The sequence below is a fragment of the Pacificoceanicola onchidii genome (assembly GCF_004804335.1).
GTDB lineage: Bacteria > Pseudomonadota > Alphaproteobacteria > Rhodobacterales > Rhodobacteraceae > Pacificoceanicola > Pacificoceanicola onchidii.
Genome location: NZ_SRXY01000004.1, coordinates 1 through 459,441, shown reverse-complemented (window position 1 = coordinate 459,441; position 459,441 = coordinate 1). Strand labels below are relative to the sequence as shown.

Genomic DNA, 459,441 nt, shown 5'->3' with positions numbered 1-459,441 from the left:
GGGGTTGTTCAATTCCCAGAACACCCGGCCCTTGCCTTCGACCGGAACGCAGGTGACGTCCATGCCATTTTCAAGGAAGCGCAGTTGCTCCAGTCCTTCGGCCTTTTCTACCGGGCCTTCGGGCCATTCCATATAGGCGCGCAGGGCATCGGGGCGGTAAGCGTAGACGCCCACGTGGTGCCAGACCTCTGGGGGCGAATCCAGGTTGCCGACATAGGGTAGGACTTCTTTGGAGAAATAAATTGCCTTGCCGTCCCGCCGCATCACGGCGGTGGTGCCGCCCACGCGGCCCGCGTGGCGGTCCGTAACGAAGTTCGACAGGGTTTCATGGTCACATTTCAGAACCGGAGTCGCCATATGCACGCCCGCATCGGACATGGCCGCGATCAGGTCCTCGACGAACCACGCCGGGGTCAATGGCGCGTCGCCCTGAAGATTCACTATCACGTCAGGTTCAAAGCCCAGCCCCGCGACGCCTTCGGCGCAGCGTTCCGTTCCGTTTTGAGCCTCCGAAGAGGTCATGATGACATCCGCGCCAAAGCTTTTTGCGGCCTCGGCAATGCGGTCATCATCGGTCAGAACATAGACCGCATCCGCGCCCTTCACGGACTTGGCGGCTTCCCATGACCGTTGAATCAGGGATTTGGATTCGCCGGTTGCCCCGGTCAGTTCCACCAATGGTTTGCCAGGATAGCGCGTGGAGGCGTAGCGGGCGGGGATGAAGATGACCGCGCTCATGCCACACCTGCCCGCAAAGCATCGTGGATGTGCAGAAGACCCACCAGCCGGTGATCTTCCTCAACCACCAGCAAAACCGTCCGTTTCGACATGTTCATGACTCCCAGAGCCTCCGTCAGCAGGGTATCGGGGCGGGTGACCATCGGGGTACGCGTGGCGACCTCGCCCGCAGTCCGATCCATCAAGCCGTCCATGTTGCGGCGCAAATCGCCGTCCGTGATGATCCCGGCGAGGTGTTCGCCGTTGACCAGAGCGGCCACACCAAAGCCTTTCTGGCTCATCTCCAGAAGAACTTCGCTCATTGGCGTTGCGGCCTCAACCGTTGGCAATTCCGCCCCGACATGCATGACCGCGCGCACATGCAGGAGCTGCGCGCCAAGCGTGCCGCCGGGGTGGAATGCCGCGAAGTTTTCCTTGCCGAAATTCCGATTGCGCATCATCGCCACCGCAAGGGCATCGCCCAGAGCCATGGCCATGGTCGTAGACGTGGTCGGGGCCATGCCGATGGCGCAGGCCTCAGGCGCATTGGGCAAGACCAGCACATGCTGCGCGGCGCTTCCCAACGTGCTGCCGACCTTCTTGGTCATGGCGATCAGCGGAATGTTGAAGCGGGCGCAATGGGCAATCATGTCAGCGAGTTCCCGCGTCTCGCCCGAGTTGGAAATCAGGATCACCGCGTCATTGCGGGTGATCATCCCCAAATCGCCATGGCTCGCCTCGCCGGGGTGGACCGCCTGAGCCGGTGTCCCGGTTGACGCGAAGGTCGCGGCAATCTTCCCGGCAACATGACCGGATTTGCCCATGCCAGAGACGATCACCCGCCCCTGAACACCCAGCAAAAGCGCAACCACGGCATCGAAGCTTTCGGGCAACTCGCTGCCCAATCGGGTCAGGGCCGAGGCTTCGGTTGTCAGCACCTCGCGAGCAATTTCGGATGGGGTTACGGTCATAACGGCACTCTCAAGCCTGAGGATGATCGCCTGTTACCGCGCATTCGGGGCCTTGTCCAATACCGCCTCGGGTCTGCATGCCGTTAGGTCACGTAAGGCCAAGGTGTGGTTTTTGTGACTCATCTGCAACGAAAAGCCCCGTGATCTGGGTCACAGCCGCCTGAGATTCCTTAACAATATTCCAAAAATGGCACTCTTGGCCTAAGCTGCTGAAAAAAGACAAAACAAAAAACGAGCAGGCATACAGGCATGAGAACGGGCTATCGAGGCACGTTCGTCATCTCTTGGTCTCAGACGGATATAGACGGTCTCAAGGCCGCATCTCCGTCTTCTCTGACGGTCGGGGCCACATGGTCCTGGCAGGGGAGTGCTGTACGGGTCGATGGTCCTTCTTCGATCCTGCAGCTTGATCAGGCAGACGGCGAAGCGCATTTGCGCAAGCGCGCGGCACGCATGGTGCGGCGTCTTGTGGGTGCGGCGATCACGCAAAATGACGATCTGGGCAGCGTCGAGGTGGACCATCCGCTGGCTGAAAGCAGCTTTGTCGTGACGGATGGCGCGCAAAGCTACACGGTGACGGTGATTGACGTGAACACGGGTGCGCCGCCGTTGTTGATGTTCCTCGATGAAATGCCACCCGCAGAGCGGGACCTTTGGGTTGTGCATCATTCGATGGAACTGATGCGGGATCCGTCTGCCGGTGAGCAGGCGGGAGGCGTGATCTGCTTTACGCCTGGAACATGGATCGACACGCCGAACGGGCGCAAACGCATTGAAGAGCTGCGCGAAGGGGACCTGGTTCAGACCAAGGATAGCGGCCCCCAGCCAATCGAGTGGATCGGAAGCCGCTTCATGACCGGTGCGCGCCTTTTTGCCATGCCAAAGCTGCGCCCGATCCGCATTCGTGCCGGGGCTTTCGGAATAGATCATCCCGAAGAGGCCTTCCTTGTCTCACCGGAGCATCGGATGGTGGTCAAAGGCGCGGTGGCGCGGGCGCTCTTCAACACGCCAGAGGTGCTGGTTTCTGCGCGGGATCTGGTTAACGGAAGCAGCGTTTTGGTCGATACGGCGGTTCGGGAGGTGACTTATGTGCATCTGCTGTTGCCACGCCACGAGATCGTTTTTGCCAATGGGGTTGAGACAGAAAGCTTCCACCCGGCGAACACGTCCTTGACCACACTGTCCACGGCAGACAGGGCGCGGCTGTTGCAGCTGGAGCCCCGGCTGCGCGAGAACCCGCACCTCTATGGCAGCTATGCAAGGCGCAACCTGTCGAAATCCGAGGCGGCGATCCTGCTGCATGACGCAGCCTGACCGCGTTATGCGGTCAGTGGATCAGCGATCCTCCATTCACGTCCACTTCGGACCCGGTCACATAGGCCGACAGATCTGATGCAAGGAACAGGCAGCAACCTGCCACATCCGAGGCTTCTCCGGCGCGGCCCATGGGGATGCCGTCCAGAATACCCTTCATCATGTTATCGGTGAGCATGCCACCGGTGATGTCGGTGGCGATAAAACCGGGGCAGACCGCGTTGGCGCGGATGCCATCAGGGGCCAGTTCCCGCGCCATGGCTTTGGTCAATCCAAGGATACCGGCCTTTGCCGCCGAATAATGCGGCCCGCCAAAGATCCCGCCACCGCGCTGGGCGCTGACCGAGCTTATATTGACGATGGCACCGCTTTTGCGTGCGTGCATATGCGGGATTACTGCCTGACTCATATAGAGCGTGCCCCGCAGGTTCACGTCGAGCACGGCGTCATAGTTCTCCGGCTCGATCCCCATCAGCTTCAGAGGCTGGGTGATGCCGGCGTTGTTAACAAGGATATCAACGTGACCGCATTGGGCGATCACCGTGTCGGCTGCGTTTTGACAAGCCGCCTTGTCGGTCACGTCGCAGGCAAGACCTATATGTCCTTTCCCCGGTAGGTCCGTCGCAGCCTCTGTGGCATGCTTGCCATCAAGATCAAGGATCGCCACACGTGCGCCGTGTTCGGCAAAGAGCCTGGCTGTCGCCTTACCAAGGCCGCGCGGGCTTGCGCCGCCTGTGATGATTGCAGTTTTGTTGCCCAAGAGCATGGCGCTACTCCTCTTCCGCTGTCTTCGCGGCGTAGCCGGTGAGCGCCTCGTAGGCTCGGATGACACAAGAGTCGTCGAGCTTGCCGAAGCCCATGGCGCTGGCTGCGAGCATCATCTGATGCGCGGCGGCGCTCAGGGGCAGCGGCGTTGCGCAATCGCGGCCGGTTTGCAGGACAAGGCCCAGATCCTTGACAAAGATGTCCACACTGGACGCCGGATCTGTTTCCCCTGACAACATCCGGGGCACCCGATCTTCGTACATCCAACTGCGCCCGGCGCTGGTGCTGACAATCCCGAACAGCTTCTCAGGATCACAACCCGCCCGCGCGCCAAGGGCCATGACCTCTGCGGCGGCCACCAGATGCACCCCGGCAGCAAGCTGATGCACGACCTTGTAGGTCGCGCCGAGTCCCGGCTTGTCCCCAAGCCGATGAACGGTGCCTGCAATCGCGTCCAGAACCGGTTGCGCTCGGGTGTACGCAGCCTCTGGCCCGGATGTCATGAGTGTCAGACTGCCCGCCTCCGCTCCGACCTGCCCGCCGGAAACCGGCGCGTCGAGCATGATCAACCCGGCGGCTTCAAGGTCAGCGGCCAAGGCGCGTGCGTCTTCCGGGGCGACAGTGCTGCACAGCATGACAGTCGCTCCCGGTTTGAGAACTTCGGCCACGCCATTTGTCAGAACAACGGCCCGCGCCTGTTCGGCGTTGACCACCATGAGGATCAGCAAGTCACAGCCCCGCGCAGCATCCACCGCGCTGTCGAAACTGCGCCCACCGGCTTCGGTGAGCCGTTCTCTGGCCGTTTCGGAAAGGTCATACCCGCGGAGCGGAATGCCGGCCTTGAGGATGTTGCGGGCCATCCCCATGCCCATGGCGCCAAGGCCGATCAGACAGGTTTCATGCATCGAGCCACGCCTTCACCCGTTTGGTAATCTGCGGAACGCTGAGGCCGTATTGATCGTGCAGGGTTGGCAAGGCTCCCGCGTCGAGAAACTCGTCTGGCAAGGCGATCTGCCGAAACCGGGCCGCTACACCTGCGCGCATCAGGCTTGCGCCCACCGCTTCACCCAACCCGCCCATGATGCTGTGATTTTCCGCTGTCACGATAAGCCTGCCGGTTTTGGCGGCCTCGGCTTGGATCTTGGCTTCGTCCAGTGGCTTGATGGTCGGCACATGCAGGACGGCACAATCGATCCCATCGGTCTTGAGCGCCTTGGCCGCGTCGAGCGTGCGCATGGTCATGAAGCCAGAGGAGACAAACAGCACATCCGCGCCGTCATGGATCAACTTGGCCTTGCCCAGCTCAAACTTGTATCCATACGCGCCCAGAACGTCCGGAACCTTGCCGCGCAACAGGCGCATGTAGGTGGGGCCTGGGCTTTCGGAGAGGGCGTGCGTGGCCTGCATCGTCTCAACCGCGTCGCAGGGATCGACGATGGTCAGGTTTGGCAGTCCACGGAAAATCGCGAGATCTTCGGTGGCCTGATGGCTGGGGCCATACCCCGTCGTCAGGCCGGGCAGGGCGCAGGCGATTTTCACCGGCAGGTTTTCTTCGGCGATGGCCATGCAAATGAAGTCATAGGCGCGGCGCGAGGCGAAGACGGCATAGGTTGTGGCCCAAGGTGTGAAGCCTTCCCGCGCCAGCCCGGCGGCGGCGGAGAACAGCAACTGCTCGGCCATGCCCATCTGGTAAAACCTGTCGGGAAAGCGCTCTGCGAAGACATGCAGATCCGTGTATTTGGACAGATCAGCGGATAGACCGACGACATCATCCCGTTTCGCCGCTACTTCGCACAGCGCCTCGCCAAAAGGCGCAGTGATCGTCTCGCGGCCTTCGGCGTCGAGCGAGGCGATCATGGCGCTTGTTGCGTGGCTGTTGGCTGGTGCCTGCCGAGGCTGGAACTTGGACACGCGGCGGGAGTTTGGGCCGAAGGAGACATCGTTCATGGCGCTATTCCTGAGCCAGTCGGTGGATTTGGATATTTGAACAGAGAAGAATCACAGGCGCGCATCATGGTGGACTCACTTGATCGAGATAGGCGGTGGCCTTGGCCCATTCGTCTGGTTCCACGCGGATGAAGTGGGTCTTTTCGCGCGTTTCGAGGAAAGGGATGCCCTTGCACATCCGGGTGTTGCAGATGATGACGCGTGGCTGAGGGCCATCGTGGGCGCGGGCGGTGTCGAAGGCTTCGCGCAGGGCGTCGATGTTATTTCCGTCCACTTCCTGGGCGTGCCAGCCGAAGGCGCGCCATTTTGGCGCTTCGGGTGTTGTGGCGAGGGCATCTCGGCTGGGGCCATCGGCCTGCTGGTTGTTGAAGTCGACAATACAGATGAGATTGTCGAGCCTGTGCTGGGCGGCGGACATGACGGCTTCCCACGTGGAGCCCTCGCCGAGCTCTCCGTCAGACATGAGGTTGTAGACGAAAGCGGGGTTGGCCTTGCGTTTGAGCCCCAGTGCCGCGCCCACGGCGATGCCGAGGCCATGGCCCAAGGATCCGCCGGTGATTTCCATGCCTGGCGTGTAGGAGGCCATGCCGGACATGGGCAAGCGGCTTTCATCCATGCCGTAGGTTTCGATCTCCTCCTCCGGCAGGATCCCGGCCTCGATCATCGTGGCGTAAAGGGCAATCGCATAATGCCCGATGGACAGGTAGAAGCGATCGCGGCCTTCCCAGTTCGGATCGCCCGGGCGGTAGGATGTGGCATGAAAATAGGAGACGGCCAGCACATCCGCCACACCGAGGGCCTGTCCGATGTAGCCTTGCCCTTGCACGGCACCCATGCGCACAGCGTGGCGGCGGATGGACCATGCGCGCCGGGCGAGGCTCACGTTTGATGCAGCAAAGGGACTGATGTCCGGCATAGCGCGCCTCCCAAGAGTAGATACCCTGTTCTAACCCGGTTTGGCGGTCCAACAATTGAGATTTGCTAAGATACTTGTTTACCCAAACTTAAGAATATAGCCGTCTGAGCAAGAGCGGTGTGAGGTACATCGGCAGCTGGTAGCAGCCGATGAAGGGCAGGATCTGGGTTGTCGCTTCCGGTGGCAGGGAGACCAGAAACAGCGCGATGTTGCGGTTGCCCGCGATGAACGAGAGCGCGAGACCTTCGTCTCTGGGAGCGCGTTTTGTCAGGACCTGGCCGACACACTGCGCCCCGAAATTGGTTGCAAAAGCGATGGCCAGCCAGAACGCGAGTGCGCTCAGGGAGGTGCGCGCAACCTCGGCCACAGCTGGCATCAGGGCGATGACAACACCGACCAAGGCAAGGGCGGATGCACCTTGCAATCGGTCGAGCGCGACCGGGCCGGGGTTAGGAAAGAGCAACCGACGGGTCAGCATCGCGGCCAGTGCGGTCAGGACAATGGTCAAAAGCAGGCGCAGAGCGGCTAGAACCACCTCCCAAACCCCGCTCAACACTGGTGACAAGACAAAGACGGGGATGATCGTTAGAGGCAGGAGGAGCGTGCCGGCGACCATGAGGCGCAGGGCAGGCTCTGGTGATGCGCCCATGATCACGACGACGTTTGGGCTTCCCACGATGGCAGGCGCGGCGCTGACAAGGATCAGGGCGAGGGCGACCGGGCTGGTCAGTGTTCCCGTAATCCATGCGATCAGCGTAACCAGAAGCGGCAGAGCCAATTGCAGGATGAGCACCTGAGGCATGACGTCCGGCAAAGCCCGAAGCGCTTCCAGCATGCCTGCCACGGATAGACGCAGAAACGACACGTAAAGAAGCCCCACCACCAGCCAAGACAACCAAGGATGCAGCGTGTCGGCCAACCCGGGCAATCCAAGGCCAAGTGCCAGCCCGAAGGTCAGCACCCATTGCCCGTGCCGCGCCAGCGCGCGAAGCGGGTCGATCAAGATGGCCTTTGCCTGAGGTTCTCCGGCAACCATGTGGCGATGTCCGGGAAGGCGATCAGAACAAAGACCATGACCACCATGATCAGGAACATCGGGATGGCGGCGCGGGCGATGAAGCCCATTTGATGCTCTGTCATGCCCTGCAGGACAAACAGGTTGAAGCCGATGGGCGGGGTGATCTGCGCCATCTCGACGACCACCACGATGAAAATGCCGAACCAGATCAGGTCAATCCCGGCTTCGCGGATCATTGGCTCAACCACGGCCATGGTCAGAACGACGCTGGAGATGCCATCGAGGAAGCACCCGAGAATGATGTAGAATACCAGCAGCGCCATGAGTAGCTCGAAACGGGACAACTCCCAGCTGGCAATCATGTCTGCGAGCCCACGCGGCAGCCCAGTGAAACCCATGGAGAGCGACAGGAACGCGGCCCCCGCAAGGATCAGGGCGATCATCGCGGAGGTGCGCACCGCGCCCATGAGGCTTTCGGTGAACGTGGACCAGGTGAGCGAGCCTTGTGCGGCGGCGAGGAGCATTGCGCCGATCACGCCGAAGGCGGCGGCCTCTGTGGCAGTGGCAAAGCCGAGGTACATGGAGCCGATAACCACCACGATCAGCAACAGAACCGGGATCAGGAAACGGGAGTTTCTGACCTTTTCCATGAAGGTCATGGCCGGATCAGGCGTCGGATTCCATTTCTTCGAGATGAAGGAATAGAACGCCACATAGGCCATGAACATCAGCGCAAGAACGAGGCCGGGCAGGATGCCAGCAAAGAACAGCTTGGTGATGCTCTCATTGATCGTCACACCATAGACGATGAGGGTCAGAGACGGCGGGATCATGAGGCCAAGCGTCGCAGCCCCGGCCAAAGTACCGATCACCATGGGTTCGGGATAGTTGCGTTTGCGCAGTTCGGGGATGGACATCTTGCCCACGGTCGTCAGCGTCGCGGCGCTGGAGCCGGAGACCGCAGCAAAGACGGTACAGCCAACGATATTGGTATGTACGAGGCCACCCGGCAGGCGCGCCATCCAGGGACTGAGACCACGGAACATGTCTTCGGACAATCGCGTTCGGAACAGGATTTCGCCCATCCAGATGAAGAGGGGCAAGGCCGTCAGCGTCCACGACGAGGTGGAGCGCCAGACAACCGTGATCATGGCATCACCCGCCGGGCGAACCGTGAACATCTCCATGCCGACCCAGGCCACACCCATGAGCGCAAGACCGACCCAGACGCCGCTGCCGAGCAGGGCGAAGAGGACAAAAAGAAAAATGATGATCGGAGCAAGTTGTTCCATGGGTCTTTACTCCGCGTGGCTTTGATCAGTGAGGTCGTCCTGAACGTTGGTGGTTCCGGTGACCAGAAGGCGAACAAGATTGTCCCAGAAGGCAATCGCGAGAAGAATGGATCCGATCACCATGACCAGCTGCGGGATCCAGAGGGGCGTGGCGTCCTGCCCCTGGCTCACGTCTTTGAACTTGTGACTTTGCAACATGTATTTCCATGCATACCGCGCGACGAAGGTCGTGACGGCGGCACCGACGGCGTAGCAGAAAGTCTCGCCCCAGCGCCGATACCGGCCCATGGCGTTGAGCGCGATGCTGACCCGGATATGCGCGCCGTGATTGAGCGCGTAGGCAAAGGCAAAGAAACTCGCACCCGCCATGCAATACCCGGCATAATCGGCAGCGCCGGGAAAGGTCAGCCCGGTCCAGCGCGCCACCATCTGTGCGACGATGATTGCCAGGATCAGTACGGTGAACACGGCGGCAACGACGCCCCCGGCGAGGTAAAGCGTATCAAGCACGCGGCGGATCGCGGTCATGGTTTGGCCCTGTTTGGAAAAGGGGGGAGACCCACCCGGGAACGGGTGGGCCAGAAGAGAAGAAAACCTCAGGAAAAGGCTTTCTCCGCGTTATTGCATTTTGTAGGCGTCAACGATGGCCGCGCCTTCGTCACCGGCGCTGTCGAGCCACTCCTTGGTCATGGTGTCGCCAATGACCATGAGTTCGCCGACAAGGCTATCGCCCGCGCGACCCACTTCCATGCCGCCCGCCTTCAGGCCATCAAGCGTGAACTGGGTGTAGTCTTTCGATGCCTGCAAACCACGGGTTTTCGCCTCTGCCGCGCAATCGGTCATGGCCGTTCTTGTGGCATCATCGAGACCGTCCCACGCGTCTTTGTTGGCGAAGATGATGTTACGGGGCAGCCAGGCGTCCACTTCGTAGAAATGCGTCAGATGCTCCCAAACCTTGCGGTCATAGCCCGTTGCACCGGAGGAGATGAAGCTCTCCGCTACGCCGGTGGCCAGCGCTTGGCTGAGTTCGGCGGCCTCCACCTGTACAGGCAACATGCCGGTCAGTTCCGCCATGCGCGCGGTTGCGGTGGAATAGGACCGGAACTTGATGCCTTCCATGTCCGCCACGCTCTCGACCGGCTTCTTGAAGTAGAGACCCTGAGGCGGCCACGGCACGGAATAGAGGTAGACGAGGTTTTGCTCGGCCAGCACTTCGGCGATCTTCGGACCGGCGACTTCCCAGAGTTTTTCATGCGCGTCGAAGGAGGAGGCCAGGAACGGGATCGAGTCGATGCCGAACAGCGGGTTCTCGTTCTGGTGCGCCGAGATCAGACGTTCGCCAATCGGCGCCTGCCCGGTCTGGATCGCACGCTTGATGTCGTTTCCGGCAAACAGTGAACCGGAGGGGTGGGTGACGATTTCCGTGCTGCCGCCCGTTGCTTCGGTGACGCAGGTCGCGAACTCTGCCGCGTTTTCGGAGTGGAAGTTGGTGGCCGAATAGGCCAGCGGCATGTCCCACTTGTCTGCCATCGCCGCCGTTGCGGAAACCGCTGTCAACGCGGTAGCTGCCATCAATCCTGTCAGTGTCTTCATGTCTTCATTCCCTTGCTGGTTCTTTGGTGAGATGTCCGGGTTGGCCCGGTACGGATTTTGCCTGTTTCGAAAAGCGTGACGGAGAATAGGGCGTCACGTCAATATTCGGGCGGTGCCCGCCAATCATCTGGGCAAGCAACCGCCCGGTCTTTGGCCCGCCTGTCAGTCCGACATGGTGGTGCCCGAACCCGAGCCAAGCGCCGCGTATGCCCGGCACTTCGCCGATGACCGGAATCGAATCCGAAGGCGCTGGGCGGTGGCCCATCCATTCCACTTCCCGCGCCCATGTCAGCCCGGGCATGGCAGCGCGGATGTTGTCACGCAGAAGCCGGAAGGGGGCTTTGGAAGGCGCGGCTTCAAGGCCGCCAAACTCGACAATCCCGGCAAGTCGGATGCGCCCTTCCATAGGCGTTGCAACAAATTTGCCGCTGGCCACCATCACCGGGGCCTTGGGCATAATATTCGGCTCCCAAAGCTCCAGATGATAGCCCCGTTCGGTCTCGAGCGGCACGTCGAGCCCGAGCTTATCGGCCAACCCTTTGGACCATGCTCCCAAGGCAAGAACTGCTGCATCGCAGGCAATTGTCTCTCCTCCGGCCCGCACACCGGTGACCTGCCCGCCTTCTTGTACAAGCCCTGTGACCTCGGCCTTCACGATCTTGCCGCCCTGCGATTCGACGTGCCGTGCAAGGGTTTTGACGTAGGCCCCGGGATCCGTGATTGTGCCGTGGTTACCGAACCTGGCGGCAAATCCGATGCTGTCAGAGAAGTTCGGATCGTAGGTGCGCCAGTCTTCGCCTTCGAGTTCGTCCCAGTCGAACCCCATCTCTCGCCGGATGCCCCAGCCGAAGGCGTCGGCCTCATAGGCTGCGCGGTCCGGGTAAAGATACAGGTAATCTGAAGGGACGAGGTAGCGCTCTGCTCCGGTTTCGGCGCTCAGAGCCTGATGATCGGCAAGGCTGTCGCCGATCACCCCGGTAAGCGCCGAAGCGATCCGCCGAACGTCCTTGGTGTTGCCATGGGCGAGATATTTCATCAGCCAGGGCGCAAGCTTTGGAAGGTAGCCCCATTTCAGGAACAGGGGTTGCCGCGGGTCGAGCAGCATTTTCGGCGCCTTGCGCAACAACCCCGGTACGGTCACGGGCACCACGGAGCAACTCGCCAGCACACCGCCATTGCCATGGCTCGCGCCCTCGCCCGGATCAAGCCGGTCGATCAGGATCACGTCGTGACCATCCCGCTGCAGCCAAATCGCGGTCGCAACACCGTTAATTCCGGCGCCGACGATGGCGATGGTCTTTTTCATGCCGTGTATTCCCCCGTTCGTTATCCAGAGCCTGCCGTGATGGTTGCATCATTTCCAATACAAATAATTGCAAGACTCATCATCAAAACTTATGATGTGTGAAATGTCCCTGCGATTCCGGCAACTTCAGGCGTTTCATGCCATCATCGAGACCGGCACGGTCACCGCCGCTGCCGCGCAACTTGGCATTTCGCAGCCCGGTCTTTCGAACCTGTTGGCCCAGCTGGAGCGCGAGGTGCGGTTTCGCCTGTTCGAGCGGCAGCGCGGACGGTTGGTGCCCACACCAGAAGCAGAGGTTCTCTATCGAGAGGTTGAAACCGTGGTTCGGGGGTTGGATCACGTGGCACAGGCCGTCACGGATTTGCAGAACAAGCAGGCTGGTCAGCTACAGATTGCTTCTCAGCACTCCATCAGTTTCGGATACATGCCGCGCCTGATCGCTCGTTTTGCCGCGGACAGGCCGGACATGGCGATCACCTTTCAATCGCAATACTCTTCCAAAATCCAAGAATGGGTCGCCTCTGGCCTGTTCGAGATCGGCGTCTGTGAGCGTCCTTTGCTGCATGATGCATTCAACGTGCACGCCTTTCACATCGAGACAAGAATCGCTCTGCCGCTGGATCATCCTTTGACGGTGTATGATGTTCTGACCCCTGAAATACTCGACAACACGCCGTTTATCGTGATGGGGCCGGATCACATGACCCACCGGCGCCTGCGCGCGGCTTTTGCAGAGGCCGGGGCGACGCTGAATGCGCGGGTGCACTCTCATCTTTTCCGCAATCTTCTGGGATTCGTACGCGAGGGCATGGGGGTGGCTCTGCTTGATCCCTTTGCGCTTGAGGAGGAGGGCGATGGGCGGTTCACCTCGCGCCCCTTCGCGCCGCGCATTCTGATGGATATGGTGGTGATCACCTCAAAAGCCCGGCCCTTGTCTACCGTGGGCCGGGCTTTTCTGGACCTGCTTCTCGACGATCTCGGCAAGATCGCGGTGAAAGATTCGGTGCGACAGGCTAACCCATCCAACGCATGACCGGCGCTTCGCTCTCTTCCAGCGCTTGGCACACGACGTCGATCAGGGTCGGCCCGTCATGGGCCAGAGCCGCTGCCACTGTTCCGTCCAGATCGGCCGGATCGTTCACGGTCCATGACTTCACACCAAACCCTTCGGCGACCCTTGCGTTATCAGTCCGGTTGAAATCGACGTTGTAATACCGCCCGCCCTTGTCGTCCTTCTGGCTGGCTTTGATCCAACCAAAGCTCGCATTGCTCAGGACAATGAAGGTCACCGGAACGTTGTATCGCACGGCGGTTTCCAATTCGCCGCAGGTGAAGCCAAAACTGCCATCTCCCATCATGGCGACGACTTTGGCATCTGGTTTGCCGAACCACGCACCGATGGACGCGCCAAGCGCATAGCCGAGCGCGCCATGCGCGCGGTTGGTGATATAGGTCCTGCCGGCCGTGGGGCGGTGGCCAAACGCGTTGTAATACGGGCAGGAGGTGCCCGGATCGCTCACGACGATAGCGTTGTCCGGCAAGAGCCGGTTGAGCGTGTCGATAAGGCGCTCGGGCCGGATCGGAGCCTCAACGCTTTGGGCCAGGTTGTGAAAACGGGCGAACTTTCGGGACTTGATGTCCTGAACACGTGCCGCGCCGCCGAAGGTCGGCAGGTCTTGCCGCGCATCCAAGTCCCGGATCAACGCCTCAAGCGCCAACCGCAGATCGCCTACTACCCCAACTTCGGTTGGGTAATTCGCCCCGATGGTCATCGGATCGCTGTCGATGTGCAGAACCCGTGTGCCCGGTTTTGGCGCGGTCCACCGCGACGTGGTGGTTGAGCCAGCGCGGCAGCCGAGGAACAGCACGAGATCCGCGCTTTCCATCATCTCCCATGTTTCCGGTGTGCCGCCATTGGAGCCGACAACGCCGAGGCTTTGCGGGTGATCGTCGGAAAGTGAGCCTTTCCCGGAAATGGAAGTGGCCACGGCGATGTCGAGCCGATCCGCAAGCTGCCCCAAGCTTTCGCAGGCCCCGGCGATGATCACACCGCCGCCGCAAACAATGAGCGGTGCCTTTGCAGACAGCAGTGCCTCTGCCAGCGCGGTCATCCGCTCAGGTTCCGGTGCAGCGGGATGCGCCGGGTAGGTGGAAAAAACCGGATCGCCCCGCACATCCGTTGGGTCGACCGCGTCGTATTGAATGTCATAGGGCAGGCCAAGATGCGCAGCCCCTGCGCGTCCTGACGTCATGGCGCGAAAGGCAGCGCGCACCATGCGTGGGATGTGTGCGGCCTGTTTGATGACGGTGTTATACTTGGTCAAGGGCCGCATGAGCGCGTCCTGATCCACCTCGGTCAGCGGAAATTTTCCGTAGGTGCCAACGGAGATATCCGTGGTAATCGCGAGCACGGCGTAAGAGCTTTCGTTGGCTTCGATCAGCCCCGGTAGAATATAGGTCGCGCCGCCACCGGACGGCCCCTCACAAACACCAACCCGTCCTGTCACGCGCGAGAACCCATCCGCCATGTAGGCGGCGCTGCGTTCATCGCGGGTCAGGACATGGGTTATCCCGTGATCCAACCCCCGCATGGCATCGTAAAACGGCAACGTCGTGTCACCGCAGAGCCCAAAGATATGCGTGGCACCCTGCGCCTCCAACATGCGCACCATCGCCTCCGCGCCGTTCATCCGGTTCGTTTCAGACATGCCCGCCCCCTTTGCAGCGCCCCGGTTCGCTGTCACAGTGGCGGTGACTATGGACAAAAAGCAAGACAAGAGAGGCCGATGAGCGACGCATGGATCGCCGAGGGCGGCAAATCGATCTACGGCGCGTCTGTGGGCATTTTGATGCTCGACGCGGAATTTCCCCGGATTCCCGGGGACATGGGCAATGCTCTGACATGGGATTTCCCGGTTCTTTATCGCATCGTCCGCGACGCTTCGCCGGATCGGGTTGTGCGCGGCGGGGCCAAGGGGCTCTTGCCTGCATTTATTGACGCGGCGCGGGATCTGGTGCGGGATGGTGTGGATGGCATCACAACCAATTGCGGGTTTCTGTCCTTGTTTCAGGACGAGCTTGCCCGGGCTGTGCCGGTGCCTGTAGTGACATCTTCCTTGATGCAGGTCGACATGGTGAACCGCACTTTGCCATATGGAAAACGCGCCGGAGTTCTGACGATTTCAAAGTCGACACTGACCAAAGCGCACTTGCAGGCCGCAGGCGTGCCGGAGGGTACGCCCGTCGGTACAACCGAAGGCGGGGCGGAGTTCACGCGCGCAATATTGGGTAATGAACCGAGGTTGAACGTCGATTTTGCGCGAAAGGACAACGTTCACGCGGCGCAATGCCTGCTCGAAGAAAACTCGGACCTTGGCGCTTTTGTCCTCGAGTGCACGAACATGTGCCCCTATGCGCCCGACATAACGGCGGCGACAGGCTTGCCCTGCTACAGCATGGTCAGCCTTGTGTCGTGGTTTCAGTCAGGTTTGAGTCCGCGCAGATACGCCAGATAAAAGAGCCCCGGCGGGCCGAAGCCACGCCGGGAGTACAGGGACTGGATCGTGGCGGATCAGGCCACGTGTTCGAGTTTGACCTCTGGTGTCACGCCAAGTGCAAAGCAGACGTCGCGGGTCAGTTCGGGCCGGTTGAGCGTGTAGAAGTGCAGCTTATCGACGCCGCCTTCGATCAGTTCGGAGCAAAGCTCCGTGCAGATTGCCGTTGCCAGGAGGTCCTCGCGGCCGTCGCGTTCGGCCTTGGCAAACGCCTCATCCACCCAGGCCGGGATCACCGTACCCGTTGCCTCGGCAAAGCGCCGCGCGCCTTTCCAATTCTCGATCGGCAGGATGCCCGGAACGATGGGCGCATCGATTCCAGCCTTTTCGCAAGCGTCGCGGAAGCGGAAGAACGTTTCCGCCTCAAAGAAGAATTGCGTCAGCGCCTCGGACGCCCCGGCGTCGATCTTGCGCTTGAGCCAATCTACATCAGCCTGCGCGTTGGGTGCCTCGGGGTGCTGATCCGGGTAGGCGCCAACGCGAATCGTGAAATCATCGGTCTGGGCAAGCGCTTCGATAAGCTCAACAGAGTCACCGAACCCGTCGGGATGCGCTTCAAATCCGTTGGAGCCTTTCGGTGGATCGCCGCGCAGGGCAACGATATCCGTCACGCCCGCGGCGGCGAAATCGCGGGCGATTCCCAAGGTTTCTTCGCGGGTTGCGTTTACACAGGTCAAATGCGCAGCCGTGCGCAGGCCAGAATGCTTGTGAATGGCGGAAACCGCATCGCGGGTCAAATCGCGCGTTGTGCCGCCTGCGCCGTAAGTGACTGAAACAAAACGTGGATCAAGCGGGGACAACACCTGAACCGTATCCCAAAGGCGGAAGGTCGCCTCGATGTTGCGGGGCGGAAAGAACTCGAAAGAAACCTCGGGGCGGATCATGTGGCGTACCTCTGTGACGTTGCATCCTTGTCGCATAGGTCGATTTGTGAAACAAATTCATAAATCTCATCAAGTTTATGAGCCGAGCATGCATATAGAGTTTCGCCACCTGCGCACGATCAAAGCCATTCATGAATGTGGCGGCCTAGCCCGCGCGGCAGATCAGTTGAACATCACGCAGTCCGCGCTGTCGCACCAAATCAAGGGTTTGGAGGAGCAGGCCGGTGTCGAGCTCTTCGTCCGCCGTTCCAAGCCGATGCGTCTTTCGGCGGCGGGCATGCGCCTTCTGCGATTGGCCAATCAGGTCTTGCCGCAGATTGAAGCGCTTCAGGATGAGTTTGCCGGTTTACGCGATGGTAAATCGGGGCGACTTCACATCGCAATCGAATGCCACGCCTGTTTCGAATGGCTCTTTCCCGTGCTGGAAGGCTTTCGCAAAAGCTGGCCGGATGTGGACGTGGACATTCGGCCGGGGCTCGCTTTCGATGCCATGCCCGCGCTGATCAAGGAAGACGTGGACGTTGTGATCTCCTCCGACCCCGAAGATCTGCCCGGCGTCACTTTCACGCCGCTGTTTGATTACAACCCGGTCTTTGTCGCCTCCGCCGCGCATCCTCTGGCGCAGAAAGACTTTATCGAAGCAGAGGATTTTCGTGGGCAGACATTGATCACCTACCCGGTGGAGCGATCCCGTCTCGACATTTTCAGCCAGCTTCTCACGCCAGCCAAGGTCGAGCCTGCCTCGATCCGGCAGGTTGAACTGACAGCGGTCATCCTGCTGCTTGTGGCTTCCAATCGCGGCATTTCGGTACTGCCGGACTGGGTTGTGCGGGAAGTGAAGTACAGCTCCGACTACGTCACGCGTCCTCTGACGAAAGGCGGCGTGACGCGGCGCCTCTACGCGGCCACGCGGACCGAAGATCTCGACAAGGGGTACATGCAGGACCTGATCCGTCTCGCGGGACAGGAAGCCAAGAAGCTGCAATCCGTCTGACAGGCTGCACCAGACGCAAAAAAACCCGGGCGCGAACGCCCGGGCAGTGTTTCCTTAGGCTGATAGGAAGGAGAAATCAGCCCTTGGAGAATTCGGGGTAGGCTTCCATGCCCAGTTCCGCCATGTCGAGACCGGTCATTTCGTCCTCTTCGGAGACCCGGATGCCCAGGACTGCTTTGAGGATGAGCCACAGGATCAGGGAGGCAACGAAGGTGAAGGCACCGTAAGCTGCGATGCCGACGATCTGAGTGCTCAGGCTTGCATCACCGTTGTAGAAGACAACTGCGATGGTGCCCCAGATACCGGCGAACAGGTGAACCGGAACCGCGCCAACAACGTCGTCGATCTTGAACTTGTCGAGCATCGGAATGGTCAGGACAACGATCACACCACCAACGGCACCGATCCAGAGTGCGCCGAACAGGGTCGGAGCGAGCGGCTCAGCGGTGATGGACACGAGACCAGCCAGTGCGCCGTTCAGAACCATGGTCAGGTCAGGCTTCTTGTACATGACCTGGGTCAGGATCAGGGCGGTTACAGCACCGGCAGCAGCGGCCATGTTGGTGTTGGCGAAGATGCGCGACACGTCAGAGACGTCACCCACGGTGCCCATTGCGAGCTGCGAGCCACCGTTGAAGCCGAACCAGCCGAGCCACAGGATGAACGTACCCAGAGTGGCGAGGGCGAGGTTCGAACCCGGGATCGGGATAACGCGACCGTCTTTGCTGTACTTGCCGATACGCGGGCCAAGAACGATGGCACCGGCCAGAGCGGCCCAGCCACCCACGGAGTGCACAACAGTCGAACCGGCGAAGTCGGAGAAGCCCATTTCGGACAACCAGCCGCCGCCCCACTGCCAGGAACCGGAGATCGGGTACATGATGCCGGTCAGCACGACAACAAAGGCGAGGAAGGGCCAGAGTTTGATACGCTCAGCAAGCGCACCGGATACGATGGATGCGGTCGCCGCAACAAACACCAGCTGGAAGAAGAAGTCCGAACCGATGGATGCGTAGTCGAGCGCGGCGTCAGCAGCTGCGATACCAACCGGGTCAAGCGTGGTTGCGCCGCCCAGAGCGAAGTAGCCGTTGAAGTCGCCCGGATACATCGTGTTGAAGCCGACCAGCCAGTACATGATGGCAGCGATCGAGTAGAGCGCGATGTTCTTGGTCATCTGCATGGTCACGTTCTTGGAACGAACCAGACCACCTTCGAGCATCGCAAAGCCCGCGGCCATGAAGAAAACCAGGAAGCCTGCCATGCAGAACAGCAGGGTTGTCATGATGTAGGGGCCGATTTCGTCAAAGCCCGGGGCGGCCGCTTCGGCCTCCTGCGCAAAGCCCAGCGTCGGCATGGCCAGCAGCAATGCAGCCGGCGCCAGCGTCTTGAGAAGTTTCATTGGTGTATTCCTCATAAGATAGTGTGCGCGTCAGAGCGCGTCTGCGTCGGTTTCGCCGGTGCGGACCCGAACGGCCTGCTGCACGTCGAGAACGAAGATCTTGCCGTCACCGATCTTGCCGGTCTGGGCGGTGGACTTGATGGTCTCGACGACCTGGTCCGCCATGGCCGCGCCAACGACGATTTCGAGCTTGATTTTCGGTACGAAGTTCACGGCGTACTCTGCGCCGCGATAGATTTCGGTATGGCCGGACTGAGAGCCGAAGCCCTTGATTTCCGTCACCATCATGCCGCGTACGCCGATCCCGGTGAGCGCTTCGCGCACCTCTTCGAGCTTGAACGGCTTGATCGTTGCTATGATCAGTTTCACCTTGGTCCCTTTCGCGTTTGCAGGGCGTTCCTGCTATTGGCACATGCAGAAAGGCGTCAGGGGTCCCTTGATGGAAGATTTCGCGCACGTTTTCGGGGCAAGCTCCGGCAAAAATGATTAAAAAATGTGCGTAGTGAATTGTTTGCACAAAAAATAATCAAAATGAGAAGCGAAATCTTGCTTAATTCTGGTCAACATTGCTGCACAAGCAGCGTAGGTTTGTCACAAGAGGATCTAAAGACCCGGGCAGTACAATGAGTGATTCACGACGGAAGCCGAAAAGGCTTGTGGCCGACAAGCGGTACCCGAAGAAACCGGCGACCCCGGCCAAGAGCAAAGCCAAAAAGCCCGCCAGGAAAAAGCGGCGCGCGCCAGCCACGAAGCGCCGCAATCCGGTCGCGGCCTTTGTGTTCGGTCTCATTGGCGGGTTGTTTCGCCTGATTTGGCGTACAGTCCTGTTTGCCGGGATCGTCACGGCGCTGATCGTCGGCGCCATTGTCTTTTCCATGCAATCGGGGATGCCACCGGCGTCTGAAATGGTGGATGGCCGCGCGCGCGGCTCCGTGACGTTGTTGGACAATCGTGGCGCCATTTTTGCTTTGCGCGGGGATCAGTTTGGTGGTGTCGTGACGGCGGCCAGTGTCTCGCCACATCTGAAAAACGCCATAGTCGCTACAGAAGACAAGCGGTTCTACAGCCACCTCGGTGTCAGCCCGCGCGGCATTGCAAGCGCGGTGCGCATCAATCTGAACGAAGGGCGGGGGCCGCTTTCGGGCCATGGTGGTTCGACCATCACTCAGCAAACCGCCAAGCTGCTCTGTATTGGTGTGCCTTTCGATCCTGCGGAATGGGAATCCGAGGCAGAATATATCAAGGACTGCCGCCGTTCCTCCCTGGCGCGCAAGGCCAAGGAAGCGCTCTATGCGCTGGCGATGGAAGTTAAATACACCAAGGACGAAATCCTCTCCATCTACATGAACCGTGCCTACATGGGCGGCGGGGCCTACGGTGCCGAAGCCGCCGCACAGCGTTACTTTGCCAAACCAGCCGCGGCCCTGAACCCTGCAGAATCCGCGATGATCGCCGGTCTATTGTCCGCGCCGTCCTCGCTTGCGCCCACGGCTAACCTCAAACGCAGCCAGGATCGCGCCGCGACCGTTTTGCGGTTGATGAACGAACAGGGTTATCTGAGCGACAAGGACACGGCGTTTTATCAGGCAAACCCCGCTGTTCTGTCAAAAGAGGCGCGCAGTCTAGGCGGCGGATATTTTGCCGATTGGGTGATGCAGTCCGGTCCGGAGTTCTTCACCAAGGACACAACAGAAGACGTGCTGATCCAGACAACTCTTGATCAGCGCATTCAACGCGCGGCTGCCGATGCGGTGAACAAGGTGTTCAGCGAAAAGGTGCGGGAAGGCTCTAAGGCGCAGGTCGCCGTTGTTGTAATGGATGCCGAGGGCGCGGTGCGTGCGATGATCGGCGGGCGCGATACGGATGCGACGGGCCTGTTCAACCGTGCCTCGCAGGCCGTGCGGCAAACTGGATCTGCCTTCAAACCATTTGTCTATGCCACGGCGTTGGAGCTTGGGTATTCGCCGCTCGATACGGTGATGGATGAGCCTTACTGTCTGAACATTCCCGGCTCAGGCCAATGGTGCCCGGAGAACTACACGCGCAAGCACTATGGCCGTGTCACCCTGAAAGAATCGCTGGCGCGTTCGCTGAACGTCCCGGCGGTCAAGGTGTCGGAAAGCGTGGGCCGTGATCTGGTGATGCGGGTGGCGCGGGATTTCGGCATCGTTCGCGATCTGCATGACACGCCTGCCATGGCGCTCGGCACTTCGGAGGCGACGCTGATCGAGATGACCGGCGCCTATGCGGGAATTCTGAACGGCGGATCCTCTGTGACCCCATACGGGTTGAAAGAACTCCGTTTGAAGGGCGATGACGAGCCTTTGATGGGCAGCGGCGGTGGAATCGGCGAACGGGTCATTCAGCCTGAAGCGTCGTATCAGCTGATCTGGATGATGGAGAAAGTCATCACCGAAGGGTCCGGCGGCCGTGCGCGTCTTCCGGATCGCGAAGCGGCAGGCAAGACCGGCACCAGTCAGGAAGCGCGCGACGCATGGTTTATCGGCTTCACGGCGGATTATGTGACTGGCGTTTGGATGGGTTACGACGACAACACACCCCTGACCGGCGTGACAGGCGGCGGGCTTCCGTCAGAGATTTGGCGCGAGGTCATGGTGCGGGTCACGGAAGGAACGCCTGTGACACCGCTGCCCATGCAGGCTCCTGCGATCCCAGAACCGATCCCCGAGCCAGACCCGGTGCCGCAACCTCAATCGCGCGGCGGTGCGCGGGTTGGCGATACGTTGCTTGATCAGGTGCTGCGCGACATCTTCGGCGGTGGGAACCGGTAGCGCTTAGAAAGCGCTCTCCGGGATTCCGGTGCTGGGCGCGTCTTCGAAAACGAGGGTTTCGATTCCGCTGAGCCGAATGGTGCCGTCTGGCCCCTTCGCAAGAAGATGCAGGCCGTCGCGGCTGAAACTGTAGTCCTCCCGTGCGCCGGGCAGGACGCCTCTGTCCTTTCCTTCGCCGCCGCCAAGGACATCTGCACCTCCAGAGGCAACAAGCGTATCGTTGCCCGGCCCGCCAATCAGCACATCGCTGAAACTGGTGCCTTGCAGACGTTGGTTGCCAACACCGGCAATCCGGGTGATCCCGTTTTCGAATGCACGCTCATCGCGCGGCTCCCACCCATTTGGTCCCGACGCGTTGTAGGCCATGAGCATGTCCCAACGCGGGTTGGTGTCATCCAGATGCCTGAGCGCACCCCAGCTGCCCCATTTGGTTGCCGGTGCCACATCAACAAAGGCATTAAACAAGGTCCCGCCTGCCTCTGCCCACCCGGCCAACAGTTGTTCGTAGAGCTTGGCCATTTCGGGCGTGTAGTTGTAGGTCTGGAAAAACTCGGCGAGTCGCTCGTCATTAACCTGTTCGCCGTGTGCAGCGACGTGGGTTCCGCCCTCATACATGATCAGGTCCAGACCCGCGCGGCTGGCCGCGCCCGCGTGATAGGGGAAGATCTCTTCGGTCAGCTCCCTGAGAGAGCCTTCCGCCAAGGCCAGAGTCACGGGCGCAATTGCCCCTTCGAAGCGCGCGGCTTTGACGAACTCCCGCAACGCCACCCGTTTGAGGCCGCGCTCTTCGCCAGCTTTCCTGGCAAGAGCTTCTGCAGCGTCGAGCCAGTCCGTCATCTGCCGCGCCATCTCTTCGCCGCCCAGCTCATAGCCGAAATAGCCGGTGACGGCATAGGCATCGAAGCTGTCTTGTGGGGCGCGGCCAAGCTTGAGCAGGGCCAATGGGGCCACCAGAACGTTTTCTTCCAATCCCGGCCAGCCGGTATGCGTGGCCGCGACACGGACCAGACGCGCACTGGCGTCCGAGCCGAAAACATCCGTCCAGACATCCATCACCTGCGCGGCGCGGTACCCATAATACTGCATCCATCCGGTTTCGGACTCGCCCCAGAGCGCTTGTGCTTCGGCAGCGGCCCAATGGGCCTGCGGGAATATGAAATTCCAGACCTCATTGGAGAACTCGACATAGGCCTTCAATCCAGGGTCCAGATCGGCCTTCACCTGTTCGGCGAACTGGCGGACATATTCGTCATCGGCCAGATGCGGCATGTTGAACCACGGGTCCGCCCCGATCCTATTGGCGAGCCGGATCATGACCTCCACAGGCACGCCCCAGACACTCCATGTCATGTCGCCCATCTTCGGGCGGTCGTCCCATCCGGTGATCGGCGATCCATTGGTCAGCATCCAGTCCATGAAACGCACCGATCGCAGGTCCTCGATCCGGCTTATCCAATCAGGATTGAACAAGACCCCGGCTTCATAGAGCGGCAGGTTCTCGCGCTTCACGATCACAATGTCGCGGATCGGGTCTTCCTTGTCGATGGAACTGAGAGACACGCCGACCAGACCTTCACCCGGTTCGTAGTAAAAGCCGATCTCACCTTCCTGATAACGCACCCGGCGCGCGCGCCCGGTCAGGATGATGTTGCCCTTGCCCTTGTAAAACAGGACATATTCACCGCGCAGATGTTTGGCATCGCTGGGCTGATCGGTCAGAAGGACCGCCTCCAGCGCATCTGCGCCTTCCGGGATGGACGTGGGATAACCGCTCGCCCCGATAACGCCGGAGGCGCGCAGCGCTTCGGAAGAAAATGCGCCCCATTCGCCCCCTGAATGGCCGACCCAATCGCGGGCGGTTTTCATCAGGTTGATGAAAGGATGCTGGGTTGACCAATCCGCAATGCCGTTCAGACCCATGCCAAGCGCCGGAATACCATCAGGCCGAATGCCGCTCGGAGGGAGCGCGAGCGTTTGCCGTTCGGGCAGGTCAAGGCTGGCCGCGCTGGTCTCTGGCTCGGGTTCAGGTTCTGGCTCCGGCTCGGGTGCGGGTCTTGGTTGTTCCACGCGGGCAGGCTGGGTGTCTTGAGCCTGGATGTTCAAAGGACGCCCTTCAACCGCCGCCCAGACCAGCTCCGCAATTTGAGGATAATTTGTAATGATCTCAGGATGCAGCGTAATGGGCGGCGTCCAGTCCGCCGGGGGTGCCGCGTCATACAGAACGGCGTAAGTGACCATGGCTGCAAGCATATATTGCGTCCGCGTGCCGTGCGGCTCCGCATCGACATAAAGCGCTTGCGGCGGCATTCGGCTGAGCGGACCACCCTTGGTGGACAGGTCAGCAAGAACCGAGGCAACCGGAACAAGGCGCACATCCGCATTTGGCCTAGCCTCGACAATCTGCTTCATCAGGTCGAGATACCATCTATGCAAATTACCGCGGTTGATCTCATTGTACCGTTCAAACGCCCGGTCTGATGGTGGAAACTCCCCGGTGACACCGGCCATTTCCGCCCAACCTTCATAGATCAGGATCCGGCTTCCGGGGCTTTCCTGCTCCGTCCAGTCAATGATCTGCAAAATGGCACCAATCGGGCTTTCCCCTTTCGGGTTGTCACCATCATAAGGCATGTCAGGCGGCTGATACTGAATGAAGTTCGCCGGAGTGATCATGACCGCATCAAAGCGCCCGGAGGAAAACGCGCGTCCCGGTGACCATGCGCCGGACACCCCGGGAAAGGACCAGTTGGCCGTTGGTGGCAGGCTGCTGGCAAAATTACGCAGAAAACCCCATTGACCATCGACCGCGAAGCGCTTGCCTTCGGCCTTGGCCATTTCATTCAGCCAATGCGGCACGTTGGTCTGCTTGGAGCGCTCACTCAGGTAGTGCACCAGCGAGTTGCCGAACACGTAGAGCCGAACGTCGGTATCCTGCTCTTGCGCCGCACTCTGAAAAGGAAGCCACGCCAGAAGCGCGGCGGCCAGCAACCTGAATAGCATGTCTCTGCCCTGTTTTTCTATCTGCCGCGGAGTATGGCGCAGCGGGCCCGCGCTTCAAAGCCCTCGCCCGTGCAACGGCGGAAAAATGCGGGTTTTCATTTAAGATTCGGTGCGTATAGTGCCACCCATGACAAACGCCACACATATCGCAGACAGCGCGCGCCTTCCGGCGCCCTTTGCGCGTGGCCTAGACCTGCTCCTAATTCGCCTCTGAGCGCGGCCATACCCGGCGCGCGTGCTCAGAGGAGACATGTGACGCGCCGACCGTTCCGCAGTCTTAGCAGAATTAGGAAATCCCCATGAAACCCGTTAATCTGGCCGAAAAGCTGGCGATGTTCTCAAGCCATTGGGATCCGCACGTTGTGGCGAACTACAACGAAAACGATGTGATGGTGGTGAAATTCCAAGGCGAGTTTCCCTTCCACAAACACGACGACACTGATGATTTCTTTCTCGTTCTCGAAGGCGAGATGATCATGGATTACGAGGGCCGCACGCCACAGACGGTGCGCGCCGGAGAGCTTGTGATTGTCCCGGCCGGCGTCGTACATCGGCCCCGCGCCGAGCGAGAAGTCAGGGTTCTGCTGATTGAGCCCAAGGGTGAACCGAATACCGGAGACAGCGGCCAGCCAGCCGCCTCCAAACCGCATATCTGATCCAGGACCAAGACCATGACGAAACAAGACCACGTCCTCATCTTTGACACCACGCTCCGCGATGGCGAGCAAAGCCCCGGCGCAACCATGACTCATGACGAGAAGCTGGAGATTGCCGAGCTTCTCGATGAAATGGGTGTCGACATTATCGAAGCCGGGTTCCCGATCGCTTCCGAAGGTGATTTCCGCGCCGTGAAGGAGATTGCGGAGCGTTCCAAGAACTCCGTGATCTGCGGCCTTGCCCGGGCGCAATTGCCGGACATTGACCGCTGCTTTGAAGCGGTCAAGCATTCGGAGCGTCCGCGCATTCACACCTTCATCGGCACCTCACCGTTGCACCGCGCCATTCCGAACCTGACCATGGACGAAATGGCCGACCGCATCCATGAGACGGTGACCCACGCCCGCAACCTGACAGACAACGTGCAATGGTCGCCGATGGATGCGACGCGGACAGAGTGGGATTACCTTTGCCGTGTGATCGAGATCGCGATCAAGGCAGGCGCTTCGACGATCAACATTCCTGATACGGTCGGCTACACCGCTCCGCGCGAAAGCGCTGATTTGATCCGTCGCCTGATCGAAACCGTGCCTGGCGCAGATGAAATTGTCTTTGCCACGCATTGTCACAACGATCTTGGCATGGCGACGGCAAATTCGCTGGCCGCTGTAGAAGCCGGCGCGCGGCAGATTGAATGCACGATCAACGGCCTTGGCGAGCGCGCGGGCAACACCGCGCTCGAAGAGGTTGTCATGGCGATGAAGGTCCGCAATGACATCATGCCCTTCTCAACCGGCATCGACACGAAGAAGATCATGCACATCTCGCGCCGCGTCTCGACCGTCTCGGGCTTCCAAGTGCAGCCGAACAAGGCCATTGTCGGCAAGAACGCCTTCGCCCACGAAAGCGGCATTCACCAGGACGGTATGCTGAAAAACGCCGAAACCTTCGAGATCATGCGTCCCGAAGACGTGGGCCTCTCCGGCACATCGCTGCCCTTGGGCAAACACTCGGGCCGAGCGGCGCTCCGGGCAAAACTCAAGGATCTCGGTGTTGAGGTGGGTGATAACCAGCTCAAGGACATCTTCGTCCGGTTCAAGGATCTCGCCGACCGCAAGAAAGAAGTTTTTGACGACGATGTCCTCGCACTCGTCTCCGCCACGACCGAAGGCGCCGAAGCGATCCAACTGGTGAACCTCGCCGTAACCTGTGGCACCGGTGGCCCCGCCAAGGCGGAGATCGAGCTTGAGATCGACGGCGAAGACCTGACAGCAGTGAGCGAAGGCGACGGCCCCGTTGACGCGTCGTTCAAAGCCGTGCGCGAGCTGCACCCGAACACGGCCCGCCTGCAGCTCTATCAGGTGAACGCGGTCACCGCAGGTACGGACGCGCAGGCGACGGTTTCGGTCCGACTGGAAGAAGATGGCGTGATCGCCACGGGCCAATCGGCTGACACGGATACGGTTGTGGCCTCGGTGCGCGCCTACATTCAGGCCCTCAACCGCCTGATCATCCGCCGCTCCAAAGTCGGCCCCGGCGCCGACAAGCGCGAGATCAGCTACAAAGAGATGTAAACAACAAAAGGCCTGGTCGAAACGCCGGGCCTTTTCGCAGACTATGGGCTTCTTTGGGCCGCCAAATACCTCGGGGGTCCGCAGCTTGCTGCGGCGGGGCAGCGCCCCAATCGTAGGCCGGGGCTTCGCCCCGGCGCCCTTCAAAGCATCGCAGGCACAACCTGATCAGGCGGGCGGTGGCCGTCGGCGAAGGTTTTGACGTTGATGATGACCTTTTCGCCCATCTCGATCCGCCCTTCCTGTGTCGCCGATCCCATATGCGGCAGCATCACCACGTTGGGCATGCCGGACAGGTCCGGGTTGCCCTTGATCCCGTGCTCATAAACGTCGAGGCCAGCCCCGGCCAGTTCGCCGGACTTGAGCATCCGGGTCAGGGCGTTCTCATCCAAAACCTCACCACGTGACGTGTTGACGATGATCGCCGACGGTTTCAGCAGCCTCAAACGGCGCGCATTGAGCAGATGATAGGTGCTGGGCGTGTGGGGGCAGTTGACGCTGATGATGTCCATGCGGGCAACCATCTGATCGAGGCTTTCCCAATAGGTCGCCCCAAGGTTCTCTTCGATCTCGCCGCGCAGCCTGCGCCGGTTGTGATAGTGGATTTGCATGCCAAAGGCCGCGGCCCGCCGGGCCAGCGCTTGACCAATCCGGCCCATGCCAAGAATACCAAGCCGTTTCCCGCCAAGCCGCGTGCCGAGCAGAGCCGTGGGGGCATAGCCTCCCCACGTGCCTGATTGCATCGTCTCCATGCCTTCCTGAATGCGGCGGGTGACCCCCAGCATCAGGGCCATGACCATATCAGCGGTGTCTTCCGTCACCACGCCCGGTGTGTTGGACACAAGAATGCCGCGCTGGCGCGCCGTGGCCACGTCGATGTGGTCAAAACCGGCACCGTAGTTGGCGATCAGCTTGAGGCTTTCGCCCGCCTGCCCGATCATCCCTGCGTCGATTGTATCGGACACGGTGGGGATCAGAACGTCCACATTCTGGATGGCCTCGATCAGTTCGGCGCGGGTCATCGGTGTGTCATCTTCGCGCAATCGTACGTCAAAGAGTTCGGTCAGGCGCGTCTCGACCACTTCCGGAAGGCGTCGCGTCACGACAACACTCAGACGTTTTGATGACATGCTGGCACTCCTGTTGCTTCCCTGCTTTTCGACCCTATGGCACAGTGCGTCAAAGGCATTTGGGGCGCAAGAACCCCTTTCCAATAATAATCGGGCGGATCGAGCGAATGTTCAGGATTCTTGCAAGCGTTGTCTTGTTTTCGTTGGGCTTTTCCAGCTCTGTTGCGGCGTCGGAAACGCGGGGGCCGGTGACCAACCTGCCTTTGCCCCGTTTTGTTTCTATGAAAGCGTCAGAAGGCAACGTGCGGCGGGGGCCATCGCTGACCCATCGCATCGACTGGGTGTACAAACGGCGCGGCATGCCGCTTGAGGTCACCGCGGAACACGGCCATTGGCGCCGCGTTCGGGACCGGGACGGGGCAGGTGGCTGGGTGCACTACTCCTTGTTGTCCGGGGTTCGGACGGTGCTGATCGAGAAAGACATGCTGCAACTGCATGCGCGGGACGACGTGGAAAGCCCGGTGACGGCCATGCTGGAACTGGGTGTTGTGGCCGAGCTTGGGGATTGCTCTCCGCAGGCCTGCAAACTGACGGCAGGGGGATTCAGCGGCTGGGCACCAAAAGATGCGCTTTGGGGTGTGAAGCCGGACGAAATCCGCGAATAGGCGGGACTACCGCAGAATTTCTTCCACAAGTGTTTCCGCACCGAGCGAGGCCCGGAAGTTCTCTTCCACATGGGCCCGGCCTGTTGCCGAGAGCCGCATCAGGGCGTCCGGGTCTGTCGCCAGCGCTCTGATCGTCCGCGCCAGCGCACCGGGATTTTTTGGCGGCGTAAGGTAACCGTTTGTACCGTCCCGGATCAGTTCCGGCACACCGCCCGCATCGGTTCCGATGACCGGCACACCCATGGACATGGCTTCCATGTAGGCCACGCCCAGCGGCTCATGCCAGGATGCGAGCACAAAAAGATGCGCCGCCTTGAGTTTCTCGCGCACAGCGCCGGCGTCAATGGCGCCGAGCAGTTTGACATGATCCTGCAGGCGCAGCTTTTTCAGGTGCGCCTCAAGCTCAAGCCTGTACCCGCTGCCGCCTGCGTCGTCTTCGCCTGCGATCTCAAGCCGGACATCCACGCCCTGGTCCAGCAATTGCCGCACGGCGCTCATCAGATCCTGATGGCCTTTGACGACGTTCAGCCGCCCGCAGGAAAACAGTTGCACGGGGCGGCCTTTTTCGGGCGGCGCATAAGGCGTGTCCCGGCTCAGCATGCGCGTGTCGACACCCATCGGGCGGATCACCATGCGTTCGGGAAGCGAGCCGTCCAGGGCCTCTTCTACTTCATGAAGCAGTTTGTGGGTGATGATCGTCGCAAATTTCGCGCCGGACCATTTGAAACGCTGCCCGGAGCCATAGTCTGAAAGCGGGCCGTGCAATGTCATGGAATAATCCGGCCCACCGAGCCGTTTGACGAAAGCGGCTATTAGCGCCGCACGCCCGCAGGAATGCGCGTGGATGTGATCGAGCTTGTGCTTTTTCGCATAGCTCAGAAGATGTTGCGCCGCTCCAAGCGAGACCATGGCGTCCTTGGCGAAGGCCGGCCCTTCCCTTGCGATCCAGCGTCCGAGCCCCTGCGGCAAAAGCCGCGCGAGGCCCACGACAGAGGCGATCGGATCGATATTGCCGAGATAACTTGTGCGCAGGATTGCGTCGTCAGACCAGTCATGGGCAATCAGACCAGATGGTGGTTTGCGTGTGGAAAGTACATGCACTTCGTGCCCCATCGCTTCGAGCGCGAGAATCTCGCGCCAGAAGAAGATGTGGGTTTGCCCCGGAAATTGAGGCACCAAATACCCGATACGCAGTGTTCGCGACACGATGACCTTTTGAATTAATGGCAGAGCAGCAGAACCGGCCTCTCCCGAAAAGTCGGTTGCCTCGGACTATTCCAGCCCGGACCATGCTTTGGCCATACTTAACGTTCAGGGAGGGGCGCGAGAGGACTTGTATTTTGCAAAGGTGTGGCCCCAAAGGTACGGCCATGGGGATTGACGGTGTGACAAACGAACCGGGTCTGTCGGTAATCATCCCGGCCAGCAACGAGGCAGCGCTGATCGGCGGCTGCCTTTCGGCGCTTCTTGCGTCGGATTGGCAGCGGCCCGAGCTGGTCGACGTGATCGTCGTGGCCAATGGGTGTTCCGATGATACCGCCAATCGCGCCGAAGCTTTCATAGATCAGTTCGCCCGGAAAGGCTGGCGCCTGTCCGTGCTGGATCTGGAGGAGGGCGGAAAGCTCGGCGCACTCAATGCCGGGGATGCTGAGGCAGAGGGGCGCGCGCGGGTCTATCTGGATGCGGATGTGACGGTCAGCCCGCCACTTTTGGCGCAGATTGCAAAGGCGCTTGCCGTGCCGGAGCCGCGCTATGCAAGCGGGCAGGTCAACATCACGGCGCACAACCCGATCAGCCGCGCCTATGCGAAGATCTGGGCGAAGGTGCCGTTCATGGAAGACTGCGTTCCGGGGTGTGGTTTGTTTGCTGTGAATGCAGCAGGGCGTGCGCGGTGGGGCACGTTCCCGGACATCATCAGCGACGATACCTTTGTGCGCCTCAGCTTTTCCCCGGAAGAGCGGATCGGTGTGCCCGCTTCCTATGATTGGCCGATTGCCGAAGGCTTTTCCCGTCTGGTCAAGGTGCGCAGGCGGCAGGACGTTGGGGTCGATGAGATCGAACGCCTCTACCCCGATCTGCTGAAGAATGACGACAAACCTGCGTTTCCTTTGTCGCGCAAGTTGGGCCTCGCCTTGCGTCACCCCTTTGGCTTTGCTGTCTACAGCGGCATAGCTCTTGTTGTAAAACTTACGAAGGGCGAACAAAGCGACTGGAGCCGGGGCAGATGAGCGCGCTTTTTGGCAAACTCAAAGGCGAAGGCCTTTCCGCGCGCATCATGCGGTCCTCGCTGCTGACGGTTGGCGGTTTTGGGTTCAGCCAGGTGATCCGTCTGGCGTCCAACCTGATCCTGACACGGCTCCTGTTCCCCGAAGCCTTTGGACTCATGGCGCTGGTTATGGTTTTCCTCATGGGGCTTGGCCAGTTCTCCGACGTCGGAGTGACCCCGGCAATCCTGCAGAGCAAACGCGGCGATGACCGGGATTTCCTGAACACGGCCTGGACGATCCAGGTCATCCGGGGTTTTGGCCTTTGGCTTGTCGCCTGCGCGGCGGCCTTCCCCATGGCGTGGATTTATGACGAGCCGCAGTTGACGCAGCTCTTGCCCGTGGCGGCGCTCACCCTGCTGATCGCCGGGTTCAAGCCGACTCGGATGGACACCGCCAACCGCCATTTGTTGCTCGGGCGTGTGACCGTGATCGACATGGGCGTACAGCTTATTGGCGTTGTTGTCGCTGTGATCCTGGCATGGCTGACCGGCTCTGTCTGGGCGCTGGTGATCTCCGGGGTGATTGGCGGGATTGCGGAGGTGCTGATCAACGGCGCTTTCCTACCCGGAGAACGCAATCGTTTCCGCTGGGAAAAGCCCGCCGCTCAGGAGCTGATCAACTTCGGAAAATGGGTCTTTCTCGCCACCATCGCAGGGTTCCTGTTCAGTCAGGCTGACAAGATCCTGATCGGCAAATACCTCAGCCTCGACACCTTTGGTGTTTATAATATCGGCTTTTTCCTTGCGGCCTTTCCCATGCTGCTTGGCGGGATGGTGACACGCAAAATCCTGATCCCGATTTACCGCGAGACCCCGCCCTCGGAGAGCCCGCAGAACTTCGCCAAACTGCGCAAGATGCGTTTTGCGGTAACGGCAATGCTCATGCTGATGGTTGCGGTGTTTGCCAGCCTCGGGGTTTGGCTCGTTGGTCTGATGTATGACCCGCGCTACGCGCTCGCCGGGCCCGTTGTGGTGCTGCTTGCTTGCGCGCAGATGCCAATGCTGATCGTGATGACCTACGATCAGGCGGCACTTGCAGCGGGGGATTCCAAACGCTTTTTTGTACTGGCTGCTGTGCGGGCGGCCTTGATGATCGGCTGCCTGCTTGCCGGGCTGGAAATGTCGGGGCTGCTTGGCGCGATCATCGGGCAGGGTGCGGCCTTCACACTCGCCTATCCGGTTGTCGTCTGGCTGGCGCGGCGTATGGGTGCATGGGACCCCTTGCATGACGTTGTGTTCGCGGCGTTTGGCCTTTGCCTCGCCGCCGGGGCGCTTTGGCTGAACTGGGAGGCCATCGGGGCGCTGGCGGGGGCAGTACTATAGCGACCTTTCCCACGGGGAAACACCTCTAAGCTCTCCCGTTTCCAAAATGGAAACAAAAACGATAAAGTCCGGCGGTGTTTCGATATGCGAACCAGTTTCTGCGCAAACCGCCAAATTTGGGCATCAACTGGATCGGATTCCTAAAAAACGCCGCATTTTCAGCGCATCAGTATGGTTTGGGTGTGTCGTGATTGTGTGGCGGGGTATGGGCTTATGCAGGATGGATTTGAGCAGCACTACGGCGAGAATGACATCGCCATTGTCGGGATGGCCGCGCATCTTCCCGGTGCGGACGATATTGCGGCTTACTGGCGCAATCTGCGCGACGGTGTGTCGTCCATTCGCCGCCTGTCCGATGAAGAGCTGAAGGCGGCGGGCGAAGACCCCGGCCTGATCCGTCACAAGGACTACGTGCCTTTCGCGGCGCCCCTCGACGATTTCGAACAGTTCGATGCGGAATTCTTCGGCTTCTCGCCCAAGGAAGCCATGATCATGGATCCGCAACACCGCCAGTTCCTCGAATGCGCCTGGGAGGCGTTGGAAACGGCGGGCCATGTACCGGAAAACTTCCCCGGTCAGGTCGGCGTTTTCGCAGGCTGCGGCATGGGCAGCTATTTCTATTTCAACGTCTGTTCCAACCCGGATCTGGTTGAAAACACGGGCATGTTCCTGTTGCGCCATACCGGCAATGACAAGGACTTCATGACCACACGGCTGAGCCATGTGCTCGATTTGCACGGCCCGTCGATCAACCTGCAAACCGCCTGTTCAACCTCGCTTGTGGCAACGCATTACGCGGTGCAAGCGTTGCTTAACGGCGAGTGCGACATGGCGCTGGCGGGCGGCGTGACCATCGAGCTGCCGCAGGGCCGGGGCTATCTCTACAAGGAAAACGAAATCCTGTCGCCGGACGGAGCCTGCCATGCCTTCGATCATCGCGCCGAAGGCACGGTGTTCGGCTCCGGTGCGGGCGTGGTTGTCTTGCGCCGTATGGCGGATGCTCTGGCCGATGGGGATCACATCTGGGCGGTGATCAAGGGCACGGCGGTCAACAACGATGGAGCCCAGAAAGCGGGCTACCTTGCGCCTTCGGTGGATGGCCAAGCGGCGGCTGTGGCCGAGGCGCAGGCAATTGCCGGCGTGTCGTCGGATACCGTCGACTATGTCGAATGCCATGGAACCGGGACCTATCTTGGTGATCCCATCGAGGTTGCCGCGCTGACGCAGGCGTTCGAAGAAAGCGGTTCCGGGGTTGGTCATTGCCGCATCGGGTCGGTCAAAACGAACATTGGCCATCTGGACACGGCGGCCGGGGTGGCGAGCCTGGTCAAAACCAGCCTCGCGTTGCACCACAAACAAATGCCACCGAGCCTTGGCTACGAGGCACCGAACCCGGCGATTGATTTCGAGCACTCGCCGTTCCGGGTGAATGATCGGCTCGCCGACTGGCAACGCGGGGATCATCCACGCCGCGCGGGGGTGAACTCGCTCGGGGTTGGTGGAACCAACGCGCATGTGGTGCTGGAAGAAGCGCCGGATCCGGTTGCGTCCGAAGCGAGCGATTTTCCGTTTCAGATCCTGACGCTTTCGGGTCGGAACAAGGCGGCTTTGGGCGATAATGCCGCGCGTTTGGCAGGGCATCTGCGTACCCACCCCGAGCAAAGCCTCGCGGATGTGGCGTTTACGCTCAAAGAGGGCCGCCGCGCGTTTGAACGGCGCATGGTGGTTGTTGCCGAAAGCCACAAGGAAGCCGCCACGCTGATCGAAGAGGGTAATCCGCGCCGCGTCTTTCAACACAAGGCTCTGGATCGTCCGGACGTGGCCTTCCTCTTTCCCGGCGGCGGCGCACAATACGCAGGGATGGCGCGGGATCTCTATGAGACCGAGCCAGTCTTTGCCGAATGGATGGACCGCGGGCTCGAACATCTTTCCACGTTGACCGACGCGGATATGCGCGCGCTTTGGCTGCCCGAAGGCGATACCAAACCCGCCGACGAGGCCCTGCAGAAGCCCAGCCTGCAACTGCCGCTGATCATGATCTGCGAATATGCGCTGGCGCAGATGTGGATGGCATGGGGCGTGACGCCTTCGATCCTTTCGGGGCACTCCATGGGCGAAAACACCGCCGCCTGTCTGGCGGGGGTGATGTCTTTTGAAGATTGCATTGGTCTTGTGCACCTGCGCGGGACGCTTTTTGATACGGTGCCTGCCGGGGGCATGCTCTCGGTTTCGCTTTCGGCGGAGGCGCTGCAGCCCTACCTGACCGGCGATCTTGACCTTGGTGCAGAGAACGCGCCGGAGCTTTCCGTGGCCTCTGGCCCGCAGGCGGCTCTGGATGACCTCGAAGCGCGCCTCAGAGCAGATGATGTTGACTGCCAGCGCATCGGCATCGACATTGCGGCGCACAGCCGGATGCTTGAGCCGATCCTTGCGGATTTCCGTACCTATCTCGCTTCCATCCAGCTGAACCCGCCGCAGATCCCGCTCACCTCGAACCGCACGGGCGAGATGATGACGGATGAGCAGGCCACCAGCCCGGACTACTGGACAGAGCACCTGCGCGGAACGGTCTTCTTTGCTCGCTGTGTCGGCACGCTTGCCCGGGAAAATCGCGTGATCCTTGAGGTTGGGCCGGGCAAGGCGCTTTCTTCGCTCGCGCGCCAGCATCCTGAAGTCTCCGGCAATCAGGTTCTCAGCAGCCTGCGCCACCCCGATGACCGGATCGCGGATGACAAGCATCTTTTCGAGGTTCTGGGGCGGCTCTGGGCGCTGGGCGTCCAAATCGATTGGGAGCAAGTCTGGGGCGGTGCGCGCCGCAAGCGCGTGGTTCTGCCGACCTATGCCTTCCAACGCGCGCCCTATTTCATCCAGCCGGGCAAAGCCGCCACTGAGACCGCGCCGCAGTTCCTGATGCGCAATGACGACCTTGGCGAATGGGGGTGGAAACCCGTCTGGCGGCCACGCGCCGCGCAGGTCGAGGTGGACCTTGCAGAGCTCAGAGACTCGGAGCCGCAGATCTGGCTGATCTTTGCAGATGATGCCGGACTGGCGAACGGGGCCGTGTCGCAACTCCGAAATGCGGGGCATACCGTTGTCACGGTTGGCGTGGGCGACACTTTCCAGCGGCTTTCAGAGGATCGCTATATCCTGTCCCCGGAACGGGGCCGCGAAGGCTATGATCTTCTCCTGCAGGATCTTGCCCAAAACGGCATTATCCCCACCCGCGTCGCTCATTACTGGATGGTCACAGCGGACGAAAGCCATCGTCCCGGATCGTCCTTCTTCCACCGCGTTCAGGAACAGGGGTTCTACTCGCTCATGTTCCTGGCCCAGGCCCTGGCCGAGGAAGGCACGGCCAAGCCGCATATCACGGTCATCACGAACGGCGCGGCAAAGCTGCGGGATGAAGCGTTGCCCTACCCCGGAAAAGCCACCATCGCAGGTCCGGCACGGGTGATTCCGCGCGAATTGCCGGGGGTTTCGGTCTCGACACTGGACATTCAGTTGCCACACCTCGGCACGCCGTCTTTCTGGGCGCGTGGCAAGGCTGAGGCCGCGTATGACGCAGATTTGACCGCCTTGAGCAACCGTGTTCTTGAGGAACTGCTGAGCGAGCCGTCCGGCGCGATCGCAGCCCTGCGCGGGGATCGCCGGTTTGAAAGCGCGATGCGCCCTGTGCCTTTGCAAGAAACGGTGCCTGACGCTGCGGGTGGGGTGATCCTGATCACTGGTGGTTTCGGCGGGATCGGATTGACGCTCGCCAGGGATTTCGCGGCCAAGGGCGCAAAGCTGGTCCTACTCTCGCGCAGCACTTTACCGGAGCGCGGACAATGGGCCGACTATCTCAATCGCCATGCTCCCAGTGACGCCACCGCCCGCCGCATCCGCGCCGTTGAGGCCCTCGAGCAAGCCGGGGCGGAGGTTTTGGTCGCTGCCGCTGATGTCTGCAATGCAACGCAACTGCGCCGTGTCAAAGCCGAAGCCGAAGCCCGCTTTGGTCCCATAACCGGCGTTGTGCATGGTGCAGGCGTCATCAAGGATGCGCCGCTTTTGACAAAATCGCCTGCCACGGTCGAAGATGTCTTTACCCCGAAAATCCATGGCACCGAAGTGCTTGGGCAGGTGTTCCCTGATGGCTCCGTGGATTGGATGGCGCTGTTCAGCTCTTCCTCCACCGTCACCGCCCCGGCGGGTCAGGTGGATTATGTTGCGGCAAATGAGTTTCTCAATGCCTTTGCCCGGTCGCGCGCTGGCGGCAAGACACGTGTGGTCGCGATCAACTGGGGCATATGGAATGAGGTTGGCATGGCCGCCGAGGCCATCGCGGCCCGGAACGGGGATCTGCCGAAGGCGCCTGTCACCCCGGTCGCGCTACCGCTTCTGGATGAGGCGAGTTTTGACGCCCAAGGCAACCGCGTGTTCACCGTGCGCTACAGCGCGGATGACTGGTTCATTGACGAGCACCGGACGAAGCTGGGCGATGCTCTACTGCCGGGGACGGGCTACCTGACACTGGCAGCGCATGCGCTCAGTGCGCATCACGAAGGTGGCGCGTTCGAGTTGCGGGACCTGAACTTTCTGCGCCCGCTGAGGATCGCCGATGGTGCATCGCGGGATGTGAAAGTACGGCTCAAACGGACGGATCGCGGGTATGGCTTTGACGTGCTTGCGGATGCGGCGCTCAACGGGCGGCAGGGTTTTGCCCTGACTGCCGAGGGGGCGATTTCGCTTTTGCCTATGGCACGTCCTGACCCCGTTGACCTGAACGCAATTCGCGCGCGTTGTGGTGCGCCAGTTGAGGCGGTTCCGGGGTCCAAACTGCCCGCGGCACAGGAACTCATGCTGGCCTTTGGTCCGCGCTGGAAAGTGCTGGACAGCCGCGCCTATGGCTCGGATGAAGGCATCGCATGCCTGTCACTCCCGGTCGAAGCGCAGGACGATGAGTGCCTGCTGCATCCGGCTTTGATGGATATCGCGACAGGCTGGGCTATGGAACTCATCGACGGTTGGCAGCCGACGCATCTTTGGGCGCCGGTCCGCTATGGCCGCGTGCGGATACATGCGCCGCTTCCCGACAAGATCGTCAGCTGGGTGCGCAATGCCGCTGACAACTCCGCAAGCGGCGAGACGGCGAGTTTCGATGTCACGCTTTGCGATGAAGGCGGCAACGTGCTTGTTGAGATCACGGGTTTCACCATCCGCAAACTGGCCTCTTTGGACGTGCTTAAGAGCGCCCCTCCGATCAGCGTGTCGGAGTTGGAAGTGGATGAAACCGACAGCGCGCAGCCGCTCTCACCCGCCGAAGAACGCCTTGCGCACAACCTTTCGCAAGGCATCCTGCCGGACGAAGGCGCCCGCGCCTTCCATGCTGCCATGGCGCTCGAGGTGCCGCAGGTTGTTGTGTCCTCGATGGATCTGGACGCGCTCATCCGACAGACAGCTGCCAGCACGGCAGACAGCGGCGAGACCCAGAAGTTCGAGCGGCCACAGTTGGACGGCGACTATGTTGCGCCGGAAGGTGAGATCGAAACCACGCTTGCCGGGTTTTGGGAAGACCTTCTGGGTGTGCAGAATGTGGGCGCAGAAGACAGCTTCTTTGACCTTGGCGGCCACAGCCTGATCGCCGTGCGCCTTTTTGCGATGGTCAAGAAGGCCTTCCGCGTGGATTTCCCGATTTCCGTCCTCTTTGAGGCCCCGACCATCCGGAAATGCGCTGCATTGATTGCGGAGCAGACGGGCCATGTCGAAATGAGCGATGCCACGCCGCAAGAGGCAAAGCCGGAGCGGCGTTTCAAGCATCTTGTCGCCATGCACGATGGTGACGGCGGTGCGCGTCAACCGTTCTTCCTGATCGCGGGTATGTTCGGCAATGTCCTGAACCTGCGCCATCTGGCGCACCTTCTTGGCTCGGATCGGCCATTCTATGGCCTGCAGGCCAAGGGATTGCTGGGCGGAGAAGAGCCGCACAAGACAATCGCAGAGGCTGCGCGCGACTACATTGAAGAAATGCGTCAGGTGCAGCCGGAAGGTCCGTATATGCTTGGCGGCTTCTCGGGTGGCGGGATCACGGCTTATGAGATCGCCCATCAGCTTGAGGCCATGGGTGAAGAGGTATCGCTTGTGGTCATGCTCGACACGCCGCTGCCGCAGCGCCGTCCGTTGGAGTTTGCGGATCGGTTGCTGATCCAATGGCACAAGGCGCGTGAGAAAGGCCCGCTTTACCCCCTCATCTGGGCCAAGAACCGCATCGCCTGGGAGTTTGAAAAGCGGCGTCATGTCGAAGAGACGGGCGCGGAGCATGCCTTCCACAATGCCGAGATCGAAGCGGCCTTCTACGGCGCAATCGCGCAGTATCAGGTCAAGCCATGGGGCGGCCGTGTGGTGCTGTACCGGCCACCTTTGCAAGGCAAATGGACAGTGACGGGCGGCAAGCTGGTCAACTCGGAGCGCACCTATGTTCTGTCTGATAACGACTGGGGTGAGACCTTGCCCCAGATCGAGGTGTTCGAAGTGCCGGGTGATCACGACAGCATGGTGCTGGAGCCGAACGTTCGGGTGCTTTCCGGTCTCATGCGCGAAGTTATCGAAGAGGCCGAAGCGCGTGCCTCGGGCCATGGGGAGGTTGTCACCTTCCCGACGCAGGCGGCGGAGTAGATCATGCCCAGACTGCTGACAGTGCTGCTGAACTATCGCACGCCGGACATGACGATCCGCGCGGCAGAGGCGGCGATGCGGGCTTTGGATGGGCTCGATGCGGAGCTGGTGATTGTCGACAACGCGTCCGGCGACGGGTCTTTTGAGACGCTGAAGGCTAGGGCACAAGGCTGGCCTGGCGTGCGAGTGATCCAATCCGGTCGGAACGGCGGTTTTGGTGCTGGCAACAACGTTGGCATTCGCGCGGGCCTGAGTGACGGCTCGAAGCCGGATTTTGTCTACCTGTTGAACTCGGATGCCTTCCCCGCGCCGGACGCGATCCGGTGCCTCGTCAATCATCTCGAAACGAACCCCAAAGCCGGATTTGCAGGCAGCTTTATCCACGGCGAGGACGGCGATCCGCATATCACCGCCTTCCGCTTTCCTTCGGTCTGGTCCGAGCTGGAGGGTTCAGCCCGCTTTGGCCCGATTTCGCGCGTTCTGAAGAATCGCATTGTGCCTTTGCCTTTGCCAGAGACGACGCGGCGGGTGGATTGGCTCGCGGGTGCTTCGATGATGATGCGGCAAGAGGTGCTCGATGAGATTGGCCTCTTTGACGAGACTTTTTTCCTGTACTTTGAGGAAACAGACCTTTGTCTGCGTGCCGCCCGCGCCGGGTATGAGACCCATTACGTTGTGGACAGCAAAGTGGCGCATATCGGGTCTGTCTCCACGGGCATGAAGACATGGGATCGCATTCCCGGTTACTGGCTTGACAGCCGCTGGCACTATTTTTCGAAAAACCATGGGCGCGGCGCGGCGGTTCTGGCGACGCTTTTGCACATGCTGGGCGGGTCCCTGTGGCGGGTCAGGATGCTGCTGCAACGCAAGCCCCCCGCCGATCCGCCGCATTTTCTGCGGGATCTGATTTTACATGACCTCGGCGCATTGATCCGGCCTTTGCCGGACCGAGCGGGCAACGCGCCCGGCACAGAGGCAAGAGTGGAGTGACAAACATGACCGGGTTTTCTGCCGTTTTGATGGGCAATGAATCGCTGCTGGTGGGCTGCGCCGAAGCGCTGCTGGCGCGGGGCAACAGCGTGCGCGCTGTCATCACGGAGGCAGAAGACGTGACGGTCTGGGCCAAAGGCCATGGGATTGTTGTGCTGACAGAGCCGCGCGATCTGGCCGGAACGCTGGTAGGCCAGCCTTTTGATTGGCTTTTGTCGATTGCCAACCTTCGGATCATTCCGGGCAGCGTTCTGGAACTGCCCGCCAAGGGCGCGATCAACTTCCACGACGGACCTTTGCCGCGCCACGCTGGTCTGAACGCACCGGTCTGGGCGCTGCTCGAAGGGGAAATACAGCACGGCATTTCCTGGCACATGATCGAAGGCGGCGTGGACGAAGGGGACGTTCTTGTGTCCCGCGAGTTCCCGATCACCGAGACGGACACCGCGCTGACGCTCAACACCAAGGCTTACGAGGCAGCCATGGAGAGCTTCCCGGCGCTGCTCGATCAGCTTGAAAACAGTGCATTGAAGCGGACCAGACAGGATCTGTCGCAGCGCGGTTACCATGGGCTGACGGACCGCCCGGCGGCGATGGGTCTGCTGGATTGGTCGAAATCAGCCGAAGACCTCGCGCGTTTGGTGCGGGCGATGGATCATGGCGGGTATTGGAACCCGCTCTACACGGCAAAGTTCCGCTCCGAAGGAGCACTTTGGCTGGCGCCGCATGCGCGTGTTGCCGACGGCAGCGGCGCGCCGGGGACGGTTCTGGAAGTGACGGCGGATCATCTGACAGTCGCCTGCGGGACTGGTGCGTTGCAGATCGAAGGTGTGACCCGCATTTGCGGGATGCCAGTAAATGCGCATGACGTCGCAAAGCCTGAGACGGTGCTGCCGGGCGTATCTGCCCAGGAAAAGGTGCGGCTCGATGCCGCCTCGGCTCAAATCGCCGCGCGCGATGGCGTCTGGCGCGTAGCTCTACGGGAACTGAAACCCGTGCAGGTGCCCGGGGCCGAGGAGGGACACGGCACGATCGAGACGCGGGGGCTGAGCCTGCCCGCTGGTGATGAGGGCTTGGCGCTTGTTGCGACATGGGCCGCTCGTTTGGGTGGGGCCGGTACTTACGATCTTGCCTTTGCAGACAAAGACATCGCGGCGCTTGCCGAAACGGGTCTTGTGTCTCCTTGGGCTCCTTTGCGCGTGACCGAAGGGCAGGCCGGCCGCTTTGAAGCCGCTTCGAAAGGCTCCAGTTTTGCTCTGGACCTGCCCGCGCGTGCGCCCGAGTTGAGCTGGCCTGAAGTGCCGCAGATCGGCGTTTCAAACGGGGCCGGTCATGTGCCGGGAACGGTGATCACCGTTGATCTCGGCGCGCATCCCAAGCTGACTTATGACGCAGGGAAACTCTCCGCCGAAATGATGGAATTGCTGACCGCGCGTCTGGAACTGATGCTCCACGCCCCGGATCAGACCTTGCCCGCCGCGGAGCGCGCGCTTGTTCTGAACCAATGGAACGAAACCGAGGCCGCATATGATCGTGACCTGACCATGCACCGTGCCTTCGAGGCGCAGGTGGCCAAGACGCCGGACGCGGTGGCGCTTGTCTTTGAGGGTCTGAGCCTGACCTACGCACAACTCAACGCCCGCGCCAACCGCGCGGCGCATGTTCTGCAGCAGATGGGTGTACAGCCGGGGCAGGTGGTTGGCTTGTGCTGCAAACGCTCGGTTGACTTGATGACCGGCGCATTGGCGATCCTGAAAGCGGGTGGGGCTTACCTTCCGATGGATCCGAGTTACCCGGCAGATCGACTGCAACACTTCGTTGAGGACAGTCGCGCACAGGTGATCGTCACGCAGGCAGCGCTTGAGCCGTCTTTGCCGAAACACAAAGCGCAGCTTCTGGTTCTGGATGCGGAGCCGCGTCTTGAGACGGCACCCATCGAGAACCTGCCGGATACCTCCGGCCCCGAAGACCTCGCCTATCTTATTTACACCAGCGGCAGTACCGGCAAGCCCAAAGGCGTGATGATCGAGCATCGCAATGTGATCAACTTCTATCGCGGTATGGACGACGTGGTGCAGGATCACGGCGGCACGTGGCTCGCGGTTACTTCGCTGTCCTTCGACATCTCGGTGCTTGAGCTGTTTTACACCACGGCGCGCGGCTTCAAGGTTGTTCTGACCGGGGACGAGGATCGCGGTCTGATCTCCAAAGGCCCGCTTGGTGCGTCCGGTGCGGGAATGCAGTTCTCCCTCTATTACTGGGGCAACGACGATGGCGTCGGCCGCGACAAATACAAGCTTCTGCTTGATGGCGCGAAGTTTGCCGATGAGAACGATTTCGTCGCGGTCTGGACGCCGGAACGGCACTTCCATGCCTTTGGCGGCCCATATCCGAACCCTTCGGTGACAGGCGCGGCAGTGGCGGCCATTACCAGCAATATCGGCGTACGGTCCGGCTCTGTCGTGGCTCCGCTGCACCATCCGGCGCGCATCGCCGAAGAATGGTCCGTCATCGACAACCTGACCAACGGGCGCGCCGGTCTTGCGATTGCAAGCGGTTGGCAGCCCGATGATTTTGTCCTGCGCCCGGAAAACACACCGCCGAACAACAAACCGGCCATGGTCGAAAACATTGATCAGATCCGCAAACTCTGGCGCGGCGAGGCCGTTGGTTTCCCGCGCAAGGATGGCAGCTTGCACGAAGTGATCACACAGCCGCGTCCGGTGTCCAAGGAACTGCCGATCTGGGTCACAACGGCCGGGAACCCGGAAACCTGGAAAGAGGCCGGACGGCTGGGCTGCAACGTGCTGACGCACCTGCTTGGCCAGTCGGTCGACGAAGTTGGCGGCAAGATCAAGCTCTACCACGCCGCGTTGCGCGAGGCCGGGCATGATCCCAAGGACTTCACCGTCACGCTGATGCTGCACACTTATCTCGCGGAAACCCGCGATCAGGCGCGGGAAATCGCGCGGCAACCGATGAAGGACTACCTCAATTCCGCGGCGGGGTTGATCAAACAGTACGCCTGGGCCTTCCCGGCGTTCAAACGGCCCGAAGGGGTGAACAACGCCTTTGATCTTCAGCTCGACGGGCTGGAGCCGGAAGAACTGGACGCGATCCTCGATTTCGCCTTCGAGCGGTATTTCAATGAAAGCGGCCTGTTTGGCACGGTTGAAGACGCCATGGCGCGCGCCGAAGAGGTCAAGCGGATCGGCGTCGACGAAATTGCCTGTTTGATCGATTATGGCATTGATCGTCAGGTGGTTCTGGATGGTTTGAAGCCTTTGGCAGAGGTGGTTCAAGCCACGAAAGGCGCGCCGGAACCGGAAGCTGATGACTTTTCCATTGCCGCCCAGCTTCTGCGCCATGGCGTGACCCATCTGCAATGCACCCCTTCGATGGCGCGCATGTTCGCGATGAACGATGAGGCGCGGCAGGCGTTGCGGTCCGTCAAACACCTGTATTTCGGCGGAGAGCCGTTGCCGGGCGCCTTGGTGCAGGAGTTTGCGGAGATCACGGACGCCCCGATCACCAACATGTACGGCCCGACAGAGACGACAATCTGGTCTTCTACGCAAAAGGGAGAGCCCAGCGCTTCCGTGGTGAATGTCGGTTATCCGCTGGCCAATCAGAAACTCTACGTTCTGGACGAGAAACGACAGCCCGTCGGCATTGGCGAAGAGGGCGAGCTTTGGATTGGCGGTGACGGTGTGACGCGCGGTTATTGGGACCGGCCCGAACTGACCGCTGAGCGTTTCGTCCCCAATCCGTTCCATCCGGGGCGCATGTACCGAACCGGTGATCTGGTTCGTCGCCGCGCCGATGGCGCGATTGATTTCGTCGGGCGTGTGGATCATCAGGTCAAGCTGCGCGGCTACCGGATCGAGCTTGGAGAGATCGAAGCGGTCCTGGAAGGGATCGACGGGATCACGCAAGCTGTTGTCGCCGCCCGAGAAGATACGCCGGGCGATTTGCGTCTTGTCGGCTACTACACCGGAGAGGTGCGGGACGAGGCGCTGTTGAAAACGAAAATGAGTGCAGATCTGCCCAGCTTCATGGTGCCCGGCCGGTTCGTGCAGTTGGATGCCTTCCCGCTGACACCCAACAAGAAGGTTGATCGCAATGCGCTTCCCGCTCCAACCGCGCCAAAGGCGAAAACGGTTGTGGAAGCGCCCAAGACGATCTTGGCCGAACCTGTAACCCAACCGACGCCGAAGGCTGATACCGCAGAGATCGAACAGGCCATAGCTCAAATCTGGACGCGCTTCCTTGGCGTGGCCGGGATCAGCGGACGCGACAACTTCTTTGATCTCGGCGGTCATTCACTTCTGGCGGTCCAGACACACCGGGCGATCCGCGAAGAGCTCGGCGCCACACGGCTCTCGATCACTGATATCTTCCGCTTCCCTATCCTGGCGGATCTGGCTGAGCGCGTTTCGGCGATGACAGACGGCGCACTGAATTTGAACAAACCGAAACCGGTTGTGAAACCTGTCGCGGCTCCGCCCGTACCGCCCGCTCCAGTTGCGCCCGTGGCAAAATCGGTTGCGCCGACGGGCAACGCCAGAGCCGATGCTCGGATGGACGCAATGGCAAGACGGCGTGAAATGCGGGCGCGACGCAGCGCCTGACTGTCTCCAACTATGACCAGAAAGCCCGGGTGATCCTGTCACCCGGGTTTTTTGTTGCGAATCCCCCTTCGCAATTTGGGCAGAATGCGGCCAAATCTGCCCAAATGAGGCGGCTTTGGGGCCGCCCCGAAACGTCTGGAAAGCAGTGCGGAAAGCGCCGCCCAAGGCAAATGTGGCGGAACTGGGGCAGATACCCGGAGAAACCCCTTAATTTATTGAAAATATGACGAAAATGTGTTCTGAAATTCCGATGTGGATACGCACTGTTTCCTGATCTGATCAGGAAAACCATGGCGCAAATAAGGCAACTTCGATAGATTATGACTTGAAGATGGCGGCAAGCGGGCCACCGCGAGACGTCAACTTCGTCGCATTGGGGGCAACTTTGCGGGAGTAACAAATGAACCAGTTTCAGACCTTTGACGAAGTCGTCTCTGCCCTCAAGCGCCGCTTTTGGCTGATCGTCCTGATCACTGCCATCGGCTGCGCCCTCTCGCTCAGCTATGCCATCAGTCAGATCAAGACCTTCGAAGCAACCGCCGTGGTTCAGATCGAAGATGCACGCGTTCCGGATCAACTTGCCGGTGCCACGGCAGCCGCAGAAAATGCTGCCCGCCGTGTTCGCCTGATCGAGCAGCGTCTGATGGCGCGCGACAATCTCATCCGCATCATGGACAAACATGACCTGTTTGCGGACGATCCGGCGATTTCGATCAATGAGCGCATCTTCCAGATGCGGCAGGCCGCGTCGATCGAGCAGATCGTGGATGCTTCGCAAATCTACGCTGCCGGCGGCAACACTCCGTCCGGTCTGCTGATCACCGTGCGCCTTGATGACCCGCAAAAGGCTGCCGATCTGGCAAACGAATTGATGTATTCCGTCATTGATCAGTCCCGTGATCGCTCGGTGAGCCGTGCCCGTGACACGCTTGATTTCTTTGTCGCCGAAGAAGATCGCGTGAGCGCAGAGATCGCCGTCATGGAAGAGCAGATCGCCGTGTTCAAATCGGCCAACTCCGACCAGCTTCCCGCCGGCGTGTCCGATCTGCGGGATCAACTGGCCAGCCTTCGGGACGCCTCGCTCGACCTTGACCAGCAGATCCTGACCATCGAGACGACCTCGGATCGTCAGCGGGATGAGGTCAAGCAGGCCAACATTCAGCTGCTTCAGGAGCAAAAGCTGCTTGTGACCGAGCGCATTGCTCAAATTCAGGCGCAAATCTCCGGTGCGCCGGAAGTCGAGCGTGCCCTGAGCGGAATGGAGCGTGAGCTGAACCGACTGCAGGATCAGTACAGCGTCATCACCCGCCGCAAGGCCGAGGCTGAGATGGGTGAAGCGCTGGAGAACCGCCAGCAGACCGACCGCTTCGAAGTTCTGGAAACCGCGCTTGTTCCGGAGCACTCCGTGTCCCGCAGCCGTAAGAAAACCGCCATCATGGGTGCGGTGGCCAGCCTGATCGTCGGTATCGCCGTTGCCTTTGCCACCGAACTGATGAACCCGGCGATCCGCAATGCCGCCCAGATGGAGCGCATGCTCGGTATGCAACCGGTTGTTGCCATCCCGACAGTATCGACACGCCATGATCGCACCCGTCGCGGGCTTGGTATTCTGGGCTGGATTTTTGGTTTGATCGCAACAGTCTTCGCGGCAACCCGCCTGTTTGGAAACGGAATTTCCATTTCCGATCTGATGGGTCGACTGCTGCCCCGGGCCGCAGGGAGCTGAGAACGCGCAGCTACAGCGCATGTGAAAAGCTGGGGCTGTCCGCGAAAAAAAGCGGCAGCGGTGGACCAGACCTTTCACAACAAAAGCCCCCGCTGCCGGTTTGGCGCGGGGGCTTTTTCGATCTCAAGTGGCGATATCAGTATTGATACTTGTTGATCTCGGTGTTCTCCGCCTTGTTCAGCACCATGCCAAGCAAAGGGGTTTCGTCGCCCAGTCTGCGCTCGACTTCCTTGATCTCTTTTTCCGTGGTGATACCGCCGCCAATGACCAGCAAAACCCCGTCAAACAAGGGCCGAAAGGCAATCACGTCGTCATAGTACAGTGCAGGCGGCAGATCGAAGAGGATCACGTCCGGTTCCAGTTCTGCCTCGATGCGATCAAGGGTTTCCTCCGTGCGCGGATCCTGGAGCAATTCTGACGCGTATGGTTCAATCATCTCATTGAAACCAAACGCGATATTGCGGCCAGCGTTGATGCTGTTCTGCCCAAGGCGGAGCAGGTGATCCTGTGGCGCAATCTTGCCTCGAAGCATGTCACCCACCGAACCGGCGCCCTTGCGACCCATGACCTTTTGCAGGGTCGGACGGCGCATGTCGCAATCGAGCAGGATTGTCCGGCAGTTTTCTTGCCGGGACAGGCTGATAGCGAGGTTCGCTGCCGTGAAGGTCTTGCCGCAGTCCTTTGTCGGCGAGGTGATCGCGACGCGTTTCCATCCGTTTTCGGACAAAGCCTGTAGCAGGCGCGTCCGCAAGACGTCAAACGCCGTGTAGGCGGGATCGTCACGGGCGGCGGTGATGATGCGGTTGGCAGCAAGGTGAGATTCGCTAACGTCGAAATGACCCAAATGCTCCCAAACGGGACCATTTTCGGCCTCGGGCTCCGCAGCCTCAACCGGAAGAACAATGGGAGACGTCAACGGCAGGGGCGCACTCGTTGCGGCAGCGTCTTGTCTTTCAGCGGCTTCCGTAGCGACCCTTTGCTCCTCGGCTTTGCGGCGGGCTTCGTCCTCCGCCCTGCGGCGTGCCTCTTCGGCGGCCCTGATTTCCGCTATTCTGCGGGCGTCTTTAGCGGCCAGGCGCTGCTCTTCGGCTTTCCGCTTCGCCTCGGCTTCCGCCCTTTGACGCGCTTCTTCCGCCACGCGCCGCTCTTCTGCTTCTCGCGCCGCTTTCTCTTCAGCCAAACGACGGGCTTCTTCGTCTGCTCTTTGCTTAGCTTCAGCCTCCGCTTTGCGGCGCGCCTCTTCAGCGGCCCTGGCCTCTGCTTCTCTGCGGGCGTCTTCAGCCGCACGGCGTTGCTCTTCGGCTTTCCGCTTTGCCTCAGCCTCCGCCCTCTGACGCGCTTCTTCGGCTTCGCGTGCAGCCCTGGCCTCGGCTGCAAGGCGCGCTTCTTCCGCCTCGCGCGCAGCCTTCTCTTCCGCAATGCGCTGTGCTTCTGCGGCGGCTAGCGCTTCAGATTTTCTGCGTGCTTCCTCTGCGGCCTGTTCCTCGGCACGCCTGCGTTCCTCTTCGGCGGCGCGGCGGCGCGCCTCGGCTTTGCGTGCGGCTTCCTTCTCGGCGCGACGCTCTGCGTCCAGCTTGGCCTGTCTTTGAGCGGCACGGCGCGCTTCATAGGCTTCCTTCTGCCTGATCCGCTCCGCTTCAAGCGCAGCACGTTCTTGCGCTTCGCGTTCCGCGCGTTCGGCAGCAGCAAGCGCTTCAGCTTCTAGGCGCTCGGCTTCTTCCCGCGCCAAACGCGCGGCTTCCCGCGCGCGCTCTGCTGCGCTTGGATCATTTCGAGGAGTTGTGTGTTGGAGTTCAACCCGGTCTTCCGGCGCGTTGGCGCGGCGGAATTTGCGGCGAAACTTGGGGCGATCGACCATATTCATCGCGCTCCAACCTCCAAAGCCGAGCAAACGGACCCCACCGCGCAGGCGCGGCGCGTCTCTAGACAGATCAAAATGGGTCTGGCCATCATCTTTGCTCAACTCCGGTACATGCCAGCCGATTTCGGCGCATGTCTTGCCTCAGACCGTTTACAACAGGTGAATCTGTCCAGAATAAGACCGATTTGCGAGGATTGTTTCCAAAATGCAGGGCGGTCAGAAGCCGAACAGGTTGGCCTGTGTGATGGCCTTCTCAATGAATGTGGTGCGGTCGGCCTCCGGTTTCCAGCCCAGCAGGCGCTTTGGCTTTTCGTTTACAAAAGGTGAGAAGTGCGCGCGGCTTTTCCAGTCCGCAAGGCTTGGCCGGATCACGCCGGGACGGCGCAGGGCGTATTTCTTGAGCCCGTATTTCAGCGCATCAGAGGCGTAGAACGCATAGAGGTTGCCGGATGAGACGCGAATGCGCGCGCCCAGTGCCTCATGAATGGCGTCGAAGTAGTCCCGCCCGGACAGCATCGGCTCGCCGATCAGGTTGAAGCTCTGCCCTTCTACCGGTTCGTCGATCATGCGGACAAGGCCATCGGCAATGTCATCGTTCAGGACAAACGGCAGGATGTTGCGGCCGTGCCCCCAGATGCGCACCGCGCCAGCCCCGTGCCAGCGTCCGATACCCCAATGCTGGAGCGGTCCACCTGCACCGACGACGATGCCGGGCCGGGCAATCACCAGCGGCAGGCCGCGCTCGCGGTGTAGCTTCATCAGCTGTTTTTCGCACTCCGCCTTGGATCTTGCGTAGAGATTTCGGTCCGTCATGTCTTCGGCGAAACCGGTTTCTTCTGTGATCTTCGCGTTCGGATCGGACATGTCATAGCTGGCAATGGTGCCGGTGTAGACCAGCCGTTTGACCCCGGCCTGCTCACAAGCCATCCCGACACGCGTGGCGACGCCGACATCATTTGTCAGACAATCCGCCCAGGACGTCTCCAAGGCCTTCGCAAGGTTGAAAACCACGTCGATGCCCTTCATCGCCTCGGTCAGTCCGTCGAGATCGTGCAGGGAGACGCTTACGGTTTCGACGTTGTCCGGCAAATCAGGGAAAGGCCCGGTGCGACCCCGCGATAGCACACGGACGTCACGACCGTCGGCCACGAGGCGCCGGGTGAGCGCGCGCCCGATAAAGCCGGTTCCTCCGATGACCATTGCGGTTGGTTTGGGGTTGCGAGACTTGACGGCGGGTGCGGCCACTTTGAGGTCTGCATCGGGCAAGCGTGCGATGGCGTCGTCGATTGCTTGCATGACCTGGACCGCTTGGGCGCCGGAGTAGGGCGCTGCATCACCCGAATAGAGTGCCGCGTTCATGCCGCGAAAGCTGCGGCCATAGGGGTTTTGCGTGTTCAGAGATTTGAGTTGCACAGCGGCGTTCTTCACACCTTGCCAGAGATGTTGCCGGGACAGGTCCAACTGCCGACGCAGCGGGTTGACCACCAGATCAGAGGCATTTTCCCGCTCAACAACCAGCACGTCTTGCGCGAAGTCGAGCCGCGCACGGGCGGAGGATCCACGCAAGGTGACGCTTCGGTCATCGGTTGTTTCAACCATCGAAAGGGTGAAGGTGACTTCGACACCCCCGGCACGGGCGAGAATGCGAAAGCCTTGCGGGCGCATGTCGTCGCCTGGCAGAGCGATGGGTCGCTCGGCTTGGGCGTGAATGATCTCCATCGGGCCGAAAAGATCCTGCGCGAAGGCAATTAGGTGCGGCCCAAGCTCAAGCAGCAGGTTCTTGGGCTCGCGCAGCAGCCACAGATTGAAAGGGCCAGAGCGCAGCGGTGCGAGCGGCAAGGCCCAAGTGATCTCGCAGCCGGACACGCGCCCGTATTCGCCCGCCTCCATCGCCTTCTTCATGGTCCGGTAGGACGGCAGGCCAAGGAAATTGTGACCGGCTGAAAAGCGTTTGCCGGTTTCCTGTGCAACGGCTTCGATCTCGTGCGTTTCCTCGGCGCTTTCTGCCACGGGCTTCTCGACAAGCACATCAAGACCGCCGCGCAGGCACTGAATGGCAAGCGACTTGTGCAGATGCGGCGGGGTCAAGATGTGCACTGCGTCGCAGATCCCGGCGGCAATCAGGTCATCGACAGACAGGAAGGGTGTCGCGCCGTACCCTTCGGCAAAGCCCTTGGCGGCGATTTCATTCGGATCACAGACCGCAGTGATGCGCACGCCCGGTGTCGCGGCAAGCGCATCTGCATGCCAGGTGGCAATGTAACCGGCCCCGATCAGGCCAACGCGGGTTTCAGCGGACATGGGTAACGCCTCTTACTTGTATTCAATGATGCGCATCGCGCGACCGGTCAGGCGGCGCCAATGAAACCGCATCAAACCGATAAGATTGGGGAATTTCGATAGGGTGAGCAGGATCGCATGACGAAAGGCCTCGCCACCGGGCAGACCTTCGCGCATCAGCCCTTGGGCGGTGCGGATGTAGTTCCATTCATAGAGCCCGAAGAGCAGCAGCGGCAGCCACCATGCAACGGCCAGACTGAGGATCATCGCGAGCGGAATTGCAGCGCCATAGATCAGCACGCGCTGACGCTCCCGGCGAAAGTACTCCGGATGCAGATGCCCGACCTGCGCGAATCCGTGCCCGGTGCGCTCGGCCCGTCGCCACCATTGCCCAAAACGCAGCATCGCGGCGTCGTGACGCGTCATGTCCTGTGGAATGCGTTCCAGCAGCCACCCGGCCTTGCGCAGCCGTGTACAAAACTCGTCGTCTTCGGCGGCGATCACCTCGGGGTTCATGCCGCCGACAGCTTTCCATGCCTGCGCCCGGACCATCATGTCACCGCCACAGGCATCGATAAGCCCAGCGGGACGGTGCCATTCCCAATCGCAAAGCTGGTTGTAGATGCTGGCATCACGGTGGATTTCGCTGCGCCAGCCGGTCACGAGGCCCAACTTTGGATTGCTCTCCAGATGCGTGCGTGCGGTGGCAAGAAAACCGGGCACCAGCGTGCAATCGCCGTCGATGAACATGACGATCTGCGGATCATCCAATGCGTCGAACCCAGCGTTGCGCCCGCGCGCGGCAGTGAAAGGCAGGCTCATGTCGAGTTTCACGACCTTTGCCCCGCGGGCTTCGGCTTCGGCCACGCTGTTGTCGGTTGAACCGGAGTCCACGTAAACGACCTGACGGGCTTGCCCGACCACGGAATCGAGGCAAGCGGTCAGTCGGGCGCCTTCGTTGCGTCCGATGAGAACTACATCAACAGGGGTCATGGTCGCTTCCCCGTCGGCGGTGTGCCGTCCGAATAGCCGCAAAACAGACGCGACAAACGCGCGGCTTCGGCGGTAACTTCGAATTCTGCGGCCACCTTGGCCTGACCATTTTTTCCGAACGAACGCCGAAGTTCAGGATCGGCGAGAAGCGTTTGCAAGGCCTCTTTCAGCGCATCGGCGTCTCCGGGCGGAACCAGCTTTCCGTTTTCGCCGTCTTCGACAAGCTCGGGCACGCCCGCAATCCGTGTCGTCACAACCGGCACGCCGGATGCCAAGGCTTCCATCAGAACGACGGGCACCCCCTCGGCAAAGCTTGGCAGGACAAAGACATCTGTCCCGGCGAGCGCTTCGGCGACCTCCGCCTGGCTTTTGTAACCAACAAAATTGACAGGCAAACCTTTCGCTTTGTCTTCCAGATCAGCCCGATCCGGCCCGTCGCCGATCACCGTAAGATGCCAATCCCTATCCATCCCGCGCAGGGCGTCGAGCAGAACTGGAACCCCCTTCACCGCAGCCAACCGCCCGACAAAAAGCAATTCCTTGTCGGCATGTGGGGCGGTGGCATACCGCGCCGTCTCCACGCCGCAGTGGATGATGTGGAACCGAGTCCAATGGGTTTGGTCGGCGAAACACATGAGTTGCGATCGGCAAAAGTCGCTTATGCAGGCAACAAAAGCGGCGCGCGCGGCTTTTTCGTCAATCCGCCAGTGGTTCGGCTCAAAGAAGATATCCGGACCGTGGATCGTGAAGCTGTAGGGAATGCCGGACAGCTCTGATGCCAGCATCGCCACGGTGCAGGACGCCTTGGCGATGTGATTGTGCAGATGCGTGACGCCATGCTGCGCCAACGCGTCGGCCAGAACGCCGGCTTCCAGAAAGTAGATCAGATTGTAGGCGCGCCCTTTGAGCCCTTTGGGCGCGGTCTGCCATGCGAGCCTCAAGGCGCGCAGGTAGCGCGATGGGTTTCGCATCCAGCGCAGGTGCGCACGCAGCAGGCGTGTAGGGGATTTGCAGGTGTCCAGAACCTTGAACGTGCGCGCGTGTTCTTCGCGCTGTTCAGGGCCAACCAGATGCTCGGCTCCCGTTGTGCGGATCGAACAGGTGACAACCTCGTGGCCGATATCGCGCAAAGCGGCGACTTCGCGTTGAATGAAGGTGTCGGAGGCGCGGGGGTATTCTCCGGTCAGATAGGCGAGCTTGGGGAGGGTCATGGACGATCCTCCAAACTTTGGGCCAGCAGAGTTTCGAAATCCGCCTGAGACGGCCCGGCGAGGATGCTGCGGCCCTTCTCGTTGGAATAGCTGAGCGGCATCAGCCGGGCCCGGGCAATCGGTTCGCGAAACAGGCCGGGCAGGCGGCTTGCGACAGGCTTCAAAAGGCGAATGAGCTTGAGCCAGACTGCGAAGGAAATCGGCAAAACCAAACGGGGCCAGCCCGCCCACTTCCGATGGGCCGAGACAAAGCGCGCGCGGCTCGGCCTGTCATCGTCCAAAGCGTTCACAGCGACGATACCCGGCGGCACAGTGCGTGCTGCCTTGATCAGGAGTTCGGCGAGATGGTCGACATGGACCACCGGCAATTCGCCGTCGTCGCCACCGATCTGGACGAAAATTTTGGAAGCCCAGAAGCCAAGCAAGGCGTGCCATGTCCGTCCGGATCCCCAGACTGCGCCGGGCCGAATGAGCCATGCGCTTTGCCGCGCATCTCGGACGAGCGCTTCCTGCGCGAGTTTGGCCTTTGTGTAAGGATCGCGTGCTGTCTCGGTGGTCTCCAATGGGCTGGCTTCATCCAGCAGATCACCGGGTTTCAGGGCCATCGTGTCATAAACCGCGATTGAAGACACGAGCACCAACCGCGCTTGTTCGCCTTGCATGGCGTCCAAAAGCGTTTTCGTGCCGCCGACGCTTAGCGTTTCATGCGCTTTTGGATCGTCGCCCATATGTGCAGCCGCGTGGATGACCGCGTCCACACCCGGCAATTGCTCTTTCAAACTGTTTTGCGCGCCCGGATCGGACAGGTCCAATCGCAGCGGCTCGATTCCGGCGTCGGACTCCCAGTTGGCATGGGGCAGGCTGCGATACTGTGCAATGACGTCGATGCCTTGCGCGCGGGCGGCCCGCACAACCGCGCCGCCAACAAACCCGCTCGCCCCGGTTATCAGGATACGCGTCACTTCGCCCATGGCATCGGCTCCATGGGATTGCATCGGGTTGTCATTGTCAGCGCGCCGCTATGCTCCCCGGCATTCTGGATGGCCAATGTGACCTCAGTCATGTGCAGCGCAAAATCTCCGCCAAGGCGGCTTGGGCGGCCCTCCCGGATCGCTTCCAGTACTTCGGCGGGGCCGAGCATGAAATTCATGGCCGCCGCGCCCCATCGTTTGACCTTTGGATGAGTGGGACCTTGGAGCCGCACCCGGCGGGGCCAGGGCGATTCCATCAGACGCCTGCGGATTGTCATGCGTCGTGCAAAGCGAACCTTGGCGGCATTGTCCCAGGCGGCATCACAGCTCAGCACACCTTTGTCACCGGTGATTCGGATTGCATGGTTGTGCGGCGCGACGATGCTGCATGTCAGGCGGGTAACTGGCCCGTTCTCAAAAAAAAGTGTAGCGACCGAGAGGTCCGGGGCAAAAGGACCGTCACCTGCCTTTTCCGGCAACACTTCGGCGCTGGCGGCGACAACGGTGTGCACGGACCCAAACCAGCCAATCAACCACCCGAGGTAGTATCCCGCGTGCTCAAGCGTACACCCGACCCGAAACTCATCTTCGTATGGCCAGGGCGCGCCGCTTTCGGATGTCCACTTCTCAAAAGCGGCCTGCGGGATGAACCCATCGTCCAGTTCCGCGTAGATCGCGCGGGGCGTTCCCGCGGTGCCATGTCTTAAGGCGTGCCCAAGCGTTTGCGCGGCTTCGCCAAGTGCCGAACAGGGGGCCGATGCCAGCTCGAGCCCTTTCTCAAAAGCCAATGCATGAAGGGTTTTTGCGTCTTGGGTACACATGGCGAGCGGTTTTTCCGAATAGACCGGATGACCCGCATTCAAACAAGCAAGGGTTGTTTCGAAATGGGCATGTGGGTTGGTTAGATTGAGCACCAAGGCCCCGTGTGCGCTGTCCAATAGCGCTTCGAAGCTTGTCTTTTCGGGAACACCCCAGAACTGGCAGAATTGGGCCCGACGCTCTGCATCGATATCAAAAACGCCTGCAACAGATATACCGGTCATCGCGGACAATGAACGCATATAGAGGTCAGCCACAAAGCCGCATCCCAGAAGCAAAACCCGCGTCATGGTTGTGGTACCCAATAGGGCACGTGCGGCCGATGAAGGCCGAATTTCTCAATGTTTTCGGGCATAGCTGCTCTACCCACCGTTAACTGTTTCCTTGCTTAACTGGCAAACATGGCCAGAATTCGACAGACACGGGTGTATTGAACAATCCCTGCGAAAGCCGCCCTTTCGCCACGATTTTGGCACCAAAGCTTGTTTTTTTCCCACTCAATGCTGGTGCAGGTGCAAGTTATATACCCGGTGAAGAGGGGTTTGATGCTTTTTACGATCAAAAGTCAGACGATCAACGTCAACGTGCCGACCTGGGATGATCTGGAATCCCGGGTTGAAGCGCGTTTGCGCGAGCGTTCGGGCTTTTCTCTTGCAACCATCAATCTCGATCACCTTGTGAAACTCAACAGGTCTTCGGTTTTTCGCGATGCTTACCAACGCCAGGATTTTGTTGTCGCTGACGGCAATCCGATTGTCTGGATGTCGAAACTGGCCAAACAACCGGTTGAACTGATCCCCGGATCCGACGCGATTTTGCCCTTGGCAAAGGTCGCAGCGCGGAACGCCGTTCCTGTGGCTTTTGTCGGCTCCACAGCCGAATCGCTGGCTTCTGCCAAAGCGTTTCTCGAAACCGAAGTGCCGGGGCTTGAGGTTGCGCTCTGCATTTCGCCGCCGATGGGATTCGATCCGCTAAGCGAAGCCGCTGATGAAGTGCTTCGACAAGTTGAAGCGTCGGGGGCTGGTCTGTGTTTTGTCGCTCTCGGTGCGCCCAAGCAGGAAGTGTTGTCCGCGCGAGGCCGGACAGTTGCGCCCACCGTTGGCTTCGCGTCCATCGGCGCGGGCCTCGATTTCTTTGCCGGATCGCAGAAACGCGCACCGGATTGGGCACGACGCTATGCCCTTGAATGGATGTGGCGGATGCTCGGCAATCCGCGCCGTTTGGGAGTGCGTTACCTGAAGTGCCTGTTGATCCTGCCGGGCCAAGTGGTTCAGGCGCTGGCGCTTCGGGCTCGCAACCAACTCTGAGCGATCACAGTCTGCGGGGTTTTTGGCGCCGGAGCAGGAGCAGATCCTTGATCCGACCCTTCAGACCGCGCGGCGGCAAAACCTCGCAGTCCATTTCAAACGTGACGCCGTTGACGCTCTGATCACACATAAGCGCCAGCGAAACACCCCATTTTGCCGATACCGATGGATCAAGCCCATCTGGGATCCCCATGCCGGTCTGCAACATGCCGGGCATCCAGTCGGAAATGACAATGCCGGGAAAACGATCAGAGAGATCGGCGATCAGACTGCGGGTCAGGATACGCGCGGCGCCTTTTGAGACGGAATAGGCCCCGGCCGTTGGCAGAGGATTGAGGTCGGCGAAGGTGGCAACGTTCAAAATCCGCCCGCGCCCGCGCTCCGCCATGTCCGTCAAAGCGGCGTGCGAGCAATTAACCACACCGCCGAGGTTGATTTTGACCGTGTCCATGAAGCGTTCAGCACTGGCGGCGAGAAAATCTTCGCGCGGGTAGACAGCGGCGTTGTTGATCAGCAGGGCGATTGGCCCGTGGTTCTTTCGCATTTCGGCGAAGCAGCCTGCAACGGCACGTGCGTCTGACACATCAAGCGGTTCTGAGTGGAACCGGCCTTTCTCGCAGAGCCTTTTGGTTTCCTCCAAGGTTTCCGTGCGCCGTCCGGTCCCAATCACGGTGAACCCGCGCTGCGTCAGTTCCACTGCAAGTGCCCGGCCAAGGCCCGTTCCGGCACCGGTGACAATCGCGATACCGTCGGACGGGGTCAGCACATTCATGAAAGTGGCTCCTTCTGCATCAAATCGGCAACCCTCAGTGCATTGGCGGCGATGGTCAAAGACGGGTTCACACCCATGGACGTCGGCATAAAAGACGAATCCGTAACCCAGAGATTGACCACATCATGGGTGCGGCAGTCCGGGCGCAGAACGGAGGCGGCCGGGTCCGTGCCGAAGCGGAGGGTGCCGCAGGGGTGCCCGTAGTTCAACTCGGGCGTTACGCCCAGGAACAGCCTGCGATGGCCTCGAAACGCTTTGCGTATGGCGCTCCGAAAGGCACGGCGGCGGTGCAAAAGCTCCGGCGAGAATTCATATGTGACCGATAACCGTTCCGGATGCACGGGATCGAAAAGAACACGGTTGTGCGTGTAAGGCAGGTCTTCCATCAGCCCAACAAACAGCTGAGCCTGTCCGAAAAGGCGGGCGGCGATGGCGGCGGGCAGGCGCGTAAGATGGTGTAAGCCGGGCCACCGGTTCAGGCGGCTGCGGGCAAGCATCTGATTGAGGTAGAACACGATTTCGCCATAGGAGGCGCGAATGCCCATGGATTGGATCGTGCCGAACCGGTCATCGCCATGATAGAGATCGCGCAGCGAGATAGCTTTGGTCGCGCCATCTTCCGGGTCGCCATCGCGCGGCCACAGGGCGAAAATCTCGTTGAGGTGGAACATCAGGTTGCGGCCCACCTGATCAGAACAATTGGCGATCCCGTTCGGTGCGGCTTCGCAGGCCGAGGCCAGCAGCAGATGGGCCGACCCAAGCGCCCCTCCTGCAAGGATGAAACGCTTGGCGCGGAAGTGCTGCACCTGGCCGTCGATCCGGGTATGCACCTCCGAGATCTGGTTGCCCGAAGCAATCAGGCGCGTAACCTGGGCGCTGTGGATCAGCGCCGCGTTGCCACTGCGCAAAGCGGGTTCAACACCGGCAGACCGCCCGTCCATCTTGCACGATTTCGGGCATTTCGTCCCGAGGCATTTCTGGCAGCCCGGCACCCGTTCCAGAGCCGTGTGGGCGTGGTAAGGGTGCAACCCGGCTGAGCTCAGACTGCGCATCAGCGAGGCTTCCGTCCGGTTCGGCTCTGGCGCTGGGCGCAAGGGCATTGGCTGTTCGCTCGAAAGCGGATCGGCCTCTCCGTACACCCGGAACCACTCAGCCGCGCGATTGAAGTAGGGCGCCATGGCATCAAAAGACACCGGCCAGCCGCCCGTGGGATGTGGGCGCTCTTCGGTGGGCTCTAGATCATGCCGTTCCGGCCGCTCCAAAGTGGCCGCGTAGAAAACTGATGACCCGCCAACACCCGCGCCCAATGGCGCGTAGAAGGCGGACTCCGCGCCGTTCAGACGCAGGTGCAACGGTTCCGGCCAAAGTCCGCGCGCAAGGCGCGCCTCGGGCAGAAAGGCTTCGCTTAGCCCGTTTGCCTCAGAGCGAAATCCTGCAGGTCCGCGTTCCAGAAAGAGCACCTTTTGTCCGGCCTCGGCCAAGGCCCGGCCCACCGTGCCGCCGCCGATTCCGGTGCCGATAACGATGGCATCCCAAAGCGTATCACCGGCGATATGAGTCATTCTGAAACTTGGACGGAGCGCGCGGTTTGCTGGGTGATCGCTGCAAAAACGGGCGCAAAAACATCCCTGACCCGCAAGGCTGCTGCATTGGTCAGATGGTTGTTGTCAAAGTATTGCCCGATCCCGTCATGAACCGCGGAACACTGATCTGCGTCACAGAAATAGGGCCATGTATCGAGAAAGGTGATCTGCCCATTGTCCTGCAAAAGCTGCCAGGGCGCATCAGCCAAAGCCGCCCGTAGCGCAAGTGCCGAGCGCTGGATCGTCGGTTCCGTCTTGGCCGCAGCGGCAAAAGGCCAGGGCGCATGCGCCGTCTCGCGAGCGGCTTCGCGACTGTCGTACAGAGGGATTTCGGGAGGCTGTCGTAGAACGAAGAGGTTTGGCACCCAAAGGGCGATCTTGGCGACGGTTTCGCGCGCGGCATTTGCCAGAAGCCGGGCCTGAACCGCGCCGACGGTTTCGGGGTTTTCGGTTGGATGCAAGGAAATGCGGTGTTCCTTGTCCAGACCAACGCCCTGACCGCTGGAATAATAGCTCCAGCGTCCGATCAGCAGGACGGCCTCCAGAGTGTTCAGCCGCATGAAGCTTTGCTCGATCTGTTTGTTCGCTTGGGTACAGGCCAGATCCTGCGCGGCTGTGGCGGCGCTTTCGACCTTGCGAACACCGAAGAGAGGGGGGCAACCGGCACGCCACAGGATGACGCCGGGCACGCCAGCCTCATGCGCGGCAAGATCGAGGCCTTCCTTGAAGGCCCGGACATGGCTGTCGCCCCAAACCAAAACGCGTGCCGGGCCGTCCGGACCAATTGGGCAGACTTCAAGGCCATCAAGCGGCAGTTGCGTTGCCACATAACAGCGGCTCCAATCCTGCAGGAAGTCTCCGGAGGCGTTGATATGGGTACGCGCCTCTGCGCCGAACCGGCTTGGCACACCATCCTGCGTATAAAGCCATCCACCGATGCCAAGTGTGATGGCGGACGCCAGGGCCGTTCCGGTCATGACAAGCCCGCCTGAAAGACGCTGCGCGTGGCGCACCGGGTTTTCGACAAAGCGCCACGAAATCCATGCCAGACCGACGGACAGCGTCATCCAGAACACGGTTTCGACGATGTTGGCATAGCCGTCCCGGAAATAGGTCGACAGGGTGAAAACGGGCCAATGCCATAGGTAGAGCGAATAGGAAATCGCACCGAAAAACAGTGCGGCGGGACTGCAAAGGATTTGGTTAACCGGATTGCGGTTGAACCCGTTGGCGATGATCAGGACCGTCCCCAGAACCGGCGGAATGGCGAGCAGACCGGGAAAATGGGGGCCTGCCGGGATGAACACCATCGAGCCAAGGATGAGCGCCGCGCCAAGCCAGGACAAGATCGCCCACCCGCGCCAGCGGCGGCCGGTCTCATAGCCCCAGATCGCGAGCAGAACACCGCTCAGAAGTTCCCATGCACGAAACGGAAACAGGTAGAACGTCGCCGTCTGATAGCCTGGGGTCAAAAGGATACACCCGGCAAGCGATGCGGCCCAGATCGTGATCAGGACGCCCAGAAGCCCCCATCGCCATCGCGCGAAGAGCAGGATGAGCAATGGCAGGACGATGTAGAACTGCTCTTCGACGGCAAGCGACCACGTATGCAGAAGCGGCTTGTCCTCCGAGGCGACGTCGAAATATCCCGCGCTGCGGAAGAAGAGCACGTTCGAAAGATAGACTGTCGCTGCGACCAGCGTCTTGCCGTATTCGCGAAACTCGAAGGGCAGCATGAGCGCCCAGCCGACAAGCGTCGTGACAATGGCCATCACGAAGAAGGCGGGTGCGAGCCGGCGGAAGCGGCGCGTGTAGAAATTCTTCAGCCAGACCCGCCCTGTCTGATCATACTCACGCCACAAAATGCCGCCGATCAGGAAGCCGGAGATCACAAAGAAAACGTCAACGCCGACAAACCCACCGGGAATGGGCAGGCCGAAATGGTACAGAACGACGCCAAGCACCGCGACGGCGCGTAGCCCGTCGATATCGCCGCGATAGGGCATTGCCGGACCAAGCGGTGCGCTCATGCGGCAACCCTTTGGCAGGGGGCTTGGGACATGTCGGCTCCTTCCGGGTTCTCCGGTCGTTGTCTTGGCGCGATGGTCAGGCTTTGCCAGACCGGTGGGCAGCGGTAAACACGTCATGCCCTGTTTTCTTGGCGTGACGTGTAGGTGTTGCTATCGGATTAACTATAGATCAAATCTTGGCAGTATTTGGGCGTAGAGCGCCTCGGGAGTGCGAATTGTGAGCGAAAAGCAGATCTCCGCCGAGGTGCCGGACTGGAGCCGGGAAGACATCCGCCGCTTCTGGGATCCGGGTCAGAAACTGATCCGTGCTTTGCGGCGGTATCAGGCAGCTAGGGCGCAGGGCGGCGTTCTGGCGATGATCGCAGGCAAATACTGGGCGCTGAACCATCTCTTCTGGTCCACGATGTGTCAGACAGAGCTGCATCTCAACACAGAGGTTGGCGGCGGGTTGAGGCTCACGCACCCGACCGGGATCATCATTCACCCTGACGCCAGGATCGGTGTGAACTGCATGATCTTCCATCAGGTTACTCTTGCTGGTCCGGTGGTTCTGGGTGGGCACGTGGACGTGGGTGCCGGGGCCAAACTGATCGGGCCTTTGACGGTGGGTGATCATGCGGTGATCGGGGCCAACGCGGTTGTTACCAAGGATGTGCCAGCCGGGGCGACGGTGGCGGGCATTCCGGCCAAGATCATCGGCTAGATTCAGAAGAATGCGGGTTTTGGCGCGGGCGTGCCGCTCAGAACCCAATCGTAGACCTGCGCGACCTGTTCCGCCTTACGCGCCCAGAGGAAATGCGATTCGACGCGCGCCCGCGCGGCTTGGGCCATGGCCGGCAGGGCGGAAGGATCCTCCGCGAGGGTGTGCAGGGCTTGGGCGAAGTGCCTTGTTATCTTCTCTCTTGATCCACAAGGCACTTTGATCCCCAGCCCCTCGCGAACCAACTCCCCCGGCCCGGCATAGTCGACAATCAGCGGCACGACACCGAGCGCCATGGCCTCGAGGACCACACCGCCGCCAAACTCGCGGATCGACGGGAACGTCAGCAGGTGGCATTGTGCGAGGATGGTTTGCACGTCCTCATGGGCCTGCCAGCCGTGGAAGGTGATGCCGGGCAGGCCTTTTGCCTGTTCTTCCAAGGCGGCACGCATTGGGCCATCCCCGATGATGTCGAGCTTCAAACGACCCTCGCGCAGCAGGGGTGCCGCCGCCTCGATCAGCATGTCCGGCCCTTTATAAGGGACAAGGCGGCCGACAAACGCGCCGCGCAATGTGCCTTCCGGCGCGGCGAGGCGATTAAACCGCGCCGGATCAATGCCGTTTTCGGGAATGTAGAGTGTCTTGCCCTGATGCTGCGCCGGGATTTCGGACGCAGTATGCGCCGAGCCCGCAAGAATAGCGGAGGCATGCCGAAGGGTTGCGCCGCGCCCCGGAAGGAGTTTGTAGGCAGAGCGGACATAGCTCAGCCATTCCTTCTCTGCGCGACGTTCGGCTTCGAACCCTTTCGGCCAAGGCACACCGCCGTTCAACGGCCCAAGCACAAACGGCACGCCGGACTTGGCGCATTTTGCGGCAACGGAGGAGGAGATTGTCGGGGACAAGGGTGTGATGCGGTGGACAATGTCGTACGCGCCAGCCGTGATGGCTTCGCCGAAATGTTTCCAGACGAGGCGTTCGAAATGCGGATAGCTGAGCGCGCTGATCGCCTGAACCATCGTCCAGCCTTTGCCTTCGCCCATGCGCAGCTTTTCTGCCAGTTTCCAGGCGGGGCGGGCGAGGGCCTCGGAATCGATCGCGGTGAAGTCTTTCCCTTCGATCAGACCGGCACGCAAAAAGGCATCGCGGTTGCGGATCTGCGTGACGATATGCACATCCGCGACGTCCCTCAGCGCTGACGCGAGGGACCAGCCGACCAAGGGCACGCTGACCCACTCCGGGTTCGCGGCCTCGGCGATGGCAAGCACACGAGGACGAGCCATCACATCACCGATTGCCATTGCAGTTTCGCCGTGTGTGACTGCAGTTTCAGGCGCTGCGCCCGCAGTTGCTCCGCGTATCCCGTCAATGCCCCGGCAATAAGCCAGGTCAGCGGGGTCAAGGTGGCGTTCGGCAACATATCGGCAAGGTTGATGGCCAGGATCAGGGAAAGCGGGGCGATAAACGGTGAGATACTGTCTTCCCGTGCGGCGATGGACTCGCGCCAGAGCAGGATCAAGGGCCAGAGGATCAGGCCAAACTCCGCCAGGAACCCGACCCAGCCATAAACGCCAATCACGATAATCCAGCGCCCATCCGTCACGGTCAGGATATTGCCGGACACCGGATCAAGGATATGGTTCCGCCCCCAACTGCCCCAACCGAAAACCGGCTTGATGTAAGCACGGTCGAGCAGGGTTTGTTCGTTGTCGAAACGGAACTCCAGAGAGTTTGCCCGCTCCGGCTCGAAACTGGCGATGGCGCTCAGCAGGCGCTCTTCCGGGATGAGGTTCATGCCCTTCATGATCGGATAGCTGACCGCTAGAAGACCGATCAGGATGGCGATCCTGATCTGCATGAGGCGGCTGAACAGCAGCACCGCAGGAACCAGCATCAGGCAGAACAACAATGCACCAAAGGACTTGGCCAGCACGATGATCAAGGAAAGATACAGTGCCGCGCCCAGCAGCTTCATTCGGCTCAGGCGATCATCCATGCGCCACAGAGCCCAGGCGGAGACGACCGATGTCATGATGAAAAAGGCCACCCAAAGCCCGTGGTAAAGGAAGACCACAGGGCGGTAGCCGCCGGAGCGGATGCTTTGGCCAAACAGGTGCTGGTAATAGCCGTAAACCCAGAGATTCAGCTGCGGCGACAGGCGCATTTCGATCAGCATGAACAGAGAGTAGACAAGACCGCCGAACATCAGCGCGACCATCAGATCGCGCTGCGCACCGCCGTTGGCGAGGTGCTGGCGGGCAAGCAGGAAAGGCAGGATCAGAAGCGCCTGTTGCACGATCAGCGCCGCGGCGTCTTTCAGAGCCAAACCGGGCAGGCCAACCTGGCCGAAAAACACCGGGTCCTCATTGGTGACGACGGTGAGGATGGGCGACAGGACAAAGGTTATGATCAACGCCCGCCCAACCCAGGACACGGGCAACAGTGTACCTTGCGGACCGTAGCGCCACAGCACGATGACAAAGGCGGCGAGCGCCGGGACGTTGTGCTTGTTCAGGGGGGGCATCAATGGCAGGTCGAAGGCGGCGGGGGGTTCCGGCAGGAACAGGTAGCCGAGCATGAGCGACCAGATCAGCGCCCGCTCACGCGGCAACCGCATGAACAGCAGAACTGTCACGATAGGCCATATGGCCAGCGCGGCAAAGGCGATCGGGTTGGGCATCTGGGCCTTCGTTTGATGGGCGGCGGAGCGCCGGACGGGGATACCGTAGAGAAGCGCTTGGGCAATGTCGCGTCCACATTTGGCCAAAAGCGTGGAAATGGAAACAATGCGGTCACAGTTGCGTGCTTTGGTCAGAGGCCAAGGCCCGCTTGCCGCAGTTTTGCCTCAATTGACCCCCAGTTAATCGTCGAAACGACTCGCGGGGGCGCGTATGGCGAAAGGCAGGCTGCGGATTGCATATCTTTGCGATATGTCTCCGCTGGATCGAAATCTCTATTCCGGGGGCAACGCGCGCATCCATGACGCGCTCTGCCGTCATGCCGGAGATGTGACGATCCTGCCGCAAAGCTGGTACGGCGCCGAACCTGTCAGACGGTTGATCGCCGCCTTGCCCGAAGCGCTGAATCTCAGGCTCCGCTGGCGCGTGCAGTTGCTTCTGTCGCGCATGGTGGCGCGGGGTGTAGAGCGCGTCTTGCGGGAGGGCGAATTCGACGTTTTGTTTGGCGCGTACTCTTTCCAGTCCATGGCTGGGGTTCGCGTGCCGGATGGAATGGTCTCCGCCTACACATCCGATGCCACCCAAACCGTTTATCGCACGTCCGAGATCGGGCAAGCGCATGACAGGCTTTTCCGGTTTGGTCATCTTCTTGATGGATGGGTCGAGCGGCGGGAACGGGAGATGTTGCAGCAGATGGACCTTCTGCTCTGGCCGTCGGACTGGCTGCAAAAGGCGGCTGAGGCGCGCTACGACCTAAGCCCTGAGACCGCCCATCTTGTACCCTGGGGCGCCAATCTGGACGCGTGGCCTGATCCGGTTTCGAGATCCATTGACCTTGATGCGCCAGTCAGGCTTCTGCTCATTGGTCGGAACTGGTTTGCCAAAGGCGGCCCAATTGCGTTTGATTGCATGAAGGCATTGCGCGAGCAGGGGTTTGATGCGCGCCTGACCGTGATCGGCTGCGTGCCGCCGGAGTTCCATGTCAACGAATGGGTGACGGTGCATCCGCAACTGAACAAGGCGGTGCCCGCTGATCTTGCGGACTTCAACGCCGAACTGGCCAAGGCGCATTTCCTCGTCCAGCCGTCTTTCGAGAGCTATGGCTTTGCTTACTGTGAAGCCTCTGCCTTTGGACTGCCTTCGCTGTGTTTGCGGGTTGGGGGCGTTCCTGTGCGGGACGGGATCAACGGGCATGCTTTGCCGCTGGGGTCCGGCGCGGATGACTTCGCAGCGCTTGTGCGTGGGTACATCGAAAATCCGGGCAGCTACGCGGCCCTTTCCAGCGCTGCCCGGGCGGAGTTCGAAGCGCATCTGAACTGGGATGCCTGGGGGCGGCGTGTGGCGGGCCTGTTGCACGAGGCGGTTGACCGCAAACGGGTCTCACCCGATCAGGCGTGATTGCAGCCAGAGCAGCGACGGGTAAGCGCTGAGCCAGATCCAGAAAAACCTGTTCAGTCCGAAGAAACAGGCGTTGGAAAAATGGAATGCGGCGGTGCACGTCAAGGCAACGAGCAAAGCGACCGGATGGAGTAAGGCCAGCGGGAAGGCCAATTCCAGTACCATGACAGCCCAACCCGCCGCGCACAGCCTGCGGGGACGATCCGCCCATCGTCTCAAGCCTTCGCTGACGGGGTAGGCGGAGAAGCGGAAGACATCCCGGAGCGCCTCACCGCTGCGCCACGCCGGATTTATGATCTTGATCCAGCCAGAGACGAAATAACTGAGCAGGAGTTGCGCGCCGAGGTAGGCGAAAGCCAGTTCGGCGTATTGCCCCGGCGCGATCCGGGCTGCGGTGAGGCTAGAGAGGATGAGCAAAGTCATCTTGTCACTGCCGCCGTTATAGGGGCCTTGGAAGCGATAGAGCAGCAGCATACTGGTCCCCAGAAGCAGGGCGAGGCTGGCTGGTGATCCGATCCCGACAAGCAACCACAGGCAAAGCCCCGCGCGGACGAGGAAAATCCCCCTGTTGTGGCGTTCCGTTGCGTAGTGCTCGATGCTTTGTTGCAAAACCGCCAGCGTAAGAGCGATTTCCGTCAGCCTCAGGGCCGTTTCAAAGGGCATTGTCGGGCACCGTGATGGTCGGGCTTTCGTACTCGATAAACATGCCGATCCGGTGCTCTTCCCGGGTCAGAAAGATCAGACGAAACGCAAATATGCTGCCGGGTGGGGCCTCGCTCAGCCGTATCAGGCGGTCTTCCAACTCCTGGCGCGCGTGACCGGCCTGATCGGGATCCGAGGCGAGACGTTCCGACAGGCTGACCAGAAAAAGCTGCTCGTTCCAGCGCGGGTTCCAAAGCATGCGCCGCAACATCCGCCCGACGCCGACATGATGCGGCCGATGCCGGCATTCGATCCAGTCACTGTCATTTATCCGGTACTCAACCCGCGGGCTTGGACCCACGGTCTTGAAAAAGCGCCACGACGGGAACAGCACGGGTAGATACAAGGAAAGGAGGCGCAGAATGACGGAAACCATGGCGTCTTCTGTGCCAGAGCTTGATTAACGGGCGATTGCCAGTTGCAAGAAAATGCGGCACCCATACTGAATTGTATAGTGATTTCAGGGTGTTGAGTTGCCAAGCATCAGCGGGATTTGTAGCGGCTAAAAGCCCGTTGACCATCTGGTGTGTTTGGTTTGGCTGTTTTGGACTCAGGGCGCGCGCCAAACTGGCCCTATCAGCTCCCCCCCGCAGCTCTTAGATTAAGCGGCAAATGGCCCAGGTGGGGCCGAAATAGACTCAGGGATTTCCGCCATGAAAATGACGACCGAAGAAGCCTTTGTGAAGGTGCTGCAACGCCACGGGATCGAACATGCCTTTGGCATTATCGGCTCCGCTATGATGCCGATCTCTGACCTGTTCCCGAAGGCCGGGATCATGTTCTGGGACTGCGCGCATGAAGGCAGCGCGGGCATGATGTCGGACGGCTACACCCGCGCCACCGGCAAGATGTCGATGATGATCGCGCAGAACGGTCCCGGCATTACGAACTTCGTGACGGCGGTGAAAACGGCCTATTGGAACCACACCCCGCTGCTGCTGGTCACACCGCAGGCGGCGAACAAGACCATCGGGCAGGGCGGCTTCCAGGAAGTCGAGCAGATGAAACTGTTCGAAGACATGGTTGCGTATCAGGAAGAAGTGCGTGACCCGACCCGCGTGGCCGAAGTTCTGACCCGGGTCATTTCCAAGGCCAAGCTGGCCTCTGGCCCGGCGCAGCTAAACATCCCGCGCGATATGTGGACTCAAGTGATCGACATCGAGATTCCCGAGCCGATCGAGTTTGAACGCTCCTCGGGTGGTGAAAACTCGGTGGCGGCAGCGGCCAAGCTGCTCTCCGAAGCAAAGAACCCCGTGATCCTGAACGGCGCGGGTGCGGTTCTGTCCCAAGGCGGTATCGCTGCGTCCCAAGCGCTGGCTGAGCGTCTCGATGCACCGGTTTGCGTCGGCTATCAGCACAATGACGCCTTCCCGGGCTCGCACCCGCTTTTCGCAGGCCCGCTCGGCTACAACGGCTCCAAGGCCGGTATGGAACTGATCAAGGAAGCTGATGTTGTACTGGCATTGGGCACCCGACTGAACCCGTTCTCCACTTTGCCGGGGTATGGCATGGAGTACTGGCCAGCAGATGCAAAAATCATTCAGGTCGACCTGAACCCGGACCGTATTGGCCTGACCAAGAAGGTCTCGGTCGGCATCGTGGGTGACGCCGCCAAGGTTGCCAACGGTATCCTGTCGCAGCTTTCGGATGATGCCGGTGATGCGGGCCGTGCAGACCGCAAGGCGCGGATTGCTGAAACCAAATCTCGCTGGGCGCAGCAACTGACTGAAATGACGCATGAGGACGACGATCCGGGCACCAGCTGGAATGAGCGCGCCCGTGCGGACAAGCCGGACTGGATGAGCCCCCGCATGGCATGGCGTGCAATCAGCTCTGCCCTCCCGAAAGAGGCGATCATCTCGTCCGACATCGGCAACAACTGTGCCATTGGCAACGCATACCCGTCCTTTGAGGAAGGCCGCAAATACCTTGCTCCGGGTCTCTTTGGTCCCTGTGGGTATGGTTTGCCATCTATTGTCGGTGCCAAGATCGGCTGCCCGGATGTGCCCGTGGTTGGCTTTGCCGGTGACGGTGCGTTTGGCATCGCGGTGAACGAGCTGACGGCGATTGGCCGCGGTGAATGGCCGGCGGTGACGCAGGTTGTCTTCCGCAACTATCAGTGGGGCGCGGAAAAGCGGAACTCGACGCTTTGGTTTGACGACAACTTCGTGGGCACGGAACTGGATCAGCAGGTCTCCTACGCGGGCATCGCCAAAGCCTGTGGCCTCAAGGGTGTGGTTGCGCGGACGATGGACGAGCTGCGTGATGCGCTGACACAGGCCGTCGAAGACCAGAAAAACGGCACCACCACGCTGATCGAAGCCATGATCAACCAGGAACTGGGCGAGCCGTTCCGTCGCGACGCCATGAAGAAACCGGTCTCGGTTGCCGGTATCGACGCGGCCGACATGGTTCCGCAAGAGGTCTGATCGTGGGGGGCGGCGCAAAGAGAGACAAGCTGATCCTGGTTTTGAACGCCGGGTCATCCTCTATCAAGTTCGCCCTTTTCGACACCAAGGATGAAGCCATGCCCGAGGTGCTCTCGGGCATGGCGGAAGCAATCGGCGGCGCATCGCGCCTGCGCGTCGACGGTGAGGCCAAAGACCTGCCGATGATAGACCACCGCGCCGCGCTGACCGCAATTCTTGCTGCGCTGGACACGCGCGGGATCACGCCCAAGACGCTCCGCGCAGCCGCGCACAGGGTGGTGCACGGCGGGCGGAAACTGACCGCGCCGGTTCGTTTGACGCCCGAGGCACGCGCCGAAATCGCCGCCTGCTCGCCGCTCGCGCCGCTCCATAATCCGCACAATCTTTCGGCCATCGAAACGCTGGCGGAGCTGGCCCCTGACCTGGCGCAGTTTGCCAGTTTCGACACCTCTTTCCATGCCACCAACCCAGATGTCGCCACTCGCTATGCCATCCCCAAGATGATGGAAACAAAAGGCATTCGCCGGTACGGGTTTCACGGACTGAGTTATGCGTCTTTGGTGCGCCGTTTGCCGGAGGTGTCGGGTGAAAAGCTGCCGTCCCGCCTTCTGGCATTTCACTTGGGCAATGGCGCGTCACTCTGTGCAATTCGAAATGGCCAATCCGTCGCCACAACCATGGGGTATTCGCCGCTTGATGGACTGACCATGGGCACACGTTCCGGCGGAATCGATGCCAACGCCGTGCTGCGTTTGGTGGAAGAAAACGGATTGGACCGAACCAAGGCCATCCTGAACCATGAATCCGGCCTGTTGGGCCTGTCGGGCGGCAAATCCGACATGCGCAACCTGATGCTGGATCCAAGCGCGGACAGCGCCTTTGCCGTGGAACACTTCGTCTATTGGACATTGCGCCATGCAGGCAGCCTGATCGCCGCGATGGAAGGCGTGGATGCCATCGCCTTTACCGGCGGGATTGGCGAGAATGCCGTCGGCGTGCGGGCCGGTATCCTGCGCGGTTTGGAATGGCTCGGTGTACGCATGAACCCGGACATGAACCATCGCAACGGCCCCCGCCTGCACGCGGAGAAATCCGAGGTCGCGTTGTGGGTCATTCCGGCAGAGGAAGAGCGGATGATCGCCCGCGATGCCTGTGCCCTGATGGAGCCTGTGGCCGCGTGACCGCTTATGCCCCCATTGCTGCCGAAACTAGGGTTGAGGCGATGATGTCATCGGCGCTTGCGCCACGGCTGAGGTCACAGACAGGGCGACGGAACCCTTGCAGGATCGGGCCGATGGCCTGCGCGCCCGCAAGTTCCTGCGCCAGCTTGTACGCGATATTGCCTGCATCCAGATCCGGGAAGATCAACACGTTGGCGTCCCCGGCATCGGAAAGCCCCTTACGGGCCGCGATGGACGCATTGAGCGCAGCGTCCGCCTGGACCGGTCCGGCAAATCCGCAGATCTCGGCCGCTTCCCGTACGATTTCGACACTGTCCCCCGTGCCGCTGGAACCGGTGGAAAAGGACAAGAGCGCAGGGCGCGCCTCTCCAAGCAGCGCGTTTGCAGATCGCGCCGTTGTTTGTGCAATCGCGGCAAGCTGCGCTGCGTCGGGGGCAACGTTGACCGCGCAATCGCCCCAGAGCATTTCGCGCCCGTCCGGGAAAACCATGAGAAAGAAGCTGGACGCGGTGGAGACGCCGTCTTCCAACCCGATCACGATCGAGGCCGCTTCGATCACCCGGCGGGTCGGCGCTTCGGCCCCGGCCACCATGAGATCCGCTTCGCCTGCGGCGACCATGGCTGCGGCTCGGAACAGAGGTTTTTGCAGCATGCGGCGGGCGATTGCCTCTTTCATTCCGCGTGCTTCAACCAGTGCATCGACGTGCGCCTGTGTCGGATCCGCAAGATCTACCGGTTCGATCAATCCTTTGCCGGTCATGAATTCCACGGCTTCGGCCACACGGGGCTCTTCGCGCTCCGGGAACACGACGCGGGCTTTGCGCTCGCGCGCGCCTTCGAAAATTTTTTCCAAAATCGCCATGTATGCCCCTGTATGCAATGCCCCGATCCTCAAGATAGGAGCCACCAATGTCTGAGAACGTCAAGATCAACCGCGGCCTTAAAGGCATTTACTTTGAACGCTCTGGCGTAAGCCATATCGATGGATCCGCAGGGGAGCTGCTGTATCGTGGCTACACGATCCATGACCTCGCAGAGCATGCGACGTTCGAGGAGGTCTGCTACCTGCTCATCCACGGCGAGCTGCCGAATACCGAACAACTGGCTGCATTTGATGCGGAGATGAAGGCGGCGCGCACGCTACCTCCGGCAATTTTTGACATCATTCGCAGCACCAAGGACGGACACCCGATGGACGTGCTGCGCACATGCGTTTCCGCCTTGGCGGCGCTGGAGGCAGGCAGCGCGGAAAAGGGCGAGGATGGCTTTCTGCGCAACGGCATTCGCCTGACTTCGCAGGTTCCGATGATCATCGCGGCACATGAAGCAATCCGAAATGGGCGCGAACCGGTCGCCGCTGATCCCGAACTGAGCCACGCGGCGAACTGGCTCTGGATGCTGAAAGGCGAGAAGCCGAGCGCCGATGCCGCCCGGCTTGCCGACGTCGATTTCATCCTGCACGCCGAACACGGCGCGAACGCATCCAGCTTTGCCGCCCGCGTCACGGTTGGGACTGAGGCCAATCTGCACGGCGCCATGGTGACGGCGCTCAGCACGCTGGCAGGTCCGGCGCACGGCGGCGCAGCCGAAGACGTGATGAAGATGGTGACGGAGATTGGCACCCCGGAGAACGCGGCGGCCTATGTCAAAGCCAAGCGCAAGAACCGCGAGGCGGTGACCGGGTTTGGCCACCGTGTTTACCGCGCCGAGGACCCGCGTGCGCGGCACATGCGCGATGGCGTGAAGAAGCTGGGCGAGGAGATGGGCGCGCCGGAATGGTACGAAATCCTACAAGCTGTCGTGGACGCGATGAAGCCCTACGCGCGGCATGGTCTTAACGTAAACGTCGACTTCTATTCCGGTGTTATCTATCAGCTGCATGGCATCCCGATGGATCTCTACGTGCCGATTTTTGCGATTGGACGCATGCCCGGATGGCTTGTGCAATGCCTTGAACAACAACGCCAAAACATCCTTATTCGTCCGCTGACGCTCTACAACGGGCCGGACGAGCGTGCGTTTGTAGCCCTAGAAGATCGTTAGAAACATCAATGACCAAAGTGAAGAGCTTGTGGCCGGGCGTCATCGTCGCGGTGCTCGTAGCCGTTTCTGCAAAATTCCTTTCGGAACACTATGCAACCCCCGCGATGCTGTTGGCGCTTTTGTTGGGAATCGCAGTCAGTTTTCTGTCCGAAGATCAAAAAACCGCGCCAGGAATCGCCTTTGCCGCGAGGACGGTTTTGCGCCTTGGCGTGGCTCTTTTAGGCGCGCGGATCAGCCTTGATCTTCTCATGGGGTTGGGCGGCCCCTTGATCACGCTTGTTGTGGCCGGGGTGGTTTTGACCATCGGGTTTGGCCTGTTGGTCGGCCGGTTTTTTGGCAGCCGTTGGCGGTTCTCGCTCCTGACGGCGGGATCCGTGGCCATCTGTGGCGCGTCCGCGGCCATGGCCATTGGCGCCATCCTGCCAAAAGACGAACGCTCCGAAGAGCGGCTCATCTTTACGGTTGTCGGGGTCACGGTGCTGTCGACGGTGGCGATGATCCTGTACCCGATCCTTGTCGGGGCGCTGAACCTTGATACCGCGCAGGCCGGCGTGTTCCTCGGGGGCACAATCCACGATGTGGCACAGGTTGTAGGCGCTGGTTTCTCCGTCTCTCAGGAAACGGGCGAAACGGCGACTTTGGTCAAGCTGATCCGCGTGGCCATGTTGGCTCCGGTGGTTCTTGTGGCCTCGCTGGTGATCCGCTCCATGTCGGTTGGCACGCCCGGTGAAGGGCGGCCGCCTCTGCTGCCGGGCTTTGTGATAGGGTTTCTCGTGCTGGCCGCGCTCAACTCGGCCCATGTGATCCCCGAAGCGCTTGCCGACTGGCTCGGCCAGGCGTCTCGCTGGCTGCTGCTCATTGCCATCGCCGCGGTGGGAATGAAGACCAACCTCAAACAGGTGCTTTCCGTTGGCCCGGCAGCCATCGCCCTGATTGTGGTCGATACGCTGTTCATCGCGGTGTTTATTCTGGGCGGTATTCTCCTGATGCCGTAACGGCAACGGGAGGTCGGGATTACTGACTGCCCACCCCTTGGGTCAGTCAGCGCCGCCGTTTCAGACCAAGACAAGCCAACCCTGCAAGCAAAAGCCCGCCGCTTGCAGGCAAGGGAACCGGCGCGGGGGAGGTCAGGGTGATGTTGTCGAGCCCGATGATTTCCCCACCGCTTACGGCCTCGGTCTGGAAGCGGATTTCGCTGACATTTCCGAGAATGCCCGCCCAGGTTCCTTCCGAAACCCCAAAGGTGCTCGCGTTGAAGCCAATGGTTGCGGTTTGCCAGGATCCGCTGGGCAGGCCGGGAACCATGTCGACCAACGCGCTTTCTCCGCCGCCGGACACGCGCAACGTGCCGAATGTAGAAGAGTGCGCATTCTCCAGACCAAACGTCTGCACGTAGTTCAGAGAAAAGGTTCCGCCGTTGAAGGCGGACAGGTCCCCGATCCAGCCGTCTCCGAAGATCGCGTGATGCCAGTTGGTGTCCGCTTCGCTGTACTCGATATAGGCGTCTCCGGTGCCGCCGGGCCCGCCGTTCGGGATGAGCGCTACCGTTGCTCCTCCGGGTGTGCCACCCGGCTGAGCGGCACCCGGTGTCGTCAAATGGCTCCAACCATTCAGGCCGCCGGAAAAGTCTTCAAGAAGAGTGGAGGCCTGTGCGGCTCCGGAAACGCAGACAAAGGCGGCAGCGAGTTTGGCGAGAAAAGACATGAGACAGACTCCACAAAATTGCTTTGTCTGAACGCTAGCCGCCCAAGTTGGATTCTCCTATAGCGGGATCATCACGATTAATGGACGCCCCGTTCAAACCTGAGTTTCGCTGCTTAATCCTGCATCGGTGGCCAAGGGCGCGCCGCTTCGGCATCAATCCATCCTTTGATCCATTCCGGCAGTTCAGGCGCAGGATCTGTCACCTTCATGGCCGCAATGATGCGATCCGTTGTCACGATACCGTTGCGATCCGTGACAGCAGAACGATAGACCGCATGGCTGGTGCATTCGTCGCCTTTCCACATGGATTGCTCGATATAGACAAACCGCTGGTCCCACCCGACCACCCGGCTCATCGTGCGCACCTTGTCGAGCAACCGAACCCGGCGGCGATAGCGAACAACAGAGCCTGCGATGGTCAACCCCCAGCGTTCCTGTTTCAGAACGTCGATCAACCCCATCCGTTCGGCCATAGGGATGCGCCCAAGGTCATAGATCGTCAGTGTGCGCCCGTTGTTGAGCTCCATCCACATATCCAGATCCCACGGCATGCAGCGATGATAGCTGATGTGCGTGTCCAGCAAGCCCATCTTTGGCGCACGGCGGGCGAGGTACATGTCTTTGAAAAGGCGAATAAAGGGATACATGGAAGCTCCTGAGTCGTTGCGATTGTGGTGACGCTGTGACTTGCCCGCGTCAACCACGACCTCGCGTCCTGTCTTGCCCTTTTTGGGGGGAGTGCTTAGGTCTTGCGCGGTAGTCACCAAATGCAAGAGGCGCATGATGCAATCGCTGTTCCAAATCCTGATGCTCATTCTGGACATCGTCTGGTTCTTCATCATCGCGCATGTGATCATGAGCTGGTTGATCAATTTCCAGGTGCTGAACCTGCGCCAGCCCATCGTTGCCCAGATCTGGGATGGTCTGAACCGCATTCTTGAGCCGGTCTACTCCCGCATTCGCAGCATTCTGCCCGCCATGGGTGGTCTTGATCTGGCACCTTTGGTGGCTTTGGTCGGTGTCTATGCGATCCGGATCATCCTCGCGAACAACGCCGGGTTCTTCTACGGCTACTGACCGGTGCAAAGTCGCGCTGTTGGGGCTTGATTCACCGAATCTTAGTGTGTGATTGTTGGGATCAGAGCAGATCTAGTATAATCCGGCAGGTTCCATGCCCCGCGACACCGCGCCCGCCGAGGCGCTTCTGAAGGACATTTTCGGCTTTGATGGCTTTCGCCCGGGGCAGGGCGAGATCGTCGATGCTGTGGCCGCTGGGCAAAACGTGCTGGCCATCATGCCCACGGGCGGCGGCAAATCCCTATGCTTCCAGCTGCCGGCCTTGATGCGAGGCGGTGTGACCGTTGTGATCTCGCCGCTGATCGCCCTGATGCGTGATCAGGTGCGGGGCCTGCGTGAAGCGGGTGTCGTGGCGGGGGCCTTGACGTCCGGCAACACGCCGGAAGAAACCGATGAGGTTTGGGACAGGCTTCAGGACGGCACTCTGAAGTTGCTCTACCTCGCGCCAGAGCGGCTCGCCAACACCGGAACGCAGCGGATGCTCTCGCAGGCCGGCGTGTCCATGATCGCCGTAGACGAGGCGCATTGCGTCAGCCAATGGGGCCATGACTTTCGCCCGGATTACCTGCGCATTGGCGAGTTGCGGCGGGCGCTCGACGTGCCGCTCGCGGCGTTTACGGCGACAGCCGATGCCGAAACGCAGGAGGAAATCGTCACCCGCCTGTTCGATGGTCACGCCCCCTCGACGTTCCTGCGCGGCTTTGATCGCCCCAACATTCACCTCGCTTTTCAGCCCAAAGATGGCCCGCGTCAGCAGATCCTGCGCTTCGCCGCCGCGCGCAAAGGGCAATCCGGCATCGTCTATTGCGGCACGCGAGCCAAGACGCAGACGCTGGCCCAAGCGCTGAACGAGGCAGGGCACACGGCGTGTTTTTACCACGGCGGTATGGAAGCGCCGGATCGCCGTGCCGTGGAAGAACGCTTTGCTACCGAAGACGGCTTGATCGTGGTGGCGACGGTGGCTTTTGGCATGGGCGTGGATAAGCCGGACATTCGTTGGGTCGCCCATGCGGATTTGCCAAAAAGCATCGAAGCCTACTACCAGGAAATCGGGCGCGCCGGACGGGACGGGGCGCCTGCCGAGACTCTGACTCTCTTTGGCCCGGACGACATTCGCTTGCGACGCGCACAGATCGACGAGGGCAATGCGCCGCCGGAACGTCGTGTCGCGGATCATGGGCGTTTGAATGCGCTTCTGGGGTTGGCGGAAGCGCAGGGCTGCCGCCGTCAGGCGCTCCTGAAGTACTTTGGTGAAGCGGCCGAGCCTTGCGGCAACTGTGATCTGTGTGACAGCCCGCCAGAGCTGTTCGACGGGACGGAAGCCGTGCGAAAGGCGCTTTCGGCCGCGCTCAGGACCGGTGAAAGCTTCGGCGCGGGCCATCTGATCGACATTCTGATGGGGAAGATCACGGACAAAATCTCGCAGAGGGGGCATGACAGCCTGCCGACTTTCGGCGTCGGCAAAGATCTGTCGAAGGGCCAATGGCAGGCCGTCTTCCGCCAGATGATGGGCCATGACCTGATGCGCCCGGACGCGGAACGGCACGGGGCGCTGGTCATGACAGACGCGGCTCTGCCACTTCTGCGTGGTCAGGAGACCATTCAATTACGCAAGGATGCCGTGGTGCGTGGCGCGGAGCGGCGACCTGCGGTCAAGATGCTTGTCAGCGAAGAAGACGCGCCGCTCATGTCGGCGCTCAAGGCCAAAAGGCGCGCCCTGGCCGAGGCCGCGCGTGCGCCGGCCTATGTCATTTTCCCGGACCGAACCCTGATCGAAATGGCCACGCAGCGCCCGCGAACATTGGACGACATGGCCCGCATCAACGGTGTCGGCGCAAAGAAACTGGAGCGTTACGGCGCCGCCTTTTTGGAAGTGATCAATGGTGAGGCCGAGGTCATGCACCCAACGCGTCGCAAGCTGGCCGGGCGCGACGCCGGATCGCTCTATGATGCCTTGATGGAGCGGCAAGCGGCGCTGGTGCGCGGCGAAGACGGGACGCAAAAGCCTTTGTCGTGCTCTGCCGGCCTCCTTGCGAAAGTTGCCGAGCAGAAACCGGATTGTACGCATGCGATGGAACGTATTCTGGGGGACAAGAAGGCGGAACGGTTCGGTGCCGCGTTCCTCGATGTGATCGCCGAGGCCAACGCCTGAGCGCTGTGCTGGACGCAGGGCCGAGGCCCGCCTATATCGAAATGGTCAAGAGACGAAAGGGAGCGCCATGCTGGTTGTCATTTCCCCGGCCAAGCGGCTGGACTGGACGGAACGCAAAGCCGAGATGACAACGCCTGATTTCCTGAGTGATGCCGGGCGGCTCGCCAAGACAGCGCGCAACCTGACTCTCAAGGATCTCAAGGCGTTGATGGGGTTGTCGGACGATCTGGCAAAGCTCAACCGCGACCGGTTCAAGGCCTACACCGAAGAGCCTGGTCCCGAAGATCTTCGCCCGGCGGCACTGGCCTTCGCGGGCGACACCTATCAGGGGCTGGAGGCGTCTACGCTGGATCCCGAGGAAATGGACTGGGCGCAGGATCACCTGCGGATCCTGTCGGGCCTTTATGGATTGCTCCGTCCTTTGGATGCCATTCAGGCCTACCGCCTCGAAATGGGCTCCCGTCTCAAGACGCGTCGCGGCGGTAATCTTTACGACTACTGGCGGACAGATCTGGCCAAAGCGTTGAACACGCAGGGCGCCACGCTTGGGACAGATGTTTTGGTCAACTGTGCCAGCCAGGAGTATTTCGGCGCGGTGCCGCCCAAGGCGCTGAAACTTCGGGTGATCACGCCGCAGTTCATGGAGGACAAGAACGGCACGCCGAAAATCGTAAGTTTCTTTGCCAAGCGGGCGCGTGGTGCCATGGCACGCTATATTGTCCAGAACCGACTGACCAATCCTGCCAGCCTTTTGGATTTCGACAGCGGCGGCTATGCCTACCGTGCGGATCTTTCTGAGCCGGACAAGCCTGTGTTTTTCCGCACGGCGGAGGCTGCCCTAGCCGCAGCGTGATTTCTATGACGCCAGCGCCTGGCTGACCACGTTGCGGAAAATCCGGATTTTCTCGCCCAGTTCGGCTTTGCGCAGCGGTTTGGTCAGGTAGTCATCAAGGCCCGCTTCAAGAATGGTTTCCTTGTCTCCTGCCATTGCGTGAGCGGTTACAGCGACAATCGGCACGCGCAGCCCGCCATCTTCGATCGCCCGGATTTCGCGTGTCGCCTGTTTGCCGTCCATGAGTGGCATGGAAATGTCCATGAAAATCAAATCCGGGCGTTGTTTTTGGTATTCCTCAACAGCCTCAAGCCCATTGTTGGCGAACCGCAAGGATACGTTGAACGCAGACGCCATCTTGCGGAATACAAGCTGGTTTGTCTTGTTGTCTTCTGCGACCAGAACGTCGATGGGTGGACCGCTGTCTTCTGTTTCCTGCTGGCCACCCGCCTTTCTCGGGCTCACCTGCTCGATCTTGGGTTTCTTTCGTTCTGCCGGGCCGACGGTTTCCAAAGCTGTCAAAAGTTGGCGTCGTGTTGTCGGTTTTTGCAGGACCGCATGAATGCCGTTCTGGTTCTCCGCTGAAATCTGGACCGCGTAATTCGCCAGCAGAACAACGGGAATCGTTTGTCCTTCTGTCTGGATTTGAGTGGCCAGTTCATGGCCCATCATGTCCGGCAAGTCCTCTTCGCAAATCAGCAGGTCAGGCGGATTCGTGAGCTTGTCGATGGCATCGGACCCGGTTGTGCAGAACTCGGCCTGAAGCCCCAGAATTTCCAGCTGACGAGACAGGATGGAACGATGCGCGCTATGGTCGTCCACCACAAGCACGCGTTTCAGATGGCCGGGCAAAGCCGTCCGCTCGAACCCGCCGGGTTCATCGGTGTCCAGCATGATCCGCATGCCGAAGCAACTGCCCTTGCCCAATTCGGATTCGACCCAGACATCACCATCCATCATCTGGATCAGTCGTTTGGTGATCGCAAGGCCAAGACCTGTCCCTTCGAACTTCCGGTTTTGCTCGTCTTCGACCTGATTGAACTCGCCGAATACGTGGTCGATCTTGTCTTCCGGAATGCCGATCCCCGTGTCTTCGATAGTTATGTGAATGGCTGATGGCCCGTTGTCCGCGATCATGCCGACCACTCGGATCAGAACATGCCCTTCCACCGTGAATTTCACCGCATTCCCAAGGATATTCGTCAGAATCTGACGTATCCGCCCCGGATCGCCGACAAACCGCGTGGGCAGGAACATGTCGAAATCCACAAGCAGTTGCAGATCCTTGTCCCGGGCAGTGGGCTGCAGGAGCATGACAACTTCGTGGATCGCGCGTTCCAGATCGAAAGGTTCCGGGTGCAGTTCGAGCTTGTCCGCTTCGATCTTGGAGTAGTCCAGAATGTCATTGATGATGACCAGCAGGGCCTCTCCCGAAGAACGGATGGTATCGAGATAGAGCCGCTGGTCTTCGCTCAGATCCGTTTCGGACATGAGATCCGCCATGCCGACCACGCCATTCATCGGCGTGCGGATTTCGTGGCTCATGTTGGCAAGGAAAGCGGATTTCGCGCGGTTGGCGGCTTCGGCGCGTGTTGTGGCTTCCTTCAGCCTTTGCTGATCCTTCTTGATCTGGGTGATGTCGACACGCAGCCCGACACGACCGCCGCCGCGTGTTTCTCTCTCATAGACACGGAGCCAGCGCCCATCGTTGAGCTGTTGTTCAAGCTCCCTGTTGGCGAACCGGTGGGCGTTGAGCCGCTCGTCGAGCCACTCTTCCTCCCGGCCTACGGCCGCGGCGTATTGCCCGCGTTCCAGCCCATAGCGCAGGATGTCCTCAAATGCGGTGCCGGGAACAATAGCCGGGGCGCTGGCGCTGTAGATGGAGCGGTACGGCTCATTGCACATGACAAGCCTGTCTTCGTCATCATACAGAACGAACCCGTCAGGCAATTCCTCGATGGCGGACCACATCCGCATCAGCTCGGTCAGATCAACACAAAGCGAGACAACCCCGCCGTCCGGCGTGCGCCGATCCTGGATTTTGATGAAGCGGCCATTCCATAGGCGGATAGTTTCCGGAGGTATGGGGCTGGTTGCCCAGCGTTCATACATGCGCGCTTGCCACTCTTCACTGCTTTCGCCTTGAAGATCGACCAACCCTTCCTCCGCCATGAGCTGCAACACCTCGGCGTAAGTGGAGCCAACATCAATGCATTCGAGACCTTCGAATATGGCCATGTAGGCCGGATTTGCGATTTCCAATCGGTTCTTTGCATTGAACATGGCGAACCCGTCCCGGACGGTTTTCAGGGCCTTCCAAAGCTGGTCTTCGACAAGTTCGATTTTCTGGGTCGCTTCGCCGAGCTGGGTAATGACCCGCCTGTTTTCGTCCCGGACTTCCGCGACTTCCGCACGTGTTTCGTTGATCTCATGGCTGAGTTGTAGGGCATGGGCGCCGAGCTTCTTGTTGGCTGCACGCAGTTCGGCCTGCTTGAGTTCAAGCAGGCGTTCCGCCGCAAGGCGGGCGCGTCGTTCTTCGGCCAGGCGCGTGGCCATGTTCATTTTATGCCCTCCAAAACCCAGGACACTTTTCGCCAAGAGGGGTGAACATCCGCTTAAAGCTCTGCAGCCGGATCGGGCCTCTGGCGCGAACAAACGGCCCTTTTCGGTCATTTTGGCGGTTTTGGGTATGGTTTTCCGGAGGGTCCGAATCCTTGCAAGCCGGGGGCGTGGGGGTGCACCATGGGGCATTCCTTAGAGGAGCGTTCCCATGCGCCGTTTTCTGACCGCCGCGTTGCTCGGCCTGTTTTGCACTTCCAATGTTTCTGCACAGGAAGCGGTGCCGGACCGGCGATTGGTTGTGACCCGCGATGTCGATTTCTACGGGGCCGATCTGCAGGCCCTGTTCGATACGACACAGGAAGCGTGCCAGCGGCAGTGTCTGAACAATCCGTCCTGCAAGGCGTTCACTTTCAACCGGCGGTCGAATGCCTGCTTCCCAAAGTCCGAAATCACGGACCGGCAGCCCTATGAAGGGGCGATCTCGGCGCAGGTTATTGACATCACGCAGGACGCCTTGAGCCTTGCGGAGGCTCGGCAGGTGGAACTGGGGTTCCTGCGCGAGGGGGATATCACAACCGCGAGCGGTGAAGCGTCGGCCCTTGGCGTGCGTCATGGCGGCGGTGAATGGACGGTTGAACAGCTTCTTGATGCGGCGCAAAGCAGCCGCGTACAAGGCAATCTGCGCGATGCTATCCATTGGACGGGCGCCGCACTGGCGCAGTCAGACTCGGTTCAGCACTGGTTGCAATACGGGGCATGGAGCGCCGAGGTTGCCGAAACGCTCAAGGGCAGCGATCGGCGCAAGTATCGGAGCCGGGCTTTCCTCGCTTCGGTGAATGCCTACCTGCGCAGCCCTGAACCGAACACGCAGGTATTGTCCCTTATGGCGATGGCCCTGGCGATGGAAAAGCAAGGCCGGGGCAAGGACATGATCCCGCCGCTGCGGCTGGCCGAGACCTTGGCAGGATCCGATGAGGTGACAAAGGTTCTGGACGGCGCGATCGCAAAATACGGGTTTCGCGTGGCGGAACATGATGTGGACGCGGACACTGCCGCGCCGCGGATCTGTGCGGAGTTCTCCGAGCCTTTGATCCGTGCAGGGCAGGACTACACGCCGTTTGTCCGCCTTCCGGACCCGCGTCTGGCGGTGGAAGCGGACGATCAGCGGATTTGCATCAGTGGCGTGCAGCATGGTGGCCGCTATACCGTGACTTTCCGCTCCGGCCTGCCTGCCGCTTCGGGCGAGAAGCTGGTCAAGGATGTGGAAATCACCGCCTATGTGCGGGACCGCTCTCCCTCTGTCAGCTTCCCCGGGCGGGCCTACGTTCTGCCCAAAAGCACCGATGCGGGGCTGCCCGTGGAGACGGTAAACCTGTCCGAACTGGACCTTACGTTGCGCCGGGTTTCGGATCGCAATCTGCTGCGCGCCATTCAGGACAGCTATTTCGGACGACCGCTGTCCTTCTACCAAGAACGCAACTTCAGCACAGACGTGGCGGAGGAAATCTGGTCTGGGGTTGGTGAGGTGGAAAACCGCCTGAATGCGGATGTCCTGACCCGCCTGCCCATGGGCGATGTGGTGGGCGATTTGCCTGCCGGCGTGTATGCCCTGACCGCGTCTGTGCCAGGCACTGATCCCTATGACGGGGAGCGGGCGACGCAATGGTTTATCCTCTCCGACATCGGTTTGACGACGATGCAGGGCAACGATGGGTTGACCGTTTTTGCCCGCGGTCTCGGCTCTGCAGAGCCCCTGGCCGGGATCGATGTCACTTTGCTGTCGTCCTCCAACCGGGTGCTGGAAACCGTGCAAACTGACGCAAATGGCGTTGCCAGTTTTGGTCCGGGCCTCCTGCGTGGAACCGGCGGGGCCGAGCCTGCGCTGGTGACTGCAAAACAGGGCGAGCAGGACATTGCGTTCCTGTCGCTCACCGATCCCGCTTTTGATCTGTCCGATCGCGGCGTCGAGGGGCGCGCGCCAGCCGGGCCGATTGACACCTTCCTTGCTACGGATCGCGGGGCGTACCGCGCTGGCGAGACGGTCCATGTCACGGCCCTGACGCGCGACGCATCGGCAAAAGCGGTTTCTGACCTTCCTGTGACGATGATCCTCACACGGCCAGACGGTGTCGAATATTCGCGCCATGTCTCCGATGGTGGACAAGCTGGCGGGCATGTGTTCGCCCTTCCTGTTGCGGGTTCGGCTCCGCGCGGGACATGGCGCTTGGAGGCTTTTGCCGACACCGACGCGCCTGCGCTGGCTTCGAAAACCGTATTGGTCGAAGATTTCGTACCGGAGCGTATCGACTATGATCTCAGGCTGCCCGACGGCATCATCAACCCCCTTGATGCGCCGGACCTGTCGATTACTGCGCGATACCTGTTTGGCGCGCCGGGCGCGGAACTCCCGGTTGAAGGCGAGGTTATCCTGCGGGCACGAAACACGCTGGACGCCTTTCCGAAATACAGGTTCGGGCGTCACGAAGCGGGCGTCTCGGTCAGAACGGCCAGCCTGCCCGGCGATCTTGTCACCGATGCGGATGGCGCCGCCAGCCTGAGATTGCCGATCCCGGACATGAACCCGGAGGGACGGCCGATGACGGCTCTGGCGCGTTTGCGTATTACCGAAGGATCGGGACGCCCCGTGGAGCGCGAGATTGCGCGCCCCGTCGCGCCACCGACCGCGATGATCGGCATACGCCCTGCTTTTGATGATACTCTGCCGGAAGGTGCCGAAGCGCGTTTCGACGTAATCGCCCTCGGCCCGGACTTGTCGCCAGAGGCGATGCAGGTCACTTGGCAGGTAAATCGGGTTCGGACGCGGTATCAATGGTATCAGCTGTACGGCAACTGGAACTGGGAGCCGATCACCACCCGCGAGAGCATTGCCCGAGGCACCGGCACGCTGGGTGATGCGCCCTTGAATATCGCCGCCGACGTGGAGTGGGGGCAGTATGAGATCGTTGTTGAGCGCACCGATGGCGCGTATGTCTCTGCGTCGATGACCTTCGATGCCGGATGGTACGCCCCGGCCAATGCAGCGGATACGCCGGATATGCTTGAGGTCTCTCTCGACAAACCGGCCTACCAACCCGGAGAGATGGCCACCCTGCGGATGGTGCCGCGCTATGCGGGCAAGGCGCTTGTGACCGTGCTCGCGGACAGGGTTATTTCGATGCAGGCCATCGAGGTTTCCGAAGGCGAGAACACGCTGTCCCTGCCGGTCACGGATGACTGGGGAGCCGGGGTCTATGTCACGGCGCAAGTGATCCGGCCCATGGATGTGTCTGCCGGGTACAACCCCGCACGGGCACTTGGTCTTGCGCATGCCGCTGTCGATCCCGGCGCGCGGCAACTCTCCGTTGCGCTCGACGCGCCGGGGGAGGCCCTGCCAAGGCAGACCCTTTCCGCCGCCGTTCAATTGGAGGGTGTCGGCGAAGGCCAGACAGCCTATGTCACGGTGGCCGCTGTTGACCTTGGCATTCTCAATCTGACCGCTTTCAAAAGCCCCGATCCCGCCGGGTATTACTTCGGCCAGCGGCGTCTTGGTATCGAGTTGCGCGACATTTATGGCCGCCTGATCGACGGGGCCAATGGGGCCAATGGGGCCATGGGACAAGTGCGGTCCGGGGGCGATGCCTCTGCGGGAATGCGCCTGCAAAGCCCACCGCCGACCGAAGCGACCGTGGCTTTCTTCCAAGGGCCGGTACAGGTGAACGCAGAAGGGCGCGCCGAAGTCAGCTTTGACATGCCGGATTTCAACGGCACGGTGCGTCTGATGGCTGTCGCCTGGAGTGAAACCGCCGTGGGGCAGGCCGAGCAGGACGTTCTGGTGCGCGATCCGGTTGTGATTTCTGCCTCGGTGCCGCGTTTTCTTGCGCCGGGAGACAGCTCGCGCCTGCTTTTGGAACTGACACATACAAAAGGCGAGACCGGGGTGATGCCTCTGTCCGTGACGTCCGCCGGCTTGAACCTTGCGTCGGAAGCAATCCCGAGCGAAGTGATCTTGTCCGATGGGCAGAAAACCGCCTTGACGATCCCGATCACGGCTGTCGATCCTGGTGATTTCACCATAGCCATTGCTTTGACCACACCGGATGGCCAGCGCCTGACAAAGGACCTTACGCTTGGGGTGCGGACCAACGATCCGGCGGTTGGCAGCACACGCCGCCTGTCCCTGGCGTCCGGGCAAAGCTTCACCCTGGATGGTGAGGTTTTTGCCAACTTGCGCCCGGATGGTGCCTCTGCGCTTGTCTCGGCAGGTCCGCTCGCGCGGTTTGATGCGCCGGGGCTTCTGGCGCGGCTTGACCGGTATCCCTACGGCTGCACCGAGCAGGTCACCTCGCAGGCTCTGCCGCTCCTCTACATGTCGTCCGTCGCCGAGCCGCTTGGCATCGGTGATCCCGCCCGTATCGCCTTGCGCATCGACCAATCGGTGACGAGAATCCTGACCCGTCAGGCGGCGAACGGGGCATTTGGATTGTGGCGGGCGGAGTCCGGAGACTTCTGGCTTGATGCCTATGTCACGGATTTCCTGAGCCGGGCCAAGGCGCAGGGACATGACGTTCCGGATCTTGCCTTCCGCAACGCGCTCGACAATCTGAAAAACCGTATCGCCTATGCGCCGGATTTTGACACGGGCGGGGAAGATATCGCCTATGCGCTCATGGTGCTGGCTCGCGAAGGGTCGGCGGCCATGGGAGATCTGCGCTACTATGCGGATGAAAAAGCGGACGCTTTGGCGACACCCATGGCACAGGCGCAGCTTGGCGCGGCACTGGCGGCTTACGGCGATCAGCAACGCGCGGATCGGCTCTTTACCAAGGCGGCCGCGCGTATAGCGAAGCCCGTGGGCAGCGAGCGCGTCTATCGTGCGGACTTTGGCTCCCGGTTCCGTGACACGGCAGGAGTGCTGTCCCTCGTGGTGGAAGCCCGGTCCGATGCCGTGGACACAAGCGATTTGAGCGCCCGCCTTGCCTCTGTCACGCGCCCGCTTTCGACACAGGAGCAAAGCTGGGCGCTTCTGGCGGCGCATGCCATGGTGCAGGACCCGACGGTCTCCGGGCTTGAGATCAACGACGCCCCCCACGCGGGCCCGCTTGTGCAAAAGATCGATGCAGCCTCCTTGCAGCCGATGACCATCCGGAACACCGCCACAACACCGACGGACGTGACACTGACAACCCTTGGCGTGCCGGTTGGGCAGGTCGAAGCAACAGGCTATGGATACGCCCTAACCCGTGAGTATTTCACCATGGACGGGCAGTCGCTCGGGGATACCATCGAAACCGGAGACCGCATGGTTGCTGTGTTGACGGTCCGCCCGTCCGAGGCAACGCGCGCCCGGCTGATGGTAGACGATCCTCTGCCCGCCGGGTTCGAGATCGACAATCCGAACTTGCTTCGCTCCGGCGATCTGCGTGGTCTGGATTGGCTTGAACCTGCAGAAGCAGACCATGCGGAGTTCCGCTCTGACCGATTCCTTGCTGCTGTGACCCATTCCGGCACCAAGCCTTTCCGTCTTGCCTACATCCTGCGTGCGGTCTCCCCCGGTGAGTTCCACCATCCCGCTGCGCTGGTCGAAGACATGTACCGCCCGGACTACCGCGCCACCACGGCGTCGGGGCGCGTGACGATCCAGCCGTAACGCCATGAAACGGCTGCTCGCCCTTGTCTTTTGCCTTTGGTCTGTCGCGTTTGTTCGCGACGGGCTGGATCAGGTGATTGATGATACCGAGCTGCCGGTTCTGGTACATGGCACAGCGCCCGAAGTGCGGGATCGGAACGGCGATCTGCTGCGCGCATATACCATCGAAGATGGTCTCTGGCGGATGGCTGTGAGCGCCGATCAGGTTGATCCGTTGTTTTATGACATGCTGATTGCCTACGAGGACAAGCGGTTCCGGCAACACATCGGGGTCGATCCCAAAGCCACCTTGCGGGCCGCATGGCAGGCGATCCGGCATGGCGAGATTGTCTCAGGTGCGTCGACCCTGACCATGCAGGTGGCGCGCCTGCTGGAAGACGGCACCACAGGCCAATGGGCGGGCAAACTGCGGCAGATGCGATTGGCTCTGGCTCTGGAAAGGCGTCTGTCCAAGGATCAGATTCTCGATCTTTACCTTTCGCTTGCGCCTTATGGGGGCAATGTCGAAGGGCTGCGCGCCGCGTCTCTGGTTTGGCTTGGCAAGGAACCGCGCCGCCTGACTCCGGCGGAGGCTGCGCTTCTGGTCGCGCTCCCGCAGGCTCCGGAAAGCCGCCGTCCGGACCGTCATCCGAAGGCCGCTCGGATCGCGCGGGATCGGGTTTTGATGCGGATGGCGAAGGCCGGGGTGATCTCGGTGGAGGCGGCGCGGGCCGGTCAGACGGATCCTGCTCCGCTGGGCCGTCACCCAATGCCGCAGATCGCGCCACATATGGCTGATCGGGCTGTCGGATCGACCGGGGGGCGGCATGATCTCACGCTGGACCGGGCGTTGCAGTTGGCATTGGAGGATCTGACGCGAACCTATATGCGGGGCCGCGACAGGCGGCTCTCCATGGCTGTCGTTCTGGCTGACATCGAAGGCGGCGACATTCTCGCGTCCATCGGCTCGCCGCGCTACACGGCCACGGAAGGGCAGGGCTTTGTGGACATGACACAGGCGCTGCGCTCGCCCGGGTCGACACTGAAGCCACTTGTATATGGGCTCGCCTTTGACCGGGGGCTCGTGCATCCCGAAACCCTGATCCTCGACACGCCGGTCCAGTTTGGCACCTACGCGCCGCAGAACTTTGATGGCGTGTTTCGCGGCGAAGTGGCTGTCAGGCAGGCGCTTCAACTGTCCTTGAACATTCCGGTGGTCAGGCTGACTGAAGCTCTCGGTCCGGCGCAGCTCATGTCTGCCCTGCGGCAAGCCGGGGTGAACCCCGGCCTGCAAGGCGGTGCTCCGGGATTGGCTTTGTCGCTCGGCGGTGTTGGGGTGAACTTGGAAGACATGGTGCAGCTCTATGGCGCGATGGCGCGCGGTGGTCAGGCGAAACCGCTGCGATGGCGGAAAGACCGCGATGCAGAACCGCTGGGGCGCATCATGAACCGGGCGTCTGCCTGGCAGGTCGGGCATGTGCTTGCCGGTCTGATGCCGCCGCCGCAGTCCGGCCCTCGTGGCCGTGTGGCTTACAAGACGGGCACGTCATACGGGCACCGCGACGCCTGGGCTTTGGGCTGGAACGGGCGCTATGTGGCAGGTGTCTGGATTGGAAGGCCGGACGGGACGCCAGTGCCGGGTGCCTTTGGCGGCGATCTCGCGGCGCCAATGCTGTTCGAAGTGCTCGGCCGCGCCAGCCTGCGCCCGGCGCCTCTGCCAGCGCCGCCGCCGGAGACGTTGATGGTATCCCGGGCTGCCCTGCCTGCACCGCTGCAACGGTTTGGTGAGAGCCAATCTCAGCCGAGCCTGCAAGTGACCTTCCCGCCCGACGGGGCGCGGTTGGCGGCTCAGGGAGACATCCCGATCAAACTGCGGGGTGGAACCCCGCCCTACACGCTCTTGGCGAATGGGGCTGTTGTGAGCACAGAGTTGCGCGGCAACGCGTTCTCGGCATCTGGCCTTGGCGCGGGTTTCACGACCTTGTCGATTATTGATGCAAAAGGCCAATCGGGCCGTGTGTCTGTGGAACTTCGGTAAGGCGCTCTATTCCAGAGAGATGGCAACGCGGTCTTCATTCCAGCCATCGTCAGAGCATTTCGCCCGTACAAAGACGGTGCTCACACCTGTTGGGATTTGAATGCCACCAAGGCTGCGCGTAAACGGTTGTTCGGTCACATGCGGGTGCGCCAAAACGCGTGTTCCTAGGTCCGTGCCATCTTCCAACTCGACGCGCCAGCCGTCTGCATAGTGATCCCAGCCTGTGTCCGGATGGGCGAGCGTGACTGAAAACCGATAATCGGTGCCCTGGCGCTGAGCATCCACGGCGATGATGTCCGGCGGGTCGGCGAAAGCCATACCAGCGAAGAGGAACAGACCAGACGTGATCGATAGAAAAGACCGCATGGGGCGGAGACTAACAGGCTTGATACAAGCGGGGCGTCACGTCTGCGTGTGGTTGGGTTTCGCCAGCAGCACGCGTCTGGACTGAGACGCAAATTCTCGGCGCAGGATGACCCCGGCTGTAAACAAGGTCGCACAGATCAGCGCCCAGGGGCCGGCGAGCCAGGCGGTGGCGGCGATGCCAAAATACACGGATCGCAAACCGCGATTGAATCCGCGGGCCGCGAGGATGTTGATCTCGCCGGCTTTCGCGGCGAGCGGGAGCGCTTCAGGATCATCCGGATCGTTCGGGACCGAAGCCATCAGAACGGCGCAATAGCCAAAAAGCCGATGCGACCAGATGAACTTGAGGAAGGCGTTCACGGCCAGTGCGAGAAACGCGAAGACCTTGATTTCCCAAACAAACAAGGGATCCGTCTGTTGTGTCAGGTCTTCGGCCAGCCCGCTTAGCCGTTCTGTATTCCCCAAAAGTGCAAGGCCGCCGCCGATGGCGATCATGGAGCCGGAGGCGAGGAACGCGGCCCCCTGTCGGAGCTGCCCAGCGATCTGGCTGTCGAATATGCGCGGTTGTCGGGTGACGAGCTGCACCATCCAATCGCGGCGGAAGGCGGCCATCAGGTTGGACGTAGACGGGTACTTTTTTGGCGAATGTTCGATCAGGTGCGTGGAGCCGAGCCAAAGCAGCAAAAGCAGACCGACGGCAATAAGATCGGCCAACTGAAACAGTGAAAGGCGATCGACAAGATCCATGTCAGAACGGCTTCACGACAACGACCCAGAGCACTGCAATTGTGCCGACAACGCTGATCTCGTTGAAAACCCGCAGGTACAAGTCCGACTCGGTGAAAACACCTTTCTGCGCGCGTTTCACGAGGCGCCCCGTCCATAGGTAATGCACAGCGAGAAGCGCCACGAGCAACAGTTTGAGGTGCACCCAGGCCGGCCAGCCGAGCCAGTGCGCGTACCACAGGCCCGTGAGGATCCCGATGATGCCAAGACCGAAGGAGAATCGGTAGAGCCGATAGGTGAGATCCCCGAGCGGTCCGTCTTCGCCGGTCTTCTGGTAATCCCGCTTCCAGTAGATGATCGCGCGTGGCACGGCAAAGATGGATGTCATCCAGCCCATGACGCAGAGAATGTGAATGATTTTAACCCAGTCCATGCCCGCAAATGACCCTGATCGCTGCACAAATTCAAGGGAGGACAGGCTTGTCGGAATTGGGGATTGGCAAATCCGGTATTTTGGTTATATTAATTTACCAATTGCCCCGTTTTAGGGAAATTCAGGAGCCCGCCATGCAGATGCCAGCCCCAGACGCCACGATCATTGCCCGCAAGCCGCGCATTGTTGCCCGGCTTAGGCAGGTCCTGCCGCCTGACGCCGTGATCGACGATCCGGCCGAGACGCGCGCTTACGAATGCGATGCACTGACGGCCTATCGCTGCCCACCCCTAGCCGCTGTGCTGCCCGGCAACACGCAGGAGGTCGCTGACGTGCTTCGGGTGTGCCATGAGGAGGGCGTTCCCGTGGTGCCGCGCGGTTCGGGGACGTCTCTGGCCGGTGGGGCGCTGCCAACAGCGGACAGTGTAATCCTTGGCGTAGCGCGGATGAACGCGGTTCTGGAGACTGACTACGACAACCGCTTTATTCGAGTGCAGACCGGGCGCACCAACTTGTCTGTAACAGGCGCGGTGGAAGAGAACGACTTTTTCTACGCGCCGGACCCGTCTTCCCAGCTTGCCTGTGCGATTGCCGGAAACATCGCGATGAATTCGGGTGGGGCGCACTGTCTGAAATACGGGGTGACCACGAACAACCTGATGGGTGTGACCATGGTTCTGTTGGATGGCACGGTGGTTGAACTTGGCGGAGCGCATCTGGATGCGGGCGGCCTTGATCTTCTGGGTGTTGTCTGCGGAAGCGAAGGGCAGCTCGGTGTGGTGACTGAAGCGACCCTGCGCATTCTGCGCAAACCCGAAGGCGCGCGCCCGGTGCTGATCGGCTATGACTCCAATGAAGTCGCCGGGGCCTGCGTTTCTGACATCATCAAAGCGGGTGTGCTGCCCGTGGCGATCGAGTTCATGGACGCGCCCTGTATCCGTGCCACGGAAGATTTTGCTCAGGCCGGGTACCCGGACTGCGAGGCGTTGTTGATCGTCGAGGTCGAGGGCAGCGAAGCCGAGATTGCGGAGCAGCTCACCAAAATCAAGGATATCGCGCGGCGCCATAATCCTGTCGAACTGCGCGAGGCGACGTCGGATGACGAAGCGGCGCGGATCTGGCTGGGCCGCAAAGCCGCCTTTGGCGCGATGGGCAGCATCAACGATTACATGTGTCTCGATGGCACGATCCCGGTCAGCGAACTGCCCTATGTTCTGAAACGCATCGGAGAGATGTCACAGGAATTCGGGCTTGCGGTTGCCAATGTTTTCCATGCCGGAGACGGCAATATGCACCCCCTGATCCTGTTCAATGCAAACGAGCCGGGCCAGCTTGAAACCTGCGAAGCCTTCGGTGCGGAGATTCTCAAACTGTGTGTCGAGGTCGGCGGGTGTCTGACCGGCGAGCATGGTGTGGGCATCGAAAAGCGGGACTTGATGACGGATCAATATGATCCGGCAGATCTGGAGATCCAGATGGCGGTCAAGGACGTCTTCGATCCCGGTTGGCTCCTCAACCCGGCGAAAGTGTTTCCACTCGAAGTCTCTCAGTCCCGCCGCGCGCGGCAGATCGCGGCCGAGTAGAGCGCCTGTTTGGCTGACCCACGAAGATTTGGACCAAGAAAAAGCACATGAAACCTGAGACTGAAGCGGCTTTGGCCGAGATGATTTCTGCCGCAGACGGCCCTCTTTTCATCCGGGGCGGTGGCTCGCGCGATGTCGCGGTTGCTGGCGCTGTTCTGGAGACAGGCGGTCTTCGCGGAATAACGCTCTACGATCCGGGATCGCTGACGCTTGTCGTCAAGGCAGGTACGCCGCTGGACGAGATCGAAGCCGCGTTGGAGGCCGAAGGGCAAAGGCTTGCGTTCGAGCCGATGGATCATCGCGGACTGCTGGGCACATCCGGTGCGCCCTCCATCGGCGGCGTTGTGGCCGGAAACATCAGCGGCCCGCGCCGGATCCAGGCGGGCGCTTGCCGTGACTTCCTGCTTGGAGTGCGCTTTGTCGATGGCATGGGGCAGATCATCAAGAACGGCGGACGCGTGATGAAAAACGTAACCGGCTATGATCTGGTCAAACTGATGGCCGGAAGCTGGGGCACCTTGGGCGTGCTGACAGAGGTCAGCCTGAAGGTTCTGCCCAAGCCAGAGGCGGCGGCGTGCTTGCTTATACATGGGCTGCAAGACGCTGAGGCCGTTGCCGCAATGTCCAAAGCTCTGGGATCGCCTTTTGACGTGACAGGCGCGGCGCACACACCCTCCGGCGTGGATGGCCATCCTGTGACCATGATCCGGATCGAAGGATTCGAAGGTTCAGTATCCTATCGCGCGAAAAAGCTCCGGGAGATGTTCGCGGATCGTGATGTGCGCGTTGAGACAGAGCCCGCTCGCGTGTCGGCGGGATGGCGCTGGGTGCGGGATGTCGAGCCGATGCATGGCAGCACCGGGGATGTCTGGCGTGTCTCGATGAAGCCGTCTGACACGCCGGATTTGGTGCAGGCACTGCGTAGCGAAGGGTTTGTCAAATCCGTGCTGTACGATTGGGGAGGCGGTTTGGTGTGGATCGAAACCGAACCCGGCAAAGACATTCGAACAACGGGACTCAAAGGCCATGCAACGCTTGTCCGCGCGTCGGATGCCGCCCGCGCGCGCATTGCCCGCTTCCAGCCGGAGCTCGCGCCCGTCGCCGCATTGTCCGATGGTATTCGGTGCAAGTTTGACCCCCGGGGCATTCTCAATCCGGGAGTCATGACGCAATGAACGGCATGCTGTTCCTAACCTTTGTCCTGATCTTTGTCGTTGGCCCGATGCTGTGCGCGGTTCTGCTGCGTCTGCCGACACGGCTTTCCGTTCTGATTGGGCTGGGTCTTGGTGCAGTGGTTTCGGTGACGCTGGCGCTTATGCTGCAAAGCATGGGGCCGATGCGAATGCTCCCATCCCTGATCTTGCTGTGGCTTGCCTGGGTGCTTGCCGTGGCCATGACCGGGCATGCCTTTCTGCGCCGTATCAAGGCTCCGCGCGCACGGCGCTGGATCACCCTGATCGCGCTTTTGACCACAACCTTGCCATGGTTCGGACTGGCCACTGCGCGCGTCATGCTTTGACGCGCCTCATGCCGCCGATCCGACGACTTCACTCTCGCCGCCACCCATCCTTTCAGCTCTAGCCAGAGATCCGATATGCAGACGACCTTCACAGAAGCACAACTTGAGGATGCGGGCACCGCCCGGGCCAACAAAATTCTGCGCACCTGTGTGCACTGCGGGTTTTGTACTGCGACCTGTCCCACCTATCAGGTTCTTGGCGATGAACTCGACAGCCCACGTGGGCGGATCTACCTGATCAAGGATATGCTCGAGAACGAACGGGTGCCTGACGAGAGAACCGTCAAGCACATTGACCGCTGCCTCTCCTGCCTCGCTTGTATGACAACCTGTCCGTCGGGTGTGCACTACATGCACCTGATCGACCATGCGCGCGCTTATGTCGAAAAGCACTATGACAGGCCATGGTCGGACCGGGCCCTGCGCTGGGTGCTGGCTCGGATCATTCCGTATCCGACACGGTTCCGGGTGGCCCTGCTTGGGGCAAAGATTGGCAGGCCGTTTGCCCGCTTCATGCCGGATCCGCGGTTGCGGGCGATGCTGGAGATGGCACCGAAGCACATCCCGCCCGTCAGCCGCAATGATGATCCACAAAGCTTTGCCCCGAAGACTAAAAAGCGCATGCGTGTTGCCCTGATGACCGGCTGCGCACAAAAGGCGCTGAACACCGATATCAATGATGCCACCATTCGGCTGCTGACGCGCATGGGGGTGGAAGTTGTCGTGGCCAAGGGTGCTGGTTGCTGTGGTGCGCTCACGCATCACATGGGCAAGGAAGACCAGAGCCATGCCTCTGCCGCCGCCAATATCGCGGCCTGGAAAGCGGAGATCGATGGCGCAGGTCTGGACGCGATCGTGATCAACACCTCCGGCTGCGGCACAACTGTAAAAGACTATGGTCATATGTTCGCGGGCACGGCGCACGAAGCCGATGCTGCTCAGGTTGCCGGTCTGGCCAAGGATGTTTCCGAAGTTCTGGCCATGTTGGAGATCCCCGAAAGCGCGCCCAAGGGCATTCGTGTGGCTTACCACGCGGCCTGTTCGCTCCAGCACGGACAGAAGATCAAATCGCACCCCAAGGCGCTGTTGAAACGGGCCGGGTTCGAAGTGGTCGAGCCTGCGGACAGTCATCTGTGCTGCGGATCTGCCGGCACATATAACCTGCTACAGCCGGAGATTTCCGGCCAATTGAAAGAGCGGAAAGTGCGCACACTGGAGGCCAAACAGCCCGACATTATTGCAGCAGGAAACATTGGTTGCATGATGCAGATAGGCTCGGGGACAGCTGTGCCGATTGTTCACACGGTCGAACTGCTGGACTGGGCAACGGGCGGTCCAAAACCGCGCGCTCTGAACGAGACAAATTAGACACGCCTGCCGCTTTCCGGATCGAATGCCCTAATTTTGCCCAACGCGCTGGTTAACCAAAACCAAGATCAAAGCAATGGGCCGACTTCGTGCGCGTATTTATTATTGTTCTTTCCTGCCTTTGGGCTGTTTCCGCGCAGGCTCAGGGGTTCTTTTCTCTGGGCAGCGACTCTCTGGGCAGCGACGAGGACTCGCGCAAATGGGAGGCGGTCGGGCGTCTTGATGTGCCGGGCGATGCCTTTTGCACCGGGGCCCTGATTTCCCCGGACCTTGTGATCACTGCGGCACACTGCCTGTTTGATCCGAACACCGGCGCACGGGTTCCCATTGATGACATCAAGTTCCTTGCCGGTTGGCGGGTGGGTCGCGCGGCGGCCTATCGCCGGGTGCGGCAGGCGGTGCATTTGCCGGACTATGACTTCAACGGCCCGGCAGACACGGACAGGGTGCGAAAGGACCTCGCACTGATCCAACTGCAGCATCCGATCAAGAACACGACAATCACACCATTCGCCATCGGCGCGCGTCCGGCCAAAGGCGCGGATGTTGGCGTTGTATCCTACGGTCACGATCGCTCCGAGGCGCCGACGCTGGAAGATGTTTGCCGGGTGTTGTCGCGGCAAGGCGGGATCTTCGTCTTGTCCTGCGAGGTGGAGTTTGGTGCGTCGGGTTCGCCCGTCTTCAGTTTCGCACCGGACGGCACCCCAAGCATCGTGTCTGTTGTGTCCGCCAAGGCGCGGGATGAAAACACCGGGGCGGCAATATCTCTGGCGGTTTCCCTCGATGCGCCGCTCGGGGTTCTGCGTACCTTGATTTCCGAAGGTGTGGGGCTGCCTCGGGGTTTGACACACCAGACTGCGGGCACTCGTAACGAAAACACCGGCGCAAAGTTCATCAGGCCATGATCCGCGCCGCTCTGATCGCATGTGCCAGCCTCCTGGCCAGCCCGCTCGCCGCCCAACAGACGGTCTACGATGTCATGAACAATCGCGGTGCCATGCTCGGATGGGAGGCGGTCGGCCGGATCGATAGCCCCGGCGGGTTTTGCACAGGCACGCTGATTGCCCGGGATCTCGTTCTGACGGCGGCGCACTGCGTGTTTGACAAGGCCGGACGCCCGATTGCCGCAAACACCCTTCGGTTCCGGGCCGGGTATCACCACGGTCAAAGTATCGCGGAACGCCGCGTCGCCCGTTGGGTTGCGGCAGAGGGCTATTCTGACCCCGGCGCTGTGCATCTTGATGCGACGCGGATCGCCAATGATGTGGCCTTGCTGCGCCTTGAGGCCGACATTCATTCTGCCGAGGCGGACCCGTTTCGGGTCGCTGAGGCACCCGCCAGGGGCACAGCCGTCAGCGTTGTGTCTTATGGTCAAGGGCGCGCGCATGTTCTGTCTCGCGAAGCGAAATGCGCTGTGACCGATCGCTATGCCCAGGGCATCCTTGGGCTGGATTGTGATGTGACCTTCGGGTCCTCCGGCGCGCCTGTCTTCGTGCACGAAAACGGACGGCTGCGGATTTTGTCTATCATTTCGGCCATTGGCAAGGACGACAGCGGCAGCGAAACCGCGCTGGGCATGACGTTGCCGTATCATGTCAGCGCTTTGAAACAGCGTCTCAGGTCAGATGCAGCCCGGCCCAAGGTCAGTGCCGGTGCACGTCGTCTCAGCGTCGGACACGGCGCGCGTAACAATTCGGGAGCGAAGTTCGTACGCCCATGAAGCACATGTTCCAACACCTTATCGCAGCGTGTCTGCTGGTCTCATTACCCGCTGTTTCCGCAGCGCAATCCCCGGTTCCAGCCGAGTTGCAGCAAACGCCGCAGGCCGGTGAGCTCCTGATTGGCACCCAAACCTGCCCCGGCATGCTTTTGATGCCGCAATTCGCCACCGTGACAGAATCCTGCCTGAGGGACAGCGCACCGGAGACTGCGCGTTTCACCGATCTGGTGTTCTTTACGCTGGATGGCAGTGACCTTCCGCTTTACCGCCTGCCGGTTCTTGGCTGGATGCTGCATGGCGATCAAGCGCCGCGCGGCGGTGGCGTGCGGGATGCGGTCGGCATTGGCGGCGGACTGGTCATGCTGCAACTGGATGTGGAAAGCTGGCAGTTGTCCGATCCGGACGCTTTGCCTTTGGCGCAAGACGCCCGAACGCCAACGCGTGAGGTTGGCGTCACCCGAGGGTTGGTCAGCGACCCTGTGGTCAAAAGCGATTGCGAGTTGCTACGCGATCTCAGCGGGCAGGAAGATTATGCCGCAGCCCTGCTGTGTGACATGACGGAAAGGGACAAACCCGCAGAAGCCGCCGCGCCGGTGAACAACCGGCCCAAGGTCAACCGGGGGATTGGCGGAACTGCCGGTAATGCGCGAGATCCAATGGCGTTTGATCTCGATTCGATGCGCCTTGGCGTTCGTCCGGCTCAACCTCGCAATCCGGGCGCCCGTTTCGTCTCGCCCGGCGGGTCTTGAAACCGCAAAAACGCATGCCTACCTGAGAGTGACCGGGGCGCCGCAGAGCGGGTTCCGGAACCAGAACAGACGCCTGTCTCCAAAGAGAAGGCGCCGCAGAAATTGGTATCGCTCAAACGGAGGATTCCCATGCGACACTTTGATTTTGCACCGCTTTATCGTGCAACTGTTGGCTTTGATCAGATCGCGGACATGATGGACCGCGTCCTTGCTAACGACGTCAGCCAGCAAACCTACCCGCCTTACAACATCGAAAAGACTGCCGATGACGCCTACCGCATTTCGATCGCGGTGGCCGGCTTCTCCGGTCAGGATCTGTCGGTCGAAGTGAAAGAGCAGGCGCTGGTCGTCTCTGCCCGGAAGGCGGAAGACAATAACGAGCGGAGCTACCTGCATCGCGGCATTGCCACGCGCGCCTTTGAACGCCGTTTCCATCTTGCCGATCATGTGCGCGTCGTCGGCGCGACCCATGAAGACGGCATGCTGCACATCGAGCTTTCCCGCGAAATCCCGGAGGCGCTGAAACCGCGCCAGATCGAAATCGCAGGGCCGTCCCGCGCCATCGAAAAAGACGTGGTCGACGCTGAAAAGGTCAACTGACCGACCTCAAGGGTGAATAAACGCGGCCCCGGGGAAACCCGGGGCCTTTTGTATTTTAGGCGCTGAGCGCGGTTGCGGTTTGCGCGTTCATTTCAAGGACAACAGTCCCCGTGCTGTGCCTGCTTTCCACCTGACGGTAAGCATCGAAGATGCGCTCAAACGGGTAAATGTGGTCGACAACTGGGCGTAGCCTGCCTTCAGCAATCCAGCCTGTCAGCCGCGTCAGATCTTCCGCCGTATCGGAACTGACCGCCAGCGCAACGCGCGGCCCACCGGTCAGCTTGGCCCGGATCATGTCCCACAGTTCGCGCCCGGCCATGTTGAGCGGTACAAACACGCCACCGGGTTTCAGGGTATGGCGCATTTGACCCCAATGGGTCACGCCTACGGTGTCGAACACCACGTCATAAGCGCCACGCGCGGCATCCACGCTTTCTTGGGTGTAGTCAATCACCCTGTCCGCGCCGAGCGCGGTCAGCATGTCGGCGCGCCCCGGTCCCGCCACGGCGGTCACGACCGCACCCATCGCCTTTGCGATTTGCACGGCAAACGAGCCCACGGCGCCGGACGCGCCGACGATCAGGACATGCTGCCCGCGCTGCAGCTTGGCCACGTCGCGCAGGAACACCAGTGCCGAGTTTCCGCCAAAGGGCAAAGAGGCGGCTTCTGTATCCGACAGTGCGTCCGGTGTGGCGACCACAGCCGCATCTTCCTTCACGGCGACATACTCCGCGTGACCGCCGTGTCCGACAAAGCCAAACACTCGCCCGCCGGTCTTGAAACGTGTTACGGCATGTCCTGTTGCGATCACGGTTCCGGCCATGGCCACGCCAAGAACCGGCTGTTTTGGTGTGCGAAACCCGAACATCAAATGGCCGGGCAGTTTCGTGATGCCGGGAAAGGCGGCGGCCCGGATGCGCCAATCGGCAGTAGTCACAGCGGCGGCGCCAACGCGTACAAGGATTTCATCCGGGGCGGGCGAAGGGGTGGGGCGCTCGGCAAGGGTCACAACATCTGCGGGACCGAAGCGATCGTAGACTGCGGCTTTCATCTCTTGTCCTTTCAACAATGCGTTTATCTCTTGAGCGCACAGGTAAGATATACGGGTTCGGATGATAATTGACGAAAACTGGATGCATGATATGCGTTAGTGTATGGATTGGAAATCGGTCACCTTTGATTGGAACAGGGCCCGCGCCTTTCTCGTCACCGCGGAAGAGGGCTCGCTCTCGGCAGCGGCGCGTGCCCTTGGTATGACGCAACCGACGCTGGGGCGGCAAGTGACGGCGCTCGAAGAAGAGCTGGGTGTTCTGCTGTTTGACCGTGTTGGACGCGGGCTAGTTCTGACCCACGCCGGGGCGCAGCTTATGGAGCATGTCCGGGCCATGGGAGACGCTGCCGCTTCGCTGTCTCTGGTCGCCTCCGGGCAAGCTCAGGCCGTAGAAGGCACCGTTGCGGTCACAGCGTCAGAAATCTACTCCATGTGGCTTCTGCCGACCGCGCTGAAAACCCTGTCGGAACGCGCGCCTGGAATCCACGTGGAGGTGGTTGCCTCCAACGCTGTCCGGGATCTCAAAAGGCGCGAAGCGGATATTGCAATCCGCAATGCCAGGCCCGATCAACCTGATCTGATCGGCAAACTGGTGGCGCATGATCGCGGCGGTTTCTTTGCGACAGCCGATTGCCTGAGGATCCTTCCTCCGATCGAGACTCCGGAGGATCTGGCAAAAGCGCGGCTTGTCGGAATGGAAGAGAACGCGCGCTATATCGCGGCGCTCAATGAACGCGGCATACCTGTAACCGAACAGAACTTTTCCGTTACGCCAACAACGCATCCGGTCCATTGGGAAATGACGCGGGCCGGGCTTGGCATTGGTGTGGGGCCGCTTGGCTTTGCAGCAAGACATCCGGGATTGGTGCGGGTTTTGCCGGACGTGGAGTTTGAGTACCCGGTCTGGCTCGTGGCGCATCGTGAACTACGGACAAGCCCAAGGGTCAGGCTCGTCTGGGATACCCTAGCCGAAACTGTGCCAGAGCTGCTAAAAGCTTGAAAAAAGAAAGCCCCGCAGCCGGTCGGTGCGGGGCTTTCGATGCTTTTGGGGAAGGCCGGATTACAGCTTGCCGATGCTCCAGAAGAGCGTTTCGCCAGAGCTGTCATCGACGCCATCATTGTCTGTCGAAACCCAGGCTGTACCGTCTTCGAAGATCGCAAGACCTTCGACCTTATCGACCACATAACCGCCCTGCGCTGCCAAGTCGGGCAGGACGTCGTAGGCTTCTTCCTTGGATACAACCGGCAGATCGCCGCCAAGTGGAGCCGGGACCATGTCGGACGCCGGGATGCGGTAGATTTTCTTGGTCACCGCGTCTGCACCAATCTGGTTGTCGCGTTCGATGACGTAGACATGATCGCCATGCGCCACGATCTCGGACAGGCCAACCCAGCCTTTCTCAGGAGAAGCCTTGGGATAGAGAACTGCGCCCCATTCCTTGGTCTTCAGGTTGTAGGCAACAAGCTTCACGTGATCTTTCGGATCGTCTTTCCACTCGCGCTGAACTGCCATCCAAAGCGTGTCGCCGACCTTTGTGATGCCTTCGAAGCCAAAGCGCTTTTCGACCGCGGCCAGTTCGGCAGGGATGGTGATCTCACCTTTGTTGGTCTTGATCAGCCCGTCCGGCTGCACGTGGTAAATGGCGTGCGGGATCGCGCGTTCGGTGCGGCCTTCGCTGGCCACGTAGAACCCGCCCTTGCCGTCCAGCGTGATGCCTTCGAGATCGAGCTTTTGCGCAGCGGACCCGTCCGCGCGGTGCACACGGATCACGTCAACGATCTTGGCCGGGGTCTGCGTGGTGTCGATCTTGAAGATCGACGGCTGGTAGCCATAGAAACTGTCGTTCACGGCCCAGACGATGCCTTTGTCATCCGCCACCATGCCGGACAGAGCGCCCCAACCGATCAGGTCCTTGGCCCCTTCTGAGGTCAGTTGCGGATAGGCTGGTGCAGCGTTCTGATACTCGTAGATCATGACGTGCGCACGCACGCCGCCATCTTCGATCAGGTCAACTTCGTTGGCAGAGATCAGAAGGTTGCGCTCGGGGATCGCCACATAGCCTTCCGGCCCGATGCCGGACGGCAGCAACTGCTTCAGCACCGGAGCGCTTGGGTTCGTCGCGTCATAAACACCGACAGCGGAGCCGCGCTCGGAGCCGACAAAGACCATCGGCGTTTCGCCAAAGGTTGCGGTTTCGATGGACTCGGGTTCAACGCCTTTGGAGTCCGAGCGTTTGTCCGGGTAGTGGCCGATCTGGATCAAAGCATGTTCGAAGGATTCGCCGCTTTCAAAGACGACGGTGCCGTCTTTCGAAAAGATGGTCCAGCCGCGCGAACCGCCGTCCATGTCACCTTCGTTTGCCGTGGCAAAATGGGTGTCGTCGAGCCATTTGACGGCGTCGGGTTCGCGCTTGCGCCCCAACTGGCTCTTGTCGAAATCGAGCGAACCGCGTTCGTCCAGCGTATCGATGTTCTTCAGGTCCACCGCACCTGCGGAGAAATGCGCGAGCACCTCGCCGTCTTTCGAGACAACCGCCAGATGGTTGTTCTCCTGCATGGTCACGACGGTCTCGCCAAGGCTGTTGATGTCAACAAACTCCGGCTCCGGGTCTTCCGGCGAGACCTCCGCAAGATCGGTCAGAGCAACCTGTTGCAGGCTATCGCACTGAACCGCGCCGTCTGTCACAGGCAGAAGCGTCAGGAAGCCCGCGGGCATCTGACCGGTGCGGCCGTCCCCCTCGTCCTCGTCACGTTCGTTCTCGATAGCCACGGCGATCTGGCTGCCATCCTTTGCCACGGCCACGCTGTCCGGCTGACCGCCAAGATCACAGCGCGCGATCTCGTCGCCGCTCTTGATATTGATCGCGGCGAGGTAACCCGAGGGATTGTCATAGTCCGGGGAGGTGTTCACACCGACAAAGGCGGTCTCACCCAGAATGCCGACAGAGGTCGGCTCGCCGTCCAGAGCGATGTTGCCCAGCGGCTTCGGCTGGTATGCATCGGTGATGTCGATCCGGCCAAGCGCGCCGAGCGGGCCATCGGTGTAGACCAAAGTCATGCCATCGGCAGTGGCTGCGATGATTTCCGCGGACGTTTCGCGCGAGATGTCTTCGCCTTCCGCCATGTTCAGCGGCGTGGCAAAGCTTGCGATGCGGTTGAAGTTCATCTCGGCCAGCGCAGGTCCGGCGAGCAGCGCAAGGGCGCTTGTCATTGTGAGTGTGCGGATCACGTGGGAATCCCCCTGATGGTGCAATACCCGTGCGAAGTGACCCGGGGATGTAACAGTCATGCGACTGTTTTGTGAACCTTACACGGCAACCCCGGCTTTGGGCCGGGATTGCCGATTTTGGCTCACTTGGACAGGCTCTGCGCTAGCCGCATCAGGGTGACAGCCTCCTGGCGGTAGCCGAAAGGATCGTCGCCGCGCGCGGCTGTTGCCGCGTTGATGGCGTCGTCGAAGGTGTAGTCGCCAATCAAATCGGATCCCTGCAACAACTGCCCGAAGCCAGCAATCGCCGCCGCGAAATCGGCGTCGGGAAGAGGCGCGGTATCCGCCATGATCGGCGTTTGGACCAATTGGCTGACGCTCTCACCCGGAGCTTTGTAGCGCAGTTTCAGGAAACCAAGCTCGTCGCTCTCTGGCGAGAGCGCCGCGCGGTCATAGCGCAGCGGATCGGTCAGCCGGGCTTCGCTCCCGACAGGGGTGATCTCATAAAGAGCCGTGACCTGATGGCCCGCGCCGATTTCTCCCGCGTCCACTTTGTCATTGTTAAAATCCTCGCGGCGCAGCGCGCGGGTCTCATAGCCGATCAGACGGTATTCTGCGACCAAAGCCGGGTTCCATTCCACCTGGATCTTCACATCATCCGCGATGGGCACCAAAGCGCCGGTCAGCTGATCAACCAGCACTTTCTGTGCCTCGGCCAGCGTGTCGATGTAGGCTGCCATGCCATTCCCGGTTTGCGCCAGCGCCTGCATCGTCGCGTCATCGAGATTGCCGCGACCAAACCCGAGAATACTTAAGTAAGTGCCCGTTTCCCGTTTGTCGGCGATATAGTTCTTGAGCGCATCAGGATCGCTGATCCCGACGTTGAAATCACCGTCAGTGGCGAGGATCACACGAGAGACTTTGCCGTCCTCAGCCATCGCTTCAGCTGTGGCATAGGCCAGTTGCAGGCCTGCCTGCCCGGCCGTGCTGCCGCCGGCATCCAGTCGTTCCAGTGCGTCAAGAATAGTCTGCCGCTCGCTTGCCGGGGTTGGCTCCAGCACGCGGCCGGCGCTGCCCGCGTAGGTCACGATGGAGACCGAGTCTTCTGCATTGAGTTGCCCCAAGAGCAGGCGGAAGGATTGCTTGAGCAAAGGCAGCTTGTTCGGATCAGACATGCTCCCGGAGGTGTCGATCAGGAACACGAGGTTCAGGGGCGGGCGTGCTTCCGGCATGGCCCCTTGCAGGCCAATGTGCACCAATTGCGTGCCTTCGCGCCACGGGCTGTCCATCACGCCAAGCGAGGCGCGGAACGGCTCTGCGCCCTGCGGCGACGGGTAGTCATAAGGGAAATAGTTGATCATCTCTTCGATCCGTACGGCACCCTCGGGCGGGAGCCGTCCAAAGGACAAAGAGTTGCGGATGATCGACCAACTGGCGGTGTCCACGTCGATGGAGAAGGTGGAAACGGGCTCTTCTGTTGTGACCTTGATCGGATTGGACTCGGCCTCCGGATACGCCTCGGTGTCCTCCGGGGCAAGCAAGAGCCCGTCTTGCAGGATTTGCGGGGCGGGGGCCGCTTTGGCCAACCCGCCCGCGAAAGGCGCAGCTTCTCGCGTCATCATGCGTGGCGCCGGTGCTCCGGCGGCTTCTTCCATCACAATGACCGGCTCAAACTCAAGCGCGTGGGTGTCGGCCAAATCCTGTGCGTCTTCTGTACGCGAGGGTGACAAGACCAGCGGTTCCGTGACGGGCTCCTGCGGGAGCACCGCCGCTTCTGGCTTTGCCGCAATGTCATTTCCGGCCTTGCTGAACGGCACCTCCTGCAACACGGGGATAACGGCAACAAGCGCGACAGCGGCAAGTGCAGTGGAGGCGGTCAGGACGCCGCGGGAAGAAAGCGTTTTGGTCAACATGGCAATTACTCCTCTGAAACCCCGGTTTTCGGGGTCTTCAGGGGTAGGACGCGCCTCGGTCGTCTTTCCTTGGAGGCTGTCGAAATTTTTCATCGCCAGCGCGAGGTTTTCCGCGCGCCGGGCCGCATCCGGCTCGGGTGTTGCATCGTCCAGCGCACGTTTCAGATCGTCGAACTCGCTCATTGTTCCGCCTCCAGCATGCGCTTCAGCTTCCTTTTGGCCTCGGACATACGCCAACTCACCGTGCCTTCCGAAATGCCCTGCACCTCCGCCACCTCCGCGTGACTGAGTCCTTCCAGAATAAGCACAACAGTTTCGCGCAGCTCGGGCGGCGTAAGCGCATCCATCGCAAATCGCAGCCAATCAAGGCGTTCCGCCGTTTCCGCCTGCGCGGCCCTGCGCGACACTTCCCAATCGCCCCAGCCTTCGGCTTTGTGCCGATATGTGTTTTGCCGTCGCATCCGATCGCGTGCGGCGTTGACCGTGATGCGGTAAAGCCAGGTGGTGACCTTCGCATCCCCCCGAAAACCAGCCAGTTTCGCGGGCAAGGCGGCACAGATATCCTGTGTTAGATCCTCGGCATCGGCGCGGCTACCGGTCAGGCGAAAGGCCAGCCGAAAGATGCGGTCATGCAGGCGCGCGATCAGAAGCCCGAAGGCATTCCGATCTCCACCGGCCGCGGCCAGCGCAAGGCTTTCATCCGACGTGTTCATGTCCATCACACTGCATGAGACGCAGGCCGATTGGAATTCCTTGGGTAGGATCGCGTTTTTTTCAGTTGCGCCCTTCGCGCAGCCAGGCTCCGACGATCAACGCAGAGGCAACCAGCAGCACCAGCCATCCCGGCAGCAGTGGAGACTGCCGGACGTCCAGCGTTTCATAGGCGTCTCTTGGTGTGATCCCGATCCAGCCGCGCCCGGCGGCGGGGCGGCCTGCGCGCACGGTGCGGATTGATGGCAAGCCGTCTTCGAGCCGGGCCGTTCCGCCACGCATGGCGCTAATCATCGGCTCCAAAGCTTCGGCGCTGGCGATGGTCTGTTCGAACTCACGCGGCGCGGCGGGGCCTAGGCCGATCACCGCGCTTTGCTCGCCTTCCTCCAGCCGGTAAAGGCCAATGTCCGGCCCTTCATAGAGCGTCTCAAAGCGGCCGGGGCTGATCTCTTCGAGTGGCACCTCTTCGGTTTCGCCATCGGGCCGTGTGATCGTCACCGTTCCAACCGTATCGGTCAACGAGCGGCGGATGATCCGCATGGTCTGGCCGCTGGCTTCGGCCCAGAGCGCCTCTTCTTCCAGTTCCGGCTCTTTCATCATCCAATGGGCGAGGCGGCGCAGCAGTTCGAGCTGCGGGCCGCCCCCTTCGAAACCTCGCGACCAGAGCCATGCGTGATCAGAAGCGAGCAGCGCGACGCGCCCTTCGCCAACACGGTCCAGAACAAGCAATGGCCGGTCTTCGATCCCGGACATGACAATGTCACCGCGATCGGGTGATAGTTCGATCTGCCGCATCCAACGGCCCCATGTATCTGCTCCAAGCAGACCTGCGGTGACCGGGTGTTTCTCGCCCAGTTCCGTGACCGCCGGGCGAAATCCTTCTTCGACAACGCGGGCGGTCGGTTCGGCTGGAAGCACCTCGCTGAGCGGCGAGCGATAGATGGAATCCGCGCTGGCGAAGTCCGGCCCTGCCGCCACAAGCACCGCGCCGCCGTCCTGCACATAGCTGCGCACGTTGTCGAGATAGATAGAGGGGAGGATGCCGCGCCGTTTGTAGCGGTCGAAGATGATCAGGTCGAAATCGTCGATCTTCTCAAGGAACAGCTCGCGCGTCGGGAAGGCAATCAGGGACAGTTCATTGACCGGCACTCCGTCCTGTTTTTCTGGCGGGCGCAGGATGGTGAAGTGGACGAGATCAACCGAAGAATCTGATTTGAGCAGATTCCGCCATGTGCGTCCGCCCGCATGTGGCTCGCCGCTCACGAGAAGAACACGCAGACGGTCACGCACGCCGTTGATCTGCACAAGCGCGCGGTTGTTGCGGTCGGTCAGCTCGCCTTCTGCTTCTGGCACGATGAACTCGATCACGTTCAAGCCGCCATGGGGCAGGGTGATCGGAAGGCTGAGGTCTTCACCAATGGGGACGTTGAAGTTCTGCGGCGCTTCGCCATCGACGGAAATCTGAAGCTCGGTGGATGTCGCCCCGGGGCTCGCGCCGTCATCTTCGATGCGCAGGGTCAGCTCTACCTCCTCACCCAGAATGGCAAAGGCCGGGGCGTTGCGCACGATCAGGCGGCGGTCCCAGTCGGTTTCCTGTCCGGTGAGCAAAAGGTGCATGGGCGCGGGTAGGTCCGGCGCGCGTTCGAGATCATGCAAACGGCCATCCGAGAGCAACAGGACACCGGCGATGCGCCCGCGCGGCTCTTCGGCCATGGCGGCACTGAGCGCGGTCATCAGTTGCGTGCCTGCGTCGCCTTCGCCATCGCCAACGGGAATGCGCCGAACTTCGGTGTTGGCGCGGGCCAGAAGCTGCGCCTCAATGGCGTCTGCGGCGTCCTTTGTGACACCCGCCCGCTCGGCCAGCTTCTGCGAGGCGCTTTGGTCTTCGAGCAGCAAAACGATATCAGCCAACGGCGCGCGATCCTCGACTTGCCAGGACGGTTGCGCCAAAGCGGCCACGAGCACAACGCCCGCCAGCAGTCGCAAAGCCCAACCCGTCAAGCCACGCCAAAGCGCGAGCAGCGCGCCGCCAAGCGCCAGCGCGCCGAGCAAGGCCACCAGCCACCACGGTAGCAGCGGGTCGAATATGATCTGTCCGGTCATTGCCCAAGCCTGTCCAGCAAAGCAGGCACATGCACCTGATCGCTTTTGTAATTCCCGGTCAGCACATGCATCACCAGATTGACGCCGAACCGTGCCGCAATCTCCCGCTGGCGCTCGGCACTGTAACCGCGACCCAACTGCACAAGCGGCTGACCGCGTTCATCCACGGCCCACGCCGATGCCCAGTCATTGCCGCCGATGACGATCGGGGTAACATTGTCATTGAGATTCCGGAAAGGCATGCCGTCGATCAGTTCTGCATCTGGCGGCGAGGCCTCGACCCAGACATCACGGCCGAAATAGCGACCGGGGAAATCCTGCAGGAGATAGAACGTCCGGGTCAGCACGTGGTCTTCCGGGACCGGCTCTAACGGTGGGATATCAAGCGGGCGGGCCAGATCCTGAAGTTTGCGACCGTTCGGCGTGTTTGCCCCGAAACCGGCAATATCAGCATCCCGCGTGTCGAACACGATCATGCCACCGGAGCGGAGATAGTCGTTCAGTTTGGCATAGGCTGCGTCGGATGGTGTGGGCTGGTCCGGCGTGATCGGCCAGTAGAGCAGCGGGAAAAACGCCAGTTCGTCGACTTCCAGATCTACCCCCATGGGGCCCGAAGGCTCTACCGAGGTTCTGAAGAAAAGCGTGTCGGAGAGCCCGCGCAGGCCAGCCTCAGCCAGTTCATCCAACCGCGCATCCCCGGTCAGGACATGGGCCAGAACCACTTCTGCGCTGGCCGCGATTGCCAAGCGGTCATCTGCATCGGTTCCCTGAGCGAAGCCTGCTTCGGGCAGGCTGAACAAGGCGAGCAGGACAACCGCAGGGCCAGCCGCACGCGGCCCGCGCAGCCTTCCGGACAAGGCCAGAGACGCGATGACATCTGCCAGAAGAAGCGCAATCGCGAGCCCCAGAAGCCATCCCGCCAACGGCGTTTCCTGCGGTGCGCGCAGGCCTTCGACGGTTATGCGATCAGGCCAGACTGCGGGGGCGAGGCTGGCGTCGATTGATGTGACGTTGCGCGCGAGGCTGCGTTCTTCGCCCTGATAAATGCCGGGGCGCAGGTCCGGGCCCAACGGATCCGATACAAGCCGCTCACCCGGCAAGCCGGGCAGCGTTCCGGCATCCTGAGCCGCGCCAAAGGCATCCAGAACGCGCAGCGGTTGCCAGATGGTGCCTTCCAACTCGGCGGCCTCCGGCGCTTCGGCCAGCGAGGAAACAGCAAGGCGTTCCAGCATCTGAACAAACAAGCCGGACAAGGGAAGCGTCGACCATTCGGCATTGGCGGTCACGTGGAACAGCACAATCTGGCCCTGCCCAACGCGCTTGCGCGTGACCAAAGGTGTGCCATCAGTCAATTGCGCCACGACACGGTCGGCCAAGGTCGGGTCCGGCTGGGCCATGACCTGGCTGCTGACCGAGACATCTTCGGGCACGCGCAGACCTGCAAACGGGCTGTCTTCGTCGAAAGGCGCGAGCGCCTTTGGTTCGCCCCAACTCATGGCACCCCCCACGGTGCGTCCCCCGGCGCGCAGGCGCACGGGCATCAGGGGGTCTTCATCCACGCGGCTGACATCGCTCGCCGCAAGGCGCGGCCCGGCAAAGCGCAAGAGCATGCCACCCTTTTCGAGCCACTCCAGAAGGCCTTCGGTTTCGGCCTCTGACAAGGTCGCGACATCGGCGAGGACAATCACATCCGGGTTTGCGGGAAGAATGTCCGTCAGCGCGCCGTCGAGCAGATCGGCGGTCGGGATCAGCGCCTTTTCGAGGTAATGGAGCGGCGAGAGCAGTTCCAGCCCTTCGCGGTCCTCACGTCCCGCGATCAGCGCAACCTCACGTCTTTGCAGACTGTCATCCGGCAAGGTCACGGCGCCAGCATTGCGATTCCCTTGAATCTCAAAACGGGTTATGCGGGCGCGCAACTCGGCAGGGGCGGCAATCGCGGTTTCGGCGCGGGTTTCGCCCGAGCCAAACACGATGGGAGAGCGCAGAAGGATTGCATCGTTGCCCGCCGGATCCTTGCCTTCTCCGACAAGCGTGACTTCCACCTCTGGGCCCGCGCGCAAGCGATGAGCGACGATCTGCAACGCGCCTTCCTCAAATCGCGCGGGTTCAAGCGCGAGCAAGTTCCGCGGGCTTTCAAACACCGTGACCCGGCCACGGTCTTCGAGTGCTTCCAAAAGCGTTGAACGCGACTCGCGCTGGAGTCCGTCAGACATCCACCAGGTGTCAAACGCTTCACTCGGGAGCAGGGCCAAGGCTTCGGTGATGCGTTCCATTTCCGGCGTCCAGGGTTCCGGCGCCAAGCCCGTCAACCCGGCGCGGAGTGCGTCTGCCGCGATGAAGCGGACCTCTTCGGGGGCGGTTAGCTGAAGCACGGCGGCGCGGCGCCCGTCTCTGGACGCCCGTCCAAGCAAGCCATCCAGCGTTTCCATGCGCGCACGCCAATCGGCGGCGGACGCCCAACTGGCATCCATGACCACCAAAAGCGGGCCAGTGCCCTTGGCTTCTTCGGTGTCCTCTGGATTCAGAACCGGCCCAGCCAGTCCGATAATCACTGCGGCAACCGCGAGCATACGAAGCAGCAGCAGCCACCACGGGGTCCTGTCGCTCACCTGTTCGTCGTCTTTGAGCCCAAGCAGTAGAACGACGCCGGGAAACAGCCTGCGGATCGGGGCGGGCGGGACAGCGCGCAGAATAATCCATAGGATCGGCAAAGCCAGTAGCCCAAGTAAAAGCCACGGAGACGCGAACCCAAGAACACCAAAAACCGTCATCCGTGGCTCCCATCCATGGCGCGCCAAAGCCAGAGCAGCGCGGATTGCGCGCTTGTGTTCGTGTGATGCACGTTGAATTGCCATCCCGTCAGACGGCACAGATCATTCAGGCGCGCCTTGCGCTCTGTCAGGCGCGCAACATAGCGCTCGCGCAAATCGCCCGCCTTGAGCGTTTCATGGGCGAGCGAACCACCGACGCTTTCGAATATCGTGCGTCCCTCAAACGGAAAGCTCTCTTCCATTGGGTCCAGCACCATCAACAAAAGCCCGCGCACGCCACGATCTGCTGCCTTGGTCAAGGCATTCTCAACAGCCGTGATGTCGCCGAGGAAATCAGAGACAAACAAAGCACGGGAATGCGGAATGATGCCACGCGCTTCGGGCTCTGCGTAATCCGCTTCATCGTCGCTGCTGAACATTTCGGCAAGCCGCAAGACCTGCACGTTGCCGCTGCGCGGTGGCAGGCTCCAACCGGTCAAGCCGACACGCTCGCCCGCCCGCAAAAGCAGGATGCAAGCTGCCAGCGTGATCAGGCGCGCCCGATCGGCTTTGCTTGGCGTGTTCTTATCCCCGGAAAAGCGCATGGACGCGCCATTGTCGACCCAGACCTGAACGCTTTGCGCAATTTGCCACTCGCGTTCGCGTACGAATTGATCGTCGCCTTTCGCCGAGCGGCGCCAGTCGATCTGGCGATAACTGTCGCCGGCCCGAAGCGGACGATATTGCCAGAAGTCGTCGCCCATCCCGGCGCGCCGTCTGCCGTGTTCGCCCAAAAGGACGGTTCCCGCAAGCTGCTCGGCCCGGGCCAGCAGCGCCGGAAAGGCGCTTGCTTCCTCCTGAGCCTGACGCCTGAGGGTAAGGATATCAGCGCTCACGCGGCATCCTCTTTGCGCGCCATGCCGCTGGCGACCTCGTCAATCAGATTGCCAAGGTCTTCGCCACGTGCGCGGGCGGAGAAGGACAGGGCCATGCGGTGCACCAGCACCGGCTTGGCCATGTCGAGCACGTCTTCGGGGCTGGGCACGAGGCGCCCTTGCAGCAGCGCTCTTGCCCGAACGGTCATCATCAGAGCCTGCGCAGCGCGCGGTCCCGGACCCCATGCAACGATCTCTTTCACACGCTCCGGCGCGGCGGGATCGTCGGGGCGGAACGCACGGACCAGATCAAGCACCATTTCAACGACGGCATCACCCACCGGCATGCGCCGCAGCAGGCGTTGCGCGGCGATCAGGGCAGGACCATCGAACACCTGATGCGATTCCGCCTCTTCGATGCCGGTGGTTGCGAGCAAAATGTCCTTTTCCGTCTCGCGATCCGGATAAGGCACGTCAATCTGAACAAGGAAGCGGTCAAGTTGCGCTTCGGGAAGCGGGTAGGTGCCTTCCTGCTCGATCGGGTTCTGGGTGGCCAGAACGTGGAAAGGGGCCTCCAACGCGCGGGTTTGCCCGGCCACCGTGACAACTTTTTCCTGCATGGCCTGAAGCAGGGCCGATTGAGTCCGGGGAGAGGCGCGGTTGATCTCATCTGCCATCAAGAGCTGGCAAAAGATCGGACCTTCGATGAATTTGAAAGCGCGGCTGCCGTCCGCGCCGGTTTCCAGAACCTCGGAGCCAAGAATATCGGCGGGCATGAGATCCGGCGTAAACTGGATCCGGTTGCCATCAAGGCCCATCACCGTGCTGAGTGTCTCCACCAACCGGGTTTTCCCAAGCCCCGGCAGCCCGATCAGCAAGGCATGGCCGCCGCAGAGCAGAGCGGACAGCGTCAGGTCAACAACGCGCTCCTGACCGATGAACCGGGCAGTAATGGATTGCTTGGCTTCGGCCAGCTTCGCCTCAAGCGCTTCGATTTCAGCGACCAGATCTTCGGCCTCGGCCATGGCAATTCTCCTGCACGGACTATAACGTTTCATATGAGTGTATCGCTTGACACGGAAATGGCAAAAGTTATGAGCGGACAAAATGTCGTGACCCCGAATGCCGAAGGCCTCGCCGCCTCGGCGCGTGCTGCCGCAAAAGGCAAGGGGCTGCCCCCTGTACACAAATGGAATCCGCCGTTTTGTGGTGATCTGGACATGCGAATCGCGCGGGACGGGACATGGTTTTATCTGGGCACGCCCATCGGGCGGTTCGAGTTGGTCAAATTGTTCTCATCGATCCTGCGCAAGGACGGAGACGCCTATTTTCTGGTCACACCGGTCGAGAAGGTCGGGATCACGGTGGATGACGCACCCTTTGTGGCCGTGGATTTCACACCCGAAGGCACGGGCGAGCAGCAAGTTTTGACGTTTGAAACCCATGTTGGTGACTTTGCCGTGGCCGGACCGGACAATCCGATCCGGGTCGAGCGTGATCCGCAAACCGGCGAGCCGTCTCCTTATGTTCTGATCCGCGCCAATCTCGAAGCGTTGATCGACCGCAAAAGTTTTTACCGGCTGGTTGATCTCGGATGTCATGTGGACGGCTGGTTTGGCCTCTGGTCCGGGGGGCAGTTTTTCCCGGTTATCCCGTCGAGCGAGCTTCCCGACTGAGAGCCGCCTTCAGTCGCCCAGTTTTGCGTGCACTTCGTTCAAGTCGATCTCTCCGATAGGCATCTTGTTCGACGGGTTGTCGAAGTCGTATTTGAACAGCGCAAAATCCCGGTGATAGATTTCCTTCATCAGATGCATCGACAGATCGTCGAAGTAGTCTTCGACCGGATGCGCCCGTTTCGGTCCGTGCCCTTCGCTTTCGTTGAAACGCGGGATTGCGGACAGATCGATGGCATGCGGCGTGTTGATCTGATCCAGCACGCTTTGCATTCCGTCGTTGAATTGCTCTGTCCAGAAGATCTTGTTGTAGCGGCCGCCATTGACGATGAAGGTACTCACATGCCCTGACATGGCGCTCCAGTGAATGTCAGGCTCCATCGGGCGGCGCCAGCGGATGGTGTCGCGGACGAATAGAAGGAAGCGGCGGAAGCTTTTGATCTGGTCAAATTCGTCCTGCCCGTCCGGCCCGCCAACCTCGATCCCGTATTTCTGGATCAGCAGCGGGACGAGATTGCCGCGGTAGCGTTTGCCGTTGCGCTGGATGCCGCAAATCTTGTCGAAAAAGCTCGACAGGACGCGGGTGTAAGGATTGCGGACGCAGGTAAACGTGTAGGACGTTCGGGTTTTGACATTGGCCTTAATCGCAGGCTGCGACGCCTCAATCGCCCATTTGTGCATGCCATCGGTCGCGTCGTGAATGTCACCGTCGAAGAACTGGCCGTGATCGGAATAATACATGATCTGGCCGATGGTCGAACAGGCGCACTTCGGCACAACCCGGTAAACAACGCTCTGACTTTCTGTCATCCAGGTGCCTGGAAATCCCATGCACTCTACCTCCCAAAAGGCCCTTTCGGGCTAACCCTGCAACCAAACTTCTCAAGAAAAAGCAAAGAAAACAGGTTTCTTCAACGTCCTTTCACCCTTATCACATAACCAATCTGGCAAAAGTAGGGCAGACTGTTTCCAAGATGGCAAAAATTGCCTTCATACTTCTGTGTCACAAAGAGCCTGACGCCATCATCAAACAGGCGCAGAGCCTGACCGCTGTGGGGGACTATATGTCCATCCACTTCGACGCGCGTGCGCCGAAAGAAGACTTCCTGAAGATCAAACGCGCGCTCAAGGACAATCCCAACGTCACCTTTGCCAAGCGGATCAAATGCGGCTGGGGTGAGTGGAGCCTTGTGCAGGCCTCTCTCAATGCAGTTGAAGCGGCTGTTGACCGGTTTCCGCGCGCCACGCATTTCTACATGCTCTCTGGGGATTGCATGGCGATCAAGTCGGCGGAATATGCGCATGAGTTCCTCGACCGGCGCGATTGCGACTACATTGAATCCTTTGATTATTTTCAGTCGGATTGGATCAAGACCGGCTGGCGAGAGGAACGGCTGATCTATCGGCACTGGTTCAACGAACGCAGTCAGAAACAGCGATTCTACGCGATGTTCGAGGTGCAAAAGCGCCTTGGTCTCACGCGCAAGATCCCGGACGATCTTGAAATCATGATCGGCAGCCAGTGGTGGTGCCTGCGCCGCCGGACGGTCGAATGGATCCTCGACTTTGCCAAGCGCCGCCGCGATGTCATGCGGTTCTTCAGAACCACCTGGATTCCGGATGAGACATTCTTTCAGACCGTTGTTCGTCATCTGGTTCCAGGCCATGAGATCGATAGCCGGACGCTGACGTTTCTGATGTTTTCGGACTACGGGATGCCGGTGACGCTTTATAACGATCACTATGATCTTCTGCTCTCGCAGGACTTCCTTTTTGCCCGAAAAATCAGCCCGGAGGCCACCGAGCTGCGCCGCCGGTTGGGGGTTCTTTATGCCTCCGAAGGCGTGCGGTTCCAGATTTCGAACGAGGGCCGTTCGCTCTACAAGTTCCTGACCGAGAAAGGCCGCATCGGTCGCCGGTTTGCCCCACGTTTTTGGGAAAAGGAAAGCTCGCTCGGGCGGGAGCGGGAACTGCTGATCGTGGTCTGCAAGAAATGGCACGTGGCCAAACGCTTGCTAGAGCGGGTTCGACAGATGACGAATATCCCCTGCATCGAGTATCTGTTCAACGAACAGGAATGCCCGTTGCCGGATTTGGGCGGCATTCAGACCAGCATGGAAAAACGCCACCGCCACAGGCGGGCGTTGATGCGGATGTTGTATGATTACTACGAGACGGATCGGTTGATCGTCTGCATGGACCCGGCCAATCTCGATCTGCTCGAAGACTTCGGCCACGACCGCGCTCTGACCCGGATGCTGGAAATCGAATGCCTGTTTACGGATGACTACCTGATCGGCCATGCCAAGCGTGTTGGACTGGCCGGTGAGCGCACGCCAAGAGAGACATTGCAGCGGCTTTTGCCGACAGTGCGCAACGACATGCTGCATGAAAGCGATCGCATTCGGGACGCCAACTTTGACAATTTCCTGCGCATCCGGGAGGCGGACGCGCCGGAGGCCAACGCCCGCGCCTTGCAGGAATTCCTGACCGTGACCCCGGAAAAGGCGCTGGACATCGCTTCGACTGACTATCTTTATGCAGACTAAAGACGGTCAAGGAACCCGAGGATCAAGATGAGCTACACCTACGACGATCAGAACATTTTCGCCAAGATTCTGCGCGGCGAGATCCCCAACACAACCGTGTTGGAAACCGAACATGCGCTGGCGTTTCGCGATCTGTATCCGCAGGCCCCGACCCATGTTCTGGTGATCCCGAAGGGACCGTATGTCTGTTTTGATCACTTCGCGCAGGAAGCGACTGACGTCGAAATCATCGACTACGTTCGCGCGGTGGGTGAGGTTTGCAAGATAGAAGGTGTGGCCGAGGACGGCTGGCGTTTGATCGCCAATGCGGGCGAACACGCTGTGCAGGAAGTGCCGCATCTGCATGTGCATGTGTTGGCGGGCCGCCCGCTTGGACGCATGTTGGCCAAGGCTTGAGTACGTCAGGCGCCGCGCGTCAGATCAAGAAACACGTCTTCGAGATTGGCCTGTTCGGTCCGAACGTCCCGAATGCGGATGCCTGCGGTGTGCACGGCACCAAGCACGCTTTCCGGCGAGGTTTCCTTGGCATTGTAGCTTAGCGCCAGTGATCCGTCTTCGCGCACGTCTACGCTGACTCCTGCCGCCTCGGGCAATTGGGCCGGTTTCTCGTCCGGCAGGATGATCATTGTCTTGGCGTCCAGTTGCCCCAAAAGGTTCGCGGTTGAATCCCGGGCGATCAGCGTGCCGTGGTTGATGATGGCGATCTCGTCGCACATCTCTTCGGCCTCTTCGAGGTAATGGGTGGTGAGGATGATCGTGACACCCTGCTCTCGGTTCAGCTTTCGCACGTTGGCCCAGAGCATCTGGCGCAGCTCGATGTCCACACCGGCCGTCGGCTCATCCAGCACCAGAACCTGTGGGCTGTGCACCAGCGCTTTGGCCAGAAGCAAGCGCCGCCGCATCCCTCCGGACAGCGTTCGGGCATAGGCTTCGGCCTTGTCCGAGAGGCCCACCATTTCGAGGATCTCGTCGCTGCGCCGCTGTGCTTTGGGCACACCATAAAGCCCGGCCTGCACTTCCAGCGCCCCGCGCGGTGTAAAGAACGGATCGAGGTTCAATTCCTGCGGCATCACACCAATGGATGCCCGACTCTGCCGCGGGTTCCGATCCTGATCCCAGCCCCAGATGCCCACCGATCCGGACGTTTTTGTGACCAGCCCGGCGAGGATATTGATCATGGTCGATTTGCCCGCGCCGTTTGGCCCGAGCAGCCCAAACACGGCGCCTCTCGGCACATCAAGATCGACGCCTTTCAAAGCTTCCTTGCCACCCTGATAGGTTTTCCTCAGGCCTTTGATTTGAATGGCTGGCTGCGTCATGGCGGCATCTTGCTCCGTGGGGCGACTTGTCGCATAACGGACCTAGTGCAAAGCCATCCTGAGGGAAAGCTCTATGACCATCGAAGCGCCGGAAACCAAGATCGTCAACAGCTATCGCGTCGCCTGCGATGGAGGCGAAGGTGGGCTTGGCCATCCGCGTGTTTGGCTCCAGATCCCTGAGGCGGTGGGCTACGTGGAATGCCCGTATTGCGATGCGAAATACGTCCATGCGGATTTCGCTGAAGAAGCCTGATCGTCAGCTGACCGGGATTGGCGTCGGGCCGCAAGGCAACTCGGCATTTGGTCGGCCTTCCGGTGTCAGGTATTTCAAGACGTTTTCGCCGGTCCAGACGATAATAGCCCGTCCGAGGCTGTCGGTGCCGCGCCCTATGACGGTGCCTGTCACTCCATCCTGGGTGTAATAGAGCACGTCCACGCCCAGCCCGTCTTCACAGCGCATCTGTGACGTGCCGGACCCGAGAAATCCGCCGGAGCGCCAGTGCCCCGCGCAGGGGATTCCTTCGCTTGTGGCGCCGGTAACAATCCCCTGATCCCATCCACGCGCAGCCCCGTCGAAATAGAGGCCATCAGACCCAATACAGGCCAGGACACGGACGCAGTTGTTCTGATCACCGGGGATGTTCTGGCAGATCGGCGCAGCAGGCTTCTCCGTGCCGATACCGGGCAACTTGAACCCTTCGGCAAAGCAGGGCAGCCCGAGGCAAAGGAGAACTGGCAACAGGGTTCGGAACATGTCAAACAGACCTCTGAACAGGATGTCCGGAGGTGTATCATGGGTGTGAATTTCGGCAAGGGGTGCCACCTGCACCTGATCGATGGATCGGCCTATATCTTCCGGGCGTTTCATGCGCTTCCGCCGCTGACCCGCAAATCTGACGGGCTGCCCATCGGGGCGGTGAGCGGGTTTTGCAACATGCTCCAGCGCTATATCGAAGAGAACACCGGCCCCGATGCGCCAACGCATGTGGCGGTGATTTTCGACAAGGGCTCGCACACCTTCCGCAATGATCTATACGATCAGTACAAGGCCAACCGCGAGGCGATGCCGGAAGACCTGCGGCCGCAGATTCCGCTGACCCGCGAAGCCACCGAAGCTTTCAACATCGCCTGCAAGGAGATCGATGGCTTCGAGGCTGACGACATCATGGCGACGCTGGCCCGGCAGGCGCGCGAGGCCGGCGGGCGGGTGACGATCCTGTCCTCGGACAAGGACTTGATGCAGCTTGTGGGCGGCGGGGTCGAAATGCTCGATCCGATGAAAAACAAGCGCATTGATCGCGAGGGCGTTGAAGAGAAATTCGGCGTTGGGCCGGAGCGTGTGGTCGATGTGCAGGCCCTGGCGGGGGACTCCGTGGACAACGTGCCGGGCGCGCCGGGCATCGGGATCAAGACGGCGGCCTTGTTGATCAACGAATATGGCACGCTCGAAGAGCTTTTGGATCGCGCCGAGGAGATCAAACAGCCCAAACGCCGGCAGACCCTGATCGAAAAGCGCGAACAGATCGAGCTTTCGAAGAAGCTCGTACAGCTTGATGAGGGCATGGACCTGCCCTTCACACTGGATGATCTGGAAGTGCGGGAGCCAGTACCGGATGATCTGATGGGCTTCCTGACCAAGATGGAGTTCCGCACGCTGACAAAGCGGATTTCCGACAAGCTCGGCGTCGAAGCCCCTGTCATTCCCGATACCACACCCGAAGGGGCCAACCCGCCAGAGGAAGCACCGGACTGGCCCGCGATTGACCCTGAGAAGTACGAGAGTGTGTCAGATATGGCGGCGCTGGAGCGCTGGATCGCGCTGGCGCGGGAACGCGGCTATGTGGCCGTTGATACAGAGACAACCGGCCTGAATGACATGGCCTGTGATCTGGTTGGCATCTCGCTTTCGGTGGTGCCGGGTGAGGCGTGCTACATCCCGCTTACGCACCGCGCGAATGCCGCCGATGATCTCTTCGGGGGTGATGAGCTGGCCGAAGGGCAGCTTGGGCTGAACGCGGCTTTGGACGCTTTGAAACCTCTGTTGGAAGATCCGGCCGTTCTGAAAATCGGTCAGAACATGAAATACGACGCCAAGATCTTTTCGCGCTATGGCGTCGAGATCGCCCCGATCGATGATACCATGCTGATGAGCTACGCCATGAATGCAGGGCTGCATGGCCATGGCATGGATACGCTTGCGGAGCGCTACCTGTCGCATACGCCGATCCCGATCAAGGAATTGCTCGGCACCGGCAAAAAGCAGATCACCTTTGATCGCGTGCCTATCGCCGATGCGGTGAAATACGCGGCGGAGGATGCGGACATCACTCTGCGCCTTTGGCTGACCTTCAAACCGCAGCTTCATATGGCGAAGGTGACGCGGGTTTACGAAGGGCTTGAACGACCTCTGGTGCCGGTTCTCAAGCAGATGGAAATGGCGGGTGTGAAGGTGGACCGTGAGGTGCTTTCCCGCATGTCCAACGCCTTTGCCCAGAAGATGGCCGGGCTCGAGGCCGAAATTCATGAGCTTGCAGGGGAAAGCTTCAACGTGGGCAGCCCCAAGCAGCTTGGCGAGATCCTCTTTGACAAGATGAGCCTGCCCGGTGGCAAGAAGGGCAAGACGGGAGCCTATGCAACCGGCGCGGATATTCTCGAAGACCTGGCCACCGAGCACGACCTGCCCGCGCGGGTGCTCGATTGGCGGCAGCTGTCCAAGCTGAAGTCGACCTACACCGATGCGCTGCAAGAGCACATCAACGCCGAGACAGGCCGGGTGCATACCTCTTACAGCATTGCGGGGGCAAACACGGGACGTCTGGCGTCGAACGATCCGAACCTGCAGAACATTCCGGTCAGAAGCGAGGAAGGGCGGCGCATCCGCGAGGCTTTTGTCGCCGAAGAAGGCAAGGTTCTGGTCAGCCTCGACTACTCCCAGATCGAGCTGCGCATTCTGGCGCATATGGCGGATATTGACGCGCTCAAGGCGGCGTTCCGGGATGGGCAGGACATTCACGCCATGACCGCGTCCGAGATGTTCAACGTGCCAATGGAAGAGATGACGCCCGACATCCGGCGTCAGGCCAAGGCGATCAACTTTGGCGTGATCTACGGCATCTCTGGCTTTGGGCTTGCCCGCAATTTGCGCATTCCGCGTGCCGAGGCGCAGGGCTTTATCGACCGCTATTTCGAACGGTTCCCGGGTATCAAGCGGTACATGGACGAAACCGTCGCCTTCGCAACAGAGAACAAGCGGGTCGAAACGCTGTTTGGCCGGGTGATCCACACGCCGGAAATCGGCGCGAAAGGGCCTCGCGCCGGGTTTGCCAAGCGCGCCGCGATCAACGCCCCGATCCAGGGCACCGCCGCTGACATCATCCGGCGCGCAATGGTGCGTATGCCTGCGGCGATCGAAAAACTGCCCGCCAAGATGCTGTTGCAGGTCCACGACGAACTGATTTTCGAGGTCGAAGAAGACGCGACCGATGATCTGATCGGCGTCGCGCGCGAGATCATGCAAGGCGCGGCAGAGCCCGTGGTCAAGCTGGACGTGCCGCTGATTGTGGATGCTGGTCAGGGGGCAAACTGGGCCGAGGCGCACTAGACCTCAAACGGGTGCCTGAACGAGCCCCCGGCCACAATCGAACACACTGACGTTTGGATCAAGTCCGGCTTTATCTGCCGATCCGATCATAGCGGTTGCCAAGCTTTCGGCATTCACCGGTTTGTTTTCTGCGCGCAGGGCTTCGGCCCAAAGCGCGGCGACGCCCATGGCATGCGCCATGGCCATGGAGCTGCCATTCAGACTGCGCAGTTCGCCGCCGGGGCTTGCTGAGACAATGCCAACGCCCGGCGCGGCAAAAACCGGGCCAGCGTTGCTGAAAGGCGTAGGAACAAGGCCCGCATCGCCGGGGCCAACGGCCCCGACCGACAACACGCCCCGCGCCGCTGCGGGGGACGCCGGGCCGGTGATGAAATCAGGCGAGATGGTGCGCAGGCTGTCGTTTCCAACCGCGCCGAGGATCAGCGGGCGGGTTTTGCAGTCCATCATGCTGAGGATGGTTTCAAACACCCGCAGATTGCCCCTGTAAGCATGAACCGCTGCATGCTGCGCCAGGGTTTGGGGAAACCCTTCTGCGATCAGTTGTTCTTCATGCGCGCGCATGTCGAAGGCGAGAGAGAACCCGATCACGTCCGCTTGCTCGCTGCAGGCCCAGAGCAAACCTTTGAAGAATTCGTCCGACCGGCCAGCACCGGTGTCGGTCAAGGTTTTGGCAGCAATCAGCGCGGATGCGCCGCGCGCCACGCCGATCCGAACCCCCTCTACGTCCCGGCCAACCACGGTGCCAGCGGTATGTGTGCCATGACCGTTTTCGTCTGCAATCCCCGTGCCAACAAAATCGCGCAGCGTCAGTTTTACGCCTTTGAAGCAGGGATGACGGGCGTCTATTCCTGTGTCGAGCAAAGCGACCTTGGCCAAACTTCCGGAGAAACCCGACTGAGCGCTTCCAACAGCAACCGTTCCCCAACCCGGTTCAAGATCGCCGGTGCGCACGTCGTCCATCGGTTCCGGCGCAAGCAGGCGGGTGGGCATGACCGGTGTCACACGCAGGATGCTGGGGTCTTTCTCAACCTCGGAAATGTCTTTGGGTGTGAGGGTCCAGATCAACAGTTCCGGATCACCCGGCTCTTCGCGGCGAGCCGGCTCGATTGCGCGTTTGATCGGAATTTTCGACCGACGCCAATTGGCACTACGGTCGCGTAGAACAATGAACGCCGACATAAAAATGCTCCGAAGAATAGCCTTTCGGTCAAGCTACTCCCGGATAACACGAATGCCCAAGGGGGCATTCGTGAATAGATCGTAAATGTGGTTCTAGATCAGGCCTTTCTGCCGGAAGAGCGCCTGCATGTTGGCTTCCGGGCGCGGGCCGATGTGGCTGATAACCTCTGCGGCAGCGGTGCATCCCATGCGCCCTGCCGTTTCCATGTTCACGCCCGACGCAAGCCCAAACAGGAAGCCGGCGGCAAATTGATCCCCTGCGCCGGTGGCATCAACCGGGATAACCTTCTCAACAGGGATGTTCGTCTGAACGCCATCGCGGATGATGGTGACGCCGTCGCCGGATCGGGTGCAGACCACCAGAGGGCAGATCGCGGAGACGGCCTTGAGATCCGCATCGAGATCGTCGTTTTGATACAGCGAGCGGATCTCGGCCTCGTTGCCGATGACAAAATCCATCTCGTTTTCGATCAGCGTCAGGAAATCGTCGCGGTGGCGCTCGACGCAGAACGGATCGGAAATGGCTATGCCCGCCTTGCCGCCTGCCGCGCGGCAGGTCCGCGCCGCCCTGAGAAACGCCTCTTTGCCTTTGGGTTTGTCAAAGAGATAGCCTTCGAGAAAGACAATCTCCGCCTCCCCGGTCACCTCTTCGCTTACGTCATCGGGGCCAAGCTCAGATGAAATCCCGAGATAGGTGTTCATCGAGCGCTCGCCATCGGGCGAGACAAAGATCATGCTGCGGGACGTGGGCAACTCGCCGCCCGGCACCGGGGCATTTACAAAATCAATGCCTTCCTTGGTCATGGCGTCCGCATAAAAACGGCCAAGCGCATCGTCATGCACGCGCCCGATAAAGGCAGTGGACAGGCCCAAGGTGCCAATCCCTGCGATCGTGTTGGCCACTGAGCCGCCCGGCGTTTGAACCCTGTCTTCCATCGCGGCATAGAGCGTCTGGCCGCGTTCCTGTTCGACCAGTTGCATGATGCCCTTTTCGATCCCCATCAGGTCAAGGAACGTGTCCTCGGCGCGGCTGATGACGTCGACAACGGCGTTGCCGATGCCAATGACCTTATACTTCTTGCTCATTCGGTTTTTTCCTCGAACTGGCAGAGGTCCTTGATCAGACATGCCTTGCATTTCGGTTTTCTGGCGACGCAGATATACCGTCCATGCAGGATCAGCCAGTGGTGTGCATGCTGCTGGAAATCGACGGGGATGTGGTCCTCGATTGCGCGCTCAACCGCGACCACGTCCTTGCCAGGGCAGATGCCGCTGCGGTTCCCGACGCGGAAAATATGCGTGTCGACGGCCTGGGCCGGGTAGTGCCACCACATGTTCAGCACCACGTTCGCCGTCTTCCGCCCAACACCGGGAAGCGATTCCAGCGCGGCACGGGAACAGGGGACTTCGGAACCGTATTGCTCGACGAGAATCCGGGACAGCTTGATGACGTTCTTGGCCTTGTTGCGAAACAGACCGATGGTCTTGATGTGTTCAATCACGCCTTCTTCGCCAAGGGCGAGCATTTTTTCTGGCGTATCCGCGATCTGAAACAGCTTCTCCGTCGCCCGATTGACCCCGGCATCCGTTGCCTGCGCGGACAGGGCAACCGCCACGAGGAGAGTGTAGACATTGACGTGATTCAACTCGCCCTTGGGCTCGGGTTCGGATTCCCGAAACCGGGTGAAAATCTCGCGGATGGTATGATAATCGAGCTGTTTGGCCATGAAAGGGGTATGACGCGCAATCGAAAGAGGGGCAAGCCTGACCTGGATTCGGTAAATTTTTCAATAGATTCAGGTAGGTGAAATTTTCTGACACAAAATGGAGCAAGGCCCAAAGGCAATTGTCCAAGGTTTTATGTTAAGCTGGGTGCATTCAAAAATTTGTTAAAGGGGGACTCTTGCATGAGAGGTATTGCAGCAACCATTGCCACTGTTTGCGCGCTGACGATCGGGTCTGCGGCGCAAGCCGCGACGTTGGCGGGCTACCCGGCACCGGGTGGAACCAGTTTCTCGGGTTCTGACAACCCGTTCAGCAGCTCTGGACCAAACACCGGAACCGCCACTTGGACATACTCCGGCTTTGACCCATCAGAATGGGATCAGCTGTGGTGGGGGTTCGAAGATCTCGAACTCGCGATGGACGGCGCAATCGATGAACTGGGCGAAGCGATGAGCCTCGCGTCCATGTCGGGCGCGACAATCGTTTACGAGGGCATGACATCCATTGACGCTGGCGATGTATTTACCCGCGCGGTGGCGACCATTGTCAGCGGCGGCTCCAATTGGATTGATCCGACGACGGTCGGGATTCTCAGCCCGAACATCTTCGCCGTCAGTGAGGTGGATGGCACAGTCCCGTTTGTCGTGACGTTCGCCGTAACGGCCAGTGGAACCTATGATGCGGGTGGTGCGGGTTATGTGCCGTGGTTCAACTATTTCGATCCCAATACCGGACCGAGCGAAGACGGAAACTCGCGGACCAGCTTCTATCGCAACTTCTACTACACCACCGCCGAAGTGCCGCTTCCGGCCGGGCTGCCATTGCTTCTCGCAGGATTGGCCGGGCTTGTTGTTGTGCGGCGGCGGAAACGCGGCTGACAAAGCGCAAGAAGCGGGTCGCAGGGGCGGCATATTCCGGTAGATTGGCTTTCAAAGGAGAGAGCCATGCCCAAAGATGACGCCCCGTCTTACCACTATCAGGTGATGCGTCGCGCGATTGACGCAGTGGATTCGCTTGGCCCACAGGCGTCGCTTGATGATCTTGCGGCGGAGATCGGCATGAGCCCGGCGCATTTTCAGCGCTTGTTCAGCAAATGGGCCGGTGTGTCGCCGAAACGGTATCAGCAATACCTGACGCTCAGCCACGCGAAGCGCCTGCTTCAGCAGAAGTTCACCACGCTGGATGCAGCCCATGAAGCCGGGCTCTCCGGAGGCGGCCGCTTGCACGATCTGTTTCTGCGCTGGGAGGCCATGAGTCCCGGGGATTACGCCCGCGGTGGTGAAGGCCTCGAGATATTCTGGGGATGGTTTGAAAGCCCCTTTGGACCGGCATTGGTCATGGGCACAGAGAAGGGGATTTGTGGCATCGGCTTTGCCGGGGAGTGCACGGCGGAAGAGGCGATGGAAGACCTTGTCGGCCGCTGGCCCAAGGCGCGCTACACCGAAGATGTCATGCGTCTGCGTCCGTGGGTGCTGCGTGCCTTCGGGGTCAAACAGGACGGGCCTTTGCCGCTATTCCTCATCGGCGCGCCGTTTCAGATCAAGGTTTGGGAAGCGCTTTTGCGCGTGCCGTCTGGCCACGTGACGACCTATTCGGAAATTGCGCAATCCATCGAACACCCCAAGGCGGTTCGGGCCGTTGGCACAGCCGTGGGGCGCAACCCCATAAGTTACCTGATCCCCTGCCACCGTGCGTTGCGCAAGTCTGGCGGTTTGGGGGGCTATCACTGGGGCATTCCCGTCAAGCGCGCGATCCTCGCCTGGGAGGCGGCTCGCGACGAAGTTTGACCCCAATGCGCGGAGCTTTGCCGATTTCCCCGTGACAAAAGTGCGTCCCGGCCCGATGTTATTGTATATCAAGCAGCATGACCCCCAATAATGCGGGGCAAATAACATATGAGGCTCCTCCATGATCCGGGCAAACACCCCGATTCTTCTTGCCGTTGTGGTATCGTTTGGCCTGAGCGCCTGCACCACCGGCCCGCTTTTCGATGAGAACGATCCTAACCGTCAGGCCAAGCAAGGTGCGCTGATCGGCGCGGGCCTTGGCGCCATCACCGGCCGTCTTGCAGGTGGCAGTGACAAAGGTGAGCGCAACCGCGCCACCGTCGCTGGCGCGCTTGTCGGGGCCGCCGCCGGGGCCGCCATTGGCAACCAGCTCGACAAGCAGGAAGCCGAACTGCGTCAGCAGTTGGGTAACAATGTCGATATCCGTAACACCGGCGACCGCCTGATCGTGACCATGCCGCAGGACATCCTCTTTGCGACGGACAGCGCTGATCTGCGTCCGACACTGGTCGCCGATCTGCGCGACGTTGGCGCGAGCCTTCTGGCCTATCCGAACACCACGGTGCAGGTCATCGGCCACACCGACAGCGACGGCGACGCCGCCTATAACCAGAACCTGTCTCAGCGCCGGGCGCAGTCCGTTGCCAACGTGCTGATCTCGGAAGGTGTCTCCGGTGGCCGGATCGCTGTGATTGGCCGAGGCGAAGACCAGCCGGTCGCTTCCAACCTGACCCCGGAAGGCAAGGCACAGAACCGCCGGGTCGAGATCGTGATCCTGCCAAACGCCTGATCCGCCTGACAGTGTGACAAATGAAAAGACGCTGCGGCTTGCCGTGGCGTCTTTGCGTTGTAGGGTTTGCAAAACGGCAAAAGGAACAGTGCATGAAAAAGATGAGCCTTGTGGGCATTAGCGGCTCTCTGCGGCGTGCATCGACCAACAGCTTTCTGGTGCGCGAAGCGGCGCGGCGGTTCGGCACGGATGCGTTTGTCTTTGCCGACATCCGCTTTCCGCTTTTTGATGCCGATCTCAAGGAGGCCGAAGGTATCCCGGCCGTGGTGCAAACGCTGCGGGACCAGATCGCCCGCGCGGATGCCGTCGTGGTTTCGACCCCGGAATATAACAAGGGGATCAGCGGTGTTCTGAAAAACGCGCTCGATTGGATCAGCGTGACCGATGAAAATCCGTGGCTCAATAAACCTGTGGCACTTGTTTCAGCAGCGGCTGGCCGCGCCGGTGGTGAGCGCGCGCAAAGCATGGCGCGTCTGGCCCTCACCCCATTTCGTCCCCGGCTATTGACCGGACCCGAGGTCATGATCGCGAACACCGCAGATCAATGGGACGAAAAGGGTCTCTTGATCAACGCCCGCTCAGCCAAACAGCTGGACGCGCTCATGGACGAGTTGCGCCTGGAAGTGCTGCGGATGCAGGCTGGCTGACCTCAGATCGGATTGGATATCTCGATCAGGTTGTTGTCCGGATCCCGGATGTAGATCGATAGGAGCGCCGTCGTTGCCCCTGTGCGCGGAACCGGGCCTTCTTCGATGACAACCTCGTTCGCATTCAGTTGGGCGACCCAGTCTTCAATCGGGGTGTCGGACAGGAAGCACAGGTCGGCTGATCCGGGTGTCGGGAAGGCGCTCTTGGGATCAAACTCATTACCGGCCTCATGCAGATTGATTTTCTGCTGACCGTATTTGAGCGCGGTTCTAGTGCTGCCGTCGGCAACGGTGAACCGCTCGGCCCGCATCCCCAGGATCGTTTCATAAAAGGTGCAAGTGCGCGTGATGCTGGCCACCGTGAGCACGAGATGGTCGAGAGACTGGACGGCGCAAGGCTGCACTGGAATAACCCTTTGCAAAAGGAGTGACCCATGCAGGATGCGCCCGTTTCCGAACACCGTCAAATCGATCCTCTGGACCCGGCCCGTGCGCGGGCTTTGCAGGCGGCACTCGGGTTGGATCCGAACATCAATGTCGGCAGCACGCTCCCGCCGTTTTTCCACCAGATTTACTTTTGGGATCCGCAGCCGTCCGAAGCGTTGGGGCGGGATGGCCATCCTGCGGTAGGGCAAGGTCTGTTCCCAAGTCTTGGTTTGCCACGCCGCATGTGGGCAGGAGGCGCTTTGACGTTTCATGCGCCACTGCGCGCCGGGGTGGCGGCGGAAAAGGTGAGTTCCGTCGAAAGCGTGGTGAAGAAAGAAGGGCGTACGGGGCCGTTGGGGTTTGTTACCCTGCGGCATGAAATTCGGCAGGCAGGCGGGCTGTGCGTGACCGAAATGCAGGATTTGGTCTATCGCGAAGACCCGGATCCGAACGCCCCAAAGCCCGCAGCACCTGAAGCGCGGCGCGATGAGGAGGAGCGGGTTGATAGTGCTTTCGACACGACCCTGCTCTTTCGCTACTCGGCGCTCACGTTCAACGGCCATCGCATCCACTATGACCTGGCGTATTCAAAAGAGGTGGAGGGATACGCCGGGTTGGTTGTTCACGGCCCCCTGCTGGCGCAGAAACTCATGCTCTTGGCCACGCGTTCTGCACCGATCCACAGGTTTCGGTTCCGCGCCACAGCTCCATTGATGCACTTTGAAGAAGCCAGCTTCTGCCGCAACGGAGGAGATATGTGGGTGCGAGGTTCGGATGGTCGTCAGTGCATGACGGCTACCGTGGAATAGGTCTGGGCAAATGAAAAACCCTGCCGTTTGGCAGGGTTTTCATTCTACGGTGAGAGAAACGTAGAGAGAGATCAGCAACCGGTTCCTTTCAGGACGACTTTGACGGTGCGCAGCATCACGGCAATGTCGGTCTTGAGGGAAATCTTGCGAAGGTATTTGGTGTCGAACTTGGCACGTTCGGCGAAGCTCGATTCATTGCGCACGGAAATCTGCCAGAAGCCGGTGATGCCGGGGCGCAGAGCGTAGTAGGCGCTGCCCGGATACAGTTCTTGCTGCTCGACCATCATCGGGCGCGGGCCAACGAGGGACATGTCGCCAAGCAGAACGTTGACGAGTTGCGGCAACTCATCAAGCGACGTCTTGCGAATGAACCGGCCAATACGGGTGATGCGCGGATCGTTCTTGAGCTTCTGATCACGCGCCCATTCTGCGCGGGCAACCGGGTTCGCATCAAGATGCGCCTGCAGAAGAGCATGGGCGTTCGGGACCATCGAGCGCAGCTTCCACATGTAGAAGATGCGACCGTTCCGGCCAACGCGCTTCTGGAAGTAAAGCGGGGATGCACCGTCAAGCGCAACAAGCGCTGCCACGGGCAAAAGGACGAGAAGCACAGGCAGGGCCGCGAGGAGGACCAGTGTCGTGTCGAAGACACGCTTGAAGAAGTCGCGGTACAAGGGAGACCGGGGCTTGGACAGCAACGCTTCATCAATCAGCGCTTCAATTTTTGCCGTCGGCATCGGCTGGCGAAGATGCAAAGTCAAATCGACCTCCCAAAAGTCACTCTTCTATGGGAAGGGGCAAATCTGATCGCTGGAATTCAAAGGATGGACGTTGCCTTGCGGCACCTCAATCCACTCTTGGTTTTCCGTTTACGTTGCCGAGCCTTTGCCCGGAACAGTGTCAGCAGACTTACCGTCACTCCCAAATTGGAGCACCAACCCCCAGTGCCTTAATTTACAAAGCCGAGCAAAATTTCGTCATATTTGATCGACATTGAGGTTATGCCTTTTGTGGCCACATTCCGTCAACTGCTAGATTTTTATACATCCTATGATTGAATGGCGCCCGAGGGCCATTGCCTGATTGACTGTGTTTCTTGCGCGGAGACCCTCTAAGTCGCCCTGAACGTTCAAGGATTTTCCGAGGCTTTCGGTACTCCAGATCGCCCCTGAAACTGAGGAAAGCTCGCTCCTAGTTTGATTTGAGTGAGCAACAATGGCGAACGAGGTGCCTAAAAAAGTGGCAAAATTCAGGGACAGTTTTGGGCATTCGCTCAGATCGTTTCTATTCCTGCCGCTTGGTTTTTGCGTTGCAGACCTGGGGCGCGCAAATTTGGAAACAATCGAAATCCAACGTTTTGTTTGTTGGAAGAGCATTTCGCCCCGGCCTTCACCAAAGAAGGTCAGTGGCGAAAGCCATTTCGTGGGTTCGCGCGAGTTTCAAGGCAACACTCTCAAGGAGAGTAAAAGCGCTCACGAAATGTTACAGACTGCGGTCATGCGTGAGCAGGTCGGCCCGAATCGAGTCCAAGCCTCGCCGCATTTCCGCCCGAATCCCGTGAACTTGAGCCGCAATCCCCGAACTCGTGTCGAGAATGTGGCGTGTTTGACGTGGGTGCAGGAGTTGCATGGTTGGCTTGCGGGGCGTATGTCCAGCAGATCAAAGCTGACGAGTTGAAGGGCAATTATGGCGAACCATGTGTATCAGCGCGATTTGCCGGACGGGCTCGACCTTGGCAAGATGGTGGCGATCGATTGCGAAACCATGGGTCTCAATCCTCACCGCGACCGTCTCTGCGTCGTTCAGCTTTCTGGCGGGGATGGCAATGCGCATCTTGTCCAGATTGCCAAAGGACAGACCGAGGCGCCAAACCTTGCGCGCATCCTGACCGATGCCTCCGTTTTGAAGCTGTTTCACTACGGACGTTTTGACATCGCCGCAATGTATCATGCCTTTGGCGCGCTGGCGGCGCCTGTGTATTGCACGAAGATCGCGAGCCGATTGGTCAGGACCTATACAGATCGGCACGGGCTCAAATCCCTGACGCAGGAACTTCTGAGCGTCGATATCTCAAAGCAGCAGCAATCCAGCGATTGGGGCGCGCAAAAACTGACCAAGGCCCAGAAGGACTATGCCGCGTCCGACGTCCTGTACCTGCACCGTTTGAGGCTCGCTCTGAACGAGATGCTTGAGCGGGAAGGTCGTATGGAGCTTGCCCAAAGCTGCTATGACTTCCTGCCCACACGCGCGCGGCTGGATCTTGAGGGATGGCCGGATACGGACATCTTTGCCCATGCCTGACAAAAGGGTGTGTGCGTGATGGCTCGGGCCGATGGTCTTTATTCTCGGGTTATTTCCTGGCTCAAGATTTTGCTCCCCTTGATCGCGCTAGTGCTGCTGTCGACACTCTTTTTGTTGTCGCGCAGCGCAGAGCAGGTTCTGGACGTACCCTTTACCGGTGGCGTAGCCGGGGATGGCGTCAACCGGGAGCAAGTCAGCGCGCCGTATTATGCGGGCACCACGGAAAACGGCGATACGCTGACCATCACAGCGAGCACTGCCAGCCCGGAAGGGAATGGCGTCATTCGCGCCCAGAACCTCGCGGCGCGGGTTCGGATGCCAAATGGCAATGAGATTGCACTTAAGGCAGAAACAGCGACCGTTCGCGAAAGCGATCAATGGGCGGAGCTCGAGGGCGGTGTCCGGATCGAAAGTTCGACTGGATACACTCTGGTGACCGAAACGCTCGGTGCGGCCGTGGACCGGATCGAAGCGGAAAGCGGTGGGCCTGTATCCGGAAGCGGGCCGCTTGGAACGCTGGAAGCTGGCAAAATGCGCATCGAACCGCTGCCGGACAGCGGCGATGTGCAACTGCTATTCACGGATGGCGTAAAACTGGTATACAGCCCGCAAGATTGAGAAAGTGCTGCCACATGTTCCAACGTCTTTTTGCCGTCCTGCTTCTCGCAGGTCTTCCAGTTCTTGCAGAAGCTCAGCAGGGCACAAGTGTCCGATTTGGATCGCTTCAACAGGACACAAATGCGCCTGTTGAGGTTACAGCGGACTCGCTTTCCATCAATCAGAACGATGGCACCGCGCTCTACACCGGCAACGTTTTGATTGTTCAGGGTGACATGCGCCTCGCGGCGCCTCGGGTTCTGGTGGTGTATTCCGAAAGCCAGGGGCGGATCGACCGCCTTGAAGCGACGGGCGGTGTCACGCTGGTCAGCGGCGAAGAGGCCGCAGAAGCGGATCGGGCGGACTACGACATCGAAGGTGGCAACGTCACCATGTCCGGCAATGTCCTGTTGACCCAAGGGCCAAATGCGCTGACGTCGGAGCGTATGGTGGTCAATCTGGATTCAGGATCAGCGCGCATGACGGGCCGCGTCCGCACCGTATTGCAGCAGGGCGGCGCTAACGAATGAGCCGCCCCGAACTGACAGTTACGGAAGGCTCAAGCGGCCTGCGCGTGGATCATTTGCGCAAAAGCTACCGCAAGAAGGTGGTGATCCGCGATGTGACGTTGAAACTCGATCGTGGCGAAGTGGTTGCTCTGCTTGGCCCGAACGGTTCCGGCAAGACAACATCGTTTTATGCCATTGCCGGTCTGGTCAACCCAGACGCGGGGCAGGTGATGATCGACGGACGCGATGCGACTTTCCTGCCCATGTACCGCCGCGCGCGGCTTGGTATCGGGTACCTGCCACAGGAAATGTCGATCTTCCGAGGGCTGAGCGTTGAGGACAACATCGGCTCGGTTCTGGATATTGCCGAGAAGGACCGCCACCGGCGGCGGGAAAGGCTCGAAGAACTGCTGGGCGAGTTTTCAATCGAGCATCTGCGCCGCGCGCCGGCGCTGGCCCTGTCCGGCGGGGAGCGCCGCAGGGTCGAGATCGCCCGCTGCCTGGCGGCAAACCCGAAGTATCTCCTGCTTGATGAGCCGTTCGCCGGGGTCGATCCGATCAGCGTCGGTGACATCCGCCATCTGGTGGCGGATCTGAAGAAACGTGGGATTGGCGTTCTGATAACAGACCACAATGTCCGCGAGACGCTTGAGATCGTCGATCGCGCATATATCCTGCACGACGGCAAGGTTCTGATGTCCGGCACGCCGGAAGAGGTGGTTCAGAACGAAAACGTCAGGCGGGTTTACCTAGGTGACAGCTTTCGTATGGGGTGAGTTCCGCTCCGCGTGAATTCTAGGTGTTTTCCGCCCGGCGCGGTCCGGTTTCGATTGACGCCGCCGTCTTTCTCTACTCAAATGATCCTATGACACGCCGTTCCGCTCAATGGCAAAACGAGGGAGCCTTCGATTTTGAGGGTTGTTTCGCTCAAGCCGCAGCGGCCGGCTGTCTTCCCTGATCAGTATGCAGAGTTCCGGGCGCCCGCGCCCTGTGTTCCTGTGTGCCGGTGACAACAAAAAAAAGGACTGATCATGCGCTATCAGATTACGGGAAAGCACATCGACATTGGCGAAGCCCTGCAAACGCACGTGAAAAACGAGCTGGGGTCAGCCTTGGAAAAGTATTCGCAAAGACCCACCGACGCGAATGTCATCTTCTCCAAGAGTGCACATGAATATGTGTGCGAAGCCGTGGTGCACCTTTCCACTGGTCTGAACGCGTCGGCCAAAGCCCATGCGACCGAGATTTACGCAGCCTTCGATGATTGCGTGGAAAAGATGGACAAACAGCTGCGCCGCTACAAACGCCGCCTGAAGGACCACCACAAGGACCGCACGGAACCCGTTGAACTTCTCGGAGCATCCTCTTATATCCTCGCATCCGACTCTGCAGGCGACGCCGAAGAGCCGGAAACGCTTCAGCCGATCATCGTGGCTGAGATGGAGACAAAGATTCCATCGCTTTCGGTTGGCGAAGCTGTGATGCAAATGGAATTGGCCGGGGCTCCCGTCTTGGTCTTCCGAAACGAGAAAAAGGATGGCTTGAACGTCGTTTACCGGCGCGAAGATGGCAACATTGGATGGATTGATCCGTAAGTTGTGATCGCGCTCGTTAATCAAACGCAAACGATGGTCGGGTACGCAGGCTAGAGCATGAAATTTGTAGATCTTCTCAAACCTGATGCTGTGAAAGTCGTCAGTGCGGCCTCCAGCAAGAAGCGGTTGATGCATGATGTTGCGGATCTCGCGGCATCGGCTCACGGTTTGTCCGCTGGTGTGACCGTCGAGGCTTTGATGGAGCGCGAATCTCTTGGACCGACAGGCGTGGGGCATGGCGTTGCTTTGCCCCATGCGCGCATCGCCGGCCTGGAAAGCGTGACGGGCGTTTTCATCCTCTTGGAATCACCAATTGATTTCGAAGCGGTGGATCGCCAGCCGGTTGATCTTGTCTTTGCGCTTTTTGCGCCCGAGGACGCCGGCGTTGAACATCTTAAAGCCCTGGCGCTTGTGTCACGCACTTTGCGTGACACGGAACTGTGCTCCAAGCTGCGTTCCAATCCAGACGCAGCGACGCTCTATACGATCGTAACCGAGTTTGAGGCAATGAAAGCCGCGTGACACACTGTTGCCTGATTGCAACGTTTTGAATGGGGCCGTTCTGCGGCCCCTTTGTTCGAATCACGGTCCGATCTATCAGCCCCGCCTACCATGCACCCGCGACAGAGGAGGGCACCACATGACACAGATTCATCTGATATCGCTTTCCTCGGATCGTTTGCGGGGCTGAGCCGCGCGTCGGCATCTTTCTACCCAACCTGACGATCCTGTTTGCAGCCCCTGACCGGGCTGCCGTCTTTGTATGAAAGACAGGTTCATGGGCAATTCCCATCAGGGCGGCGTCGCGCATGCGGCGACCGTCAGCAAGTTCTATTCTCAAACGGCGTGGATCGAAGGTCGCGCCGAAGACCAACTCACCCATGTCTCCAACTGGCCGGGCATGAAGCACATCGCTGCGTTTCCCGACCTGCACCCCGGCCGCCACGGCCCGGTTGGTGCGGCGTTTCTTGCAGATCGCCTTTACCCGCAGTTGATCGGCCCTGACATCGGCTGCGGCATGGCTTTGTTTGCGCTGGATCTGTCGCCGCGTCGCTTGAAACTGGACAAGGCCGCGCGCCGGTTGCGTGTTTTGCAGGAGCCGCTTCCCGAGGATCTGGTGCAGGACGCATTGGTGGCCAATGGGCTCGCTCGGCCCGATGGGCTTGGCACAATCGGTGGCGGAAATCACTTCTGCGAAGTGCTGGAAGTCACGGCGTCCGAGGCGGGCAGTCCCATTGCAAAGGGCGCGCTTTGCCTGTTGGTCCACACGGGCTCGCGTGGTCATGGCGCGCGTGTCTATAACGCCGTTGATGAGCCTTGGAAGGAAGGGTTTGATCCGGGCAGTGCGGCCGCATTGGATTACCGCGAGCTTCACGATGCGGCCCAGCATTGGGCCAATGTGAACCGGCTGTTGATCGCTGAACGCGCGGCAGAGGCATTGAGTTCTGACGCGGCGCTGATCTGCGATGCACCGCACAATCATCTGGAGGAGGTGGACGGGCTTTGGCTTCACCGCAAAGGCGCAGCGGCGCCAGATCATGGGCTTGCGCCTTTGGCTGGTTCGCGCGAAGCGCCGAGTTTTCTGTTGAAGGTCAGGGAAACCGCGACACCCGATGCGCTGTGGTCCGTTTCTCACGGAGCCGGGCGCAAGTATGATCGCGCGTCGATGCACGGCCGTATCAAGCTAAACCGCAGCGGGCTTGCAGCCATGGAGCGCACGGCGCAGGGCGGGCGGGTGATCTGCGAAAATCGGGATTTGATGATCGAGGAGGCAGGCGCGGCGTACAAGGACGTGACATCGGTGGCAGCCGACCTCGAAGACGCAGGCCTCGCGGCGCGCATTGCCACGCTCAAGCCCCGCATCACCTTCAAATGCACGCGCAAGGAGGGGCAGTCATGAGCGTGACACTCCTAATCAGTAGCGGCAATGGACCGGGCGAGTGCCGCCAGGCTGTTGCGCATGTCCTGGGACGCATTCAGGCTGACACGAAAGCCGAGACCTTGGATCTGGTTTGCAGGGACGCTCGGCACGGGCCGGTTTCTGCAATTGTTTGCCTGACCGGAAGCGATGCGGACCGTGTGGCGCGGGCATGGGAAGGCGTCATTTTATGGCGGTGCGTCAGTTCTTTACGTCCAAGACACAAGCGAAAGAACTGGTTTGTTCAGGTGCACCGCCTGCCAAAGGTGGCGCAGACGGAGGTCATCGACATCAGGGAGGTTGAGATGCAGGCAATCCGGGCTGGCGGGCCGGGTGGACAGCATCAGAACAAAACCTCGAGCGCCATTCGCGCCCAGTGGCGTGGATACAGCGTTGTGGTTCGCGACCAGCGTTCGCAGCACCAAAACCGTCGCCTCGCGTTGGAACGGTTGCAAGCCTTGCTGGCCGCAGATCAGGCAGAGAGGCAGGCTTCAGCACAGGGGACGGCGCATTGGCTGCATCATCAATTGGAACGCGGCAACCCGAAGCGCATTTTCGAGGGGCCCAAGTTCAGAGAGGTGACGCGCTAGGCCCAGTCCTCGAAGCCGAACATGACGTAATCACGCATGTAGGCTTCACGGGCGAGCGCCTCGATCTGGTCGTCGTAAATCTCGGCGAGTGAGTACGGCGCGGCATTTGGCACCGGCACGGGATCGGAAGGCGAAGGGTGCCCGACCTGCATTGCGAGGGCGGGCAGGTAGCCTTCCATCTCGTCTTCGCGCACGATCATGTCGGGCAAGGTGAACTCCGCCATGCCCTGAATGCACTGTGCTTGCGTGGCCCAATGGCCGTCGATCCGGACAGCGGTCTGGCCGGAGAGGTTGGCTTTGACCCAGGCGAGCCAAGCAGTGAAAGCGACACGGTGCGCGGCGGCATTATAATCGCTGTCAGGCTCGCCTTCCGGGATCGGCATATTGTGCGCGCGCCGCAGGGTTTTGCGGATGCCAGCAAAGCTGCCTTTTCGAGTGGTAAGGATCTTTGTGCAAAACGCCTCGTGCGCGCGGGCGAGCGGATGGCGCACAACCGTGAAACTGCGATGGCCGGGGCGCTCGCGTTTCCAGTTGCGCAAGCTGCCTTGGGTGAATTTCCTCTCGAGCTTGTCCTCGCCCACGCCATCGAGCGCACATAGCCATTGCGTGACGGCGGCCTCGGGCCCGGACCGAACCGGCATGTAAATCAGCGGAGTCTTGGCCCCGGCCACATAAGATGGAACAACAGGCCCGCGCCGTGGTTCGAAATTCGGTGTACGGGAGAGGTTGAAGCGATCCATACGCGCAAGCGTCTCAGCCATTTGATCGAAGTTTTCGACCTTCTCGGAAGCGGGCTGCGGGTTCTGCCTCTTGAGCGCGGTGTTCAGGCTCTCCAGCCGGTCCGTCACCCCCAGCCATTGGGCCAGACCGTTCATCACATCGACGTCCTGTAGATCGTCATAATCTACGTAAAACGCCGTCTGGGCCGTGGTTTGCAAAGCTTTCATCAAAGTAATCTGAAAGCTTTGAAGCTCCGCAAGATGCTCTTCAAAATCGGCTGGATCAAAAACCGCCTTCCCGTCCTTGCGCCTTTTGACGTTGGTCAGCTTCCACTGCCCGGTCGCCTGCGCAATCTTCTTGGATATGTAGCTGTCGGCGGGATTGCGGGTCAGGATGATCTTTGCAATTCGGGTGTCCGTCAGCAGAGTTTCCAGAACGCGCGGGTCATGGTCGTGAAAATAGCGAAACCCGCCCAACCCGTCCGGGGTTTCATTCCGGATGGCGTCCAGCAAATGCAGCGGTGTGTGATCGCGCTCCTCCTGTGTCACACCAAGGATGTCGTCGGACTTCGGGTAGCCGATGAAGTGGGGATTGAACGCCTCGCCATGGCAGGTCAGCCCGTCAAAGGCGTTCAGGTTCGCCTCGAGAAAATTGGAACCGGTCCGCATTTCGGCAAAGACAACGAAGCAGTCGAAACGGTCGGACATCAGCGCTCTATTTCTTCACGAGGTAGGGTTTGCGGGTCTCTTCTTGCCCATGATGAATGGCCGGGTCCACCGGGAAATCGCCCATCAGATAGGGGTGCATCCCCTGGTTCTTCAGGTTTTGCAGGAACTGGCCAAAGCCCGCCAAGTCTTCCAATCGCGGTGCTTCGGCCAAACGACGTTGCGGTTTTTGACCGATTTCGTCGATCAAAACCTGCAAAGGTTCCATCGGGGCTTCGATGAACTCCGCCATGGACCAGACCCGCACGCGCGCTTTGACGTCCGGACTGCGCAACTCGTCGAGCATCTTGCTCTCGATCTTCTGAAGCCGGGCAGCTTCGGTGCGCAGCTCCGCGAAGTTGGCGTTGGACTTGAAAAGCGGCACAGCCCATGCGCCAGAGATGACGCTGATCTGTGCGTTTGGATCGCGGGCCATGTGCCAGTTGATCTTGGGGTTGTCGCGCGGGCCATACTGAAAGCACTGATGCTCCCCGCGCGTGTTCCAAAGCATGTTCGTCAGGAAGGCCTTGGGGTTTGTGTCCCGCAGTTTGGCGTTGTCGGAGAGCGCGCCGTTGATCACGGTCTGCCCGTTAGCAAACTCGGCGCGTTCCGGCGCAAACAGATGGCCGTGGACTTGCGCCCCGGTTGCGCGGCTGAGCCAAGGGGCGAAATCCTGAAACAGCTCGGCAAACCCTTGGAACACGGAGTATTTCCCGGAGGTCATACCGTTTTCCCAGCCGAGATGCGGATAGCGGCTTTGCATGAACAAGCCGGGGCGACCACGGGTTCGGCGCTCAACAGCCTTGGCAAAGATGCGGTCGATCTTGCCCGGATTTGGTTCTTGCCGGGACAGAGCCCCTTCGGGGTCCGTGAGAAAAGTCGCGTAGAGGCGGTCCGCATGGGGCCAGATTTTGCGCGCGACAAAGCAATCAGAGCGCCGCAGAAGCTGCAAATGATCGTCGTAGAAGATGTGAGGTTTTCCCTGAAAGTCGAATTTCGACAGCGTCAGGGAGCGGCTTTCGATCTGGGTCGAATAGAGCCGCGCCAGTGTTTGGAAGTAGCTTTCATCCGGTATCCAAACCCGCCGGAAGTAGGCATCATAGGTGGGCCGCGCGGGATCTTGAAGGATAGCCGACAGCGTCTGACGCGTCAGACACCACCATTGCGAGCCCATATGTGGCACTATGCTTTCCGGGATCTGCCGTTTAAACCCGACGGCCCGCTGCAGATCGACGAACTTGTCGAACAGGTACCGGTTTTTGCGCCAGGAAAACGGGAACCGGAGGGTAAAGCGCTCCTCATCCAGACCGCCGACGGTCCAGGGCACGTCTGCGGTTGTCGCGCTTTCGATGAAATCGGTGCGGGGCCGTTCTGCGAGGTATTGGCACAGTTCATGCACAGGCCTCAGCGGCAGGCAGGAGCCGGAAGACAGATAAACATGCCGCACATGATCGAAGGACTTGAGCATCAGCTCGGCGGCATCCTGACTTGCGGCCACAAGCCCCCACGTGCCCCATTCACAGCGATGCCGCGTTGAGAAACGCACATCCGGCAAGTCCGCGAGGGAGCGGACCAGCCTGTCGTATTGCTGCTTCGGAACCATCCTGTCGACATGCAGCACCACCGGGCAGCCGCCTCGGGACCAATGCCGCGCAACTTGGGACGCTCGGTCAAGCGCCGTGTGGACGAGCATGACAATCCCGACGCTCATGCCCAGTTCCCTTTTGACATGAGGCCGAGTATCTCAAGCTGTCGCCAGTTGATGTATTTCTCGGACCACTTGCACCACAGTTCCGGGTTGTCCTTGATCCCGTCCGCGTAAGCCAGATACTCGCGCGACGCGCCGTAGTGCTGGCTCCGGGTCAACTCTTCCTCCGCCTTTGCGGTGAACGTGTCGAGAAACTTCGTGTGAAGGAGGATCCCGCTCGCTTTCTCGCCACCCCATTCGTCGTAAACAAGGTTCAACCCGCGCGGCAAAAGGTTGTGCGTGGACGAGACATAGGCATAGCGGCGATCCCATTTGACCAAGGGGATCTTGTTCAACGCCGGGGCAAGCTCCGGTTTGTCGGCAAAGAAAACACGGGCGCGGGGTCCGCCCTGAATCCACAGATTGCCGAATTTCGGGTTCTTGGTGATCGAGTAATTTCCGGCGTCAAACCATGATGCGATCTCAAGCGGGTTTTGCCCGGGCATGTAAGGGTGCTGATCGATCCGCCCTTTGGGGTACATGTCCAGCAGCATCGCCGAGAAAGACTTGATCGATGAAGCATCCAGCCAATCGGTCAGGGCGCGCATGGAACGCGTGTCGCAGAACGGGAACAAAAAGAACTCGTCCGGATCAACGGTGAGGCACCAATGCCCGTGCCCGTATTTCATCAACAGCCAGTTCATCCAATCCACGCCAAAGCGGGATCTTTTGTAACTGCCGCGCGTGGACCAGACAGAGACATCCTCTTGTTGCGACAGGTAGTTGAGCGAGCCATCATCACTGTCATTGTCGACGAAAAAGAAATGGTTCACGCCCATTTCGCGGTAGTATTTCAGAAAGTAGGGAAGCCGGATGCCTTCGTTTCTCTGCGTGCAAAAAACAAAAATATCAGAAGGCTTTATACGATCTGTGCGGTTGGTCACGGGGTTCAGTTCGCGACGCTTTCGGAAGGCGCGAATGCGCCACCGCTTTCGCTGCAATCTCAGTCTATATGACCGCCAAGCGCCCAACTCATGCCCCTTGAATCGTCAGCTATGTGACGTTTGCTCGCTCTCGGCTATCAGATCATCGTTAACACGGTCTTGAAGTGCGCCTCCCAACCGGGGGGTGACCATTGCGCATTTGCGCTTGTGTTGCTGCCGTGTTCCTCTGGATCTTTTGCCGCCATCGCCTTGATTTCTTGCAGCCAAAGATAGCGATCTGAACAACTTGCGTAAACGGGAATATCTCCCAGCACTTCCCGATAGACAGGGAGCGTGTTGCAAAGCACCGGCACTCCGAGCGCGGTAGCCTCGATCGGTGGAAGACCATAGCCTTCCGCATGGCTGGGGAAGAGCAGGCCGTTCGAGTCCGCCAGCAGGGCGAAAAGCTCTGGATCCGTGAGATTTGGAAGTTCATGCACACGCGCAGGTTTTTGATCGAGACGGTCGAACACATCCGCATTGCGCCAGCCGCGTTGGCCGCAGAGGATCAGGTGCGCATCTGGCACGTCTTTCCAAAGATCCAGGAGTAACCCATGGTTCTTGCGCGGCTCTATCGTGCCGATGCAAAGGAAATAGGGATGCCCCTGCCACGGCCCGGCAGGAGCGGTGTCGAGCTCGGGCAAAGGCACGCCCAAGTGCGCAGTGACGTAGTCCGCTCGCGCCTGCGGAATGTGTTCTTGCACGTCTGCCTTGGTTTGCTCTGAATTGCAGATAAGAACATCTGCGCAGTCCGAAACCCGCGCCAGGAAATGACCGAACTGTTCTGCCGTCTCCGGGCGTTGGTACTGCGGGAAATCCAAGGGGATGGTGTCATGCACCATCACGGCGATCTGAGCATCCGGTACGCGCCGGATTGCAGCAACAACGCGATCTGTCAGATTGGAATGCCCGACGTTCAGATAATGAGCACCGTCCGGGAGCGCCTGTTTCAGCATTTTGCCAAGCCGAAAGGGCAGGCAGCGGGTTACGCAGATGCGGCGCAGAAAGGTCTCGGCCGCAGCGCGGTTTGGGTCAAGCCCTGGCTTCAGCTTGGACAGGCTGTCCGCCTCGCCAAAGTCACCGCTGTCCAGAGCGGCAGCAAACTGGGCACAACCGGTTTGATCCAGAAGCAGGTAGCCAAAAGCGCTGCGAACCAATCCGTAAAGAGGGACGGTCTCGATCAGAAGGTAATCGAGATAGGCTTTTTCGACCCGATCCACACCCGTCATGGGCCGTCCCGCACGCCGGGTCAGCCGCGTCAGATCCAGAAGCCGTGCGGCGGGTGGGTTATTTCTCGTAGTGCCCATTCAGGTGCCACTGCCATGCATCGCGGATCATAGTCTGCATGGTGGAGCGGTGCGGTGTCCAGCCGAGTTCGGTTTCTGCGCGAGTGGACCCTGAGACAAGCTTGGTCGCATCACCGGCGCGCCGCGGTCCTTCGGTAAAGGGCACTTCACGATTGGTCACGTTGCGCGATGCATCGACCACTTCACGGACCGAAAAGCCTTTGCCCGTGCCGAGGTTGAAAACCCGGCTGCCTTTGCCATCCTGCAACCACTTCAACCCGCTGACATGCGCATCGACCAGATCACAGACATGGACATAATCCCGGATGCAGGTGCCGTCTGGCGTGTCATAGTCCGTGCCGTGGATGGTCAGGGCCGGGCGCTTGCCGTCGATGGCCTCGAGCATGACGGGGATCAGATGAGTTTCGGGGCGGTGATGCTCGCCCACTTCACCGTCCGGATCGCCGCCCGCCACGTTGAAATAGCGGAAAATGACACTGCGCAGTCCATGCGCGGCTTCGAAGTCGCGCAGAATGTCCTCAACCGCACGCTTCGATGCGCCGTAGGCATTAAGCGGCAATTGAACGGTGTTTTCATCCAAAACCACGTTGTCGTGTTCGCCATAGGTGGCGCAGGTGGAGGAAAAGACGAAATCCATGACACCGGCGGCGACGGTGGCTTCGATCAGGGTCAGCGAGCCTTCGACGTTGTTGCGCCAGTAGAGACCGGGCTTGGCCATGGCTTCGCCCACTTGGCTGAGCGCCGCGAAATGCATGACGGCAACAGGCTGATAGGTGGCGAACACCTCGTCGAGCCGGGCGCGGTTTGTCAGGTCGCCCCGTTCAAACGGTCCGAACTTGACGGCGTCCTCCCAGCCCGTGGCAAGGTTGTCATAGGTCACCGGTGTGAAACCGGCCTGCTTCAAGGCCTTGCATGCGTGGCTACCAATGTAGCCCGCGCCGCCCGTTACAAGAACATGAGTCACGTGGTTTATTCCGCGGCCTTCTTGGCTGCCATGATTTCCTGAAGATAGTTTTCCAGATCTCCGCGCAGGTCGTCGCGTGCAAGGCCGAAGGCCACGGTGGCCTGCAGGAAGCCCGCTTTCGAGCCGCAGTCAAAGCGCTGTCCGCGGAAACGGTAGCCATAGACGCCGTCGCCTTCCGGCTTGAGCTCTTCTGCGATGGCATCGGTTAGCTGGATCTCGCCGCCCGCGCCTGTCTTGAGCCTGTTGAGATGGCGGAAAATGTTCGGGGACAGGATGTAACGACCAATCACAGCAAGGTTCGACGGTGCCTCACCAACAGGCGGCTTTTCCACCATGTCGCCGACAGAAACCATGGAGCCCATGTCTTCCTTGACGTCCAGAATACCGTAGGACGAGGTTTTCTCGGCCGGGACTTCCATCGCGGCGACCATGCTGCCGCCGGTTTCCTCGTAGGCTTCAACCATCTGCTGCAGGCAGGGCTTTTCGGCGGCGATGACATCGTCAGGCAGCATCACGGCAAAAGGTTCGTTGTGGACAAGACGGCGCGCGCACCAGACCGCATGACCAAGGCCAAGCGCCTTGTGCTGGCGGATATAGGCGATTTCGCCAGAGTCCATGTTGGTGTTCTTGAGGGTTTCCAGAAGCTGATCCTTGCCCTTCTTGCGCAGTTCCTGCTCAAGCTGAGGGGCGTGATCGAAGTAGTCTTCAAGGGCGCCTTTGCCGCGGGAGGTGACAAAAATGAATTCCTTGATCCCAGCGGCGCGCGCCTCGTCGATTGCGTATTGGACAAGCGGGCGATCCACGAGCGTCATGATTTCCTTGGGAACGGACTTCGTGGCCGGAAGAAAACGTGTCCCCATGCCTGCTACCGGGAAAATCGCTTTCGTCACCTTTTTACGCATTAAAACAGCTCCTGAATCTAAAAGGTTGGATGGCTTATGACATAGATGCTGCATAAGCACTATAGCTGCGATGTGGCTATCCTATGGCAAAGCGCTGGTATTAGCGACTCTTCGCGCAAAACTTGGTCAATTCTGAAGCATTTTGTTTCTTCATTGCCCACGCACGGGTTTGGAGCGCGCGACTTCCGCAGCTTTCCGTCTGGAGAACCGCCAGAAGCGAAACAGGGGCGCATCGCGGTTGCTGCGTCCGAAAAGCCCGCCCCGTTGCTCCCAGACGCCGGCGTTTGAAAAATGCACCCGGTGAAAGCGCGTGGTCGGTGAGAACAGGTAAAGGCTGACGATTGCGCCGGATTGCACTTGTTCCCGAGCCGCTCTGCGCAACTTGCCTGCGTTCCAAATGCGTCCACTCAAAACGACACGAGGCGCATCGGGGCGGCCCGAGAACTGATGAAACGGCACGGTCGCGGTATCTTCAAGTGGCGGCAGCTCTGCGATGGGGCGGTCCTTGGCCGCCTTGGCGCCCCGTTTCAATCCTCGGATCAGGCGCGCAACGTCATCTGCCCCGAGCGGGCCGCGCTGCATCAGACGCACGAGGCGCTGTCGTTGCGCCTTCACGAACCCAGACCAAGCGCTTTTCCATGTTTTCTCCGGAGCGTGTTTGCGCAGAAACACCATCTTGGAGGCCCCGATTTCCGTCAAGTCGCGGGGCGTGCGGTCGTTGGCGCGTCTTGCGCTCTCCGCGAACCCGTGATGGACCTGCGCCAACGGGACAAGCGCTGTTTTGAACCCGCGTTGCGCAAGGCGAACGTTCAGATCTGTTTCATCAAGGTAAAACCGGAAACCGGGATCAAACCCGCCAATCCGGGCCAGAACGTCACGCCGAACGGCCATATTCGTGCCTTCGGTCTTGATCGCCGTGCCGGGTTCAGGTGTCAGAACAACAGGAGCGTCGCTGTCCAGATCGTGATCGTGGCATTCGCCGGTCTCATCAATGGTTCGGGCTTTCCACTGAAAGGAAATTCCATTTCGGCCAATGACATACCCCCCTGCGGCGGCTACGTCGTCTTGGTCAAAGGGTGCAATGAGATGTTGAAGCCAGAGCGGCTCTGGCACGGCGTCGTCGTCGATGAAAGCGACGATCTCGCCCGCAGCCTGTGCTATCCCGGCATTGCGCGCAGTCGAGATATTGGCCTCGTCAAAGGGGACGAATTTGATCTGGTCGGCCTGCGGGGTTTCGGAGGCGGCCTTGATGCCGTCCGGACAGGCCACCACCACGACTTCAAACAGGGGATAGTCGAGCTGGGACAATCCCAGGAGACAGCGGGTCAGCGCCTGTGGCCGCTTGCGGCTGACCACGATGACGCTGACGGACCGCGCCTCCACCTCAGGCTTCTTTCAGGTCCACGCCGGGCGCATAGGCGATGAAGAACGGGTTTGCAAAACCGGCCTTACCGTAGGCTAGTGGCGAGTGATCGTCGAAACGCACAACCTGACCGCCCGCGCCGTTCAGAACAGCGTGGCCAGCGGCCGTGTCCCATTCCATCGTGCGGCCAACGCGCGGATAGATGTCGGCTTCGCCGGTCGCGACGAGGCAGAACTTGAGCGACGATCCGGCGCTCTTCATGTCCTTGACCGCATATTTGTTGATGTAGTCGTCCGTTGCCTGATCCCGGTGGGATTTCGATGCAACAACCATCAAGGCGCCGTTGTCCGGATCGGAAACCTGGATTGCCTTTGTCTCACCGATGGTGTCCGGGCTGAATGGGCCGACCTCTTCCAGCGACTTGCCGGTGGCATTGGTAAAGAACATCCGATCGCGCGCGGGGGCATAGACAACGCCGCGTGTCGGAATGCCGTCTTCGACCAGCGCGATGTTCACGGTGAAATCGCCGCGGCGGTTGATGAACTCCTTGGTTCCGTCCAGCGGATCGACGATCAGGAAGGTCATCGCCTCAAGATCGTGGCTGTCGGCCTGTTCCTCGGTCACGAGCGCCACGTCGGGGAAGGCCGCGCGCAGGCCAGCAGAGATCAGCGCATCCGCCGCTTCGTCGGCTTCGGTGACCGGGCTGGCGTCGGATTTTACTTTCACTTCGAAGTCGTCGGAGTTGTAGATTTCCATGATCTTGTCACCGGCTTCGAGTGCAAGACGGCGCATAACTTCGACCAATTGAGTATAATTCAAGGGAGCTCTCCTTCCGCCACCTTCGTGCGGATTCATTGATTTGAAAACTTACCCGTCTTATGCTGCCAGTTGAACAGAACGGCAAGAAGTCGTCACCCCCGCCTCGCATCGGAGCAGTGAGCGCATGTTTCAGGCAACAAAACCCAGGTCCCGGCTGGGATCCGCGATCTATATCGCGGAGCTGATCTACCACAACTCCGTTCGCGCGGTGCGCAAGACGCATGGCAACGCCATCCTCGCGATCCTGATGAACATGCTTCAGACGATCATCTTCGTTCTGGCCTTCTTCTTCATGTTCAACATTCTTGGCCTGAAGGGCGCGGCAGTGCGTGGGGACTTCATGATTTACATCATGACGGGCGTGTTCCTCTACATGACGCATACCAAGACCATGGGTGCTGTTTCCGGGTCAGAAGGGCCCGCCAGCCCGATGATGCAGCACGCACCGATGAACACGGCCATCGCGATTGCGGCGGCGATGCTGAGCACGCTATACATCCAGATTCTATCGCTTGTGGCGATCCTGTTTGTCTATGATGTCGCCTTTAACCCCTTTGTCATGCAGGAAATTCACGATCCAATCGGCTGTATCGCAATGATCTTGCTGTCGTGGTTTTCCGGTGCCGCCATTGGGATGGTTGTGCTGGCGATCAAACCCTGGGCGCCCACGCCGGTCAGCATCATTTCAACGGTGTATCAGCGCGCGAACATGATTGCCTCCGGCAAGATGTTCGTCGCCAACTCCATGCCGGGTTACATGCTGGTGATGTTTGACTGGAACCCGTTGTTTCACACGATTGATCAGTCGCGGGGCTATGCTTTCGTGAACTACAATCCCCGCAACACGGATTGGGAATACGCCTTCTACCTGTCCATTGTCCTGATCATGATTGGATTGATGGGTGAGTTCTTTACTCGCAAACACGCCTCGGCCAGCTGGAACGCGCGGCGGTAAGGGTTTCAGGACTTTGGGCAGGTTCGGCCGCGCGATAGGGTGAGCAAAACCTATTCCGAAAGGGAGCGCCCCAATGTCCCGCCTATATGCATTTGTTCTGTCGTTGATGTTGCCTTGCGCAGTTTGGGCGCAGGATTGGCCCGCGTTTCACGCGGTCGTGGATGTCGCACAGGATGACGTTCTGAATGTTCGAAGCGCGCCCAGCGGCAGCTCTGAAATCATTGGAGAGCTTGGGCCAAACCAGACTGGTATCGAGGTCATTCGTCGGGACGAGAGTGGAAAATGGGGGTTGGTCAACAGCGGTGAGCGGGCCGGATGGGCCTTTATGCGCTACCTGGAGCCAATGCCCGGCGGAGCGTTTCCCGATCATGACAGACTATCTTGCGGTGGTACCGAACCGTTTTGGGGGCTTGATCTGGCGTCAGGCTATTCGGCGGAGTTTTCCAGCCCGGAAGGCACATGGTCGGTTCAGCCTACAGAGCTTTTGAAGGCCTGGGGGCGGAGGACGCCTTTTGCGTTCACAGGACAAAGCCCCGAGCGTTTGGTCTCGGCTGTCATCACACCCGAATCTTGCAATGACGGCATGTCAGACCGCGAGTTCGGACTGTCGATTACCATGATCACCGAGACGCCGGGGGATGTAACGGTCCTGAGCGGGTGCTGTGCGCTTGGGGTTGGCCAATAAGGTCAGGTCACGACGCGCAGCGTCAGATTGATCCTGCCACCCGCCTTCAGCAACGTGGATGATCCGAAGCGGATGCGGTCCACCCCGTGATGCGCAAGCCGCGCCTCGCCGCCCATCACGACAACATCCCCTGACTGAAGCCAGTGCGAGGCCGTTTTTCCGCCACGCTCCACGTTGCCCATGCGGAACTGCCCTTCGTCGCCGAGGGAGATGGACAGGACCGGGTATGTAAAATCCGCCTCGTCCTTGTCCTGATGCAGGCCCATGCGTGCACCTTCCCCGTACCAGTTGATCAGGCAGCACTCAGGTGACTTTGGACAATCCGCGAGGTCTGACCAGATCCGGGCGATGCTTTCAGGGATCACGGGCCAATCCGTTCCGTTTGGGTGCTGCGGCTCGTAACGATACCCGCGCCGGTCCGTGACCCAGCCGAACCTTCCGGCGGCGCTCATGCGGACAGACATCGGCTTGCCGCGCGGGGTCACGGGTTGAAACAACGGCGCATCTTCCAACACGCGGCGCAGGTCGCCAACGATTCTCTCCTGTGCGGCGCGATCCAGATATCCCGGAAACAGACGGAACCCCTTTATGTTCAGCGCTTCGACCATAAACCATGCCCAATGTTAGTCATAAGTTGCGATTTTCCCGACAATTGCGGCCCTAGCGGTGCTTGCAGGGCCGTAAAGCCCTCCTTATATACCCTGCGAAGCTGCTTTCGGGGATGGCCCGAAGGCCTTTAATATCGGGGCGGGATGCCGTAACGGGTCCATCGTCTCGTGATATCGCCTTGACTACAGAAAGGGATCGAACATGGCCAAAGTGATCGGTATCGACCTCGGCACAACCAACTCCTGCGTTGCTATCATGGATGGCAGCAGCGCCCGCGTCATCGAAAACTCCGAAGGCGCTCGTACAACCCCCTCGATTGTCGCCTTCGCCGAAGATGAGCGGCTCGTGGGTCAGCCGGCAAAACGCCAGGCTGTGACCAACCCGGAAAACACCGTGTTTGGTGTGAAGCGTCTGATCGGTCGTCGCAATGACGATCCGAACCTCGCCAAAGATCGCAAGAACATGCCGTTCGAAGTTGTCGACGGCGGCAACGGCGACGCATGGGTGCAGGCTCGTGGTGAGAAATACTCCCCGTCGCAGCTCTCCGCGTTTATCCTGGGCAAAATGAAAGAAACCGCCGAGAGCTATCTCGGCGAAGAGGTGACGCAAGCCGTCATCACCGTGCCTGCATATTTCAACGACGCTCAGCGTCAGGCCACCAAGGACGCCGGCAAGATTGCCGGTCTCGAAGTGCTGCGCATCATCAACGAGCCGACAGCCGCGGCGCTGGCTTACGGCCTCGACAAGCAGGAAACCCGCACCATCGCGGTTTATGACCTCGGCGGCGGTACGTTCGACGTGACCATCCTTGAGATCGACGACGGCCTGTTCGAAGTGAAGTCCACCAACGGGGATACCTTCCTTGGTGGTGAAGACTTCGACATGCGGATCGTGAACTATCTCGCGGACGAATTCAAAAAGACCAACGGCGTTGACCTGACGAAAGACAAGATGGCGCTGCAGCGTCTGAAGGAAGCGGCGGAAAAGGCGAAGATTGAGCTGTCCTCGTCCTCTCAGACCGAGATCAACCAGCCGTTCATCTCCATGGGCGCAGACGGCCAGCCGCTGCACCTCGTGATGAAACTGACCCGCGCGAAGCTGGAAAGCCTCGTTGGCGATCTGATCAAAGCGTCCATCAAGCCGTGCCAAGCCGCTCTGAAAGACGCGGGCCTGTCCACCTCCGACATCGACGAGGTTGTTCTTGTTGGCGGTATGACCCGGATGCCGAAGGTCATCGAAGAGGTGACGAAGTTCTTCGGCAAGGAGCCGCACAAGGGTGTGAACCCGGACGAAGTGGTTGCCATGGGCGCCGCCATTCAGGCCGGTGTTCTGCAAGGTGACGTGAAAGACGTGGTCCTGCTCGACGTGACCCCGCTCTCGCTCGGCATTGAAACGCTGGGCGGTGTGTTCACCCGCCTGATCGACCGCAACACCACGATCCCGACGAAGAAGTCTCAGGTCTTCTCGACCGCTGAAGACAATCAGTCCGCCGTGACGATCCGCGTCTTCCAGGGTGAGCGCGAGATGGCTGCTGACAACAAGATGCTCGGCCAGTTCAACCTCGAAGAGATCCCGCCCGCGCCGCGCGGCATGCCGCAGATCGAAGTGACCTTCGACATTGACGCCAACGGCATTGTGTCCGTCGGCGCGAAGGACAAGGCGACCGGCAAGGAACAGCAGATCACGATCCAGGCATCCGGTGGCTTGTCGGATGACGACATCGAGAAGATGGTTCGCGAAGCGGAAGAAAACGCCGAGGCCGACAAAGAGCGCAAGGAGCTCGTTGAAGCCCGCAACCAGGCTGAAAGCCTCGTGCACTCCACCGAGAAATCGGTTGAAGAGCATGGTGACAAGGTCGATCCGTCCACGGTTGAAGCCATCGAACTGGCTGTTGCCGCGCTCAAGGACGAACTGGAGAAAGACGACACCACGGCTGACAAGCTGAAGTCCGGCATCCAGAATGTCACCGAAGTGGCAATGCGTCTGGGCGAGGCGATCTACAAGGCGCAGGCCGAATCCGCTGAGGCAGATGAACCTGCCGCTGCTGATGAAGCCGCTGGTCCGGCGGACGATGACATCGTCGATGCGGACTTCGAGGACCTCGACGACAACAAGCGGGCCTAAGGCTATCGCCTTCGAAGCAGATTTCGGGGCCGGTCCGGACGCCGGGCCGGCCCCGCACTGTTTCGGCATAAGGAGGGCAGATCATGTCCAAGCGTGACTATTACGATGTGCTCGGGGTCTCCAAGGGCGCGTCGGCTGACGAGATCAAGAAGGCTTACCGCAAGAAGGCCAAGGAACTGCACCCGGACCGCAACGCGGATAACCCCGAGGCCGAAGGGCAGTTCAAGGAAGCCAACGAAGCTTACGAAGTGCTCAAGGACGCCGAAAAGAAGGCGGCTTATGATCGCTTTGGCCATGCGGCATTCGAAGGCGGCATGGGCGGCGGTGGCGGCCGACCCGGCGGAATGGGCGGTAACGGCGACTTCGCCAGCGCTTTCTCCGACGTGTTCGACGACTTGTTCGGCGATTTTATGGGCGGTGGTCGTGGTGGAGGCGGACGTCAAAGGGCTGCACGCGGCGCGGACCTGCGCTATAACCTGCGTGTAACGCTCGAAGAGGCGTACAACGGGCTTCAAAAGACGATCAATGTCCCAACGTCTGTGCAATGCGGAGAATGCAACGGTTCAGGCTCCGAAGGTGGCGCAGAGCCGACCACCTGCCCGACATGTTCCGGCATGGGCAAGGTGCGTGCGACGCAGGGCTTCTTTACGGTTGAGCGCACCTGCCCAACCTGTAACGGCCTTGGCCAGATCATCAAGAACCCTTGTAAGTCTTGCGGTGGCAATGGCCGCGTTCACAAGGACCGTGCGCTGTCCGTGAACATCCCGGCGGGTGTCGAAACCGGTACGCGTATTCGTCTTGCCGGTGAAGGTGAGGCGGGAATGCGCGGTGGCCCTCCGGGTGATCTGTACATCTTCATCGAAGTGGAACAGCACAAGATCTTTGAGCGCGAAAGCACCGAGCTGCACTGCCGTGTGCCTGTCTCGATGATTGCCGCGGCTCTGGGTGGCGACATCGAGGTGCCGACGATTGATGGCGGTCGCAGCCGGGTCAAAATCCCCAGCGGCAGCCAGTCTGGTCGTCAGATGCGTCTGCGCGGTAAAGGGATGCCCGCCCTTCGTGGCGGAAGTCACGGCGACATGTTCATCGAACTTGCCGTGGAGACGCCCGTGAACCTGACGTCTCGCCAGAAAGAACTTCTGCGCGAGTTCGAAGAGTTGAGCGAAGACAACAACCCAGAAGCCAGTAGCTTCTTCAGCTCGGTGAAGAACTTCTGGGATTCGATGAAGGGTTAATCGACCTGAAAAGAACTATCAAAGGCGGTGCCATGTGCGCCGCCTTTTTTGTCTCTACTCAAGCCAGACTTCAACGCGCCGGTTCACCTGTCGTCCCCAGGAACTGTCGTCACAGGCCATGGGCATCGCTTCGCCAAAGGCATTATTGCTGATGTCGACTTGGTCCAAGTCGGCGGTTTCTGCAGCTTCCAGAACCGCACGTTGCACGGTTTTGGCACGTTTTTGAGCGATCCTCAGGTTGCCCTCCGCGGGCCCTTGCCCATCAGAGAAGCCCACAAACATCATACGGCGGCCATCATAGGTGCCGCTTTCCAATGCGCGCGCGAGCAGTTGTACGTTGGATCGGGACTGCGCATCGAGACGCGATGAACCCGCTTCAAATCGAAACGACAAGGTGAGCCGCTTCATCCCGGACAGGGTGCCCGCCATGCGCTGGAGTTGGGTCAGGCCCTCCTCACCGTTGGCGACAACGACAGCGTTTCGGAGCCGGTCTCCCTGTAGATCAATTGGGACTTCTTCTGGTGCCTGGTCAACAAACCCGGCGCGCCGGATGACAATTTGCGCGGCATTGGATTGGCTGAAGGCGAGGAACTCACGGCCAAGGGCAGGCAGACGGCGGGCGGGGAGGTAGAGGAACATCGGCGCGGTGAGCGGAAAATCCTCGGTTTTGATCGTGCGCCGCGCGGCACTGAGAGAGAAACCACAGGGGCCGGTCAGGACAAGAGGCTTTGTGTTGCCAATTTCGGAGTAACTCGCAATGCCAAGACCAAAGGGATCATCCGCCACAGCTTCAGCCAAGCGCGCGTTGGTGTCGTGGCGCTGAGTTTCGCCCCTAGGCGTGCCGTTTTCCTTGAGGAGCCGGTCTTCGACGCCTTGGGCCAAACCTGACTTCGCGTCGCGCATATGTAAGGTGACCGGAGCGTCAGGCCCCCCAAGGGCTTGCCAGTTTCTGACATCGCCACGCAGAAGCTTGGAAAGGTCGCTCGGCGAAATTGCGTCCACAGGGTTGTTCGCCGCGACAACCGGCACCATGGCATCGAGCGCAAGAACGCGGCTCCGGCCCGGTTTTTTCATATCGCCAAGGCCTGCAGCCCGTGCCTGCTCCAATTCAAGCGGGCGAATTTCGCGCATCGCCATGACCATATCGGCCTCGTCCGCGAGCAGATCAGCAAATCCCGTATCGGTGTTGGTGAGATGGAAAAAGAAGCGACCGGTGGTTTTCCCGGTGTCGGTGTCCGTCAGTTGATAGATGAAGCTGTCCGGCCCGGTCGTCTCCCGTTTGGCGCTCAATCCGCTCCGTAAGGCAAAGGCTTCGATCAGGGCGGGCATCAGAACCGTGCCGATGGTGGACGAACCCGAAATCGTCAATTCGGCAACAAAGTCTGTCAGAGATGGACAACCGACCCCCTCACACAGCACCCCTGAGCTGTCGACGGTCAGCTCGCCATATTGCGTTTTCAGGCGATAGAACTCGCCATCGAAACCGAGAAGCGTGCCGGTTAGCTCTACTCCGCCGTCCCGGGATCGCAGGGTGATATCCTGCGCAAGGGCCGCGGTAACTCCCGTCAGAAAAAAGAAAAGTGCGGCGAAGATCGCCGCACAGACATGTCGCATGGGAAACCCGTGTTGCCGTGGCTTAGCGTGCCGCGACTTTCAGGTCTTGGACGATGTTTTTCAACACCAGAAAGTCACCGACGCTGTCGCAAGCAGGGATTTCGAGCGTCAAGTCACCCACGCGCAACGCCTCGCCGCCACGAACGTCCAGAGTTTGCGCTTCGACTTGTGCGTCGCAGTTCACCTCGGTGACTTCCGCTTCGACAGACAAGAGGATGTCGCCGGACTTCTTGGCTGTGCCGGAGGGGAAGGTGTAGACCTCTGCCATCAAGGCATCCGGCGCGTTGGTCTCGCCAAGGCGCACCAGAAACCCGCCTTCGCCATTGGCGGCGGCTGCAAGATCACCCGAGGATTCGGCCCAGACGTGGCCCGTGGTGAAATAGTCAGCGGCAAACTCCCGAGCGTGCAGTTGCAGGCCGGTGTCGCCTTTCCATTGAACCGCCACGCGATCATAGAAGGCCAGAGACGTGACTTCGGCGGAGGCGGTGGCCCCTTCACCGTTGGAAAAGGCCGCGATGAACAGGGCGTTTTCGGTCAAGGCCGGTACTGCAATGTTCAAACTGCCGTCTTCGGCCATGACATCGGTGAACATCATTCCATGGTGATGGATCGTCACGCGTTCATTGGCGTTGCACGGCGCATCAACGGCGAGCGATACCATGGCCCCGGCAGATGTGGTGGCTTCCATTGAAATGGCGCATTCTGGCGGCGGAATAGGGGTTGTGGAGCGCCCGCCCGGCACGGTCACTGTCTTTGCCATGGAAATGTCGGAGGCTTGCGGATCTGCTGCTGCGGCAACACGGACCGGCTCGCTGCCCAGCGGGCCGTCGAACTCCGGTTGCGCGCCAGTCAGGGGTGCGCGGGGCGCGCCCAGCCCGGAGGTTGTCAGCGTGATATCGGTGACCTCGATCGCGCCCGCGTCACTGGTCTGTTGCCCACCGGGAAGGGCAAAGCCGTATTGCATGATGTAGCCAATGGCCATCGCACAACCGAGTGTCGCGCCGCCGAGGATGTAGCTCTTGAGACGTGCCATACTGGCCTCCCATAGGGTAACTGATGGGAGACACTGTGCTTAAGAAAAGCGGCGCGGTTTTGTCGCTCGGGCGGAGTCATTGCGGCATTCGCGCCCGAATTGGGGCGCGGATCTGCCCGTTGCCGCCGGGCAGATCAGATCAACGCGCTTAAGCCAGCTTGCCGTGGCAATGCTTGAACTTCTTTCCGGAGCCACAGGGACACAGATCATTGCGTCCCGGATTGCCCCAGGTAGACGGATCGTTTTCGTCAAAGCCCTCGCGCGGTTGCAGCGAGGCTTCGTCCACCGCCGTGGGCAGAACAGCTTCGCGTTCCGGCTGGGCATCCTGTGCCGCGCGCTGCATGGCAGCCTGCTGCTGGGCGAGCTGCTGCATCATCGCCTGCTGCTCTTCCTGCGTCATCGGACGGACCTGGCTGAGCTGCTGCGTGACTTGCTCACGCAAGCTGCCCAGAAGGCTCTCGAACAACTGGAACGCTTCGTTCTTGTACTCGTTCAGCGGATCGCGCTGAGCGTATCCACGGAAGCCAACAACGGAGCGCAGGTGCTCCAGCGTCAACAGGTGCTCGCGCCATTTGGAATCGATGGTCTGCAATAGAACCTGCTTCTCGATCTGGCGCATGGTGTCGGGTCCAAAGGCCTCGGTTTTCTCCGCCATGAGCGCGTCAGACGCCTCTTCAAGACGTTCACGCAGAACGTCCTGATCGACACCGTCTTCGTCGGCCCATTCGATCACGGGCTGATCAATGCCCAGCTTTTCGATGCAGGCCGCGTAAAGACCTTCCGCGTCCCACTGTTCGGCGTAGGCCTTGGGCGGGGCGTAGATGTCGACCAGTTCATTGATCACTTCGTGGCGCATATCCTGAATGATCTCGGACAGGTCCTGCGCTTCCATGATTTCGCGGCGCTGGGAGAAGATCACCTTGCGCTGATCGTTCATCACGTCGTCGAATTTCAGAAGCTGCTTGCGGATGTCGAAGTTGCGCCCCTCGACCTTCGCTTGCGCGCGCTCCAGCGACTTGTTCACCCAAGGGTGCACAATCGCTTCTCCTTCTTTCATGCCAAGCGTGGAGAGCACTTTTTCCAAACGTTCGGAGCCGAAGATACGCATCAGGTCATCTTCGAGCGAGAGATAGAAAGACGAGCGGCCCGGGTCACCCTGACGGCCAGAGCGGCCGCGCAGCTGGTTGTCGATGCGGCGGCTTTCGTGACGTTCGGTAGCCAGAACGTAGAGGCCACCGGCGTCCTTGACCGCCTGTTCGTCTTTGGTGTGTTCCTCTTCGATCCGGGTCCGGATCGCCTCGGGGTCGGCGTCCGGGTCAGCCGCAATGGCTTCCATGATCTTGAACTCGACATTGCCGCCGAGTTTGATGTCCGTCCCGCGCCCGGCCATGTTCGTTGCGATGGTCACCGCGCCGAGCTTGCCCGCGTCGGCCACGATCTGCGCTTCCTGCTCGTGCTGACGCGCGTTGAGCACGTTGTGCGGCAGTTTCGCGGCTGTCAGCATCTGGCTGAGCATTTCGGACTTCTCGATGGAGGTGGTCCCCACAAGCACCGGCTGGCCCTTCTCATGGGATTCGCCGATCTGTTTGACGATGGCCTCATACTTTTCACGTGCGGTGCGATAGACCGCATCGTCGTCGTCGATCCGGGCAATCGGGCGGTTCGTCGGAACCTCGACCACGCCGAGGCCGTAGATTTCCATGAACTCCTCGGCTTCGGTTGCCGCGGTACCGGTCATGCCGCCGAGCTTGTCGTAAAGGCGGAAGTAGTTCTGGAAAGTCACGGAGGCGAGTGTCACGTTCTCAGGCTGAATCTGGCAACCTTCCTTGGCCTCGATGGCCTGGTGCAGACCTTCCGACAGGCGGCGGCCGGCCATCATGCGGCCGGTGAATTCGTCGATCAGGACAACTTCGCCGTCGCGGACAATGTAGTCCTTGTCCTTGGTAAACAGCTTGTGCGCGCGCAGACCCTGGTTGACGTGGTGCACAACCGTGGTGCTTTCCGGATCGTAAAGCGTCTGGCCTTCAGGGAGCAGACCGCGGGCGAGCAATTGTTCTTCGAGGTACTCGTTGCCTTCATCGGTGAAGGTCACGTTCCGGGTTTTTTCGTCGATGGTATAGTGCTCATCCGACAGTTCCGGGATCAGCTTGTCTACACCGACGTAGAGATCAGAGCGGTCATCGGCGGGGCCGGAAATGATCAGCGGCGTCCGCGCTTCGTCAACCAGGATCGAGTCCACCTCGTCGACCACGGCGAAGTAGTGGTCCTTCTGGTTGATCTGACTCAGCTCCGACTTCATGTTGTCGCGCAGGTAATCAAAACCAAGCTCATTGTTCGTGGCATAGGTCACGTCACAGGTGTACGCGGCCTTCTTCTCGTCTTCGGGCTGGCGCGGATAGACCACGCCGGTAGACATGCCCAACGCGCCATAAACCTTGCTCATCCATTCAGCGTCACGCTTGGCAAGGTAGTCGTTGACCGTCACGATGTGCACGCCGCGCCCGGTCAAGGCATTAAGATACGCCGGGAAGGTGGCGACGAGGGTTTTGCCCTCACCGGTCTTCATCTCGGAGATGTTGCCCTGATGGAGGAAGATGCCCCCCATGAGCTGCGTGTCGAAGGCGCGCAAGCCAAGCGCGCGTTTCGCGGCTTCGCGGCAATTTGCGAAAGCTTCCGGCAGGAGCTTGTCCAGATCCTCGCCTTCAGCGACGCGTTTTTTGAATTCTTCGGTTTTGGCAATCAGGCCCGCATCGTCGAGTTTTTCGAACTCGGCCTCCAGCGCGTTGACCTTCTCGACCAGTGGGCGTGTTGCCTTGATCTTGCGATCATTCGGGGTGCCGAACACCTTGCGCGCGATTCTTCCAAGCATGCCTGTCGTACCTGTTGCCATCTTCGTGTGCGGCATCTGCTTGCCCGCCTCGCACACAGCCCATATGAAACAGGGGAACGACCGGCCACGCAGAGCCTTTTGGGCATGTAAGGGGCGGGCCGAAGAGTGTCAACGCCGCCCGTGTCGCGGCCCTGTCTGAAAGGACAAAACAGGATGTTTAAGTCACGCAAAACGCTCATCGCGGCCGCTTTGATGGTCGCTTCGGCGCTGCCCGCATGGGCCGAAGACACGAATGCTTCGACCGTGGTTGCCACGGTGGGAGACACGCAGATCACGGTTGGTCACATGATCGCGGTCCGGTCCACTCTGCCCGAACAATACCAGCAGCTCCCGGCGGACGTGCTCTGGAAAGGTATTCTGGATCAATTGGTTCAGCAGGAGGCTATGGCCCAGGACGATCTCGCGACAGAGACTCTGCGGGTGCGTGTTTCGCTCGAAAACGAGCGTCGTTCGCTGCTGGCTTCCGAAGCGATTGCAAATGTCGCAGAGCGCGCCGTAACCGAAGACGCCATCAAAGCGGCCTATCAGGCTCAATACCTGAACGGTGAAAAGGGGCAGGAATACAATGCGTCTCACATTCTCGTGGAAACAGAGGAAGAAGCCGCAGCGATCCTGACTGAAGTCAAAAGCGGTGCGGATTTTGCGGAAACGGCCAAGGCCAAGTCCACAGGTCCATCGGGGCCGAATGGTGGAGAGCTTGGCTGGTTCGCGGCAGGCATGATGGTCGAACCGTTCCAGAAAGCGGTTGAGAGCCTCAACCCCGGCGACATCACCGGTCCCGTTCAGACACAGTTTGGTTGGCACGTCATCAAGCTCAACGACACCCGGACACAGGAAGCTCCGGAACTCGAAGCCGTCCGCGAGCAGATCATGGGCACGTTGCAGCAAGAGGCGGTTTCGGAATACATCGACTCGCGTGTGAGCAGCTCGGATGTCTCCGTCAAAGACAATTCCTCGATTGATCCGTCCATCATCACCAACTTCGACCTTTTGGAGGACTAAGTGGCCAATTCCGCGCCTGTCTCGCCGCTCGCCCCGGAGCGTTTCCCGACCTTGCCCGTCATCCCCGGTGTCCGCTTTGCCGCGGTTGAAGCGGGTGTGAAGTACGAGGGGCGCAAGGATGTCATGCTTGCGCTGCTCGATCCTGGAAGCGTGTTGGCCGGGGTGTTTACCCGGTCTGCGACCCGGTCGTCGAACGTGCTCGATTGTCAGGCCAAGATCGGCAAGGACAGTGATGCAGGCGCGGCCATTATCGTCAACTCCGGTAACTCCAACGCGTTCACCGGGCGGGCCGGAGACGGCTCCGTCGCGGCGATTTGTGAAGCGGTGGCCAAGGTTACCGGGCTTCCGGCAGAGCGTGTGTTTACCAGCTCGACCGGGGTGATTGGCGAACGCCTGCCGCATGATCGCATCATTTCAAAGCTGGACGATCTGAGTGCCGCCCTTGATGACACGGCGCTGGATCAGGCTGCACAGGCAATCATGACCACGGACACCTTCCCCAAAGGGGCGACGGTATCGGTGGATATCGAGGGTCGGCGCGTGCATATCGCCGGGATCGCCAAGGGGTCCGGCATGATCGCGCCGGATATGGCGACGATGCTTGTCTATATCTTTACCGATGCGGTGATTTCGCGCGAAGCTTTGCAGGCGATGGTGAGCCGTCTTAACGCCCTCACTTTCAACTGCATCACCGTGGACAGCGATACGTCGACTTCAGATACCCTCTTGATGGGGGCGACGGGAACGTCCGGCGTGGACGTTACGGAAGAGCCGGCGTTCGAAGCGGCCTTGCACGAGGTCATGCGCAATCTCTCGCACCAGGTGGTGCGCGACGGCGAAGGCGCAACGAAGTTCATTACCGTTCAGGTTGCGGGAGCGGCGTCGGATGCCGATGCCCGGACTCATGCGCTGGCCATCGCCAACTCCCCGCTGGTCAAAACCGCAATCGCGGGAGAGGACCCGAATTGGGGACGCATCGTGATGGCCGTTGGCAAATCCGGTGCAGCTGCGGATCGGGATCTCTTGTCCATTCGGTTCGGGGATGTGCTGGTCGCCGAAAACGGTTGGGTTGCCGAGACCTATCGTGAAGAAGACGGCGCCGCACTGATGAAGCAGCCAGAGATCGATATTTCGGTGGATATCGGTATAGGGCAAGGCTCGGCGACCGTCTGGACTTGCGACCTGACACACGGATACATCACGATCAATGCGGATTATCGTTCTTGATCAGATGTTTGTTTAGAGGGCTGTCATGAAAACTGTTCTGGTTTCAGCGGTTGCGCTGATCGACGCCGATGGGCGCGTTTTGTTGGCGCAGCGCCCTGAGGGCAAATCCATGGCCGGTCTCTGGGAGTTTCCCGGCGGCAAGGTGGAGGCAGGCGAAACGCCGGAAGCCGCGCTGATCAGGGAACTCCAGGAAGAGCTTGGGATTGATACGTGGTCCAGTTGCCTCGCGCCGCTGACCTTTGCATCGCATACCTACGAGACGTTTCACCTTTTGATGCCGCTGTTTGCCTGTCGCAAGTGGGACGGTATTCCGCAAGCACGCGAAGGACAGGTTTTGAAGTGGGTCGCGCCAGGCAATCTGCGGGATTACCCCATGCCGCCGGCCGATATTCCCTTGATACCGATTCTCAGAGACTGGCTCTGAATCGCCTCCCGTATCGGTTGATCGAGCCATTTTGTTGCCGAGACGGGCAAAAGCACAAAATTTCCGCCAGTTTTGTGGGCTTTTGTGACGGTTTGTTAACTGACATTTATAGATTCAATGACAGAATCCTCTTATCTTGGACGTACTCGTTGACATGGGGGAGAAATGTCATGTTACGCACTGTGATTTTGGGGAGTTGCGTGTCAGTTCAGGGTCTTTTGGAGAAGACTCTGCCTGATGGCCGTATCTCCGTACGAGTTGGCGACAGAATTTACACCGGTTTGCCTGTTGGCAAAGCTGCCTGAGCGCGCCGTTTCCACGACACTCACAACGACATGCTCAAACAAAAAAGGCGCTCGTTTCGGAGCGCCTTTTCTTTTGTGTGTGCAGGGAGTTAGTCCAGCGAGCGTTCGATCTCTTCGCGTTCGAAAATCTCGATGACGTCGTTCGGACGAATATCGTCGTAGTTTTCGAAGGCCATACCGCATTCCTGGCCGGAAATAACCTCGGCAACCTCGTCCTTGAAACGCTTGAGCGTCTTGAGCGTACCTTCGTGGATAACCACGTTGTCGCGCAGAAGGCGCACACCAGCGGAGCGGCGTGCAACGCCTTCGGTAACCAGACAGCCCGCCACGCGGCCAACGCCGGTAACCTTGAAGGTTTCCTTGATGGTTGCGTAACCGATGAAGTTCTCGCGGATCTCGTTCGACAAAAGGCCGGAAGCCGCTGCTTTCACGTCGTCCACAAGGTCATAGATAACGCTATAGTAGCGGATTTCGACACCCTTCTGGTTCGCTGTGTTGCGCGCGGAGGCGTTAGCACGGACGTTGAAACCGATCACCGGGCAACCGGATGCTTCGGCAAGGCCGACGTCGGTTTCGGTGATCGCACCCACACCGGAGTGCAGCACGCGCACGCGTACCTCCTCGTTGCCGACCTTTTCCAGTGCCTGAACGATGGCTTCGGCAGAACCCTGCACGTCGGCCTTGACCAGAACCGGCAGCTCGCTGACGTTCTCGTCTTCCTTGGCCTTTTGCATGAGCTGCTCAAGGGTCGTCGCGGCACCGGCGGCGGCGCGCTTCTCCTTGGCCACGTTAGCGCGGTACTCAGCAATCTCGCGGGCTTGCGCTTCGGTCTCGGTCACGTTCAGAACGTCACCAGCCTCGGGCGTCCCGTTGAGACCAAGCACCTCGACCGGAACCGACGGACCCGCTTCCTTGACGCGCTCGCCCTTGTCGTTGATGAGTGCGCGGACTTTACCGTACTGCTCGCCCACAACAAAGATATCGCCCTGACGCAGCGTGCCGTTCTGTACGAGAACGGTGGCAACGGGGCCGCGACCCACGTCAAGCTGCGCTTCGATGACAGCACCTTGCGCGGCGCGGTCCGGGTTCGCCTTGAGTTCGAGAATTTCCGCCTGAAGCGCGATGGCTTCGAGCAGTTCGTCGAGACCCTGGCCGGTATGAGCTGAGACCTCGACGTCCTGAACTTCACCGGACATCTCTTCCACGATTACTTCGTGCTGGAGAAGATCCGTGCGCACCTTGGTCGGGTTCGCGGTGGGTTTGTCGACTTTGTTGATCGCAACGATCATCGGCACTTCGGCCGCTTTGGCGTGATTGATCGCCTCAATCGTCTGCGGCATGACCGCGTCGTCCGCGGCAACCACCAGAACCACGATGTCCGTTACCTGAGCGCCGCGCGAGCGCATGGAGGTAAAGGCCGCGTGGCCGGGGGTGTCGAGGAACGACAGGGTGGTGCCGCCGTCAGTGACGACCTGATACGCGCCGATGTGCTGCGTAATACCGCCAGCCTCGCCGGCGGTGACCTTCGCGTCGCGAATCGCGTCGAGCAGGGAAGTTTTGCCGTGGTCGACGTGGCCCATGATGGTGATCACGGGCGGACGGCCTTGCAGGTCTTCTTCCTTGTCTTCGACTTCCTTGATGACGTCTTCGACGTCCGCGTCGGAAACACGGGTCACAGAGTGACCGAACTCTTCGATGATGAGCTCCGCGGTGTCCTGATCGATGGTCTGGTTCTGCGTCGCCATGATGCCGTTTGTCATCAGCGCCTTGACCACATCGGCCACGCGCTCTGCCATGCGGTTGGCAAGCTCCGCCACGGTGATCGCCTCGGGCAGTTGAACGTCGCGTACGACCTTTTCGCGCTGCTGAGTGCCGCCCATCGCCTTCTGACGCGCACGCTCCTGCTTGCGCTTCATCGCGGCCATGGACTTCTGGCGACCGCCTTCGCCGCCAAGCGCCTGATTCAGGGTCAGCTTGCCGGAGCGGCGCCCATCGCCGCCACCCTTCTTGCCACGGCCGCGGTCGTCGCGGTCCTGGCCCGGGGATGTCCGGCGCGGGGCCTCTTTCTCCTTGGGTGCCCGCGCGGTGCGCGGTGCTTCGGCGGGAGCAGGCGCGGCTGCAGCGGCCTTGGCGGCTTCCGCCGCTTCGCGAGCTTTGCGCTCTTCTTCCTCGGCCTTGCGCTTCAGCGCTTCCTCGGCTTCGCGCTGCTCACGTTCTTTCTGTTCTTTTTCGGCGCGAAGACGCTCACGCTGTTCGGCGCGCTTTTTCTCTTCTGCTGCACGTTGCGCAGCTTCCTCAACCTCGCGGGCCTTGGCTGCTTGCAACGCTTTCAAGCGGCGTTCCATTTCCGCGTCGGAAATACCTGCGGGGCGTTTCGCGCCGGATCCGCCAAGGGCTCCGCCGCCCACGCCTTTCGCTCCGCCTGCGCCCGGCTTGGGCACGACGACTCGCTTGCGCTTGGTTTCCACCACGACGTTCTTGGTCCGCCCGTGGCTGAAGCTCTGCTTCACGTTCCCCGAGCGGGCGCCACCGCGCAAACCCAATGTTTTCTTACCGTCGTTATCGCTCATGAAGCTTCTTTATCCTTTCCGCTGGCCCCTGCCAGCGCGATCCGCATCGGACGTTCCGATACGTACACCCTTCAATCGTTGGGCTTCCTCTACAACACGACGCGCCAGACCGCCAGCGCCAAGCGCGGCGTGTATCACAGTTTGTCGCCCGAAAGCCATCCCAAGCTCATCTGCGGTAAGCCAGCCGATATAGGTTCCGCCATAGGGCGTACTCAATTTCGACTTGCCGCGGCTGGAGCCGTCTTCTGCCTGAATCAGGACGGTGGCCTCATCTTTGTAGAGCCAGTCCTTTACTTTTTCGTAACCAGATACCGCGTCCCCCGATTTTCGGGCAAGGCTGATCAGATCAATCACACGCCGGGTCAACATCTGTTCGATGCTTTTGACAAGCCCGTCAGGCACGGTCACCGACTGTTTCGCCGCGCGGGAGAAAAGGCCCTTTTGGGCCGCTTTCTCGAGAGCCGCTGTCTGAGACGCAACATATAGGCCGCGTCCCGGCAGTTTACCAGCAAGATCCGGTACAATCTGCCCATCGGGACCAACGACAAAGCGGATCAGGCCGGATTTCGGCTGTGCCTCGCCCGTGGCGATGCATTTGCGCTCCGGCCCGTCCTCACGGGCTTTGTTCTGGCCACCACGGCTCATGATCAGATCAGGCCTCGTTCTCTTCGGTTTCGCCGTCTTCGGCCTCTTCCTCGGTCTCGGCTTCCAGCTCAGTCGGATCAACCCAGCCCAGCAGGACGCGTGCGGTCATGACCATGTTCTGCGCCTCTTCGAGAGACACATCGTAGGGCTCCAACAGGCCGTCGTCCTTCACGCGCTGACCATCGACAGAGGTCCAGCCACCGGCCAGTTCCCAGTCTGCGCAGGTTGCGAAGTCTTCCAGCGTCTTCACACCATCCTTGGCAAGAGCTTCGACCATCTGAGGGGTCAGGCCTTCGAACTCGATCAGGCTGTCTTCGGCACCCAGTTCACGGGCCGATTCCAGCGCCTTGCGAGCCTGCTCTTCGAGGAACTCGCGGGCACGGGTTTGCAGCTCATTGGCGGTGCCTTCGTCCACACCGTCGATGACCAGCAGTTCGTCCACTTCGACGTATGCCACCTCTTCGAGGTTGGTGAAGCCTTCGGAGACCAGAAGCTGAGCAAAGAACTCATCGAGGTCCAGCGTGTCCATGAACAGGCGGGTGCGCTCTTCGAATTCTTTCTGACGACGGGCCGATTCCTCTTCCTCGGTCATGATGTCGATGTCGAGGCCAGTCAGCTGGCTAGCGAGACGCACGTTCTGACCGCGGCGGCCAATGGCCAGCGAAAGCTGCTCGTCCGGCACCACGACTTCGATGCGCTCTGCATCTTCGTCCAGAACCACCTTCGACACTTCTGCGGGCTGAAGCGCGTTCACGAGGAAGGTCGGCATGTCCTCGTTCCACGGGATGATGTCGATTTTTTCGCCCTGAAGCTCGTTCACAACCGCCTGCACACGGGAGCCGCGCATACCAACGCATGCACCAACCGGATCAATGCCGCCGTCAAAGGAGATAACGCCGATCTTGGCGCGGGAACCCGGGTCGCGGGCCACGGCCTTGATCTCGATGATGCCGTCGTAGATTTCCGGCACTTCCATCTTGAAAAGCTCAGCCATGAATTCCGGCGCGGTGCGGCTGAGGAAGATCTGCGGGCCACGAGTCTCGCGGCGCACGTCCTTGATGAAGCAGCGGATGCGGTCGCCGGGGCGATAGCTCTCGCGGCCGATCTTCTCGTTGCGGCGCAGGATGCCTTCGCCACGGCCCACGTCCACGATGACGTTGCCGTATTCCTCGCGCTTGACCACACCGTTGATGATGGTGCCGGCGCGATCCTTGAACTCTTCGAACTGACGGTCACGCTCTGCTTCACGGACCTTCTGCAGGATCACCTGCTTTGCGCTCTGTGCTGCGATCCGGCCAAGCTCCACCGGCGGGACTTCCTCAACAAAGGTGTCACCGACCTGCGGGTCAGCCATGTACTGTTTGGCCTGCTCGACGGTGAACTCCGCCTGATAGTTCTCAAGCTCTTCCTCTTCGACCACGGTACGCACGCGGGTGAAGGTGGCCTTGCCGGTGCGGCGGTCGATCGACACGCGGATGTCCATCTCGGCCCCGTAGCGGGACTTCGCAGCGCGGGCGAGAGATTCTTCCATCGCTTCGACAACCAGACCCGGGTCGATCATCTTCTCGCGGGCCACGGCCTCGGCGGTTTGCAGCAGCTCAAGCTGGTTGGCAGAGGTGATTGCCATCTGAATTACTCCTCCTGGGCCCCGTCGGCCTCGATCTCATCGAATTTGGATTCATCAACAGGCGCAGCCTTGCGGGCGCGCAGCATTTCCTTGATCAGCTCATCGGTCATCACGAGCTTGGCTTCGGCAAGCCAATCGTACTTCAGGCCCACGGTGCCTTCGTCCATGTTAAGCAGCACCTCGCCGTCTTCGACACCGGCCAGAACGCCGCGAAAGCGTTTGCGCCCGTCGATCAGATCGGCGGTCTCAATCTTGGCCTCATAGCCTTCGTAGGTCTCGAAATCCTTGAGGCGGGTCAAAGGCCGGTCAATACCCGGGCTGGAAACCTCAAGGTTGTAAGCATCGGTAATCGGATCTTCGACGTCGAGCGTGGCGCTGACGGCGGTGGAGATGTTGGCGCATTCGTCCACTTCTATGCCACCTTCAGGGCGCTCTGCCATGATCTGCAGCGTGGGCGTGTTGCCCCCCATCAGGCGAATACGGACAAGGTCAAAACCCATGTCCTCAATCACCGGGGTCAGAATCTCGGCCAGACGCTTGTCTATCGCGGTCTTGGCAATCAGGTCGGTCATATGTCTGTCGTCCCATTCGGGCGGTTGGATACGGTACGGTTGTCCGAAAACAAAAAAACGGGCCAGCGGCCCGTGTGATCGTCTCCGGTGGGCGGCGGGTTTGGACCCCAGCGCCTCGCTGTTGAGCGGGATATAGGCGGACTGCCGGTCAAAGGCAAGAGGATTCCCATGGCCGCAATTGGCCCGCCTCAAATTAACCATGATTCGCAGCGGAGGCGGAGCGCATTGGTTCTGATCGCAGAACAGTTTTTCGCGATTCTTTCGGTTGTTCCCTCTGTCAATCCAATCCTGCCGCCAAATCGACAGATTTCGGCCCAAATTCAGTTTTTTCGCCACATTCCCGCCGCGAATGATATTGCTCGAAGCCGGGTTTGGGGGCAAAAAGAAACGGAGCGAAATAATGGTGTTTCTTCTTGCCATGGTATCTCTTGCTGTTCTGGACCGGGTGGTCCTTGCAAGGGTTTGCGACAAAGCCGATCTGCCCGGCTGACGTCCTTTGACCGCAAGTTGATCCATTTTTTTCGTTCGAACGACACAGGAGCTGCCCCTATGCGTACCGAATGCCACACGGTCCCGACGCAATCCCTTGCTATTCTGCCTCTGGCGGATGAAGCCGTTTTGAAAGTTGTGCCACAATCCGGCCAGTTCAGCGGCAAGGCGCAGATCAAACGCGTCGGCGATGCGCTGGTCTTTGCCTATCCTGACGGCACTACGGTGCGACTGGCCGTTTAATCCAGCGGCTCCGCGCCCTCGGCGTCCAGCATCATCGGATCCACCTCGGCGCGCGATGCGCCGATGCGGAACTCATCATAATAGACCACAAGCGTTGGTTTTGGTCTGGTCCCGTGACGTTCTGACCAGCGCTTGGTGTAACTCGAAAAAATACCGCGCCTATGACCGGGTTGATCGCTTTCGAGAAGGCTGCTTGGGGATAGGATCGGCCCTGAGTAATCACATTTCAACGTTCCATTGACCCAAACCCGCAGGTATCCATCCGGTTGCTGCGAGAAGTTTGTCTGCATCACAAGATCGACCCAACGGCGCTGCATGGCCTCCATGTCAAACAAACGGCAAACGTAGCCGTTGTTCTCGGCTTTGCCCCAACCGAACGTGCGGCGCAGGTCTTCCAGTTGTAGAACAACATCGCCCTTTTCGCGTTCAGGACCGGCGCAGATGGCCGGGCGACAGGTCGTCCAGTCACCTTCATCTTGCCCAAGCTGGATGATCCGGACCGCAGGGCTGGCATCACCGCCCATGGTCCATTGCCCGAAGACCAGCCTGAGAGAGTCATCGCGGCGGAACGAGGGCACCGTGGAGTTGTAGAAACTCCAGCCGAACCAGGTTTCCTCTCCAACTTTGCCAATCTCGCGCGTGTTGCTCAGTTGAAGTTCGGCCCTGTAGCGCGGATTGCCGCAATCACTGCCTCCGCAATCGCCCTCGCGCAGTTCAAAGCGCTCTGCCTTGACGCCGCGCCGGATCGGGGCGCCATCGGCAGCGTTAGCGTGCCGGAAATTGTGGGGTGCCGGGCTGAAAAGGCGCTCGTACCCCTTTGGTGGATCATGGGGATTCCGGGTTTGTCCGGTCAGCTCCGCGAGACGTGGCAAGGCGTTCATGGATGGAACGCAGGCCGAAACAAGGGCGGCAAATCCCATGATGCAGAGGCGGCTTGCGCGCATTGTCTTGCCTCCGAAGGCCTTATCCAAGATCGTGTGGGCGAAGTATAGGCGGCTACGAAATGTGGTGCAATCGGCGAATGATAGGGGGTGCGGAGTTGGGCGTGACAATACCTCTGAATTAGTTAACTGATTGTTAATAATGAGTTTTGCGCCAGTTAGGTCAGGCGTTGTGCGCTTTGAAAAAAATGTAAAAAACCCAATAACTGTAGCCACTTGAACACAGCACCCAAAAAGTTAACGGCTTTTCTGCGGCGCGCTTGCGAGGTAACAATTCTGCCTCATACTGGCCCCAATCAAAAAGCATTGCGTAAGACAGTGCTAACAAATTGAGGCAAATATCATGGCAAGGATCAGTGTCTTCGGCATTGGTTACGTCGGTGTTGTGTCGGCTGCGTGTCTCGCGCAGGACGGCCACGATGTGATCGCAGTTGATGTCGACCAGGGGAAAATCGATGCAATCAATGCGGGGATGTCCCCGATCGTGGAAGAGGGGATCGATGATCTCGTCCGCGAGATGGTTGCAAGCGGCAAACTTCGCGCAACGATTGATTTCGCCAAGGCGATCGAAGAGACGGACCTTTCGTTTGTCTGTGTCGGCACGCCTTCGGCTCCGGATGGCTCTGTTGGCCTGTCCTATGTGACTTCGGTTTGCGAGACGATTGGCAAAGCGCTGGCGAACAAGGATGCCTATCATTCGGTGGTCATCCGCTCGACCATCGTACCGGGTTCCACTGAAACGGCCTGCATCCCGGTCCTCGAAGAAACTTCCGGCAAGACCGCCGGCAAGGATTTCGGCGTAGGCTACTACCCCGAATTCCTGCGCGAGAGCACCGCGATTGCGGACAGCTACGATCCGGGTCTCGTTGTCTTTGGCTTCATGGATGAGCCGACCGGCAACATCCTCGCGGAGTTGAACAAGGACATGCCTTGCCCGGTGAACAAGGTGGATATCCGCACCGCTGAGATGGTGAAATACACCTCCAACACGTGGCGCGCGGTCAAGGTGACTTTTGCCAACGAGATTGGCAATATCGCCAAGTCCTGCGGCATTGACGGTCAGACGGTCATGGAGATCCTCTGCTCTGACAAGAAAGCGGCCATGTCGCCCTATTTCATGCGCCCGGGCTTTGCCTTTGGCGGCTCTTGCCTGCCAAAAGACGTGCGCGCGCTGCGGCATCTGGCCAGCCAGAACGATACACCGTCGCATCTGCTGAACGCGGTTCTGGAAGCCAACGAGGCCCAGATCGCCCGCGCTGAGGCCATGGTCGAAAAGAGCGGCGCAAAGCGCGTCGGCTTTGTCGGCATCAGCTTCAAGCCGGGCACCGATGATCTTCGGGAAAGTCCGCTGGTCAGCCTCGCCGCCCGTCTCATCGACAAGGGCATCGAGGTCGACATCTACGACCCCTTCGTCAAGGAAGCCTACGACAGTGGCACGCCGGGCGCGGGTCGTGGCAATGAAAGCGTGCCGAACCTCGAAGGGCGTTTGGTCGGCGATCTGGATCAGTTGATCAACGATGCCGGCGCCGTTCTGGTGGGCAACTACTACAACGAGACCGTTGAAAAGCTGAAGGCAGCGTCGAAGGCGCGGCCCGTGGTCGATCTCACCCGCCTGCACCGCGACATGGTGACGTCGGACCAGTACGAAGGCATCTGCTGGTAACGCCGGTGACGATGGCCCTCACACATATCGCCTACTTCTCGGTCATCTACCTTTTGGTGTCCGTGATCCCCCAGGGTTTCCTGGGGGAACTTCATGGTGCGACCAACGCGGTCTTCATCGTGGGGTTCTTGGGGATGTGGCGCTATAGCTGGGCGCTGACCAACTTTGCGCGGGCCATCTACTTTCGCCGGATTCAATACCCGATCTGGAAGCGCCGTCACAACGCGCGCTTCTGGAACAGCGGTGTGAAATCGCACTGCTACTTCATGGTCACCACCTACATGGTGGATATTGACGTGACGATCATGGTCTACCGCCGCCTGTTCGAAGCCGCTTCCAAAGCGCGTGACGGGGCGACGATTGTGGTGTCTGCCGTGGACGGCAAAGACGTGCGCCTGATCCGGCAGCTCTACGAGTCGTCAAAGTTCGACATGACCAATGTCGAGCTGATCATCGACCGCATCAAGTCCTCCGGCAAACGCGACGCCATGGAAAAGGCGCTGCGCATTCTTGCGGACAAAGCGCCGACAAAAGACGACATCATGATCTTTGTCGATGGCGATACTGTGGTGCCAAAGGACATCTGGGCGCAGGCCGCGCCGTTCTTCTCTGACCCGCGCATGGGTGCGTTGACCACGGATGAAGCGGCGATCATCGACAAAGAGAACCTGTTCAAGGACTGGTTCACCCTGCGCTTTAATCAGCGGCAGGTGATGATGTGCTCCATGGGGCTCGGCAATCGCGTGCTGACCCTGACGGGCCGCATGTCCGTTTTCCGCGCCTGCCTCGCGACGAACCCCGGGTTCATCAAGGGTGTCGGTCAGGATTATCTCGATCACTGGCGGCTGGGTCGGGTGAACTTCCTCACCGGTGATGACAAATCAACGTGGTACTGGCTGCTGCGCAATGGCTATCAGATGGCGTACCTGCCAGACGTGCAAAGCCAATCTGCCGAAGGCCAGCCGCGCGATACCTTCTACGACAGCGCCAAGACGCTCATGGTCCGTTGGTTCGGCAACATGATGCGCACCAATGGTCGCGCGCTGCGCGAGTCGCCGCGCAAGATTGGCTTTTTCACGTGGTGGTCGATCCTCGATCAGCGCGTTTCGATGTGGACCACGCTTGTTGGCCCGATTTCCGTTCTGGTCGCCGCCATCACGGTGACGCCGATGGTCATCCCGCTTTACATCGCGTGGGTTCTGGCCACGCGCTACCTGTTTTGCGTGGTCATCGCACTGTTCAATGGGGAGTGGTTCCCCGTCACACATCCGCCGATTCTGTTCTTTGGTCAGATCGCCGGCGCAATCATCAAGACTTTTGTTCTCTTCCGTTTGGACAAGCAGAAATGGACGCGGCAAGGCAGCGGAGGCGGCGGTGCGAAACTGTCTGTCTACGACCGGGTGAAAGCCTGGGAATCCTTTGCGCATCACGCTTTGGCCCTGTCGTGGCTGACCGTGGCGATCATGTTTCTGAATACGGTGGAATAGGGACAGTGAGGGGCTCACATGGCTAACGATATATTCCGCACCGATACAAGCGACCCGGAGAAACTCGGGGAACCTGTTGAAAGCGCCCAGCTGTCCATTCCGCAAGATTTTGTGCAGCCCGGTGTCAGCGTGCAATACGCCTATGGTGCAGCAACCGCGGAAGCGGAGCAACCTTCCGAGCCCGTTTCGAAGGCCGCGTCGTTGCCCGTCGACTTCGGTTATGACGACGAGCATCCGCTGCTTGACGTGCCGTTTTCGCTGTCGATCAACGGGCAGCGTTACAGCGGTGAGACAATCTCGCTCATGCAGATGCATGCGACCTGCGACCAGGGTTCGCGCCTTGGCAAAGGCACGCATCACGTGGCGATTCTGCATTTTGCCTTTGAGACGTTCTCGGTCACGCTGCATCCCGAAGTGACGGTGCTGTCCGAAGCCGAAGACGGCGCGTCGGTCTTTCAATTTGCCAATCCGACCGGTCATCACCTGCCGCAGCTGCGCTACATTCTGAACAGTTACATCGCCGGTGATTTTGTCAGCATCGACGGGATGGTCAGCTACACCGGTCCGACCGAACCGAAAAAGCCAAAGGCCGAAGCGGGCAAGAAATCGATCGTGGACCGTGTGCGTTCGATTGGCGTGGCTGCAATCTCAGGATTGCTGATTCTCACGGCGGCTTTTGTGCTGTTCACGCGCTACACCACAGCGCATGAAATGCACCCGGTTTTTGTCGAGCGGTCGGGGCAGATGATGCGGGCAACGGCGCCCGGTCAGATCAGCTATCTCAACCCCGAAGCCGCCAAGGGAGAGGTGGTCTTTTCTATTAACGCGAACACGGGCGACGTGCTCAACTTCATGATGCCATGTGATTGCGAAGCCATTGTTTCTAAAAACATTTCCGAGGGCGCAACTGTCCTTCAAACAGACTTAATTCTGACAATTTTCGTTAATACTTCTGAAATCAGAGTGCAGACTCTGATGAGCATAGAAGGGCTGAACAGGGCGATGAACGGGGACGTGGTTACCATGGATCTGAACGATGGACGCAGTGTCCGCGTTGATGTCATCGCCAGCGAAGCGACCACCGCAGCAAGCATGCGCGGCGATCTCTTCGTACCGGTCGAGCTTGTTCCGGAAGAGGGGGCTCTCACAAGCGAGGATATCGGCAAATCCGCCCGCGTGCGGCTGTCGAAAAACCTCATCGGGCTATGAGCATGAGAAGCGAGACCACCCAATGACCACTATCTATCCCCTGATCATCTGCGGCGGCAAAGGCACCCGGCTCTGGCCGCTGTCCCGGACGCAGAGTCCAAAACAGTTTCAGAAGATCAGTGGACCGGAGTCCTCGACGTTCTTTCAGGTCGCGGTTCAGCGCCATTCCGGACCGGTCTACAATGACCCGGTGATCGTGACCGGCGTGACCCATCGCGGCACGGTGGTGAAACAGCTGCGCGAGATTCAGGCCAACGCCCAGATCATTTGTGAACCGATGGGGCGTAACACGGGTCCAGCCGTTCTGGCCGCTGCACATGCCATTGCCCGCAAAGATCCGAACGCTCTCTTCGTGGTGGTTCCCGCAGATCACATCATTGAAGGGCCGCTGACCGAAACCGTCGAGTCCTGCATTTCCGCCGCGCAGGCCGGGCATATCATTACCTTTGGTATTCCACCGCGCTATGCCGAGACCGGGTTCGGCTACATCACTGATGCCGGCCCGATGGAAGGCTTTGACGCCATTCGCCGAGTGGGCGGTTTTGTCGAAAAACCGCCGCAGGACGAGGCGCAGGCGCTGATCGATTCGAAAGCGGCTTACTGGGCCTCGGGCCTGTCGATGTTCTCGGCGCAGACGATCATCGACGAATATCAGAAGTTTGACCCGCGCACGGCAGCCTATGTGGCCGATTCCGTCGAGTTTGGATCGCAGACCCCCGAGGCGCTGTACCTGAACGAGGCCGATTTCGCGGAAGCGGCATCGAAGCCAACCGAGGGCGTTGTCTTCGAGAAAACGGACCGTATCGCGCTCGCGCCGCTTGACGTGTCCTGGGATGATGTCGGCAGCTGGCTCGCGATGTACAACATCTCGGCCCAGGACCAGAACGGCAACGTCCTGCAAGGCGACGTGATCGCTTTGGACGCCATGAACACCATGGTGCGTGCGGATAGCAGACTTGTGTCCGTGGTTGGTCTGACCGATGTGATCGTGATTGATACGCCGGACGCGTTGCTCGTGGCCAAGATGGATGAGACGCAGAACGTCAAGAAGATCGTTGAAGAACTGAAGTCCCAAAGCCGGACAGAGACCGAAGTGCACGCCGAAGCGAAACCGGCCATGGTGCCCTTCGAGAAGCAAAAGGAAGTGGCGCGACTGGTGGAATCCGACAACTTCCACCTCGGTACTGCCGAGATCGAAGTGGGCCGGACGGTCATTCTCGACAAAGGCCCGCGCAACCGTCAGGTCATCGTGGTGCAGGGCTCTGTTCACGCAACCGGCCCGGGCTGGAGCAAGACGGCAACCGAAGGTGGCCGAATCTATGCGGATGAGAACGGCCCGATCCGGATCGTCAACAGCGGCGAAGAGAAGGCCGAGCTTCTGTTTGTGACCCTTGAAAAGCTGGACGTTGGCGATCTTCCTTTGCCGATGGCGAGCAATGCCTAGCGGTTTGGCGCGGATATGGCGTGTGGCTTTCGGAGCCGTGGCCTTTCTCTGCGCCGTGATTGCGGTGGCAGCCCCAGCGCGGGCTGCGCCTGATTTTGAGCTTCTGGCCCTGAACCAGAAGCTGAAGAATCTCTCCGATCTGCTGGAAAACGACCCGACCGCACGGCGCTTGTCGCTGTCGCAATTGCTCTTGCGGTCGCAGTTGAACGGCCTGACGCCGGAACTGCCGGGGCCCGGTTCCCAGCATGCAATTGAAGCGCCATTTCAGCCTGCAGCGGGAGAACTGGCGCGCGCCAGTGTGGCGACGTTTCGAACCGCGCTTGCCCTGCTGGCCCAAGTTTACAGCGGCAAAGACAATCTCGATGTGGTTCTGGCGCATCCCGAAGGAAAAGCAGACGCGCTGTCGTTCCGGGGCGGCGTTGTTACGCTCGATCACATTCGCCAGATGCTCCGCGCCACCGGACTGCAATCAACCATGCGCGAGGGACAGGATATTCTGCGCGTGCCGATTGTCTTGTGGGAAGACACGGTGTTGAAGCTCGGGCCGCACGATCGTTTGCGGCTGAGCCGATTCGATGGGGCTTTCATCATCAGCTTCGGGCGGGTCGAGATTGACCGTGCCCGGATCTCGTCCCACGGCGAAGCCAACCCGACCAGTAAAGACTTTTTCCCCTTCCTGACCGTTGGCGGCGGTGGCTCGCTGCATGCCACAGGCGCCAGTTTCGAGGGCCTGGGTTTCGGGGGCACTCCGAAGTTCTCGGGCGTGTCTGTCGTGGCGCACGCGCTCATGCCGTCAACCGGCCAGACCGTGATCACCGACAGTCATTTCGAAGCGGTGCATACGCTTTCCGTGGCGGGTGTGTCTGATGCCGTGGTACGGGCGAACCGGTTCTATAACATGCGTCACAATGCGCTGATGTTGTCCTCTGCGGTAAACGCACAACTGTCCGGCAACCTCTTTTTCGGGGATGGTCCAACCAACGCGGTGCGCATTCTCGCGGGTTCTGACAAGGTGGCGCTGCACGGAAACGTCCTGTTGCAGGGGGATCGTGCCGGGATCGTGGTTCAAGGCTCCAGCGATCAAGTTGAGGTGGCGGGCAATGTCATCTGGCGTCGCAGCGGTGGTGCGATCAAATACGTGCGCACGCGGTGCGGCGTCATCCGTGACAACGTCATTCTGTACAGCCGCCAGAAGGGTGTCGACGTACGCACCAGCGACGGCGTTTTGATTCAGGCGAACACCATCAGCGACAGCGGCAGCGCAGGGATCTGGATTTCGGCGCAACCGAAAGGCGCGCAAACGCTGGTCAGCGGAAATAAACTGCAAGGCAATCAGGCGGGTTTGGCAACGGCGACGGGTGGGGAGATCCTGCTCTCTGGCAACGATTTCTCCAATCAACTTCCAAGGCTCGTTGATGGCGACATCACCCCGCGCAATCAGGTCTTTGCCCGTGACTTGCGCGGCCGGACACCGATGGTCGTGACTGCGGCCGAAGCCATCCCGAGCGAAGACCTGGCTATGCCGACCTGCGCGGAAGGACGGTGGCAATGATCCGGGCTGTCCTCTGTTTTGCGCTGTGTTTCGCAGGGTCGACGACAATAGCGCAGACCATACCTCTGCCGTTCTCGGACAGCGTGGAGGCCCGCCAGGTCAGCGTGGTCGTCACGCCGGATCGGCGCAGCATGAAGGGGCTTCCAACCCATCTTGTGCGCGCCCGCCGCGCCATGCACGCGAAACAGGATGTGTCGGATGCGGACCTGCGCGCTTTGGCGGAAAAGGGCGATGGCCTCGCCGCGCAGCGATACGTGCGCCGTCTCGTTGCGCAGGGCAAAGCGCGCTCCGAAGCATCGGATGTCGCCTATTTCAGCGCCGTGGCGGTTGGAGCCGGGCGCGTGTGGACTTTGCCCGACATGATCGAGGCGATGCATCACCTCAGTGCGGAAACGGAGCCACGCAAGCGTATTTCGACCTACATCAAAGTGCTCTATGCGCATGCTTGGGCAGGCAATACGCTGGCTTTGGACGCGGTGGTGGCGTTCAACGGGGACGATAAGCTGTTTGGGGCTCTGAGTGAGCGCACCCGCGACAAGATCCTCGCCCAAGGCAAGCAGAACGCGGATGGCAAGGTCGAGCTACGGATGGCCGTCGAGATGCTGGAGCAGGGTTCGCTTAGTGAGCAAGAGCGCGCCCGAACGCGGGACTTGCTGGCCAAGGCGGCAGCGTCCGGGCATCTGGGGATCATGACAACGGCAGAGAATTTGATGGCTCAAATGGACCGGGAGGCCGCTGCGGATGGCTGACGGTCAGACTTGAAGGGAAAGCGGGGGCTATCCCATGATACTGAACACAACATGGACCGGATTGCGCAAGACGGCGCTGGGTATTGCTGTTGGGAGTGCGGCGTTGGGTTTGGCCGGACCCGCGAAAGCTTCGGGTTTCGGCTGTCAGGGGTTGCTTGAATCCGACGCGCTTCCCAGCATCGAAGGTGACGGTGGCATGTTCTATCGCGTCGAACCGGACCTGATGATGGCGCAAGGTTTAACCGATGGAAACATCGCTCAGATTGCAGCTCTGTCCGAGGCATTGGCATCACGCGGCACCACGCTGATCTATCTGCCCATGCCGACCAAGGCGTTGGGCCAACCCTGGCAGTTGCCGCCGCTTGCGCGTGATCTCGGCTTTGATATCGATGTTGCGACGACGGTGTACGACGAAAGCCTCAAGCGGCTCGAAGGTGCAGGCGTCGCGGTCGTGAACGCCCGTGCCGCGCTGGCGCGGTCAGGGCATGACACGCCTTCCTACCTTGGACCCGACGTCAGACCGTCTCCCTTGGGTACTCAGGCCATTGTCGAGGCCGTAACAGCAGTCATCCCGGCCAAGGCAGGTGTGACGCCGAGGGCATCTTTGGTAGCGGAAGGCGAAGACATTGGCATCGCGTCCGCGATGCGTCTTGATCTTCAGGAGCACTGTGCATCGCCTCTGCCCCCGTTGAAGGTGCCTTCCGTGCTGGGCGATCAGCCAGCCGATTTGATGGAGGGTGGGCCGACAGACATTGCCGTGCTGTCCACGCGTCTCACCGGTGATCCCGCGTTGGGCTTTGCGGCGCGGCTTCAGGCTGGAACGGGACAATCCGTTGCAAGCTTTGCTGTCCCGGACGGCGGGGCATTTGCGGCCATTGCCAGCTATCTGACTTCGGATGCCTTTCAAGCATCCCCTCCAAAGGTGCTTGTCTGGGAACATCCGATCTGGCGCAACCTTGCAGAGCATGGCGACGGGCCGATGCGCGAACTGGTGTCTGCCGCCGGGGCGGACTGTTCGGTGCCAGTGCCTTTGATGGTATCCGGTGACGGACAAACCCTGCGCGCCGATCTCACCGTGATTGAAAAGGCGCCCGATGCCTTGCTGTTCCAACCCGATGGAACGGGCAATGCTTCGGTTACATTTGCCTTTGAGAACGATGAAGCGCTGACGCGGAGCCGTTGGCTGGAGCGTCATGAAGGTGCCAAGCTGACCGGGCGTTTCTTCGCGCCGATGAGCGGCCTTTGGGAAGCCGGGGCGGTTGCGGTCAACATCCAGCCAACGGGCTCTGTCGGCCCGAAGGTTGCGCTTTTCGCCTGTTATGATGCGGAGGGCGAATGATGCTACGCTTTTGTCTGATCGCTCTCATGACGGCGGTGTCAGTTCTGCCCGCCGCCGCAGATCCCTTACCGATCGAGTTTCTCCCTCCGAGCATCGCGCCGCGCAACGTCTGCAACGCACCGCCGCCGGGCAATGGAGACATCAACACGGAGCAAGGTCTTGGCGAGATTGAACTGACCGATGAGTTGCGGGTCGAGTTCATCAAACGTGACATTCGCCGCCTTCAACGCGAAGACGCTGGCCGTTGGTTCGATTTCATTGATGCCTTGATTGCATGGCAGGGGCGTCTTGATCCGGAGTTTTCCGAAATCGATCAGCGCGTTGCCCGCATCACGTTGCACCTGCGGGCGCGGCGCATGGCGGACCTTGAGGCGCGCGCATTGATCCCGCAGCTGCGGGCGCGCATCGGGGATCTGACCAACAATCAAAAACTGATCCTTGCCCGGTACTACACCGACGGCGTCGGCGTGCCGGTGGATACCGAATTTGCCAAGGACATGATCCGGGAGGCCGCATTTGGCGGGAACGCACGGGCCTTGGCACAGATTGCGCGCTTGCTGGCGCAGGGTGAGACGCTCGACGGTTGGGATGCGCCGCTTGATCTGACGATCACCATGGCCTTTGGCGGGTTGCTCGGGGAATTGAACCCGGGCGTATGCGCCCGTGCCGAGCGCATCGCGCAGGAATACATCAAAGGTGATCTTGTCATCGCCAACCCCGAAATCGCCAAGGCCTGGCGCAAGTTTGCGGCAGATATGGGTGGCGCACAGGCGGCGTGGCGTGTTGTGGAATACCATCTCAACGCGGACGGCGATCAAAAGGATCTCGACGAGATGCGCCATTATCTCGCAAGGGCGCGCGAGTTGGGGGTTGCACCGGATGATCGCCAAACCAGCCTTCTGCTGGCAAGCGGGGCGATCACGGACAAAGATCTGCAGGACATTCTTGGTTTCAATTACGATCAGGACAGACGCCGTGTGCATCGCAGTCTGATCCCGTATCTGGAGCTTGGTCTGAAAATCAACGGGCTGGTGATCAACGAGGACAGCCTGCGCCTGCAATACCTGCGCGAACAAGCGCTGATCCCAAATGCACCGGGGTTTGTCTTTACCAACCTTGCGAAGGAACTGATCGAGCGGCAAGGGCGCTGGAAGGCGGAACCCGAGGTTCTGGACCTGCTCGAAGAAGCCGTGCGGCGGGGCGATGAACACGGTATGCAGATGCTTGCCCAGATGCTCGTGCGCTATCGCGATGACCCGAAGCAGTTCAATCGGTCTGAGAACCTGCTTCTGGAAACCGTGGAACGCTTCGGGATGATGTCATCCATCGACCGTCTCGATACACTCTACCGCTGCCAGGCCAACGATGCGCCAATGTTGCCAGAGGCGACGCATTGGAGCGAAACCTATGCGGCAACCATGGACGAGCCGGTCACGTTGAGCGCGGGAGATGCGCTGACACTGAGCCCGTTCCGCTCGCCGGAACGGCTGGCGCGGCTCCAGACACATGCTTTGCAGGGACGCACGCAGGCGCGGGCCGAGATGGGGCAGCGGATGCAGTCTGATCCTTTGACGGCCGACCGGGCGTTGCGCCTCTGGGCCAAGCGGATCAGTGCCTCGGACAAGGCGCTGGAAACCTTCGGCCGGATGGAGTTGGACCTCGCACAGTCTCCAGCGGAGTGGGAGTTGGCTATCGAGTTTTTCAGGCGGGTTTACCTCAACAATGGTGTGACGACGGCGCTGGACCTTTCGGTTGCCCTGACTGACGACATGGCGCGTGAGGCGCAGAACGCCAAGGACATGCTGCACATGCTGACCATGGCGGGGGTGCGTGGCGAAGGCGCTTCGATCCGGTTGAAAGCCCGCCTCTTGGCCAAAAGCACCAGCGCGGCGGACTACATGGAAAGCGCGCGGCTGGTGTATGATGAGTTCAAGCAGGTGATCGAGGAACGCGGCGACTTTCTTGCCCTGATGTTCGCGATCCCCTTCCTGCCGGAAGACAAGGTTGATGACTATATAGACCGGGCGGTTTCTCTGATGAACTGCGGGAACAAGGACGCGGATGAAGTCAGCGATGCCTACGCGATCCGCGGAGATGCCGAGATGGCGCAGCATTGGCGCAACATCATCCTGCACTTCGATGGCGGACACATTCTGTCGAAGCTGCGCCTGACAGATGAACAGATGGAGATGTTCAACCAAGGTGCCGCTCCGAATGCGGAGGAGGTCATGACCCGCAGTCTGAACGATGGCGATCCGGTTGCTCAGATGCGGCTCTATCATTTGACCGCGAACCCGGATTTGCCGAGCTTCGATCCGAAACGGGCCGCAGGATTGCTTGGCGCGATGCTGAAACGGGCGCGGGGCCAGGACTTGATCACACGGTTGCACATGTTCCGGATTGCCCACGCATCCGTGCGGCAAGCGGTCTCGGACGAGCTTGATATGACCGCCGTGTTCCTCGGCGCGGCGGAAGCAGGCGATGCCAGGGCTCGGCTGGAATATGCATTGGCGCTCAAAGCGCGGGCGGAGACGGGCGAAGACCTTGCGCAGGTGGCCAAATGGATGCGCGCGGCGGCAGAAGGTGGTCAGTCCGACGCCATGGTGGAACTGGGTTTTGCGCTGGGCTTCGGTCTTGGCGTGCCGCGTGATCCGCGCGAAGCGCTTGAGTGGTTGTCCCGTGCCGAAAGCGCGCGCAATCCACGAGCGGCAGAGTTGGCGCGCTTGATTTCCGCGTCCAACCGATAGGTCGATGCCATGTTCAGATGCGCCCTCGCTTTCCTGCTGGCAGTTATGACAGCGTCCACGGGCGCTGCTTCGGAAAACTGCCCGGCCGCGCCGGACCCGGTTCTCAGCCTTTCCTTTGAGAGCCGCTATGCCGGCAGCGGCGAGGCGCGGGATACGGTGAACGCGGAGATCGAGGCAGAGACAGAAGCCGCGTTGGAACCGCTCGATGCGTTTATCCGCGATCTGGCGTCCGGCCTTGACCGAATGATGGAAGCAGATCGGGACAAGCGGCGGGCCAAGGCAAACTGCCTGATTGGTCAGATGTCCGAATGGGCCCGCGCAGATGCGCTTGCGGATCAGGGGTCCGAAACCACGCGGTTGACCATTGGTTCCCGCCTTTCCGGTTTGGCCATCATCGCGGGCAAAGCGATGTTATACACTTCTGATTATGCCGGACTGGACGAGGTGCGGGTATGGCTCACCCGCCGGATGGACGAGCAGATGGTGTTTTGGGAAACCGCACCATCGGGCGCTGCCTCTGGGAATCTGCGCGCCTGGGCGGGTCTCGCCGCTGCTGCGACCGCGGCTCTCAATGATGATGTTGTGATGCGCAGCTGGGCGGTCTGGTCCACCAGCTATGTTCTGTGTTCGGTCAACCCCGATGGCAGCTTGCCTCAGGAAATGACCCGAGGGCGATTTGCGCTGCACTATCAGCTTCATGCCATGGCGCCACTGGCGACGGCTGTGCTGATTCTCGAACGTCAGGGGGTCACGTTGCGGGCGCGCTGCGGCAATGCGCTGGACCGCGCGGCGACGTTTACCCTGTCCGAACTGGAGACCGGAGAAAAAACCGCCGAGATCACCGGTCAGGTGCAGACCCTTTTCGACGGAACGCACAATCTCGACGATTTCAAACTGGCATGGCTGGAGCCGTTTCTTCTGTTGAGCGGCAACGATCAGGCAAGAGCGCTTGCCGAAAAGCGGCGACCTCTGAGCTACTCCAAACTGGGTGGCAACCAGACCCTCCTCTGGAAACCCTGAGCGCACTTCCTTTCGGCGCCGCAGAAAAAAACGTCTGGATTTTCGGTATCCCATTGCATACAACCGCGACGAAATGCGCGGGGCGCGCGGCGCCGTAGTGCTGGAAAACCTGCCATACATGGCTTATGGCAAGGCAAACCGATGAAAGGATTGGTACAGATGTCTGATCAGAACACCCCCGATATTATCTACACCAAAGTTGACGAAGCGCCGGAGCTGGCCTCCGCCTCTTTCCTGCCGATCATCCAGTCCTTTGCAAGCGCCGCAGGTGTTTCCGTTGGCACCAAGGACATCAGCCTTGCAGGCCGCATCATCGCGACCTTCCCCGAGGCGCTTACCGAAGAGCAGCGCATCTCCGATGATCTTGCGGCTCTGGGCGAGCTGGTGAAGCAGCCGGGCGCAAACGTCATCAAGCTGCCGAACATCTCGGCGTCCGAGCCGCAGCTTGTGGCCGCAGTCAAGGAACTGCAGAGTCAGGGCTACGCCCTGCCGGATTACCCCTTTGAGCCGTCCTCCGATGAGGAAAAGGCCGTGCGCGCCAAGTATGACACCATCAAGGGTTCCGCAGTGAACCCGGTGCTGCGCGAAGGCAACTCCGACCGTCGCGCCGCTGCCGCAGTGAAGTCCTTTGCTCAAAACAACCCGCACCGCATGGGCGAGTGGGTTGCAGACAGCAAGACCCGCGTGTCCTCCATGGGCGGCAACGATTTCTTCTCCAACGAAGTCTCCGCCACCCTGCCGAACGCCGCGACAGCCAAGATCGTTCTGGAAACTGCCTCTGGCGAAACTGTCCTGAAAGAGGGTGTTTCCTACCCCGCAGGCACCGTTGTTGACGCAACCTTCATGTCTGGCAAGGCGCTTGATGCTTTCCTCGCGGACGAGATCGAAAAGACCAAAGCCGAAGGCACGCTCTTCTCGCTGCACATGAAGGCAACCATGATGAAGGTCTCCGACCCGATCATCTTTGGTCACGCAGTCAAAGCCTGGCTCGCGCCGGTCTTCGAGCAGTTTGGTGACAAGATGGCGAGCCTCGGTGTGAACCCGAATGCGGGTCTTGGCGCGCTGCTGGATCGCGTGAAAGATGAACCGGAAATCCTCGCCGCGATTGACGCGGTGAACGCCGAACGCCCGCCGATGTACATGGTGAACTCCGACAAGGGCATCACCAACCTGCACGTCCCGTCCGACGTGATCATCGACGCTTCCATGCCCGCATTGATCCGCGCAGGCGGCAAAGGTTGGGGCCCGGATGGCAACGAAGCCGACACCAACTGCGTGATCCCGGACAACTCCTATGCGCCGGTCTATGATGCAACAGTTGAGTTCTTCAAAGCCAACGGTAAGCTGAACCCGGCCACCGCCGGCACCGTTCAGAACCTCGGCCTGATGGCGCAGAAGGCGGAAGAGTACGGCTCGCACCCGACCACGTTTGAGATCGCAGAGGCCGGTACGGTTAAAATGATCCTCGACGATGGCTCGGTGCTGCATGAGCATTCGGTTGAAGCAGGCGACATCTGGCGCTCCGCCTCCGCGCGCAAAGCACCGATCGAAGACTGGGTGCAACTGGCCATCGACCGTCAGGCAGCCACCGGCTACCGCGCAATCTTCTGGCTCGACGCCAACCGTGCGCACGATGCACAGCTGATCGAATACGTGAAGCCGATCCTTGAAGCCAAGGGTGTGGCGGACAAGTTCGAAATCATGGCCCCGCGTGAAGCGACCATTGCTTCGCTCGAAACCATCACAAAGGGTGAGAACACCATCGCCATCACCGGCAACGTGCTGCGCGACTACCTGACGGACCTCTTCCCGATCCTCGAACTGGCAACCTCTGCCAAGATGCTCTCCATCGTGAAGCTGATGAACGGTGGCGGTCTGTTTGAAACAGGCGCAGGCGGTTCCGCTCCGAAGCACGTGCAGCAGCTGCAGGAAGAAAACCACCTGCGTTGGGACAGCCTTGGCGAGTTCTGCGCGCTGGGCGAAAGCTTCAAGTTCCTCGCGGATCAGAAGGGCAACGACAAAGCCCGCGTTCTGGGCAACGCCGTCGACGCGGCGACCCAGGGCATCCTCGACAACGACCGCTCTCCGTCCCGCAAGGTGGGTGAGCCGGACAACCGTGACAGCCACTACTGGTTCGCCCGTTACTGGGCCGAAGCACTGGCCGCACAGTCGGACGATGCGGACCTCGCTGCGCACTTCGCACCCATCGCCTCGGCGCTGGCCGAAGGTGAAGCGGCGATCGTTGGCGAACTGGCAGCGGCACAGGGCAGCGCAGCAGACCTGGGTGGCTACTACCACGGTGACGAAGCCAAAACCGCAGCAGTCATGCGCCCGAGCGCGACCCTGAACGGCATCATCGGCTAAACCCGACCAAAGAACGCTTAGAAAGCCCCGCAGTCCATTTGGTCTGCGGGGCTTTTTGCTCTTGAGGTCCCGGATCAGGTCCGGGACGCGGCGGCGCTGGTGCTTGCTGTGGTGAGGTTGTAGGCATGGGGGAGGACTTTTGAGGACGCCGATACATATGACCCAAGACCGCCGTAGCCCTTTCCGCGATGCCCATCTCGACATGGACACAGCGGAGCACGTACCCGTTACCCCGCAAACGCAATCGCCCAGCTATCGTTTGGCCTTTGCCGACGAGGATTTTCTCTGCCGTGAAGAGTTGCGGCCGGTGCGTCTACAGCTTGAACTACTCAAGTTCGACATGCTGCTGGACCAGCATCAGATCGACTCGACCATCGTGCTTTTTGGCGGTGCACGCATTCCGTCTCCGGCGCAAAAGGACGGTGCCCGCACCAAGACCTTGGCCGATCTTTCGCACTTTTACGAAGAAGCGCGCAGCTTTGCACAGATCATGACGCGCAAGTCAAAAGAAACCGGCAATCGGGATTACGTGATCTGCACCGGCGGTGGCCCCGGTGTCATGGAAGCCGGCAACCGGGGCGCCGAGGATGAGGGCGGCGTTTCGATCGGTCTGAATATCGTTCTGCCGCATGAGCAAGCGCCGAACCCCCATGTGACCCCGGAGCTGTCCTTCAACTTCCACTACTTCGCCATTCGCAAGATGCACTTCCTGATGCGCGCTCGGGCGATTTGTGTCTTCCCGGGTGGTTTTGGCACGCTCGATGAACTGTTCGAAGCGCTCACGCTTATTCAAACCGGCCGGATGAAACCTGTACCGTTCCTGCTGTTTGGACGCAAATTCTGGGAAAGCATCATCAATTGGGACGCACTGTCTGATGCCGGGACCATCAGCGAAAAGGATCTGGAATTGTTCAAGTTCGTGGAAACCGCAGAAGAGGCGGCGCAGATCATTGATGCCTGGGACCCGCTCCCGGCGCGCAAGGATATTCCCGGACGCTGAAAACGCAGCGGGGTGGCTCAGGTGCTCTGAGCCGCCTCCGGCATATCGCTCTGTTCCACCCAGCGAGAGATGATGCCACGGGCCAGGGCTTCATCCCGAGTCTCGACGGCCTGACGCAGGTCTTTCACCGCCGTCGCAACTTCGATCTCCGAAAGGTAGCCTTCCTGCGCGCGCAAGATTTTGGCGTGGGGCGTGGTCAGCATGTCCGGCGAAATCAAAAGCTCTTCGTGCAGTTTCTCGCCTGGACGCAACCCGGTGATTTCGATTTCAATGTCACCGTGAGGGTTGTCCGCGTCCTTGACCGAGAACCCGGCCCCTTCGATCATTTGCCGGGCGAGTTTCTTGATCGGAACCGGATCGCCCATATCGAGCACAAAGACGTCACCGCCACGGGCGAAGGAGCCCGCGAGAAGGACCAGCCGAGCGGCCTCGGAAATCGTCATGAAGTAGCGGGTGACCGCGCCGTGGGTCAGCGTGACCGGACCGCCGCGCGCGATCTGTTCTTCGAACAGAGGAATGACGGAGCCGCTGGACCCGAGCACATTGCCAAAGCGCACCATCGAAAACCGGGTGCCGGTGCTGCGGGTTGCCAGGTCCTGGATCAGCAGCTCGGCAAGGCGCTTGGACGCACCCATGACGTTGGTCGGGCGCACGGCCTTGTCTGAGGAGACGAGAATGAAGCGATCAACGCCGCAGTCTCGTGCCGCGTCTGCCAGGGCCTTGGTGCCAAGCACGTTGTTGTTCAGACCGGCCAGTGGATTGATCTCCACCAGCGGCAGATGCTTGTAGGCGGCGGCGTGCAGAACCACGTCAATGTCGTGGTCCACCAGAACGTCGCGCATCTTTGCGTCATCGAGGACCGAGGCCAGAACCGGCACAATCGTCATGTTGGAACTGATGTCGCGCAGTTCTTTGTCGATGTTGTAAAGCGCCAGTTCGGAGTGTTCGACCAGAACAATGCAAGACGGTTTGCAGGCGATGAGCTGGCGGCAGAGTTCGGACCCGATGGATCCGCCAGCGCCAGACACCAGAATGCGCCGGTCCGTGTAGGCATGGCTCACGCCAGGCAGTTCGTTCTCTAGGCGATTGCGACCCAGTAGATCATCGAGCGACACCGGGGAGACCCGCGCTTCCAGTTCACCTTTGCCAACCAGTTCGGCAAAGGAGGGAAGCGCATGAACTTCACAGCCGATGGAGCGCACACGATGGGCGATCCGGGCAAGCTGCGGCGCGCGCATGGATGGCATGGCCAAAACGATCCGGTCGATGTCTTTTTCGACGATCAGTTCTTTGATCCGTGCGGGCGCAAAAACCCGAAGCCCAGAGATCATGGAGCTTTGCAATGTCGGATTGTCGTCAATGAAAGCGACAGCCTGGATCGCGTCGTCCTGTCGAAGCGCGGCAACCAGTTGCTGCCCAGTCTGGCCTGCGCCGTAGATCAACACCCGCATACGCGTCTTGCCACGGCGGTAGATTTCGAGCGTCACTTGAAGAAGCGCCACACGCCACGTTGCCGCCAGCACCAGCAGGAGCAGGGAGAAGATAAGGAAAACACCCACGGGCAGCGTACCGCCCATCGCGGCATCCATCACGATCCCCGAAGCGCCGAGAAGGGCGGCATGAGCACCCGTGCGAATGATGCCCCGGGTTTCGTAGGCGGCGAGCTTGATGGTTGGCAGGGCGAGCCACCAGGAAATCGCAGATCCCACAAGGACGAGGCCCAGTATCAGCGGAAGAATTGCTGTGATCGTGGCGATATCGGCGGTTACGGACGCTTCGAGAACGATCGCGATGCCAAATGCGATCGGGATGATCATTGCGTCGATCAGCATGAACACAATCTGTTTCTGCTGACGAGAAAGGGCCGTGACCAATTGATAAAACATTCGTCGTGTAGTCCCCTCTGGCGGTCGCTCTTGAGGCGCCTTGCCAAGTTCTTATCGTTTCACAGCCGCGCAAACTGCCTGCTGCGCACACCCGTTTGAGGCGTGGTGACTGCTTTCAATCCTATCTAGGGGATTGCACATTTATGAAGCAAGTCTGTTATTTCTGCATCTGCACATTCAAGCGGATTTCCACCGCATTTCGTGCATTCCTGCATCGGAAATGGGCTAAAACTCCCTGTTCCGTGTCAAATTCGTGACAATCCCTATGAGTTTGACCCGGCAATCCGGCCGTCGTGGGGGCTTGAATAAACTGCCCCTTTCAACTGGACGTTCCAACCTGTAAGAGCGCGCCAGTCATGTGGGCAGCTGTGCCACACATGCGTATAGGAACCTGATGGAGGGCCAAATGGGCTATAGGGTCGTCGTCGCGGGCGCCACGGGCAACGTGGGCCGCGAAATGCTGAATATCCTCGCCGAGCGCGAGTTCCCTGTTGATGAGATCGCGGTGCTGGCATCGCGCAAATCTCTCGGCACAGAGGTGACATTCGGCGACAAGACACTCAAGACCCAGGACCTCGCTACGTTCGACTTTACCGGGTGGGACATGGCACTCTTTGCAGTCGGGTCCGGCCCGACCAAGGAGTTCGCCCCCAAAGCCGCGAGCCAGGGCTGTGTGGTGATCGATAACTCGTCGCTCTACCGCTATGATCCGGACGTTCCGCTGATCGTGCCGGAAGTGAACGCAGACGCCGTGATGGGCTACACCAAGAAGAACATCATCGCGAACCCGAACTGCTCGACCGCGCAGATGGTGGTGGCGCTCAAGCCGCTGCACGACCGTGCGAAGATCAAGCGTGTGATCGTGTCGACCTACCAGTCCGTTTCCGGTTCCGGCAAAGGCGGTATGGATGAGCTTTGGGAGCAGACCAAGGCCGTCTATAACCCGATCAAGGATGTGCCGCCGAAGCAGTACACAAAGGAAATCGCCTTCAATGTGATCCCGCACATCGACGTCTTCATGGAAGATGGCTCGACCAAGGAAGAGTGGAAGATGGTTGCCGAGACCAAAAAGATCGTCGATCCGTCGATCAAGGTCACTGCTACTTGCGTCCGTGTTCCCGTGTTCGTGGGGCACTCCGAGGCCATCAACATCGAGACCGAAGACTTCCTCGATGAAGATGAAGCGCGTGATATCCTGCGGGAAGCGCCGGGCATCGTGGTGATCGACAAGCGCGAAGACGGTGGTTACGTCACGCCTAAGGAATGCGTTGGCGACTTTGCCACCTTCATCAGCCGGATCCGCCAGGACTCGACGATCGACAATGGTCTGAACTTCTGGTGCGTCTCCGACAACCTGCGCAAAGGGGCGGCTCTGAACGCCGTGCAGATCGCCGAGGTTCTCGGACAGCGCGCGCTCAAGAAGGGCTGAAAACAACGTCCATGAGACGTGAGCGGGGACGGTGCAGGGAACTGCGCCGTCCTTTCTCTTTCCGGGTTCATCGCTTCGAAGGACCTGTGCAAATCCCTCTTCGCGACGTTGATTGGTCATTCTGCGGCCACAATCAGCTGTGATTGTCGGCAGAATGGAAACGCCGCCAGCCCGGACAAGAGGATGAGAAATGCGGCGTCTGGCAGATCAGGAGCAGTCCAATGACAGACAATCTTTGTGATATCGCACGTGCACGGCGGCTGCGGGCCTTATCCCGCATAAAAGACGTGCCGCGCCGCAAGCGGCCATTTCGTATCCCGATATTTCGACGGGACGCAGCAATGTCCTTGGGTTTGGCGCAACGCGGCGTCTTCGCGTAACTAAACCGATTTCGGAAAGCCCAGTGCGGTTGCGGACGGCAGCGGTGTTCCAAAGCGACGTTTGAGTGCGTCGTACGGAATCCCAAGGTCTCTGCAGCCGCAAATGCGTTGACTATCCGCGCGCCGGCACAATGTCAGGCGGTGGTCCAGTTCGCGCAGAACATATCCTTTCAACAGCAGCCGACCTTGCAGTTCAGGCCACCCTTGAGCCTGTCTGAAATCTGTGTCGAGATCTGCCCGGGCGATCGAGATGTCGTCTCCCTCCGTTGAAGAAAGCGCTCCGGACATGGAGCCGCGAACGAAGACTGCGCCCGATATGTCTTGGGGCGTGTCCAGACCAAGGGTGGAACAATCGAATAACTGCATTTGATCAGGATGGTCACATACTGGTTAAGACCTCGTTTCCACAGCGCACGCAATCGTTAGCGATTGGCCGCATTTTTGCCGTTTTCTGCTGTAATGCTCAAAAACACAGGCAAGGAGATGAGCAATGCGCCATCAAACCAATACCCAGGCAGGATGGGAAACAGCCTCTGACCAATTGGGCCTTCCGGCTCCCAAGGATTGCGAGACGCTTTCCCTTCTTCGCAGTTTTCTAAACCCTGTCTTTGAACAAGCCGAGACATGGCAAGCCCTTCGCCAGGTTCTGGCGTCCAAAGGCTATGGCATCGCGTTCAGCGAAGGGCATCTTGTCCTTCTGGACGGCTCTGGCAGGGCTGTTTGCACCGGAAGCACGCTGGGTGTACCATTGCGCAGCCTTTCGGAAAGACTTGGTCGCCCGTCCGTGCGCGCCTCTGTCGATGGTCACACAGGCGTTCTGCACTGACTGCCAATCCCGTTGAGAACCGCGTCCGCGACGGCACCGTATCGCGGGCGGATGCTGTCTGGTTTTCCAGGGCTGCCCCGACAGATCACCTCGTTGTTGATTGCGCCGGCATTTCGTTTTTGAATTGGTGCAAGGGTCTGGCAATCAAATACAATTTTAGAATGACAAGGTGTGAATTCGCAGCGAATTCAACCGACATTCCTCTTTGAGAATAACCTTTTGAGAAGGTCAAAGGTGCATCTTGCTCAGGCCGTGGGGGCCAACCAAATGGGGTGAGATGTGAAAGACGTGACCTATCTGGCGCCGGCAGAAACGCCGCGCGTCGAGCGGGGCCAAATTGAGACACTGCGAAACGATCTTGGGCTTCATGCGGCCGAAGACGTGGTTTGCCGCGCTATGGAAGAGCTGGCTCAGCGCCTGTGTCAGCTTCAGGAACAATCCATGAATGGACCGCGTGACGAGCTGCACAAGGGCTTGCGGTCGCTCAGCGCAATTGCTGATCAAATCGGGCTGGAAAGCCTGTCAAAAATCGCGCGCGACGTCATGATCTGCATCGAGTTCGGCGACGGGGTTGCCGAAGCCGCTACGATTGCGAGGCTGGTGCGAAACGGGGAAAGCTCTCTGGCGCTATTGTGGGACTTGCAGGAGTTCTCGGTCTAAGGCGTGCTTCCCCCCTTGCGGTCGCGGCGCGCCCCGATAGGCTGGGCGTGACTTCGCAAGGATACGCCCAATGCCCCTGACATTCGCTGCCCCAGATTCATCCAGCCTGCCGCTCTATGTAATTGAGGCAGACGCTCTTGAGACATGGCTTTCCGAACAGGATGAAGCAACGCGGACCTGGGTGCAGGCCAACGGGTTCTCCGGGGGTATCGGCTCTGTTCTTTTGCTCCCGGGAGAAGCTGGCGCGCCGCGCGCCGCGCTCGCCGGTTTCGGAACGGCCCAGAAAAGAGCCAGACACCGGTTCATTCTTGCCAATGCCGCTTCGAAACTGGGTTCAGGCATTTTTCATCTCGCCAATTCTATTCCAGACGGGCGTTTGGAGACAGAAGCGCTCGGCTGGCTGCTCGCGGGCTATGGCTACTCGCGGTATCGTGGCAACACGCCCACATGCGCGCAACTCAAAGCCCCTGAAGGGATCGACGCAGTCCGGTTGGAAACCCTTGCGGCGGCAGAAGCCCTGACCCGCGATCTGGTGAACACACCGGCCGCTGACATGGGGCCGGAAGCTTTGGAAGCGGCGGCCAGAACGCTCGCGGACCAGTTTGAGGCGTCCATTACGGTCACCAAAGGGGACGCGCTGCTTTCAGAGAACTTCCCCATGATTCATGCCGTTGGGCGGGCTGCGGAACAGGCACCACGGTTGATCGACATGCGATGGGGGGAGGCGGGTCCGAAACTCACCCTTGTCGGCAAGGGGGTGTGTTTTGACACTGGCGGGCTGAACCTCAAACCCGGCGCGTCCATGGGACTGATGAAGAAGGACATGGGCGGGGCAGCGAACACGCTGGGTCTCGCCCATATGATCATGGCGCTTGGGCTGAAGCTGCAATTGCGGGTGCTGATCCCCGCTGTCGAAAATTCCGTGTCTGGCAACAGTTTCCGCCCGCAGGACATCCTGACCGCGCGCAATGGTTTGACGGTCGAGATTAACAACACGGATGCGGAAGGGCGGCTTGTCCTTGCAGATGCATTGGCCTTTGGTGGGGAAGAAGAGCCGGACCTGATGTTGTCCATGGCCACGCTGACGGGTGCGGCGCGGGTGGCTGTAGGGCCAGACCTTGCGCCATTCTTTACGGATGACGACGCGTTTGCGTCGTCCCTGTCGTCGGTGGCGCATGCGGCAGCGGACCCTGTTTGGCGACTGCCCTTTCACGAGCCTTATGAAAGCATGATTGAACCGGGGATTGCCGATCTCGACAACGCGCCGAAGGGCGGCTTTGGCGGTGCAATCACCGCGGCGCTTTTCCTGCGGCGCTTCGCCGGGGGTGCAGGCCGCTACGCGCATTTTGACATCTATTCCTGGCAGCCGAGTGCCGCACCGGGCCGGACGAAAGGCGGGTTGATGCAAGGTCCAAGAGCCATCCTCGCGGCTTTACCAGACGTTTTGGTCCTCTGATGGACCGCAGAACGACGCCTTTCAACGGCCGCGTGGCGCATGTTTCCCTGAAAGGGGAAATCGACGCGGAGCGGTTTGTGGAAGGGGAGCGGGCGGTTGTCGCCCGGGGCACGGTAGATCTGTTTCCTGCGGCGGATCGTGAGGTGTCGATGGACCGGCAATTGTTGCTTGGCGAGGTCGTCAAGGTACTGGACCGATTGAACGGTCGTGCCTTCGTTCAGGCTGACAAAGACGGCTATTGTGGTTGGGTCAATGCGTGGCAAGTGTCTGTTGAACCTGTGCCAGACGCAACACACACAGTGTCGGTTCGCCTGACACGCGCTTATGAGAAGCCGGACTTTAAGAAAACTCTCCGGGTTCAAGCATTGCCGCTCGGATCACGTGTGCATGTGTTTGAGACAAGTGACCGCTGGTCTCGTGTGGCCATTCCAATACCGCTCGACAACGTCGATGCGGCGGAGGGACATTTTGAGCGCTTTGTCCCCTCATCGCACCTGCGCCTCTTGACCGATCCAGAAACCGATCCCGTGTTTGTTGCCGAACGATTGGTTGGCGCGCCCTACCTTTGGGGCGGAAACTCCAGTTTCGGCATTGATTGCTCGGGGTTGGTGCAAGCCGGCTGCGCGGCCTGCGGCATACCATGTCCCGGCGACAGTGACATGCAGGAACGAGAGCTGGGTGAGACTTTGCCCCACGGAACTCCTCCAGAACGCGGCGATCTGATGTTCTGGAAAGGTCATGTTGCCTGGGTTTCTGATCCCGAGACGCTGCTGCACGCAAATGTGTATCACATGGCGGTGGCCTACGAGCCGATGGCCGAGGCTATTGACCGTATTCGCGCGCAGGGCGACGGTGAGGTCACACGTCACGCCCGGCTGCCACGTTAGGAGACCGCCATGCCATCCGATCCGTTCTTCCACCCGGTCTCGGGATTTGACCTGCCGCGTTTTGCAGGGGTGCCGACCTTCATGCGCCTGCCGTATGTCCCGCCGGAACACGGGCGATTTGCGGATGTGGACATCGGTCTTGTGGGTGTGCCTTGGGATTCCGGCACCACCAATCGCCCCGGCCCACGCCACGGCCCCCGCCAGCTCCGCGATGCGTCCACGATGATCCGTGCGCAACATGGCGACACCGGCGTGCGTCCGTTTGAAACGGTGAATTGCGCGGACCTCGGCGATGTGGGTCCGAACCCTGCTGATATTCAGGATAGCATGAACCGGATCACGGCGTTTTATGACACGCTGGTGGGGCAGGGGATTCGTCCGCTCACCGCAGGCGGCGATCATCTGACGTCTTTGCCCGTTCTGCGGGCGCTGGCCAAGGACGGCCCGCTTGGCATGATCCATTTCGACAGCCATACGGATCTGTTCCATTCGTATTTTGGCGGAACGATGTACACGCACGGCACGCCTTTCCGGCGCGCAGTCGAAGAGGAATTGCTTGATCCGAAACGGGTGATTCAGATTGGTATTCGCGGGACGATGTATGACAGTGAAGACCGGGATTTTGCCGAGAGCGTTGGTATTCGCATCGTGCCGATCGAAGAGTTCTTTGCGCGCGGCGTGTCTGACGTGATGGCGGAAGCGCGGGAGGTGGTTGGCGATCTGCCGACCTATGTGAGCTACGACATCGACTTTGTTGATCCTACCTTTGCGCCGGGCACTGGGACGCCAGAGGTCGGCGGGCCGAACAGTTTTCAGGCACTTCAGGTGTGCCGTGAGCTCTACGGTGTGACCATTGCCGGGGCGGACATGGTCGAGGTTTCGCCGCCGTTTGATGCGAGCGGTGGAACCGCCTTCCTTGGCGTGTCCATCATGTTCGAATTGCTCTGTGCGATGGTCGCGGACTGAAGCTCAGTCAAATAGGCCTTCGGGCGGATCGGCCACGATTCGACCAGCGGTCAAATCAACGGTCGGAACCGCCGCCTGCGTGAATGGCAGCAGAACGGTACTGCTCTGACCGGGCACAATCAGTTCGAGCAGATCGTCCGCGCCGTGGTTCTGAACCGCCTTGACCTGACCAAGAGGCGCGCCGCCCGTATCAAAGACAGACAGGCCAATAAGATCGGCGTGGTAGAATTCATCGTCGGGCAACTGCGGCAGCCGATCACGGGGAGCAAACAGCCGCACGCCTTTCAGGGCGTCCGCCTCTTCCTTGTTGCGCACACCGCTCATCCGCGCGGCAAAGCCGTTTTTGATCTCACGTGTGATCTGGATTTCGAAGGCGCCGCTCCCGTCTTCACGGGTCAACGGTACGTAGTCGGCAATAGCCAAAGGATCGGCGGTAAAGCTTTTCAACCGAACTTCGCCGTGAACCCCGAAAGCCCCGGAAATCGCGCCGACACAGATCAGATCGGTCATGTGTGATCCTTCATTTTTCCCAGCTTGGGATTATGGCGCCCCACAGATACTTCCAGGGAGCCAAGTTCCGCCAGAGGCCTTGCAACGCTCGGCTTGCGTGTTCCGCTCAAAGAGCATGCCAGCCACGAAGGCAACCGACAACAAGACAAGTAAACGGATCAGGCGCATTCTTTCCTCGGGTTGGAAAGAGGTCCCGGCAGGCAGGTGGGCCGCCTGCCGGGGTGGACATCGGAAACAGGATTACTCTTCCGACGCCGCATCTGTTGCGGCTTCTGCCGCTTCAGCAGCCTTGGCTGCTTTCTCTTCTGCGCGTTCCTGGGCTTTCTTGCCCGGGACGGCTTTCTTCGGGTTGTTACGCTCCGCTTTTTCTTTCACGCCAGCCGCTTCGAGGAAGCGAGACACGCGATCGGTGGTCTGAGCGCCCTGGCCGAGCCAGTACTGGATGCGCTCGATGTCCATTTTCACGCGCTCTTCGCTGTCTTTCGGCAGGAGCGGGTTGTAGGTGCCGAGCTTTTCGATGAAGCGGCCATCACGCGGCATACGGCTGTCAGCCGCAACGATGCGATAGAAGGGGCGCTTCTTGGAGCCGCCACGGGCGAGACGGATTTTGATAGCCATTGAGTTTCTCCTTTGAATGGCGTGTCAGGCGGGCAAACGGGCCGCCTAGGATTGCTTTTGTTTGTGGTGATGGATGACTTCCTGAATGATGAAGTTCAGGAATTTCTTGGCGAATTCCGGGTCGAGATCGGCCTGGAGTGCAAGGTCGTGGAGCCGCGCGATCTGCTTTTCTTCACGTGCGGGATCGGATGGGGGTAGGTCGTGTTCGGCTTTGAGCACGCCTACGGCCTGCGTATGGGCAAAACGCTCGGCCAGCGTAAAGACAAGGATCGCGTCCAGCCGGTCAATGCTGTCGCGGTGGCCTTTGAGCAGATCTGCTGCGCGGGTGACAACGTCTTCAGTCAATTGCAAAGCCTTTCGGTTTGAACAGCGGGTCCTGGTAGTGGGCGATTTCCATGGCAATGCCGTGGCCAGCCTGCCCCTGAAGCTGCTCCAGCGTCGGGTGGCGATATACGGCATCGTTGCCATCGACTGTCGCCGCGTCGTGATCCTTGGTGCAGCCAAGGCGTTCGGCCAGCCGGATGGAATCAAGGTTCTTCGGGTCGATGTAGCTGACAGCGGTTTCCCAACCGAGATCATGATAGAAATACCGGCGTACCCGGTCCGTCGCCTCCAAAGCATAGCCATGTCCGGCCTTGTCTGGCCAGATGATCCAGGCAATCTCGCGCTCCGGCCATTTTGCCGGGAACCATCCGCCGGCCATGCCGACGGTCTCATCAGTGTCCTTCAGGTGGATCATCCACATGCCGAACCCGCGGATTTCCCAGTGCCCGATCTCCGAGGCGTAGAGCATCCACGTCTCATAGGCGTTCAGCGGGCCACCCATGAAACGGGAGCGGTAGCTGGCAAAGGTCGCCTTGAAGGCGGCATAGTCTTCCGGCACCGGGCCGCGCAGGCTCAGGCGTTCGGTTTCCAGCACGGGGATGTCGCGGTGTCCCATCAGAGGCTCCCTGCTTTGGCTTTGTGGCGATAGACATGGGTGTCCGCGTCAACCAGCGCCTCGGCGACAGGATCGCGGGTCGCGCCCACACGGTTCATGAGTTTGAGGCAGCGGTCATTGTCGGGCGCGACGTAGGAGACGACGCTGTCCCACTTCAGCGTGTCAAACGCGAAGCCCATGGCTGCATCCAGCGCCTCTTCGGCATAGCCGTGGCCTTCTGCCTCTTCGGTCAGGAAAATGCCCAGTTCCGCCTCCGGGTCTTCCCATTCGTAACCCAGCAGGACAAACCCCGCCGAAGGGGAAGTCAGGGCGTCAATGGTCCAAAGGCCATGGCCGTGCAAAAGCCAGAGCGCCGTGTAGTTGGTGAATTCCTGCCACGCCTCTTCGCGCGTGAAAGGCCCGCCCATTTCAATCGAGCGGTCGCTTTCGTAGATTTTCGCGAAGGCTTTGAAGTCATAGACACGCGGGCCGCGCAGTTGCAGCCGGCGGGTGTCGATCACCGGGACCTTGCCGCACAGACGCGCGGCGGCGCGTGCGCCGGGACCGGGGCGATGCTGTTCGCAGGGGGCTTGGGCGACGGCTGTCATGCGGCCTCCTGCGGTTGGCGATAGATCAACGCGTGTGATCCGGGTTTCGGTTGCTCCGCATTTGGATCAAGCACGGCGCCGAGCCGCTCGGCCAAAGCGATGGAGCGGCTGTTTTCCGGATTGATGTAGTGCACGATATCGCGCCAGCCGAGGCGCGTGCGGGCGTCCGAGATGGCGGCTTTGGCGGCCTCAAAAGCATAGCCTTTGCCTTCCGCTCCATCGAACATGACCCAGCCGATTTCCGTCTCTGGCCAGCCATCGGGAAAGAACGGGCCGACCATCCCAAGGATGTCGGCAGCGCCGGTTTCCGTAACGGCCCAAAGACCATAGCCGCGCATTTCCCAATGGCCGAGCATCATGGCGGTCATCGCCTCCGCATCGCGCTTTTGAATAGGGCGAAGGGTCAGGCGGTCCGTGGTGATCGTGGCGTTGCTCGACATCACAGCGCCTCCGGTCCGGGGTGCCGCCAAAGCTCGTCTTCGCCCATGGCCTCGTTATAGTACGTGCGCTCGTAGACCGCCCCCATCCGCGTAGCGAGTGCTTTTGATCGGGTGTTTGACGGTACGATGTTTGAGGTCAGCGTGGTGAAACCGAGGTCCTCGTAAGCCCATTGCCGTGCGCGGCAGGCGGCCTCGTAGGCGATTCCCTTGCCTTCGCAGCCATCAAAAACCACGTAGCCAACCTCAGGCTCCGGCCATGTTTCCGGGTTCCAGATACCGCTGATGCCTGCGGGTTTGCCGCTCGCCTTGTCTTCGACGACGAAATAACCGTAGCCGTGCCAATGCCAGTGACCAACGTTCAGGGTGAACCAACGCCACGCATCGCCGCGCTGCGGGATATAGCCAAAGCCCTGGCTGCGGGCTTCATCGCCGAGGAAGGCAATAACCGCGTCCGCGTCTTCGCGGCGCGGGCCGCGCAGGATCAGACGCTCCGTTTCAAGGCGCGGGGCGTTTGTAAGGGGAGCCTTGATCATGCGTAAGCCCCCGGGTTTCCGTCCGCGTCCGGGATGTGCCGATAAACGATGGTGTCGTCCGGGGTCTCTCCCGTCGGCAGGGGGGCGTCTGCGTCATGCGTTGCGCCAAGACGCGCAGCAAGTGCAATGGAGCGGCTGTTTTCGGGATCGATATAGGAGACAAGCGTCTCAAAGCCGTTCGCCCAGGCCCAATGCAAAACCGCCGTCGCGGCCTCCGCAGCATAGCCCTTGCCCTCAGCCTGTTCCAGAAGGGTCCAGCCGATCTCCGCCTCCGGGAAATGCGGCGGGCGCAGGATACCGATCTGACCAAGGAATGTTCCGTCCTTCGCTTCGATCCCCCATGCGCCATGGCCCATCAGGTCCCACATAGCCACCTCGGACGCAAGCCAGCGCCATGCCGCCTTGCGCGGGATCGGTCCCCCCATATGGCGCGCGCGGTCGGTCTCGAACAGATCACAGAGCTGTTCGAGGTCCCCCATGACATGGGGGCGCAGCACGAGGCGCGGGGTATGAAGGGCAGGGGCGGGCATTTACTTCTTCTTGCCGAACCCCGACAGGCCCGGAGGCAGGCCCATGCCGCTACCCAGACCGGGCAGCTTGCCACCCATGCCCATTTGCTTGGCCGCCGCTTCGAGCGCTTTGGGGTCCATCTGTGACGGGTCCATTCCGGCCATATCCCCAGGCATGCCGCCTTTGCCGAACATGCCTTTCATGGCCTGTTTCAGCATGCCGCCTTTGCCCATCTTTCCCATTTTCTTCATCATGTCCGACATCTGGCGCTGCATTTTCAGCAGCTTGTTGAGGTCGGAGACCTCCATGCCAGCACCGGCGGCGATGCGCTTCTTGCGGGACGCCTGAAGAAGCTGCGGGTTGGCGCGTTCTTTCTTGGTCATGGACTGGATCAGGGCGATCTGCTGCTTGAGGACTTTGTCGTCCATGCCTGCTTCGGTCGCCTGCTTGGCCATTTTGCCCATGCCGGGCATCATCTGCATCATGCCCTCCATGCCGCCCATCTTGATCATCTGCTCAAGCTGCATCTTCAGGTCGTTCATGTTGAACTGACCTTTCTGGAAGCGCTTCATCATGCGCTCGGCCTGTTCGACCTCCAGCGTCTGCTGCGCTTTCTCGACGAGAGAGACAATGTCACCCATGCCAAGGATGCGGCCCGCGATGCGGTCCGGCTCGAAGGTTTCGAGCGCGTCCATCTTCTCGCCAAGGCCGACGAACTTGATCGGCTTGCCGGTGACCGCGCGCATGGACAGCGCCGCACCACCGCGGCCGTCACCATCCATCCGGGTGAGAACAACACCTGAGATGCCGATACGCTCATCGAAGTTTTCCGCCGTATGCACAGCGTCCTGACCGGTCAACCCATCGACCACGAGCAGCGTTTCACGCGGGTTGGCAACGTCACGCACCGCTTCGACCTGAGCCATCAGCTCTTCGTCGATGGAGAGGCGGCCAGCCGTGTCGAGCATATAAACGTCATAGCCGCCCAGACCGGCCTGCGTTTTGGCGCGCTTTGCGATGGCCACGGGCTCCTCGCCCTTGACGATTGGCAGAGTGTCGACGCCGATTTGCGTTCCGAGGATGGCAAGCTGTTCCATGGCCGCCGGCCGATTCACGTCGAGCGAGGCCATGAGGACTTTCTTGCCGTCCCGCTCTTTCAGGCGCTTTGCAAGCTTCGCCGTGGTCGTGGTCTTACCGCCGCCCTGCAGGCCAACCATCAGAACCGGCGCCGGGGGCGAATCAACCTTAAGTGTCCCGGGTTCGCCTTCACCGGCCAAAACCGCGATCAATTCGTCATGAACGATCTTCACGACCTGCTGGCCGGGGGTCACGGATTTGGTGACGGCTTGGCCGGTTGCCTTTTTCTCGACCGCTTTGATGAAATTTCGGGCAACCGGGAGCGAGACGTCCGCCTCAAGCAGGGCAACGCGGACTTCGCGCAGCGCCATTTTGACGTCATCAGCCGACAGAGCACCTTGTTTGGTCAGGCGATCAAACACGCCGCCGAGGCGATCGGAAAGATTCTCAAACATGAGGGCGTCCCCTCCTTTTCTAATCCAGATGCGCCTTCAGATAAGGCTGCGGGCGTCGCTTCACAAACCCATGTGGCAATCGGACTTTGCTGAATTGCCATCGCGCCAGAACGCTTGGACAAAACAACAAGCGCCCCCGTGGGCGCAACGCGCTGACGGAGGGCGATCCCGGGATTGACCCATGGGACCGGAAGCACAGAGGACTCCCGGAGATTGCTCGCGGATTAATCTTGCGGCGTAAAAGAGTCAAGTTTCATGTGGTAGGAGTAGATTCTTCGCCCATTTTTTGCCAATTTCAGGCAGTGCGGCGCGGCAAGTGATGCACGATGAGTACAATCCCGCCGATCAAAACGCATTTTCCCGTAATCAGAGTTTTACTTTTGTCTTTTTCTGTGTGAGTTGCTAACTTGGCGACCAAACGTCTCTATTGGAGTTTACAATGAACAAGTTCATCCTGGCGACCGCAGCTGTCGCTCTTTCCGCATCCACTGCTTTCGCTGGCATGTACGGCGACACCGCAGAAGAAGAAGACGATCCGTTTGTACCTGTTGCAGCAGCAAGCTCCTCCTCCGGTAGCCTTGCAACCGCAGCAGCCGTGCTCGGCGGTATCGTTGTTGTTGGCGCACTTGCAGGCAATGGCGGCGGCTCCGGCTCCTCCAGCACCTCGGGCTCCAACTAAGCCCTATTCGGCTTAACACGCCTGATTGCCGGCGATTTTGCCGGATCAAGAATAGTGCCGACGCTCCATCCCGGAGCGTCGGCATTTTTTATTCGGACGGGCCGTGGCCGACAGTGTCCTCAGCGAGACCTTGCCTTTTGGGTCAGAAGACGACGGTAATGAAGGCGACGGTAACACCGACACGGTTTCAATTCTCGAGGCGGCCAGAATGAACAATTGGGACGAAGTGCGCACAGCCTATCATGTGGCGCAGCAGGGCACGGTCAGCGGCGCGGCCGAGGTGCTTGGCGTGCATCATGCCACCGTGATTCGGCATATCGACTCGCTAGAGCAGCGATTGGGCGTCAAACTCTTCCAGCGTCATGCCCGAGGATACACGGCAACGGAGGCCGGGCAGGACCTTTTGCGTGTTGCCAAGACCACCGACGAGCAGTTCCATCAACTCGAAGGCCGGATCAAGGGGCGTGGGAGTGATGTTTCCGGCGAACTGGTGGTGACTTCGCTTGTCACCTTCGCACCGTTGCTTGTTGGGGCTCTTACAACGTTCCGCGAAGCGTACCCTGATGTGGTGGTTCGGTATCTTACCGACGATCGCGTGTTCCGGTTGGAGTACGGCGAAGCACATGTTGCCCTCAGAGCGGGGAAGCAACCGCAGGAACCGGACAATGTGGTGCAGCCCTTCACCAGCGAAGACATCGCCCTTTACGCCAGCAAGTCTTATATCGCGCGGCATGGTATGCCGGAGGGTGAGAAAGACCTGCCGGAGCATCTCTTCGTGTGTCATGACGATATCGAAAACAAGGCGCCGTTTCATCGGTGGCTCTGGAGCACGATTCCGCATGATCGCGTTGTCTTTCGGACAAAGGACAGCCGGGTCACCGAGCGCGCTGTTCAGGAAGGGGCGGGAATCGGGTTCCTTGGAGTGCGCGAAGCGAGCCAAAACCCGGATCTCGTTCAGATTCTACCGCCTCGCGAAAACTGGTCGGCCCCGCTTTGGCTGGTCACCCACGTTGATTTGCATCGCACGGCCAAGGTCCAGGCATTTCTGACACATCTCAAGGACTATGCGGGAGAAGGCCCCGACTCATGAACGAGGCCACGCGCGGGCATCTGGCGATGCTGTGCTTTTCGGCCTTGGTTGCGGGCAGCTTTTCCCTGGGAGGTATGGCCGCGCCTCACGTCGATCCGGCAGCGCTTACAGCGGTACGCTTTGCAATTGCCGGTTTGGTGCTTTGGGCCGTGGCCTGGGCGGCAGGCGGTGTCGAAAGGTCCGTTTTCGCGGCGCCATGGCGGTACGGTCTACTGGCAGGTCTTTTCGCACTCTACTTTGTCACGATGTTCGAAGGTCTGAAGACGGCGCACCCGGTCAGCATGTCGGCCGTCTTTACGCTGAATCCGGCGCTGACCGCGGTCTTTGGCTTTCTCATTGTGCGGCAAGTCACATCGGGATGGATGGCGCTCGCCATTGCGCTCGGCGGGTGTGGGGCGCTTTGGGTCATTTTCGATGGCAGCCCGGCGGCCTTGCGCGTGTTCGAGGTTGGACGTGGAGAGACGATCTACTTCTGGGGCTGCATCGGACACGCTCTTTATTCACCTTTGCTGCGCAAGTTGAGCCGGGGCGAGCCGGCGCTGGCCTTCACGGCCATGGTGCTCAGCGCCGGCACTCTGCTTCTTGCCGTCTGGGCCTGGCCTCAGTTGGTCAGCACAGATTGGACGGCTTTGCCCGGTATTGTCTGGATCACGCTGATCTATATCGCGCTGCCCGCCACGGCGGTGACCTTCCTGATCCTGCGGTATGCCACGCTGCGCCTGCCTTCGGCCAAAGTGATGGCATATACCTACCTGACCCCAAGCTGGGTCATCCTTTGGGAGCTTGTTTTGGGGAGAGGCGTGCCGCAAGTCATCGTTTTGCCCGGGGTGGCACTGACGGCTCTGGCGCTCTTGATGCTGCTCCGGGAGTAGCGGGGCCGAGCCCCGCCCTACGGATCGTCGGTGTGGCTCGGCAGTTCCTGCTGCAGGAATCGCTCGAAGGCATCGAGGTTAACCGGTTCAAACTGGCCAAAGCCCTGCATCCAGACGGATGCGTCCTTGAGCGCGTCCGGCTCCAGCTTGCACCACTTCACCCGCCCGCGTTTTTCCTGGCTGATCAACCCGGCGTTGGTCAGCACCCCCAGGTGTTTGGAAATCGCCGCGAGTGACATCTCGAAAGGCTCCGCCACATCCGTGACGGCCATGTCATCCTCGAGCAGCATCGACAGGATGCGGCGGCGGGTGCCATCGGCGAGGGCAGCAAAGACGGTATCGAGACGAGCGCTCATAAGGGTCCTTAAGGCCGGTCAGGGGCGGGACGTCAAGTCGGCCCGGAAAAACTCAACCAAATCGTTGAATAACGGATTTTGCCAATAGAGGCCAAAACCGGGGCTGCGGCAGTTTGACGGTGTTGGCGCAAACGTACGAAAAGTCATTTAATATCATTGTATTGGGGCTGTCTTGCCTCCCCTTAACAGCATGTTGACTCACGCGCATCCAGCGCTTAGCAAACCCTCAACTCTCTGAATGGGGTGCCCGGCGTGAGCGAAGCCGATCGACAAGACAAGCTGAAGGCGTTGGAAGAGCGCATCGAAGCGGTCAAACGGTCCGAAGCCGACACAAAGGCACATCAGGAAGAGCACTACAGCCAAGCCAATCTGGCGTGGCGGATGGTGACGGAAATGGTGTCCGGTCTCGGGATCGGATTTGGCATCGGATACGGGCTCGACGTGCTTTTCGGCACAACGCCGTTCCTCATGGTGCTGTTCACATTGCTGGGCATTGCGGCGGGCATCAAGGTGATGCTCCGAAGCGCGCAAGAGATCCAGCGACAACAGATTGCCCGACAGGGCGCAGACGTAGAGCAGGCCTCGGACGAGGCCGGTAAAGGGGACAAAGATGGCATCTGAAGCGGCAGAAAAAGGCACAGGCCTGGTTTTCCATCCCATGGATCAGTTCATCACCAAGCCGCTCTTTGGCGATGGTGCTGTGGGCATGTTCACCATCACCAACCTGACCCTGTGGCTGTTCCTCGCTGTTCTCGGCATCATCGGCCTGATGGTTATCGGCACCTCGCGCCGCGCGATTGTCCCGAGCCGCGCGCAGTCGGTGGCCGAACTGGCCTATGGCTTCGTCTACAAGATGGTCGAAGACGTGACCGGCAAAGACGGTGTGAAGTACTTCCCCTATATCTTCACCCTGTTCATCTTCATCCTCTTCTCGAACTTCCTCGCGCTTCTGCCGATGTCCTACTCGCCCACCTCGATGATCGCGGTGACGGCTGTCATGGGCTTTGGCGTGTTCATCGCGGTAACGGTTCTCGGCTTCGTCAAGAACGGTGCCGGTTTCCTTGGCCTCTTCTGGGTGTCGAGCGCGCCGCTTGCGCTTCGCCCGATCCTGGCCCTGATCGAAATCATCTCTTACTTCGTACGCCCCGTGAGCCACAGCATTCGTCTCGCAGGCAACATCATGGCGGGTCACGCGGTTCTCAAGGTGTTCGCAGGCTTTGCCGCCATCACCCTTGTCTCGCCGCTGTCGATCCTCGGCGTGACTGCAATCTACGCGCTCGAAGTGCTCGTTGGCTTCATCCAGGCTTACGTGTTCACCATTTTGACCTGCGTCTACCTCAAAGACGCACTTCACCCGAGCCACTAATCCCAAATGGACCGGTGGGGATGTTCCCCGCCGCCCGCACCAACTCAACTTCCAATCGTAAGGAGATAGGACTATGGAAGGCGATCTCGCACACATCGGCGCAGGCCTGGCAGCAATCGGTTCCGGCGCAGCCGCAATCGGGGTGGGTAACGTTGCAGGCAACTTCCTTGCCGGCGCTCTGCGCAACCCGTCCGCAGCTGCTTCGCAGACTGCAACCCTCTTCATCGGCATCGCATTCGCGGAAGCACTGGGCATCTTTGCCTTCCTCGTTTCGCTGCTGCTGATGTTCGCCGTCTAATCCACGGAACACCGATCCTTACGCACGGGCGGGGCGCATGACGCGCCGCCCGTTGTAGAGACAACGTTCCGACGGAGGACAACATGGCGACCGAAACCCACGGAGCAGAGCACGCGGCTCAGGCGGTCAGCGCCTGTGTGGACTCCTATGGCTCCGCCATCGGGATGCCGCAGCTTTGCGGCGAATGGATCCCCAACCAGATCTTCTGGCTGGTCATCACGCTTGTCGTGATCTTCTTTGTTCTTTCGCGCATCGCCCTGCCGAGGATTGCCTCGGTTCTGGCGGAACGTCAGGGAACTATCACAAATGACATCGCTGCCGCCGAACAGCTGAAGCGCAAGGCCGAAGACGCCGAAGCCGCTTACGAAAAGGCGCTGGCCGATGCGAAAGCCGAAGCACAGGCCATCGCGCAGAAAACCCGCGATGACATCAAGGGCGAGCTTGACGCTGCTCTGGCAAAGGCTGACGAAGAAATTTCTGCCAAGGCAGCCGAGTCTGCGAAGGCCATCGACGAAATCCGCGCATCTGCTGTGGACGCCGTTGAAGAAGTGGCCAAGGACACTGCCGCTGCCATCGTCACCGCACTGGGTGGCAAGGCAGACGACGCAGCCATCGCGGCGGCCGTCACGGCCCGAGTGAAAGGGTAATTCTCATGCGCAAGCTGATCATCCCAACCGCACTCGCCGGGTCTCTGGCATCCCCTGCGCTGGCCGCATCCGGCCCGTTCTTCTCGCTGGGCAACACTGATTTTGTTGTGCTGCTTGGTTTCCTGCTCTTCCTTGCTGTGGTCGTGTACTTCAAAGTGCCGGGCATGTTGGGCAAGATGCTCGACAAGCGCTCCGACGACATCAAGTCAGAGCTCGACGAGGCGCGCGCGCTGCGTGAAGAGGCTCAGGCCCTTCTGGCAAGCTACGAGCGCAAGTCGCAGGAAGTCTCTGAACAGGCGGAGCGCATCATCGCCCACGCCAAGGAAGAAGCGCAGATCGCGGCCGAGCAAGCCAAGGCCGATATCGCAGACTCGATCAAGCGTCGCCTTGCCGGTGCCGAATCGCAGATCGCCTCCGCCGAGGCGAGCGCTATCAAGGAAGTGCGTGATCGCGCTGCTTCCGTGGCTGTCTCTGCAGCGCGCGAAGTTGTGGCCAAGCAGATGTCCAAAGCGGACGCTGGCAAACTGATCGACGACTCGATTGCACAGGTTGGCGCCAAGCTGCACTAAGCGTTGAACAACGCTCTATCAAAGAAGGCCCGTCGCGAAACCGACGGGCCTTTTTTGCATGTCAAAGGCTATTGAAAGTGTGCAATTGAGCATCGCACTTTTCTTGACGCGCCCCACAAGATACTGTTTGAGCGGAACTCCACCGGGGAACATGTGGGGCTATAGGGGGCGCAGTCGTGGCACATATCATTGTTGTCGGAAACGAGAAGGGCGGAGCCGGTAAATCGACGGTTTCCATGCACGTCGCGACCGCCCTGGCCCGTTTGGGCCATCGTGTTGGCGTGATGGACCTGGATCTTCGTCAAAAGACTCTTGGCCGCTACACGGAGAATCGCGCGAAGCATTTGGGTCAGCTCGGGATAGAGCTGGCCAGCCCGATGTATGCTGAACTTCCGGAAGTGGATTCGGCCAGCCTTGCTCCCGGTGAAAACGCGCATGATCACCGTCTCAGTCGCGCTGTCGCGGACTTGGAACCGAACTGCGATTTTATCCTGATCGATTGCCCGGGCTCGCACACACGTCTGAGTCAGGTTGCACATTCGCTCGCCGACACGCTGATCACGCCGCTCAACGACAGCTTTGTCGACTTTGATTTGCTTGCCCGGATCGATAATGACAGCGAGAAGATCCTCGGTCCGTCGGTCTATTCAGAGATGGTTTGGGGCGCGCGGCAATTGCGGGCGCAAGCGGGATTGAAGCCCATTGATTGGGTCGTTGTCCGCAATCGTCTTGGTGCGCAGCAGATGGTCAACAAGATGAAGATGGAGCGCGCGCTGTCCAAGCTGTCCAAGCGCATCGGGTTCCGCGTAGCGCCGGGTTTTTCGGAACGCGTGGTGTTTCGGGAGCTTTTCCCGAGAGGTCTGACACTTCTGGATCTCAAGGATGTCGGGGTCAAACAACTCAATATCTCGAACGTTGCCGCACGGCAGGAGCTTCGGGATCTGATCAAGGCGCTGAAGCTTCCGGACGTCGAAGTCCGGTTCTGACATGCAAAAGGCCGGGTCATAAAACCCGGCCTTTTTTGTTATCTGATCGGGGGCTTACTCTGCGGGCACTGCAGCCGGGGTGGACCGGGTGAAGTGCTGTTTGTTGAGACGGAGCACCAGAGCAATTGCGACAAGCTGGAAGGCGATGGCGATGGCTGTAATGGCCCAGTAAGCCGTACCGAACTTGGTGATCACCTCAGCCGCAACGAGGCCTTTGTTGATGAAGAAGTGCATCAGGACACTGAAGGCGACGAAGGGGCAGACAAGAGCATAGGAGCCGGGGGACGTCTTGGAGCCAATTACGAAATCCTTGAAATACCCTTGCGCTTTGAGAACCACCATGCCGAGGCCGAGGAAGGCGATCTGGATGGAGAGCATACGCGCCAGAAAGACCATCGTTTCGCCAGCGTTGCCATGAGCGTCAAAGGTGGTGTGCAACCCGTGGTCCTGACGCATCATGAGGATCGACAGCACCGTGACGATCGGCACTACGATCATGAGGGTCGGGCCTGCTTCGCGTGCGGTGCCGTAGTGCAGCATGGAGTTCACTGCGGTAACGGCGGCAAAGACCGTATAGAGTACAGCAATCACGGCCAACACGGTCGAGATAACGAGCGCCGTGGCGACAGTTGTCGGGTTGGTGCTCATGGCGGCGGGAGCGGCAAAGCCAACGGCAATCATCGATACGGCAAAGGCCGGGGTCAGCTGCGCAAAGGAGTTATGTGCGGTGACATCAAAGATGCCGCCTTTGGACAGCACGCGGCCAAGGAAAGACCCGATCTGGCGGAAAGCCAGAACCGCGATCAGGCCAAAGGCAACCATCGCCATCGGGAAGAGGTATTCCACAATGGTCCAGAGCTTGGGCACAAAGACGAGCCCAACGATGAACATCGCGTTTACCGACATGGCAAGCGCGAGGGGCATGGCAAGGACGGTCGATTCAGCGTTCGAGTTGCGTAGGGACTCATAAGCCGGTGTCTTCTTGAACGCGCTAAACGCGGTCAGGTTCCAGATCAGTGTCTTGATGTTGAGGAAGGCGAAAAAGGCGATGCCAATGACCGCAACGGCAATGGCACTCTGCATCGGAACGCCACCCGTGGCCCAGGCCGCCGCGATGTCTTCGAAGATCGGAACGGGCCGGCCGGGATGGGGCACCCAGAACATCAGGAACATGAAAAAGGTGACGGCAAGGCCACCGGTGCCGAGTGAAGCGAGGAAATAGATCGGCGAGTAATTGTCCGCCGGGCGGGTTTGAGTCTCAGCCATGACGGCCTCCTGAATTAACATTCTAACTTTGGAATGTAATATACATTCGAAAACAGGAATGTAAATAGAAAAGACTCCGTCCCGCCGCTCACGGCTTAATCCTTTGGTAACCAACTTCCCGGAAGCTGAAACCATGCGATATTTTTTGTGCATGGTCATTATGAGCGTTTCCGCCTGTGGCATGGGCGGACCGGGCTTCCGGGGCGTGGACCCTATCAAGACAGAGTTTGAAGGTTCGAAGTTTACGCTTCGGATTCGCGGGAACATCGTCGAGGCAACGCGAACAAACCCGGAGATGCTCCCTCGGTTTGAGGCTGTGGCTCGAAAGGCCGGGATCGCGGCGCAAATCCAAACAGGGTGCAAGGCGGCCTGGGTGGAAGGTGATCCTGCGATGATGCTGATCGGCATGTCTTGTGCAGGTGAAAAGCCTCCCAAGAAACCAAAACGCAGTCGTACGCTCTACTGTGATATCCTGTCCCTGCAAGCCAGAGATGGGGTGGTTGCAGGCTCTTTGGAGTGCGGGAAGTATTGAAACAATACGGGCGCGGTGCACCAATATATTGTGGATAACGTGCCGATAGGCGCGATATAGGCTCGCAAGGCGTTGACTCGCGCCCCTCTCTCCTTCCAAAATTCGGACCTCAGGTGGAATCGGGGCTCGTACGCGTGCGTTTCAACAAACTCAGACTGACCGGCTTCAAAAGTTTCGTCGATCCGACGGACCTGATGATCGCCGACGGTCTGACTGGCGTGGTCGGGCCAAACGGCTGTGGCAAATCGAATCTGCTTGAAGCTTTGCGCTGGGTCATGGGCGAAACGCGCGCCAAAGCCATGCGCGGCGGTGGCATGGAAGATGTGATCTTCGCCGGTGCCGCCTCTCGACCGGCGCGGAATTTCGCCGAGGTTTGCCTGACCATCGACAACTCCGAACGCCTTGCGCCTTCGGGCTTCAATGACAGCGATCAGCTTGAAATCACCCGGCGGATCACGCGCGATGTCGGGAGCGCCTACAAGGTCAACGCCAAAGACACCCGCGCCCGGGACGTGCAGATGCTTTTTGCCGATGCATCCACCGGGGCGCATTCCCCGGCGTTGGTGCGTCAGGGGCAGATCAGCGAACTGATCAATGCAAAGCCGAAGAATCGCCGCAAGGTCCTGGAAGATGCCGCCGGGATCGGCGGGCTCTATCAGCGCCGCCATGAGGCGGAACTGAAGCTCAAGAACACCGAAGCGAACCTGTTGCGCGTCGATGATGTGATCGAGCAACTGGCCGGGCAATTGGGGCAACTTGCGCGCCAGGCTCGTCAGGCTGCGCGGTACCGGGCAATTGGCGAAGACCTGCGACAGGCGGAAGGCATGTTGCTCTATCGCCGTTGGCGCGAGGCGGACGAAGCACGGCTACTCACCGAGGAAGACCTGCGCACAAGGATGACCAAAGCAGCCAGGACGGAGGCTTTGGCGCGCGACGGGGCAACGGTCCGACAAGCGCGCGAAGATGTGCTGCCGCCTCTGCGTGAGGAAGAGGCCATTGCCGGAGCAGTCCTGCAGCGCCTTCTGGTTCAGCGCGATGCCCTCGCGGATCAGGAGACGCAGGCGCGCGAGCGGATCGCGACCCTTTCGAACCGGATCGAGCAACTGACCCGTGACATGGACCGCGAAGCGGGCCTGAACCGGGACGCAGGCGACACGATCGAGCGCCTTGAGTGGGAAGCCAAGGAGTTGGCCAAGGCCGCCGATGGCTATGACGAGCGGCTGGAGGACGCCGCCGAAGGGGCGCGTGAAGCCGGGACGGTTTTGCAAGAACGCGAAGCGGACCTCAGCCAGCGTACCGAAGATGTGGCGCGCTTGGCGGCCCGGCATCAATCAGCGCAACGGTACCTGTCGGACTGCCGCAAAACGTTGGAGCGGAGCGAGACGGAGGCGAAGCGCGCGCAAGACGCCGTGGCCCAAGCCAATGCGACGTTGGAACAGAGCGCAGAGGCGGCGGAAGAAGCGCGCGAGCGTCAGGAATATGCGCACGAGATGGCGGAGCGCGCAGAAACGGTGCTCGCCGAAGCCGAGGTGAACCGGGCCGAAACTCAGTCGCGTGAAGCCGAAGCGCGGGCGGAGCGTTCCGAGGCCGAAGGCGAAACCAATGCCTTGCGGGCTGAAGTGACGGCTCTGGCACGCCTACTGGATCGGGATACGGCAGAGGGCGGCCAGATCCTAGACCGCCTTCAGGTTCAGCAAGGCTTTGAAAAGGCGCTTGGCGCGGCCTTGGCCGATGATCTGCGCGCCCCGGAAGTCGAAGAGGACGGACCCACCGGCTGGGCTGTCTTGCCAGCATACGACTCCGATCAACCTTTGCCCGCCGGGGTCACGTCTTTGGCGCAGCATGTCTCTGTTCCGGACGTCCTCAGCCGCCGTATGGCGCAGATTGGCTTGGTTTCAACGGATGAGGGCAATCGTCTGCAACCACTGCTCCAACCCGGCCAGCGATTGGTCAGCCTAGAGGGAGACCTTTGGCGATGGGACGGGTTCCGGGCATGGGCTGAAGATCAGCCTTCGGCCGCGGCGCTGCGTCTGGAGCAGTTGAACCGACTTGAAGCGCTGAAACAGGAAATGGCGGCAGCGACCGCGCGCCTTGACGGAACACAAGCGGCTCATGAGGCCTTGTCAGCACGGTTGGCCGATTTGACCCGCGCGGACCGCGAGGCGCGCGAGGCCCGGCGCGAGGCCGATCAGGCATTGACGCAGGCAACGCGCATGATGAACCGTGCGGAAGCCGATCGGGACATGGCCGAGAGTAAGCTGGAAAGCGCCTCGCTTGCGGTTCGCCGCTTCCAGGAGGAAAACGCGACAGCGCGCGCGCAGACGATCGAAGCGGAGCGCGCTGTTGCGGACTTGGACGATCTTGATGAAGCGCGCGGTCAGGTCGAAGACGTAAAGATGACGGTCGAAGCCGCGCGCATGACCATGATGGCGCGGCGCTCGGCACATGACGAGTTGCGCCGCGAGGGTGAGGCCCGCAAGGGGCGCTCGCAACAGGTGACCAAGGAGCTGTCCGGCTGGCGGCACCGTCTGGAGACAGCGGAAAAGCGCGCGCGGGAACTGGCGGAGCGCAAACAGCAGACCGAGGGCGACCTGGCCTTGGCCATGGATGTCCCGGCGGAGCTTTCCGAGACGCGCGAGGATTTGTCCTACCAGATCGACACGGCGGAGGCGCGTAAGTCAGAGGCGAGTGATGCTCTGAGCGCGGCTGAAACCGCACTGCGCGAAGCTTTGGCCAATGAACGAGAGGCGGAGCGTCTTGCAGGCGAAGCGCGCGAAGCGCGGGCGGCGGCGCAGGCCCGAATGGAAGCGGCGCAGGAAACTGTCGCTGCCGCCGCCGAGCGTATTGCCGAAGATCAGCAGACAACGCCGCAGGACTTGCTCGAGCAGTTGCAGGCCAATCCTGACGAGATGCCGGCGGCCGACACTCTGGAATCGGACGTGGCGCGGTTGAAGCGGCAGCGCGATGCGCTTGGGGCCGTCAATCTGCGGGCTGAGGAGGACGCCAAGGAGGTTCAGACCGAGCACGATGAGCTGGTTGCAGAGAAATCCGACCTTGAAGAAGCCATCAAGACGCTGCGCAACGGGATCTCCAGCCTGAATCGTGAAGGTCGTGAGCGTCTTTTGACGGCCTTTGAGCAGGTGAACAGCAACTTCGCCATGCTGTTTACACATCTGTTCGGCGGTGGTGAGGCCAATCTCGTGATGGTCGAAAGCGACGACCCACTCGAGGCCGGGCTGGAAATCATGTGCCAGCCGCCGGGCAAGAAGCTGTCGTCACTGTCACTGTTGTCGGGCGGCGAGCAGACGTTGACCGCGCTGGCGCTGATCTTTGCGGTCTTCCTCGCCAATCCGGCGCCGATCTGTGTGCTCGACGAAGTGGATGCGCCTTTGGATGACGCAAACGTTACGCGTTTCTGCGACATGCTCGACGAGATGTGCCGCCGGACGGACACGCGGTTCTTGTGCATCACGCACCATGCGGTCACCATGGCGCGTATGGACCGCCTGTTTGGCGTGACCATGCAGGAGCAGGGTGTCTCGCAATTGGTGTCTGTGGATCTCAAGGTCGCCGAAACGCTGGTGGCCTGAGGCCGGGGGCGGCGCTGGTTGGCCAAGGGCCAACCTCGCCCCGCCCACCGTCCCGTCTTGCGGCCGTCGCGTTTCTTGTCAGAGGTAAAGAGCAGAGGGTGCGGTGAAATTATTCGGACTGGTTGCCGTGGTCATGGTCGCGTTTGCGGCCAACTCGGTTTTGACCCGCGCAGGCGTGTCCGGCGGGACCGACATTGTCAGCTTCGGTGCCCTGCGCCTGTGGTCCGGTGCGTTGATGCTTGGGCTGCTCTGCCTGTGGACCCGGCGGCGCGTCGCGATCATGAGCAAGGCCCGTGTTTTCGCCGTTCCGGGCTTGCTGTTTTATATCATCGGCTTCACAGAGGCTTATGTCGGCATGGACTCCGGTCTTGGCGCCTTGCTGCTGTTCGGCACGGTGCAAGTAACCATGTTTGCCGGAGCTGCGGTTCTGCGCGAAACCATGCCCGCGCTGCGGCTTGTCGGCGGGCTGTTGGCCCTGGCGGGGCTGGTGTATCTGGTTTGGCCTTGGGCGGATATCGCCGACAACCTGCGCAATGTCGCCATGATGGTCCTCGCGGGGATCGGCTGGGGACTGTATTCCCTCGCAGGCCGTGGGAGCCGCGATGCGCTGGCGGATACGGCGGTGAACTTCGTCCTCGCGGGGTTGCTGTTTCCGGGGTTTGTCTGGCTGGTGTCTGGTGGTGCGCCCCTCGGCGGGTTGCAGGCCGATCCGATGGGGGTCGTTCTGGCGCTGGTTTCCGGCGCCGTGACCTCCGGTTTGGGATATGCGCTTTGGTACAGCGTCTTGCCGAAGTTGCCCGCAGCTCTGGCAGCGGTTGCCCAGCTGACGGTGCCGCCGATTGCGATGGCGGGAGGCATGCTTTTCCTCGAGGAGGCCCTGACCGGCAAGTTCCTGTTGGCTTCGGTTGTGATCCTGGGCGGGATTGCTCTTTCGGTCCTTGGTCCTGCCTATTTGACCAAAGCCTCCAAAGGATCATAGCGCACCTCCTCGGACCAAGGGATCGTTCGCAGGCTGTCCGGCTTCAAATGCAGTTGCGCCACCTCGGCCTGAGTGAACCACCGCCGCTTGTGCACGATGCCTTCCGGATCCTGCCAGTCGTCGGTCACGGCCCCGGAAGTGATCGTGCAGCGGAAGAAAACCTCGACCTGATGAAACGAGCTGCGCGGATCGTGAAACTCGTTGATGAGGCACGGCGTTCCGACCGTTACGGTCAGGCCGGTTTCCTCGAACACCTCGCGCGCGAGGTTCTCCGGCAGGCTGCTGCCCCGCTCAACACCGCCTCCGGGCGCGCACCAAAGGTCACTCTGGTTGCCGGGCCATGCATTGACCAGAAGCAGCTTGCTCTCCAACAGGATGACGGCGCGGCAGGCGAGGCGGGGGCTGGGCATGGTGGCGTCCTTTCCCCTCTTTCTTAGGCGGGGCGCACAGGCTATGCCAGCGCCATGCGTGTTCTGGCTTTCCTTGCTCTGGTCTTTTTGGCTCCGATGGCGTCGGCTTCGGGTTGTGTAGTGCTGCTGCACGGGCTGGCCCGGACCGAGTATTCGCTGATTGTGATGGAGCGCGTTCTTGCGGCGCGCGGGTTTCACACGATCCTGCCAAGCTACCCCTCTACCGAAGGGCGCGTTCAGCTGTTGGCGGATGAGACGCTGCCCCAGGCGGTGAGCGCGTGCGGGGATCGGGACGTACATTTTGTCACGCACTCCATGGGTGGCATCTTGCTACGGGCGTGGCTCCCGGACAACCGGCCTGACCGGCTCGGGCGCGTTGTCATGCTTGCGCCACCCAATCAGGGCAGCGAACTGGTGGATGAACTGGGCGGTCTGGACCTGTTCCAATGGATCAATGGCCCGGCGGGGATGCAGTTGGGCACAGGTGCTGCGGATCTTCCAAGGCTGCTTCCGCCTGTGGATTTCGAACTTGGGGTCATTGCCGGATCGCAATCGCTGAATCCCGTGTTCTCTGCGCTCATCCCGGGACTGGATGATGGCAAGGTTTCCGTGGAATCGACAAAGGTGACGGGAATGGCAGCGCATATCACGATGCCAGTGACCCACACCTATATGATGCAATCGCCCGGTGTCATGGCGCAGGTCGCTCTGTTTCTCGAAGAAGGGCGGTTCGACCCGGAGCTCGACTGGACGGACCTGCTGGATGCGGAACAATTGCAATGCCTCGTCGGAGATTGCGATGACACTTGAGTTGCGACTGGAAGGGGCCCGGGTTCTGTGGCCCTGCGGATTTGAAGACGGCCCGTTATCGGTGGCCGAGGGGCGTGTTCAGATAGACGGCGGCCGGTCTGTCGACCTAACCGGTTTCGATATACTGCCGGGGATCGTGGACGCGCATGGTGACGGGTTCGAGCGCCACATGGCTCCACGCCGGGGCGCATTGCGCGAACGGGATGCAGGCATGTTGGCCGTGGCGGCTGAACTGGCGTCTTGCGGCATCACCACGGCATTTCTGGCGCAGTTCTGGAGTTGGGAAGGCGGGCTTCGAGGGCCCGAATTTGCGCGGGAAGTCTTTGAAAGTGTGGCTCTCGTCTCTCCCACGCTGCCGGTGGATTTGCGGTTGCAATTGAGGCTGGAGACCCACCTGATTGAGAGTTTCCCGGAAGTTGAGGCGACGCTGGAGCAATTCGGCATTGGCTATGTCGTCTTTAACGACCATCTGCCGCACGATCGTCTGGCGCAAGGCCGCAAACCTCCGCGGCTCACCGGGCAGGCGCTGAAGTCCCGGCGGAATCCGGAGGCTTACTTTCAGTTCCTTCTCGATCTTCATGCCAAGGGTCCGGATGTGCCGGGGGCTCTCGATGATCTCTGTGCGCGCCTTGCACAGCGCGGCGTGCTGATGGGCAGTCACGATGACCAAACCGCCGAAGGGCGGGCCGCGTGGCGTGCGCGCGGCGTGAGAGTTTCCGAGTTTCCCGAGACACTGGAAGCGGCACAGGCGGCCAAGGACGCGGGTGAAGCGGTTGTGCTTGGAGCACCCAACGTGGTGCGGGGGGCCTCCCATGCCGGGAACATTTCGGCCCAGTCCGTCATCGCCGAAGGTCTGTGTGATGCGCTGGCCTCGGACTACCACTACCCGTCACCGGCCCGCGCTGCGTGGCGTTGCGTCGAGCTTGGCCTGCTTGACGAGGCAGCGGCCTGGGAATTGGTGTCTTCCGGCCCGGCGCGGATCCTGGGTTTGCAGGACAGGGGAAGCCTGGAACCCGGCAAACGGGCCGACCTCGTGATCATGGACCGCGAAAGCCGCCGTATTGCGGCAACGATCGCGGGTGGTCAGGTGGCCTTTATGTCCGGCGCGGTGGCAGAGCGGTTTTTCTAGGCGCTCACGATCCGGTTGACGTGCCCCATCTTGCGGCCGGGTTTGGTCTCGGTTTTGCCGTAAAGGTGCAAGGCGCAGCTGCCGTCCTTGGCCAGATCGGGCACGCGGTCCATATCGTCGCCGATCAGGTTCTCCATCACGACATCGCTGTGCCGCGATCCGTCACCCAGAGGCCAACCTGCCACCGCGCGGATGTGTTGTTCAAACTGACAGATCGCGCAGCCGTTTTGTGTCCAGTGGCCTGAGTTGTGTACGCGCGGGGCGATTTCGTTGACGATAAGCTGACCGGGGGTGACAAACAGTTCGACCCCCATGACGCCAACATAATCCAGCGCATTGAGAATGCGCCCAGCCAGCAAAACGGCGTCCGTCTGCAAGCGCGCGGGCAGTTTGGCGGGAACCGTTGTGGTGCTCAGAATGCCGTCCTTGTGGACATTTTCGCCGGGATCGTAGGCCGAAACCTGTCCGTCCTGACTGCGCGCGGCAATCACAGAGACTTCCAAAGAGAAATCGACAAACCCTTCGAGAATGGCTGGCGCGCCGGCCATGTCCGCCAAAGCTTGCTCCGCATCATTGGCAGACTTGAGGCGGGATTGCCCTTTGCCATCATAGCCAAAGCGGCGTGTTTTCAGGATCGACGGGGTGCCGATGGTCTCAATCGCCTCCGCCAGTGAAGCCGCATCGGTGATGTCTGCGAAAGGGGCCGTTGCAAGACCGAGGTCCGCAAGGAAGGTCTTTTCGGTCAGACGATCCTGACTGACCCGCAGCGCCTCACGGTTCGGATGGATCGGGTTAATCGCTTCGAGAATGTCGAGCGCCGAGGTCGGGATGTTCTCGAACTCATAGGTGATGACATCAACGCTTGCAGCAAAGGCCTTGAGCGCCGCTGCGTCCTCATACGGCGCCGTTGTCACCGCATGCGCGACGTCTCCGGCAGGCGGGTTTGCGCCCGGCTCAAAGATATGCGTCTTGAACCCGAGGCGGCTCGCCGCAACCGAGAGCATCCGCCCAAGCTGGCCTCCGCCAAGGATACCGATGGTTGATCCGGTGGGCAGAGGCGTGGTCATGGCAAAGCTCCTGTAAGCGGGAATCGCGGGATTGGCCCCTTCTGGAACGGAATGCCGCTTGGCTCAAGGGGCCTTGTCAGACAGCGCTGCGATCGGGCTCGTCCGCGATGGAGGCAGAAAGGTCCGCGCGCCACTGATCCAACCGTGCCGCCAGCGCTTCATCCTGCAAGGCAAGAATGCCCGCGGCCATCAGCCCGCCGTTCTTGGCCCCCGCCGCGCCAATCGCCATGGTCGCCACCGGAAAGCCGCGCGGCATCTGGAGAATGGAATAAAGGCTGTCTACACCAGAGAGCGCCTTGGTCTGCACCGGAATGCCGATCACCGGCACGCGGGTCTTGGAGGCCATCATGCCGGGCAAGTGCGCGGCACCTCCTGCGCCCGCGATGATCACTTGCAAACCACGCTCCACGGCGGTCTTGCCATAGGTCCAAAGCCGGTCGGGTGTGCGGTGGGCGGAGACAATCTTTGTCTCATAAGGAACGCCAAGCTCATCGAGCACATCCGCCGCTTCCTTCATGGTCGGCCAATCCGACTGGCTGCCCATGATAATTCCGACCTTGATCTCTGCCATGCATCCCTCCAGCATTGAGAAGCGCGGACTATATGAGGGGCCGCCGCCGGGAACAAGCGTGGGTATCGGTATGAAACGTCTGGTGCAGCAGTTTTGCATAGGTGTGGTTTTTGCGGGGTTTTCTGGCGTGGCGCAGGCGCAGGAATGCCCGGGGGAAGAGGCCCCGGTCTACCCGATGGAGCAAGTTCTCATGGCGGATGGTCATGTGGTTGGTTCGGCTTTGTTTCCGATCACTTATGGGCAGCCGCTTTCTCCCTTTAATTCGGGGGCATGGGCGCAACTGCAAGCGATACCAACACAATCCGAACGAGACGTGCTTTTGCTGGGCTATGTCAGTTCGGTGATGATCGAGGGTGTTGGCCTCGAAACCTGGGTGACGCTTTGGCCTGACGTCCTTTGGGAAGCAGTCCTGGACGCCTTGGAGCGCAATGGATTGGCATCACAAAAGGCCATCCTTGAAAGGATCGCCGCTGGAATGCCGGGTTGGGAGGATGGACCGGAATCGCGGACGATGCAGCTTCTGGCGCTTTTCCAATCAGACACCGAAGAAACTAGGCTTTTGAGTGATTGGGTTTTGGCGCAGTTGACTGCGTTTCAGGCTGCAGAGCCATCTATCGCACAGGCCGTGCAGATGATTTTGGCAGCGGATGCGGACTTTGCGGCCCGCTTTGACGAAAGACGCCGCTTGGTGCCGGAAACGGAGAAACTCTCTTGGCTCGAGTATTCCATCATGGCCTGCCTTAATGAACAGCCTTGGCAGGCCGGCACGCCCTTTCCATTTGATGCCTTGGTGGAGACGCGCCGGGATGTGCTGATGTTGACGATGATCAACACCTACCTCAACCTCGGAATGCTGGGCTTTTACTACAAGCCCGTGGACCCTTCTTTTTCAACGGTGCTGCCTTTTGCGGCAGAGGCGCTGGAGCGGGCCGGGCTTGCGGAAGATGCAGCTATCCTGCGCGATGCATTGGCCGAACCCGATCCGTCCGCAGGTGTCTTGAAGCTTCAAGCACTGAATGGCGCACGTATTCAGCGGCGCACTGTTGACCTTGCGAAGGAAGCCAACCTCTGGCCTCAATAAATCTCAGGCAATGATATCCGGCGTCAGGCGATCTTCGATGATCGCGATCTTGTCCTTGAGGCGCAGTTTTTTCTTCTTCAGCCGTTGCAGGGTGATCTGATCGGCGGTTCCTGTGTCCTGAAGCGCGCGGATGGATTCGTCGAGATCGCGGTGCTCGCGCTTGAACACCTCAAGCTCCACGCGGAGCACATCGTCCGTCTTCATGGAGATATCGGAAGGTGCGTTCATGTCAGACCTCGGGTACAGCGATCACAGGCTTGTAATATAACGGTTCTTAACGAATCCGCAAAGCCCTTGCGTAAAGCGGGCAGTCTTCCCATATTTCCATTAGACGGGTCGCCGAAACGGGGCCTGAACTTTGACTGTCGCTTAACTCAAGGACGGGTCGATGACCAAAATGACACTGGGATCTTATCCCCATATGCTCGGTTTCGAGCAATTGGAGCGCCTGCTGGAACGCACGGCCAAAAGCTCCGAGGGCTACCCGCCTTTCAACATCGAACAAACCGCGCAGGATTCGTATCGTATCACGCTGGCCGTTGCCGGTTTTGCGGAATCGGACTTGTCGATCACTGTGGAGGACCGGCAGTTGGTTATTCGCGGGCGCCAACGCGACGACGGCTCAGAGCGCGTATTCCTGCATCGCGGCATCGCATCCAGACAGTTCCAGCGCAGCTTTGTGCTCGCCGACGGTGTCGAAGTGGGCGAGGCGGTGATGGAAAACGGTCTTTTGCACGTGGATCTCACGATCCAGCGCCCGGAGACCGTGGTTCAGACAATTCAGATCAAGAAGGGGTAAGCCTATGTTTACGAAACAGGATCTCTCTCAGTTCAACTCTGATCGCGTGGTTTATGTCCGTCCCGTGAAAACGGACGAATTGCCCCATGATGTGCAGGTCGAGCTTGCCGGGCTTGATGAGGTTTATGCGGTTCACAACGCGGAAGGCGAGCGGCTTGCCGTGGTGAAGGACCGCGATCTGGCCTTTGTGATTGCACGCCAGAACGATCTGGCCCCGGTCGCGGTGCACTGACCGACGAAAGCGATTATCGCAAGAGTTTGTGAAGGCGGGGGTGATCCCCGCCTTTTTCATGCGGTTTTCACGGGCGGGGCTTAAAACGCTCGGATTATCTTGAAAATTTTGAAAGACCATTTGAGCGCTGCAAACGCCGCGCACGCATTCTTTTCTGCCCTTGGACTGGGCGCTCTGCTATCACCGAGCTAAGTACCCATTGTGCACATCGGCATACCGGTTTCGCGAACACCGATCATGCTGCGGAAAAGGGAGAAAGCCTGTGACGAACCCATCAAACGATACCGAACGTCTGGAGCGCGACGGCCTTCAGGTTGCCGCGGAGCTTGCGGCTTTCATCGAACAGGATGTGCTTCCCGGAACCCAAGTGAGCGCAGAGGCATTTTGGGCGGGCCTGTCTGCCCTGGCGCATGATCTTGGTCCGAAAAACCGCGCTTTGCTTGAGAAACGCGAAGCGATCCAAGGCCAAATCGATGCCTGGCATGTTGAGAACCGCGGGGCCGCGCACGACCGTGATGCCTATAAGGCATTCCTCGAAGAGATCGGCTATATCGTTCCGGAAAAGGGCGATTTCTCTGTAGAGACATCAAATATTGATCCGGAAATCGCGGACGTGCCGGGCCCGCAGCTGGTTGTGCCTGTGACCAACGCCCGTTTTGTGCTGAACGCTGCAAATGCGCGCTGGGGCAGCTTTTACGACGGTCTGTATGGCACCGATGCGATGGGGCCGGTGCCTTCGGGTGGTTTTGACGATGGGCGCGGGGCGCGGGTTGTTGCGCGGGCGGCTGTGTTCCTTGATGAGACGTTCCCGCTTTCCGGCACAAGCCATGTGAAGGCTACGGCTTACTTGGTCGAAGACGGGACGCTGAAGGTGGACGGCTCGACTCTGAAGACACCGGAGACTTTTGTCGGCTACACCGGCGCGGCGGACGCGCCGACATCCGTTTTGCTCCGCAACAATGGCCTGCACGTGGAACTGGTCTTCGACCGCTCGCATCCCATCGGCAAAACCACACCGTCCGGCCTTGCCGATGTTCGGCTTGAATCGGCCATGTCGGCGATTGTCGATTGCGAGGATTCGGTCGCCTGCGTCGATGCAGAGGAGAAGACGCAAGCCTATCGCAACTGGCTTGGCCTGATGAAGGGCGATCTGGAAGAGACCTTCGAGAAGGGCGGCAAGCCCATGACCCGGCGGCTGAACGAGGATCGCAGCTTCACGGCACCTGACGGCGCGGACATGAGCCTAAAGGGGCGTGCGCTCTTGCTGGTCCGCAACGTGGGACACCTGATGACCAACCCTGCGATCCTGACCCGCGATGGCGCGGAGATCTTCGAAGGGTTGATGGACGCGATGATCACGGTGCTCATCGCCAAACATGATCTGCTGAAGGCTGACGGAATGCGCAACTCCGTGGCCGGGTCGGTTTATGTGGTGAAACCAAAAATGCACGGGCCGGAAGAAGTGGCTTTTGCCGATACGATCTTCTCTCATGTTGAAGCGGCGCTGGGCCTGCCGCAATACACTGTGAAGCTTGGCATCATGGACGAGGAGAGACGCACCTCCGTGAACCTCAAGGAATGCATCCGCGCCGCTAAGCATCGGGTGTGTTTCATCAATACGGGTTTCCTTGACCGTACGGGCGACGAAATTCACACTTCAATGGAAGCGGGGCCGTTCAGCCGCAAGGATTTCATCAAGCGCAAGGGGTGGATCACCGCCTACGAGAACCAGAATGTCGACATTGGCCTTGAATGCGGCCTACTGGGCAAGGCGCAGATTGGTAAAGGCATGTGGGCACAGCCGGACAGCATGGCGGCGATGCTGGAACAGAAGATCGAACATCCCCGCGCCGGTGCAACCTGTGCCTGGGTGCCGTCCCCCACGGCGGCAACTTTGCACGCCACGCATTATCACAAGGTGGACGTCAAAGCCGTGCAGGCAAAACTGGCTGCAGGCGGGCGGCGGGCTTACGTGGATGCGCTGCTCGACATTCCCTTGGCGGCATACCGCAAGTGGACCAAGGCGCAGATCCGCCGAGAGGTTGAGAACAACGCGCAGGGTATCCTTGGTTATGTGGTGCGGTGGATTGATCAGGGTGTCGGCTGCTCCAAAGTGCCGGACATCAACGATGTTGGCCTGATGGAAGACCGCGCGACCTGCCGGATCAGTGCCCAACACATCGCCAACTGGCTGCACCATGACGTGGTGAACCGGCAGGAGGTCAGCGAGATCATGCAGCAGATGGCAGAGGTCGTGGACAGGCAGAACGCCGGTGATCCGGCTTACCAGCCCATGGCACCTGCCTTCGATGGGATCGCGTACAAGGCGGCTTGTGATCTCGTGTTCGAAGGGCGTGTGCAGCCGTCCGGCTACACGGAGCCGGTTTTGCACCGGCGGAGGCTGGAGTTGAAGGCGCAGTAAGGCGTGCCGGATTTGCCACCCTGCGTTCAACTTGGCGTGCTAAACTCTCGATTGTCTTGACCAGACGCACGTGAGCGCAGAGAAAAGCGTTGAAGACGACTGAACCGCTTGGTTTAGTAAGCGAGTCGCCGCGGACAACGCCCGCGGCGCAGCCAAAGAATGCAATCTTGGGTGTGGAGTGGCACGGATGCCGGGCAAGACAGAGCAAATGACTTTTCGTCGGACCGTAAGGGGTTTCGTGGCCGCGGCCATGGTCACCGCCATGACAAGTGGTGCAGCGATGGCGGAGAACCTCGCCTCTGCTCTGACATCCGCCTACAATCACAGCGGGCTCCTCGATCAGAACCGGGCGGTGCTGCGCGCGGCGGACGAAGATGTGGCCATTGCGATGGCATCTTTGCGCCCGACCTTGAGCTGGGCGGCAGAGGTCAAACGGACCTTCGGCTATTCCAAGACCCTGCAAGCGCAGGGCCGTGTAAACTCGACCGAAACAACCTTGGCCCTGATCGGGAGCTATACGCTGTACGATTTTGGCCGCAACAAGCTGGCACTGGAAGGGGCGAAAGAAACCGTACTGGCCACCCGCGAGGCGCTCATCTCGGTTGAACAGCAGATCTTGCTCGGTGCGGTTTCGGCCTATCTCAATGTGCGCCGCAATCAGGCCATCGTGAACCTGCGCCACAACAACGTGCGCGTTATTACCACGGAACTGCGCGCTGCACGGGATCGTTTCGAGGTGGGCGAGGTTACCCGCACGGACGTTGCCTTGGCCGAGGCGAGCCTCGCGTCCGCGCGCAGCGCTCTTGCCGGGGCGCAGGGCGATCTTGAAATCGCGAAGGCCACCTACACGTCCGTGATCGGCCACCCGCCGCGAAAACTTTCCGCGCCAGGTTCCCTTCCACGTCTGCCAGGGCAGAAGGAAGGGCAGGCGACAGCACTGCGCATCCATCCGGATCTTCGCCAGGTACAGCACCAGATCCTCGCGCTTGAGTATGCGATCAAAGAGGCAGAAGCCGACATGAAGCCGACGATCAGCCTGTCCGGTCGGCTCGGCGCCACGGATTCGCTGAACAACGGCACGTATTCGCGCACCGGAACCATCACCTTGGGCGCTGAAGGGCCGATCTATCAGGGCGGACGGCTGAGCGCGGTTGTGCGCAAGGTCAAGGCGCAGCGCGATCAGGCCAAGGGCAATCTGCATGCCACCCGCCATGGGATTACGCAGGACGTCTCCACCGCCTACGCAACACTGGCTGTTGCAGCGGCGAGTATTGAAGCAAGCGAGCGGCAAGTGCGTGCAGCGCAAATCGCCTTCAACGGCGTGCGCGAAGAAGCGTCCCTTGGCGCGCGGACAACGGTTGATGTGCTCGATGCAGAGCAGGATCTGCTGGACGCCCGCGCCACGCTGATTTCCGCCACCATTGACCGTCATATCGCGGCCTATCAGGTGCTCGCGACGCTTGGTCTTTTGACCGCAAAGAACCTGCATCTTGATGTGGTTCATTACGATCCGGTTGAATACTACAACCTCGTCAAAACCGCCCCCACGGCGAAAAGCCGTCAGGGTCGGCAGTTGGATCGGGTTCTGGAGCGTCTGAGCCGCTAAGCGCGTTACTCAAGCGGAACGGTCATATCCCGGATAATGTCCCGCGTGCCGGGCTTGATGCCGCGCCACCAGGCAAAGGATTCCGCCGCCTGTTCAACCAGCATGCCTACGCCGTCCGCCAAATGCGGTACTGCGGCCGCCTTTGCCGCTTGCAAGAAAGGCGTCAGCCCTTTGCCATAGGTCAGATCGTAGGAAAGCGCGCAGCCGTCAAACACACCGTCCGGCAAGGCAGGGCAGGCCCCTGTCAGGCTGGATGAGGTGCCATTGAGAATGATGTCGAACCCATCGCTCTTGTCGGGATCACAGAGCGAAACCGTGCCGAAATCCGCCATCATGGTGATCAGCGTTTCGGCCTTTTCAGGGCTGCGGTTGAGCAGCGCCAGCGTGGCGGGCTCGGCTTTGAGGAACGGCAACAGCGCGCCGCGCACCGCGCCGCCTGCGCCCAGAAAGAGAACGCGTTTGCCTTTGAGCGGTACGCCAAGGTTAACTTCAATATCGCGCACGAGACCCACGCCGTCGGTATTATGCGCGTTGATCCCGTTTTCGGTGAAGCGCAGCGTGTTTGCAGATCCGGCGAGCCGGGCATCGTCGGTCATTTCTGTCGCCAGTCCAAAGGCATCAAGCTTGAACGGGGCCGTCACGTTGCAGCCCTTGCCGCCCGCGTCCCGAAACGCCTGCAACGCCGCCGCGAAGCCGTCCACCGGGGCGAGGATCTTCTCATACGTCAGGTCCTGCCCGCATTCTTGGGCAAACCGGGCGTGGATCATCGGCGATTTCGACTGGGCGACGGGGTTGCCGAAAACGGCGTAGCGATCTGTCATGAACGGGCCTCCTTGCCGGGGTTGTTTGCGCGTTCCGGCGAGGCGCGTCAATGCGCTGTCATTCTGCCCCGGTGGCAAGGTCCGACAGGATGGGGCAATCGGGGCGGTCATCGCCGTGACAGGCATGAACCAGATGGCTCAGAGTATCGCGCATGGACTGAAGCTGGCGAAGCTTTGCGTCGATCTGCTCAAGGTGCTCTTCGGCGAGTTTCTTTACATCGGCGCTGGCCCGGCTTTCGTCCTCATAAAGCGCAAGAAGCGTCCGGCAGTCCTCGATTGAAAACCCCAGCGCGCGGGCGCGGGCGAGGAAAGTGAGCTTGTGCAGATCGCTGTCCGAGAAGGTTCGGTATCCGCTCTCCGTCCGAGCCGGGCGAATGAGACCGATGTCTTCGTAGTACCGGATTGTTTTGGCGGGCAGGCCGGATTTGGCGGCGACATCTCCGATATTCATGCGGTTGCTTCCCTTGTTTCCGGTCTCATCCGGGCTGGGTCCTTCGATCTCATGTAGCGCAGCCGCAGCGCGTTGGAGACGACAAAAACCGAACTCAGTGACATGGCCCCGGCGGCCAGCATCGGCGACAGAAGCCAGCCGGTGAATGGATAGAAAACACCGGCAGCGACAGGGATCAGCAGGACATTGTAGCCAAAGGCCCAGAACAGGTTCTGCCGAATGTTGCGCATCACGGAATGGCTGATGTCCACCGCGCTGACTGCCCCGATCAGCGCGCCGGACGACAGGACAACATCGGCGCTTTCAATGGCGACATCGGTGCCCGTGCCGATGGCAAGGCCAACGTCGGCTTCGGCCAAAGCGGGCGCGTCGTTTATTCCGTCGCCACAGAACGCGATTGGACCATATTGATCCCGAAGAGCGCGTACGGCGTCACGCTTGCCTTCGGGCAAAACCTCGGCCTCGACATGGTCAATACCGAGATCACGGGCAATGGTCTTGGCCGTTGCCTCTGTGTCGCCGGTGATCAGGGCCAAGTGCAGGCCTTTGTTCCGCAGCGCCTGCATGGCCGGAACGGCACCCGGTTTGATGCGGTCGGCCACGGCGAAGGCTGCGGCGATCTTTCCGTCGATGGCAGTCAGGACAGGGGTTTGCCCCTTGGCTTCCATGGACAGGAGGGCGTCGGTGAGGGGTGTCAGGTCGATTCCGTCCCGTTCCATCAAGCGCGGCGCTCCGATCAGGAGAGACTGGCCGGCAATCTCGGCCTTCAACCCATAACCGGGAATGGCCTCTGTACTTTCAGGCTTGGGCAAATCCGCCCCGGCCGCACGCTCCAACGCCCGCGCGATCGGATGCTCCGAGCCGGACTCGGCCCCAGCGGTCAGGCGCAGCACGTCGGCAACATCGAAACCCGGCGCTGCTGTTTGAGAAACCAGATCGGGGCGCCCTTCGGTCAACGTGCCGGTCTTGTCGAAAGCGATGACTTTGACTTCGTCGAGGCGTTGCAACGCGTCGCCTTTGCGAAACAGAACCCCAAGTTCAGCGGCCCGCCCGGTGCCGACCATGATGGATGTCGGCGTGGCGAGACCCATGGCGCAGGGGCAGGCGATGATCAGCACCGACACCCCGGCCACAAGAGCAAAGGTGAGAGATGGGCCAAAGACAAGCCATGCGAGAATGGTCAGCACAGACAGCGCAATCACCGCCGGGACAAACCAAGCGACAACCTTGTCCGCCAGAGCCTGAACGGGCAGGCGCGCGCCCTGCGCGTCCTGTACCATGGCGACAATCCGCGCCAGCATGGTGTCGCTGCCCACGGCTGTGGCCTGATAGGTCAGCGCGCCCTGTCCGTTGACCGTGCCCGCCACAAGCGGCGCATCGGGCAGCTTTTCGGACGGCACCGGTTCACCGGTGATCATGGCCTCATCCACGAAAGAGCGACCGGTCAGAACCATTCCATCGACGGCAACGCGTTCGCCGGGGCGCAAATGCACGATGTCGCCGGTTTCGATGTCTTCGACAGGGGTGTCCTTGATCTCACCTTCCCGTTCGACTCGCGCGGTATCAGGCCGCAGGCCGATGAGTCGTTTGATCGCGGCCCCGGTGCGGCCTTTGGCGCGCGCTTCGAGAAAACGACCAAAGAGGATCAGGGTAACAATGACAGCCGCCGCTTCGAAATACACGGCACGAGACGCTTCCGGCAGAAGTGAAGGCGCGAAGGTGGCAAGCGTCGAATACCCCCAGGCCGCCAGCGTGCCGAGCGCTACAAGGCTGTTCATGTCCGGCGCGCCCTTGGCAAGGAGCGGCAGACCAATGCGGAAGAAGCGACGTCCGGGGCCGATCAAAACGGCCGTTGTCAGGACAAACTGAACAATCCACCACGTCGCCTGACCGATGGCACCGTGAATCCAATGGTGCAGAGCCGGGATCAGATGTGATCCCATTTCCCCGACAAAGACAGGCAGTGTCAGGACCGCAGCAAGGATCAGATCGCGTTTGAGCGCTCCCGTTTCCGCTTCCCGCCGCGCTTCGGCGTCGTCTTTCGTCGTATCGGTAGCAAGCCGCGCCGGATACCCAGCTTGCGTGACGATTCTAGCGAGGGTTTGACCGTCCAGCGACCCGGCAAGCGTTCTGACTTCGGCGGTCTCCGATGCCAGGTTGACCCGCGCGTCCAGAACACCGGGCTGTTCCAGCAACGCGCGCTCCACCCGGCCTGCGCAGGACGCGCAACTCATGCCTTCGATCGACAGGCGCAGCTTGCCGATGGCCGCAGGGTAGCCAGCGGTTTTCAACGCGTTTTCCAGCGTGTTCGCTTGGGCTGACCCTTCGACATGCGCCATGCGTGTGGCGAGGTTGACGGAGACGTCGGCAACATCCGGCACGGCGGCGAGCGCTTTTGTCGCTCGGCCCGCACAGCCTGCACAGTTCAGGCCGGTGACTTCGAAGGTGAGGGTGGATTCGGCCATGACGGCCTCCGGAGTAACTGAATTTTCTGCCTACATAAGGCTTCCAGTCACTGGAGGGTCAAGGCCAACCTTCCAAAAAGGTCAAGGTTTGACAAACGCGTCTTTGCTGTAGCCTTGCAGGTAGAGCAAGGCCGTCAGATCACCATGATTTACCCGGCAATCGCTCTGTTCCTGAACCGTCGGTTTGGCATGAAGCGCGACGCCAAGTCCCGCGCGGCCAAGCATGCCCAGATCGTTGGCCCCGTCACCCACGGCAATGACGTCCGCTTCCGAAATCCCGATCCGCGCGGTGATCTGCTCCAGCGCGTCAATTTTGGCTTCTCGGCCAAGAATCGGACGCCCGACCTCTCCCGAAAGCGTGTCATCTTCGATCAAAAGGGTGTTCGCCCGGTTTTCGTCGAAGCCGAGCAGGGCAGATACCCGCGTCGTGAACGCCGTGAAACCGCCGGAAACGAGGGCCGCGTGCCCGCCGTTCGCCTTCATGGTGGCGAGCAGTTCCCGCCCGCCCGGCATCAAGGTGATCCGGTTTGCGACAACCGTGTCGATCACGTTCTCAGGCAGCCCTTTGAGCAAGGCAACCCGTTCGATGAGCGCCCCTTCGAAGTCCAATTCGCCGTTCATGGCGCGGGCCGTGATGTCCTTGACCCGTTCGCCGACGCCGGCTTCCTCGGCCAACTCATCAATGCATTCCTGCTGGATCATCGTGCTGTCCATATCCGCCAGAAGCATGCGTTTGCGGCGGTTCTCGGTGGGCAGGACATTGAGGTCCGCCTGATCTGCGATGGAAGCGCGGACGTCGGACAGGTTCGATGGGATTGCTTCCACGGGAAACTCGGCCGCTTCGTCCGGAGAGAGCCACGTCGCCGTGCCGCCGCCAAAGGCATTGCGCAGGTTTTCGACAAGCGCTGCGTCCAGTTTTCCGGGGCGGGCGATCAGGGAGACGATGTGCATGGGCTGTCCTCGTGCGGGTTTGCGCTGGGCTTTTGCCATGCCGGGCTAGGCGGGTCCAGACCGGGGAGGGGTAACGGCCCAGACTCGCAAATCGAACGCAAGAAAATGAACTGAACAGTACAGTTTGATCTTGTAACTTTGAACTGTGGAGTTTACTTAACTAAACGAAACAGTTCAGATATGGAGTAAAGCCATGAAACCGCTTGTTTTTGCCGCTGTTCTTTCCCTCGGTGCTGCTGCCGCTTCGGCCGGTGTCCCGACTATGTCCCTGCCTGATCTGACGTTCCCGCCGAGCGCGCCGGATGTGTCGACACAAGGATGTGTTCCGGCAACGGAAAAAGCGACGCAATGTCAGTGACCGGCCTTCTTGCCGGAACTGAACCGTTTGGTTTATACTCGGGCAATGGGAAGTCTTCATGAATACTGAGGCGGTTGTCCGCAAAGGGCGCAAGTTCGACCAAGTGCTTGCTGGCGCGCAGGAGATTTTCCTGCGCGACGGTTTTGAAGGCGCGAGTGTCGACGAAATTGCCAAGGCCGCCGGAGTGTCCAAGGCGACGCTCTACAGCTATTTCCCGGACAAACGTTTGCTGTTTTTGGAAGTGACATCTGCCCAATGCTGCAAGCAGGCCGATGAGGCGCTTGTGACGATGGACTTCTCGCGCCCGCCACGAGACGTGCTCAGGGACGCAGCGGAGCGTTTTCTGGGTTTCATCTATTCCGATATGGGTCAGCGTATCTTCCGCATTTGCGTGGGCGAAGCGGACCGGTTTCCCGAACTGGGAAGACAGTTCTACCAAAGCGGACCAATGACCATGCGGCGTGCCTTGACCAACTACCTAGGACAGGCGGCGGCGCGCGGAGAACTGGCGATCGTCGATCTGGATCTGGCTGCCGATCAGTTTGCGGAGCTCTGCAAGGCGGATCTCTGGACCAAGCTGATTTTTGGCGTTCAATCCGAATTCAACCAAGACGAGGTTGACCGGATTATTGAGGGTGCTATCGAAACCTTCATGGCACGTTACGGCGCCTGACGCCTTTCGGGGGCGCGCGCCCTTGGAGGACGATATGGAAATCAAATCAGAGAACACCTGTTTCGGCGGCTCGCAGGGCGTCTATACCCACGCCTCAGAGGTTTGCGGATGCGACATGACCTTTGGTCTGTTCCTGCCTGAGGCGGCGCAATCTGGGCCGGTGCCGGTGCTTTGGTATCTTTCGGGGCTAACCTGCACCCATGAAAACGCCATGACCAAGGCCGCCGCCCAAGGTTGGGCCGATGAGGCGGGCATTGCTCTGGTGTTCCCCGACACCTCCCCGCGCGGCGAAGGTGTCGCCAATGACGAGGCCTATGATCTGGGGCAAGGCGCGGGCTTTTATGTCAACGCCACGCAAGACCCGTGGAAGCCGCATTTCCGCATGTGGGACTATATCGCCGACGAACTGCCTGCGCTGCTTGGCGCGGAGTTCGCACTCGATATGGACCGTCAGGCCATCACCGGCCATTCCATGGGCGGACACGGTGCCTTGACGCTGGCGATGGGCCTGCCGGGGCGCTTCCGGTCGCTTTCGGCTTTTGCGCCAATTGCCAACCCGACGAAAAGCGATTGGGGCCGCAAACAGTTCAGCGCTTATCTGGGCGGTGATGAAGCCACCTGGGCCAAACATGATGCAACGCTGTTGATGCAGCAGCAGGGCTTTGACGGGCCGGTGCTGATCGACCAGGGCACGAACGACCAGTTCCTCGATCTGCTGAAGCCCGAAGCCCTCGCCGAAGCCATGGCTGCGCGGCTACAAGAGGGGGCATTCCGCATGCAAAAGGGTTTTGACCACTCGTATTTCTTCATGATGAGCTTCATGGAAGAGCACGTCGCCTTCCACGCCGAGGCGCTCTACGCGTGACCACGCTCTACATCGACGCCGACGCCTGCCCGGTCAAACAAGAGGCCGAACGGGTCGCAACGCGCCACAGGCTGCCGATGAAACTGGTGGCGAACGGCGGGCTTCGCCCGTCGCAGAACCCGTTTGTTGAGGTTGTCATTGTGCCCGACGGGCCGGATGTGGCCGATATGTGGATCGCAGAACGCGCCACCACGGGCGACGTTGTGGTGACCTCCGACATGCCGCTCGCCGCGAAATGCGTGGAGGCCGGCGCGCAGGTTCTGCGGCACGACGGATCGGTTCTCGATGAGAAGAACATTGGCCAGCAACTTGCCATGCGCGATCTCATGGCCGACCTACGCGCCGCCGATCCGTTTCGGCAAGGTGGCGGCAAAGGCTTTACCAAAGCGGACCGGAGCCGGTTTCTCGACGCTCTGGAACGGGCTCTCAGAAAGGCAAAAAGCGCATGATCAAAGCGGTGGTTTTTGACATCGGCAACGTGCTGATCGAATGGCAGCCTGAGCGCTACTATGATCGTGTCTTTGGTGAAGAACGGCGCCGCGCCATGTTCGCCGAGGTTGATCTGCACGGCATGAACGATCTGATCGACACCGGGCATGATTTTTGTGAAACGGTCTATGGTTGGGCCGAGAAATATCCCGAGTGGTCCGAGGAAATCCGCCATTGGCACGATCACTGGCTTGATCTGGCCACGCCCGCCATCCCGCATTCCGTCCGGCTTCTGCGCAGCCTGCGGACCAAGGGCGTGCCGGTCTTTGCCCTTACGAATTTCGGCATCGGCACATGGGCCATCGCCACGCCGCAGTATGACTTTCTGAACGAGTTCGACCGGGCGTTTGTCTCTGGCCATATGGGTGTGATCAAACCCAACCCGCGCATCTATGCGATGGTCGAAGAGGAAAGCGGTATTGCGCCGGAAAACCTGCTCTTTGCCGACGATCGCGCCGACAATATCGAAGCAGCGCAGGCGCGCGGCTGGCACGGCCATGTCTTCAAAAACGCGGAAGGCTGGGCTGCCTGTCTCGTCGAACACGGGCTGCTGACGAACGAAGAGGCGCTTTAGGGGGCGTCTGCATTTGCCACGCATCGCCTGTTTCAATCCAAAATTGCTCCTCACAAGGCATTTGAGCGCAGGACGAGCCCGCTCATGCAAGCTCAAATAACGCAGGGAGGGGCAATTTTGGCGAAACCCTGCAAGGGCGCGGCGGATTTAGCCCTGCGCTGCGTTATCTGTCGCTGAAAGTATGGATACTTCGGCGCGCCAGATGCCTTGCTCAGAGCGAAATCCGTCTCGCGCAGGCGGTGCATGGTAAATGCAGGCGCCCCCTAAGGCGCATTATTCTGCCGGAACCGCCTTTGCTGCGGGCTTTTCCCGGATCGGCAGATGCACCAGGGCGCTCAACGCGCCAACGCCGACACCGATCCACCACACCAGCGTGTAATCGCCGTAGGCATCATAGAACCGCCCGCCAAGCCACACGCCCATGAAGCCGCCAAGCTGGTGGCTGAAGAACACAATGCCATAAAGCGTGCCCATGTAGCGCAGCCCGTAAAGGTGTGCGATCAGGCCGCTGGTGAGTGGCACGGTCGCCAGCCACAGCGCACCCATGACCGCAGAGAAGATCAAAACTGACATCGGGGTGATCGGCAGCATGATGAACAAAGCGGCGGCAATCGTCCGCCCGGTGTAGATCCCGGCGAGCAGGTATTTCTTGGAATACTTGTTGCCGAGCCACCCGGCGACCAGCGTGCCGACGATGTTGAACAGACCAATCAATGAGATCGAAATCGCCCCAAGCGCTGAGGTGGTTGTCACGCCGATGTTCGCCAGAATGCCCCCCGCCGCGACGGGAGAGCAAAGCTCTGTCACGAAGGCTGGGAAATGCGCGGTGATGAAGGCAAGTTGATAGCCGCAGCTGAAGAAGCCGATGAAAATAAGGCCAAACGAGGGATCCCGCACGGCCTTCTTCAGGGCGGCGCCGAGGGTCTGCTCCACGAGCTCCGCAGCTTTCTCGGGCCGGGATGGCGCTCGCATGAAGGGCAGGAAGAGGATGGTTGCCAAGATGAGCACGGCAAATACGAGGAAAACCGATTGCCACGGCATCACACCCAAAAGCCCTTCGGCCAAAGGTGCGCCAACCACCTGCCCGGCGCTGCCGGCTGCGGTGGTGATCGCCAGGGACATGGATCGGTTCTCATCCGAGGATGCACGGCCAACAACGGCCAGGATCACACCGAATCCGGTGCCGGCAATGCCAAACCCGACAAACATTTCAGCCGCCTGCATCGAGGCCGGGCTAAGCGCGTAACCGGACCACACAAGCCCGGCCGCATAGGTGAATGCTCCGATGATGATCGCTTTGCGGTCGCCGATCTTTTCGGCGATGGCTCCGAAAATCGGCTGCCCAATACCCCAGAACAGGTTCTGGATCGCAATGGCAAAGCTGAACTCGCTGCGCAGCCAACCGTATTCTTCCGCAATCGGAATCTGGAACACCCCGAAACTCGCCCGGACGGCAAAGGAAATCAGGATTATCAAACAGCCGGTGATCAGGACCGGAGTGAAAAGGGGCGTGCGCGTTTCCATGGGATCAACCTTTCGACGCACTTGAATGACCCCATTTAAACAAAGCGTCAATTCAATCTGTGTGAAGATCGTTTCACAATCCGTGATGGCTACACATTTCCGGCCCTACGGTCTACATCGGTATACATGACTACTGTTCAAGAAACTTACGCCGCGCGGGTTGCCGCCGGGACGATTCAGGAAGATGATGCGCAGCTGGCGGTGTTGCCGCAGTTGGAACGCTTGCGTGCCGAACTGGCGGAGCCCGCAAAGAAGAAAGGCTTCTTCCGCAAAGCGCCTGAGCCCCCTAAGGGCCTTTATATCTGGGGTGGTGTTGGCCGCGGCAAGTCCATGTTGATGGACCTGTTTGTTGATACACTGAATGTCCCGACGCGCCGCGTGCATTTTCATGCTTTCATGCAGGATGTTCAGAGCCAGATCCACGAACTGCGCAAGGAAGGTGTTGAAGATCCGATCAAACCGGTCGCCAAGCGTGTGAGCGACGCGGTCAAGCTTCTGGCCTTTGACGAAATGCAGATCACGGATATCGCCGACGCGATGATCGTGGGCCGCCTGTTTGAACAGATGATGGATGCGGGTACGGTCATCGTGACCACGTCGAACAGGATACCGGACGATCTGTACAAGGACGGGTTGAACCGTCAGTTGTTTCTTCCATTCATCGAATTGTTGAAGCACCGCATGGTGGTCCATGAACTGGTGTCCGAACGCGACCACAGGCAGGACAGGCTGTCCGGTGAGAAAGTCTATTTCTCTCCGGCGGATTCGGCGGCACGTGCGGCGATCAACACCCTGTGGGACGAGCTTAGCCACGGCCGCGACGAGACGCACACGCTGCATGTAAAAGGCCGCGATCTTGTGCTGGATCGCTATCACAACGGCATGGCGCGGGCGACGTTTTATCAACTGTGCGGACAGATGCTTGGGCCTGGCGACTATCTTGCCATTGCCGAAGCCGTGCGGGTTCTGGTGCTCGAAGACATCCCGCGCCTGTCGCGGCAGAACTTCAATGAAGCCAAACGCTTCGTCACCCTGATCGACGCGCTATATGAGGCCAAGGTTCAGCTGATTGCCAGCGCAGCGGCGGAGCCGGAGATGCTCTACGTCGAAGGGACGGGCAGCTTCGAATTTGAACGCACGGCCAGCCGCCTGCGGGAAATGCAGGCTGCGGATTGGGGCAGGGTCGAGTAGGTCAAAAAAAGGGGTCCCGAAGGACCCCCAAGCTGCTCGTTTTCACTGGTCTTTCTGCCTGATGTCTCACGTACCGGGAATTGTCAGAACCATGCCGGCCTTCAGATCGGCGGGCTCCGTCAGCATGTCTGGGTTGGCTTCGATAATCTGGAAATAGGCCACCGTCGTTCCGTAAAACCGAAAGGCGATGCCGGGCAGGCTGTCGCCTGGTTTGACCGTGTATTGCTGGCCTTCGGGTTCCGGCACTGGCGCTGGGGTCGGGATTGGCGCAGGGGCCAGTTTGGCCTCTTCTTGCGGCGCGACCCTGCTCTCGGTGCCGGGTTTGGCAGCCTTCATTTCCTGCATGATACCATAGCTCATGGCGCGCAGCTTCTCCATCGCGTCGTCGGACGCCTCCGGAAGAAGCATGGGGCTGGGCGCAGGCTGCACCGCAACAACCGCTTGAACCGGTTCCGGCGTCGGAGCGGGTGCTGGTTTGGCCGCGATCGAAGGCGCGGGTTCTGGTTTTGGCTGCGCAACAGGAACTTGCGCCGTGCGCGGCTGCGGGATCGCGGGGGTCAAACCAAAAAGATCCGGCTCCGACCGGCTCACTTCGTTGAAGTCTGTTTTCTCATCAGGGAGAGGAGCAAGCCCGAACCACAAAAGTCCCAGCGTGATGCCGATAAATCCGGTGCCAAAGAGCGCTTGCTTCATCATGACTTAGCGGCCCCTGCGGATGCAACTCGACCAGCACGCATGAAAGCGTCAGCAAACATCATCTTATGTCCCCCTTGGAGCGCAGCCTGTGGCAATGCCGCGTCTCTACCCAAGGTTATAGGCGAATCACTTCGAAGCAGTCAACATCTAGTGCGTGTGTCAACACTTGGATTAACTTTTGGGTGACATGCCCAAGAGATAGTGGTCAGTTTGCAGGCAAGATCAGCTTTTGACCGGGGCGCAGATCGTCTGGCCGTGCCAATTGCTGTTGATTGGCGGCAAAAAGCGGGCCGGTCATGTTCACATCGCCGTAGATCAACTCTGCAATGGATACGAGGCTGTCGCCTGGCTGAACGATATAGGTGCCTTCTGCGGTTGCCTCTTGTGCGGCAGGCGCTGCGGTCGTGTCATCCAGCGAGCGGCGCACGATGGTGTGCAGCAGGCTGCCGGGTTGTCCCGGAGCTTTTTCGTGGCCAGTGGCCTGATTGAGGTTAGACAAGGTGTCCCATGTCATCCGGCGCAACGATTGATCGTCCAGATCACTGCTCGGCGCTACCGCAATGCGGGGCGTAGGGCGCGGAGCCGGTTGCGGGGCTTGGCCAACACCGTTGGAAATCGCGCGCGCGAGTGGATCGTCCTGCGGCGCGGCCGCATCGAGCGCGGGCTCTGCACGGGTCACCGGTTGCGGGATGTCGGGTGTGCTGGCGGTCCGGTTGGATCCGGGCTGGAAAACGACCAGCGCAATTGTGATCGCGATAAAGCCGACAGCGAAAAGAACCATTCTGATCATTCAACCCACTCCACTACTGACCACCGGCGGTGCGCAGCCCGGCGGCGACCCAAGCCCCCAGACCCCCGCGGTAATACTTGAGCTTGGTCGCCGGATAGCCTGCGCCAAGCAGATCACGCACGGCTTCGGCTGCCGCCGGAGAAGCCGAGCTTCCGGAAAAAAGCACCAGATCGTATGCCGCCGAAAAGTCGCCGTTGCGCACACCCAGCGCGTTCAGCAGATCGTCGCGATACTGATTGCCGGGACGCAGTGTTTCGGCGGGAACGTTAACCGCACCGGGAATGGTCTGGGCGTTGTAGGCCTCTGGTAAGCGCGTATCGATCAGAAGCCCCTGACCACCCGAAACGAACAGGTCGAGAAAATCCAGAATTTCCAACTCGCCAACCGTGCTGACACCGGCGGCGGCCTGCATCGGTTGCAGGCAGGCGGGCGGGCAGGCCGGGCCGTTGCGATCGATGGTGATCGACGTGCCGTTCATCGTGAAGGAGAAGCTGTCCCGATCTTCCGAAATCCGAGTGCTTTGCGCAACAAGCGGAGTCGCCATGAAAATGGCGGCGCTCGCGCTGAGGCAAAGACCTTTGATCATCTACTCGTCCTCTGGTGCCTTGGGCACACATTTCTTGCTTTATGCAAGATATAGGTCGGAGGAGGCGAATCAGTCAATATCCAGCGGTTATCCACAAGAGGCTTTTGTGGATGACGTGACTGCCCGGACTCACGTGTTTTCGCGCAAAACGTGGCCTGCGAGGTAGAGCGAGCCGCAGATGAGAATGCGTGCTTGCGGGTCTTTTTCGGTGATCGTGTGCAGTGCCTCGGTCACGGTTTCCGAAATGGCCGTCGTATGTCCGTTGTTCTGCGCCATACTCGCCAGATCAACGGCTGGCAGGGTATTGGCCTCGCCGGGAATGGGCACTGCCGTCAGGCTTTGCGCCTGCTTCGCAAGCGGTTTGAGGAAGCCGGACGCATCCTTGGTGTTCAGCATTCCGCAGATGAGATGGGTCGGACGCGCGGGCAACCGGGCCAGATGCGCGGCCAACGCTTCGCCCGCAGCAGGGTTGTGACCGCCATCGAGCCAAAGCTCCGCCTGCGGCACGCTCTCGCACAAAGCCCCTTCTTTGAGCCGTTGCATGCGGGCGGGCCAGAAAGCCTCGGAAACGGCGGCTTCAAAGGCAGTCTCGCCGCAGTTCAGCGCGCGCAGGGCGGCAAGCGCAGCCCCGGCGTTCTCGATCTGATGGGCGCCGGGCAGGTTGGGCAAGGGCAGATCCAACAGGCCCGTCTCATCCTGATAGACCAAGCGCCCGCGCTCTTCATAGGCGTGCCAGTGCTGGCCGTGCGCGATGAGCGGAGCGCCCAGCGCCTCGGCGCGGGCTTCGATCACATCCATGGCTTCTTCGGGTTGCGGGCCGACGACGCAAGGCACGCCCCGTTTGAGAATACCAGCTTTCTCGCCAGCGATCTTGGCCAGCGTGTTTCCGAGGAACTGCTCATGATCCATGCTGATCGGCGTCAGGATGGTCAGGGCAGGTTTTTCGACAACGTTGGTCGCATCAAGCCGCCCGCCAAGACCGGTTTCGAGTAGCGTAAAATCCGCAGGCGTCCGTGCCATGGCAAGCATGGCGGCGCAGGTGGTGATCTCGAAATAGGTGATCACCTTGCCACCGTTGGCAGCATAACACTCATCAAGGATCGCCGTCAGATGCTCTTCGGTGATCAGCTCACCCGCCAGCCGGATGCGCTCGTGAAACCGTGCGAGATGCGGCGAGGTGTAGGCGTGAACCGTCTTCCCGGCCCCTTCGAGCCCGGCGCGCAGCATAGCCTGCGTCGAGCCCTTGCCATTGGTCCCGGCAAGGTGGATGACAGGCGGGAGTTTCTTCTCCGGGCGATCCAACGCCTCCAGAAGCCGCCACACACGGTCCAGCACGAGGTCAATCACCTTCGGGTGCAGAGCCATCATCCGGTCGAGGATGACGTCAGATCCGACAGACATGTTTAGCCCTTGGTCTGAGGCATGTTCGCCTCATCCGGCCCCGGTGCGGGCAGATCGCCCCAGGTGGGCGGCGGCATTTTCATCAGCATGCGGCAGACAGTGATCAGTTCCTTGCGCATTTCGCGGCGGTCGATCACCCGGTCGAGCATACCATGATCGAGCAGGTACTCGGCACGCTGGAACCCCTCGGGGAGCTTTTCTCGGATGGTCTGTTCGATCACGCGCGGTCCGGCAAAGCAGATCAGCGCGTTCGGCTCTGCAATCTGCACATCGCCCAGCATCGCATAAGAGGCGGTCACGCCGCCTGTCGTCGGGTGGGTGAGCACCACGATATAGGGCAGGTTCGCCTCCTTGAGCATCTGCACCGCAACGGTGGTGCGGGGCATCTGCATCAGGCTCAGAATGCCTTCCTGCATCCGCGCGCCCCCGGCGGCAGAGAACAGCACCAGGGGGCGGCCCAGACGAACGGCTTCCTCGGCAGCTGCGACAATGGCGTTGCCAACGTACATGCCCATGGAGCCGCCCATAAAGGAAAAGTCCTGCGCAGCGGCAACAATCGGTGTGCGGCCAATCTCGCCGGTCGCGACAAGCATGGCTTCCTTTTCGCCGGTGCCTTTCTGCGCAGTTTTCATACGGTCGGGGTACCGCTTCTGATCGCGGAAATGCAGTGGATCGGCGAGCGGTTCCGGCACCTCCACCTCATTGAAGACGCCGCCATCAAACAGCGACAGGAAGCGGTCGCGCGGGGTGATGTGCATGTGGTGTCCGCAGTTGGTGCAGACGTTCAGGTTGTCGCTGATCTCGCGGTGGAACAGCATTGTCCCGCAGCCGTCACATTTAGACCAGAGGTTCTCGGGAATCTCGCGCCTCGAGAAGATCGAGTTGATGCGCGGGCGAACGTAGTTTGTGATCCAGTTCATGTGCAGCCTGTCAGAGGTTGGTTGCGGCGTGACTTAAGCCTGCCGGGGCGGAAATGCAACATTGTCGCAGTTTGTCAAAGCGCGGGTTAGCCAGAAAAGACGGCTTCTGCCCGCAAGACCACCTCGGCTGCCGCGCGTGCATCTTCGCCCGCATCGTGGTGTCGGAAGGACAGGCCGAGGTATTGCTTGAGAGAGGCCAGCCCATGCCCGCCGTTGCGCTTGAGCTCGGGCCAGGCTTTGCGAGCAACAAGCACACTGTCGCGCCAGTCCCACTCGGGTGGATCACGCTGGTACTCGCGGCAAGCGGCAGCCACGGCGGATTTGTCGAACCCGGAATGCTGGTAGATCACGTGATCGCTCAGCGTTTCTTCGAGCAGGTCCAGAACATCGCAAAACAACGGCGCGCCAGCGACATCTGCGCCGGTGATCCCGTGAATGCGGGTGCAGGACCAATCGTCGGTTTGCGGGTCCACGTGGCTGGACCAGGTCTCGATCTGCCCGTCAGGCCGAACGCAAGCCACGCCAAGCTGACAGATGCTGCCGCGCTGGCGATTTGCGGTTTCCACGTCGAGTGCAAAGAAACGGAAGGAGCCTTGGGGGAAGTGTTGCATGGGGTCTCGTACTGGCAGCGTGTTGCGCCGTTTTAGGCCGAGTTGGTCCGGAACCCAATGCAGCAGCCGCGTCTAAAGCTGATTTTCAGGCGCAAGTCCGCCCAGCAGGTCAGTAAGGCCAGCCATCGCCATGGCAATATCAAGCTCCTCTCGCAGGACGTGCCACATCTGCTGAAGCCCCGCTTCTCCCCCTGCCGCGATGGCAAATTGCAGGATGCGCCCGACAAAGACGAAGTCCGCGCCGCTCAGGATCGCCTTGAGCACATCTTCTCCGGATCGAATCCCGCTGTCGAAAAACACCGGAAAGCTCGCGCCAAGCATTTCACGTATTTTTGGAAGCGCTTCGATCGGTGACGGGGCGCTTTGCAACTGGCGTGCGCCGTGGTTCGAAACCTGAACGGCGTCCACGCCGGATTGTTTAAGCCGCTGGGCATCTCCGGGATCCAGGACCCCCTTTACTACGAGAGTGCCGGGCCAGCGGTCGCGTAGCACCATGAGCGTGTCCCATGTTGCCTTGGCGCGGCTTTCGGTGCGATCAAACGTGTAGCCGTCCATGGTGAAGTTGGCCATCTCAGGCCGCCCAGCCATCAGGGTTGCAAGCGACCAATGCGGGTGGAGCGCGAAATCGAGAAATTGGCGTGGGCCGAGGCGGAAGGGCATTTTGAACCCGTGGCGCAACTCGCGCGGGCGACGTCCGACTTCGGGGACGTCAACGGTCAGGACAAGGGTCTGATACCCGGCGGCCTTGGCACGCTCGACCAGTTTGAAGGTCCCCTTGCCGTCGCCGCTGAAGTAAAGCTGGAACCAGGCATTGCCCTCGGCAACCTCGATCATGCGCTCCATCGGTGTCGATGCGACAGTCGAGACGCCCAAGGGAACGCTGTGCTTGGCTGCAAGGCGCGCCAGCATCAGGTCCGCGCCCGGGGCTGAGAGATTGCACATGCCCATGGGCGCGATACCGATGGGCATGCCTGCGGTATTGCCAAAGAGGGTTGTGGAGAGAGAGCGGTCGCTGACATCCCTCAGAATTCGGGGCGTCAGCGTGATCTCCTCAAGCGCACGGCGGTTCCGCCGCGCACCACTTTCATCCCCTGCCGCCCCGTCGATATAGTCAAAGACCATCCACGGTAGCCGACGTTTGGCAATGCGCCGCGCGTCGGCTGCCGACTGGATCGGGGCCCCGAACATCAGCTGGCGACAGCTTTCATGAAGCGATCGCGGATCACGACCGGATCCATGGTGATGACCGGCATCTTGGCGTTGCCGCTGTCACATTTGACCACCATGACCGTGCCTTTGCCGCTGTCCAGCGCTGCCTGCAGAGCCGGACCGGTGTCCACATCCTGCACCTCGATTACGGTTTCACAGCCCGCCGCCCGCGCCATGCCCGCCAGATCGGTTTTCATGCCGGTGTAGGTCGGCTGATCCCCGGTGGAGCCGTAGCTGCCGTTGTCGATGATCATCAGGATGTAGTTGTCCGGGCAGTTGTTCCCGATGGTCGGCAGGGTGCCAAGGTTGGTCAGCACAGAGCCATCGCCGTCGATCACGACCACCGGCTTAGGCTGTGCGAGCGCCAGTCCCAGCCCGATGGACGAGGCAAGACCCATGGTACCGAGCATGTAGAAATTCGTCGGCTGATCGTCGATTGCGTGCAGCTCCTGGCTCGGGATACCGATGTTGCAGACCACCAGCTGGTCGCGAAGGATCGGCGCAATCTCTTTGAGAATCTCGGAACGGATCATTGGTCGCCGTAGCCTCCCCAGAAGTTGGCGTCGGTCAGGATCGCCACAGGTTTGTTGCACATGAAGGTGTACTTGAGGATGTTGTCGAACTCTTCGACGTCCTTTTGCCAATGGAAGTGATAGGTCGGGATGTTCATCTGCGCGAGTAGCGCCTTGGTGTGAACGGCCATTTCCACCTGGCAGGCCACAGGCTCACGCAGCTCGCCCCGGTAAGAGATGATCATCGGCAGAGGCATCCTGTAGTATTGGATCAGCGTCGCCAGCGTGTTGATCGTCACCCCGATAGCGGTGTTCTGCATGATGATGGCCGGCCTTTTACCGCCCATCCAGGCCCCGGCGCACAAGCCCATGCCTTCGTCTTCCTTGTTGGACGGAATGTGAAAGATGTCGTCCCGCTGGTCGATTTCCTCGATCACGCCGGCCAGCTGTTTGCACGGAACGGTGGTGACGAAGGATACGTCGTTCGCAACCAGTTCATCCGCGATACGTTTGTCGATGTTCATTTTGCCGCCCTATTTGTCGCGATGGATGTGAACGGCGCAAGGCGCATGGCGCACGACCCGTGCCGCCGTCGATCCGATGAAGTAGTCCACAAGCCCCGGTTTGTGAGAGCCGATCACGATACAGTCGAAACCATGCTCGACGGCATAGTCGATGATGGCATGATGCGCCTGGCCGCGGGTGATTTCCGGTTTGACGCCGGGCAGTCCGGCAACCTTTTCTTCGAGCAGCGCGCGCGCACTCTGAAAGCCGCGTTCAACCGTGTCTTCGCCGATGTAAACGCTGACGGACCCTTTCGGCACTTCAAAGACGTGCAGGGCGGTGATCTCGCCATTTTCCGAACAGATGGCCTTGGCGATTTCCAGCGTTTGCGGTGAGATGCCGTGGTCGAGCGCCATCGGCACAAGAACCTTGTCATACATGGTGTCTTCCTTTCAGCTTGTCGTGGCGTGCGCCCATGGATCAAGGATGACCTTGGGCGCGGCGATCCTGCCCGCGCGAATGTCGTTGAAGGCTGTGGCCCCATCATCCAGCGGCCGCGTGTCGAACCAGTCGAGCGACCCGAGCCGCCCGGAAAACATTGCTTCGGCGGTGTCGCGAAAGTCCTGCGCTGTGTAGGTGTAGGTGCCGACAAAGGCGATTTCCTGAAGCGTCAATCGCCGAATATCCAACCCGCTTTCACTATCCCCCAATCCCACATGGGCGATGATCCCGCCGGGCTCTACCCATTCGGACGCGACAGAGCGCGTTGCGGCATAGCCAACCGCATCAATCACGATTGTAGCGGTGTGTTCCGGGGCTGCGCTGGCCTCCAACCCGCAGCGGGCTTGCAGAAACGCTCGGCGCAGATCGTTTGGCTCGATGACCTTGATATCCTCGACACCCATCGCCCTGAGCGCCAGCGCTGCGGACAGCCCAATCGCCCCGCCTCCAATGACCATTGCTCTGCGCGCCATGGAGGGATGCAGCCCCTCAAGCGCCAGTCTTGCCGCGTGCCAGGACACTGCGATGGGCTCGCAGAGTGCGGCCTTGTCCAGCGGGAAGTCGTCCGGCACGGTCACTAGGTTTTGCTCCGGCATGGGCACGAACTGAGCAAACGCCCCTTCGCGCGGGGCCATCGAGATGATCTGGCGATCCGGGCAGAGATTTTCGCGCCCCGCCCGGCAATAGCGGCAGGTGCCACAAGTCACCAAGGGATTGATCGTGACACGACGGCCTTTCATCGGACCGTCTTCCAACACGCCCGCGGCCTCATGCCCAAGGATCAAGGGCGCAGGGCGCCGTTCATCATGACCGAGATAGGCATGCATGTCAGAACCGCATATCCCGGCCGCGTGAATGCGCACCAGATGCTCCCCCGCTGCAGGGGAAGGCATCGGCGCATCCCGCACCGCCAGAGTTTCTACGCCTTCGTAAATCAATGCCTTCATTTCGCGGTGAACCCCCCATCCACCATCAGAACTTGCCCCGTGACAAATCGGGAAGCCTCTGAGCACAAAAACAAAAGCGGGCCGTCCATGTCATCAAGCCGTCCATTGCGCCCGATGCAGGTTTGCGCCGCGTTGCGGTTTGCCCGTTCGGGATCGTCGAAGACCGGTTTGGTCAGCTCCGTCGGGAAAAAGCCCGGCCCGATGGCGTTTGCGGTGATGCCATGGCAGGACCATGCTTCGGCCATGGCGCGGGTCATCTGGCCCACGGCGGCCTTGCTCGACCCATAGGCAATCCCGCCGGGAAAAGCGCGTGTGGTCTGCAAAGATGCGAAGTTGACGATCCGGCCCCAGCTTTTGGTTTTCATCGCCGGGATCATCGCCTGGGTGAGAAAGAAAGGGGCCGTCAGGTTGACTTCCAACGTCTGATCCCAGCCTTCCTGGGTCACATCATCCGCCGTCTGCCTTCGGTTCACACCGGCCGCATGCACGATGATATCCGGCGCGCCAAAAGGAGCGGCAATCCGCGAGACCAGATCGTTTTGGGCGCCCCGATCCGTAATGTCTGCCGCAACATAAGTTGCCTGTTCCAAACCTTCGGTCAGCGCCTGCAAGTCAGCTTCCTTGCGCGCCAGAGCGACCACTTTGGCCCCTGCCTCGTGCAAAATCTGCGCCGCGCGGTGGCCAAGGCCGGAACTGGCCCCGGTCACCAACGCAACGCGGCCCGAGAGGTCAAAGAGAGACCTTGGGTCAGCCATTGGCCGTCAGATCAAAGGTTTCATCAGGGAAATACTTCGCCAATCGCACATCCGCAGCCCGCGCATGGGCCTCCATGCCTTCCAATCGGGAAATCCGCGCGGTGGCCTCGGCCACCTGTTTGGACCCCTCGCGCGTGGCGCGCTGCCATGTGACGATCTTCATGTATTTGTGCACACTCAGCCCGCCTGTGTAGCTGGCCGCGCCGGAGGTGGGCAGAACGTGGTTGGTGCCTGCAGCCTTGTCGCCGTAGGACACCGTGGTTTCCTCCCCAAGAAACAACGAGCCGTAGCAGCGCAGGCGCCCAAGCCACCAATCCAGATCGTCCGCCTGAACCGTCAGGTGTTCGGGGGCGTAGTCATCCGACGTGGCCGCCATTTCCTCGCGATCCGCACAAACGATTACCTCGGCATAGTCCCGCCACGCGGCTTCCGCGTTTTCGCGGTTCAGTTCGGGCAAGTCAGCGATCAGGCCGGGCACCTGCGCCAGCACATCCCGCGCCAGTGGCTCATGGTCGGTGACCAGCCAGACCGGTGAGTTGTAGCCGTGTTCGGCCTGGCTGACCAAATCCGTCGCCACGATATGAGCATCCGCCCCCTTGTCCGCGAGGATCAGGCTGTCAGTGGGACCTGCGATCATGTCGATGCCGACACGGCCATAGAGCGCGCGTTTGGCTTCGGCGACAAACTGGTTGCCCGGCCCGACGATGATATTGGCCTTGGGCTGGCCAAACAGTCCAAAGGCCATGGACGCAATGCCCTGCACCCCGCCAAGCGCCATGATCTTGTCGGCCCCGCAAGCGTGGGCGGCATAGACGATAGCGGGGTTGAGGCCCGCGCCGGGCTGGGGGGCGGAACTGACCGTGATATGCTCACAGCCCGCGACCTTCGCTGTTGTCACCGTCATGATCGCGCTGGCGATATGGCGATAGCGGCCCGCGGGCACGTAACATCCGGCAGCAGAAACCGGGATAGCTCTCTGCCCGGCGATCAGGCCCGGATTGATTTCGTATTCCACATCCGCAACCGTGCTTTTCTGCACTTCGGCAAAGCGGCGCACGTTGTCATGGGCGAACAGGATGTCATCCTTGAGCTTCTGCGGAACCTTGGCGCAGGCGGCCTCGATTTCCTCGGGCGTCAGTTCGACGTTGCCCTCGTACTTGTCAAACTTGGCAGCGTATTCCAGCGCCGCCGCTTCGCCGCGCCTTTCGATATCCGCCAGAATGTCTGCGACCGTTTTGGCCGTTTCGCCCGCGTCAGACCGAGAGGTCAGCGTTGCTTTTTTTAGATAGGTCCGAGCCATGAAATACCCCTGTCGTCCTACGCTTCGCGCTTGTTGTGAAGAATGGAGGCGTAAAACGCCAAACCGATCAAAGCCATGCCAACGCCGCCGGTGATCAACTCGTGCACATGCATGAGCGATTGCAGGAACATCACCACGGACAGGGCAAAGATCGAATAGAACGCCCCATGCTCCAGATAGCGGAACTCGGCCAGTGTGCCGCGTTCGACCAGCATGATGGTCATGGACCGCACGTACATCGCGCCGATCCCGAGGCCGATGGCGATCAGCAGGATGTTGGTGGTCAGCGCAAAGGCCCCGATCACCCCGTCAAAAGAGAAGCTGGCATCCAGAACCTCAAGATAGAGGAATGCGCCCAACCCGCCTTTGGCACCGATCTCGGCGGTCTTGCCGGCGATGTTGTCGAGATAGGTTCCGAGCCCGTCGACCATGGTGAAAACGAGAAGCCCCATCACGGCGGAGGTCAGGAACACGCCCTGATCCTTTTCCGGGATCGACTGGCAGATCAGCAGGACGATCACGAGAACAAAAGCAATCTCGAACCCCCGGATGGATCCCCACACCCGAAGGCGGCGTTCGAGCATTTCGATCCAGTCGATGGACTTGTCTTCGTCGATGAAGAACTTCAGCGCCACCATCATCAGGAACGTCCCGCCAAAGGCCGAGATTGGCCCGTGTGCATTGCCGATGATGCGCGAATACTCATCCGGATCGGACAGCGCGAGGTGCACGGCGGCAAACGGGTTGATCCAGGCAAAGATCGCCACGATGGCCAGCGGAAACACGATCCGCATCCCGAAAACGGCAATCAGAATGCCCCAGGTCAGGAAGCGGCGCTGCCAGACTGGCGTCATTTCCTCGAGCTTGTTGGCGTTGACGATGGCGTTGTCAAAAGACAAGGCAATCTCAAGCGCGGCAAGCACCGTGCCGACGATCAGAAAAGAGACGATCCCGGAGAAATTACCCTCTGTCGCCCAGCCAAGCCAGCCAGAGAGGCCAAGGCCGATGATGGTGACGATCAGGGGCCACTTCAGATAGGACAGTGTACTGCGTTCTGTGCTCATGACTTAGTTTCCTGACATAACCGCCGGCAGCCAAAGCACCAGCTGTGGGAAAATGAACAGAAGGATCAGGCCGAACAGCTGCACCAGCATGAACTGCATCATGCCAAGGTAGATGTCCTTGAGGTCCCAGTTTGGAACCACGCCTTTGAGGAAGTAGGCCGAGAGCGCCACGGGCGGCGAAAGCCAGGCCGTTTGCAGGTTCACCGCCACCAGAATCCCGAACCAGACCATGAGGTCATAGCGGTCCAGCCCGTAGATATCGAGCTTCTCTACAGTGGGCAGCAGGATTGGCACCACGATCAGAACAATCGGTACCCATTCCAGCGGCCAGCCCAGAAGGAAGATCAGCGCCATCACGAGGATCAGGATCAGGTAGGGCGACATGTCGAGCCCCAACAGGATTTCTGTCATCATCTTCGGCGTGCCCAGGGCGGAAAACTGTGCGCCAAAGAAGTTCGATGCAGCCACAAGGAACATGATCAGAACGGTGATCTCCAGTGCCTTGACGAGGCTGTCAAAGAAGCTGGGGATTGTGAACTTGCGGTATCCGATGGACAACAGGATCGCGCCGAAGGCGCCCATGGCGGCGGCCTCTGCCGGTGTCGCCAGACCCAGAAGGATCGAGCCGAGGGCAAAGGAGATCAGGATCGTTGGCGGCATCAGCCCGGCAAAGAACTCGTCCCACAGTTGGGAGAAGTAGAAGTTGCCTTCGGCGTCCTTGCCGTAGATCGGTCGGCCGAGCACGGCCAGAAGTACGGTGAAGGCCGCCAAGATGATCGACCAAGCCGACAGGCCGCTCGCCACTGCCATGTAGACATGGAACAGCACAGCCAGCGGGAGCACGATCCGCAGCACGGTCAGGTTACGATAAGCGCGCAGCGCCACAAGCAGGGTCAGCGCCAAAACGATCAGCCCGCCAAAAGGCACGATACCCCCGAACACGCCGTTTAGGCTGAGACCAAAGACACGACAAATGGTCAGGATGCCCAGACAGATCAGCGCGACTTCGGCACCGTAGTATTTGGACGTATCGGGCTGGTCTTCTTCGGAAAGCACCGGGCCAAGCTCCGGATTCAGCCAGCAGCGCCCCAGCGTATAGAGCAGGTAGAGCGTTGCGAGCAGAGCGCCGGGGATGAAGGCACCGCGGAAGAGATCTAGGGTCGAGACCTCAAGCACAGGCCCCATCACGATCAGCATGATCGACGGTGGGATCAGAATGCCCAAAGTACCCCCGGCCGTGATTGTGCCAGCAGCCAATTGCACATTGTAGCCGGAGCGGCTCATCGTGGCTCCGGCCATGATACCAAGCAGGGTGACAGAGGCGCCTACGATCCCGGTCGCGGCAGCGAAGATCGTCGAGACGATCAGCACCGCGATGAACAGGGCTCCGCGCACACGCGCCATGATCATCTGGATCGAGGCGAACAGCCGCTCCATCAGCCCCGCCGCTTCCATGACAATGCCCATCAGCACAAACAATGGCACCGCCATCAGCTGATCATTGAGCATGGTAGAGTTGGTGTTGAGGGTCATCAACAGGGTGGTCAGCTTGAAGTTTGCCCCCCAGATGCCGAAGACAAAGCCGAGGAAGATCAGCGTGAAAGAGATTGGGAAGCCGATGAAGATGACAAACAGCATCGCGCCCAGCATGATCAGGCCGATTGTCGGTTTGGACAGGCCAGGGCGGGCTTTCATCAGGTCGGTGAACCATTCACCGCCCGGCACGTAGTCTGGCAAAAAGGCCGCCATCACCAGCCAGATCAAGGCGATCAGGTAAACGGGCAGGGCGCGGACAAAAATGCGTTCGCGCGCTTTGCCCATTTTGTGGAAGGCGCGGAAAATCTCCGGAATACCCTGCAGAAGCAGGAGGAACCCGCCAATGGGCATCGCGATCCGGGCAGGCCAGAGAAGCGGCCCCCATGCGCTGTCGATCTGCATGGTTTCGCCCTTGGAAAAGGCCAACCACCAGAACTGCGAAGCGACGATTGTGAAGAAGATCATCGAAGGGATGAAGAACATCAGGTAGAGCGTCGCATCCACCGTGGCCTGCGTCTTGGCCGACCAGTTGCGGTAGAGGAAGTCTGCGCGGATATGCACGCCGCGCATCAGACCGTAGCCCGCGGCTCCCATGAACAGCATCCCGGCAATCATCCGGCTGGTGTCATAGACCCAAAGCGTTGGGCCCAATCCAAGAGTGCGCGCCAGATCCTCGAAGCCCGCATTCTGCAGGATCGAGAAGGAGTTGCGCATGAAGACCTCAAAGACCACCACGGCAATCAGCGGGACCATCATCAGGGCAAAGATCTGGCCTGCCCGGTAGTTGATCACGTCAATGACCGCCGTAATCGGGCGCTGCCATGCTGTCATATCCTCGGGCGTCTCACCCGGGGCTTCGGCGCGTCGTTCCGCGATCAGCTCGTCTGCAATTTCGAGCTCATCGGGGTTCACCTCATCTGCGGCCATACCCATCTCTCCCTTATCGTCTCAAAGCCCGTTTTCGGGTCTTCATTTTTGAAGAGAACCGCCCCCCCACCGGCCCTCATCGAAAACGAAGTGCGGGGCCCGGATTGGGGCCCCGCAACCAGTGTTTTATTTGAGCGTCTCCGCATGTGCCCGGCCCAGCCCGGCATTGGAGGCCTGCGCTCCGGCCCAGAATGGGACAACGGTGTCGGCGAAGTCTTTCTGCGACTGCCAGACTTCCGCGAAGAACTCGTCTTCCGCAGCGGCGGATTCCAGAGCCTTCTTGGCGGCGGCCATGTACTCTGTGAAGTAATCCGCCGGGGTGTCCTCGAGGATCACACCGTGGTTGTCGGTCAGGTCCTTGAGCGCCTTGCCGTTCTCATAGATCCGGTAAGACATGGACTTCGACAGGGACGCGTTGGCCGCAACTTCCAGTGCCTTCTTCTCGAGATCGGTGAGGTCGTTGTAGAAGTCGAGGTTCACGTACATGTCGGCGTTCACGACAACCTGGTGCAGACCCTGCAGGTAGTAGTGCTTGAGCACCTTCTGGAAACCAAACACGCTGTCCGGCTTCGGGCAGCACCATTCGGCGGCGTCAATTGTGCCTTTTTCCAGCGCAGGCAGGATGTCCCCGCCGCCCATGGCGACCGCAGGCACACCGATGTCTGCATAGGCTGCGCCCACCATGCCCGGAGGCGCGCGGAAGCGCATCTGGCGGAAGTCATCCATGGACTTGATCGGCTCCGGGAACCAGCCAAGTGCTTCGGGGCCAACCGGCTGCAGCATGAAGCCTTTGACGTTCACGCCCATTTCTTCCCAAAGGCGGTCATAGAGCTCTTTGCCGCCGCCATACTGGAACCAGCTCAGGAACGCGATGTTGTCGAGACCAACACCGGCCCCTGCCACAGGCGCGCCAAAGAGGTTTGCCGCAACGTGCTTGCCACCCCAGTAGTGGGTCCATGCAAAGCCACCTTCGACCAGACCGGCATCCACCGCGTCCATGATGTCACGCGGGCCGACAACGGCGCCTGCGGGCAGCACTTCGATGGTGAGCGACCCGCCGGTGAGCGCGGCCACGTCCTTGCCGAACTCGTTAAGCATGTGCACTTCGTCTGCGGTGTTGGGCAGCACCGACTGGATGCGCAACACCTTCTCGGCCACGGCTGAGGTGGCCATCAGAGCCACCGCGGCACTCGCCGCCAGATACTTCAGTTTGAACATTGAATTTCCTCCCTAGAGATGAAGCCCTCTATCCTTTTGTTGTCTCTCACGGAGCTGAAGGCGTCGCCCCGCAGTTGTTGGGATCGGGTACCCGATCCGGTGGTATGGTCGAAATTCGGCGCGATGGCCTGTGCACAGGTCATGATCTCGTATCCTCCAGAACGAGATCAGCCGCCTTTTCGCCAATCATGATGCACGGTGCATTTGTGTTGCCGCTGACAATCTGCGGCATGATCGAGGCATCCGCCACGCGCAGCCCGTCGATCCCCCGCACCCGCAGTCTCGGGTCCACCACGGCCTTGTCGTCGATCCCCATCTTGCAGGTTCCGGTTGGGTGATAGATCGTCACCGCCGTGCGCCGTGCCCAATCCAGCGTTGCCTCTTCATCCTCCAGCGCAACATCGACGCCCGGTGCATGTTCCTCGGTGATGTGGGATTTCAGCGGGTCGGTCCGGGCGATCCTGCGCGCAATCTGAATCCCTTTGACGAGCGTCTGGCAGTCCAGATCCGTTGCCAGGTAATTCGGATGGATCTCGGGATGGTCGTCCATGTTCGCCGATGTCAGCGACAGATGTCCGGCGCTTTCCGGGCGCAGTTGCAGAACTGACGCGGTGAAGGCAGAAAACTTGTGTGGGCCATCGGCGGGCTTGTCCGCGCTCCACGGTTGAATGTGGAACTGAATGTCCGGTGTCTCCAGCCGGCCTTCGGTCTTGAGGAAGCCTGTACCGAGGCTGGCCGCCATCGTCATCGGGCCGCGCTGGGTGAGGGCGTATTGCATGGCCATCATGCCCTGTTTGAACAGGCTGTTGGCTTCGGTGTTGATGGTGCTGAGATTGGTCTTGTAAACCGGACGTGCCTGCAGGTGATCCTGAAGGTTCTTGCCCACCCCTTGCAAAGCCGAATGCACCTCGATCCCATGCGGGCGCAGGTCTTCGGGGTCTCCGATCCCTGACAGCATGAGAATCTGCGGCGAGCCGATGGCGCCCGCGCTCAGGATGACTTCTTTGCGGGCGCGGACGGTTTCCATTGCGCCATGGCGCTTGATGCGAATGCCCGAAGCGCGCCCTTCTTCGATCAGAACCTTTTCGGTTTGCGCGTCGGTCAGGATCGTCAGGTTCTCGCGGCTCTTTACCGGATTCAGATAAGCCACGGCGGAAGAACACCGCCGACCCTTCTTCATGGTCAACTGAAAGTAGCCGACCCCTTCCTGATCTTCGCCGTTGTAGTCCTCGGTGCGTTTGTACCCAGCCTCGACGGCGGCATCGAGCCACTTGTCGACAATTTCGCGCGTCAGGCGCGACTCTTGTACGGACAAAGGACCTTCCGAACCGCGGGTCGCGTTGGAATGTGTACCGTGCCAGGTTTCGGACCGCTTGAAAAACGGCAGGACGTTGTCCCACGACCAGCCCGTGCAACCAAGCTGCGCCCAGTAATTGTAATCTTGCGGCTGCCCCCGGACGTAGAGCAATCCGTTGATGGAACTTGATCCGCCAAGGACACGCCCGCGTGGCCAGGCGATGGAACGGCCCGCAATGCCGTCATCCTGTTCGGTGACGTACATCCAATCGGACCTAGGATTACCCATGGTCCGGAAATACCCGACCGGAATATGGATCCACGGGTTGCGATCAGCGGGCCCGGCCTCGATCAGCGCAACCGAGTATCTCGCGTCCGCAGAAAGACGGTTTGCAAGTGCGCATCCCGCCGATCCTGCCCCCACTATGACGAAGTCGAATTCCATTTCACCCCAGAAAGTCAAAAAATGAGACTTTTCATCTCGTTTTTGGTAAAAAATGACGGTACATTGATTCGCGAGAAATGCACCAACTTTTTTCGGGGGCTTCATGTCAGACGCTGAGCGCATCCCTACCAATCTTCGGACTTTGCTGATCTTGGAGATATTGGGCAAAAGTGATCGGGCAATGTCTGCCACTCAAATCAACGACCACCTCGGATTGCCAAAGCAGACGGTGCACCGGCTTTGCACCACACTCGAAGAAAACGGCTTCCTGACCCGTCCCGGCAATTCCAAGAAATACCAGGTGGCGCGGCGGTTGCGGGATCTTGGGGCTGGCCTGTTGCACAACTCCCGCGATCACGTGGCCCGGCACCAGATCCTGAAGGAAGTTGCGGACAGTGTTGGCGAAACGGTCAACTACGCGGCGCCGGGGAACTCCGGCATGAATTATCTCGACCGGGTGGAAACCGACTGGCCGTTTCGCATCCAGTTGCCAATCGGCACAAGCGTGCCGTTTCATTGCACAGCCAGCGGAAAAACCTTTCTGGCCAGTCTTGCGCCGAAGAAACGCGAGTCGCTGGTCGCCACGCTCAAGCTCGAGAAAAAGACAGAGCATACCCTCATTGACCGTGACAGCCTGCACGCCGAGTTGTTGCAGATCCGCAAACAAGGTTTCGCGCTCGATCAGGAAGAGTTCCTTGAAGGAATGGTTGCGATTGCAGTGCCGGTTCTGGATCCCAGCGGCCGTTACGTGGCCGGGCTGGCCTATCACGGCCCGACCCAACGCATGTCGCTACCTGCCGCAATCGAACGCAAGGACATCCTGCAGAACGCTGCTGCCAAACTGCGAAACATGCTGTTCCAGGCGGATTGATCGGGGAAGACCCGCCTTTGGTACATGCCGTGCCGTGCCCATACCCCTGAGGGTCCAAGCCAGTCTTCTGCCTCGCCGGGCACGGGAGGGCTGATGCTTATCGTGGAAATAGGGTATCATGGTAAACAGGGATGTCGCTGACAGGCAAATCAATGTCGTCTTCGCATGGCTCAGTGTCGGTTCCGATAAAGATGGTGTCCTTGGGCTCGTGGAAACCTCGGGCCATGGCGGTGCCCCAGACTTGAGGAAATCTCGGCCCGCTCGAAATTGGAATTGCGCCGCAAGAGCCAATTCAATTCAGCAACCAGGAAGACGCGCGCGGCATGCCATTGCTGCGTGAAGGCTTTGAATTTCTTATGAAATTCAGGGATCTCTGATGATTTATAGTCCAAGAAACAGTATTCGGAGGGGAAGATGACTGAAAATAAAAAGATGCTCGATCCAGACCCAAGGGTCTGGGATTTTGAAACGGAGTATGAGCTGGGGCAGGACAATGTGCGCCCGTTCGGACTCGATATCCACAATCCCGTGTTCATTGTTGCCAGCGTTCTGATCATGGCGTTTGTGCTGTTGTCGCTGGCCAATCAGGAAGCAGCGGCAAGCTTCTTCGGCTGGCTGCGTCCATGGCTGACAAGCACCTTTGACTGGTTCCTTGTGCTGTCCGTTGATGCCATCACGCTGTTCTGCCTTGCGCTGATCGTGCTCCCCGTGGGCAAGGTGCGTATCGGGGGCAAGGATGCGACACCTGACTATTCCTATGCCGGATGGATTGCGATGATGTTCGCGGCCGGCATTGGCATCGGTCTTCTGTTCTTTGGCGTGCTTGAGCCGGTTTACTACAACTTCTCCGAAGGGGGGAACGCGCGACCGCTCAACATCGACATCACCGAGCCGGGCAACGAGTACATCGGGGTTGTGGGCACGATCCACCACTGGGGTCTCGAAGGCTGGGCAGTCTATGCAGCCGTGGGTCTGTCGCTCGCGATTTTCTGCTACAACCTGAACCTGCCGCTGACACTGCGTTCGGCGTTCTACCCGCTACTTGGTGAACGGGTCTGGGGCTTCTGGGGTCACTTGATCGACACGCTGGCCGTCTTTGCAACTTTGTTCGGCCTGACCACATCGCTTGGTTTGGGTGCGCAACAGGTGGCTGCCGGTTTGAACGAAGTCTTCGGAATTGCGCCATCACCCACGGTGACCGTCCTCTTGATCATCGGAATCACGCTGATCGCCTTGGGCTCGGTTCTTCTTGGTATGGATGCGGGCGTCAAACGGCTGTCGGAAATCAACATGATCATGGCAGTGGCGCTGTTCATCTTCGTGATTGCCGTGACCGGTGTGTCGGCCGCGATCAGCCGGTATTTCAGTGTCATGGTGGATTACGTGACGTTGCTTCCGGCTCTGTCGAACCCGTTTGGCCGCGAAGACACAAGCTTCTTCCACGGCTGGACCACCTTCTACTGGGCCTGGTGGATCGCTTGGTCGCCTTTCGTCGGCATGTTCATTGCCCGCATCTCCAAAGGCCGGACCGTGCGTGAGTTCGTGATCTGCGCATTGGTGGCGCCGACGGTTGTTTGCGCACTTTGGATGTCCACCTTCGGCGGCGCGGCAATCGACATGCTCAACGCTGGTGGCGCAGAAGGCGTGAAGGCCACCGTTATCGACAGCTATGCTCCCGAAGGCGCCCTGTTCGGCTTCCTCAAGGAACTGCCGCTCTACTCGATCGTGGCACCGATCTCGCTCTTGCTGATCGTGATTTTCTTTGTCACCTCGTCCGACTCCGGCTCGCTTGTGATCGACACGATCACCGCAGGCGGCAAGATGGACGCGCCGGTTATCCAGCGGGTGTTCTGGTGCACTTTGGAAGGTCTGGTCGCGATTGCGCTTCTTCTGGGCGGCGGATTGAACGCGCTGCAGGGAGCGGCGGTGTCGATGGGTATCCCCTTCACACTGGTCGTCCTGATCATGTGCTACTGCCTGTGGCTGGCCTTGCGCGCTGAAGAGAAAAAGCTCTAAGCGCCGCTTCACAAAAACAAACCCCCGCCAACCGGCGGGGGTTTTCTTTTGCGATCAAGGTGGCCGAGCGGGCGCGCCCGCGCCGCTTCAGGCCGCGCGGTTCCGCGTTCCGCAAGCGCCTTCGGCCCAATCCTGAAGCGCGGCCAGCGTGGGCTCCACGCGCGTTGCCTCACCGCCAACAAACGTCATGAAATCGTCCTGGTTGAGGCGGTTCAGTCCGACGATCACCGGGATATCTTGCGACAAAGCCTCTGCGATGACATCGCGAAAGCCGCGCCCCAAGGCTTCATGTTTGCCGAACTTGTTGACGACCAGAAGATCGGGCTGCGACGCCATGCTTTGCGACACATGTCCGACAGCCGTTTCCAGCGCTTCAGGATCCAATCGGCACCCCTTGGCGTGTTTGCCAAGGCTTTGTGAAATCCGGACAATGGGTCCATCAGGCAGGACTTTGACTTCCATGTCGCAAGGGCCCTCGCATTCTCGGTCCGTATTGATCTGAACGGTTCCGGCCAGACGAAACCCGTGTTTTGCCAGCGCCTGGGAAAGGCCAAGCAACATCATGTCGGTGTCGCCTTTTCCGGATGCCACTGTGTAAGCGATTTGCATTTCTACGTCTCCAGTCAGTATTGGTCGAAAGAGTGCATCTCCACCAATGCCCCCTTCGGCAAAGCTTCGGTTTCGGCGGGAATGACGATCACCCCATCGGCGCTGGCCATCGCGCCCACCCGGCCCGAGAACGTGGCGCGTCCAAAGCGGACCCGCTCCCTGCCAAACCCATCCAATCCGCTCGCCTTCGCAAGCCGCAACTCGCATCGGCCCGGTTTATGATGGAGGTCCTCATCAAGCACAACGCAGCGCCGCTTGCGCTGGCGGATCGCTCCGATGGCCAAAAGATCGCAGGCGGCGTTTCCAAAGAGATGCCACATCAGGTAAGCCGCCTGCGGATTGCCGGGCAGACCCAGCCAAACGGCATCCCGAGTGCGCCCGACCGTGACGGGTTTGCCCGGTTTGATGGCGACGCCGGAAAAGACAATCTCGCCGCCCATGGCTTCGAAACCCGGTTTGACATGGTCCTCTTCGCCAACGGACACGCCCCCCGTTGTCACCAGAAGATCGACGTTCGCGGCCAAGTCGGACATCGCCGTTTGGATGCTGAGTGCGTGATCCGATACGACCTTCGCCTGCACCAGCTCGAGGTCACACCGTGAAAACGCAGCCATCAGAACCGGAGAGTTGACGTCCCATATGGCGGCATCCGGGCGCGGGTTTCCGTCGCTGGTCACCTCACTTCCTGTCACCAGCAAACCGACGCGCAGAGGCGCTCGGACAACGAGATCCTGCGCGCCAGCCGCCGCAGCCACGGCGATGGCCCGGGCCGTTAACCGGGTGCCCGCCTTCAGCACGGCGTCCCCTTGCTTGATGTCTTCGCTGCGCTGACGCATGTTGCTGCCGTGCTTGGGAAGGCTGCGCAGGACGATGCGATTGCCCGAACAGGTGACGTCTTCCTGCATCACAACGGCCGTTGTCCCTGCCGGAAGCGGCGCGCCTGTCATGACCTGGATCGCGGTTTTTCCAGTAACGGCGCGTCTGGGTCGACTGCCCGCCACGACACGTTCGGACACGGTCAGCACGATCCAATCACCTTGCGGGATGTCTTCGTGGCAGATCGCATAGCCATCAACCGCCGAGTTGTCGAAGGGCGGTGCATCGGCCACCGCGCGCACGTCTTGCGCCAAAACGCGCCCCACCGCCTGCGCCAGCGACACGCGCTCGGTTCTGCGAATGGGTGTGATCGCCGCAGACATCATGTCCAGCGCCTCGTCCACCGTCATGAGGGCTGATCCGGTATCGTCATGGCCGCACCCGCAGAACCCGGCCTGTCTCAAGGATTGTTCACGCATTTTCCGATCTCCGTTTCTCTGTCAGCCAGCTGGGCGCGCGCCTAAACCCTATGGTCGCGAAAGTCGGACAGCCGCCGTTGGAACATGGACGAGCGCAGTTCCGCCACTTCGTCTTCGGTCAGAAGTTTTTTCGCCAGTGGCAGAAGCCGGGCATTTTCCACGGCCATATCGACGCGCAGAACTTTTGACAGATCGCGTAGGCAAGTCTGCTCGGAGTACGTCATCGCGCGCGGCTTTTGCTTGAGAATCTGCAGCAGGTCGATTGCGGGGCGGGAGCGAAAGGCGATGTCGGCATGCAGTTCCGCCACGTCCCTGAGCAGTTTGAACAGGCTCCCGTCCTCGCCGATATGCCCGCGCATCAGACGCATCAGGTCGGCATCCTCGTCCACAATGAGCAGCGGCAATTCATTTTCGAGAAAACTCAGAACCGAGAAGATATCCTCGCGCGACGGTTGCTCCGCCTCTGCCATGCGATCGAGTGCCCCGCAAATCGTGCGGGTTCGCAGATGGTCGGCTTCAAGAAACTTGAGGGGATCCTCCAGCAGATCCATGTCGGTGGCGTTCTGGTGCGGATCTCGTTTGCTGGCATTGGCCAAGGAGTCGGTCATGTCTGTTTCTTTCTTGGGTTGCAGGGGCAGAGAGCGTGATCAGCGGAGACTATGGGACTTGAGCGTAGCGTACCGGCGTTCGCAGGTCTGCTCCGGTTATCTCGGCGTCCGCGGCCAGAGTTTCGACAAAGCTTTTGGCCGCTTTGGCCCAGGACGTCTTTTCCATGGCATCGGCGATCTTGTCCCTGACCGAAGCAAAGGGCAGCACCGCGCCTTCCGCAAGCGCGTCCATCTTGATGATGTGCCAGCCGTGGCGGGTCAGAACCGGCTCTGCAGTGATCGCTCCGTCTGTCAGCCCGCGCAGCACCGCTTCGAACTCCGGAACCGTGTCTCCGGGGCTCAATTGACCCAGGGACCCGCCGCTTGATTTGGAGCCACAGTCGCTGGCGCTGGCTGCGAGCGCGGGAAAGCCTTTTGGATTGCCAAGAGCCTGTCCGGTCAAGTCGGTGGCGCGGGCCTGTGCGGCGTCGCGTGCCTCTGCGTCTCTGGGATCGCAGGCCACCAGAATGTGCGAGACTTCCCACAGCGGTGGGCTGCGAAACCGCAGGGGGTCCCTTTCCCATTCGGCGCGCACGGCGGCATCGGTTGGTCGCGCGACGCGCACGGCCTGTTCGAGAAGGCCCCGCACGAGGGCCTCCTCCTCTGTTTCGAACTGTCCCGGTCCAACCTCCTGAACGCGCGCGTCTATCCCACGCTTGCGCGCCTCTTGCAGGAGCAAGGTTCGGACCGCCAGAGCATTGGCAGCCTTGCGCCAGGCGACGCCGGGCTTGCCTTGCGGTCCGTCGTGGTTCTGCGTTTCCGCCGCGATGCGCGCAGATGGGACGGTTTCGCCGTTGACGACAAGATCAGGAAAGAGCGCGTTCATGAGGGTTACTCCGCCAGAGTGGACACGGTGCCGGGGTTTTGGGTTCCGGCGGACGCCGGATTGCCCTTTGTACGCCCTTTCGGCACAGCCCCGACGTTTTTGGGCAGGGGTTCAGCACGGCGTGAGCGGACAACCTGGTATCCGGTGCGCCCCAGCAGGTAGCGGATCGGCGCGGCGATGCCGGACACGATGTGCACAAGCCGGGTGAAGGGGAACACAAGGATGATTGCCAGCCCCAGCACAATGTGAAGTTTGAAGATCAGCGCCACATCCGCGATGTAGCTGGCCGCAGCCCCATCAAAGGTGAAGATGCCCTGTGCCCAGGACATGAACTTGACCATCTCATGGCCATCGAGGTGGCCAAGGGAAACAAACACCGTGCCAAGCCCCAGCACAAGCTGTGCGATCAGCATGGCCAGAATTGCATTGTCCCAGAAGCTGGAGTTCTTGGCGATGCGGGGGTCCGTCCAGCGCCGGTGAAACAGCAGGATCCCGCCCGCCAGCGCCATGACCCCGGCAATCCCGCCTGCAACGACAGCCAAGGTCTGCTTTGCGCCGTGGCTGATGCCCATGGCGTCAAAGATCCAGATCGGAGTGAGCAGACCCACGAGGTGACCGGCGAAGATCACCAGAACGCCCACGTGAAAGAGCACCGAGCCAAGGATCAGCTGCTTGCGCCGCAGCATCTGCGAGGACGAGGACTTCCAGGTGAAGGGGTCACGCTCGTACCGGGCGATCGACCCCATGATCCCCACGCCAAGGGCGATATAGGGGAAGGTGCCAAAGAGAAATTCGTTCATCTGAGCCTCCACTTACTCAGCTGCGACCGGGGCCGAGCCCGGGGCAGGGTTAACGGGGGTGTCCATGCGCGCGAGCATGTCGCGCACCTGCGGGCAACCGGCACCCGGATCCGGGCCAAAGCGGACTTCGCTTTCCTCCCAGACCTTGTCGAGCGCTTCGAGATCGTCCGGATCGACGTCCGGTTCTTCCAGAAGCTCCGCCACCGCGTCCTTGTCCGCCTTTGCGCCAGCCAGCTGGCACAAAGCGGCGAACACGGCACCATAAGAGCTTTCGCGCCGTGCCAGTCTGGCGTTGAGCGCTTCAAGAATATGGGCCGCGTCCGCCAAGGTCTCCTGCGCTTCGACGAAGGGACGCGTCGACAGGAATTCCAGTAGCATCGGCAGGTGGTCCGGCAGTTCGGAAGTGACAGGGTCAAACCCGGCATCTCGGTAGGTTTCCACGAGACTGACCATCGCACCGCCCCGGTCCCGGCTTTCGCCGTGGACGTGCTCAAAGAGGTTGAGCGAGAGCGTGCGCGATCTGTCGAAGAGACCGACGTAGGTCTCCTGCAGATCGTAAATGTCGCGCCCGCCCAACTCCTCTATGAGCGGGCGCAACGCCCGACGCGCTGCTGCTGTCAGTCGCGTGTCCGAGGCGAGGACGCCTCCGATCTCGGGCATCGCCTGCTGCAGCGCGCGCGTCGGGTAGCTCAGAACGAGCGAAAGGGCTTTGAGTGTTCTGTCCATGGCCTGTGTCATCACATCGCCTCCGGCATTTTGAGGGGTTTCTTGCCTTTGCCAAACAGCGACGGTTTGGATGTCCCGGTGGAACAGCCGTTGCCATCGGTAAACCCGCAACCGCCTTTCAGGTCATAGGCCTCTTCCACCTGCTCGCGGTGGGTTGTCGGGATGACAAAGCGGTCTTCGTAGTCGGCGAGGGCCATGATCTTGTACATGTCTTCGATCACCCTTGACGAAAGACCGACGCGCGCCGCGATGGCCTCGTCAATGACGCCGTCCACGGTCTTGGACCGCATGTAGGCGCGCATGGCGAGCATGCGTTCAAGTGCATGGACCACCGGCGCCTCGTCTCCGGCAGTGAGCATGTTGGCGAGGTAACGCACCGGGATGCGCAGATCGTGCACGTTGGGCATGGCGCCGTCCGTGCCGATCTTGCCAGCCTCTGCCGCGTTCTGGATCGGCGAAAGGGGCGGGATATACCACACCATCGGCAAGGTCCGGTACTCCGGGTGCAGTGGGAAGGCGACCTTCCAGTCCATGGCCATCTTCCAGACCGGGCTTTCCTGCGCGGCCTTGATCCAGTCCTCGGGAATCCCGTCCGCCCGTGCGGTTTCGATCACCACCGGATCGTTTGGATCCAGGAAGACATCCAGTTGGGCGTCATACAGCTCTTTTTCGGTTGCCGCGTTGGCCGCCGTGTCGATCTTGTCCGCGTCGTAGAGCATCACACCCAGGTAACGGATGCGCCCCACGCAGGTTTCCGAACAGACCGTCGGATTGCCGCTCTCGATCCGGGGGTAGCACAGGGTGCATTTCTCGGATTTGCCGCTTTCCCAGTTGTAGTAGACCTTCTTGTACGGGCAGCCCGACACACACATCCGCCAGCCGCGACACTTCTCCTGATCGATCAGGACAATGCCGTCTTCCTCGCGCTTGTAGATCGCGCCCGAGGGGCAGGACGCCGCACAGGCCGGGTTCAGGCAGTGCTCGCACAGACGGGGGAGATACATCATGAAGGTGTTCTCGTATTCCCCGTAGATCTCCTTCTGGATGCCTTCGAAGTTGTAGTCATCCGATCGCTTCGAAAACTCTCCGCCCAGGATTTCCTCCCAGTTCGGACCTTTCTCGATCTTTTCGATCCGGTCGCCGGTGATCTTGGAATAGGGGCGCGCCGTGGGGAACGCCTCCATTTCCGGGGCCGACTTCAGATGATCATGGTCGAAATCGAACGGCTCGTAGTAGTCGTCGATCTCGGGCAGGTCCGGGTTGGCAAAGATGTTGGACAGGATCCGCCACTTGCTGCCCTGTTTGGGCTGCAACTTGCCGGACTTGGTCCGCTCCCAGCCGCCTTTCCACTTTGCCTGGTTTTCCCAATCCGTCGGGTAGCCGGTGCCCGGCTTGGTCTCGACGTTGTTGAACCAGGCGTATTCGACGCCGTCGCGTGTGGTCCACACGTTCTTGCAGGTGACAGAGCAGGTGTGGCACCCGATACATTTATCGAGGTTCAGCACCATGCCGATTTGCGCACGCACTCTCATTCTGCTGCCTCCGCTTTGGTCGCTTCACGGTCGAGCCAGTCGACCTTCTTCATTTTCCGAACGACAACGAACTCGTCCCGGTTGCAGCCCACGGTACCGTAGTAGTTGAAACCGTAGCTCTGCTGGGCGTAGCCGCCGATCATGTGGGTGGGTTTGAGAACCGCGCGGGTCACCGAGTTGTGGATGCCCCCGCGATGACCGGTTTTCTCCGATCCGGGCGTGTTCACGATCTTTTCCTGAGCGTGATACATGAACGTTGTGCCGTCCTTGATCCGCTGGGAAACCACGGCCCGCGCTGTCAGCGCGCCGTTCACGTTGTAGAGCTCAACCCAATCGTTATCCACGATCCCGCCCGCTTTCGCGTCGTTCTCGGATATCCAGATCACCGGCCCACCCCTGTTCAGCGTCAGCATCAACAGGTTGTCGGAGTAGGTGGAGTGGATGCCCCATTTCTGGTGCGGCGTGATGAAGTTCAGCACGAGGTTGTCGCCATCGTCCTGCACATCCTTGGTGATGGTCTTGAGATCCACCGGAGGCCGGTAGGACATGAAGCCTTCGCCAAAGGCACGCATCCACAGGTGATCCTGATAAAGTTGCTGCCGTCCGGTCAGCGTCCGCCATGGGATCAGCTCATGCACGTTGGTGTAGCCCGCGTTGTAGCTGACCTTCTCGCTCTCGATGCCCGACCATGTGGGCGAGGAGATGATCTTGCGGGGCTGCGCCGCAATGTCGTGGAAGCGGATCTTCTGGTGATGCTCTCCCTCGGCCAGATGCGCGTGTTCGCGTCCGGTGTTTTCGCTGAGCGCTTCCCAGGCTTTCACGGCGACGTTGCCGTTGGTCTCGGGCGCCAGCATCAGGATCACTTCACAGGCGTCGATGGCGGTCTCGATCTTGGGCCGTCCTTCGGCGGCACCGTCCAGTTTCACACCGTTCAGAGCGGCAAGGCCGTCGATCTCTTCCTGCGTGTTCCAGGTGATACCTTTGCCGCCGTTGCCGAGCTTGTCCATGAGTGGGCCCAGTGCGGTAAACCGGTCGTAGATCGCGGTATAATCGCGCTCCACCGGGATATAGGCCGGCGCGGTCTTGCCCGGAATGAGGTCACATTCGCCTTTCTTCCAGTCGCGGACCTGATCCTGCGCAATCTCTGCCGGCATGTCGTGCAGCAAGGGCAGCGCAACAATGTCGGTTTCCTTGCCAAGGATTTCCGGCGCGACTTCCTGAACCTTCTTGGCAATTGCCTTGAAGATCTCGAAGTCCGACTTGCTCTCATATGCCGGGTCCACAGCCGCCTGAAGCGGGTGAATGAACGGGTGCATGTCGGACGTGTTCATGTCGTCCTTCTCGTACCAACTGGCGGTTGGCAGAACGATGTCCGCATAAACAGCCGTCGTGGACATGCGGAAGTCGATGGTCACAAGCAGGTCGAGTTTACCCTCGGGGCCCTTGTCGTGCCATTTGGCTTCCTTCGGCAGCGCGCGGCCTTCTTCGCCAAGATCCTTGCCCAAAACGCCGTGGTCGGTGCCCAGAAGGTGCTTGAGGAAGTATTCGTGGCCTTTGCCGGACGAGCCAAGCAGGTTCGAGCGCCAGACAAAAAGGTTGCGTGGCCAGTTGGCCGGATCATCCGGGTCCTCGCAGGCCATTTCCAGCTCGCCGGATTTCAGCTGCTGGGCGACATAGGCCGGGATTTCCATCCCTGCCGCTTTTGCCTGCTTCGCCACTTCCAGCGGGTTGGTCTTGAGCTGCGGCGCGCTGGGCAGCCAGCCCATACGCTCGGCGCGGATGTTATAGTCGATCAGGCTGATGTCCCAATCGCCGTCCGGTGCCGTGGGTGACAGGATCTCACCCGCCTCCAGCGTCTCGTAACGCCATTGATCGGTGTGGGCATACCACGCCGAGGTCGAGTTCATGTGACGCGGCGGGCGGCCCCAGTCGAGCGCAAAGGCAAGCGGTTGCCAGCCGGTCTGTGGGCGCAGCTTTTCTTGGCCGACATAGTGCGCCCAGCCGCCACCGGACTGTCCCACACAACCGCACATCACCAGCATGTTGATGACGCCGCGGTAGTTCATGTCCATGTGATACCAGTGGTTCATGGCCGCGCCGATGATGATCATGGACTTGCCATGGGTCTTCTCGGCGGTTTCCGCGAATTCGCGGGCTACATGGGCGATCTTGTCGGCGGGAACGCCGGTGATCTTCTCGGCCCACTTCGGCGTGCCCGGCACGTCCTCGTCGTAAGAGGTCGCAACCCAGTCCCCACCGAGCCCCCGATCCACACCGTAGTTGGCGCAGAACAAGTCAAACACAGTGGCCACCAGAACCTCGCCATCGGCGGTCTTGATGCGTTTGACCGGAATGTTCTTGGTCAGAACGTCAGGCCGCTTGTCGCCGGTGGTAAAGGCTTCTGTTGCCGCCCCGCCGAAGTAGGGGAAATCGACACCGCGCACTTCGTCGTGGTGATCGTCGAGGATGAGCGACATCTGCAGCTTGGCGTCTTTGCCGTCAGCTTTCTCTTCGAGATTCCATTCGCCCTTCTCGCCCCAGCGATAGCCGATGGCCCCGTTGGGAGAGACAAGCGTGCTGCTGTCTTCGGCAATTGCGACGGTTTTCCATTCGGGGTTGTTCTCTTCGCCCAGCTTGCCGTCGAGGTCGTCGGCACGCAAGAAGCGGCCCGGCACAAGGGAGCCGTCCTTGTCTTCCAGACGCACCAGCATCGGCATGTCGGAATACTTGCGGCAGTAGTCTTCGAAATACTCGGCCTGCCGGTCGATGTGGAACTCGCGCAGGATCACGTGGCCAAAGGCCATGGCCAGCGCCGCGTCGGTGCCCTGCTTGGCGTTGAGCCAGACATCGGCGAACTTCGAAGCTTCCGAATAGTCGGGGCAGATCACCGCCGACTTGGTGCCCTTGTATCGCACTTCGGTATAGAAGTGCGCGTCCGGCGTCCGGGTCTGCGGCACGTTCGAGCCCCAGAGCAGCAGATAGCTGGAGTTGTACCAGTCCGCGCTTTCCGGCACGTCGGTCTGCTCACCCCATGTCATGGGGGAGGCCGGCGGCAAGTCGCAGTACCAGTCGTAGAAGGACATGCAGACGCCGCCCATCAGGCTCAGGTAGCGCGAGCCAGCGGCGTAGCTGACCATCGACATGGCCGGGATCGGCGAAAAGCCAAAGATCCGGTCCGGACCATAGGTCTTGGCGGTATAGGCGTTGGCGGCGGCGGTAATCTCGGTCGCCTCATCCCAGGTGGCGCGCACAAAGCCGCCGGAGCCGCGCTTGGACGTGTAGGACTTGCGCAGGATCGGGTCACTCTGGATCGCGGTCCAGGCCTCGATCGGCGTTTTGGTCTTGCGCATCTCGCGCCACATTTTCATCAGCCGCCCGCGAATGAGCGGGTTCTTCACCCGGTTCGCCGAATACAGATACCAGCTGTAGGACGCCCCCCGGGCACAGCCGCGCGGTTCGTGGTTGGGCAGATCGGGCCGCGTGCGCGGATAGTCGGTCTGCTGGGTTTCCCAGGTCACGATGCCGGATTTGACATAGATCTTCCAGCTGCAGGACCCGGTGCAGTTCACACCATGGGTCGAGCGGACAACCTTGTCGTGGCGCCAGCGGTTTCTGTAGGTATCCTCCCAGCCGCGGTCTTCGTTGGTGACCTGACCGTGGCCGTTGGCGAACTCTTCCAGCTTGTTGGACTGGAGGAAGTTCAATCTGTCGAGCAGGTGGCTCATGGAATTGTCTCCTATTGGCTACCTCTGCGCCGGTCTGTGCCGGCGCAGAGCGTGGTCAGGCTTCAGCAGGGAACGGGTGCGTTCTTGCGGCTGTAGTAGATCCAGGTGATGACGGTGCAGAGCGCGTAGAAGCCGAGGAAGGCCCAGAGCGCGCCATGCGGGCTGCCCGTCATGGAAATCGACGTGCCGTAGCTCTTCGGGATGAAGAAGGCGCCGTATGCCGCGATGGCCGAGGTGAAGGCGATGATCGCCGCCGATTCACGCTCGATGGTGCGCTGCATGTTGGCCGCTTCAAGGTTCGGCATCAGGCGCGGGATTTCCTGTTTCATGATCGAGGGGATCATCTGGAAGGTGGAGGCGTTGCCCACACCGGTCAGGAAGAAGAGCGCCATGAAGCAGGAGAAGAAGCCCCAGAAATTGCCGTCGGCCGCTTCGGGTGTGGTCGGCAGGAAGGTGATCACGCCATAAACTGCAGCGATCATGCCGAGGAACACCCAGAAGGTTACCCTGCCGCCGCCGAACTTGTCAGAGATCCAGCCCGTGGCCGAGCGGCTCAGCGCGCCGACAAGCGGGCCGAGGAAGGCATACTTCAGGACATCAACTTCGGGAAACTGCGTTTTCATCAGGAGCGGGAAACCAGCGGCATAGCCGATGAAAGAGCCGAAGGTGCCGACATAAAGCACGCACATGACCCAGTTATGGTAGCGGCTGAGGATCGACATCTGCTCACCAACCGAGGCTTTGGCGTCGGCGATGTCATTCATGCCGAACCAGGCTGCGATCGTGCCCACGATCAGGAAAGGCACCCAGATAAATCCGGCGTTCTGAATGAACAGCTGACCGCCATCGGACAGTTGCTGCGGCTCACCACCCACGGCGCCAAAGACGCCCATGGTGATCACAACGGGCACAACAAACTGCATGACCGAAACACCGAGGTTGCCGAGACCGGCGTTCATCGCCAGCGCCTGTCCCTTGACCTTTTTCGGGTAGAAATAGGCGATGTTTGCCATCGAGGAGGCAAAGTTGCCGCCCCCGAAGCCGCACATCAGCGCGAGCATCAGGAAGGTGAAGTAGCTTGTTTCAGGGTTTTGCACCGCAAACCCTATGCCGAGCGCGGGCAGAAGCAGCGAGGCGGTCGAGATTGCCGTCCAGCGCCGTCCGCCGAAAACCGGGATCACGAAGCTGTAGAATATCCGCAAGGTGGCCCCGGACAGGCCGGGCAGGGCGGCGAGCCAGAACCGCTCGGCGACGGAGAAGTCGAAGCCGATGGCCGGCATCTTGGCCACAACGACCGACCACACCATCCAGACCGAGAAGGCCATCAAGAGGTTGGGGATCGAGATCCAGAGATTGCGGGTTGCGATGACTTTGCCCTTGGATTCCCAAAACTGCGGGTCCTCCGGGCGCCAGTCGTTCAGAACGTAACCGCTCTGGACGTTTGATTGATCAGCGACAGCCATTTCATTGTCCTTTCAGGGTGAGTTTGGCCAGTCAGGTCGCGAAAACGCGCCTGTTTGATGGTCCCCGGGCGGCTCCCCCCGCCCGGGCTGGGTGTTTTGGGGTTACTGTGCGGGTTGCGGGCCTTTGTCGGGTCCAAGCTTGGCAATCGCCGCTTTCAGATCATCGAGATCCTTGAATTTCGCGGTGACCGTCAGACCATTGCCTTTTTCGGCCAGGGCCACTTTCTCGGAACCTTCGAAGATCAGCGCCAGATCGGCTTCGGCCTCTTTCTTGCGCAGGGCTTCGGCTGCGATGGCCTCGTCCACGGAGCTGAGAACATATTCTTCTCCAAAGCCGCCTTCCGGTTCCTTGAGCCAGAAGAAGCAGACGATCCAGGATATCATTGCGCCACAGGCGATGATGAAGAAGAAGGTCTGCGTGTCCACGAAGGTGAAGATGAACAGGTAGAACACCGCGCCGACGTTGCCGTATGCCCCGGCCATGCCTGCGATCTGACCAGTCACCCGGCGTTTGATCGAAGGAATGATCCCAAAGGTGGCCCCTTCCGCGCCCTGCACGAAGAACGAGCAGGCGATGGTGATGCCAATCGCGATGATCAGCGGCCATTCACTGTTCAGCAGCCCCATCAGGGCAAAGCCGATGGCGATCCCGAGCATGTACGCCAGCATCACGAAGCGGCGGTTGCCCATGCGGTCCGATACAAGGCCTCCCATGGGACGGGCAATCAGGTTGATGAAGGCGAAAGACGCCGCAATCAAACCCGCAACCACCGCTGTCAGCCCCCAGGTTTCCTGAAAGAACATCGGCAGCATCGAGACCACAGCCAGTTCCGCACCGAAGTTGGCGAAATAGGTGGTGTTGAGCGCCGCAACGGAGCTGAATGGGTACTTGTCGTCTTCAGGTACACCCCGGCGCAGGATCGGAAGATTTGTGCGCAGGACCTGCCAGACCTGATAGACCACCAGAGTGGCAATCGAGGCATAGCAGATGGTAGCGACAAAGCCGTCGATATAGCCCATCATCTGGACGCGGTAGATCAGGATCGAGAGGATGCCGATCAAAGGCACGGTGAAGATGACGAGAAGCACGAGATCCTTGTAGGTCGACACTTCCAGGGCAGAGCCCTTGGCCTTCTTGTGGGTGTCCGGGTTGGGACCATCGGTGATGGCGAACCAGTAGAACACACCATAGGCGGCCATGATGACACCGGACATTGCAATCGCATAGCGCCAGCCGTCGTCACCGCCAAAGATGTTGAGCGCGATGGTCGGAATGGTCAGCGCAGCCGCAGCAGAGCCGAAGTTGCCCCAGCCCGCGTAAAAGCCCTCGGCAAAGCCGATGTCGCGGGGTTTGAACCACAGGGCTGTCATGTGAATGCCGACAACAAAACCGGCGCCCACGGACGACATGATCAGACGCGAGATGAACAGCTGCATCTTGGTGTCGCCGAACGCAAAGAAGACGGTCGGAATGGCCATGACGACCATGAGGATGGAGAAGACCCGCCGCGGTCCGAATTTGTCGAGCGAGAGCCCGACGAGGATGCGGGCGGGGATGGTCAATGCCACGTTTGCAATGGCAAAGAGCTTGATGTCGTCCCGGGTCAACCAATCGTTGGCGGCCAGCATCGAGGATGCCAACGGAGCCATGTTGAACCAGACGTAGAAGGTGATGAAGAACGCGATCCACGTCAGATGCAGGGCGCGGATGGCGCGGTCCTGAACTCGGAACAAGCTGGAAATTTTCATTTTTTCTGGCCCCCGTTGTCTCTATTCCGCAGCCTGTATCGAGGTTGCGGGGACATGGGTTGGGATGATGAGGATGGGGCATTTCACGCGGCGAGCGAGAAAGGCAGAGACCGACCCGAAAGTCATATGGTCAAATTCCTCGGCGATGGCATCGAGCTTCTTAGCGATGAAACCAAGCGGCCCGTTGTCCGGTTGGTGGGAATGGCGCGCCATGACCAGAAGGTCTGGCTGCTGCTCTTCGGTTGCGCGCAGGATCATCTTGCGCGCGTCTCCCTCGGCCAGCATGACCTTCGCTTCAAACCCTGCGGCCATGAGTTCGGCAGCAGCGTTCTCAACGCTGGTCTTCTGGTCCTGATACTGCTCGGTAAACAGCTCGTCGGCACCCGCCGTGGCGCTGCCGATGTCTTCCACAACTGAGACAAGCGTCACGCTCGGCTTGAGCGGTCCGAACATCTGTTGAATTGCGTCGAGCGCAATCCGCGCGTTGCGCGAATGGTCGTACGCAAGCATGATCTCCATTGGTCCCTCCGTTCTCGCGCGCCCGGGATGGGCGCATTGCGTGTTGAGGCTGGTCTGCGCCCTGTCTGCTCGAACGTTCTTGATCTGGGTCAAGATTTGACGGATAACAGATTGAAATAAATGACTAATCAAAGTTTATCTTGTAGTTTGCGGTGCAGCATCAAGCAAGCGTACGACTAAAATCAAAGCTTGAATTGATATTTATCAAGACTAAGGTCGAAGTATGCCAAGCGGAGAAAGCCACGTGTATTTGGGAATGCCCGAGTCGGATTTCCCCGACATTCGAGGTCTGCACTTGTTTGCAGAGATGAGCGACGAGCACTTCCTTGCGCTTATGCGGGGCTCGTATGTCCAGAATTTTCCACCACAAATTCAGCTGATCGAGGAAGGCGACCCCAGCGATTTTCTGCACATCGTGCTGTCCGGATCTGTCGAGCTTTTTTCGAGTTGGAATCACCGGGAGACCTCCATGGCGACGGTGCGACCTGTCTCGACCTTCATTCTGGCGGCCTCGGTCAGGGATGCACCTTACTTGATGTCGGCCCGCACTTTGGAAAAAAGCCGCATCGCCCTGATTCCCAGTCAGGACGTGCGCGCTGTCTTTGACATCGACGCCCATTTTGCCCGCGCCATCGTGACAGAACTGGCACAATGCTACCGGTCGGTTGTCAAGAACACGAAGGATCTCAAGCTCAGAACATCGCTTGAGCGCCTCGCCAACTATCTCCTGCGCCAGCAGAAGCGCGAAAACGGAGCGTCCGAGTTCGATCTGCCTATCGAGAAACGCCTTTTGGCGTCGTTCCTGGGAATGACGCCGGAGAACCTGAGCCGGGCGTTCAAGAGCCTCAAGTCTTACGGGATCCACGTGTCAGGCAATCACATCAAGATCCTCGATCAGGAAGATCTTGAGAAATTCGCACGACCCAGCGCGCTGATCGACGACTTCAGATCTTAGAAAGCACCTTTTGTAAGTCTTTGCGTGTCAGCCCTTCGGCGGGGAGCCTCCGTTGTCCCACCGTCAAATCCGATTGGGTCACAGATCAAGTGTGATTTCTTCTACGCCTTCTGCGGCCCGGCTTTGACAGGTTACGATCTCGTTTTCTTTCTGCTTCTTCGAGAGCACGAAGTCCCGGTGTTCCACCTCGCCGCCGAAGTAGCCGCACTTACAGACACCGCAAATCCCGTCGGAACATTTCACGTCTACATGCACGCCGTTCTCCTGAAGGACGTCGGAGATCGTCTTGTCCTCGGGAATGGTGAGTTCCTTGCCGGATTTTGCCAGTTTAACCTTGAATGCGTGGTTCACATAGTCGGGCTGTTCAGGCACCGAGAAATACTCCAGATGTCGCGCCTCTTCGGGAAAACCTTGCCGTTCTGCGGCTTCCATGACGCCATTCATGAAGCGGTCTGGCCCGCATGTGTACACGTGCCTGCCGGGTTCGTAGCTGCCCAGAACTGCATCCAGATCGGCCCGGGTCCCTTGATCTGAAAAGTGATAGCTCACACGGTCAGCCCAAGGCATTTGGGGTAGGTCTTCGAGGAAGCCGGCATCTTCCATTTTGCTGGCGGAGTAATGCAGTTCGAAGTCCGCGCCCAGCGCGTGCAGCCGGTGCGCAAAGGCAATCATCGGTGTGATGCCAATACCGCCGCCCATCAGGAAGGTTTTGGTGGCGTCCTCCACCAACTCGAAATGGTTGATCGGCTTCGAAATGAACACACGGCGGCCCTCATTGAAGATCCGGTGCAGCATCTTCGACCCGCCGCGACCTTCTTCTTCGCGCAGTACGCCGATCTGATACTTTGTATTGTCTGCCGGGTCGCCCGACATCGAGTATTGTCGCAGGTATTCCGGCGTGACCACCACGTCGAGGTGAGCCCCCGCTGTCCAGTCTGGCAGTGAGGAGCCGTCCCAGGCCGTGAATTCATACTTGCTTACGCCGGCGGTCATTTCGACCACCTTTGACACACGCGCCATAATGACCGGGGCGTCGCCGAAATCGGGACGTTCGTGGGCAAGCCCACTGGTTTCGCCGCGTGCAAGCCGAGACTTGTACTCGTCGGCGGTTATCATGTCCTCGTAGGCCTTGATCCCTGCCTCCCGGTCCATCGGGAAGGGATAGGGGTAAGGCCATGGGGCAAGGTTGGCGGGGTAGACCGCCAGTGTCTGATCTTCGTATTTCAGGTCAAGGTCTGGTTGCAGGGCGCGGCGGTTGATCGGCTGAGCCGGCTGCTTGTAGGCGCCATCTTCTTTCAGTTCGAGATCCCACCACCATTTCTTGGCGTCATTGAGCCCACCGTTTCCCAGCCTGTCGTCCAGTTCTGCCAGTAAGGGGGCGGCGGCCGGAACATGTGAGGCGACCCAGCGGAAGGGTTTTTCCTTGAAGAGACCTTCGAGGTTCCAGGGACAGGTTTTCATGCAACGACCACACATCGCGCCACCCTCGGTGGTGATCCGGTAGGTGGTGCATTTCTGGCTGTCGGACTTCCAGATCTCATAGCCGTTGAACATCAGTTTCGGCCCGGCGGTGATGGCACCGGAGGGACATTCACGCGCACATTTCTTGCAGTTGTTGCAGAAGTTCTGCAGACCGAAATCAATCGGTTTGTCGTGCGACAAAGGCATGTCGGTGGTCACGACACCGGATTTGAGTCGTGGCCCGAGGAGTGGGTTGAGGATCACCTCGCCTATACGGCTGACTTCGCCGAGACCCGAAAGCAGCAGCAGTGGTGGCTGAAGAACTTCACCATCCATGACGGAGTGGGCCTTGGCGGAATAGCCGAGGTTGCGGATCTGTTTGGCAATGACGCCGCCCAAGAGAGAGAAGCGCAGATAGGCGCGCATGGATTGGGCAACCGCGATCCAGTCGTCGCCACTGGCGCCTTCCATAGTTTCAAAGCCTTGATCGACGATCATGGAGATGGCGTTGTGATGTGTCGGCTTTAGCTCTGCGCCGGTGGCGTCGTGGCTGTACCACGCCCAATCCGGGCAGCGCGAAATGCCCGCAGCGTCAATGCCAAGGAAATAGGTCGCTGCCTTGACGTTCGCCGCGTTGCGTTCGGCGTCCGTTGGTTTTGTGCCTTCGGAATGCGGATCGCCGTCCTGCAATAGGACGAAGGCCCCGAGCACACGACGTTGCGCAAAGCTGTGAGCACTCTTTCGTGCGTACCAGCCGCCAGAGGCGGCCTCCTGTTGTTTCTTGCCGAGGTCGCCGAATTGCGACCGGGCAAACATATCGGAGCGTTTCGGCACCCGGGCAACGCGTTCTTCGTCGATAAAGGTCGTCGGCTGATCGACGCGCTTCAGTTTTTCAAAGGGATGTGCGCCATTGACGTAATCTCGGTGCCGATAGGGGTCTCGGTTCAGGGCGCTCTTGGTGCTCCCTTTCCCAATCCACCAAGCTGGCCCGAGCGTTTGTTCGGCCCAGGGCGCGAGCGGCAAATCTTGTGCCATTTCCATGTCGGTGGTGACCACGGCCAGGCCAAAATTCCTCCCAAGAAAGGGTGCGCAAATCTGCCCATTCTCGACGGTCGCAAGTCCGGCGGCCACGGCCAACGTGTTCAGCTCAACATCCGACGATGTTGCCGTATGCGCCTTGGCCCTGAAGCCAAGAAGCTGCAGATAGTTCGACAGGATCACCGCCGCCTCTGTCGCCCGGAGCGCTGCGCGGTGGTCCTGCGCGTCCATGATCCACTCGGCACCGGGTTCTGATGCGCGTGGCGTGCGCATATGTTCAAACAGGCAAACGATGGCATGAGAGTGCCCATCGATCGAGGTCGGAGGCGCTTCAACCGACTCTTTCAATCCCGCCATAATTTCGTCGATGCCTGAGGCCAGCGTTTTGGTTTGCTTGGTTCGGATATCCTTGGCCAATCGATCAATATCCGGATTGCGCGTCGGCGCTTGCAACATGGCCGCTGGGGGCAGCTCGCAAATCCCGATCATCGAGGCATCCTGAAAATAACCGAACGCTTTCATATGGTTCGCGCGTTCTACAGGATCAGTCGGCGCTGTCGCCGCAGCCGGATTGACCACCCCGTCTCGGAGCACGTCCATCATTGCCTGGTATTCGCCCATCGCGTTCACTAGGGAATGCGGTGTTCGCAAACGACGGAAGTCCAACGTCTCAGCAGGGGGCACCCTCGCAAGTTCCGGGCGGTCCGCACGGCGCTTCAACCGCTCCAGCGGATAGGGACCAAGGTGCAACGGACGGTCTTTGGTCGAAAAGAAACGAATGCCCATGGAAGTGGTCCTTCATAAAGCGCCAGGCGATTGAGCCGAAGTATCTCGCAGATAGTCAGGCTCATGCCAGGCAATCGGTTTTGTCAGTGTGGCAATGTTCATGGCCAAAACAACCACTTTCCTTGTCTCCCGGGCCTGTGGGCTTTTTGGCATCAACCGAAGTGACCAAAAGACGAAACGCGACAGGTGTGATGGTGAGCGGATTCATCTTCACTCCGCACCTTGCGTCAAAGCAGGAAACGGGCAGGATCACCAGCGAAGGCGGAGGCTGGTCGCTTGTCCAGGGTCGCCCTTGGCAGGCCGGGCGCTACACTATCATTGTTGATCCCGAGTTGGAGGACGTTGCGGGCAACATCATCCGCGCGCCCTTCGACGCCGCCTCAGGCACGATGGGCATCCAAACAGAGCCGGTCAGTCCTCAGAGCACAAGAAGGAGGCCCCATGTCTATCCGCCCCGCCATTGGAACGTCCCAAGCCCAAGCCACCATGGAAGGCGCTGGTGTGCATCTGCACCGCGCTTTTGGGTTTCAGGACCCAAGCGCGCAGGATCCGTTCCTGTTGCTCGACGATTTTCGCAATGATGATCCCGAAGCTTACCAGCGCGGCTTTCCGTGGCACCCCCATCGCGGGATCGAGACCATCACCTATGTGCTGGAAGGGACCGTCGAACATTCCGACAGCCTCGGCAACGCAGGCAACCTGCACGCGGGCGACATCCAATGGATGACCGCCGGATCCGGCATTCTGCATCAGGAAATGCCCACCGGAAATGCGCGTGGCCAGATGCATGGGTTTCAGCTTTGGGCAAACCTGCCCGGCCATCTCAAGATGACCGCGCCGCGCTATCAGGACGTCGCGGCTAAGGAGATCCCCGAGGTCATCGACGATGACGGCACACGCGTCAAAATCGTGATCGGCACGTTCTGGGGCAAGCGCGGCCCGGTCGACGGGATCGCCGCGGATCCACTGTATCTGGATATCCGGGTGCCCGCCGGTGTGAGAAAGCGCTTCAAGGTTGATACCTATCGCAACACCTTTGCCTATGTGTTTGACGGGCAAGCACGGTTTATGGATGCCTCCACCCCGTCTGGCGTTCTTCTGGAAAAGGAGGTCATGGGGCAGGAGGTTAACATCCGCGACATGTCCGGCAACCGCACGCTGGTGCGCTTTGGTACGGGCGATGAGATCGAGGTGCAGGCCGGTCCGGAAGGCGTGCGGTTCCTTTTGGTCGCGGGCACGCCGATCAAGGAACCTGTGGCGTGGCATGGCCCGATCGTGATGAACACGCAGGCCGAATTGCAGCAAGCCTTCACGGATCTGCGCAACAACACCTTTATCAAGCCGCCGGATCACTAGGGGCCGTCGTGGGACTGTTGCAAGACGGCCAAAGGGTCGATCAGTGGTGCGACACCAAATCGATCCGACACGCGTTGTGCCGATGGGACCAGACATGGATTACACTGCGGTGCATGATCGCGCACGATTGAACAAACGGCCGGCCTAAGCTGGCCACAAAAAACACAGGGAGAGCCACCATGACCGACAAAGCCATTCCAATCATCGCTGCAAAACACCCGACCAAAGTCGATTTGGAGGCAGGGAAAACCTACTTCTGGTGCCGTTGCGGGCGGTCCAAATCGCAACCTTTTTGCGACGGGTCTCATGCCGGGACCGGGCTCGAGCCTCTGAAATTTGCGGCTGACAAGGACGGTGCGGCAACGCTGTGTCAGTGCAAAGCCAGTGCGAATGCGCCCTTTTGTGATGGTTCCCACACGCGTCTTGGCGACAAATCCGCAGGCGATCCGGCGCCAGAGCCGAAATCCGATATACCGCAGGCGACGCCCACGCCTGAAGAGCCGACTGTTGCCCGCATCCATGCGCTTGCCAAGGACGGGCTGTCCAAGCTTGGCCACCACGGCGAGCTGGGCGCCATGGGCGTGCCGCGCAAGGATCTGCCGCATTGGGACGACATCCAGATCCTCGCCGCCCAGATGGCGCGCAAGCCGCTCTTGGATGAGGCAGAAGTCGCAACCGACGTGGTGATCGGCCCGCGCGCGGCCAAGCCGCTGACGCTTTCGATCCCGCTCTTTGTTTCGGACATGAGCTATGGCGCGTTGTCCGAAGAGGCCAAAACGGCACTCTCGCGCGGGGCCGAAATGGCGGGCACGGGTATTTGCTCTGGCGAAGGCGGCATGCTGCCGGAAGAGCAGGCCGCGAACAGCCGGTATTTCTATGAGCTTGCCTCGGCGCAATTCGGCTGGTCGCTGGATCATGTGGCCAAGGTTCAGGCGTTCCACTTCAAGGGTGGCCAGGGGGCCAAGACCGGCACGGGCGGGCATCTGCCGGGTGACAAGGTGCAAGGCAAGATCGCGGAGGTGCGTGGTCTGGAGCCCGGCCAGGCGGCCATCTCGCCGTCCACCTTCCCCGACTTGCACAGCCCTGCTGATTTCAAGCGGATCGCCGATCAGGTGCGCGAACGCTCGGGTGGTATTCCCATCGGGTTCAAACTGTCAGCCAATCACATCGAAGACGATATCGACTTCGCACTGGAGGCCTCTGCCGATTATATCATCCTTGATGGACGTGGCGGCGGCACCGGGGCCGCGCCTTTGATCTTCCGCGACCACATCTCTGTGCCAACGATCCCTGCTCTGGCCCGCGCCCGGCGGCATCTGGACGCGAAAACGGGCCGGGAGGTGACGCTGGTGATTACCGGCGGGCTGCGGGTGGCCGAGGATTTCGTCAAAGCAATGGCCCTTGGCGCGGATGCGATTGCGGTCAGCAATTCTGCCATGCAGGCCGTTGGCTGTATCGCGGCGCGCATGTGCAATTCCAACAACTGCCCTGTCGGCGTCGCGACCCAGAAACCGGAGCTGCGCAGGCGGCTTGACGTGCAGCGCGGGGCTGAACAGCTGGCGCGCTATTTCGGTGCCTCGGCCGAGTTGATGCAGGTGATGGCGCGCGCCTGCGGCCATGACAGCCTGTCCGGGTTCACCCCCCGCGACATCACAAGCTGGAAGCGCGATGTGGCCGATCTGGCCGGTATCCGCTTTGCCGGGCCTGCATAGCCGCCCTGCCGCCCGCGCTCTGGTGTGGGGAATCCCAACCCCCACATCAGAAGCGAAAGGAGAGACCCGATGCTCGACACCACCTACACAATCCGCGACACCGATATGCCCGAAGAGATGCGTTTTCTTCTGGACTCCTACCCGCGCGACGCGTGGGAGGCGCATCCCGGCTTCAAGGACAAGACCCGCCAATGGCTCAGCGCCCATCAGAGCTTTCGCGCGCTGGCCGAACGGGTGCGACTGGATACGGAACGTGTGCTCGACAAAGAGATGGCGCTGGACGACTACACCGCCCGGCTGTCATTTCTGGGCGGGCGGCTTGTAGGCAATCTGCACGGCCATCACGGCTGGGAGGATCACAGCTACTTCCCGGAGCTTTCAGCTGCCGATGCACGGTTTGATGCCGGTTTGGAGGTTCTGGAAAAAGACCATGCCGAACTTGATGTGGTTCTGGAGGGTTTCACACGCCAGGCCAACCGGGTGATCAAGCTTGCGGCTCTGGACGAGGCGCAAGCCTATGACGAAGCAGGCGCTGTGCACGGTCAGGCGCAGGTGATCGAGGCGTTCCTGAAACGCCATCTGACGGACGAAGAAGACCTCGCGGTGCCCATCATCCTGCACCACCGATTGAGAGGATAGACATGACTAAGGACGTCTCCACACAAGAAGACCAGTCCGATGCAAAAGGACGCCGCGCACGAGGCGAATTCGTGCGCGGCGTCAGCGGGTTTCGCCATAGGATTGGTGATGCAGAGTTCCCTGCAGAACCGGGGCGCTATCATTTGTTTGTGGCGCTCAACTGCCCTTGGTGCCACCGCGTGACGCTGGCGCGTGCGGTGCTGGGGCTTGAGGACAGCATTTCGATGGATGTCGCTTTCCCCAACCGCACCGATGAGACGGATCCGGCGGGCCCGAACCTGTGGGCGTTCGCGCCGGACCGCGTTGCAACTTTGACCGGCACCCCTTTGCCGGAATGCACGACAGAGACCGGGACCGGCATGAGCCTGAGACTTGCCAAGGAAATCTACCAGCGCGAAGGCTCAGACGAACAATCCGTCCCGATCCTGTATGACAAAATTGCCGGGCGCATCGTGAACAATGAAAGCGCCGAGATTATTCGAATGCTTGATGCCTATGCCGAGCAACTTGGCAGTGCGCTTTCGGAACGTCCCCAATTGGTGCCCGCTGATCCCGCGGAAAAGGGGGTGGTCGATGAGTTGAACGAACGGATCTATGTCACGATCAACAACGGGGCGTATAAAGCGGGTTTTTCCTCGGACCAAGCGGTCTATGCGCAGGCGTTTGACGCTTATTTTGAGACCCTGAGTAATCTAAACGAATTGCTATCGGACGGGAGCGCATACCTGACCGGTGGCAGCTTCACAGAGGCCGATTTGCGCCTTTTTCCAACCCTCTATCGCCATGATCCGGTCTACTACGTCCGCATGAAGCTGAATGGCGCCCGCATCCTCGACTATCCGCATCTGTGGCGCTGGCTGTGCCGCGTTTATGCGCTGCCCGGCGTGGCGCAGGCGGGGTCTTTGATCCACTGCCGTCAGGGATATTTCGGACGATCCTGGAACGGGGTTGTCCCATCAGGACCGTTGCTGCCCATGCCGTATCCAGAAGCCTATGCTCACCCGGAACTCGCCTGACAACGCTCTCCGAACGACATCGACATGCGCTGCGGCGCAGCCTGACACGATGAATATCAGCGCTTGGCCTTTTGCGGACATTCCACTCACCTCAGGCGCGGAGCAAGGCCGCAGGCCGCCGCGCAAATCGACGGGCCGCCCCCCGGCACGGCGATTGGGTTGGTGCTGGGCGCCACACCAGCCTAGCGCGCCAGTTTCTGAGATAAACCGAGGGGATCAGAAGGAGGATCGCCGCACCACGGCCCGTCGATGACGCGGCTTGTGCGATGGTCGAGAGGTCCCGGATCAAGTCCGGGACGGGTGTGCGCTCAACGTCCGCTTAAAGCCACTTTCGACATCGGGATCGCTCACTTGAAACGCCCGTTTCGTCCGCACCTAGGGCTTGGGCCTAAACCTGAACGAATGGCCGCTTCGAGGGCTGGTTCCGGATTTGGACAAGCCATCTTTCCGGAGATTGTCGCTTGGTGTCTGGTGCTCTATAGCTTTGCAGATAATGAGATTTGGTCGTGGTCTCGTTTGCTTTTGAACTTGGTTCGGAGGGATCCTAGAATGACGGTAACTGTTTTGGCAATGGTCACAGTAAACGAGGCCAACCCGTCGGCCCTAGCCCGCTATTTCGAAGTAACCCAGCCGCTGATGGAGCGTGCGAAGGCAAAGATTGTCCAACGGTTTGATGTGTCCAAGGCGGTCGTCGGCGGGAAGCCAGCCGAGACAATAATCCTGGTTGAATATCCGGACCACGATGCCGTTGCGTCGGTCTTTCAGAGCCCCGAGTATGAAGCGGTAAAACCTATCCGTGATGAGGCCTTCTCCCGCTACAGTGTCAGTGTTGTCGGCGAGGCGTGAGCTGGAACAGGCAGGCAAACCGAGGTTTAGCCGTTCGGTTGCGCCGGAAAAACGTTTCCTGAAAGCTCTGTGCGATCAGGGTAACCTAGCCACCATATCGCTGAGCACTGCCGCCCTTCTCGCGGTGTCCACGCGTCTTTTTCCTGCTGCCATCGCATCGCCGTCCTTACCATCCACTGGCCCTGTATCTTGAGCCGACTTGCGGAATGTCGTTTGAAACTGCTTAACAATGCAGACCCGAAGGGGAGGGCAGGGTCGTTGAACGTCTTCGAGCCACCTCGGGAAACTCCGGGCTGGCGCCATGATTGGGGTGCTGGTTCTGGCAGCTGCGACGTCTCTTGCGGCGCGGGCCGTCACAGCTGCCATTCGTCCAAAGCGCAGCGTTAAAGTGAATGGCAATGGCGGCGAATGAAGCCCTCGCCATTCTACCGCCAATGCTCAGCGACTGGCCGTGTCAGTCGTTGTCGGTCAGCCCCGCGCCTGCACCCTTGCGCCGGGATTCCTCGGTGTCCGGGGCGTAGGTGCGCTGTGCCAGATCACACAGCGTTTTCCAATCGTCGGCTGCTGGTGCTGAACGGAAATGAGATGCGCTGGGAGAGGTCAACTGCCCTCCGACCCTGACGGTTGCCATGTCCGCAATCTCGTTCTCTTTGTACTCATGGTCCAATGAGACATCCACTGACGAACCGTCGGTCACGACTTGGGAACCGCCCCATGTCAGCGTCACTGTTTGGCCGTGATGGCGCGCAGCATTCATGGCAAAAGGAACGAGTAGAACAGGAACGTTGATGTTTGTGATCCGCTTACCTTCTTTGGCCCAGATCTGAACACTATCTGAAAGCGCTGCGCCCGTTGATACAGGGCAGAGGGCCCCCGTTTCTCCACGCCAGTCTCCACTAAGTGTCGATGGTCTCACCTCAGAGAGGTTTTTCCCGTCAACAGAGGTCAAGGCAGCTGCGAGCGCGGCGACGCCGTCAAGACCCACAGCGCAGAGCGCACGGGTGGCCTTGGCGGCTTCTTCGGCCATACCCCAGCCGTAACCGGCTCCGCGGGCGGCTTTCTTGGCCATGGCTTCTACTTCGATCAATGCGAATGTCATGCTGTCACCTCCGGGTAGACCCACAGATCTGCGTCGCTGTTGGTCAGATCTTCTGGGTATGGCGCATTGCCGTACATGCAAATCCGCACCCAACGATCAGACCGGGGGGAGAATTGCGTGGCGCCGAAGAACGCCAGCTTGACCCGCAAAAGATCGACAGGGAACAGTTCGGACGAAATTGTATTGTCGTTGATCTCGCTGTAGGGCGCATTGGCTCCGATCTGTGCGCGGCGGATCGTGTGCCGATGCTCAGGGTGGCGCAGCAGGAATTCTGCAATCGGCTTGGTGCCCTCCCAATTGCGCAACTCCGCATGAGCAGCGACGGCATCACGGGCGGGGGCCAGCGGGATTTCGAATTGGGAAATCGGCTCTTCGAACCGCTCGCCCACCCGAGGCTCCAGCTTTTCGGCTGATACATACCATGCTCGGGCACAGTTTTCCGTGGCACCCCAATCCAGGTTCAAAGCCCAGCCGAACCTTGCTTCGATCAGCGCGCGCATTTCATCAACCGACAAGCTGCCGTCGATGCGGAACGTGTCCGGATCGATGTCGGACATCGATGACGCAAGATCATCGACAAGATCGCTATAGGGTTCCAGGATCAGAGAGGCCACATATTCCTGCCCTTCTTCGCTCAGCTCCTGTTCACTCCATGTCACCAGCTTGTCCCACGGGAAGGTCGTGTCCAGCGCGCCGTTTGCAAGATGCTGCTTTAGCAGGTCGATATCGGCTCGCAAGGCGGTCAGCCGTTCGATCTGCACCGGGTGCTCAGACTTCCATCGAGAAACCGAAATCAGGCTACGCTGCAATACTTCATGGAATTGGTTCCGCTCCTCCTGCGATACGGTCTCGACCGAACGCACGCGTGCAATCGCCTCCTCGCGCGCCATGATCCAGTTGTTGAACAACAAGGGGTGGTTGATGATGAAAGGCCCCAGACCAAGGCCGGTCGAGTTGCCGATCCCGAGACCATGGGCAATTTCCCGCGACATAGCGACGGCGCTGTCGCCGCCACGCATCTGCGCCATATGATTGACCAGATCGCGCACAAAGGCGCGGGTCAGGAAAACCGAAAGCATCTCGACCTGGAAAGGCACGGCGAATTCGGGCCGGTCGGAAATGGCGCCATAGTCCGAGGCCCCCAGTTTCCCGGATCCGTAAACGGCTGTTGTGCGCATCAGGTAGCCTACAGCCTCAATTTTGTCGGCGTCGGGCTGGTGGCCCCGTGACAGCGCATCGACAAAATGCTCCCACAGGCGCACCGAGCGGTTGGCACGCGAAACCGAAAGCTCTTTTTCGGTCACGCGACCTGCTTCCTGATAAGGGACATTTTGCGACAGACGCACGATGTCGTCCTCCGTCGGGATGCCGTCAAATAGGGTAAAGGTGGCGTCCCACGCGGTGGCAATCACCCGGTCTGACCGCATCTCGGGCGGCAAATCATGGGCAAACGCAACCAGCGAATAGGCGCGTTCAGGTCCCTGCGCCACATAGACGGCATGACCGACACCGTTTTCATCAATATCGAACTTCGGACGCGCGAAAGACCAGTTTTCCTCGGCCATGCGGCGTGTCAGCACACGCATGAAACTCAGGCGGCATTGATGCATCGATCCCAGCCGGGACAAGCGCATGACAAGTCGTGGGTCGCGGAGCGAAGTTGCGTTCATGATATTTGCCTTTGCGTTCAGGACACTTCTAGCTTTCAACCGGTTCTCGGATAAGGACGGACAAACAGGGTATGATGGGCACCCGGACAGGTGCCCATCATGTTTTTTAGCTTTCTTTGCCTTTGGCCAAGGTGATGCGCAAAGCATCCCACAGCGACGGCAACAGGATCAGCGACACCGGCACGGCGGTGACGACGATAAAGCTTTGCAGCTTGGACACACCGCCCGAGCCAACCGAGATCAGGATGACGGCCATTACACCCATTGCGATACCCCAGAAAACGCGCACGCCGGTTGACGGGTTGTCGCTGTCGCCCATGGTGGCAGAGATGACGTAGCTCATCGAGTCACCGGTCGTGGCCACGAAGATAGTTGTCAGGATCAGGAACAGGATCGAGATCGCAAAGCCCATCGGCAGGTTGCCGGTTATCGCCAGCAGCGCCGCAGGCAGGTTGAAACCTTCGAACGCGGTCGAGACGGTGCCAGGCTCGGCCAGTTCCATCGCGATGCCGGTACCACCGATGATGGTGAACCAGAAGTTGGTCACGATTGGCGCGATGATCGACAGCATAATGACAATCGAACGGATTGAACGGCCGCGTGAAACCCGAGCGATGAACATCGCCATCAGTGGGCCATACCCCATGAACCAGCCCCAAAAGAACACGGTCCACCAGCCAAGCCAGCCAGGTTCGCCAAAGACACCTGCATCCCCGCGGAACAGCGCCATCTGGAAGAAGTTGCCCAGATAGGTGCCAAAGCCCGAGAGGAACGACCCGAAGATGAAGCCAGTCGGGCCTGCCAGCAGGACAAAGACCAACAGAGCGCCTGCAAGGATCACGTTGATCTTTGACAAGAGCTGAATGCCGCGCGACAAGCCGGTCATCGCCGAGATCGTGTAGATCGCGACAAGGCCGCCGATGACGACAAGCTGAGTGGCAAAAACATCCGGAATGCCGAACAGGTCCGACAGACCATAGCTCACCTGAAGCCCCAGGAACCCGATGGGGCCAACAGTCCCGGCAACCACAGCGATGATCGACGCTGCGTCCGCGATCAGTCCGATAGGACCGTTGATCGCCCTGTCGCCAAACAGTGGGTAAAGCAGCGTTCGCGGTGCCAGCGGCAAACCCTTTTCGTAGTGGTAGTGCATCAACATGACCGTCGACAGCGATCCCAGGATCGCCCATGCCAGAAAGCCCCAATGCATGAAGCTTTGTGCAATGGCCGGGTTCACGGCGGCCTGGGTTCCCCCCTCAGCGCCATAGAGCGGCGGCGAGTAGAGGAAGTGCGCGATTGGCTCACCAGCTGCCCAGAACACACCACCCCCGGCAAGCAGGGTACACATGATCATCGATCCCCATTGGAACAACGAAAACTCAGGTGCCGCCAGGTTGCCCATGATCGCTTTCCCACCGGGCAGAACGCAAAGCACGAGGCCGATCAGGAAGGTCGCCAGAAGCAGGACCTGCCAATATAGACCAAAATAGGTGGCCGCGACATTGAAGCCCCAATCCACAGCCGCCGACAACGCATCAAGATTGATCAGCGCTGCAAGGCAAAACAGAGCTATAAAGCCCCCTGAAATCAAAAACAGCGGTGTGTTCACACTGCTTTTCTGAACGTTTGTTTCCATAGATGCTTCCGACATCTACCCCTCCTTGGAATGGCCCGTCCTGTTCGCTTTGGGCCGTGGATTTCCTCCCCCTGTCCGCATGCGTTATGCTTGCGGAACAAAGTTCTCCTCAAAAAAACGGTACCAATTTACGCCCATGATGGCGGCGGTTTCACTGTCACTCATTCCGACGGCACGCAGGCCGTTTTCGATGTTTCCAAAGTGCCGGTTGTCCTCGAACCAATGCGGCATCGACGGGAAGCCCGGTGCGCTGGCCGAACCTTCGCCATAGTCGATTTCCTTGGTCCAGCGACCAACACGCATCCATTCCACGACGCTGTCGGGCTGGTCCTGGCACAGGTCGGTGCCGATCCCGAGATGTTCGACCCCGTATTTGTCCGCTGTGCGCGCGATCATCTCGCAGAAACTTTCCAGCGTGCAGTCAGACTTGCCTTTCAGGTGGTGCGGATAGATCGAGAACCCGAACATGCCACCGTTTTCAGTCACTGCACGGATCACGTCGTCTTTCTTGTTGCGCAGCGCGGGCGACCATTCATGCGGGTTTGCGTGGGTGATGGCGATTGGGCGGTCCGAATAGTCTGCGGCGTCGATTGTAGATTTGTCGCCAGAATGGCTCATATCCACCACCAGCCCTACTCGGTTCATCTCGCGGACAACCTGCCGCCCCATACGGGTCAGGCCTGCGTCGTAATCCTCGTAACAGCCGGTCGCCAGCAACGACTGATTGTTATAGGTCAGCTGCATGAAACGCGCACCAAGGGTGTGAACGATTTCGACCAACCCGATGTCATCCTCAATTGGCGAAGGGTTCTGGAAGCCGAAGAACACAGCCGTGCGCCCGGTTTCGCGTGCCTTGTCGATGTCGGTGGCCCACTGCGCCTTCATGATCAGGTCAGGGTATTGCTCGAACCAACGGTTCCATTGTTCAAAATTCAGAACCGTTTCGCGAAAGGTCTCGTGATAGGCGATGGTGACGTGGATCGCATCCACGCCCCCTTCGCGCAGTTGGCGAAAGATCTTCTCAGACCAGTTCGCATATTGAAGACCGTCGATCCGCATCAAACGGCCCCGGCGCTGATATAGGCGGTTTTGACTGTGGTGTAGAATTCAGCTGCGGCTTTGCCCTGTTCCCGTGGGCCGTAGGAGCTGTCGCCGCGTCCTCCAAATGGCACGTGATAATCGGTGCCTGCGGTGGGCAGGTTCACAGTGACAACGCCGGTCCGGGCGTTGCGGCGGAAATCGGTGGCACGTGCCAAAGACTGCGTGACGATGCCAGAGGTGAGGCCGAAATTGGTGTCGTTGACCACGCTCAGAGCTTCGTCATAGCTGCCGACACTGATCACGCTGGTCAGGGGCGCGAACATCTCTTCGCGGTTGATCCGCATGTCGTTGGTGGTGTTCAGGAACACACCGGGGCTCATGTAGAAGCCCTCATGGGGCATCTCAAGGCGCTGGCCACCGCAGGCCAGTTCGGCGCCTTCGGATTTGCCCAAGGCCACATAGGCAAGGTTTTCTTCCAATTGCTGCTGGCTGACCACCGGGCCCATCTGGGTCCCCTCGCCGAGCGCGTGGCCCACTTTCATGGCTTTCGTGCCTGCCACCAGTTTTTCGACAAAGGCATCATGCACGGCTTGGTGAACAACGAGCCGGGAGGACGCGGTACATTTCTGACCGGTGCCGCCAAAGGCACCGCCCAGTGCAAGTGAAACAGCCAGATCAATATCGGCGTCATCCATCACCGCCAGCGCGTTTTTGGACCCCATTTCCATCTGCACCTTGGTCAGGTTCTGGATCGCTGCGGCGGCGATGCCCTTGCCGACCGGCACCGAGCCGGTGAAGGAGATGGCGTTGACCTTCGGGCTTTCGACCAGCTGCTGACCAATCTCGCGGCCCGAGCCCATGACAAGGCTGAACAGTCCCTTGGGAATGTCCTGACGCGCAATGATCTCGGTCAGGGCCACGGCAGATGCCGGGGTGATGTTGGCCGGTTTCCAGACAACGGCATTGCCGTAGCACAGCGCTGGAGCGATTTTCCAGGATGCGGTGGCGGTCGGGAAGTTCCACGGCGAGATGATGGCCACCACGCCAACCGCCTCGCGGCGCACGTCGATTTCCACGCCTGGCCGAACAGAATCGGCGTTCTCGCCCAGTTGGCGCAGGCATTCTGCCGCGTAATAGGTAAAGAACTGACCCGCGCGGTAAACCTCGCCCTTGCCTTCAGCCAGCGGCTTGCCCTCTTCGCGGCTCAGCAAAGTGCCCAGCTCCTCGGCCCGCGCCATCAGCTCGTTACCGATCGCCATCAGAGCCGCCTGTTTGCGTTCCATGCCATAGGCGGCCCATTCCGCCTGAGCACGTCGCGCCTGATCCAGCGTCGCCTCTAGCTGGTCCGTCCCGGCCTGTGCGAATAGGCCCACCAGATCGCTCAGATCCGAAGGGTTGCGATTTTCGACGGTCGAAACACCTTCGACCCACTCGCCGGCGATAAAGTTGCGGCCCAATTCCTGCATGAGAATTCCCCTGAATACGTTCTGGTCATAATCGGGGCTACAGGACTGGCTGACTTCAATCACTCAGAAATAATTGAAATTTACTTCAGTCCTTCTGAAGTTTGAGGAAAGCTCCCGTCGCGCATCATCTTGGTGATGGTGGCCTGAAACGCTTTGGCAGGAGGCATCAGAATGTTTTTAGGGGCGGAGACCATGAAAACGCTGCGCCGCGCGGTCACGTCGGTCAGGGGCAGAAAAGCAAGATCGTCCACCAGGCCGGAAACCGCAAGGCGGGGCAGGATAGTGATGCCCACCCCCTCTCGTACCAGCCCCAACAGGGTCGTGGTATTAGGTACCCGCAGGCGCGATGTGGTCAGCAACTGGACGAAACCAGGGTCGGTGATCTGTTCGCAAAGGCCGTTGGCGATCAGATTGACCTTGCCCATCTTGGTCCATGTCAGTTGCGGCCAGTCCCGCGCCAGCAGATCGTCTTTGCGACAGACCACCCCAAAGGCATCACTGAACAGCTCTTGCCGGGCCATGCCTTCAAATTGGGGAAGAGACCCGATCCCGATATCGGCCCGACCCCTGAGAAGTTCCCGGGCAATCGCTTCCGAATCCATGTCCCGAATATCGATCTGGACCTTGGGATGATGCGCCGTGAATTCGTGAATGACCTTCGGCAATATCGCTGTCGCGATCGACGGTGTGACGGCCAATCTGAGATACCCCATTTCCGCGCGTGAAATTCCTTCGATAACCGAAACCGTGTTTTCGAAATGCCCAACCTCGCGCCGGGCTTCTTCGAACACCATTTCTCCCAGCGGGGTCAGCCGGGATTTCCGCGCGGTCTCAAACAAGGGCGCGCCGATGTGAACTTCGAATTGCTTGAGCATCATCGAGACCGCGGAAGGCGTGCGCCCCAAAGCATCGGCGGCGTCGGACAGGCTGCCATGCTGTGCTACAGCCACGAAGTATTTGAGCATTTCCAGCTTGATCGTCAACTTCAGCCCTCCTGAATTACTTTTCACTTTTTTACGTTTGCCTTAAGGCGCCCCTCAAGTCCATGTAGCCGTCATCCGAGGGCGATGTCGCCCCATCAGTCATGCACAAGGAAAGCAACTGAAATGATCGAACGCATTGACACCGGTATACGGTCGTCCAAAATCGTGAAACACAACGGTGTTGCCTATTTGACCGGGCAGGTAGCCGAAGGCGACACCATCCAGGATCAGGTCCGTGCCTGCCTGAAGAACGTGGATGATCTTCTGGAGCGGGCAGGTTCCTCACGTGAAAAGCTGCTGCGCGTTACGATCTGGCTTGCCGATATGAGCGATTTTGACGGCCTGAATGAGGTTTGGAACGCGTGGGTACCCGAAGGACATGCCCCTGCACGGGCCTGTGGAGAGGCAAAACTGGCAAAAGAAAAATACAAGGTCGAATTCATCGTATATGCCGCTTGCGATTAACGCCGCAACTCGGGCCGTGACCGGTTTCACGGGTTTTCTTTTTTAGGCAGGGTAGCCTTGAGGAAGACCGCTCTTCGCCTGGCCGCATTTTTCGAAACCTGACACAGGTGTATGTCGCGGCACATCGTAAAACGTGCTGGATGCCGGCTTACGTCAATTCTGAATGGAGGCTGGGACAGCTTCCAATTGAACGTCGGCTTCCAACCTTTCGGCCGGACTTGTTCGCTCCTGCAGCGAAATCACACTTTCCGCCCTCCTGTGGATGCTGCACGCGCGAAGCAACCTGCAGATCACGTCTGCTTTGGGCTGCGAGCCGACATTAGCCAAGATGTGTCGCAAGGTCTGTTGCCAGCAATCAGTCATCGTCCGTCCGAGCCGACATATTTATTGTCGAGCCATGGGAGGGAACCCGTTCCAAGAGTGACTTCGAGAGAATACAGATATCTTCGCGTCGTTTCGTTTCTGTTGTTATTCCCGGTCCAGTTTCCTTTGCGCGTCGGTAAAGAAGTTTTTTCAAGTGATCTGCCCCCCACACAAAAAATGTCGCTGCTCAGATATACTCAAACGCCCACTCATTGTAGCCTTGCTCACCGCGATACCAGATGACTTGATCCTTGCTGCTTTCCCCGTGGTTCCAGCGTTGTTTTTCACCTTTACCCATGGCGTCACGTACGACTGCCCGGCGTTTTTGGCTCAACAGAATGTCACGGGTGAGCTCTTCTTCGTTCCATTTCTCGGCGACCTCCTGTCGAAAACGGGAGACAACCTCCTGATGCTCAGCGACAGTAGCAAGATTGACGCGCTCGTCCGGGTCGTTGGTGAGGTTAAACAGTAGTTCTCCATCGTGTGACGATGAGATGAATTTGTAGGGGCCACGACGGATCATGAATATTGGCACTGGAGTGGCTTCAGCGAGATACTCTGCATAGACAGCACGTGCCGGTTCAGGATTGCCACAGTCGGTCAAAGTTGCCAGATCGACTCCCTCCAGTGGTTCGCTTTCCTCTTCAACTCCCGCAATTGCGTTGAAGGTCGGCACCAGATCGACGAGTGACGTCAGTTCCTGCACCCTTTGAGGGGCGATGCCGGGGCCAGACATGATCAGGGGGATGCGCAGGGATTTCTCGAAGAAGTGCTTCTTGAACCACATGCCGCGCTCCCCCAGCATCTCACCATGGTCCGAGGTGAACAGGATGATGGTGTTCTTGTCTGCTCCCGTGGCCCGCAGTGCATTCAGAACACGGGCAACCAAAGAGTCGATGAAGCTGATGGATCCGTAATATGCGCGGATGGCCCGTTGAATGTCCTCATCGCTGAACTGGATGCCAAGCATGCCAAAATCCTTCAGTAGGCGCGCAGAGTGTGGATCGTGTTCTTGTTCCGGCAGAGCGCCCACGCTCGGCATGGGAATGTCCTTGCCCTCGTAGAGGTCCCAAAACTCTTTGCGACAGAGATAGGGTTCATGAGGGTGCGTATAGGACACTTGAAGGAAGAAGGGGCGGTCGTCGTCTGAGCGCGCAACGTCGAAGATGTGTTGCACTGCCTTGAACGAAACTTCTTCGTCATAGTCGATTTGCACCGAGCGCTCGCAGATGCCTGCAATGCGCACCGCCCTTGGATCGTTGGTGTCCCGCTTGCCTTCATTGCCCCAGTTTGGAACCCAGGCAAAATCAGCGGGATAGAGATCCGCCGTCAGGCGCTTTTCAAAGCCGTGAAATTGATCCGGACCGATGAAGTGCATTTTGCCCGAAAGCGCAGTCTGATACCCAGCGGCGCGAAGGTAATGGGCATAGGTCGGGATTTCGGCCGAGAATTCCGCCGCATTGTCATAGGCGCCCACCTTGCCTGCGAGCTGCCCTGTGGCCATGGAAAACCGAGATGGGGCGCAAAGCGGGAAGTTGCAGTAGGCATTCTCGAAGACGACGCCGTTATTGGCCAGGGCATCCAAAGTCGGCGCGTGGCAGATATTGTCGCCGTATGACTGCAAGGCTCCGGCAGTAAGCTGATCGACTTGGATGAACAGAATGTTTGGGCGATCCGTCATGGCTTATCCCTTCTTCATCAGGCCACGGACAGCGCCAACGGGGCCGGTCTCGTACCATTTCTTGTGCCCGCGATCGCGCGCGGAGATACCGAAGCTTTGCGAGGTGCGGTCGATGACAATGGCGAGGAAGACAATGCCCAGCCCGCCAACCGTCGCCAGCCCCATGTCGAGACGCCCGATGCCGCGCAGCACCATCTGGCCCAGACCCGTCACCGAGATCATCGAGGAGACGACAACCATCGACAACGCCATCATAATTGTCTGGTTCACACCCGCCATGATCGTGGGCATCGCCAGTGGCAATTCTACCTTGTAGAGCGTTTGGCGGTTCGAGGCGCCAAAGGCCCGCGCGGCTTCGACCATGTCGGCGCGCACCTGTCGGATGCCGAGGTTGGTCAGACGCACCACCGGTGGCAGGGCGTAGATGAAGGTCACAATCACGCCCGAAACGTTGCCGATAGAAAACAGCATCACGATAGGCACGAGATAAACGAAGGATGGAATGGTCTGCATCAAGTCGAGAAGCGGCTGCAGGATCATCCAGAACCGATTGTTCTTGGCTGCAACCACGCCCAGAGGGATCCCGATCAGCGAGCAGAATACCACGCAGGTCAGAACGATGGAGAGCGTGGTCATGCTTTCTTCCCACGCGCCCATCAACCCGATGGCCGTCATGCAGGCCAGCGAGATCAGACCCAGCCTGCGGCCACCTGCTTGCCAGGCAACCAGCACGATGAGCGTCAGGATCAAGAGGTCCGGTGCTTGGGTCAGCCCGTCTTCAAGGCCGGTCAGAACAATGTCAAACGGGACTTTGATCGCCTGAAAGATAAAGCGGAAGTTGGCTACGACCCATTGCAGCAGGCTTTCGACCCACGCGCCGACCGGGACCCATTCGGTGTCGAAAATGTTCCAGAGTTCCATGATCGTCTCCTTATCCGCGCAAGGCCGTCAGGGCGGATTTGATGGTGATCTGCCCCACCGCAGGCCCATCCGGGCTGATCACGGTGACGGGTGATTGATCTTCCATGAAATGTTCGATGATCTCGCCCAGTTCAGCGTTGAGCCCGACCTGTTTTCCGGTGGGCTCGCGCCCGTCGAGCTTGTCCATGATTGTTTCCGCACGGACCAGACCAACGCGGCTGATGCCTTTGACAAATTCAGCGACGTAGTCGTCTTTGGGGTTGGTCACGATCTCTTCAGGCGTGCCGATCTGCACGATCTCGCCATCGTTCATGATGGCAATGTGATCACCCATACGGATCGCCTCGTCGAGATCGTGGGTGATGAACAGCGTGGTCTTGTCCATATGCGCCGAAAGGTCGAGGAACTGGTCCTGTAACTGCCGCCGGATCAGGGGATCAAGCGCCGAGAAGGGTTCATCCATTAACAGGATTTCCGGGTCGGCGGCCAATGCGCGCGCAAGACCCACCCGTTGCTGCATGCCACCCGACAGCTGATCTGGGTAGTGGTCGATCCAACCGCCGAGGTCCATCGCCTCAAGTGCTATTTCGGATGCCTTGCGGCGTTGCTCCAGGTCGACCCCTCGAACTTCAAGACCGAAGCCGACATTGTCGCCCAAGGTGCGATGCGGCCAGAGCGCCATATGCTGGAACACCATGCCGATTGTTTCTGCCCGGAGCTGACGCAGCTGGTTTTCGTTCATTGTGTCAACGCGCTGGCCCGCAACGTGGATCTCGCCCGATGTCGGCTCAATCAGCCGGTTTACATGGCGCACCAGCGTGGATTTGCCCGAGCCCGAGAGGCCCATGATGCAGAAGATCTCGCCCTTTTTGACGCTGAAGCTGGCGTCGCGCACACCGAGAACACAGTCGTACCGGTCGCGCACCTCTTCTTTGCTCAACCCTTCGGACAAAACCGCCTTCATGGCCTCGTCGGCCCTGCGCCCATAAATCTTCCACAGATCACGGCATTCGATTTGCGCTTCACTCATGGCGCTGTTCCCTTCGAAAAAGCGGGCGCGGAGAACACCGCGCCCGGGAGTTGCAGGGAGGTATCAGTTGGCTTTGGCGGCTTCGGCAACCCAGCCATCAAAAGTCGCCTGGTTGGCGGCAACCCAATCTTCAGCGTGGCGGCGGAAGTCGTCCAAAGAGTTTTCCCCGTCGCGCAGTTTGACTTGCGCTGCGTTCACGGCTCCAATCGGAATGTCGACCAGTTCGAAAAACTTCGCCGCGACAGGGTTGTCTTCAAGGAAGTCGTTGTTGGCGACGATGTAGACGTCGTTCACAGCAAAACCCGGGGCGAGATCGCCGCCATCCTGCACACCAATCTGCACCACATCGGTTCCCGGCAACAGCACGTCGCTGATCCAATTCGGGGTCCAAGTGTAATACAGGATTGCGCCGCCTTCGTTATAGCGAGTGATCGTGTCAGCCATGATTGCGAAATAGCTGCCCTGGTCGTGCTGCACCGTGTCGCGTAGCTTCAAGTTGTCGAGATGATCTTCGATAGCAATCTCGCAGCCCCAACCGGGGTTGCAGCCCGACAGGTTCGCACGCCCATCCCCGTCTGCGTCAAACAGGGCGGCCACTGCCGGGTCGCTCAGGTGTTGGATGCTGGTGATACCATTGGCTTCGGCTGTTTTCTTATCCATGAAGAACCCTTGGCCCGCCCCTTTGATCGCCGGATTCACGCGGGTCATAACGCTCTCGCCGCCGGACTTGTCAAAGAACCCGTTATGCAGGGGTTTCCAATGGTTGAACGTGTAGTCCGCGTCCCCCGAGGCAACAGCCAGGTGCACCGCTGGGAAGTCGGCTTCGAGCGTTTCCTCCATTTCATAGCCCAGTGCCTCGAGACCCAATTGCACAACCATGTGTTGGAACCAGGCATTGGCAGGTGAGCCCTTGATCGGCGAAACCGTGACGCCTTTGCCAGGCATATCGTTGGCCATGACGGGAGCGGCCAGTGCTGCAGACAGGGCTGTTGCCAGCGCGAATTTGGTGAAGTGTTTCATGATATTCTCCCATGATTGCGGGTCCAAGTCGGGGCCGCAGCTGATCCTCGCCTTCATGGTTCGTCAGAAAAGACGCGCTGTGAAGTTCCAAAATCCGGTGCAAAGTGTTAATCAGAGTGTTATGGCAAACTTACGCAAAACCCTTACCAAGCTACCACATCTCATTACGTTCGACGCGGCATGCCGACACAACAACTTTACAAGAGCCGCCGAAGATCTGGGGGTCACGCGGGTGTCGGTCAGTCGCCAAATTGCCGAGTTGGAAAAGACGCTTGGCACCAAACTGTTTTATCGGGATCACCGCAAGGTGACGCTGACTCAAGTCGGGCGTGCGCTGGAAGCCGAGGTCTCTCCGGCATTGCACCAGATCGCCGCGGCCTTGCAGAGTGCAGCCGTTCGGGCGGGCGACACGCGCCTGACCGTGACCACGACCTCTGCGTTTGCGACCTATTGGCTGATGCCGCGCCTGGTCGACTTCAGCAACCAACATCCTGAAATCGAGCTGAATCTGGTCGTGTCCGACCGCAAACTCGATCTCGAAGCGGAAGGAATCGATGTAGCAATACGGTATTCCAAAACGCCTCCCTTGTGGGAAAAGGTAACGCCTCTTCTGCGCGAACGGGTTTTCCCCGTCTACAGCCCGAACTACAGGCCGCGCACGGGACTCTCTTCCCCGGAAGACCTGCTCGAGGAAAACCTTTTACACCTATCAGGGATCTACCGCCCCGGCGCGCGCTGGCCCAACTGGTTTCGGCAATGCGATGTCACTCCACCACCTGAATCCAGCGGTGTTGTGTTGAATACTTACATCAATATGCTTCAGGCGGCGATTGCGGGGCAGGGCATTGCCCTCGCTGGCAACCCGTTGGTCGATCCGAACCTGTCAGATGGTTCGTTGATAAAGTTGGTGGGGTTTCCAGAAATCGAGAGGGATTTCTTCTATCTCATAGACGCCACAAAGAGCCGTCAGGATGCGAACACGTTTTGTGATTGGATCCGCGATCAGGCGAGTATCACCTCTCAATTCGGGTGACTACCCCTTCAAGGGAACCATGCGAGGAGATCAGGTTATCGAGGTCAATTTCAGCCCGGAGAATTTGCCATACAACTTTGACCCAGATCTCGGTGACGAAGTTTTCGAAGATGTTTGGAACTTGTACCACCTTTCTGATGGCTTGAAGCTTGGCATTAACGTTTTCGGGCGCATTCATACCACCGTACCCTCTTCCTGGGGTTACTATCGTATGGACCTGGAACCCGTTAATCTCCCGCCAAGTTTCTGTGGCTTTTCAGTGGCATGTTGGATCTTTAACCGCTGTGTGTATTTTGTAACGGCAGGTTCAAAAACCGAATACGCTATGGGCTCGAACTCAAGGGCAACACCGCGAACCTCACATATTGAAGGTGACTGTTGACGCCCAACCCGGCTATTTATCGGTAATATGGGATGCTACGGTGCGGCCTGCTAAAGCAGACTTTCGCCATATGCAAATTGTTCTGCCGTTTGATGGGCATCAAGAATGTCAGTTGTTCGATGCCCAGGGGGGACGTTTCTCCGAAGGAACATTCGCGCGAGTAGCGTTAAGTTTCAATCGGTCGCAATCAATCGCGATTTTATAGGAGGGCTGTTTGGCGGGTAGAACGGCTGATCGCCAGAAATTTCCAACAAAATAAAAGATGTGTGGCGGAGAGGAAGGGATTCGAACCCTCGAGACGGTTTCCCGCCTACACACTTTCCAGGCGTGCGCCTTCGACCACTCGGCCACCTCTCCGTCGACCCCTTTAGCAAAAGCTTCAAGGCAGGTGCAACCCACATTCCGACAGCAATCTCACAAGTTTTCCAAGTCAAGCTCCGATCCGCGAAAAGTGCGGCCCGCGCCATCCCGCTGAGGTGCGTGAAGAGTTCAAACCAGCGCGCAGGGACGCGCGTTCTGCATTCATTTCGAAGGGTGTCGAAATAAAGCTTGCAAAACGCGGACGATTCGATATTTCTAGAATCATGAAAATGAATGATCTGAACCCAACCACCCTCACTCCTGAACAGGCCGCCGCGAAATTCGCGGCGCTTGGCTCTGAGCAACGTCTTCTTGTTCTGCAAACGCTCGTCCGGGCCGGTCCCGACGGTCTGAGCATGGGGGCTTTGGGCGAGCGGTGCGGCATCACCGGGTCCACCCTGACCCATCATCTGAAAATACTCGCCGCCGCGGAGCTTGTGAGCCAGGCGCGGTCTGGCCGGAGCATCATCTGTGCCGGGGCGGCTTATGCGGAGGTAGAGGCGTTGTCCGAATACCTGCTCAAGGAATGCTGCGCCGATGTGACCTGCGCCGATGATAGCGCATCCGAAAAGGAGCCGGAAAATGGCTGAAACCTCATCCCAACCTCCGCGTTCCTGGCCGCGCGTCGAGAAAGCATGGATCGCCAGCCTCGTGATCCTCGCCTTGGTCGCGCTGCTGGATTGGCCACAATTCATGCCGACATTCCAGTTCGCCGTCACTGCGATCTGGAACACGCTGCCGTTCATCGTCTTTGCGGTGCTGGCGGTGGCCTATCTCAAGGCAACGGGCGCAGAGCATCTGCTGGCGCGGGCCTTCGAAGGGCGCGAAACCCGCATGATCCTGTTTGCCGCGCTTCTCGGCGGGCTGTCACCGTTCTGCTCGTGCGAGGTAATTCCCTTTATTGCCGCGCTCTTGGCCGTCGGTGCGCCCTTGAGCGCCGTCATGGCGTTCTGGCTGGCCTCGCCCCTGATGGACCCGGCGATGTTTGCCATCACCGCAGGCACGCTTGGGTTCGAGTTCGCCATTGCCAAAACCTTTGCATCCGTCTTCCTCGGTCTGCTTGGCGGGTTTGGTACGATGCTCTTTGCGTCGACCCCCGTATTCCGTGATCCCTTACGCGAAAAGCCGCAGGTTGGCGGCTGTTGCGGTGTCAAGAAACCGTTCCAAGGTGCGCCTGTCTGGGCCTTCTGGAAAGAGGCGGAGCGGCGCGAAAGCTTTCGTGAAACCGGCCTGACCAACGCGGTCTTCCTGTTGAAATGGCTGACGCTCGCCTATGTGATCGAAGCCGTCATGGTGCATTACATCCCGGCGGAGCTTATCGCGGCGGTTCTTGGTGGCTCCGGTTTCCTGCCGATCCTGCTCGGCGCTCTCGTCGGCGCTCCGGCTTATCTCAATGGCTATGCGGCCGTGCCCCTCGTCGATGCCCTCCTGTCGCAGGGGATGGCGCCCGGTGCCGCCATGAGCTTTGTCCTCGCAGGTGGGGTCAGCAGCATTCCGGCCGCCATCGCGGTCTGGGCCCTGGTCAAACCGCGTATCTTTGCCGCCTATCTTGGCTTTGCCCTGTTGGGCGCTCTGATCGCCGGGAGCGCATGGGGGATCTACGCTTAACCGCCTCCAAAGACGGTAAACTGTTCACAACGCGGGGCTCAGTCTTGGCCTCGCGTTGTTTTTGTTTCCCGACAAGGCCATAATGTGAACAAATTTAACCCGTAGCTAAATCGAAACCCCAATAGGGGATTGTGTGTGGGTAAAACCCGGGGCAACCCAAATGCTTGAATTCGATACGGTCAGCAAGTCCTTCTGGACCGGCACCCAGCGCAAGGTGATCCTTGACCGGGTGTCTTTCCGTGTTGATCTGGGGGAATCTCTGGGCATTCTCGCGCCCAATGGCACCGGAAAAACCACCCTGATCAAGATGATGGCCGGTCTGGAAAAGCCGGACGAGGGCGAGATTCGGCGCGGGTGCCGAATTTCCTTCCCGCTGGGTTATATGGGCGGTGTGATCTCGAAAATCAGCGCGCGGGAAAATGCCCGCTACATCGCGCGGCTCTACGGGCTTGATCCAGACTATGTCGAAAGCTTCTGCCGCTGGCTTTGCGGTCTGGAGGAGTATTTCGATCAGCCCATCGGCACCTATTCCTCCGGCATGCGTGCGCGGTTCACCTTCTCTTTGATGCTTGCTCTCGATTTCGACATGTACCTGATCGACGAAGGCATGCCGAACTCCACCGATGTGGAGTTCAACCGCAAGGCGGGCGATGTTCTGGCCGAACGCCTGCGCACCACGACAATCATCATTGTCAGCCATCAGGCGAATATCCTTGAGAAATTCGCCCGCAAAGCCGCCGTCCTGATGGACGGGCGCTTGCATATGTTCGAAACCTTGGAAGAAGCGAAGCAGCTCTATGACTACGAAACCCAAGGCTAAGAAATTCCGCGTCCGCAAGGAGCCGGTTTCCGGGGCAGATGCTCCGGCCAAGCCTGTGGACGCCGCGCCGCAGGCGAGCGCGGTGCGCCCTGATCCCGCGCCTCGCCCCGAAGCAAAACCCAAAGAGCCCCCGGCCCGCAGCGGTCGGGTCGACAGCGCAGCCCAGGTTGCCGGTGAGACCGACATCGAGGCGATCCGCCGCGAAGGGTTGACCGGCAGGCAGCTGCGTATGGCGCGCCGTGTCGCGCAAAAGAACGGCCTCGCGCCCACCTCCGATTTCGACGCGGTGCGCCTGCTGCGTGCGCGCGGCATTGATCCGTTCCAGCGGGCAAGCACGCTTGAGCTTGTGGTGGCGGAGCCGGATGGCAAGGCCAAACCTGCCGCCGATCCTGCCGCGCAAACCGCGCGGTCCGAGGCCAAGGTGCACCTCCCGCAAACCGTTGCCGTTGAAAAGAAACCCCAGCTTCCCAGCACCGAAACCGTCAGCCCGGCAGAGCGCCGCGCGGCCGAGATCATGCAGATCCAGAAGGATCTCTCCAGTCGCCGCCGGAAGAAAATGCTGCTCTTGCTCACGCGGCTTGCCTTCTTCGTCGGTCTGCCGACGTTGATCGCCGGCTATTATTTCTATTTCGTCGCAACGCCGATGTACTCGACCAAGTCGGAGTTTCTCATCCTCAAGGCGGAAAACTCCGGCGGTGCGGTCGGCTCGCTCTTCTCCGGTACCCAGTTCGCCACCAATCAGGACGCCATCGCGGTGCAAAGTTACCTGACGTCGAAGGACGCCATGCTGCGGCTCGATCAGGACGTGGGGTTCAAGGCGCACTACACGCAAGAGTTCATTGATCCGATTCAGCGGTTGCCGGACACGCCCTCCAACGAAGAGGCCTACAAGCTCTACAAGCAGAACATCGAGATCGGCTACGATCCCACGGAGGGTGTGATCCGCATGGAGATCATGGCCGCCGACGCCGAAACTGCCGCCGAATTCAGCCGCGCGCTGATCGGTTACGCCGAAGACCGGGTCGATGCCCTCTCGCTGCGCAAACGCTCCAACGCGGTCAAGGACGCCGAAGAGGGGCTAATCGACGCCGACAACGCCCGGCGCGAAGCGCAGGAAAAACTTGTTCGTTTGCAACAGGATGGAAACATCCTTGATCCGCAGGGCCGCATTGCCGCGCTGCGAACCCAGATCAACACCTATGAGCTGCAATTGCAGGAAAAGCGGCTTCAGCTTCAGGCTTTGCTCGACAACGCCCGCCCCAACCGCGCCAAGGTTGAAGGCGCGCAAGGCGATGTGCGGCGTCTGGAGGCGCTCCTGGTCGAGTTGAATTCCCAGATGACCTCTGCCACCTCGGGCGAGGACTCGCTGGCCGAAAAAGCGGTCCAGATCCAACTGGCCGAAGCTGATCTCGCGACCCGCGATCTCATGCTTCAAACCGCTCTCGAACGGCTCGAACAGGCGCGCCGGGATGCGGACACGCAGGCGCGGTATCTGACCACCTCCGTGGAACCGGTCGCCTCCGAGGACCCGAGTTATCCGCGCAAGTTCGAGAACACGATCCTCGCCTTCCTGATCTTTGCCGGGGCTTACCTGATGGTCTCCCTGACCGCCTCGATCCTGCGCGAGCAGGTGACCAGCTGATCGTGAACGCCCGGCCGTTTTGACTTGCGTCAGGCTGGGCTATGATCAGTGTATGCAGCCGCTTGCCGACGACATCCGAGCCTGCCAGCTCTGCGCTGACCGGTTTGCCGCCACCGAAACCGGCCATGCTCCGCGTCCGGTGTTTCGCGGCTTGCCCAGCGCGCGGCTCCTGATCGCGGGTCAGGCGCCGGGCGCGCGTGTGCACGAAAGCGGTCTGCCCTTCACGGACCCTTCGGGAGACCGTTTGCGCGATTGGCTCGGTCTGGATAACGCGGCCTTCTACGATGAGGCCCGCGTCGCCATTTTGCCCATGGCCTTCTGCTTTCCCGGCTACCGGAAGGGCGCGGACCTGCCGCCGCCGCCGATTTGCGCGCGGACATGGCGTAGCAAACTGCTCGCGGCCTATCCAGACATCGCGCTCACCCTCGCCGTGGGTGGCTATGCGCAGAAGTATCATTTGCCCAAGGCCGGCCCCGTGACGGCCACTGTCGCCGCATGGCGCGACCATCTTCCGCACATCATCCCCTTGCCCCACCCGTCCTGGCGCAATACCGCTTGGCTGAAGAAAAACCCCTGGTTCGAGGCCGAGCTCTTGCCGGTTCTGCGGGCCCGCGTTGCAGAGGTGATGCGCCATGATAACCCCGATTGACACCGCCCACGCAGCGATGGAAGCCGCGCCGGATGACGATGCCGCGCGCCTGCGCTTCTATGAGAGACTCGCGGATGCGGAGCTTTTTGTCATGCTGGCCGAAGAGCCGCAGGGCGAAAACGTCACGCCGGAAATCTTCGACGTGCAGGACGCCCGCTTTGTTCTCGCATTTGACCTTGAGGACCGTCTGTCCGGGTTTGCAGGCCGCGCCGTGCCTTACGTGGCGCTTTCGGGCCGGGTTTTGGCGCGGATGCTGGTGGGGCAGGGCATTGGCGTTGCGCTGAACCTCGAACAGGCGCCTTCCTCCATCCTGCTGCCGGAAACGGCGCTGGGCTGGCTGGTTGAAACGCTCGACCATGGCCCATCCGAAGACGAAGCCCGCCCGCAAACCGTGGCCGCCCCGAGCAACCTGCCGGAAAAGCTCCTGACCGCCCTCGATGCCAAGCTCTCCACCGCCGCCGGGCTTGCCCGAAAGGCCTATCTTGCAGAGGTCACCTACGAGGGCGGCGCGCGCGGGCATCTGCTGGGGATCACCGGCGCGGTGCCGGGGGCCGAAAACGCCCTGGCGCAGGCTATCAATGAAGCGTTGGTTTTCTCCGGTCTCGAAGCCGGGGCGCTCGATGTTGTGTTCCTGCCGGACAACGATCCATTGGCCGCGCAAATCGCCGGGGTCGCCCTGCGCTTTGATCTGCCGGAGCCGGAGCAGCCTGCAGAGGTCGAGCGCATCGCGCCCGGCAGCGATCCGGAAAAACCGCCGATCCTGCGCTGATCACGCTAAAAGCGCCTGCCTCAAAGTCGGCAAGGTATCCCCGTCCGCCGGAGTCGCTTCCCAGACCGCGCGCGAAATCGCCCGCGCAAGGCAGAGGCTCGCCGCATGACCCATCATCGGCAGCAGCACCTCGGGCGCGTCCAGCGCCCGCGTTCCCGTACTCGCCGCAAAGACAATATCGCCATCCAGCGGGCTGTGGCTGGGCTGAATGGCGCGGGCCATGCCGTCATGCGCCGCCGTGGCCATGCGGTGGCACTGCGCCTTGTCGAGCGCCGCGTCCGTGGCGACAATCGCGATGGTCGTGTTCCCAAGCGCGGCCATGGCGGCGAGCTTCCTGCTCGGCGGCAGAGGGTGAAACCCAACCGCAGGATCAGGCCCAAGCCCTCCGAACTCGCTGTCCATCTCGGCTTGTGCCGCCCAGAAATGCCGCCCCGACGGCGTTGTCACGCTGCCCATCGGGTTAACGGCGACCAGAGCGCCAACCGTCGTGCCATCGTCCAGAACCACGCTGGCCGAGCCAAGCCCGCCTTTATGCTGCGCAGTCTGCGCGCCGGTGCCTGCGCCGTGACTGCCGATTTCAAAGGTCTCGTCGGCATTTTGCAAAGCCGCCCGCCCAAGCGCCGGATAGGGGTTTTCGCCCCAGTCTTTGTCGCCGCCATTCAGGAGATCAAACAGGATCGCGGCAGGCACAATCGGCACCCGCGCCGACAACACCGGAAAGCCACGCCCGGTACGGTGCAACTCGTCCATGACCCCCTGCGCCGCCGCCAACCCAAAGGCACTGCCCCCCGACAGCACAAGCGCATCGGCCCCCGGCGCGGTTTTGTCCGGGGCCAGCAGATCTGTCTCCCGCGTCCCCGGCGCGCCGCCCATGACGCAAACCGAGGCGGTAAACGGCTGATCGGCGGTCAGAACGGTGGTGCCGGATTTGATCGCGAGATCCGCGGCATTGCCAACGCGCAAGCCCGCGATGTCGGTGATCAGGTTCTTGGGGCCGGGGCGCATGGGTCTGTTTCCTTGAATGGGTGCAACCGCACCACGATTGTCGAGGGCGTGGCCGTCGTCATTTTCATCTCATGAAAAAGCGACCTTGGCCACTGGCCGAAAAACATGGGAGTTTCTCGTCCTAGATACACCTTCCACCGTCCACTTCCATGCAGACGCCGGTGATCATGCTGGCCTCGTCCGAACAGAGGTACAGCGCCGCGTTGGCCATGTCCTCGGGCGTGGAAAACCGGCCCAGCGGAATGGTCGACAGGAACTTGGCCCGCATCTCGGGCGTGTCTTCCCCCATGAAGCTCTTGAGCAGAGGCGTCTCCCCCGCGACCGGGTTGAGCGCGTTTACCCGCAGGCCGAAGGGGGCCAGCTCAACCGCCATGGTCTTTGTCGCCGTGTTCACCCAGCCCTTTGAGGCGTTGTACCAGTTCAGGTTCGGACGCGGCGAGAGGCCCGCAGTCGAGGAAATATTAAGGATATTGCCGCTCCCGCGCGCCTTCATATGCGGCACAAGCGCTTTCGCGCCGAGGTAGATCGACTTGCAGTTCACCGCCATGACGCGGTCAAAATCCTCTTCGCTGATCTCTTCCAGGGGCGCGGGCAGATGGGTGACCCCGGCATTGTTCACCAGTATATCGACCTGCCCCATGACATCGACCGCCCGTTCCATCATCGCGCTGACACTGGCCCCGTCGGCAACATCCACGGTATGCGCAATGCCGCCGTATTCCTCGGCCACGCCGCGCGCGTGTTCCTCGCGAATATCGGCCACCATGACCTGCGCGCCTTCAGAGATGAAGCGCCGCGCAATCCCGGCCCCAAAGCCGGAGCCCGCCCCGGTGACAATGGCGTATTTGCCTTCCAAACGCATCGTCTCTCTCCTTTAATACGTGGCCCGCCCGCCCGATTGATCAAACACCGCTCCGGTGGTGAAAGACGCCTCCGCCGAGGTCAGCCAACACACCATAGCGGCAATCTCTTCGGGCGTGCCAAACCTGTTCATCGGGATCTTCGATTTCATGTAAGCGATGTGCTCTGCCGTCATTTGATCGAAAATCGGGCTTTCCACGGCGGCAGGGGCGACGGCGTTGACTGTGATCTCCGTGTCGCACAGTTCCTTGCCTAGGGATTTCGTCAGCCCGATCACCGCCGCCTTTGAGGCCGAGTAAGCCGAGGCGTTCGGATTGCCTTCCTTGCCAGCAACAGAGGCAATGTTGACGATACGGCCAAAGCCACCCGGGCGCATCAGCGCGGCGGCATATTTGTTGCAGTAGAACAGCCCGTTGACGTTCAGGTTCTGGACGTTCAGCCAATCCTCCAACGGATAGTCGATCACCGTGGTGTTCGGCCCGGTGATCCCGGCTGAGCACACCAGCGTGTCGAGCCCGCCCATGGCCTGCATGTCCTCCGCCATGCCTGCCTCTACCGCCGCCGCGTCGGTCACGTCGATCTGACGCGGGCGCAGCCCGTCCTGTGCAGCCGCATCAAGGTTTTCGGCGCTGATATCCCAGAGCGTCACGCGCGCGCCTTCCGAGGCCATGCGCCGCGCAATGGCGAGGCCAATGCCCGATGCGCCTCCGGTGATGATAGCTTTGCGGTTCTCAAATCTCATGCCCAGTCCTCCTTGCCATCACATTGGCCGGGGGCGCGAAGCAGGTCCAGCGAAATTTGGTATACCATTTTCATAAGATCATCCGTGCCGCGCCGCGACGGTCTTCAACGTCGAAAACCCGTAGAGCGCTTCAAAGCCTTTTTCTCGCCCATGCCCGCTTTTACCGACCCCGCCAAAAGGCAGTTCAACCCCGCCGCCCGCACCGTAGTTGTTGATGAACACCTGACCCGAGCGCAGCGCCTTGGCGAGCCGCATTTGCCGCGCGCCTTTTTCGGTCCAGACCGACGCCACAAGCCCGTACTCCGTGCCATTGGCGATCTTCAGGGCCTCGTCTTCGCTGTCAAAGGGGATGATCACTTGCACAGGGCCAAAAATCTCGTCCTGCGCCAAAGCATGCCCCGGAAGGGCCGGACCATAGAGCCGCGCGGCAACAAAATGGCCCGGCCCATCCGGGGCGACGCATTCCGCGATCAGAGGCAGGTCCTTTGCCTTGTCAAAGAAGGCCTCTACCCGGGACCTTTGCCGAGCGTTGATCAGTGGCCCGATGTCAGGGTCTTCCATCGCCGCGCCGATACGCTTGGCGCGGTAGGCCTCGGCCATGCGCTCTGCGACCTCTGCCAACCGAGAGCGGTGGACCAATATGCGCGACGAAGCCGAGCAGGTCTGCCCGGCATTTTGCAGGCCCGCATTCACCAGAAACGGCAGTGCCGCATCCAAATCCGCATCCTCGAACACGATCTGCGGCGATTTCCCGCCCAGTTCCAGCGTCACCGGCACCACGTTTGCCCCTGCCGCGATCTGCACCGCGCTGCCGGTGGCCACCGATCCGGTAAAGCTCAGGTGCTGAATGCCCGGATGCACCGCAAGCGCGGCCCCGGCTTCGCGCCCAAGACCCGGCACCACGTTCAGCGCCCCGTCCGGCAACCCGGCTTTCTGCGCCAGCCAGGCAAAGAAAAGCGCGGTCAGGCAGGCATCCTCCGCCGGTTTCAACACGCAGGCATTGCCCATGGCCAGTGCCGCCCCGACAGAGCGGCCAATGATCTGCATCGGGTAATTCCACGGCACGATATGGCCCGTGACCCCATGCGGCTCGCGCAGGGTATAGACGGTGTAGCCGTCCATATAGGGGATCGTCGCACCGTGGATTTTATCCGCCGCGCCGCCATAAAACTCGCAATAGCGGGCAAGGGCGACGGCATCGGCGCGCGCTTGGGTCACGGGTTTGCCCACGTCGAGCGCTTCAAGGGTTGTCAGGATGTCCACATGCTCCAGCACTAGCTGCCCCAACCGCGTCAGAAGCCGCCCACGCTCCAAGGCCGTTTCCTGTCCCCAAACGCCATCGCGCGCGGCCTCGGCGGCATGAACAGCGGTGTCCACATCCGCGACGCTGGCCTTGGCAATCTGGCACAGCGGCGTGTCCGTCGACGGATTGGAGAGGGTCAGCGTCTCGCCCGGCGGCACCCATGCCCCGCCGATCAGCATATGAGAGGGATCAAATGGAAGATCAGGCAGCATGGAAGTCTCCGATGTCAGGCAAGCGCGGCGCGGCGGCGATCAGGTTCTGCGTGTAGGGGTGCTCGGGCGCATCAAAGACCCGCTCGGTCGGGCCTTCTTCGACGATCCGGCCTTTTTGCATGACCAGAACACGGTCCGTGATGGAGCGCACGACGCCAAGATCGTGCGAGATAAACAGATAGGTCAGCCCATATTCGCGGCTGAGATCGGCCATCAGATCAAGGATCGTCGCCCGCACCCGCACATCCAGCGCCGAAACCGCTTCGTCAAACAGGATCAGCTTGGGCCGGATGATCAGCGCGCGGGCGATGGCGATGCGCTGGCGCTGGCCGCCGGAGAAGGCGTGGATGTGTTTGTGCTGATCGTCCGGCGTGAGACCAACCGCCGTCAACGCCTCGGCAATGGCCCTTTCGCGCTCCGCCCCGACGGGCGGTTTGTTCAGCAGATGGAATGGTTCAGTGATCAGCCGCGAGACCCGGTGGCGCGGGTTGAAACTGCCGTAGGGGTCCTGAAAAACCACCTGCATCTGCCGCTGCACATCGCGGTTCGGCCTGCCGTGGGTGAAGACCGGTTCCCCGTTCAGGGTGATCTCGCCGCCCTGAATGGGCTCCAACCCGAGAATGGCGCGCGTCAGCGTGGACTTGCCGCAGCCCGACTCTCCCACCAAACCAACGCGCTCGCCGGTGTTGATCTCCAGACTGACACCGTTGACCGCGCGAAACGCAGGCCGTTTCGCAAAGGGGCGCGGGCGGGGCAGGGGGTAGTCCCGGTTGATGCCGCGCACGCTCAGGAGCGGCGTGCCCGAGGCGGCCTCAGGCAGCTGTGCCTTGTGCCAGGAGGCGTCAAACAGCGCGCGGGTGTAGGGGTGCCGCATCCGGGCAAACAGCTCGGCTGTCGGCGCATGTTCGACGATGTTGCCCGATTGCATGACCGCGATGTGATCGGCCATTTCACCCACCACGGCGAGATCATGGGTGATCATCATCAAGGCCATGCCCTCGGATTTTACCAGCGATTTCAAAAGATCGAGGATCTGCGCCTGCGTGGTCACGTCAAGGGCCGTTGTCGGCTCATCCGCAATCAACAGGGCAGGGCGCAGGGCAATCGCCATGGCAATCGCGACGCGCTGCCTCTGCCCCCCGGAAAGCTCATGCGGATAGCGCGAGAGCGGCATGTCGAGGCCAACCTTCCGCAACACCGCGCGCGCCTGCTCTTCCGCCCTGTTGGGCGGCTTCGCGTGAATGCGGATCGTCTCGGCCACCTGCCGCCCGATTGTGTGCAGCGGATTGAGCGCCGTCATCGGCTCCTGAAAGATCATCCCGATCTGCTGCCCGCGCACCTGCGTCAGCGCTTTTTCGGGCATCTCCAGAAGGTTCTGACATTCGAACTGAATGGTCCCGGAGGCGTCCATCACGCTTGGCAACAGCCCCATGCAGGCCAGCGCCGTCATAGATTTGCCAGACCCGCTTTCGCCGGTCAGCGCGGTGATTTCCCCGGCTTTCAGAGGCAGGGAAATGCCGTTCAGGATCGGCTTGCCATGGGCGCGGATCGTCAGGTTCTGAATGTCGAGCAAAACCCCCGTCATGTCCGGAGCACCTTCAGCTTGGGATCAAGCGCATCGCGCAGCCCATCCCCCATGAGGTTCAGGCCCAGCACCATGAACACAATCGCCAACCCCGGCATCAAGGCCACATGCGGCGCAAGCGCCACCATGGTCTGCGCATCCGCCAGCATCCGTCCCCAGCTTGGAACCGGCGGCTGCGCGCCAAGGCCGACATAGGACAGCCCCGCCTCGGCCAGAATGCCGAGGGAGAACTGAATGGTGCCTTGCACGATCAGCAAGTTCAGGATGTTGGGCAGGATATGTTCACCGCTGATCCGCGCCTTGGATTTCCCGGCGGTGCGCGCCGCGAGGATGAAATCCCGCGACCAAAGTGACAGCGCCGCGCCCCGGCTCAGGCGGGCAAACACCGGGATGTTGAAAATCCCGATGGCGATGATCGCATTGACCGCGCCGGGGCCAAAAATGGCGGTGATCAGGATGGCAATGACAAGGCTCGGAAAAGCAAAAACCAGATCGTTGGCGCGCGAGATCAGCTCATCCACCAGCCCTCCGTGCCGCGCCGCCGCCATCAGGCCAAGCGGTACACCAAAACCCATGCCGATCCCCACTGCAACCAAGGCCACCGCAATCGAGGTGCGCGCGCCCGCCATGATCAGCGAGAGAATATCGCGGCCAAAATGGTCCGTGCCGAGCAGATGCGCCGCGCTAGGCGGCTTCAGGCGCTGGGCGATCACCATCGCTTCGGTGTCGTATGGCGTCCAGACGAAGGACAATAGCGCGCCGCCCAGAAACAGCAGCGACAAGGCCGCGCCGAGGATCAACGTCCGGTTCATGCGCGCCGCCTCAACCTTGGATCGACGATGGCGTAGGCCAGATCGGTCATGAAGTTCACCAGGATCACCGCAAAGACCAGCAGCATCACCACCGATTCAACCACGATCAGATCGCGCTGCGAAATGGATTGAAAGATCAGCCGCCCGAGGCCCGGCAGGTAAAACACCTGTTCAATGATGATCGCGCCTGCCAGCAGGAAGGAAAATTGCAGGCCAATGATGGTCAGCACCGGGATCAGCGCGTTGCGCAAGCCATGCCGCCACAGCGCCTGCCCGCGTGTGAGGCCCTTGGCGCGGGCGGTGCGGATGTAATCCTCACCCAGCGCATCAATCAATGACGAGCGCAGCACCCGCGCGAGGATCGCCGCCTGCGGCAGGGCGAGCGCGATGGCAGGCAGGGTCAGCGCCTTCATGGCCTGCACCGGGTCCTCCCATCCGGGAAAGCCGCCCGATGGCATGATCTGGAGCCGGATCGCAAACAGCAGTACAAGCAGCATGGCAAACCAGAAGTTCGGCACCGCCACGCCCAACTGCGTGGCCGCCATCACCCCCACATCCGCCGCCCTGCCCCGGCGCGAAGCGGCGATGATCCCGGCGGGCAGGGCGATGAGTGTGGACAGCGTCAAAGCGTACAGCGCCAGCGGCAGAGAGACCCAGAGCCTGTCTGCAATCATCCCCGATACCGGCGTACGGTACGTGTAGGATGTGCCAAAATCCCCGCTGAGCATCCCCGTAACCCAGCTCAGATACCGCTGCCAACGCGGCACATCGAGGCCAAGTTCCGCACGCAGAGCCGCCACCGTATCGGGCTGCGCATTGATGCCGAGCATATAGCTCGCCGGATCCCCCGGCGCGACTTCGACCACCAGAAAAATCACCAAAGACGCCGCAGCGAGGCTGAGGATCAAAGAGGTCAGTCGGCGCGTGAGGTAGACCAGCATAACCCGGAGCCTAAGCGCGGTTTTCGTTGCGGTCCAGCGGGTTGCACGCGTCAGAGACCACGCAGAAAATCCAGAACCGCCCGCGCCGTCTCTTCCGGGTGTTGATCGGGGAAGAAATGCCCGCCGGGGATGGCGGTACTTTGCATGCTGCTCAAACGATCCGCCCAGGTTTGCGGCACGTCATAGGCCTTGGCCATCGCACCATCCCCGCCATAAAGCACCAGCGCCGGGCAGTTCACCCGCTTGTCCAGATCAGCCGCATCCAGCGCGAAATCCACCTCTAATGCCGCCCGGTAGTCGTCACACATGCCGCGAATGGTCTCCGGATCCCGCCAGGCCGCGCGATAAGCGTCGAGTTGCTCCGGGTCGAAATCGGACAGCTTTGCCGCGCCCCATCCCAGCAGGCAGGACTCGTAATAGCCGTCCGGGTCGGCTTCGATTATGCCTTCCGGGAAAGGCTCCGGCTGGGCGAGGAAAAACCAATGATAATAGGCCTTGGCCACGCCCATGGTCAGCTCACTGAGCAGCAGGTGTGTCGGGACGATGTCCATCACCGTCAGGCTCAGCACGGCCTCCGCATGATCCAGCGCAAGCCGATGGCTCGTCCGCGCGCCCCGGTCATGACCCACAACATGGTACTGCGCAAACCCCAGATCCCGCATCAGAGCCACCATGTCACCGGCCATCTCGCGGAAACTGTAGTTTTCCACGCCCTTCGGCTTGCCGCTCTGACCATAGCCGCGCAGATCGGCGGCGATCACGGTGTAGTCCTGCGCCAGAACGGGCGCGATATGCGCCCACATCGCGCGGGTTTGCGGAAAGCCGTGCAGCAAGAGCAGCGGCGGGCCTTTGCCGCCGCGCTCATAGGCAATCTCAACGCCGTTCGGCGTGGCCCGATGGGCCTCGAAACCGGGGATATGAGACAGTCGTTGCAATGTCATCAGAGAACGGTGTGTTTACGAAAGACAGCGGACCGATGGAACTCCATGAATTGATTTTGCGCTTTGGTTAGGGAGACACTAGCGCTTGGATTGAGCCCAAGCTTCGTGAAGTCTTCTTTGTCTAAACACTTTGACAGCATTACGCGGCCTGACTCTTGGAAAGTTACCAGTCCTGTGTCGAACAGGCGGTCCCAAGTCGGCGATAGTAAAAGAGCATTGTCTGGCGAAAGAGCTTCCGTCGGGGACTGCCAGCACTGAGACCATGGTTTGATATGACTTGCCGTGAGTAATATGGGATCATTGACACCTGTGACCGAACAGGACTTATACCGCCGGAGAACTTCTGATCGAAATTTCCCTTGGCCAACGCGCGCTTTGGAGATCTGATCCCGAACCGTTGTTTCAAGGCGAGATACTTCGAAATCCATGAGGTTTCGTGCAGAACTCTCCTCTGAAAGCGCGATATGTTCCGGTAGTTTCCAATACGTGCGCTTCTGATTTAGTGCGGTAATGCCGTTGCGTTCACAAAATTTGAGAAAAGCGATCTCAAGCGGCTCGTTGGGTTGGTTGTATATTTGTCGAGGATGTGTTTCAGAGATGATTTTTCTGATTGATACAGTGGTATCCCAACCGTGCTTTGAAGCATTCGCCTCGTGTCGTGTAAAGGAATTTGAAGCGTACCCAATGAATCTGGAAGGTGCGAAATTTATTGCGTTGGAAGCCATGTAAGGTAGAAACACGCGCCCTCGAGAGATAAGGGCGCGGTACGTCTTTTGTGCGATCGGTTCGCGGCGGGCGGCCTCTAAGTAGAAAAGGTTGTTTCTGATCTCTTGAAGGCTGTTTACAAGCATAGTTTTCCTCGAGTGAACCAGTCCGCACATAGTAGACTGGTTAAACCAAACTACTCGGACCAGCTCACGCCGGTCAGATCGGTCGCCTGCGTCGGCTGGTTCTCCCACAATCCCTTGAGCCGCGCATCCGCCACGGTCGGAAAGGCCAGCTGGAACAGGTAGCCGTTGACGTAATCACGTGAGATCATCTCCTGCGCCTGCCGCAGGAGCGCGCTGCGCTGTTCGGGGTTCGTGGTTGCCGTGAGCGTTGTCATCAGCTCCTGAAACGCCGGGTTGTCGTACTGGAAATAGTAATCGGGCCGCGCATAGATGCCGATGTCAAACGGCTCCGTGTGCGAGACAATTGTCAGCCCGAAATCCTTGCCCCGGAACACCTCTTCGAGCCACTGCGCCCATTCGAGATTGGTAATTTCCGTCTCGATCCCCACCGCGCGCAGCTGCGCCGCGATGATCTCTCCGCCCCGGCGCGCATAAGACGGCGGCGGCAGTTTCAGCGTGGTGGTGAAGCCATCGGGGAAGCCCGCCTCGGCCAGCAAAGCCTTCGCCTTCTCGGGGTCATACGACGACATGCCGGTCAGATCGACGTAATCGGGATTGTGCGGCGCAAAATGCGTGCCGATGGGCGTGCCAAGACCAAACATCGCGCCATCAATGATGTCCTGCCGATTGATCGCATGGGCAATCGCCTCGCGCACCTTGGCGTTATCAAGCGGCGGCATCTTGTTGTTGGTCGAAAGGATTGTCTCCCCCTCAGTGGAGCCGGTCAGCACCTGAAAGCGAGGGTCCGCTTCGAACTGGATCAGGTTTTCGGGCGCCGGATAGCCGGCAAAAGCATCAATGTCCTGCGCCATCATCGCGGCAAAGGCCGCCGTCGGATCCGAGATGAACTTGAACGTCGCCTCGGTCAGCGCGGGCTTCTCGCCCCAATAGCTGTCATTTTGCACCAGCTTGATGCTGTCGCCCTGGGTCCAGGTGTCAAACTTGAACGGGCCGGTGCCAATGGGGGTCTGCTTGATCCCCTCGATGCTTTCGGGGGCCACGATCACCGCGTCGCCCCAGGCCATGTTGAACAGGAAGTTCCCGTCCGGCTGGCTCAGCGTGACCGTGACGGTCCTGGGATCGCTCGCCTCAACCATCGCGATCCCGCCAAACAGCGCCTTCTGCGCGTTCTGGCTGTCCTCGGCGCGGGCGCGATCGAGCGAGAATTTCACATCCTCCGCGTCCATCGCCGTGCCGTCATGAAAGCTGACGCCCTCCCGCAGATGGAAAGTATAGGTCAGCCCATCGGCGGAAATATCCCAACGCTCCGCAAGGCCCGGTTCCACCGATCCATCGGCCATAAACCGGGTCAGGCCCTCAAAAACATTCGAGTACAGCACCGAATCGATGGCCCCGGCGGCGGCGCTTGTCGGGTCCAGATGCGGCGGCTCCAACTGGAGCGCGATGGTCAGATCGGTCTGCTGTGCAAGGGCTGCGGTGCCGCTGAGCAGTGCTGCGGCAAGGGTCAGGCGAAAGGTCATGGCTTGGGCTCCCCGAGTTTTCTGATCCCGAGTGTTCCCCCATCGCGGGTTTCAATCAAGCCCCGGCGTGGAAATGCCCGGCTCTTGCCAAAGTTGCGCCATGACGGCTGGGTAGCGCTGGCCGAAAGGCAGGAGAGTTGCAACATGTTTGGCAAGTTGAAGCATTTTTTGAGTGGCAAGGCGGCAGAAGACGCCTTTGCGGCGCGCAAACAAGGCGGTGGCAGCCGGTATGGCGGCAACCCTTCGGGAGAGTCAAAGCCGCCCCGCACCGGCGCAGACGCCAACAATCCGCCGCCGCGGCTGGATCGGATCATCGTCCCGCAATCCGCCATGGACGCCCTCCCGGAGGATCACGGCCCGTTGGTGCAGGCGCTTGTCCGCTATACCAACCACATGACCGGCGAAGGCCGCTACAAGCGCACCGAACTGCCGCCGGCCGCGATTCAGGGCTTTCATTGCGATTACTATCTGGCGCAGGTCCTCAACGGCGGCCACGCGCAGTTTGTCGGCAACACGCGCAACCTGCTCGAAGAGACCCTGCGCGATGTGGTGGCCGGGCTGAAGGCGATGGGGGCGAAGGATTACCTCATTCTCGCCTTAGCCGCGCAGAAATGGACCCGCGAGAATCCCGAAGAGGCTTCCGCGCAAACCGGCTTTGAAGGCGGCATCGCGGATGCGCTGCAACGGCTGGACCGCCCGTTTTTCCAACTGGACCGCAAAACCCCGCTTCAGGGCTTCATCGCCGCGTGGATCGCACAGCATCCGCATCTGGAGGTGGTGCCGGACGCGGATTTGCCCGCAGCGTTGCAAGCTCTGGCGGAAGCCAACCCCGAACGCGCCCGCCGCAACGCCATCATCGAATGCGCCTCTATGGCAGGCCAGTTCGCCAATCCCCTGCAGGTCGGTACCGCCATGGGGTGCTGGCGGATCGGCGAGGCGGATTTCCTGCTTCAGATGGGAAATGGTTCGTTCAAGGAAATCGAAGGCCAGCAGCAAATGGCCTTCTTCCTGCGATGCCTGATGGGCGCGCGCTATGCCGTGCCGGTCGAAGGCAAAGGCGTGACGCTCTATGACTGCGTACAGCACGACAACCCGCATATGCCCAAGAACCCGTTTGACGCGTCCATGGACGACATCATGAAATACAAGGCCGATGCGCTGGGCGAGAAACTGGCTCATGTCAGCCAACAGGAGATCCTGACCGCGATGGACACTGCCGAAAAGCTCCAGGTTGGCGCTGCGATCCATCTGCTCAAGACCCGCATTCCGGACATGCAAACACTCCCGCCCCTGACAATCTCGCACGCCGGGCCGGGGCCGGACGGGGAGCCGCTTTTCACCTGTTGTTTCCCGCAAGACGGCGAGGGCTGGATGTTCAAGATCGCCGAGGTCGGGGCGCTCTTTATGAAACCGGGGAAGCGTTCGAAACCCGTCGCAACGGCCACCCGCGCCGAGATTGACTTCCACGCGGAAACCCACCGGATCGAGGGGCTGCGCTGACGCATTGCGCATTCCCCGCAGAAACTTCTGGTTCTGCGCTGCAGCAACTGATACACCCCCGCGCAACTTTATTGCGCGGAGGACCAGACCATGAGCGCGACGGCGAAAAAGCGGGCACCCCTGCCCGAGGACATCCTGGCACGCAAGGGCGGGGAGCCCATTGTCAGCCTGACCTGCTACACCACGCCGATGGCGGAGATCATGGATGAGCATGTCGATTTCGTCCTTGTTGGCGATTCCGTCGGCATGGTTTTGCACGGGCTGAAATCCACCGTCGAAGTCACGATGGAGATGATGATCCTGCACGGCAAAGCGGTCGCGCGGGGGCTGTCTTCGGCGATGCTTGTCGTCGACATGCCCTTCGGCAGCTACGAAGAAAGCCCGGAGCAGGCCTTTCGCAACGCCGCCCATATCATGCGCGAAACCGGCGCGGGCGCGGTCAAGCTTGAGGGTGGCACCCAAATGGCGCAGACCATCCGCTTCCTCGTGGATCGCGGCATTCCGGTGATGGCCCATGTCGGCCTCACCCCGCAGTCGATCAACACGCTGGGCGGCTACAAGGTGCAGGGACGCGGCGATGCCGGAGATGCGTTGATGGCCGATGCCCAGGCCGTGGCGGAGGCGGGCGCCTTCTCCGTTGTTCTGGAAAAAGTGCCGGAATCGCTGGCTGACAAGGTCACGGCAGAGGTGCCGATCCCGACCATCGGCATTGGCGCGTCTGCGGGCTGTGACGGCCAGATCCTCGTTCTGGACGACATGCTCGGCCTCTTCACGGCTTTCAAAGCCAAGTTCGTCAAACGTTTTGCCAATCTGGGCGAGGATGCAGGGGCCGCCATTGCCGACTATGCGCGCGCCGTCAAAGCCCGCGAGTTTCCCGGCCCCGAACATGTCTTCGGCGATGCCGCCCCCGGAGCCAAAAAATGATTGCGCCCATCATCCGCACAAAATCCGAATTGCGCGCCATGGTCAAAACCTGGCAGAAGGCGGGTGAGGTGGTTGGCGTGGTGCCGACCATGGGCGCGTTGCACGATGGCCACCTGAGCCTTGTCGCCGCCGCCAAGGCGGGATGCGATCGGGTGATTGTCACGATCTTCGTGAACCCAAAACAGTTCAACAATCCCTCCGATCTGGAAAACTACCCCCGCACCGAAGAGGACGACGCCCGCAAGCTGGAGCGTTTCTCGGTTGATGCGGTCTATGTGCCGGGCCCGGAGGAGATTTACCCCGAAGGTTTTGCCTCCACCGTCTCTGTTGCCGGTCTGACAGATGTGCTCTGCGGCGCGCACCGGCCCGGCCATTTTGACGGGGTGGCGACGGTTGTGACCAAGCTTTTCACGCAAACCCGCGCGGAACGCGCCTATTTCGGTGAAAAGGACTTCCAGCAATTGCAGGTGGTGCGCCGCCTGTCAGCGGATCTGGATCTTGACGTGGATGTGGTCGGTTGTCCGACAATCCGCGAAGAAGACGGGCTCGCCATGTCCTCGCGCAACCTGCTGATCTCGGACCGCGCGCGCGTCAAGGCACCGGCCTTGAACGAAGCGATGGAAGAGATGGCGGACGGTCTGCGCGCCGGTGGCACGGCGACAGAGCTTGCCGAAAAGGCGAGGGCAAGGATCCTCGCGGCAGGCTTCAACGAGGTCGAATACCTCGATCTGCGCGCCAACGACGATCTGCGCCTGCTCGAACGCCCCGAAGGTGACTGCCGCCTGCTGGCCGCCGCCTGGCTCGCCGGGGTCCGGCTGATCGACAATATCGCCGTTTAATCGAACCTCAGACGGGGCGCCTTGCCGAGCGGAATGATCCCAAGCGCAATGCGCCCCTTGTCAAAGCTGAAGGTCAGATCGAGCGTTTTCTTGTTGCCCGACAGCCCGGCGATAAGCCCGAACATCTCGCGCAGGATCGCAGTGACCTCGCCGGGCAAATCGCCATTGTCCTCGGCCCGATCCAGAAGATCGCGCCAGTTTTCCGCCCGCAATGTGCCGCTGCCATCAAGCCGCCCCTTACCGTCGATGTCCCAATCGCCGGTGGCCTTCAGCTGAACGTCGCCCGCGCGGTAGTCCGCCAGCGGAATGCTCAGCGCGGTGGGCTGAGGTCGCGCGCCCTTGAGCGCATCGCGGGTCCAGATGTCGTCAAACGCGGCCTCCGCCCGGAGCGAGACCGCATCGACTGTGCCGGTCGGCCCCATCGCGCCCGCCTTGCCGGCGATGCCTGCCGCATTCAAACCCAGCCGCACGATCCGGGGCTTTACCTCATCGACAGCCACACCCAGATCAAGCCCGGCAATCGCCACGCTCGCCGCGCCGGAGACATTCAACGTCACCGCCTCCACATTGCTGCGCAGGAAGGTATCGCCCTCCATCACCAAAGAGGCCCGCAAACCTTCGGAATTGATCCGGTACGTCCCGTCACGGGTGGTTACGCTCTGCGTCTCGGGCCATGCGAAAATCCAGTGGCCGGGGCTGTAGACCAGTGAAAACATCTGGAAAAACGGCGCTTCCCAGACCGTGCCGCGCTCCGGATCGGCGAGGATCAGATCGTCAAACTGCACATCCAGACGGTTCGGAAACCCCCTGACGGACATATCCGAATAGCTGGCCTCCCAACCGTCGCCTCGCCGCTCTTCGAACCACGCCTCGAGACTGCCGCGCAGGCTGTGTGCCTGCAAAAACCAGTAACCCGCCCAGAGGGCTGCAAGAGCCACGCTCAAAAACACCAACCGCTTCATCTGGCTTTGCCCCTTTGCAAACCGTTGCCAAGTGATGTCTACAGGGCGGAACAGGCGCGTGAAAGGGCAAGGAGACATTACGTGACGCTTTGGGTATTCGGCTACGGCTCTTTGCTCTGGAACCCCGGATTCGAGGTGGCCGAACAGCGCCACGCGCGGCTGGCGGACTATGCCCGCAGCTTCTGCATGCGCTCGATTCACCATCGCGGCAGCGAAGAGGAGCCTGGCCTCGTCCTCGCCCTCGACGCGCATCGCGGTGCGCTTTGTGATGGTGTGGCCTTCCGCGCTCAGCCCGGCACCGAAGACGAAACGCTCGCTTATCTGCGGGAACGCGAACTTGTCTCCGCCGCCTATGTCGAAAAAACCGTGACCCTCGATCTTGACGGCGGCGAACGGATTGATGCGCTGGCCTATGTCATTGACCGCGATCACGTCCAGTACTGCCGTCTCGCGCTGGAAGAACAGGCCGTCATCATCGCGCGGGCCGTCGGCGGGCGTGGTCCAAACACGGAATATCTCTACAACACCGCCACGCATCTGGCGGAACTGGGGATTCCCGATGCAGAACTCGATTGGCTGGTGGATCGGGTGCGGGTGCTGACCGCATAAACCCTTGGCTTAATGGTTTTTAAGCCTTAGCCTCTGTCCAGCAGAACAAACGTGTCAGGTGTCCGATGGACCAGCCGGACCTCGAGGCCGAGCTTCAATTTTCTCAACCCGTCCGGCAGGTGACGCTGATGCTGATCGTGCTGGGGCTGTCCGGTGCGGGCGCCTTTCTGGCGCTGCCCCGCGTCCTGCCGGTCTTCGAATCGAACCCTTATCTGAACGGCTTTATCCTGATCGTCTTTGTGATCGGCGTGCTGGCCTGTTTCTATCAGGTGGTCCAACTCATCGCCTCCGTGCGCTGGATCGAACGCTTTGCCCGCCCCGGCGACCAGCAGGGCAGCCGTGCGCAGGCGCCGCTTCTGCTGGCCCCGCTCGCCGCGCTTCTGCGCCGCCGTGACAAGCGGATGCAGATCACCACCACCTCGACCCGTTCGATCCTCGATTCCGTGGCCACCCGGATTGATGAGGCGCGCGAGATCACGCGCTACATTGTCAGCCTGCTGATTTTCCTCGGCCTTCTTGGCACCTTCTACGGGCTCGCCACCACCGTCCCCGCGCTTGTCGACACGATCCGCAGCCTTGCCCCCGAAGACGGGGAAAGCGGCGCGCAGGTTTTTGGCCGCTTGATGACCGGCCTGGAAAGCCAGCTTGGCGGCATGGGCGTTGCCTTTGCCTCCTCGCTCCTCGGCCTCGCCTGTTCGCTCATCGTCGGCCTGCTCGAACTCTTCGCAGGTCACGGCCAGAACCGCTTTTACCGCGAGCTTGAGGAATGGCTCTCCTCGATCACCCGCCTCGGTTTTTCCTCCGACGGGGATGGCCCGGACCTCGGGGCCGCCGGCGTGGTGCTGGATCGCATGGCCGAACAGATCGAAACCCTGCAGTACCTCTTCGCCCAATCCGAACAGGGCCGCTCGGAGGTAGACAGCCGCCTTGGCCAACTGGCCGATTCCGTCGAACGTATGACCGAACGCATGGAGGCCAGTGCCCCTTCCGCCACCGCGATGGCCCGCATCGCCGACGGTCAGGAACAGCTCGCCGAAGCCATCCGCTCCAAGGAAACAAGCGAAGGGCTCGATGCCGAAAGCCGCATGCGCCTGCGCTCCATCGACGTGCAAATGCTGCGCCTTCTCGAAGAGATCAGCGCCGGGCGGCAGGAAAGTATGGCCGAACTCAGGACCGACATTCACGCGATGTCGCGCCATCTTGCCACCATCGTGAAGCGGTCCGGGGGCTGATCCATGGCCCTTTCGCGCCGCACCGGGCAACGCTTTCAGGCGAACATCTGGCCGGGATTCGTGGATGCCATGACCGGGCTTCTGCTCGTTCTGACCTTTGTCCTGTCGATCTTCATGATCATCCAGTTTGTCCTACGCGAGACGATCACCGGGCAGGAAACCGAACTGAACACCCTCTCCAGTGAAATCGCCGCGCTGGCTCAGGCTCTTGGCGTGCAGGAACGGCGCAACACGGCCCTGACAAGCCAGCTTGGCGAATTGGAAAGCACGCTTTCGGACGCGGAAACCCAACTGGCCGATCAACTGCGCCTGATCGATACGCTGACCGCCACGCGGGACCGTCAGGCAGCAGATCTGGCCGCAGCCCGTCAGGACATCGCGGACCGGGACGCGGCGCTTGCCGATGCACAGGGGCAAATCACCGATTTCGAAGCGCGCGTGGCGACGCTCCTGTCCGAACGGGATGCAGCTCGTGACAACGTGGCTGAACTGACAACCGCCCGAGACGAGCTGACCGCGCGGCGCGAGGCCCTTGAAGCTCTGGTGGCGGACCTGCGCCGCGACAATGCCGACGCCACCGCCCAGATCACGGCCTTGAACACGCGCGTGGACGAGTTGGACCAGGCGCTGACCGCAGAAGAAGAACAGAAACTGCTTGAGGCAGAAGCTGCCGCCGCCCTGCGCGCCCGGCTGGAGAACGCGGACGCCGAACTCACCGCCATGACCCTCGCTCTCGAAGCGGAACGTGCGCGGGCCGAGGACACGCTGACCCTGCTCGCCGCCGCCCGCGAAGCGGAAAGCAACCTGAACGCCCGCCTCGCCGCCGCGCTTTTGGCGGGCGAAGAAGAGGCGCAGGGGCTTCAGGATCAACTGGATGCGGCCACGGCGGAAATCGCCCAGCTGTCTGCAACGCTCGCCGACACGCGGGCAGCAGGCGTGGAAACGGACACCCGCCTCGCCACCTTGCGCGAACAACTGGCCGAAGAGCAATCCGCTCGCGCCGCCGCAGAGCGCGCCTTGGCAGACGCCGAGGACGCCCGTGATGCAACCACCCGCGATCTGATTGCTGCGCGCGGCGCAACAACCGCGGCCGAATCCCGGCTTTCGGACCTTTCCGCGCAATTGGCCGCCGCCCTTGCCCGGCTGACCGAAGCCGAAAGCCTTCAGACGGAACTCGCCGCCCTGCGCGCCCGCAACACGGCCCTTGTCGCGGATCTGGCCACAGCCGAAGGCGCGGCGGCGGACGGCGGCGCAGCTCTGGCCGCCTTGCGTGAAGACACAGCAGCGCTTGAGGAAGAACTGACTTCAGCGCGCGGCGCACGCGCCGACGCGGTTTCTGCGCTGTCCGATCTGCGCGGGCAAAATGCGGACCTGCTCGCCCGGCTTGCCGCCGCCGAAGGGCGGGAAGACACGCAAGACACGCAGATCACAAGCCTTCAGGGGCAGCTCGCGCAGGTACAATCCGATCTTGAGGCCGCCGAATCCCGGGCAAGCGACAGCGCCGTGCGCATCGCGGCGCTGGAGGCTGAAAACGCGGCGCTCACGGACAAACTCGGGTCGGACAGCGACGCGGCAACGCTCACCGCCCAGACCCAAAGGCTTTCCGCTGAACTGGCCGCCGTCCGCGCCCGCGAAGCTGAGCGCGATGTGCTGATCTCCAACCTGCGGCAAGCCTTGGCCGAGGCAGAGGCCCGCGCCGCAGAGCGCGTCGATGATGCCCGGACCCTTGAGGAACGCCTCGCCGCCGCCCTTGCCGCGCGGTTCGAAAGTGAGGCCAGCGCCGAAGAAGTGCGCGAGCAACTGACCGCAGCACTGGCGGCTCAAAAAGCGGCGGAGACCCGGGCCGAGGAGCGTCTGTCCGAAGCCGAAGAGCGCCAGATCCTTCTGGCAGAAGCCCGCGAAAACCTCGCGCAATCGGACGAACGCGCCACGCAGGCTCAAAAACAGGCTGAGCTTCTCAACCAGCAGGTCGCCGCCCTGCGCAGCCAGCTTGGCCAACTTCAGGCGCTTCTGGACGAAAGCCGTGCCTCCGATGAGGCGGCCAAGGTCCAGCTTCAAAACCTCGGGTCCGAGTTGAACGCCGCGCTCGCCCGCGTTGCCGCCGAAGAACGCCGCCGCCGCCAGCTTGAAGAGGCCGAGCGCAAGCGTCTCGAAGAGCAGGCCCGCGATCTGGAGCGTTACCGCTCCGAGTTCTTTGGCCGTATGCGCGAAGTGCTCGGCGACCGCGAAGGCATCCGCATCGAGGGCGACCGCTTTGTCTTCTCCTCCGAAGTTCTGTTCCAGCTGGGCGACGCCGAGCTATCCGACGCAGGGCAGGCGGAAATCGCCAAGATCGCCGGGCTTCTCCGCGACATCGCCGATCAAATGCCAGACGGCATTGATTGGATTATCCGCGTCGACGGCCACACGGACGACATCCCCCTGCGTAGCAGCGCCCGTTTTCAGGACAACTGGGAACTCAGCCAGGAACGCGCGCTGTCCGTGGTGCGCTACATGGTGGATTTCCTCGGCATCCCGCCAAACCGCCTGTCCGCCAACGGCTTTGGCCAATACCAGCCGCTCAACCCGGCCAAAACACCCGAAGCCCGCGCCCAGAACCGCCGCATCGAACTCAAGCTGACCGAACGCTGACTTATTCTACGATCACATAGGCGTACCGTTTTCCAAGGAAACGCCCTTTTCGTGTCAGGGTAATCGCACCTGTATAGCGCCCTTTGGGCCAGCCGGCCTTCGGAGCCTTCCGCCCGAACGCCCGCATGAGGTTCTTCCTCGGCGCTTTCAGAATCTCGCTATGCGAAAACGCAACGCCGCCGGGCCCTTGAATGTCATACTCAACAAGATCGCCATGCTGGGCGAGAAACATATGGGCATACAGCACAATTGCATCGGTTTTGGTGACGGACGTACGGCGCGCGTCTCCGCTTTTGACGCTGTCAAAGCCCGGGACGGCATCCGTGAACCCGGCTGTGAAAAAACCCGTTGGCTGGTATGTGGGCGGGTCGTTCCAATAGCTGACGTCCGGCGCGCCGCATGTGCCCTCCGCCTGCTCCGGCCCAAACGGGTCCACGGGCCTGCCCTCCTTGGACAGCACGGCAAAATGCAGATGCGGAAAGTTGGTCAAACCGCTCAATCCGATCCGGCCAATTGTTTGCCCGGCCTCAACCGTTTGCCCCTGCGCGACACCAATCGAACCGGCGTCCAGATGACAATACAGCGTCTGCAAACCGCCTTCGTGTTTGATCCGAACACCGTTTCCGCAGGCGTTTTCTCCGGTAAACCGCTCATAAGGGGGCTGTCCTGCCACGCCATCCCGTGTTGCCGCGACGACGCCGGGCGCGGCGGCGCGCACGTCCACACCGCTTTCCAGGGCCTCGAAACTGCGCACCGCGAAGTCGATCCCGCGATGCCCGTCCCGTGTGCGAAAGCCGCAGGTGTGATCGGCCCGCCCGGGGCCGGGGTCCGTGTCGAAAAAGGTCTCGATATAGCAATCCTGACCCAGCGTGCAGGCAATGGGCAGATCCAAAAATGGTTCCGCCGCGAGAGGACCCGCGGCGGAAAGCAGTAAAGCAACGATGTGGCGTTTCATTCCGCCGTCAGAAGCGGTGGCTTCTTGGAGCCGAGTCGGGGGTTTTCCGGCCCTTCCAGTTTCAGCACCAGCTCGCCATCCTTGACGGAGACCTTGACGATCCCGCCTTTTGCCAGCTTGCCAAAGAGGAGTTCCTCGGCGAGCGGCTTCTTGATGTGCTCCTGGATCACGCGGGCAAGGGGGCGCGCGCCCATCTTGTCGTCATAACCCTTGTCCGCCAGCCATTCCGCCGCCGGTTTGGTCAGTTCGATGGTCACGTTGCGATCCATAAGCTGCGCCTCAAGCTGAAGCACGAACTTCTCGACCACCTGCAGGATCGTGTCCTTCGGCAACGGCGCAAAGCTGATCACCGCGTCGAGACGGTTGCGGAATTCGGGCGTGAAGGTGCGTTCGATCGCCGCCGTGTCTTCGCCTTCGCGGCGGTCGCGGCCAAAGCCGATCGCGGCCTTCGCCTGCTCCGCGGCCCCGGCGTTCGAGGTCATGATCAGGATCACGTTGCGGAAATCCACGGTCCGGCCGTTGTGGTCGGTCAGCGAGCCATGGTCCATGACCTGCAGCAGGATGTTGTAGACATCCGGGTGCGCCTTTTCGATCTCGTCGAGCAGCAGCACGCAGTGCGGATGCTGATCCACGCCATCGGTCAGCTGACCACCCTGATCAAAGCCGACATAGCCCGGAGGCGCGCCGATCAGGCGGGAGACCGCGTGTTTCTCCATGTACTCCGACATGTCGAAGCGCAGCAGTTCCACGCCGAGTGTCGACGCCAGTTGCTTGGCCACCTCGGTTTTGCCGACGCCGGTCGGACCCGCGAACAGGTAGTTGCCAATCGGCTTCTCCGGTTCGCGCAGACCGGCCCGCGCCAGTTTGATCGCAGAGGACAGCGCCTCGATCGCGTTGTCCTGACCAAACACCACGCGCTTGAGGGTCTTTTCCAGATCCTTGAGCACCTCGGCGTCGTCCTTGGACACGTTTTTCGGCGGAATGCGGGCGATCTTGGCCACGACATTCTCGATTTCCTTGACGCCGATGGTCTTGCGCCGCTTGCTTTCGGCGATCAGATGCTGGGCCGCGCCCGCCTCATCGATCACGTCAATTGCCTTGTCGGGCAGCTTGCGGTCATTGATGTAGCGCGCGGACAGCTCCACCGCCGTCTTGATCGCATCGGCCGTGTATTTCACGCTGTGGTGATCCTCGAAATACGGCTTCAGCCCTTTGAGGATCTTCACGGTATCTTCGACAGAGGGTTCATTCACGTCGATCTTTTGGAACCGGCGGCTGAGCGCGCGGTCCTTTTCGAAGTGCTGGCGGAACTCCTTGTACGTCGTGGAGCCCATGCAGCGCAGCTTGCCTCCCTGAAGCGCGGGCTTCAGCAGGTTGGAGGCGTCCATCGCCCCGCCGGAAGTGGCTCCGGCACCAATCACCGTGTGAATCTCGTCGATGAACAACACCGCGTCATCGTGATCTTCCAACTCGGTCACAACTGCCTTCAGGCGCTCTTCGAAGTCCCCGCGATAGCGCGTTCCGGCCAGCAGGGCACCCATATCAAGGCTGTAGATCGTGGTATCGGACAGCACCGCCGGGGTTTCGCCCGCGACGATCTTGCGCGCCAGACCTTCGGCAATTGCCGTTTTGCCCACGCCGGGATCGCCCACCAGAAGCGGGTTGTTCTTGCGGCGGCGGCAGAGCACCTGGATGCAGCGTTCAACCTCGTGATCGCGGCCGATCAGCGGGTCAATATCGCCTTCGCGCGACTTGGCGTTGAGATCGACGCAATACTTGGCCAGCGCGGATTCCTTCTCCGCAGAGGGCGCATCGGCCTCGGGTGCCTGTGCTTCTTCTTCTTCGGGGGAGCCTTGCACCGGGCGGCTTTCGCCGTAGGCCGGGTTCTTGGCCACGCCATGGGCAATGAAGTTGACGGCGTCGTAGCGGGTCATGTCCTGTTCCTGCAGGAAATACGCCGCGTTCGACTCGCGTTCGGCAAAGATCGCGACCAGCACGTTGGCCCCGGTCACCTCAGTCCGGCCAGAGGACTGTACGTGGATCGCCGCCCGCTGAATAACCCGCTGAAACGCCGCCGTGGGCACCGCTTCGGAGCCTTCGATGTCGGTCACGAGGTTGGACAGGTCTTCGTCGATGAACTCGACCAGCGTGGTGCGCAGCTCTTCGGTATCGACAGAGCAGGCCTTCATCACGCGGACAGCGTCAGGCTCGTCGATCAGGGCCAGCAAAAGATGCTCGAGCGTGGCAAATTCGTGGCTCCGGGAATTGGCCAGGGCCAGGGCCGAGTGAATTGCCTGCTCAAGAGTGTTCGAGAATGAAGGCACGCCTGTGCTCCTTCTGACTATGCGCCGATCCGAAGACCAGCATCGCCTCATTACCTTAAAGTTTGGTCTATAACGCCAAAGCTTCAAGTGTTTTCTGTCTCTGGACCGGTCACATTTTGTGCAATGGCTGAAATGCGTGCCGTTTCAGAAGCGATCCTTGCGGGCGCGGATTTCCGTGAAAACCGCAACATCAGACGCGTCTTCCATCCCGAGCGCCTGTTTTACGCCGGGGATATGCGCCCGAAGGAAGGGGTTTGTGGCCAGTTCCAGCGACAGCGGAACCTGGGCGGTGGGGAGCCCGTCCAAACGGGCTCGTTCAATATCTTCTATACGGGATTTAAGCTCCGGATTGTCCGGTTCAATGGTCAGCGCGAATTTCGCGTTGCTCATCGTGTATTCATGCCCGGAATACACCATGGTCTCAGGCGGCAGCGCGGCCAGCGCCTGCAGGCTTTCGAACATCATCTCAGGCGTGCCTTCGAACAGCCGCCCGCAGCCCATCGCCATCAGGCTGTCGGCGGTGAAGATCGCCCCTGCTTCGGGATAGTAATACGCCACATGCCCCAGCGTGTGCCCCGGTACAGGGATCACCCGGCACAGCCCGTCGCCCGTACCACCCTCGAATCCGTTCTCAAGCGCCATGTCGACGGGCGGCAGCTTGTCCTCCTCCGCCTTTGGCCCCATGACCATGCAGCCGTATTTCTCCTTGATGCCGGGGATGCCATCCACGTGATCCCAGTGGTGATGGGTCAGCATGATCACGCCGGGCGTCCAGCCGCGCGCCTCCAGAGCCTCGATGATCGGCCCCGCTTCCGGTGCGTCAATGATCGCCACACCATCGGGCCCCTTGACCAGGTAGGCGTAATTGTCCTGAAGGCAGGGCACCGTCACGATCTCCAAAGGCATGGCATTTCCTTTCGCGCTTTGTCAGACTAGGGAGCAGTCAAACCCATCGGGAGCCGGGGTGCAATGCATCTGGACGTGCAGACACTGCGGGACTTCTATTATCGCAACGCGCTTGGCCGCGCGGCGCAGAACGTGATCCGCCGGCAGACCCGTGCGTTCTGGCCCGAAGACACGCTCAAGGGGCAGACCGTTGCGGGCTTCGGCTTTGCGGTGCCGCTGATGCGACCCTATCTTGCGCAATCCCGCCGCGTTCTGGGGCTGATGCCCGCGCCGCAGGGGGTCATGCCATGGCCTGCGGGAATGCCGAATGTCTCGGTGCTCTGTGAAGACACCGCCTGGCCGATCGAGACCGGCCACATCGACAGGCTCATCCTGATGCACGGTCTCGAAACCTCCGAGAATCCCTCGGAGCTGCTTGATGAATGTTACCGCGTGCTTGGGCCGGGCGGGCAGGCCCTGTTCATCCTGCCGAACCGATCCGGTCTCTGGGCGCGCTCCGACGCCACGCCGTTCGGCTACGGGCGCCCCTATTCGCGCAGCCAGCTGGAAGCGCAGCTCAAGAAGCATGATTTCATACCGGAAAGCCATGTCAGCGTGCTCTACCAGCCCCCCTCAACCCGGCGTTTCTGGATGAAGACCGCGCCGATGTGGGAACGGGCAGGGCGGGCCATTCCGGCGATCATGGCCGGGGGGGTCATGATGGTTGTCGCCTCCAAACGTTATCCGCCTCGGCGGCGCGGCATAGGCGAAGCGGCGCGGGTTCTGAACCCGCTTGAGGTGCTCGCGCCGTCCGGAGGCAAGGTCGCAAAACCGGTCTGACACCGCATGGGCAGGCGGGATCAGCATGGGGCCATTGGCCGGTCAAAACCGGTCCTTCACCCACCCGCCATCGGCGGGTCAGCGGCCCCTTGGGAAAGGGGGTTCAAACGCCGTTCCGCCTACCCAAACATACTGAGTTTTCGCCACGCTCCGATCGGAACGCGTCCATACGGCAGTTCTCCAATAAACCGCGAATTTACACCCGAAACGCACGATTCTGTGATGGTTTTCAGCGTGCTACGGGCGGTTTCGCTGCGAATTTGGCGAGATTCGCCAAAGGCGGCCTTTGGAATGCAAAAGTACACAATGAAGGGCCCGATTTCGGGGTGTTTGACGGCCAGAGCCGCTCCGCAAAGGGGCTGTTAGCGTCCCAAAACCCTAGTTTTTTGTGTTCTTTTTCCTGCACACATGGTCGCACTTGCGGCAAGTGCATGAAAACAAAAGGATTTAGGGTTGCCTTAATCCTGCGTTAGCATGTTGCGACAACGGATAGGCTCTGCTACATCCGCCGCGATAATTACGCCTTGGAATATTTCAAGGTGCGACCGAGCCCTCGGCCGCCCGGGACACCGGCGCGACACGGGGGCCTTATATCGGAAGGGTGGACGTGTCTGAATCAGCCTCAGTTTCCTCCGGCATCGCGGAACGCTATGCCACTGCCGTCTTCGGGCTTGTGAAGGAAGGCAATGGCCTTTCCACACTGGAGACCAATCTTGACGATCTGTCAGCCACGCTTGAAAGCAGTGCGGAACTCCGCGACCTGCTGACCTCGCCGGTTTATTCCCGCGACGAGCAAGGCGCAGCCATCACCGCCATCGCGGCGAAGATGGGCCTGATGACGGAACTGAAGAACGCGCTGGGCCTGATGGCTCAAAAGCGCCGTCTCTTCGTTGTTCCGGCCATGGCAGCCCGTCTGCGTGAGATGATCGCCGCAGAAAAAGGCGAAGTCACCGCAGAGGTGGTCTCGGCCCAGGCGCTCACCGCCGCTCAGTCCAAAAAGCTGGCCGAGACGCTCAAGGCGCAGGTTGGCAGCGATGTCAAAATCAATTCGACCGTCGATGAAAGCCTCATCGGCGGTCTTGTCGTCAAAGTGGGTTCGCGCATGATCGACACGTCGATCAAAGCCAAGCTCGCATCCCTCCAGAATGCAATGAAAGAGGTCGGATAAATGGGTATCCAAGCAGCAGAGATTTCTGCGATCCTGAAGGACCAGATCAAGAACTTCGGCGAGGATGCCGAAGTTGCCGAGATCGGTCGCGTGCTGTCCGTTGGTGACGGTATTGCCCGCGTGCACGGCCTCGACGCCGTTCAGGCCGGTGAAATGGTCGAGTTCCCCGGCGGTATCATGGGCATGGCCCTGAACCTCGAAACCGACAACGTCGGTGTGGTTATCTTCGGCTCCGACCGTGACATCAAAGAAGGCGACACCGTCAAGCGCACGAACTCCATCGTGGACGTTCCCGCCGGTAAAGGCCTGCTGGGCCGCGTTGTAGACGGCCTCGGCAACCCGCTCGACGGCAAAGGCCCGATCGAGTTCGAAGAGCGTCGCATCGCCGACGTGAAAGCACCGGGCATCATCCCGCGTAAGTCGGTTCACGAGCCGATGGCAACCGGCCTCAAGGCCGTTGACGCGATGATCCCGATTGGCCGTGGCCAGCGTGAGCTGATCATTGGTGACCGTCAGACCGGTAAAACCGCCGTTGCTCTCGACGCGATCCTGAACCAGAAGTCCTACAACGAAGCCGCAGGTGACGACGAGAGCAAGAAGCTCTACTGCGTCTACGTGGCCGTTGGCCAGAAGCGCTCCACCGTTGCACAGCTGGTGAAGAAGCTCGAAGAAACCGGTGCGATCGAATACTCGATCGTCGTGGCCGCAACCGCGTCCGACCCGGCTCCGATGCAGTTCCTCGCGCCCTACGCCGCAACCGCGATGGCCGAGTACTTCCGCGACAACGGCAAGCACGCGCTCATCATCTATGATGATCTGTCCAAGCAGGCCGTGTCCTACCGTCAGATGTCCCTGCTGCTGCGCCGCCCGCCGGGCCGTGAAGCCTACCCGGGTGACGTTTTCTACCTCCACTCGCGCCTGCTCGAGCGTTCCGCGAAGCTGAACGAAGACAACGGCGCTGGCTCGCTGACGGCTCTGCCGATCATCGAAACCCAGGGTGGTGACGTGTCCGCGTTTATTCCGACAAACGTGATCTCCATCACCGACGGTCAGATCTTCCTCGAAACCGAACTGTTCTACCAGGGCATCCGTCCTGCTGTGAACACCGGTCTGTCGGTTTCGCGTGTGGGCTCCTCCGCTCAGACCAAAGCCATGTCCTCCGTGGCTGGCCCGGTTAAGCTGTCGCTCGCCCAGTACCGTGAAATGGCTGCCTTCGCGCAGTTCGGCTCCGACCTCGACGCCGCAACCCAGCAGCTGCTGAACCGTGGTGCGCGTCTGACCGAGCTGATGAAGCAGGCCCAGTACTCGCCGCTGACCAACGCCGAGATCGTCTGCGTGATCTACGCCGGCACCAACGGCTTCCTCGACAAGGTTGACGTCTCCGACGTGGGCCGCTTCGAATCCGGTCTTCTCGCTCACCTGCGCGGCAAAAACGCCGACCTGCTGAACGACATCGAGACCAACGATCAGAAGGTGAAGGGCGAGCTGGAAGACAAGATCAAGGCCGCCATCAGCGACTTCGCCAGCGACTTCGCATAAGGAGACGCGGCGATGCCAAGTCTTAAGGACCTCAAAAACAGGATCGAGTCGGTCAAATCGACCCGCAAGATCACCAAGGCCATGCAGATGGTCGCGGCAGCAAAACTGCGCCGCGCCCAGGATGCGGCCGAAGCGGCCCGCCCCTACGCGGATCGTTTCAACGGTGTGATGGCGTCGTTGGCTGCCTCGGTCGGCACAAGCGACAGCGCGCCCCGGCTTCTCGCCGGGACGGGCAAAGACGACGTGCAACTGCTCGTCGTGATGACATCCGAGCGTGGCCTTTGCGGTGGTTTCAACACCAACATCGTGAAGCTGGCCAAAGCAAAGATCGAAGAGCTCAAAGCCGCTGGCAAGACCGTGAAGATCCTCACGGTCGGCAAGAAAGGCCGCGAACAGCTCAAGCGTGACTACGAAGATCTCTTCGTCAGCCACGTCGATCTGAGCGAGGTCAAGCGCATCGGATACGGCAACGCACAAGATGTTGCTCGCGACCTTCTGGCGCGGTTCGACAATGGCGAATTTGACGTGGCGACGATCTTCTATTCGGAGTTCCAGTCAGTCATCAGCCAGATCCCGACCGCCCTGCAGGTCATCCCCGCCGCCTATGAAAAGGCAGACGGGGAAGAGGACGGCGCATCGACGCTCTATGATTATGAGCCCGATGAAGAAGCCATCCTTGCGGACCTCCTGCCGCGTGGTGTGGCTACACAGATCTTCTCAGCTCTGCTCGAGAACGGGGCTTCCGAACAGGGCGCCCGGATGTCGGCCATGGACAACGCAACGCGCAACGCTGGCGAGATGATCGACAAGCTGACCATCGAGTACAACCGTTCGCGCCAGGCCGTCATCACGAACGAACTGATCGAAATTATCTCGGGCGCCGAGGCGCTCTAAGAACCCGGAGTAGAAACCAATGGCAAACGCACAAGGCAAAATCACCCAGGTGATTGGCGCCGTGGTCGACGTTCAGTTCGACGACCACCTGCCGGAAATCCTGAACGCGCTGAACACCACCAACGACGGCAAGACCCTCGTTCTGGAAGTGGCTCAGCACCTCGGCGAAAACACTGTCCGCACCATCGCGATGGACGCGACCGAAGGTCTCGTTCGCGGTCAGGAAGTCAGCGACACCGGCGGCCCGATCTCGGTGCCCGTGGGCAACGCAACGCTCGGCCGTATCCTCAACGTCATCGGTGAGCCGGTTGACGAAGGTGAGCCGCTGAACGCAACCGAATACCGCGCGATCCACCAGCCGGCCCCGACCTTCGACGAACAGGCAACTGAATCCGAAGTGCTGGAAACCGGCATCAAGGTGATCGACCTGCTCGCCCCCTACTCCAAGGGTGGTAAGATTGGTCTGTTCGGCGGCGCCGGCGTGGGCAAAACCGTTCTCATCATGGAACTGATCAACAACATCGCAAAAGTGCACTCGGGTTACTCCGTGTTCGCCGGTGTTGGCGAGCGGACCCGTGAAGGCAACGACCTTTACCACGAAATGATCGAATCCTCGGTTATCAAGCCCGACAACCTCGAAGAGTCCCAGGTGGCTCTGGTTTACGGCCAGATGAACGAGCCTCCGGGTGCGCGTGCCCGTGTTGCTCTGACCGGTCTGACCCTCGCCGAGCAGTTCCGTGACCAGTCCGGTACCGACGTTCTGTTCTTCGTGGACAACATCTTCCGCTTCACGCAGGCAGGCTCCGAGGTGTCCGCACTTCTTGGCCGTATCCCCTCCGCTGTGGGCTACCAGCCGACGCTGGCCACCGACATGGGTGCCATGCAGGAACGCATCACCTCGACCAAGAATGGCTCCATTACCTCCATTCAGGCCGTGTACGTTCCCGCGGACGACCTTACCGACCCGGCGCCTGCCACAACATTCGCCCACTTGGACGCGACCACGGTTCTCAACCGTGCGATCTCCGAGCTCGGCATCTACCCGGCCGTGGACCCGCTGGACTCCAGCTCGCGTCTCATGGACCCGCAGATCGTTGGCGAAGAGCACTACCAGGTTGCCCGTGACGTGCAGGGTATCCTCCAGCGCTACAAGTCGCTGCAGGACATCATCGCGATCCTCGGCATGGACGAACTGTCCGAAGAAGACAAGCTGACCGTTGCGCGTGCGCGTAAGATCCAGCGCTTCCTCTCGCAGCCGTTCGACGTGGCAAAGGTCTTCACCGGCTCCGACGGTGTGCAGGTTCCGCTCGCGGACACCATCTCGTCCTTCAAGGCCGTGGTGGCTGGCGAGTACGACCACCTTCCCGAAGGCGCCTTCTACATGGTTGGCGGCATCGACGAAGTGCTGGCCAAAGCCGAGAAGATGGCAGCCGACGCCGCCTAAACCCTGCCGCCCCGGTGCAACTTGTGTCGGGGCAGGCTCCTGAAAGGAGACAAACATGGCAGAGACAATGCAATTTGATCTGGTCAGCCCGGAACGCAGCTTGCTCTCCACGCAGGTGAAATCCGTGCAGATCCCGGGTGCGGATGGCGACATGACCGCCATGCCGAGCCACGCGCCGACGATCACCACCCTGCGCCCCGGCATCCTGTCCGTCGAGACAGAAACCGGGACCGAAGAGTTCGTGGTCACCGGTGGCTTTGCCGAGATCGGTGAAGGCCTTTCCGTTCTGGCGGAAAAAGCCCTGCCGCGCGGCGATGTGGATCAGGCAACCTACGAGGCTCTGGTTGACGAGGCGCACAACGCCTACAAGCAGACCAAGGAAGCCTTCACCAACGAGCCGGGCCCCGTCGATGACGCGGCCAAGCTGCTTCAGGACATGGTCGCCGTGGGCACCCACATCGGCCTCGACCCGAAGAGCCCCTCGCTCTGAAGCCTCGCTTCACCACAGATTGAGAAAGGCCCTGCACGCGCGGGGCCTTTTTCGTTTTGGGCGGGTCGTGTGAACTGGCATTTATTCTCCGGCCCCCAGCGCGGAATCAAGGCCGCAGGCCGCCGCGCCATCGACGGGCCGTCCCCACGGCACGGCGATTGGATTGTCGTATCAAGCCACACATGACGAGCGCGCCAGTGACTTGGATAAATCGAGGGGATCAGAGGGAGGATCGCCGCACCACGGCCCGTCAATGGCGCGGCTTGTTCTCTAGTCGTGAGGTCCCGGATCAAGTCCGGGACGGGACCGCACTATGTCCCCTTCAAACCCGAACCAAACACCCATCCTTAACCGGACACGCTTTACCCGTTCAAAAACCGGTAGAAATCGGCAAAACTGCCCGGACAGGACGAGGGACATTATGAAAAAATACGTAGGATCGCTGATTGGCGTGGATCAGGGCAACGACGAGGTGTTCTCCGACTTCGCCTCTGGCGGGGACATGTGGACAGGCCACGGCTCGCGCGAACGCCGCAAACGCATCAAATTCTCCGAACCCTTCCGCTCTGTTCCGTCCGTTCAGGTCTCCCTGTCTCTCTGGGACATGGACCAGGGGGCAAACGTCCGCGCCGACATCGCCGCCGAGAACGTGACCGAAACCCATTTCGATCTGGTCTTCCGCACATGGTCCGACACCCGCGTCGCCCGCGTCCGCATGAGCTGGACCGCCATCGGCGAGGTCACCTCCGAAGATGATTGGGAGCTCTATTGAGCGACAATCACCCCATCCCGGCGGCTGTCGCCCCTGCCTTCGAGGCCTTCCCTGAGCCCGCGCGCGGCGCTCTGCTGGCCATCCGCAGCCGCATCTTCACCCTCGCCGCAGAAGATCCCCGCATCGGCCCCGTGACCGAAAGCCTGAAATGGGGCCAGCCCAGCTATGCGTCCAAAGTCGGAACACCCCTGCGCCTCGGCCTGCCCAAATCCGGCGGCTGCGCGATCTTCTGTCATTGCCAGTCCCGCGTGATCCCCGATCACCGCGCGCTCTTTGGCGCAGACCACCGCTACGACGGCAACCGCGCCCTCCTGTTCAAGCCACAGGCCCCGCCCGCACCGCACGCCTTGGACGCGCTCATCCGCAGCGCTCTAACCTACCGGCTCTAAACGAAAACGGCTGCCCGATCAGATGATCGAACAGCCGCAAAATCGTTGCCAAGGAAGGTCTTACAAAATGCCTTCGTAGATCGGCCCAAGCGTTTCCGTCTCGAACAGCGACGAGACGCTTGTCCCGTTCCAGATGTTCAGGATCGACTGCGCAAACATCGGCGCTGTCGGCAAAATACGAATGTTCGGCGCGCCCGCAACGTGATCAGTCGGCTGGATCGAATCCGTCAGAACCAGCGATTTCATCACCGAGTTCGACACCCGCTCCACCGCCGGACCAGACATCACACCGTGCGAGATATAGGCGTGCACCTCGGTGGCGCCGTGCTCCATCAGCACCTCCGCCGCCTTGCAAAGCGTGCCCGCCGTGTCGCACATGTCGTCGACGATGAAGCACTTTTTGCCCTTCACGTCCCCGATCACCGTCATTTCGGCCACTTCGCCGGGCTTCTCGCGGCGCTTGTCCACGATCGACAGCGGTGCATTGATCCGCTTGGCCAGCTCGCGCGCCCGCGCCACACCGCCCACGTCTGGCGAGACAACCATGATGTCGTCCATATTGCCCTTGAACTGCTTCAGGATATCCAGCGCAAAAATCGGCGAGGCATAGAGGTTGTCCACCGGAATATCAAAGAACCCCTGAATCTGCGCAGCGTGCAGGTCCAGCGTCAGGATCCGCTCGATCCCGGCCTCAACCATCATGTTGGCCACCAGCTTGGCGGTGATCGGCGTGCGCGCCTTGGTGCGGCGATCCTGTCGGGCATAGCCAAAATACGGGATCACGGCGGTGATACGCGAGGCCGAGGAGCGGCGCAGCGCGTCCGCCATGATCAGCAGCTCCATCAGGTTGTCATTCGCCGGGTTCGAGGTCGGCTGAATGATGAACATGTCCTCGCCGCGGACGTTCTCATAAACCTCGACAAAGATCTCTGCATCGTTGAAGCGCTCCACACGCGCCTCAACCAATCCAACGCTCATCCCACGGTAGAGCGACATGCGCCTTGCAATCGCCTCTCCAAGCGGTTTGTTGGCGTTCCCCGAGATCAGTTTCGGTTCAATAACGGTGGGCATGGGCGCGGCTCCGGCAGAGTGGGATTCGATGAGTTGCGATCCGGTTAGCATGACCCTAAGCTCCGGGCCAGCGTTACAGGACAAAGGCGACCACATGGCTCACATCGATTACTTTTTTGCGACATTGTCGCCTTTCGCCTATCTGGCTGGCACCCGTCTCGAGGAAATTGCCGCCAAACATGGCGCGACGATCACCTACAAGCCGCTCGACATCATCGCGCTCTTTTCCCGCACAGGTGGTACGCCGCCGGGGCAGCGCCACCCCAGCCGTCAGGCCTATCGCGCGCAGGAACTGCCGCGATCGGCCAAAAAAGCCGGGATTCCGCTCAATCTCAAACCGGCGCATTGGCCGACGAACATGGCTCCCAGCAGCTATGCGATCATTGCGGCGCAGAACGCCGGTGGCGGCGATCTGGGCAAGCTCTGCCATGGGTTGATGCGCTGCGTCTGGGCCGAAGAGAAAGACATCGCACAGGAAGACGTGATCCGCGCCTGTCTCGAAGAGGCCGGGTTTGATCCGTCTCTGGCGGACAGCGGCCTGCTTGAAGGGGCCGAAACCTACGCCCGCAATCTGGAAGAAGCGGTGGACAAGGGCGTCTTTGGCGCGCCGTTCTACGTGGTCGACAGCGGGCAGGTGTTCTGGGGGCAAGATCGTCTCGACGATCTCGATGCCCATCTGTCCGGCGATCTGTAGTGACCGAAACCACCGCTGACCGCATCGCGGTTCGGACCTTCGGGACCGGCAGCCAGCCGGTTCTGGCCCTGCACTGCGGGCTTGGCAGCGGTGCCATGTGGAAAGGCGTTTCGGCTTTTGCGCCGAGCGTCGCCATCACCGCGCCGGATCTGCCCGGCCATGGGCGCAGCGCGCCGTTCGAAGACGGGCGCGATGTGCATGATCAGGCGACAGAGGCCATGCGCCCGCTGTTTGCGGCGGGCGTGCATCTGGTCGGCCACAGCTTCGGCGCGACGGTTGCGCTGCGGCTGGCCCTTGAAACCCCGGCTCTTGTCTCGAAACTGACCCTGATCGAGCCGGTGTTCTTCGCCGCTGCACAGGGGCGCGCCGGGTTCGAGGAACAGCGCAAACGCGAAGAGGCGGTGTTCTCGGTTTTCGAGACCGGCGATCACCTCGCCGCCGCGCGCGCGTTCAACCGGGTTTGGGGGGGTGGGATCCGCTGGGAGCGGTTCTCCGAGGCCGCGCGGCAAGCCATGGCCAACGGCATGCCCTTTGTCGCCGCAACCAAAGCGAGCCTCTGGCAGGATTGTCACGGGCTTTTGAACGCGGGCGGTCTGGAGTCCCTGACCATGCCGGTGCAGTTCCTGCGCGGCGCGCAAACGGTTCCGATCATTGCCGAAATCCATGCCGGGCTGATGGCGCGCCTGCCCCATACGCACGAAACGGTGGTGCCGGAAGCGGGCCATATGCTGGTTTCAACCCATCCCGAAGCCGTGGCGTCGGTGCTCCGGGGCTAACGCCCTCTGCGTTCAGGATTTCTTGCCGATTTTCGGCTCTGTCCCCGCCTTCAGCCGTTTCAGGTTCTCCCGGTGCCGCCAGTAGATCAGGAAGGTCAGGATCGTCCCGGTGATCAGCAGGTCAACGCGCGCCATGAAGAACATCCACACGGTGGTGGACATGGCCGCCGTCAGCGCCCCAACCGAAGAAATCCGCGACACCAGCGCACCAAAGAGCCATGTGGCGCAGCACAGCAGGCCCACGGGCCAGCTCAGGGCCAGCACGGTGCCGAGATAGGTCGCCACGCCCTTGCCGCCCTTGAACCGGAGCCAGACCGGATAGCAATGCCCGATGAAAGCCGCGAGACCCGCCCATTGTGCCACGCCTTCGGGGCCAAAAGCCTGCGCAAAGAAAACCGCGATGGCGCCCTTGGCCCCGTCAAGGATCAGCGTCGCCGCTGCCGCGCCCTTGTTGCCGGTGCGCAGAACGTTTGTCGCGCCGATATTGCCGGAGCCGATCTTGCGCAGGTCGCCAAGGCCAAGGACCGCGCTGATGACGATCCCGAAGGGGATCGACCCGAGCAGGTAACCCATCGCGATCCAGAGAAGCAAAGCGCTGTCCATCCTGTGTCCTCCTCAGGCGTTCACGTCAAACACGCGTTTTCCAGCAACCCAGGTGCCGAGCACCTTGCCCTGAAGCCGCGCGCCGTCAAAGGGGGTGTTTTTCGATTTCGAGCGGAGTTTGAACCGGTCGAGCACCAGCGGCTTGTCGGAATCGAACAGCACCAGATCGGCCGGAGCGCCTTCCGCGATGCGGCCCGCTGGCAGGCCAAGCCGTTTTGCCGGGTTCAGTGACAGCGCGCGGAACAGTGTCGGCAGTTCCAGCTCACCGGAATGATAGAGCCGCAGCAGCACCGGCAGCATGGTCTCCAGCCCCACCGCGCCGGAAGCGGCCTCTTCATAAGGCAGACGTTTACTTTCTTCGTCCTGCGGGGTGTGGAAGCTGCTGATCACGTCAATGAGGCCGGTGCGAATGGCGTCAATCACCGCGTGGCGATCGTCCTCGGAACGCAGCGGCGGCTTGACCTTGAAGAAGGTCCGGTAGTCGGCCACGTCCAGTTCGTTGAGCGTCAGATGGTGCATCGACGTGCCCGCGGTGACGTCAAAGCCGTTCTTCTTGGCGCGCTCCAGGGCGGGCAGGGCGCGGGCGGTGGTGATCTGGTCGGCGTGGTATTTGACGCCGGTCATTTCGATCAGCGCAATGTCCCGATCCAGCCCCATGCGTTCGGCCATGGGCGAGACGCCGGGCAACCCGCGTAGGGTGGCGAATTTGCCGGAAGTCACGGCAGAGCCCTTCGACAATCCCGGCTCCTGCGGGTGCCCCATGACCAGCGCCCCGAGGCTGCGGGCGTAGCTCATGGCGCGGGTGAGCACCTTGGTGTCGGTCACAACACGGTCGCAATCGGTGAAACCCACCGCCCCGGCATCCATCAGGAAGCCGAACTCGGTCATTTCCTTGCCCTCGCGCCCCTTCGTCAGAGCGGCCATCGGCAGCACGTTCACCGGCGCGGTTTCCAGCGCGCGGCGGCGGATGAATTCGAGCGTTTCGGGAGTGTCAATCGCGGGCAGTGTGTCGGGGCGGGTGACGATTGTCGTCACACCCCCGGCGGCGGCGGCGAGGCCCGCCGTCTTGAAGCTCTCCTTGTGGCGCTCCCCCGGCTCGCCAACCTTGACGCCAATGTCGATGATGCCCGGCGCAAGCAAAGCCCCGCCACAGTCGACCGAGTTCACAGCTGTGAACTTTTCTTCTGTAATATCAGTACTTTGGGTTAATACTTTGGCAATCTTCCCATGCTCGAGAACAAGCGCCCCTTCGGTAATACTATCCGCTTCGGGGTCAATCAGGCGGGCGTTTTCGAGAAGTGTACGTGTCATGGTCAGCCGTCCGGGGTCGTGTTGGCCATACTCCTACGGCAAAACGGGGGGAGGGGGTAGAGGGGTGTTGGTTTCCGGCCGCTGCGTTTGAATGCTTGGGAAACGCGATTGTTCGTCATTGGGGATGGCCATGGCGTCAATGGAGCCCAAAGTGTCCCGGACTTGATCCGGGACCTTATGGCCAGCGCGCAAGCCGTGCCATTGACGGGCCGTGGTGCGGCGATCTTACCTCGGTTCCCCTCGATTTATCCCAGCCACTGGTGCGCTCGACCCATGTGGCTCTATACACCAACCCAATCGCCGTGCCGCGGGGACGGCCCGTCGATGGCGCGGCGGCCTGCGGCCTTGATTCCGCGCTTGGGTACGAGGAACGAAAGTCCCTCATGGCCAAGTTCGCCATCGGGATACGACCTGTCAGCGAGCGCTGTATCCCGCACAGCAAACCTTCTGGAATAGCCCAATCAAGCGCTTTTGTAGTAGAGGCAGGCGTAGTGGTTTCAGCGCTTGATCCGCGCCACAACGCCTTCCGGGTCGCCCTGAAACTTGATCAGGTGTTTGTCGCCGGATTTTGTGATCAGTTGCACCGCCGAGCCGATCTTTTTCACATTTGCCAAGTCGGACAGGCGCACGATCCGTCCGCCGGGCCCGTTCAGCGTGGTCTCATCCATGGTCCAGGCCTCGCCCAAGGCTTCGTCCATCAGGTACCAGCCGCGGATGGCAACGGCGGCGAGGCCGCCGATGGCTCCGGTCCAGACATGGGGGTTGCCTGCGATCCACAGGATCAGCATCCCGCCCGCCATGGCGACGGCGGCGAGGGTCAGGTGGGATTGGATGTATGTTTGCCGGTCCGGGCGAAATTCGGTCATAGCAGGAAAAACGCGAGCAGCAGGAGGAAGAGCACGGCCACGGCGGCAAGGATCAGCTTGAGCATGTTGGTGCTGCCCGGCGGGTCATTGGCGTCCGCCCCGGTGAGGGTACCTTGGGCCGATTTGCTGCGCAGCTTGGCCCCGCGCGCCTTGCCGGTTTCCTCGTGAAAGGTGCCGATCCAGCGCAGGGGCGAGGCGATGGTCAGGGTCTGCGAGGTGTTCTCGAAGGCTTGAGAGGGCAGGACAATGACGTGGCCCTTCAGGCTGTCGATCTGCGGTTTGGCGGCTTTGAAATCCACGCCGGAGGCGTTGTGCGCCTCGGCCAGATATTTCGACAGCGGCATCTCGCCCAGATCGCGGATGTCCACCACATCGACAAAGGCCGGGCGCAGTTTGGTGGCGCCAAGCCCGTATTTCAGCGGCCACTCGCCGGTGCCCGCCATGGTGGTGAAGCGCTCAACGGCCTCGGGCGGCAGATCAAGGTGGAAGAGGCGAAAGGTGCCGGTCTCCGAGCCGTTGATGTTCATGGTGGTCATGCCATGACTTCCTTGGGATGCGCGCGCAGGTTGCGGGCGAGCAGGTCCATAGCGGCCATGCGCACGGCCACACCCATCTCGACCTGATCCTGAATGACGGAGCGGTTGATGTCGTCCGCGATGGTGCCGTCGATTTCCACGCCGCGGTTCATGGGGCCGGGGTGCATGACGATGGCGTCGTCCTTGGCATGGGCGAGCTTTTCCGCATCCAGCCCGTAGCGGTGGTAATACTCGCGCTCCGACGGGATGAAACCGCCGTCCATGCGTTCGCGCTGGAGACGGAGCATCATGACCACGTCGACGTCTTTGAGGCCCTCTTCCATGTTGTCATAGACCTCGACGCCGAAATGTTCGACGCCGGAGGGCATGAGAGTCGGCGGGCCGACAAGGCGGATGCGGTTTTCCATCTTGTGCAAGAGCAGGATGTTGGAGCGGGCGACGCGGCTGTGGGCGATGTCGCCGCAGATGGCGATGTTAAGCCGGTGCAAGCGGCCCTTGGCACGGCGAATGGTGAGCGCGTCCAGAAGCGCCTGGGTCGGGTGTTCGTGCCTGCCGTCGCCTGCGTTGAGCACGGCGCAGTTCACCTTTTGCGCCAGAAGGTCCACCGCGCCGGAATGCGGGTGACGGACCACGAGCAAATCGGGGTGCATGGCGTTCAGCGTCATGGCGGTGTCGATCAGGGTTTCGCCCTTTTTGATCGAGGAGGCCTGCATCGCCATGTTCATCACATCCGCGCCAAGCCGCTTGCCTGCAAGCTCAAAGCTGGCCTGCGTGCGGGTGGAGTTCTCGAAGAACATGTTGACCTGCGTCAGCCCCGCGAGCGCGTTGGCGTGTTTCTCGCGGCGGCGTCCAAGCGCGACGTATTGGTCGGCGAGGTCGAGAATGGTGGTGATTTCATCGGGGCGCAGGGGCTCGATGCCCAGAAGGTGGCGGTGATCGAAACGCATGGGGCCCTCTTGTCGTGCTGTCCCCTAATAGAAAGCGGGGGGGATTTCGGCAAGGGTTTCACGCGGGCAATGCACGAGAGCGGATTTTCTTTGCTCATGAGCGGGACTAGGGTAGCGCGTATGGATTCGGGAATGGATTGGCATACGGCCCGGGCTTTGCTCGAATGGCAGGTGGAACTGGGCGTGGTCGAGGCGATCGCGGACGCGCCGGTGGACCGCTTTGCCGTGGAAGAGGCCGCGAAGGAGCAGGCCAAGGCGCGCAAGGCCCAAGGGGTGGCCAAACGCGGGCCGGTTCCCGTGGTTCCCGAAGCGAAGGTGGACCCGGTTGCGGAGGCTGTTTCGGCGGCCAAAGGCGCGGCTTCGCTGGAGGCTTTGCAGGCCGCTTTGGGTGCGTTTGAGCATTGCGAGTTGAAGCGCGGGGCGCGCAACCTCGTATTCAGCGACGGCGTGCCGGACGCACGGGTGATGATCGTCGGCGAAGCGCCGGGGCGGGATGAGGACCGGATCGGCAAGCCGTTTGTGGGCCGTGCCGGGCAATTGCTGGACAGGATGTTGGCCGCCATCGGGCTGAGCCGCGAGGAGAGCGTCTATATCACCAACGTGATGCCGTGGCGCCCGCCGCAGAACCGCGATCCGAGGCCGGAAGAGATTGCCATGTTGCAGCCGTTCCTGCGCAAGCACATCGCTCTGGTTAGACCGGATGTGCTTGTGATCATGGGAAATATCAGCTGTCAGGCGCTTTTGGGCAAACGCGGGATCACCCGTCTGCGCGGGAACTGGTCGGAGGCCGAAGGTATTCCGGCCATGCCGATGCTGCACCCGGCGTATCTGCTGCGCACGCCGTCGGCGAAGCGCGAGACATGGGCGGATTTGCTGGCCGTGAAGGCACGGCTGGAAGGCAAATGAGATGATCATCGACCCGCTTGTCCTTCTGGCCTTTGTCCCCGCATCGCTGGCGCTGAACATCACGCCGGGCGCGGATATGCTGTTTTGCATGGCGCAGGGATTGCGCGGCGGGCCGCGCGCGGGCTGGGCTGGCTCGGCGGGGATCAGCGCTGGCGGCATGGTGCATGCGCTCTTGGCCGGGCTGGGCCTGAGCGCCTTTCTGGCGGCTGTGCCGGGGGCTTTTGACGCCATTCGGTGGCTCGGGGTTGGCTATCTGCTGTACCTCGCAATCCGGACGTTGCGCACCCCGTTTGGCGGCGGCAACCTGCAGGCGGTCAGCCCCAAACGCGCCATGCGCGAAGGGTTCTTTGTCAGCATGACCAACCCGAAGGTGATCCTGTTCATTCTCGCTTTTGTGCCACAGTTCGTGGACCCGGCGCGCGCGGTTCTGCCGCAGTTCCTGATCTTTGGCGCGGTCATCAGCCTTGGCGGGTTTTTCATAAACGGGACGGTGGGGCAGTTCGCGGGGCGGCTGACGCATCACCTGAAACAAGGCGGCACGGTCGAGCGCGTGATGCGCTGGATCACCGCAACGGTGTTTGGCGGGCTGGCCCTTCGGCTCGCAATCTGAGGAGAACGGCATGAGCCGGATTGATGAGAGCAAAGAGTTCATTCCTGTCAGGATCGCGGTGCTGACGGTCAGCGACACGCGTGGGCTGGACGAGGATCGCAGCGGTGATACGCTGGTGTCGCGGCTGACGGAGGCCGGGCATGTGCTGGCCGATCGCAAGATCCTCCGCGACGAGCGGGCCGAAATCGCGGATCAACTGCGCGCCTGGATCGCGAACCCGGACGTGGACGTGGTGATTTCGACCGGCGGAACCGGCCTGACGGGGCGCGATGTGACGGTCGAGGCGCACCGCGATGTCTATGAAAAAGAGATCGACGCCTTTGGCACGGTCTTCACCATGGTCAGTTTCCAAAAGATCGGAACCAGCGCCGTGCAAAGCCGGGCCACGGGCGGCGTGGCCGGTGGCACCTATCTCTTTGCGCTGCCCGGCAGCACCGGGGCGTGCAAGGATGCATGGGATGAAATTCTGCGCTGGCAATTCGATTTCCGCCACCGCCCCTGCAATTTCGTCGAGATTTTTCCCAGACTCGACGAACATTTGCGACGGAAGTGATCTGGAAGCGCGTATAAAGACGCATAGATTATGGGGATAGGCTGCGAAACCCCGTGATTTCCGGTATTTGCGGCGCGCCGTGGAGTTCGACATATGCGATTTCTTCGCAAAAGCCTGACCGGCCTCTTTTTGATGGCCGTGACCCTATCGCTTCTGGTCTATGCCGGGACGATGGTGCGGGATGCTGTTGAGGCACGCATGTCCGAAGAACCCCGCATGCCGCGCGGGCAGGAGCGGGTTTTTGCGGTGAACGTTGTGACCGTGACGCCGGAAACCATCGTGCCGGTGCTGCGCGCCTTTGGCGAAGTGCAATCGAGCCGGACGCTGGAGCTCCGGGCTGCGACGGGCGGCGCACTGATTGATCTGGCCCCCGAGTTTGTCGAAGGCGGCCGGGTAGAGGCGGGGCAGGTTCTGGCCCGGATTGATCCCGCCGACGCGCAGGCGGCTCTGGACCGGGCAGAAAGCGATCTGCTGGATGCCGGGGCCGAGCAGCGCGAAGCGGAGCGTGCGGTTGTGCTGGCGCAGGACGAACTTGCGGCGGCGCAGGATCAGGTGGCTCTGCGGGAAAAGGCCTTGCAGCGGCAAAACGATCTGAGGGCGCGCAACGTGGGCACGGCGGCGGCGGTTGAGACCGCTGAACTGGCGCTGTCCTCGGCCCGGCAGGCGGTGTTGTCTCACCGGCAATCTGTGGCCACGGCGCAGGCGCGGATCGATCAGTCCGTGACCCGGTTGAGACGCGCGGAGATTGCTCTGAGCGAAGCACGGCGCGGGTTGGCGGATACCGAAGTGCGGGCAGAGTTTGCCGGGCTGCTGTCGGATGTTTCGGTTGTGGCCGGGCGGCTTGTGTCGAGCAATGAAAAGCTCGGCGAGGTGGTTGATGCGCAATCGCTGGAGGTGGCGTTTCGCGTGTCGACGCAGGAATACGCACGGCTTCTGGATGAGAATGGTGTCCTGCAGCGGTCTGATGTGACGGTGACGCTGGACGTCTTTGGCACGAATATTCAGGCCGAGGGCCAGATCAGCCGCGAGAGCGCGGCGGTGGGCGAAGGCCAGACCGGACGGCGGCTGTTCGCGACGCTGAGCGCGCCGCGCGGCTTCAAGCCCGGCGATTTTGTCACCGTGTCCGCCCGAGAAGCGCCGCTGGAGCGCGTTGCGCGGGTTCCGTCCACCGCCGTTGATGCCAGCGGAACGGTGCTCATGATCGGCGAAGAGGACCGTCTGGCAAGCGCGCGGGTGCAGGTCATGCGCAGGCAGGGCGATGATGTGCTCATCCGGGCGGGGGCAATCAGCGGCGCGGAAATCGTGGCCGAGCGCACGCCGCTGCTTGGCGCGGGGATCAAGGTCAATCCGCTCAGGGTTGGTGCGGCGCCGCAGGTGGCCGCAGCGCCAGAGATGATTGAGCTGAGCGATGAACGCCGCGCCCGGCTGCGGGCCTTCATCGAAGCGAACAAGCGGATGCCGGCGGAAGTGAAGTCACGGCTGCTCGGGCAACTGGAGCAAGCGCAGGTTCCCGCCGCCGTCGTGGCGCGGATCGAAGCGCGGATGGGCGGCTGATGGCGCGGGGGTTGTCCCAGCGGGCCGGAGGCCTGTTCTCTTATTTCACGCGTCACCCGACGCTGGCCAACCTGCTGCTGGTCATTCTTGTGGCTGCCGGTCTGTTTTCCGCCCCCAACATGCGCGCGCAGTTTTTCCCGGATGTGATCCTCGATGAGGTGAGCGTCAATGTCGCCTGGGATGGGGCCGGGGCCGAAGACGTGGATTCGGCGGTGGTTCAGGTGCTGGAGCCGACCCTGCTGGCGGTCGAAGGGGTGCTGAGTTCGGAGGCCACCTCGCGCGAGGGGCGCGGCAGCATCTCGCTGGAGTTCGAGCCGGGTTGGGACATGGCCCGTGCCGCCAATGACGTGCAAAGCGCGGTCGACAGCGTGACCAACCTGCCCGAGGCCGCCGAAGAGCCTGACGTTGTGCGGCGCTATTGGCGTGACAGGGTGACCGATATGGTCATCACCGGGCCCGTGGACATCGACCAGCTTGCCCGGTTTGCCGATGAGCTTGTGCTGCGGCTCTTTGCCGAAGGTGTGACCCGCACCACGATCCGGGGCATTGCCGCGCCGGAAACCGTGGTCGAGGTGCCGTCGCAGAACCTGATCGCCAATGACGTGACCATGGCCCAGATCGCCACGGCAATCGGGGCGGAGGTCAATGCCGATCCGGCAGGTGACGTGGGCGGCGCAGGCGCGCGTGTCCGCACCGGCGTGGAGAAACGGGCGGCGGATGACATCGCGGGGATCGTTCTGCGCTCCAACGCGGATGGCTCGAAGCTGACCGTGGGCGATGTGGCGACGGTTCGGGTGGAAGGGATCGACCGCGAGCGCAGCTACTTCGTTGGCGAGAACCTTGCGATTTCCGTGCGCGTGGACCGCAGCGACCGGGGGGATGCCATCGGCATTCAGCGCACGGTGGAAGACGTCGCCGCGGAGTTCGAAGCAGGGCTGCCGAACGGGGTGAGCGTCGATCTGATCCGCACCCGCGCAGAGGCCATCACGGGCCGATTGAACATCCTGCTGGACAATGCGGGACTCGGGCTGGCGCTGGTTCTGGTAATCCTGTTCCTGTTCCTCAACGCCCGCACGGCCTTTTGGGTGGCAACCGGCATTCCTGTGGCCCTCTTAGCGGCGATTGCGCTGATGTATCTGGGCGGGCTGACGATCAACATGATCTCGCTCTTTGCCCTGATCATCACGCTGGGGATTGTGGTGGATGATGCCATCGTGGTTGGTGAACACGCCGATCATCTGTCGCGGCAGGGGCTTGGCTCTTTTGAAGCGGCGGAAACAGCGGCGCGGCGCATGGCCTTGCCGGTTTTTTCGGCCACGCTCACCACGGTGATTGCATTTTTTGGCCTTGTGGCGGTTGGCGGGCGGTTTGGCGATTTGATCGCGGATATTCCTTTCACGGTGATCGCGGTGCTGGCGGCGAGCCTCGTGGAGTGCTTCCTGATCCTGCCGAACCACATGGCCCATGCGGTCGCGCATGGTGCCAAGGAACATTGGTACGATCTGCCGTCGCGGCTGGTGAACCGGGGCTTTGTCTGGGTGCGCGAAACCCTGTTCCGCCCGTTCATGGCAGGTGTCATAGCGGCGCGCTACGTGGTGCTGGCCGGGGCGGTTGTCGCGCTGGCCTCGCAGGCGGCGCTGTTTATCCGGGGCGATGTGCAGTGGCGCTTTTTCAACGCGCCGGAACGGGCCTCCGTCACCGGCAATTTCGCCATGGCACCGGGGGCCGGGCGGGAGGATACGCTGGCCCAGATGCGGCTTGTCCAGGAGAGCACCGAGGCGCTGGGCAAGGAATACGAAGAGCGCTACGGCGCCAATCCGCTGGCCTATGTCATGGCCGAGATCGGCGGCAACGCGGGCCGGGGGCTTGCCGGGGCGGACAGCAAGGACGCGGATCAGCTGGGCGGGATTTCGATTGAACTGATCGCGGCGGACCTGCGGCCTTATTCCAGCTTTGCCTTTGTCGGAGAGTTGCAGGGGCGGATCACCCGCCATCCGCTTGTCGAGACGATTTCCTTCCGGGGCTGGCGTTCCGGGCCGGGCGGGGATGCGCTGGATGTGCAGTTCTTCGGCGCAAGCGCGGCGGTTCTGAAGCAGGCGTCCGAGGATCTCAAAGCGGCTGTGGCGCGGTTCCCGGAGGTTTCAGCGGTCGAGGACAATCTGGCCTACGACAAGGAAGAGCTGATCCTTGAGCTGACTCCGCAAGGACAGGCGCTAGGCTTCGAGATTGACGGGCTGGGCCGGGTGCTGCGCAACCGGCTGGGCGGGATCGAAGCGGCCACCTACCCCGTGGGGCCGCGCAGCGCTGCAATTCGGGTGGAACTGCCCGAGGGTGAGCTGACCGCCGATTTTCTTGAGCGCACGCATATGCGGACGGGGGCCGGGGAATATGTGCCGCTGGCCGATCTGGTCAGCGTCGAGCAGCGCACGGGCTTTTCTTCGGTGCTGCGCGAGAACGGGATCCGGCTGATCTCTGTCACCGGGGATATTTCCGAGGACGATCCGGCCCGCGCGACGCAGATCATGGAAGCGCTGGAAGAAGAGATCCTGCCGGGCATCGCCAACAGCCGCCAGGTGCAATACCGCCTGTCGGGCCTTTCGGAGCAGGAAGGGCAGTTCCTGTCGGATGTGAGCTTTGGCCTGATGATGGTGCTGCTGGGGATTTACCTTGTGCTGGCCTGGGTCTTTGCCAGTTGGACGCGGCCGATTGTGGTCATGTCGATCATTCCGTTCGGGCTTGTCGGGACGATTTACGGCCATGCCCATTGGGATGTGCCGCTCAGCATGTTCACCGTGGTCGGGCTGATCGGGATGACCGGGATCATCATCAACGATTCCATCGTTCTGGTGACCCAGATTGACGAATATGGTGCAGAGCGGGGGATCATTCCGTCGATCATTGACGGGGCTGCGGATCGTTTGCGCCCGGTGTTCCTGACCACGGCGACGACGGTTTTGGGCCTTGCGCCGCTGCTTTATGAACGCTCGTCCGATGCGCAGTTCCTGAAGCCGACGGTGATCACACTGGTTTACGGGCTGAGCTTTGGCATGGTGCTGGTGCTGATGGTGGTTCCGGCGCTGATCGCGGTGCAGGACGATCTGGCGCGGATGGGGCGCGCGGCGCGGCGGGGGTTGCGGTTCCGGCACGGCGGGGTGCGCGCGATGCTGGTCTTGGCGGCTGTGTCGCTTCTCGGGTGGCTCGGCGCGACCATGGGGCATGTGATCTGGACCGGAGCGCTTTTGCCGGTGCTCAGCTTTGATCTGCCGGTCTCACCCTTGTTGGCCGCGATGGGGCTGTTCATCGCCGGGGCGGCGGTGTTTGTGCTGGGGCTTTACGTGATTGCGGCGCTGGTGGTGGCGCTGAGCGGGCCGAAGCGGCAGACGCCTTAAGGGGCGCAGCCGTCGATGTCGACCGCGACGGAGTTGGTCAGCACGGTGATGCGCACGTCGGAGCGGTTCAGGGCAAAGGTCTGACCGTTGGCGTGCATGACACGGGATTCGGAAACCAGACGCCCGCCGCTCCAGCGGCTTTCGGGGTCAGACACCCAGAGGTTGGGATCGGGCAGTTCGATCACCGTTTCGGGGCGGCCGCCGGTTGGCTTCATGCCGATCTCGGTGCGCAGGCTGATGCCGTCCTCACCAAGGCTGACGTTGCAACTGACCGAACGCACGCCGGCTTCGTCGGCAGAGAACGGCACATCGGCCAGAGCGGCGATGATCTGCGGGTCCGGGGCGCCGCCGCTGGCGGGCAGGACCGCTTCGACGCGGATACGGTGCGGCAGGCAGACATCCTTGCAGATGCCGATGTCGATCACGCCCCTCAGGCGGCTGTCCCGGGCCTTGCCATGTTTGAGCGAGACTCGCAGCGGCAGGACCACGGTGCCCTCATAGCCAACCGAGCGCATGCCGGATTGGTAGAACACATGCGGCGCAGGCCATTCGACCTCGACGCCGGAAACCTGCCCGCCGCGCCAGTCGAACATCGGCGGAATGCCTGCATCGCCGGGGCTGCGCCAATAGGTTTTCCATCCCGGCGCGAGGCTCAGGTGCAGGGCGGCCATATGATCTCCGTTCGGCAACCGCCATCCGGGCCGCAGTTCGGCGTGGATCACGTCGTCATACCGTTCGGCCACCGCGGTGGCGGGCAAGGCAAGCAGCGCAAGGATGGAGGTGAGCGTTTTCATCCTCTTCAAATGGCAAGTTTGGTCTGAAATTTAAAGTCACGTTCCGGAGATTGGGCGTGACCGGTGCGCCGAAGGCAATGCGCTGCCCCTTGCACCCGTCCCGCGCGGGGGCCATGGTGTTGGAAGAGCAAGAGGAACCCGCATGAATGCCATCTGAGACGGCCCTTGGAACAACTGACCTGACCGGAAAGATGCTGATTGCCATGCCGGGCATGGGAGATCCGCGATTCGCACACAGCCTCGTGTTCCTCTGTGACCACTCCGACGATGGCGCAATGGGCTTGATCGTCAACAAGCCGAGCAAGGACGTGGACATCAAGTCTTTGCTTTTGCAGCTCGATATCGAGATGACGCCAACGCTGCGGGACCGGTTTGTGCACTTTGGCGGACCGGTGGAGATGGGGCGCGGCTTTGTGCTGCATTCGCCGGACTACAGCTCTGCCACGACGACCTTGCAGGTGCAGGACGACATTTCCATGACCGCCACGCTCGACGTGCTGGAGGAGATTGCACGCGGGCAGGGGCCGGTGCGCTGGCTGATGGCGCTGGGCTATGCCGGGTGGGGCGCGGGGCAGTTGGAGAGCGAGCTTGCGGCCAATGGCTGGCTGGTCTGTGACAGTTCGGCGCAGCTGATCTTTGATTTGCCGGATGCACAGAAGTGGGAAGCGGCGCTGGAAACGCTTGGGGTGGCCGCGCTGACGCTCTCGGCAGAAGGTGGCACCGCATGAGCGGGGTCAAACCTTCCGAGTTGCCCGAGGCCTGGGACGGCATTGCGATCAAATGGACGGAAGACTGGGCGCCGGAGCCCGCCGCGATCAAGACGGCAACACGTCTTCTGGAGACCACAAAAGGCAAGATCCCGAAGCCGGAGACCGCCGCGCGGGGCTATTGGCCAAACGTGTTGTTTGGCTGGCCGTCGCGGGAGATCGAGGTGGAGGTCTTTGCCGGGCATTGTGAGCTGTACCAGTTCAAGGGCGGCAACCTGACCGGCACGGATATTCCCAGCTTCAAGGCGACACGCACCGGCATTGCGCCGCTGCTGGCGGCGTTTGGGGTGATTTAGAGGCCTGCCCGCCAGTCGTCGACCCTGATGGGTCGCCTCCTTCGAAATCAGCGCTCCGCCGCAGCCCGGCTCAGGCGGTCATTGATCGCGATCCCGAGGCCAACGTGGGGGATGGGTGAGATCGCGATGGTCTGAGCACCGGTGGCGTCCAGCCGGTGCAGGTATTCAAACAGGTTCGCCGCCGCATCGCGCAGGGTTTCGTCCGGGGACAGGTTCAGGTCACAGTCGACATCACCGAACCCCAGCCGGGCCTCGCCAGGGAGCCAATCGGCGGCATTCAGGCGCACGCGGGCGCGCGGGGCGTAGTGGGAGCGGGTCTGGCCGGGGGCGGAGATGGCTTCGGTGTCCTTGCGCTCGGCAATGCGGGTGCCGAGGGTTTCGGCGATTTCTTCAAGCGTGATGCCGCCGGGACGGAGCAACGTCGGTTTGCCGGCCAGCCCGAGGATGGTCGATTCGAGACCGACGGAGCAGGGGCCGCCGTCCAGCACGGCCTCAATGCGCCCGGACAGCCCGTTCAGCACATGCTCTGCCCGTGTTGGGCTGATCTGGCCGGAGCGGTTGGCGGAAGGCGCGGCGACCGGTCCGCCAAAGGCGCGCAGCAGATCGCGCGCCACAGGTGAGGCGGGCATGCGCACGGCGAGGGTATCGAGACCGGCGGTGACCAGTTTGGAAATGCCCGAGTCGGGCTTCAGCGGCAGCACCAGCGTCAGCGGGCCGGGCCAGTAGGCGGCGGCGATGGATTCGGCGGCGGCGTTCCAGTCCACCACGGCGCGCACCGCGTCCAGATCGGCGAAATGCACGATCAGCGGGTTGAAGCTCGGGCGGCCCTTTGCCTCGTAGATGCGCGCAACCGCGTGATCGTCCCGCGCGTTGGCGCCGAGCCCGTAGACCGTCTCTGTCGGGAAGGCGACAAGCGCGCCGTTGTGTAAAAGCGCGGCAGCCTCGCGCAGGCTATCTGCGTCCGGTTTGAGGGTCAGGGTTGGTGTTTCGGTCATGTTGCGCCTTATGCCGCGTTGTGACGCCGCGTTTCGGTTGAAGGCCAGCCTGTGGCCGATACGCTTGCGATACAAGGTCCTTTGCTACAAGAGCATTCGGGCATTGCCAAGTGACGAGGAGACAGCATGCCATATCGCGCGCCCCTGGAGGATTACCGCCTGTTGATGAACGACATCGTGGGCTTTGCCCGCGTTGCGGAGACCGATCGGTTCGGCGAGGCGACACCGGAGATGGTTGATGCGATCCTGAACGAAGCAGGGAAAATGTGCGAAGAGGTGCTCGCGCCGCTAAACCGTAATGGGGATCTTGATCCTGCGCGTTTGGAGAATGGCGTGGTGCGGTCGTCCAAAGGGTTTGGCGATGCCTACAAAGCCATTGCCGAAGGCGGCTGGATCGGGATTTCGGCAGATCCGGAGCATGGCGGCATGGGGCTGCCGATGACCGTCACAACGGCGGTGAACGAGATGATGGCGGCGGCAAACCTGTCGCTGCAGCTGAATCCCCTGATGACGCAGGGCCAGATCGAGGCGCTTGAGAATCACGCGTCGGACGCGCTGAAGGACCTGTATCTGCCGAAACTGATTTCCGGCGAATGGGCGGGGACCATGAACCTGACGGAGCCGCAGGCGGGCTCGGACGTGGGGGCGCTGTCGTCGAAGGCGGAGCCGAATGGCGATGGCACTTATGCGGTCACCGGGCAGAAGATCTATATTTCCTGGGGGGACAACGATTTTACCGAGAACGTGTGTCACCTTGTGCTGGCGCGGCTGCCCGATGGCGTGCCGGGGACCAAGGGAATTTCGCTGTTCCTCGTGCCGAAGCTGATCCCGGATGAGACCGGTAATCCCGGTGTGGCCAACACGCTCAAGGTGGTGAGCCTTGAGCATAAGCTGGGCCTGCACGGCTCGCCGACCTGCGTGATGCAGTATGACGGCGCAACCGGCTGGCTTGTGGGCGAGCCGCATGACGGGATGCGGGCCATGTTCACCATGATGAACAACGCGCGACTGGGCGTGGGCGGTCAGGGTATTGGCGCGGCGGAAGGGGCCTATCAGCACGCTCTGGCCTTTGCCAATGAGCGCAAGCAGGGTCGGACCAAGGAAGGCACCATCATCGGCCACGCGGATGTGCGCCGGATGCTGGCCACGATGAAAGCCGATCTGTTCACCGCGCGGGCCATCGCGCTCGATTGTGCGGTTTCGCTCGATATGGGGCAGGCCACGGGGGACGCGGATTGGTCGGCGCGGGCGGCTTTGCTGACGCCGATTGCTAAGGCGTTTGGTACGGAGACCGGGATCGACGTGGCCAACCTCGGGGTGCAGGTGCACGGCGGCATGGGCTTTGTCGAAGAGACCGGCGCGGCGCAGTTCCTGCGCGATGTGCGGGTGACGGCGATCTATGAGGGCACCAACGGCATTCAGGCGATGGACCTTGTGGGGCGCAAGCTGATGGATGGGGGCGAGGCGGCGTTCCGGCTGCTGGATGAACTCGAATCCAATGCCGAACATGCGCGCGCCACGATGCCGGAGCTGGCGGAGCCGGTCTGGCAAGCGTGCGAGACCCTGCGCGAGACAATCGAGGCGCTTGTTGCCCTGCCGATGGCGGAACGGTTTGCCGGTGCGGTGCCGTTCCTGCGCGGCTTCGCGCGGGTTCTGGGCGGGCACTATCACCTCAAGGCGGCGATGGCGCAGCCGGACAGCGCGCGGGCGCGACTGGCGCGGTTCTATATCGAACGGCTGCTGCCCGACCATGCCGGGTTGTTTGCCCATGCGCGTGCGGGTGATGCGGGGCTGATGGCAATCACGCCCGAGGATCTGGCCTCCTGATGGACGGCGGGCGGGATCTGATCCGATACCCGTTTGAACAGCCGCCTGCCCACGGGGAGGCGGTTCAGATCGCAGAAGGCGTGTTGTGGATGCGCCTTCCGTTGCCGATGAAGCTGGACCATGTGAACGTCTATGCGCTGGATGATGGCGACGGCTGGACGGTGGTTGACACCGGCTTTGCATCCCGGAAAAGCCGGGCGATCTGGCAAGAGATCATGGCCGGGCCGCTGCGGGGCAAGCCGGTAACACGGGTGATTGTCACGCACCATCACCCTGATCACGTGGGACTGGCGGGCTGGTTTCAGTCCGAGTTTGGCGCGGAGCTTCTGACGACGCGCACCGCGTGGCTGCTCTCGCGGATGTTGCTACTGGATGTGGAGGAGACCCCGCGCGCGGAGACGGTGGCCTATTGGAAAGGTTGCGGCATGGCGCCGGAAATTCTGGCGCAGCGTATGACGGAGCGGCCCTTCAACTTTGCCGATTGCGTTGCGTCCATGCCGGTTGGCTACACACGCATTCAACAGGGCAGCGTGATTGAGGCGGGCGGGCGCGTCTGGGACGTGCACATCGGCAATGGCCATGCGCCGGAACACGCGACGCTGTGGTCGCGGGACGGCGATCTGGTGCTGGCCGGAGATCAGATCCTGCCGTCGATCAGCTCGAACCTCGGGGTGTATCCGACCGAGCCGGAGGCGGATCCGGTGAGCGAATGGCTGGAGGCCTGCGAGCGGCTGAGCGGTCTGGCCAGCGGGACGTATCTGGTCTTGGGCGGTCACAAGCTGCCGTTCACCGGCCTGCCCGCGCGGATGCGGCAGTTGATCGACAACCACCATTCTGCGCTGGAGCGGTTGGAGGAAGATCTGTCCGAGCCGAAAACCGCAGTGGACTGCTTTCCCGCGCTGTTCAAACGCCGCATTGGCGCGGCGGAATATGGGCTCGCCATGGTGGAGGCGATGGCGCATTGCCTGCACCTGTGGCACGCAGGGCGCGCAACGCGGGAGCGGCGGGACGATGGGGCGTGGCTGTTTCGGCGGGCTTAACGCGACCGCTCCGGGACCACCTGCATGACGATGCCGACGCTGATCAGGTAGACCGACGTGACGATCAGCCCCCAATGCGCCCAGCTTTGCGGGTGAAAATCGACCCAAGCCGCCCATCCGGCAAAGAAGGTCCAGGCCAGCGCCATGGGCAGCGACAGGTTGCGCCAGCGTTCCGTGCGCACGGGGTGGATGAACTTGAGCGGCAGGAACATGCCCACCGCAAGCACTGCCACGAGGAAGAGAATCACCGGAATGCCGGGTTTCAGGGCGAAAAGCACCAGCACCAGCATGTTCCAGCAGCCCGGAAAGCCGTGGAAGCTGTTGTCCTTGGTCTTCATGTTGCCGTCGGCAAAATACATGGCGCTGGCAAAGGTGATCACGATGATCGCGAACCAGCCGGTCCAGCCGGGCAGCAGGCCGGACTGGAACAGGGCAAAGGCGGGAATGAAGACATAGGTCAGGTAATCGATGATCAGATCGAGCAACACACCGTCGAAGCGCGGGGCGTAGGTCTTGACCTCGTATTTGCGCGCCAGCGGGCCGTCGATGCCGTCCACTGCGAAGGCCACGACAAGCCAGAGAAACATGATGGACCATTCCTCCTGAGCCGCGGCCAGGAGGGCCAGCATGGCAAACACCGCGCCGGTGGCAGTGAGCAGGTGGACGAGCAGGGCTTTGGACTGTGCTTGCATGAAGGCGTCATGGCCCAATTTTTAGCGGAGCGCAAATTGGCTGATGTGGTTTTGTGGATATTTGGACAGAGAAGAAGCGGCAATGACGGCGTTTTGCGAAGTACTTGAGACAATGAGAATCAGAAAAGTCGCGAGAGAGCAGAGGCTTGGCAGCGCTTTTCTGATTCAGGTTTTCGCGAAACGCCTTAGCCAGTTTCCTCTGCGTTCCGCATCATGTCCGAGAGCGCAGTGAGGTCAGATCCGAACCCGGTGGTGAGCTGTTCGGCTGCGGCCTTGCGGACCTCGGCGGGTTTGTTCTGCCCGAGTTTGAAGGTCGATTGCACATCTGTGATGTGAAAGCGGAAGGGCAGGATCATGCGCATGAAGCGCGCTTCGGTTTCGCCCGTCAGCTTGTCCATGGTCCAGGGTGGTTTGGGCGCGAGGCGGTCTTCGAAGAAGGCGGATTGCCGGGCGAGCAGGTCCGGCAGGTGTTCGGCAGGCAGCGCTTCGAGCGTGCCGGTCAGGCGGACGGCAACGTAGTTCCAGGTGGGGACCTGATCATCCGCGCCGTACCAGTCCGGCGAGATATAGGCATCCGGCCCGGTTACGGTGAGCACGGCGGGGCCCAAAGCCTTGCGGATCGGGTTCGAGCGGACGAGGTGCAGATCGGCCGCTTGGCCGTCCTCTGTCAGAAGGAAGGGGATATGCGCGGTTAGCGGGACAGGATCGCTGTTCACGGCCAATGTGCCAAAGGCCCGCGCGCGGGCGAAGGTCAGCGCGTTTTGGGTTTCAGTCTGGCGGAAGGTGGGATTGGGATGCATGGCGCTTTGTCTTTTGTTGCGCCGCCACGCTAGGCGAGCATGCGGGATGCGCCAAGCAAAGTATTGTACTGATACGGGCGTTTACCCGGCAGTCAGCTGTGTGTCCGAGTGGCCCGTCACGCGGGCTGTGACGATCTGGCCCACGGGCTGGGGCGATGCGAAGGTCACTTCGGTGAATTGCTCCGTGCGGCCAAGATCGGGCGCTTCCATGAGCACCTGATGGGTACGGCCCGCCTGCGCGGAGAGGTGTTTGCGCACCTGCAAGTCGCCTGCCGCGCGCAGCCGCGCGGCGCGGTCCTTGATCACCGTGCCGTTCACCTTGGCCGGGATCTTGGCGGCGGGCGTGCCGGGGCGGGCGGAGTAGGGGAAGACGTGCAGCCAGGTCAGATCGCAGTCTGTCACCAGCTTGAGAGAGTTCTCGAAATGCGCGTCTGTTTCCGTGGGGAAGCCCGCGATTATGTCGGCCCCAAAGGTGATTTCGGGGCGCAGGCGGCGGGCCTCTTCGGTGAAGCGGATGGCGTCGTCGCGCAGGTGGCGGCGTTTCATGCGTTTGAGGATGAGGTCGTCGCCATGCTGGAGCGACAGGTGCAGATGCGGCATCAGGCGCTTTTCCGTGGCGATGGCGAGCATCAGGTTTTCGTCCGCTTCGATGGAATCGATGGAGCTGATCCGCAGGCGCGGCACGTCGGTCAGGCGCAGGATGCGCATCACCAGATCGCCGAGGCGCGGCTCTCCGGGCAGGTCCGCGCCCCATGAGGTCAGGTCCACGCCGGTGAGCACAACTTCGTTATAGCCCTGCTGGACGAGGCGTTTGATCTGATCGACCACGACACCCGCCGGAACAGAGCGCGAATTGCCGCGACCGTATGGAATGATGCAGAAGGTGCAGCGGTGATCGCAGCCGTTTTGCACCTGAACATAGGCGCGGCTGCGGGTGCCGAAGCCGTCGATCAGGTGGCCTGCGGTTTCGGTCACCGACATGATGTCATTGACCATGACGCTTTCGGTCTCGCCGATGAAATCGGGGCCGAGCTTGTTCCATGTCTCCGGCGCCATCTTTTCGGTGTTGCCGATGACGGCGTCGACCTCGTCCATGGCGGCGAAGCTGTCGGGGTCGATCTGGGCGGCGCAGCCGGTGACGATGACTTTTGCCTCGGGGTTCTCGCGGCGCAGGCGTCGGATCTCTTTGCGCGCCTTGGAGACGGCCTCGTTGGTCACGGCGCAGGTGTTCACGATCACCGCGTCGCTGACGCCCGCTGCTTCCGCCAGCGCCTTCATGGCTTCGGTCTCATAGGCGTTGAGGCGGCAGCCGAGGGTGGTGAATTTGGGCGCGCTCATAAGGAAGCCAGCCAGTCGGCAGTGAAATGGCCGTCAAAGACATGGGCCGTTGCGCCGGTCATCCAGACGCCATCCTCGGCCCAGTCGATCCAGAGCGTGCCGCCATCGAGATCGATACGCACCTTGCGCCCCGTGAGGCCGCGCCGCGCGGCGGCGACCGCTGTGGCGCAGGAAGAGGAGCCGGAGGCCAGCGTCAGGCCCACGCCGCGCTCCCAGACGCGCATACGGATATGATCTGGGCCGACAAGGCTGGCGACCTGCACATTGGTGCGCTGGGGGTAGAGCGGGTGGTGTTCATAGCGCGGGCCGAACTGGTCGAGCGAGATCGCCTCGGCGTCTTCGACGAAAAAGGTACAATGGGGATTGCCCATACCGGTTGCCGAGGGCGCGCCCTCGATGGGCAGCTCCAGCGTGTCCATTTCCTCGGCCAGCGGAATCTCGTCCCATGACAGTTGCGGGTGGCCCATGTTCACCGATGTGAGACCCTCGCCCGCGTCCTTGGCATAAAGTGTGCCGCGTTCGGTGGTCAGGGTGAGCGCGGAGGTGCCGGTCTGGTTCAGCAAGTGCCGGGCAATACAGCGCGTGGCGTTGCCGCAGGCTCCGGCGGTGCTGCCGTCGGCGTTGTAGAAGGTCAGATGCGCGTCGCCTGCGTCAGATTCGGAAATCACGGTCAGCTGATCGAACCCCACCCCGCGATGACGGTCCGCAATACCGACGGCCAAGGCAGGTGTGACGTCGACGGACCGATCACGGGCGTCGATCACGACAAAGTCGTTTCCCAGCCCATGCATTTTCATGAAGGGCACTGATGTGCTGCGCGTCTCACTCATTCGGGCGATATACGCCTGTCGACCGCCTGAATCCAGTGCTGTGCACGTGTTTGCTGCTATGCGTTTTTTGGAGGGGCGCAGGGCCGGATCGGGGAAACGGGATGGCTTGTCAAAAAACTTCCAAGAAAAATGCACACAGTGGGTTGACCCGACATGCCACAGCCCGTAGAGACGCCGCCACAGTGGGCCGTTAGCTCAGTTGGTAGAGCAACTGACTTTTAATCAGTGGGTCGCAGGTTCGAATCCTGCACGGCTCACCACTGATCCTCCAGAGAACAAAGACTATTTTTCCGGAGGCTCAATCCTCGGATTGAGATCCTTTTTGCCATTTGGACTTGAACATCAGTTCGGATTCGGGAGGAGAGTCGTCCTGCGAGTCCGGGTGCGGTGATGTGTGGAACGGGAGCGGTTTTTTTGGGGGTGAGCGCGTCAGTCGAGGCGGCTCAGGGGGGCCAGACCGTGATGGCGTTCTCGAAGCAGCGCCGTGCCATGGGCTGAGCATCCCGTGATGCTCAGCGTATGGATGCAGGTTTCGGCGGAAACGCGGGACGGCGTTATGGAATTTCGAGGACGATTTTTCCGATATAGCCTTTTTCACCAAAACTTTGCTGTGCCACGCCGATGTCCCGCAGCGGGTGGGTTTCGGCGACCAGAGGTTTGATTTCGCCGCGTTCGATTCGGCCGATCAGATTGCCGAACACCTGCGGTTCCAGAACGGTGCAACCAAAGAAGCTCAGGTCCTTGAGGTAAAGCGTGCGCACGTCAAGTTCGACCATCGGCCCGCCGATGGCCCCGGCCACGGCGTAGCGCCCGCCGGAGCGCAGAACATCGAGCAGGGCAGGCCATTTCGGGCCGGCGACCAGATCGACCACGACATCGACGCTGTTTGCGCCCAGTTCGGCCAGCAGATCGTCGTTGCGGCCCAGGGTTCGTTCGGCCCCGAGATCACGCAAGGCCTCGGCCTTGGCCGGGCTGGTGACGGCAATCACCGTTGCGCCGCGCGCGCGGGCAAGCTGCACCGTGGCCGACCCCACGCCGCCCGATGCGCCGGTCACAAGCACCGTATCGCCCGCCTGCACATTGGCGCGGGTCAGCATGTTCTCGGCGGTGGAGTAGGAGCAGGGGAAGGAGGCCAGTTCCACGTCGGACAGGTCACAGGTGATCTTGTGCGCGTGCCGGTCGGCGACGCGGGTGTATTGCGCAAAGCCGCCGTCGCATTCGGAGCCGAAATACCAGGCGGGATCCTGCAGCGCCCCGTCCACCTCGCGCAGGCAGGGTTCGATCAGAACACGGTCCCCGATCCGGCCTTGATCGACGTCCTGCCCGACGGCGACGATCTCGCCGCAGACATCGGCCCCCTGAATGCGGGGGAACTCCAGCGCTTTTCCGGTCCAGCTGGCGTCATCCGCATCGGCGTCGCCCTTGGAATACCAGCCGATGCGCGTGTTGATATCGGTGTTGTTCACCGCCGCCGCGCGCACCCGGATAAGCACATCGCGCGGGCCCGGTACCGGCATCGGCAGGTCATCCCGCCATTCCAGCTTCTCCGGCCCGCCATGGCCCGTCATCACCACGCCGCTCATTGTGTTGTTCTCAGCCATGCCGAAATCCTTCGCTGGAGAAATGGGTAGAATACTTGCTCTACTTGCCGTGGTAGAGGGATCATTCTACACAGTCAAGCATGACGGACACAGCAACCAAAATCGCCGCCGGGCTGGAGCGGGCTTTCATTTCCCATGGATTTGCAGAGCCCAACGTCGAAACGCTGCGGGATGCTGCGGGGGTGAGCCTGCGCACGCTGTACAAGTACACGCCATCCAGGGACGAAATGGTCCTTTCGGCGCTGGAGCATCGTCATCTGCGGTATCTTGACCACGTGTTTGCACCGGTGCCGGGCGCGGGAGACCTGAGCCTTGCGGAGATCATCGACCGGATTGCCGAATGGATGGCGACGGAAGCGCCGCACGGTTGCCTGTTTCACGCCGCCGTGGCGGCAGCGCCGCAGAACGGGCGGCTTCTGGCCCTTTTGAAGCAGCACAAGAGCGAGGTCGCGGCGCAGGCTGCAACCCTCATCGGGTGTGAGTCTCAGGCCGTCGATCTTGCGTTTCTCTTTGAAGGGCTGACCCAGACATGGCCGCTTCTTGGCGCGGAGGCCACCGCAACGGCAAAGCGCTTTGCCGAGCGTCTCTGATCGGGCGGGGCTTACCGGGACTGCGCTTCGGACAGGATCCAATCGCGCACAATTTCGGCCTTCGGGATGAGGGGATGGGATTTCGACCAGACAAGGTAGAAGCCGCGCCCGGTTTTCCATGTCCAGTCCCGCCGCGCCGTGAGCAACCCCTGCCGGACCAGCGGATCGACAACGTGGTGCCAGCCAAAGGCAAAGCCTTCGCCAGCCATGGCCGCCTGCAGCACCAGCGCATAGTCGTTGAGCCGCAGACCGCCGCTTGGGGGGATTCCATCCACGCCGATCGCCTGAAACCATTGTTGCCATGAGGGGCGTTCACGAATCGGCTCTTCGAGGTGGATCAGCCGCTGGGCCAGAAGCATCGCGACATTGGTCAGATTGACTGCCGAGGCCATCACACGCGGCGCGGCGACCGGGTAGATTTCCTCTTCGGCGATCAGGGCGCTGTCGCAATCGGGCCAGTCCCCCGTGCCGAGGCGCACCGCGAGGCTGATCGTCTCGACGTTCAGGTCCGGTTCGCGGTTGCTGGACTGGAGCCGTAGGTCAATGTCGGGGTGATTGGCCTGAAAAGAGCGGATGCGGGGCAGCATCCAATAGTTGTTGAACGCCGAGGACGCGCTGAGGGTCACGTGATCGTTGCTGGTGAATTGCCGGATCGCGGCGGCGGACTGCGCCAGTTGCTCGAAGGCGCGGGTGACGTCGGAGAACAAACGGTTTCCAGCATTTGTCAGGGTGATCTTACGGTGGCTGCGCTGGAACAGCATGACACCCAGCGAGTCTTCCAGTTGTTTGATCGCCATGCTGACCGCAGGCTGCTGAACGTTCAACTCCTGCGCGGCTTGCGTGAAGGAACCGGTGCGCGCGGCGGCTTCGAAGAAGACGAGATGACGTGGGGAGGAGAAGAGAGACCAGAGCTTTTGCATAAGTCATGCTTATCCAATTCATTGCAATTTTCAAACGTCACAGAGGGGTTTCTGCGCGCTAATTCTTGATCAGACCGATTCAATGAGGCTTCCCATGGCGCGCCGGGCACGCAACACAAGAACAGGCAATCAGGCGCGGGCAGGCGCTCTGCCGTCGCCGCATATCCAACGCACTGTCCCGTATTACGATATGCTGGATGAGGCGCAGATCGTCCGGCTGGAGGGGCAGGTCGACTGGATCTTGCAGGATGTCGGCATCGCCTTTCGCGATGATCCCGAAGCGCTGGCGCTGTGGCGGCGCGAGGGGGCTCGGGTGGACGGGGATATCGTACGCGCCCCGGCCGATTGGATCCGGGCGCTCTGCGCGAAGGCCCCGAAAGAATTCACTCAACTGGCACGCAACCCTGCGCGGTCGGTGGTGATAGGCGGCGCCAATCAGGTCTTTGCCCCGATCTATGGCGCGCCCTTTGTGCGCGATCTGGAAGGGGGGCGGCGCTATGGCGATATGGCGGCGTTCCGCGATCTGGTGCGGCTGACCTATTTGCATCCGAACCTGCATCACGGCGGCTTTGTCACCTGCGAGCCCTGCGACGTGCCGGTCAGCAAGCGGCATCTCGACATGCTGCTGGCGCATATGACCCTGTCGGACAAGCCGCATCTCGGGGCGATCACCGAGATGAGCCGGGCGCAGGACAGTGTCGACATGGCCGAGATCGTCTTTGGCAAGGAGGTGATGGAACAGAATTGCGTCATCATGGGCAACGTCAACACCAACTCCCCGCTGCTGGTGGACAAGGTGGTGACCGAATCCGCGCGGGTCTATTCGTCGCGCGGTCAGGGCCTGATCGTGGTGCCGTTTATCCTGTCGGGGGCGATGGGCCCGGTCAGCACCGCGGCCTCCGTGGCGCAGGCGATGGCCGAGGCGATGATGGTCTGCGCCTATGTGCAGCTGTTGCGGCCCGGTGCGCCCTTTGTTCTGGGTAACTTCCTGTCGTCCATGTCCCTGAAGTCCGGCGCGCCGACCTTTGGAATGCCGGAGCCGGTGGTGTCGAACTACGCCATTGGTCAGCTGGCCCGGCGCGCGGGGCTGCCGCTGCGTTGCGGCGGGTCCCTGACAGCCTCCAAAATCGAGGATGCACAGGCGGCCTATGAAAGCGCGGACAGCATGCATTCGACCATGCTCGCCGGGGCGAATTTTGTTCTGCATGCTGCCGGTTGGCTCGAAGGGGGGCTGTGCACCGGGTTTGAGAAGCTGGTCATGGATGCGGACCGGCTTGGCAGCTATCAGAAGGTGCTGGGCCGGGGGCTGGATGTCTCGGATGAGGCGCTGGCCCGCGATGCTTATGACGAGGTCGGCGCGGGTGGGCATTTCCTCGGGTGTGCGCACACGATGCGTCACTACAAGGATGCGTTTTACGAACCGGTCCTGAGCGACAGCGAGAATGTCGAAAGCTGGGAAGAGGCCGGATCGCAGGACATGCGGCAGCGTGCCAACGCGCGGGTCCGGTCCATGCTGGCAGAGTACCGCGCGCCGCCGATGGATGTTTCGGTCAGGCAGGCGCTTGAAGCCTTTGTTGCCCGGCGAAAGGAAGTTTTGCCCGATGCCTGGTGTTAAGATCACCGGCCTGCGCGCCACGCCCGTCAACATCCCGCTGGAAAAGCCCATGTGGTGGACCGGCGGGCATTATCCCGGCACGTCCAAGACGATCATCGAGGTCGAAACCAATGAAGGGCTCGTCGGGCTGGGTGAAGCGCCCTCGGTGGATGTGGTCGAGACGGTTCAGGCGATGGGCGCGCGGCTGATCGGGGCGGATCCATTGGATATTGCCGGATGTGAGGCGCTGTGCGTGCCGCCCTGGCAGATCGTTCAGAACACCGATGACAGCTCGGTGGTCAAAGCCTTTGGGGCGATCGAGATTGCTCTGTGGGACTTGCGCGGCAAGGTGGCGGGAGAGCCGCTCTATCGCCTGTTGGGTGGGGCCGTGCGCAGGGAGATTGCGTTCACCGAGTATTTCGGCTTTCGCGCGGGCGGAGAGATGACGCCGCAGGCGGTGGCGGACTACTGCGCAAGGATGCACGAAGAACACGGATCAACCCTGTTCGAAGGCAAGCTGATCCTTGGGGACCCGGAGTTGGAGATCGACACGGTCAAGGCGCTGCGTGAGACGCTTGGCCGCCGGGCGGTGATCCGGCTCGACAGCAACATGCAGTGGTCTTTGCCCACGGCGATGCGGGTGTTTCGCGAAATCGAACCTTATGACATCCGGAATTACGAAGATCCGGTTGCCACGTTCGAGGAAATGGCCGAGCTGCGCCGTCATTTCACCATTCCGATCTCGACGCATGTGCCGGATCTGCGCCGCGCCGTCGCGCTGGGCGCGCCGGAATACATCGTCACGAACTTCGCGGTTCTGGGCGGCATCTCGCGCGCCATGCGCTTTATCGGAGCCTGCGAGGCGATGGGCGTCGGTTTTTGGTGTTACTCCGGTGACGCGGGTATCGCGACTGCGGGCTATCTGCATATGTCCGCCGCCATGCCGTGGATCACCGAACCGAGCCAATCCCTGTTTCGCTGGCAGGTGGGCGACGTGATCGAAGGCGGGCCTTTTCGCCAGACAAACGACGTGGTCGCGGTGCCCGAAGGGCCCGGTCTGGGCGTGACGCTGGATCGCGATGCGCTTGCGCACTGGCACGACCACCTGGTCCGGAACGGACCGCTCGACCATTTTCACGACCCGGCCAAACCCGGCCGTTTCCGTCGCCTGCCGCTTCACTGAGGACTGACCCATGCCCGAGTTACAAAAAGACGAAACCACCACCGGAAAACCGCTGCCGTCCCACGCCAAGGTTGTTGTGATCGGCGGCGGGGTGGTTGGGTGTTCGATCCTGTTCCACCTGGCCAAGTTCGGCTGGAAGGATGTTGTTCTGCTGGAACGCGATGAGCTGACCTCCGGGTCAAGCTGGCACGCGGCGGGGCAGATCCACACCATCAGTTCGGACCCAAACATCAGCCGTCTGCAGAGCTATACCATTGATCTGTACAAGGAAATCGAAGAGACCTCCGGCCATTCCGTGGGGCTGCACATCACCGGCGGCTTTTATGCGGCCTCGACCAAGGAATGGTATGATTACCTCAAGCGTGAGCGTTCCAAGGCGCGGTACATGGGGCTGCATCAGGAGTTCATTTCGCCCAAGGAACTGGCCGAACGGCATCCGCTGATTGACCCCAAGCATTACTATGCCGCGCTGTGGGATGATCAGGACGGGGATCTGGACCCCTCGGGCGCGACCTATGCTTTCGCCAAATCCGCCCGCGTGCACGGAGCGCAGTACTTCACCCATTGCGGGGTGACCGGCCTGTCTCAGCGGTCCGATGGGTCGTGGGATGTGACGACGCCGAAAGGCCAGATCAACGCCGAGTATATCGTCAACTGCGGCGGGCTCTGGGCGCGCGAAGTGGGGCATATGTCCGGCGTGCATCTGCCGGTGCAGCCGATGGAACATCATTACCTGATCACCGACAAGATCCCGATGATCGCGGATCGCATGGACAGCATGGGCGAGGCGGGGCGTTTGCCTGCGGGCATTGATTATGAGGCGAACATCTATTTCCGGCAGGAGCGGCAGGGCATGCTGCTTGGCACCTATGAGCCAAAATCGACGCCCTGGAAGGTGGACGGCACGCCATGGGACTTTGGCCATGAGCTGTTGCAGCCGGATCTGGACCGCATTGCGGATCGGCTGGAGATGTCCTTTGACCGCATTCCGGCGATTGGCGAGGCGGGCATCAAGGACATGATCAACGGCCCCTTCACCTTTGGCCCCGATGGCAACCCGATGATCGGCCCGGTGCCGGGGATGAAGAATTACTGGGTCGCCGTGGGCGTCATGGCGGGCTTTTGTCAGGGCGGCGGCGTTGGGTTGACCATGGCGGAATGGATGATCGACGGGGAGCCGTCGATTGACGTCTGGGCGATGGATGTGGCGCGGTTCGGCGAGTTTGCGACGCCGGATTGGGGCACGGTCAAAAGTTCCGAAAACTACGAGCGCCGCTTCGTGATGACATTCCCGAACGAGACGCTGCCGAAAGGGCGGATGCAGAAGACCACCGCGCTCTATGACCGGCTGGTGGCGAAGGGCGCACGGATGGGGCAGGGCTTCGGGCTGGAAAATGCGCTTTGGTTCGCTGATGGACCCGAAGATGCGCATGAAGAGCCGACGTTCGAGCGCAACCGCAGCCATGACTATGTGGCGCGCGAAGTGAAGGCGGTGCAAGAGGCGGTTGGCGGCATCGAGATCGCCAACTTTGCCAAACATGAGTTCAAAGGGGCCGGCGCGCGGGCGTATCTCGATCATCTGCTCGCGGGCTACGTGCCGAAACCGGGGCGTCTGACATTGACCCCGATGCTGACCCCGAAAGGCAAGCTTTACGGAGATCTGACCGTGGCGTGCCTTGCCGAGGATCACTTCATGCTGTTCGGCTCTGGCGCGATGCAGGAGGCGCATCGGCGCTGGTTCGAAAAGGATCTGCCCGAGGTTGTGTCTTATGCCAACGTCAGCGACGACTGGCACGGGATTGCGCTTTCGGGGCCAAAATCGCGGGAGCTTCTGGCGCGGATTACGCGGGATGATGTGAGCGCGGAGGCACTGAAGTTCCGCGACCTGCGCCAGACGTTTGTGGGCGGTGTGCCGGTGATCCTGAACCGGATCAGCTTCTCCGGTGAGTTAGGCTACGAGATCTATTGCCGTCCGCAGTATCTGTTGCGGCTGGCGGAGGCCATTGAGGCGGCCGGGGCCGATCTGGGCTATCGGTGGTACGGGGCGCGGGCGTTGATGTCGATGCGGCTTGAGAAAGGCTGGGGCGTCTGGACCCTTGAGTTCCGCCCGGATTTCAACGCGGTCGAAAGCGGCATGGATGTCTTCATCAACTGGAAGAAGGACTTTGCCGGCAAGGCGGCGACCGAAGCGTTCCGCAAGGAAGGCGTGGACCGGAAGCTGGTGACTTTGACCATCGACGTGGACGGGATCGACGTGTCAAGCGATGAGGCGATCCTGAAGGATGGCGAAGCGGTCGGCTATGTCAGTTCAGGCGGCTATGCGCATCGGGCGGGCAAGTCCATGGCGATGGGCTATGTGGCAGCAGAACACGCCGTGCCGGGCACCGCCTTGCAGGTCGAAATCCTTGGCACGTTCCATGATGCCGAAGTGCTGGGCGCGCCGCTTTATGATCCCAACGGCGCCAATATGCGGTGCTGAGCGGGGAGGCGCGGTATGGGACGTCCTGAAATCAGCATCGATGCCGGTGAGGCCAATCTGGTTGCGGTGGAGCGGTTTTTCTTTCTGCTGCTTCCCGGATTTTCCGCGCTGGATCTTGGCGCGGGGCTGGATTCGCTGGCGGCGGCCAATGTGGCGCGGGGAGAGGCGGGTTTTACCTGGCAGATTGTCAGCGAGACGGGTGATCCCGTCGCTGCCTCCACATGCATGACCGTGGAGGTCGAGGGTGGCCTGCCGGACCTGCGTTGCCGGGATTGCGTGGTTCTTTGCGCCCCGCTGATAGAGGTACAGGTCGCGTCTGCCGTTCTCAAAGCCTGGCTGCGACGGGCAATGCGATTTGGCGCGCAGATTTGCGCGCTTGGGGGTGGCGCTGCGGTGCTGGCCCAGACCGGGCTGGGGCAGGATCAAAAGCTGAGCGCGCATTGGAAGCTGCAGCCCGCGCTGGCCGAGATGTTTCCGGATCTTGAGGCGGTATGCTCTGTTTTCGAGGAGGACAGCGCGGTTGCAACCTGCGGCGGCGGGGCGGCCACGCTGGATCTCTTCTCGGCGTTGATTGGCCGCAAACATGGCAGCGCCATTGCCTCGCAGGTGGCGGACCAATTGCTCTACGCCTCGGTGCGTGACCGCAATGACCGGCAAACCCGGAGCGATCTGTGCCGACTTGGGACACGCCACGAAAAACTCGGGCAGGCGATCAGGCTTATTCAGGATGGGCTGGAAGAGACGCTCTCGCCATCGCTGATTGCCGGGCAGGTCGGCTTGTCGACGCGGCAGTTGGAGCGGTTGTTTCAACGTTATCTGGGAACCAGCCCGAAAATCCACATGACGACACTTCGCCTTGATAAGGCGCGACTGCTCTTGCAGCAGACGCAGATGCGGGTGGTCGATGTGGCGGTGGCTTGCGGGTTCAGCTCGCCCGGTCATTTCTCCAAACTGTACCGCAGCCATTTTGGCATCTCGCCGCATTTCGAGCACGGCGCGATTTGATCCTTTGCGGTTTGTACCGGGCTCAGGGTTTGCGCTGAAACAGGATCACCAGAAGAGCCAGCAGCGAAGAGCCGAGCATCAAGAGGAGCGAGACCGCGTTCAGGAGCGGCGTGGAGCCTTCCTTGAGACGGTCGAACATGGCGATGGTCAGCGGTGCGTCGGAGCCGACGAGCATGAGCGTGGTGTTGAAGTTCTCGAAGCTCATCAGGAAGGCGACCACCACCGCGCCGATCATAGCCGGGGCGAGGAAGGGCAGGGTGATGGTGCGCACGGCTGTGAGCCGGTCCGCGCCGAGGTTCAACGCCGCCTCCTCCAACGTGCGGTCAAACTTTTGCAGGCGGGCAGAGATCACCAGCGTGGCGATGGTGGTGATGAAACTGAACTGGCCGAGCACGACGAGCAACAGACCGGGGCGCAGGGCCTGAATGTCCATCTGGGCCAGATCCCACAGCCCGTTGGCCAGCGTCGAAGAGAAGACGAGGATCGAGATGCCCAGCACGATGCCGGGGATCACAAGTGGCAGCAGCATCAGAACGTAAAGCAGCCCTTTGCCGCGGAACTCGTAGCGGTTGAAGAGGAAGGCGTTGGAGGTGCCCACCGCCACCGATAGAACCGCCACGCAAAGCGCGACAAAGGCGGAAGTACCCACGGCGCGCAGGATGCCGCGTTCGTGGAAGACACCGATTTGCGGGCGTTCAGAGCCGAAGAACCAATTCCAGGTGAAACCTTCCCATGGCAGCGATGGAAACTGGCTGTCGTTGAAGGCAAAGACGGCCACCACGGTCAGCGGCAGGGCGAGATAGACGAAGAAGAGCAGCACATAGCCGCCATAGGCAAGCCGGAAGCTGCGGGATTGGGGTATGCTCGGGATCATCCCATGGTCTCCTTCAACGTCCGGCCCGTCAGCCGCAACATGCCCCAGACGATCACCGAGGAGAGCAGCAGAAGCATGAAGCCAAAGGCCGCGCCCAGCTCCCAGTTGGAGCGCACGATGAACTGGTTGTAGATCATTTCGGTGAACCACAGGCTGTCTTTGCCGCCGAGCATCGTGGGCGTCAGATAGTTGCCCAAGGACAGCATGAAAACGACGATACAGCCCGACACGATGCCGGGCATGGCGTGTGGGATGATGATCTCGCGCAGCACAGACAGCCCGTTGCCACCAAGGTCATAGCCGGCCTCGACCACGCTGTCGTCGAGGCTTTCCAAGGTTGTCACAAGCGGCACGACCATGAACAGCATCGAGGTGTAGACAAGGCCGACCATCATGGTGGCATCGGTGTAGAGCAACTCCACCGGCTGATCGGCGAGCCCGGTCCATTGCAGCAGGTTCGAGATGATCCCGGTCTCGCGCAGGAGGATCATCCAGCCGAAGGTGCGCACCAGTTCAGAGACATAAAACGGGATCAGGCAAAGCATGAAAAGCACCTGTTGCAACCGTCCCTTGGCCATCTTGGCGATGTAATAGGCCACAGGGAAAGCAATCAGCAGGGTGATGGCGGTGGCAAGGACGGACATGACAGCGGTGCGGGCAAAGGTGCGCAGGTAAAGCGGTTCGGTCAGGGCTTTTTCGTATTGGGTGAGGCTGGTCTCATAGACACCGAAACTGATGCGCTCCCGCAGGGAAATCAGAAGCATGTCAATGTGCGGGATGATGATCAGCAGGCCGAGCCAAAGCACCAGCGGCGTCAGCAAAAGGTAGAACGCGATGCGGGACTGGCTGCGCATCAGCCTGCCCCAAAGCAGGTGGCCTGCGTCGCGCCCCAGCCGATGTGCACCGTGTCGCCGCGCTGGAGCGAGGCAAACTCGCCGGATTGCGGCAAGGTGACTTCGAGCGTTTCGCCCACGTCGTCCTGCACCAGAACCCGGCTGGCGGCGCCGTTGAACAGCAAGCTGGTCACGGTGCCCTTGAGCTGATTGTCGAAGGTGGAAAGCGCTTCGGCGGTTGCCGCGATGCGGATCGCCTCTGGCCGGACGTAGATTTCTGCCGCCGTGCCTTCGGCAAGGTCTGCGCCGCTGGCACGCATGGCCAGGCCGGTGTCGGTGCGCAACTGGACCGTGCCGGCTTCGCTGCGTTCGATGCGGCCTTTCCAGCGGTTCGAATCGCCGATGAACCCGGCCACAAAAGGCGTGTCGGGGCGGTAGTAAAGATCCTGCCCGGTGCCGATCTGTTCGAACCGGCCATCGTTCATGACGGCGACCTGATCGGACATGACCAAAGCTTCGGATTGGTCATGGGTGATATAAACAAAGGTGGTGTCAAAGGCCGCCTGAAGCGCCTTGAGCTCGACCTTCATATGTTCGCGCAGTTTCAGATCCAGCGCGCCAAGCGGTTCGTCCAGAAGCAAAACGTCCGGCTCCAGAACCATGCAGCGGGCGATGGCCACACGCTGCTTTTGTCCGCCAGAGAGCTCATCCACCTTGCGGGTGCCGATGCCGGGCAGGCCGATGCGGTCGAGCGCTTCGTCGACTTTTCGGGCGATGTCCGGTTTCGCCATGCCACGCCGGCGCAGTCCATAGCCGATGTTTTCGGCAATGGTCATCATCGGGAAGAGCGCGAGGTGCTGGAAGACCATGTTCACCGGGCGTTTGTTCGGCGGCGTGTCGAGAACCGAGCCGCCCTTGATCCGGATGTCGCCCGAGGTGGGATCAAGGAACCCCGCGATCATCCGCATGATCGTCGTCTTGCCGCAGCCGGAGGGGCCGAGAATCGAAAAGAAACTGCCCGGCGGCACCGAGAAGGAGACGTTGTCGACAGCCGTCGTCTCGCCGAACTGCTTTACGAGGTCGGCGCATTCCAGATCAGGGGTCATATGAAATCCGTAAAAGGTGGGCGGCACCCGAAAGCGCCGCCCGATAGGTCAGTTGGCGGCCTGAACGCGGTCCAGAACATCGCCTTCGATGGCTTCGAGACCGGCGGGGACCGGCGGATACCATTTGATGTTGTCGATCGCCTCCTGCGGGAAGCTGGCCTGATACTTGGCTTTCAGGCTGTCCTCGGCGAATTCATCGGCGCCCGCGGAGGCGGTGAAGTTGCCAGCCGCTGCGGTGATCTTTGCCGCGATTTCCGGCTGCATCACGAAGTTGATCCAGTCGTAGGCGGCATCATCGGCCTGGCCTTTGGCGGGCAGAACGAAGGTGTCGATCCAGCCCAGAGCGCCGGAAGCGGGGGCGACAAACGTGATATCCGCGTTGTCATCGTTCAGCTTCCAGCCGCCGGTATCCCAGGCCATGGAGGCGGTGACTTCGCCGGAGCGCACGAGGTTCATCAGCTCATCGCCGCCACCCCAGTAGGTTTTGACGTTGGCCTTGCACTCGGTCAGCTTGGCTTCGACCTTGCCCATGATTTCCTTGTACTTCGCTTCGTCGCCATAAGCGGCGAAGGGGTCTTCACCCAAGGCAAAGGCAAAGCCGATCAGGGTCGGGCGCTTGAGGCGGTAAGAGACCTTCCCGGCGAGAGCCGGATCACACAGGTCCGTGTAGTCTTTGACCGTGTCACCGGCCATGGCGGTGTTCATCACAAGGCCGGAGGTGCCCCAGACGTGCGGCACGCCGTAAACGTCACCCGCAACGGTGGTGTTGGCCATGGTGGCCGAGAGCATCGACGGGATGAAGAGATCCTGGTTCAGCTTGGAGGTGTCGATCGGCTTGTAGATGCCGAACTCCATCTGTGGGCCCATGATTCGGTCTTGAGAGGGCTGGGCGAGGTCAAAGCCGCCGCCGCCAGTGGCGCGCAGCTTGGCGATCATTTCCTCGTTGTTGGATTTGGTCACCTCGACGGTGTGGCCGGTCTGTTCTTCGAACATCGCCACCACATCATCGGGCGCATAACCACCCCAGGTGAGCAGGCGCAGCGTGTCGGCCTGTGCCACTGTGGCGAGTCCGGCAAGCAGGGTGCTGGTCATCAAAACGGTTCTGATCATGGGAAATCCTCTCTGTTGTGTTTGGTATTCCGGGCCGCATGTGTCCATTGGACCATTTGGTCAATTTTTTGTGCGACCGAACGCACGCACCTTATTCCATAACGTGTGTGAAACATTCATGACAGAAAAAAAATGTGTGGCCATTTCTTTACGGGATCCCAGCGTCGTGGTTTCGTCGCTGATGAACCGAGGGAAGACGTGAACCCAATGCGCTGAAATACATTTGGTTTTAGCTATCAAGATGGGGCGCGGAGACCTACCGCATGGTCCGGCAGAAGGCTTTCTTGCGCTGCAAAACCTGCTGTGTTGCCGCGATAGGTTGTTCAATCCGCTTGAGTGGGGCTCCGGGAACGCCCCTGCGGTGTTGCCGTGAAGGTCCTTTGCAGTCATGTTTTTGCTATGCACCGCTATCCGATCTACTCCGCCGCGCAATTGGCGCATTCGTCCTACAAGGCTGACACGCATCCCTCGGTCGCCCCGCGCATTGCGCGGTCCTTGGATCAGGGGGATGTTCAGGCCCATTTGCTCGACAACGGGGTCTTGCTGATCCCCGGATCGAATTCGGTCATGGACTATCTGAAGTTCAATCTGCGTGTCCTCTGGATTGCGGGGAAGAAATACGCGGTCAAGGACGCGGTGAGCGAGAAGGGGGCCTCCGGGACGATCTGGCATCAGGGCTTCCTGCGCCACGCCAAGGTCATTTATGACTGGGTCGAAGCGGGCGGGACCAAGCCTACTTACATCATCGGGCATTCACTTGGCGCCGCTGCAACGCAGGTTCTGACCAAAAGCTGGGCGGTTCCCGGGATCGGGTTCGCCGCGCCCCGGCCGCGCAAGGCGCGCGGACCGGTCAAGCATGACAAGCTCTGCCTGCTGATCAATCGCGACGACGATCCGGTGACGAAACTGCCGTTCAGCTTCAATCACATGGGGCAGGTGCACCGGGCGCGGGCCGCTCGCTCTTCTTTTGGGCCGGACCACCACATGAAACACTACAAGGCCGTGGTGAAAGAAGAGCAGGGCAAAGGGCGACTCGGCCCCTCGTGGCCCGCTTGAGGCGCTGAATTGGCGCGAAAAGCGGCACTGATTTCGTAAAACTGTAATGAATCAGGGGTAGGAAAGCGGCCATGTGAGTGTGACCGCACATCGGATTTTTGTGATCCGGGAACGTGTATTTCTGCAATGATTTCAGTATGGTTCCGAGGCGGCCCCGTGGCCGCCTCTTTGCGTTTCGGCGGGCAGCTATGCAGTCATGCCAAAACCGCTATTCGAATATGTCTCTACCGCCTTGCTGCGTTGCGGCGTAAATCGGGGCCAGATGCTGACCTATTTTGAACAAGAGGCACGCCCATGGCACATATCTCTGCCCCCTACACAACCGAACCCGCGACCAACCCGTTCCTGAGCCTCGGTCGCCGGATCCTCGACGCAATGGTTGCGATTGGCGAAGCCAACCCGCGCGTGCGTGAAATCGAGCGCCTGACGGCAAAGTCCGACGAAGACCTGGCCAAAATGGGCCTCAAGCGTGAGGACATCGTCCGCCACGTCATGCGTGATGCGCTGTTCCTCTGAACTGACGCTTCCCTGACCGCGAAGAAGCCGCGCCCTTATGGGACGCGGCTTTTTTGTGTCCGGTTGCACCCTGCTGGACAAAGAAAAAGGGCCCCCGAAACGGGAACCCTTCGAAATCTCTCTGACGCTCAGGATTAGTTCTGAGCGTAGTATTCGATCACGAGGTTCGGTTCCATCATGACCGGGTACGGCACATCGGCGAGGCCGGGGGTGCGCACGAAGGTGGCGGTCATCTTGGAGTGATCGGCTTCGATGTAGTCCGGAACGTCACGCTCGGGCAGCTGTACAGCTTCGAGCAGGGCGGTCATCTGGCGGGACTTCTCACGCACTTCGATGACGTCGCCTTCCTTGACGCGGTAGGACGGGATGTTGACGCGCTTGCCGTTCACCAGAACGTGGCCGTGGTTCACGAACTGACGCGCTGCGAAGACGGTCGGAACGAACTTGGCGCGGTAGACGACGGCGTCGAGACGGCGCTCGAGCAGACCAACGAGGTTCTCGCCGGTGTCACCCTTCACACGGGCGGCTTCGGTGTAGATGCGCTTGAACTGCTTCTCGGTCAGGTCGCCGTAGTAGCCTTTGAGCTTCTGCTTGGCGCGGAGCTGCAGACCGAAGTCGGACATTTTGCCCTTGCGGCGCTGACCGTGCTGGCCGGGGCCATATTCGCGGCGGTTGACCGGGGACTTCGGACGGCCCCAGATGTTTTCGCCCATGCGGCGGTCGATTTTGTACTTGGCAGACGTGCGTTTGGTCACGATCTGATCTCCTCTTAACGGTTCAAAGAGGGCGTTGTCCTCTTCCCGGATTTGGCCGGAACGACAGGGCATCCCCTCGCGGGGGCCACCAACACCAATGAAGCCGCGCTTATACGCTTGGAATCAGCCGTGTCAAGCGACGCCTCACGTGACAGCAAGATCCTTCAAATTCACTCTTTAAACGTAGCTTAACAGTTGTGGCGCAAGAAAGGACAAGCAGACGCTCGGGAGACGATCGTGAGACTGAAGAACAAGCATTTGGATCAAGGGCCACGCAATGCTCTGGCCCATGCCCTCGGGAGCCGCGATGCCAATACAATGGACATGGTGCGCCGCGCCATCGAACACCGCGAAACCATGCTTGCCTACCAGCCCGTCGTTCAAAGCGCGGACCCAGGCCAGGTGGCTTTTTATGAAGGATTGATCCGAGTTCTGGATGAAACCGGGCGAATCATACCCGCGCGCGACTTCATCAGCACGGTTGAAGAGACGGAATATGGACGCCTTCTGGATTGCATCGCTTTGGAAAAAGGTCTGAACGAGTTGGCCGCAACGCCCGGTTTGCGTCTTTCGATCAACATGTCTGCCCGCTCCATCGGGTACAAGAAATGGATGCGCATTCTACAGCGTGGGCTGTCCAACGATCCCACCGTGGGAGAGCGGCTGATTCTCGAAATCACGGAATCCTCTGCAATGACGATTCCGGAGCTTGTGACATCCTTCATGCGGGACCTTCAGCAGCAGGGTATTTCCTTTGCGATGGATGACTTCGGGGCGGGGTATACAGCCTTGAGACACTTCAAGGATTTCAGTTTTGACATCCTCAAGGTGGACGGCCAGTTCGTAACCGGTATTGCCCATGATCCGGACAATCAGGTTCTTGTGACCGCGATGCATGCCATTGCGGAACAATTCGACATGTTCACGGTCGCAGAGCGTGTCGAAACCGCAGAAGATGCGGCCTGTCTGGAGCGCATCGGCATTGACTGCCTGCAGGGCTATTTCTTTGCCGCGCCAACTGTGCGGCCTCCCTGGCGTGACCATGCTCCGGAAAAGACAGCTTGATAGCGCCCACCGTGACAGACTGTCCGGTTTACGCTGCGTCGCAGAAACAGTAAGTCCTCGCCTATAACGCGAAGCACGGCATGGTTTGACCTTCCGGGGAAACCCTGTAAGCCTGCCTCGACTCGTATCGCTGGAGGACCCACATGACCAACGTCGTTATCGCCAGTGCCGCACGAACTGCAGTCGGCAGTTTCAGCGGCTCTTTTGCCAAGACCCCCGCACATGATCTTGGTGCAGCCGTGCTCGAGGCCCTCGTTGCCCGCGCCGGTGTAGACAAATCCGACGTTTCGGAAACGATCCTCGGTCAGGTTCTGACCGCAGCGCAGGGCCAGAACCCGGCGCGTCAAGCGCACATCAACGCAGGCCTTCCGCAAGAAAGCGCGGCCTGGGGGCTTAACCAGGTGTGTGGCTCCGGTCTGCGCGCGGTTGCGCTAGGCGCTCAGCACATCATGCTCGGCGATGCCGATGTGGTCTGCGCAGGCGGTCAGGAAAACATGTCGCTGAGCACCCATGCCGCACACCTGCGTGCCGGCCAGAAGATGGGCGACATGAAGTACATCGACACGATGATCCGTGATGGCCTTTGGGATGCGTTCAACGGCTACCACATGGGTCAGACCGCTGAAAACGTTGCGGAAAAGTGGCAGATCAGCCGCGAGATGCAGGACGAGTTCGCCGTCGCTTCGCAGAATAAGGCCGAAGCTGCCCAAAAAGCGGGCAAGTTCGACGACGAAATCGCAGCCTTTACCGTCAAAACCCGCAAGGGCGATATCGTTGTAGACAAAGACGAGTACATTCGTCACGGCGCGACCATCGAAGCCATGCAGAAACTGCGCCCGGCTTTCATGAAAGACGGCTCCGTGACCGCTGCCAACGCCTCCGGCCTGAATGACGGCGCGGCTGGCGTGCTGCTGATGAGCGCCGACAATGCTGAAAAGCGCGGTATCGAGCCTTTGGCGCGCATCGCCTCCTATGCCACCGCTGGTCTGGACCCGTCGATCATGGGTGTGGGCCCGATCTACGCATCGCGCAAGGCGCTGGACAAAGCGGGCTGGTCCGTTGACGATCTGGACCTCGTTGAAGCAAACGAAGCCTTCGCTGCACAGGCCTGCGCCGTGAACAAGGACATGGGCTGGGATCCGTCGATCGTGAACGTGAACGGCGGCGCGATCGCCATCGGCCACCCGATTGGCGCATCCGGCGCGCGCGTTCTGAACACGCTGCTGTTCGAAATGAAGCGCCGCGACGCCAAGAAAGGCCTCGCCACGCTTTGCATCGGCGGCGGCATGGGTGTCGCGCTCTGTGTGGAGCGCCCGTAAGCGAGCGGATCACCGAATAACGGGGGGGCGCTTGCGAAGCGCCCCTTTTTTTTGGTGGTTTAAGTTGGATTTTTTCGCGCAACAATATTGCGCATGGAAATCCTAGATTGTAATTACCTTACCTAACCAAAGACTACTCTGGAGGAACAGATATGGCACGCGTTGCACTCGTTACTGGCGGCAGCCGCGGAATCGGCGAAGCGATTTCCAAGAAACTCAAGGCAGACGGCTACGAAGTCGCCGCGACCTACGCTGGCAACGACGAGAAGGCCGCGGCCTTCACCGAAGCCACCGGCATCAAGACCTACAAGTGGGACGTGGCTGACTACGAAGCCTCCTCTGCGGGCATTGCACAGGTCGAAGCGGATCTCGGCCCGATTGACGTTGTTGTTGCCAACGCCGGCATCACCTGGGACGGTTTCTTCCACAAGATGAAGCCGGAGCAGTGGCAGAAGGTCATCGACACCAACCTCACCGGTGTGTTCAACACCGTGCGCCCTGTGTGGCCGGGCATGCGTGAGCGCGGCTTTGGCCGTGTGATTGTGATTTCCTCGATCAATGGCCAGAAAGGCCAAGCCGGTCAGGTGAACTATGCCGCGACCAAGGCGGGCGATCTCGGCATCGTCAAGTCGCTGGCACAGGAAGGCGCAGCAAAGGGCATCACCGCCAACGCCGTTTGCCCGGGTTACATCGGCACCGAAATGGTCCGCGCGATCCCCGAAGAAGTTCTGAACTCCAAGATCATCCCGCAGATCCCGGCAGGCCGCCTGGGCGAGCCGGAAGAAATCGCGCGTTGCGTGGCGTTCCTGGCCTCCGACGATGCGGGCTTCATCAACGGCTCGACCATCTCGGCAAACGGCGCACAGTTCTTCGTCTGATACGCCGCGACAGACATGCAGAAGGCGCCCCGGATCGGGGCGCCTTTTTGTTTGGGTGACATGAAAACGCTCCCGGAGCCAGAAAGGTTCGGGAGCGTTTACCGTCTCGCACCAGACCGGCGGGCCTTGCGGCCTGCGGTCAGTGGCGGCGCGCGATCAGGAAGTTGAAGAAATTGGCAACGGCTTCTCCACGCGCGGCATGGGCTGCGCGGAATGCATCGCGGTGGCGGCGGTCTTGGGCGGCTTCCAACATGTTTAGTCCTCGATACAGATTTGCTTGATGACATTGTATATGAAGCCTGCGAAGCTATCTGACAAACGAGAGTTCTTCTGTCCTCAGTTAAGGAAAACTTGTCTGAATGTCCGACCGGCTTCCGCCCCTGACCGCACTGCGGGCCTTTGAAGCGGCCGCACGGCATTTGTCTTTTGCCAAGGCCGCAAGCGAGTTGAACGTCACTCCGGCGGCGCTGTCCTTCCAGATCAAAAAGCTGGAAGAGGACCTTGGCCAGCCTGTGTTCAAGAGGCTGAACCGCGCGGTTGAGCTCACCGAGGTGGGAAAGGTGCTCGCCCCCAGTCTCTCCGAGGGGTTTGGCAGGCTGAACGCGGCTTGGGCTTCGGCCCGGAGAATGCTGGATACCAAGATTCTCTCGGTGACGGCGGGCCCGGCATTTACCACGAAATGGCTTGCTCCGCGCCTCTTCGAGTTCGCCAGCGCCCATCCCGATATCGAACTGCGGTTCGCTGCCACGCTACGCAGCCTGGATTTCGATCGTGATGCGGTCGATGTTGCGATCCGGTACGGATATGGGCCGGATCCGGGGCTGTACTGTGAGCATCTGGTGGATGAGTGCCTCACGCCGATGATGCGGCCGGAGCTGGCAGAGCGCTATTTGACGGTCGAAAGCCTTTTGAAAGCGCCGCTTTTGTACGATGCGTCTCAGGATTTCATAGAACCCCCGGCGGATTGGGCCGCCTGGTTTCGCGCCTGTGGGCTTGAGGGCGCGCCGAAACCTGTGGCGCGGTTCTCTCAGGCGGATCACGCCCTTGATGCTGCGCTGGCGGGCGGGGGCGTTGTGTTCAGTCGGACATCACTGGCGATCCCGCATCTCGCGCGGGGAGAGCTTGTGGCACCATTCCCCATCGCGCTGACCACCGATGCGAAGTTCCGGGTGCTGTGCGAGAAGGGCACGGAAAACAAGCCGCAGATCGCTGCGTTTCGGACGTGGCTGCGGGATGAGGTGGAGAAATTTCCCGATGGTTTGGAAGGCCGCACCCTGATCCCGGTGACAGAAGTCCCGCGCCAGCAAAAAGGGCCCGCCCGTTAGGGCAGACCCGCTTCGTGCAAGGCACGCGTTTGCGTGCCAGTCTCGGTCAGAGCGTTGGCTACGATTCCAGTCTGGCGATCTCTTCCTTGAGACGGAGTTTTTGCTTTTTCAGTTCGGCGACACGAAGACCGTCGACACCCGGCGCGGCTTGCGCCTGTTCGACAGACGCCTCCAAAGTCTGGTGCTTCCTCTTCAGTTCCTGCAGGTGCGAACTCAAGCTCATGGCATACTCCTCTATTGCTCAGACTCTCAGTGCAGCACAACTTTACGCGTAAGTCACGCCGCAGATGCAGCATATCATCACAGAATTGTAACGTGCATCGAATGAACGTCAGAACCCTTAAGCGAAGGTTAATTTTGCGCCATCTCGCAGAATTGCATTGGTGGCGTCCGTGTAGTGTTCCCGGTCGCCTTCATGGGCGCCGCCGCGATGCAAAACAAGGCCGCCATGGAAGCGAAAGGCGGCCTTGCCAGTCTTGCGCCCCCGGACCAAAACCAGCCGGGGTGGGCGGCCCGCGCGCGGAAAAAGCGGCATGAGTTCAAGCGATCCGAGGGTTTTCTGCATGGCGGCGAGCAGTTCGGGAAGGCGTTCGATGCGCTGTACGATCGTGACAAAGCCGCCGGGATTCACGCGCCGGGCGGCGGTGTCGATCCAGTCCGTCAGAGGGGTCTGACCGGCGCGCCCGATCTCGCGGCCCGCGTCCTCTGCACTGCGGCGCTGGTTCTCCAGAAAATAGGGCGGATTGGCCATAACATGGTCAAATCTGCGCTGACGCAGCTCTGCTGGCAGTTCGGAGACATTTGCGACGGTTATGTCGCCGTGAAGGTGGTTCTCAGACAGGTTGATTCGCGCCAGTTCCGCGTAGGCAGGCTGGATCTCCACGCCGGTCAGGTGCAGGTCCGACACCCGAGCGCCAAGGCAACACAAGGCCGGCCCCGCGCCGCAGCCCAGGTCCAGAACCGATTGCCCGGGTTTCGCGTCAATGGATGCGGCCAGCAGGACCGGATCCACACCGGCGCGATAGCCTGCCCTGGGCTGCAACAGGCGGATCTTGCCGCCGAGAAAGTCGCTGCTGTCCAGATCTTCGGGCAGAAAAGGCTCAGCCTTCAAAGTCGACACCGTAGTCGCGCAGCACTTGCCGCGCCTCTTCGAGGTAGCCCTTGGGCACCATAAGCCGCCGAGGCAGGATTCCGATGGAGCCCTCAAGGACGCTCATATTTACGTCCAGTTCAAAGCTGTCTATACCCGCCTCACTCAGGAGGGTTTTGGCGAGTGGGATCAGCGTTATGTCGTTGGTTCTGAGAAGCTCTTCCATGGTGGGGATTTAAGGACAAGGCTGGGCAGATGTCGAGCCTTGCACGGGAGTGTGATGAACGTGATGGAATCCGTGACCAAGCCGCACGAACGTTTGGCCGATCTGCTGACGGACGAAATGGGAGCGGTCAACACGCTAATCCGCGAGCGCATGGCCTCGAATCACGCGCCGCGCATTCCCGAAGTGACCGCGCATCTGGTGGAGGCCGGGGGCAAGCGGCTGCGCCCGATGCTGACCATCGCCTCGGCCAAGCTGTGTGGCTATGGCGGCCCCTATCACATTCACCTCGCCGCGACGGTCGAGTTCATTCATACGGCAACGCTCTTGCACGATGACGTGGTGGATGAGAGCGCCAAGCGGCGCGGGCGGCCCACGGCAAACTTGCTGTGGGACAACAAATCCAGTGTGCTGGTGGGCGATTACCTCTTTGCACGGTCGTTCCAGTTGATGACCGAAAGCGGCAACCTGCGGGTGTTGCGGATCCTGTCGGATGCGGCGGCGACAATTGCCGAAGGCGAAGTGCTGCAGCTGACGGCCGCGCAGGATCTGACGACGAGCGAAGAGATTTACCTGCAGGTGGTGCGTGGCAAGACGGCGGCGCTGTTCTCGGCGGCGACGGAGGTGGGCGGCGTGATCGCAGAGCGGCCCGAGGTAGAGATCAAGGCGCTGTTCGATTATGGCGATGCGCTTGGGATTTCGTTCCAGATCGTGGACGATCTGCTGGATTACTGGGGCGGCGATGCCACCGGGAAAAACATTGGCGACGACTTCCGCGAACGCAAGCTGACACTGCCGTTGATCAAGGCCTACGCGAAAGCGAACGATGAGGAACAGGCGTTCTGGAAACGGGTGATCGAAAAGGGCGACCAGCGTGACGGCGATCTGGAGCGGGCGTTGCAGCTTTTGAACGCCCATGGTGCTCTGGAAGAGACCCGGCAGGAAGCGCTGGCCTGGGCGGAGAAGGCGAAGACGGCGATGGCCGCCCTGCCGCAGTCCGAGTTGCGGGATCTGCTGATTGACCTTGCCGACTACGTGGTGGCGCGCGTCAACTGAGCGGGCTTTCGCCGCAGGCCGCGCTTGACCCGATCCCCCTGAAAGGCCAGTTTCGCGCCTGAGCAGACGGACCAGAGATAGATGGCCAAAACACCCCCGCCTTTTGCCCCATTCGAGTGGATGATCGCATGGCGCTATTTGCGTGCCAAACGCGCAGAGGGCGGCGTGTCCGTGATGACATGGATCAGCCTTCTGGGCGTGACTTTGGCCGTCTTTGCGCTTGTGGCGACGCTGGCGGTGCGGGCAGGCTTTCGGGCGGAATTCGTGGATACGATTGTTGGGGCCAACGCCCATGTCACGGTCTATCACACCGAGCGGCTGGACGAATTTGGACGAAGCACGCGAACCCTGCCGGACTTTGAGGCCATGGCAGAGCGTGTGGCGGAGGTGCCGGGCGTTGTGCGGGTTGCGCCGCTGGTCAAAGGGCAGGTGCTGGCCACGGCTAACCGGCGCAATGCCGGGGTCGAGATTTTCGGCATGGATGGCGAGGATTTGAAGGCCATCCCGCGTATCGTGAACCCCGAGACGTCGCGCGGGGATCTGGCAAACTACAACGACGGGATTGCCATAGGCTCGGGCGTGGCGATGACGCTCGGCGTTGGGCTCGGCGATGAGATCAAATTGACTTCGCCGGATGGAGTGAAAACGGCCTTTGGCGTCAGCGCGCGGGTGAAGCGCTACAAGGTCACCTATATCTTCAATGCGGGCCGCTATGACATTGATCGCACGCGCATCTATATGCCGTTCGAGGAAGCGCAGCTTTATTTCAACCGCGAAGGCGTCGCGGATGAGCTGGAAGTGATCGTCGAAGCCCCTGAGATCGTTGAATCCTACAGCATGCCCATCGCCTACGCCGCCGGGGCGGGAACGCTGATCTGGACGTGGCAGGATTCGTCTGGCGCGGCGTTGCAGGCGATTGCCATGCAGGACGATGCGCTGTTTATCCTGCTCGCCATTCTGGTGCTGATCGCCACGATGAACATCACCTCTGGGCTGATCATGCTGGTCAAGAACAAGGGCGGCGACATCGGTATTCTGCGCACCATGGGGCTGACCGAAGGGGCCATCCTGCGGGTGTTCCTGATTGTTGGGGCCTCAATTGGCGTGATCGGGACGGTGCTTGGCGTGCTGCTTGGGGTGCTTTTTGCGATGAACATCGAAGGCATCTACGGCTTGGTAGATGTGATCACCGGGAGCAATAGGGCGAGCCTTGAAAATCAGGGGTTCTTCTTCCCGCCTGCCGAAGTGCGCCTGCCGGATCTGATCAAGACGGTCTTGCTGTCGCTTGGCCTGTCTTTCATCGTCACGATTTTTCCGGCTCGCCGTGCGGCGCGGCTGAACCCGGTGGAGGCGCTGCGCTATGAGTGATGCGGTTCTGCGCCTGAGCGGTGTCGAGAAGGTCTACAAAAAAGGCATGCCTGGCGAAGTGCACGTGTTGCGCGGTGCCGATCTGACGGTGCGGCGCGGCGAGGTTGTGGCTTTGGTTGCGCCCTCCGGCGCAGGCAAGTCGACGCTTCTGCACATCGCGGGTCTGCTCGACAGTGCGGACGCGGGGGTTGTGGAGATCGGCGGAGAGGAGATGCAAAACCGCTCAGACCGTCGGCGCACGGCGGTGCGGCGGGACAATCTCGGGTTTGTCTACCAGTTCCACCACCTGCTGCCGGAGTTCACGGCGTTGGAAAACATCACCTTGCCGCAGTTGGCCAACGGCACCCCGCGCGATGCGGCGGAGGCGCGGGCAAAGGACTTGCTGGCAAGCGTTGGCATTGCGGACCGGGCAAGCCACCGTCCGGCGGCGATGTCCGGCGGAGAGCAACAGCGGGTGGCGTTTTGCCGGGCGATGGCAAACGCGCCGCAGCTCTTGCTTGCGGATGAGCCAACCGGAAACCTTGATCCGGCGACCTCGGACCGCGTCTTTGGTGCCTTGATGCGGCTGGTGCGGGATACGGGGCTGTCCGCGGTGATTGCGACGCATAACCTTGAATTGGCAGAGCGGATGGACCGCTGCCTTCGTCTGGAGGACGGGCATCTGACCACGGCGTAGCGGGAACAGTTTTTTTCCCAATTTGAGACAAATTTGGCCCGAATTCAGGCGTTATAGTTGCATGCGGTATGGATGCGAGGTGACGCCATGGGACTCGAACTGATCTTCACATTGCTTTTTCTGCTGCCTTTTGTGGCGGCGGGTCTGATGGATGCGGGCAGCGCTGACGACGATGAAGAAGAGAGTGAGCCCGGCACAGGTTTGACTGTGGACGATGTCACGATGACGCCTGTTCTGACGGCCCTTGCCGTGGATGATCCGGAAGACGAGAACCGTTCAGATCCGCCCAGCGTGACCGACACGGAAACAGAAGAACCCGAAGCCGAGGAAGATGAGGCTGCAAGGTCAACAGGCAGCACGATCCCCGGTACCATTGGGGACGATACGCTAACGGGCACTGACAGTGCGGACACGATCCTTTCCGGGGCCGGAGATGACAGCGTTGATGCCGGTGGCGGTGCCGATTCCGTAGATGGGGCCTCTGGCGCTGATACGCTGGATGGCGGCAGCGGTGACGATACGGTGCTTGGCTCGACCGGGTCGGACAATATCCTCGGCAATGACGGCGATGATCTTCTGGACGGCGGTGACGGAACCGACTCGGTTGACGGCGGCGCGGGCGACGACAGCCTTCTTGGTGGTGCGGCGTCCGATACGCTCAACGGTGGTCTGGGCAATGATTCCCTGGATGGTGATGCGGAAACGGGCGATGACGGAGCCGGGGATCTGCTGGACGGGCAGGCCGGTGACGATTCGCTTTACCTTGGTGATGGCGACATCGGGACCGGTGGCGAAGGGGCTGACAGTTTTTATGCCAATGGGACGGTGCAGGTTGGCGATTTTGACGCCAGCGAGGACATGTTGATCATCGAACACGCCGGTCAGACCCCACCGACGGTCACGGGACAAACCCTGTCTGGCGCGGGCCTCACCGTGAGTTTCTCGGACGGGACCGTTGTTGTGCTGTCCGGTCTGACGGCGGAAATAGACCCCGCGATCATCAGCTTCGTTCCGCTGCCCGTGGCGACCTGACTTCTGTCTTGTCGTTAGGGGGAGCGGCCCCTACGGTCGCTGACAAACAGCCGTGCGCACCGGGCGCGCGGCTTTCTCATGGGAGACGTCATGCCATCTTTGCCTGTTCGAGAGATCGAAGCCCTTAGCGATAACGCCCTGCGCCGCCACGGCGCTACGCCGGAAATTGCAGCCGAAATGGCCCGCGCCATTGGCTGGGCCGAGGCGCGAGGCAACCGGATCTGCGGTCTTTACTATCTCGAAAGCTATTGTCAGCAGCTGCAGACTGGCCGCGTCGATGGCACGGCGGAGCCGATGATCGCGCAGCCGCGCGCAGCCGAAATTCGCGTGGATGCGGCGCACGGATTTGCCCAGCCCGCCTTTGCGTCTGCCTTGCCCAAAGCGCTTGAGGCGGCACGGAGTCAGGGAATATCAAGCCTGTCCCTGCACAATGCCCACACCTGCACAGCGTTGGGCTATTTCACGCAGCAGATCGCGGAAGAGGGCTGCATCGGGCTTGGCCTGACCAACGCAACGCCGATCGTGGCCCCGCCGGGCGGGCGCACGCGTGTGATCGGAACTAACCCGATTTCCTTTGCCGTGCCGGACGGTGCCGGAGGTGTTTCGATGATTTTTGATCAATCGACGACCACGGTCGCGCTGGGCCGGATCACCATGGCCAAGGCGGCGGGAGAGGCCATTCCGGAAGGCTGGGCCATTGATGCCGAAGGCAATCCGACAACGGATCCAGAGGCGGCTCTGTCAGGCTCCATGGTATCCTCCGGTGGCTACAAAGGCTGGGGCATTGGTCTGATGGTGGAGATTTTGGCCGCCTGTCTTGGCGGCGGAACGCTCAGCCGCGATGTCAAACCGCTGAAAGCGCCGGAGGGGGATCCGCACGATCTTGGCCAGTATTTTATCCTGATCCACCCCCAGAACGTGGCCTTCTTTGAGCGGGTCAGCCAATTGGCCGGGTTTGTTGCGGAAGACGCAGGGTGCCGGATGCCGGGGCAGGGCAAGGCGCCCAGCGATGTGGCGGAGGTACCGGATGCTTTGTTCCAGCAGCTGCAGGACTTGGCCGGGGTTTGATTCTTAAGCTCTTTGCGTGATCCAGACACCAAGCGCCATGACGGTGATCCCGGTGGCCCGGGTCAGCGTCAGGGGGCTGATCTTCGCTCCGAACAGGCCGAAGTGGTCAATGGCGGCAGCGCTGATAAGCTGGCCAATCAGGACAAAGAACACGGCGTTGCCGATGCCGAAATGCGGGGCGACATAGGTGATCGACAACACGTAGAACGCAATCAGCACTCCGGCGAGAAACAGGTGTTTGGGTGCGGCCTTCAACCCGGCCAGCCCGCTGGAGCCATTTGCCACCCAAACCGCTGTGCTCGCCAACAGCGCCACGCAGAACAGGACCATCGCTGCAGCCACCGGAGACCCGAGGCGCACGCCTAGGGCTGCGTTCAAAGCGGCCAGCAGGGGGATGCCGATCCCGGCGAGAAGCATGATCGTGGCGTAGTGAATCATGGGCAATCCTAAGGCTGGAAGAACGTCGCGCTTGCGGCGGCAACAGGTTTGAGATCTGGCAAAGAGAGCAGCGTGGCCTCGGCAAAAATCAGGGCGCGCCCCGCCCGGATGACGCGGGCTTCGCAGCGGACAGCCTCGCCCCGTGCCGCGCTCAGGAAGCGGGTCTCGAGGTTTGTCGTGGCCACCGGTTTGAAAGCGCCAAGACGACCTGCACAGGCAAAGACCATGGCGGTATCGGCCAGCGTCGCCAAGGCCTGACCGCAGACGATCCCGCCAACGCGCGCGATGCTTGGTGTCACGGGGATCTCCAGAACCGTCCGGTCCTCCCCGATTTCAGTGACCTGCGGCTCCAGCGCCTTGACCCAATCGGCGAAGTTTTCGTCGAGCAACCGATTGGCGGTTTCAGGTGTCAGCATCGCTTTGGATCCTCCCTCACCGGCACAATGCCCACAACCGGAGGGCCTGTCACCTGCCAATGATCCATATCATCGCGGGGGTGGCGCGTGCGCGGTATTATTCCCCCACTTGGAAGCTCCAAGTCGCGCTATAATAAAAGAAAAACGGAGCAGGGCAGATGTACCGTGTGATATTGATTTTGGCGGTTTTCCTTGCCGGGTGTTACCCGCAGGAGCAAGCGCAAGAGCCGACGGGACGAGCGCTTTACGAGACCCATTGCGCAACCTGTCATGGCGTGGGCGGGCAAGGGGACGGCGACCTGGCCGGAGAATTTGGCGTTCCCGTGCCAAATCTGACCGTTTTGCGAGAAAGCAATGGCGGGGTTTTTCCGTATGAAGGGGTCATGGCGCAGGTGTATGGCTATCCGGGCCGGTATCATCTTGGCCTGATGCCGGAGTTCGGGCCGGACCTTGAAGGGGCGCAGGTGGATCTGGTTACGCAAACCGGGCAGATCCTGCGCGCGCCACGCGCTCTTGTCGCGCTCGTTGACTACATCGAAACTCTGCAGCAATAGGGTTGCTGAACAGGAGACCGAGATGAAACAGATCGTGCCAGCGCTCGCGGCGGCCCTTACGCTCGCCGCATGCCAGCAACCCAATGAAATGCCCACCCAACAGGAAGGGCGGGCGCTATTTGCAGAAAACTGTGCGGTTTGTCATGGGGCGGACGGCAAAGGTGATGGCGAGATGGCCCGCGCCATGGCAAAGCCACCGACGGACCTCACGCTCATTGCGCTGCGCAACAAGGATCGCTTCCCGCGCGCGCAGATCATGTCCGTGATTGACGGTTATGCGCGTTCGGAAACCGACCGGCCCGACATGCCGGAGTTTGGCGGTTTGCTTGAAGGGGATCTGATCCCGTTTGATTCCGGCGATGGCATTCAGACGCCAACGCCGCGCAAGCTGGTGGCTTTGCTGGAGTATCTGGAAAGTATTCAGGCCGAACGCTGAGTTTAGCGGAGCGAGCAGGCTGCCACCCACCAGCCCGGCTGACGGGCGCGCAGGGTTTTGGCCTGTGCTTCGGCCATCGCCCGGCTGTCAAACAGGGCAAAGCAGGTGGCGCCGGAGCCGGACATTCGGGTCAGGCGCACGCCCTCCAATCCTTTCAGGGCGTTCAGGACGTCACCGATCACCGGTTCCAAAGCGATAGCCGGGGTTTCGAGGTCGTTGCGTTGCTCGGCCAGCCATTGGATCAGGCCATCCGCGTCCACCCCTTCGGGAATGGCTGACATAGCCGGGTTGTCCCGCCGCGACATCGATTTGAAAACCGCCGGGGTCGATACCCCGACCCGCGGGTTGACCAGAACCGCATGCAACAGGGGCAGCGTGAGCGGTGTGACCTGCTCGCCGATGCCTTGCATACGCGCCGCTGATGCGATCATGCAGACAGGCACATCTGCGCCGAAGGTCAACGGATCAACCGGAACAGGCCGGCTCGTCAATGTCGACATGGCTTTGAGCGTGGCCGCCGCGTCGGATGAGCCGCCGCCGATCCCGGCCGCCGCGGGCAGGTGTTTGCCAAGAGTGATGGCCACGGGCGTCTCAAAGGCGCTTGCGGCTTTGTGCACAAGATTGCTGCCGCCCGTCGGCACGCCGTCCATCATTGGGCCGGTCACGTCGAGGGACAAGTCCGGGGCCAACTGAACGGCAACGGTATCGCCCACATCCGCGAACACGACGAGCGAATCGAGCAGGTGATAGCCGTCAGCGCGCTGGCCGGTCACATGAAGCGTCAGATTGATCTTGGCCGGGGCAAAGACCTCAGTTCGAGTCATTCGCCACCTGCAATGGCGGCGCGCCTTCTTCCATCAGGACAACGTCCAGACCAGCTTCGATCTTGCGTTTGATCCGCTCCGGATCGGCCTCTTCGGCGGCGTCTTCCCAATCAACGAAGGATAGGGCGCGTTTCCACATGAACTGCGCTTCCATCTTGCGCCCCACGGCCCAGTAGACATCGCCCAGATGGTCATTCACGATGGGATCAATCGGCATCAAGGCGGCCGCGCGCTCCATCGGTTCGACGGCTTCTTCATAGCGACCAAGGCGATAGAGAACCCAGCCGAGACTGTCGACGATGTAGCCCGAGTTGGGCTGGGCCGCGACGGCGCGTTCGATCATGTCGAGCGCTTCTTCCAGTTTGATTTTCTTCTCGACCAGAGAATAACCAAGGTAATTCAGAACGTTGGGTTGTTCCGGGCTGAGTTCGAGCGCCTTGCGGAAGTCCGCTTCGGCGGCGTCCCAATTGTCGCTGCGCTCGTTACAGATTCCGCGCGCGTAGTAGAGGAACCACTGCCGTTCGGTGATTTCGGAAAAGCGCTCCAGCGCGCGGGTGTATCCGGCGATGGCTTCGTCGAATTTCTCCATCTGGCGCATCAGATCCGCGTAGGCGGAGTGCACAACCGGCAAGTCCGGGTGGCTTTCGCTCAGGGCGCGCAAAACCTCTGCGGCACCTTCCAGATTGTCCTGCGCACGCAGCGCTTCGGCGCGGCCCATCTCGGCGGCGTGAAAGGCCGAGCTTTCACTGGGGACGCGGGCATAGGTTTCGACGGCCAGATCGTATTGTTCCATCTTGTCGAGCAGTTCCGCCGACAACAGGATCGCATCCACGTGATCGGCACGCAGGTATTCCGCCATGCGCGAGTAGACCAGCGTCAGGTCGCTGTTGTTTTCTGTCGCGAGGGCGCTGCCGAGGGTGAAGAAAACCTCTGCAAGGCCGTCTCTGGCGGAGGGAACATGCGTGAATGTGAGGGACTCTTCAGCTTCGAGAGCGGCCCGCATGGACTGCAGACCGGGGTCAAGATCTTGGCCAAAGGCGGTGTCCAACAAGGCCACAGCCTCGTCGTTCCGATCCAGCTGGCTCAGGATTTCGGCGCGGGCCATGACGCCGCGGCGGGTCAATCCCATACCGCCCGGGCTTTCATTGGCGAACAGGGTTTCCGCGCTCTCGAAATCCCCGACAGAGGCGAAGGCGAGGGCTTTGTGATAGACGGAAAACGGCCCCAGGCCCTGAACTTTCCCGACCTCGTCAAAGGATACGATGGCCGCGCTCATGTCTCCTGAACCGAGTTGGGCCCAAGCCTTGCCGAGCCCGTCCGCAAGCGGCCCCAGGCCGCGTTTCTCGGCAATCGCGCTCAGGACAGCCTCAAAGTTCTCGGCCTTCGCGTCCCGCGCGACCATGGCCATGAAGGCCAGCTGGCTTCTATGGCCGTTGCTTATCAGAACATCCGCAAGGTTCGCCGCGTGTTCGATATTGCCCAAGGAAATATTGGCAAGCAGAGCGCGTTCCAGAAGTTCCGGTTTCGTGCGGTCAAACTGGATCGCACGGCCATAGTATTTGGCTGCGGCTTTGAAATCCCCGCTGAAGCTGGCTTGTCGGCCTGCCAGATAATCACCTGCCACTCCGTTGGCCAAGGCGGGCGCGCCACCTGCCATTGCGGCGGCCAAAGCCCCTGCGCGGATCATGAGTCTCAAAGCCATAACTGTTCTGTTCTCCGAAAAAATGCCCCGCGCGCAAAGCGCATTTCAGCAAGCGTAGGGCGTGAGTCCACGTATGACAAGGAGCCACCCTTCACGTTTGCTTTTCAGCTGTCGAGCATTGTGTACTGACGCAGGGTTTCCAGCTGTGCCGCGCTGATCGGATGGCGGAAGTGCAAGGCGCCGCCGTCTTGTTCACAGCGGACCACCCGGGCCTGTACTTTCTGCCCCATGGCATGAAAGGCGACCTTGATACCGGGGCGCGGCGGCACGGGGCCAGAGAAGCGCAGCCCGGTGCGGCTCACATTTCTGATGCGCACGCGAAACACGCTGGAGCCGGTCAACAACGCCATGGACCAGCCGCTCGGCCATCGTTCTGCGCGGTCTTGCAACATGAAAAAGGCTCGCTCCGATTGGGTCGGAGCGAGCCTCGCAGCAAAGACTTAACGTTCGGTTAGGTCGTTTACATGTTCGGGTAATTCGGTCCGTCGCCGCCTTGCGGTACGGTCCATTCGATGTTCTGCGACGGGTCCTTGATGTCGCAGGTCTTGCAGTGCACGCAGTTCTGGAAGTTCACCACGAACTCCTGCGTGCCATCCTTTTCAACAACCTCGTACACGCCTGCCGGACAATAGCGCTGCGCCGGTTCTGCGAATTTGGGGATGTTGATCGCCACCGGGATATGTTTGTCCTTCAGCTGGAGGTGCGCAGGCTGGCTCTCTTCGTGGTTGGTGAAAGAGAAGGACACGTTGGTCAGGCGGTCAAACGACAGTTTGCCATCGGGCTTGGGATAGTCGATCGGCTCGAACAGGGCGGCCTGTTTGGTCGCTTCGGCGTCGGTCTTGCCATGCTTGAGCGTACCCAGCAGCGAGAAGCCGAGCGTGTTGGTCCACATGTCGAAGCCGCCGAGGGCGAGGCTTGCGGTGAGGCCATACTTCGACCAGAGCGGCTTGACGTTGCGCACTTTCTTGAGATCCTTGCCGATCTCGCCTTTGCGTACTTCCACTTCGTAGTCATGCAACTCGTCCTGCGCGCGGCCTGCCTTGATCGCTTCGGCGGCGGCCTCTGCGGCGGCGATGCCGGAGAGCATAGCGTTGTGGTTGCCCTTGATGCGAGGGACGTTGACCATGCCAACGGAACAGCCAAGCAATGCAACACCCGGCGCCACCATTTGCGGCATGGACTGGTAGCCGCCTTCGGAGATCGCACGCGCGCCATAGGCCACGCGCTTGCCGCCTTCGAGCAGGTCCGCAATGATCGGATGGTGCTTGAAGCGCTGGAATTCCATGTAAGGGTAGAGATACGGATTTTCGTAGTTCAGGTGAACCACGAAGCCAACGTAAACCTGATTGTTCTCAAGGTGGTAAACGAAGGAGCCGCCGCCCGCGTTCGAGCCCAGAGGCCAGCCCATGGTGTGGGTCACGCGGCCCTCACGGTGCTTGGCAGGGTCGACTTCCCAGATTTCTTTCATGCCGACGCCGAACTTCTGCGGTTCCTTGCCGTCCGAGAGGCCATAGCGTTCGATCACCTGCTTGGAGAGGCTGCCGCGCACGCCTTCGCCTAGGAAGACGTACTTGCCGAGCAGCTCCATGCCCGGCTCGTATCCATCGCCCGGTGTGCCGTCGGCGTTTTTGCCGAACTCACCGGCGACGACGCCGCGAATGGTGCCGTGATCGCCGTAGACAAGCTCGGAGCAGGCCATGCCCGGGAAGATTTCGACGCCAAGCGCTTCAGCCTGTTCGGCCATCCAGCGGCAGACGTTGCCCATGGAGACGATATAGTTGCCGTGGTTGTTCATCAGCGGCGGCATCGGGAAGTTCGGGATCTTCATCTGACCCGCCTCACCCAGCATGTAGAACTGGTCTTCGCGGACCGGAACGGTCACGGGCGCGCCCTTTTCCTTCCAGTCGGGGATCAGCTTGTCGAGACCGCAGGGATCCAGAACCGCGCCGGACAGGATATGCGCGCCCACTTCGGAGCCTTTTTCCAGAACCACGACCTCAAGGTCGGGGGCGATCTGTTTGAGGCGGATTGCTGCGGACAGACCGGCCGGGCCTGCTCCTACAATCACGACATCATACTCCATGGACTCGCGCGTCACATCCGTCATGGCTACTCCTTCCCGGGAGGCTTTGAAACATTATTGCGCGCATGATTAGCGCGGCAGTGCAGCAAGGGTCAATTGCGACACGGCGTTACAAGGGGCAAAACCGACCTTTGGCACCAAAACTACGCACCAAAACGCCGCCTTTACGAAACTTTATTAGGTTCGCCCGGCCGGTTGTCGGCGGGGAATGCCCGACGGCACTGGACTTTTTACCGTCGGTGTTGCACTGGACGTTTGCGATTGCCATTCTAGGGTGTGATACGCCAAAGCAGCGGGGCTCGGTCGGCCACCGCGCGACAACGAGACTGGAACGACCCCATGGACAAGATACTGATCACCCGCGCGGGCTTTACCGCGCTCGAAGCCGAATTGAAAAAGCTCAAGTCCGTAGAGCGTCCCGCCGTCATTCAGGCGATTGCCGAGGCGCGCGAACTGGGCGATCTGAAGGAAAACGCCGAATACCATTCTGCGCGGGAAAAGCAGGGCTTTATCGAAGGGCGCATTCAGGAGATCGAAAGCATCCTTGGCCTTGCCGAAGTCATTGATCCCAAGACGCTGTCCGGGGCCGTGAAATTTGGCGCGACAGTTCAGGTGGTCGATGAGGACACGGACGAAGAAAAAGTCTGGCAGATCGTCGGCGAGCATGAAGCCAACATCGAAAAAGGCCTGCTCAACGTCAAATCGCCCATCGCCCGCGCTCTGATCGGCAAGGAAGAAGGCGATAGCGTCGAAGTGCGCACACCCGGCGGCGAGAAGAGCTACGAAATCCTCTCCATCGCGTATAAATAACCACGGCAAGCCGCATGTCCGACGATCAAAGCCACGCCAAACCGACGCCTCCGGGCATGTATGACCAGTCCCGTGCTGATTCCGTGACCGGTGTCGAAGTGGCGGCGCTTGTTGCGACGGTTGTTTGGGTTGCTCTGTCCGGCGGCTACTTTCTGCTGGGCGACGTGACTGACGGCGGCGGCATGCGTTTCCTGCTGTCCTTCATGATCATCGTGATGCCGGTTGCACTGATCTGGGTTGCGGCGCTTTCGGCGCGCTCCGCCCGGGTCATGCGCGAGGAAAGCGCGCGCCTTCAGGCGGCGATTGATGCGATCCGGCAGGCCTATGTCACGCAGGCGCAAAAGGGGCGGAACGATCCGCCGCATCCGTCGCTGATGAAGCGGCTGGATGAAATTTCAGCCGGTCAGAAAAACCTCGAAGCGACGTTAACCATGATTGGATCGACGCGCGTGGCGGAGGCGGTTCAGGCGGCTGTCCCGGTTCAGAAAGAAGCGGATGACCAGCCGGCGCTGTCATTGGGGACGCCTGCCGAAGCGCTGCAGCCTCCGCTGTCCAACGAGGATTTCATCCGCGCGCTGAACTTCCCGGAGACCGCAGAAGACAAGGAAGGGTTCAACGCCCTGCGCCGCGCGCTCAAGGACCGCAACGCGGCGCATCTGATTCAGGCGGCGCAGGATATCCTGACTCTACTGAGCCAGGATGGGATCTACATGGACGATCTTCGTCCCGATCTCGCACGGCCTGAGGTTTGGCGCGCCTTTGCCAAAGGCACACGCGGACGCGAGATCGCGCCTTTGGGCGGGGTGCGGGACCGCTCTTCGCTGGCGCTTGCGCTGGGCCGGATGAAGCAGGATCCGATTTTCCGCGATGCCGCGCACCATTTTCTGCGCCGTTTCGACAAGAGCTTTGCGGCTTTCGAGCCGAATGCGTCGGACACGGAAATCACCGAATTTGCCGGAACCCGGTCGGCGCGTGCTTTCATGCTGCTTGGCCGCGTTGCAGGGACGTTCGATTAAAGCCCGAAACTGCCGTAGGGAATGAAGCGTACAAGATCGCCCGTTGCGATGTTTCGCGCCTCATCACCCAATTCGACCAGCCCTTCGCCCCAGTTCAGACCGGAAATGCGCCCCGATCCTTCGGATTTGAAGACTTCGGCACGGCCATCGCGCACGCGGGCGCGCAGGTACTCGCGGCGACCCGGCTTCTTGTTCTTGGAAAAAGCGGCAGGCACGTCAAACCCTTGCGGCGCGCGCCAGTCCTGACCGGCCAGAACGCCCATGGCGGGACGGGCGAAAATCAGGGTGCAGACAAAGGCGGCGACAGGGTTGCCCGGAAGGCCAAAGACCGGCGCGCCATTCCACAGACCCAGTGCAAGTGGCCGCCCCGGTTTGAGCGCGATGCGCCATTCCTGCATGGCTCCGGCTTCCTGCAGGAGGGCAGAAACGTGGTCTTCATCGCCCGCAGATGCGCCGCCCGACGTCAGGATCATGTCAGCCTGCTGGGCGGCCTCATCCAGCCTTTGGCGCAAGGCGGGGCGATCGTCCGGGACACGTCCCATATCGACCGCTTCAAAGCCAAAGCGGCGGATCATGCCCAGCAGCATGGGCCGGTTGGCGTCGAAGATCTGGCCGGGCTCTGCGGGGGAGCCCGGTTCCACAACCTCATCGCCGGTAGAAAGAACCGCGACGCGCAAAGGGCGGAAAACGGGCAGCGTTGCGCAGCCGACAGACGCCGCGAGGGCAAGGCCCGCCGGGGTGATCTGTTGGCCCTTGGGCAGCACGGTCTCACCTGCCTTGGCGTCTTCCCCGGCCTTGCGGGTGTTCGCACCCGGTTTGATGCTGCCGCGGAAAGCGACGTGGCCGTCCAGAACGGTGCTGTCTTCATCCAACACCACGGTATCAACCCCGTCGGGCAGGGCTGCGCCGGTCAGAACACGGACAGCCGAGCCTGAGGGCACGGTGCCAGCATAGGGCGCGCCGGCGGCTGAGCGGCCGTCTACCAAGGGCAGGATGGCATCCCCTTCCGGCAAGGAGGCCGCAGCGAAGCCATAACCGTCAACGGCCGTGTTTGGTGTTGGCGGGTTGGAGCGGCATGCGGTGACGTCTTCGCTCAGCACGCGGCCCATGGCATCGCCCAATGGCGCGTTCTCCGGTTCGACCACGCAGGAGAGCCTGTTTTTGAGCATGTCAAGCGCGTCATCCACCGGGGTCCAGTTGACGCCGGGCGGCAGGGCAAAGCAATCGTTGCGCAAGGGGGGCGGTTTGAGAGACACGGCGGCTTCCAATTCCTGTTCGTACCCGAGCCCGAGGATGGATCCCTCCAGCGGGGCCTCGACGTCCAGCATCGCATGCAATCTTGCGGGTGCAAGGTTTGCCAGCGCGCCTGCAAGCATTTTCACCTGAACCGCATCGCGAATGTCGTCTGGTCCTGTGGCGGCGCGCACAGCGGGATTGATCAACCCCGGCCAGATTTCGACGAGGGCGATGGGCTTGTCCAGCGGCTCGAACGGCCAGACGGCGATCTGCCTGGCAAAACGCTGTCTGATCCGCTCCAGAACCGGCAGGCCCATAAAAACCTGGGACCCGACAGAGCCTGCGCCGGACATTTGCCAGACTGTGAAGGTGCCCTTCGCCGCCACTTCGCAGGTGCGGCGGTCTGGGAACGGGTTGTGATACCCCGTTTGGGTTCGAGGCAAGCCGGGGATGTCTCTTTTGAGACCATTGCCCCAGAACGGGCCGCGCCCGCCCGTGACCTGGTTGAGCCGCCCGGCAAGATCAAAGCGGTTGTTGGATTTCGGGCCGTCTTCGATGTGCTGTTCCAGATAGGCCCAGAAGGAGAATGGATCGGGATGGCCGGTGATCGTCTCGATGAACCTGCGCGGATAGGAGAAGGGGAAGTCGAACCCGATCATCATCCGCTCGCCACGCACAAGCGCGGATTCGATCCGAGCGGTCAGGGCGTCTTCCGCGCTGATCCGGTTGCGATGGTATCGCGGGGCCTGACCCGCCTCCCCGATCCAGATCGCATCCTTCTTCGGGCGTGGCCCGGTGTCGTTTCCCGCGTTCCAGTCCACCACCGTGAAGTGGTTGAACATGGTCACAGACCAACTTCCTTCAGGATGAAATCTGCCACCGCCTTGGTGTCATCCAGCTCGAAAACCGGGCGGTCCAGCTCTAGCGGAACATCGCTGGCCACCGCCCGAATCGTCTCATCCTCCAAAGCGATCAGGGGATTGCCCGTTTCCGCGCGATGCGCCTCGATCTTGGGGTGTCTGTCGCGTTTGTAGCCTTCGATCAGCACCAGATCGACCGGGCCCAGCCGCTTGAGCAGATCGCTCAAGGATGGCTCCTGTGCATCGCGCAACTCGATCATATGCGCCACGCGCTTTCGCGACGCGAGAATCACCTCGGATGCCCCGGCAACCCGGTGGCGGTGCGAATCCTTGCCCGGATGGTCGACGTCAAAGGTGTGGTGGGCGTGTTTCACGGTGCTGACCGAGTATCCCCGGCCCGTGATCTCCGTGACCAGTCGCTCCATCAGGCCGGTTTTGCCCGCATTTTTCCAACCGGTCACACCGTAGAGTTTCATAGTAGTCCTTCCGCCCGGGCCAGATCCTCGGGCGTGTTTACATTGAAGAAAGGGTCGAAGCCATCCGCCGGGAACAGGCATTCGCGCCCGTCATGTTTGTCGGTCCAGAGCACGACTTTCTTCAGGCCCTCGTTGAGCGCCTGCCTCAAGTCTTCTCTCATGGCAACGGGCCAAAGGCCGAAGGTCGGATGCCGGATCAGGCCGGAGCGGGATTTCGACTTTGTCTTGGCTTCGCCCTTTGTCGCGGCAAGAACGAGGGGCAGGTCCTGCTCCTCTGAAGCCAGCAGCAGGCGCGGGACCAGGTCACAAGGGAAGAAGGGCGTGTCGGCGGCAACAGTGACGATAGTGTCCGCGCCGAGCGTGGCGGCCCAGTCAAGCCCGGCGAGAACACCGGCCAGAGGGCCGGGGAACTCCGCGATGCTGTCGGGGATCACCGGCAGGTCGGATTTGAGACGTGCGGGATCGCCGTTTGCATTGAGCGCAACCTGCGCGACCTGTGGGGCAAGACGGGCGTGCACACGGTCCAGCAGGGTTTGACCGCCAAGCGTGAGCAGGGCCTTGTCTCCGCCGCCCATCCGCGTTGCCAAACCCCCTGCGAGGATCACTCCAAGCGGCTGTTTCACGTTTTGCCCTTTCGGCCGGATTTCCTGCTTTCGTCCGGCACGCTGTCCGGGTCCACATCGCGCTCCAGCCGTTCGGCCCCGCTCAGGCAGACAAAGCGCTTTCCGCGCATTCGGCCGATGCAGGTCAGCCCGACCTGCCGCGCGATTTCAACGCCCCACGCGGTAAACCCGGAACGAGAGGCGAGGGTTGGAATGCCCATAAGAGCCGTCTTGATCACCATCTCGGAAGTCAGGCGCCCGGTTGTGTAAAGGATCTTGTCCTCCGCCGTCACGCCGTTCAGGAACATCCAGCCAGCGATCTTGTCCACAGCGTTGTGGCGTCCGACATCTTCCATATAGACCAAAGGCCTGTCTTCGTGGCACAGCACGGTTCCGTGGATCGCGCCGGCCTCGAGGTAAAGCGAGGGGGTCGTGTTGATCTTGCGTGCTAGGGCATAGAGCCAGGAAGTCTTTACCGGCGCGGCGGGCAAGTCGAGCCCCTCCAGCCCCTCCATCATGTCGCCGAAAACCGTGCCCACGGCGCAGCCGCTCGTGCGGGTCTTTTTCTTTACTTTTTCTTCGAAGGTGGTCTGCGATGCGGTGCGCACCACGACAACGTCCAGTTCCTCGTCGAAATCGATGCCGGTGATCTCTTCGTCATCTGCCAGCATGCCCTGATTGCGCAGGAAACCAACGGCGAGAAACTCCGGATAGTCGCCAATGGTCATCGCGGTCACAACTTCCTGACGATTCAGATAAATCGTCAGCGGGCGCTCCTCCACCACGGCGATATCAACCTCGGCTCCGGTGTGATCGAAACCGCTGACAGCGCGGGTCAGACGCTTGGCCGCAGGGTCAGGGGCGATGATGTAGTCGTTGGGCAATTGCATCGGGCCTTTGCGTTCGTGTAGGGGCAGATCAAACACCCCGGAGGTTTAGTGATGGCGCAGAGCCAGGTGATGTCAAGTTATTGGCGCGGTGTGCGTGATGGGATTCCGTTCTTGCTGGTCGTTGTCCCTTTTGCAGCGCTGTTCGGCGTGATCGCCACGGAAGCGGGGCTGTCCGTTTTTGAAACGCTCAGTTTTTCGGTGGTCGTAATCGCCGGGGCCGCGCAGTTCACGGCGATGCAACTCATGACAGACAATGCGCCGACGGTGGTTGTCCTGATTTCCGCGCTTGCGGTCAACCTGCGCATGGCGATGTATTCGGCGTCCATAACGCCGCACCTTGGACCGCTGCCATTCTGGAAACGCGCGGTGGTCGGCTATTTTCTTGTGGACCAGACCTATGCGGCTTCGGTGCTTGAGTATGATCGCAAGCCTGACATGACTGTCTCGGAAAAGTTCGCTTATTTCCTCGGGGTTGTGACGCCGATTTGCCCACCGTGGTACGCGGCCACCATCGCGGGGGCCTATATGGGCAACATCATCCCGGCGAACCTTGGCTTTGACATGGTCCTGCCGATTGCCTTTCTGGCGATGCTGGGACCGGCGCTCAGGACACGGGCGCATGTGTTTGCCGCTCTTGCGGCCACCGCGCTGGCGCTGCTCTTTGCGTGGGTGCCCTACAACCTTGGACTGTTGATCGCGGGGATTGGCGGGATGATTGTCGGGGCCGAGGCGGAACGGAGGGCAGAGCAATGATCGACAAGGCGGATCTTTGGATTGTGATCTTTGGCCTGGGGCTCGGCTCGTTTGGCCTTCGGTTTGTATTCCTCGGGCTGATCGGCGACCGCGCCATGCCGGAATGGTTACTCCGGCATCTGCGCTATACAGCCGTGGCGATCATGCCGGCGCTTGTTGCGCCTCTTGTCGTTTGGCCTTCGGCTACGGGTGGTACGCTGGATCCACTGCGGCTGGCGGCGGCGATGCTTGCGCTCGCCGCGGCCTACGTCTGGAAAAGCATCTATGCGGGTATGCTCGCCGGGGCGGGCGTTATGCTGGCCGGGGCTTACTGGCCGTTCTGAGCAGCGTCTTGCGCGGCTTCAAACTCGGCGATGGCGATGGCTTTGTCGTCCGCATCGTCTTCGTAGAGCTTGCGGTCGCTGACACCGGGAAGCTGGGCAAACTGATCAGCCAGTTTGTTGGGGTACCATGTGCCCGAAATGGATTCGAACCCCGGTAGCTGCTGGAGCAATGCAGAGGTTGATGCGGCGCATTGTGCGGAAGCGACAGGGCCGCGCGCCTGGGCGAGGCGCAGCGCGCGTTCCGCTACTTCGGGTGACACCCGGATGGTCTGAATGCGAACGTGGTATGTCTCGCGCGCGTGGGCACGCTCATAGAAGTCGCGAACGCGCGGGGTGATGCCATACAGCACGTCCCCCGATTCCGGCACCGCCTTGAGGCGAACTGTTCCGGCCGGATCAAAGACAACCCGCTGCGATGCGTTGATCAACAAGCTGGTGTGCGCGCCGGACCCGGAGCGGTTGTTGATCATGGTGTACAGGGTCAACTCGGTCGGCCCGTCATGGCGATAGGCCGCTGCCGTGATCTCCTCGGGCGAAGATTCCTTGCCGGAGTTGTTGGCAGCACAGCCCGCCAGTGTCATGGCGGCCAGCGCCGCAAAAATCATGGCGCGCATGCCGATCCCCCCTTGGTGCGCAAAGGCGGCTTGGCGCCGCCTTCGAAATCAGGCGTTGAAAACCGCCAGCATGATGACGAGGAAAATGATGACAGCGGTCGTCTTGACCGTGAAGGACATGAAACCGTCGAAGGTCTTCTGCTGTTCGGTGACGTCCATCGAGCCGTGCTTGTGTTCAGCCATGATTGTATTCCTGTTCTAGCGTTTAACCCGCGTTTATCGCATTTCACACGCCCTGTCACGGCGGCAAAGCGGTACAAATGTCGCGGCCTCAGCCTGTGCCCAGTTCCTTCGCCAGAAGAAACCCGATCCGGCGCGGTTCTTCGGTTTCCTGCGGCTTTGGAAGCGCGCGCAGGATCACCGAAAGTTGACTGACGTGCTGGATCAATTGCGTGCGCACCCCGGCAGCGTCCGAGCCGTAGAAGGTGATCATGTCCGGGTCGAAATAGCCGATTCCCTCGATTCGCATGACCCCGGCCTCGCCGCCGACAAAGCCCATGGCCACCTCCTGATCCGCATCGAGCTGCTTTTCGAAGGTCTGGATGTAGAGAACCAGCCGTTCGTAGGCCCACTCTGCCGGGCTCTTGTTCTTGACCGGCTTTTGTTTAACTGCTTCGGGCAACGGCTCCAGCGGTTGGGATTCGTGATCCGTGTGCACTTCGATCCGGCGCGGCAGGGCGTCACTTTCCTGCGCCTCCGCTGTGGTGGCGATCTTGTCGTCCATGTGTGCGTCCTCCCAAAGCCGCGCGTCTTATTGCAATGATTTAAGCGCAGGATAGCTCGCGCGGAAAGCACCATATGCATCCGCATAGGCGGAGGTCAGATCCGTGCGAGGCTCAATTGTGCGATCCACGGCGGGCCGGGTCATCACGTCCTGCACCGATCCGGCTCCAGCGCCTACCATGGCGAGCCGTGCTGCGCCAAGCGCCGCGCCGAAGTCTCCGTCTTTCGGCAGGTCCAACGGCAGGTTCAGGACCGTCGCGATGGTCTCCAGCCAGAAGCGGGAAGCAGAGCCGCCACCAATTGCCAGCAAGCCGCCCAGTTGGGCCCCGGTTTGGCCGATGGCGTCCGCGCAATCGCGCAGGGCGAAGGCAACCCCTTCCATCACCGCTTGCGTCATTGCCTTGCGGTCGCTTTCAACGCCCAGATTGAGGAAGGCGCCCCGGATTTCGCTGTCGTTGTGCGGGGTTCGTTCGCCTGAAAGATAGGGCAGGAAGCGGACGGTTTCAGGCCCGTTGATGTGGTCTCCCAAGGCCATGGACAGTTCAGCGGGCTTGGCTCCGGTAATGCGCGACAACCAGTTGAGGCTGTCCGTCGCCGCAAGGATCACACCCATCTGATACCATTGGTCCGGCACCGCGTGACAGAACGTGTGCACAGCGGAGGCGGGTAGGGGCGCATAGCCGTCCCGCCCGGTGAGCAAAACGCCGGAGGTTCCCAAGGAGACAAAACCTTGCCCTTCGCTCATAGCGCCGACACCGCAGGCCGCCGCGGCATTGTCACCCGCGCCGCCGACAACGATCACATCGGACGACATGCCCCAGGCGTCAGCGAGCGCCGGGCGCAGCGTGGCCCCGGCTTCGCAGCCTTCGACAAGGCGTGGCATCTGATCTGGCCGCATCGCGCCTGCGTTCAGAAGCGCCGGAGACCAGTCCCGCTTGCCCGTGTCGAGCCAGGACGTGCCTGCGCTGTCGGACATGTCAGCGAAGTACTCGCCGGTTAGATGGAAGTTGAGATAGGCGGCGGGGAGCAGGACCTTGGCGACCTTCTCGAAGAGATGGGGTTCGTGCTTTTGAACCCAGCGCAGCTTGGGCGCGGTGAAGCCGGGAAAGACGATATTGCCGGAGAGCGCCCGCACATCCGTCGTGGCGTCCAACTGCGCGGCCTCTTCGGCGCTGCGCGTGTCGTTCCACAAAATGCAGGGGCGAAGCACCGCGCCGTCCGCATCAAGCAGTGTGGCGCCGTGCATGTGGCCTGATACACCGATGCCTTTGACGGCGGAAAGGGCGGTGCCATGAGAGGCTTTGAGCCGGGCCAAAGCCTTGTCCAGGGCTGCGGTCCACTGGCTCGGGTCCTGTTCGCTCCAGCCCGGATGCGGGTGCCGTGCGTCATAGGCTTCGGCTTCGGAAGCAACCGGCAGACCCTCTCCATCAACAAGCAGAGCGCGCAGCCCCGATGTCCCAAGGTCCAGTCCCAGATACATGGCAATCCTCCCTGACAGCCGGATGGCACTCGGACGGGCCATCTCTGTTTTAGCTGTCAAACAGGAATGTTGGCGCTAACGCAAGCCCCCACAGGGTGCGCCAAACAATGAGCCCGGCGCAGGAAAGGCGCTTACTTGCCTTCCAGCGCTTCGATCCGCGCCTTCAGAGCTTCGTTTTCTTCGCGGGCTTTTTGCGCCATGGCGCGCACGGCGTCGAACTCTTCGCGCGTGACAAAATCCCGATCCGCCAGCCAGCGGTCCATCATGCCCTTCATGGCGTTTTCAGCTTCGTCCTTCGCGCCCTGAGCCACACCCATGGCGTTGGTCATCAGTTGCGAGATGTCTTCGAAAACCTTGTTGCGTGTCTGCATGGTTCACTCCGGCGTTGCATGTCCGTCCTATATGGTCTCCAAAGGCGACGGTCACAAGGTTGACTTCCCGCCCGGCCCGGAGACAACAGGACGCATGCAGGCATATATTCCTTTCCCGAACCTTTCACCGGACCTGTTCAGTATCGAACTTTTCGGCATGACCTTTGCGCTGCGCTGGTACGCGCTGGCCTATATAGCGGGCATTCTGATTGGCTGGCGGCTGGCTGTTGCCGCCATTCGCCGCCCGAAACTCTGGGCGGACGATGTCGCCCCTATGACGGAAAACCAGATCGAGGATCTGCTGACGTCGGTGATCCTCGGGATCATCATCGGTGGCCGGCTTGGGTACGTGCTGTTCTATCAGCCCGGCTATTATCTGGCGCACCCTGCCGAGATCCCCATGGTCTGGACCGGCGGCATGTCGTTCCATGGCGGCTTGCTCGGCGTCATGGCGGCGGTGTTGTGGTTTTGCAGAAAGCAGAAGGTGCCGCTGGCCTCGTCGGCGGATCTTGCAGCCATCGGCACGCCGGTTGGCCTGTTGTTTGGGCGGCTTGCCAATTTCGTCAATGCCGAGCTTTGGGGGCGCGCGACGGATGTGCCCTGGGGCGTGGCTTTTCCCGGCACGGCGGCGCAGGACTGCGGGCAGGCGGCTGGAGAAATTTGTGCACGCCACCCGTCGCAACTCTATGAGGCGACGCTGGAAGGGCTGGTTCTGGGTCTCGTGCTTTTGGTGCTTGTTCGGCGTGGCTCTTTGAAGACACCCGGCCTCACGGCGGCGGTGTTTTTTGTTGGCTACGGGCTATCGCGCTTTCTGGTCGAGTTTGTACGCCAGCCGGATGAGCAGTTCATCTCCGAAGGCAATCCGCTTGGCCTCGCCTTCCACATTGGCGGCTACGGGCTGACCATGGGGCAGGCTTTGACCTTGCCGATGATTTTCGGGGGATTGGCGTTTATCGCCGTCGCCCGCCGGCGTCTTGCACCGGCATGAATGCGCTGGCTGACAGCCTGAAACGGCAAATCGCCACGACCGGTCCGCTTTCGCTGGCGGAGTATATGACGGCCTGCCTGCTGCATCCTGAGCATGGCTACTACACAACCCGCGATCCGCTGGGTGCAAAGGGGGATTTCACCACGGCACCAGAGATCAGCCAGATGTTTGGCGAGTTGCTGGGGCTGTGTTTGGCGCAGAGCTGGCTCGATCATGGCGCGCCAGAGCGGTTTGTCTTGGCCGAACTTGGTCCCGGACGCGGGACGTTGATGGCGGACGCTCTGCGCGCGACCCGGGCGGTGCCGGGCTTCCATGCGGCGGCTGAGCTGTATCTTGTGGAAGCCAGCCCGAGCCTGCGCGTGTTGCAGGCAGAGCGCCTCGCGGAACATGCGCCCGCGTGGTGCGGCAGCGTGGACGATTTGCCGGACGGGCCGCTGTTCCTGATCGCCAATGAGTTTTTCGACGCCTTGCCCATTCGCCAGTTCAGCCGCGAGGGCACGGGATGGCGGGAATGTGTTGTGGGCTTGTCAGGAGGGAAGCTGGCACGCGGATTGACGGACGCCGTGCCGCAGGACGGATTGGAGCATCGCCTTGAAGACACCGCAGATGGCGACGTCATAGAGACTTGCGCACCGGCGCAGCGTGTTGCAGAATCGGTGGGCGCACGGATCGCGGCGCAGGGCGGTACGGCTCTGCTGATCGACTACGGGGATTGGCGCAGCCGGGGGGATACCTTTCAGGCCTTGGAGAACCACGCGCCTTCTGACCCCTTTGCAAATCCCGGACAGGCGGACCTGACGGCTCATGTGGACTTTGAGGCCATCGCCAAAGCCGCCGCCCCTGCATCGCATAGCGCCATGACGCATCAGGGCGTCTTTCTGGAAAGGCTTGGCATCACGCCGCGTGCGCAAGCGCTGGCCCAAAAACTGGAAGGCGATGCGCTGCAATCTCACATCGCGGCACATCGGCGGTTGACGCATCCGTCGGAAATGGGTTCGTTGTTCAAAGTTCTCGCCCTCTATCCGCAAGGCGCAGCGCCGCCGCCGGGACTGGATCCATGACGCTTGATATCATCACCGCCGACAGCCTTGCCCCTCTGCGCCACGGGTTCTTTTCGCGCCGGGGGGGCGCGTCTTCCGGTGTGTTTGCCGGTCTCAACTGCGGTCCCGGATCTTCGGATCAATCCGAGATCGTTGCGATCAATCGTAGTCGTGTGGCCGAAGCGATGGAGATCGGCCCGGACGCTATGGTGTCCGTACATCAGGTGCATTCGCCGGATGTTGTAACGGTTTCCGAACCCTTGAGTGAGCCGAAGCCCAAGGCTGACGCGCTGGTGACCGATCAGCCGGGGCTTGCCCTCTCCATCCTGACGGCCGACTGCCAGCCGGTTCTGTTTGCGGATGTCGAGAAAGGTGTGATTGGCGCCGCACACGCAGGCTGGCGTGGCGCAAAGGACGGTGTGCTTGAAGCGACCGTTGATGCCATGGAGGCGCTGGGCGCATCGCGCGATAAGATTAAGGCGGTCATCGGCCCGTCGATTTCCCAGAAGGCCTATGAAGTCGGCCCCGAGTTCCTGGACGGCTTCCTGAAGGATGATCCCGCGAACGCCCGATTCTTTGCCGGTGGGGCTGATGACCGGGTGCATTTTGATTTGCCCGGCTACGGGCTTCACCGTCTGCGCGAAGCCGGGGTCGAAGCCGAGTGGACTCGGCATTGCACCTATTCGGATCCGGACCGGTTTTTCAGCTATCGCCGTGCGACGCATGAAAAGGAAGCGGACTACGGGCGGCTGATTTCGGTTATTCGTCTGTAAGCCGGAAACAACGGCCACAAAGCCAAGCAATTATCCCGCTCTGGTCACAGGTCCGCCCCATTGTCCCTTAAAAACTGTCTCAAATGACAGCCAATCCAAGGGTACGGGCATGAAATCGCAGCGGCGTTTTATCAAATCGATTATCGAAACGGCCAAACAAGAGCATCCACCCATGCCGTGGCAGCGCGGGGTTGTGCGCAAAGCGACGATTGAGAAGCGCGCCGCGCCGTTGCCCCAGCTCAAACGCGCCTGATCCCGCGGATTCGCCGGGAGCTGAGGCCAATTGTGGCAATCCCGGCCCCGTTTTTCAGACAATCCTGCCCAGCGCGCGCGATTGTCGCGGAAACTGTCGCCAAATTCTCTTCAATTTTGACGGACTCGTCTGATTGCGGCAAATTCTACTCAAGAATTCGCAATCGCAGACTTGTCCATTTGTCGTTGTTGGTGGGGGCCAGCACGGATGTGACCAACCTCTTGAGGGGATCACATGGCAAACCTCCGTCACGACCTTCGTCTCGCGACACCTGTCGCAGAAGCCACACAGCTTGCAGAGCCGAGCCGTCCCGCCGCACTGATGCGCAAATACGAAGCGGCGGCGCTTCTGCCTGATCTGACGATCTCTTTCAAAAGCCATATCGCCCCGGCGTCTCCGCTGTTCGAGGACGCCGCCTCGGCCTTTGCGCGGGGTACGCTGATCCCAACGGTGCGCGGCCCGGTGGCCATCGAAGACCTCTTGCCCGGTGACTACATCGAAACCTCGGACGGGGCGCAGGCGGTGACCTGGATCGGATCGACGAGCTACGTCCCCGGGCGCAGCGACGACAGCACGACCCTGACCGCGCTGACCCGCGTGACAAGCGGCGCTTATGGGTTTGGACGTCCGGAGCTCGACATTCTGGTCGGCCCCGCTGCGCGGATGGTTGTGCGTCATGCAAAACTTGGTGCGCTATTGGGGCAAGATGCGGTTCTTGCTCCGATCCGGGACTATACGGATGGCGATCGCCTGCTGGAGGTCATGCCGGCCGGATCCGTGCAAATGTACCATCTGATGACGGCGCAGCATACGACGCTCAAGATTGGTGGCATCGAGGTTGAGACCTATCATCCCGGTAAATCCGCCGGAAACGCAATCGGGCCGAACCTGCGTTCGCTGTTCCTGTCGATGTTCCCGAACATCCACCAGCTGGAAGACTTCGGTCAGGTCAGTCTGACACGGACCACACGTGAAGTCATCGACAGCCTGATCGACACCTGATCCGACCTTTCGTTTAGTATCTCTCTCGCTCACGCATTGACGAGTAGCCGCGCACGCCTCAGGTGGCGCGGTTTTTTCTTGAGTGGAGATCAGGCGGTCTTGCTCAGCCGTTCTTCGAGTACTTCGAAGGGCACGCCCGGCTCATCCTTGGCGCCACGAATGACAAGAGAGGTTTTGACGCTGGCCACATTGGGAGCGGTCAGCAGATCGCCGGTCAGGAAGCTCTGGAAGGTCGAAAGATCCGGGGCGGCGCATTTGAGGATGAAATCCACCTCGCCGTTCAGCATGTGGCATTCCCGGACCAGCGGCCATTCCCGGCACCGTTCCTCGAAGGCGCGCAAATCCGCTTCGGCCTGGCTTTGCAAGCCGACCATCACAAAGACCTGAACCTCGAAACCAAGTTCCCGTGCGTCCACATCCGCGTGATAGCCTTTGATGAAGCCCATTTCTTCAAGCGTACGCACGCGGCGCAGGCACGGCGGGGCGGAGATCCCCACACGTTTGGCAAGCTCGACGTTGGTCATGCGGCCGTCCGCCTGCAGTTCTGCAAGAATCTTCCGATCAATCGGATCCAGCCGATGCCCTGCCATGAAACTCTCCCATTTTGGCGAATGTTATACCACCCTGCGCGGTGCGCGCAATAATGTTTCAAGAAAGAGTAATTTTCTTTTGCGCTCATTGGGCTGGAACACGCTTTGATTATCGCGCCTCTGCGGACCTTTTCCCGGGGCGGCACAATCTCTATATCGGGTGCGATCCCTCGCGAAGGGCAAGGGGAATACACGATAGAGAGGTCGACCATGTCCGACACCCGCCACACCAAGGTTCTGATCATTGGCTCCGGCCCTGCGGGGTATACCGCTGGCGTCTATGCCTCTCGCGCCATGCTGGAGCCGATCCTCGTGCAGGGGCTGGAGCCGGGTGGTCAGCTGACCACCACCACCGAGGTAGAGAACTGGCCCGGTGACACGGAAGTGCAAGGCCCGGACCTGATGGTCCGCATGGAGGCACATGCGCGGGCCATGGGCACCGAGATCATCGGCGATATCATTTCGAAGGTCGATTTCGACAAGCGCCCCTTCGTCGCGCACAGCGACAGCGGCACGACCTACACAGCGGATTCGATCATCCTCGCCACCGGCGCGCGCGCTAAATGGCTCGGGCTGCCGTCCGAAGAGGCCTTCAAGGGCTTCGGCGTTTCCGCCTGCGCAACTTGTGATGGGTTCTTTTATCGCGGCAAGGAGATTGTTGTGATCGGCGGTGGCAACACGGCTGTGGAAGAGGCGCTGTTCCTGACAAACTTCGCCTCCAAGGTGACGCTGATCCATCGCCGTGATGAGCTGCGCGCGGAGAAGATCCTTCAGAACCGCCTGATGAAGAACCCCAAGATCGAGCCACTCTGGTTCCATCAGCTTGAAGAGGTTGTGGGCGACGACATGCCGAAAGGCGTCACGGGTGTGAAGGTCAAGAACGTCAAGACAGGTGAGATTGCGGAAATCCCCTGCGCAGGTGTTTTTGTTGCCATCGGCCATGCGCCCGCCAATGAGTTGGTCAAGGATGTGCTGGAGACGCATATGGGCGGCTATGTGGTGACAAAGCCGGACTCGACCGAAACCTCCATTCCGGGCGTCTTCGCGGCCGGGGACCTGACCGATCACAAGTATCGCCAAGCGGTCACCTCTGCGGGCATGGGCTGCATGGCGGCGTTGGAAGCGGAGCGTTGGCTGGCTGAGCAGGAGTAAGTCGGTCATCCGCCAGACGCATTGAGCAAACAAGAGGACCTTCGGCAGGCTGTCGAAGGTCCTTTTGCTTTTGGGCGTTGGTGCAGCCAGCCATGCGTGGCCCGCAACGCAGCTTTTCGGCAACAGACCGCCAATCGGGCAGATCGGGGGTTTTCTGCGGGTGCGAAGAGTGACATATGTTCATCATTGAACACACATTGAGTCCTCTGAATTCGTCCCATGCCCGCCGCCCTCTCCAATCCTGCGCTTCCTGATGAGGATCAGCTGTTCTTGCTGCTCCGTCAGATTGAACGTGCGCCGGAGGCGAGCCAACGGAGCATCGCAGAGGCGCTCAAGGTCTCGCTCGGCAAGCTCAACACGCAGCTTCGTGCGGCCACAGCCGCCGGAATGGTGAAAATCGCCGAGCGCAGCAGCGCCGATCGTCGCCAGCGCGTTGCGTATGCGCTGACGCCCGAAGGACAAGCCGAGAAAGACCGTCTGATCGACGCCTTCCTCGCTCGAAAATTCGCCGAATACACCGCTCTTTATTCCGAACTGACCGGTTCGGTGAGCGATCTCACACCTCTGAAATACAGGAGCAGCCTGATGCAGAACAACCTCGCCCCGATCCCGGAGCTTTACGTCTCTTACGACAGCGCCCAGAAGCTGAAGGTCGAAGCCGCAGACCTGACCTCGCACGATCTGACCCCGCGCCAGATCTGCGATCTGGAACTGCTGATGAACGGTGGTTTCAACCCGCTCAAAGGCTTCCTGTCCGAAGAAGACTACAACGGCGTTGTGGAAAACATGCGTCTGGCCGACGGCACGCTCTGGCCGATGCCGATCACGCTCGACGTCTCCGAAGAATTCGCTGGCAGCGTCGAGTTGGGCCAGGACATTGCCCTGCGCGATCAGGAAGGCGTGATCCTCGGCACCATGACCGTGACCGACAAGTGGGAGCCGAACAAATCGCTCGAGGCCGAGAAGGTCTTTGGCGCGGATGACGATGCGCACCCGGCGGTGAACTACCTGCACAACCAAGCGGGCAAGATCTACCTCGGTGGCCCGGTCACCGGCATTCAACAGCCGGTGCATTACGACTTCCGTGCACGCCGCGACACGCCGAACGAGCTGCGCGCCTACTTCCGCAAGCTGGGCTGGCGCAAAGTGGTTGCGTTCCAGACCCGCAACCCGCTGCACCGTGCGCACCAGGAACTGACCTTCCGCGCCGCGAAGGAAGCGCAGGCCAACCTGCTGATCCATCCGGTTGTCGGCATGACCAAGCCGGGCGACGTGGACCACTTCACCCGCGTGCGCTGCTACGAGGCGGTTCTGGACAAATACCCGGCGTCCACCACCACCATGTCGCTGCTCAACCTCGCCATGCGTATGGCAGGCCCGCGTGAGGCGGTCTGGCACGGCCTGATCCGCGCCAACCACGGCTGCACCCACTTCATCGTTGGCCGCGACCACGCTGGCCCCGGCAAGAACTCCGCCGGTGAAGACTTCTACGGTCCCTACGATGCGCAAGAGCTCTATCGCGCGCACCAGTCCGAGATCGGCGCAGAAATGGTTGACTTCAAGCACATGGTTTATGTTCAGGAGCGCGCCCAGTACGAGCCGAACGACGAGATCGCAGACCGCGATGACGTGACCATCCTCAACATCTCCGGCACTGAACTGCGTCGCCGTTTGGCCGAAGGTCTGGAAATCCCCGAGTGGTTCTCTTTCCCTGAGGTTGTTCGCGAGCTGCGCCGCACCAAGCCGCCGCGCTCGCAGCAGGGCTTTACCGTGTTCTTCACCGGCTTCTCCGGTTCCGGCAAGTCAACCATCGCCAACGCGCTCATGGTCAAGCTGATGGAAATGGGCGGCCGTCCGGTGACGCTGCTTGATGGTGATATTGTTCGTAAGAACCTCAGCTCCGAGCTGGGCTTCTCCAAGGAGCACCGTGACCTCAACATCCGCCGCATCGGCTATGTTGCGTCCGAGATCACCAAGAATGGTGGCATCGCCATCTGCGCGCCGATTGCACCCTATGCGACGACCCGCCGCGCGGTGCGTGAGGACATCGAGAACTTTGGTGCCTTCATCGAAGTGCACGTTGCCACCTCGATCGAAGAGTGTGAACGCCGTGACCGCAAAGGTCTCTACAAGCTGGCGCGCGAAGGCAAGATCAAGGAATTCACCGGCATCTCCGATCCGTATGACGTCCCGGTCAACCCGGAACTGAGCGTCGAGACGGAGAACGTGGACGTGGACAACTGCGCCCACCAGGTGATCCTGAAGCTGGAAAGCCTTGGCCTGATCGCTGCAGAGTAAGCGCCTGTGAGCGGGGCAATCCACCTTGCCCGGAATAAGGCCGAGAGAAATCTCGGCCTTATTTCCATTTGAAGATCAGGGATCTACGCGCCGGGTTTCGCGGCCAGACTTTCCAGATAGTCCCGATATTCTGATTGCATCATGAAACGCACGCCGTCCCGTTGTTCAGAGCTTTTGTAGCCCTTCGCAGCAAGCTGTTCGGCGATAGCGGAGCAGTCCGTGTCCACCCCAAGCAATTCGGAAAACTCTTCGACAAACGCGTCGGGATCACGCCCGACCTGGTCCATGTCGATGATGAGAAGTGGGGCATCGGTGCCTGACAGCACCGCGTCAATTGCATCAAGCGGTCTTTTGCTTTCTTGCAAAAACCGCTTGTATTCAAACGGGCGATTTGAGCGTTTTGACATGCTTTTTTCCACCGCAACCGGGTTCCTGACGCAGACGATGAATACCGGATTGCGAAGCAAACGATTGAGTGTCTCGATGTGGAAGGTTGCCCGTGGCAGCTTGAACCCCCATCGCAGATGCGCAGCGTTGCGCCGGGCGATCAAATCGGGGAGCGGCCCTGTCTCAGGCTCAGCGGTTTTCGAAGACGGAAGCGGAAGGGCGTCCATGAACTCCATATCTTCATAATTCACAGGCCCGAGGATATCGCCCAGAAAATAACCCATATTGTAAAGGGTGAAGGCCACGGCCGATGTCATGCCCCGAGGCGCGCCGCAAACAACCAGTGTCTCCTGGCCCATGAGTGCCTTGAGCCGCTCCCGGCGGTTCACAATCATTGTCTTGGAAATTGACGTCTCTGGTTCGTCAGTCACGGTTGCCTCCGCAGGTGAAATGTCCGGTTCAAGTGTATGTGCCGCCATCGCTCCCGCCACGCAATCGCAAAGGTTGCGGACAAAAGCACAGCTCGTACAAAAGCTCTGGGGGTCTGTTTGGCAGGAGGCGGTGGATCATTCAGAAGGCAGCCAGACCCGGAATTCTGCGCCACCCTCTTCGGGATTGCGCGCGGTGATCAGCCCTCCGGCGCGTTGGATCAGGGTTTGCGAAATCGACAATCCAAGGCCCGTGCCTTCTCCCAACTTGGTCGTGAAGAACGGATCAAACACCGACGCCAGTCGATCGGCCGGAATGCCCGGTCCGCTGTCGCGCACCACAAGGGTGACGCCGTCGCGGTTGTCCCGTTTCTCTTCTTCGAGTTTCAGGTCCAGAACGCCTTCTCCGTCCATGGCCTGCGCGGCGTTGACCAAGAGGTTGATCACCACCTGCTGCATCTCGACAGGATCGATGCGCACATATGGCAGGTCGGGCAGGTCTGTTCGCAGATCGATCTGACCCGGTGACAGCACGTGATCGACGAGCAGCAGGCAGTCCGAGACGATTGGCGCCAGTGCCACGGATTCATCGGTATCGGAGAACTCGGACGTTCTGGCAAAGCGCAGCAGTTTTCCCACGATGGCCTGAATGCGGCCAACCTGCTGATCGATCAGAGTCAGTTCGGTCTCAACGGGCGTGGTGTTTTCGCCCAGGGTTTCGCGCATCACATCCACGTTGCCTTGAATGACGGCAACCGGGTTGTTGATTTCATGCGCAACGCCCGCGGTGATCTCACCGATAGAAGCCAGCTTCTCGCTCATGACCAATTGGCGAAAGGTGTCTTCGAGTTTTTCGTTGGCCTCGCGCAGTTCCTGCGTGCGCCTGTCGACCCGGTCATTCAACTCATCCGCCCAGGCGCGCAGACGGGCATCACGGTCCTGAACCTGATCCAACAGGTCATCGAGGTGGGTCGCTACCTGCCCGATCTCGTCGCGCCGGCCCGTATCGCCGTTGCGCGCGGCAAGGTTGCCGCGACCCACGCTCTGCATCGTTTCGATCATCCGCTCCAGCGGGGCGAAAATCCCTTTCGCAAGGCCCAGAAACACCGGGGCGGAGATTGCGAGAACCGCGAGGAACGCCACCATCATCCAGACAAAAGCAGCGTTCTTGGCCGCGGCAAACGGAGCTTCGAGATAGCCGACATAGAGCATGCCGACACGCCCGCCAAAGCTGTCGATCAGTGGCAGATAGCCGGAAATATACCAATCGTTGACCACGAAGGCGCGGGCCAGCCACGTCTGACCTTCGCCGAGCACTGCTCCGCGTACCACGGCCGAAACGCGTGTTCCCAATGCACGCACGTCTTCGAACAGGCGCACGTTGGTCGAGACCCGCACGTCGTCGAGAAAGAGGGTCGCCGTGCCCTGCCTGTCGCCGCCAGTGATAGCGTTCAGATACACCAGAGCGTTGATCGTATCGATGAATTGCAGGTTGCGGTTCAACAGAATGCCGCCCACCAATACCCCGCCCTGGTGAACCGGGCTGGCCGCGTGAACCACCATGCCGCGATCCTCTTCCTTGCGGGAGGTCGGCACGGCGGCTTCGGTCTCGATCAGTTCGATCCGCGCCTGATCCTGCAGTTCACTGGACAGGCTGGCCAGTTTCTCTGTTCCGAAAACATCGATCTGTGCCTCGGACACGCCGTCCAGCGCGCGGGCGATCACCGGCCATCGGGCCGCAGGCTCGAGCGTCATATGTGCGGGAATGTAATACAGAAAATCGAGCCCGAGTGTTTCACGTTTGGCGGCAAAGAACGCGCGCTTTTCCGTGGCGTTGGCCGAAAGGATCTCAGAAAACTCCACGGACTTGACCAGCCCATCCAGATCGCCCCCGGTTTCATCCAGCAATCGCGCAAGATACTGCTCTGCAATGCGCAGGTCGCTTTCCACGTTGGCGATCAGAACCTTGTCGTAATCTGACGTCCAGCGCGTCATGCCAAGCAACAGCAGCAGTGGCATCAGGACGATGAAAGGGGCAAGGGCAAGCACCAACAGGCGCAGGCGAACGGTTCGTTTAGGCTGTTTCATGCGGCTCCGCAGGCAGGAGGTCAGGCGCAACCGTAGCCGCTTTGCCCCCCGTCTGGCAAACTGGACAGAATGTCCTGTTCCAGTGATCGGATTGGGGCAGAAACGGTCAGGTTGGGATTTGCCGCGCCCAATGGCTGATCGGCTCTGGCCAGCGCCGCCCGCACCTGTCACTTTCCGCCTAGAAATTGGAAAGGGCGCGTCGTATGGGCGATCTCTGGAGTGGTCTGACGCAGGCTTTCTGGCTGGTCGTGACGCTTGACAAGGAACTGGTGGAAATCTCGTGGCGCTCCTTGCGGATCACGCTGAGCGCCCTCGTGCTGGCGTCCGCCATTGCCATGCCGCTCGCCGCGTTTCTTGCGGTACGCCGTTTCCGCGCCCGCCGCGCCTTCATCGCGGTGATGAACGCGCTCATGGGGCTGCCGCCGGTGGTGGTGGGGCTTGTGGTATACGTGCTTTTGTCGCGCTCCGGCCCATTCGGTGTTCTTGGGCTTTTGTTCACGCCAACGGCGATGATCATCGCACAGATCATCATCATCGTGCCGCTGATCGCCTCGATCGCGCATCAGTCGCTGCGGGATCTTTGGCAGGAATACCACGATCTGCTGATTTCGATGAACGTCACCCAGTGGCAGAAGATGAAGACACTGCTCTGGGATGCGCGCCGGGCCTTGCTGACCGCTGCTCTGGCAGGTTTTGGCCGGGCCATCGGCGAGGTGGGCGCGATCATGATTGTCGGCGGCAATATCGATCACGCCACCCGGGTTTTGACCACGGCCATCGCGTTGGAAACCGGGAAGGGCAACTTTGCCCTGGCGCTTTCCCTGGGTTTTGTGCTGATCGCGCTGGCCGTTGCGGTTAATCTCGCGATCCACTGGCTGGGCCGCACAGAGCGGGAGGGCCGCTGGTGAGTGACATGTTTCCTCTCAAGGTGACTGGCGCAGAGACAACCCGGCGGGGCAAGCGGCTTGTTGGGCCCATCGACCTAACGCTTGACGGGCAGGGGACCTGCGTCGTGATCGGACCAAACGGATCCGGAAAAACGACCTTCCTGCGATTGCTGCACGGTGCGGCGCGGCTTGCGGGTGGTGAGATACGCTGGAGCTGTCCCTTGGAGGACGCGCGGCACGATCAGGCCTTCGTCTTCCAAAGCCCGGTCATGCTGCGCCGGTCCGTGCTCGACAATATTGCATACCCGTTGCTGATGCGGGGCACCGCCCGCGCCGAGGCCCGCGAGGCCGCAAGCAACTGGGCCGCACGGGTTGGTCTCGGCGGCATGCTGAGCCGGGCTGCCACGGTGCTGTCCGGTGGCGAGAAGCAGAAGCTTGCACTGGCTCGGGCGTTGATCGCCGAGCCCAAGCTGTTGTTTCTGGATGAGCCATGTGCGGCGCTGGACGGCCGTGCGATGCGCGAGATCGAGAGCATTTTGTCTCAGGCGGCGGCAAGCGGCACGCGGTTGATCCTGTCCACGCACGACATGGGGCAGGCCCGGCGTCTCGCTTCCCGAGTCGTCTTTCTCTTGCACGGCAAGGTGCATGAAGCCGCCGCTGCAGAACAGTTTTTTGACCACCCTGAAACCCCGCAGGCGCGGGCTTTTCTGAACGGAGATATCGTCGAATGATCAGGAAATTCCTCATCACACCACTGTTTGCCATTCTGGCAATGTCCAGCATGGCTCAGGCGCAGGACGTGATGAAACTCGCGGTGACCACGTCGTTCCACAATTCGGGGCTGTCGGACGTGCTCCTGCCCGAGATTCGCAAGGATTTGGATCTGGAGGTGCAGCTTCTGGTGGTCGGGACCGGGCAGGCGCTCAAACTGGGTCAGGAAGGCGACGTGGACGCGATCCTAGTGCATTCGCGTAAGGCTGAAGAAGCTTTTGTCGCGGACGGTTTCGGCACGCATCGGCGCGAGATCATGTACAACGACTTCGTCGTGATTGGCCCCGGCGAAGATCCGGCGGGAATTGCGGGCGCAGCAGATGCGGGGGACGCGCTGGCGCGGATCGCAACGCAACAGAGCCGGTTTGTCAGCCGTGGCGATGACAGTGGCACGCACAAGAAAGAGCGCGCCTTGTGGCAAGCGGCAGGCGTTGATCCGGACGCCGCGGGCGCCTGGTATAACGCGGTTGGCGCGGGCATGGGTGCGGCGCTCAACACGGCTTCGGGGATGAACGCCTATATCCTGTCGGACCGCGCCAGTTGGCTGAACTTCGGGAACAAGGGCGATCTGGCCTTGCTCTATTCCGGTGATCCGGTGCTGCTCAACCAATACGCCTACCTGCCGGTTAATCCCGAACTGCATCCGCACGCCAAATCGGATCTTGCAGTGGCGCTTGAGGATTGGCTCACGTCGGAGCGCGCCGCTGCTCTGATCAACGAATACAAGATCAACGGCGAAACGCTGTTTACCTTCAACGCGCAGTAGGCGCAGCGCCTTACTCGTCCAGGGACCCGTGCACGGCGACCTGGGCGAGATCCGCACCCTGACTTTCAATAACGCGGTAGGCTTCGCGGACCCCGGCATCACTCAGCTCGCGGGCGACGGTCAAAAGCGTATTGGGGTCATGATCAGCGCAGAGCGAGGCCATTTGGGCAATCTCTTCGCGCGCAACGGGCAAAGCGGCATCAATCGAAGGCGCACCATAGTAGCTGACGAAATGCGCCGCCAACGCCTGTTCCATCGCCTCCAGTTCAGCCGGTTCGATCTGGGTCACGGCAACAAACGTCGCCCGCCCAAAACTCTCAAGACCCAACCAGCCATTGGCAAACGCCTGCCGGGCCTTGCCGGTCAGGTCGCCTTCGCCCCAGTCCGAAAACTCGAACCCGCCGGAAATGCACCACTCCCCGGTGCGGGCAGGGACGCCATAAACACGGGTGTCGCTTTCATCGAAATGAATGGCCCGGGCGAGGTGGGTCACGGTCATGACGGGCTCTCCAATAGGGTTGTGAGCGGGATCAGGTGGGTGGTCTCGTCGCTACGCAGCAACATGCCAAAATCCTCGTCTACACCGAGGTAGTGGCCGGTCAAATCGCCCTGAGTGGTGTCTTCGCCCATGCCCCAGGCCAAGCCGCGCCATTCCGCGTGCAACGCGCGAGTGCCTTGGTCTTCCCAGCGGGCGATCCAATTGAGCACATGCCGAGCCCAGCTTTCGAGCAACGCCGGCGGCGCAACATCGGCGCAGCCTTCGGCAAACAGGGCTGTCTCGTCGGGGGTCACGCCGCCGTCTTCGCTTGGCGGCATCAGTGGTAGTTCCAACCCGATCACAAGCCAGTCAGGCTGCGCCTCTGGGTCCGTCTCGGAGGCGGCGATCCGCAAACGCCCACAGCGCGCGCCATTGACCCGCAGACCGCCATCCCATGCCAGATGAACCGCCACTTCGGGCGGGGCCAGGGCCCCCAGAGCGTTCTGAAAGCCAACGGCGCAGAGCGGCAGCATGGTCATCGCTTTGGAAAGCGGCACCTCTGGCGCCATCACCAGCGCCGCTTGCATTTCGGCAGCGCCAAGGGCGTGCACGACCAGCCCGGCGTCGCAGCCCAGAACGGCGCGGCGAATGGCATGGTCAAAAGCATGACCGTCCGTCGCCTCACCGCTCATCAGAGGCGGAAAGACCGGGCCGGTGTCGTCCTTCATGCCATGCCTCCGTCCACAAGGGCAGTGGCCAAACGGCCAAAGGCCTGCGCCTGAGCGCTGTCCGGCGCGCTGACCACGATGGGTGCGCCGCCGTCGGATGCCAGCCGTGTGGCGAGGTCCAAAGGCAGCTCCGCCAGAAGCGGCACGCCAAGTTTTTCGGCTTCGGCCGCCACGCCGCCGTGGCCGAAGATGTGCTCTTCGTGGCCGCACTTGGAGCAAATATGCGTCGACATGTTCTCGACCATCCCGGCGATTGGCACGTTCAATTGCTTGAACATATCGATGCCTTTGCGTGCGTCCAGCAAGGCGATGTCCTGCGGTGTCGAGACAATCACTGCACCGGTCACCGGTGTTTTCTGGGCAAGGGTCATCTGCACATCGCCCGTGCCTGGCGGTAGATCGACGATCAGAACGTCCAGAGCACCCCATTGCACCTGCATCATCATCTGCTGCAGCGCACCCATGAGCATTGGTCCGCGCCAGACTACCGCCTGATCATCGTTGACCATCAGACCGATGGACATGAGCGTCACGCCGTGGTTGCGCAAAGGCAGGATCGTCTTGCCATCCGGAGAAGCGGGACGCCCGGAAACGCCCAACATGCGCGGTTGGCTCGGGCCATAGACATCAGCGTCCAGCAGGCCAACACGGCGGCCCTGCGCGGCGAGGGCGCAGGCCAGGTTGGCCGAAACGGTCGATTTCCCGACGCCGCCTTTTCCCGACGCAATGGCCAGAACCCGATCCACACCGGGAATCGCCTCCGGACCTTTCTGGGTCGCCGGTTTGCCGGCTTTCAGATCGGGCGGCGGGGCCTTCTGGCTATGCTGGGTCATGGCGATTTGCACAGAGCCGACGCCAATTTGTTCAAGAGCCGCCTGCGCGGCATCGCGAAGGGCCATGTAGGGCTTTTCCTGCCCGGCCGGGACTTCGATCACGAAGCGCACACTGGTGTCGTCCACTTGCAGCGCCCGCACGAGGCCGGAACCGACAATATCGCCGCCCGATGGATCCTGAACGGATTTCAGCGCAGCAAGGACCTGTTCTCTATTCGCCACAGCTCAGCTATCCCCTTTGATGGTGCCGCTGACTTCGTGAGTCATGTCCAGTTCTTCGATCGTGATCACGGCGCGGACTGCGTACTCTTTGCCAGCCGCGCCGCCAGCGCCGCGCACGGCCTCTTCGATCGCCTGCTGAGACGTCACGCCGACCTGCTTCAGGAACTTGCGCATCGACATATTGAAATCATCGCTCATCGCTTGGCCTTTCTTGGCAATTGACGCGCCGTATGGCGCGGCCTTACGCTGATCCCATGCCGGATCTGCGTATCATTCTGTGTGTTGCGGCCTTGTGCCTGCTGCCCTTCGGGGCTTTGGCCGAGGATCGCCTTGTTCGCTTGTATGCGCCGGATGCGCTGACGCAAACCGGATTGCTTAAACATATTCTGCCGCGCTTCACCCTCAAGACCCAGGTGCGGGTCACACTGGTGCCCGAAGCTGAGGCGCAGATTGCGCTCGGCGGGGAAGGGCGCGCCCTGTTTCAGAACAGCGGTGGGGCCGGGCCGGTGTGGCACCTTGATTTGCGTGACAAGGCACATCCGGGAACGCAACGCTTTTCCGATTGGCTGAAGTCCGACGTGGGCCGGCGCACCATTCTCGGCTTTGCCCCTGATGGCGCCGCCCTGTTCGAAGCGCCTGGCGAAATAGAACCCGAAACCGTCGAAGTTCGCGCCGACGGGGACAGCGCTCTGGGGCTGCAGGTCTCGCGCGAGAAATGCACACGTTGCCATGCGGTTGAACCCACGAACCGTATGATCGGCATTGGATCGACCCCGTCCTTCGCGGTACTGCGGGCGCTGCCCGACTGGTTCGAGCGGTTCTCGGTTTTCTACATTCTGAACCCGCACCCGGCGTTCACCGTGCTCGAAGGCGTGAGCGAACCCTTCCCCGAAGACCGCCCATCCCCCATCGTGCCCGTCGAAATGACGCTCGCCGAGTTCGAGGCGATGATGGCCTATGTATCGGGAATTCAGAGCGCCGACCTCGGGCCGCCTTTGGAAATGCAATAATCCGTTCAATGGTCACGCCGCTTGGACAGGTAATCGTCAGTGGTGCGCGGCATCGGGCGTTCGCCGCCCTGGAACGGATTGTCGCTGGCGCGGAACTGCGCTGACACACGGCAATCGTCGCACATCTGGATCATGCGCAGCTTGTCCTCTCCCTGGAACATCGAGTGAGAGGCCAGTTTCTCCGTGATTCTCTCAATGGTGGATTTCACGCCGAACAAAGCGCCGCATTCGATGCAGGCAAAGGGTTCTTCCTCGTGCAGAATCTGTTGGTTCAGGGCGCTGTCCGTCAGGTTCAGCTGCGGTTCCAGCGTGATCGCGTTCTCCGGGCAGATGTTGGCGCAGAGCCCGCATTGCAGGCAGGCGTCTTCCTGGAAACGGAGCTGCGGTTGGTCCGGGTTGTCCCCGAGCGCGCCGGAGGGGCAAAGCGACACGCAGCTGAGGCAAAGCGTGCAGGCGCTGCTGTCGACAAGCACCGCGCCATAGGGCGCGCCTGCCGGAAGCGGCAGCGTCTCGACCTCTGGATGCAACGCGCGCGCGGCGGCGCGGGTGACCTGGCGGCGGCTGCCCATCGGGCGCACCGGGTTCTCCAAGCCAGGGGCGGGCAGTTCAGTCCAAAGGGCTTCTTCAAGCGCATCGGGATCGTCCGTGTCGGCAACGCGCAGGCAGGCTGGGTTCGGGGCAAGTGCGCGGGCCAGTTCAAGCTGCTGATCCAGCGCGTCGCGGTCGGTTCCGCGTCCGGGGCGGAGGATCACCTCGCCAAACCCGGCGGCCAGAGCGGCAAGGCATTCGGCATGGCCAAACGTGCCAAGCACCGGCAACTCCATCGGTATCACATCTGCGGGCAGTCCGCGCCCGTAGCGCGCGCTGGCCCGGATCAGGTCAGCACCTGAAGCGTCATGAACCAAGAGGCGGGGCGCATCTCCCCCGGCATCGAGATAAGCTTTGGCCAGTGTCTGAATGCGGCGCATGATCAGATCAACCGGTGGTGCGTCGTAGCTGATCGCCCCGGACGGGCAGACCGAGGAACAGGCCCCGCAACCGGCGCAGACCATCGGGTCAATCTCGACATGTTCTCCCTTGGGCGTGATTGCGCCGGTCGGGCAGAGATCGAGGCAGCGCGAGCATCCCGCTTGCTCGGCGCGGGAATGGGCGCAGAGCAGTGGTTCGCTGCGAATATACAGCGGCTTTTCAAACGTTCCGACCAAATGCGAGGCCGCCATGACCGCAGCAGAGACGGCTGGGGCATGGGACGGGTCGGCGCGCAGATAGCCTTCACGCTTTTCGTGGGCTGGAAAGAGCGGCGTGTCGCCCCGCAGATCGAGGATCACATCGCATTGCGATTGCCCGCCATCCCTCGGGTCCGACAGTGCGAAGCCACCGCGTCCACCGGGCTCGACTTGCTGCAGGCCATCGATCACCACATCGAACTGCCCCAGGGCGCCTGAGGCGCGGCGCAACTCACCGCAGATGACGTCGAAGGCGCGCGTGTCGGGAATGTCTGCCCCCGGCGGAAGCAGAAGCGTCACACCCAGATGCGGTGCGAGTTGCGTGGCGGCGTCGACTGACGCCTCGCCTGAGCCGAGAATGAGGCACAGGCCTTCGCTGACAACATCCACGGTTTTTTCGGGCGCGGCGGGCAACATTGCCTCTGCCACGAGGGCGGACATTTTGGGTAGTGTATCGCGGTCGTCCGAGGTCCACCCGGCACGGTCACGCAGGTCAAGCATGGGCGGAACAGGCCGGTCCATCTCCTCTGCCAGAGCCTCGAAAACCCGCGACTCCTGCGTACAGCAAAAAACTGTGTCATCCCCCTCCATCGCCTGAGCCGCGCGCTCAAGCTGGCTGGTGCACAGGGCAGAGCAGGGGGGGGCAACGACCTGACCAGTCGCTTTCGACAAACGGTCGGCATCCAACGTCAGGCTTCCTGAACAATCACATGTTATCAGTGTCTTGGACATCGATTTTGTCGCCTTCCCAACGTGATTTCGAGCCGATTTTCCGGCATTCTTGCCGTTACGCTAGCAACGATTCGCAGCGCTTCACAACCGGTTTTCCGGTGCGGTGTCCGGGCGTGACCCTCGCGAATCATCAAGGTTTTTGCCGCGTGATTCGCTCGATTTGCCGTAAGGGCAATTTCCGACTGTAACAGTCGAGATAGACAAAACGTCCCGAGCCGGAGGGGCGGCGGGGAGGGCTTGCCCAATTTGTCCGGGATTGCCGCTTGTTGTCCGGATTGGCCAAAAACATCTTTTGTCACAGACGGTCAGGGGGTCTCTTAGGGTCAGGGAGAAGAAAATCAGCGTGATCCGTCATCCGAAGAAATATGGTGCAATGCCTCTGGGCATCGTCCTGCGCAAGTCGCCGGGCGTTACACGGTGGGTGCCGTGGACATGGACTGCTGTCGCCGTTCTCCCCGGTGCTGGCCCCGCTGATTGGCGGGAGCTGCGGCGGGAAGGCGAGGTTGCGGAATTCCACGCGGCGACCGTGACGCTCGAACTTCATGGCGCAGAAACCGAAGCCTACCTGCATGGGCTCACCGCACAAAGCCCCAGCGTCTACGTCATCATGCGCGACGCATCGGGCGAGGCGCCGCTTGAGGTGGTTCTTGCCACCGTCTCTCCCTACGAGGCGCAGGATTATACCGACAGCGGCGAAGAGATCGTGGAAAAGGTGCCCATGCCGCACGGGTTGCTCGCCTGGGTGCAGGAATTTGTCGATGCGCATCACGAGGATCAGGCCTTTGTAAAGCGCAAGCGTGACAAGAAACGGATTGATCTCGTGCAGGACGGTATCGGTGATCCGCGCATTGGATCGGCAAGCGACGTCTACGCCTCTCCCAGTTTGAAAAAGCAGAGGTTGTCATGAGCCGCGGTGGGGATTTCTGGTCTCGCCGCAAGGCGGCCGTCGCAGATGAGCAGCGCGCTGATGTGCTGGCCGAAGAAGCGGTTCAGGAGGCCGCGCGCGAAGCGGCGCTGGAAGAGCAAAGCGACGAAGCGCTTCTCGCCGAACACGGCCTGCCCGAGCCGGAGCAGTTGGACAGCGCGGAGGCAGTGCGTGAGTTTCTGCAGTCGGCGCTGCCGCAGCGCCTGAAGACCCGTGCCCTGCGCCGTCTTTGGGGCCTCAACCCGGTTCTGGCCAATCTGGACGGATTGGTCGACTACGGTGAAGACTTCACCGACGCTGCCACCGTCGTCGAGAACATGCAGACCGTCTACCAGGTTGGCAAAGGCATGTTCGACAAGTTCGCCGACCTGGAAGAAGACACCGAAGAGGCTTCGGAGACCGAGGAGGGCGAAGAGACAGAAGAGCTCGATCTGCTCGTGTCCGCTGTCCGCCCGCCGGAGCCTGCCCCGATCCCCACGATTGCCCCTGCGCCGATCCCGGAATTTGCGATGGACGAGGAGCCTGATCCTCTGCCCGCGTCTTCGCGCCGGATGCAGTTTCGATTTGCGACGTAAAGGATGACCATGACCGCCCAGACCGCCGAAACCGGACAGATTGCAGAAGAGGACCGCCTGCGGGCTGATCTCTACAACTTCCTCGGGCTGATCCTCGCGGGGCCGCCGGATGAAATGCTGCTGTCGCAGACCGCCGGACTGGCAGGGGATGAGAGTGATCTCGGACAAGCGATCAACACGCTGGCAAAACTGGCACGCGTCACCGGCCCGAAGGCGGCTGAAAGCGAGTTCAACAAGCTGTTCATTGGACTGGGTCGGGGCGAGTTGCTTCCCTACGCGTCGTTCTATCTCACGGGCTTCCTGAACGAGAAACCACTGGCCACGCTGCGTCAGGACATGACGGCGCAGGGGCTGGCCCGTGCCGACAACGTGTTCGAGCCGGAAGACAACATCGCCAGCCTGATGGAGATGATGGGTGCCATGATCGTCGGGCGGTTCGGTGCGCCTGCTTCGCTTGAGGCTCAGAAAACCTTTTTCAACCGTCACCTTGCCCCTTGGGCGGGCCATTTCTTTGCGGACCTCGAAGGGGCGAAGAACTCCGTGTTCTACGCCCCCGTCGGTGCGCTGGGTGCGCGGTTTGTCGAGATTGAGACCGAGGCGTTCCGCCTCGGATCGTGATGCCCTGCGGGGGGCTGATCCCGCGATGTACCGGGCTTTGCCCGACAACCAGAGAGGAGGACTCTCATGAGCAAGGAAAAGGGCGCTTCGCGGCGTGATTTCCTGAAGATCGCCGGAACCACGGCACCGCTTGCGGCGGTTGCTGTTGCCACCGGCACGGAGGCCGAGGCCGCCGAACCTGATCTGTCGTCTGACAAGATGCAGGACACTGCGCACACCCGCGCCTACCTCGATTCCGCCCGGTTCTGAACCGGACGTGATCACCCCCGCCTTTCGGCAACTGGTTGCGTGACGCCCGACCGCCGAGAGACCCAAAAGCCATAACCAAGCAAGCGGGCCCAAGCCCCGCACGCAAGGGAGATAGAAACATGCTCAGGAAAAAGACCAACGGGGTTGCGCGACGCCCCCAGCGGACAAGTATCCTTTCCGAGGCGGCAAACGCTTCGGTGGACCGCCGCGCCTTTTTGCGCGGATCGGGTCTTGCCATTGGTGGCATGGCCGCGATCGCCGCAACCGGTGGTACCGTTCAGCAAGCCAGTGCGGCGACGGCCGCAACCGGGGCCGTTGAACTGAAGAAATCCGTCTGCACACACTGCTCCGTCGGTTGTACCGTCGTGGCCGAGGTCAGCGATGGCGTCTGGGTCGGGCAGGAGCCCGGTTGGGACAGCCCCTTCAACCTCGGTGCGCATTGCGCCAAGGGTGCCTCCGTCCGCGAACACGCGCACGGCGAGCGCCGCCTGAAGTACCCGATGAAAAAAGAGGGTGGTGAGTGGAAGCGCATCAGCTGGGAGCAGGCGATCAACGAGATCGGCGACGGCATGATGAAGATCCGCGAAGAAAGCGGACCTGACAGCGTCTACTGGCTCGGCTCGGCCAAGCACAACAACGAACAGGCCTACCTGTTCCGCAAGTTCGCCGCCTACTGGGGCACGAACAACGTGGATCACCAGGCGCGGATCTGTCACTCCACCACCGTTGCGGGCGTTGCGAACACATGGGGCTACGGCGCCATGACCAACTCCTACAATGACATTCACAACTCCCGTGCGATCTTCATCATCGGCGGCAACCCGGCCGAGGCGCACCCTGTCTCGCTGCTGCACGTTCTGCGCGCCAAGGAGATGAACAACGCGCCGCTGATCGTCTGCGATCCGCGCTTTACTCGCACCGCGGCCCATGCCGACGAATATGTTCGGTTCCGTCCGGGCACCGACGTGGCGCTGGTCTGGGGTATTCTCTGGCACATCTTCGAAAACGGCTGGGAGGACAAAGAGTTCATCCGCACCCGTGTTTGGGGCATGGACCAGATCCGCGAGGAAGTCGCAAAGTGGACCCCTGAAGAGGTTGAGCGCGTCACCGGCACGCCGGGCTCGCAGCTCAAGCGCGTTGCACGCACCATGGCGAACAACCGTCCGGGCACCGTGATTTGGTGCATGGGTGGCACGCAGCACACCAACGGCAACAACAACACGCGCGCCTACTGCGTGCTGCAGCTTGCTCTTGGCAACATGGGCACCTCCGGTGGCGGCACCAACATCTTCCGCGGCCACGACAACGTGCAGGGTGCAACCGACCTTGGCGTTCTGTCCCACACGCTGCCGGGCTACTATGGCCTGTCCAAAGGCGCATGGGGCCACTGGGGCCGTGTCTGGGGTGAGGACGATGAGTGGCTGAGCGGCCAGTTCGCCAAGACCACCAGCGCCGATGGCAAGGAAAAGAGCCTCCAGAACCTGACCGGTATTCCGGTGAGCCGCTGGATCGACGGCATCCTTGAAGACCCGGAGAACATGGACAACCCCGACAATGTTCGGGCCATGGTACTTTGGGGCCACGCGCCGAACTCTCAGACCCGTCAGGTTGAGATGAAGAAGGCAATGGAAATGCTGGACATGCTGGTCGTCGTTGACCCGTATCCCACCGTTTCTGCCGTGCTTCATGACCGAACAGATGGTGTCTATCTGCTGCCGGCCTGTACCCAGTTCGAAACCCGTGGCTCCGTCACGGCGTCGAACCGGTCCCTGCAGTGGCGCGAGAAGGTGGTTGATCCGCTGTTCGAGTCCAAGACCGATCACGAGATCATGGGCCTCTTCGCGAACAAGTTCGGCTGGGCTGATCGTTTCTTCCGCAACATCGAGATGGAAGACGAGAACACGCCGAATGTTGAGAGCATCACGCGCGAGTTCAACAGAGGTCTTTGGACCATCGGTTACACCGGTCAGAGCCCGGAGCGGATCAAGCTCCACATGGAGAACCAGCACACCTTCGATCGTACAACGCTTCAGGCGATTGGCGGTCCGGCAGATGGCGATTACTACGGTTTGCCATGGCCGTGCTGGGGAACGGCGGAAATGGGTCACCCGGGGACGCCGAACCTCTATGACATGTCCAAGCCGGTGGCCGAAGGCGGCCTGACCTTCCGCGCCCGTTTCGGTGTGGAACGCGATGGCGACAATCTGCTTGCGGATGGCGTCTATTCGGCGGGTTCGGAAATCCAGGATGGCTATCCCGAGTTCACCATGCAGATGCTGATGGACCTTGGTTGGGACGGTGATCTGACCGATGAGGAACGCGCCAGCATCGATGCGGTGGCCGGGCCCAAGACCAACTGGAAAACCGACCTTTCGGGCGGTATCCAGCGGGTTGCGATTGCCCACGGCTGTGCGCCGTTTGGCAATGCCAAGGCCCGTGCGGTTGTCTGGACCTTCCCGGATCCGGTTCCGCTGCACCGCGAACCGCTCTACACGCCGCGGCGTGATCTGGTCGCGGATTACCCAACCTACGAAGACCGCAAGTTCTATCGCTTGCCGACCATGTATGCCTCGATCCAGAAGCAGGACTTCAGCAAGGATTACCCAATCGTGCTGACCTCCGGCCGTCTGGTGGAATACGAAGGTGGCGGGGATGAAACTCGGTCCAACCCGTGGCTGGCCGAGTTGCAGCAGGACATGTTCGTGGAGATCAACCCGCGCGACGCCAACAATCTTGGTGTTCGTGATGGGGCTCAGGTCTGGGTCGAAGGTCCGGAAGGCGGCAAGGTCAAGGTCATGGCGATGGTCACCCAGCGGGTCGGCGAGGGCGTTGCCTTCATGCCGTTCCACTTCGGCGGTCATTTCCAGGGTGACGACCTTCGGGGCAAGTACCCGGATGGAGCTGACCCCTATGTGCTGGGCGAAAGCACCAACACGGCTCAGACCTATGGCTATGACTCGGTCACCCAGATGCAGGAGACGAAATGTACTCTCTGCAAGATCATGCCCGCGTAAGGAGGACACGATATGGCTAGAGCAAAGTTCCTATGTGACGCGGAGCGCTGCATTGAATGCAACGCCTGTGTCACGGCCTGTAAGAACGAACACGAGGTGCCCTGGGGGATCAACCGCCGCCGCGTCGTGACCATCCAGGATGGTCAGCCCGGTGAACGGTCGATCTCGGTCGCCTGTATGCACTGTTCGGATGCGCCCTGTATGGCGGTGTGCCCGGTCGACTGCTTCTATCAGAACGAAGAAGGCGTCGTCCTGCACTCCAAAGACCTGTGCATCGGCTGCGGCTACTGCTTCTATGCGTGCCCCTTCGGCGCGCCGCAGTACCCGCAGGCGGGCAACTTCGGGTCCCGTGGCAAGATGGACAAATGCACGTTCTGTGCCGGTGGCCCCGAGGATAACCACTCGACGGCCGAGTTCGCCAAATACGGGCGGAACCGGATCGCAGAAGGCAAACTGCCGATCTGCGCGGAAATGTGTTCGACAAAAGCCCTGCTCGCCGGTGACGGAGACGTTGTCTCCGCCATCTACCGCGAGCGCGTGGTTGCCCGTGGCTTCGGCTCCGGCGCCTGGGGCTGGGGCACGGCCTACGATCAAAAAGACGGTTAATCCCGTCTGATCCCTATTGCGGGCCGGGCATTCCTCCTGCCTCGGCCCGCATGATTTCAATTCAGGGCGACGCGCTGTCACAACCTAAGGGTTGGTGAAAGCTCTGCGCGCCCTATGCATTCGACGATCTTGGAGAAGTCCCATGCTGCGCCATGTGCTGGCCCTTGTCATTGCTTTGACAGTGGCACTTTCCTTTCCTGTTTCCGCTCAGCAGAGCGAAACCGTTTCCGCAGACCGCAGCGCCACGGGCGGCGCGCAAACGCTGGAAGACATTCTGGCCCGGCAACGCGGCGAGACAATCGACGACAGTTTCCGCTCTGACGCCATCGGCGGCGATGCACTGACCGCGCCGGGGCTGGGTCCGCTTGGCGGCGCGTCCGATCCGGAACTGTGGCGCGCGTTGCGCTACAACAAGGCCGATGTGCGCGTGTCCGACGGCACGGAAGTGGGCAAGGTTCTGGTACAGGACGGCGGCATGCGCTGGTTCGCCTTCCGAGAAGGACCGCTCAGCACCTGGGGCGGTTATCTGCTTCTGGGCACCATTGGTGCTCTGATCCTGTTCTACCTCTTGCGCGGGCGTATTGGAATCGACGAGCCGATGACAGGCCGGACCGTAACCCGGTTCAAGGCAATCGAACGCTTTGCCCATTGGCTTCTGGCCGGGTCATTTATCCTGCTGGGGATCACCGGGCTGTTTGTCCTGTTTGGACGCATGTTCATCGCGCCGATGCTTGGGAAGGAGTTCAATGCAACCCTGTTGACGGCATCGAAACTGATCCACAACAACATCGCCTGGGGTTTCATCCTGGCACTTGTCATGGTCTTCGTGTTCTGGGTTTGGCACAACATTCCAGATCGTACCGACATCAAATGGTTTGCCCAGTTTGGTGGTATCATTGGCAAGAACCACCCTCCCGCGAAGAAATTCAACGGCGGCCAGAAAATCATTTTCTGGAGCGTGATCGTGCTGGGCGGGTCCATTTCCCTGTCGGGTGTGTCCCTGCTTTTCCCGTTTGAACTGCCTCTGATGGCCAAGACATTCGGCATTTTGAACGACATCGGAGCGCCCGGTTGGGTTGGTCTGGAGCCGCTGCCGACCACGCTCGCGCCTCAGGAAGAAATGCAACTGACCCAGCTGTGGCATGCCATCGTGGCCTTTGTGCTCATGGCGATTGTGATCGCACATATCTACATCGGCTCCGTTGGCATGGAGGGCGCGTCTGACGCCATGACGACCGGTGAAGTGGATGAAGCCTGGGCGCATCAGCACCACTCGATCTGGCTCGAGGAAGAACTGGCCAAGCGCAGCGCGACTGACGCGCCCGAAGCCAAGGCCACGCCAGCCGAATGATGCGTCTCTTCGCCGTCCTGATCTGCCTTGCGCCGCCCTTGGTGGCGCAAGAGTTCACCACTTTGAAAGGGCATGGCGGCCCGATCATGGACATTGCCGTATCGGGTGACGGGCGCGTGGCGACGGCCAGTTTTGACAACACGGTCGGGCTTTGGCAGGGACGCGCGCCGGTCTGGCTCGAAGGCCATGACGCGGCTGTGACGGTTGTGGAAACCTCGCCCGGGCTGGGACTTCTGTCGGGAAGCGATGATTTCCGGGTTCTGCAATGGAAACCGGAGAGCACGGCCGCAGTCGAGATCAGCCGCCACAAAGGCAAGGTCAGTGACATTGCGATCACCGCCGATGGCAGCCAGATGGCAAGCGCCAGTTGGGACGGATCCATTCATCTTGGCCCACCCGATGGCAAGACCCCACGGCGCGTTCTGACGGGGCATGAATCCGGGGTGAACGCGGTCGGCTTCGATGCTGGCAACCGGCTCTACTCCGCATCCAGCGATGGAACGCTCAGGCTTTGGGACGAGGCTGGCCCGCGTCCATTGGTCAAACATGGGTTCGGGATCAACACGTTGATTGTTGCCGAAAAATGGCTTGCCTATGGGGCTGTGGATGGCGGCACGCGGGTGCTCTCTCACGAAGGCGAAGAGATCGCGGACTTTACGCTTGATCGCCGCCCGATACTGTCGATGGCTTACCACGCCGAAACGCGCCAGTTGGCGGTGGGCGACGGGCAAGGCTACATCATGATGATCGACACGGGCGCGTGGCGCATCACACGCGATTTCCGCGCGACGCGCAGCGGTCCTGTCTGGGCTTTGGCCTTTTCGCCGGATGGCGCAACGATCTGGGCCGGAGGGCTTGATGATCTGGCGTATGGCTGGCCCGTCGAAGCGCTCGATGCCTTCGACAACACCATGGGCCAAGAGCGCGCTTTCCTGCGCGCGCCGGAAACAATGCCGAACGGAGAGCGGCAGTTCATGCGCAAGTGCTCGATTTGCCATGCTCTGGAACCCGGTCCTTCCCGCAAGGCTGGCCCCAGTTTGCACGGCATTTTCGGACGCCGCGCCGGGACGCTGCCGGAGTACCGCTATTCCGATACCCTGAAGAACAGCCCGATCACATGGGACTCTACGACCATAGACGCGCTGTTCGATCAGGGCCCCGACCACTATATTCCAGGTTCCAAGATGCCGATGCAGATCATCTCTGCGGCGTCTGATAGAGCCGATCTTGTCAACTTCTTAAGATCCGCCACGCAGGAGTGATCCGATGAAAGCCATGTTCGCCGGTTTCGCCGCCATGATCCTGATTGCCTTTGGTGCCTATTTCGCGCTGCAGGAAATCGGGTTTTCCACGCAAGACCTCTCTTCCGGTGCGAACGTACGTCTGGAATAGTCACTGAATGAACACAGCCACTGAAATCTACGGAAGCACATTGTCCGGAGCGTCGATCCTTGTCATCGACGACGAGGTTGGTATGCGCCATTTCCTCACCAAGATCCTTGAACCCCGTTGCAAACGGGTTGCTCAGGCGGGATCGCCCGCTGAGGCGACGGTCAAACTGGACGAAGCGCATTTTGATCTCGTCATCCTCGACAATGTCATGCCGGGATGTACCGGGCTCGAGTGGGTGACGGAGCAAAGGCGCAAGGGTTTCTTTGCGGACGTTGTGATGATCACCGCCTATGCCGATCTGGAAACGGCGATTGCTGCCCTGCGGGCCGGGGTCAGTGACTTTGTTCTGAAACCGTTCCGCGCCAACCAGATATTGTCCGCTGTTGCGCGAACGCTTGATCGCAAGTATCTGCGCCGGGACAACACGCTCTTGCGGCGCGAGCTCTATGCCGAGGGCGGGCCGGGCACGTTGCTTGGCGCCTCTCGCGCGATGGAGGACCTGCGCCGGTTGCTCTGTCGCCTAGCACCATTGCCGACGCCGGTTCTCTTTACCGGGGAAAGCGGTACGGGCAAGGAACTGGCAGCACGCCATCTGCATCAGCTCTCAGGCAATGCTGAACGCCCGTTTGTTGCCGTGAACTGCGCGACCATACCCGCCGACCGCATCGCCGCAGAGCTGTTTGGCCACGTGGAAGAGGGCGGCAAGCTGAAACCGGGCCTGCTCTTCCTCGCAGATGGCGGAACGCTTTTCTTTGACGAGGTCGCCCAAATGCCCGAGCCGCTTCAGGCGGCATTGCTGAGGGTGATCGAGGACCGCAAAGTCCGCCCCTTGGGGGCCGAACGGGAAATCCCATTGAACCTACGGTTCTTGTTCGCGACCAACGCGGACCTGGAAGAGGCCGTGGCGCAGGGAAGCTTCCGGGCCGATCTTTATCACCGGATCAACGTCATGCAGGTGGCCTTGCCGCCGTTGCGGGATCGGTCCGAAGACATCGTGGAACTGGCAGCCGCCTTTACGGCGCAATTCGCCACCTCGCTCGGTATGCCGCTGTTGTCCCTGGACGAAGAGACGTTGCTGAACCTGCGACGATACAACTGGCCCGGCAACGTGCGCGAGCTGCGGAACATGGTGGAGCGCTCGGTGATTCTTGGTGCCTTCCCTGACGAATTTGCCGGCAGCGGCGCGGTTTCCGGTGCACAGGCCATCGAGAACCTTGATCTGGTGATGCAACGCCACATCTTGCACGTGCTCGATCTTTGCGATGGCAACAGGGCTGAGGCCGCACGGCGTCTCGGCGTCTCCCGTAAAACCATTGACCGCAAAATGGCGGCCTGGACCGGATAGTCTGAGGAGCGGTGGTCGCGCTAGAAAACACATGGCGACCCCGGCAGGATTCGAACCTGCAACCTGCCCCTTAGGAGGGGGCTGCTCTATCCAGTTGAGCCACGGGGCCTTGAGATTTGCTCTTACCTTGCTCCGCAATGCTTGTCATCCCGCAACGCGCTTGCGCCTGCGGCCGTTTGCGGTAACGATTGCAGAAAAGAAAAGGACTTTGCCAGTGAGCAACGACGATTCCCGCCCCCTGACCCTCCGTGATGTCTCCGAAGCCTGCGGGGTGTCTGAAATGACAGTCAGTCGTGTTCTTCGAAACCGGGGTGATGTCAGTCAAGCGACGCGGGAGAAGGTGCTCGAAGCGGCCAAGGCCCTTGGCTACGTGCCGAACAAGATCGCCGGAGCATTGGCCAGTCAGCGCGTCAATCTCGTAGCGGTGATCATTCCCTCCTTGCGCAACATGGTGTTTCCCGAAGTCATGTCTGGCATCAGTGCCGTTCTGGAACAGACGGATTTGCAGCCGGTGGTCGGCGTCACGGACTACATGCCGGAGAAAGAAGAACGCGTTCTTTACGAAATGCTGTCCTGGCGACCGTCTGGTGTGATCATTGCCGGTCTCGAACACTCGGAAGCCTCGACCGCCATGCTCAAGGCCAGTGGTATTCCGGTTGTGGAGATCATGGATACGGACGGCAAGCCGATCGACAGCGCCGTGGGTATCAGCCACCGCCGCGCCGGACGTGAAATGGCGCGCGCCATCCTGAAGCAAGGCTATCAGCGCATTGGCTTCATGGGCACGAAAATGCCGCTCGATCACCGGGCGCGGAAGCGGTTTGAAGGCTTTACCGAGGCGCTCGCCAAGGAGGGTATCGAAATTGCCGATCAGGAATTCTATTCCGGCGGATCGGCTTTGGCCAAGGGGCGGGAGTTGACCCGCGCCATGCTGGAGCGGGATCCGGAGCTGGATTTCCTCTACTATTCCAATGATATGATCGCCGCCGGCGGTCTCATGGAACTGATGGCACAAGGGATTGATATCCCCGGGCAGATTGGCCTTGCCGGGTTCAACGGCGTCGAACTGCTGCAGGGTTTGCCGCGCCAACTGGCGACCATGGATGCCTGCCGCACGGAGATCGGCACCAAAGCCGCGCAGATCATCGCATCGCGTGTTGCGGGCGAAGAGGAACCGGAGAAAAAGGTGATTGATCTCACGCCCACGCTGTCCTTTGGCGATACGCTGAAACGGCGTTGAGGTGCGGCTCGAAAACCGCCTCGCCCGACGTCTGTTCTTGCACAAACACGGGCTGGCGGCGGCCCCCTCCGGGCCGGGCAAAGGCGCTGACCTTCAAGCCTTGATCGAACAGCTTGGGTTTGTGCAGGTCGACAGCGTGCGCACGGTCGAACGCGCGCATGACATGATCCTTTTTGCCCGCAGGCCCGCATACAGACCCTCCCATTTGCCGCCACTTCTGGAGAAACACCGGGGCTTGTTCGAGCATTGGACACACGATGCCTCTGTGATCCCCTGCAAGTTTTTTCCCTATTGGCGGATGCGGTTCCGGCGCGATGAGGAACGTCTCAAGACGCGGTGGTCAGAGGGGCAACGGCGCGCATTTTCTCACAAGATTGACGACATTCTGGAACGCATTCAGGCGCATGGGCCCTGCGGTTCGGCGGACGTGGGCGAAGGTGAGGCGCGGTCAAAGGGCGGCTGGTGGGACTGGCACCCGTCCAAGACTGCGCTTGAGTACTTGTGGCGCAGCGGGGTTCTGTCGGTCACGCGCCGAGAGAGCTTTCGCAAAGTCTATGATCTGACGGAACATGTAATCCCTGATCCCTACCGCTCAATCGATGTGTCGGATCCCGAGACCGTAGATTGGCTTTGCCGGAATGCGCTGGAACGGTTGGGGTTCGCGACGGCGGGCGAGCTGGCTGCGTTTTGGGATACGCTACGCCCGCACGAGGCGAAGTCCTGGATGGATGACGCGCTGAAAAGCGGCCTTGTTCGTCCGGTCGATGTGCAATCCACCGATGGCAGTTGGCGCAAAAGCGTCGCTTTCGCAAATGCGCATGAAGAAGCGCAAGACGCGCCGGAGCCGACAAAGCGGTTGCGCGTGCTGTCGCCCTTCGACCCGGCATTGCGGGATCGGCAACGGGCGGAGCGCTTGTTCGGGTTCAACTACAGGATCGAGATTTTTGTCCCAGCAGCGAAGCGCAAGTACGGCTATTACGTCTTTCCGCTTCTCGAAGGAGACAGGCTGGTCGGCCGTATCGACATGGCCGCGAACCGGGCGGACGGATCGCTGGACGTCACAGCCCTTTGGCCAGAGCGCGGTGTACGCTGGGGCGATGGCAGGCAGGCGCGGCTGGAAGCGGAACTGACGCGCGTAGCTCGGTTCACAGGTGTTGATGAGGTGACGTGGAAGTCCGGCTGGCTACGGAACTCTTTCGAGTAATCCGGTCGGGTTCGGGCCGTTGGCACGAGAGCCAAAAGACTCCATCGCTTGCTCAGACCTCGATGTACTGCTCTTGCTGCTTCTCTTCTGCGAAAATATCCAAAACACAAACGGCGCCGCTTGCGCGGCACCGCCTGGAGGAGTGCAACGGTCCGTAGGGCGGGGCTTTGCCCCGCCGCCTTGCTCAATAGATCACAACCGAACGAATACTCTCGCCCTTGTGCATCAGATCAAACGCGGTGTTGATCTCTTCCAAAGGCATGGTGTGGGTGATCATCGGATCAATCTCCACTTTGCCGTCCATGTACCAGTCCACGATCTTCGGCACATCGGTCCGGCCTTTGGCGCCGCCGAACGCCGTGCCTTTCCAGACCCGCCCGGTCACCAGTTGGAACGGCCGGGTGCTGATCTCGGCTCCGGCCGGGGCCACGCCGATAACCACGGACACGCCCCAGCCACGGTGCGAGCATTCCAGTGCATCGCGCATGACTTGCACGTTGCCTGTGGCGTCAAAGGAGTAATCAACACCGCCGATGTGGTCATGGCCGCGCTGGGTCAGCTTGGTGATCTCGGCAACCGTGTTTTCAACCTTCGACGGGTTGATGAAATGCGTCATGCCGAACTTCTTCGCCATTTCGGCTTTGTCGTCGTTCAGGTCGATCCCGATGATCATGTCCGCACCGGCCATTCGCAGGCCCTGAATCACGTTGAGGCCAATCCCGCCAAGGCCAAAAACCGCTGCGGTGGAGCCGATCTCGACCCCTGCGGTGTTGATTACCGCGCCGATGCCGGTGGTGACGCCGCAACCGATGTAGCAAATCTTGTCAAATGGCGCGTCATCGCGAACCTTGGCCAAAGCGATCTCCGGCATCACCGTGTGGTTGGCGAAGGTGGAGCAACCCATGTAGTGGTAGATTGGCGTGCCATCGAGCATGTGAAAGCGGGTCGTGCCATCGGGCATCAGGCCCTGGCCCTGGGTGTTGCGGATGGCGGTGCAGAGATTGGTTTTGCCTGACAGGCAGGAATAGCACTCGCGGCATTCCGGGGTATAAAGCGGGATCACGTGATCGCCGGGTTTGAGCGTGGTGACGCCTTCCCCAACTTCGACGACCACACCGGCCCCTTCGTGGCCGAGGATTGACGGAAAGAGTCCTTCCGGGTCTGCCCCGGACAGGGTGAACTCATCCGTGTGGCAAATCCCGGTCGCCTTGATCTCGATGAGAACCTCGCCCGCCTTGGGGGCATCGAGTTCGACTTCCATGATTTCCAGAGGCTTGCCTGCCTCCAATGCAACAGCTGCCTTTGTGCGCATGTCTGTTCCTCCCTGTTCAATTGGCGTTTTCTCCAGCTTTGAACATTGAACGACACCCTGCAAGCGCGGAAACGGCAAATTTCGTCGGTGGCGCGGCAATTTGCAAAATTCCGGGCAGGGTTGAGAGAATCTTCGGGATTTTGCCTCAGTGTGCGCATCGGAGTGAAAAGAGAAGGTCAGACGGCATGTCGCTATACACCCCCTTGAAATCCGGTCCCGCCCTTGCCCCGGAGGTGCAATCAGAGGCCGACGGCACGGACAGCGCGGCTTTGCTTGCGCAGATCCGTCGCAACGAAGCGGCCTTGAGCGCGCTTCGCGCGATCAAACATGGGCCGCATCCGGACGAAAGGATCATTCAAGCCAATATTGCCCGCTTGCGGCAGGATCTAATGCATCCCAAGGCGCGGTGATAACGGGGAAGTAGGATTGACCTTTTTTCGGCTTGGGTCCACGGTAGGCCCATTCCGGAGGTTCCATGTCCCCCCTGCACGGTATCGCGCTGAAGCTCGGCGCGGTCTTGATCTTCACTGTTATGGCTTCGCTTATCAAAGCCAGTTCTGAGAGCGTTCCGCCGGGAGAGGCTGTCTTCTTCCGGTCGTTCTTTGCTTTGCCGGTGATTATCGGATGGCTGGCTTGGCGTGGCGACTTGAAGGTCGGGCTGAAGGTCAAAAGGCCCATGGGCCACGTCTGGCGCGGCCTGATCGGGGTGGCGGCCATGGGGACCGGGTTCACGGCTCTGGGCCTGTTGCCATTGCCCGAAGTTACGGCGCTGGGCTATGCGGCACCGCTGCTGACCGTACTCTTTGCAGCCCTATTGCTGGGTGAGCGCATCCGGCTTTTCCGTATGAGCGCGGTGGCCCTGGGTCTGGTCGGTGTCGTGGTGGTGCTGTGGCCGCGCTTGTCGTTGGATGCTTTGGATCAGGCGGCTGCTTTGGGCGTGGCGTGTATTCTGATTTCCGCCGTGCTTCGGGCTCTGGCGCAAATCCACATCCGGCGGATGGTGGCAACCGAAGAGACGGCAGCTATCGTGTTCTGGTTCTCCATGACCGCGACGCTTTTTTCACTGCTCACCGCACCTTTCGGCTGGGTTTGGCCCGAGCCTGTTGTGTTCGCCCAACTCGTGCTGGCGGGATTGGTGGGCGGGGTCGCGCAGATTCTTTTGACGTCCTCTTACCGCCATGCGGAGGCGGCTTTGCTTGCACCGTTCGACTATGCCTCGATCCTCTTCGCCATTCTGTTTGGCTATGTCTTCTTTGACGAAGTGCCAACAGTGATGGTCCTGATCGGCTCTGCGATTGTGATGGCTGCCGGTGTCCTGATCATCTGGCGTGAACGGCAGCTTGGGTTGAAGCGGGGGAAGGCGCGCCCCGTGGCCGCCAAGTGGTAGGGCGCGTTCTATAAATCCAGAAGGTCCGCAGCGAGATAGGCGGGCCGCAGCAAGTGACGCCGATGCATCCCGAACGGAAACCGGCCGGGTGGTGTCCGCAGGAACATGGGCGCGGGCGTCTTCGGATCCTTATCCATCAATTGGTGGGCGATGAGCCGTCCTGCGAAGCTGCCGAAGGCAACACCGTTTCCATGGTATCCAAGCGCCGCGAAGAGCCCGCTTTGCTCGGGCACTGGCCCGATAAAGGGCACCAATGAAGCCATCAGGCACACCAAGCCGCTCCATTCGTATTCGATCTCGATGTCGCGCCAGGCTGGGAAGAGGGCGCGAAAATCCTTGCGGATCTTTCGCGAAATTGCCCGTTGCGCGCGCGGTGTCGCCCGGAGCCCACCCCGCATCCCAAACAGAAAACGTCCGTTTGGCATCAGGCGGAAATAGTGCAGCAGAGCGCGGCTGTCATAAGCCATCATGTCCGAGGTCCAACCCGCAGCGTCCTGCTCTTCAGCCTTGATGGGACGCGTGACAATCACGCTGGACTGAACGGGCATAGTGCGGCTGCGCAGCCATGATGGGATATCTTCGGAGGAGTATCCATTTGTCGCCAGAATGACCTTGTCTGCGGTGATGGTGCCGTGCGGCGTCTGTAATCGCCACTTGCCGCCGGATTGGCTCAGAGCCGTCACTGGGGATCGGGCAAACAGTTTCGCGCCGGCACCAAAAGCCGCACGCGCAAGGCCGTCGTGGTATTTCTGTGGATTGAGGGCAAAGCCCTTGGGCGTGCGTGAGCCGCCCAGCCAAGGGCCGCCGAGCCCTTGCTCCTTCAACGCTACGGGGGGAATAAATCCGGGCTTTTTTGCCATCCGGCGCGCGGCGGATTTCGAGTGTGCCAGGCAGATTTCGCCGTTCGAATGGGTGTCCGCGTTTATGCCATGCGTTTCGAGAAGGCCTGCCACATGGTCTATGGCAGCGTTTTCGGCCTGCGCCCACAGGTCGGCTTCTTCCGCCCCGAAGCGCTTGCGCAGCGCCTCGCTTTCCAGAAGCGCACCGCCCTGACAGCAAAATCCGCCGTTGCGCCCGGAGGCTCCGAACCCCGGTGTTTCGGCTTCCAGCACGGTTGCTGCGACGCCATGTTCTGCGAGGGCGAGCGCAGCATTCAACCCGGTGAAACCGCCGCCGATGATGGCGACCTCTGTTTGACCGTCGTTTTCCAACGTGGGCCAGTCAGACTTGGGGCGCGTCGTGGCCCAGTAGTTGCCGGGTTGGGGTTTGTAGGCGTCTGCCTCGAAGAGCCGCCTCATTCGGCGCGCTCTGCCGCCCGTTCATCCCGCGCTTGCTGGACCGCGGCCCGTTTTGAAACCAGCGATGCGGTGATGACGCCAACTGTGACAATGGCGATCATCAAGGTGCTGAGCGCGTTGATTTCAGGGCTGACGCCGAGGCGCACGGCGGAGAAAACCTTGATCGGCAGGGTTGTTGCGCCCGGCCCGGTGGTGAAACTGGCGATCACCAGATCGTCGAGCGAGAGGGTGAAGGCCAGCAGCCAGCCAGAGATTACGGCGGGCGCGATGATCGGCAAGGTCACAAGTCGGAACGCTTCAAAAGGCGAGCACCCCAAATCGAGCGCGGCTTCCTCCAGCGATCGGTCGAACGAGACCAATCGGGAGGATACCACCACGGACACGTAACACATGGCGAAGGTGGTATGGGCAAGGACAACGGTCAGGATGCCCCGGTCGAGGCCGATGCCGATAAAGAGCAGCAGGAGGGACAGGCCCGTGATCACTTCCGGCATGACAAGCGGCGCGTAAATCATGCCGGAAAACAACGTGCGCCCTTTGAAACGTCCTGCGCGGACTATGACGTAAGCGGCCATGGTGCCGAGAACGGTAGCAAGGCATGAAGAGAAAAACGCGACCTTGGCCGTGACCCAGGCCGCCCCCAGAAACTCTTCGTTCTGGATCAGCTCACCATACCATTTCGTTGAAAACCCGGCCCAAACGGTCACAAGACGGCTTTCGTTGAAGCTGTAGATCACGAGGATGATCATCGGCAGGTAAAGGAAGGCAAAGCCCAGCGTCAGGGAGGTGGCGTTGAACCATGAAAACCGTCTCATGTGTCCGCCTCCCGTGCCAGTTGCTGATTGCGTTGAAACAGGATGATCGGGATCACGAGGATCAACAGCAGGATCACCGCCACCGCAGAGGCCACCGGCCAATCGCGGTTGGAGAAGAACTCTTCCCAAAGCACTTTGCCGATCATCAGCGTGTCCGACCCGCCGAGCAGCGAGGGGATGACGAACTCACCCAAAGCCGGAATGAAAACGAGGAAACACCCGGCGACGATGCCGCCAGTCGAGAGCGGGATCGTGACCAGCCAGAAGGCAGAAAGCCGCGAGCAACCAAGGTCTTCGGCAGCTTCGAGTAGGCTGTCGTCCAGCTTCTCCAAGGCCGAATAGATCGGCAGGATCATGAAGGGCAGGTAGGTGTAGACGATGCCGATGTAGACGGCGGTGTTGGTATTCATGATCTGCAAAGGTTCGGAAATCACGCCAATCCCAAGCAGGAACTGGTTGAGAACGCCTTCTGTCGAAAGAATGCCCATCCACGAATAAACGCGGATCAGGAAGGAGGTCCAGAACGGCAGGATCACCAGCATCAGCAGCGTCGGGCGCCATTCGGGCGCGGCGCGCGCCATGCCGTAGGCGATGGGATAGCCGACAAGCAGGGTCAGGAAGGTCGAGACGAGCGCGATCTTGAGGGATGACAGATAGGCCTTCCAATAAAGATCGTCGGTGGCCAGGAAGGTGAAGTTCTCGAAATCCAGCGCGGCAAAGAAGCTTTTGATCCCGTCCCATCCAGCGGCCAAATCAAGCTGGGGCGTGTAGGGCGGACGGGCGAGGGCGATGTCCGAGAGTGAGATCTTCAAAACGATCAGGAACGGCACGAGGAACAGCGCCACGAGCCAGACATAGGGGATGGCAATGAGGACAGCTCTACGCATGGCGGCGGTCCTGTCTTATCCGTTTGCGAAGGCTCATTCGGGCAACACCACGCCAGCAGTGGCTGTAAAGCTCAGCCAGACCGTATCTTCCCAGGTGATGTCGCGCCGCGCAATGCGGCGGGTGTTGGTGACCTGGCTCTTGACCATCAGCCCGCCGGGCAATTCGACGTGGTAGGTCGAGATGTTCCCCAGATAGCCAATATCTATCACCTTGCCTTTCACGGCATTGGCGACACCGGTTGGCTTCGTTTTGGAAATGCTGAATTTTTCCGGTCTCAAGGCAAGCGTCACTTCCTTGCCGTCCAACGCCGGATCTCCGTTGACTGCGATCAGGTCGGGTTCACCGTCCGCCCATTTGAGGGACAGCCCGCCTTCGGGAATGTCCGGCGCTTCGGCGGCTTTGGCGGTCGCGGTTTCCTCCGGGGTTGGCGCGGGGAGCTGTTTTGGCTTCGGGGCTTCGACGCGCTTGCCCAAGATCGGGGACAGCAAGGTGTCGTGCAGCCACTCACCGTAGGAATTTGGTCTTGGCGTGCGTTCTTGTTGTGCGGCGCTTGGTGTGTTTTCGGCGGGTTGAGTGGGCGCTTCCGGCTCTTCAACCGTCGCAGTGGTTCGGGCAGAGGCGGTTCCCTTGATCAGGTTTACGTCGCCAATGAAGCCGGCGACATAGACCGAATTGGGCGCTTCATAGATCACATCCGGGGTGGAAACCTGCACGAGCCTGCCTTCGTCCATCACGGCCACACGGGAGGCGACGGTCATCGCCTCTTCCTGATCGTGTGTGACGATGACAAAGGTCGTGCCGGTCTTCTCCTGAATGTCCATCAGCTCAAACTGCGTTTCTTCGCGCAGTTTTTTGTCAAGCGCACCGAGAGGTTCATCCAGCAAAAGCAGCTTGGGCGCCTTCGCCAGAGACCGGGCCAGAGCGACGCGCTGGCGCTGGCCGCCGGAGATTTGGTGCGGTTTACGCAGGGCAAATTTGGTAAGGCGGGTGAGGCGGAGCATCTCTTCGACGCGGGCCTCTATGCTGGCCTTGTCCCTGGATTCGCGTTTGAGTCCAAACGCGATGTTGTCCCAGATCGACAGGTGCGGAAAGAGCGCATAGCTTTGGAACATCATGTTCACCGCGCGCTTGTTGGGCGGCACATCGTCGATCACCTGGCCGCCGAGAAGGATATTGCCCTGTGTCGGCGTCTCGAATCCCGCGAGCATCCGCATCATGGTTGTCTTGCCGCAGCCCGAAGGGCCAAGAAGCGCAAAGAATTCCCGTTCGTATATCTTCAAGGACAGGTCATTGATCGCTGTGAAGTCGCCGAACCGCTTGGTTACATTGCGAAATTCGATGAGCGGTTTCTGGTCCGGATCGGTCCAGGGGGCGAAAACGGATGCGGCCATGGGGGCTCCCGGTCGTTAAGTGCCCGCGCGGAAACGACGGCCCGCGCGAACGTGGTACATGTCAGGTCATCGCCTTGCGGCGTATCAGGTGCCCGACTTGATCTTGGTCCAGAGGCGCGTCAGCGTACGCTGCTCTTTCGGTCCGAAAGGCGTCACCGTATAGAGCGTCTCGAGCGCGGCTTCGTCCGGGTAAATCGCGGTATCCCCGATCACGTCCTCGGCGAGGAACTCCTGCGAGGCCTTGTTGCCGTTGGCGTAGTAGACATAGTTGGACGCTGCAGCCATGTTCTCGGCATTCATGATGAAATCCAGGAACTTGTGCGCGCCTTCCGGGTTCGGGGCGTCAACGGGAATGGCCATCTGGTCAAACCACATCAATGCGCCTTCAACCGGTGCATTGTAAGCAACCTCTACACCGTTGCCCGCCTCGGCCGCCCGGTCACGCGCTTGCAGAATGTCGCCGGACCAGCCGAAAGCCACGCAGATGTCGCCGTTGGCGAGCGCGTTGATGTATTCGGAGGAATGGAACTTCTGAACGTGCGGGCGCACGGCCATCAGGATCTCTTCGGCCTTGGCGAGCGACTCGGCGTCCTTGCCGTCGGGGTTCATGCCCGCATAGGCGAGCGCAGCCGGAATGATTTCGGTCGGGGCATCAAGGATGTGCACACCGCAGGAGGCGAGCTTTTCCATGTTGGCCGGGTCCATGATCAGCGACAGCGAGTTGATCGGCGCGTCCGCTCCGAGAACCTCGGCCACTTTGCCGGTGTTTACGCCAATGCCGGTGGTGCCCCACATGTAATTGATCGAATACTCGTTGCCGGGATCGTAGGTCGCCGTGCGGTCCGAGATCACGTCCCACATGTTCGCGCTGTTCGAAAGTTTGGAGGCGTCGAGCTTCTGGAACGCGCCCGCCATGATCTGGCGTTGAAGGAAGGTGCCCGTGGGCACAACCACGTCATAGCCGGAGCCGCCCGCCAACATCTTGGTCTCAAGCAGTTCGTTGCTGTCAAAGACGTCGTAGATCAGATCGATACCGGTTTCCGCCTCGAATTTTTCGAGCAGGCCTTCGTCGATGTAATCGGACCAGTTGTAGACACGGACCTCTTCGGCGGCCGCCATGCCAGCCACAAGTGCGAGGCCGGCGGTGCAAGTCATCAGGGTTTTCATTTCATACTCCCGTTGGTCAATTGGGGTCTTGTGCCCCTTTGGCTCTTGAATTTGATCAAAAGCTGCCTTGCTTGGCAAGCTTTTCGATGTTTCCATGACGCAAGGCACGACGCAAGCCGTGGTTGCCGGTCGTCAGAGCAGCAATTGGGCCAAGTGATGAATATTCAGGCGGAGAAGAACACCGGAGCGGGGCTGCCGGTTCATGAAAAGGTCTACAGACGCGTGCGCGATATGGTTTTGTTCGGGGATATGGTCCCCGGACAGGCGGTCACGATCAACGGGCTGGTCGAGCAAACGGGGGCGGGCATGACCCCAGTGCGCGAAGCGTTGCGGCGTTTGACGGCGGAAGGGGCGCTGGCGGCCTTGGGCAATCGTCGAATCGTCGTCCCGGAGTTGAGCGCGGCGGCAGTTTCCGAGCTGACAAGCGCGCGCCTGGCCTTGGAGCCCTTGTTGGCGCATCGCGCGGTCACGAGCGTGACCGAAGCGGACATTGCCCGATTGACTCGCATCGACGACGCCCTGGATGAAGCGATCACCCGTGGCGATATCGGCGCGTATCTCAAAGAGAACTACCAGTTTCACGATGTCCTCAACGGTCTCGCTGGGGCGCCCATCATCACTGCGATGGTCGAAGGGCTATGGCTGCGTTTCGGCCCGTCTCTTCGCGTGGTTTGCGGACAGCTTGGGACGCGTAACCTGCCGGACCGCCACAAGGAGTTGCTTGAAGCTTTGGCGCGTCGCGATGCGGAAGCGGCGGCGCATGCCATCGAAGAGGATGTGGCCCAAGGCATGGAGCTTGTTGCGCGTGGCATCGCCGGGGGAGCAGATTGACTGACTGTCTTGATTCGATTGACAGGGAATAATTTGATCATATTCTCGCGGTACGCCGTTTGAGAAGGGATCCCGCCATGCCGAATCTGTCAACCAATACCCCAACCGCTGAACTTCAGGCGGTGGACGCAGCGCACCATATGCACCCCTTCACGCATGGCGCGGGGCTTGCGGACAAGGGCGCGCGGATTATCACGCGCGCCGATGGCGTGTGGCTCAATGACAGCGATGGCAATCGCATTCTGGACGCCATGGCCGGGCTGTGGTGTGTCAACGTCGGCTACGGGCGGCATGAATTGGCGGAAGCCGCGGCAAGGCAGATGCGCGAACTGCCTTATTACAATACCTTTTTCCAAACGTCACACGTCCCGGCCATTGCCCTGGCAGAGCGTTTGGCAGAGCTGGCTCCTGGTGATTTGAACCACGTGTTTTATGCAAGTTCCGGATCTGAGGCGAATGACACCAACCTGCGGCTGGTGCGGACCTATTGGGCCGAAAAGGGACAGCCGCAGAAACAATGGGTTATTTCGCGGTGGAACGCTTATCACGGCTCGTCCGTTGGCTCCGGTTCGCTTGGTGGGATGAAGGGAATGCACGCGCAGGGCGGCATGCCTATTCCGGGTATTGCCTACATCGACCAACCAAATTGGTGGGCCGAAGGCGGCGATATGACGCCCGAGGACTTTGGTCTTGAGCGCGCGCGGCAATTGGAGGCCAAGATCCTCGAACTAGGGCCGGAAAACGTGGCGGCTTTCATCGCAGAGCCGGTGCAGGGTGCGGGCGGCGTGATTGTCCCGCCGGAAACCTATTGGCCCGAGATTCAACGCATCGTGGATCAATACGGGATTCTTCTGATCGCGGATGAGGTCATCTGCGGTTTCGGTCGCACCGGCAATTGGTTTGGCTGTCAGACGATGGGCATTCGCCCGGACATCATGACAATCGCCAAGGGCCTGTCTTCCGGGTATCAGCCGATCGGCGGCAGCATCCTGTCGGACGCGGTAGCCGAAGTTATCTCCGGCTGTGAGTTCAACCACGGGTACACGTACAGCGGCCATCCGGTGGCCTGTGCGGTGGCTTTGGAAAACCTGCGTATCCTGCAAGATGAGGGCATCGTTGAGCGGGTTCGTGATGAGACCGGCCCATACCTCAAAGAGAAGTTCGAAGGCTTGACAGAGCACCCGCTTGTCGGCGAGGCCAAAATCGTCGGGATGATGGGGAGCCTTGCGCTCACCCCGGACAAAGCGTCACGCTCGGCGTTCGCGTCGGAAGCGGGCACGGTTGGCTATGTCTGCCGCGAGCGGTGTTTCGCCAACAATCTGATCATGCGTCACGTGGGCGACCGCATGATCATCTCGCCACCGTTGGTAATTTCCCGAGAAGAGATCGATGACTTGATCAACCGCGCCTGGCGTTCGCTGGACGAGGCGCATGTTCTGTTGAAAGAGCAGGGGTTGATGCAGGCTGCCGTGTCAAACTGAGCCGGTTCGGACCGGTTTTCGGCGAAAAGCAGCGGCCTAATGTTTATCCGGCGTGCGAAGTCTTGCCTGTAACGCTTGGCGATACAGGCTGGCTTCATCTGTCTATCAGGTATGGATCACTCTGGTTTGCGGATCGAAGAGTAAGGGCGGAACCACGCGTCCGCAAAAGCCTGACCGTAAACCTGAGCGATGGTTTCGAAGGTAATCAGAGGTACGAGCATGGTTCTTCTCCTGACAAATGCGCCTGTTCGAACAATCGGTAGCGCAATAAAGAAACCAATCATATGCGACAAATGTACTATTCTTGCGCACGGGTCTGATCATTCTCGCTGCGCGGCGCCTTGAAGTCTGCGTTCTTCGCTCAAAAGGACCGTTTCAGAATCAAACTTCTGCTGCTAGGTATTGTGGGGTGAATACACATACCCCCAATATGCGCCCTGTCATTCGACAGCTGGACGACACGGCCATCAATCGGATCGCTGCTGGTGAGGTGGTGGAGCGTCCTGCGTCGGCGGTCAAGGAATTGGTTGAAAACGCAGTTGACGCAGGCGCGCGCCGCATTGGCATCGAAATCGCCGATGGCGGCAAGACCCTGATCCGGATCACTGACGATGGGTGCGGCATGCTTGCCGACGAGTTGCCCCTGGCCTTGTCCCGTCATGCCACCTCCAAGATCGACGGAACGGATCTTCTGAACATCAATTCGTTCGGCTTTCGGGGTGAAGCTCTGCCGTCGCTGGGCGCTGTTGGTCGTCTGACGATCCAGAGCCGGGCGCGCGGCGCGGAGGCCTGCGAGATCAGCGTCAGTGGCGGTGAGATGAGCGCGGTCAAACCCTGCGCGCTCAATGCCGGAACCGTTGTAACTCTGCGTGATCTGTTTTTCGCCACACCGGCGCGCCTAAAGTTCCTGCGCACGGACCGCGCCGAAATGCAGGCGATCACCGATGTGGTCAAACGCTTGGCCATGGCGGAGCCGTCGATCGGGTTCACCCTGAAAGATGTCTCGGGCGGCAAGGATCGTGTAACGTTCCGGACCGATCCGGAAAGCGGGGATCTGTTTGATGCTTTGCGCGGGCGGCTTGGACGGATCATGGGGGCGGAGTTCATCGAGAACGCGCTGGCCATCGATGCAGAGCGCGAAGGCTTTCGTCTCACCGGCTACGCCGCTCTGCCGACCTATTCGCGCGGATCGGCTGTGGCTCAGTACCTTTTTGTCAACGGCCGTCCGGTTCGGGACAAGATGCTGATCGGCGCGTTGCGCGGGGCCTACCATGATTTCCTGTCGCGAGAGCGGCACCCGGCTGTAGCGCTCTTCGTTGATTGTGATCCGCATAAGGTGGATGTGAACGTCCATCCGGCCAAGTCTGAAGTCCGCTTCCGGGACCCCGGGGTTGTGCGGGGTCTGATCGTATCTGCGCTGCGGCACGCTCTGGCCGAGGCCGGACACCGCGCGTCCAGCACAGTCGCCGAGGCGACCTTGGCCGCGATGCGCCCCGAAACGCCTGCCGAGCCGCGCGTTTACCAGATGGACCGTCCAAGCGGATTCGCGCGGGGTGTGTCCTACGCCATGCAGGCCCCCGCCGCACCTGCTCCGGAGCCGGGGTTTGCGGAAGTGGCGCAGGCCTGGTCCGGACGTGTGGTTGAGGATACACCTGAACAATCGAACAACCCGGATCCGGAGCACCTCCCACTTGGCGCTGCGCGCGGGCAGGTTCATGAGAACTACATCATCGCCCAGACCGAAGACGGGATTGTCATCGTGGATCAGCACGCGGCCCATGAACGGCTGGTCTATGAAAAACTGAAGCGGCAGATGAAAGAGAATGGGGTTGCAGCCCAGGCGCTTCTGATTCCCGACGTGGTCGAACTGTCAGCGGGGGATCGGGATGCGCTTCTTGCTGTTGCTGATGATCTGACACGCATGGGGCTGACGCTGGAGCCTTTTGGTGGCGGAGCTGTCGCTGTGCGAGAGACGCCTGCCATTCTGGGGGAAGTCAACGCCAAGGCCCTGATCGAGGACATTCTTGATGAACTGTCGGATCAGGGGCAGAGCCAGCTTGTGCAGGAAAAGATCGAAGCGATCCTGAGCCGGGTTGCCTGCCACGGGTCCATTCGCTCCGGTCGCCGTATGCGCGGTGAGGAGATGGACGCGCTTCTGCGCGAGATGGAGGCGACGCCACATTCCGGCCAGTGCAATCACGGACGCCCGACGTATGTTGAGTTGAAATTGTCAGACATCGAACGGCTCTTCGGGCGCACATGATCCGGATTGGAGAGACGGAGTTTGCGCTGGACGATCCGATTGTTCTGATCGGCCTCGGGCTTGCCACCCTCGTTCTGATCCTTCTTGTCACCGCTGCGCGTGGTGCGGGGCGCTCCGCCCGGGCTGTCGAACCTCTGGCTCGGCAAATGAACGCTTTGAACCAGCGGGTCAGCGGTTTGTCAGATGGGCAGGAGCGCCTCGCCGGAGGTCTGACTCATGTCAGCGAGGCACAGGCCCACAGCCAAACTGCGATGTTGCAGCTGATGGAGCAAAGGCTTGCCGAGGTTCAGGAGAAGATGGGCGAGAGCCTGACCGGATCCGCCCGCCGAACCGCGAAGTCGCTGGGTGAGTTGCAGGAACGCTTGATGGTGATTGATCAGGCGCAGGCCAATATCACCAAGCTGTCCGGCGATGTGCTGTCTCTGCAGGACATCCTGTCGAACAAACAGACACGCGGCGCGTTTGGCGAGATTCAACTGCGCGACATTGTTGGCAAAGCGCTTCCCGCGGACAGTTTCACCATGCAGGCCACTCTGTCTAACGGCCGCCGCGCCGATTGCTTGGTCCATTTGCCCAACCCGCCCGGGCCGATTGTCATCGACGCCAAGTTTCCGCTTGAGGCCTACGAGGCCTTGCGCCGTGCCAAATCCCCGGAAGAGATGGTACGCGCGCAGGGGCAGATGCGAATCTCGCTGCGTCGCCACATCCGGGACATTTCGGACAAGTACATCATTGAAGGGGAAACCGCCGATGGCGCCCTGATGTTCCTTCCCTCTGAGGCGGTCTATGCGGAGCTGCACGCAAACTATGCCGAGATTGTGCGTGAGGGGTTCGCAGCGAAGGTCTGGATTGTCTCTCCAACCACCTGCATGGCGACTTTGAACACCATGCGTGCCATTTTGAAGGACGCCCGCATGCGCGAACAGGCGGGAGCGATCCGCAAGGAATTGCACCTGTTGTTTGCCGATGTGGAGCGCCTTGGAGCCCGCGTTGCCAATCTGGACCGGCACTTTGGTCAGGCCTCAAAGGATATCGAGGAAATCAAGATCAGTGCGGACAAGGCAGGAAAGCGGGCGCGGCGGCTGGATAACTTTGACTTTGAAGAAGTTGCACGCGAAGGTGAGGAGCGATTGCCGCTGACTGAACCCGGAGAGTGATATGCCCTTTGCCCCACAGGTCCTGAACGATGCGGATTTGAGAGGGTTGGGATTGACGTCAGAGGATATCGTTGAAGCGATTTCCCGAACCATTCTGGCGCAGGCCGAAGGCAAGCTGATCACCACACCCAAGAGCGTGATCCAACCCGGCGATGGCCGGTACATGATGACGACATTGGCCAGCGGCGATGTGACAGTTGTGAAGGCGGTGACGGTTTGTCCGGACAACCCCGCGCTCGGTTTGCCCTCGATTACTGGAGCGATCATGGTTCTGGATGCGCGAACGGGCGAGTGCCTGGCGTTGATGGATGCCGAGTGGATTACGGCGGTGCGCACGGCAGGCTTGTCCGCGGTCGCCGCAAAGCACCTCGCTACGTCTGATGCAAAGGTCATGAGCTTTGTCGGGTGCGGGGTGCAGGCGCGCTCTCATCTCGATTTGTTTGCGGGGCTTTTTCCGCTGGAGGAGGTACGCCTGTCCGGGCGCGGAAAGGCGAACATCGATCTGCTGCGCGCGCAGGCTGACGCGGCTGGGCTGAAGGTTGTACTTTGCGACAGGCCGGAGCAGGCTTTGGACGAAACAGATATTGTTGTCAGTTCGATCCCGATCACCTACAGCGGCCTTCCCTTTCTCGATGCGGGACGGTTGAAGCCGGGCGCGCTGGCGATCGTGACGGACGCCGCGAAGCCATGGGACCGCACGACGTTTTCGGCCTTTGGCACGGTTGTTGTTGATGACCGGGAACAGGAAACGGGCATGCCGGAGCCGATGGTGCCGCCCGAGCGGATTGCCGCAGACTTGCCGGAACTGCTCAAGGACGGTGTGCGAATCGACGCGCGGCCACGCGCGTTCATGTTCCGTGGGATTGCTGCCGGGGATTACGCGCTGGCTGCGAAAGTCTGGGAAAAGATCAGCACCCGTGCGTCCTGAAGGCCGACCCGTAACAAAATTTCGCGCAAGATAAGCGTGATAGAATAAAGTTTAACATTGAACTATCGCCATGCGTCAGGCGCATGGATGCTATGCGGGTGGCTATCTGCCAAAGTCAAATTTGGATTGCTACACAGCGTATCAACGATGTTTAGCGTTGGGAGGGGCTGCATCTGATTGATCTCTCCCGGGCAAAAACGAAAATGGTTTAACTCTAAACCAAATGCCGCGCCAAGAAGGCGCAGAAAGGGAAGAGGCCCATGAAAGACACTCCACAGGACATTGATCCGGTCGAAAGCCAGGAATGGCAGGAGGCCGTTGAGGATATCATTGAACGCGACGGAGCAGATCGCGCGCATTTCCTGCTTGATAAGGCCGTTCAACGGGCGCGTGCGGCAGGGGCCAAGCTTCCCTTCTCGTCGACCACGCCTTACCAGAACACCATTTCCCCCGACGATGAAGTCGACATGCCGGGCGACAGCGAGATGGAATGGCGCATTCGCACCATCAACCGCTGGAACGCCATGGCAACGGTGGTCAAGCGCAACAAGGAAAGCAGCGAATACGGCGGGCACATTGCCTCCTTTGCTTCTTCCGCCGCGCTCTATGATATCGGTCTGAACCACTTCTGGCGCTCGAAGTCCGCCATCCACGGCGGCGATCTTGTCTTCTTCCAGGGCCACGTTGTGCCGGGCATCTATGCGCGCAGCTTCATGGAAGGCCGGATCAGCGAAGAAGAGCTGAAGAACTTCCGCTCCGAAGTCGCCGGCGGTGGTCTGTCGTCTTATCCGCACCCCTGGCTGATGCCGGAATACTGGCAGTTCCCGACCGTCTCCATGGGCCTTGGTCCGCTGATGGCGATCTACCAGGCGCGCTTCATGAAGTACCTCGAAAACCGGGGTCTCATCGAGAAGCAGGACCGCAAGGTCTGGGCTTTCCTCGGTGACGGAGAAATGGACGAACCTGAATCGCTGGGTGCCATCCATCTGGCGGCCCGTGAAGGCCTCGACAACCTGATCTTCGTGGTGAACTGCAACCTGCAGCGCCTCGACGGCCCGGTGCGCGGCAACTCCAAGATCGTTCAGGAACTCGAAGGCAACTTCCGTGGCTCCGGCTGGGACGTGATCAAGCTGCTTTGGGGCAAGGGCTGGGATGAACTGCTGGAGAAAGACACCTCCGGCAAGCTGCGCCAGCTGATGGATGAAACCATTGACGGCGATTACCAGACGTTCAAATCCAAGGACGGCGCCTACATCCGCGAGCATTTCTTCGGCAAATATCCGGAGACAGCGGAACTGGTCAAAGACTGGACCGACGATCAGATCTGGGCGCTGCGCCGCGGTGGCCACGATCCGAAGAAAGTCTACAACGCCTTCAAACGGGCTTCGGAAGCAGACGGGCAACCCACTGTTCTTCTGGTGAAAACGGTCAAGGGTTACGGCATGGGTACTGCTGGCGAAGGCCAGAACACGACCCACCAACAAAAGAAAATGCAGCTCGACCAGCTCAAGGCAATGCGCGACCGTTTCAAGATTCCGGTCACCGACGAAGAGCTTGAAAAGGACATTCCTTTTGTCAGCCTGAACAACGCGCAGAAAGCCTACCTGGCCGACCGTCGCAAAGAACTTGGCGGGGTGTTCCCGAAGCGGGAGACGCAATCGCCGAAGCTGGAGATCCCGGCGCTCGACAAGTTCAAGAAGGAACTGCAAAGCACTGGTGAGCGCGAAATCAGCACCACGATGGCCTTTGTGCGCATCCTGACCACGCTTTTGCGCGACAAGCAGATCGGCAAGCAGATCGTGCCGATTGTTCCCGATGAGAGCCGAACCTTCGGCATGGAAGGTCTGTTCCGTTCCGTGGGTATCTACAACCCGCTGGGCCAGAACTACACGCCCGAAGACCGCGACCAGATGATGTTCTACAAAGAGAGCAAGGACGGTCAGGTTCTGCAGGAAGGCATCAACGAAGCGGGCGCCATGGCCGATTGGATTGCAGCCGCAACGGCCTATTCCAACCACGGCGTGCCGATGATCCCGTTCTTCATCTACTACTCGATGTTCGGGTTCCAGCGGATCGGCGATCTGGCCTGGGCCGCAGGCGACAGCCGCGCGCGGGGCTTCATGCTCGGCGGCACCGCAGGCCGGACCACGCTGAATGGCGAAGGTCTTCAGCACGAGGACGGCCACAGCCACATCCTCGCCGGGACCATCCCGAACTGCATCAGCTATGACCCGACTTTCTCTTATGAAGTCGCGGTGATCGTGCAGCACGGCATGAAGCGGATGTATGAGGAACAGGAAGACGTGTTCTTCTACCTCACCCTGATGAACGAGAACTACAGCCACCCGGATATGCCGATGGGCTCTGAAGAGGGCATCATCAAGGGTCTGTATCGGATGAAGAAAACCGCGCGTCCGGGCAAGAAGCACGTCAACCTGATCGGCTCCGGCACGATCCTGATGCAGGCGATCAAGGCGGCGGACATGCTGAAGGAAGACTTCGGCGTGACATCCGACATCTGGTCCGCAACCAGCTTCAACGAGCTGGCCCGCGATTGCCAGGACGTGGCGCGCTTCAACCGCCTGAACCCGCTGGCCAAGGAACGGACGTCTTATGTGTCCGATCTTCTGACCGGGGCAAAAGGGCCGTTCATCGCGGCAACAGACTACATGAAGAACTACGCCGAACAGATCCGCGCCTGCGTTCCGGGCCGGTACACGGTTCTCGGGACGGACGGCTTTGGCCGCTCGGACAGCCGGGTGAACCTGCGGCGTCACTTCGAGGTGGATGCGAAACACATTGCGGCGGCAGCCATGGTGGATCTCTTCCGCGAAGGATCTGTGAGCGAGAAGGACCTCGAGAAGGCCCTGAAGAAATACGACATCGACGGCGGCAAGCCGAACCCGCGCACGGCGTAAGCGGGAACGAGGAGAAATAGACATGACAACTGAAGTTAAAGTTCCCGATATCGGCGATTTTTCCAATGTGCCGGTGGTGACGGTTCTGGTTTCTGTAGGTGACGAGATCGCCGTGGAAGACCCGATCGTCGAATTGGAAAGCGACAAGGCGACCATGGAGGTTCCGGCCTCCCATGCGGGCGTCGTGAAGGAGATCAAGGTGGCCGAAGGGGACACGGTTTCCGAAGGCTCCGTGATCCTGCTCGTCGAGGCCTCTGGCGCGGCTGAAGCGCCTGCTGAAGAGCCAAAGGCGGCTCCGGCGGCAGCGCCTGCTCCGGCTGCTGCTCCGGCTGCGGCCCCGGCGCCTGCACCCAAGACCGATGCGGGCTTCTCCAAGGTGCACGCCTCTCCCTCGGTGCGCGCCTTCGCGCGCCGTGTTGAGGTTGATCTGAACACCGTGAACGGCACGGGCCGTAAGGGTCGTATCCTGCGCGAAGACGTTGAAAAAGCGTTGAAAGCCGTTGCAGCACCAGCGGCAACCGGCGGCGCGGTTCAGGGCGGCATGGGTATTCCGCCGATCCCGGCCGTGGACTTCTCCAAGTTCGGTCCCGTCGAAGACGTGGAAATGCCGCGGATCAAGAAGATCTCCGGCCCTGCGCTGCACCGCTCCTGGCTCAACATCCCGCATGTCACGCACAACGACGAAGCGGACATCACCGAGCTGGACAAGTACCGCAAGGAAATGGACACGCAGGCCAAGGAAGAGGGCTACCGCGTCACGCTGCTGTCCTTTGTCATCAAGGCCAGCGTCTCTGCGCTCAAACAGCACTGGGAATTCAACTCGTCGATCCATCCTGATGGCGACAAGCTGATCAAGAAGGACTTCTACAACATCGGTTTTGCGGCGGACACGCCGAACGGCCTGATGGTTCCGGTGATCAAGGATGCAGACCGCAAGGGACTCGTGGAGATTTCCAAGGAACTGATGACCCTGTCCAAAGCAGCCCGTGAAGGCAACCTGAAGTCCAAGGACATGCAGGGCGCGACCTTCACCATTTCGTCGCTTGGCGGCATCGGCGGCACCAGCTTCACGCCCATCGTGAACGCGCCGGAAGTGGCGATCCTTGGTCTCACGCGCTCCAAGATGGCCCCGGTCTGGAATGGCGAGGAGTTTGTGCCGCGTCTGATGCAGCCGCTGTCGCTGTCTTATGACCACCGTGCCGTCGACGGTGCCTTGGCTGCACGCTTCTGCGTGACGCTCAAGACGCTGCTTGGCGATATGCGCAAACTGATGTGGTGAGGTAAGAACAATGGATGTTAAAGTACCCGATATCGGCGATTTCTCTGACGTTCCTGTCGTCACGGTTCTTGTCTCGGTTGGCGATACCGTCTCCGAAGAAGATCCGCTGATCGAGATCGAAAGCGACAAAGCGACGATGGAAGTCCCGTCGCCTGCCGCCGGTAAGGTCAGCGAAATCAAAGTGTCCGAAGGCGACAAGGTCTCCGAAGGGACGGTGATTTTGGTGCTCGAAGGGGCAGCCGCCGCCGAAACGGCAAGCGCGCCAGCAGAGGCACCCGCCGCTGAAGCGCCGAAAGCCGTTGCTGCGACAGGCTCCGCCACCGGTCCCGGTGATGTGCATGCTGAAGTGGTTGTTCTGGGCTCCGGCCCGGGCGGCTACACCGCGGCTTTCCGCGCAGCGGATCTTGGCAAGAAGGTCGTTTTGATCGAACGTAACCCGCGGCTGGGCGGTGTTTGCCTGAATGTCGGCTGTATTCCGTCGAAGGCCCTTCTGCACGTGGCAAAGGTGATTACCGAGGCCGAGGAAATGTCCTCCCACGGGATCAGCTTTGGCAAGCCGAAGATCGATCTTGATGAACTGCGCTCCTTCAAGGATGGCGTTGTTGGTCAGTTGACCGGCGGGCTTGATGGATTGTCCAAAGGCCGCAAGGTGCAGATCGTGCGCGGTTACGGCAAGTTCACCGGCCCGAACATGATCGAAGTCGAGGGTGACGAGGGCAAAACCACCGTCAGCTTTGATCAGTGCATCATTGCGGCGGGCTCCGAGCCCGTGGCGCTGCCCTTCATCCCCGAAGATGACCGTGTGATCGATTCCACCGGTGCTCTGGAACTCAGGGATGTTCCGAAGCGGATGCTGGTGCTGGGTGGCGGCATCATCGGGCTTGAGATGGCCTGCGTCTATGACGCGCTGGGCTCCAAGGTGACCGTGGTCGAACTGATGGACCAGATCATCCCGGGCGCGGACAAAGACATCGTCAAACCGCTGATGAACCGCATCAAGGGCCGTTACGAGAACATCTTCCTCAAAACCAAGGTGATCGCTGTTGAAGCCCTCAAAGGCGGCATGAAAGTGACCTTCGAGGACGACAAGGGCGAGAGCTTCTCGGACACCTTCGACAAGGTTCTGGTTGCTGTGGGCCGCAAGCCCAACGGCAAGCTGATCAACGCCGAGGCTGCTGGTGTTGCAGTGGATGATCGCGGCTTCATCGCCGTCGACGCCCAGCAACGCACGGGCGTTCCGCATGTCTTCGCCATCGGTGATGTGGTGGGCCAGCCCATGCTGGCGCACAAGGCCGTACACGAAGGCAAGGTCGCGGCAGAGGTTTGCGCCGGTGAGAAGCGTTTCTTCGATGCGAAGCTGATCCCGTCCGTGGCCTATACCGATCCAGAAGTGGCTTGGTGCGGTCTGACGGAGACAGAAGCAAAGGCCAAAGGCGTGAAGTTCGAAAAGGGCGTGTTCCCTTGGGCTGCCTCGGGCAAGTCGCTGTCGAACGGGCGTTCCGAAGGCATGACCAAGTTGCTGTTTGATCCCGAAGATCAGCGCGTGATCGGGGCCTGCATCGTCGGCACCAACGCCGGGGATCTGATCTCCGAATGTGCACTGGCGATTGAGATGGGCGCGGATGCGGTTGACCTTGGTCACACCATCCACCCGCACCCGACGCTGTCAGAAACGGTGAACTTTGCCGCCGAAATGTTCGAAGGCACGATCACCGATCTGATGCCGCCTCGGAAGAAAAAGAAGCACTGAACACGCTTCGCAAAAAAAAAACGCAGGACGCGCGCGGCACAAGCCGCGCGCGTTTTGCGTTTCAGAGTGGTAAAGCCTTTAGATGCCGACGAAAGGTTGGGCCAGTCTCGGAAGCCAGCCTTTGAACCGAAGCGGAGCATCGGTCACGGCCAGACAAATGCAATCTTCGGAAATGTCAGCCACCGGCATGTGCTCCAGATCGTCAGACGCCACCTCGATATCGCCGGGGCCGTAGCGACCCACCTCATCGTGGAAGGCTCCTTGCAAAACCAGGGTCAGTTCAAGACCGTTGTGCCCGTGATCCGGAACAGCCGTCCCGGCCGGGATATAGAGCAAACGCGCTGTCGCTTCGGAAGAGGTGGCCAGTATGGATTGCTTGACGCCAAGGCCAACAGGCCGCCACTGCACGTCATCAAAACTGTGCCCGATGTAATCGGCCAATGGCGCCGGAATAGCCGGATTCGTCCGAGGACGAATTGAACCGACGGGTGTATCGGACGTCGCGTGGATGCGGGCCAGCACGCTGTCCAGACTTCCAGCATTGACGGCGGCTGGCGCGGACGCGTCAACCACTGCACCGCCGATGGCGTCATAGGCTGAAAGCGCCGCGCGGCAGCTGTCGCACAAGCTGATATGTGTGGCCACAGCAAGGCTCACTGCTTCGGGCAGTGTACCGGCTGAGTATCCTGCGATCAGGTCTTCTGTGAGGTGATGCGTGATGTCGTTTTTCATTTAGGCGTTGCTCATGGCGTGGCGAAGGCGATCTAGGGCGAGGCGGATCCGGGACTTTATCGTCCCTAAGGGAAGTCCGGTCACCTCGGCAATTTCGGAGTGACTGAGGTCTCCGAAATAGGCCTTTTCGATCAACTCGCGTTGCTTGTCGGGCAGGGCGGCGATGGCCACCCCAAGTTGCTCAGTTTCCTGTTGGAGTCCAAGCACGTCGGCCTGGTCCGGCTCTGCTTCAGGCCCCCATGACAAATCTTCCGGTTCGGGGCGTTTTTGCTTTCGCAGAATGTCTATTTTTCGGTTTCGCGCGATCGTGAAAATCCACGTCGCAACGGAGGCCCGGGACGGATCAAATTGTGCGGCTTTGCGCCAGATCGTCGTCATAACGTCCTGCATGATCTCTTCCGCAGTGCTTTCGTCGGAACCGGACCGCATGAGGAACCCTTTCACCCTTGGAGCGAAATGCTCAAAGAGTTGGACAAACGCGGTTTCATCGCGTGCGTCCCGGATCCGGACCATGACGGCCACCCATTCCGCTGCTGCTTCGCTGGTGTCTCGGGTCAATTTCTTGCTTGTGCCTCTGCGTCGCTCTTGAGCACCGTTGCGTGACCGCGTCGGAATTTCAACCGGCACGGCGTCTTCATGTGTGATCAGGGCTTCAGAATGGCCAAACATACCTCGTTTACGCGGCGCGTCGGAAAGCGGATCAAAAGAAATGAATCTTTTTTGTACGCCGATATGCATCCAACTGGCCCGGTCACACGTAAGTTCCATAAACGCAACAAAAAACGGTTTGGCCTATGCCCTTTGAACTTCATCCCCAGCCGCCGCGCAAGATCGCGGTGATCGGTGCCGGAATATCAGGCATGGGCGCGGCACACCTCCTATCCGGCGTGCATCATGTGACGCTCTTCGAAGCGGAAAACCGGGTGGGCGGGCATGCGCGGACCATCGTTGCAGGCCGGCACGGCGACCAACCCGTCGACACCGGTTTCATTGTGTTCAATCGTGCCAACTATCCTAACCTCGTTTCGCTGTTCGAGTCTCTGGATGTTCCGGTGGTCAAGTCCGACATGAGTTTCGGAGCGAGCTTGCGCGGTGGCTCCATGGAATATGGCTTGCGCAATCTGAGCGCCGTCTTTGCGCAGAAACGCAACGCGCTGAATCCGAAGTTCCTCGGAATGCTGCGCGACGTGATGCGGTTCAATGCTGGAGCGGTGGACGCCGCACGCGACCCAAGCCTGCCACTTGGCGCTTTCCTGGATCAGATGCAGTTGGGGGAATGGTTTAGAAAGTACTACCTGATGCCTCTCTCCGGAGCGATCTGGTCAACGCCAGTCGAGAAAATTCTCGACTTCCCGGCCTATGCCTTGGTGCAGTTCTTCGAGAACCATGCGCTCTTGCATCACACGGGCCAGCACCAGTGGTACACAGTTGAAGGGGGCTCTCAGGCTTACGTCTCGCGGCTCGAAGCGGCGATGACCGCTCAGGGGGTCACAATCCGGACAGGCTGTCCGATTGAAACGGTAAAGCGCGAGGCAGGCTCGGTTTTTGTCAAAGCGGGTGGGGACTGGCAGAGGTTCGACGAAGTCGTCTTTGCCACACATTCGGACGACAGCTTGCGGCTGCTTGGTGATGCGGATCCAGAAGAACAGGAGGCGCTCGGCGCGGTGAAGTATCAGCCGAACCGTATTGTTCTGCATGCGGATGACAGTGTCATGCCAAAGCGCAAGGCGGTTTGGTCTTCGTGGAACTACACGGAAACCGAGCAAAAAGAGATGAACCAGATCGACCTGACGTATTGGATGAACTGTTTGCAGCCCATCCCGGAGTCAGATCCGATGTTCGTAACGCTCAACTCCACGCGTCCGATCCGCGAAGATCTGATCTACGACGAGGTCACGCTGCGCCATCCGGTCTACGATCTGGCCGCGCTCGAAGGTCAACGCCGTGTCGCGGCGCTCAACGGTCAGAGAAACACCTGGTTCTGTGGCGCTTGGATGAAGAACGGTTTCCATGAAGATGGTCTCGGGAGCGCGGTGGACGTTGTCGAAGGGCTCAACACCGTAATGGCCGGAGCCGCGCGGGCGTCATGACCCATCCCGTCGACCATATTGCCGGGTACACCTACCACGGACGCAAGGGGGCTATTCAAAACGGCTTCCGTTATTCCATTGATTACGTGCTATTCAATGCGGAAACCGAAGGCGAGACACTGTTCCGGTTCTGGCCGTTCAGCGTCCTGCGCCGTGACCACGGCGGACCGCCTAAAGCAGGCACTGGCGCGGCTTGGGCGCGGGCGGTTCTCGATGCGCAGGGGGTTGAGGCAGACACTTTGGAGTTGCTGACCCAACCGAGAGTGCTCGGGTATGTGTTCAACCCGGTGTCATTCTGGCTTGCACAGCGGGAGGGCTCGCTCATCGCCGTTATCGCGGAAGTTACAAATACCTTCGGAGATCGGCATTCCTATCTGTGCGTCAAACCAGATGGGTCCGAGATCACCGCCGCAGATCGAATCGAGGCGCGCAAGATCCTGCACGTCTCGCCGTTTCAGCCCATCGCTGGCGCTTACACCTTCCGCTTCGATATTCGCGCCGATCAGATCGGCATCTGGATCGACTATCACCGCACGGAAGGCGGTTTGATCGCCACGCTGGTGGGCAAGCGCAAACCGCTGCGTCGTGGCGATGCGTTGCGTGCCATAATCCGCAGACCCTTTGGTGCAAGACGGGTTATGGCGCTGATCCACTGGCAGGCATTGAAACTCAAACTCAAAGGCGCGCTGTACCGTAATCGCCCGGCTCCCCCGGCGGATGCGATCAGCGCCTCAGGCAAGGAGGTGCAAGGATGACACTGACGGTTTTCGTTTTGGGAGCGATGCTGATGCTCGCGCTTTTTTGGCTGCGCGAACGTCTCGCCGGTTTCCTGGGGCAGCGCCCGGATGACTATACCAATGACGTTCGCCAGATCGACATCAGGCGTGACCTCGATGGCCCTTTGATCTGCGAGGGCGTGATTTATGGCCCGATGGGCCGGGTCGTGTCCCGCTTCGTCGGCGACTTTCACGTGACCTGGGACGGCAACCGCGGGGTGATGGCCGAGCATTTCAAATACGAAACGGGCCGCGAGCAACACCGGGAATGGTCGCTCTCCGTCGGCAATGATGGCCGAATCCACGCCACAGCGCCGGATCTGGTGGGTGAAGGAGAGGGCGCGCAAGTGGGCGGGGCCGTCTGCCTGCGGTATCGTATCCGCTTGCCGGAGGACAGCGGCGGGCACGTTCTGGACACCACGGACTGGATGTACCTCACGCCCAATGGAACCATCGTCAACCGCAGCCAGTTTCGAAAATACGGGCTGAAAGTGGCGGAACTGGTGGCCACTATGCGCAAGGTTGAACCGGCGTGAGAGAGTGGCAGGGTAAACGGTATTGGCTTGTCGGCGCGTCGGAAGGACTGGGCGCGGCTTTGGCGCACAAACTCAGCCGTGCGGGTGTTCACTTGATTTTGTCGGCGCGCGGAGCGGCGGGGCTTGAAGTGCTGGCCGAGGCATTGCCCGGCCCGGCGGAGATCAAACCCGTGGATGTGAGCGATCACGCGGCACTGGAACGCGCGGCAGAAGAGATTGGCGAAATCGACGGCGTCATCCACATGGCCGGTGTCTACTGGCCCTTCGGCGCGCAGGACTGGGATGTGGAGCAAGCGAACACCATGGCGCGGGTCAATTTTGGCGGTGCCGTGGCGCTTGCGGGTACGGTTCTTCCGCGCTTTGTACGGCAGGACAAAGGACATGTTGTTCTGACCGGTTCGCTTTCCGGCTTTCGCGGCTTGCCCGCCTCCGCGCCTTATTCTTCGTCAAAGGCGGGGGTGATGGTACTGGCGGAGTCGCTCTATGCCGACCTCCGCAAAACCGGCGTCGAGGTTCAGCTGCTGAACCCGGGCTTTATCAAAACGCGTCTGACCGCGAAGAACACGTTCAAGATGCCGTTCCTGATGGAACCGGAGGAGGCCGCTCAGATTTGCTTTGAGCATATGACCTCCGGCGGGTTCAAGCGATCCTTCCCATTCGGGTTCGGGCTTTTCTTCCGCATCGCGCAGTTCTTGCCGGATTGGCTCTACTATCGTCTCGTCAGTTGATTAACTGTTTGTCGCAGATCAAGGTGTACTGGCTCGGCCCAACGCATCATGTATTGCGACAAACGACGAGGAGACGCGACATGGAAAAGATCAGTGTGCGGAAGGTGGCCGCCGTCATCGTTATGGCGCGCGAGTTGACACGGGCCGAAGGCGAGCTGCGCGCGCTCATCGACAGAATGGACGAAGAGGAGCAAGCTGCTCTTGTCGCCGTGATGTGGATTGGTCGGGGCGCATTCGAGGCCGAAGAATGGGACGATGCGTTTGCCACGGCTTATGCCGAAGCCTCGACTCCAACCGCCAGCTACCTGATCGGAACACCGCATCTGTCAGACAACCTTGAAGCCGGGCTTGAAGCGCTGGGCTACGATGCGCAGGATGAAGAAGACGCGGTGATGTAAATCTGTCGGGCTGGAAAAGGTTGATCTGCGCGGGTTTCCGAAACTCAGCGCAGAGCACGGCCTTTCATGATGGCGCTGTCGCCAAATCGGGCCCTGAGGCTGTCCGTGGCACGCTCTGCATCTGCGCGTTTCGTCGCTTGGGGATCGAGCAGATCGGGCAACCGGTCCGCGTCCTCTTCCGGGCATAGATCTGACAGACCGCAGCCAATAAGCCGAAACGGCCCTTGGTCTATTTCCTGCGAAAACAGGGGTTTCACCGTCCGGTAAATGCGATCCGCGATTTGTGTTGGATCAGGCAGGGACGTGCGCCGCGTGATCAGCTTGAAATCCCGCCTTTTGAGCTTCAACGTCACCACCCGCCCGGCAAGCCCCTTGGCCTTGGCGCGGTCCGACACTTTTTCCGCCATGCGCCACAGGTGACCATCCAGAATATCCGGATCGGCGGTGTCCTCGAAAAAGGTTGTCTCGTTCGAGATGCTCTTCATCGGAGCGTTGCGCGTCACCCGGCGCCTGTCCTGCCCTCGGGCAAGGTGCCAAAGCCGCTCACCCATGGAGCCAAACCGCGCTGTCAGGTCGCGCTGCTCCCAGCGCAACAGGTCTTCGAACGTTCGGATACCTGCCTTATCAAGTTGGTTTTGCGTCGCAGCACCCACACCCCAGATCAGGCGAACCGGTTTGGGGCGCAAAAACGCCTCTGTTTCGGCCTTGCCGATGATGGAAAAACCGCGCGGTTTGTCGAGATCAGAGGCGATCTTGGCGAGGAACTTGTTGTGCGACAGACCGATGGAGCCGGTCAGCCCCAGCTCATCTTTCATCCGCTTGACCAGCCGTGCCAGCATCACAGCCGGGGGCGCTCCGTGCAGGCGGCGCGTTCCGGTCAGGTCGAGGAAGGCTTCGTCCAAAGAAAGTGGTTCGATCGACGGTGTGAGCTCTTCCATCATGGATTTGATCGCGCGGGAGGCTTCGACGTAGACCGACATGCGAGGTTTGAGGACCACGGCATCCGGGCAAACCTGCAATGCCTTGAACATGGGCATGGCCGAGCGCACACCGCGAATGCGGGCCACATAGCAGGCGGTGGACACCACGCCGCGCCGCCCGCCGCCGATGATCACCGGTTTGTCGGCAAGATCCGGATTATCGCGCTTTTCGACACTGGCATAAAACGCATCACAGTCCATATGAGCAATGGAGAGATCCCAAAGCTCGTCGTGTTCCAGCACACGCGGACGCCCGCAGGACGGGCATCGGCGTCCTGTGTCAAATTCGGTTAGGCAGTCGCGGCAAAGAGCGGGCATGGTAGTATCATACAGGCGGCAGCAAGGGCTGAAAATGGCGGATCATCGAACAGAGTTCACCGGGGCGAAACTGCTGCTCTTTGCCGGGGCGCGTCTTGTTGTGCTGCGGCGGGATCAAAAGCCTGGGCTTGTTTGGCCGGGGTGCCTCGATTTTCCCGGCGGTGGCAGGGAAGGGCGCGAAACGCCAGAGGTCTGCGCCTTGCGTGAAACACAGGAGGAAGTGGGGTTGGTCGTGCCCTTTGATGCCGTCAAATTCGTTCACCTTAGGGTGGTGTCCAACCAGGTCAGCTGGTTTTTCGCGGCGCATTTGCCTGAAACAGTGTTGGGCGATGTGCGCATGGGTGACGAAGGGCAGGGCTGGCAGGCCATGCGTCCTGAGGCTTACCTCGCCGATGACACCGCCATTCCACATTTTCAGCACATCCTGCGCGTCTACCTGAACCGGATCGGCCGGGACGACGCATAAAAAAGGGCCGGAGCAAGCTGCCCCGGCCCAAAGACCGCCCACGCTATTGGGGGACTGAACGGTGGGCGGTATTCGAAAGCGCTTTGTCAGGCTGCGCGGGTGCCGTGCAGGAAGTTCTGCCAGTCAAAGGCGCTCGGCTGAGGTATCGGAAGCGGCGTTGGCGCTTTCTCCAGCCGGGATTTCATTTGCCCGGGCCGGTTGATCCGTGCTTCGGCGGCCTGCAAAAGGCCTCTGCCGACCACCTCGAATTCGGTGTCGAGGGGCGCGAAAAAGCTGCTTGGAATACGGCGTGTGCCGGTCTCGCCATGGAACGTAATCAGCGCTTCAAAGCTCTGTTCTGCTGCGTTGTAACGGATCTCGCCAATTTCTGTTTTGCTGCGCGACATAAGAAAATGCCTCCTTAAGAGTATCCTTTTGGACAGCTGTGTCCTGTGGATAACTCTTATGTGGGCATTGGTTGCGCGCGAAAACAGGGGGACTCACAGCGCTGTGTTCCCCGCCTTCTCAAACACGGCGAAATCTTGCCGGTGGATTGGTTTTCAGCGGATGTTCGGCTGCTTGGCCTGAGCTGAATTGAGTTCGCTGACAATGGCTTGGGCCGCAGCGCGGGGATCTGCGGCTGTATGGATCGGTCGGCCCACAACGATGTGATCAGCGCCATTGGATATGGCATGAGCGGGAGTGGCGATGCGTTTTTGATCCCCCACATCGGCCCCAACAGGGCGGACGCCCGGGGTGACGATGAGTTTGCCGTCTGCTTCGGGCAGTGCACGGATAAGTGCGGCCTCGTTGGGCGAGGCAATGACACCATCAGCCCCCGCCTCGAAAGCGCGCGCGGCACGCGTGGTCACGAGGTCAGGAATGTCGCCCGCCTGAATCAGCGCGCCGTCGAGGTCGTCGCGGTCCAGAGAGGTCAGAATGGTCACCGCAAGAATTTTCAGGTCTTTGCCAGCGGCACCTTCTTTGGCAGCCCGGACCACGTAAGGATCGCCATGCACCGTAAGAAAATCGAGATCGAACTGGGCAAGGCCGCGCACGGCGTTTTCCACGGTGGCCCCGATGTCAAAGAGTTTCATGTCGAGGAAGATGCGCTTGCCCTGTTCCTGCTTGAGTTCGTTGGCAAGCGCGAGGCCACCTCCCGTCAACATGCCGAGCCCGATCTTGTAAAAAGACACCGCATCGCCCAGCTTCGCGGCCATATCGAGCCCCGCAACAGCGTTGGGGACATCAAGGGCGACAATCAGACGGTCATCGGAGGGTTGGGCGGACATGGCGGCACCTTTCTATGGCGGAAGGGAATTTGTCCGCTTTTGGGTGCAGCCGCCGTTGAGGTCAAGCCTCGCTCTTCAACCTCGGTCAATCCGAAGGGGAGCAGGCCAGGGGCAAACTGGATCGTCTCGCCCGATCTATGCTCTGGCATGCGCCGCGCGCGTTTGAGCGCCATGGCAAGCAGGCGTAGCCGATGCCGTTGATTGAGCATTTCAAACTTGCTCGGCACCGTCAGGGGGATTTGTATGCGTCGATGATCCGTGACAAGCGAGACGCTGCCGCTCAAGGCACCGTCCGTTTGATCGTCTTTGAAACCGCTGAGTTCGATACGTTTGATGTACATTGAATGCTCCGTGACGACGCCGGTTTGATCGCACGGCGCACTTAAGATTTCGTGCACTTGCAGAAGTTGCATTTTTGCAACTTTGCCCCCTTGAACGCTGCGTTCCGCATCGCCATCTTGAGTGACGAGGCCCCACATTTTCGCGTGCCGCCAAGTCGGGCGCGAGGTCAAATCAAGGGGCGCTTTATGGAAGGAGAGACACCATGAACTTGGAGAAGTTCACGGAACGGTCGCGCGGGTTCATTCAGGCTGCACAGACCATCGCGATGCGCGAAAGCCACCAGAAACTGGCCCCCGAACATCTGCTCAAGGCTCTGATGGACGATGATCAGGGCATGGCGAGCAACCTGATCAAGCGCGCCGGTGGGGAGCCGGGCCGCGTTGTACAGGTGCTGGAGACCAAACTCGCCCGGATCCCAAAAGTGACCGGCGATGCCGGGCAGGTCTATATGGATTCGGCCACCGGCAAGGTATTGGACGAGGCGGAGAAGCTGGCGACGAAAGCGGGCGACAGTTTTGTCCCTGTAGAACGGCTGCTCATGGCGCTCGGCATGGTCAAAAGCCCTGCGAAAGAGGCGCTTGAGGCCGGGAAGGTTTCGCCGCAGTCGCTGAATGAAGCGGTCAACGATTTGCGCAAAGGGCGTACGGCGGACAGTGCCAGCGCCGAAGAAGGCTATGACGCCCTGAACAAATACGCGTCTGATCTGACCGAGCGCGCGCGTGAAGGCAAGATTGACCCGATCATTGGCCGCGACGAGGAAATTCGCCGCGCCATGCAGGTGCTCAGCCGCCGGACTAAGAACAATCCGGTTCTGATTGGTGAGCCCGGCGTGGGTAAAACCGCGATTGCCGAAGGGCTGGCTTTGCGGATCGTCAACGGTGATGTGCCCGAGAGCCTACTGAACAAAAAGCTCCTGTCGCTCGACATGGGCGCTTTGATCGCGGGCGCAAAGTATCGCGGCGAATTCGAGGAGCGCTTGAAAGCGGTGCTGTCCGAAGTGACGGCCGCCGCCGGTGAAGTGGTTCTCTTTATTGACGAGATGCACACGCTTGTGGGGGCTGGCAAAGCGGATGGCGCGATGGATGCGTCGAACCTTCTGAAACCGGCTCTGGCGCGGGGTGAGCTGCACTGTGTTGGTGCGACGACGCTCGATGAGTATCGCAAGCATGTGGAAAAGGACGCGGCCCTCGCACGTCGGTTCCAGCCGGTGATCGTGCAGGAGCCGACGGTCGAGGACACGATCTCGATTCTGCGCGGCATCAAAGAGAAGTACGAACTTCACCACGGCGTGCGGATTTCGGACAGTGCTCTCGTCGCCGCAGCGACGCTCAGCCATCGTTACATCACCGATCGGTTCCTGCCGGACAAAGCCATCGACTTGATGGACGAAGCTGCGAGCCGCCTGCGGATGGAGGTGGATTCCAAACCCGAGGAGCTGGATGCGCTCGACCGGGACATCCTGCAAAAGCAGATCGAGGTAGAAGCGCTGAAGCGCGAGGACGATCAAGCGTCCAAGGATCGCTTGGAGAAGCTGGAAAAAGACCTCGCGGACCTGCAAGAGCAGAGCGCCGAGATGACCGCCAAATGGCAAGCCGAGCGGGATAAACTCGCCGGGGCGCGGGACATCAAGGAGCAGCTTGATCAGGCGCGCGCGCAACTTGACCAGGCCAAGCGGCAGGGCGATCTGGCGAAGGCCGGGGAGCTGTCCTACGGCGTCATTCCGCAGCTCGAAAAGCAACTTGAGGCGGCGGAATCGCAAGATGACAGCGATGTCATGGTTGAAGAGGCCGTGCGCCCGGATCAGATCGCTTCGGTGGTTGAACGTTGGACCGGCATCCCGGCGGGCAAGATGCTCGAAGGGGAGCGTGAGAAGCTGCTGGGCATGGAAGACAACCTGCACAAGCGGGTGATCGGCCAGAACCAGGCCGTGACGGCTGTTGCCAATGCGGTGCGCCGCGCGCGTGCCGGGCTCAACGATGAGAATCGCCCGCTCGGTTCGTTCCTCTTCCTCGGGCCGACCGGCGTGGGCAAGACCGAGCTGACCAAGGCCGTAGCCGAGTTCCTGTTTGACGACGACAACGCGATGGTGCGCATCGACATGTCGGAGTTCATGGAAAAGCACGCGGTCGCCCGTCTGATTGGCGCGCCTCCGGGCTATGTCGGCTATGATGAGGGTGGCGTTCTGACCGAAGCCGTGCGGCGCAGGCCCTATCAGGTTGTGCTTTTTGACGAGGTCGAAAAGGCGCATCCGGATGTGTTCAATGTGCTGCTGCAGGTTCTGGACGATGGCGTGCTGACCGATGGTCAGGGTCGGACCGTGGACTTCAAGCAGACATTGATCATCCTGACGTCCAACCTCGGCAGCCAGGCTCTGAGCCAGCTTCCCGAAGGGGGTGATGCGGCCCAGGCCAAGCGCGATGTAATGGACGCGGTGCGGGCGCACTTCCGCCCCGAGTTCCTGAACCGTCTCGATGAGACCATCATCTTTGACCGGCTCAAGCGGGAAGACATGGACGGGATCGTCGATATCCAGATGGCGCGGCTGCTCAAACGGCTCGCGGCGCGGAAAATCCGGCTTGAACTGGACGAAGACGCCCGCAAGTGGCTCGCCGACGAAGGTTATGACCCGGTGTTCGGTGCGCGCCCGCTGAAACGCGTGATCCAAAGCGCCTTGCAGAACCCGCTGGCCGAGATGTTGCTGGCTGGTGACGTGAAGGATGGTGACGTTGTTGTGGTGAGCGCGGGGGCAGATGGCCTGTTGATCGGAGATCGGCTTGGTGCATCGAACCGTCCCAAACCGGACGATGCGGTTGTGCACTGATTGGAAAACGAAGGAGGCCCGCCAAAACGGCGGGCTTTTTTCTTGGCGCAGGGCATTTGATCAGAACAGGATTGTCAGATCGTTGAAGTCTTCGACTGTCAGCCCCTCCAGCACGATCACATCCCCTGCTGCGATACCAATCTCTAGCGAGCCCGCAGTTTCCGAAACGGAGAGCGCTTCGGGACCAGTCAGGTTCAAGGCAGTCAGATCAAGGGTGTCATCGCTCGCGTTGAACCCTTCGATAAGATCGGTGCCAAAATTCGGATCGAAGACAAAGGTGTCTTCGCCATAGCTGCCGTGCAGGACGTCATCACCGGTCCCGCCGTTGATCGTATCATCGCCCCAGCCGCCGCGCAGGGTGTCATTGCCATCCCCGCCGTTCAGTTGGTCAAAGCCATAGCTGCCCCAAATCAAGTCGTCTCCGGCGTCGCCGAACACCACGTCATGACCATTGCTGGCGTAGACTGTGTCTTCGCCGGAGCCGCCGAAAATGGTGTCATGTCCATCTTGGCCAAACAGAAGGTCATTGTCATTGCCGCCGTAGAGGAGGTCATTAAGGCTGCCTCCCCAAAGCGTATCCATCCCATCGCCGCCATAAAGCGCGTCGTGGCCAGAGCTGCCGCGCATGGCATCATCTCCGGCGCCACCGGTCAGCGTGTCGTTGCCGCTGCCGCCGTACATCAGATCGTTGCCTGCACCGCCATCCAGGGAATCATTGCCGGAGTTGGCGTAGAGACTGTCGTCCCCGTCCTCTCCGTTCAGCGTGTCATTTCCGGCGCCGCCGATCACCGCGTCGATGCCCAGCCCGCCGAACAGCCGATCATGTCCGCTGCCGCCGATCAGGATGTCGTCTCCGGCGTCCCCAAAAACCAGATCGTTGCCGCCGCCGCCATTCAGGCTGTCTGCGCCGTCTCCTCCGTGCAGGGTATCCTCGCCCTCGCCACCGCGCAGGGTATCGTTGCCCTCATCGCCGTGAAGCGTGTCGTTACCAGCGCCAGATTGCAGGAAGTCATGCCCCAGGCCGCCGATTAGCCAGTCGCGCCCATGATTGCCAAAAAGGCTGTCATCTCCGGCCAACCCTCTGAGCGTATCGTTGCCGTAGCCCCCGCGCAGGTGATCGGCAAGGCTGGTGCCAACTGTGTTGTCGTCCCCATCGGTATATTGGAGATAGGTGGCTTGGGCGGGCATCTTGGGGTCTCGTCAGGCTTGTGAACAATCGAACAGTTTTCCTCAAATTGTGTTGAAATTAAGACCAATGCTGCGGTTGCACGAAAAACCCGCCGCACTGCGTGCGACGGGCCACGGTCGATTGAAAAAGCCGCGCTTACTTCGGGAGAATCACCGCGTCGATCACGTGGATCACGCCGTTCGAGGCTTCGATGTCCGCCTGCACCACCGAAGCGCCATTCACGGTGACGCCGTCATCCGTCATGATGCTGACGTCCGACCCCTGAACGGTTTTCGCCATCATGTTATTGCTCAGGTCAGTGGACATCACTTTGCCGGGCACGACATGATAGGTGAGAACTGCTGCCAGCTGCGCTTTGTTCTCCGGCTTGAGTAGATCTTCGACGGTTCCTGCAGGCAGCGCCGCGAAGGCGTCGTCAGTCGGAGCAAAGACGGTGAACGGGCCGTCGCCTTTCAACGTATCGACAAGATCTGCCGCTTTTGCGGCGGCAAGCAAGGTGCCGAAGCTACCTGCGCCCATCGCGGTGTCGACAATATCCTTGGAATGACCACCAGCCATGGCGGGGCCTGCGATCAGTGCGGCAGCGGTCAGAGCGAGGTAAGTTCTGCGAAACATGTTGAGATCCTTTAGATATGAAAGCGATGTGAACTGCACATCTCGTTCATGACTACGGAGCCCAACTCGCACCAGATCAGCGAAAAATGGTTGCGATCAGACTTGATCCCCAAGGCCGGGGCGCTAAGCCCGCGGCCTTGGGGTTTTCCAGTCGCATTGACGTGAAGACGCGTGACTTATTCCAGGCCGATGGCCGACTTCACGATGCCATCGAGCAGGGTTTCGACCTTCTTCATAGGACCGTCAGGGAAGCTGCGGAACCCGATAGTCGTTGTGTCCGGCGTATCGGGGCGGACGAAGATGAAGATGTTATAAGGGCAGAAAACCACGTTCATCGGATCCGCTTCCATGACCTCGCGGCTGATCTTGGCCGAGCAGAAGCTGTAGATGTCCGCATGTTCAAAAAGCACCACGTCAGAGCCAACGTCTGCGCGAGTACGTTCCAGCATGTCGCCGGTATGGCTGACCAGATCAATCACCAGGCCCGCATCAAGGATCGCGCTTTCCAGCCCGAAGGACACATCGTCGAAACTTTGGTCCGTGTCGTAGGTGATCGCGTCCTGCGCCGTTGCGGTGCTCGTGGCTAGCGCCAAGGCGGCGGCAAAAAAAACGGTTTTCATCTCTCTCTCTTTCACGATTTGGGCAGGAAGTCTGTTTATTAATCAGGGATGTGTCACAGTACCCTCTGTAAACCGATTTGCATTGAGACAAATCAACACATTCCGGGAGGTGAATATGGTTTTCGCCATGATTGCGCTGCAATACCTTGCGCTCTTCTTCGTTTTCGCAATCGGCGTCATCGTTGCGCTTGCGATCGTCTATTTCATCATCGACCGCATGCAGACCGGCGATGCGATTCGCAGGAACTACCCCGTCATCGGGCGGTTCCGGCACATCTTCTCCGAACTGGGCGAGTTCTTCAGGCAGTATTTCTTTGCCATGGATCGCGAAGAGATGCCGTTCAACCGGGCGCAGCGAAACTGGGTGGATGAGGCGTCGAAAGGGTCAAGCAACTCTGTTGCCTTCGGGTCGACCCGAAACCTGAACGTACCCGGCACGCCGATTTTTATGAATGCGGTGTTTCCGCCGCTTGACGATCAGTATTCCTCGACCGAGCCTATGATGATCGGGCCGACGGCTCGGGAGCCCTATCTGGCCCCTTCGATCTTCAATATATCCGGAATGTCCTATGGCGCCTTGTCGAAGCCTGCGGTGCTGTCGCTCAGCCGTGGCGCAAAGATGGCCGGTATCTGGATGAACACCGGCGAGGGAGGGCTGTCCCCTTTCCATCTCGAAGGCGGCTGTGACGTGGTTTTCCAGATCGGAACCGCGAAGTTTGGCGTGCGGGATGCGGATGGCAATCTTTCGGATGAGAAACTGCGCGAAGTGGCAAAGCATCCAGCCGTGAAGATGTTCGAAATCAAGCTGAGCCAGGGGGCCAAGCCAGGCAAGGGCGGCATTCTGCCTGCGGAAAAGGTGTCGAAGGAAATCGCGGAAATTCGAGGGCTCAAAGAAGGGGAAGCGGGCATTTCGCCGAACCGTCACAGGGAGGTTGATGACTTTGACGATCTTCTGGACCTGATCAACCACGTGCGCGATGTGACCGGCAAGCCGGTTGGCTTCAAGACGTGCATGGGATCGGCTGACCCTTGGTTTGATTTGTTCCGGCTGATCAAGAAACGCGGCCCTGATTGTGCACCGGATTTCATCACGGTCGATGGCGGAGAAGGGGGCACAGGCGCGGCCCCGATGCCGCTCATGGATCTGGTGGGCCTTCCCTTGCGCGAGGCGTTGATCCGCATGGTGGACCTGCGTGATCTGGCAGGCCTGCATGATCGCATCCGGATCATCGCGAGCGGGAAGCTGTCGCAACCCGGCGATGTCGCCTGGGCCATTTGCGCCGGGGCGGACATCGTGGTTTCGGCCCGGGGTTTCATGTTCTCCCTTGGCTGTATTCAGGCGCTCAAGTGCAACAAGAACACCTGCCCCACCGGCATCACAACGCATGACAAGGGTTTGCAGAAAGGTCTGGTTGTCGAGGAAAAAGACAAACGTGTCGCTCGCTATGCCAAGGCGGTCATCAAGGAGGTCGAAACGATCGCGCATTCTGTCGGTGTGGCAGAACCCCGGCTGATGCGCCGAAAACATGTTCGGTTGGTGCGCGACGATGGCTCATCAGAGCAAATGAGCGTCCTGCACCCTTCCGTAAGCCTTGATGGCGATGCGGCGGGCGGGCACCAGATGTTCGAAGAGGCTTTGAAACGTATGAGCACGCAATAGCGTTTGTTACAAAGTCAGAACGCAAGTGTGAGCCAATGTGCTTTGGCGGTTTGGCATTGTCCGCTTATGTCTGATCCAGCGAATTCAGGAGGACCCGATGGCCAAGCGCTGGACAAATGATCTGACCCGTTCCGATATCACGCCAGAACGTGTGTTTCTAAACCGCCGCCAGTTGATTGCTGGGCTAGGCGCAGGAACGATTCTTGCCGCTGCCGGCCGCGCCAATGCGCAGGAGGCTCTGGAGCCGAACAGCTTCGAAGACATCACGAACTACTGCAACTTCTATGAGTTCGGGACCGGCAAGTCCGACCCGGCGGCCAACGCCCATATGCTGACGACGGATCCCTGGTCCGTGAAGATTGATGGATTGGTCGACACCCCCGGCGAGTATTCGGTTGCGGACATTCTGTCCAAAATGACCATCGAGGAGCGCATCTACCGTTTCCGCTGCGTCGAAGCCTGGTCGATGATCGTGCCTTGGAACGGGTTCGAACTTGCGGATCTATTGCAGATGGCCGGGGTCAAACCCGAAGCCAAATACGTGGCCTTTGAAACAGCACTCCGACCGGATGAAATGCCGGGAACACGGTTTCCCGTGCTGGACTGGCCTTATGTCGAGGGACTCCGGCTTGATGAGGCCATGCACCCCCTCACCCTGATGGCCAGCGGTCTTTACGGGAAGCCCTTGCCCAACCAGAACGGCGCTCCGCTGCGTCTGGTGGTTCCGTGGAAGTACGGGTTCAAGTCTATCAAATCGATTGTCCGGATCACACTGACCGACAGTGAACCGCCGACTTCGTGGAACAAGGCCAACGGGCGTGAATACGGGTTCTATAGCAATGTGAACCCCGAAGTGGATCACCCCCGCTGGAGCCAGGCCACCGAACGTCCGCTCGGCGGCGGTTTGTTCTCCCGTCGTCGCCCGACTTTGATGTTCAACGGCTATGACGAAGTCGCCAGCCTCTATGAGGGCATGGATCTTCGGGCCAACTTCTGATGAAGCAGGCGATCAACTCCGCAGCTCGCAAAGTTCCGACTTGGGTGGTGTACTTGCTGCTCACCCTTCCCGCTCCTTGGTTCTTTTATCTTGGCCTCTCGGGAGGGCTTGGTGTTGAGCCAATCAAGGCACTGGAACATGAATACGGTGAGATGGCCTTGCAACTGCTGATCGCAGGTTTGGCAGTTTCGCCGCTGCGCCGGTTCGCGGGTCTCAACCTGCTGCGATTCCGCCGGGCGATCGGATTGATGGCCTTCCTTTATGTCACGGCTCATCTGGCGGTCTGGTTGCTTCTTGATGTCCAAATCCTGTCGCAGATCTGGGCCGACATCCTGAAACGCCCCTACATCACCATCGGCATGTTAGCTTTCGTCCTGCTTTTGCCTTTGGCGTTAACCTCCAACAATTGGTCGGTCAGGCGACTGGGTCGACAGTGGCACAAGTTGCACAAACTCGTTTATGCGGCGTCTCTGCTGGGGGGGCTGCACTTTGTGATGCTGTCCAAAGGATTTCAGCTGGAGCCACTTCTTTATCTGGCAATTGTGATCATCCTGCTAGGCATGCGCGTCAGCAGCCTTCCGACCTTTAGGCTTGCTCAGGGACTCGCCGAAAAGCGGTAGCCCTGAGTTGCCTCGTTTCACGCAGAAAACGTGCCGAGTCCTGTCCATGATTCTTGATAGAGTGCTCCGGAAACCCGGTTTCGCCGGTGTTGCTGGGCATAAGTCTGTGGGCAACTTTATGATCGGGATATGCAGAACGAGAAGTAGGTCGAACGTGGCTGGTTATGCGGCCGTGTATTAGTAGATGGCATTTGTAAGCTATTGAAAATACGAACTTTTTAAGAAAAGTGCGGGTTGGCGTCAAAAAACTTGTAAAAAGGGGTTGCGGGTTTTGTTTGTTATCCGTAGAAGGCCCCTCACCGGCGGCGCTGAGGCGCTGCACGGGACGCCGGACGGGACGGCGGGGCGGACGCCTCGGGGTTCTTG

415 protein-coding genes and 3 tRNA genes (1 of these 418 only partly in view) are annotated in these 459,441 nt (G+C 60.6%); 211 read left to right on the top strand and 207 right to left on the bottom strand.

The window, feature by feature from the left end; genetic code table 11:
- Positions 1-738 carry the 5' portion of a 3-deoxy-manno-octulosonate cytidylyltransferase gene (locus E4662_RS13425; protein WP_136442083.1) on the bottom strand. 51 nt of this gene lie to the left of the window's left edge, so 738 of the gene's 789 nt are visible here — the first part of the coding sequence; the start codon lies at positions 736-738; its stop codon lies off the left edge, out of view.
- On the bottom strand, positions 735-1,688 hold the full coding sequence (locus tag E4662_RS13420; RefSeq protein WP_136442082.1) for a KpsF/GutQ family sugar-phosphate isomerase: 954 nt from the start codon (positions 1,686-1,688) through the stop codon (positions 735-737). The genes E4662_RS13425 and E4662_RS13420 overlap by 4 nt, the downstream gene beginning before the upstream one ends.
- 249 nt (positions 1,689-1,937) lie before the next feature.
- Between E4662_RS13420 and E4662_RS13415 the strand changes: the two genes are divergently transcribed.
- Entirely contained in the window at positions 1,938-3,002 is a 1,065-nt protein-coding gene (locus E4662_RS13415; RefSeq protein ID WP_136442081.1) for a Hint domain-containing protein, read from the top strand.
- A 13-nt stretch (positions 3,003-3,015) separates the two neighbouring features.
- Here the strand turns inward: E4662_RS13415 and E4662_RS13410 are convergent, their stop codons facing one another.
- The 9 genes from E4662_RS13410 to E4662_RS13370 all read right to left on the bottom strand — a co-directional run bounded on the left by E4662_RS13410 (position 3,016) and on the right by E4662_RS13370 (position 11,839).
- Complete coding sequence (locus E4662_RS13410; protein ID WP_136442080.1) at positions 3,016-3,768, bottom strand: SDR family NAD(P)-dependent oxidoreductase; 753 nt, start codon at positions 3,766-3,768, stop codon at positions 3,016-3,018.
- A gap of 4 nt (positions 3,769-3,772) precedes the next feature.
- Positions 3,773-4,672: an L-threonate dehydrogenase gene (gene ltnD / locus E4662_RS13405; protein ID WP_136442079.1), complete on the bottom strand. Its 900-nt coding sequence runs from the start codon at positions 4,670-4,672 to the stop codon at positions 3,773-3,775.
- Positions 4,665-5,714, bottom strand: coding sequence for a transketolase family protein (locus E4662_RS13400; protein ID WP_206080291.1), 1,050 nt, complete (start codon positions 5,712-5,714; stop codon positions 4,665-4,667). Before E4662_RS13400 ends, ltnD begins: the two co-directional genes overlap by 8 nt.
- A gap of 64 nt (positions 5,715-5,778) precedes the next feature.
- Complete coding sequence (locus E4662_RS13395) at positions 5,779-6,630, bottom strand: transketolase (RefSeq protein ID WP_136442078.1); 852 nt, start codon at positions 6,628-6,630, stop codon at positions 5,779-5,781.
- A gap of 88 nt (positions 6,631-6,718) precedes the next feature.
- Positions 6,719-7,633 carry a hypothetical protein gene (locus E4662_RS13390; RefSeq protein WP_136442077.1) on the bottom strand — a complete coding sequence of 305 codons (915 nt, stop codon included), beginning with the start codon at positions 7,631-7,633 and terminating at the stop codon, positions 6,719-6,721.
- Positions 7,630-8,940: a TRAP transporter large permease gene (locus tag E4662_RS13385; RefSeq protein ID WP_136442076.1), complete on the bottom strand. Its 1,311-nt coding sequence runs from the start codon at positions 8,938-8,940 to the stop codon at positions 7,630-7,632. The genes E4662_RS13390 and E4662_RS13385 overlap by 4 nt, the downstream gene beginning before the upstream one ends.
- A 6-nt stretch (positions 8,941-8,946) precedes the next feature.
- The gene (locus E4662_RS13380) at positions 8,947-9,468 is read right to left on the bottom strand and encodes a TRAP transporter small permease (RefSeq protein ID WP_136442075.1); all 522 of its coding nucleotides are present in this window, start codon (positions 9,466-9,468) and stop codon (positions 8,947-8,949) included.
- Between the two features lie 90 nt (positions 9,469-9,558).
- Positions 9,559-10,533 (bottom strand): TRAP transporter substrate-binding protein, encoded by a 975-nt coding sequence (locus E4662_RS13375; RefSeq protein ID WP_136442074.1) that lies wholly within the window; start codon positions 10,531-10,533, stop codon positions 9,559-9,561.
- Positions 10,534-10,537: 4 nt separating this feature from the next.
- Entirely contained in the window at positions 10,538-11,839 is a 1,302-nt protein-coding gene (locus tag E4662_RS13370) for an NAD(P)/FAD-dependent oxidoreductase (RefSeq protein ID WP_136442073.1), read from the bottom strand.
- A gap of 103 nt (positions 11,840-11,942) precedes the next feature.
- Between E4662_RS13370 and E4662_RS13365 the strand changes: the two genes are divergently transcribed.
- Positions 11,943-12,872, top strand: coding sequence for a LysR family transcriptional regulator (locus E4662_RS13365; RefSeq protein WP_136442072.1), 930 nt, complete (start codon positions 11,943-11,945; stop codon positions 12,870-12,872).
- Here the strand turns inward: E4662_RS13365 and E4662_RS13360 are convergent.
- Positions 12,853-14,547, bottom strand: coding sequence for a thiamine pyrophosphate-binding protein (locus E4662_RS13360; protein ID WP_240705190.1), 1,695 nt, complete (start codon positions 14,545-14,547; stop codon positions 12,853-12,855). The two genes, E4662_RS13365 and E4662_RS13360, sit on opposite strands and share 20 nt — an antisense overlap.
- Positions 14,548-14,625: 78 nt before the next feature.
- Between E4662_RS13360 and E4662_RS13355 the strand changes: the two genes are divergently transcribed.
- A complete protein-coding gene (locus tag E4662_RS13355; protein ID WP_136442071.1) occupies positions 14,626-15,354 on the top strand; it encodes an aspartate/glutamate racemase family protein in 729 nt (242 codons plus the stop codon).
- 56 nt (positions 15,355-15,410) lie between these two features.
- Here the strand turns inward: E4662_RS13355 and metF are convergent, their stop codons facing one another.
- Positions 15,411-16,277, bottom strand: a complete 867-nt coding sequence (gene metF, locus E4662_RS13350) for a methylenetetrahydrofolate reductase [NAD(P)H] (protein WP_136442127.1) — start codon at positions 16,275-16,277, stop codon at positions 15,411-15,413.
- A gap of 88 nt (positions 16,278-16,365) precedes the next feature.
- Here metF and E4662_RS13345 point away from each other — a divergent pair, with 88 nt between their 5' ends.
- Positions 16,366-17,271, top strand: coding sequence for a LysR family transcriptional regulator (locus E4662_RS13345; RefSeq protein ID WP_136442070.1), 906 nt, complete (start codon positions 16,366-16,368; stop codon positions 17,269-17,271).
- Positions 17,272-17,347: 76 nt separating this feature from the next.
- On the opposite strand, the gene E4662_RS13340 is transcribed toward E4662_RS13345, so the two are convergent.
- Together E4662_RS13340 and E4662_RS13335 are read right to left on the bottom strand one after the other, a co-directional pair.
- Positions 17,348-18,670: an ammonium transporter gene (locus E4662_RS13340; protein ID WP_136442069.1), complete on the bottom strand. Its 1,323-nt coding sequence runs from the start codon at positions 18,668-18,670 to the stop codon at positions 17,348-17,350.
- A 30-nt stretch (positions 18,671-18,700) separates the two neighbouring features.
- Positions 18,701-19,039, bottom strand: a complete 339-nt coding sequence (locus E4662_RS13335) for a P-II family nitrogen regulator (RefSeq protein ID WP_136442068.1) — start codon at positions 19,037-19,039, stop codon at positions 18,701-18,703.
- A 254-nt stretch (positions 19,040-19,293) separates the two neighbouring features.
- Between E4662_RS13335 and E4662_RS13330 the strand changes: the two genes are divergently transcribed.
- Entirely contained in the window at positions 19,294-21,462 is a 2,169-nt protein-coding gene (locus E4662_RS13330; protein ID WP_136442067.1) for a transglycosylase domain-containing protein, read from the top strand.
- 3 nt (positions 21,463-21,465) lie between these two features.
- Here the strand turns inward: E4662_RS13330 and E4662_RS13325 are convergent, their stop codons facing one another.
- Positions 21,466-24,462 (bottom strand): calcium-binding protein, encoded by a 2,997-nt coding sequence (locus E4662_RS13325; protein ID WP_136442066.1) that lies wholly within the window; start codon positions 24,460-24,462, stop codon positions 21,466-21,468.
- 299 nt (positions 24,463-24,761) lie between these two features.
- Here E4662_RS13325 and E4662_RS13320 point away from each other — a divergent pair, with 299 nt between their 5' ends.
- Together E4662_RS13320 and E4662_RS13315 are read left to right on the top strand one after the other, a co-directional pair.
- Positions 24,762-25,118, top strand: a complete 357-nt coding sequence (locus tag E4662_RS13320) for a cupin domain-containing protein (RefSeq protein ID WP_136442065.1) — start codon at positions 24,762-24,764, stop codon at positions 25,116-25,118.
- 15 nt (positions 25,119-25,133) lie between these two features.
- Positions 25,134-26,693, top strand: coding sequence for a 2-isopropylmalate synthase (locus tag E4662_RS13315; RefSeq protein WP_136442064.1), 1,560 nt, complete (start codon positions 25,134-25,136; stop codon positions 26,691-26,693).
- A gap of 140 nt (positions 26,694-26,833) precedes the next feature.
- Here the strand turns inward: E4662_RS13315 and E4662_RS13310 are convergent, their stop codons facing one another.
- Positions 26,834-27,820, bottom strand: coding sequence for a 2-hydroxyacid dehydrogenase (locus E4662_RS13310; RefSeq protein ID WP_136442063.1), 987 nt, complete (start codon positions 27,818-27,820; stop codon positions 26,834-26,836).
- Positions 27,821-27,927: 107 nt separating this feature from the next.
- Between E4662_RS13310 and E4662_RS13305 the strand changes: the two genes are divergently transcribed.
- Positions 27,928-28,425, top strand: coding sequence for an SH3 domain-containing protein (locus tag E4662_RS13305; protein WP_136442062.1), 498 nt, complete (start codon positions 27,928-27,930; stop codon positions 28,423-28,425).
- 6 nt (positions 28,426-28,431) lie between these two features.
- Here E4662_RS13305 and epsE read toward each other — a convergent pair whose 3' ends face one another.
- Positions 28,432-29,631, bottom strand: a complete 1,200-nt coding sequence (gene epsE, locus E4662_RS13300) for an exopolysaccharide biosynthesis GT4 family glycosyltransferase EpsE (RefSeq protein WP_240705189.1) — start codon at positions 29,629-29,631, stop codon at positions 28,432-28,434.
- A 179-nt stretch (positions 29,632-29,810) separates the two neighbouring features.
- Between epsE and E4662_RS13295 the strand changes: the two genes are divergently transcribed.
- The 6 genes from E4662_RS13295 to E4662_RS13270 all read left to right on the top strand — a co-directional run bounded on the left by E4662_RS13295 (position 29,811) and on the right by E4662_RS13270 (position 46,015).
- Entirely contained in the window at positions 29,811-30,653 is an 843-nt protein-coding gene (locus E4662_RS13295) for a glycosyltransferase family 2 protein (RefSeq protein WP_240705188.1), read from the top strand.
- Complete coding sequence (locus tag E4662_RS13290; RefSeq protein ID WP_136442060.1) at positions 30,650-32,014, top strand: oligosaccharide flippase family protein; 1,365 nt, start codon at positions 30,650-30,652, stop codon at positions 32,012-32,014. The genes E4662_RS13295 and E4662_RS13290 overlap by 4 nt, the downstream gene beginning before the upstream one ends.
- Before the next feature lie 213 nt (positions 32,015-32,227).
- The gene (locus E4662_RS13285; protein WP_136442059.1) at positions 32,228-38,668 is read left to right on the top strand and encodes a type I polyketide synthase; all 6,441 of its coding nucleotides are present in this window, start codon (positions 32,228-32,230) and stop codon (positions 38,666-38,668) included.
- Between the two features lie 3 nt (positions 38,669-38,671).
- The gene (locus E4662_RS13280; protein WP_136442058.1) at positions 38,672-39,658 is read left to right on the top strand and encodes a glycosyltransferase family 2 protein; all 987 of its coding nucleotides are present in this window, start codon (positions 38,672-38,674) and stop codon (positions 39,656-39,658) included.
- A gap of 5 nt (positions 39,659-39,663) precedes the next feature.
- Positions 39,664-44,289 carry a MupA/Atu3671 family FMN-dependent luciferase-like monooxygenase gene (locus E4662_RS13275; RefSeq protein ID WP_136442057.1) on the top strand — a complete coding sequence of 1,542 codons (4,626 nt, stop codon included), beginning with the start codon at positions 39,664-39,666 and terminating at the stop codon, positions 44,287-44,289.
- A gap of 400 nt (positions 44,290-44,689) precedes the next feature.
- Entirely contained in the window at positions 44,690-46,015 is a 1,326-nt protein-coding gene (locus E4662_RS13270; protein ID WP_136442056.1) for a GumC family protein, read from the top strand.
- Between the two features lie 136 nt (positions 46,016-46,151).
- Here E4662_RS13270 and E4662_RS13265 read toward each other — a convergent pair whose 3' ends face one another.
- The 6 genes from E4662_RS13265 to E4662_RS13240 form a co-directional block, all read right to left on the bottom strand.
- Positions 46,152-47,879, bottom strand: coding sequence for a CpsD/CapB family tyrosine-protein kinase (locus tag E4662_RS13265; RefSeq protein ID WP_240705187.1), 1,728 nt, complete (start codon positions 47,877-47,879; stop codon positions 46,152-46,154).
- 213 nt (positions 47,880-48,092) lie between these two features.
- The gene (locus tag E4662_RS13260; protein WP_136442055.1) at positions 48,093-50,177 is read right to left on the bottom strand and encodes an NAD-dependent epimerase/dehydratase family protein; all 2,085 of its coding nucleotides are present in this window, start codon (positions 50,175-50,177) and stop codon (positions 48,093-48,095) included.
- A gap of 12 nt (positions 50,178-50,189) precedes the next feature.
- Positions 50,190-51,149 carry a glycosyltransferase gene (locus E4662_RS13255; protein ID WP_136442054.1) on the bottom strand — a complete coding sequence of 320 codons (960 nt, stop codon included), beginning with the start codon at positions 51,147-51,149 and terminating at the stop codon, positions 50,190-50,192.
- Positions 51,146-52,360 (bottom strand): glycosyltransferase family 4 protein, encoded by a 1,215-nt coding sequence (locus tag E4662_RS13250; protein ID WP_136442053.1) that lies wholly within the window; start codon positions 52,358-52,360, stop codon positions 51,146-51,148. Before E4662_RS13250 ends, E4662_RS13255 begins: the two co-directional genes overlap by 4 nt.
- Positions 52,357-53,355, bottom strand: coding sequence for an NAD-dependent epimerase/dehydratase family protein (locus E4662_RS13245; protein ID WP_240705186.1), 999 nt, complete (start codon positions 53,353-53,355; stop codon positions 52,357-52,359). The genes E4662_RS13250 and E4662_RS13245 overlap by 4 nt, the downstream gene beginning before the upstream one ends.
- Positions 53,319-54,440 carry a Gfo/Idh/MocA family protein gene (locus tag E4662_RS13240; RefSeq protein ID WP_136442052.1) on the bottom strand — a complete coding sequence of 374 codons (1,122 nt, stop codon included), beginning with the start codon at positions 54,438-54,440 and terminating at the stop codon, positions 53,319-53,321. Before E4662_RS13240 ends, E4662_RS13245 begins: the two co-directional genes overlap by 37 nt.
- A gap of 255 nt (positions 54,441-54,695) precedes the next feature.
- Here E4662_RS13240 and E4662_RS13235 point away from each other — a divergent pair, with 255 nt between their 5' ends.
- Positions 54,696-55,457 (top strand): WecB/TagA/CpsF family glycosyltransferase, encoded by a 762-nt coding sequence (locus tag E4662_RS13235; RefSeq protein WP_136442051.1) that lies wholly within the window; start codon positions 54,696-54,698, stop codon positions 55,455-55,457.
- Between the two features lie 4 nt (positions 55,458-55,461).
- Here the strand turns inward: E4662_RS13235 and E4662_RS13230 are convergent, their stop codons facing one another.
- From E4662_RS13230 to E4662_RS13220, 3 genes are read right to left on the bottom strand one after another with little or no spacing between them, the layout of a single operon-like run.
- Complete coding sequence (locus tag E4662_RS13230; protein ID WP_136442050.1) at positions 55,462-56,229, bottom strand: SDR family oxidoreductase; 768 nt, start codon at positions 56,227-56,229, stop codon at positions 55,462-55,464.
- Positions 56,226-57,791: a GMC oxidoreductase gene (locus tag E4662_RS13225; RefSeq protein ID WP_136442049.1), complete on the bottom strand. Its 1,566-nt coding sequence runs from the start codon at positions 57,789-57,791 to the stop codon at positions 56,226-56,228. Before E4662_RS13225 ends, E4662_RS13230 begins: the two co-directional genes overlap by 4 nt.
- Positions 57,788-59,842, bottom strand: coding sequence for an acyltransferase family protein (locus tag E4662_RS13220; RefSeq protein WP_206080290.1), 2,055 nt, complete (start codon positions 59,840-59,842; stop codon positions 57,788-57,790). Before E4662_RS13220 ends, E4662_RS13225 begins: the two co-directional genes overlap by 4 nt.
- Before the next feature lie 217 nt (positions 59,843-60,059).
- Here E4662_RS13220 and E4662_RS13215 point away from each other — a divergent pair, with 217 nt between their 5' ends.
- Positions 60,060-60,545 carry a serine O-acetyltransferase gene (locus E4662_RS13215; RefSeq protein WP_136442048.1) on the top strand — a complete coding sequence of 162 codons (486 nt, stop codon included), beginning with the start codon at positions 60,060-60,062 and terminating at the stop codon, positions 60,543-60,545.
- Between the two features lie 2 nt (positions 60,546-60,547).
- Here the strand turns inward: E4662_RS13215 and E4662_RS13210 are convergent, their stop codons facing one another.
- Positions 60,548-61,822: a glycosyltransferase family 4 protein gene (locus E4662_RS13210; RefSeq protein WP_136442047.1), complete on the bottom strand. Its 1,275-nt coding sequence runs from the start codon at positions 61,820-61,822 to the stop codon at positions 60,548-60,550.
- Complete coding sequence (locus tag E4662_RS13205; RefSeq protein WP_136442046.1) at positions 61,822-63,219, bottom strand: hypothetical protein; 1,398 nt, start codon at positions 63,217-63,219, stop codon at positions 61,822-61,824. Before E4662_RS13205 ends, E4662_RS13210 begins: the two co-directional genes overlap by 1 nt.
- A gap of 211 nt (positions 63,220-63,430) precedes the next feature.
- Between E4662_RS13205 and E4662_RS13200 the strand changes: the two genes are divergently transcribed.
- Positions 63,431-64,615 carry a glycosyltransferase family 4 protein gene (locus E4662_RS13200; RefSeq protein WP_136442045.1) on the top strand — a complete coding sequence of 395 codons (1,185 nt, stop codon included), beginning with the start codon at positions 63,431-63,433 and terminating at the stop codon, positions 64,613-64,615.
- On the opposite strand, the gene E4662_RS13195 is transcribed toward E4662_RS13200, so the two are convergent.
- Together E4662_RS13195 and E4662_RS13190 are read right to left on the bottom strand one after the other, a co-directional pair.
- On the bottom strand, positions 64,598-65,278 hold the full coding sequence (locus tag E4662_RS13195) for an HTTM domain-containing protein (protein WP_136442044.1): 681 nt from the start codon (positions 65,276-65,278) through the stop codon (positions 64,598-64,600). The two genes, E4662_RS13200 and E4662_RS13195, sit on opposite strands and share 18 nt — an antisense overlap.
- Positions 65,268-65,693 (bottom strand): hypothetical protein, encoded by a 426-nt coding sequence (locus tag E4662_RS13190; RefSeq protein WP_136442043.1) that lies wholly within the window; start codon positions 65,691-65,693, stop codon positions 65,268-65,270. Before E4662_RS13190 ends, E4662_RS13195 begins: the two co-directional genes overlap by 11 nt.
- Positions 65,694-65,970: 277 nt before the next feature.
- On the opposite strand from E4662_RS13190, the gene xsc reads away from it, so the two are divergent.
- Together xsc and E4662_RS13180 are read left to right on the top strand one after the other, a co-directional pair.
- On the top strand, positions 65,971-67,746 hold the full coding sequence (gene xsc, locus E4662_RS13185) for a sulfoacetaldehyde acetyltransferase (RefSeq protein ID WP_136442042.1): 1,776 nt from the start codon (positions 65,971-65,973) through the stop codon (positions 67,744-67,746).
- A 29-nt stretch (positions 67,747-67,775) separates the two neighbouring features.
- Positions 67,776-68,927, top strand: a complete 1,152-nt coding sequence (locus E4662_RS13180; protein WP_136442122.1) for an acetate/propionate family kinase — start codon at positions 67,776-67,778, stop codon at positions 68,925-68,927.
- Positions 68,928-68,931: 4 nt separating this feature from the next.
- On the opposite strand, the gene E4662_RS13175 is transcribed toward E4662_RS13180, so the two are convergent.
- Positions 68,932-69,789 carry a phosphate acyltransferase gene (locus tag E4662_RS13175; protein ID WP_136442041.1) on the bottom strand — a complete coding sequence of 286 codons (858 nt, stop codon included), beginning with the start codon at positions 69,787-69,789 and terminating at the stop codon, positions 68,932-68,934.
- Between the two features lie 47 nt (positions 69,790-69,836).
- Between E4662_RS13175 and E4662_RS13170 the strand changes: the two genes are divergently transcribed.
- Both E4662_RS13170 and E4662_RS13165 read left to right on the top strand, forming a co-directional pair.
- Positions 69,837-70,970, top strand: coding sequence for a citrate/2-methylcitrate synthase (locus tag E4662_RS13170; protein WP_136442040.1), 1,134 nt, complete (start codon positions 69,837-69,839; stop codon positions 70,968-70,970).
- Between the two features lie 8 nt (positions 70,971-70,978).
- Entirely contained in the window at positions 70,979-71,965 is a 987-nt protein-coding gene (locus tag E4662_RS13165; RefSeq protein ID WP_136442039.1) for a YeiH family protein, read from the top strand.
- 46 nt (positions 71,966-72,011) lie between these two features.
- Here E4662_RS13165 and E4662_RS13160 read toward each other — a convergent pair whose 3' ends face one another.
- Both E4662_RS13160 and E4662_RS13155 read right to left on the bottom strand, forming a co-directional pair.
- Positions 72,012-72,674, bottom strand: coding sequence for a VPLPA-CTERM sorting domain-containing protein (locus tag E4662_RS13160; protein WP_136442038.1), 663 nt, complete (start codon positions 72,672-72,674; stop codon positions 72,012-72,014).
- Positions 72,675-72,787: 113 nt separating this feature from the next.
- Positions 72,788-73,321, bottom strand: coding sequence for a thioesterase family protein (locus tag E4662_RS13155; protein ID WP_136442037.1), 534 nt, complete (start codon positions 73,319-73,321; stop codon positions 72,788-72,790).
- Positions 73,322-73,457: 136 nt separating this feature from the next.
- On the opposite strand from E4662_RS13155, the gene E4662_RS13150 reads away from it, so the two are divergent.
- The 3 genes from E4662_RS13150 to yaaA all read left to right on the top strand — a co-directional run bounded on the left by E4662_RS13150 (position 73,458) and on the right by yaaA (position 76,756).
- On the top strand, positions 73,458-73,751 hold the full coding sequence (locus tag E4662_RS13150; RefSeq protein WP_136442036.1) for a YggT family protein: 294 nt from the start codon (positions 73,458-73,460) through the stop codon (positions 73,749-73,751).
- Between the two features lie 94 nt (positions 73,752-73,845).
- A complete protein-coding gene (recQ, locus tag E4662_RS13145) occupies positions 73,846-75,903 on the top strand; it encodes a DNA helicase RecQ (RefSeq protein WP_136442035.1) in 2,058 nt (685 codons plus the stop codon).
- A 67-nt stretch (positions 75,904-75,970) separates the two neighbouring features.
- Positions 75,971-76,756 carry a peroxide stress protein YaaA gene (yaaA, locus tag E4662_RS13140; RefSeq protein WP_136442034.1) on the top strand — a complete coding sequence of 262 codons (786 nt, stop codon included), beginning with the start codon at positions 75,971-75,973 and terminating at the stop codon, positions 76,754-76,756.
- A gap of 3 nt (positions 76,757-76,759) precedes the next feature.
- Here yaaA and E4662_RS13135 read toward each other — a convergent pair whose 3' ends face one another.
- On the bottom strand, positions 76,760-79,297 hold the full coding sequence (locus E4662_RS13135; RefSeq protein WP_136442033.1) for a hybrid sensor histidine kinase/response regulator: 2,538 nt from the start codon (positions 79,295-79,297) through the stop codon (positions 76,760-76,762).
- A 208-nt stretch (positions 79,298-79,505) separates the two neighbouring features.
- Between E4662_RS13135 and E4662_RS13130 the strand changes: the two genes are divergently transcribed.
- Positions 79,506-84,944 (top strand): alpha-2-macroglobulin family protein, encoded by a 5,439-nt coding sequence (locus tag E4662_RS13130; protein ID WP_136442032.1) that lies wholly within the window; start codon positions 79,506-79,508, stop codon positions 84,942-84,944.
- 4 nt (positions 84,945-84,948) lie between these two features.
- Complete coding sequence (gene pbpC, locus E4662_RS13125; protein ID WP_136442031.1) at positions 84,949-86,961, top strand: penicillin-binding protein 1C; 2,013 nt, start codon at positions 84,949-84,951, stop codon at positions 86,959-86,961.
- Between the two features lie 6 nt (positions 86,962-86,967).
- On the opposite strand, the gene E4662_RS13120 is transcribed toward pbpC, so the two are convergent.
- The 3 genes from E4662_RS13120 to E4662_RS13110 are packed head-to-tail and all read right to left on the bottom strand — an operon-like array spanning position 86,968 to position 88,486.
- Positions 86,968-87,327, bottom strand: a complete 360-nt coding sequence (locus E4662_RS13120) for a hypothetical protein (RefSeq protein WP_136442030.1) — start codon at positions 87,325-87,327, stop codon at positions 86,968-86,970.
- A gap of 36 nt (positions 87,328-87,363) precedes the next feature.
- Positions 87,364-88,074, bottom strand: a complete 711-nt coding sequence (locus tag E4662_RS13115) for a DUF599 domain-containing protein (protein WP_136442029.1) — start codon at positions 88,072-88,074, stop codon at positions 87,364-87,366.
- 1 nt (position 88,075) lies between these two features.
- A complete protein-coding gene (locus E4662_RS13110; RefSeq protein WP_136442028.1) occupies positions 88,076-88,486 on the bottom strand; it encodes a CopD family protein in 411 nt (136 codons plus the stop codon).
- A 134-nt stretch (positions 88,487-88,620) separates the two neighbouring features.
- Between E4662_RS13110 and E4662_RS13105 the strand changes: the two genes are divergently transcribed.
- From E4662_RS13105 to E4662_RS13070, 8 genes are all read left to right on the top strand, one after another.
- Entirely contained in the window at positions 88,621-90,069 is a 1,449-nt protein-coding gene (locus E4662_RS13105) for an FAD-linked oxidase C-terminal domain-containing protein (protein WP_136442027.1), read from the top strand.
- Positions 90,070-90,116: 47 nt separating this feature from the next.
- On the top strand, positions 90,117-91,244 hold the full coding sequence (locus tag E4662_RS13100) for an FAD-binding protein (RefSeq protein WP_136442026.1): 1,128 nt from the start codon (positions 90,117-90,119) through the stop codon (positions 91,242-91,244).
- Positions 91,241-91,588 carry a hypothetical protein gene (locus E4662_RS13095; RefSeq protein WP_136442025.1) on the top strand — a complete coding sequence of 116 codons (348 nt, stop codon included), beginning with the start codon at positions 91,241-91,243 and terminating at the stop codon, positions 91,586-91,588. Before E4662_RS13100 ends, E4662_RS13095 begins: the two co-directional genes overlap by 4 nt.
- A gap of 75 nt (positions 91,589-91,663) precedes the next feature.
- The gene (gene glcF / locus E4662_RS13090) at positions 91,664-92,956 is read left to right on the top strand and encodes a glycolate oxidase subunit GlcF (protein ID WP_136442024.1); all 1,293 of its coding nucleotides are present in this window, start codon (positions 91,664-91,666) and stop codon (positions 92,954-92,956) included.
- A gap of 89 nt (positions 92,957-93,045) precedes the next feature.
- Entirely contained in the window at positions 93,046-93,861 is an 816-nt protein-coding gene (locus tag E4662_RS13085; protein ID WP_240705185.1) for a trypsin-like serine peptidase, read from the top strand.
- Positions 93,858-94,676, top strand: a complete 819-nt coding sequence (locus E4662_RS13080) for a trypsin-like serine peptidase (RefSeq protein WP_136442023.1) — start codon at positions 93,858-93,860, stop codon at positions 94,674-94,676. The genes E4662_RS13085 and E4662_RS13080 overlap by 4 nt, the downstream gene beginning before the upstream one ends.
- A gap of 5 nt (positions 94,677-94,681) precedes the next feature.
- A complete protein-coding gene (locus E4662_RS13075; RefSeq protein WP_136442022.1) occupies positions 94,682-95,425 on the top strand; it encodes a hypothetical protein in 744 nt (247 codons plus the stop codon).
- A gap of 129 nt (positions 95,426-95,554) precedes the next feature.
- Positions 95,555-96,025, top strand: a complete 471-nt coding sequence (locus tag E4662_RS13070; protein WP_136442021.1) for an Hsp20 family protein — start codon at positions 95,555-95,557, stop codon at positions 96,023-96,025.
- Between the two features lie 55 nt (positions 96,026-96,080).
- Here the strand turns inward: E4662_RS13070 and E4662_RS13065 are convergent, their stop codons facing one another.
- Complete coding sequence (locus E4662_RS13065; protein ID WP_136442020.1) at positions 96,081-97,076, bottom strand: NAD(P)-dependent alcohol dehydrogenase; 996 nt, start codon at positions 97,074-97,076, stop codon at positions 96,081-96,083.
- Positions 97,077-97,179: 103 nt separating this feature from the next.
- Here E4662_RS13065 and E4662_RS13060 point away from each other — a divergent pair, with 103 nt between their 5' ends.
- Positions 97,180-98,076, top strand: coding sequence for a LysR family transcriptional regulator (locus E4662_RS13060; RefSeq protein WP_136442019.1), 897 nt, complete (start codon positions 97,180-97,182; stop codon positions 98,074-98,076).
- Positions 98,077-98,136: 60 nt separating this feature from the next.
- Here the strand turns inward: E4662_RS13060 and E4662_RS13055 are convergent, their stop codons facing one another.
- The 7 genes from E4662_RS13055 to E4662_RS13025 form a co-directional block, all read right to left on the bottom strand.
- A complete protein-coding gene (locus tag E4662_RS13055; protein WP_240705193.1) occupies positions 98,137-100,287 on the bottom strand; it encodes an esterase-like activity of phytase family protein in 2,151 nt (716 codons plus the stop codon).
- A gap of 140 nt (positions 100,288-100,427) precedes the next feature.
- Positions 100,428-102,380 carry a vWA domain-containing protein gene (locus tag E4662_RS13050; RefSeq protein WP_136442017.1) on the bottom strand — a complete coding sequence of 651 codons (1,953 nt, stop codon included), beginning with the start codon at positions 102,378-102,380 and terminating at the stop codon, positions 100,428-100,430.
- Positions 102,377-102,910, bottom strand: a complete 534-nt coding sequence (locus tag E4662_RS13045; RefSeq protein ID WP_168797970.1) for an RNA polymerase sigma factor — start codon at positions 102,908-102,910, stop codon at positions 102,377-102,379. The genes E4662_RS13050 and E4662_RS13045 overlap by 4 nt, the downstream gene beginning before the upstream one ends.
- Before the next feature lie 61 nt (positions 102,911-102,971).
- Positions 102,972-105,011 (bottom strand): hypothetical protein, encoded by a 2,040-nt coding sequence (locus E4662_RS13040; protein ID WP_136442015.1) that lies wholly within the window; start codon positions 105,009-105,011, stop codon positions 102,972-102,974.
- The gene (locus E4662_RS13035; RefSeq protein ID WP_136442014.1) at positions 105,008-107,782 is read right to left on the bottom strand and encodes a DUF4159 domain-containing protein; all 2,775 of its coding nucleotides are present in this window, start codon (positions 107,780-107,782) and stop codon (positions 105,008-105,010) included. Before E4662_RS13035 ends, E4662_RS13040 begins: the two co-directional genes overlap by 4 nt.
- Positions 107,779-108,657 (bottom strand): DUF58 domain-containing protein, encoded by an 879-nt coding sequence (locus E4662_RS13030; protein WP_136442013.1) that lies wholly within the window; start codon positions 108,655-108,657, stop codon positions 107,779-107,781. The genes E4662_RS13035 and E4662_RS13030 overlap by 4 nt, the downstream gene beginning before the upstream one ends.
- Complete coding sequence (locus tag E4662_RS13025) at positions 108,654-109,661, bottom strand: AAA family ATPase (RefSeq protein WP_136442012.1); 1,008 nt, start codon at positions 109,659-109,661, stop codon at positions 108,654-108,656. Before E4662_RS13025 ends, E4662_RS13030 begins: the two co-directional genes overlap by 4 nt.
- A 69-nt stretch (positions 109,662-109,730) precedes the next feature.
- On the opposite strand from E4662_RS13025, the gene E4662_RS13020 reads away from it, so the two are divergent.
- Positions 109,731-110,312: a DUF1285 domain-containing protein gene (locus E4662_RS13020; protein WP_136442011.1), complete on the top strand. Its 582-nt coding sequence runs from the start codon at positions 109,731-109,733 to the stop codon at positions 110,310-110,312.
- A gap of 9 nt (positions 110,313-110,321) precedes the next feature.
- Here E4662_RS13020 and E4662_RS13015 read toward each other — a convergent pair whose 3' ends face one another.
- Complete coding sequence (locus E4662_RS13015; protein ID WP_136442010.1) at positions 110,322-111,140, bottom strand: sulfotransferase family protein; 819 nt, start codon at positions 111,138-111,140, stop codon at positions 110,322-110,324.
- Between the two features lie 143 nt (positions 111,141-111,283).
- Here E4662_RS13015 and E4662_RS13010 point away from each other — a divergent pair, with 143 nt between their 5' ends.
- Positions 111,284-112,858, top strand: a complete 1,575-nt coding sequence (locus E4662_RS13010; RefSeq protein WP_136442009.1) for a DUF5928 domain-containing protein — start codon at positions 111,284-111,286, stop codon at positions 112,856-112,858.
- Positions 112,859-112,885: 27 nt separating this feature from the next.
- Entirely contained in the window at positions 112,886-113,254 is a 369-nt protein-coding gene (locus tag E4662_RS13005; RefSeq protein ID WP_136442008.1) for a histidine triad nucleotide-binding protein, read from the top strand.
- 5 nt (positions 113,255-113,259) lie between these two features.
- Here E4662_RS13005 and E4662_RS13000 read toward each other — a convergent pair whose 3' ends face one another.
- Positions 113,260-114,177, bottom strand: coding sequence for an ABC transporter ATP-binding protein (locus E4662_RS13000; RefSeq protein ID WP_136442007.1), 918 nt, complete (start codon positions 114,175-114,177; stop codon positions 113,260-113,262).
- 73 nt (positions 114,178-114,250) lie between these two features.
- Between E4662_RS13000 and E4662_RS12995 the strand changes: the two genes are divergently transcribed.
- On the top strand, positions 114,251-114,430 hold the full coding sequence (locus tag E4662_RS12995; RefSeq protein ID WP_136442006.1) for a zinc-finger domain-containing protein: 180 nt from the start codon (positions 114,251-114,253) through the stop codon (positions 114,428-114,430).
- A 3-nt stretch (positions 114,431-114,433) separates the two neighbouring features.
- Here the strand turns inward: E4662_RS12995 and E4662_RS12990 are convergent, their stop codons facing one another.
- Positions 114,434-114,931: a hypothetical protein gene (locus E4662_RS12990; RefSeq protein ID WP_136442005.1), complete on the bottom strand. Its 498-nt coding sequence runs from the start codon at positions 114,929-114,931 to the stop codon at positions 114,434-114,436.
- 39 nt (positions 114,932-114,970) lie between these two features.
- On the opposite strand from E4662_RS12990, the gene polA reads away from it, so the two are divergent.
- The gene (gene polA, locus E4662_RS12985) at positions 114,971-117,778 is read left to right on the top strand and encodes a DNA polymerase I (protein ID WP_136442004.1); all 2,808 of its coding nucleotides are present in this window, start codon (positions 114,971-114,973) and stop codon (positions 117,776-117,778) included.
- A 3-nt stretch (positions 117,779-117,781) separates the two neighbouring features.
- Here the strand turns inward: polA and E4662_RS12980 are convergent, their stop codons facing one another.
- From E4662_RS12980 to nth, 3 genes are all read right to left on the bottom strand, one after another.
- The gene (locus tag E4662_RS12980) at positions 117,782-118,957 is read right to left on the bottom strand and encodes a S8 family serine peptidase (protein ID WP_136442003.1); all 1,176 of its coding nucleotides are present in this window, start codon (positions 118,955-118,957) and stop codon (positions 117,782-117,784) included.
- A 93-nt stretch (positions 118,958-119,050) separates the two neighbouring features.
- Entirely contained in the window at positions 119,051-120,043 is a 993-nt protein-coding gene (locus tag E4662_RS12975; RefSeq protein ID WP_136442002.1) for an adenosine kinase, read from the bottom strand.
- Positions 120,040-120,684 (bottom strand): endonuclease III, encoded by a 645-nt coding sequence (nth, locus tag E4662_RS12970; protein ID WP_136442001.1) that lies wholly within the window; start codon positions 120,682-120,684, stop codon positions 120,040-120,042. Before nth ends, E4662_RS12975 begins: the two co-directional genes overlap by 4 nt.
- 180 nt (positions 120,685-120,864) lie before the next feature.
- Here nth and E4662_RS12965 point away from each other — a divergent pair, with 180 nt between their 5' ends.
- From E4662_RS12965 to E4662_RS12950, 4 genes are all read left to right on the top strand, one after another.
- Positions 120,865-121,560 carry a VPLPA-CTERM sorting domain-containing protein gene (locus tag E4662_RS12965; RefSeq protein WP_136442000.1) on the top strand — a complete coding sequence of 232 codons (696 nt, stop codon included), beginning with the start codon at positions 120,865-120,867 and terminating at the stop codon, positions 121,558-121,560.
- Between the two features lie 66 nt (positions 121,561-121,626).
- Positions 121,627-122,469: a methylated-DNA--[protein]-cysteine S-methyltransferase gene (locus E4662_RS12960; RefSeq protein ID WP_136441999.1), complete on the top strand. Its 843-nt coding sequence runs from the start codon at positions 121,627-121,629 to the stop codon at positions 122,467-122,469.
- 121 nt (positions 122,470-122,590) lie between these two features.
- Positions 122,591-123,259, top strand: coding sequence for a YiaD family glycine zipper/OmpA-like lipoprotein (locus tag E4662_RS12955; protein ID WP_136441998.1), 669 nt, complete (start codon positions 122,591-122,593; stop codon positions 123,257-123,259).
- A gap of 92 nt (positions 123,260-123,351) precedes the next feature.
- On the top strand, positions 123,352-123,906 hold the full coding sequence (locus tag E4662_RS12950; protein ID WP_136441997.1) for an NADPH-dependent FMN reductase: 555 nt from the start codon (positions 123,352-123,354) through the stop codon (positions 123,904-123,906).
- Positions 123,907-123,908: 2 nt separating this feature from the next.
- On the opposite strand, the gene E4662_RS12945 is transcribed toward E4662_RS12950, so the two are convergent.
- On the bottom strand, positions 123,909-124,310 hold the full coding sequence (locus E4662_RS12945) for a VOC family protein (RefSeq protein WP_136441996.1): 402 nt from the start codon (positions 124,308-124,310) through the stop codon (positions 123,909-123,911).
- 30 nt (positions 124,311-124,340) lie between these two features.
- Here E4662_RS12945 and E4662_RS12940 point away from each other — a divergent pair, with 30 nt between their 5' ends.
- Positions 124,341-125,141, top strand: coding sequence for an HTD2 family dehydratase (locus E4662_RS12940; protein WP_136441995.1), 801 nt, complete (start codon positions 124,341-124,343; stop codon positions 125,139-125,141).
- Positions 125,142-125,212: 71 nt separating this feature from the next.
- On the opposite strand, the gene E4662_RS12935 is transcribed toward E4662_RS12940, so the two are convergent.
- The gene (locus E4662_RS12935; protein ID WP_136441994.1) at positions 125,213-125,902 is read right to left on the bottom strand and encodes a sugar transferase; all 690 of its coding nucleotides are present in this window, start codon (positions 125,900-125,902) and stop codon (positions 125,213-125,215) included.
- 454 nt (positions 125,903-126,356) lie between these two features.
- On the opposite strand from E4662_RS12935, the gene E4662_RS12930 reads away from it, so the two are divergent.
- From E4662_RS12930 to prfH, 9 genes are all read left to right on the top strand, one after another.
- Positions 126,357-126,818: a hypothetical protein gene (locus tag E4662_RS12930; RefSeq protein ID WP_136441993.1), complete on the top strand. Its 462-nt coding sequence runs from the start codon at positions 126,357-126,359 to the stop codon at positions 126,816-126,818.
- A gap of 9 nt (positions 126,819-126,827) precedes the next feature.
- A complete protein-coding gene (locus tag E4662_RS12925) occupies positions 126,828-127,442 on the top strand; it encodes a ribonuclease D (protein ID WP_136441992.1) in 615 nt (204 codons plus the stop codon).
- Between the two features lie 18 nt (positions 127,443-127,460).
- Complete coding sequence (lptC, locus tag E4662_RS12920; protein ID WP_136441991.1) at positions 127,461-128,060, top strand: LPS export ABC transporter periplasmic protein LptC; 600 nt, start codon at positions 127,461-127,463, stop codon at positions 128,058-128,060.
- Between the two features lie 14 nt (positions 128,061-128,074).
- Complete coding sequence (lptA, locus tag E4662_RS12915; RefSeq protein ID WP_136441990.1) at positions 128,075-128,569, top strand: lipopolysaccharide transport periplasmic protein LptA; 495 nt, start codon at positions 128,075-128,077, stop codon at positions 128,567-128,569.
- On the top strand, positions 128,566-129,324 hold the full coding sequence (lptB, locus tag E4662_RS12910; protein ID WP_136441989.1) for an LPS export ABC transporter ATP-binding protein: 759 nt from the start codon (positions 128,566-128,568) through the stop codon (positions 129,322-129,324). The genes lptA and lptB overlap by 4 nt, the downstream gene beginning before the upstream one ends.
- A 255-nt stretch (positions 129,325-129,579) precedes the next feature.
- Positions 129,580-130,143, top strand: a complete 564-nt coding sequence (gene hpf, locus E4662_RS12905) for a ribosome hibernation-promoting factor, HPF/YfiA family (protein ID WP_136441988.1) — start codon at positions 129,580-129,582, stop codon at positions 130,141-130,143.
- A gap of 57 nt (positions 130,144-130,200) precedes the next feature.
- On the top strand, positions 130,201-130,665 hold the full coding sequence (locus E4662_RS12900) for a PTS sugar transporter subunit IIA (protein WP_136441987.1): 465 nt from the start codon (positions 130,201-130,203) through the stop codon (positions 130,663-130,665).
- A 256-nt stretch (positions 130,666-130,921) separates the two neighbouring features.
- Positions 130,922-132,043, top strand: a complete 1,122-nt coding sequence (locus E4662_RS12895; RefSeq protein WP_136441986.1) for an RNA ligase RtcB family protein — start codon at positions 130,922-130,924, stop codon at positions 132,041-132,043.
- Positions 132,040-132,651: a peptide chain release factor H gene (gene prfH / locus E4662_RS12890; RefSeq protein WP_136441985.1), complete on the top strand. Its 612-nt coding sequence runs from the start codon at positions 132,040-132,042 to the stop codon at positions 132,649-132,651. The genes E4662_RS12895 and prfH overlap by 4 nt, the downstream gene beginning before the upstream one ends.
- Here prfH and E4662_RS12885 read toward each other — a convergent pair.
- The 8 genes from E4662_RS12885 to cysQ form a co-directional block, all read right to left on the bottom strand.
- Positions 132,648-134,078 carry a sulfotransferase family 2 domain-containing protein gene (locus E4662_RS12885; protein ID WP_136441984.1) on the bottom strand — a complete coding sequence of 477 codons (1,431 nt, stop codon included), beginning with the start codon at positions 134,076-134,078 and terminating at the stop codon, positions 132,648-132,650. The two genes, prfH and E4662_RS12885, sit on opposite strands and share 4 nt — an antisense overlap.
- A 7-nt stretch (positions 134,079-134,085) precedes the next feature.
- Entirely contained in the window at positions 134,086-135,786 is a 1,701-nt protein-coding gene (locus E4662_RS12880; RefSeq protein WP_136441983.1) for a DUF5927 domain-containing protein, read from the bottom strand.
- Complete coding sequence (locus E4662_RS12875) at positions 135,783-136,769, bottom strand: glycosyltransferase family 2 protein (protein WP_206080293.1); 987 nt, start codon at positions 136,767-136,769, stop codon at positions 135,783-135,785. The genes E4662_RS12880 and E4662_RS12875 overlap by 4 nt, the downstream gene beginning before the upstream one ends.
- 74 nt (positions 136,770-136,843) lie before the next feature.
- Positions 136,844-138,052, bottom strand: a complete 1,209-nt coding sequence (locus E4662_RS12870) for a glycosyltransferase family 4 protein (protein ID WP_136441981.1) — start codon at positions 138,050-138,052, stop codon at positions 136,844-136,846.
- Positions 138,033-139,016: a UDP-glucose 4-epimerase GalE gene (gene galE, locus E4662_RS12865; RefSeq protein ID WP_136441980.1), complete on the bottom strand. Its 984-nt coding sequence runs from the start codon at positions 139,014-139,016 to the stop codon at positions 138,033-138,035. Before galE ends, E4662_RS12870 begins: the two co-directional genes overlap by 20 nt.
- Before the next feature lie 5 nt (positions 139,017-139,021).
- The gene (gene galU, locus E4662_RS12860) at positions 139,022-139,918 is read right to left on the bottom strand and encodes a UTP--glucose-1-phosphate uridylyltransferase GalU (protein ID WP_136441979.1); all 897 of its coding nucleotides are present in this window, start codon (positions 139,916-139,918) and stop codon (positions 139,022-139,024) included.
- 150 nt (positions 139,919-140,068) lie between these two features.
- Positions 140,069-141,301, bottom strand: coding sequence for a glycosyltransferase family 2 protein (locus E4662_RS12855; protein ID WP_136441978.1), 1,233 nt, complete (start codon positions 141,299-141,301; stop codon positions 140,069-140,071).
- 1 nt (position 141,302) lies between these two features.
- The gene (gene cysQ, locus E4662_RS12850) at positions 141,303-142,100 is read right to left on the bottom strand and encodes a 3'(2'),5'-bisphosphate nucleotidase CysQ (protein WP_136441977.1); all 798 of its coding nucleotides are present in this window, start codon (positions 142,098-142,100) and stop codon (positions 141,303-141,305) included.
- Between the two features lie 124 nt (positions 142,101-142,224).
- Between cysQ and E4662_RS12845 the strand changes: the two genes are divergently transcribed.
- Both E4662_RS12845 and E4662_RS12840 read left to right on the top strand, forming a co-directional pair.
- Complete coding sequence (locus tag E4662_RS12845; RefSeq protein WP_136441976.1) at positions 142,225-143,055, top strand: ABC transporter permease; 831 nt, start codon at positions 142,225-142,227, stop codon at positions 143,053-143,055.
- A 73-nt stretch (positions 143,056-143,128) separates the two neighbouring features.
- Entirely contained in the window at positions 143,129-143,740 is a 612-nt protein-coding gene (locus E4662_RS12840; RefSeq protein WP_136441975.1) for an SH3 domain-containing protein, read from the top strand.
- A 2-nt stretch (positions 143,741-143,742) separates the two neighbouring features.
- Here E4662_RS12840 and E4662_RS12835 read toward each other — a convergent pair whose 3' ends face one another.
- Positions 143,743-144,348 carry an alpha-ketoglutarate-dependent dioxygenase AlkB family protein gene (locus E4662_RS12835; RefSeq protein WP_136441974.1) on the bottom strand — a complete coding sequence of 202 codons (606 nt, stop codon included), beginning with the start codon at positions 144,346-144,348 and terminating at the stop codon, positions 143,743-143,745.
- Between the two features lie 202 nt (positions 144,349-144,550).
- Between E4662_RS12835 and dnaK the strand changes: the two genes are divergently transcribed.
- The gene (gene dnaK / locus E4662_RS12830; protein WP_136441973.1) at positions 144,551-146,473 is read left to right on the top strand and encodes a molecular chaperone DnaK; all 1,923 of its coding nucleotides are present in this window, start codon (positions 144,551-144,553) and stop codon (positions 146,471-146,473) included.
- A gap of 83 nt (positions 146,474-146,556) precedes the next feature.
- Positions 146,557-147,708 (top strand): molecular chaperone DnaJ, encoded by a 1,152-nt coding sequence (gene dnaJ, locus E4662_RS12825; RefSeq protein ID WP_136441972.1) that lies wholly within the window; start codon positions 146,557-146,559, stop codon positions 147,706-147,708.
- A gap of 54 nt (positions 147,709-147,762) precedes the next feature.
- Here the strand turns inward: dnaJ and E4662_RS12820 are convergent, their stop codons facing one another.
- The 3 genes from E4662_RS12820 to secA form a co-directional block, all read right to left on the bottom strand.
- Positions 147,763-149,322, bottom strand: coding sequence for a phosphate ABC transporter substrate-binding/OmpA family protein (locus E4662_RS12820; RefSeq protein ID WP_136441971.1), 1,560 nt, complete (start codon positions 149,320-149,322; stop codon positions 147,763-147,765).
- A 22-nt stretch (positions 149,323-149,344) separates the two neighbouring features.
- Positions 149,345-150,355, bottom strand: coding sequence for a translocase (locus tag E4662_RS12815; RefSeq protein WP_136441970.1), 1,011 nt, complete (start codon positions 150,353-150,355; stop codon positions 149,345-149,347).
- Positions 150,356-150,503: 148 nt separating this feature from the next.
- A complete protein-coding gene (secA, locus tag E4662_RS12810; RefSeq protein ID WP_420819266.1) occupies positions 150,504-153,260 on the bottom strand; it encodes a preprotein translocase subunit SecA in 2,757 nt (918 codons plus the stop codon).
- Positions 153,261-153,398: 138 nt separating this feature from the next.
- Between secA and E4662_RS12805 the strand changes: the two genes are divergently transcribed.
- The 3 genes from E4662_RS12805 to mutT are packed head-to-tail and all read left to right on the top strand — an operon-like array spanning position 153,399 to position 155,898.
- The gene (locus tag E4662_RS12805) at positions 153,399-154,247 is read left to right on the top strand and encodes a peptidylprolyl isomerase (RefSeq protein WP_136441968.1); all 849 of its coding nucleotides are present in this window, start codon (positions 153,399-153,401) and stop codon (positions 154,245-154,247) included.
- Complete coding sequence (argJ, locus tag E4662_RS12800) at positions 154,248-155,474, top strand: bifunctional glutamate N-acetyltransferase/amino-acid acetyltransferase ArgJ (protein WP_136441967.1); 1,227 nt, start codon at positions 154,248-154,250, stop codon at positions 155,472-155,474.
- 25 nt (positions 155,475-155,499) lie between these two features.
- Positions 155,500-155,898 carry an 8-oxo-dGTP diphosphatase MutT gene (gene mutT / locus E4662_RS12795; protein ID WP_136441966.1) on the top strand — a complete coding sequence of 133 codons (399 nt, stop codon included), beginning with the start codon at positions 155,500-155,502 and terminating at the stop codon, positions 155,896-155,898.
- A 394-nt stretch (positions 155,899-156,292) separates the two neighbouring features.
- On the opposite strand, the gene infB is transcribed toward mutT, so the two are convergent.
- Genes infB through rimP form a run of 4 tightly spaced genes read right to left on the bottom strand, consistent with a single transcriptional unit; the run spans position 156,293 to position 161,617 of the window.
- Positions 156,293-158,773 (bottom strand): translation initiation factor IF-2, encoded by a 2,481-nt coding sequence (gene infB / locus E4662_RS12790; RefSeq protein WP_136441965.1) that lies wholly within the window; start codon positions 158,771-158,773, stop codon positions 156,293-156,295.
- Between the two features lie 9 nt (positions 158,774-158,782).
- Complete coding sequence (locus E4662_RS12785) at positions 158,783-159,418, bottom strand: RNA-binding protein (RefSeq protein ID WP_136441964.1); 636 nt, start codon at positions 159,416-159,418, stop codon at positions 158,783-158,785.
- 7 nt (positions 159,419-159,425) lie between these two features.
- Entirely contained in the window at positions 159,426-161,045 is a 1,620-nt protein-coding gene (nusA, locus tag E4662_RS12780) for a transcription termination factor NusA (RefSeq protein ID WP_136441963.1), read from the bottom strand.
- A gap of 5 nt (positions 161,046-161,050) precedes the next feature.
- Positions 161,051-161,617 carry a ribosome maturation factor RimP gene (gene rimP / locus E4662_RS12775; protein ID WP_136441962.1) on the bottom strand — a complete coding sequence of 189 codons (567 nt, stop codon included), beginning with the start codon at positions 161,615-161,617 and terminating at the stop codon, positions 161,051-161,053.
- A 168-nt stretch (positions 161,618-161,785) separates the two neighbouring features.
- Here rimP and E4662_RS12770 point away from each other — a divergent pair, with 168 nt between their 5' ends.
- Positions 161,786-162,349 (top strand): hypothetical protein, encoded by a 564-nt coding sequence (locus E4662_RS12770; RefSeq protein WP_136441961.1) that lies wholly within the window; start codon positions 161,786-161,788, stop codon positions 162,347-162,349.
- On the opposite strand, the gene E4662_RS12765 is transcribed toward E4662_RS12770, so the two are convergent.
- Positions 162,346-163,293 (bottom strand): heparin lyase I family protein, encoded by a 948-nt coding sequence (locus E4662_RS12765; protein ID WP_136441960.1) that lies wholly within the window; start codon positions 163,291-163,293, stop codon positions 162,346-162,348. The two genes, E4662_RS12770 and E4662_RS12765, sit on opposite strands and share 4 nt — an antisense overlap.
- 340 nt (positions 163,294-163,633) lie before the next feature.
- Here E4662_RS12765 and E4662_RS12760 point away from each other — a divergent pair, with 340 nt between their 5' ends.
- The 11 genes from E4662_RS12760 (at position 163,634) to E4662_RS12715 (ending at position 179,864) form a co-directional block, all read left to right on the top strand.
- A complete protein-coding gene (locus E4662_RS12760) occupies positions 163,634-164,953 on the top strand; it encodes a nucleotide sugar dehydrogenase (protein WP_136441959.1) in 1,320 nt (439 codons plus the stop codon).
- Between the two features lie 11 nt (positions 164,954-164,964).
- Entirely contained in the window at positions 164,965-166,440 is a 1,476-nt protein-coding gene (locus E4662_RS12755) for a glycosyltransferase (protein WP_136441958.1), read from the top strand.
- 18 nt (positions 166,441-166,458) lie between these two features.
- A complete protein-coding gene (locus E4662_RS24100; protein WP_168797969.1) occupies positions 166,459-167,649 on the top strand; it encodes a hypothetical protein in 1,191 nt (396 codons plus the stop codon).
- 22 nt (positions 167,650-167,671) lie between these two features.
- The gene (locus E4662_RS12750) at positions 167,672-169,093 is read left to right on the top strand and encodes a mannose-1-phosphate guanylyltransferase (RefSeq protein WP_168797968.1); all 1,422 of its coding nucleotides are present in this window, start codon (positions 167,672-167,674) and stop codon (positions 169,091-169,093) included.
- 22 nt (positions 169,094-169,115) lie between these two features.
- Entirely contained in the window at positions 169,116-170,645 is a 1,530-nt protein-coding gene (locus E4662_RS12745; RefSeq protein WP_168797967.1) for a NosD domain-containing protein, read from the top strand.
- Entirely contained in the window at positions 170,642-171,394 is a 753-nt protein-coding gene (locus tag E4662_RS12740) for a hypothetical protein (RefSeq protein ID WP_136441955.1), read from the top strand. Before E4662_RS12745 ends, E4662_RS12740 begins: the two co-directional genes overlap by 4 nt.
- 34 nt (positions 171,395-171,428) lie before the next feature.
- Positions 171,429-172,733 (top strand): alginate O-acetyltransferase AlgX-related protein, encoded by a 1,305-nt coding sequence (locus tag E4662_RS12735; protein WP_136441954.1) that lies wholly within the window; start codon positions 171,429-171,431, stop codon positions 172,731-172,733.
- Positions 172,730-175,480 (top strand): tetratricopeptide repeat protein, encoded by a 2,751-nt coding sequence (locus E4662_RS12730; RefSeq protein WP_136441953.1) that lies wholly within the window; start codon positions 172,730-172,732, stop codon positions 175,478-175,480. Before E4662_RS12735 ends, E4662_RS12730 begins: the two co-directional genes overlap by 4 nt.
- Before the next feature lie 9 nt (positions 175,481-175,489).
- Complete coding sequence (locus tag E4662_RS12725; protein WP_136441952.1) at positions 175,490-176,500, top strand: alginate lyase family protein; 1,011 nt, start codon at positions 175,490-175,492, stop codon at positions 176,498-176,500.
- Between the two features lie 159 nt (positions 176,501-176,659).
- Entirely contained in the window at positions 176,660-178,864 is a 2,205-nt protein-coding gene (locus E4662_RS12720) for an NADP-dependent isocitrate dehydrogenase (protein WP_136441951.1), read from the top strand.
- 157 nt (positions 178,865-179,021) lie between these two features.
- Positions 179,022-179,864 carry an LOG family protein gene (locus E4662_RS12715; RefSeq protein ID WP_136441950.1) on the top strand — a complete coding sequence of 281 codons (843 nt, stop codon included), beginning with the start codon at positions 179,022-179,024 and terminating at the stop codon, positions 179,862-179,864.
- 17 nt (positions 179,865-179,881) lie between these two features.
- Here E4662_RS12715 and E4662_RS12710 read toward each other — a convergent pair whose 3' ends face one another.
- The gene (locus E4662_RS12710; protein WP_136441949.1) at positions 179,882-181,750 is read right to left on the bottom strand and encodes a nucleoside-diphosphate sugar epimerase/dehydratase; all 1,869 of its coding nucleotides are present in this window, start codon (positions 181,748-181,750) and stop codon (positions 179,882-179,884) included.
- A 406-nt stretch (positions 181,751-182,156) separates the two neighbouring features.
- Between E4662_RS12710 and E4662_RS12705 the strand changes: the two genes are divergently transcribed.
- The 6 genes from E4662_RS12705 (at position 182,157) to speB (ending at position 188,354) form a co-directional block, all read left to right on the top strand.
- A complete protein-coding gene (locus tag E4662_RS12705; RefSeq protein ID WP_136441948.1) occupies positions 182,157-183,179 on the top strand; it encodes an aspartate-semialdehyde dehydrogenase in 1,023 nt (340 codons plus the stop codon).
- Positions 183,180-184,049: 870 nt separating this feature from the next.
- Entirely contained in the window at positions 184,050-184,385 is a 336-nt protein-coding gene (locus tag E4662_RS12700) for a hypothetical protein (RefSeq protein ID WP_136441947.1), read from the top strand.
- Between the two features lie 288 nt (positions 184,386-184,673).
- Entirely contained in the window at positions 184,674-185,045 is a 372-nt protein-coding gene (locus E4662_RS12695; protein ID WP_240705184.1) for a hypothetical protein, read from the top strand.
- A gap of 70 nt (positions 185,046-185,115) precedes the next feature.
- Positions 185,116-186,501: a leucyl aminopeptidase family protein gene (locus E4662_RS12690; protein ID WP_136441946.1), complete on the top strand. Its 1,386-nt coding sequence runs from the start codon at positions 185,116-185,118 to the stop codon at positions 186,499-186,501.
- Complete coding sequence (locus E4662_RS12685; protein ID WP_136441945.1) at positions 186,501-187,388, top strand: C40 family peptidase; 888 nt, start codon at positions 186,501-186,503, stop codon at positions 187,386-187,388. Before E4662_RS12690 ends, E4662_RS12685 begins: the two co-directional genes overlap by 1 nt.
- Before the next feature lie 9 nt (positions 187,389-187,397).
- Positions 187,398-188,354, top strand: a complete 957-nt coding sequence (speB, locus tag E4662_RS12680; RefSeq protein WP_136441944.1) for an agmatinase — start codon at positions 187,398-187,400, stop codon at positions 188,352-188,354.
- A gap of 3 nt (positions 188,355-188,357) precedes the next feature.
- Here the strand turns inward: speB and rimM are convergent, their stop codons facing one another.
- The 9 genes from rimM to ffh all read right to left on the bottom strand — a co-directional run bounded on the left by rimM (position 188,358) and on the right by ffh (position 194,024).
- Complete coding sequence (gene rimM / locus E4662_RS12675) at positions 188,358-188,864, bottom strand: ribosome maturation factor RimM (RefSeq protein WP_136441943.1); 507 nt, start codon at positions 188,862-188,864, stop codon at positions 188,358-188,360.
- Between the two features lie 240 nt (positions 188,865-189,104).
- The gene (rpsP, locus tag E4662_RS12670; protein WP_136441942.1) at positions 189,105-189,482 is read right to left on the bottom strand and encodes a 30S ribosomal protein S16; all 378 of its coding nucleotides are present in this window, start codon (positions 189,480-189,482) and stop codon (positions 189,105-189,107) included.
- A gap of 45 nt (positions 189,483-189,527) precedes the next feature.
- Complete coding sequence (locus tag E4662_RS12665) at positions 189,528-189,827, bottom strand: chorismate mutase (RefSeq protein ID WP_240705183.1); 300 nt, start codon at positions 189,825-189,827, stop codon at positions 189,528-189,530.
- On the bottom strand, positions 189,820-190,422 hold the full coding sequence (locus tag E4662_RS24325; RefSeq protein WP_136441940.1) for a GNAT family N-acetyltransferase: 603 nt from the start codon (positions 190,420-190,422) through the stop codon (positions 189,820-189,822). Before E4662_RS24325 ends, E4662_RS12665 begins: the two co-directional genes overlap by 8 nt.
- Complete coding sequence (locus tag E4662_RS12655) at positions 190,422-191,009, bottom strand: GNAT family N-acetyltransferase (RefSeq protein ID WP_136441939.1); 588 nt, start codon at positions 191,007-191,009, stop codon at positions 190,422-190,424. The genes E4662_RS24325 and E4662_RS12655 overlap by 1 nt, the downstream gene beginning before the upstream one ends.
- Entirely contained in the window at positions 191,006-191,449 is a 444-nt protein-coding gene (locus tag E4662_RS12650; protein ID WP_136441938.1) for a GNAT family N-acetyltransferase, read from the bottom strand. Before E4662_RS12650 ends, E4662_RS12655 begins: the two co-directional genes overlap by 4 nt.
- Complete coding sequence (locus tag E4662_RS12645) at positions 191,449-191,982, bottom strand: GNAT family N-acetyltransferase (protein WP_136441937.1); 534 nt, start codon at positions 191,980-191,982, stop codon at positions 191,449-191,451. The genes E4662_RS12650 and E4662_RS12645 overlap by 1 nt, the downstream gene beginning before the upstream one ends.
- A complete protein-coding gene (locus E4662_RS12640) occupies positions 191,979-192,512 on the bottom strand; it encodes a GNAT family N-acetyltransferase (RefSeq protein ID WP_136441936.1) in 534 nt (177 codons plus the stop codon). Before E4662_RS12640 ends, E4662_RS12645 begins: the two co-directional genes overlap by 4 nt.
- The gene (gene ffh, locus E4662_RS12635; protein WP_136441935.1) at positions 192,513-194,024 is read right to left on the bottom strand and encodes a signal recognition particle protein; all 1,512 of its coding nucleotides are present in this window, start codon (positions 194,022-194,024) and stop codon (positions 192,513-192,515) included.
- Positions 194,025-194,463: 439 nt separating this feature from the next.
- Here ffh and E4662_RS12630 point away from each other — a divergent pair, with 439 nt between their 5' ends.
- The 3 genes from E4662_RS12630 (at position 194,464) to E4662_RS12620 (ending at position 196,665) form a co-directional block, all read left to right on the top strand.
- Entirely contained in the window at positions 194,464-194,703 is a 240-nt protein-coding gene (locus E4662_RS12630) for a hypothetical protein (protein WP_136441934.1), read from the top strand.
- 208 nt (positions 194,704-194,911) lie between these two features.
- Entirely contained in the window at positions 194,912-195,793 is an 882-nt protein-coding gene (locus E4662_RS12625; RefSeq protein ID WP_136442119.1) for a LysR family transcriptional regulator, read from the top strand.
- Positions 195,790-196,665 carry a DMT family transporter gene (locus tag E4662_RS12620; protein ID WP_136441933.1) on the top strand — a complete coding sequence of 292 codons (876 nt, stop codon included), beginning with the start codon at positions 195,790-195,792 and terminating at the stop codon, positions 196,663-196,665. The genes E4662_RS12625 and E4662_RS12620 overlap by 4 nt, the downstream gene beginning before the upstream one ends.
- A 17-nt stretch (positions 196,666-196,682) precedes the next feature.
- Here E4662_RS12620 and E4662_RS12615 read toward each other — a convergent pair whose 3' ends face one another.
- Positions 196,683-197,021 carry an ArsR/SmtB family transcription factor gene (locus E4662_RS12615; RefSeq protein ID WP_136441932.1) on the bottom strand — a complete coding sequence of 113 codons (339 nt, stop codon included), beginning with the start codon at positions 197,019-197,021 and terminating at the stop codon, positions 196,683-196,685.
- A gap of 252 nt (positions 197,022-197,273) precedes the next feature.
- Here E4662_RS12615 and E4662_RS12610 point away from each other — a divergent pair, with 252 nt between their 5' ends.
- The 6 genes from E4662_RS12610 to E4662_RS12585 all read left to right on the top strand — a co-directional run bounded on the left by E4662_RS12610 (position 197,274) and on the right by E4662_RS12585 (position 200,887).
- Positions 197,274-197,642: an AtpZ/AtpI family protein gene (locus E4662_RS12610; protein WP_136441931.1), complete on the top strand. Its 369-nt coding sequence runs from the start codon at positions 197,274-197,276 to the stop codon at positions 197,640-197,642.
- Positions 197,632-198,387, top strand: a complete 756-nt coding sequence (locus E4662_RS12605; protein WP_136441930.1) for a F0F1 ATP synthase subunit A — start codon at positions 197,632-197,634, stop codon at positions 198,385-198,387. The genes E4662_RS12610 and E4662_RS12605 overlap by 11 nt, the downstream gene beginning before the upstream one ends.
- Positions 198,388-198,460: 73 nt before the next feature.
- Positions 198,461-198,685, top strand: a complete 225-nt coding sequence (locus E4662_RS12600; RefSeq protein WP_005981269.1) for a F0F1 ATP synthase subunit C — start codon at positions 198,461-198,463, stop codon at positions 198,683-198,685.
- Between the two features lie 83 nt (positions 198,686-198,768).
- On the top strand, positions 198,769-199,332 hold the full coding sequence (locus E4662_RS12595; protein WP_136441929.1) for a F0F1 ATP synthase subunit B': 564 nt from the start codon (positions 198,769-198,771) through the stop codon (positions 199,330-199,332).
- 5 nt (positions 199,333-199,337) lie between these two features.
- Positions 199,338-199,901 (top strand): F0F1 ATP synthase subunit B, encoded by a 564-nt coding sequence (locus E4662_RS12590; RefSeq protein WP_136441928.1) that lies wholly within the window; start codon positions 199,338-199,340, stop codon positions 199,899-199,901.
- 176 nt (positions 199,902-200,077) lie between these two features.
- On the top strand, positions 200,078-200,887 hold the full coding sequence (locus E4662_RS12585) for a division plane positioning ATPase MipZ (RefSeq protein ID WP_136441927.1): 810 nt from the start codon (positions 200,078-200,080) through the stop codon (positions 200,885-200,887).
- Between the two features lie 54 nt (positions 200,888-200,941).
- Here E4662_RS12585 and E4662_RS12580 read toward each other — a convergent pair whose 3' ends face one another.
- Entirely contained in the window at positions 200,942-202,153 is a 1,212-nt protein-coding gene (locus tag E4662_RS12580) for a TsoY family (seleno)protein (protein WP_136441926.1), read from the bottom strand.
- 103 nt (positions 202,154-202,256) lie between these two features.
- Between E4662_RS12580 and E4662_RS12575 the strand changes: the two genes are divergently transcribed.
- From E4662_RS12575 to E4662_RS12565, 3 genes are all read left to right on the top strand, one after another.
- Positions 202,257-202,685 carry a hypothetical protein gene (locus tag E4662_RS12575; protein ID WP_240705182.1) on the top strand — a complete coding sequence of 143 codons (429 nt, stop codon included), beginning with the start codon at positions 202,257-202,259 and terminating at the stop codon, positions 202,683-202,685.
- Between the two features lie 134 nt (positions 202,686-202,819).
- Entirely contained in the window at positions 202,820-206,275 is a 3,456-nt protein-coding gene (smc, locus tag E4662_RS12570; RefSeq protein WP_136441925.1) for a chromosome segregation protein SMC, read from the top strand.
- Between the two features lie 103 nt (positions 206,276-206,378).
- On the top strand, positions 206,379-207,254 hold the full coding sequence (locus E4662_RS12565; RefSeq protein WP_136441924.1) for a DMT family transporter: 876 nt from the start codon (positions 206,379-206,381) through the stop codon (positions 207,252-207,254).
- On the opposite strand, the gene E4662_RS12560 is transcribed toward E4662_RS12565, so the two are convergent.
- Positions 207,224-207,664 carry an NUDIX domain-containing protein gene (locus E4662_RS12560; RefSeq protein WP_136441923.1) on the bottom strand — a complete coding sequence of 147 codons (441 nt, stop codon included), beginning with the start codon at positions 207,662-207,664 and terminating at the stop codon, positions 207,224-207,226. The two genes, E4662_RS12565 and E4662_RS12560, sit on opposite strands and share 31 nt — an antisense overlap.
- 54 nt (positions 207,665-207,718) lie before the next feature.
- Between E4662_RS12560 and E4662_RS12555 the strand changes: the two genes are divergently transcribed.
- Both E4662_RS12555 and E4662_RS12550 read left to right on the top strand, forming a co-directional pair.
- Positions 207,719-208,474: an esterase/lipase family protein gene (locus E4662_RS12555; RefSeq protein WP_136441922.1), complete on the top strand. Its 756-nt coding sequence runs from the start codon at positions 207,719-207,721 to the stop codon at positions 208,472-208,474.
- On the top strand, positions 208,464-209,603 hold the full coding sequence (locus E4662_RS12550) for an alpha-D-ribose 1-methylphosphonate 5-triphosphate diphosphatase (protein ID WP_136441921.1): 1,140 nt from the start codon (positions 208,464-208,466) through the stop codon (positions 209,601-209,603). Before E4662_RS12555 ends, E4662_RS12550 begins: the two co-directional genes overlap by 11 nt.
- Here E4662_RS12550 and E4662_RS12545 read toward each other — a convergent pair.
- Both E4662_RS12545 and purE read right to left on the bottom strand, forming a co-directional pair.
- On the bottom strand, positions 209,600-210,670 hold the full coding sequence (locus tag E4662_RS12545; RefSeq protein WP_136441920.1) for a 5-(carboxyamino)imidazole ribonucleotide synthase: 1,071 nt from the start codon (positions 210,668-210,670) through the stop codon (positions 209,600-209,602). The genes E4662_RS12550 and E4662_RS12545 overlap by 4 nt on opposite strands.
- Before the next feature lie 76 nt (positions 210,671-210,746).
- Positions 210,747-211,241, bottom strand: a complete 495-nt coding sequence (gene purE / locus E4662_RS12540; RefSeq protein WP_136441919.1) for a 5-(carboxyamino)imidazole ribonucleotide mutase — start codon at positions 211,239-211,241, stop codon at positions 210,747-210,749.
- A gap of 190 nt (positions 211,242-211,431) precedes the next feature.
- Between purE and E4662_RS12535 the strand changes: the two genes are divergently transcribed.
- The gene (locus tag E4662_RS12535; protein ID WP_136441918.1) at positions 211,432-212,322 is read left to right on the top strand and encodes a hypothetical protein; all 891 of its coding nucleotides are present in this window, start codon (positions 211,432-211,434) and stop codon (positions 212,320-212,322) included.
- Positions 212,323-212,325: 3 nt separating this feature from the next.
- Here the strand turns inward: E4662_RS12535 and E4662_RS12530 are convergent, their stop codons facing one another.
- Positions 212,326-212,550, bottom strand: coding sequence for a YdcH family protein (locus tag E4662_RS12530; RefSeq protein ID WP_136441917.1), 225 nt, complete (start codon positions 212,548-212,550; stop codon positions 212,326-212,328).
- 160 nt (positions 212,551-212,710) lie between these two features.
- Here E4662_RS12530 and E4662_RS12525 point away from each other — a divergent pair, with 160 nt between their 5' ends.
- The 4 genes from E4662_RS12525 to E4662_RS12510 all read left to right on the top strand — a co-directional run bounded on the left by E4662_RS12525 (position 212,711) and on the right by E4662_RS12510 (position 217,381).
- Positions 212,711-213,121: an Hsp20 family protein gene (locus tag E4662_RS12525; protein ID WP_136441916.1), complete on the top strand. Its 411-nt coding sequence runs from the start codon at positions 212,711-212,713 to the stop codon at positions 213,119-213,121.
- 4 nt (positions 213,122-213,125) lie between these two features.
- A complete protein-coding gene (locus E4662_RS12520) occupies positions 213,126-213,353 on the top strand; it encodes a DUF1150 family protein (RefSeq protein ID WP_136441915.1) in 228 nt (75 codons plus the stop codon).
- 262 nt (positions 213,354-213,615) lie between these two features.
- Complete coding sequence (locus E4662_RS12515; protein ID WP_136441914.1) at positions 213,616-215,775, top strand: malate synthase G; 2,160 nt, start codon at positions 213,616-213,618, stop codon at positions 215,773-215,775.
- Positions 215,776-215,983: 208 nt separating this feature from the next.
- Positions 215,984-217,381: a TolC family outer membrane protein gene (locus E4662_RS12510; RefSeq protein WP_136441913.1), complete on the top strand. Its 1,398-nt coding sequence runs from the start codon at positions 215,984-215,986 to the stop codon at positions 217,379-217,381.
- A 5-nt stretch (positions 217,382-217,386) separates the two neighbouring features.
- Here the strand turns inward: E4662_RS12510 and aroE are convergent, their stop codons facing one another.
- The 4 genes from aroE to serB all read right to left on the bottom strand — a co-directional run bounded on the left by aroE (position 217,387) and on the right by serB (position 222,069).
- Positions 217,387-218,202, bottom strand: a complete 816-nt coding sequence (gene aroE, locus E4662_RS12505) for a shikimate dehydrogenase (RefSeq protein ID WP_136441912.1) — start codon at positions 218,200-218,202, stop codon at positions 217,387-217,389.
- A 58-nt stretch (positions 218,203-218,260) separates the two neighbouring features.
- Positions 218,261-218,653 (bottom strand): Cu(I)-responsive transcriptional regulator, encoded by a 393-nt coding sequence (gene cueR, locus E4662_RS12500; RefSeq protein WP_136441911.1) that lies wholly within the window; start codon positions 218,651-218,653, stop codon positions 218,261-218,263.
- Positions 218,650-221,118: a heavy metal translocating P-type ATPase gene (locus E4662_RS12495; protein ID WP_136441910.1), complete on the bottom strand. Its 2,469-nt coding sequence runs from the start codon at positions 221,116-221,118 to the stop codon at positions 218,650-218,652. The genes cueR and E4662_RS12495 overlap by 4 nt, the downstream gene beginning before the upstream one ends.
- A gap of 81 nt (positions 221,119-221,199) precedes the next feature.
- Positions 221,200-222,069 carry a phosphoserine phosphatase SerB gene (gene serB, locus E4662_RS12490; RefSeq protein WP_136441909.1) on the bottom strand — a complete coding sequence of 290 codons (870 nt, stop codon included), beginning with the start codon at positions 222,067-222,069 and terminating at the stop codon, positions 221,200-221,202.
- Between the two features lie 193 nt (positions 222,070-222,262).
- Here serB and E4662_RS24095 point away from each other — a divergent pair, with 193 nt between their 5' ends.
- Genes E4662_RS24095 through E4662_RS12470 form a run of 5 tightly spaced genes read left to right on the top strand, consistent with a single transcriptional unit; the run spans position 222,263 to position 225,028 of the window.
- Positions 222,263-222,427 carry a hypothetical protein gene (locus E4662_RS24095; protein ID WP_168797966.1) on the top strand — a complete coding sequence of 55 codons (165 nt, stop codon included), beginning with the start codon at positions 222,263-222,265 and terminating at the stop codon, positions 222,425-222,427.
- A 58-nt stretch (positions 222,428-222,485) separates the two neighbouring features.
- Complete coding sequence (locus E4662_RS12485) at positions 222,486-223,100, top strand: TetR/AcrR family transcriptional regulator (protein WP_136441908.1); 615 nt, start codon at positions 222,486-222,488, stop codon at positions 223,098-223,100.
- 34 nt (positions 223,101-223,134) lie between these two features.
- Positions 223,135-223,965: an S-formylglutathione hydrolase gene (gene fghA, locus E4662_RS12480; protein ID WP_136441907.1), complete on the top strand. Its 831-nt coding sequence runs from the start codon at positions 223,135-223,137 to the stop codon at positions 223,963-223,965.
- Complete coding sequence (locus E4662_RS12475) at positions 223,962-224,414, top strand: YaiI/YqxD family protein (protein WP_136441906.1); 453 nt, start codon at positions 223,962-223,964, stop codon at positions 224,412-224,414. Before fghA ends, E4662_RS12475 begins: the two co-directional genes overlap by 4 nt.
- A complete protein-coding gene (locus tag E4662_RS12470; RefSeq protein WP_136441905.1) occupies positions 224,411-225,028 on the top strand; it encodes an HAD family hydrolase in 618 nt (205 codons plus the stop codon). The genes E4662_RS12475 and E4662_RS12470 overlap by 4 nt, the downstream gene beginning before the upstream one ends.
- 273 nt (positions 225,029-225,301) lie before the next feature.
- On the opposite strand, the gene E4662_RS12465 is transcribed toward E4662_RS12470, so the two are convergent.
- On the bottom strand, positions 225,302-226,552 hold the full coding sequence (locus tag E4662_RS12465) for an MFS transporter (protein ID WP_136441904.1): 1,251 nt from the start codon (positions 226,550-226,552) through the stop codon (positions 225,302-225,304).
- 126 nt (positions 226,553-226,678) lie between these two features.
- On the opposite strand from E4662_RS12465, the gene zapE reads away from it, so the two are divergent.
- Positions 226,679-227,743: a cell division protein ZapE gene (gene zapE / locus E4662_RS12460; protein ID WP_136441903.1), complete on the top strand. Its 1,065-nt coding sequence runs from the start codon at positions 226,679-226,681 to the stop codon at positions 227,741-227,743.
- A gap of 66 nt (positions 227,744-227,809) precedes the next feature.
- Here the strand turns inward: zapE and E4662_RS12455 are convergent, their stop codons facing one another.
- The 17 genes from E4662_RS12455 to E4662_RS12375 form a co-directional block, all read right to left on the bottom strand.
- Positions 227,810-228,439: a LysM peptidoglycan-binding domain-containing protein gene (locus E4662_RS12455; RefSeq protein WP_136441902.1), complete on the bottom strand. Its 630-nt coding sequence runs from the start codon at positions 228,437-228,439 to the stop codon at positions 227,810-227,812.
- 205 nt (positions 228,440-228,644) lie between these two features.
- The gene (locus tag E4662_RS12450; protein WP_136441901.1) at positions 228,645-229,229 is read right to left on the bottom strand and encodes a LysM peptidoglycan-binding domain-containing protein; all 585 of its coding nucleotides are present in this window, start codon (positions 229,227-229,229) and stop codon (positions 228,645-228,647) included.
- Between the two features lie 13 nt (positions 229,230-229,242).
- Positions 229,243-229,815 carry a rhodanese-like domain-containing protein gene (locus tag E4662_RS12445; RefSeq protein ID WP_136441900.1) on the bottom strand — a complete coding sequence of 191 codons (573 nt, stop codon included), beginning with the start codon at positions 229,813-229,815 and terminating at the stop codon, positions 229,243-229,245.
- A 129-nt stretch (positions 229,816-229,944) separates the two neighbouring features.
- Complete coding sequence (locus tag E4662_RS12440) at positions 229,945-231,216, bottom strand: bifunctional folylpolyglutamate synthase/dihydrofolate synthase (protein ID WP_136441899.1); 1,272 nt, start codon at positions 231,214-231,216, stop codon at positions 229,945-229,947.
- A 2-nt stretch (positions 231,217-231,218) separates the two neighbouring features.
- Positions 231,219-232,136: an acetyl-CoA carboxylase, carboxyltransferase subunit beta gene (accD, locus tag E4662_RS12435; RefSeq protein ID WP_136441898.1), complete on the bottom strand. Its 918-nt coding sequence runs from the start codon at positions 232,134-232,136 to the stop codon at positions 231,219-231,221.
- A gap of 86 nt (positions 232,137-232,222) precedes the next feature.
- A complete protein-coding gene (locus E4662_RS12430) occupies positions 232,223-232,747 on the bottom strand; it encodes an exonuclease domain-containing protein (RefSeq protein WP_136441897.1) in 525 nt (174 codons plus the stop codon).
- A 72-nt stretch (positions 232,748-232,819) separates the two neighbouring features.
- Positions 232,820-233,935, bottom strand: coding sequence for an alpha-hydroxy acid oxidase (locus E4662_RS12425; RefSeq protein WP_136441896.1), 1,116 nt, complete (start codon positions 233,933-233,935; stop codon positions 232,820-232,822).
- Complete coding sequence (comE, locus tag E4662_RS12420) at positions 233,935-234,489, bottom strand: sulfopyruvate decarboxylase subunit beta (RefSeq protein ID WP_136441895.1); 555 nt, start codon at positions 234,487-234,489, stop codon at positions 233,935-233,937. The genes E4662_RS12425 and comE overlap by 1 nt, the downstream gene beginning before the upstream one ends.
- Positions 234,486-234,992, bottom strand: a complete 507-nt coding sequence (gene comD / locus E4662_RS12415) for a sulfopyruvate decarboxylase subunit alpha (RefSeq protein WP_136441894.1) — start codon at positions 234,990-234,992, stop codon at positions 234,486-234,488. Before comD ends, comE begins: the two co-directional genes overlap by 4 nt.
- Before the next feature lie 9 nt (positions 234,993-235,001).
- Positions 235,002-235,412, bottom strand: a complete 411-nt coding sequence (locus tag E4662_RS12410) for a universal stress protein (RefSeq protein WP_136441893.1) — start codon at positions 235,410-235,412, stop codon at positions 235,002-235,004.
- A 12-nt stretch (positions 235,413-235,424) separates the two neighbouring features.
- Positions 235,425-236,420, bottom strand: a complete 996-nt coding sequence (locus E4662_RS12405) for an alcohol dehydrogenase catalytic domain-containing protein (RefSeq protein WP_136441892.1) — start codon at positions 236,418-236,420, stop codon at positions 235,425-235,427.
- A complete protein-coding gene (locus E4662_RS12400) occupies positions 236,417-237,175 on the bottom strand; it encodes an SDR family NAD(P)-dependent oxidoreductase (protein ID WP_136441891.1) in 759 nt (252 codons plus the stop codon). Before E4662_RS12400 ends, E4662_RS12405 begins: the two co-directional genes overlap by 4 nt.
- Positions 237,168-238,475: a histidinol dehydrogenase gene (gene hisD / locus E4662_RS12395; protein WP_136441890.1), complete on the bottom strand. Its 1,308-nt coding sequence runs from the start codon at positions 238,473-238,475 to the stop codon at positions 237,168-237,170. Before hisD ends, E4662_RS12400 begins: the two co-directional genes overlap by 8 nt.
- Positions 238,476-238,492: 17 nt before the next feature.
- Positions 238,493-239,539, bottom strand: a complete 1,047-nt coding sequence (locus E4662_RS12390) for a DUF475 domain-containing protein (RefSeq protein WP_136441889.1) — start codon at positions 239,537-239,539, stop codon at positions 238,493-238,495.
- Positions 239,540-239,542: 3 nt separating this feature from the next.
- Positions 239,543-242,002, bottom strand: a complete 2,460-nt coding sequence (locus E4662_RS12385; protein ID WP_136441888.1) for a TRAP transporter large permease subunit — start codon at positions 242,000-242,002, stop codon at positions 239,543-239,545.
- A gap of 126 nt (positions 242,003-242,128) precedes the next feature.
- Complete coding sequence (locus E4662_RS12380; protein WP_136441887.1) at positions 242,129-243,220, bottom strand: TRAP transporter substrate-binding protein; 1,092 nt, start codon at positions 243,218-243,220, stop codon at positions 242,129-242,131.
- Positions 243,221-243,359: 139 nt separating this feature from the next.
- Entirely contained in the window at positions 243,360-244,961 is a 1,602-nt protein-coding gene (locus E4662_RS12375) for a GMC family oxidoreductase (protein WP_136442117.1), read from the bottom strand.
- 103 nt (positions 244,962-245,064) lie between these two features.
- Here E4662_RS12375 and E4662_RS12370 point away from each other — a divergent pair, with 103 nt between their 5' ends.
- Both E4662_RS12370 and E4662_RS12365 read left to right on the top strand, forming a co-directional pair.
- Complete coding sequence (locus tag E4662_RS12370) at positions 245,065-245,832, top strand: IclR family transcriptional regulator (protein WP_136441886.1); 768 nt, start codon at positions 245,065-245,067, stop codon at positions 245,830-245,832.
- A gap of 414 nt (positions 245,833-246,246) precedes the next feature.
- Positions 246,247-247,848 (top strand): BCCT family transporter, encoded by a 1,602-nt coding sequence (locus E4662_RS12365; protein ID WP_136441885.1) that lies wholly within the window; start codon positions 246,247-246,249, stop codon positions 247,846-247,848.
- Between the two features lie 87 nt (positions 247,849-247,935).
- Here the strand turns inward: E4662_RS12365 and E4662_RS12360 are convergent, their stop codons facing one another.
- The 11 genes from E4662_RS12360 to E4662_RS12310 all read right to left on the bottom strand — a co-directional run bounded on the left by E4662_RS12360 (position 247,936) and on the right by E4662_RS12310 (position 261,739).
- Positions 247,936-248,457 (bottom strand): DUF2478 domain-containing protein, encoded by a 522-nt coding sequence (locus E4662_RS12360; RefSeq protein ID WP_136441884.1) that lies wholly within the window; start codon positions 248,455-248,457, stop codon positions 247,936-247,938.
- A 14-nt stretch (positions 248,458-248,471) separates the two neighbouring features.
- Complete coding sequence (locus E4662_RS12355; protein ID WP_136441883.1) at positions 248,472-249,752, bottom strand: molybdopterin molybdotransferase MoeA; 1,281 nt, start codon at positions 249,750-249,752, stop codon at positions 248,472-248,474.
- 41 nt (positions 249,753-249,793) lie between these two features.
- Entirely contained in the window at positions 249,794-250,360 is a 567-nt protein-coding gene (locus E4662_RS12350) for a hemerythrin domain-containing protein (protein ID WP_136441882.1), read from the bottom strand.
- A 49-nt stretch (positions 250,361-250,409) separates the two neighbouring features.
- Positions 250,410-251,225 carry a peptidylprolyl isomerase gene (locus tag E4662_RS12345; RefSeq protein ID WP_136441881.1) on the bottom strand — a complete coding sequence of 272 codons (816 nt, stop codon included), beginning with the start codon at positions 251,223-251,225 and terminating at the stop codon, positions 250,410-250,412.
- 5 nt (positions 251,226-251,230) lie between these two features.
- Positions 251,231-252,025 carry a respiratory nitrate reductase subunit gamma gene (gene narI / locus E4662_RS12340; protein WP_136441880.1) on the bottom strand — a complete coding sequence of 265 codons (795 nt, stop codon included), beginning with the start codon at positions 252,023-252,025 and terminating at the stop codon, positions 251,231-251,233.
- A gap of 12 nt (positions 252,026-252,037) precedes the next feature.
- Complete coding sequence (gene narJ, locus E4662_RS12335; RefSeq protein ID WP_136442116.1) at positions 252,038-252,751, bottom strand: nitrate reductase molybdenum cofactor assembly chaperone; 714 nt, start codon at positions 252,749-252,751, stop codon at positions 252,038-252,040.
- Between the two features lie 11 nt (positions 252,752-252,762).
- Positions 252,763-254,283, bottom strand: coding sequence for a nitrate reductase subunit beta (gene narH / locus E4662_RS12330; RefSeq protein WP_136441879.1), 1,521 nt, complete (start codon positions 254,281-254,283; stop codon positions 252,763-252,765).
- Complete coding sequence (locus tag E4662_RS12325) at positions 254,280-258,008, bottom strand: nitrate reductase subunit alpha (protein ID WP_136441878.1); 3,729 nt, start codon at positions 258,006-258,008, stop codon at positions 254,280-254,282. The genes narH and E4662_RS12325 overlap by 4 nt, the downstream gene beginning before the upstream one ends.
- 62 nt (positions 258,009-258,070) lie before the next feature.
- Positions 258,071-259,471: a NarK family nitrate/nitrite MFS transporter gene (locus E4662_RS12320; protein WP_136441877.1), complete on the bottom strand. Its 1,401-nt coding sequence runs from the start codon at positions 259,469-259,471 to the stop codon at positions 258,071-258,073.
- Between the two features lie 102 nt (positions 259,472-259,573).
- Positions 259,574-261,220: an MFS transporter gene (locus tag E4662_RS12315; RefSeq protein WP_136441876.1), complete on the bottom strand. Its 1,647-nt coding sequence runs from the start codon at positions 261,218-261,220 to the stop codon at positions 259,574-259,576.
- Between the two features lie 21 nt (positions 261,221-261,241).
- A complete protein-coding gene (locus E4662_RS12310; RefSeq protein ID WP_136441875.1) occupies positions 261,242-261,739 on the bottom strand; it encodes a universal stress protein in 498 nt (165 codons plus the stop codon).
- 256 nt (positions 261,740-261,995) lie between these two features.
- On the opposite strand from E4662_RS12310, the gene E4662_RS12305 reads away from it, so the two are divergent.
- The gene (locus tag E4662_RS12305; protein WP_136442115.1) at positions 261,996-262,694 is read left to right on the top strand and encodes a helix-turn-helix domain-containing protein; all 699 of its coding nucleotides are present in this window, start codon (positions 261,996-261,998) and stop codon (positions 262,692-262,694) included.
- Between the two features lie 78 nt (positions 262,695-262,772).
- On the opposite strand, the gene E4662_RS12300 is transcribed toward E4662_RS12305, so the two are convergent.
- Positions 262,773-265,979, bottom strand: coding sequence for a reductive dehalogenase (locus tag E4662_RS12300; RefSeq protein WP_136441874.1), 3,207 nt, complete (start codon positions 265,977-265,979; stop codon positions 262,773-262,775).
- 441 nt (positions 265,980-266,420) lie between these two features.
- Here E4662_RS12300 and E4662_RS12295 point away from each other — a divergent pair, with 441 nt between their 5' ends.
- The 5 genes from E4662_RS12295 to E4662_RS24090 all read left to right on the top strand — a co-directional run bounded on the left by E4662_RS12295 (position 266,421) and on the right by E4662_RS24090 (position 271,548).
- Complete coding sequence (locus E4662_RS12295) at positions 266,421-267,335, top strand: pirin family protein (RefSeq protein WP_136441873.1); 915 nt, start codon at positions 266,421-266,423, stop codon at positions 267,333-267,335.
- 179 nt (positions 267,336-267,514) lie between these two features.
- On the top strand, positions 267,515-269,047 hold the full coding sequence (locus E4662_RS12290; protein ID WP_136441872.1) for a glutamate synthase-related protein: 1,533 nt from the start codon (positions 267,515-267,517) through the stop codon (positions 269,045-269,047).
- 69 nt (positions 269,048-269,116) lie between these two features.
- On the top strand, positions 269,117-269,686 hold the full coding sequence (locus tag E4662_RS12285) for a hemerythrin domain-containing protein (RefSeq protein ID WP_136441871.1): 570 nt from the start codon (positions 269,117-269,119) through the stop codon (positions 269,684-269,686).
- Between the two features lie 2 nt (positions 269,687-269,688).
- On the top strand, positions 269,689-270,702 hold the full coding sequence (locus E4662_RS12280; RefSeq protein ID WP_136441870.1) for a glutathione S-transferase C-terminal domain-containing protein: 1,014 nt from the start codon (positions 269,689-269,691) through the stop codon (positions 270,700-270,702).
- Between the two features lie 549 nt (positions 270,703-271,251).
- Positions 271,252-271,548: a DUF1330 domain-containing protein gene (locus E4662_RS24090; protein WP_168797965.1), complete on the top strand. Its 297-nt coding sequence runs from the start codon at positions 271,252-271,254 to the stop codon at positions 271,546-271,548.
- Between the two features lie 454 nt (positions 271,549-272,002).
- On the opposite strand, the gene E4662_RS12270 is transcribed toward E4662_RS24090, so the two are convergent.
- The 6 genes from E4662_RS12270 to E4662_RS12245 form a co-directional block, all read right to left on the bottom strand.
- Positions 272,003-272,647, bottom strand: a complete 645-nt coding sequence (locus E4662_RS12270; protein ID WP_136441868.1) for a DUF3726 domain-containing protein — start codon at positions 272,645-272,647, stop codon at positions 272,003-272,005.
- Positions 272,644-274,317: a hypothetical protein gene (locus E4662_RS12265; protein ID WP_136441867.1), complete on the bottom strand. Its 1,674-nt coding sequence runs from the start codon at positions 274,315-274,317 to the stop codon at positions 272,644-272,646. The genes E4662_RS12270 and E4662_RS12265 overlap by 4 nt, the downstream gene beginning before the upstream one ends.
- Before the next feature lie 106 nt (positions 274,318-274,423).
- A complete protein-coding gene (locus E4662_RS12260) occupies positions 274,424-275,968 on the bottom strand; it encodes a BCCT family transporter (protein ID WP_136441866.1) in 1,545 nt (514 codons plus the stop codon).
- Positions 275,969-276,037: 69 nt separating this feature from the next.
- Complete coding sequence (locus E4662_RS12255; protein ID WP_136441865.1) at positions 276,038-277,012, bottom strand: membrane dipeptidase; 975 nt, start codon at positions 277,010-277,012, stop codon at positions 276,038-276,040.
- Entirely contained in the window at positions 277,012-278,460 is a 1,449-nt protein-coding gene (locus E4662_RS12250) for an aldehyde dehydrogenase family protein (RefSeq protein WP_136441864.1), read from the bottom strand. Before E4662_RS12250 ends, E4662_RS12255 begins: the two co-directional genes overlap by 1 nt.
- An 80-nt stretch (positions 278,461-278,540) precedes the next feature.
- Positions 278,541-279,443 carry a LysR family transcriptional regulator gene (locus E4662_RS12245; RefSeq protein ID WP_136441863.1) on the bottom strand — a complete coding sequence of 301 codons (903 nt, stop codon included), beginning with the start codon at positions 279,441-279,443 and terminating at the stop codon, positions 278,541-278,543.
- Positions 279,444-279,566: 123 nt separating this feature from the next.
- Between E4662_RS12245 and E4662_RS12240 the strand changes: the two genes are divergently transcribed.
- Complete coding sequence (locus E4662_RS12240; protein ID WP_136441862.1) at positions 279,567-279,908, top strand: RidA family protein; 342 nt, start codon at positions 279,567-279,569, stop codon at positions 279,906-279,908.
- 550 nt (positions 279,909-280,458) lie between these two features.
- On the opposite strand, the gene betC is transcribed toward E4662_RS12240, so the two are convergent.
- From betC to proX, 4 genes are all read right to left on the bottom strand, one after another.
- Complete coding sequence (gene betC / locus E4662_RS12235; protein WP_136441861.1) at positions 280,459-281,952, bottom strand: choline-sulfatase; 1,494 nt, start codon at positions 281,950-281,952, stop codon at positions 280,459-280,461.
- Positions 281,953-281,955: 3 nt separating this feature from the next.
- Positions 281,956-282,873 (bottom strand): ABC transporter permease, encoded by a 918-nt coding sequence (locus tag E4662_RS12230; protein WP_136441860.1) that lies wholly within the window; start codon positions 282,871-282,873, stop codon positions 281,956-281,958.
- 10 nt (positions 282,874-282,883) lie between these two features.
- Complete coding sequence (locus E4662_RS12225; protein ID WP_136441859.1) at positions 282,884-283,903, bottom strand: quaternary amine ABC transporter ATP-binding protein; 1,020 nt, start codon at positions 283,901-283,903, stop codon at positions 282,884-282,886.
- Between the two features lie 63 nt (positions 283,904-283,966).
- Entirely contained in the window at positions 283,967-284,923 is a 957-nt protein-coding gene (gene proX, locus E4662_RS12220; protein WP_136441858.1) for a glycine betaine/L-proline ABC transporter substrate-binding protein ProX, read from the bottom strand.
- On the opposite strand from proX, the gene E4662_RS12215 reads away from it, so the two are divergent.
- Positions 284,922-285,956, top strand: a complete 1,035-nt coding sequence (locus E4662_RS12215; RefSeq protein WP_206080289.1) for a LysR substrate-binding domain-containing protein — start codon at positions 284,922-284,924, stop codon at positions 285,954-285,956. The two genes, proX and E4662_RS12215, sit on opposite strands and share 2 nt — an antisense overlap.
- Before the next feature lie 649 nt (positions 285,957-286,605).
- Here E4662_RS12215 and E4662_RS12210 read toward each other — a convergent pair.
- Positions 286,606-286,695, bottom strand: a tRNA-Ser gene (locus E4662_RS12210).
- Between the two features lie 227 nt (positions 286,696-286,922).
- Between E4662_RS12210 and E4662_RS12205 the strand changes: the two genes are divergently transcribed.
- The 6 genes from E4662_RS12205 (at position 286,923) to E4662_RS12180 (ending at position 292,186) form a co-directional block, all read left to right on the top strand.
- The gene (locus E4662_RS12205; RefSeq protein ID WP_136441857.1) at positions 286,923-287,288 is read left to right on the top strand and encodes an ArsR/SmtB family transcription factor; all 366 of its coding nucleotides are present in this window, start codon (positions 286,923-286,925) and stop codon (positions 287,286-287,288) included.
- Entirely contained in the window at positions 287,281-288,306 is a 1,026-nt protein-coding gene (locus E4662_RS12200; protein WP_136441856.1) for a permease, read from the top strand. Before E4662_RS12205 ends, E4662_RS12200 begins: the two co-directional genes overlap by 8 nt.
- A gap of 160 nt (positions 288,307-288,466) precedes the next feature.
- Positions 288,467-289,126: an ABC transporter ATP-binding protein gene (locus E4662_RS12195; protein WP_136441855.1), complete on the top strand. Its 660-nt coding sequence runs from the start codon at positions 288,467-288,469 to the stop codon at positions 289,124-289,126.
- On the top strand, positions 289,104-290,768 hold the full coding sequence (locus E4662_RS12190) for a KpsE/RkpR family capsule polysaccharide export protein (RefSeq protein WP_136441854.1): 1,665 nt from the start codon (positions 289,104-289,106) through the stop codon (positions 290,766-290,768). The genes E4662_RS12195 and E4662_RS12190 overlap by 23 nt, the downstream gene beginning before the upstream one ends.
- A 52-nt stretch (positions 290,769-290,820) precedes the next feature.
- Positions 290,821-291,417, top strand: coding sequence for a uracil-DNA glycosylase family protein (locus E4662_RS12185; protein WP_136441853.1), 597 nt, complete (start codon positions 290,821-290,823; stop codon positions 291,415-291,417).
- The gene (locus tag E4662_RS12180; protein WP_136441852.1) at positions 291,401-292,186 is read left to right on the top strand and encodes an SseB family protein; all 786 of its coding nucleotides are present in this window, start codon (positions 291,401-291,403) and stop codon (positions 292,184-292,186) included. The genes E4662_RS12185 and E4662_RS12180 overlap by 17 nt, the downstream gene beginning before the upstream one ends.
- On the opposite strand, the gene E4662_RS12175 is transcribed toward E4662_RS12180, so the two are convergent.
- The 10 genes from E4662_RS12175 to E4662_RS12130 form a co-directional block, all read right to left on the bottom strand.
- Entirely contained in the window at positions 292,187-293,191 is a 1,005-nt protein-coding gene (locus E4662_RS12175) for a P1 family peptidase (protein ID WP_136441851.1), read from the bottom strand.
- A gap of 121 nt (positions 293,192-293,312) precedes the next feature.
- Entirely contained in the window at positions 293,313-294,053 is a 741-nt protein-coding gene (locus E4662_RS12170) for an SDR family oxidoreductase (protein WP_136441850.1), read from the bottom strand.
- 12 nt (positions 294,054-294,065) lie between these two features.
- On the bottom strand, positions 294,066-294,794 hold the full coding sequence (locus E4662_RS12165; protein WP_136441849.1) for an SDR family NAD(P)-dependent oxidoreductase: 729 nt from the start codon (positions 294,792-294,794) through the stop codon (positions 294,066-294,068).
- 78 nt (positions 294,795-294,872) lie between these two features.
- Positions 294,873-296,309, bottom strand: a complete 1,437-nt coding sequence (locus tag E4662_RS12160; RefSeq protein WP_136441848.1) for an aldehyde dehydrogenase family protein — start codon at positions 296,307-296,309, stop codon at positions 294,873-294,875.
- Positions 296,299-297,894: an ABC transporter ATP-binding protein gene (locus E4662_RS12155; RefSeq protein ID WP_136441847.1), complete on the bottom strand. Its 1,596-nt coding sequence runs from the start codon at positions 297,892-297,894 to the stop codon at positions 296,299-296,301. Before E4662_RS12155 ends, E4662_RS12160 begins: the two co-directional genes overlap by 11 nt.
- Positions 297,891-298,706 carry an ABC transporter permease gene (locus E4662_RS12150; RefSeq protein WP_136441846.1) on the bottom strand — a complete coding sequence of 272 codons (816 nt, stop codon included), beginning with the start codon at positions 298,704-298,706 and terminating at the stop codon, positions 297,891-297,893. Before E4662_RS12150 ends, E4662_RS12155 begins: the two co-directional genes overlap by 4 nt.
- Positions 298,703-299,647 (bottom strand): ABC transporter permease, encoded by a 945-nt coding sequence (locus tag E4662_RS12145; RefSeq protein ID WP_136441845.1) that lies wholly within the window; start codon positions 299,645-299,647, stop codon positions 298,703-298,705. Before E4662_RS12145 ends, E4662_RS12150 begins: the two co-directional genes overlap by 4 nt.
- Positions 299,648-299,697: 50 nt before the next feature.
- Complete coding sequence (locus E4662_RS12140) at positions 299,698-300,588, bottom strand: alpha/beta fold hydrolase (protein WP_136441844.1); 891 nt, start codon at positions 300,586-300,588, stop codon at positions 299,698-299,700.
- Complete coding sequence (locus E4662_RS12135; protein WP_168797964.1) at positions 300,588-301,439, bottom strand: HNH endonuclease; 852 nt, start codon at positions 301,437-301,439, stop codon at positions 300,588-300,590. Before E4662_RS12135 ends, E4662_RS12140 begins: the two co-directional genes overlap by 1 nt.
- A gap of 50 nt (positions 301,440-301,489) precedes the next feature.
- Positions 301,490-302,959 carry an ABC transporter substrate-binding protein gene (locus tag E4662_RS12130; protein ID WP_136441842.1) on the bottom strand — a complete coding sequence of 490 codons (1,470 nt, stop codon included), beginning with the start codon at positions 302,957-302,959 and terminating at the stop codon, positions 301,490-301,492.
- Positions 302,960-303,103: 144 nt separating this feature from the next.
- Between E4662_RS12130 and E4662_RS12125 the strand changes: the two genes are divergently transcribed.
- The 3 genes from E4662_RS12125 to panC all read left to right on the top strand — a co-directional run bounded on the left by E4662_RS12125 (position 303,104) and on the right by panC (position 306,222).
- A complete protein-coding gene (locus E4662_RS12125) occupies positions 303,104-304,459 on the top strand; it encodes a DMP19 family protein (RefSeq protein WP_136441841.1) in 1,356 nt (451 codons plus the stop codon).
- A gap of 90 nt (positions 304,460-304,549) precedes the next feature.
- Positions 304,550-305,383 (top strand): 3-methyl-2-oxobutanoate hydroxymethyltransferase, encoded by an 834-nt coding sequence (gene panB, locus E4662_RS12120; RefSeq protein WP_136441840.1) that lies wholly within the window; start codon positions 304,550-304,552, stop codon positions 305,381-305,383.
- Entirely contained in the window at positions 305,380-306,222 is an 843-nt protein-coding gene (gene panC / locus E4662_RS12115) for a pantoate--beta-alanine ligase (protein ID WP_136441839.1), read from the top strand. Before panB ends, panC begins: the two co-directional genes overlap by 4 nt.
- On the opposite strand, the gene E4662_RS12110 is transcribed toward panC, so the two are convergent.
- Positions 306,219-307,184 carry a DUF2125 domain-containing protein gene (locus tag E4662_RS12110; RefSeq protein WP_168797963.1) on the bottom strand — a complete coding sequence of 322 codons (966 nt, stop codon included), beginning with the start codon at positions 307,182-307,184 and terminating at the stop codon, positions 306,219-306,221. The two genes, panC and E4662_RS12110, sit on opposite strands and share 4 nt — an antisense overlap.
- Before the next feature lie 81 nt (positions 307,185-307,265).
- On the opposite strand from E4662_RS12110, the gene E4662_RS12105 reads away from it, so the two are divergent.
- The 3 genes from E4662_RS12105 (at position 307,266) to E4662_RS12095 (ending at position 311,656) form a co-directional block, all read left to right on the top strand.
- Complete coding sequence (locus E4662_RS12105; protein ID WP_136441837.1) at positions 307,266-307,793, top strand: gamma-glutamylcyclotransferase; 528 nt, start codon at positions 307,266-307,268, stop codon at positions 307,791-307,793.
- A gap of 65 nt (positions 307,794-307,858) precedes the next feature.
- Positions 307,859-309,025: a biopolymer transporter ExbB gene (locus E4662_RS12100; protein ID WP_136441836.1), complete on the top strand. Its 1,167-nt coding sequence runs from the start codon at positions 307,859-307,861 to the stop codon at positions 309,023-309,025.
- Between the two features lie 3 nt (positions 309,026-309,028).
- Positions 309,029-311,656 carry a peptidoglycan -binding protein gene (locus E4662_RS12095; RefSeq protein ID WP_136441835.1) on the top strand — a complete coding sequence of 876 codons (2,628 nt, stop codon included), beginning with the start codon at positions 309,029-309,031 and terminating at the stop codon, positions 311,654-311,656.
- Between the two features lies 1 nt (position 311,657).
- On the opposite strand, the gene E4662_RS12090 is transcribed toward E4662_RS12095, so the two are convergent.
- From E4662_RS12090 to gloB, 3 genes are all read right to left on the bottom strand, one after another.
- Complete coding sequence (locus E4662_RS12090) at positions 311,658-312,548, bottom strand: M23 family metallopeptidase (RefSeq protein ID WP_240705179.1); 891 nt, start codon at positions 312,546-312,548, stop codon at positions 311,658-311,660.
- A 59-nt stretch (positions 312,549-312,607) separates the two neighbouring features.
- Positions 312,608-314,935, bottom strand: coding sequence for an ATP-dependent Clp protease ATP-binding subunit ClpA (gene clpA, locus E4662_RS12085; protein WP_136441833.1), 2,328 nt, complete (start codon positions 314,933-314,935; stop codon positions 312,608-312,610).
- Between the two features lie 144 nt (positions 314,936-315,079).
- On the bottom strand, positions 315,080-315,841 hold the full coding sequence (gloB, locus tag E4662_RS12080) for a hydroxyacylglutathione hydrolase (RefSeq protein WP_136441832.1): 762 nt from the start codon (positions 315,839-315,841) through the stop codon (positions 315,080-315,082).
- Between the two features lie 63 nt (positions 315,842-315,904).
- Between gloB and E4662_RS12075 the strand changes: the two genes are divergently transcribed.
- From E4662_RS12075 to E4662_RS12040, 8 genes are all read left to right on the top strand, one after another.
- Complete coding sequence (locus E4662_RS12075; RefSeq protein WP_136441831.1) at positions 315,905-316,660, top strand: class I SAM-dependent methyltransferase; 756 nt, start codon at positions 315,905-315,907, stop codon at positions 316,658-316,660.
- Between the two features lie 601 nt (positions 316,661-317,261).
- Entirely contained in the window at positions 317,262-317,828 is a 567-nt protein-coding gene (locus E4662_RS12070; protein ID WP_136441830.1) for a F0F1 ATP synthase subunit delta, read from the top strand.
- A complete protein-coding gene (atpA, locus tag E4662_RS12065; RefSeq protein ID WP_136441829.1) occupies positions 317,829-319,367 on the top strand; it encodes a F0F1 ATP synthase subunit alpha in 1,539 nt (512 codons plus the stop codon). It begins immediately after the preceding gene.
- A gap of 12 nt (positions 319,368-319,379) precedes the next feature.
- Entirely contained in the window at positions 319,380-320,261 is an 882-nt protein-coding gene (locus tag E4662_RS12060; protein ID WP_136441828.1) for a F0F1 ATP synthase subunit gamma, read from the top strand.
- Between the two features lie 19 nt (positions 320,262-320,280).
- Positions 320,281-321,705: a F0F1 ATP synthase subunit beta gene (gene atpD, locus E4662_RS12055; RefSeq protein WP_136441827.1), complete on the top strand. Its 1,425-nt coding sequence runs from the start codon at positions 320,281-320,283 to the stop codon at positions 321,703-321,705.
- Positions 321,706-321,760: 55 nt separating this feature from the next.
- A complete protein-coding gene (locus E4662_RS12050) occupies positions 321,761-322,195 on the top strand; it encodes a F0F1 ATP synthase subunit epsilon (RefSeq protein ID WP_136441826.1) in 435 nt (144 codons plus the stop codon).
- A gap of 421 nt (positions 322,196-322,616) precedes the next feature.
- Positions 322,617-322,967, top strand: coding sequence for an H-type lectin domain-containing protein (locus tag E4662_RS12045; RefSeq protein WP_136441825.1), 351 nt, complete (start codon positions 322,617-322,619; stop codon positions 322,965-322,967).
- Positions 322,964-323,356 carry a DUF1801 domain-containing protein gene (locus tag E4662_RS12040; protein WP_240705178.1) on the top strand — a complete coding sequence of 131 codons (393 nt, stop codon included), beginning with the start codon at positions 322,964-322,966 and terminating at the stop codon, positions 323,354-323,356. Before E4662_RS12045 ends, E4662_RS12040 begins: the two co-directional genes overlap by 4 nt.
- 60 nt (positions 323,357-323,416) lie before the next feature.
- Here E4662_RS12040 and E4662_RS12035 read toward each other — a convergent pair whose 3' ends face one another.
- On the bottom strand, positions 323,417-324,427 hold the full coding sequence (locus E4662_RS12035) for a ribose-phosphate pyrophosphokinase (RefSeq protein ID WP_136441824.1): 1,011 nt from the start codon (positions 324,425-324,427) through the stop codon (positions 323,417-323,419).
- 94 nt (positions 324,428-324,521) lie between these two features.
- On the opposite strand from E4662_RS12035, the gene E4662_RS12030 reads away from it, so the two are divergent.
- Positions 324,522-325,121: a 2-hydroxychromene-2-carboxylate isomerase gene (locus E4662_RS12030; protein ID WP_136441823.1), complete on the top strand. Its 600-nt coding sequence runs from the start codon at positions 324,522-324,524 to the stop codon at positions 325,119-325,121.
- Complete coding sequence (locus E4662_RS12025; protein ID WP_136441822.1) at positions 325,121-325,897, top strand: alpha/beta fold hydrolase; 777 nt, start codon at positions 325,121-325,123, stop codon at positions 325,895-325,897. Before E4662_RS12030 ends, E4662_RS12025 begins: the two co-directional genes overlap by 1 nt.
- 12 nt (positions 325,898-325,909) lie before the next feature.
- Here the strand turns inward: E4662_RS12025 and plsY are convergent, their stop codons facing one another.
- From plsY to E4662_RS12000, 5 genes are all read right to left on the bottom strand, one after another.
- Positions 325,910-326,500 (bottom strand): glycerol-3-phosphate 1-O-acyltransferase PlsY, encoded by a 591-nt coding sequence (plsY, locus tag E4662_RS12020; RefSeq protein WP_136441821.1) that lies wholly within the window; start codon positions 326,498-326,500, stop codon positions 325,910-325,912.
- A gap of 12 nt (positions 326,501-326,512) precedes the next feature.
- Positions 326,513-327,811: a dihydroorotase gene (pyrC, locus tag E4662_RS12015; RefSeq protein WP_136441820.1), complete on the bottom strand. Its 1,299-nt coding sequence runs from the start codon at positions 327,809-327,811 to the stop codon at positions 326,513-326,515.
- Positions 327,812-328,308: 497 nt separating this feature from the next.
- Positions 328,309-328,677, bottom strand: a complete 369-nt coding sequence (locus E4662_RS12010; protein WP_136441819.1) for a hypothetical protein — start codon at positions 328,675-328,677, stop codon at positions 328,309-328,311.
- Complete coding sequence (locus E4662_RS12005; RefSeq protein ID WP_136441818.1) at positions 328,674-329,213, bottom strand: aspartate carbamoyltransferase catalytic subunit; 540 nt, start codon at positions 329,211-329,213, stop codon at positions 328,674-328,676. The genes E4662_RS12010 and E4662_RS12005 overlap by 4 nt, the downstream gene beginning before the upstream one ends.
- On the bottom strand, positions 329,210-330,160 hold the full coding sequence (locus tag E4662_RS12000) for an aspartate carbamoyltransferase catalytic subunit (RefSeq protein WP_136441817.1): 951 nt from the start codon (positions 330,158-330,160) through the stop codon (positions 329,210-329,212). The genes E4662_RS12005 and E4662_RS12000 overlap by 4 nt, the downstream gene beginning before the upstream one ends.
- 120 nt (positions 330,161-330,280) lie before the next feature.
- On the opposite strand from E4662_RS12000, the gene E4662_RS11995 reads away from it, so the two are divergent.
- The 5 genes from E4662_RS11995 (at position 330,281) to E4662_RS11975 (ending at position 337,172) form a co-directional block, all read left to right on the top strand.
- Positions 330,281-331,066, top strand: coding sequence for a uracil-DNA glycosylase (locus E4662_RS11995; protein ID WP_136441816.1), 786 nt, complete (start codon positions 330,281-330,283; stop codon positions 331,064-331,066).
- A 1-nt stretch (position 331,067) separates the two neighbouring features.
- Positions 331,068-331,676, top strand: a complete 609-nt coding sequence (locus tag E4662_RS11990; protein ID WP_136441815.1) for a LysE family translocator — start codon at positions 331,068-331,070, stop codon at positions 331,674-331,676.
- 10 nt (positions 331,677-331,686) lie between these two features.
- A complete protein-coding gene (gene moaB, locus E4662_RS11985; protein WP_136441814.1) occupies positions 331,687-332,229 on the top strand; it encodes a molybdenum cofactor biosynthesis protein B in 543 nt (180 codons plus the stop codon).
- A gap of 93 nt (positions 332,230-332,322) precedes the next feature.
- Entirely contained in the window at positions 332,323-333,783 is a 1,461-nt protein-coding gene (locus tag E4662_RS11980; RefSeq protein ID WP_136441813.1) for an efflux RND transporter periplasmic adaptor subunit, read from the top strand.
- A complete protein-coding gene (locus E4662_RS11975; RefSeq protein ID WP_136441812.1) occupies positions 333,783-337,172 on the top strand; it encodes an efflux RND transporter permease subunit in 3,390 nt (1,129 codons plus the stop codon). The genes E4662_RS11980 and E4662_RS11975 overlap by 1 nt, the downstream gene beginning before the upstream one ends.
- Here E4662_RS11975 and E4662_RS11970 read toward each other — a convergent pair.
- Complete coding sequence (locus E4662_RS11970) at positions 337,169-337,966, bottom strand: protein-disulfide reductase DsbD domain-containing protein (protein ID WP_136441811.1); 798 nt, start codon at positions 337,964-337,966, stop codon at positions 337,169-337,171. The genes E4662_RS11975 and E4662_RS11970 overlap by 4 nt on opposite strands.
- A 146-nt stretch (positions 337,967-338,112) precedes the next feature.
- On the opposite strand from E4662_RS11970, the gene E4662_RS11965 reads away from it, so the two are divergent.
- Together E4662_RS11965 and E4662_RS11960 are read left to right on the top strand one after the other, a co-directional pair.
- Positions 338,113-338,694: a YqgE/AlgH family protein gene (locus E4662_RS11965; RefSeq protein WP_136441810.1), complete on the top strand. Its 582-nt coding sequence runs from the start codon at positions 338,113-338,115 to the stop codon at positions 338,692-338,694.
- Entirely contained in the window at positions 338,691-339,029 is a 339-nt protein-coding gene (locus E4662_RS11960) for a hypothetical protein (protein ID WP_136441809.1), read from the top strand. Before E4662_RS11965 ends, E4662_RS11960 begins: the two co-directional genes overlap by 4 nt.
- A 47-nt stretch (positions 339,030-339,076) precedes the next feature.
- Here E4662_RS11960 and E4662_RS11955 read toward each other — a convergent pair whose 3' ends face one another.
- Positions 339,077-340,024, bottom strand: coding sequence for an L-threonylcarbamoyladenylate synthase (locus tag E4662_RS11955; RefSeq protein WP_136441808.1), 948 nt, complete (start codon positions 340,022-340,024; stop codon positions 339,077-339,079).
- Between the two features lie 126 nt (positions 340,025-340,150).
- Here E4662_RS11955 and E4662_RS11950 point away from each other — a divergent pair, with 126 nt between their 5' ends.
- Both E4662_RS11950 and E4662_RS11945 read left to right on the top strand, forming a co-directional pair.
- Complete coding sequence (locus E4662_RS11950; RefSeq protein WP_136441807.1) at positions 340,151-341,851, top strand: acyl-CoA dehydrogenase family protein; 1,701 nt, start codon at positions 340,151-340,153, stop codon at positions 341,849-341,851.
- A complete protein-coding gene (locus E4662_RS11945) occupies positions 341,851-342,891 on the top strand; it encodes an MBL fold metallo-hydrolase (RefSeq protein WP_136441806.1) in 1,041 nt (346 codons plus the stop codon). Before E4662_RS11950 ends, E4662_RS11945 begins: the two co-directional genes overlap by 1 nt.
- On the opposite strand, the gene E4662_RS11940 is transcribed toward E4662_RS11945, so the two are convergent.
- The 4 genes from E4662_RS11940 to dapF form a co-directional block, all read right to left on the bottom strand.
- A complete protein-coding gene (locus E4662_RS11940; RefSeq protein ID WP_136441805.1) occupies positions 342,888-343,583 on the bottom strand; it encodes a CDP-alcohol phosphatidyltransferase family protein in 696 nt (231 codons plus the stop codon). The two genes, E4662_RS11945 and E4662_RS11940, sit on opposite strands and share 4 nt — an antisense overlap.
- 185 nt (positions 343,584-343,768) lie before the next feature.
- Positions 343,769-344,383, bottom strand: coding sequence for an FMN-binding negative transcriptional regulator (locus E4662_RS11935; protein WP_136441804.1), 615 nt, complete (start codon positions 344,381-344,383; stop codon positions 343,769-343,771).
- An 81-nt stretch (positions 344,384-344,464) separates the two neighbouring features.
- Positions 344,465-345,721, bottom strand: a complete 1,257-nt coding sequence (gene mtaB / locus E4662_RS11930; RefSeq protein WP_136441803.1) for a tRNA (N(6)-L-threonylcarbamoyladenosine(37)-C(2))-methylthiotransferase MtaB — start codon at positions 345,719-345,721, stop codon at positions 344,465-344,467.
- Positions 345,718-346,551 carry a diaminopimelate epimerase gene (gene dapF / locus E4662_RS11925; RefSeq protein ID WP_240705177.1) on the bottom strand — a complete coding sequence of 278 codons (834 nt, stop codon included), beginning with the start codon at positions 346,549-346,551 and terminating at the stop codon, positions 345,718-345,720. Before dapF ends, mtaB begins: the two co-directional genes overlap by 4 nt.
- 184 nt (positions 346,552-346,735) lie before the next feature.
- Between dapF and E4662_RS11920 the strand changes: the two genes are divergently transcribed.
- A tRNA-Lys gene (locus E4662_RS11920) sits at positions 346,736-346,811 on the top strand.
- 294 nt (positions 346,812-347,105) lie between these two features.
- Here the strand turns inward: E4662_RS11920 and E4662_RS11915 are convergent.
- Positions 347,106-348,152, bottom strand: a complete 1,047-nt coding sequence (locus tag E4662_RS11915) for an alcohol dehydrogenase family protein (RefSeq protein WP_136441802.1) — start codon at positions 348,150-348,152, stop codon at positions 347,106-347,108.
- A gap of 80 nt (positions 348,153-348,232) precedes the next feature.
- On the opposite strand from E4662_RS11915, the gene E4662_RS11910 reads away from it, so the two are divergent.
- A complete protein-coding gene (locus E4662_RS11910) occupies positions 348,233-348,742 on the top strand; it encodes a TetR/AcrR family transcriptional regulator (RefSeq protein ID WP_136441801.1) in 510 nt (169 codons plus the stop codon).
- Between the two features lie 11 nt (positions 348,743-348,753).
- Here E4662_RS11910 and E4662_RS11905 read toward each other — a convergent pair whose 3' ends face one another.
- A complete protein-coding gene (locus E4662_RS11905) occupies positions 348,754-349,662 on the bottom strand; it encodes a LysR substrate-binding domain-containing protein (protein ID WP_136441800.1) in 909 nt (302 codons plus the stop codon).
- 94 nt (positions 349,663-349,756) lie between these two features.
- Here E4662_RS11905 and E4662_RS11900 point away from each other — a divergent pair, with 94 nt between their 5' ends.
- The 4 genes from E4662_RS11900 to E4662_RS11885 are packed head-to-tail and all read left to right on the top strand — an operon-like array spanning position 349,757 to position 355,923.
- Complete coding sequence (locus E4662_RS11900; RefSeq protein WP_136441799.1) at positions 349,757-351,277, top strand: trimethylamine methyltransferase family protein; 1,521 nt, start codon at positions 349,757-349,759, stop codon at positions 351,275-351,277.
- Positions 351,264-352,439: a mandelate racemase/muconate lactonizing enzyme family protein gene (locus E4662_RS11895; RefSeq protein WP_136441798.1), complete on the top strand. Its 1,176-nt coding sequence runs from the start codon at positions 351,264-351,266 to the stop codon at positions 352,437-352,439. The genes E4662_RS11900 and E4662_RS11895 overlap by 14 nt, the downstream gene beginning before the upstream one ends.
- A gap of 10 nt (positions 352,440-352,449) precedes the next feature.
- Positions 352,450-354,918, top strand: a complete 2,469-nt coding sequence (locus tag E4662_RS11890) for a GcvT family protein (protein ID WP_136441797.1) — start codon at positions 352,450-352,452, stop codon at positions 354,916-354,918.
- Between the two features lie 15 nt (positions 354,919-354,933).
- The gene (locus E4662_RS11885; protein WP_136441796.1) at positions 354,934-355,923 is read left to right on the top strand and encodes a GlxA family transcriptional regulator; all 990 of its coding nucleotides are present in this window, start codon (positions 354,934-354,936) and stop codon (positions 355,921-355,923) included.
- A 22-nt stretch (positions 355,924-355,945) separates the two neighbouring features.
- Here the strand turns inward: E4662_RS11885 and E4662_RS11880 are convergent, their stop codons facing one another.
- Genes E4662_RS11880 through E4662_RS11865 form a run of 4 tightly spaced genes read right to left on the bottom strand, consistent with a single transcriptional unit; the run spans position 355,946 to position 359,846 of the window.
- On the bottom strand, positions 355,946-356,797 hold the full coding sequence (locus tag E4662_RS11880; protein WP_136441795.1) for an ABC transporter permease: 852 nt from the start codon (positions 356,795-356,797) through the stop codon (positions 355,946-355,948).
- Positions 356,794-357,651, bottom strand: coding sequence for an ABC transporter permease (locus E4662_RS11875; protein WP_136441794.1), 858 nt, complete (start codon positions 357,649-357,651; stop codon positions 356,794-356,796). The genes E4662_RS11880 and E4662_RS11875 overlap by 4 nt, the downstream gene beginning before the upstream one ends.
- Complete coding sequence (locus E4662_RS11870; protein ID WP_136441793.1) at positions 357,651-358,736, bottom strand: ABC transporter ATP-binding protein; 1,086 nt, start codon at positions 358,734-358,736, stop codon at positions 357,651-357,653. Before E4662_RS11870 ends, E4662_RS11875 begins: the two co-directional genes overlap by 1 nt.
- Positions 358,737-358,784: 48 nt before the next feature.
- A complete protein-coding gene (locus tag E4662_RS11865) occupies positions 358,785-359,846 on the bottom strand; it encodes an extracellular solute-binding protein (protein ID WP_136441792.1) in 1,062 nt (353 codons plus the stop codon).
- Positions 359,847-360,245: 399 nt separating this feature from the next.
- On the opposite strand from E4662_RS11865, the gene E4662_RS11860 reads away from it, so the two are divergent.
- Positions 360,246-360,902 carry an alpha/beta hydrolase family protein gene (locus tag E4662_RS11860; protein ID WP_136441791.1) on the top strand — a complete coding sequence of 219 codons (657 nt, stop codon included), beginning with the start codon at positions 360,246-360,248 and terminating at the stop codon, positions 360,900-360,902.
- Between the two features lie 294 nt (positions 360,903-361,196).
- Entirely contained in the window at positions 361,197-361,418 is a 222-nt protein-coding gene (locus E4662_RS11855) for a DUF1127 domain-containing protein (RefSeq protein WP_136441790.1), read from the top strand.
- 134 nt (positions 361,419-361,552) lie between these two features.
- On the opposite strand, the gene rpsD is transcribed toward E4662_RS11855, so the two are convergent.
- Positions 361,553-362,173, bottom strand: coding sequence for a 30S ribosomal protein S4 (gene rpsD, locus E4662_RS11850; protein ID WP_136441788.1), 621 nt, complete (start codon positions 362,171-362,173; stop codon positions 361,553-361,555).
- Between the two features lie 318 nt (positions 362,174-362,491).
- Here rpsD and E4662_RS11845 point away from each other — a divergent pair, with 318 nt between their 5' ends.
- The 4 genes from E4662_RS11845 to gcvA all read left to right on the top strand — a co-directional run bounded on the left by E4662_RS11845 (position 362,492) and on the right by gcvA (position 366,760).
- Entirely contained in the window at positions 362,492-363,238 is a 747-nt protein-coding gene (locus E4662_RS11845; RefSeq protein ID WP_136442111.1) for an EAL domain-containing protein, read from the top strand.
- 143 nt (positions 363,239-363,381) lie between these two features.
- On the top strand, positions 363,382-364,557 hold the full coding sequence (locus tag E4662_RS11840) for an acetyl-CoA C-acetyltransferase (protein WP_136441787.1): 1,176 nt from the start codon (positions 363,382-363,384) through the stop codon (positions 364,555-364,557).
- Between the two features lie 152 nt (positions 364,558-364,709).
- Positions 364,710-365,435: an acetoacetyl-CoA reductase gene (phbB, locus tag E4662_RS11835; RefSeq protein WP_136441785.1), complete on the top strand. Its 726-nt coding sequence runs from the start codon at positions 364,710-364,712 to the stop codon at positions 365,433-365,435.
- 359 nt (positions 365,436-365,794) lie between these two features.
- Entirely contained in the window at positions 365,795-366,760 is a 966-nt protein-coding gene (gcvA, locus tag E4662_RS11830) for a transcriptional regulator GcvA (RefSeq protein ID WP_136441783.1), read from the top strand.
- 58 nt (positions 366,761-366,818) lie between these two features.
- Here the strand turns inward: gcvA and E4662_RS11825 are convergent, their stop codons facing one another.
- From E4662_RS11825 to E4662_RS11815, 3 genes are all read right to left on the bottom strand, one after another.
- Positions 366,819-366,983 carry a YdcH family protein gene (locus tag E4662_RS11825; protein ID WP_136441781.1) on the bottom strand — a complete coding sequence of 55 codons (165 nt, stop codon included), beginning with the start codon at positions 366,981-366,983 and terminating at the stop codon, positions 366,819-366,821.
- A 117-nt stretch (positions 366,984-367,100) separates the two neighbouring features.
- Positions 367,101-367,880, bottom strand: coding sequence for a tRNA1(Val) (adenine(37)-N6)-methyltransferase (locus E4662_RS11820; RefSeq protein ID WP_338113509.1), 780 nt, complete (start codon positions 367,878-367,880; stop codon positions 367,101-367,103).
- Positions 367,861-368,076 (bottom strand): putative signal transducing protein, encoded by a 216-nt coding sequence (locus E4662_RS11815; RefSeq protein WP_136441779.1) that lies wholly within the window; start codon positions 368,074-368,076, stop codon positions 367,861-367,863. Before E4662_RS11815 ends, E4662_RS11820 begins: the two co-directional genes overlap by 20 nt.
- A gap of 54 nt (positions 368,077-368,130) precedes the next feature.
- Between E4662_RS11815 and E4662_RS11810 the strand changes: the two genes are divergently transcribed.
- The 5 genes from E4662_RS11810 to E4662_RS11790 all read left to right on the top strand — a co-directional run bounded on the left by E4662_RS11810 (position 368,131) and on the right by E4662_RS11790 (position 373,273).
- Complete coding sequence (locus E4662_RS11810; RefSeq protein ID WP_136441778.1) at positions 368,131-369,129, top strand: polyprenyl synthetase family protein; 999 nt, start codon at positions 368,131-368,133, stop codon at positions 369,127-369,129.
- An 81-nt stretch (positions 369,130-369,210) separates the two neighbouring features.
- Complete coding sequence (locus tag E4662_RS11805) at positions 369,211-370,497, top strand: ABC transporter permease (protein ID WP_136441777.1); 1,287 nt, start codon at positions 369,211-369,213, stop codon at positions 370,495-370,497.
- Positions 370,490-371,173, top strand: coding sequence for an ABC transporter ATP-binding protein (locus E4662_RS11800; protein WP_136441775.1), 684 nt, complete (start codon positions 370,490-370,492; stop codon positions 371,171-371,173). Before E4662_RS11805 ends, E4662_RS11800 begins: the two co-directional genes overlap by 8 nt.
- An 87-nt stretch (positions 371,174-371,260) precedes the next feature.
- Positions 371,261-372,205 carry a calcium-binding protein gene (locus E4662_RS11795; protein WP_136441773.1) on the top strand — a complete coding sequence of 315 codons (945 nt, stop codon included), beginning with the start codon at positions 371,261-371,263 and terminating at the stop codon, positions 372,203-372,205.
- Positions 372,206-372,295: 90 nt separating this feature from the next.
- Complete coding sequence (locus tag E4662_RS11790) at positions 372,296-373,273, top strand: Ldh family oxidoreductase (RefSeq protein ID WP_136441771.1); 978 nt, start codon at positions 372,296-372,298, stop codon at positions 373,271-373,273.
- Positions 373,274-373,276: 3 nt separating this feature from the next.
- Here E4662_RS11790 and E4662_RS11785 read toward each other — a convergent pair whose 3' ends face one another.
- Positions 373,277-373,711 carry a DMT family transporter gene (locus E4662_RS11785; RefSeq protein WP_136441770.1) on the bottom strand — a complete coding sequence of 145 codons (435 nt, stop codon included), beginning with the start codon at positions 373,709-373,711 and terminating at the stop codon, positions 373,277-373,279.
- An 8-nt stretch (positions 373,712-373,719) separates the two neighbouring features.
- Positions 373,720-374,127: a PaaI family thioesterase gene (locus E4662_RS11780; RefSeq protein ID WP_240705176.1), complete on the bottom strand. Its 408-nt coding sequence runs from the start codon at positions 374,125-374,127 to the stop codon at positions 373,720-373,722.
- 158 nt (positions 374,128-374,285) lie between these two features.
- Here E4662_RS11780 and E4662_RS11775 point away from each other — a divergent pair, with 158 nt between their 5' ends.
- Positions 374,286-374,681 carry a c-type cytochrome gene (locus tag E4662_RS11775; RefSeq protein WP_136441768.1) on the top strand — a complete coding sequence of 132 codons (396 nt, stop codon included), beginning with the start codon at positions 374,286-374,288 and terminating at the stop codon, positions 374,679-374,681.
- A 22-nt stretch (positions 374,682-374,703) separates the two neighbouring features.
- Positions 374,704-375,117: a c-type cytochrome gene (locus E4662_RS11770; RefSeq protein ID WP_136441766.1), complete on the top strand. Its 414-nt coding sequence runs from the start codon at positions 374,704-374,706 to the stop codon at positions 375,115-375,117.
- Between the two features lie 2 nt (positions 375,118-375,119).
- Here the strand turns inward: E4662_RS11770 and E4662_RS11765 are convergent, their stop codons facing one another.
- The 4 genes from E4662_RS11765 to E4662_RS11750 form a co-directional block, all read right to left on the bottom strand.
- Positions 375,120-375,941 carry a 4-(cytidine 5'-diphospho)-2-C-methyl-D-erythritol kinase gene (locus E4662_RS11765; protein WP_136441764.1) on the bottom strand — a complete coding sequence of 274 codons (822 nt, stop codon included), beginning with the start codon at positions 375,939-375,941 and terminating at the stop codon, positions 375,120-375,122.
- The gene (locus E4662_RS11760; RefSeq protein ID WP_136441762.1) at positions 375,928-377,643 is read right to left on the bottom strand and encodes a tetratricopeptide repeat protein; all 1,716 of its coding nucleotides are present in this window, start codon (positions 377,641-377,643) and stop codon (positions 375,928-375,930) included. The genes E4662_RS11765 and E4662_RS11760 overlap by 14 nt, the downstream gene beginning before the upstream one ends.
- Positions 377,644-377,747: 104 nt before the next feature.
- Positions 377,748-378,035: a PilZ domain-containing protein gene (locus E4662_RS11755; protein ID WP_136441760.1), complete on the bottom strand. Its 288-nt coding sequence runs from the start codon at positions 378,033-378,035 to the stop codon at positions 377,748-377,750.
- A gap of 68 nt (positions 378,036-378,103) precedes the next feature.
- Positions 378,104-379,750: an electron transfer flavoprotein-ubiquinone oxidoreductase gene (locus E4662_RS11750; RefSeq protein WP_136441758.1), complete on the bottom strand. Its 1,647-nt coding sequence runs from the start codon at positions 379,748-379,750 to the stop codon at positions 378,104-378,106.
- Positions 379,751-380,065: 315 nt separating this feature from the next.
- On the opposite strand from E4662_RS11750, the gene greA reads away from it, so the two are divergent.
- Together greA and E4662_RS11740 are read left to right on the top strand one after the other, a co-directional pair.
- Positions 380,066-380,536, top strand: coding sequence for a transcription elongation factor GreA (gene greA, locus E4662_RS11745; protein ID WP_136441756.1), 471 nt, complete (start codon positions 380,066-380,068; stop codon positions 380,534-380,536).
- A gap of 14 nt (positions 380,537-380,550) precedes the next feature.
- Positions 380,551-381,552: a hypothetical protein gene (locus tag E4662_RS11740; protein WP_136441755.1), complete on the top strand. Its 1,002-nt coding sequence runs from the start codon at positions 380,551-380,553 to the stop codon at positions 381,550-381,552.
- Here the strand turns inward: E4662_RS11740 and E4662_RS11735 are convergent.
- The 4 genes from E4662_RS11735 to E4662_RS11720 are packed head-to-tail and all read right to left on the bottom strand — an operon-like array spanning position 381,549 to position 385,616.
- Entirely contained in the window at positions 381,549-383,630 is a 2,082-nt protein-coding gene (locus tag E4662_RS11735) for a molybdenum cofactor synthesis domain-containing protein (protein WP_136442108.1), read from the bottom strand. The genes E4662_RS11740 and E4662_RS11735 overlap by 4 nt on opposite strands.
- Positions 383,631-383,632: 2 nt before the next feature.
- A complete protein-coding gene (gene mobB, locus E4662_RS11730; protein ID WP_136441753.1) occupies positions 383,633-384,124 on the bottom strand; it encodes a molybdopterin-guanine dinucleotide biosynthesis protein B in 492 nt (163 codons plus the stop codon).
- Positions 384,121-384,747: a molybdenum cofactor guanylyltransferase MobA gene (gene mobA / locus E4662_RS11725; protein ID WP_136441752.1), complete on the bottom strand. Its 627-nt coding sequence runs from the start codon at positions 384,745-384,747 to the stop codon at positions 384,121-384,123. Before mobA ends, mobB begins: the two co-directional genes overlap by 4 nt.
- Positions 384,744-385,616 (bottom strand): formate dehydrogenase accessory sulfurtransferase FdhD, encoded by an 873-nt coding sequence (locus E4662_RS11720; protein ID WP_168797962.1) that lies wholly within the window; start codon positions 385,614-385,616, stop codon positions 384,744-384,746. The genes mobA and E4662_RS11720 overlap by 4 nt, the downstream gene beginning before the upstream one ends.
- Before the next feature lie 51 nt (positions 385,617-385,667).
- On the opposite strand from E4662_RS11720, the gene E4662_RS11715 reads away from it, so the two are divergent.
- Both E4662_RS11715 and E4662_RS11710 read left to right on the top strand, forming a co-directional pair.
- Positions 385,668-386,369: an AzlC family ABC transporter permease gene (locus E4662_RS11715; RefSeq protein ID WP_136441750.1), complete on the top strand. Its 702-nt coding sequence runs from the start codon at positions 385,668-385,670 to the stop codon at positions 386,367-386,369.
- Complete coding sequence (locus E4662_RS11710) at positions 386,366-386,692, top strand: AzlD domain-containing protein (RefSeq protein ID WP_136441749.1); 327 nt, start codon at positions 386,366-386,368, stop codon at positions 386,690-386,692. Before E4662_RS11715 ends, E4662_RS11710 begins: the two co-directional genes overlap by 4 nt.
- Here the strand turns inward: E4662_RS11710 and E4662_RS11705 are convergent.
- The 5 genes from E4662_RS11705 to E4662_RS11685 form a co-directional block, all read right to left on the bottom strand.
- The gene (locus tag E4662_RS11705; protein ID WP_206080288.1) at positions 386,677-387,306 is read right to left on the bottom strand and encodes a hypothetical protein; all 630 of its coding nucleotides are present in this window, start codon (positions 387,304-387,306) and stop codon (positions 386,677-386,679) included. The two genes, E4662_RS11710 and E4662_RS11705, sit on opposite strands and share 16 nt — an antisense overlap.
- A gap of 48 nt (positions 387,307-387,354) precedes the next feature.
- Entirely contained in the window at positions 387,355-387,489 is a 135-nt protein-coding gene (locus E4662_RS11700; protein WP_136441748.1) for an aa3-type cytochrome c oxidase subunit IV, read from the bottom strand.
- An 88-nt stretch (positions 387,490-387,577) separates the two neighbouring features.
- The gene (locus E4662_RS11695; protein WP_136441747.1) at positions 387,578-388,030 is read right to left on the bottom strand and encodes a DUF6173 family protein; all 453 of its coding nucleotides are present in this window, start codon (positions 388,028-388,030) and stop codon (positions 387,578-387,580) included.
- 27 nt (positions 388,031-388,057) lie between these two features.
- Positions 388,058-389,509 (bottom strand): xylulokinase, encoded by a 1,452-nt coding sequence (xylB, locus tag E4662_RS11690; RefSeq protein ID WP_136441746.1) that lies wholly within the window; start codon positions 389,507-389,509, stop codon positions 388,058-388,060.
- Between the two features lie 131 nt (positions 389,510-389,640).
- Positions 389,641-389,880, bottom strand: a complete 240-nt coding sequence (locus tag E4662_RS11685) for an accessory factor UbiK family protein (protein ID WP_136441745.1) — start codon at positions 389,878-389,880, stop codon at positions 389,641-389,643.
- 94 nt (positions 389,881-389,974) lie between these two features.
- Between E4662_RS11685 and lgt the strand changes: the two genes are divergently transcribed.
- The 5 genes from lgt (at position 389,975) to E4662_RS11665 (ending at position 393,936) form a co-directional block, all read left to right on the top strand.
- Complete coding sequence (lgt, locus tag E4662_RS11680; protein ID WP_136441744.1) at positions 389,975-390,868, top strand: prolipoprotein diacylglyceryl transferase; 894 nt, start codon at positions 389,975-389,977, stop codon at positions 390,866-390,868.
- Entirely contained in the window at positions 390,865-391,929 is a 1,065-nt protein-coding gene (locus tag E4662_RS11675; protein WP_136441743.1) for a class I SAM-dependent methyltransferase, read from the top strand. Before lgt ends, E4662_RS11675 begins: the two co-directional genes overlap by 4 nt.
- The gene (gene pgeF / locus E4662_RS11670; RefSeq protein WP_136441742.1) at positions 391,926-392,681 is read left to right on the top strand and encodes a peptidoglycan editing factor PgeF; all 756 of its coding nucleotides are present in this window, start codon (positions 391,926-391,928) and stop codon (positions 392,679-392,681) included. The genes E4662_RS11675 and pgeF overlap by 4 nt, the downstream gene beginning before the upstream one ends.
- Before the next feature lie 109 nt (positions 392,682-392,790).
- The gene (locus E4662_RS24085; protein ID WP_168797961.1) at positions 392,791-392,934 is read left to right on the top strand and encodes a hypothetical protein; all 144 of its coding nucleotides are present in this window, start codon (positions 392,791-392,793) and stop codon (positions 392,932-392,934) included.
- Between the two features lie 234 nt (positions 392,935-393,168).
- Positions 393,169-393,936 (top strand): Hint domain-containing protein, encoded by a 768-nt coding sequence (locus tag E4662_RS11665; protein ID WP_240705175.1) that lies wholly within the window; start codon positions 393,169-393,171, stop codon positions 393,934-393,936.
- An 89-nt stretch (positions 393,937-394,025) separates the two neighbouring features.
- On the opposite strand, the gene E4662_RS11660 is transcribed toward E4662_RS11665, so the two are convergent.
- Entirely contained in the window at positions 394,026-394,526 is a 501-nt protein-coding gene (locus E4662_RS11660) for an Lrp/AsnC family transcriptional regulator (RefSeq protein WP_136441741.1), read from the bottom strand.
- A 210-nt stretch (positions 394,527-394,736) separates the two neighbouring features.
- On the opposite strand from E4662_RS11660, the gene trxB reads away from it, so the two are divergent.
- Positions 394,737-395,678: a thioredoxin-disulfide reductase gene (gene trxB / locus E4662_RS11655; protein ID WP_136441740.1), complete on the top strand. Its 942-nt coding sequence runs from the start codon at positions 394,737-394,739 to the stop codon at positions 395,676-395,678.
- A gap of 219 nt (positions 395,679-395,897) precedes the next feature.
- Positions 395,898-397,976, top strand: coding sequence for a bifunctional sulfate adenylyltransferase/adenylylsulfate kinase (locus E4662_RS11650; protein ID WP_136441739.1), 2,079 nt, complete (start codon positions 395,898-395,900; stop codon positions 397,974-397,976).
- Between the two features lie 83 nt (positions 397,977-398,059).
- Here E4662_RS11650 and E4662_RS11645 read toward each other — a convergent pair whose 3' ends face one another.
- Entirely contained in the window at positions 398,060-398,794 is a 735-nt protein-coding gene (locus E4662_RS11645; RefSeq protein WP_136441738.1) for a sulfotransferase, read from the bottom strand.
- A gap of 135 nt (positions 398,795-398,929) precedes the next feature.
- Positions 398,930-400,879 (bottom strand): sensor histidine kinase, encoded by a 1,950-nt coding sequence (locus tag E4662_RS11640; protein WP_136441737.1) that lies wholly within the window; start codon positions 400,877-400,879, stop codon positions 398,930-398,932.
- 203 nt (positions 400,880-401,082) lie between these two features.
- Between E4662_RS11640 and E4662_RS11635 the strand changes: the two genes are divergently transcribed.
- The 3 genes from E4662_RS11635 to E4662_RS11625 are packed head-to-tail and all read left to right on the top strand — an operon-like array spanning position 401,083 to position 403,303.
- Positions 401,083-401,787: an ABC transporter permease gene (locus tag E4662_RS11635; protein ID WP_136441736.1), complete on the top strand. Its 705-nt coding sequence runs from the start codon at positions 401,083-401,085 to the stop codon at positions 401,785-401,787.
- Positions 401,788-401,792: 5 nt separating this feature from the next.
- The gene (locus E4662_RS11630) at positions 401,793-402,497 is read left to right on the top strand and encodes an ATP-binding cassette domain-containing protein (RefSeq protein WP_136442104.1); all 705 of its coding nucleotides are present in this window, start codon (positions 401,793-401,795) and stop codon (positions 402,495-402,497) included.
- Positions 402,494-403,303: an ABC transporter substrate-binding protein gene (locus tag E4662_RS11625; protein WP_136441735.1), complete on the top strand. Its 810-nt coding sequence runs from the start codon at positions 402,494-402,496 to the stop codon at positions 403,301-403,303. Before E4662_RS11630 ends, E4662_RS11625 begins: the two co-directional genes overlap by 4 nt.
- Before the next feature lie 10 nt (positions 403,304-403,313).
- On the opposite strand, the gene E4662_RS11620 is transcribed toward E4662_RS11625, so the two are convergent.
- Genes E4662_RS11620 through E4662_RS11605 form a run of 4 tightly spaced genes read right to left on the bottom strand, consistent with a single transcriptional unit; the run spans position 403,314 to position 405,762 of the window.
- A complete protein-coding gene (locus tag E4662_RS11620) occupies positions 403,314-403,802 on the bottom strand; it encodes a DUF6505 family protein (protein ID WP_136441734.1) in 489 nt (162 codons plus the stop codon).
- Complete coding sequence (locus E4662_RS11615; RefSeq protein WP_136441733.1) at positions 403,799-404,509, bottom strand: biotin/lipoate--protein ligase family protein; 711 nt, start codon at positions 404,507-404,509, stop codon at positions 403,799-403,801. The genes E4662_RS11620 and E4662_RS11615 overlap by 4 nt, the downstream gene beginning before the upstream one ends.
- Positions 404,506-405,564 carry an Mrp/NBP35 family ATP-binding protein gene (locus E4662_RS11610; protein WP_136441732.1) on the bottom strand — a complete coding sequence of 353 codons (1,059 nt, stop codon included), beginning with the start codon at positions 405,562-405,564 and terminating at the stop codon, positions 404,506-404,508. Before E4662_RS11610 ends, E4662_RS11615 begins: the two co-directional genes overlap by 4 nt.
- A 3-nt stretch (positions 405,565-405,567) precedes the next feature.
- On the bottom strand, positions 405,568-405,762 hold the full coding sequence (locus tag E4662_RS11605) for a DUF6494 family protein (protein WP_136441731.1): 195 nt from the start codon (positions 405,760-405,762) through the stop codon (positions 405,568-405,570).
- Positions 405,763-405,794: 32 nt separating this feature from the next.
- Between E4662_RS11605 and E4662_RS11600 the strand changes: the two genes are divergently transcribed.
- Positions 405,795-406,574, top strand: a complete 780-nt coding sequence (locus tag E4662_RS11600) for a hypothetical protein (RefSeq protein WP_136441730.1) — start codon at positions 405,795-405,797, stop codon at positions 406,572-406,574.
- 5 nt (positions 406,575-406,579) lie between these two features.
- Here the strand turns inward: E4662_RS11600 and E4662_RS11595 are convergent, their stop codons facing one another.
- Entirely contained in the window at positions 406,580-408,532 is a 1,953-nt protein-coding gene (locus E4662_RS11595; protein WP_136441729.1) for a 4Fe-4S binding protein, read from the bottom strand.
- A gap of 373 nt (positions 408,533-408,905) precedes the next feature.
- Here E4662_RS11595 and E4662_RS11590 point away from each other — a divergent pair, with 373 nt between their 5' ends.
- The 10 genes from E4662_RS11590 to E4662_RS11550 all read left to right on the top strand — a co-directional run bounded on the left by E4662_RS11590 (position 408,906) and on the right by E4662_RS11550 (position 418,607).
- Positions 408,906-409,439, top strand: a complete 534-nt coding sequence (locus E4662_RS11590) for a DUF3305 domain-containing protein (protein ID WP_136442103.1) — start codon at positions 408,906-408,908, stop codon at positions 409,437-409,439.
- Positions 409,436-410,032: a DUF3306 domain-containing protein gene (locus tag E4662_RS11585; protein ID WP_136441728.1), complete on the top strand. Its 597-nt coding sequence runs from the start codon at positions 409,436-409,438 to the stop codon at positions 410,030-410,032. Before E4662_RS11590 ends, E4662_RS11585 begins: the two co-directional genes overlap by 4 nt.
- A 9-nt stretch (positions 410,033-410,041) precedes the next feature.
- The gene (locus tag E4662_RS11580; protein ID WP_136442102.1) at positions 410,042-410,650 is read left to right on the top strand and encodes a TorD/DmsD family molecular chaperone; all 609 of its coding nucleotides are present in this window, start codon (positions 410,042-410,044) and stop codon (positions 410,648-410,650) included.
- 66 nt (positions 410,651-410,716) lie between these two features.
- On the top strand, positions 410,717-410,899 hold the full coding sequence (locus E4662_RS11575; RefSeq protein ID WP_136441727.1) for a twin-arginine translocation pathway signal protein: 183 nt from the start codon (positions 410,717-410,719) through the stop codon (positions 410,897-410,899).
- A 119-nt stretch (positions 410,900-411,018) separates the two neighbouring features.
- The gene (locus tag E4662_RS11570) at positions 411,019-413,913 is read left to right on the top strand and encodes a formate dehydrogenase subunit alpha (RefSeq protein WP_136441726.1); all 2,895 of its coding nucleotides are present in this window, start codon (positions 411,019-411,021) and stop codon (positions 413,911-413,913) included.
- A gap of 12 nt (positions 413,914-413,925) precedes the next feature.
- Positions 413,926-414,519 carry a formate dehydrogenase FDH3 subunit beta gene (gene fdh3B, locus E4662_RS11565; protein ID WP_136441725.1) on the top strand — a complete coding sequence of 198 codons (594 nt, stop codon included), beginning with the start codon at positions 413,926-413,928 and terminating at the stop codon, positions 414,517-414,519.
- A gap of 142 nt (positions 414,520-414,661) precedes the next feature.
- Positions 414,662-415,870, top strand: coding sequence for a formate dehydrogenase subunit gamma (locus E4662_RS11560; protein ID WP_136441724.1), 1,209 nt, complete (start codon positions 414,662-414,664; stop codon positions 415,868-415,870).
- Complete coding sequence (locus E4662_RS11555) at positions 415,867-417,132, top strand: c-type cytochrome (protein WP_136441723.1); 1,266 nt, start codon at positions 415,867-415,869, stop codon at positions 417,130-417,132. The genes E4662_RS11560 and E4662_RS11555 overlap by 4 nt, the downstream gene beginning before the upstream one ends.
- 4 nt (positions 417,133-417,136) lie before the next feature.
- Entirely contained in the window at positions 417,137-417,262 is a 126-nt protein-coding gene (locus tag E4662_RS24425) for a hypothetical protein (RefSeq protein ID WP_276606308.1), read from the top strand.
- A 7-nt stretch (positions 417,263-417,269) separates the two neighbouring features.
- Complete coding sequence (locus E4662_RS11550) at positions 417,270-418,607, top strand: sigma-54-dependent transcriptional regulator (protein ID WP_136441722.1); 1,338 nt, start codon at positions 417,270-417,272, stop codon at positions 418,605-418,607.
- A 32-nt stretch (positions 418,608-418,639) separates the two neighbouring features.
- Here E4662_RS11550 and E4662_RS11545 read toward each other — a convergent pair.
- A tRNA-Arg gene (locus tag E4662_RS11545) sits at positions 418,640-418,716 on the bottom strand.
- Between the two features lie 105 nt (positions 418,717-418,821).
- On the opposite strand from E4662_RS11545, the gene E4662_RS11540 reads away from it, so the two are divergent.
- Positions 418,822-419,847 (top strand): LacI family DNA-binding transcriptional regulator, encoded by a 1,026-nt coding sequence (locus tag E4662_RS11540; protein WP_136441721.1) that lies wholly within the window; start codon positions 418,822-418,824, stop codon positions 419,845-419,847.
- Position 419,848: 1 nt separating this feature from the next.
- Entirely contained in the window at positions 419,849-421,051 is a 1,203-nt protein-coding gene (locus E4662_RS11535; protein WP_136441720.1) for a winged helix-turn-helix domain-containing protein, read from the top strand.
- A gap of 184 nt (positions 421,052-421,235) precedes the next feature.
- Here E4662_RS11535 and E4662_RS11530 read toward each other — a convergent pair whose 3' ends face one another.
- Positions 421,236-422,363 carry an S-(hydroxymethyl)glutathione dehydrogenase/class III alcohol dehydrogenase gene (locus E4662_RS11530; RefSeq protein ID WP_136441719.1) on the bottom strand — a complete coding sequence of 376 codons (1,128 nt, stop codon included), beginning with the start codon at positions 422,361-422,363 and terminating at the stop codon, positions 421,236-421,238.
- 185 nt (positions 422,364-422,548) lie between these two features.
- Here E4662_RS11530 and E4662_RS24080 point away from each other — a divergent pair, with 185 nt between their 5' ends.
- Positions 422,549-422,773 (top strand): hypothetical protein, encoded by a 225-nt coding sequence (locus tag E4662_RS24080; RefSeq protein ID WP_168797960.1) that lies wholly within the window; start codon positions 422,549-422,551, stop codon positions 422,771-422,773.
- A gap of 65 nt (positions 422,774-422,838) precedes the next feature.
- Positions 422,839-423,750 (top strand): DMT family transporter, encoded by a 912-nt coding sequence (locus E4662_RS11520; RefSeq protein ID WP_136441717.1) that lies wholly within the window; start codon positions 422,839-422,841, stop codon positions 423,748-423,750.
- An 8-nt stretch (positions 423,751-423,758) separates the two neighbouring features.
- Here E4662_RS11520 and E4662_RS11515 read toward each other — a convergent pair whose 3' ends face one another.
- The 5 genes from E4662_RS11515 to E4662_RS11495 all read right to left on the bottom strand — a co-directional run bounded on the left by E4662_RS11515 (position 423,759) and on the right by E4662_RS11495 (position 429,309).
- Complete coding sequence (locus E4662_RS11515) at positions 423,759-425,048, bottom strand: NAD(P)/FAD-dependent oxidoreductase (protein WP_136441716.1); 1,290 nt, start codon at positions 425,046-425,048, stop codon at positions 423,759-423,761.
- On the bottom strand, positions 425,045-425,863 hold the full coding sequence (locus E4662_RS11510; protein WP_136441715.1) for an ABC transporter permease: 819 nt from the start codon (positions 425,861-425,863) through the stop codon (positions 425,045-425,047). Before E4662_RS11510 ends, E4662_RS11515 begins: the two co-directional genes overlap by 4 nt.
- Complete coding sequence (locus E4662_RS11505) at positions 425,860-426,750, bottom strand: ABC transporter permease subunit (RefSeq protein ID WP_136441714.1); 891 nt, start codon at positions 426,748-426,750, stop codon at positions 425,860-425,862. The genes E4662_RS11510 and E4662_RS11505 overlap by 4 nt, the downstream gene beginning before the upstream one ends.
- Positions 426,751-426,783: 33 nt before the next feature.
- Positions 426,784-428,142 (bottom strand): ABC transporter ATP-binding protein, encoded by a 1,359-nt coding sequence (locus E4662_RS11500; RefSeq protein ID WP_136441713.1) that lies wholly within the window; start codon positions 428,140-428,142, stop codon positions 426,784-426,786.
- An 84-nt stretch (positions 428,143-428,226) separates the two neighbouring features.
- Positions 428,227-429,309, bottom strand: a complete 1,083-nt coding sequence (locus tag E4662_RS11495) for a polyamine ABC transporter substrate-binding protein (RefSeq protein ID WP_136441712.1) — start codon at positions 429,307-429,309, stop codon at positions 428,227-428,229.
- Between the two features lie 156 nt (positions 429,310-429,465).
- Here E4662_RS11495 and E4662_RS11490 point away from each other — a divergent pair, with 156 nt between their 5' ends.
- The 8 genes from E4662_RS11490 to lpdA all read left to right on the top strand — a co-directional run bounded on the left by E4662_RS11490 (position 429,466) and on the right by lpdA (position 441,916).
- Positions 429,466-430,140 carry a GntR family transcriptional regulator gene (locus E4662_RS11490; protein WP_136441711.1) on the top strand — a complete coding sequence of 225 codons (675 nt, stop codon included), beginning with the start codon at positions 429,466-429,468 and terminating at the stop codon, positions 430,138-430,140.
- 77 nt (positions 430,141-430,217) lie between these two features.
- Complete coding sequence (locus tag E4662_RS11485) at positions 430,218-431,621, top strand: aspartate aminotransferase family protein (RefSeq protein ID WP_136441710.1); 1,404 nt, start codon at positions 430,218-430,220, stop codon at positions 431,619-431,621.
- A gap of 430 nt (positions 431,622-432,051) precedes the next feature.
- A complete protein-coding gene (mutL, locus tag E4662_RS11480; RefSeq protein WP_136442101.1) occupies positions 432,052-433,884 on the top strand; it encodes a DNA mismatch repair endonuclease MutL in 1,833 nt (610 codons plus the stop codon).
- A complete protein-coding gene (locus E4662_RS11475; protein WP_136441709.1) occupies positions 433,881-435,041 on the top strand; it encodes a DNA recombination protein RmuC in 1,161 nt (386 codons plus the stop codon). Before mutL ends, E4662_RS11475 begins: the two co-directional genes overlap by 4 nt.
- Before the next feature lies 1 nt (position 435,042).
- The gene (locus tag E4662_RS11470) at positions 435,043-435,969 is read left to right on the top strand and encodes an ornithine cyclodeaminase family protein (protein ID WP_136441708.1); all 927 of its coding nucleotides are present in this window, start codon (positions 435,043-435,045) and stop codon (positions 435,967-435,969) included.
- Positions 435,970-436,229: 260 nt separating this feature from the next.
- Positions 436,230-438,887, top strand: a complete 2,658-nt coding sequence (gene aceE / locus E4662_RS11465; protein WP_136441707.1) for a pyruvate dehydrogenase (acetyl-transferring), homodimeric type — start codon at positions 436,230-436,232, stop codon at positions 438,885-438,887.
- A 16-nt stretch (positions 438,888-438,903) separates the two neighbouring features.
- Complete coding sequence (gene aceF / locus E4662_RS11460; RefSeq protein ID WP_338113511.1) at positions 438,904-440,166, top strand: dihydrolipoyllysine-residue acetyltransferase; 1,263 nt, start codon at positions 438,904-438,906, stop codon at positions 440,164-440,166.
- A gap of 10 nt (positions 440,167-440,176) precedes the next feature.
- The gene (gene lpdA, locus E4662_RS11455) at positions 440,177-441,916 is read left to right on the top strand and encodes a dihydrolipoyl dehydrogenase (RefSeq protein WP_136441705.1); all 1,740 of its coding nucleotides are present in this window, start codon (positions 440,177-440,179) and stop codon (positions 441,914-441,916) included.
- Between the two features lie 78 nt (positions 441,917-441,994).
- On the opposite strand, the gene E4662_RS11450 is transcribed toward lpdA, so the two are convergent.
- Together E4662_RS11450 and E4662_RS11445 are read right to left on the bottom strand one after the other, a co-directional pair.
- The gene (locus tag E4662_RS11450; RefSeq protein ID WP_136441704.1) at positions 441,995-442,648 is read right to left on the bottom strand and encodes a ChrR family anti-sigma-E factor; all 654 of its coding nucleotides are present in this window, start codon (positions 442,646-442,648) and stop codon (positions 441,995-441,997) included.
- The gene (locus E4662_RS11445; protein ID WP_240705192.1) at positions 442,649-443,161 is read right to left on the bottom strand and encodes a sigma-70 family RNA polymerase sigma factor; all 513 of its coding nucleotides are present in this window, start codon (positions 443,159-443,161) and stop codon (positions 442,649-442,651) included.
- Between the two features lie 281 nt (positions 443,162-443,442).
- Between E4662_RS11445 and E4662_RS11440 the strand changes: the two genes are divergently transcribed.
- The 5 genes from E4662_RS11440 to E4662_RS11420 all read left to right on the top strand — a co-directional run bounded on the left by E4662_RS11440 (position 443,443) and on the right by E4662_RS11420 (position 447,176).
- Positions 443,443-444,738: an NAD(P)/FAD-dependent oxidoreductase gene (locus E4662_RS11440; RefSeq protein ID WP_136441703.1), complete on the top strand. Its 1,296-nt coding sequence runs from the start codon at positions 443,443-443,445 to the stop codon at positions 444,736-444,738.
- Complete coding sequence (locus tag E4662_RS11435; RefSeq protein ID WP_136441702.1) at positions 444,735-445,493, top strand: DUF1365 domain-containing protein; 759 nt, start codon at positions 444,735-444,737, stop codon at positions 445,491-445,493. The genes E4662_RS11440 and E4662_RS11435 overlap by 4 nt, the downstream gene beginning before the upstream one ends.
- Entirely contained in the window at positions 445,490-446,050 is a 561-nt protein-coding gene (locus E4662_RS11430; RefSeq protein ID WP_136441701.1) for a DUF3833 family protein, read from the top strand. Before E4662_RS11435 ends, E4662_RS11430 begins: the two co-directional genes overlap by 4 nt.
- A complete protein-coding gene (locus E4662_RS11425; protein WP_136441700.1) occupies positions 446,047-446,778 on the top strand; it encodes an SDR family NAD(P)-dependent oxidoreductase in 732 nt (243 codons plus the stop codon). Before E4662_RS11430 ends, E4662_RS11425 begins: the two co-directional genes overlap by 4 nt.
- A gap of 80 nt (positions 446,779-446,858) precedes the next feature.
- Entirely contained in the window at positions 446,859-447,176 is a 318-nt protein-coding gene (locus tag E4662_RS11420) for a DUF3775 domain-containing protein (RefSeq protein ID WP_136441699.1), read from the top strand.
- 44 nt (positions 447,177-447,220) lie between these two features.
- Here the strand turns inward: E4662_RS11420 and E4662_RS11415 are convergent, their stop codons facing one another.
- Positions 447,221-448,474 (bottom strand): DNA polymerase IV, encoded by a 1,254-nt coding sequence (locus E4662_RS11415; protein ID WP_136441698.1) that lies wholly within the window; start codon positions 448,472-448,474, stop codon positions 447,221-447,223.
- Between E4662_RS11415 and E4662_RS11410 the strand changes: the two genes are divergently transcribed.
- The gene (locus tag E4662_RS11410) at positions 448,473-448,940 is read left to right on the top strand and encodes an NUDIX domain-containing protein (protein WP_240705174.1); all 468 of its coding nucleotides are present in this window, start codon (positions 448,473-448,475) and stop codon (positions 448,938-448,940) included. The genes E4662_RS11415 and E4662_RS11410 overlap by 2 nt on opposite strands.
- 86 nt (positions 448,941-449,026) lie before the next feature.
- Here the strand turns inward: E4662_RS11410 and E4662_RS11405 are convergent, their stop codons facing one another.
- The 3 genes from E4662_RS11405 to E4662_RS11395 all read right to left on the bottom strand — a co-directional run bounded on the left by E4662_RS11405 (position 449,027) and on the right by E4662_RS11395 (position 450,690).
- Positions 449,027-449,326: a hypothetical protein gene (locus tag E4662_RS11405; RefSeq protein WP_136441697.1), complete on the bottom strand. Its 300-nt coding sequence runs from the start codon at positions 449,324-449,326 to the stop codon at positions 449,027-449,029.
- A 153-nt stretch (positions 449,327-449,479) separates the two neighbouring features.
- Positions 449,480-450,211, bottom strand: a complete 732-nt coding sequence (gene pyrF, locus E4662_RS11400; RefSeq protein WP_136441696.1) for an orotidine-5'-phosphate decarboxylase — start codon at positions 450,209-450,211, stop codon at positions 449,480-449,482.
- A complete protein-coding gene (locus E4662_RS11395) occupies positions 450,181-450,690 on the bottom strand; it encodes a hypothetical protein (protein WP_136441695.1) in 510 nt (169 codons plus the stop codon). The genes pyrF and E4662_RS11395 overlap by 31 nt, the downstream gene beginning before the upstream one ends.
- 65 nt (positions 450,691-450,755) lie before the next feature.
- Between E4662_RS11395 and clpB the strand changes: the two genes are divergently transcribed.
- A complete protein-coding gene (gene clpB, locus E4662_RS11390) occupies positions 450,756-453,374 on the top strand; it encodes an ATP-dependent chaperone ClpB (RefSeq protein ID WP_136441694.1) in 2,619 nt (872 codons plus the stop codon).
- 60 nt (positions 453,375-453,434) lie between these two features.
- Here the strand turns inward: clpB and E4662_RS11385 are convergent, their stop codons facing one another.
- The 3 genes from E4662_RS11385 to E4662_RS11375 form a co-directional block, all read right to left on the bottom strand.
- Positions 453,435-454,562, bottom strand: coding sequence for a calcium-binding protein (locus tag E4662_RS11385; RefSeq protein WP_136441693.1), 1,128 nt, complete (start codon positions 454,560-454,562; stop codon positions 453,435-453,437).
- A 136-nt stretch (positions 454,563-454,698) separates the two neighbouring features.
- Complete coding sequence (locus E4662_RS11380) at positions 454,699-455,178, bottom strand: fasciclin domain-containing protein (protein ID WP_136441692.1); 480 nt, start codon at positions 455,176-455,178, stop codon at positions 454,699-454,701.
- A 176-nt stretch (positions 455,179-455,354) separates the two neighbouring features.
- A complete protein-coding gene (locus E4662_RS11375) occupies positions 455,355-455,798 on the bottom strand; it encodes a DUF302 domain-containing protein (RefSeq protein WP_136441691.1) in 444 nt (147 codons plus the stop codon).
- 115 nt (positions 455,799-455,913) lie between these two features.
- Between E4662_RS11375 and E4662_RS11370 the strand changes: the two genes are divergently transcribed.
- The 3 genes from E4662_RS11370 (at position 455,914) to msrQ (ending at position 459,075) form a co-directional block, all read left to right on the top strand.
- Positions 455,914-457,458, top strand: a complete 1,545-nt coding sequence (locus E4662_RS11370) for an FMN-binding glutamate synthase family protein (protein WP_136441690.1) — start codon at positions 455,914-455,916, stop codon at positions 457,456-457,458.
- A gap of 97 nt (positions 457,459-457,555) precedes the next feature.
- A complete protein-coding gene (msrP, locus tag E4662_RS11365; protein ID WP_136441689.1) occupies positions 457,556-458,455 on the top strand; it encodes a protein-methionine-sulfoxide reductase catalytic subunit MsrP in 900 nt (299 codons plus the stop codon).
- Positions 458,455-459,075 (top strand): protein-methionine-sulfoxide reductase heme-binding subunit MsrQ, encoded by a 621-nt coding sequence (msrQ, locus tag E4662_RS11360; protein WP_136441688.1) that lies wholly within the window; start codon positions 458,455-458,457, stop codon positions 459,073-459,075. Before msrP ends, msrQ begins: the two co-directional genes overlap by 1 nt.
- The last annotated feature ends 366 nt before the right edge of the window (positions 459,076-459,441 follow it).

Bases quoted from the DNA above. Each gene is read 5' to 3' on its own strand.
- E4662_RS13420 (WP_136442082.1), bottom strand. From the start codon at position 1,688: ATGACCGTAACCCCATCCGAAATTGCTCGCGAGGTGCTGACAACCGAA.
- E4662_RS13415 (WP_136442081.1), top strand. From the start codon at position 1,938: ATGAGAACGGGCTATCGAGGCACGTTCGTCATCTCTTGGTCTCAGACG.
- E4662_RS13410 (WP_136442080.1), bottom strand. From the start codon at position 3,768: ATGCTCTTGGGCAACAAAACTGCAATCATCACAGGCGGCGCAAGCCCG.
- ltnD (WP_136442079.1), bottom strand. From the start codon at position 4,672: ATGCATGAAACCTGTCTGATCGGCCTTGGCGCCATGGGCATGGGGATG.
- E4662_RS13400 (WP_206080291.1), bottom strand. From the start codon at position 5,714: ATGAACGATGTCTCCTTCGGCCCAAACTCCCGCCGCGTGTCCAAGTTC.
- E4662_RS13395 (WP_136442078.1), bottom strand. From the start codon at position 6,630: ATGCCGGACATCAGTCCCTTTGCTGCATCAAACGTGAGCCTCGCCCGG.
- E4662_RS13385 (WP_136442076.1), bottom strand. From the start codon at position 8,940: ATGGAACAACTTGCTCCGATCATCATTTTTCTTTTTGTCCTCTTCGCC.
- E4662_RS13380 (WP_136442075.1), bottom strand. From the start codon at position 9,468: ATGACCGCGATCCGCCGCGTGCTTGATACGCTTTACCTCGCCGGGGGC.
- E4662_RS13375 (WP_136442074.1), bottom strand. From the start codon at position 10,533: ATGAAGACACTGACAGGATTGATGGCAGCTACCGCGTTGACAGCGGTT.
- E4662_RS13370 (WP_136442073.1), bottom strand. From the start codon at position 11,839: ATGAAAAAGACCATCGCCATCGTCGGCGCCGGAATTAACGGTGTTGCG.
- E4662_RS13365 (WP_136442072.1), top strand. From the start codon at position 11,943: ATGTCCCTGCGATTCCGGCAACTTCAGGCGTTTCATGCCATCATCGAG.
- E4662_RS13360 (WP_240705190.1), bottom strand. From the start codon at position 14,547: ATGTCTGAAACGAACCGGATGAACGGCGCGGAGGCGATGGTGCGCATG.
- E4662_RS13355 (WP_136442071.1), top strand. From the start codon at position 14,626: ATGAGCGACGCATGGATCGCCGAGGGCGGCAAATCGATCTACGGCGCG.
- metF (WP_136442127.1), bottom strand. From the start codon at position 16,277: ATGATCCGCCCCGAGGTTTCTTTCGAGTTCTTTCCGCCCCGCAACATC.
- E4662_RS13345 (WP_136442070.1), top strand. From the start codon at position 16,366: ATGCATATAGAGTTTCGCCACCTGCGCACGATCAAAGCCATTCATGAA.
- E4662_RS13340 (WP_136442069.1), bottom strand. From the start codon at position 18,670: ATGAAACTTCTCAAGACGCTGGCGCCGGCTGCATTGCTGCTGGCCATG.
- E4662_RS13330 (WP_136442067.1), top strand. From the start codon at position 19,294: ATGAGTGATTCACGACGGAAGCCGAAAAGGCTTGTGGCCGACAAGCGG.
- E4662_RS13325 (WP_136442066.1), bottom strand. From the start codon at position 24,462: ATGCTATTCAGGTTGCTGGCCGCCGCGCTTCTGGCGTGGCTTCCTTTT.
- E4662_RS13320 (WP_136442065.1), top strand. From the start codon at position 24,762: ATGAAACCCGTTAATCTGGCCGAAAAGCTGGCGATGTTCTCAAGCCAT.
- E4662_RS13315 (WP_136442064.1), top strand. From the start codon at position 25,134: ATGACGAAACAAGACCACGTCCTCATCTTTGACACCACGCTCCGCGAT.
- E4662_RS13310 (WP_136442063.1), bottom strand. From the start codon at position 27,820: ATGTCATCAAAACGTCTGAGTGTTGTCGTGACGCGACGCCTTCCGGAA.
- E4662_RS13305 (WP_136442062.1), top strand. From the start codon at position 27,928: ATGTTCAGGATTCTTGCAAGCGTTGTCTTGTTTTCGTTGGGCTTTTCC.
- E4662_RS13290 (WP_136442060.1), top strand. From the start codon at position 30,650: ATGAGCGCGCTTTTTGGCAAACTCAAAGGCGAAGGCCTTTCCGCGCGC.
- E4662_RS13285 (WP_136442059.1), top strand. From the start codon at position 32,228: ATGCAGGATGGATTTGAGCAGCACTACGGCGAGAATGACATCGCCATT.
- E4662_RS13280 (WP_136442058.1), top strand. From the start codon at position 38,672: ATGCCCAGACTGCTGACAGTGCTGCTGAACTATCGCACGCCGGACATG.
- E4662_RS13275 (WP_136442057.1), top strand. From the start codon at position 39,664: ATGACCGGGTTTTCTGCCGTTTTGATGGGCAATGAATCGCTGCTGGTG.
- E4662_RS13270 (WP_136442056.1), top strand. From the start codon at position 44,690: ATGAACCAGTTTCAGACCTTTGACGAAGTCGTCTCTGCCCTCAAGCGC.
- E4662_RS13265 (WP_240705187.1), bottom strand. From the start codon at position 47,879: ATGAATATGGTCGATCGCCCCAAGTTTCGCCGCAAATTCCGCCGCGCC.
- E4662_RS13260 (WP_136442055.1), bottom strand. From the start codon at position 50,177: ATGTCCGCTGAAACCCGCGTTGGCCTGATCGGGGCCGGTTACATTGCC.
- E4662_RS13255 (WP_136442054.1), bottom strand. From the start codon at position 51,149: ATGACCCCTGTTGATGTAGTTCTCATCGGACGCAACGAAGGCGCCCGA.
- E4662_RS13250 (WP_136442053.1), bottom strand. From the start codon at position 52,360: ATGACCCTCCCCAAGCTCGCCTATCTGACCGGAGAATACCCCCGCGCC.
- E4662_RS13245 (WP_240705186.1), bottom strand. From the start codon at position 53,355: ATGCAATCCCATGGAGCCGATGCCATGGGCGAAGTGACGCGTATCCTG.
- E4662_RS13240 (WP_136442052.1), bottom strand. From the start codon at position 54,440: ATGACGCGGGTTTTGCTTCTGGGATGCGGCTTTGTGGCTGACCTCTAT.
- E4662_RS13235 (WP_136442051.1), top strand. From the start codon at position 54,696: ATGCTTTTTACGATCAAAAGTCAGACGATCAACGTCAACGTGCCGACC.
- E4662_RS13230 (WP_136442050.1), bottom strand. From the start codon at position 56,229: ATGAATGTGCTGACCCCGTCCGACGGTATCGCGATTGTCACCGGTGCC.
- E4662_RS13225 (WP_136442049.1), bottom strand. From the start codon at position 57,791: ATGACTCATATCGCCGGTGATACGCTTTGGGATGCCATCGTTATCGGC.
- E4662_RS13220 (WP_206080290.1), bottom strand. From the start codon at position 59,842: ATGAGCGCACCGCTTGGTCCGGCAATGCCCTATCGCGGCGATATCGAC.
- E4662_RS13210 (WP_136442047.1), bottom strand. From the start codon at position 61,822: ATGGCTCGTCCTCGTGTGCTTGCCATCGCCGAGGCCGCGAACCCGGAG.
- E4662_RS13205 (WP_136442046.1), bottom strand. From the start codon at position 63,219: ATGCCCAACCCGATCGCCTTTGCCGCGCTGGCCATATGGCCTATCGTG.
- E4662_RS13200 (WP_136442045.1), top strand. From the start codon at position 63,431: ATGGCGAAAGGCAGGCTGCGGATTGCATATCTTTGCGATATGTCTCCG.
- E4662_RS13195 (WP_136442044.1), bottom strand. From the start codon at position 65,278: ATGCCCTTTGAAACGGCCCTGAGGCTGACGGAAATCGCTCTTACGCTG.
- E4662_RS13190 (WP_136442043.1), bottom strand. From the start codon at position 65,693: ATGGTTTCCGTCATTCTGCGCCTCCTTTCCTTGTATCTACCCGTGCTG.
- xsc (WP_136442042.1), top strand. From the start codon at position 65,971: ATGAAAATGACGACCGAAGAAGCCTTTGTGAAGGTGCTGCAACGCCAC.
- E4662_RS13175 (WP_136442041.1), bottom strand. From the start codon at position 69,789: ATGGCGATTTTGGAAAAAATTTTCGAAGGCGCGCGCGAGCGCAAAGCC.
- E4662_RS13170 (WP_136442040.1), top strand. From the start codon at position 69,837: ATGTCTGAGAACGTCAAGATCAACCGCGGCCTTAAAGGCATTTACTTT.
- E4662_RS13165 (WP_136442039.1), top strand. From the start codon at position 70,979: ATGACCAAAGTGAAGAGCTTGTGGCCGGGCGTCATCGTCGCGGTGCTC.
- E4662_RS13160 (WP_136442038.1), bottom strand. From the start codon at position 72,674: ATGTCTTTTCTCGCCAAACTCGCTGCCGCCTTTGTCTGCGTTTCCGGA.
- E4662_RS13155 (WP_136442037.1), bottom strand. From the start codon at position 73,321: ATGTATCCCTTTATTCGCCTTTTCAAAGACATGTACCTCGCCCGCCGT.
- E4662_RS13150 (WP_136442036.1), top strand. From the start codon at position 73,458: ATGCAATCGCTGTTCCAAATCCTGATGCTCATTCTGGACATCGTCTGG.
- recQ (WP_136442035.1), top strand. From the start codon at position 73,846: ATGCCCCGCGACACCGCGCCCGCCGAGGCGCTTCTGAAGGACATTTTC.
- yaaA (WP_136442034.1), top strand. From the start codon at position 75,971: ATGCTGGTTGTCATTTCCCCGGCCAAGCGGCTGGACTGGACGGAACGC.
- E4662_RS13135 (WP_136442033.1), bottom strand. From the start codon at position 79,297: ATGAACATGGCCACGCGCCTGGCCGAAGAACGACGCGCCCGCCTTGCG.
- E4662_RS13130 (WP_136442032.1), top strand. From the start codon at position 79,506: ATGCGCCGTTTTCTGACCGCCGCGTTGCTCGGCCTGTTTTGCACTTCC.
- pbpC (WP_136442031.1), top strand. From the start codon at position 84,949: ATGAAACGGCTGCTCGCCCTTGTCTTTTGCCTTTGGTCTGTCGCGTTT.
- E4662_RS13120 (WP_136442030.1), bottom strand. From the start codon at position 87,327: ATGCGGTCTTTTCTATCGATCACGTCTGGTCTGTTCCTCTTCGCTGGT.
- E4662_RS13115 (WP_136442029.1), bottom strand. From the start codon at position 88,074: ATGGATCTTGTCGATCGCCTTTCACTGTTTCAGTTGGCCGATCTTATT.
- E4662_RS13110 (WP_136442028.1), bottom strand. From the start codon at position 88,486: ATGGACTGGGTTAAAATCATTCACATTCTCTGCGTCATGGGCTGGATG.
- E4662_RS13105 (WP_136442027.1), top strand. From the start codon at position 88,621: ATGCAGATGCCAGCCCCAGACGCCACGATCATTGCCCGCAAGCCGCGC.
- E4662_RS13100 (WP_136442026.1), top strand. From the start codon at position 90,117: ATGAAACCTGAGACTGAAGCGGCTTTGGCCGAGATGATTTCTGCCGCA.
- E4662_RS13095 (WP_136442025.1), top strand. From the start codon at position 91,241: ATGAACGGCATGCTGTTCCTAACCTTTGTCCTGATCTTTGTCGTTGGC.
- glcF (WP_136442024.1), top strand. From the start codon at position 91,664: ATGCAGACGACCTTCACAGAAGCACAACTTGAGGATGCGGGCACCGCC.
- E4662_RS13080 (WP_136442023.1), top strand. From the start codon at position 93,858: ATGATCCGCGCCGCTCTGATCGCATGTGCCAGCCTCCTGGCCAGCCCG.
- E4662_RS13075 (WP_136442022.1), top strand. From the start codon at position 94,682: ATGTTCCAACACCTTATCGCAGCGTGTCTGCTGGTCTCATTACCCGCT.
- E4662_RS13070 (WP_136442021.1), top strand. From the start codon at position 95,555: ATGCGACACTTTGATTTTGCACCGCTTTATCGTGCAACTGTTGGCTTT.
- E4662_RS13065 (WP_136442020.1), bottom strand. From the start codon at position 97,076: ATGAAAGCCGCAGTCTACGATCGCTTCGGTCCCGCAGATGTTGTGACC.
- E4662_RS13060 (WP_136442019.1), top strand. From the start codon at position 97,180: ATGGATTGGAAATCGGTCACCTTTGATTGGAACAGGGCCCGCGCCTTT.
- E4662_RS13055 (WP_240705193.1), bottom strand. From the start codon at position 100,287: ATGACAAGCGCCCTTGCGCTGCTCGCCGGACCTGCGCTGGCCGAGATG.
- E4662_RS13050 (WP_136442017.1), bottom strand. From the start codon at position 102,380: ATGAGCGAGTTCGACGATCTGAAACGTGCGCTGGACGATGCAACACCC.
- E4662_RS13045 (WP_168797970.1), bottom strand. From the start codon at position 102,910: ATGAACACGTCGGATGAAAGCCTTGCGCTGGCCGCGGCCGGTGGAGAT.
- E4662_RS13040 (WP_136442015.1), bottom strand. From the start codon at position 105,011: ATGACCGGACAGATCATATTCGACCCGCTGCTACCGTGGTGGCTGGTG.
- E4662_RS13035 (WP_136442014.1), bottom strand. From the start codon at position 107,782: ATGACGGTTTTTGGTGTTCTTGGGTTCGCGTCTCCGTGGCTTTTACTT.
- E4662_RS13025 (WP_136442012.1), bottom strand. From the start codon at position 109,661: ATGGCCGAGGCCGAAGATCTGGTCGCTGAAATCGAAGCGCTTGAGGCG.
- E4662_RS13020 (WP_136442011.1), top strand. From the start codon at position 109,731: ATGAGCGGACAAAATGTCGTGACCCCGAATGCCGAAGGCCTCGCCGCC.
- E4662_RS13015 (WP_136442010.1), bottom strand. From the start codon at position 111,140: ATGGGATTTCCAGGCACCTGGATGACAGAAAGTCAGAGCGTTGTTTAC.
- E4662_RS13010 (WP_136442009.1), top strand. From the start codon at position 111,284: ATGGCAAAAATTGCCTTCATACTTCTGTGTCACAAAGAGCCTGACGCC.
- E4662_RS13005 (WP_136442008.1), top strand. From the start codon at position 112,886: ATGAGCTACACCTACGACGATCAGAACATTTTCGCCAAGATTCTGCGC.
- E4662_RS13000 (WP_136442007.1), bottom strand. From the start codon at position 114,177: ATGACGCAGCCAGCCATTCAAATCAAAGGCCTGAGGAAAACCTATCAG.
- E4662_RS12995 (WP_136442006.1), top strand. From the start codon at position 114,251: ATGACCATCGAAGCGCCGGAAACCAAGATCGTCAACAGCTATCGCGTC.
- E4662_RS12990 (WP_136442005.1), bottom strand. From the start codon at position 114,931: ATGTTCCGAACCCTGTTGCCAGTTCTCCTTTGCCTCGGGCTGCCCTGC.
- polA (WP_136442004.1), top strand. From the start codon at position 114,971: ATGGGTGTGAATTTCGGCAAGGGGTGCCACCTGCACCTGATCGATGGA.
- E4662_RS12980 (WP_136442003.1), bottom strand. From the start codon at position 118,957: ATGTCGGCGTTCATTGTTCTACGCGACCGTAGTGCCAATTGGCGTCGG.
- E4662_RS12975 (WP_136442002.1), bottom strand. From the start codon at position 120,043: ATGAGCAAGAAGTATAAGGTCATTGGCATCGGCAACGCCGTTGTCGAC.
- nth (WP_136442001.1), bottom strand. From the start codon at position 120,684: ATGGCCAAACAGCTCGATTATCATACCATCCGCGAGATTTTCACCCGG.
- E4662_RS12965 (WP_136442000.1), top strand. From the start codon at position 120,865: ATGAGAGGTATTGCAGCAACCATTGCCACTGTTTGCGCGCTGACGATC.
- E4662_RS12960 (WP_136441999.1), top strand. From the start codon at position 121,627: ATGCCCAAAGATGACGCCCCGTCTTACCACTATCAGGTGATGCGTCGC.
- E4662_RS12955 (WP_136441998.1), top strand. From the start codon at position 122,591: ATGATCCGGGCAAACACCCCGATTCTTCTTGCCGTTGTGGTATCGTTT.
- E4662_RS12950 (WP_136441997.1), top strand. From the start codon at position 123,352: ATGAAAAAGATGAGCCTTGTGGGCATTAGCGGCTCTCTGCGGCGTGCA.
- E4662_RS12940 (WP_136441995.1), top strand. From the start codon at position 124,341: ATGCAGGATGCGCCCGTTTCCGAACACCGTCAAATCGATCCTCTGGAC.
- E4662_RS12930 (WP_136441993.1), top strand. From the start codon at position 126,357: ATGGCGAACGAGGTGCCTAAAAAAGTGGCAAAATTCAGGGACAGTTTT.
- E4662_RS12925 (WP_136441992.1), top strand. From the start codon at position 126,828: ATGGCGAACCATGTGTATCAGCGCGATTTGCCGGACGGGCTCGACCTT.
- lptC (WP_136441991.1), top strand. From the start codon at position 127,461: ATGGCTCGGGCCGATGGTCTTTATTCTCGGGTTATTTCCTGGCTCAAG.
- lptA (WP_136441990.1), top strand. From the start codon at position 128,075: ATGTTCCAACGTCTTTTTGCCGTCCTGCTTCTCGCAGGTCTTCCAGTT.
- lptB (WP_136441989.1), top strand. From the start codon at position 128,566: ATGAGCCGCCCCGAACTGACAGTTACGGAAGGCTCAAGCGGCCTGCGC.
- hpf (WP_136441988.1), top strand. From the start codon at position 129,580: ATGCGCTATCAGATTACGGGAAAGCACATCGACATTGGCGAAGCCCTG.
- E4662_RS12900 (WP_136441987.1), top strand. From the start codon at position 130,201: ATGAAATTTGTAGATCTTCTCAAACCTGATGCTGTGAAAGTCGTCAGT.
- E4662_RS12895 (WP_136441986.1), top strand. From the start codon at position 130,922: ATGGGCAATTCCCATCAGGGCGGCGTCGCGCATGCGGCGACCGTCAGC.
- prfH (WP_136441985.1), top strand. From the start codon at position 132,040: ATGAGCGTGACACTCCTAATCAGTAGCGGCAATGGACCGGGCGAGTGC.
- E4662_RS12885 (WP_136441984.1), bottom strand. From the start codon at position 134,078: ATGTCCGACCGTTTCGACTGCTTCGTTGTCTTTGCCGAAATGCGGACC.
- E4662_RS12880 (WP_136441983.1), bottom strand. From the start codon at position 135,786: ATGAGCGTCGGGATTGTCATGCTCGTCCACACGGCGCTTGACCGAGCG.
- E4662_RS12870 (WP_136441981.1), bottom strand. From the start codon at position 138,052: ATGGGCACTACGAGAAATAACCCACCCGCCGCACGGCTTCTGGATCTG.
- galU (WP_136441979.1), bottom strand. From the start codon at position 139,918: ATGCGTAAAAAGGTGACGAAAGCGATTTTCCCGGTAGCAGGCATGGGG.
- E4662_RS12845 (WP_136441976.1), top strand. From the start codon at position 142,225: ATGTTTCAGGCAACAAAACCCAGGTCCCGGCTGGGATCCGCGATCTAT.
- E4662_RS12840 (WP_136441975.1), top strand. From the start codon at position 143,129: ATGTCCCGCCTATATGCATTTGTTCTGTCGTTGATGTTGCCTTGCGCA.
- E4662_RS12835 (WP_136441974.1), bottom strand. From the start codon at position 144,348: ATGGTCGAAGCGCTGAACATAAAGGGGTTCCGTCTGTTTCCGGGATAT.
- dnaK (WP_136441973.1), top strand. From the start codon at position 144,551: ATGGCCAAAGTGATCGGTATCGACCTCGGCACAACCAACTCCTGCGTT.
- dnaJ (WP_136441972.1), top strand. From the start codon at position 146,557: ATGTCCAAGCGTGACTATTACGATGTGCTCGGGGTCTCCAAGGGCGCG.
- E4662_RS12820 (WP_136441971.1), bottom strand. From the start codon at position 149,322: ATGCGACATGTCTGTGCGGCGATCTTCGCCGCACTTTTCTTTTTTCTG.
- E4662_RS12815 (WP_136441970.1), bottom strand. From the start codon at position 150,355: ATGGCACGTCTCAAGAGCTACATCCTCGGCGGCGCGACACTCGGTTGT.
- secA (WP_420819266.1), bottom strand. From the start codon at position 153,260: ATGCCGCACACGAAGATGGCAACAGGTACGACAGGCATGCTTGGAAGA.
- E4662_RS12805 (WP_136441968.1), top strand. From the start codon at position 153,399: ATGTTTAAGTCACGCAAAACGCTCATCGCGGCCGCTTTGATGGTCGCT.
- mutT (WP_136441966.1), top strand. From the start codon at position 155,500: ATGAAAACTGTTCTGGTTTCAGCGGTTGCGCTGATCGACGCCGATGGG.
- infB (WP_136441965.1), bottom strand. From the start codon at position 158,773: ATGAGCGATAACGACGGTAAGAAAACATTGGGTTTGCGCGGTGGCGCC.
- E4662_RS12785 (WP_136441964.1), bottom strand. From the start codon at position 159,418: ATGAGCCGTGGTGGCCAGAACAAAGCCCGTGAGGACGGGCCGGAGCGC.
- nusA (WP_136441963.1), bottom strand. From the start codon at position 161,045: ATGGCAATCACCTCTGCCAACCAGCTTGAGCTGCTGCAAACCGCCGAG.
- rimP (WP_136441962.1), bottom strand. From the start codon at position 161,617: ATGACCGACCTGATTGCCAAGACCGCGATAGACAAGCGTCTGGCCGAG.
- E4662_RS12770 (WP_136441961.1), top strand. From the start codon at position 161,786: ATGGCCGCAATTGGCCCGCCTCAAATTAACCATGATTCGCAGCGGAGG.
- E4662_RS12765 (WP_136441960.1), bottom strand. From the start codon at position 163,293: ATGCGCGCAAGCCGCCTCTGCATCATGGGATTTGCCGCCCTTGTTTCG.
- E4662_RS12760 (WP_136441959.1), top strand. From the start codon at position 163,634: ATGGCAAGGATCAGTGTCTTCGGCATTGGTTACGTCGGTGTTGTGTCG.
- E4662_RS12755 (WP_136441958.1), top strand. From the start codon at position 164,965: ATGGCCCTCACACATATCGCCTACTTCTCGGTCATCTACCTTTTGGTG.
- E4662_RS24100 (WP_168797969.1), top strand. From the start codon at position 166,459: ATGGCTAACGATATATTCCGCACCGATACAAGCGACCCGGAGAAACTC.
- E4662_RS12750 (WP_168797968.1), top strand. From the start codon at position 167,672: ATGACCACTATCTATCCCCTGATCATCTGCGGCGGCAAAGGCACCCGG.
- E4662_RS12740 (WP_136441955.1), top strand. From the start codon at position 170,642: ATGATCCGGGCTGTCCTCTGTTTTGCGCTGTGTTTCGCAGGGTCGACG.
- E4662_RS12735 (WP_136441954.1), top strand. From the start codon at position 171,429: ATGATACTGAACACAACATGGACCGGATTGCGCAAGACGGCGCTGGGT.
- E4662_RS12730 (WP_136441953.1), top strand. From the start codon at position 172,730: ATGATGCTACGCTTTTGTCTGATCGCTCTCATGACGGCGGTGTCAGTT.
- E4662_RS12725 (WP_136441952.1), top strand. From the start codon at position 175,490: ATGTTCAGATGCGCCCTCGCTTTCCTGCTGGCAGTTATGACAGCGTCC.
- E4662_RS12720 (WP_136441951.1), top strand. From the start codon at position 176,660: ATGTCTGATCAGAACACCCCCGATATTATCTACACCAAAGTTGACGAA.
- E4662_RS12715 (WP_136441950.1), top strand. From the start codon at position 179,022: ATGACCCAAGACCGCCGTAGCCCTTTCCGCGATGCCCATCTCGACATG.
- E4662_RS12710 (WP_136441949.1), bottom strand. From the start codon at position 181,750: ATGTTTTATCAATTGGTCACGGCCCTTTCTCGTCAGCAGAAACAGATT.
- E4662_RS12705 (WP_136441948.1), top strand. From the start codon at position 182,157: ATGGGCTATAGGGTCGTCGTCGCGGGCGCCACGGGCAACGTGGGCCGC.
- E4662_RS12700 (WP_136441947.1), top strand. From the start codon at position 184,050: ATGCGCCATCAAACCAATACCCAGGCAGGATGGGAAACAGCCTCTGAC.
- E4662_RS12690 (WP_136441946.1), top strand. From the start codon at position 185,116: ATGCCCCTGACATTCGCTGCCCCAGATTCATCCAGCCTGCCGCTCTAT.
- E4662_RS12685 (WP_136441945.1), top strand. From the start codon at position 186,501: ATGGACCGCAGAACGACGCCTTTCAACGGCCGCGTGGCGCATGTTTCC.
- speB (WP_136441944.1), top strand. From the start codon at position 187,398: ATGCCATCCGATCCGTTCTTCCACCCGGTCTCGGGATTTGACCTGCCG.
- rimM (WP_136441943.1), bottom strand. From the start codon at position 188,864: ATGACCGATCTGATCTGTGTCGGCGCGATTTCCGGGGCTTTCGGGGTT.
- rpsP (WP_136441942.1), bottom strand. From the start codon at position 189,482: ATGGCTATCAAAATCCGTCTCGCCCGTGGCGGCTCCAAGAAGCGCCCC.
- E4662_RS24325 (WP_136441940.1), bottom strand. From the start codon at position 190,422: ATGGGACACCGCGACATCCCCGTGCTGGAAACCGAACGCCTGAGCCTG.
- E4662_RS12655 (WP_136441939.1), bottom strand. From the start codon at position 191,009: ATGACAGCCGTCGCCCAAGCCCCCTGCGAACAGCATCGCCCCGGTCCC.
- E4662_RS12650 (WP_136441938.1), bottom strand. From the start codon at position 191,449: ATGTCGAGCAACGCCACGATCACCACGGACCGCCTGACCCTTCGCCCT.
- E4662_RS12645 (WP_136441937.1), bottom strand. From the start codon at position 191,982: ATGATCAAGGCTCCCCTTACAAACGCCCCGCGCCTTGAAACGGAGCGT.
- E4662_RS12640 (WP_136441936.1), bottom strand. From the start codon at position 192,512: ATGCCCGCCCCTGCCCTTCATACCCCGCGCCTCGTGCTGCGCCCCCAT.
- ffh (WP_136441935.1), bottom strand. From the start codon at position 194,024: ATGTTTGAGAATCTTTCCGATCGCCTCGGCGGCGTGTTTGATCGCCTG.
- E4662_RS12630 (WP_136441934.1), top strand. From the start codon at position 194,464: ATGAACAAGTTCATCCTGGCGACCGCAGCTGTCGCTCTTTCCGCATCC.
- E4662_RS12625 (WP_136442119.1), top strand. From the start codon at position 194,912: ATGAACAATTGGGACGAAGTGCGCACAGCCTATCATGTGGCGCAGCAG.
- E4662_RS12620 (WP_136441933.1), top strand. From the start codon at position 195,790: ATGAACGAGGCCACGCGCGGGCATCTGGCGATGCTGTGCTTTTCGGCC.
- E4662_RS12615 (WP_136441932.1), bottom strand. From the start codon at position 197,021: ATGAGCGCTCGTCTCGATACCGTCTTTGCTGCCCTCGCCGATGGCACC.
- E4662_RS12605 (WP_136441930.1), top strand. From the start codon at position 197,632: ATGGCATCTGAAGCGGCAGAAAAAGGCACAGGCCTGGTTTTCCATCCC.
- E4662_RS12600 (WP_005981269.1), top strand. From the start codon at position 198,461: ATGGAAGGCGATCTCGCACACATCGGCGCAGGCCTGGCAGCAATCGGT.
- E4662_RS12595 (WP_136441929.1), top strand. From the start codon at position 198,769: ATGGCGACCGAAACCCACGGAGCAGAGCACGCGGCTCAGGCGGTCAGC.
- E4662_RS12590 (WP_136441928.1), top strand. From the start codon at position 199,338: ATGCGCAAGCTGATCATCCCAACCGCACTCGCCGGGTCTCTGGCATCC.
- E4662_RS12580 (WP_136441926.1), bottom strand. From the start codon at position 202,153: ATGGCTGAGACTCAAACCCGCCCGGCGGACAATTACTCGCCGATCTAT.
- E4662_RS12560 (WP_136441923.1), bottom strand. From the start codon at position 207,664: ATGCCCAGCCCCCGCCTCGCCTGCCGCGCCGTCATCCTGTTGGAGAGC.
- E4662_RS12555 (WP_136441922.1), top strand. From the start codon at position 207,719: ATGCGTGTTCTGGCTTTCCTTGCTCTGGTCTTTTTGGCTCCGATGGCG.
- E4662_RS12550 (WP_136441921.1), top strand. From the start codon at position 208,464: ATGACACTTGAGTTGCGACTGGAAGGGGCCCGGGTTCTGTGGCCCTGC.
- E4662_RS12545 (WP_136441920.1), bottom strand. From the start codon at position 210,670: ATGACCACGCCTCTGCCCACCGGATCAACCATCGGTATCCTTGGCGGA.
- purE (WP_136441919.1), bottom strand. From the start codon at position 211,241: ATGGCAGAGATCAAGGTCGGAATTATCATGGGCAGCCAGTCGGATTGG.
- E4662_RS12535 (WP_136441918.1), top strand. From the start codon at position 211,432: ATGGCGGATGGTCATGTGGTTGGTTCGGCTTTGTTTCCGATCACTTAT.
- E4662_RS12530 (WP_136441917.1), bottom strand. From the start codon at position 212,550: ATGAACGCACCTTCCGATATCTCCATGAAGACGGACGATGTGCTCCGC.
- E4662_RS12525 (WP_136441916.1), top strand. From the start codon at position 212,711: ATGACCAAAATGACACTGGGATCTTATCCCCATATGCTCGGTTTCGAG.
- E4662_RS12520 (WP_136441915.1), top strand. From the start codon at position 213,126: ATGTTTACGAAACAGGATCTCTCTCAGTTCAACTCTGATCGCGTGGTT.
- E4662_RS12510 (WP_136441913.1), top strand. From the start codon at position 215,984: ATGACTTTTCGTCGGACCGTAAGGGGTTTCGTGGCCGCGGCCATGGTC.
- aroE (WP_136441912.1), bottom strand. From the start codon at position 218,202: ATGACAGATCGCTACGCCGTTTTCGGCAACCCCGTCGCCCAGTCGAAA.
- cueR (WP_136441911.1), bottom strand. From the start codon at position 218,653: ATGAATATCGGAGATGTCGCCGCCAAATCCGGCCTGCCCGCCAAAACA.
- E4662_RS12495 (WP_136441910.1), bottom strand. From the start codon at position 221,118: ATGGCCGAATCCACCCTCACCTTCGAAGTCACCGGCCTGAACTGTGCA.
- serB (WP_136441909.1), bottom strand. From the start codon at position 222,069: ATGCACATCGTCTCCCTGATCGCCCGCCCCGGAAAACTGGACGCAGCG.
- E4662_RS24095 (WP_168797966.1), top strand. From the start codon at position 222,263: ATGAAACCGCTTGTTTTTGCCGCTGTTCTTTCCCTCGGTGCTGCTGCC.
- E4662_RS12485 (WP_136441908.1), top strand. From the start codon at position 222,486: ATGAATACTGAGGCGGTTGTCCGCAAAGGGCGCAAGTTCGACCAAGTG.
- fghA (WP_136441907.1), top strand. From the start codon at position 223,135: ATGGAAATCAAATCAGAGAACACCTGTTTCGGCGGCTCGCAGGGCGTC.
- E4662_RS12470 (WP_136441905.1), top strand. From the start codon at position 224,411: ATGATCAAAGCGGTGGTTTTTGACATCGGCAACGTGCTGATCGAATGG.
- E4662_RS12465 (WP_136441904.1), bottom strand. From the start codon at position 226,552: ATGGAAACGCGCACGCCCCTTTTCACTCCGGTCCTGATCACCGGCTGT.
- zapE (WP_136441903.1), top strand. From the start codon at position 226,679: ATGACTACTGTTCAAGAAACTTACGCCGCGCGGGTTGCCGCCGGGACG.
- E4662_RS12455 (WP_136441902.1), bottom strand. From the start codon at position 228,439: ATGATGAAGCAAGCGCTCTTTGGCACCGGATTTATCGGCATCACGCTG.
- E4662_RS12450 (WP_136441901.1), bottom strand. From the start codon at position 229,229: ATGATCAGAATGGTTCTTTTCGCTGTCGGCTTTATCGCGATCACAATT.
- E4662_RS12445 (WP_136441900.1), bottom strand. From the start codon at position 229,815: ATGATCAAAGGTCTTTGCCTCAGCGCGAGCGCCGCCATTTTCATGGCG.
- E4662_RS12440 (WP_136441899.1), bottom strand. From the start codon at position 231,216: ATGTCTGTCGGATCTGACGTCATCCTCGACCGGATGATGGCTCTGCAC.
- accD (WP_136441898.1), bottom strand. From the start codon at position 232,136: ATGAACTGGATCACAAACTACGTTCGCCCGCGCATCAACTCGATCTTC.
- E4662_RS12430 (WP_136441897.1), bottom strand. From the start codon at position 232,747: ATGCAACACTTCCCCCAAGGCTCCTTCCGTTTCTTTGCACTCGACGTG.
- E4662_RS12425 (WP_136441896.1), bottom strand. From the start codon at position 233,935: ATGTTCGGGGCCCCGATCCAGTCGGCAGCCGACGCGCGGCGCATTGCC.
- comE (WP_136441895.1), bottom strand. From the start codon at position 234,489: ATGATCCGTTCCGAGATTCTCAAAGAGATTGCGCCGATCCTTCGCGAC.
- comD (WP_136441894.1), bottom strand. From the start codon at position 234,992: ATGAACATCGACAAACGTATCGCGGATGAACTGGTTGCGAACGACGTA.
- E4662_RS12410 (WP_136441893.1), bottom strand. From the start codon at position 235,412: ATGTATGACAAGGTTCTTGTGCCGATGGCGCTCGACCACGGCATCTCA.
- E4662_RS12405 (WP_136441892.1), bottom strand. From the start codon at position 236,420: ATGAAGGCATTGATTTACGAAGGCGTAGAAACTCTGGCGGTGCGGGAT.
- E4662_RS12400 (WP_136441891.1), bottom strand. From the start codon at position 237,175: ATGGCTGACCCAAGGTCTCTCTTTGACCTCTCGGGCCGCGTTGCGTTG.
- hisD (WP_136441890.1), bottom strand. From the start codon at position 238,475: ATGGCTCGGACCTATCTAAAAAAAGCAACGCTGACCTCTCGGTCTGAC.
- E4662_RS12390 (WP_136441889.1), bottom strand. From the start codon at position 239,539: ATGAGCACAGAACGCAGTACACTGTCCTATCTGAAGTGGCCCCTGATC.
- E4662_RS12385 (WP_136441888.1), bottom strand. From the start codon at position 242,002: ATGGCCGCAGATGAGGTGAACCCCGATGAGCTCGAAATTGCAGACGAG.
- E4662_RS12380 (WP_136441887.1), bottom strand. From the start codon at position 243,220: ATGTTCAAACTGAAGTATCTGGCGGCGAGTGCCGCGGTGGCTCTGATG.
- E4662_RS12375 (WP_136442117.1), bottom strand. From the start codon at position 244,961: ATGGAATTCGACTTCGTCATAGTGGGGGCAGGATCGGCGGGATGCGCA.
- E4662_RS12370 (WP_136441886.1), top strand. From the start codon at position 245,065: ATGTCAGACGCTGAGCGCATCCCTACCAATCTTCGGACTTTGCTGATC.
- E4662_RS12365 (WP_136441885.1), top strand. From the start codon at position 246,247: ATGACTGAAAATAAAAAGATGCTCGATCCAGACCCAAGGGTCTGGGAT.
- E4662_RS12360 (WP_136441884.1), bottom strand. From the start codon at position 248,457: ATGCAAATCGCTTACACAGTGGCATCCGGAAAAGGCGACACCGACATG.
- E4662_RS12355 (WP_136441883.1), bottom strand. From the start codon at position 249,752: ATGCGTGAACAATCCTTGAGACAGGCCGGGTTCTGCGGGTGCGGCCAT.
- E4662_RS12350 (WP_136441882.1), bottom strand. From the start codon at position 250,360: ATGACCGACTCCTTGGCCAATGCCAGCAAACGAGATCCGCACCAGAAC.
- E4662_RS12345 (WP_136441881.1), bottom strand. From the start codon at position 251,225: ATGAACGCGCTCTTTCCTGATCTTGTCGTCAACGGCGAAACCGTCCCA.
- narI (WP_136441880.1), bottom strand. From the start codon at position 252,025: ATGAACGAATTTCTCTTTGGCACCTTCCCCTATATCGCCCTTGGCGTG.
- narJ (WP_136442116.1), bottom strand. From the start codon at position 252,751: ATGGACAGAACACTCAAAGCCCTTTCGCTCGTTCTGAGCTACCCGACG.
- narH (WP_136441879.1), bottom strand. From the start codon at position 254,283: ATGAGAGTGCGTGCGCAAATCGGCATGGTGCTGAACCTCGATAAATGT.
- E4662_RS12325 (WP_136441878.1), bottom strand. From the start codon at position 258,008: ATGAGCCACCTGCTCGACAGATTGAACTTCCTCCAGTCCAACAAGCTG.
- E4662_RS12320 (WP_136441877.1), bottom strand. From the start codon at position 259,471: ATGGCTGTCGCTGATCAATCAAACGTCCAGAGCGGTTACGTTCTGAAC.
- E4662_RS12315 (WP_136441876.1), bottom strand. From the start codon at position 261,220: ATGAAAATTTCCAGCTTGTTCCGAGTTCAGGACCGCGCCATCCGCGCC.
- E4662_RS12310 (WP_136441875.1), bottom strand. From the start codon at position 261,739: ATGGAGATCATGCTTGCGTACGACCATTCGCGCAACGCGCGGATTGCG.
- E4662_RS12305 (WP_136442115.1), top strand. From the start codon at position 261,996: ATGCCCGAGTCGGATTTCCCCGACATTCGAGGTCTGCACTTGTTTGCA.
- E4662_RS12300 (WP_136441874.1), bottom strand. From the start codon at position 265,979: ATGGGCATTCGTTTCTTTTCGACCAAAGACCGTCCGTTGCACCTTGGT.
- E4662_RS12295 (WP_136441873.1), top strand. From the start codon at position 266,421: ATGTCTATCCGCCCCGCCATTGGAACGTCCCAAGCCCAAGCCACCATG.
- E4662_RS12290 (WP_136441872.1), top strand. From the start codon at position 267,515: ATGACCGACAAAGCCATTCCAATCATCGCTGCAAAACACCCGACCAAA.
- E4662_RS12285 (WP_136441871.1), top strand. From the start codon at position 269,117: ATGCTCGACACCACCTACACAATCCGCGACACCGATATGCCCGAAGAG.
- E4662_RS12280 (WP_136441870.1), top strand. From the start codon at position 269,689: ATGACTAAGGACGTCTCCACACAAGAAGACCAGTCCGATGCAAAAGGA.
- E4662_RS24090 (WP_168797965.1), top strand. From the start codon at position 271,252: ATGACGGTAACTGTTTTGGCAATGGTCACAGTAAACGAGGCCAACCCG.
- E4662_RS12270 (WP_136441868.1), bottom strand. From the start codon at position 272,647: ATGACATTCGCATTGATCGAAGTAGAAGCCATGGCCAAGAAAGCCGCC.
- E4662_RS12265 (WP_136441867.1), bottom strand. From the start codon at position 274,317: ATGAACGCAACTTCGCTCCGCGACCCACGACTTGTCATGCGCTTGTCC.
- E4662_RS12260 (WP_136441866.1), bottom strand. From the start codon at position 275,968: ATGTCGGAAGCATCTATGGAAACAAACGTTCAGAAAAGCAGTGTGAAC.
- E4662_RS12255 (WP_136441865.1), bottom strand. From the start codon at position 277,012: ATGCGGATCGACGGTCTTCAATATGCGAACTGGTCTGAGAAGATCTTT.
- E4662_RS12250 (WP_136441864.1), bottom strand. From the start codon at position 278,460: ATGCAGGAATTGGGCCGCAACTTTATCGCCGGCGAGTGGGTCGAAGGT.
- E4662_RS12240 (WP_136441862.1), top strand. From the start codon at position 279,567: ATGATCGAACGCATTGACACCGGTATACGGTCGTCCAAAATCGTGAAA.
- betC (WP_136441861.1), bottom strand. From the start codon at position 281,952: ATGACGGATCGCCCAAACATTCTGTTCATCCAAGTCGATCAGCTTACT.
- E4662_RS12230 (WP_136441860.1), bottom strand. From the start codon at position 282,873: ATGGAACTCTGGAACATTTTCGACACCGAATGGGTCCCGGTCGGCGCG.
- E4662_RS12225 (WP_136441859.1), bottom strand. From the start codon at position 283,903: ATGAGTGAAGCGCAAATCGAATGCCGTGATCTGTGGAAGATTTATGGG.
- E4662_RS12215 (WP_206080289.1), top strand. From the start codon at position 284,922: ATGATATTCTCCCATGATTGCGGGTCCAAGTCGGGGCCGCAGCTGATC.
- proX (WP_136441858.1), bottom strand. From the start codon at position 284,923: ATGAAACACTTCACCAAATTCGCGCTGGCAACAGCCCTGTCTGCAGCA.
- E4662_RS12205 (WP_136441857.1), top strand. From the start codon at position 286,923: ATGAAAATGAATGATCTGAACCCAACCACCCTCACTCCTGAACAGGCC.
- E4662_RS12200 (WP_136441856.1), top strand. From the start codon at position 287,281: ATGGCTGAAACCTCATCCCAACCTCCGCGTTCCTGGCCGCGCGTCGAG.
- E4662_RS12195 (WP_136441855.1), top strand. From the start codon at position 288,467: ATGCTTGAATTCGATACGGTCAGCAAGTCCTTCTGGACCGGCACCCAG.
- E4662_RS12190 (WP_136441854.1), top strand. From the start codon at position 289,104: ATGACTACGAAACCCAAGGCTAAGAAATTCCGCGTCCGCAAGGAGCCG.
- E4662_RS12185 (WP_136441853.1), top strand. From the start codon at position 290,821: ATGCAGCCGCTTGCCGACGACATCCGAGCCTGCCAGCTCTGCGCTGAC.
- E4662_RS12180 (WP_136441852.1), top strand. From the start codon at position 291,401: ATGATAACCCCGATTGACACCGCCCACGCAGCGATGGAAGCCGCGCCG.
- E4662_RS12175 (WP_136441851.1), bottom strand. From the start codon at position 293,191: ATGCGCCCCGGCCCCAAGAACCTGATCACCGACATCGCGGGCTTGCGC.
- E4662_RS12170 (WP_136441850.1), bottom strand. From the start codon at position 294,053: ATGCGTTTGGAAGGCAAATACGCCATTGTCACCGGGGCGGGCTCCGGC.
- E4662_RS12165 (WP_136441849.1), bottom strand. From the start codon at position 294,794: ATGAGATTTGAGAACCGCAAAGCTATCATCACCGGAGGCGCATCGGGC.
- E4662_RS12160 (WP_136441848.1), bottom strand. From the start codon at position 296,309: ATGCTGCCTGATCTTCCATTTGATCCCTCTCATATGCTGATCGGCGGG.
- E4662_RS12155 (WP_136441847.1), bottom strand. From the start codon at position 297,894: ATGACGGGGGTTTTGCTCGACATTCAGAACCTGACGATCCGCGCCCAT.
- E4662_RS12150 (WP_136441846.1), bottom strand. From the start codon at position 298,706: ATGAACCGGACGTTGATCCTCGGCGCGGCCTTGTCGCTGCTGTTTCTG.
- E4662_RS12145 (WP_136441845.1), bottom strand. From the start codon at position 299,647: ATGCTGGTCTACCTCACGCGCCGACTGACCTCTTTGATCCTCAGCCTC.
- E4662_RS12140 (WP_136441844.1), bottom strand. From the start codon at position 300,588: ATGACATTGCAACGACTGTCTCATATCCCCGGTTTCGAGGCCCATCGG.
- E4662_RS12135 (WP_168797964.1), bottom strand. From the start codon at position 301,439: ATGCTTGTAAACAGCCTTCAAGAGATCAGAAACAACCTTTTCTACTTA.
- E4662_RS12130 (WP_136441842.1), bottom strand. From the start codon at position 302,959: ATGACCTTTCGCCTGACCCTTGCCGCAGCACTGCTCAGCGGCACCGCA.
- E4662_RS12125 (WP_136441841.1), top strand. From the start codon at position 303,104: ATGTTTGGCAAGTTGAAGCATTTTTTGAGTGGCAAGGCGGCAGAAGAC.
- panB (WP_136441840.1), top strand. From the start codon at position 304,550: ATGAGCGCGACGGCGAAAAAGCGGGCACCCCTGCCCGAGGACATCCTG.
- panC (WP_136441839.1), top strand. From the start codon at position 305,380: ATGATTGCGCCCATCATCCGCACAAAATCCGAATTGCGCGCCATGGTC.
- E4662_RS12110 (WP_168797963.1), bottom strand. From the start codon at position 307,184: ATGAAGCGGTTGGTGTTTTTGAGCGTGGCTCTTGCAGCCCTCTGGGCG.
- E4662_RS12100 (WP_136441836.1), top strand. From the start codon at position 307,859: ATGGACCAGCCGGACCTCGAGGCCGAGCTTCAATTTTCTCAACCCGTC.
- E4662_RS12095 (WP_136441835.1), top strand. From the start codon at position 309,029: ATGGCCCTTTCGCGCCGCACCGGGCAACGCTTTCAGGCGAACATCTGG.
- gloB (WP_136441832.1), bottom strand. From the start codon at position 315,841: ATGCCTTTGGAGATCGTGACGGTGCCCTGCCTTCAGGACAATTACGCC.
- E4662_RS12075 (WP_136441831.1), top strand. From the start codon at position 315,905: ATGCATCTGGACGTGCAGACACTGCGGGACTTCTATTATCGCAACGCG.
- atpA (WP_136441829.1), top strand. From the start codon at position 317,829: ATGGGTATCCAAGCAGCAGAGATTTCTGCGATCCTGAAGGACCAGATC.
- E4662_RS12060 (WP_136441828.1), top strand. From the start codon at position 319,380: ATGCCAAGTCTTAAGGACCTCAAAAACAGGATCGAGTCGGTCAAATCG.
- atpD (WP_136441827.1), top strand. From the start codon at position 320,281: ATGGCAAACGCACAAGGCAAAATCACCCAGGTGATTGGCGCCGTGGTC.
- E4662_RS12050 (WP_136441826.1), top strand. From the start codon at position 321,761: ATGGCAGAGACAATGCAATTTGATCTGGTCAGCCCGGAACGCAGCTTG.
- E4662_RS12045 (WP_136441825.1), top strand. From the start codon at position 322,617: ATGAAAAAATACGTAGGATCGCTGATTGGCGTGGATCAGGGCAACGAC.
- E4662_RS12035 (WP_136441824.1), bottom strand. From the start codon at position 324,427: ATGCCCACCGTTATTGAACCGAAACTGATCTCGGGGAACGCCAACAAA.
- E4662_RS12030 (WP_136441823.1), top strand. From the start codon at position 324,522: ATGGCTCACATCGATTACTTTTTTGCGACATTGTCGCCTTTCGCCTAT.
- plsY (WP_136441821.1), bottom strand. From the start codon at position 326,500: ATGGACAGCGCTTTGCTTCTCTGGATCGCGATGGGTTACCTGCTCGGG.
- pyrC (WP_136441820.1), bottom strand. From the start codon at position 327,811: ATGACACGTACACTTCTCGAAAACGCCCGCCTGATTGACCCCGAAGCG.
- E4662_RS12010 (WP_136441819.1), bottom strand. From the start codon at position 328,677: ATGACCGAATTTCGCCCGGACCGGCAAACATACATCCAATCCCACCTG.
- E4662_RS12005 (WP_136441818.1), bottom strand. From the start codon at position 329,213: ATGACCACCATGAACATCAACGGCTCGGAGACCGGCACCTTTCGCCTC.
- E4662_RS12000 (WP_136441817.1), bottom strand. From the start codon at position 330,160: ATGCGTTTCGATCACCGCCACCTTCTGGGCATCGAGCCCCTGCGCCCC.
- E4662_RS11995 (WP_136441816.1), top strand. From the start codon at position 330,281: ATGGATTCGGGAATGGATTGGCATACGGCCCGGGCTTTGCTCGAATGG.
- E4662_RS11990 (WP_136441815.1), top strand. From the start codon at position 331,068: ATGATCATCGACCCGCTTGTCCTTCTGGCCTTTGTCCCCGCATCGCTG.
- moaB (WP_136441814.1), top strand. From the start codon at position 331,687: ATGAGCCGGATTGATGAGAGCAAAGAGTTCATTCCTGTCAGGATCGCG.
- E4662_RS11980 (WP_136441813.1), top strand. From the start codon at position 332,323: ATGCGATTTCTTCGCAAAAGCCTGACCGGCCTCTTTTTGATGGCCGTG.
- E4662_RS11975 (WP_136441812.1), top strand. From the start codon at position 333,783: ATGGCGCGGGGGTTGTCCCAGCGGGCCGGAGGCCTGTTCTCTTATTTC.
- E4662_RS11970 (WP_136441811.1), bottom strand. From the start codon at position 337,966: ATGAAAACGCTCACCTCCATCCTTGCGCTGCTTGCCTTGCCCGCCACC.
- E4662_RS11965 (WP_136441810.1), top strand. From the start codon at position 338,113: ATGCCATCTGAGACGGCCCTTGGAACAACTGACCTGACCGGAAAGATG.
- E4662_RS11960 (WP_136441809.1), top strand. From the start codon at position 338,691: ATGAGCGGGGTCAAACCTTCCGAGTTGCCCGAGGCCTGGGACGGCATT.
- E4662_RS11955 (WP_136441808.1), bottom strand. From the start codon at position 340,024: ATGACCGAAACACCAACCCTGACCCTCAAACCGGACGCAGATAGCCTG.
- E4662_RS11950 (WP_136441807.1), top strand. From the start codon at position 340,151: ATGCCATATCGCGCGCCCCTGGAGGATTACCGCCTGTTGATGAACGAC.
- E4662_RS11945 (WP_136441806.1), top strand. From the start codon at position 341,851: ATGGACGGCGGGCGGGATCTGATCCGATACCCGTTTGAACAGCCGCCT.
- E4662_RS11940 (WP_136441805.1), bottom strand. From the start codon at position 343,583: ATGCAAGCACAGTCCAAAGCCCTGCTCGTCCACCTGCTCACTGCCACC.
- E4662_RS11935 (WP_136441804.1), bottom strand. From the start codon at position 344,383: ATGCATCCCAATCCCACCTTCCGCCAGACTGAAACCCAAAACGCGCTG.
- mtaB (WP_136441803.1), bottom strand. From the start codon at position 345,721: ATGAGCGCGCCCAAATTCACCACCCTCGGCTGCCGCCTCAACGCCTAT.
- dapF (WP_240705177.1), bottom strand. From the start codon at position 346,551: ATGAGTGAGACGCGCAGCACATCAGTGCCCTTCATGAAAATGCATGGG.
- E4662_RS11915 (WP_136441802.1), bottom strand. From the start codon at position 348,152: ATGGCTGAGAACAACACAATGAGCGGCGTGGTGATGACGGGCCATGGC.
- E4662_RS11910 (WP_136441801.1), top strand. From the start codon at position 348,233: ATGACGGACACAGCAACCAAAATCGCCGCCGGGCTGGAGCGGGCTTTC.
- E4662_RS11905 (WP_136441800.1), bottom strand. From the start codon at position 349,662: ATGCAAAAGCTCTGGTCTCTCTTCTCCTCCCCACGTCATCTCGTCTTC.
- E4662_RS11900 (WP_136441799.1), top strand. From the start codon at position 349,757: ATGGCGCGCCGGGCACGCAACACAAGAACAGGCAATCAGGCGCGGGCA.
- E4662_RS11895 (WP_136441798.1), top strand. From the start codon at position 351,264: ATGCCTGGTGTTAAGATCACCGGCCTGCGCGCCACGCCCGTCAACATC.
- E4662_RS11890 (WP_136441797.1), top strand. From the start codon at position 352,450: ATGCCCGAGTTACAAAAAGACGAAACCACCACCGGAAAACCGCTGCCG.
- E4662_RS11885 (WP_136441796.1), top strand. From the start codon at position 354,934: ATGGGACGTCCTGAAATCAGCATCGATGCCGGTGAGGCCAATCTGGTT.
- E4662_RS11880 (WP_136441795.1), bottom strand. From the start codon at position 356,797: ATGATCCCGAGCATACCCCAATCCCGCAGCTTCCGGCTTGCCTATGGC.
- E4662_RS11875 (WP_136441794.1), bottom strand. From the start codon at position 357,651: ATGCGCAGCCAGTCCCGCATCGCGTTCTACCTTTTGCTGACGCCGCTG.
- E4662_RS11870 (WP_136441793.1), bottom strand. From the start codon at position 358,736: ATGACCCCTGATCTGGAATGCGCCGACCTCGTAAAGCAGTTCGGCGAG.
- E4662_RS11865 (WP_136441792.1), bottom strand. From the start codon at position 359,846: ATGATCAGAACCGTTTTGATGACCAGCACCCTGCTTGCCGGACTCGCC.
- E4662_RS11860 (WP_136441791.1), top strand. From the start codon at position 360,246: ATGCACCGCTATCCGATCTACTCCGCCGCGCAATTGGCGCATTCGTCC.
- E4662_RS11855 (WP_136441790.1), top strand. From the start codon at position 361,197: ATGGCACATATCTCTGCCCCCTACACAACCGAACCCGCGACCAACCCG.
- E4662_RS11845 (WP_136442111.1), top strand. From the start codon at position 362,492: ATGGACATGGTGCGCCGCGCCATCGAACACCGCGAAACCATGCTTGCC.
- E4662_RS11840 (WP_136441787.1), top strand. From the start codon at position 363,382: ATGACCAACGTCGTTATCGCCAGTGCCGCACGAACTGCAGTCGGCAGT.
- phbB (WP_136441785.1), top strand. From the start codon at position 364,710: ATGGCACGCGTTGCACTCGTTACTGGCGGCAGCCGCGGAATCGGCGAA.
- gcvA (WP_136441783.1), top strand. From the start codon at position 365,795: ATGTCCGACCGGCTTCCGCCCCTGACCGCACTGCGGGCCTTTGAAGCG.
- E4662_RS11825 (WP_136441781.1), bottom strand. From the start codon at position 366,983: ATGAGCTTGAGTTCGCACCTGCAGGAACTGAAGAGGAAGCACCAGACT.
- E4662_RS11815 (WP_136441779.1), bottom strand. From the start codon at position 368,076: ATGGAAGAGCTTCTCAGAACCAACGACATAACGCTGATCCCACTCGCC.
- E4662_RS11810 (WP_136441778.1), top strand. From the start codon at position 368,131: ATGAACGTGATGGAATCCGTGACCAAGCCGCACGAACGTTTGGCCGAT.
- E4662_RS11805 (WP_136441777.1), top strand. From the start codon at position 369,211: ATGGCCAAAACACCCCCGCCTTTTGCCCCATTCGAGTGGATGATCGCA.
- E4662_RS11800 (WP_136441775.1), top strand. From the start codon at position 370,490: ATGAGTGATGCGGTTCTGCGCCTGAGCGGTGTCGAGAAGGTCTACAAA.
- E4662_RS11795 (WP_136441773.1), top strand. From the start codon at position 371,261: ATGGGACTCGAACTGATCTTCACATTGCTTTTTCTGCTGCCTTTTGTG.
- E4662_RS11790 (WP_136441771.1), top strand. From the start codon at position 372,296: ATGCCATCTTTGCCTGTTCGAGAGATCGAAGCCCTTAGCGATAACGCC.
- E4662_RS11785 (WP_136441770.1), bottom strand. From the start codon at position 373,711: ATGATTCACTACGCCACGATCATGCTTCTCGCCGGGATCGGCATCCCC.
- E4662_RS11780 (WP_240705176.1), bottom strand. From the start codon at position 374,127: ATGCTGACACCTGAAACCGCCAATCGGTTGCTCGACGAAAACTTCGCC.
- E4662_RS11775 (WP_136441768.1), top strand. From the start codon at position 374,286: ATGTACCGTGTGATATTGATTTTGGCGGTTTTCCTTGCCGGGTGTTAC.
- E4662_RS11770 (WP_136441766.1), top strand. From the start codon at position 374,704: ATGAAACAGATCGTGCCAGCGCTCGCGGCGGCCCTTACGCTCGCCGCA.
- E4662_RS11765 (WP_136441764.1), bottom strand. From the start codon at position 375,941: ATGACTCGAACTGAGGTCTTTGCCCCGGCCAAGATCAATCTGACGCTT.
- E4662_RS11760 (WP_136441762.1), bottom strand. From the start codon at position 377,643: ATGGCTTTGAGACTCATGATCCGCGCAGGGGCTTTGGCCGCCGCAATG.
- E4662_RS11755 (WP_136441760.1), bottom strand. From the start codon at position 378,035: ATGTTGCAAGACCGCGCAGAACGATGGCCGAGCGGCTGGTCCATGGCG.
- E4662_RS11750 (WP_136441758.1), bottom strand. From the start codon at position 379,750: ATGACGGATGTGACGCGCGAGTCCATGGAGTATGATGTCGTGATTGTA.
- greA (WP_136441756.1), top strand. From the start codon at position 380,066: ATGGACAAGATACTGATCACCCGCGCGGGCTTTACCGCGCTCGAAGCC.
- E4662_RS11740 (WP_136441755.1), top strand. From the start codon at position 380,551: ATGTCCGACGATCAAAGCCACGCCAAACCGACGCCTCCGGGCATGTAT.
- E4662_RS11735 (WP_136442108.1), bottom strand. From the start codon at position 383,630: ATGTTCAACCACTTCACGGTGGTGGACTGGAACGCGGGAAACGACACC.
- mobB (WP_136441753.1), bottom strand. From the start codon at position 384,124: ATGAAACTCTACGGTGTGACCGGTTGGAAAAATGCGGGCAAAACCGGC.
- E4662_RS11720 (WP_168797962.1), bottom strand. From the start codon at position 385,616: ATGCAATTGCCCAACGACTACATCATCGCCCCTGACCCTGCGGCCAAG.
- E4662_RS11715 (WP_136441750.1), top strand. From the start codon at position 385,668: ATGGCGCAGAGCCAGGTGATGTCAAGTTATTGGCGCGGTGTGCGTGAT.
- E4662_RS11710 (WP_136441749.1), top strand. From the start codon at position 386,366: ATGATCGACAAGGCGGATCTTTGGATTGTGATCTTTGGCCTGGGGCTC.
- E4662_RS11705 (WP_206080288.1), bottom strand. From the start codon at position 387,306: ATGCGCGCCATGATTTTTGCGGCGCTGGCCGCCATGACACTGGCGGGC.
- E4662_RS11700 (WP_136441748.1), bottom strand. From the start codon at position 387,489: ATGGCTGAACACAAGCACGGCTCGATGGACGTCACCGAACAGCAGAAG.
- E4662_RS11695 (WP_136441747.1), bottom strand. From the start codon at position 388,030: ATGGACGACAAGATCGCCACCACAGCGGAGGCGCAGGAAAGTGACGCC.
- xylB (WP_136441746.1), bottom strand. From the start codon at position 389,509: ATGTATCTGGGACTGGACCTTGGGACATCGGGGCTGCGCGCTCTGCTT.
- E4662_RS11685 (WP_136441745.1), bottom strand. From the start codon at position 389,880: ATGCAGACACGCAACAAGGTTTTCGAAGACATCTCGCAACTGATGACC.
- lgt (WP_136441744.1), top strand. From the start codon at position 389,975: ATGCAGGCATATATTCCTTTCCCGAACCTTTCACCGGACCTGTTCAGT.
- E4662_RS11675 (WP_136441743.1), top strand. From the start codon at position 390,865: ATGAATGCGCTGGCTGACAGCCTGAAACGGCAAATCGCCACGACCGGT.
- pgeF (WP_136441742.1), top strand. From the start codon at position 391,926: ATGACGCTTGATATCATCACCGCCGACAGCCTTGCCCCTCTGCGCCAC.
- E4662_RS24085 (WP_168797961.1), top strand. From the start codon at position 392,791: ATGAAATCGCAGCGGCGTTTTATCAAATCGATTATCGAAACGGCCAAA.
- E4662_RS11665 (WP_240705175.1), top strand. From the start codon at position 393,169: ATGGCAAACCTCCGTCACGACCTTCGTCTCGCGACACCTGTCGCAGAA.
- E4662_RS11660 (WP_136441741.1), bottom strand. From the start codon at position 394,526: ATGGCAGGGCATCGGCTGGATCCGATTGATCGGAAGATTCTTGCAGAA.
- trxB (WP_136441740.1), top strand. From the start codon at position 394,737: ATGTCCGACACCCGCCACACCAAGGTTCTGATCATTGGCTCCGGCCCT.
- E4662_RS11650 (WP_136441739.1), top strand. From the start codon at position 395,898: ATGCCCGCCGCCCTCTCCAATCCTGCGCTTCCTGATGAGGATCAGCTG.
- E4662_RS11640 (WP_136441737.1), bottom strand. From the start codon at position 400,879: ATGAAACAGCCTAAACGAACCGTTCGCCTGCGCCTGTTGGTGCTTGCC.
- E4662_RS11635 (WP_136441736.1), top strand. From the start codon at position 401,083: ATGGGCGATCTCTGGAGTGGTCTGACGCAGGCTTTCTGGCTGGTCGTG.
- E4662_RS11630 (WP_136442104.1), top strand. From the start codon at position 401,793: ATGTTTCCTCTCAAGGTGACTGGCGCAGAGACAACCCGGCGGGGCAAG.
- E4662_RS11625 (WP_136441735.1), top strand. From the start codon at position 402,494: ATGATCAGGAAATTCCTCATCACACCACTGTTTGCCATTCTGGCAATG.
- E4662_RS11620 (WP_136441734.1), bottom strand. From the start codon at position 403,802: ATGACCGTGACCCACCTCGCCCGGGCCATTCATTTCGATGAAAGCGAC.
- E4662_RS11615 (WP_136441733.1), bottom strand. From the start codon at position 404,509: ATGAAGGACGACACCGGCCCGGTCTTTCCGCCTCTGATGAGCGGTGAG.
- E4662_RS11605 (WP_136441731.1), bottom strand. From the start codon at position 405,762: ATGAGCGATGATTTCAATATGTCGATGCGCAAGTTCCTGAAGCAGGTC.
- E4662_RS11600 (WP_136441730.1), top strand. From the start codon at position 405,795: ATGGCGCGGCCTTACGCTGATCCCATGCCGGATCTGCGTATCATTCTG.
- E4662_RS11595 (WP_136441729.1), bottom strand. From the start codon at position 408,532: ATGTCCAAGACACTGATAACATGTGATTGTTCAGGAAGCCTGACGTTG.
- E4662_RS11590 (WP_136442103.1), top strand. From the start codon at position 408,906: ATGCCTCTGGGCATCGTCCTGCGCAAGTCGCCGGGCGTTACACGGTGG.
- E4662_RS11585 (WP_136441728.1), top strand. From the start codon at position 409,436: ATGAGCCGCGGTGGGGATTTCTGGTCTCGCCGCAAGGCGGCCGTCGCA.
- E4662_RS11580 (WP_136442102.1), top strand. From the start codon at position 410,042: ATGACCGCCCAGACCGCCGAAACCGGACAGATTGCAGAAGAGGACCGC.
- E4662_RS11575 (WP_136441727.1), top strand. From the start codon at position 410,717: ATGAGCAAGGAAAAGGGCGCTTCGCGGCGTGATTTCCTGAAGATCGCC.
- E4662_RS11570 (WP_136441726.1), top strand. From the start codon at position 411,019: ATGCTCAGGAAAAAGACCAACGGGGTTGCGCGACGCCCCCAGCGGACA.
- fdh3B (WP_136441725.1), top strand. From the start codon at position 413,926: ATGGCTAGAGCAAAGTTCCTATGTGACGCGGAGCGCTGCATTGAATGC.
- E4662_RS11560 (WP_136441724.1), top strand. From the start codon at position 414,662: ATGCTGCGCCATGTGCTGGCCCTTGTCATTGCTTTGACAGTGGCACTT.
- E4662_RS11555 (WP_136441723.1), top strand. From the start codon at position 415,867: ATGATGCGTCTCTTCGCCGTCCTGATCTGCCTTGCGCCGCCCTTGGTG.
- E4662_RS24425 (WP_276606308.1), top strand. From the start codon at position 417,137: ATGAAAGCCATGTTCGCCGGTTTCGCCGCCATGATCCTGATTGCCTTT.
- E4662_RS11550 (WP_136441722.1), top strand. From the start codon at position 417,270: ATGAACACAGCCACTGAAATCTACGGAAGCACATTGTCCGGAGCGTCG.
- E4662_RS11530 (WP_136441719.1), bottom strand. From the start codon at position 422,363: ATGCGCACAAAGGCAGCTGTTGCATTGGAGGCAGGCAAGCCTCTGGAA.
- E4662_RS24080 (WP_168797960.1), top strand. From the start codon at position 422,549: ATGTCGCTATACACCCCCTTGAAATCCGGTCCCGCCCTTGCCCCGGAG.
- E4662_RS11520 (WP_136441717.1), top strand. From the start codon at position 422,839: ATGTCCCCCCTGCACGGTATCGCGCTGAAGCTCGGCGCGGTCTTGATC.
- E4662_RS11515 (WP_136441716.1), bottom strand. From the start codon at position 425,048: ATGAGGCGGCTCTTCGAGGCAGACGCCTACAAACCCCAACCCGGCAAC.
- E4662_RS11510 (WP_136441715.1), bottom strand. From the start codon at position 425,863: ATGAGACGGTTTTCATGGTTCAACGCCACCTCCCTGACGCTGGGCTTT.
- E4662_RS11505 (WP_136441714.1), bottom strand. From the start codon at position 426,750: ATGCGTAGAGCTGTCCTCATTGCCATCCCCTATGTCTGGCTCGTGGCG.
- E4662_RS11500 (WP_136441713.1), bottom strand. From the start codon at position 428,142: ATGGCCGCATCCGTTTTCGCCCCCTGGACCGATCCGGACCAGAAACCG.
- E4662_RS11495 (WP_136441712.1), bottom strand. From the start codon at position 429,309: ATGAAAACCCTGATGACTTGCACCGCCGGCCTCGCACTTGTGGCTGGC.
- E4662_RS11490 (WP_136441711.1), top strand. From the start codon at position 429,466: ATGAATATTCAGGCGGAGAAGAACACCGGAGCGGGGCTGCCGGTTCAT.
- E4662_RS11485 (WP_136441710.1), top strand. From the start codon at position 430,218: ATGCCGAATCTGTCAACCAATACCCCAACCGCTGAACTTCAGGCGGTG.
- mutL (WP_136442101.1), top strand. From the start codon at position 432,052: ATGCGCCCTGTCATTCGACAGCTGGACGACACGGCCATCAATCGGATC.
- E4662_RS11475 (WP_136441709.1), top strand. From the start codon at position 433,881: ATGATCCGGATTGGAGAGACGGAGTTTGCGCTGGACGATCCGATTGTT.
- E4662_RS11470 (WP_136441708.1), top strand. From the start codon at position 435,043: ATGCCCTTTGCCCCACAGGTCCTGAACGATGCGGATTTGAGAGGGTTG.
- aceE (WP_136441707.1), top strand. From the start codon at position 436,230: ATGAAAGACACTCCACAGGACATTGATCCGGTCGAAAGCCAGGAATGG.
- lpdA (WP_136441705.1), top strand. From the start codon at position 440,177: ATGGATGTTAAAGTACCCGATATCGGCGATTTCTCTGACGTTCCTGTC.
- E4662_RS11450 (WP_136441704.1), bottom strand. From the start codon at position 442,648: ATGAAAAACGACATCACGCATCACCTCACAGAAGACCTGATCGCAGGA.
- E4662_RS11445 (WP_240705192.1), bottom strand. From the start codon at position 443,161: ATGGTCCGGATCCGGGACGCACGCGATGAAACCGCGTTTGTCCAACTC.
- E4662_RS11440 (WP_136441703.1), top strand. From the start codon at position 443,443: ATGCCCTTTGAACTTCATCCCCAGCCGCCGCGCAAGATCGCGGTGATC.
- E4662_RS11435 (WP_136441702.1), top strand. From the start codon at position 444,735: ATGACCCATCCCGTCGACCATATTGCCGGGTACACCTACCACGGACGC.
- E4662_RS11430 (WP_136441701.1), top strand. From the start codon at position 445,490: ATGACACTGACGGTTTTCGTTTTGGGAGCGATGCTGATGCTCGCGCTT.
- E4662_RS11420 (WP_136441699.1), top strand. From the start codon at position 446,859: ATGGAAAAGATCAGTGTGCGGAAGGTGGCCGCCGTCATCGTTATGGCG.
- E4662_RS11410 (WP_240705174.1), top strand. From the start codon at position 448,473: ATGGTAGTATCATACAGGCGGCAGCAAGGGCTGAAAATGGCGGATCAT.
- E4662_RS11415 (WP_136441698.1), bottom strand. From the start codon at position 448,474: ATGCCCGCTCTTTGCCGCGACTGCCTAACCGAATTTGACACAGGACGC.
- E4662_RS11405 (WP_136441697.1), bottom strand. From the start codon at position 449,326: ATGTCGCGCAGCAAAACAGAAATTGGCGAGATCCGTTACAACGCAGCA.
- pyrF (WP_136441696.1), bottom strand. From the start codon at position 450,211: ATGTCCGCCCAACCCTCCGATGACCGTCTGATTGTCGCCCTTGATGTC.
- E4662_RS11395 (WP_136441695.1), bottom strand. From the start codon at position 450,690: ATGTGGGGCCTCGTCACTCAAGATGGCGATGCGGAACGCAGCGTTCAA.
- clpB (WP_136441694.1), top strand. From the start codon at position 450,756: ATGAACTTGGAGAAGTTCACGGAACGGTCGCGCGGGTTCATTCAGGCT.
- E4662_RS11385 (WP_136441693.1), bottom strand. From the start codon at position 454,562: ATGCCCGCCCAAGCCACCTATCTCCAATATACCGATGGGGACGACAAC.
- E4662_RS11380 (WP_136441692.1), bottom strand. From the start codon at position 455,178: ATGTTTCGCAGAACTTACCTCGCTCTGACCGCTGCCGCACTGATCGCA.
- E4662_RS11375 (WP_136441691.1), bottom strand. From the start codon at position 455,798: ATGAAAACCGTTTTTTTTGCCGCCGCCTTGGCGCTAGCCACGAGCACC.
- E4662_RS11370 (WP_136441690.1), top strand. From the start codon at position 455,914: ATGGTTTTCGCCATGATTGCGCTGCAATACCTTGCGCTCTTCTTCGTT.
- msrP (WP_136441689.1), top strand. From the start codon at position 457,556: ATGGCCAAGCGCTGGACAAATGATCTGACCCGTTCCGATATCACGCCA.
- msrQ (WP_136441688.1), top strand. From the start codon at position 458,455: ATGAAGCAGGCGATCAACTCCGCAGCTCGCAAAGTTCCGACTTGGGTG.